The sequence below is a fragment of the Cetobacterium somerae genome, from assembly GCF_022430525.1.
Lineage (GTDB): Bacteria > Fusobacteriota > Fusobacteriia > Fusobacteriales > Fusobacteriaceae > Cetobacterium_A.
On record NZ_CP092519.1, the window covers coordinates 173,015 to 634,387 of the forward strand.

Here is a 461,373-nt window from a genome sequence, read left to right on the forward strand (position 1 = left end):
ATGGCGATACATATATCCAAGTTCAATCAGATTATTTATAAGTCTTAGTAACTTATCTTTGCTAATGTTCATTTCATATGACAGTTGATTGATGTTTATAACCCAATTAGATGGTTTATTAAGAAGACGACATCCTAGCCCTAGTAACTCTAAATTCAGATTTTTATCTTGTATAAATTTATTATAAATTATAGTGTAGTTGCTTTTATGGTTATTTTTTATTATAAAATCCATAAGCTCCTCCTAAATATTTTAGATAATATGTTTTACAAATAATTTCAGAGATTTCAGGAATATAATACATTTTTGTTTTTCCAATATGTCTCAAAAAAATTTTATTATTTTCAATTTTTTCTTCAAAAGTACGTTCTTTAATCAAAAGTGTTTCTAGAATAATATGCTTAGTTTGAAGTTCACCGAAGTTTTCAAGAAGAAGTTTATCAAAAATAGATTTAAATTGATCTTTAGTTAAATTTTTAATAAAAAGGTACTTATGTTGTTTTAGAAAATCACAAAAGAAAATAGGATTAAATATGTTTTTTTCATTTTTATTCATAGTGCCTCCTGCTCTAAAAAAAATTTGATTTGGTCTTTTTTAAAGTAGTAGATATCACTTGTAAGATAAAAGTTAAAAGTGTTTTTCTTAATTAATCGTCTTACACTAGAATCAGATATTTTTAAGATACTCATTAATTGTGATATGCCGAAATGATCCTCAAATTTTTCAATTCTTTCAAAAGCTGTCATAATTTTGTCCCCCTTAAATTTTTTATAAAATGACCACAATAAAATAATAGCATTTATTCGGATGTTTTATAATACTTTTAAAACATTTTGTATATAAAGTAGTCAAAAAATAAACGGAACATAAAGTAGTCAAAACACATTTTTTTTATTTTTTTTATGTTATCATTAAAACATCTCGAGATAGCAGGAAAAATAAAAATTGAAGGAGGTAAGCATGAGTATGACAGTTGGAGGAGCAAAAGCAGTAATACAAGGAGTTATAATTAAAACTCAAAAGAGTATTGAAAGAGAGGTTAGTTATTTAAAGGAGTTAGCAGATGACAAGGCAACACTTTCTAAAATTGAGCAGATGCAAACTGATGGGGAACCATTACCAGCTAATAATCCATATGGATCTTTTTCAGAGTGGAGAGATGCTATTGAAAAAGAGATAAGAACAGGACAAAATTCATTGGATAGAATAGATGTTCAAAAAGCTGAATTAATGGCTTTTAATTACTTTGTGGAAACTGCTCCAGAGGCATAGGCCTATGATAAAAACTATAAAAATAATCTATACTGTATTAACGCTTATTGGAGTTTTAGTAACAGGAAATAATACCCTTGTTTTAAGAAGTATAGGTAGCAAAGTAGAGAGAATGACTATCCCCCAAGTCACATCTCACTCACAAATAAATATAAATTAAATTTAAAGGTCTAGAAATTTTCTAGACCTTGTTTTATTGGCGAAAGAAAATATAAATATATACACAACTTTAACTTTTTTTCACATTAAAAAAGTGATATAATAGCATGAATAAAAAATATGTAGGGGGATAGCATGAGCAAGGAGTTAAAAGTGATGGAACAAAAGCAATATGATGATGAGATTGATCTTTATGAATTGATTGAAATACTAGTGAGGCATAAGTGGAGTATAGTTATAACAACAGTACTTTGTACACTTTTATCTCTAGGAACTGCACTTTATGTACGTAGTAAAACACCAAATTATTTAATAAAGAGTATTCTTATACAACAAGATACCTATGGGTTAAAGGGTGTAAATAAAATAAATGTAGATACTGTATTACTTCAAGATAAAAATATTGAAAAACTCTTAGAAATAGAATCTATAAAAAAAGAGTATCTAGAAAATACACCAGAAAAGATGCAAAATATGGCGTCAGAAAGAAAATTTTTACAAGAGTTAATAACTATATCTAAAAATGAAAAAAACAATGAAGAGATATCTATAAAGACTGAGATAATAGTGAATGAAAGTAGTAGCAGAGATATTATAAATAAATATATAGATATTTTAAGGGAACAAGACAATTTAGCAGATGTTATAGCAAAAGAGAAGGAGTTAAAAGGCGATTCTTTAGAAAAAACTAAAATAGAAATTGAAAATATTCAAAATGAAATTTTAGATATTTTTAAAAAAGATAACGATTTAATAGCCTTAAAGCCAGAAGAAAAGATGAATTATATAGCTTCTAAATATCCAGAATTAAATCTAAGAAAAAATGAGCAAGAGAAGTATTACAATACATATGTTAACGAGTTGATTAGACTTGATTCTTTAAATGATAAAGCAGATATTATTAAGGAAACTACAGATATATATTTTTTAAAGGGACAAAGTAAAGCTAAACTTATTTTAGTAGTTGGAATTATAATGGGAGTATTTTTAGGAGTAATGATAGTGTTTTTAAAAGAGTTTATAAATGGATATAAAAAAAGATATAAAAAGTAGGAGTTGAATTGCAAATGAAACACAATCAGAATGCAAGGGGAAGGATACCCTACACATTAGCACTTTTTTTACTATATGAATGGATTGTAAGAGTTATGAAGCTAAGTATAAATACATCAATATATGGATTATTTTTTATGCTTATACTTTCTTATTATGTATTTGGAATATTTACGTTAAGAGAAAGATATTCTGTTAAAGAGTTTTTAATTTCAATGTCTTTGAACAGTTCAATATTTTTTATACTATTAATATTCCATAAAGATTTTGAAATAATTTTTTATTTTTTAATATATACAGGATTACAGAATTTAATTAGATATGTTTTGGGTAAATTGTATAAAAATAATATAAGAGTATTAATACTAGGAGATGAAACAGAGGAACGAAGAGTAAAAAAAGGTATTATAGATAATTTGGAATATAGTTATATAGGATTTGTGAGTGATAAAAATAGTAATGCTCTTGGAAAAATAAAGGATATAGAAGATATTATAAAAGTTTATGGCATTACAGAGATAATCTATATAAAAGAGTTGGAAGAGCAATTAATTGATGAAATCTTTAAATTAAAACTATCTGGAATGAAAGTTTTAGACTCTGATATTTTTTTACAAAATGTAGAGGGGAAAATAGATGTAGAGAAAATATCGAAAAAATGGTTTTTAGAATCAAAAGGATTTGATGTTTTAACATCTACTTTGGATAAAAGGCTAAAAAGATTTATGGATATAGCTATGGCTTTAGTTGTTTTTATGTTAGGATTACCATTTATGATATTGACATATTTTTTAGTAAAGTTAGATAATCCTAAAAATTTTTTTTCTAATCCAGCTTTTTTTAAACAAAATAGAATTGGGTTAGGTGGAGAAGTATTTCAAATAGTTAAATTTAGATCTATGAGAATACATAATCCAAATGAACATTCTAAATACGCTTCAGAAAAGGATGAGAGAATAACAACAATAGGAAAATTTATAAGAAAAACTAGATTAGATGAATTACCTCAAATTTGGAACGTTTTAAATGGAGATATGAGTTTTGTAGGACCTAGACCTGAGTGGGATGAACTTGGAAGAGATTATGAAAAGAAAATTAATATGTATAAACTTCGTTATGCAGTAAAACCTGGACTTACTGGTTGGGCACAAGTTATGTATCCCTATGGAGCAAGTATTGACGATGCAAAGAAAAAGTTAGAGTATGATATCTATTATATAAAATATCAAAATATAGCAATGGATATAATAATATTATTTAAAACAGTAAAAGTAGTGCTGTTTGGAAAGGGGATGTAAATTGTACGATATTACCTCAAGTATTGTGACATACAATACAAAGTTAGATGAATTAAAAAAAGCAATTGAAAGTTTTTTAAATACAAAATTAAATGTTCATTTATATATATCAGATAATTCACCAAATAATGAATTAGAAAAATATATAAAAAATATTGATGATTCAAGAGTCTCTTATATTTTTAATAATAAAAATGGTGGATACGGTTGGGGACACAATCAAATATTAAAAAATATAATAGGAAAATCTAAGTATCACCTTATTTTAAATCCTGATATTTATTTTAATAAAGGTATTTTAGAAGAGCTATTTTCTTATATGGAAAAAAATAAAGATATAGGAAATATAATGCCTATGGTCAAATATCCAAATGGTGATATACAGTATTTGTGTAAGAGAATACCAACGCCAAAGGATCTATTTTTAAGAAAATTTTGTCCATTTAAATCGGTAATAGAAAAAAATAACTATAAGTATGAAATGAGAGAAACAGGTTATAATAAAATAATTGATGTTCCAATATTATCAGGATGTTTTATGTTTATAAGGAATGAAGTTTTTAATACTGTCGGTATATTTGACGAACAGTATTTTATGTATATGGAGGATTTTGATTTGAGTAGAAGAATTCATGAAAAATATAGGACAGTATTTTATCCGAAAGTAGAAATTGTTCATGCTCATGCAAAAGAATCATTTAAAAATAAAAAAATGGCAAAAATACATTTAAAAGCGGCAATAAAATATTTTAATAAATGGGGATGGATATAATTGAAAATTGTATTAGATGGTAGATTAATTTCAGATTTTGAAACAGGTATTTCTAAGTATTCGAGAGAACTAATAAAGATTTATCAAGAGTATTATGGATATGATAATGTATTAGTTATTATAAATAATAAGTTAAAGAATAAAAAAGAATTTAAAAATATAGAAACTAATTTAAATCCATTTCGTATAAAAGATTTTGTTAGATTTCATAAATTTTTAGAAAAAATAGATGCTAGTATATACCATAGTTTTTTTTATTCTAATAGTTTAAAGAAAGATAGAACAAAGAAGTACATAACAACAGTTCATGATTTAATGTATTTAGAAGTAGAGAGTTTTTTTGGAAAAAATTTATTAAAAAATTTTATTGGAAAAAAATATTTCAATTTTATAGTGTCAAATTCTCTAAATAATTCAGATATAATTATATCTGTTTCAAAAACAACTCAAAAAGATTTGAAAAAATACTTTAAAAAAGAATCAGAAGTTATTATTGAAGGAACAAATAAAATATCTTTAAAAGAAAAAAGTGTAACGAATCTAATAAATAAATCGTATTTTTTATATGTGGGAAATTCTAGACCACATAAAAATCTAGAGTTTTTATTATCATGTTTTTTAAAGGCAAAAACAGAAGAAAAATTAGTACTTGTTGGAACCAATAATAAAATAAAGATTAATAATCCAGATATTTTAACATTAGGTTATATGGAAGATAATGAGTTGAATTGGTTGTATAAAAATTGCGAAGCATTTATTTTCCCATCATTATATGAAGGATTTGGATTACCGATTTTGGAGGCTTTAAGTAAAGGAGCAAAAGTTTTTTCTTCAAATAAAGGTTCTTTAGGAGAATTTTCAGAAAAAGCTGTATATTTTTTTAATCCGCTGGAGGAAGCTGAATTAATAAAACTATTAGAAACTTCAAAAAATTTAGAAAATAATATTTTAGAAGTGAAAAAAGAGCTAGAAAAATATACATGGGAAATTACTAAAAGAGATATGGTTAAAATTTTTAATAAAATTAAAGAATAGGAGTAGGAATGGATAAAATTATAATAATTACAGGATCATATCCTCCAGATCCTTGTGGAGTAGGAGATTATACTCAGAAAATAGTAGAAGAATTAAAAAAAGATAAAAAAATAAATATTGAAGTTTTGAAAATAGGTAAATTTAATTTAAAAGAAAGTTATAATACTTTTAAATATTTAAATAAGCACAAAAATACAATAAAATTATTACAATATCCGACGTTAGGATATGGATGGAGTATACTACCTCAAATTTTAAGCCTTTTTTTTTCAAAGAATATGTATATAAATTTACATGAATTTTCTCAAAGAAAATTTAAAGCTAGATTGGCAAGTTCTATATTTTTTTTATCAAAGGCTCATATAATATTTACAACACAGGACGAAAGAATTTATGCATTGAAAAAATTTAAATTTTTAGAAAAGAGGAGCTCAATAATAAATATTGCAAGTAATATAGAATTTATATGTGAAAAGGCTGAGAATAAGAAAATTTATGATCTTTTAAATTTTGGGATAATTATGCCTAATAAAGGATTAGAAGATTTTTTCTATTTAGTTAAAAAATTAAGAGAAGAGAAATTTGATGGAAAAATTTTATTAGTCGGAAGGAAACAAAAAGAAAATTTAAATTATTTTAATGAGATAGTAAAAATATGCAAAAGATATGATGTAGAATTAAAAGTAGATATGGATGATGTTTCTGTGGCAAAAGAAATTTCAAAATCAAAGGTAGCCTATTTACCTTTTCCAGATGGAGTAACGTTTAGAAGAGGGAGTTTTTTAGCATGTTTAGGAAATGAGGTAAAAGTTTTAACATATCCAAATGTAAAGAGTTATGATTTTAATGAAATTAAAGTTCTTTGTGAAATAATAGAAAAAAAAGAAGATTCAGTGCAGGCTTATAAAACGTTATTGTACAAAAAAAATACTATCTTTGATTCACAAGAATATAATGCTTTTTTAGAAAAATTTAATTGGAAAAGTGTAATTAAAAAATTTAAAAAATTAATGTTAACAGAAGAAAGTAAAAGTAAGGAATAATAATGATAATTTGGATATTGATATTAGTGACAACAACCTTAATGTTTTTCTTAGAATGGAGTTTTAAGTTAAAAAAAGATGTAAAAAGAATGTTTAGTTTTTTATATCTATTAACAATAGATTTTTTAATTGGATTCAGATATAAAATAGGCTGGGATTATGATAATTATATATTGATGATGGATGGGAAAAGTTGGGATAAAAAAACTGTTGAAATACTAAGTTTGTTAATATTTGAAGGAATTAACTATTTTAAATTAAATAAGCAAATGTTTTTTTTAATAACAACTATAATTTTTATTTTTTGCTTAAGTAAATTTATACAGGAATTTTCGAAATATTATTATTTAAGTTTTTTAGTTTATTTTTTAGATGCGAGAGGTTTTATAACTCAAACATCGACAGTAAGACAATCTCTGGCAATAGGATGTTTTTTATATTCTTTGATATATATAGTAAAAAAAAATCAACTATTAAAAGGGTATTGTATTTTATTAATAGGTATTTTTTTTCATATCAGCATTATATTTACAATACCTTTTGTAATGCTCAGAAAAATAAGAGTAAAAAATTATTATTTTTTATTTACACCTATTTTTTTAATAATAATAAATTTAGGATTTAAACATATTATAAAAATTTTGGGTGGGAGATATAATTATTATTTGTATGCAGATTTTGGAGCAATATCACAATTGAAATTAGTAATATTAAATTTATTAATATATCTAATAGTAATTTATAAAAAAGAAAAAATGAAAAATGAAAAAGACGAACTATATAATTTGTTCAAAATAGGAGTATTATTATATCCATTTTGCATGCTTTATTCGGCAGTATTAGGAAGATTAACAGAATATTTTACTATATTAATTATAATTTTTTTACCAAATGTTATTATGTCATCAAAAATAAACTTTAAGAAAATAGTTTCATTTTTAATTTTGATAATAATGCTAGGTTTTTATGTATTAAAAGGTGTACTTACAAAACAACAAAATAGCGAAATTTCAGCAGATAATTATAATTATAAATTAAACATAAAATTATTCAATGAGGAGAAATAAAAGATGTTAGTAGGACTTATAATGGCGGGAGGAAGTGGAGAGAGATTTTGGCCACTATCAACTCCGGAAAAACCAAAGCAATTGCTATCTCTTTTTTCAAATAAATCAATGATAAGAGAGACCGTAGATAGAATTTTACCAATAATAGAATCAGATAAAATTTTTATAGCAACTAATATATTGCAAGTAGAAGAGATAAAAAAAGAATTGCCCGATATACCAGAAGAAAATATTGTAATAGAACCAGCATTTAAAGATACAGCAGCAGCAATAGGTTATACAACGTTAATAATAGAAGAAAAATTTAAAAATTTAAATGAAAAGATAGAAGTTGTAGTTTTAGCTTCGGATCATCTTATAAAAAATGATAGTAAATTTAGAGATGTTATTTTAAAGGGAGCAAAAGAGGCAAGAGAAAATTCAACGATAGTAACTCTGGGAATAAAACCAGATAAACCAGAAACAGGGTATGGATATATTGAAGTAAATAATAATGAAGTATTGTGTTTAAATGAAATATACAAAGTTAGAAGATTTCGTGAAAAACCAAATAGAGAAACAGCAGAAGAATATGTAGCTTCAGGAAAATATTTGTGGAACTCAGGAATGTTTATTTTTACAACTTCAACAATTTTTAAAAATTTTGAAGTTCTTATGCCAGAACATATGGATATTTTTAAGAAGATTAGAATAGAAATATCTAAAGATAAAAGCGGAATAGAGTTGAGCAATTCAGTAAAAAAATATTTTGATGAGTTTGAAAAAATTTCAATAGATTTTGGTATAATGGAGTATTCAAAGAATATAAAAGTTATACCTGTATCAATAGGATGGAATGATATCGGTAGCTTTGCAGCTCTTCCAGAAATTTTTGAACCAGATGATTCAGAAAATATAATTAGAGATACAAAGACTATAATTCATGAAGCAAGTAATAATATTGTTGTATGTAATGATTCTATAGTATCTTTATTAGGTGTAAAAAATTTGATAATTGTAAAAAATGGAGATAATATCTTAATATGTCATAAAGATAGTGCACAAGATATTAAAAAAATTGTTCATAAGTACAACCAATTAAAAAAGGAGAGATAAGTGGATAAACTAAATTTATTAAAACAAGAAATATTAGAAAAAACTAAAGAATTATATGAATTAAAATTTGGAGGAAAAAAAGAATTTACTCCAGGAGAGACATATGTAAATTATGGAGGAAGATTTTTTGATGAAAAAGAGATGGTAAATTTAATAGATTCATCACTTGATTTCTGGTTAACGACTGGACCTTGGGCTAAAAAATTTGAAAAGGGATTAGCAGAGTATTTAGGAACAAAATATTGTTCATTAGTAAATTCAGGATCATCAGCCAATCTTTTAGCATTTATGGCATTAACATCTCCATCTTTAGGTGATAGAAGAATAAATAGAGGAGATGAAGTAATAACTGTAGCAGCAGGATTCCCAACTACAGTAACTCCTATTATTCAATATGGAGCAATCCCTGTATTTGTAGATGTAGAGATTCCTTCATATAATATAGATGTAACTCAATTAGAAGCAGCTTTATCAGAAAAAACTAAAGCAGTTATGGTAGCACACACTTTAGGAAATCCTTTTAATTTAAAAGCTGTAAGAGAGTTTTGTGATAGAAATAATCTATGGTTAATAGAAGATAACTGTGATGCTTTAGGTTCAGAGTACTTTATAGATGGAGAATGGAAAAAAACAGGAACTATTGGAGATTTAGGAACATCAAGTTTCTACCCACCTCATCATATGACTATGGGAGAAGGAGGAGCTGTATATACTAATAATTCTAAATTAGCTAGACTAGTTAATTCTTTCAGAGATTGGGGAAGAGATTGCTGGTGTGATAGTGGAAAAGATGATACTTGTAAATATAGATTTACAAAGCAATTTGGAGAATTACCTCTAGGTTATGACCACAAATATGTATACTCACACTTTGGATATAATTTAAAAGTTACAGATATGCAAGCAGCAATAGGATGTGCTCAACTTGAAAAACTTCCTGCAATTGTTGAAGCTAGAAGAAATAACTGGGAAAGATTATATAACGGATTAAAAGATTTAAGTGATAAGATCGTACTTCCAGAAAAAGAAAAAGAAAGCAATCCAAGTTGGTTTGGATTCTTAATTTCTGTTAAAGAAAATTCAGGAAAATCTAGAGTTGAATTAGCAAAGTATTTAGAAGCTAATAAAATTCAAACAAGAAATCTATTTGCAGGAAATCTGATAAAGCACCCAGCTTTTGATGAAATGAGAGCTTCAAGAGAAGGATTTAGAACTGTAGGAGATTTAAAAAATACAGATTTTATAATGAATAATACAATTTGGATTGGTGTATATCCAGGAATGAGTAATGAAATGTTAGACTTTATGATAGAAAAAGTAAGAGAGTATGTTTTAGGATAGGGGGAAGAGATGAAAGCAGTTATTTTAGCAGGTGGATTTGGAACAAGACTTAGCGAAGCTACAAATTTAATACCAAAGCCAATGGTAGAAATTGGAGGAAAACCAATTTTATGGCATATAATGAAAACTTATTCACTACATGGAATAAATGAATTTGTTATTTGCTGTGGATATAAAGCTTATGTTATAAAAGAGTGGTTTGCAAATTACTTTATGCACAATTCTGATGTGACAGTGGATTTAGCAAATAATACTATAGAAGTTCATGAGTGTAAGGCTGAACCGTGGAAAGTAACTTTAGTAGATACAGGTCTTCATACTATGACTGGTGGAAGAATAAAGAGAATACAAAAATATATAGGTGATGAACCATTTTTATTAACTTATGGTGATGGAGTATCAGATATAGATATAACAGCGTCAATAGAAGAGCATAAAAAAAATGGTAAAGCATTAACAGTTACCGCATATAAGCCAAATGGAAAATTTGGAGCTCTAGAAATAGATGATGCTGGATCAGTAAATGCTTTTACTGAAAAACCTGCAGGTGATGGAATGTGGATAAATGCAGGATACTTTATATGTGAACCAGAAGTATTTTCATATATAACAGAGGGAGATAGTACAATATTTGAAAAAGCTCCTCTTGAAAATTTAGCAAAAGATGGAAAAATGCATTCATATAAGCATACTGGATTTTGGAAGCCAATGGATACATTAAGAGATAATACAGAATTAAATGCAATGTGGGATTCAGGGAAAGCACCTTGGAAAAAATGGTAGAAGGGTAGCGAAAGCTACCCTATATTTTTAAAGGAGAGAAAAGATGATAAAAAATTTTAATAATATTTATAAAGGAAAAAAAGTATTAGTAACAGGACATACTGGTTTTAAAGGGTCTTGGTTAGCAATATGGTTAAAAGAGTTAGGAGCAGAAGTTATAGGTTACTCTTTAGATCCTTATACAGATAAAGATAATTTTGTACTTTCTAATTTATCAGATAAAATTATTGATATAAGAGGGGACTTAAGAGATAAAGAAAAATTAGCAGAAGTTTTTTCAAAATATAAGCCAGAGATAGTGTTTCATTTAGCAGCTCAACCTCTTGTTAGGCTATCTTATGATATTCCTGTTGAAACATATGAAGTGAATGTAATGGGAACTATTAATGTAATGGAAGAGATTAGAAAAACTATGGAAACAAAAGTAGGAATATTTATAACAACAGATAAATGTTATGAAAACAAAGAGCAAATCTGGGGGTATAGAGAAAACGAACCTATGGGTGGATATGATCCATACTCTTCATCTAAAGGAGCAGCAGAGATAGCTATAAACTCTTGGAGAAGATCATTTTTCAATCCAAAAGATTATGAAAAACATGGAAAAAGTATTGCTTCTGTAAGAGCTGGAAATGTAATTGGAGGAGGAGATTGGGCTAAGGACAGAATTATTCCAGACTGTATAAGAGCTCTTGAAGAAAATAGGGTTATTGATATAAGAATGCCAAAAGCAGTTAGACCTTGGGAACATGTATTAGAACCTTTAAGCGGATATCTGCTTCTTGGGCAAAAAATGTTAGAAAATCCAGGTGAGTATTGTGAGGGATATAATTTTGGACCTACTTTAGATGCAATAGTTCCTGTATGGGATGTTGCAGCAATGGTAACTAAATTTTATGGAAGTGGAGAATTAAAAGATTGCTCTAATCCTAACGCTCTTCATGAAGCTAATCTTTTATTATTAGATATAACAAAAGCGAGATTTGAATTAGATTGGAAACCAACTTTAACAATAGAAAATAGTATTGAACTTACAACAGAATGGTACAAAAGATATAAAAATGAAAATGTATATGATTTGTGTTTAGAGCAAATAGAAAAATTTTGTAATTACGGAGAAAAATAATGGAAAAAATAGTTTTATTTGGTGGATTTGGATTTATAGGTAAAAATTTATGTGAATATTTAAAAGATAATTACAATATAGTTATTGTAGATAGAATCAAAGATGAATCTTTTTTGATAAATAATAAGATAAAAAGTTATATTTATGATTTTTCAAATCAAGAAGAATTAAATTCTATAATGAAAATAGAAAAACCAGATTACATAATAAACTTAATATCAATAGTAACAGCTGATCGAGATTTAGCTCTATTTAATAATATGATAAAAAGTAACTTAGATATTTTATTAAAAATATATGAAAGTACTAAAAAATTATCAAATTTAAAGTTAAATATACAGTTTGGTTCAGGAGAAGAATATGGAAATATAGAATCTCCATTTGATGAAAAAGATAAAGAGATTCCAAGTTCTCCCTATGCCATAGTAAAATTAATGACTACTAATACAGCTATAATGTTAAATAAAAATTATAATTATCCTATCTGTATAGTAAGGCCGTCAAATTTATTTGGAAAATATCAAGGACAGGAAAAATTTGTTCCATATATAATTAATCAATTAAAAAATAATTTACCAGTAAAAACGAGTCCGGGAGAACAAAAAAGAGACTTTATAGAAGCAAGAAATTTTTCAAAAGAAATTGAAATACTTTTGAAAAATTATAAAAATTCTGTAGGAGAAATATTTAATCTAGGATCTGGAGAAAGTTTAAGTTTAAAAGAGATAATAAATTTTTTAAAAGAGAAGCTAAGTTCAAACTCGGATATTGAGTTTGGAGCATTTCCATATAGAGAAAATGAAATGATGGATTTTAGATTAAATATAGATAAGATAAAAAAATTAGATAACTCTTTTGAATTAAAAGGATTAAAAGAGCAATTATTAGATTATATAAAGGGAGAAAATAAATGAAATATTTAATAAATGGTGGATGTGGTTTTTTAGGAAGTAATATGGCAGAATACTATTTAAATAAAGGAGACGAAGTAATAGTATTTGATAATCTTTATAGATTTGGTTCAGAAAAAAACTTAGAATGGTTAAATGAATTAAATAAAAACTTTAAATTTATAAAAGGTGATATTAGAAATATATATGAAATAGAAAAAGTTATTCAAGAAGAAAAACCAGATGTAATTTTCCATTTTGCTGGACAGGTAGCAATGACAACATCAATAGAAAATCCTTATTTTGATTTTGAAGTAAATACAAAAGGGGTAATAAATGTGTTGGAGAGTGTAAGAAAGTATTCTCCAGAAACAATTGTTTGCTTCTCTTCTACAAATAAGGTATATGGAGATTTTGAGTATATTAATTTTAAAGAGGAAGGGTTAAGATATATACCCGAAGGATTTGAAAATGGTTTTGATGAGATGACTCATTTAGATTTCCATTCTCCATATGGTTGTTCAAAAGGAGCAGCAGATCAATATATGTTAGATTACGCAAGAATATTTGGTTTAAAAACAATAGTTTTTAGACATTCATCTATTTTTGGGGGAAGACAATTTGCAACAAAAGATCAAGGATGGGTTGGATGGTTTTGTCAAAAAGCTTATGAGATAAAAAATAATTTAAATAAAGAAAAGTTTACTATTTCTGGAACTGGAAAACAAGTTAGAGATATACTTTTTTCATCTGATTTAATGGAGTGCTATAGACTTGCTATAAAGAATATAGATAAAACAAAAGGTCAAGTTTATAATATTGGTGGTGGAATGTCTAATAGTTATTCATTATTAGAGCTATTCAAAGAGTTAGAAAATGAATTAGATATAAAAATGGATTATGAAGAACTCCCTTGGAGAGAGTCAGATCAAAAAGTATTTGTTGCAGATATATCTAAGGCCAAAAGAGATTTTGGATGGGAGCCTAAAGTAGATAAAAAAAATGGTTTATTATCAATGTATAAATGGGTAGAAAGAATAAATGAGTAATTTAAAAAAAAATTTTATATATACATCAATTTACAATTTAATAAATATAATAGTACCATTTATTTTGTTACCTTATATTGCTAGAGTATTAGGAAAAGAGAATTTAGGAATAAATTCTTATACAAACTCAATAACTCAATATTTTTTATTGATGTCAATGTTAGGAATAAATTTGTATGGAACCAGAGAAATATCTTATATAAAAGATGATAAAAAAAAATTAAATATAACTATAATAGATTTATATTTAGTAAAAATATTCTCGACCTTATTTGCGTTTATATTCTTTTTAATTTTTATAAGATATCAACCTGTAAATCTAAAAAATTATTTATATATATATTCTTTAAGTTTTTTGACAAACCTATTGGATATAACATGGTTTTTTCAAGGTATCGAAGATTTTAAAAAAATAAGTATCAGAAATATAATTTTTAAGTTATTAACATTAATATTAATACTAATTTTTGTAAGACATAAAAATGATTTAAATAAATATATATATATAACTATATTGGGAAATATATTTGGACAAGTTACAATGTACACTTATATTTTAGAAAAAGTAGATTTTTCTATTTATGAAATTAACTTAAAAAGATTAGTTTATCATTTAAAAAGAAATTTAAAATTATTTATATTACAAATAGCGGTACAAATTTATTTATATCTAGATAAAGTTATGTTAGGGTATTATGGACAATATATCCAAGCAGGTTATTATGATATAGCTCAGCAAATAGTTAGACTAGGATTAGTCATAAGTGGTACGCTAAGCACTGTAATGTTACCTAAAATTTCAAGCTTAGTTTCTAATAAGAGGTATGATGAAATAAAATTAAATATAGGAAATGCTTTAGAATTTGTTATAACAATATCTTTTCCATTAATTTTTGGTTTGTTATCAATAAATCAAGAGTTTATAAAATGGTTTTTTGGAAGTGAATATTTAGGAGTTTCAAGTATAATCTCAATATTATCAGTAATATTATTAATTATACCAATAGGGAATGTACTAGGAATACAATTAATGATTCCTTTAGGAAAAGAAATGTTAGTATCTATATCTCCAATAGCAGGAGCAATAACAAACTTAATATTAAATATGTATTTAATACCTAAATATTCGGGTATTGGAGCTGCAATAGCCACATTATTTTCAGAATTAATAGGAACTGGATTAACTTGTTTTTTTATGAGAAAGTGGTTTAATATGTTTTCAATAATGGGAAAGACAAAAAAAAGTTTATTGGCAAGTATAACTATGTATATAGCTTTAAAATATTTAAATATAAAGATAGAACTAATTCCTTTGTTATTATTTATAAAAATATTTATAGGGATAGCTATATATGTATCATTAATGTTTATTTTAAAAGATAAAAATATAATAAGAATAGTAGAAATGAGGAGAAAAAAGTGAAAAAATTAGGGATTTGCATACCTACTTACAATAGAGAAAATCTTTTAAAAGAGTTATTAGAAAGTATTTTTTCTATTGTTTCATCTGAAGATAGAGATAGAATTCAAATATGTATTTCTGACAATGCCTCAAATGATCAAACAGAAATAATGGTTGAAAGTTTTCAAAATAAAGGTATCGAAATAATTTATTATAAAAATTTTGAAAATATTGGTCCAGATTTGAATTATTTAAAATGTGTTGAGATTGCAACTTCAGAATATTGTTGGTTAATGGGAAGTGATGATAAAGTTGAAAAAGATAGTATCTCGTATATATTAAAAGAACTAAATGCTGATAAAGAAATTGATATTTTTATAGGAAATAGAAATGAGTATGATTTTAATTTTAATTTTATAAAAAAAAGATATTGGTTAAATGAAAATATAGATGATTATAAGTTTAAATTTTCTAATAAGGAAGATACGATATTTTATTTGAAAAATTCTTATTCAATAGGAGCTATGTATAGTTATTTATCATCAATAATTGTAAAGAAAGAAAAGTGGAAGGATGTTGTATATGATGAAAATTATACAGGAACAGCGTATTCACATGCATATTTATTGTTAAAAATTTTATTAAATAATGGAAGTCAAAAATATTTGAAAAAATCAATAGTAGGCTCAAGAGGAGGTAATGATACATTTTTAGTAAATATAAAACAAAGATTTTATTTAGATTATTTAGGATATTTGAAATTAAGTTCAGAAATTTTAGATGAAAAAATAAAAGATGAATTTCTTAAAATCTTAACAAAAGAGCATCCAAAAAGTCACTTATTATCAATGAGTTTGAATAGTGAACTTAATTTAGAAGAGGTGGAGATTTTAAAAAAGGTTAGATATGGTAAAAGAGATATAGTATTTATAAAAAGTTGTATATTTTTTAAAAAACCTTTAAAAATAGCCTATAAAATATATAAAAAAATAAAAAAGTAATTAATAATGGAAAAAATATAATTCTAATTAAAAATATTTTATTAAAGTTAATAAGTTAAAGAAAACTAATAGGAGAAAATATGTTAACAGCACTTATAATGGCAGGAGGAAGTGGGGAGAGATTTTAGCCACTATCAACTCCAACAAAACCAAAACAATTATTGTCTCTTTTTTCTGATGAATCTATGATAAGAGAGACTGTTAATCGAGTTTTACCAATAATATCAGCAGATAAAGTTTTTATAGCAACAAATATTTTACAGGCAGAAGAAATAAAAAAAGAATTACCAGATATACCTGAAGAAAATATAATAATTGAGCCTTCTTTTAAAGATACAGAAGCAGCAATAGGTTATACTTCTTTGATAATAGAAGAAAAATTTAAAAATTTAAATGAAAAGATAGAGGTAGTTGTACTAGCTTCAGATCATCTTATAAAAAATGATGAAAATTTTAGACAAATTATTTTAAAAGGAGCAGAGGAAGCTAGAGAGAATTCAACTATTGTAACTTTAGGAATAAAACCAGATAAACCAGAAACTGGTTATGGTTATATTGAAGTTAATAATAATGAAGTGTTACTTTTAGATGAAATATATAGAGTTAGAAGATTTCGTGAAAAACCGAATAAAGAAACAGCAGAGCAATATGTAATGTCTGGAAAATATTTATGGAATTCAGGAATGTTTATTTTTACAACAGATACAATTTTTAAGAATTTTGAGGTTCTTATGCCAGAACATATGGAAATTTTTAATAAAATAAGAGAAGAGATTTCAAAAAAAAGATAGGGTTAGAGTTAAGCAGTTCTGTAAAAGATTATTTTAATGAATTTGAAAAAATTTCAATAGATTTTGGAATAATGGAGTATTCTAAAAATATAAAAGTTATACCAGTTTCTATTGGATGGAATGATATAGGAAGCTATACAGCTTTAACAGAAATTTTTTCACCAGATGAAGCAGGAAATAGAATTAGAGATACTAAAACTATAATTCATGATGCAAATAATAATATTGTTATTTGTAAAGATTGTACAGTGTCATTATTAGGAGTAAAAAATGGAGAAAATATTTTGATATCTCATAAAGATAGTGCTCAGGATATTAAAAAAATTGCTAATAAATATAATGAGTTAAAAAATAGAGGAGTTTAATATGTGAAGTATGGTATGTATCTTGTCATGGGATTTAGTCATGTCACAGGGTACATTGCTCAAATAGAAAAAAAGTTAGAATCAAATAAAACTTATAAGTGTATAATTATTTGTGGAGAAAGTCAGATAAATTTTACAAAACTTTATTTAAAAGAGTTTTTAGATAGAATTGTTTTGAGAGAAATTCTAACAGATATTGGTTTAATAAATAAAATTAATAGTTTAGAAGTGGATAAGGAAAAGTTAGAGTACAAGTTAAAAAAACTTATAAAATCTTGGAATATTTTAATAAAAGAAGAAATAAATTTTTTGAAAAACTATAAAATAAGCAATATTTTTGTGATATATCTCCAATTGGAGTTTTAGTTATTAAAAAAGCGAATAAAAAAGTAAATTTAATAAGTAATTTTACTTGGTATCAACAATATAAATATTTAAAGTTAGATAGATTAGTAGATAATTTATATATTTATCCATTAAATTTTTCATACATGAATCCTAGAATAATAAAAATGGATTTTATTTGTAGAAAAATAGATAATAAAAAAATTCAAGAGATAAAAGAAAAATATGGACATTCTATTTTCATATCTTGTGGTAAATCAGCTCAACTTGAAAAAATAACCATAAGAAATTTTAAAGGAACAGTTTTTACAACAAGTGGAATAGATGTAGAAAATAGAGATGGAGTAGTTGTAAAATTACAGTTAGATATATTAGATACTCAAAGTTATATAGGAGCATCAGAGTTTGTTATAACAAAAGCTGGATGGGTAACTATTGCAGAGTGTATTTGTAATAAAACAAAAATGATTTTATTAGAAAGAGATGGAGTATTAGAGGATACTCATATAATAAATGAACTAAAAAAAAAATCGAATGCAAAATCTATAAAATTTGAAGAGTTGATAGAGTTAGATTATTTAAAAATAAAGTTTTAAGGAGTTGAAAATGAAAGGAATAATACTAGCAGGAGGATCTGGAACAAGACTGTATCCCGTAACAAAAGCAATTAGTAAGCAAATAACACCGATTTATGACAAGCCACTAATTTATTATCCTCTATCTGTTTTAATGTTAGCAGGAATTAAAGATATTTTAGTTATATCTACTCCTAGGGATATTGGAACTTTTGAGGAGTTACTAGGTAATGGAAGTGATTTAGGACTTAAAATAGAATATGCTATTCAGGAACATCCAAATGGTCTTGCAGAAGCATTTATAATAGGAGAAAATTTTATAGGAAATGATTCGTGTGCATTAGTTCTTGGAGATAATATGTTCTACGGTCATGGACTTACAGGAATAGTTAAAGAAGCTGCTAAAAGAGAAATAGGAGCTACAATATTTGGTTACTATGTAAATAATCCTAAATCTTTTGGTGTAGTAGAGTTTGATGAAACTGGTAAAGCTATATCTTTAGAGGAGAAACCAGAGAAACCAAAATCTAACTTTGCAATTCCAGGATTATATTTTTATGACAATACTGTTGTAGAAAAAGCTAAAGCTGTTAAGCCATCTCATAGAGGAGAGCTAGAGATAACAACATTAAATGAAATGTATTTAAATGAAGGGACTTTAAATGTGTTAAGCTTAGGAAGAGGAATGGCTTGGCTTGATACAGGAACTCATGATGGTCTTTTAGAAGCATCTAATTTTGTAAAAACAATTCAAAGTAGACAAGGAGTAATGGTAGCTTGTTTAGAAGAGATTGCTTATAAAAATGGATGGGTATCTAAAGAGAAGATAGAGGAGTTAGCAAAACCATTGTTAAAATCACATTATGGTGAATATCTAATGAATCTAATAAAGGAGTAGTCATGAGTAAATTTAAAAGAGTTGAAACAGGAATAAAAGATTTAATAGTAATAGAGCCAACTGTATTTGGAGATAACAGAGGATTTTTTATGGAGAGTTACTCTAAAAAAGATTTCTCTGAAATAGGAATGGATGTTGAGTTTGTTCAAGATAATCACTCAAAATCTAAAAAAGGTGTATTGAGAGGATTACATTTTCAAACGCAACATGTTCAAGGAAAATTAGTTAGAGTTACAGCTGGATCTGTTTTAGATGTAGCGGTAGATCTTAGAAAAGATAGCCCTACTTTTGGAAAGCACTATTTAGTAGAGTTAACAGCAGACAATAAAAAGATGTTTTATATTCCACCAGGGTTTGCTCATGGATTTTTAACATTAGAGGATAACACTGAGTTTCAATATAAGTGTACAGACTATTATGCTCCAGAGTTTGATTCAGGAGTGTTATGGAATGATTCTGATATAGGAATAGAGTGGAACTTTGAAAAATATGGATTATCAGTAGAGGAAATTTTACTTTCTGATAAAGATAAGAAGCAGCAAACACTTAAAGAGTTTATAGAAAGTGGTGTGGTAATAGGATGATACTGATTACTGGAGCCAATGGACAATTAGGGTATGATTTTCAAAGAATTTTTAAAGAAAGAAATTTAGATTTTATAGCAACTGACTATAAAGAACTGGATATTACAAATATAGAGGCAGTGAGAGAGTTTGTAAAAGATAAAAATATAAATCTTATTATAAACTGTGCTGCTTATAACAATGTTGATAAAGCAGAGCAAGAAATAGAGATGTGTTATAAACTAAACGCTGCAGCACCAAGAGATTTAGCATTAGTAGCTAAAGAGATAGGAGCAGATTATATAACATACTCGACAGACTTTGTTTTTGATGGAAGTAAGAATATTCCATACACAGAAGAGGATATTCCAAAGCCACTTTCTGTGTATTCAGAAGCTAAAGCAGAAGGTGAAAAGTTAGTATTAGAGGTTTATGATAAAAGTTTTGTAGTAAGAACATCTTGGGTATTTGGAATAGCTAATAACAACTTTAACAAACAAGTTATAAACTGGAGTAAGTCTAGAGATATTTTAGGAATAGTTGATGATCAAGTATCAGTTCCTACATACTCATATGATTTAGCATTATACTCATTAAAACTTCTTGAAACTAAAAAGTATGGGTTATATCACCTAAGTAATAGCGGAGTAGCTTCAAAATATGATCAAGCAAAGTATGTTTTAGATTCTATTGGATGGAAAGGAACTCTAAACAGAGCTAAAAGTAGTGACTTTATATTACCAGCTAAAAGAGCTGAATATTCAAAGCTTGATAGTAGTAAAATAGAGACAGTTATAGGAGAGAAAATTCCAACTTGGGAAAGTGGAATAGATAGATTCCTAAATGAGATGAGAGAGAAGGGGGAACTTTAATGAAAACTTACTTAGTAACAGGTGGAGCAGGTTTTATTGGTGCAAACTTTGTTAAATATATGTTAGAAAAGCATGAAGATATAAAGTTAGTTGTATTAGATAAACTGACTTATGCTGGAAATCTTGGAACAATAAGAGAAGAATTAAAAGACTCTAGAGTTTCTTTTGTTAAAGGTGATATTTGTAATAGAGAACTAGTTGAAAACATATTTATGCAACATGATGTTGATTTTGTTGTAAACTTTGCAGCAGAGAGCCATGTGGATAGAAGTATAGAAAATCCTCAGATATTCTTAGAGACAAATATACTTGGAACGCAAAACCTAATGGAAGTTGCTAAAAATTTTTGGACAGTTGGAAAAGATAGCAATGGATATCCAATCTATAAAGAAGGAAAAAAATTCCATCATGTTTCAACAGATGAGGTATATGGAAGTTTAAGTAAAGACTTTGATATTCCAAGAGAGTTAATTTTAGATGAAGCAGTAGCTGCAATTGCAACTGGAAGAACTAACCTTCAAACTTATGGAGAGAAGATGTTTACAGAAAGTACTCCACTAGATCCAAGAAGTCCATATTCAGCATCTAAAACAGCATCAGATATGATAGTTATGGCTTATGGAGAAACATATAAATTTCCATTTAACATAACAAGATGCTCAAATAACTATGGACCATATCACTTCCCAGAGAAGTTAATTCCACTAATTATTAAAAACATCTTAGCTGGAAAGAAACTTCCTGTATATGGAAAAGGAGATAATGTTAGAGACTGGTTATATGTAATGGATCACTGTAAAGGTATTGATATGGTTATCTCTAATGCTAAGGCACATGAGATATATAATATTGGTGGATTCAATGAGGAGCAAAACATTAATATAGTAAAACTTACTATAGATACAATAGCTAGAATCATGAAAGAGGAGCCAAAATATCAGGCAGTTTTAACTACTGATTTAGCTAATATCAATTATGATTTAATAACTTACGTACAAGATAGATTAGGGCATGATGCAAGATATGCCATTGATCCAACTAAGATAGTAACTGAACTTGGATGGTATCCAGAAACACCATTTACAGAAGGAATAGAGAAGACTATTAGATGGTACTTAGATAATCAAGGGTGGGTAGAAGAAGTAGCATCTGGAGATTATCAAAAGTATTATGAAGAGATGTATAATAATAGATAAAAAAACTTCCCAAAAGAAAATCTTTTGGGAAATTTTATTTAAAATTATATTAAAGGAGAAAAGGATGAAAAAAGTAACTAAAGCTGTTATACCTGCAGCAGGATTGGGGACTAGAGTTTTACCTGCAACAAAAGCACAACCTAAGGAGATGCTAGTTATCGTTGATAAACCATCTCTACAATATATAGTTGAAGAGCTAGTAGAATCAGGAATAGAAGATATACTAATTGTAACTGGAAGAAATAAAAACTCTATAGAGGATCACTTCGATCACTCTTTTGAATTAGAAAATACACTAGCTAAACATGGAAAGGATGAACTTTTAGAAAAAGTAAAAACTATTCATGGAATGGCAAATATTTATTATGTTAGACAAAATCATCCACTAGGACTTGGACACGCAATACTAAAAGCAAAGAGTTTTATAGGAGATGATCCTTTTGTGATAGCTCTTGGAGATGACATTATGTATAATCCAGAGAAAGAGGTAACTGCACAAATAATAGAGAAATACGAAGAGTATGGTCATTCTATAATTGGAGTTCAAGAAGTTGAACCTAAAGATGTATCAAAATATGGAGTTATAAAACCAGTGGAAGATTTAGATTCTAAAACTGTAGTTATGTGTGACTTTGTAGAGAAACCAAAATTAGAAGAAGCTCCATCATTAAAAGCTTGTTTAGGAAGATATCTATTAACTCCAGATGTATTCCAATATTTAGAAAATACAGCTCCAGGAAAAGGTGGAGAGATTCAACTTACAGATGGAATTTTAGCTATGATAAATGATAATAAAAAAGTGTTAGCTTATAATTTTGATGGAATAAGATATGACATTGGAAATAAAATTGGATTGTTAAAAGCTAATATTGAATTTGGATTACGTAATAGTGAAACAAGTGAAGATTTAAAAGAATATTTAAAGGGACTTCAGTAATTTTATAAAAAAAATTTGCTTTAAATTTTTTTGTGTGATATTATGTGTCTAATAAAAAATACAAAGGTAGAGGTTGCAGAGGACAAGAGTAAGTTGGTGGAGCTAGACAAAGCTATGAAGTCAGTTGAAAGGGGAATTTGCCGAAATAAAAATTCGTCAAAATTTTTATTGGGGATATAGAGAATATCTATATAACTGTCATTAGATATCTAATGTTGTGCTATCCAAAGTTGTAAAGCAATTTTCTTATATATCATATAGTGAAATTTTACAAAACTACCATTAAATTTTTTTTGGTAGTTTTTTTTATTGGAAAAATATAAAATATATGAAAAATTGTAAAAAATTAAAAAAGGTGGGAATTAAATATGAGTTATTTAAGTAGGGTAAATGATGTTTTTAGTTTTTTAAATCCAATAACGGATGTTCTGTGGGAGTTTCCAAGAAACTTTGAGTTTTATAAGAGTATCCCAATAATAGGGGAGTTTTCACTAGCTATTTTACTACTAATAGGGTGTGGGCTATATTTCACTCTAAAATTAAATTTTGTACAGATTAGATATTTTAAAAGAAGTATAGATATTTTAAAAGTAAAAAATGAAACTAAAATTGGAATATCTCCAATGGCTTCTTTTTTACTAAGTAGTGCTACAAGAATTGGACCAGGAAATATAATGGGAGTAACAGGTGCTGTTTTAGCAGGAGGGCCTGGAGCACTATTTTGGATGTGGGTTAGTGCTTTCTTTGGAATGGCAACGTGTTTTGTAGAGGCTACTCTTTCTCAAATTTTTAAAGAGAAAAATGGAGATGATTATGTTGGAGGAATAGCTTATTATGGTAGAAGATTATTAAACAATAGTAAGTTAGCTGGATTTGTAATAGCAGTGGCATATATTTTCTATGCACTATTTACATTACCATCTCAGGTATTTCATATGTTTACAGCATTTGGATCAGTTGCTAGCCAAATTACTGGAAGTGTTTATGCTAGAACAGATACTTTATACATTGTAATAGGTTTAACTATTATCTTAATTACAACAATAATTATCTTTGGTGGAATTAGAAGAGTTGCACTAGCTACAGACTTTATAGTTCCAATAATGGCAGTGACATATTTTATAATAGCACTATTTTTAATAGGAATAAATTTAGATAAAGTTCCATACTTTTTTACAGCGGTATTTGCAGGAGCTTTCAGTCCTGAAGCTATCTTTGGAGGAGCTATGGGAATAGCACTACAACAAGGTATAAAAAGAGGTCTGATGTCTAATGAAGCTGGACAAGGAACAGTTACCATGGCAGCGGCAGCAGCAGAAGCAAAGCATCCAGTGGAGCAAGGATTCATTCAATCTTTTGGAGTTTTCGTAGATACTTTTGTAATTTGTACAATCTCTGGATTCTTAGTTATAATTGCTAATGTTTGGAATTTAGATGGATTTGATTTTATGGCTTTAAGAAGTGATAAGCTAGGTTATTTTATAACATCACTAAAAGTATTGTCTCCTGGAATGTTAGAAAAACCTATTCAGTTTTTAGTTGCTCTATGTTATGGAATGTTTGCTTTCTCAACAATTTTAGGGATGATAGCCTTTATAGAGGTTTCAGCAACTGAGATATCAAGAAATAAGGCATTTTTAAATATTATGAAACTAATCTCTTCACTAGTTTTCATACCTTTTGGAGTAGCATGTGTATGGTCAGGAGCAGAGTTAGATAATATTTGGATAATAAGTGATTTAACAAATATAATGATGGTATATATTAACGTACCTTTAATTATAATGGGATTTAAGTATACACAGATAGCTTTAAAAGATTATGAAGAAAAAGGAGACTAATATGAAATACTTAGGAACTATGAAAGATGTTGATGGAGTTTTAGAAATTGGAGGAGTTTTAGTAACAAAGTTACAAAAAGACTATGGAACACCTCTTTACATATATGATTTAGAGCTTATGGAGAAAAAAACAACAGCTTTAAAAGAGGGATTTCATAGTGAGAAATTTAAAACAACTATTGTTTATGCATCAAAAGCTTATCTGTCAAAAGGGATGGTTCAAGTAGTTGATAAAATGGGATTAGATATAGACGCTGTTTCAGCAGGAGAACTACATACAATACTATCTACAAAAATAAATCCTAAAAAGATTCATATGCATGGAAATAACAAATCATTAGAAGAGTTAGAGATGTGTGTAGGTAGTGAGATTGGAAGCATAATTTTAGATAATAGATTTGAGGCTAAAAGAGTTGCTGAAGTTTGTAAAAGATTAGGTAAAAAAATAGATGTGATGTTAAGACTAAACATAGGAATAGATGCTCACACTCATGAGTATATAAAAACAGCAAAGCACACTTCGAAATTTGGAGAGTCTATTTTTGATAAGGATATAGTGGAGATTGTAAAAGAGATAGTAGGAAAGCAGGAGCTAAACTTCTTAGGATTTCATTGTCATATAGGGTCACAGATATTTGATGAGTTAGCATTTGGTGAAGGTATAGAAACTATGGTTAAGTTCACAAAGGAGATTTCGGAAAAGTTAAATATAAAAATACCTGAGATAAACCTTGGTGGAGGATTTGGAGTTAGATATACAGAAGAGGATACAGATGTAGATCTGAAAAAGTTAATGAAAAAAATTGTGAAATCTTTGGAAGAAACTTTAGAAACTGAAAACTTCACTATTGAAAAGGTATCAATAGAACCAGGGCGTTCTATAGTGGCTCAAGCTGGAAGTACTCTTTATACAGTTGGAGGAAAGAAGAAAACTTTTGGTGGAGAGAAGTATGTTTTTATAGATGGAGGAATGACAGATAATATAAGACCAGCTCTTTATAGTGCTAAGTACGAAAGTGTTGTAGCTAATAGATTAAAGGAAGAGAGGAGAGAGACTATCTCTTTAGCTGGAAAGTGCTGTGAGTCTGGAGATGTAATTATAAAGGATACAAAGTTAGGAAAGTGTGACGAAGGGGATCTAGTTCTTGTTAGTTGTACAGGTGCCTATGGACACTCGATGAGTAGCAACTACAATAAGGCTCTAAAACCAGCTGTAGTTTTTGTAAAAGGTGGACGTAGTTATTTAGTTTCTAAAAGAGAAACCTATGAGGATCTGGTAAGAAACGATTTGATGTTAGAGGATAACTTTTAATAAAGATATTCAATTATAAAGTATTGCCATTTGCTAGAGTAAAAATTGTACTCTAGCTTTTTTTATTAAAAAAATTACAAAATAGGATATAAATACGAAAAAAAAAGGTTATGATGTCCACACTAGGATTTAGAAGGTTACTAAAGATTTAAAATATGTCATGTGGAGGGATGCTAATTGAGAAAAAGTTTAATTCTATCTTTTGCCAGTTTGTTAGCAATATGTTCTTTGGGAAAAGAGGTACCAACATCAGTGCCAGAGGTAAAAAAAGAGGTGGTAAATGAAGAGAAAGTTATTTTAGATGATTTTTTAATTGAAGAGGAGGAGGCAACGATAACTTCTGATGTAATAGAGGTTAAAGATGAAGAGAGTTCAACTAATCTATATTTAAGATTTGGAGGAGATGCATATTCAAAGTACTCTAAGGGTAAAACTAAAGATTTAGGTTATCTTTTTGCAGTTGAAATGACTAGAAATGTAACTGATTCTTTTGAAGCAGGTGTTGGAACAGGGTATCAAATAAATCCTAAAAATAAAGATACTTCCATTGGAAAGTATGATTCTGTTCCAGTTTATATGACTTTTAAGTATGATTTTAATTTAGATAGTCAATGGACTCCATATTTAAAGGGAAATCTAGGATATGCTTTTAATTTTAAAGAAACAGCAAAAAATAAAGTTAATAATGGTGCGTACGTCGGAGCAGGAGGGGGAGTTGAATACGAGAATTTCTTTACAGATGTTATGTATCAAGTAACTTTTGCAAAGATAGAACCTGAGAATGGAAAAAAAGAAAATTTAGATTACTCGAGAGTTATTTTATCTTTAGGATATAAATTTAACATGTAGTTTTAGGAGTTAAAAACTATGAGTAAAAAAGAGAAAAAAGAAGATATATTGAAAGGACGAGAAATAGAGTTAAGTTATATTAGAAAAGTAGGGAATTATGAAAATAATGAAGTTGAAAATGAACTAGTTTTTTTCCTGCCTGTAGGTTGTTTTTGGGCTAGAACTTTAGGTGGTTGTTACCATTGTGGTTTTCAAGATATTATAAATAAAATTACTAGAAAATATTATTGTAATTTAGTTGAAATAGTTAAAGTTGAATATAAAAAATATTTAGATGTCAATATTAAAAGAGTATTTTTTTATGTAGGTGGATCATTTTTTGAAATTAAAGATGAAGTTCAAAATGAAATTTTAAGTTTTATTGGTGCACAAGGAACAGTAAGAGATATTTATATAGAAAGCAGATATGAATTTATAACAAGGGAGAATATCCAAAGATTAAAATTTCTGTTACAGGCTAAAAATTTAGTAGTAGCAATAGGATTAGAAACTTACAGTGAAAAAATAAGAAATGAAGTACTGACTAAAGGCATTAGTAATAATAACTTTGAACTTGCTATGTATATTTTAAAAAGTGAAAATGTAAAAGCTTTGGTGTATATTTTTATAAAGCCCCCTATAAAAAATATTTCTGATAAAAAAGCTTATGAAGATGTTTTAAAAAGTTTAGAATTTGTTGTAGAGAGAGGAGTTTCATTTGTTGAACTGAAATCAGGATGTATTATGTACAACACAAAAGCATACAAGCTTTACAAAACAGGTCAATATACACCACTAAATCTTTGGACTGTGAATAAACTTTTAATAGAAGCTAATGAAAGGTATAAAAATATACCTATAAGATTAGGGGTTTTTAACGAAATATTTAGCTCTATTGATGTTCCAAAAGGCTGTATTTTATGTGATGAATTTTTAAAAGAGAAATTACAGCTTTACAGAGAAACTATGGATTATAAAGTGCTAACAAAATATACAACTTGTTATTGTAGCATCATTTAAAGAAAGGATAGGTATGAAAAGTAAAATTTTAAAAATAGGATTTGGATTTTTTTTAATGTGTCTATTTGTAGCATGTAATGAATCAGGAACTGGAAGTGATGATTTAAATGTAAGTCCAGAGGATCAGCCTATTTTAAAATCTCAGGCTGAAGAATCAATAAAAACCCCCATCACTACTGAAGAGGCAGTTCCAGTTAGTGAGCCTGAAATTCCAATAAATTAGAGCATTTAAATATTGAAAATATCCCCCATTTCTTAAAAAAGAAGTGGGGGATATTTTATTCATTTTTATCAAGATAAAAGTAAAAGGCTATTCCATTTTCAGTTAAATCCACTCCATACGTATTTTCATGCAATTTAATAATTTCTGAAGTTATATATAGTCCTAACCCTCTTCCATGATTACTCTTAGTTGAATAATATTTTTTCCAGATATTATTTAAATTTTTATTACTTAATTTTTCTCCATCATTTTCAATTGTAAATTTAATTTTTCCTTCGATATCTTCTTCAATATCTATTTTTATTAAAGAGTTGGCATGTTCTATAGCATTTGACAATAAATTTATGATAACTTGTTTTATTTTTTCTTTATCTGCATTTACAAAGATACTTGGTGAGAGAAATACAACATTTAAGTTTTGTAGTTCATTTTCATAGATTTTTAAAATAAGGTCAGTTAATTCTGTAATATCAAAACCCTCTTTGTTTAAAACAATTTGATTTGTAACATTTTTTTTATGAATAAGTTCATTTGCTAACCGTAAAAGACGTTTACCCTCTTCGTTAACTATTTTTATATTTTCAGATTCATTTTTTTCTAAAAAAAGATCAGTAAAGCCAATTATAGCAGATAAAGGAGTTTTTATTTCATGCATAAAGAGCTTTAATTCATTTTCAAACTCTAATTTAGATTTTATATTATCTTGATTTTCTTTTTTATAAAAGTAAATTATATTTTCTAATTTCTCAGTCATTCTTTTGATATTTTTATAAAGATACCCAATTTCATCATTAGATGAATAGTTTAAAGAGAAATTGTGATTTAAACTTCCTATTTTATTAGTGTTATTTGCAAGGGAGATAATAGGTTTAATAATAAGTTTTTCAATTAAAAATCCTAGAAAAACAGTTACTAAAATAAGAAGTCCTATTTTCATTGAAAAATAGAGTTTTAACATAGGAAATATCTCATTAACTGGTTTAAATTTATAAAATATTAAAACTTTAAATCTATCAATATCTGTTGTTATTAACTGAAATTTTCTTTTATCTTTTAACTCTATAGATCTATTTTGAACAGCTGTTAAATCTAAATAAGGGTATAGTTCCAAAAATTCATTGGCTGTTTCTAATCCTTTATTTGGCGTTGTGTAAACTTCACCAGAAAGAGTAACTATTTTACTTTTATTGAGATTAATATCAAAATCTTTTATTGTTTCATCTTTTTTTTCAATTTCATAAGCCATTAAATAGTTATTAAAAATTTTAATGGCTTTCACTATTACTTTTTCGTTTTTATTTAAAGAAAATTTATTTTGTAAAAATATTTTGTTAATATAAGGACTTAAAAAAACAATATTTTTTTGCTGTTTATTTTTTAAAATAAAATATGTAAAATCACTTTGTTTGATAAATTTATTTGTGTATTTATTAAGTAAAATAACATCAGCACTTTTAGAAAATTTATATTCTGTTAATTTATCAGGCTCTAATTTGCCATTGGAAATAAAATCTATTTTTTCTAAAGATTTAATTTTGGCAAATCTAAAATATTTTTCGAAATATAAATTTCCTAAATAGAAATCTAAAAGTAATGTTAGAAAGAATATACTCGATAAAATTATTATTAGTTTAGGTTTAAGTTTCATCTTTTCTCCTTAAATTTCAAATTTATATCCGATTTTTTTTATTGTTTTTATATAAGCTCCACCTTCTTCTAAAAAAAATCGTAATCTCGAAATATGTTTATCTACAGATCTATCATCCCCAAAATAGTCATACCCCCACACAGCACTTAAAATTTGGTCTCTTGTTTTAACAACTCCCATATGTTCAGCTAAGTAAAAGAGTATATCTCTTTCTTTGGTAGGAAGAGTAATCTCTTTTTTATTTAAAAGAACCTTTTTACTTTTGAAAAAAATTTTTAAGTTACCGATAGTTTTAATATCCTCTTTTTTTTCAAAAAATCTTCCAACAATGGAAAGAAGAATATGAGGAGAAAAAGGTTTGGTTATATATGCATCAGCTCCTGAATTATATGCTTGAACTTGATTTTTTTCATCAGAAAGAGCAGTTAAAAATATAATAGGAACATTTGAAAACTCTCTGATTATTTTAGTTAATTCTAATCCGTTTATTTTAGGCATCATTATATCAACAATAACTAAATCAAAAGTGTTTTTTTTCATAAGTTTTAAAGCTTGGTCGCCATTAATTGCTTCCATTGAAGGTATATTTTTTTCTGCTAATACCTCTACAATTAATTTTCTAATAACTAAAGAATCTTCAACAATTAATATCATAAATATCTCCTCCTCTAATGTTGTATTTTATAGTTTAACATTTTTGTGTCGCATTTATATCTTAAAAAATTTATTAAAAATTTAAAAAATAGGATACAAATACGAAATAAAAAAGTTATGATTTAGTTATCATATATTTTGGAGAAAGGAGATATTATGAAAATTAGAAATCTTTTTGGAAAAAAAGAGTTAACAGAAAAAGAGTTAGAGGAACTTTCTAAAATAGAAAGTATTTCAAAGAATGAGTTAAGTAAAGAGATATTAGAAAGTTGGTATAAGATTCATTCTGAAGGATACTGGGTGGGAGAACAAAATGGAGAGATTGTAGCTTATGCATATTTTATAAGACTAAATGCAAGAGATATAATTACTAAAAAAAGATGGGAATTAATAACAGAAAATGGTATTTGTAAAACTCATAAGAAAGATGGGAACGCTCTATTTCTAGCAACTCTTGGAAGCAAAACATTTAGTGGTGAAAGTTTTTTAATGAGAGGGATTTTTAAAGAGATTGATAAAGGTTTTTACGAGAAAATATATGGTATCTACGCTTGTTCAAGAGTTCCTAGTTTAAATAAAAAAAATAATTTACCTTATTCAGAGGATTCTATGATTAAATTATTTAAAAAGAACAAATTTATGATTGTTAATATTGAAGAGGAAAAATTAAATAAAGATTCAATTAAAAATTTTAATATTCTTGTTAAAAGAGGAGTTTATGGAGATGATAGATTAAAGCTTATTTGGAGGAGAACATGGTGTTAAAATTACAAAATAGAGTACACCAAATGAATTTACATAAAAAGTGAGAGAATATGCCCCTGACTAAAAATGATTCTCAAACTAAAAAGGCCAGACAATTTTGTTGTCTGGTTTTTTTATAATTTTTGAAAGAAAGATTTTATGATATAATATAATGGGTTAACGATTTAAGACAGCTTCCCTCTTACCTTAAGCAAAATTTTGAGGTATAATATATCATAAAATAAACTAGGAGGATGAGGTTGTGGCTAGAAAATCATATTCACCAGAATTTAAATTTGCAGTTGTTTTGGAAGCACTTAAAGAAAGAAAAACTCTTCAAGAAATCGCTTCAGAACATCATATTGCACCTTCTCAAATATCTCGTTGGGTAGATGAGTTTAAATCGGCGGGTATCTCTGTTTTTTCTAAAGATATGTCTAGCTCTAAAAAGATTGAACTTCTTGAAGAGCAACAACATGAGCTTTATGCTAAAATTGGTAAACTTAGCTCTGAGAACGATTGGTTAAAAAAAAAGCTCGAGAGATAGCTGATTTATTAGGTAATCCAGTTTCTTTAATCGAAGAAAACCTTTATTTTAGCATCTCAGAACAATGTAGAATATTTGGCGCTAGTCGAAGCTCATACTATTACGCTCCTAGGCCTAAAGTTGATATTCAGGTTCAATTAAAAGAAAAAATAAAGGAACAATACAGTCTAGATCCTTCAGCGGGTTCTAGACGTATTACTGCAGCTTTGAATAGAGCTGGAATACCTGTAAAAAGATCAGTCATTAGAAGACTCATGAGGCAGCTAAACCTTAAAGGAATTGCACCTAAAAGAAATTTAAGTAAACCTAAAGCTGGAGCGCAGAAATTCCCTTACCTTTTGAGAAATCTAAAGATTGAAAAGCCTAATGCAGTATGGTCAACTGATATTACGTATTTAAAAACACCAACAGGTTTTATGTATTTAACTGCAATAATTGATGTTTATAGTCGTAAAATACTAACTTGGGAATTGTCAAACAGTATGTCTAAAGATTTCTGCATTAATTGTTACAAAGAAGCAGTAAAAACTTATGGTTCACCAGAAATATTAAATACGGATCAAGGTAGTCAATATACAAGTAATGAGTTTATCGAAACAGTGCTTTCATCAGGCGCTTTATTAAGTATGGATGGAAAAGGCCGTTGTTTAGACAATGTCTGGATAGAAAGATTTTGGAGAACAATTAAATATGATTATTTATATCTTTACGAGCATAAAACAACACTGGAATTATACAAAGGAATCCAATCATATTTAAATTTTTACAACTCAGAAAGAGGACATAGTTCTTTAGGATATTCTACTCCAAATGAAGCTTTTGAATTATCAACTTTTGAGTACAAAAAAATTGCTTAGGTTTTAAGAGAAACTGTTTGACAAAAGAGCCCACCATATAATATAAAATAAAAGAAAAAAGTTGGAGGGTACAATTGGATTTTTTGAAAAGACTAGAAAATGAAGTTGGATATACAATTTATAGTCGTGGGAAAGACTATTACAATAGAGGCAAAGCTGGGAACTTCAAACTTTATGGTGTAGAAAAGGAGTATTACGGAGAGGGAGTTCGTAATCTTGAGGGAATAGTTAAGGGAAGCAACTATTTAAACTATAAAACTGAAGTTATTTTTAGCAGTGATGAAGTTTTAGATTTTAATTGTAGCTGTATGTATTTTAGAGAGAATACAAAACCTTGTAAACACATTGTGGCTGTTGCTATGGCAGCTTATAACCTTGTGTTGAAAAAAGAAAAAGCGGAAAAAGTAGCCATAGATATCCATCTAGATTTTTTAAAAAATCCAATGGGTGAGAAAAAAAATCTAATATTTTTAAAAATCACCCCTAAAATTGAAAACATAAGGGGATATATAGATTTTAAATTGGATATAGAGATTGTAACAAAAGACAAAAACTATAAACTGACAAATAAACTATCTAAGTTTTTAAAAGCTTATGGTCTTACATCTTTTGACTTTGGAAAGTCTTATGAGTATAATCCTGCAACAGATTATTTTCAAGGGTGGGAGAAAAAGTTTTTAGATTTTCTAAAAGAGTATGAGGGGATATTAGAAAAAAATTACTATGGAGAGTTTAATCTTTCAACTATATTAAGCAATAAGTTTAGCTTTGATAGACTTATAGATATTCTAGTTGAGGGAGATCAGATAACTTTAAAAAGTGGTAGTTTAAAAGAGATTTTAGAGATAGATGTAAAAAATTCAGGTAGTGATATTGAACTAGCTTTTAAAAATATATCTAATTTTATTCAAAGAGGAGAGAGAACACTGCTTCACTTAGATAATGGAACTCCAGTATTTTATAGAGTTTCAAGTGATGATATAGAGATTTATAAAAAAATTCGTCAAAAAACTAGTAGAAGTGAAACTATGGTAATTAGTGAAAGTAATCTTCCTGTAGTTATGAACTCTATTCAGAAAATGGCAAAATTAGAGTTATCTGAGGATATAAAAAAGAGGGTTTATACACCTAAAAAGACAGAGGATAAAATCTATATAGACTCATATAACACCTATGGATTAAAGGTTTATACGAAAAGATTCTATGATGGGGTGTATGAGGGAGATTTAGATGGAGTTATAATTTTAAGTGACCAACTTGAAGGATATTCACTTTATAAAGATGTTTTAAAAGATTATAAAAATAACTTTGAAAATGGAGCTTATCACATTACAAATGTTGAAAGTATATATAAGTTTGTAGTAGAGGGAATACCAGAGTTAGAGAGATACTATGAGATGTATTACTCTGAGGAGTTTAAAAATAAAAATTATACCACTGCTAGTTATCGTGTAGAAACAAAGGTTACTGATATTTTAGATATCAGTTTTAATATAGATGGAATAGATAAGGATGAAGTAGTTAGATTTTTAACTGCAGTTCGTGAAAAGAAAAAATACTATCTTTTAAAAAATGGTGGAATTATTGATATAGGAGATAGTTCTGAATTAGCTGAATTAAATGACCTTTTAGATATTTCAGAAGCTAGTAAAAAAGAGATTGAGGCTGGAGTTATATCAAGAGCTAAAAACTATAGTTACTTTTTAAGTTCAACTTTAAAAAAGATAAAAAATCTGGTTTTAGATGAAAATTTTAAAGAGATGGAAAATAATCTAAAATCTATTACTAGTAAAGAGGAAGAAGCCTCTATTAAAAAGAGTTTTCCTATTCTAAGAGATTATCAACTCTATGGAGTTCAGTGGTTAAATACTCTTAAAAAACTAGGTCTTGGAGGAATCTTAGCTGATGATATGGGACTTGGAAAAACACTGCAAACTATAGTGTATTTAGCAATGGAAAAAAGAGAGTTACCAAGTATAGTTATAGCTCCTAAATCACTAGTTTATAACTGGAAAAGTGAGTTTGAAAGATTTGCTCCGGGTATAGTAGTTAAAATGTGTGTAGGAGTAAAGTGGGAAAGAGAAGAGGCTATTAAAAATCTAAAAAGTGGTGAGGTTTTAATAACTACTTATGGAGTATTAAAAAATGATTTAGATCTATATGAAAAGATGCCATTTAAAGAGGGGTTTGCTAATATAATTATAGATGAAGCACAGAACATAAAAAATATTTTAGGGAAAACTTCTAGTGCTATAAAAGAGATAAAGGGTGAAACTAAAATAGCTCTTACAGGTACTCCTATTGAAAACAACATACTTGAGCTTTGGAGTATATTTGATTTTGCTTTTCCAGGGTATCTTGGAAAGCATACAACATTTAAAAAGAGATATTTAGATAATCTAAAAAGTTTAAAAAGTGTTGTGGGACCATTTATATTAAGACGTACAAAGAGTGAGGTTCTACAAGAACTTCCAGATAAAATTGAACAAGATGTTGTAGTTGAGTTAGGTGAAAAGCAAAGAAAGTTATATCTAGGGTATTTGGAAAAATATAAAAGAGAGGTTGAAGCTGTTGGTAGTGACGCTATAAAGATACTCTCTTGTTTAACAAGGCTTCGTCAGCTATGTAACCATCCAAAGCTATTTATTGAGGACTATAAAGGAGAGAGTGCAAAATTAGATGCTCTTTTAGAAATTCTTCAAGAGGCTAAAAGTGGAGGACATAGAGTGTTACTTTTCTCTCAATTTACAGAGATGTTAGGTATAATAAAAAATCATTTAAAAGATGATTACAATATTTTATATTTAGATGGAAAAACTAAGGTTGAAGAACGTTTAAACTTAGTTGAGAGGTTTAATAGTGGAGAGGGGGATATATTTGTAATCTCTCTTAAAGCTGGAGGAAGTGGACTAAATTTAACAGGTGCAGATACAGTTATACACTTTGATCCTTGGTGGAATCCATCTGTAGAGAATCAAGCTACAGATAGAGCTCATAGAATGGGACAAAAAAATGTGGTAAATGTATTTAGACTTATAACTAAGGGCACTATTGAGGAAAAGATAAATCTTATAAAAGATGAGAAATCTAAAGTTATTAGTGAAGTTTTAGATGGAGAGAAACGTGAACTTCTAAAGATGAATAGGGATGAGCTATTAAAGCTATTCTAATGGGATAAAAAAGCTAGGTATAAAATACCTAGCTTAAATCATTTAAAGAGGATGGATCAAGGCTGTCTCTATATTTTTTAGCAAGGAAAAGACCCAATAGTAAACTTGCTAAAACATCACTTAACCAGTGATACGACAGATAAACTCTTGAAAGAGCAACAAGGATTGGAATAATTGACCAAAATATCTTTATATGAATATTTTTATTCATCATAGCTAAGTAGAAGAAAGCACAAGAAGCTACCATAGTATGTCCTGATGGGAATGACATATAGTCTCCGTTATAAGGAACTCTTTTTTGTAGGACATCTGTGATAAAGTAAAAACCAAAATTATTCCACTCTTGGTAAGGTCGACTTCTCATAAAAACAGCCTTTAAAATAGTAGAAATTAAAGAACCAAACATCATGATTACAACAGCACTTAATATTAAAGTTTGAAGCTTTGTATTTTTCTTATATCTAAAATATAAGAAAGCAGGAAGTGCTATAAAAGCTAAGTAATTAGGTTCACCTAGACGTGTTATCACTTTAAAAATATCTGTTAGAGTTTCATTTAATGCAGGGTAGTTAGCAAGTAACCCTTGAGGATAACTACTAGAAATCATAAAAGCTACTTTTTTGTCTAAGAAGTTTATTATAAAAAGTAAAAATATAACGAAAACTATAAAAAGTATATACTGCATACGCTCTATTCTTAGGTTTAATTTAATAAGATCTCTTCTTTTTACTAAAATATAAATAATTAAACAGATTAAAAATATCGTACCTATATCTATCATTGAACCCTCCTAAAAAATTTGATTTTATACACCTCTGATACTCTCTAGAATACAAAAAAAAGAGTATGTTTCCTTTGTTATTTTATATAGAATACAATTGAGTAATTTTTTTAATTAGTATGACTAGTATACATTTATCTGAAATGCTGATATAATATATAAAAAGAGAGATAGGAGAGAAAAGGATGAGATTAGAAGGGGTAAATAAAAATTCTAAAGAAAATACAAGACAATACATCTATAGAGTTCTAAGAGAGAATATTATGAGTCTAAATTTAAAGCCAGGGGAATCAATTGGGGAGATTGAACTGAGCAAAATATTAAACGTTAGTAGAACACCACTTAGAGAGGCTATAGTTCAGTTAGTAGAGGAGAAGTTACTTCAAGTTTTTCCTCAAAGAGGGTCTTTTGTTTCTAAGATAGATTATAACTTAGTAGAAGAAGCTATATTTGTTAGAGAAACGTGTGAAGAGAGAATATTGAAAATGGCGATACAGGATAAAAATGTAGATGAATTAGTGATGAAACTAGAAAAAAATATAGAGTATCAAAAGATAATTCTAAATTTTGATGGGGATTTACATGAATTTTTTACATTGGATAATGAGTTTCACTATATTTTATTTGAGCACTATAATAAAAAAAATAGCTGGAAGGCTATAAAAAGATTATCAACTCATTACGATAGACTTAGACTTTTAGACGCTCTAGAGAAAACAAATATAGAAGCTACATTAAATCAACATATAAAAATTGTAGAGCTAATAAAAAATAAAGATGAAAAAAATATTGATACTCTAATAGAGAAGCATCTTTTAAACTATAAAGATGTAATTAAAAAATATGAAGCAAAATATCCTGAGTATTTTTGTAGTAAATAAATTGCTAAATAGATATACTTATGATATAATAAGTAAAACATACTTAAAAAGTATGTTTTCTTTTTACAAATTAAAAACGTAGGATGATAGGAGGACTAGATGAATATTATAAAAAACTCTTTACCAAAGCAGGTTTCTCAAGCTATAGAGGAGTTAATATTAAATGATACATATAAAATTGGAGATAAAATACCCACGGAACCAGAACTTATGGAGATGTTCAAAGTTAGTAGGAATAGTGTGAGAGAAGCTATTCAATCGCTTATTCAAGCAGGATTACTAGAAGCTAAACAAGGAAAGGGAACTTTTGTTATTGCTAAAAAAAGATTAGAAGTTGAGTTAATTAACTCTCTAATTAAAGTTGATAGTAAAGATATTTCAGAAGTGAGAAACTTTTTAGAAGAGAATATAGTAGTTTTAGCGATAAAGCACGCAACTGAAGAGGATTTAGATAGAATAGAGTTCAGTTTAAAAAATAGAAATAATAATTTAGATGAAGTGAAAGAGAATACAGAGGCAGATATAAACTTCCATATGTCAATAGCACAAGCTACTCACAATGTGTTACTAATAGATCTTTATCAATATATATCTAAATATTTTGTAACTTATATAGCTTCTAAAATTGAGAAAAAAGAGAGTGTTGAAGAGATAGATAAGCTGCATAAAGAGCTATTTTTATCTATAAAAAATAGAGATGAAATCTCCGCTAAAGAGATTGTAAAAAAGATAATATCTTTATAATTTTATATTACATGGCTAATGTACTGGAGAAAGGAAAATAAAAAATGAAAAAATCTGAAAAAATACTGTTAATCTTAGGAATAATGTTTCTATCTTTTAACTTAAGAGCACCAATTACAGCGGTGGGATCAATAGTAGATTTAATAAAAAATGAGTATTTATTATCAAGTAGTGGAGCTGGAATAATAACAGGACTTCCACTATTGGCTTTTGCTTTTATATCACCAATTATTCCAAAGATATCTAAAAAATATCCATATTCTAAGTTAATAATAATATCTTTAGTAGTTATTTTTATCGGAATTTATATTCGATCTTATACGAATATTCAAGGGTTATTTTTAGGAACACTTCTAATAGGAGTGGGAATATCAACGGGAAATGTACTTATTCCAAGTATAATTAAGCAGCATTTTGCAAATAGAGTTGGATTAGTTACAAGTTTATATATAGCTAGTATGTGTATATTTGCTGCTATAGGAGCTGGTGGAAGTTCTTTTCTAGCTAAAAATTTAGGTTGGAAAAATGCTTTAGGAGTTTGGGGAGCTTTAACTTTTTTTACAGTGATAATTTGGATGTCTCAAAAAAAAGTTCAGTTTAAAGAGGCACCTTCAACTTTAAAAAACGATTTAGATAAGGTGTTAGAGAAAGAGGAAGAAAGTATATGGAAACATAGATTGGCGTGGTGGGTTACATTTTTCATGGGACTTCAATCGTTGATATTCTATGCTTTAGTAGCTTGGTTACCATCAGTTGTTAGTTCAAAGGGCTTAGGAGATTCGTACCCAAGTACAATGGCTTTAGTTTTTCAATTGACAGCGATACCTGTAACATTAATAATTCCATCACTAGGAACTAAATTTAAAAAGCAGCAAGGTTTAGTTATCTTTATATGTATTTCATATGTTTTAGGAATGGGGCTATTGATACTTGCTAAAACTAAATTATTAGTTTTAATCTCAGTTATTCTAATGTCTTTAGGTATGGGAGGGTTAATTAGTTTATCAATAATCTTTATAACTCTTAGAACTTCAAACTCTTCTAAATCGAGTCAATTATCAGGTATGTCTCAATCAGCAGGGTATTTATTAGCAGCAACAGGACCATTAATTATAGGTTATCTTTATGATTTCTCACACAACTGGACACTTCCACTTATAGTTTTAATGATGATTACACTTATTACATGTATTTGTGGTTGGTTCGCAGGAGACAATAAAATAATATAAAAGGATAAGCACTTGAAGTATAGTTCAAAACACTATATTTTAAGTGCTTTTTGAAATCTAAAAGTTGTAAATAAAACAAAAATTGACAAATAAAAAAAAATAAAGTATATAAATATTACAAAAATTTTTTATTTTTCAAAAAAAATGTTCTCGCGAACAAAAATATGGGGGTATTGTTTTTATGAAAAAAATTTCAACAGCAGCAATTTTTTGCTCACTACTATTATCAACAACAACTTTATCAGATGGATACAATTCAGCTTTAGTACTTTTTAAAAACAAAACAGTAACAAGCAGCAATGGTTTTAGAATACCTGCTATTACAACAACAGCACAAGGTACAGTTATTGCAGTAACTGATATAAGATATGCAGGAACTTCAGGAAATACAGATATGCCTAGAAAAGTTGAATTAATGGTAAAAGTATCTAATGATGGAGGAGCGACATGGGGAGAGGGTGAAATACTAACAAGTCCTACAACGATTAATGGAAAAAATTATATAACAGATGCTTGTATAGTTAGTAATAAAGATACAGGAACTACATTTTTATTTGGATATCAAAACGATAAAGCAATAAATACAGCAGGTGGGGAGTTTGATTGGATTGTTTATAGTTCTAATGATGGTGGGAAGTCATGGGATAGTGGAAGTAGTATAAAAGAAATTTTACCAAAAGGGTTTGAGTATGCTTTACAAGGACCTGGAAATGGAATGTATTACAATGGAACTTTATATGTGCCTTATCAAGCTTGGAATAATAAGGGTGGTGAAGCACCAAAAGCTACTTCAGGATTTATATATAGTAAAGATAATGGAAAAACTTGGGAATCATCAGAGTTATTATCCAATGTCACATCTTTATTAACAAGTGAAAGTAGTGTTTTTCATCACAAAGGTAAAATATATTTAGCAGCCAAAAATGAAAGTAAGGATACAACAACTACAGAGGGAGAAAAGGCAAGAATAGTTTATTCTACATCTGATAATGGAAAAACTTGGGAAAAAGTAGAAGAGAATTTTCTTCCGGATAATATAGCTAAGGCTGAAACAAGTACTTTGTCTTTAAGTGAAGATGTATATTTAGTTGGATATGCCCTTCAAGGAAATAAACCGTGGGATAGAAATGATATATATTTAACTACAAATACAGGAAAGAGTATTAAGCTTTGGGAAGGAGATTCTTACGGGTATACTTCAACAGCTATGGATGATGATAATTTGTATGCTCTTTATGAAGGATCAAGCACAACTGGGGATGTAATGATGAGAAGGTTTGATATAGCAGCCAAAGAATATGCCAATGTAAATGCTCAAATAGTTAGAAGAGGTCATGATTTATTAAAAGATCAAGAGAAGTTATTTGCAACACATTCATATTTAAATGGAGCTTATGGAACAGATGATGAAAATAAAGTAGAGGGAATTTTACAACATAATAACTATAAATTAGGAGTGTTCCATAAAAAGGAAAAGAAAAATAATGAAGACGTATATAGAACTATAGAGTATACTTCTGAAGATACTATTTTAGTGTTATCTCAAAATGATGTTATAAAAAATAATGATAATATTTTTATAGGATATGAATATTCTAAAATAAAGTATATAAATGGAAGTAAAAATGATGTCAACTCATTTGTAGCTGGATATTCTCAAAAATATAAATTTCAAGACAAATTAACATATGATCTTGGAATTAATGGGATTTACAGTAATAATAAATTAAAAAGAAATGATAAAGAGGGACTTGGAAAAACTGCAGATTTTGATTCATACAGTTTTGGCCTAAGAAATAAATTATCAAAAGATGTAAGTATGGATAAAGTGGATTTGAAATTTTTAGGAGGATTGGATACTCAATATTTTGGACATGAAAAAATTAAAGAGAAAAATGGTAATGATTTTAATGATGCAACAGTATCTAAGAGCAATAATTTTTCAAATGAAGTATTTATAAATGCGATAGCATTAAAGGATATAACTATAAAAAATGGAGTTAAGACAAGTTTTGGATTAAACTTAGAATATAGAAACGAACTTATGGACGTGGATAAATGGAGTGATAAGTTTACAGTATTGGATGTTGAAAAGGAATATGCAACACCTGTTGAAGATAATAGAGGAGGAGTTGCATCAGCTGAAATATTTACAAATTTAGAGTTAAGTAATAAAGTTGAAATAGGAATTTCATATAAAAGAGATTCATTAGGAAAAGATAAAACTATGGGAAGATTAACTTATAAATTTTAAGAGTAGTTTAATATATAAATAAGAATTAAAAAGCACTTGAAGTATAGTTCAAAACACTATATTTTAAGTGCTTTTTGTTTAAAATAGAACAGTAGACTCTAAAAATAGAACAAAAAAATTTGTTGACAAATTGTAAAAGATTGGTTATCATACTTGCATACAACTAATACAAAAAGATTTGAAGGAGTTTCTATGAGAAAATTTATGGATTCAGATTTTTTATTAAAAAATGATGTAAGTAAAAAACTATATGAATACGCAGAGAAAATGCCAATATTCGATTATCACTGTCACCTTAATCCAAAGGAGATAGCTGAGAATAAAAGCTATGAAAATATAACACAGATTTGGCTTTATGGAGACCACTATAAGTGGAGAGCTATGAGATCAAATGGTGTAGATGAAAAGTATATTACAGGAGATGCAACTGACTATGAGAAGTTCTTAGCTTTTGCAGAAACTATGGAATACGCTTATGGAAACCCACTTTTCCACTGGTCTCACTTAGAGCTTAAGAGATTCTTTGGAATAGAAGAGGTATTAAATAGAAAGACTGCTGAGAGCATCTGGAACAGAGCTAATGAGCTTTTAAAAACAAGTGAGTTTACAGCTAAAAGACTTATTGAAAGATCAAATGTAAAAGCACTTTGTACAACAGATGATCCTGCTGATACATTAGAGTTCCACCAAGAGATTTTAAAAGATGAGAACTTTAAAGTAAAAGTTTTACCAACTTTCAGACCTGATAAAGCTATCTACTTAGAAAAAGATGATTACTTAATCTGGTTAGAGAAATTAGAAACTGTTTCAAATGAAAAGATAGACACTTTCAAAAAACTAGTAGATGTTTTAGAAGGTAGAGTACAGTTCTTCGTAGAAAATGGTTGTGTTGTAACTGACCACAGTTTAGAGGCACCTTTTTATAGAAGAGATACTGAGAACAAAATAGAGGCAATCTTCGCTAAGAGATTAGCAGGGGAGACTTTAACAAAAGAGGAAGCGGATACTTATAAAACTGAGATCTTCTTAGCTCTTGGAAAAATCTACTACAAAAATGATTTAGGAATGCAACTACATATGGGTGCTCTTAGAAATAATAACGAAAGAATGTTTAAAAAACTAGGTGCAGATGTTGGTTTTGATTCAATAGCAGATAATAACTACGGAGAGGTTTTATCAAAGTTATTAAACAGTTTAGATAAAGATGGAGAGCTTCCAAAAACAATTCTTTACTGTTTAAATCCAAAGGACAATGAAGTTCTTGGAACAATGATTGGTAACTTCCAAAATAGTGATACTCCAGGAAAGATTCAGTTTGGATCTGGATGGTGGTTTAACGACCAAAAGGATGGAATGATTCGTCAAATGACAGCTCTATCTCAACTGGGACTTTTAAGAAGATTTGTAGGAATGCTTACAGACTCTAGAAGTTTCCTATCTTACACAAGACACGAGTACTTCAGAAGAATACTTTGTAATCTAGTTGGAACTTGGGTAGAAGATGGAGAGGTTCCATATGATGAGGAGATTTTAAAAGCGATGATTGAAGAGATTTGCTTCATCAATGCAAAGAACTACTTTAAGTTAGAAATTTAATTAATATAGATATTTAAGGAGGAGAAAGTGAAATTATCATTTAGATGGTATGGAGAATCTGATCCAGTAAAACTGGAATATATAAAGCAGATTCCAACAATGGATAGTATTGTAACAGCTATATATGATGTTCCAGTTGGAGAAGTTTGGCCAATGGATAAAATATTAGCTTTAAAGGAGACAGTTGAAAAAGCTGGACTAAAATTTGATGTTATAGAGAGTGTACCAGTACACGAAGATATAAAATTAGGTATTGGAAAAAGAGATGAGTATATAGCAAACTACAAGCAGAACATAAAAAACTTAGGAGCTGCAGGAGTTAAAGTTATATGCTATAATTTCATGCCTGTATTTGACTGGACTAGATCACAGTTAGATAAAGAGTTAGAGGATGGTTCAACAGCACTTGTTTACTACAAGGACCAAGTTGATGCATTAGATCCATTAAACAGTAACCTATCACTACCAGGATGGGATTCAAGTTACACAAAAGAGCAATTAGCAGAGCTATTTGCAGGATATAAAAGTATAGGACAAGAGGGACTTTGGGCTAATTTAGAGTATTTCTTAAAAGAGATTATTCCAGTAGCTGAAGAGGCTGATGTAAAAATGGCTATTCACCCGGACGATCCACCTTGGCCAATCTTTGGACTTCCAAGAATCATAACATGTGAAGAAAATGTTGATAGATTCTTAAGTCTAGTTGATAGCAAGTACAATGGATTAACTCTTTGTACAGGATCATTAGGATGTGCTAACTTCAACAATATGGAGAAATTAGTAGATAAGTACAGTGCAATGGGAAGAATCCACTTTATGCACGTAAGAAACGTAAAACTTCTTGAGGATGGAGTAAGCTTTGAAGAGTCAGCTCACTACTCAGGGTGTGGATCATTAGATATAGTTAAGATTATGGCAGCACTTCATAAGAATAACTTTGATGGATATTTAAGACCAGATCACGGAAGAATGATTTGGGGAGAAACAGGAAAACCAGGATACGGATTATATGATAGAGCTTTAGGAGCAAGTTATATAACAGGAATTTGGGAGACTCTTTCTAAGTTAAAGTAACAGTTATTAACAAAAGGAGATTTGAGATGAAATTAAACTTAAAGGATATAAAAAACATAGATGGTTCATTAGGGGTAATAGTACCAAAATATGATATTGAAACGGTAAAAGAGGAAACTTTAAAAACTCCAAAGTGGTTACACTTTGGTGCTGGAAATATCTTTAGAGCATACATGGGGAAAGTACAACAAGTTTTAATTGAAAAAAATCTAGAGAATACAGGGATTATTGTAGCAGAGAGCTTTGATACTGAGATCATTGATAAAGCTTACACACCATTTGATAACTTAACTATCTTAACGACGTTAAATAAAAATGGAGATTTCCAAAATGAGATTATTGGTAGTATCGTTGAGTCGATAAAAGCTACTGATGAGAACTTCAATACTTTAGAGGAGATTGTAAAAAAAGATTCACTTCAGATGATCAGTTTTACAATAACTGAAAAAGGATATAACTTAAAGGATCCTTCTGGAAACTACTTTGGAGTTATATTAGAGGATTTCAAAAACGGATTTACTTCTCCAAAGCATGTAATGGCTTTAATTACAAAACTACTTTACTCAAGATTTAAAACTAATGGAACACCAATAAGTTTAGTAAGTATGGATAACTGTTCTGGAAACGGGGATAAAATAAAGGCAGCTGTTTTAGAGATAGCTACTGCTTGGAACACTAATGGATATGTTGAAGATGAGTTCTTAACATATTTAAAAGATGAGTCTAAAGTATCTTACCCTGTGACTATGATTGATAAAATCACTCCTAGACCAGCTGAAGAGGTAAAAATCTCTTTAGAGAAGTTAGGATTTGAGGATATGGCACCAGTTATCACAAATAGAAACAGCTTTGTGGCTCCTTTTGTTAACGCTGAAATACCAGAGTACTTTATAGTTGAGGATAAATTCCCTAATGGAAGACCAAACTTAGAGGCAGCTGGGGTATTTTTAACAGATAGAGAAACTGTTGAAAAAACAGAAAAAATGAAAGTAACTACATGTTTAAATCCACTACATACAACACTTGCAATATTTGGATGTATCTTAAATAAGAAATCAATTTATGATGCTGCAAGCGATGAGGATTTAAATAGATTAATAAAAGAGGTTGGTTATAACGAGGCTTTAAAAGTTGTTGAAAGTCCAAAGATAATCGATCCAAAGGCCTTTATAGATGAGGTTATAGATGAGAGATTCTTAAATCCATATATCCCAGATCAACCAGAAAGAATAGCTACAGATACATCTCAAAAGATAGCTATCAGATTTGGAGAGACTATTAAGTCGTATATGGCTGATGAGAATTTAGACGTTAAATCATTAAAATACATTCCACTAGTTTTAGCAGGGTGGTTTAGATACCTTTTAGGAGTGGATGATAAGGGATTAGAGAGATCAATTAGTAATGACCCAATGTTAGAGATGCTTAAGGGAGAGTTAGCAGGTATAGAGTTTGGAAAACCTGAGAGCTACAAAGGGCAACTTAAAACTGTGCTTACAAATGATAGAATCTTTGGAGTTAACTTAGAAGAAGTTGGTCTTTCAGAATTAATAGAAAATTATTTTGTAGAAATGTTATCTGGGGAGGATGCAGTTAGAAATACTTTACATAAATATTTAGAAGCAAAATAAAAAATTAAAATTTATGGGGAGCAAAAAGATATGAAAAAAATAATTTTTTTAATTGTCACACTTTTTACAATGATAGGTTGTAATAAAAAGGATAATAGTGGGGATTTAAATTTAAAGTTAGCTCATGGATTAAGTGAAACACATCCAGTTCACAAAGGAATGCTAAAGTTTATTGAATTAGTGGAAACAAAAACAAATGGAGAAGTAAAAATTCAAATATTTCCTAATGGTCAATTAGGGCAAGAAAGAGAATTAATTGAATTAATGCAAGCTGGAGCAATTGATATGACAAAAGCTAGTGCTTCTCCAATAGAAGGATTCGTAAAAGAGTATGCAATATTTTCAATGCCGTACTTATTTAATAGTTATGAGCACTTTTTAAAAGCATTAAAAAGTCCTGTTGGGGATGAGTTTTTAGAGATGACTGAAAAAAGTGGATTCGTAGGATTAGGGTATTTTACGGCAGGAACTAGAAACTTTTATGGGTCAAAACCAATCGAATCACCAGATGATTTAAAAGGATTAAAAATAAGAGTTCAGCCAAGTAATACAGCTATAAAAATGGTTGAGTATTTAGGTGGAACAGCAACACCATTATCTTATGGAGAGTTATATACGGCATTACAGCAAAGAGTCGTAGATGGTGCTGAAAATAATATTTCAGCTATAACAACAGATAGACATGGAGAGGTATCAAAATTTTATTCATATGATGAGCATACAATTGTACCGGATGTTTTCTTTATTAGTAATTCCACTTGGAGAAAGTTAAATGATGATCAAAAGAAAGTTTTTAAAGATTCGGCAGAAGAAGCTTTTGAGTATCAAGTAGCTTTATGGGATGAAATGGAAAAAATACAAATAGAGCAGGCTAAAGAGATGAATGTAAAATTTGTATATCCAGATAAAAAACCATTTCAAGAGAAAGTTAAACCTATGTATGATGAGTTGATGAAAAATGAAACGATGGCTAGATTAATCAATTCAATCAAAGATACAAAATAAAGGGGGCTAATAATGGAAAGCATAAGAAATAAAATAAATAAAATAATCATTTTATTTTCCTCGCTAGTTTTAACACTGTTAGTTTTAGCAGTTACTTGGCAGGTTATATCAAGATATGTATTAAATAATCCAAGTACATTTACAGATGAGTTTTCAAGATTTAGTTTAATATGGATAGGATTATTAGGAGCAACATATTCTTTTGGAGTAAAAGCACATTTATCAATAGATTTATTATTTAATAAGTTAACAAAAGAGAAGACAATAAGATTGCAAATGCTTATTTCAGCAATTGTTTTAATTTTTATATTACTAGTTCAAGTAATTGGTGGAGGACAACTATCACTAAATACAATGGGGCAACTATCACCATCTTTACAAATTCCAATGGGAATTGTATACTCTATACTTCCTATTTCAGGAATAATAAATCTTCTATATATGTTGATAGATATAGTTGAATTAAAAGGTATTTTAAAGGAGGGGAATAAATAATGGCTTTAACGATAAGCGTTTTATTTATAAGTTTTTTCATTCTATTAGCCATAGGAACACCAATATCTATAGGAATTGGATTAGCTTCTTTTTTAACAATACTTATTAATTTACCTTTTGATGTAGCAGTTATAGCATCTGCTCAAAAGATGATAACTGGAATGGATAGTTTTACGCTGTTGGCGATACCATTCTTTATTCTGTCAGGAAGTATAATGAATACAGGTGGAATTGCAATAAAATTAGTTAACTTTGCTAAGCTATTAGGTGGAAGATTACCTGGATCCCTTGCTCAAGTTAATGTTTTAGGAAATATGCTATTTGGATCAATTTCTGGATCAGCAGTAGCGGCGGCAGCAGCTATTGGAGGAACATTGGATCCTTTACAGAAGAAAGAGGGATATGATCCTAAATTCTCAGCAGCAGTAAATATAGCATCATCTCCAACAGGATTACTTATTCCACCAAGTGGATCTCTAATCGTTTTCTCACTAGTAAGTGGAGGAACGTCAATAGGAGCTCTATTCGTAGCAGGATATATACCTGGAATACTTATGGGTCTTAGTGTAATGATAATAGCATATTTTATAGCTAAAAAGAATAACTATCCAGTTGAAGGGAAAGTTTCATTTGGGGAAGCTACAAAAATTATTTTAGATGCAATTCCGAGTTTATTACTAATAGTTATAGTAATTGGTGGAATAATTGCTGGAATATTTACAGCAACAGAAGCATCTGCAATATCTGTAGTTTATACACTATTTTTATCTGTCGTAGTTTATAAAAGTCTAACATTTGAGCATATGCAAACGATATTTAAAGATACTATAAAAATGACTGGAATAATAATGTTTTTAATAGGTGCGTCAAGTATCATGTCTTGGGCGATGGCATTTTCAACGATACCTCAATTCATAACAAATGCAATTTTAGGATTATCAGATAATAAAATCATAATATTGCTGTTAATGAATGTTATTTTATTAATAACTGGAACATTTATGGATTTAACACCAGCAATATTGATATTTACACCGATATTTTTACCAATTGCAACAAAATTAGGATTACACCCAGTACATTTTGGTATAATGTTAGTATCAAATTTATGTATTGGAATATGTACTCCACCAGTGGGAAGTGTATTATTTATAGGGTGTGGAATAGCCAAGGTTAAAATTGAAGAGGTTATAAAAGAATTAATACCATTCTTTATAGGTTTAATAATAACTCTTTTAATGATAACGTATATTCCATGGATAAGTTTAGGATTACCAAAACTATTTAAATTATTATAAAAAGATTGTATAAATAAGGAGGGTGAGGGTAAATTAAATTTACCCTCATAAGTATATTATGGGAATAAAATTGAACTATCTATTTGAAAAAATAGACAATAGAGAAAATATAGTAACATTTGCTTCAAAAGAGCTAAACTTAGAAGTAAAGCTTTCGATTTTAGAAAAAGATATCTTTAAAGTAACATTTTTAAAAGAGGGTAAATTAAAACTTGGAAAAACTTGGACTGTAACACCTGGAATGGAAGATTTTCCAATAGAAGGAAGAGACAGATTTGATCATTCAGCATTCCAATTACCAAAATTTGAAATTGAAGAAACTCAAGGAATAGTAACAATTTCAACTGAACTTTTAAAAGTTATTGTAGATCTTAATGGTATGAAGATGACTTGGTTTGGAAAATCAGAAAATGAGTGGATAAAGATAGCTCAAGATAGAAAAACTCAAGCTTATAATTTTGGATACTGGGATGAAAATATATACCATTATTTAGAGAGAGATTTAAAAGAACAATACTTTGGATTTGGAGAAAAAAGTGGAAAAGTAAATAAGCATTTTAGAAGAATGAGAATGAAAAACTTAGATCCAATGGGATACGATGCAGAATATAGTGATCCACTATATAAGCATATACCATTTTATATAACTAGAAATCCAGAAACTAAATATTCTTTTGGATTATTCTATGATAATTTCTCAACAGTAACTTTTGAAATGGGAACAGAGTTGGATAACTACCACGGATTATATAGATATTTTGAAGCCAAAGATGGAGATTTAGATTATTATGTTATAGCTGGACCACAAGTAAAAGATGTAACAGAAAGATTTTCATGGTTAACTGGAAAAACTATATTTTCACCAAAATGGAGTATAGGGTATTCAGGATCAACTATGACTTATACAGATTTACCAGAATCACAAAAGCTTTTAAATAATTTTCTAGATGATTGTAAAGAAAATGTAATTCCATGTGATTCATTTCAATTATCTTCAGGATATACTTCTATTGGAGATAAGAGATATGTATTTAACTGGAATAATGAGAAGTTTCCAAATGTAAAAGAGTTTACAAATAATTATCACGCAAATGGAGTTAGACTATGTGCTAATATAAAACCAGCATTTTTACATGATCATCCAAAATTTAATGAGATGAAAGAGATGGGATTGTTTGTAAAAGAAAGAAATAGTAATGAACCTGAGTTAGTTCAATTCTGGGATGATAATGGAGCTTACATAGATTTTACAAATAAAGAAGCTGTTAAATGGTGGAAAGATAATGTAAAAGAAAAGCTTTTAGAATTAGGAATTGATTCAACTTGGAATGATAATAACGAGTATGAAATTTGGGATTCAAAAGCAAGATGTAATGGGTTTGGAGAAGAGTTAGATATAGAGTTGATAAGACCTATTCAAACTTTACTTATGATGAAATCATCTTTTGAAGCTCAAAAAGAGTTTGATGGAAATATAAGACCGTACTTAATCTCAAGAGCAGGATGTCCAGGTATGCAAAAGTATGTGCAGACATGGTCTGGGGACAATAGAACAGAGTGGAAAACATTGAGATATAATAACTATATGGCGATAAGTTTAGCTCTTTCTGGAGTGTATAACTTAGGTCATGATGTTGGAGGATTTTCAGGCCCTGCACCAACACCAGAATTATTTGTAAGATGGGTACAAAACGGAATTTTCTATCCAAGATTTACAATTCACTCATGGAACGATGATAAATCGGTAAATGTACCATGGATGTATCCAGAAGTTTTACCTGAAATAAAAAAGGCTATGGATTTTAGAAGAAGGATAACACCTTATATCTATAATTTACTATATAGAGCCCATACAGATGGAACTCCAATAATGAAACCAACTTTCTATAACTATGAAAATGATAGAAATACATTTAATGAAAATGATGAGTTCTTATTAGGTGACGATATGTTAGTAGCAACAGTAGTTACAGAGGGAGAAAAAGTAAGGAGGGTGTATTTACCAGAAGGAAACTCATGGTATGACTATAATACTAATCAGCTTTATAAAGGTGGACAAACTATCGAGGTAGAAGCTAATTTAGGTACTTTCCCACTATTTATAAAAGAGGGAGCAATTATACCAATAAACTCTACTGATAGTTATACTTTTGAAACAAAAGATGAAGATAAGAGAGCTTTTGTTATATATGCAAGTGAAGTAACAGGCAAATCAGAATTTACATCTTTTGAGGATGATGGATTAACTCAAAGTTATAAAAAAGGAAATTGTGCAAAAATAACAGTAAAAGTAGAAACAAAAGATGATTCTATTGAAGTAGTTATTGAAAAAAATGGAGATAAAGCATTTATTCAGGATGATTATGAAATTATTGTAATAGATTCTAAAAATAGAAAAGTGATAAAAAAATAATTAAAAAGGACAATATCATCAATGGGTGATATTGTCCTTTTAGTATTGTGAAAAAAATGGTGAAAATCATGTTCAAATTGAAAAAAGTAATCATAAAAAGATTTTTTTGTTTATAATATTGACATTTTTTAATCGAAATGCTACTATAATCAAGTGTTTCAAGAATTAGAGACTTATTTAAGACATTTTAGGAGGGATTTATGAACGGGCATATGATTTATGCATCACACCCAATTATATGGGGAACAGCTATTTTTGGTATTATTATTGTTTTACTTCAATCGGGGTTAATCATTAAAAAATCAATATCAACAGCTAAAGAGTTAGGGATATCTAACGATAAAATAACTAAGGGAATTAAAGTTAGTGCAATGGCCAGTGTTGGACCAGCATTAGGAGTAGTTGGAAGTTTATTAGCACTTTTAGTTACAATGGGATCACCAGTTTCAACATTGAGACTAAGTTTAATAGGAAGTTCAAACTTTGAGGCAATGGCAGCAAACTTTGGAGCTCAAGCTATGGGATCTGAGCTTTCAACAAATATGTTACCAGTTGTATTTACAAATGCACTTTGGACTATGGCGTTAGGATCAATGGGATGGATTGTTTTCGTTTTCCTATTTGCACATAAAATGGATAAAGTTAATGGATTATTAACAAATGGAAGAAAAGCTCTTTTACCAGCAGTTGGACTTGGAGCTATGTTAGGATCTTTCGCATTCTTTAACATTGGAAACTTAATGAAGTTTAATACAAATCCTGATGTAACTGTTGCCGCTATATCTGGAATGATAATTATGGTAGTTTGCCTAAAGATAGGAGAGAAGATGGCTTGGCTAAAAGAGTGGGCACTTACTTTTGCTATGTTTGGTGGAGCAGCTATAGGACTTTTAGCAGCATAAATTGGGAGGATAAAATATGGGAATTTATAATAGATATATAGATGATGTTACAAAAATAGGAAGAAGCACGATGGTTTTAGGATTTTTCGCTTCTCTTTTACCAGCATTAATTATGACTTTTTACTTTGGATTTAATCCAGGATTGGCAGCTATAGTTGCTGGAGCTATATCACAAGCTTCTGTTTCTGGAGCTTTCTACTTTAGTGAGCCAATTAGTTACTATCCAATAGTTGGTAGAGCTGGATTATATATGGGATTCTTATCAGGAAATCTTGTAAATATGAGAATACCTGCTGCTATCTCTGCTCAAGAAGCTTCTGAGTGTCCTGCAGGAACTGAAGAGGGTTCTATAATGGGAACTATTGGAATAGGAGTTTCTATATGGATTGGTATTGTATTCTTAATACTATCAGTTTTAGCTGGGCAAGCATTATTAAGTCAATTACCACCAAGTTTTATGGCACTATTAACTCTAGTTATACCTGGTCTTTTTGGAGGAGTTTTTGCACAGTTTGCAATAAAGTCACCAAAAGTTGCAGTTTTTGCTTTAGCAGTGTCATTTGCTATGACAAAGTTAGTTAACTTTATTCCAGGAAAACCAGCGTTTTTAATTACATTAGTATCGGTTTTCTCAAGTATATTATTTGCTAAAAAACTTATGGAAAAGAAGGTTGGATAATGAAAAAAGAGAGAGTTATAAATAGTTTTATAGATATGGTAAAAATATACTCTCCATCGTTAAATGAGAAGGAGTATAGTGAGTACCTAGTAAAGCAATTAGAAAGATTAGGACTTGAAGTATATTTAGATTTAGGTTTTAAAAAGTATGGTGGAAATGCCCCTACAATTTTTGCTAAATTAAAGGGAAATATTTCTGGAGAGGGAGTTACATTAGTAGCTCATATGGATGTAGTAGAGCCATGTGCAAATATAAATCCAATAGTAGATGGAGATTTTATAAAAACTGATGAAACTACAACTTTAGGTGGAGATGATAAAGCTGGTATCGCAGCTATATTAGAGGTTTTAGAAAACCTAATAGAGAGTGAAGCAAAACACGAAGATATATTTGTTCTTTTAACTCCATGTGAAGAGAATGGAATGCTAGGAGCAAAGAATATAGATTGGAATTTAGTTCCAGCTCATATGGTTCCAGCAAAGAATATGATTGTTATAGATAACTCTGGTAGAGCTGGACTAATAGCTCACACAGCTCCAAGTAAGTATGATTTTAAAATCACTTTTAAAGGTAGAAAAGCTCATGCTGGAATTGAACCTGAAAAGGGAATAAATGCTATAACTCTTGCTGGAGTAGCTATTTCTAATATGAACATAGGAAGAATAGACACTCTTACAACTTCTAACTTAGGGACAATTCATTCAGAGTTTCCAAGTAATGTTGTAGCTGACCTTTGTGTTGTTACAGGAGAGGTTAGAGGTCACTCTTTAGAGTCTATATTTGAAACGTTAAACTCTTATGAAAAGGCTTGTGAAAACAGTGTTGAAAAGTTAGGTGGAGAGTTTGTATTTGAAAAGGTATGTGTTTTCCCAACTTTAAAACCAACAGATGATCTTGTATTTGCAAAGGAGTTTGCAAAAGTGTATGAGAATATGGGAATAGCTACTGAGCTTCAAGTTATAGGTGGAGGATCAGATAGTAACATATTTGCAGAAAAGGGATATAACTCAATAATCATTGGAGTGGGAATGGAAGGCGTTCACACTGTAAATGAAAAGTTAGATACAAGAGAGTTATTTAAAACTATTGAGGCACTAAAGAGTTATATTGTAAAATAAAAGTAAAAAGATGAAAGGGACAGTTTTCTTAAAAACTGTCTTTTTTATTTTTAATCAAAATAAAGGGATGGCAATAGTTATATTGAATAATGCTCATACAATAGAATGATATGAGGAGAGTGAAAAGATGAAAAGATTATGGTTAACATTGCTACTTTTGGGGATATCAGTAACAGTTTATTGCAACAATTTTGTGGGAGGAGATGGAGCAACTGCTAGTGGGAGTTATTCCACAGCAGTTGGAGAGGGATCCAGTGCAAGTGGAGAGTACTCTACAGCCATTGGTTCAGAAACTACAGCAAGTGGATCAAACACGGTTGGAGTAGGATCTTTTGTTAATGCAAGTGGAGATAATTCATCAGCATTTGGAACAGGAAGTCAGTCAACTGGAGTATCGTCTGTAGCAGTAGGTGCTTTTAGTGAATCGAGTGGTTCAAATTCAACAGCTTTAGGAACAAGTAGTGTGGCAACAGGAGAAAGCTCTACATCGATAGGAATGCAAAGTGAATCAAGTGGTTCAAACTCTTCAGCTATGGGAACAGATAGTAAAGCAACAGGAGAAAATTCAACAGCTTTAGGAGCTTCAAGTAGTGCAACAGGGAATAATTCTGTTGCATTAGGAAAAGGATCTGTTGCTTCAGAAGATAATACAGTGTCTGTGGGAAGTGATGATACAAAAAGAAGAGTAACTAACATGGGAGAGGGAGTTGCAGAAAGTGATGGGGTTACAGTTTCTCAATTGAAAAAGAAAGCTGATGCAACAACAGTGGAGAAAAATACGCAAAAGATAGGTGAAAACACACAAAAGATAGGTGAAAATACACAAGCGATAAAAGAAAATAAAAAAGCAATTGAAGAAAATACTCAAGGAATAGCTCAAAATGGAAAAAGAATAAATGATTTAAGTGGTAGATTGGATAAAGTTGAAAAGAAAGTAAATAAAGGATTATCCCTAATGGCAGCAATGGCAGCAATAGATTTTGGGCATGCTGAAACAGGAGATTTATTATTAGGAGCAGGAGTAGGTCATTTTCAAAATTCTCAAGGTGTAGCATTAGGAGTTATGTATGCACCAACTGATTCTACAAGAGCAGCTTTAAAATATTCAGTTAGTTCAGATGATATAAAAACATCAGCAGTGGGAGTAGGAATAACACATAAAATAGCAAATTTTAAATAAAGTGTATTAAATGAAAAGCTAAGAGAAAAATATCTCTTAGCTTTTTTAATCTTTATCTATTCCAATCAGCTAAAAACTTAGCTATTCCAGCATCTGTAAGTGGATGCTCTAGCATTTTACAAAGCACAGGGTATGGAATTGTACCAATGTGGGCTCCAGCTTTAGCAGCCTCTTTAGAGTGGTAAGTATTTCTGATACTAGCAGCTATAATTTCACTACTGATATTGTGAATTTTAAAAATCTCAGCAATCTCTTTTATTAGTTCAATACCATTTACTCCAGTATCATCAAGTCTTCCAAGGAAAGGACTAACGTAAGTAGCTCCAGCTCTTGCAGCTAAAAGAGCTTGATTAGCTGTAAAAATCAGAGTTACATTTGTTTTAATTCCTCTATTTACAAGGTGTCTACAAGCCTCTAATCCATCCTTTGTAATAGGAAGTTTTATAACTATATTACTATGAATTTTTGCAAGTTCTAAAGCCTCAGCAATCATCTCATCAGCTTTTAAAGAGATAACCTCAGCACTGATAGGTCCATCTACAATTTCACAAATCTCAGTTACAACCTCTTTAAAATCTCTTCCCTCTTTAGCAATTAGAGATGGATTTGTAGTAACTCCAGAGATACACCCCATCTTTGCAGCCTCTCTAATCTCATTTACATTAGCAGTATCAATAAAAATTTTCATAGCTTTCCTCCCAAAGCAAGTTCACTTGCTTTTTCTATAATTTTTTCAGCTGTTAAACCATACTCTTTCTGTAGGAAGTCTTGAGTTCCAACTTGTCCAAATCTATCTTCAACACCAACTTTTCTCATAGGTACTGGGTAGTTTTCCACAAGGACATCAGCAACAGCACTTCCAAGACCACCAGTGACATTATGATTTTCAGCTGTTATAATCTTTCCTGTTTTTTTAGCATATTCAATAATTAGGTCTTTATCTATAGGTTTTACAGTAAACATATCAATAACAGCGGCACTGATTCCTTGTTTTTCAAGCTCTTCAGCAGCTTTTAAAGCTTCTGCAACCATTATTCCATTAGATATTATCGTAAAGTCTTTACCATCTTTTAGAACTTTTCCTTTTCCAATTTCAAACTTTTCATTTTCATCATATATTTTATAAGCATTTTTTCTAATTGTTGTTATATAGTGGATTCCATAGATATCTTTTATCTCACGAATTAGGTATTTTAACATAGTAGAATCAGTTGCTGTAATAACTGTAGCTCCAGGAATCTCTCTCATAAGAGCTATATCTTCAAAAGATGTATGAGTTCCACCATTGTGTTGTGATGTAATCCCTGTGTCTGAACCTAATATTTTTATATTTGTTTTAGCGTAAGCTCCAGATAAAAATATTTGATCATAACATCTTCTAGTGGCAAATGGGCTAAATGTATGAATAAAAGGGATCTTTCCAAGAAGAGATAATCCACTTGCAACTCCAACCATATTAGCTTCCATAATTCCACAATTAACAAAGTTATTAGGATAATCCACACCAATAGATGTTGTAGTGATAGCTTCAGAAAGGTCAGCTTCTAAAACATAGACATTTTTATCCTCTTTAATAAGTTCTTTTAATGTTTCACTATATGCTTTTCTCATCTCTGTAGTTTCTAATATAAGATTACTCATTTTCAGCCTCCTCATCACCATTTTCAAAGTTTTGAATCTCCCAAAGAAGAACTCCCTTCATCTCATCGTTGAATCTAACGTGGTGATTCGCTTTTAAATCTTCAAAGTATTTAACACCTTGACCTTTAATAGTATCTAAAATAATGGCTTTAGGTTTTCCAAAGTTATCACCTTTTAAAGCTGTTTCAATCTCTCCAACAGAGTCACCTTTAACTTGCATAGAGTGAAATCCAAAGCTTCTAAGTTTTTCTAAGATACTAAAAGTTTCACAGATTTCCTCAGTTGTTCCATCTAGTTGCTTTTTATTGTTATCCACAAAAAGAGTGAAGTTAGTTAGTTTAAAGTGAGCAGCAAACTGGATAGCCTCCCAACACTGCCCCTCGTTTAGTTCACCATCTCCAACAATACAGTAAACATGTCTTTCGCTACCATCTCTTAAAAGGCCTAAAGCTATTCCAACAGCAGCAGAGATACCCTGTCCTAAAGAACCAGTTGTCATATCAATTCCTGGAGTTAAATTTCTATCAGGGTGACTAGGTAAAGTTGTTCCATTGTCATTTAGTGTCATTAGAGTTTCTAATGGGAAAAAACCTTTTAATGCAAGAGTAGAGTAAAGACTAGGACCTGCATGGCCTTTAGATAAAACTAGAAAATCTCTATCTAAATTTTTAGGATCTTGGGGATTAATCTTCATATTTGAATATAGTACCGCAAGAGTTTCTACAATGGACATAGCTCCACCAATATGTCCAAAACCTCTATTTAAAAGCATTTTTAATGTCTCTTTTCGAATATCTTTAGCAAACTTTTCCATTTGAATAATATCGCTCATAAAAACCTCCCAATGAAATATCTTGTAAAAATTTATGGATACCTATAAGGTATCCATAATATAGTTCTATAAATTTTAGAAATAACCTACAATATATCCTAAAATAATTCCTACAACTCCAAAGTCTGCATCAGAGAAAGTCGTATTAGCAAATCCTAAACTTCCTAAAATTGGAAGTAGTGCTACAGGTAGGAATGTTATTAAAAGACCATGAATAAAAGCTCCAATAGTTGCTCCTTTTCTACCACCAGTTGCGTTTCCGAAAACTCCAGCAGTAGCTCCACAGAAGAAGTGAGGTACAACACCAGGTAAAATTAGAATCATTTTAAGTTGTCCTAGAATTAAAAGTCCAACAATACCTCCAACAAAACTGCTTAAGAATCCGATTAAAACAGCATTTGGTGCATATGGGAAAACAATTGGACAATCTAGAGCTGGTTTAGCATTAGGTACTAACTTTTGAGAGATACCAGTGAATGCAGGAACAATCTCTGCAAGAAGTAATCTAACACCTTGAAGGATAATGTATACTCCAGCAGCAAAAGTGATAGCTTGAACAACGGCAAATACAATGTAGTTTTGTCCACCACTTAAGTTTTGTTCAACATACTCAGGCCCAGCAGCAACAGCAACTATAATGTATAGAATACTCATAGTTAAAGAGATTGAAATTGAACTGTCTCTTAAGAAACTTAAGTTCTTAGGAAGAGCCATCTCTTCAGTTGATTTAGAGTTTTTTCCAACAAGAGATCCAACCCAAGCTGATAAAACATATCCAACTGTACCAAAGTGTCCAAAGGCAACATCGTCAGAACCTATGATTTTTCTCATAGTAGGTTGTGCAATAGCTGGGAAGAACGCCATGATAAATCCAAGAACTAAAGCTCCAACTCCAATTAGAGTAGTTCCAGTTAATCCACCAACTGCAAGAATAACAGCAATCATACAAGCCATATAGAAAGTATGGTGCCCAGTTAAGAAGATATATTTTAAAGGTGTAAACTTAGCAATTAAGATATTTGCTAACATACCAAAAGCCATAATAAGTGCTGTTGCAGTACCATACTCTTTTAAAGCCATCCCTACTATAGCCTCGTTGTTAGGTACAATTCCTTGAACGTTGAAACCAACTTCAAACAGCTCACCAAATGGAACTAAAGCTCCAACTAAAATACCAGCTCCACCACCAATAATAATAAATCCTAATATAGTTTTAATAGTTCCCTTAATCGTGTCTGAAGCACTTTTTTTCTGTAATAGTAAACCGATTAATGAGATTAAACCAACTAAGATAGCTGGAACTTTTAAAATGTCTAAAATAACATTTAACATCTCTACCCACTCCCTTTTTCTTTTATAAAACCCCTTTAGCTTTTAAAACTTCCTCAAGTTTTTCTTTAAGTTCTGCAAGGTTGATAATACTATTAAGTGAAACTACATTTTTAAGTGATGTACTATTAGCTAAATCTGATGACATAATAAAGATATCAGCTGATCCCTCTGTTGCTGAAGCTAAATCTGTATGATCTACTTCTGCATCAACACCAAGTTGAGTTAAAACCTTTTTGATATTCATCTCTAACATAAAACTACTTCCTAAACCTGATCCACAAACTGCTAATATTTTCATAAAAAAACCTCCTATATTATCTCTAAAATCTCTTGATTTGTTTTTGCCAATTTAATTTTTTCAATTTTTTCATCATCATTCAAAAGCTCAACTAAATTTGTTAAAGCATCTATATGGGACTCATTATCCTTTGCTGCTAAAGTTATAACAATTTGAATATTGTTATTCCCAAACTTTGCAGGAGTATCTAATTTAAGTAAAGACATTCCCATTTTTAAAACACCATCCTCTGGGCGAGAGTGGGGCATTGCCACATCTTCAGAAAGGACAATGTAAAATCCAAGTTCATTAACTTTAGATATCATAGTGTCAATATATCTAGGTTCAATATATCCTTTTTCTAGAAGAGGGCGAGAAGCAATCTTTATAGCTTCCTCCCAACTGTCAACTTGAGGTAGGATTTGAATGTTACTTTCTAACAGCTCTTTTATCATCTCAATATCCTCCAGTTATCTTTATGCTTTAATTATATTTCAAGAGAAAATAAAAATAAACTCTCTATTTTATTCAAAATTTTTTTACAAAATTATTTATGTTAAATCTTTTTTCATTGGCAATTTCCACAAGCTGAACAAATGGATCTAGGTGTTCTTTGTTATCTTTTGATGCAAAAGCCACTACAGTTTGCACTAATTTGTCATTTGGAAAAAGTACAGGTTCCTTTAAAGTTACTAAAGAGAAGGCTGTTCTAAAAACATCATTTTCATTTCTTGCATGAGGGAAGGCCATATTGGGAGCTAATATAATATATCCTCCATATTTCTCAATAATTTCAATCATATTTTCAGTATATTTTTTAGTTACACATCCATTTTTTTCTAAAATTTCACCTGCTAGTTGAACAGCTTCCTGCCAAGTATTAGCTAAAACCCCTTCTTTTATATAGGTTCTATCTAGCAAGTCAAAAATTGTAAGTTTTTTTGGAGAAATATCGTCCACCAAAGTTGAATCAAGTAACTCTTTTAGTTGTGATAGAAGATTATCTTTGTCAGTAATTGTGGTATTTTTTTCAATCACTTCTAAAACTTGAGAAAAAAGTACCTTCTTACTACGTCTAGGAACGTTAAAACTCTCTAAAATCTCCATATCTTCATTAGAAAGTAGAGGATTAACTTTAATTATAGGTTGAGTTATATCACTATTTTCTAAATCTAAAGTTGTAATTATATAATCTATGGAGTTTTTTTCTAAAGATTTTGTCAAAAGATGACTTGGAATAATATCTACAATATCTAATGAGTAAAACTCTTTTATCTGCTGAGCAAGAAGTTTAGAAGTTCCATAACCTAAACCACATACAAGAAGAACTTTCTTTTTATTTTTACTTTTAACTCTATTTCTATCAATAGCAGCTTTAAAATGTATTGTTATAAAAGCTATCTCATCTTTTGTAAATTTTTTCTCTATAAATTTTTCAAGTCCTTCTAAAACTTCAGAAGTAATATCAAAAAGTTGTGGATAACTTTCTAATACCTCTTGGTAGATTGAGTTTTCAAGCTCAATGCCATTTTGAATTCTATATATAGTAGGCTTTATGTGATTTAGTAATCCATCTATTAGAGTTTCATCTTGAGAGATATCTACATCTACTCTTTTATTGAATTCAGTTATTAGTTTTTTCACAAGAATCTCCATCTCTACCCAGTTCTCGTAATATGAATAATTTAGGTTATATGTATGACTTCCTAAAAAGTAGTCTGTGATTTTAAGATACTCTACTTTAGAAAGTTCTATATCATAATGAGCTTCTAAAAGTGTGCTACCTTTTTTAACTGCTTCATACTCTTTTGTATTTTCTAAGAAGTTTTCATTTTTAATTTTATCTATATGATGCCCAGCTCTAACCATAAGAATAGTTATTTTAAGATAGTTTTTAATAATCTGGTAAGCTTCATCAGAGATTATTCTATCCATAATTTTTTGACAGTAATTTAAAAATAGCTTAATTCCCTCTTCATTAACAGACAAATACTCTTTTAAGATATTTTTGAAAAATATATTTTTTCTATTTTTAATAGTTGTTAGAAACTTTAAAAGACATTGTCTAATATCCTCCTCTTTTCCAACTAGTTCAAGACCTTTTTTATGACAAATTTCTAAAGATAGATGGTATTTATCAAGAGTCTCTTTAAGCTCTTTTAGATGTAGTTTAATAGTACTTCTACTAATATCTAGTTCTTCAGAAAGTTGCACTTGGTTAATAACTCTTTTAAAAAGAATTAGCATAAGAATATATAGTTCTCTCTCTTCAGAGGAGAAAGTAGTTTTATCATAGTTATCTTTTAAAAACTCCTCTAAAGATTTGAAGTTAGATATTTTAACAATACCCTTTGAAATCTCAATGTTATCAAGAGAGTTTTCACTTAAAAGTTCAGAAATTTTTTCTAGCTCATAACGAACAGTTCTTTCACTTACTCCAAGTTCTTCAGAAAGCTCTTTTAAACTCTTCTCTTTTTTATGTAATATTAGGTTTTGTAAAATTAAAGTTGAACGACTATTTAACATTTGTGACTCCTTTTGTTACTTTTTAAGTTGATTATAACATAAAAAATGAAAATTAAAAGAAAGTGTATTATAAATAGGTATAATAGTGCAATATATGTATGATTAACGTATGTAAACTATATATGTACAAAAAAAGTTGAACCTTGGTTCAAAAGTGTGTTATAATGTGATATAAAAATATATATTAAAACCAGAGGCGAGGAAAAATGAAGAATTTGAAAAACTATTTTAAGTATTTGCCAGTGGCTCTTACAGGGTTAGCTCTAGGTGTTTCTGGAGTGAGCGGTGCAGTAGCAGTTATACTTAATCCAAAAGCGTTATATATAGGAAACTTTATATCTTTGATGTTACTCCTACCTATAATTATAAAAAATGTATTACATTTTGATGTATTTAAAGAGGAACTGAAGCATCCAACATTAGGAAGTTTTATACCTACTTTAGATATGGCTTTAATGAATTTCTCAGTTGTACTATATGAGTTTTCACCATCTTTAGGAAAAGGTTTATGGCTACTATGTATACTTTTACATCTAATATTTGGAGTCTCATTTATATATCATAGATTTCGTTCTTGGAATATTGAGCACATGGTTCCAAGTTGGTTTGTACCACCAATTGGGATAGTTGTAGCATCAGTGGATTCAGCAGTTATGGGGATGCCACAGTTAGCACAAGTGATATTTTACATAGGTTTTGCTTTTTATATAGTGATGTTACCTATGATGTTATATAGAGTTATATTTGTTGAAAAGATTGATGATGCGAGACTTCCAACTTTTGCAATTATGGCAGCTCCACCTAATCTTTGTTTAGCAGGATATTTAGTAGCTTTTAAAACTCCAAATCCAGCAATGGTAGGATTTTTATTTCCACTAGGAATATTTATGACAGCACTGCTTTACATATCAATGGTTAAAATAATAAGACTTAAATTTACACCAGTATACGCATCGTTTACATTCCCTTTAGCAATAGGATCTACAGCAATTTTAAAATATTCAAAATATATTGCAACAGTTGATGAAAATAGAGGAATTTTCTGGTATAACTTTGGAGTAGCAGCAACAACATTGGCGGTATTCTTTATATCAATTATCTTTGTGAGAATAGTAAGAATAGTTATAAACCAAATAAAAGAGATAAGAGGAAGTTTATAAAACTTCCTCTTTTTTATTTAATAAAATAAAAAAGAGATATAGAAGAGATTTTGAGGATATAAAATATTTATAGATAACAACTAAAAATTTTATAAAAGAAAGAGGAGTTAATGAACAAAAGGTATACTGATAAAGAAAGAAGACAAGAATTAATTAAGTGGTTTAAAGAGAACTATTTTTTAGAAGAGAGAGTGAGGTATTACATCTTAATTTTTGATAAAATTTCAAAATTAAAAGACATTGTCATTAAAAGAGAAAAATATTTAGAATTTCAAACGGAGATACTAGATGAGTTTGATAATAGAATTTAATATATTTCGTATTGACTTTTTTTTAAGAATTTGATAGAATCAATTAATTATACTTTAAGGGTATAATTTATTTTTACAAATTTTAAACGTAGGATGATAGGATGATGCGTTTATACAAGGGAGGAATAATGAGCAACATTAAAGGAACAAAAACAGAAAAGAACTTATTAGAAGCTTTTGCAGGGGAATCTATGGCGAGAAACAAATATTCTTACTATGCAAGTAAAGCTAAAAAAGAGGGGTATGTTCAAGTAGCTAAATTATTTGAAGAGACAGCTCATAATGAGCAGGAACATGCTAAAATTTGGTTTAAACTTCTTCATGGAGGAACAGTAGCTTCTACTATTGAGAATTTAAAAGATGCAGCTGAAGGTGAAAATTATGAGTGGACAGATATGTATGCAATTTTTGCTAAAGAAGCTAGAGAAGAGGGATTAGAAGATATTGCTATTCTTTTTGAAGAGGTTGGAAAAATAGAAAAACAACATGAAGCTAGATACAAACAGCTTTTAGAAAATATAGAGTCAGGAAATGTATTTAAAAGAGAGTCAGTAAAAGAGTGGGAATGTATGAACTGTGGGCACATACATATAGGAGAGTCAGCTCCAGAGTTATGTCCAGTTTGTAAGCATCCAAAAGCTTACTTTATGTTACAACCTAAAAATTTCTAAGATTATATAATAAAAAAAATAGCAGTATAAACTGCTATTTTTTATTATATGGCTTTGTCTAAAGTTTCAATAATATTGATACTTCCTTCTATTAAATATTCTGTTGTAGGTAAAAAGTGAATATCTCTATCATGACATTTTTCCCATTTAATATCCCCAGTCCAATAATCTTTTAATATATTTGATATAGACTTAAAATCAGAGTTTCTAATTTCAGATATTATATCAGCGTTATGCTTAGAAAGAGTGTACTCTTTACTTGTATCAATAGATACTTTATAAATAGTTCCTTTCCAGCCATACATCTTAGCTGCAGTTAAAAGATCAGTTAATTTTTCAAAGGCAAATTGTGCTCCGCATCTAGATGGAAGTTCAGGAAAGAATTTTAAACGATATTTTTCTAATTCTTGCTCAGCTTCAATATTAACTAAATCCTCCCTTAAAAAAGTTGGGAATTTATTTAGATTGAAATTTAATATATAGTTAATTTTCTCCTCTTTATTTAGAAGATTATAGTGAAAGTCATCAATAAAGTTAATTAAATAAAGTTGATTATTTATAACCTCGCCAGTATTAGCAATAGTTATTAAAGACATATTTGTACCTCCGATTGTTTCTTACAAAAAAAAGCCCTTAAATAAGAGCTTTTTCTTGATTTGATTTTTGGAAAAAGTTTAAAAATTTCTTACACTTGAATTATAATTCAAATTCCACAAAAAGTCAAAGCTTTTTTGAATCATGAGTCAAAAAATAAAGTGAAGTTGGAATAAAGGGATTGATATAGTTATTTTGTATAATGCATATAAATTTGTAAAAGGAGTGATAAATATGAAAAAGTATAGATTCTTGCTACTTTTTTTAGCTCTACATGGAACGAGAATTTTTTCTCAAGATAAGGGACTAATTTTTTGGTCAGATTTTATGTATTTTAAAAATCAAGAGGAAGACTATTATTTAAAAAATGGATCTTTATATTCGAGAAAAGAGATTGAAACCCCACCCCCAGTTCTACCACCTGTTGACCCACCAGTAAAGCCCCCAGTAGATCCACCGATAGATCCTCCGGTAAACCCACCAGTGGATCCACCAGTAACTCCTCCAGTAGACCCACCGGTAACACCACCAATAGACCCACCAGTAGATCCACCGATAATTACACCACCAAAACCACCAATTGTAAAACCTACAGATCCGCCAGTAAAACCCCCTACACCAATACAGCCAATACCTGATCCAGTAGTACCAGATACACCAAAACCACCAGTAGAAAAATATATATTTTATAATAATGTATTCTATGAAGGAGTTGACTTGAAAACAGGAGTATCTCCATTGGGAGGAGATTTAACTGTGGATATGAGCAATAAAATAGGAATGGGAAGTGTAAAGGAAGGACATACAATAGAAAATGAAAATACTATATCACTAAATAAACTTCCAGAGATTCAAACGTTAGTAGGAATGCAAGGTTCTAATGGAGGTACAATAATAAATCAAGGTAGTGGAATCATAAATATAGCTTCTTATGGTGGAATAGGAATGAATATATTAAATTCTGGATATGCTGAGAATAATGGAACAATAAATGCAACTATGCCTTTTTCAAATAATACAGTAGCCATGCAATTATTAGGTACTGGAAGTGGTTTAAATAATGGAACAATAAATTTATATAATACTTATACAGTAGGTGCAACGGTAGAAAACGGAAGTTTTATAAATAAAGGTAGTATTTTAGGTGCTGCAAGATATGCTATGGTTGTAACAGGGACTGGTAGTATAGAGAATGCAAGTTCTGGAAAAGTATCTCTTTTGGGAGTTTTTGCAGGGATGTATGTAAGCGGTGGTGGAAGTGCTGTAAATAATGGAGATTTAACAGTTTTAGATAGTAATTCTGCTATGATGACTACAAATGGGAGTATTTTAAACAATGGAACAATAACTATGACTACTCCAAGTTATAACGTGGGAAGTAATCCTTTAGAATATCCGAGTGGAGCTATGTTTATAAATGGATTTGGAACAGCAGTGAATTCAGAAACAGGAGTTATAAATATAGGAACACCAGAGAGTTTAATGAGAGGAACAAATGCTATGACAGGTGAGGGTGCTGTTGTACTAGAAAATAGAGGAACAATAACTATGTATACTAATGCTCCAGTACCAGGAGAGGTATTAACAACAGATTACGCATATTTTTTAAAAGATGGTGCCATAGGTAAAAATATGGCGACAGGAGTTATAAACTTAGGTAAATATGGAATGGTAAACTACGGTGGTACAGTTTATAACTGGGGAGTTATTTCTAAGGATCCGACTAATACTCAAACTCTTTCTTATGGTGGAAAAGTGATTATGGAAAAAGGAGGAGTTTTAAATACTACTGCTCCAAAATCATTTAGAACAGTTTTAATAGGAAGAAGTTATATAGGATCTAATTATTCTAATTCAGGAAGTTTAAACTTACATTCTTCAATTCCAAGTAGCTCAAAAGAAGTGAAGAGTAATAGTGCTTTGTATGAGGTAGTTGAAAATAATGGAGTTTATGAGTTTAAAAGAAATAGTTTTGAAATATTAACTAATGATGTTTTAGCTAAGTATTTAGAAGATGTTTACTATGACTCTAATAATTCTACAAAAAATGAGCTTTTTGATATACTAGCCTCTTCAGAAAGTGGAGCTCAATTTGAATGGTATTTAGATGAAGTTTTTGGTAGAGGATATTTTCCATCTTTAATCTATCAAACAAATGATGCAATAGTATTTACAAATGAAACTATTTTAAATCAAATATCTGAAAAAACTCAAGCAACAAATAAAGAAAGCTATATTTTTGGATATTCTTTTGAAAAAATGAAAAAAAGTGGATATGAAAATATTTTAGGATATACAGATGAATTAAATAGTTTTTTTATAGGTAAAAACTATCCAATAAAAGAGAGTTTAAGCTCTGGATGGATTTTAAGTTATACTAGATTAAACTCTAAATTTGAAGATGGAAAAGGAAAAAGAGAGGACAATATGTTCCAAGGAACAGGATATTTAAATTACAATAAAGATAGTATAAATGCCTTTGGTAGCTTCTTTGTAGGATATTCTAAAGGTGATTTAGATAGAAATGTTCAACTGGGATATTTAGATTATAATGATGATTTTTCAGATATAACTTTTGAAAATTTAAATGAAAAATTAAGTTCAGATATTAAAAACTATTATGTTGGAGCTCTAGGAAAAATATCTAAAAGATATGAATTTGATCCGATTTATTTAGAGCCAATTGCAAGAGTTGAAGGTATTGGAATATTTCAAAGAGGAATAAGTGAGAGTGGAGGAACTTATAATTTAGATTTAGATAATTTAAATGGATTTTTGAGTAGTGGATATGTGGGAACTGGTTTAGGAAAGATATTTAATGTTGGAAAAGGTTCCTTGAATTTAGCCTTAAATTTAGGAGTAAAACAAGAACTTAATAGTCTGGATGAAACAGTTAAATTTAAAGTTAATAGTTTAGGAGATGAAACTGGAGAGATTGATTTAAAAAATAAAAATAGATTTTCGAAAGAGGTTGGAGTAAGAGCTGAAGTTGGAAATCTATGGGATGGATTATCTCTTTATGGTGAGTATAAATATATATTTTCAGAGGATAACTCTTGGAGAGTTGCAGGAGGAATTAGAGTTAAGTTTTAATGGTTACTAAAGCTAGGTGTTAATTTACCTAGCTTTTTTATTGTGCTATAATGATTTTAATAAAGACTAGGAGGAAATAAAATGTTGAAAAAAATAGTGATACTATCATGTTTAATAGCTTTTAGTAAAATAGATGTAGATGCTTGTACGGGAATATCTTTAAAAACAGAAAATGAAAATAATATACAAGCAAGAACAATTGAATGGTCTAAAAATAAGTTAAATAGTCAAATAATAATAGAACCAAGAGGTAAAGAGTATCAATCGCATATGCCAAATGGGAAACTTGGGAAAAAATGGAAAGGAAAATATGGATTTGTGGGAGCTTCTGTTGAACATGAATCGTTAATAGGTGAAGGAGTTAATGAAAAAGGGTTAAATGCAGGAGTATTTTTCTTTTTAAACTATGGAGAGTTAGCACCTTTTAATGAGAAAAAAGTGAAAAATTCTTTAAATGATATGGATTTAGTTAAATGGATGCTAACAAGTTTTACCACTGTTGAAGAGGTAAAGGAAGCTATTAAAAAAATAGATGTAGTACCAATAATAATTCAAGATGGACAACCATCTCCAACAGGACACTGGAGAGTATCAGATGCTAATGGAGGGAACATTGTAATTGAGATTATAAAAGGTGGAGAACTAAAAATATACGATAATCCAGTTGGAGTATTAACAAACTCTCCAGGATTTGATTGGCAGCTTACAAATTTGAATAACTATGTAAACTTAAGTTTAAATGGAAACAAACCAGAGATGTTAGGTAGACAAAAAGTATTTGCACTTGGAGCGGGGTCAGGAATGTGGGGATTACCAGGAGATGTAACACCACCTTCAAGATTTGTAAGGGCAGCTTTTTATGCTAATAATACTCCTAAAATGTCTGGAAATGAGGAGGGAATAGCTCAAGCTTTCCATATTTTAAATAATTTTGATATTCCAATTGGAATGACTTATGCAGATAAAAATCAAATACCAGAGGATGTAACAAGTGCAACTCAGTGGACAACAGCTATAAATTTAAATGAAAAGTTATTTTATTATAAAACTATGTATAATCAAAATATAAGAGTCATTGATTTAAAGAAGATAGACTTTGGAAAAGTTAAGGAACAAATACTTCCAATGGATAAAAATAAGGTTCAACCAGTAGAAGAAATTCTAATAAAATAATAAAAAAAGTTCCAAAGGAACATTCTTTAAGTAGACGTAAATATCTTTAGGGACTATGAAAAGGGGATGGGAAAATGAAATTGTTGAAAGTTATAGCGATGTCTGTTGTTACAACTATTTGCATATTCTCTCAAGAAAAGGCAATAAAGCTAGAGGATTCAGTTATTCTTTCAACTAGTGGATTTGAAACGCCTCTTCTTACAGAGAATAAAAACGTTACACTTTTACTTAAAGAGCAGATAGATAATGGGAATTATAAAAACTTAGAGGATACTTTAAGAGGAGCGCCTAATATAATTGTTCAAGATACATATTTTGGGCCAAGAGTTGATATTCGAGGAAATGGAGAAAAATCTATTTCTAAAGTTAAAGTTTTACAAGATGGAGTAAGTTTAAATCCAATTGATGATTCTATGGGAACACTTCCAATAAATACGATACCTTTAAACTCTATAGAGAAAATAGAGATAATACCTGGTGGTGGAACTGTATTAAATGGATCTGGAAGTTCTGGAGGAATTATAAATATTATAACAAAATCATCTTTGAGAAAAGACTACTTAGTTTTAGAGGGATCAATAAAATCATATAATTTTAGAAATACAGGATTATCTTTAGGTCAAAATTTAACTGATAATCTATATGGAAATTTTAACTATAACTACTTAAAAGGAGATGGTTATAGAGATGGAGATTCTCAAGAATCTAATGGTTTTAGTGGTGGAGTAGACTATATAATTAATGATAAAAATAGAGTGAAGTTTCAAATGTCATATTTTGATGAAAATAGAGATTACTCAACAGGAGTAGAGAAAGAGCTGTTAGAAAAAGATAGAAAAGCTAAGGGCTTTCCAGTAATAAGTAGCTCAAAAAGAGAGGCTTATTCTTTGGATTATGAGTTTAAATTTAGTGATTCGCTTACATTTTTAAGTACTTTTTATTATCAAAGTTATAAAAGAGATTTTACAGAAAAATCTTTAATAGACTACGAGATCCCAAAACTAGGGCATATGCCTTTTGATATTTTAGGTGAGGATTTACTAGCAACTATGAGTGGTCAGTTTAAAGAGGATACTAGAGGAGCTAAAATAAGAGGAAAACACACTTATGAAAAGGGTGAGTTTATTTTAGGGTATGATTATAGCTATACAAAACTTTTACGTAGTAGTGAAATTAGAGCTAACGGAGAATTTTTTCCAAAAAAGAAACCAAATTATAAAATAAAAGGTGATGTTAGGGTAGATCTTAAAAATGATATTTTTAAAGAGACAAATGCTATCTATGGATTTAATAGATATGATTTAGGAAGAGAGTGGGAACTTGTTCTAGGGGCTAGATATGAACATTCAAAATTTGGTGGAAAAAGAGATAGTGAAACAGAAGTAATCTCTATGAGCAAAATCCATGAGTATAAGAGTATTGAAGATGAAGAGAAAAGTGATAACTATGCCTTTGAGATTGGAACAAACTACAGATATAGTGAATCAGGAACTTTTTATACAAGATATGAGAGAGGTTTTACATCACCACTTCCAGGACAGATAACTGATAAGGTGGATATGAAGTACATAAAGAATAATTTAAAATCTGAAACATCAGATAATTTTGAAGTAGGAGTTAGAGATTTAGTAGAAAACACTTACATAAATTTATCTCTATTTGCAACATTTACTCATGATGAAATAATGTTGATTCAAAAAAATTCGTATAATCCAGCTATTAAAGAGTGGCAGTATAAAAATCTAAATAAAGTTAGAAAGTTTGGAGGAGAACTATATTTAGAGCAGTATTTTGGAAAGTTAACAATGTATGAATCTTTTTCTTATGTAAATACAGAGATAACTAAAGGACTATATAGTGGAGAAGAGTTACCTATGGTTCCGAAAGGAAAAGTTATTTTAGGAGCTGGTTATGGAGTTACTGATAAAGTTAAATTAAATGTAAATTTTAATTTTGTTGGAAGTTATTTAGTCAAAGAGTATGGGAAAGACAATAATGCAATAGATACTAAGATTAGTAGTCATAACTATACAGACCTAATGGTTACGTATGAGGTAACAGAGATGTTTAATGTAAGTTTTGGAGTGAATAATATATTTAATCAGAAATATAATTATGAAGAGACAATTCAAACAGCAGTACCAGCCTCAGGAATAAACTATTTTCTTTCAGGGAAGTTATATATGTAAATAAAAAAGCTAAGCATATTTAGGTATGCTTAGCTTTTTTATTATTAAGATAACGATTAAAAAGAAGCTTATTTACTAAATAGCTAGCTTCAAAGTAATCTAAATAATCAAGAATAATAAGTTTATCCTTTAGTAAAACTAGACTAGGTGGGATAGTAGAAGTATCAGAATATAAAGAGTAAATAATAAAATCATAAGATTCTAAAACCTTAGTACTAAAAAAATCTAGCATATATATTGATAAAATATCTATATTTTTAAATTTAAAATTTTTACTTAATTTAGATTTTATATTAGTTCCAATCCAATTATTATTACTATAATCTAAAATAAGAATTTTTTTATTAACTAGAATTTTTAAATAAGTATTAAAAATTAAGTTATATAGAAAATGAGCTAAAATATAAAAATCTTGAGGAAGAATTTTATAATTATGTTTAATTGAAAACTCTTTAAGCACATCAACTAACAATTCAGGAAATTTAAATTTTTCTTTAGGAATTTTATGATAGTTATATATATCGTACTCATAATTGAATTTTGAAATATCTAAAAGAGTTAAAAACTCCACTTTATCTAGAATATTAAACTTTAAATTAAAGAGATTTTCAATATCAGCAATAATAGGAGGGGTATTTTTTTTAACCTTTAAAAATAAAATTTTTTTTTGAAGAAGAATTAAAGAGATAACTATAAACTCTATATTGTTAAGCATAACTTTATTATTGTCTAAAAGTCTTGATGTTAGAAGTTTATTAAGTGTTTTAGTATAAGTCTCTTCTATTTCTTTAAATTTTTCAAGAAAGATAAGGCTATTTTTAAATACAGCATTATGATTTTCATTTAATGTTAAAAAAATAAAAATAGCTTTTAATGTATTTACTCCATAAAGATCAATTTCAATATGAAAGTATTTTAAAATCTCAATAGAAAGTTTTTTAAATTCATAGTCAAGATTAGGTGGAAGGTGATTGTCATAGTAATTTTTTATTGTAGGATTAATAAGATTTTCATAAATATTATAAACTAATTGGTTAGATTCTCTTTTTACTAAAAACTTTAAAATAGTTTTAATAGAGAAAATATATATGTCTCGAGCGTCTCCTTTTAAATAAAGTCCTTTCCATGGAATAGAATCAAGGGTCAAATTATAGTTAGAAAGCTTGTTTTTTAAAGTTTTAATATCAGAAGATAGAGTATTTCTAGTTACATCAAAACATTTTGCAACTGAGCATATCTTTATTTTTTTTTCAAAAGCTAGAATTATTAAAAAGTAATTAATTCGTTCTTCAGATGAAAGCGCAGGAAAACTATTTAAAGATTTATCAAATTTTTTATTAGGAGTTAAATGTAAACTATAGGTAGTATTTTTTTTAGATACATAACCGTAATTAAAGTTAACTAGAAAATAATCAAGTCTATTTAAACTGGCTTTTATATTACTTTCACTTTCACTGTAAATTTTAATAATCTCGTTTAGTGCGATTTTTTTATTAGCTATTAATATTTTAAAAATATGAATATCTATATTTTTAAGTTTCACTTAGCAAATTCCCTCCTTAATTATACAAAAAATAGAATACTAATCTAAATATAATACTAGTAAATAAGAATGATGTCTACTAAAAAAATAATATATATGCACAATTAAATTTTCTTTTTTTAAAAAAAAATTGGCATTACTCAATAGAAGTAATAGTGTTAAAATAGAAATATTCTAAATTTAGAGTTTAATCGGAGGGATAATTGGGGAGTACTATTCATAAGAAATATCAAGAGTTGGTATCGTATATTTTAGAGTTTTTTATAAGATTGTATGATAAAGATACTTGGTTACATGTCAAAAGAATAAAATTATATTCAAAAGAGATTGCTCTTGAATTAGAGTGTCCAAGTAGTTTAGTTTCAGAAATATCATTGGTTTCATCACTGCATGATTTGGGGAAAGTATTTATATCTAAAAAAATATTAAATAAAAATGGGAAGTTAACTAAAGAAGAGTTTAATCAAATGAAGAAGCATTCCTTATACGGAAGAAAAATATTGCTGTATTTAGGTTTTGGAAAAGTAGCTAAAAATATAGCTTTATATCACCATGAACATTTTGATGGCAATGGATATCCTAAAGGTTTAAAAAGTGATTCTATTCCTATTGAAGCAAGGATAGTTGCTTTAGTAGATGTTTATGATGCCTTAAGGCAAAAGCGTTGTTATAAAAAATCTTTTTCTCATGAAGAGGCTAGTGAAATTATTAAAAGTCAAGAGGGAAAGCAATTTGAAAGAATAGTTGTTAAAGCTTTTTTAAAAAATAATAGAAAATTTAATGAAATTTTTGAAAAAATGTCAATAGAAGAGGAGAAGAAATTTAATAGATTAAAAATTATAGAGAAAATAAAGGTGGCTGTTAAATGAAGTTATCAAAAGGTAATATGAAGCTGTTAAAATTTATAAATGAGAATCCAGGAGTAACTCAATTGGAAATTGCTCAAGAGATAGGTATATCTAAGGGAAGTATTTCAATTTTTGTAAAAAAAGCAAAAGAAAATAATTATATTTTAGAAATAAAAAAAGAGCAAAAAGTCAAAATTCATCCTACTAAACTAGGAAAAGATATAGTTATGGAAAATACATTAAAAAATTTAGCGGGTATATGTTAAATATACCCGCTACTTTTTTATAATTTAAAAAATCTCTTAACTTTTTCTATAAAGCTAGTTTTTATTTTTCTATTTTTATCTTTTAATTTTTCATCAAACTCTTTAAGTAAAGTCTTTTGTTCCTCATCTAAATCAACAGGAACCTCAATCACTATTTCAGCATAATGGTTTCCTTTTTTCTTAGTTTTAGGATTGAAAATACCATATTCTCTTAAAGCAAAACGTTTTCCACTTTGAGTTCCAGCAGGTATCTTAATTTTTTTATTTCCACTCAAAGTTGGAACTTCCACTTCGCCACCAAGGGCGGCAGTATAATAGCTAATAGGAACTTTACATATAACATCATATCCATCTCTTACAAAAAGATCATCAGGTTTAATTTTTATATGTATGTAAAGATCACCATGTGATCCTCCACTTGTACTAGCGTTACCAAATTTAGCTAATTTTAATTTTTGACCATCAGCTATACCAGCAGGTATTTTGAATTTTTTCTCTACCTCTTCAGGTGCACCATTTTTTCCAGTACGAGCATAACGAATAGTTTTTTCACCACCTTTAGCAGACTCTTCTAAAGATATTTCAATCTCCATAGATAAATCTCCACCAGGTTGAGGGCCTCTTTTCTTAGCTCCTCTACCACCGAAGAAAGATCCAAAGATATCTCCTAAATCTTCGTCACCTCCTCCACCTCCAAATTCATTGAAGTTAAAATTGAAATTACCAAAGTTAAAATCTTGATAGTTTTGTCCACCACCATATTGACCATAACTTTGAGAACTACTAGGACCACCTTGTTCAAAAGCAGCATGACCAAAATTATCATATTGAGTTCTTTTTTCTGGATCAGATAGTATTTGGTAAGCTTCGTTTACCTCTTTAAACTTTTTTTCAGCTGTAGCTTTTTCAGCTTCGCTTGAAGAACTAAATTTGTCAGGGTGATATTTTCGAGCTTGTTTTCTATAAGCCTTTTTTATCTCAGCCTCACTGGCATTTTTGTTAACTTCTAAAATCTTATAAAAATCCTCTTTTAGAGCCATTGTAGCCTCCTTCTATAGTTAAACTATAATTAAATTATTTATATGATTGTATGTTTTACTTTACTAACTTAAGAAAGAAATTCCTTTAGAATTGTGAAATAAAAAAATATATAAAAAAATAAAAGAAAAATCTATTTTTTGTAGAAGAAGAGTTACAGAGAGTAAAAAATAAAACTAATATATATTTAAGGGAAAGGTGAATTACTATGTCTAAAAAAATAACAGTAGAAAAGTTTGAAGCATTTATTTTAGATTGTGTTAACAACATGAAAACAGGAGAAAAAGTTGAGTTTAGTAAAGAGGAGAGAGAAGAGTTTACTAAAAAAGGAAAACCGTTCTCAAAAGCTCACAAAATAACTTTAACAAAGGTTGACGATGATAGATTCACTATTATAGATAGAGGAATTGAAGACTTAGAGTACTCAAATATTGACTTTAACGAGGTTATAAAAGAGTTAATGAAGTTAAAAGAGAAAGAGTTTGGAGATTGTGAACATTTCTTCGCATATAGAGATTAATCAAAAGATAAAAGACTAGTTGATCTAGTCTTTTTTTTTATAAAAAGTGTTAAAATTTTTTTTAAAATGACATTTTTTTCTGTTAAAATAGAGTACTATAAGAACAAGACTATTTTACTAAAATCAAGAAGTTTCAGAAAGTCTATATCCTCTCGCATTTACTTTAAATAATTTTCGAATATAAAGATGTCCCCCGATGTCCTTTATTAAAGAAAAATATGATTTGGTAATCAGTAAAATTAAAGATTTTTTATAAAAAAGTAGGTAGCGAGAGGATATCCAATTTATTGACTTTAAATAGGAGGATAGAAAATTAGTGTCTAGTGAAGTAGAGGTTATAAAGAATAGTTTTTATGAACTGTTTAGAGTTAATTATAGGGATATAAAAGGAAAAAGAAGATATTTTAAAGATTTAGAAAATTTAAATGGTACAGTTATTAGGATTTGTGCAAAAGGAAAAGGGTTATATTACTATAGTTCAGAGGAGTATATTTTTTTTGAAGAGGGAGATTTGATAATCTGTAATGAATTTTATTTTAATAGTATTTTAGTTCTAACAAAAGAGTGTAAACTAGATATTTTCAGAATAAAAGATTGTTCTTTATTAGAAACACTAAATAACAAGATAAAAAAGAAAGAACATCGAAGAATAAAAATCTATAATTTAAAAAAAGTGTTATTTGAAATTGAAAAAGCTTTAAAAATAGAGGACAAAGAGTTAACGTTTTTTAAATTATTATTAGATATAATTTTTTATTTAGGTGAAAGAAAAAATAATATAGGTTTCAATTATTTAAATGATAAAAATTTTATGGATATTCTTCTATATATAGACTCTAATATTGATAGGAGAGTTACTGTTAGTGATGTAGAAAAAGAGTTTAAAATATATAATAAAATATTAAAGGAGCAGTTTAAAAAATATTTAGGAGTTTTTCCATCAGAGTATATATTAAATCAAAAGTTAACTAAAGCAGCTATACTATTGAAAACTACAGATTACAAAATCGGATACATATCTGATATTTTATCCTTTTCATCTCCAAGCGCATTTACTTTAATTTTTAAAAGAAAGTTTAAAGAATCCCCATTGAATTATAGAAAAAAATAAAGTGTATGTCTTGAAGTTAGAAGACGTACACTTTTTTATTCTATAGAAGTTATATTTCTTATAGAAAAAAGATGATATTTAAAGAAAATGGTATATTTACTAAAAATACTGTAGCAAGTATATTAAAGACAAAAGAGTTTAATAAATATAGAAAAAAGATTACAAGAGGGAGTGTAAAATGGGGGACATATTAAAAAAACGTATAGAATATTTAACAGGGAAAATTGCACCAGTAGAAACTTTAAAAAAATTAGAGCAAGAGTGTGAAGATATTTTAAAACAATATAAAGAGAATAAAACTTTAATTGAAGAGAACGAAAAAAGAGTTTTAGTAGAAAGAGTTAGAGATAGTTATAAAAAAATATTAACTTTAGGGGTAGCTTATAATACAGAGAATTCAATTTACTATAAGGATGAGACAATATTTTTAATAGCTAACGAAGTATTGAAAAATCACTATGAAAATTACTATAATTTGGAATCTGTAGAACATACAAACTGGTGGCAGTGGGAGATTGGATATCCGTTACTATTAAATGATATATTGATTCTTTTTTTAGAGAGATTAGAAAAAGAGTTAATAGACAAGATAATAGATGTAACAAGATATTTTTTACCAGATGAGAGATACTTAGGAAATAATCCTGTGGCAATACATCCAAGTGGGTCGCCTTTAAGACCAGCAACTGGAGGAAACTTAATTGATACTTGCAAAATTATATTTTTAAGAGGTGCTCTTTTAAAAGATTTAGAGATATGTCAAAAAGCTGTGGAGTCTATATCTGAAACTTTAGAGATAATATCTGAAAAAAATATAGAAACACTAAGTAATAGAGATGGGTTTTATGCAGATGGATCATTTATACAGCATGGATTTATACCATATGCAGGAACTTATGGAAATGTTTTACTATCTGGAATTGCTGAAATAATATACTTGGTAGATGAAAAACTTAGGAACAAAATAGATACTAAAAAAATATGTGAAAGAGTTTATTCATCATTTGAACCACTATTTTTCAAGGGAGCTATGACAGATATAGTTAATGGTAGAGCTATAACAAGGGATGGAAATGATCACCAGATAGGACATGAGGTTATAAACTCTTTACTGTTATTAGCTCATGGAGTAGATGAAGAAAATAAAGTAAAACTTTTAGAAATAGCAAAAAGAGAGTTGTCTTTAGATGAATATTATTTATATACAGAAAAAGAGAAGAAAGCTATTTTTTATAATCTTTCTAAAGAGGTTTTGGAAAATTCAAATATTAAAGTTGAAAACTACTCTAGTGAAGTAAAGTGTTTTAATGAGATGAATAGAGTTTTTTATAGAAATGGAAAGTTTGCAATAGGACTTGCTATGCACTCAAAAAAAATTGGGAACTTTGAAACATTTAATGGAGAAAATACAAAAGGATGGTTCACAGGTGATGGTGCAGTGTATGTATATTCAAAGGGTGATGAATATATTGATTATTGGAAAGGGGTAGACTTTTACTATATTCCAGGGACAACAGAGATAAAGATGAATATGGAAAATATAAAAGGTGTGGAAAGTTCTGTAGGTAACATGCCAAAAAATAGCGTAGCTGAAGGTTACGGAGATAAAGATTCAGGAGTTGCCTATATGGATTTTATCAACTGGAATGGAAAATTAAGTAGTAAGAAAAACTATATATTTAAAAAGACAGGTATGGTTTATTTGGAGAACTATATAACAGGAGAGGGAGAGGTATACTCAACTGTAGCTAATATGAGAATTTCAAATTTGAAAAATAAAACTATCTGTATTGATGGAGAGCCTATGAAGGATACTTTTATAACTGGGGAGTTTAAAGAGATATCTTTAGGTAATTTAATATATAAATTTTATAAAAGTGAAAAAATAAATTTGGAAATATATGGTAAGGAAGATAACAAGTTTGTAAAAATTTGGATAGATTTAGGAATGAACCCAATTAATTATACTGTTGCATGGGAAGTTATAATTGTAGTATAATAAATAAAAAAGTTTTATAAAAGGGGCAATATGTTAAAAAAAGAACGGGGAAATGTTGTTTTTAATAAAAAATTATGGTTTTTTTTAATTTTTTCTTCAATAATAATATTTTTATTTGGGGTAAATGAATATAGAGGATATAAAAAAGAGGAAGAATTAAGAGTTGAAAGACTTTTGAATAAAATAAATTTAAAAATAGAATTATTTATGTCGTCTATTGGAGATTTAGAAAATACGGAACCTATAAAAGAATACTATAATTCAAAGGAAATCTCGTACTATAATTTAATAAAGGTTCTCCAGGAAATCCAAAAGAAGAATAATATTTACGGAAAAAGTGGTTATACTCTAAGTTTAGGAAAAGAAAACTCAGATATTATAATTACGGGAGATGGTACTAGAAATAAATTTACATATCTGAAAAGTATCGGTGCGAAAGAAAAAAATCAAGAGAGTTCAAATTTGATTTTAATACCCCAAGAAAAAGAGATAAGCTTTATTTTAAAAAATAAAATTTTTAATTTAGAAGAAGGAATTTTTTGGATTGTAAATTTAGATAGAGAACTTTTTTTCTCAGATCTTTTTGGAAACGAGATGGGAAAATGGGAAATATTAAAAGATAATAAAATATACTATTTGGATAAGAATATTGTAGCAAAGAGAAAAGGAAATAATGGATATGTTTTAAGAAGTAGCGGACTAAACTTTAAGTTTTTATATACACCAAATAATGCTACTTTCTATCAAATGTTATTTTTAAAATCATTTGTAATATTTGTTGGATTAGCTTTATTAGCTATGCTAATAGATTACTCTATTAGGTTGTATAGAGAAAGAAAAGATTTGATAGGAGAAATAAATAGTTTAGCTGTTGTAGATAGAAGAAAAAATTTAAGAGATTTTGTTTTGGGCATAAGGAAAATTGGTGAGATTGGAGAGTTAACGAGAAAAGTAAAGGCTCTTCAAGGAAGGAAATTAAAAATTGTTTTAGTTGAAATATTTGATAGTGATGATGAGGGGTTAGATTTTAAAAATTTTACTTTGGCAAGAGAGTATCTAAAAGATAGTTTATCAACAGAGAGTGTTTATGAACATATAGATATAGATTATAAAAGTATAGCTTTCATAATTCCAGAGGAAAGTGACTCTGTTATAGAGGATGCTTTTCACTTTATACTTGAAAATATTGGGCAAAAATATAATGTTGAGTTAATAGCGGCAGTATCTCATGAGTTTGTATCGTTAGAAAGTTTTCCTCAAGAATATATAACTTGTAAGAAGATTTTAGACGCTAAGTTTATGGCTAAAGGAAGAAAAGTTTTATTCTCTGAAAATATAAAAAGTGGAAAATTGATACTGACATATCCTATTGAAACAGAAGCTAAATTAGTTTCAAAATTATTAAATGGAAATCTACAAGGTGCCAAAAAAATAGTGGATGAGATATTTGTAGATAGAATAAATCCAGAAGCAATGGATAAAAAAGATATAAAAGAGTTTACGGGACTACTGTACAATACTTTAAACAGAGTTGTTGTTCAGTTAAAAGAGTTTGAAAGTTCTTTAGAATGTGAAAATATAAATATAGAAAGCATAACGAAAACTGGGAATTTAGATAAGATAAGAGTTATTTTTAATGAACTTATATCTGAAATTTGTAAGCAGAAAAAAAGTAGTGAACAAGATGAAAGTGAAGTAATAAGAGAAAAAATAAAAAGCTATATTGATAATAATTATCACTTAGATTTTTCACTAGATAATTTAGCAGATTATTTGGGATTATCTTTTAAGTATACGAGTATCTTGTTTAAAAAAGTTATGGGGGACAATTTTAAAAACTACATAAATGTTTATAGAATAGAAAAAGCAAAAGAGATATTAAAAGATAAAAAAGATATAAAAATAAAAGATTTAGCAGAAGAGTTAGGCTATAATAGTTCTAATACATTTATAAGAATTTTTAAAAAATACGAGGGTATCTCACCAACACAATTTAATCCAGAAGAGATTTTGGAAAAATAGAGCTAAAATGGGATATAAAAGAGAGATAGAAAAAGGGAGATGCAAAAAAGAAGATTTACAATGAAAAAAAATACTCGTATAATCCATTTAAATTATAACTGAAAGTTTAAAACTTAAACTTGATAAGAGGGGAGATAAAAATGGAGATATTAAAAAAGACAAGAGAGAAATATTCAAAAGAGTTTAGATTGTCGAAAGAGGATATGTTTTTTGCAATGCACGAAGCAATGAAAAAAGTAGATGAAAATTCAAAGGTATTTATAGACACATACCCAAGAGCAGCTAGTGTAAATAATATATATCCTGGGACAAAAAATGCAGAGGATTTTGATGACTGGACAGTTGGATTTTGGACAGGGATGTTATGGTTATCTTATGAGATGACTGAAAATGAAAAATATAGAAAAATAGCTGAATATCAATTAAAGGGGTATAAAACAAGAATAGAGAATAAAGTTCATGTAAATCATCATGATATAGGATTTTTATACTCTCTTTCGGCAGTTGCTCAAGAAAGAGTTACAGGAAGTGAGTTAGCTAAAGAGGTTGGAATAAAAGCTGCGGAGCACTTAATAACTAGATTCCAAGAGAAGGGGCAATTTATCCAAGCTTGGGGAGACTTAGGAAAGCCAGAGGATTATAGACTGATTATAGATTGTAATATGAATGTACCATTACTATTTTGGGCAACAGAGATGACTGGAGATAAAAAGTTTGCTGAAATAGGTGCAAAACATTTAGCAACAGCTTCAAGTGTTGTTGTTAGAGAGGATTCATCAACACACCATACGTATTACTTTGATCATGAGACAGGAGAGCCTACAAGAGGAGTTACAGCGCAAGGGTATTCAGATACCTCAGCATGGGCAAGAGGACAAGCTTGGGGAGTTTATGGATTCCCATTAGCTTATGGTTATACAAAGGATAAGAGATACATGGACCTTTATAAAAGAGTTACAAATTACTTTATAAACAATCTACCAGAAGATGACGTATGTTACTGGGATTTAGTATTTACAGATGGATCTGGACAACCAAGGGATACATCTGCTGCAGCTATAGCAGTATGTGGAATTTTAGAGATGGATCAATATTTAGATGCAAATGATCCAGATAGAGAGATCTATTTAAATGCAGCTCATAAAATGATGAAATCACTTATGAAAAATTACAGTACAAAAGATTTAGATTATTCTAATGGACTTTTAACAGATGCAGTTTACTCAATTCCTCACGGATCAGGAGTTAAAGAGTGTAATATTTGGGGAGATTACTATTATTTAGAGGCTTTAACAAGACTATTTAAACCAGAGTGGAAAAAATATTGGTAAAATAAAAAAGGCAGAGTCTAATCTCTGCTTTTTTATTTTATATATTTTCTGAAACTACAATAACTGTATATTTATTAGGAAATTTTCGTCCGTGATGAATTACACTAAAGTTGTTAATAGATTTTTTGTCCATTTCAGAAAGATTTTTAATAATTTTATATGCACTAACAATAACGAATATTTTATTAGGTCCAAAAATAGCTGCACAACTTGCAAAATCATTTGAAAAAATTAACTCACCATTTTCTGTGATAAAATCACATTGGGTAATAAAGTTATCAGCTAAAATAGCTTCTCGATCCTTTTTATAATCAAATATAGTACACCCTTTTTCCTTTAGTGGAGAAGATAACTCTAGAAGATTTAAAAAAGGTGTTTCATCAAGAACTAAAGATTCAGATGGTGATATTTTAGATGTTAAAAAATCTTTAATATTATCCAAATGATCTATAAAAATAGCATCATATTCCTTAGAAAGTAGTACTTTTGTGATGTTTTCAGCTTTTTTATTATAAAACCATTTTATATTTTGATCCATTAGTAACCCACCTCTTCATTTATGATTATAATAGTTATTGGATTTCCAACTCTTTTTCCAGATTTAATTACAGATGTAAAGTTACAGATTCTTTGCTTTGTTTGACAATCTTCACAAACTCCAGAGATATTGCATGGTGTTTTGTGGTTAATTCTCTTAGAGTTTAAAGGTCCAACAAACTCTTTAATTCTATTCATTCCCTCTTGCCAAGTATCAACAAGCTTATTTATTCCACAAACAACAATAACATTTTTAGGCCCCAAAAGTAAACTAGCAACTCTGTTACCACCAGAATCCGTTTGGATAAGTTCTCCATTTTTGCTAATAGCATTTGTACTAGTTAGAAAAAAGTCTGCTAAGAGTCCTTCTCTCATACATTGAAGGGTACTAGGCCAATCGGGCTGATTATATCTATCAAAGAGATGATATTCGTCACCTCTAAAAGTATCTATAATGTCAAGTTGGTTAATTGTAACTGAGCCTCCTAAAGCTATAGAAGAGTGAAGAGGAATTAAATTAAGAATAATCTCTTTTGCTTCTTCAAGATTTTCAGCATAGATAGGATTATAATTTTTTTTAGAAAGGGTATCCATCAAAGAAAGAATATCGCTCTTTCTAAGTTCTTTTTTTATGGTGTTCATAGGGTTCCTCCTTAGGGATTTAAATAAAAAACATAATTTTTTACGAATATATATTATTATATAACGGATTAAAATGTAAATATTCTATTTTATATGTGCTAAATTCTTTCAAGTCAGAAGAAAAATATTGATAGAGGAAATAAAAGTGAAAAGTAGAAATAAAAATCTTCTACATAGAAAAAAGAATATAAAAAATAGCTGATTTACATGAAAAAAATGGTGGGGTATCATGAGAGTACTAAAATAAAAATAAAACGGGGGTAGTATGAAAGCGAAAGAGAAAATGGTATTGTTAGGAATCTTTCTATTATTTTCTAGCAAAAGTTTGGTGAGTTATTCAATTCCAGTTACAAGTGAGAATAATAATGATTTAACTATTACAAGTGGAACAGCAATAGAGGCTAATAAAAATCATAATAGAGTAAATAATGCAACTATAACAGTTAGTGGAGACAAGACTGTTGGGATGAAAGCAAACAACTACTCATCTGGAGATCCATCAATAGTTGAAAATAGAGGAACTATAAATGTAACTGCAGGAGCGGGAACAATAGGAATGCAGGCAGCAGGGAGCGGGACCCAAGCTATAAATGCAGGTACAATAACTCATAATGGTAATAATTCAACATCAAATGCAATGTTAGCTCAAAATGGTGGATACTTAGAAAATAATGGAACTATTGAAATTTCAGGAACTAATGCATCTGGAATGGCAGCAGATAAAGATGGATCATCATTAAAAAATACAGGAACAATAGTAGTAGATAAAAATGCAAAAGGAATAAAGTTAACAAATGGAGCAAGAGGGCTAAACTCTGGGAAAATAGATGTAAAAAATGGAACAGGAATGTCAATTGAGACAGGATCGATCGGAGAAAATAAAGGTAAAATAAATATATCAGGAAACGGAACAGGTATATTAGTAACAGGAGGAAGCGAAGGTTTAAATAGCGGAATAATAACCTTAAATAATGCTAATTCGACAGGAATGATAATAGGAAATACAAATTCTCAAGGAAAAGGAGAAAATACGGGAGATATTTATGTTTCAGGAGATAAATCAACAGGGATGTCAATTTTAAATGGAAGTTCTGGAATAAATAGTGGAACTATAAATGTTACCGCAGGAGAATTTACTTCAGGAATGAAAGTTGATGGAGTAAATAGTACAGGGACGAATAATGGAGCTATAATTCATACAGGAAATGGAAAGACATCAAATGCCATGTTAGCTCAGAATGGTGGATACTTAGAAAATAATGGAACTATTGAAATTTCAGGAACTAATGCATCAGGAATGACAGCAGATAAAAATGAGTCATCATTAAAAAATACAGGAACAATATTAGTAGATGGAAATGCAAAAGGAATAAAAATAGTTGGAGCAACAGGGTTAAATACAGGAAAAATAGATGTAAAAAATGGAACAGGAATGTCAATTGAAACAGGGGCGAAGGGAGAAAATACAGGAGAAATAAATGTATTAGGAAAAGGAACGGGGATATCGATAGCTGGTGGAAGCGAAGGTTTAAATAGTGGAATAATAAAGTTAAGCAGTGCTAATTCAACAGGAGTATCTGTTAGTAATAGTAAAGGTAAAAATACAGGAGATATCCATGTAACAGGAAATAGTTCAACAGGAATGTCGGTAACAGGAGGCGGAACAGGAGTAAATAATGGAAATATTTATGTAACTGCTAATCAATATACATCGGGAATGAAAGTTGATGGGGCAGGTAGTGTTGGAATAAACAACGGAACTATAATTCACACAGGAGATGGTCAAACATCGAATGCAATGCTAGCTCAAAATGGTGGATATTTAGAAAATAATGGAACTGTTGAAGTCTCAGGAGTAAACGCATCTGGAATGGCAGCAGATGGAAATAGTTCATCATTAAAAAATACAGGAACAATAGTGGTAGATAAGAATGCAAAAGGAATAAAATTAACAAATGGAGCAATAGGAATAAGTTCTGGGAAAATAGATGTAAAAAATGGAACAGGAGTATCGATCGAATCTTCATCTAAAGGAGAAAATAATGGAGATATTTATGTAACAGGAGATAAATCAGTAGGAATATCAATTACGGCTGGAAGTGAAGGGGTAAATACAGGAAACATTTATGTAACTGGACAAGAGTTTACTTCAGGAATGCAAGTAGTAGGAAGTGGTTCTAAAGGAATAAATAATGGAGCTATAATTCATACAGGAAATGGAAAAACATCGAATGCGATGTTAGCCCAAACGGGTGGATATTTAGAAAATAATGGAGCCATTGAAGTTTCAGAAGTAAATGCATCTGGAATGGCAGCAGATGGGAACAATTCATCATTAAAAAATACAGGAACAATAATAGTAGATAAAAAAGCAAGGGGAATAAAATTAAGTGGTGGAGCTAATGGAATAAGTAGTGGAAAGATAGATGTAAAAGAAGGAACAGGTATCTCAATTGAAACAGGTGCAAAAGGTGAGAATCAAGGAGATATTTATGTAACAGGAAATTCTTCTTATGGAATTGCAATTAGTGGAAAAGGTGAAGGAGTAAACAATGGAAATATCTATATTTCAGGAAAACAGTATACATCAGGAATGAAGGTAGATGGAGTAGGAAGTATAGGAATAAATAATGGAGTAATAATTCATGAAGGAGATGGTCAAACATCAAATGCAATGTTGGCTCAAACGGGAGGATACATTGAAAATAACAGATTCATTCAAGTATCCGCAGTAAATGCATCTGGAATGGCAGCAGATAAAGAAGGGTCATCACTAAAAAATCAAGGAGATATTTTAGTTTTAAATAAAGCAAAAGGAATAAAATTAAGCAATGGAGCTAGTGGAATAAGCAGCGGAAAGATAGTTGTAGAAGAGGGAACAGGAGTTTCAGTTGAAACAGGTGCAAAAGGTGAAAATCAAGGAGATATTTCAATAACAGGAAACTCTTCGTCAGGAATTTCGATTTCAGGAGCTGGAGAAGGAATAAATACAGGAAATATTTATGTTTCAGGAAAACAATATACAGCTGGAATAAAGGCGGATGGATTAGGAAGCATAGGAATAAATAATGGAACAATAATCCATGAGGGAGATGGCCAAACATCAAATGCAGTTTTAGCTCAAGGAGGAGCAACTGTTGAAAATAATGGTTTAATACAAACATCAGGAATAAATACATCAGCTATGAGTGCAACTGGAGTGGATAGTAAAGTTCTAAATAATGCAACTGGAAAAATAACAGTATTTGATAAAGCTCTAGGGATGAAGATAGAGAAGAACGGGTATGGAGAGAACTCAGGAATCATATCTAATAATAGTACTGGAATCGGAATGGATATAAGATCAGAATCTTCTGGAAAAAATAGTGGTCTAATAGAAAATTATTCTGTAAGTTCAGGGGTTAAAGTAGCAGGTCAACTTATAAATACAGGAGAAATAAAGAACTATAACTTTGGAAATGCAGTTTTAGTAAGCAATGGAACATTTATAAATGAAGGTGGAGTAATAGATGGTGGATATGGAGTTGCAATAAAATCAGAAGTTCTTAGATTGAAAGATCCAGTAACAGGAAAATATTATGATGCTCCAACAAATAATAATGTAGTATTAAAAGGTGGGGAAATAAAAGGTACTATTGAAGGTGGAGTAGGAATAGATGCTTTATTTTTTCAGGGAGATAATAATATATCAGATATGAGGATAGAAAATTATGAAATTTTATCAGCAGCTGGTGGAAATAGTAAAATAGATAATTCTTTTATTGATTTGGAATATAGCCAAGGAAATAAAGGATATTTTGATGAAAATAAAAATAAACTTGAAAGTGAAGGCGTTATAACATCAGATAAAGGGAAATTAGAAATTTCTAATAGTACATTAGTTATCGATTTTAAAAATTCTTTAACAGATAAAACTTTAGAAAATTCAATAATTTCGGCAGATAAATTGATATTAAATGGAGATGTAAAGTTTTCATTTATTTCGGGTGATGGAAGAACTGAATTTAATTTATCAGAAGCTTTTGGTGGAGTAGATATTGAAATGGGTGAAAATGCAGATATAAAATCATCTGTAATTTGGAACTATGAAGTAAAGGATGGGAATGTAATAGCTAAGAAAAATAGCTATGGAGATATATTAACAACATCTAAATTATCTAAGTTTGCTACTTTATTAGAGGGAGATAGAATAGAGAAGAGTGCTTTAGAAACTAAAGCTATAGATAAATCTTTAATCTATGCTGTTTCTGATGCAGAGCAACTTCAAACAGCTGGAGAATTTACAAATGCTATGAAACAACTTTCAGGAGGAGTTTACGGTTATATGGCTGATATAGCTTCTATAAACTCAAGAACTTTATCAAAAAGAATGATGGATAGAGTAAATCAAAGTGATTTTACTAGAGAAAGAGCAACAAATTCATCAACACAAGATGTGATATATATGGATAATAATCATAGAATCAACGGATTAATGGACGTTTCATACATAGAGCATGGAATTTTAGGGGTTACAGAAAAACAAATTGAAAACAATGCTAAATTAGGGTTGATGTATGGAGGATCTAATGGAAAAGTTAAGTTCGAAGGTGGAGAATATGGAAGTGCAGATTTAAATAACATCTATGTTGGAGGATATTATAATTATAAATTTACAGATAGATTCTCTTTAACATCAAATGCTAGAATAACAAATTCATTTAATTCGTTAAAGAGAACAGTAAACTATGGAAATACTTACGGAAATTTTGATTCTACTTTCCCGACTTATGGTTTTGGACTTGGAACAGTAGCAGCGTACAATGTTTTGAAAGACGATTATAAAGTTGGAGTTTATGGAGGAATAGATTGGACTAAAATAGTTCAAGGGAATATAACAGAAGATCCTATACCAAATGGAAAAACACAAAATGAGTTAGCTGTAAATAGTAATGGAACTGTAGATGAAGAATTTTATGATTCTGTTGTTCCAAAAGCTGGAATTCTTTTAGAAAAAACAGGTTATTTATTTGGAAAAAAATATATTGTTGGTGGAAACTTTGAGTACGAAACAGAGTTAGGAAATATTAAAGATGGAAAAGTATTAAAACTTCAAGGGTTGTCTCAAAAGCATAGAATAGAAACAACAAAAATGGAAAATATGTTATCATATAATATTTTTGCATCATTAAATTTAACAGAGGATTTCTCACTTTTGGGAAGTTATACTTCTACAAAATCAAAAGAATATGATTCAGACAGTTTAACTGTAGGCGGAAAATATAAATTTAACTCAGTGGGAGATGTTGTAAATACATATTTTGACAATTTATCTGGAAATAAAAGTGATAGATGGAGAGGAACAGTTAATATCTTATTAGAAGCAGAGGATGATTCAGATAGAACATATTTTGATATGGATGGGAATCCATATCCAGGTGATTATGCAGCTTCTACATTATATGCTCCAAAATTAACAATGAGTTTAAATGATTTAAAATCAAAATGGTCATACTACTTTGAAGGGTATTATAAAGATAATGAAATGTTCCAAGGGCTAAAGACAAATGAAGCAGAGCAACACGCAACAAGAGTTCATTTAGAGGCAAGATGGAATGATACATTCTCTAGAGGAAGATACGGAATTAATATTGCATATAGAAATGAAACAAGTGAAAAACCACAAAACTATGGAAAAAAAGGATTTAGAGAAGTAAAAAGAGGAGTTCATCAAATTAGACTTACTCCAAACTTTATATATAATTTAGGTAACGGATTTGCTTTAAATGGAAGTTTTACAAATATATATGAGTATAACTATATTGGAGATAAGGAGGGACAAGGGGATTTCATAATGGAAAATCAAGGTGGAATAGACTATTCTGGACTTATGCCAAGAGCGTTTATGAGATTAAACCTATTTAGAGAAGATACATGGCATGATCATAACAATGCAACAGAAAGAAAAAGATTAACTCAGATTAGACCAACTTTTAGATATTTCTTTGGAAATGGAGCCTATACTCAGTTAGAAGCAAGATTCCCTATATACAATGGTGGTTACTCTAATGACACAAGAACTCAAATAATAAAATCTGAAAATTATGAAACAAGATATGGAATAAAATATATTCAACCTTTAGCACCAGGACTTACAGGAACAATAGGAGTTACACTATTAACAATAAAAGCTAAAAATAAAGCAACAGGTAATGAAAATAGATATCACTCATTTAGACCGATGGTTGGAGTAAGTTATAGCTTTTAATTAAAGGGGGAGAAAGTTGAAAAAAAAGATAATATTAATGATGCTTTTATCAATATGTATAGTTCAAGCAAATGAAAAGAATACAACTAAAGATAATCCAAATAAACAGATAGTTACAAATATATCAAAAGTGTCTCAAAGTGAAAAAGAAGATTTTAAAAATATGAGATTAAAATGGGCAGAATTTTTAACAGGAAAAGAGAGTTTAGAACTAGAAAGTCCAAAAGTAAAAAAAGATACAATTAGTACTTTAAACAATATGGGCAGAAAAAATTTAGAAAATTATAACTATGATGAAGCAAGAATGTCAATATACTCAGATTTAGAGGATATGAAAAGTGGAGTTCAAATTCAAACAACTTATGAAAGATTAAAAAATTTAAGTAAAGCCTATGTAGTTCCAGGAACAAATTTTTACAAAGATGAAAAAATAAAAAAAGAAATTTTAAATTCTTTAGAGTGGCTTCATAAAAATGCCTATTATGAAGGAGCTCCAGAATATGGGAACTGGTGGCAGTGGGAGTTAGGAATACCTAAAAATATAAATGAAATAGTAGCAATTATGTACGATGAGATTCCACCAGAAAATAGAATGAAGTATTTAAAAACATCACAATATTTTCAGCCGTATGCAAAATATTCAGGGTATAGCCCATCTGCTAAATACTCTTCATCACCAGAATTGAGAGTCTCAACAGGTGGAAATAGAATGGATACATCTATAATATCTTTCACACGTGGATTTTTAATGGAAGATAGAGAGCAAGTTTTAGATGGAGTTTCAGCAGTTGCAGATGTGGGAGAGTATGTTGCTTCAGGGGATGGATTCTACAAAGATTCATCTTTTGTACAACATGGAAATATTGCTTATAACGGAACATATGCCTCAGTATTGTTTAATGGATTAGGTTCAATTTTATATCTTACATCAGGAACTCAATATGAAATGAAAGATGAAAGATTAAATAATATATATGATTCAATAACAGATGGATACTCATATCTTTTAATAAATGGTGGAGTAACAGATGCAGTTAGTGGTAGATCTATTTCAAGGGACGGAAGTAATGAACTTGAAAGAGGTAGAGGTCTTGTAACTTCGATAGCTATGATATCAGAGGGAGCCCCTGAACCATATAAAAGTAAGATAAGAAAGCTTGTAAAAAAAGCTTTAGATGAGAATACCTCTTATAAGACAACTGAAAAAATATATAATTTAAAATTAAAAGAGATAATGAAAGATATAGAAATAAATGAGAAATATGAAAAAATAAATGAGCCTAAAAGTAAGGTTTTCTGGGGGATGGATAGAGTTGTTCATTTAGGTCCTGAAAACATAAAGTTTGTTATAGGTATGCATTCATCTAGAATTGGAAATTATGAAACAATGAATGGAGAGAATAAAAAAGGTTGGTATACAGGAGATGGAGTTACGTACATTTATGGTGAAAACTCAGATAAATCTAAAGATTTTTGGGCAACTGTTGATATGTACCATCTTCCGGGAGTAACAGCTAGTATAAAGGAAAGAAAAGATGGGTCAGGAGAGAGAAGACATAAAGTTAAGATGAGTCCAAAATCTTTTGTGGGAGGAGTAACTACAGGAAAAGTAACTTTAGCTGCAATGGATTTTCTTTCATGGAATAATCAAACTTCTGGTAAAAAATCATGGTTTTTAATAGATAACACGATGTTTGCAATGGGTTCTAATATTAGTAGTTCAGATGGAGAAATACATACAACTATTGACAATAGAATTATAGATGGAGAAAACTTTAAATATACGCTGTTATCAGATGAGGAGATAGTAACAAAAAAAGAGATTAGAATAGGAAGTTGGGAAAATATAGGTGGAAAAAGTGAAGCTCCAATAGAGGTTGAATATATAACAACTTATATAAATCATGGGAAAAATCCAAAAAATGTAGGTTATTTTTATAGTGTAGGTTTAGATGAAATATCTAAAAATGATATTGTTATATTATCTCAAAACGATAAAGCTCATGGTATAAAAGTTAAAGATTATACAGGGATAAACTTTTGGCAAGATAATCAGTATAAAGTTGATAAATATAAGAGTTTTAGTACATTGTCTTTATTAGCTTTAGAAAAAGATAATACATTAGAGCTTTGGGTAAGTGATCCAACTCAACTTTCAAATGTAATGTCTATTTTAGAAATAGATGGTGCTTATAAATTAGTTGAAACTACTGATAAAAATTTAAAGATAAGAACAGAGAAAAATAAAACTATTTTAAAAGTAGATAATATTAGAAGTGGGGAAACAAAATATATAAAATTAAAAAAATAAAATAATTAATAAAAAACCTTCTAAAGAAATGATTTTATATCATGAAAATTTAGAAGGTTTTTAAAAATTAAGAGGAGGTGTTTTAGTGAAGAAAAATTTAGTTTTTATAACAACAGATCATCAAAGAGCAGATACTATTGGGATGATACAAAATGGTAAAGAGGTAACTCCAAATTTAAATAGATTAACAGCAGAGGGATTTGATTTTAAAAGAGCTTATACAACGTGTCCATTATGTGTTCCAGCTAGAACTGCCTTAGCAACAGGACGATTTCCTACTAGAAATAATGTAGTGATAAATGATTTGAAGAATATACCAGAAATAACGAAAAATAGTAAAACAATTCATGAATATCTATTTGAAAATGGATATAACGTAAGTCATTTTGGAATGCAACATATAACTTTAAAACCATCTTTAGAAGATAGAGTTAAATTTAAAAGAATTTTAACAGATGATGATTATGAAAAAATATGTAAGAGAGAGAACATCCCACTATTTGGAGTTGTTGAAGATAGAGTTAAAGTTAGTGAAAGACATGGAGATATATATGAAGATAGACAGTACACAGGATCAAGAGTTTCACTTTTTGAAAAATCAGAAAATCTATTTAGAGATAGAGTTTATATTGATAATGCACTCAATTATTTAGATAGTGAAGCTTTTGAAAAACCTATAGGGATGTTTATAAATATCTGGGCTCCTCATCCACCTTTTAGAGTTTTAAAGGAACTTATGGATAGATTTCCAGATCCAGAATTACCTGAAAATATAAATAAAATATGTGAAGATGAACCACCTAAAAGAAGAGAGGGAATAGCAGCACAGCTAGCTGAGGAGAAAGACTTAGAGCATTGGAAAGATGTATGGCGAGCATATTTAGGCTTAACTAATTATGCAGATGAGCTAATTGGGGAGATAATTGAGAAGTTAAAGGAAAAAGGCCAGTATGAAAATACAATGTTTGTATTTACTGCTGACCATGGGGATCATTTAGGGCAACATAAGATGTTTCAGAAAATGGAGATGTACGAGCAAAGTATAAATGTACCTTTAATAATGAAAGTACCAGAGAAAAGTGAAGTAAAAGTGGAAACGGTAGTTAGTCACTTAGATGTACTTCCAACTATATTAGAAAGTTTAAATATAGAAAGTGATGAGGTATTTGTTGGAGAAAATATTTTAAATAATGAAACTCTAAAAAAATCTAGATATGCTTATAGTCAATATTCAGGAAATCAAGTAGCTATTGGTGATATAAGAAGGTCGATAGTGAGTAAAGAGTTTAAATACATATATGATCCTAGAGATTTAGAAGAGTTATTTAATTTGAAAAAAGATCCTTTAGAGATGAAAAATGAAGCTGGCAACATAGAGTATAAAGAGGTAAAGAAAAATTTAAAAAATCAATTGTCTCTATTTTTAAAAGAGCAAAATGATTGGATAAATATTATATAAAATGGAGGGTGTTATGAATAAAAAAATTGGGTTATTACTATTAGTTGGGGGACTTTTACAAAGAGGAGTTTTAGCAAATGAGCATAAGATTTCTGAAAAGCCATTGGAATTAAGTATTCTAGCTATTCAAAACGGAAAGACATATGATGAGAATTGGACAGTTTTCCAAGAGGCATTTAAGGATACAAATGTGAAATTAAAAAGTTATAGTTCTAAAAATTTAACAGATGAAATACAAGCTTTTAATCTAGCTGTTTCATCTGGAAATCTTCCAGATATTATATCTTTAGCTTATCCTGAAAAATTAGAAAGTTTAGGAATGGACGGAGGAATAGTATCATTAAATGATTTGATAGATAAACATGCTCCAAACATAAAAGCATTTTTTGAAAAATATCCAAGATATAAGATGGATGCTGTAGCAGCAGATGGAAATATCTATTTTATTCCAGATTATTATGATTGGTATAATATGAGAGCTGCTCAAGGGGTATTTATAAGAAAGGATTGGTTAGATAAGTTAGGATTAAAAACTCCAAAGACAATGGATGAACTATATGAAGTTATGGTAGCTTTTAAAACGAAGGATCCAAATGGAAATGGAAAAGCAGATGAAATTCCATACTTTGAAAGATCAGTGGAGTTTGCTGATAAAGAGTTAGTGGGAATGTTTGGAGCAGAGATAGGATTTTATGTAGATGAAAATGGAAAAGTAAAATTTGGTCCAACAACAGAGAGATTTAAAGAAGCTATGCCTCAAGTTATAAAATGGTATAAAGAGGGATTGATAGATCCTGAGATATTTACAAGAGGATTCCAAGCGAGAGACTATATGTTAAGAAATGATTTAGGAGGAGTTACTTTTGATTGGTTTGCTAGTACAGCTTCGTATAATGAGGATAAAGAGTTAAAGGATAAAGTGAAAGATTTTGAATTTATTGCAATAGCACCGCCAGAATATAAAGGGAAAAGTTATGCCCCAGATGCTAGAACAACTTATTTAGGTGGTTGGGGAATAAGTGCTACATGTAAAGATCCTGTTGCAGCTATAAAATATTTTGATTATTGGTTCTCTCAAAAAGGGTATGAGTTATCTAACTGGGGTGTAGAAAATGATACTTTTGTTAAAGAGGAAAATGGTAAAAAGAAATTTACAGATACGGTTATGAAAGCTGATGGAAAGACACCTTTACAAGTTTTAAGAGATAAAGGGATACAGTTTAGAATAGGTGCTTTACAAGATTATGAGTATGAAAAGGCTTGGGGGAATCCAAAAGCATCAGAATGGGCGGAGATGTATATGCAAAATGGATATATTGTAGATCCAATGCCAACTTTAAAATATACAAAAGAGGAAAATAGAAAAATACAGAAAATAAATTCGCAACTTAATATGGCTGTAAAAGAGATGAATCAGAAATGGATTTTAGGAGCTGTAGATTTTAATAAAACATATGACGAATTTCTAAAGAGATTAAATGAAATAGGGCTACAAGAGGCAATAGAGATAAATCAAAAGGCATATGATAGATTTGTTGGTTCTAGCAACTAATAAAGAATAAAGTGTGCTTTTATTGATTTAAAAGTAGAAAAATGATATATAGAAAAAGGTATATCCTAAAATGATGATTTACACTTTAAAAATTTTAAACTATAATCACCTTACAAAACGCAGATAAGTAAGGAGGGTTAGTATGAAAGAAAATATTTTAGAAATGGATGAAAGAGTAGAATCAGAAAAAATAGGTCTCATTAAGAAAATAATGACTGGATTGAAAAGAGGAAACGTAAAAGATCAAATGTCATTATATCTGATTTTTCTTCCATTTATACTTTGGTATATGATATTTGCATATAAACCAATGTATGGTCTTATAATCGCTTTTAAAGATTACAATCTATTTAGGGGAATATCAGGAAGTGAATGGGTAGGACTAGCAAACTTTACAGAGTTTTTAACAAGCCCATACTTTTATACAACTCTAAAAAATACAATATTTTTAAATATATATAGTTTAGTGTTTGAGTTTCCATTTGCCATAATTTTAGCTCTTATGCTAAATGAGGTAAAAAATAGATTTTTTAAATCTTTCGTTCAAACAGTTTCGTTTTTACCATACTTTATAGCAATAGTTGTAACAGCTGGAATAACTATAAATATTCTTTCTCCAAGTAGTGGTGTAATAAACCATATTTTAGAAAGATTTGGATTTGAAAAGATATACTTCCTATCAAAACCAGAGTACTTTAGAGGAATATTTACAGGAATGAACATGTGGAAAAGTACAGGATTTAATGCAGTAATCTATTTAGCAGCTTTAACAGCAGTGGATGAATCTCTATATGAAGCAGCAAAGATAGATGGAGCTACAAAGTTCCAACAGCTTAGATTTATAACTTTCCCATCAATTATCCCAACAATAGTTATAATGTTAGTACTGAAAGTTGGAAGTATGCTAAACGTTGCATTTGAGACAGTTTTATTACTTTATCAACCAGCAACATATTCAACATCAGATGTTATAAGTACTTATGTTTATAGAACAGGTATGTTAATGCAAGATTTTGGTTTAGCAACAGCAGTTGGATTATTCAATGCAGTTATTGGATTTATCCTAGTTTACCTAGCAAATAGATGGAGTAAAAAGATAACATCATCAGGACTTTGGTAAAAAGTATTAACTGTTAAAAAAATTTGAAAGGAGAGATTTATGAGTAAAATTAAAAGATCAAAAGATGAAAAAATATTTGATTTTATCAATTATTCCCTACTTGCAATATTTGGAATAATGTTTATATATCCAATTATATATGTATTCTCAGCATCAGTGACAAAACCATACCTTTTAGAGATAGGAGAGATGTATCTTCTACCTAAAGGGATTAGTATGGCATCATTTAAGGCAGCTATGAATCTAGATGGAATCTGGTTAGCTTATGCAAACAGTATCTTTATAACAGTTGTAGGAACTGCTGTAAGTATGTTCTTTACAATAACTGGAGCTTATGTTTTATCAAAACCAGAGTTAAAATTTAGAAAAATTTTAACATTAATGGTTGTTGTGACAATGTGGTTTGATCCAGGAATGATCCCTAGATATCTGAACTTTAGAGACTTAGGTCTTATTAATAGTTATACATCTGTAATTGTAGGATTCGCAGTAAATACATTTAATGTAATAATTTTAAAGAGTTTCTTTGAAGCTGTGCCAAAATCACTAGAGGAATCAGCTAGAATAGATGGAGCTACTCAGTGGCAAATTATGACAAAAATATATCTACCTCTATCAACTTCAGCGTTAACAACAGTATCATTGTTTTATGCTATCTCAAGATGGAATGGATATTTCTGGACAATGGTTTTATTAACTGATGATTCTAAAGTACCATTACAAGTTTTCTTAAAGAAGTTAATAGTAGAGAAGAATATGGCTGGAGAAGCAGCACAAATTATTACACCAGAAAGTTTAACATCACCACAATCAATAATATATGCTGTAATAGTTTTATCAATAGTTCCAATAATGATTATATATCCGTTTATCCAGAAGTTCTTTAGAAAAGGAGTAACTTTAGGAGCAGTAAAAGAGTAGATAAAAAAGAAAATTAAAAATAAAAGTTCATAATATTTAGGAGGAGTTTTACTATGAGATTAGATACAAGATATGCAAATCACCCAGAGGATTCAAAACACTACACAACAGAGGAATTAAGAAAGCACTATTTAATGGAAACAGTTTTCGTTGCTGATGAAGTTAACTTAATGTATTCTCATGTGGATAGAGTTATAGCTGGAGGGGTTATGCCAGTTGAAACTGAAGTAAAATTAGAGGGATGTAAAGAGTTAGGATCTGAGTTTTTCTTAGAGAGAAGAGAGCTTGGACTTATAAATATAGGTGGATCAGGTAAAGTAGTTCTTGATGGAGTTGAATATAAAATGGCTTCAAAAGATGGACTATATGTTGGAATGGGAGTAAAAGAGATTACATTCATATCTGATTCTGCAGAAAATCCAGCAAAGTACTATGTTAACAGTGCTCCTGCCCATGTAGCTTACCCTACAGTAAAAATAGATATAGCTAATGCTAATGCAGTTCATTTAGGAGATTTAGAGAATTCAAACAAAAGAACTATATTTCAATATGTTCACCCTGCAGTTTGTAAATCATGTCAACTTTTAATGGGAATGACTGTATTAGACCCAAATAATATGTGGAACACTATGCCAACGCACACACATGAGAGAAGAATGGAAGTTTACTTCTATTTCAACATGGATGAAAATACAAGAGTATTTCATTTAATGGGACAACCTCATGAGACTCGTCACATTGTAATGGCTAATGAGCAAGCGGTAATATCGCCATCTTGGTCAATTCATTCAGGTGTAGGAACTAAAAATTACACATTTATTTGGGGAATGGCTGGAGAAAATCAAACATTTACTGATATGGACCATATAGCTATGGATCAGTTAAGATAATTGGGGAGGAAATATGTTAAACATGTTTAATTTAGAAGGTAAAGTTGCAATGGTAACTGGAGGAAACGTAGGAATAGGAAATGCACTAGCAATGGGACTTGCAAAAGCTGGAGCAGATCTATTTATCTTCACATATAATGATGATAATATGGAAAATGTTGTAAAAGAGGTTGAAGGATTAGGAAGAAAAATTGCTTATGCAACTGGAGATCTATCAAAAGAAGATGTAGCTATGGAAGCAGTTAGTAAATGTATAGAGGCTTTTGGAAGAATTGATATCCTAGTAAATAATGCTGGAACAATAAAAAGATCGCCAATTTTAGAGGGATCAAACAGTGATTGGCAACAAGTTATTGACTTAAATCTATCTTCAATATACTATTTAAGTAAGACTGCAGCATTTGAGATGAAAAAGCAAGGTGGAGGAAAGATAATAAACATAGCTTCAATGTTATCATTCCAAGGTGGAAAGTTTGTTCCATCATACACAGCAAGTAAGCATGGAGTAGCTGGTCTTACAAAAGCTTTTGCAAATGAATTAGCAATAGATAATATCCAAGTAAATGCAATAGCACCAGGATATATAGAAACAGCTAACACAGCACCGATTAGAGCTGACGAAAAAAGAAATGCAGAGATATTAGGAAGAATACCAGCAGGAAGATGGGGGCAAACTTCAGACCTTGTAGGAGGAGCGATATTCTTAGCATCAAAGGCAGCAGATTATGTAAATGGACATATTCTAGCTATAGATGGTGGATGGTTAGTTAGATAATAAATAAGGGGAGAAAGTTATAATGAAGAGAAAAATAGCAATGGGAGCGTTACTTTTATCAGCGCTTATGTTTAATGGATGCTCAAATGATAAAGACTCTAAAGATGCAGGAACAGCAAAAGGAAAAGATAAGAATCTTTCTGTGTTTCTAGTTTTCAATGGAATGCCTTTAAGTGATGAGTGGGAAGTTTATAAAAAAGCTGAAGAAGCAACAGGAGTAAAAATAAAATCATACGCATCTAAAAATAATACAGATTCTACACAAGCTTATAATCTTATGCTAGCTTCTAATGATTTCTCAGATATTATAGCTTACAGAGTTCCAGATTTAGAGAAGTTAGGTAGCGATGGTGGAATGATTCCTTTAAATGATTTAATAGATAAGCATGCACCAAATATAAAGAAGTTTATAGAGGAAAATCCAAGATATAAAAAAGATATGTATTCACTAGATGGAAAAATTTATGCAATTCCAACATATTATGATTTAGATAAACTTAGTGTATCATCTGGACTTTTTATAAGAACTGATTGGTTAAAAAAGTTTGGATTATCAGTTCCAAAAACACTGGAAGAAGCTGAAAATGCGTTGACAATATTTAAGGAGCAAGATGCTAATGGAAATGGAAGAAAAGATGAAGTTGGAATCTTTGTGCGTGGAAATATTCAAGCGGCATTAAATAACTTAACTGGAATTTTTGGTGCAAGACCATATAAAACATTTTATGTAGAAAATGATCAAGTAGCTTTTGCAACATTAGATCCTAATTTTAAAGAGGCAGTAAAATTATCAGCAGATTGGTATAAAAAAGGACTTGTAGATAAAGAGGTTTTCACTAGAGGTTGGGGAGCAAGAGATGCGGTATTACCAACGAATATAGGTGGAATGACTTTAGATTGGTTTGGAAGTACAGCTAGTTATAATAGCTTAGCAACGACACAAATACCAGGATTTGAATTTTATCCAATAGAACCACTTCAAATAAAAGATGGAATGAAAAGTGTTACAGTGGGAAGAAATACGACTCCAGAAATCGGTTGGGGAATATCAGCAGCTTCAAAGAACCCAGAGCAAGCTATTAAATTTATGGATTGGTGGTTCTCTGAAGAGGGAAGAAGAACTTGGAACTTTGGTATTGAAGGAAAGCATTATACAATGGTAGATGGGAAACCAGTATTTACAGATTATGTATTAAACAATCCTGATGGAAAAGGACCTTTAAAAGTTTTACAAGAGGTTGGAGCTCAAGTTTCAGGACCAGGAGTACAGCAAGATGCAGAATATGAATTCCAATATTCAAATGACATTGCAAAGCAAGGATTTGAAATGTATATGAGAAATGACAACACAACAATGCCACTGCCAATATTAAAATATAGTCCAAAAGATGTAAAAAAATTAGAAAAGATTATGGCACTAGTAAATCAAACAACAGAGGAATATATGCAAAAATGGATTTTAGGTGTTTCAGATGTAGATACTGATTGGGATACTTACATTAATAGAATTCAGCAAAATGGTATAAACGAAGCAGTAGAACTTGTGCAAAAAGGTTATGACCACTATAACAGTATTAAATAAAAACATAAAGAAACTAGGTAGATATACCTAGTTTTTTTATAGATATATCAAGGGGCGCAAAATGAAAAAAGTAATATTAGGAGTTATGATGTTAACGGGGATTTTATATGGTAGAGAGATTAAAGTATATCAATTTGAAAATGATATACCTAAAAATATAGTATCTAGTAAAAAAGAGTCAGTATCTATATCTAAAGAAAAATATAAAGATGGAGAGAATTCTTTAAAATGGAAGTTTAAAAAAAATGATTCTTTAAGTATTTTAGGAGATACAGGATATACAGTTTTTAAAAAAGGACAGCAAGAAAAAGCTAGAAGTAGCTATAGTATGTGGATATATAATAAGGAACCAATTGATGGAGAGATGTTAGTACAGTTTAAGAAAGATGGTGTAGTAAAATGTTGGTTTCCAATAAAAATGAATTTTAAAGGTTGGAGAACTATGTGGGTTCAGTATGATAGAGATATGAAAGGTGAACCTGTTGAAGGAATGGATGAAATAACTTTTGTAGCACCTAATGAAAGCGGAGAGATATTAATAGATCAAATTATACCATCAGTATTAATAGATCCAAGACACAATGCAAGAGATGAGCAGGTAGATTTTATTAATTTAGAGGCAGATACAGCTGCAAATGCTCACTGGATGGCACTATATAAAAATTATAATCAGATAGATAAAAAAAAATTACAAAAAGAATTAAATAAAGATGAAAAAATAGGAATTAAAAAAATTGAAAAAAGATATAGAGAAAAACTTCTAAAAAAAGTTAAAGTGACACCAGAAAAAATACAAAATAAAGAGGAAGAGTTTTCTAAATATAAAAAAATAAATTTAGAATTTATTCAAAGACTAGTAATTTATGAAGATTTGAAACCAGAAGAAAAAGATAAAATAAAGTATATTGCAACAAAGGAGTTTGGAGTATATTTAACAGAATTAGCATATATGTATAATTCAACAAATAATATTCAAGAAAAAGAGAGAATTGCTAAACTTTTCAATGAGAGTCTAGAATATATGTATGATCAAGGTTGGACAAAAGGAAGTTCTCAAGGAACTGTTCATCATCTAGGATACCAAATGAGAGAGATATATGAAGCCATATTTTTAATGAAAGAGCCACTGATTAAACTAGGAACGGTAAATAAAGCTAAAGATATGATAACTTGGTATAGTGGAATGGGGATGATATATACATCTAAAGATAAATTAAAAATAAACATAGATGTATTAAATACAATGCTCCCAGGGATGTTAGCAGCGATACTTTTAAATGAGGATGAATCAAAGGAAGCTAAAGAACTGTATCAATTTCAGAATTATTTAATAGGTTCTATAAAATATTCTCCAGGAGTTTTAGGAGGATTTAAATCCGATGGTACAGTTTTTCATCATATGCAAAATTATCCAGCTTATGCAAGAGGGGCATTCCAAGGGCTTGTACCAATAGTTTACTATCTACATAAAACACCCTATGGAATAAAAGGAAAAGAGTATGATATTGTAAAGAAAGCAGTTTTAACAACTAGATTGTATTCAAATAAATATAATTATTTATTATCTTTAACAGGAAGACATCCTCATGATAAATTAAAAATAGATGTAGAAAGTTTTAGACTAATGGCATTAAGTGGTGAGAATGGTGTAGATAAAGACTTAGCAGAAGCTTATATAAGATTAAGTAGCGATAAGAGAAAAATTGAAAAGTTAAAAGACATGGGATTTGAAAAAGAAACGGCTCCTCAAGGTTCGTGGACAATGAATATGGGGTCTTTACAACTTCATAGAAGAAAAGAGTGGCTAGCAGGAGTGAAAGGCTATAGTAGGTATTTAGTAGGAAATGAAACGTATATAAAAAATAACTTATATGGCAGATATATGAGTTATGGAGCATTTCAAATTTTAGAAGGTTCATTAAAAGAGAGTGGATATGTGCAAGAGGGATGGGACTGGAAGCATTTCCCAGGAACAACAGCTATAGATGTGCCTTTTGAAAAGCTAAAATCGAATATCTCACAAGTGGATACTAAAAGTGGAGTTGAGGAGATGTTACTTTCAGATGAAACATATTCTGGTGGAAACTCTTTAAACGATAATAGTATGTTTGCAATGAAACTTCATGAACATCCAAAATATAATGGAACTCATAGAGCTAGAAAATCAGTATTTGTTTTTAATAATAAAGCTATCTTGCTAGGAAGTGGAATTGAAAACAATGACAGTGAAAATGAAACTCATACAACTATTTTCCAAAATTACTTAGGAAAAAATATGAAAAAAGCCTATGTAAAAGATAAAGAAATGTTTATGGATTCTCAGAATAATTTATATAAGGTTGAATTAGGAAATACGGTATCAAAAAAAGGGAAACAAGAGTCTAGAGATCATTCAACTGGTAATAAAACAGAGAATAACTATGAATTAGCTTATATAAATCATGGGAAAGCACCTAAAAATGGGAAGTATCACTATAGCATTTTGATAAAAGGGACAAAAGAGGAACAAGAGGCCTTTAAAAAAAGTTCAAAATACCAGGTCTTAAATCAAGATAACAGTAGTCATATTGTAAAAGATTTAAAGAGTGATATGATAGGGTACGCACTATTTGAAAGTGGAAAAGTGCAAAATAATAGATTTATTGAATCTGTAGATACTCCATCAATGATTCTTCTTCAAGAAAAGGGCAAAGAGATACAAATGAGTTTTGTTGATCCAGACTTAAGATTATATGAGGGAAGAGATGAGGAGCAATATGATAAGAATGGGGTCATGATTGAAAGAAGTATCTACTCTAGACCTTGGATTGGAAATGAAGGAAAAGAGCATATAGCTTTAGTTATTCTAAAAGGAAAATACAATGTTGATAATAATCCAAAAGTAAAATCTGAAATAGATGGAGATTTTACAAAATTGAGTATTACTTCTAAAAATGGAGAACCAGTAAAGATTATATTAAAAGATATATCATAGAATATAAAAAGAAGTATGACATATTTAAATGCCATACTTCTTTTCTATTTAAACATTTATTTTAATAAAAGGGTCATTGTGTTTTTCTCCCCATGTCATTAGATGTTCTTTTAAATATTTAGTTTTATCAGTTAAAGGAATAGGGTTTAATTGATACTCATCCTTAGTATTGTCATATAAAAACTCTTTAGGAATATCATTACCAGAATAATCATTAAAATACACATAGGTATATTTTTCATCAATTGCAGCCCTCCATCCATAAGCTAAGGTGTCTAATCCTCTTTCTTTTAAATTATTTAAAACCTTAGGGTTTCCAGTATAACATGCAGAAATAGCGATATTATTTACTTCTTCACCTTTTAAAGTAGGAGAGAGATCAACTCCTTCCATCTCTTTAGGAATGTTTAAATCTAAAAGAGAAAGTATTGTAGGAGTAATATCAGCTCCTGAAAGAGGGGTAGTTATCTTTCTATTTTTATATTTGTTTCCATGAGAAAGCATAAATGGCACAGAAACAGCCTCCTCAAACCAAACGTGTTTACTCCAAAGCCCATGAGAGCATAACATCTCACCATGATCTGAAGTTACTATAATTATAGTATTTTCAAATAAATTATTCATCTTAAGGTAGTCAACAATCTTTCCAAAGTGCTCATCAATACCTGTTATAGCTGCATAATATTTTTTTACAGATTCTAAATACCCCTCCTCATCTAAAGAGAATGGAGTTATAGTTCTAGGATGATCAACAATATCTTCTAAGATTACATTTTCTCTTTTTTCAACTTTTACATCCTTATACATATCCACATATTTTTGTGGGATTAAATCAAGAGGTGTATGTGGTGGATTCCAAGATAAAAAAAGAGCGAAGTTATCGTCTTTATTTTTATCAATAAAATCTAAAGCAATATCTGTTTCATGTTCAACAGACCATTTATTAATATTTATCATCTCTGGAGAATCCATCCAGTAGTGAGGAGAAAGATGGTTATCATCAGCACCATAAGAGTACCAAAAATCAAAACCATGTCTTTTAGGTCCAGGTGGTGTAAAGGCATCCCAATCTTTAGCTCCCGAAAGAGGAAGGTTATCATCTTTTTTTTCAGGTTCATCTAGATGCCATTTTCCAATATATCCTGTTTTATATTTATTACTTTTTAAAATATCTCCAATTGTAACTTCACTTTCTTTTAAAAATATATTTTCAAGACCAGGTTTACAATTCGTAATAACTCCATGAGATATAGGGTTTTTACCTGTTAAAATAGTTGCTCTATTTGGTGAACAAAGAGGACAGCTACTATAAGCTTTTTCGAATATTGCTGCTTCGTTAGAAAAAGCATCAAAGTTAGGAGTTATAACAGGTTCTTTTTTCATAAACCCCACTGCTTCTCTTCTCCACTGATCTGCAAAAATAAATAAAAGATTTGGTTTTTTCATAAAATCTCCCCCAAGTAAGTAGTTGTTTCTTTTTATGATACATTTTGTGAAAGAACAAGTAAATATTCTATTTTCAATCCTTTTAAATAAAGTCTTAAAAAAAGAAAATGGGATATTTTATGTTATTAAAATCTATAATTTAATCCAGTACCTATTTTCCAAGAATCATCTTTTTCAAAAATATATTTATAATCAATATAAAAACTTAAAGAATCATTACTAATAGCAGCAATATCAACTTTCGCTCCTAATTCTTGCGAAAAATTATTTTTTCTATCAATATTTAGTTTTGAGTTTTCATTTGAAATATTTTTAAAACTTACATCTAAATCATTATTAGAGCTATTTATTTCTTGACCTAATCCAGCTAAAAGTTTAAATGTAACTGTATAGTTATTACTTGGATAGAAAACTTTACCAATAGAGATATTTGTATTAATTTTGCTAAAAAAATTATTTAACTTATCAATCTCAAGTTCATATTCTCCACTAGATTCCTTTATTTTATGTTGAAATACTCCCATTGCATAAGCACTAATTTCAGGTTCTATAAAAAAGTTAGTAAAGTTATATTGTTTAGATAATTTTCCAGAAGTTCCTAAATAGAAATTTTTTAAATCTCCTTTGTAGTTTTCATTAATAGTACTATAAGTTGGAGTATTGTCTTTAAAGTCTAAAAAGCTTAAATTTAAATCTCTTTTAACATTACCTTTTGAGTAACCTAAATAGAAAGTTCCAATACCTTTTTTATTATTGTTATTATAGTTTATAAAAGCTGTTCCTTGTAAAAAGTTATCCTCTCTTTTTCCAGCATTAGAGTAATAATCACTATCAAGACGAGTATAACTAAAAATAACACCAAAATCAGAAACCTCATTTAAATAGAACTGTTTTCCTAAGTAAAAACCATTTAAATTTTCATCATATCCCTCAACATGATCGAATCCCTTTTGTCTAAATTTTTCAAAGGTATAACCTACAATATAGCTATCATCTTTACCTTTTACTAATTTTTTATCTAAATTTTCAACTATGTTTTCAGTGGTATAAGCAATAACATTTTTAGTTTGAAACATAATATTAGGATATATACTTCTTCCTAAAAATTTATCTAAATAAAAATTATATTCATAACTATTTCGAGCACTTCTAAGAACATTAAAAAATTGATCTTTAGAAGAGTTTTCAGAATCAAAATAAATTGTTTCTAAGAAATTACCAGTTTTATTATCTGTTATCTCTGAGAAATTTTTTCTTCTAATTAAGGTAGTCTCAGAATCAGTATTAATTTCATAAAGATATGAGTAAGAATCTATTTTTTCAGCAGTAAAAGTTAATTGAGTAGGTGTAAATGTAGAATCATTTTTAGTGTAGAGAGTTGAAGCATAACTTAAACCAATGGTAGCTTCTTTTAATGGTGTACTTGTAGTTCCACCTTGCTCCATAACAAGAGAACCATTAGGTCCATTTTTAACTCCATTTGGAGCTATAATATTACCATAGTTAAAAACATTACCATTTGTAGTTAAAAGTCCAGAATCACCGAGATTGATAGTTCCGTTATTAACAGCAGAACCTCCATTTAAATAAAAAGCATAACTATTAGTTGAGCCATTATTAATTGTAATAGTACCATCAGATGCATTTGAAATACTAACACTTCCATTAGATCCCATAGCATTAGCATTAGGACCATCTACAATAATAGTTCCACTATTACTAGCACTTCCATTTGAGTTAACAAACATTCCACCAGATGGGTTTAAATTAACTCCATCAATACTTGTGACTTTAATAGTTCCAAGGTTTGTTAGTGTTCCACCATTATAAACATACATACCATAATCAGTATCTGTAATATCTATAACACCTTTTTCATAGTTAATAACATTAGTTCCACCAGAAACGGTTATAGCAGAGTTACCAAAAGCTAAGGAAATAGTTCCCATATTTTCTACATTTCCAGGACCAAAAGCTAAAATTCCATATGTCCCACCTTGATAATCTTGAGCAGTTCCTTTGATAGTTCCATAATTTCGAAAATATGTATCAGAAGTACTGTTATAAAGGCTAACTGCCGTACTTCCCAGAGAAAAATTGATAGTACCATTATTAGTTCCAGTAGTAGCTCCTTGTAAAAGAATACCATTTTGATAGTTTCCAACATTAATAGTACCATTATTAGTAAGAGAACCAGATTTTTCAATTCCCATAGCATAGTTACTATCTCCACCGTTAATGTTAATAATTCCATCAAGTTTATTAATGATAGTTCCACCTCCAGTTCCATACATTAAAATATGAGTGGAAAAGTTGTCAGTAATATTAGAAGTTATAGTACCATTATTAATAAGGCTTCCGGTTCCAGATAGATACATTGTATAATCAGCATTACTAGAACTTAAAGTTCCAGTATTTATACCAGAACCACTTCCAATAACACCAATTTTAGCAATCTCATTACTATCAGAATTAATAATTCCATCTATGTCATTAGTTACATTACCTCCATCATGAGAAAGCAGAGCAAACTTTGTATTTTTTATATTAATATTACCATTGTTATATGCAGACCCGCTTCCATCTACAAGAATAGCTGAAACTCCATTAGATATTTCGATAGCTCCAAAGTTTTCCATGTAGCCTTGTCCATTTATAATAACGCTGTAACTAGCATCACCAGAGATTTTAGCAGAGCCATCATTAAAAAAGTATGATCCAGATGAGCTATTGTTTAGTAAAATTCCAACTCCACCACCAGATATATTAATAGTATCATTATTAAAAATAGCTCCGTCACCTTCTAAATACATACCGAAAGAGTTAGACAGAGATTTATTTAAAGTAGAACCTACAACATTTATAGTTCCATTATTATAGATTTCACCATAATTTGAAGTATACATTCCAATAGAATTATCATGAACATTTATAATAGATTTATTATTTCCAATATTATTTACGCCATTATTAGAAATACTATTCCCTTCAATAACGATTCCAATACTATTTGAAGAAACATTTATAGTTCCAGAGTTTTGAACTTCACCACCATTAACAGAAAAAATTCCAGTACTATTGTTTGAAGTATCTATAGTTCCATTATTAGTGAAAGAACCATCACCATCAATATAAGCACCTATCTGAGAATTAGTTACACTAATCTTCCCTAGATTACTACCTGTTCCATCGCCTACAATAGCCATTCCAAAATTATTACCAGTTCCTTGAACAAGAATTTCTCCTGAAAGTCCATTGATAATTTCACCACCATTCTTAGATAACATTCCTAAAAGATCTTGAGAAGTATCTCCATTTTCAACTTTAATTATATTGGCATTTTCAATAGAGAAACCATTTTCTACAGATCCCATACCAGTGAATAGATTATTAGTAGGAGTAACAACTAAATTTTCATTTGTTGTATACGAATGAGTATTAAGAATCCAGTTGTTATTAAAAAATATTTTTGAATAGTCAGGTGGACCACTAGGTGCTGTAGGAGTAATAGGTTTTGTAGCTGGAATATTAGGAATACTAGGTGCAGGAGTAATAGACGGAGTAGTAATATTAGGTTTTGATGGAGTAGTAACTGGTGGAAGTAAAGTAGGGTTTTTCTCAGAAGATTCAATTGGTAGATTAATATTAGAGTTTTTTATTTTAAACTCTTTTTCATTAGATTTAAAATATTTAAAATTTGTAAAAAAGATAAGTCCTGATTCAGAATTAGATAAAGATGAACGGTTAGTTACTATAAACAAAGAAAATAATAAAAAAAGTTTTTTTTTCATAGAATCCCCTCACTTTATAAAAATTGTTTTGATTTGCAGTAAGTTTACAAAATGAAAAAATAGATTCCTTCAAAATTAATAAAAAAAAGAACACTTTAAAGTGTTCTTTTAAAAAGCATTTTTAATATCCATAATATGGTTGAGGAACAGGTCTATAGTAGTCATTATTGTGATTGTTATGGTAATTATTATTATTTTGATTTGCAATAATTCCACCTACTACCACAGCACCTACCACAGCAGCACCAATAGCTTGTCTTCTTCTTTCTCTTTTAACTGCTCTTCTAATATCTTTTCTAACTTCTTTTCTAATTTCATGACGAACATGAGCTTTTACAATTTCATGCTTAATAACAGGTGGAATTGGTCTATGATATCTTGCAAAAGAAGTAGTTGTTAAAATAATAAGCATAAATAATGCTAAAAATTTCTTCATAATTACTTTCCTCCTTTTTCTAATATTTTTCCAAAGTTTTGAACTTCATCTTTATTGAAAACAATATAGTCTTCAGTTCCGGCAAAATCTAGAATAAGGACACCCTGTTTTTTATCATATTGTAGATGATAAAATTGTAAAGCGCTTTCTTCAGGATTGTTAGCATTAGCTATAATTCCTGGGATTTGATATCTAGGATTTCCATCTTTAAATGTATTTATTAAAACAGATTTTGGCAATCCAAAAGTAACAATAGCTCCAGTTTTTGTTTGCAAAGCAAAATAAGCATTACTATTTTGGATAAACATACCTATTTTATCAGTTTCTGTAGAGATATCATTTTTAACAATATCAGCAGCAAAAAGGTTTAAAGAACCTAAAATTCCTAAAATAAGAAAGAATTTTTTCATGATTATTTTACCTCCTTAACTGCATTAAAAATCTTATTTGTTTCATCTTTTGTAAAATATATTGTGAAATCTTCGTAAGTAGGTTTTACATTTAATTTATTATCTGAAAAAGACACATTATATAACTCAGTCTCCAATTTATTTTCATCTAAACTATCATAAAAACCTATAACTTCTTGTTGTTTAATTCCCTTTTGTACATCTAAAAGAACATCATTTGCTAATCCAAAAACATAAGCCTCACCAGAGTTGCTAGCTAAAGCCACATATGTTGCACTTTCAACTTTTTCAATTTTTAACTCTGGAAAATTCATACTTCCTTGCTCATTTCTTATTTCAGCACTAAATGTAATAGCTGATAATAAAAGAGAGATAGGAATTAAAAGTTTTTTCATTTTAAGCTCCTTTGAAATATTTTAGTAATAAAACTATATATATACTAACATATATTTTAAAGGTTGAGGATTTGAAAAAGCATTGACAAAATTTGGTATGAAAATTCAATTACTTTATTTTAAAATTAAACTTAATTGCGAAAGCTCAAAATTATCATCTAAGAATAGTTCACGATTTACTTTTACAACTGGGATATTTAATTTAAAATTTTGCAAATCATCAATAGTTATAATATAGTTAACTTCAAAGACATCTTCTAATAAAGAGTTAATTTCATAACTTTCAATAATCTCTACAACTTCAACATATGAAAAGTTTTTTAAATATTTAGAGAGAATTTTTCCATACATATGATCAAAAGTATCATCAACAATAACAACTCTTTTGTATTTTTCATTTTCTAATTTAGATTGCATAGAATGTTTTTTTAAAATTATTCCAAGATGAATAATATCTTCTGAATAAAATCTTGGAAAAATACTTTTAACAATCTCTTTAATTTTTGTATATTTTTCTTTCTGTTCTCGATTTAATTGATAAATTTCTTTGTTTTCGTAGAAATTATATTCTTGTTTTAAGTTACCAACTCTTAAAACATTTGATATTCTCATAATTGTTTGAGGACTTGTAGAAAGATCTATATTAAAATATTCTTTAATTTTGTTAATAAAAATTTTGGTATTTTCGCTTGGAGTTTCATATAACTTTATATCTAAATAAAATAGAGTTTTAATGATAGAGTCTAATTCATAAGGTTTTAGATAATCTAAACCTCTAATTTTTAAAAATTTAAGAGTTTTCTCATAATACTTATGTTGAATAAGATTTTCATTAGAGTAAGTTTCATCAAGAATAGACTCTTTTTTATCTCTTATAGAATGAATAAGAAGAATAGCCACTATTTTATAAAAATCTTCAGGAACAAGAGTAACCGAAATACTATTTAGAAGTCTTAAAACAAAAATTTTATTAAACTCTAAAACATCCTCTTGGAAATATTTTCCGATTAAATCTGCAAATAATTTGTGATTGATATTTTTATTAATTAAAAATTTTGTTAAATGCATAGCAAAAAGTTCTCTAATCATAGGTTCATTTCCTTCTAAAAATATACCTCGACCAGAGATGCTCTCGATTTTTAAACCTTTATTTTCCAAGTAATCTTTTATTTCTTTAAGGTCATAATTTAAAGTTCTTCTAGTAGTTTGTATTTTATCTGTATTATCATTTAAATTTATTGTATTTTCAAAAAAAAGTTGTAATAAAAGATACTCTTTTCTTTCTGTAACAGAAAGTGGTGCGAATTGTAAAATATCTTTAATTTTATTTATAGTACAAGGTTTTAAAAAGAAAAGATCTTTAACTTTTTGAATTCCATGTATTTTATAAGTTGCTAAAAAATCATTAATTATATTGATATTATTATCAATAGAACGTTTTTTTATATGTAATATTTTCTCCAAATCAGAATAACTAAATCTATTTAAGGAAAAGAATAAACTAAGAATATAAAGGGATTTTTTATTTAAAAACATTAATTCTCCTTTCTTGAAAATCATAATAATGTAATATAGTATATTTTACAATAAAAACTATATATATACAAACAAAAAAGGCTGAGTTTTTAAAACTCAGCCTTTTATTAATAAATTATCTTCTTATTTTGTCTAACTCTCTTTCAGTTACGAACATTGAGTTGTTTTTAGATTTAATCCATAGTCCGTCACCTTTTCTATCTAAAGTAACTACAACTTTTCTATCTACATCTAAAATGATTCCATTTTTTTCAAAATCAGCAACTGACATAACTTTTCCAATTCTTGTCATAGCTTTAAAAATATCTACTTTTTTAACTTTGAAAGTTACGTTAGGTATTTTAGATTCAAAGCTAATTTGGTTTCCTTCCTCATATGATCTTATTTTTGTCATAGTTCCGTTAACAATACCTGCAAAGGCACTCATGCTTAATGTAGCAGCTAATATAATCATTTTTATTTTTCTCACGTTAATTAATCCTCCTAAAATATATCTATGTAGAGACGATTATATATGAAAGTGAAAAAAATATCTATTTGAAATTTACTACTAAAAAAATGTATGAAATTTCAAATATGTGAAATTTTATACTAACTTAACAAGAAGAGGTACTTTCTCTTTTTATTAAGATTGGATCTAAAGATTTCTGAATGATTAATTTATTTCCATTTAAAAGATAATCAATAGCATTTGCCATCATTAAATCCACAGGATGTCTAATACTTGTAATATTTAAAGCTGTGGAGATAATAGTATCGTCAAAGCTTAAAATAGATATATCATTGGGAATAGATAAACCTTTTTTTCCCAGTTCTTTAATTAAATTTAAAGCTATAACATCGTTAGATGTAATAAAAGCTGTGGGAAAATCTTTTAAAGAATCTAACTTTGAAGAGAGATTATCAAGGTTACTATTAGTGACGTCAGTTTCAATAAACCATTCATTTGAAAACTTTAAATTCTTCTCAGAGAAAAATTCTTTTACTCCTAAAAGCTTTATATTTTTTTTATCAGCACCGATAAATCCAATTTTTCTATGGTTTAAATTATAAAGGTGTTCTGTGGCAATTTTTCCACCTTGAAGAAGAGATGTATAAACACATGGATAGTTAGGTAAACTACAATCTACAATTACAAAATTTTCATTTTGTTTTCTTAGGAATTCAAGATTTTCCTTTGCAACTGGGGCTATAATTATTCCATCTACATTTCTAGCTTGTAAGTTTAAAATATGGTCTTTTTCTAAAGATTTATCTCCTCCAGAATTAAGAATAATAACTGTATATCCATTTTCGCCAGCAGCCTTTTCAACATATCTAATCATCTCTAAATAATAATAATTAGATAAATCGAAGAGAATAACTCCAATAATTTTAGAAGAACTACTTCTTAAAGTTTTGGCGCTAGAGTTTGGTTTAAATCCTTGATCTAAAATTATTTTTTCAACACGAGCCCGAACTTCGGGATCCACAGTTGTATTTCCATTGACCACTCTTGAGACAGTGGGTTGAGAAACACCTGCTAATTTTGCTATATCTTTCATAGTTAAAGTTTTTTTCATAGAACCACCTTTCAAAAGTATTAAGAACTCAATTAAAGTATTTTTTTTTAAATTTGTCAAACAAAATTTTTTATTAAATATTAATCTTGACAAAAAGAGATTCATAGAATAAACTCATATCAAGAATACGTATTCTTATAAAAAAGTGAATTTTTATAGAGTGTATTCAGTTAAAAAAGGTTTAAAATAAAACACAACTAAAAAAAATAGAGTGGTAAAAATAGGGAGGAGAAATGAAATTTGTAGAGGAGCATATAGAGATAGACGGAGAGAAAACTCTTCTTATATCAGGAGCGATGCATTACTTTAGAACTTTACCTGAGCAGTGGAAGGATAGACTTGAGAAAATAGCATCAGCAGGTTTTAACTGTGTAGAGACTTACGTACCTTGGAATCTTCATGAACCTAAAGAGGGAGAGTATAACTTTTCAGGTATGCTAGACCTTGAAAAATTTATAACTTTAGCTGATGAAGTGGGACTTTATGTTATTTTAAGACCATCTCCATATATATGTGCTGAATGGGAGTTTGGAGGACTACCATCATGGTTATTAAAATATCCAGGTATAAGACTTCGTACAATGGATTTAACTTACATGGAGAAAGTTGATAGATATTATGATACTTTAGTTCCTAAGTTTACAAAATATCTTTCTACAAATGGAGGCCCTATAATAGCTGTTCAAATTGAAAATGAGTATGGAAGTTATGGAAATGACCATAAGTATTTAAGTTATTTAGAAGAGGCTTTAATAAAAAGAGGAGTTAATGTGCCACTATTTACTTCAGATGGGCCAACACATTGGATGTTATCAGGAGGAACACTACCACATATTTGGAAAACAATAAATTTTGGTTCAAAAACAGAGGAATCATTTGAACTATTTAAAAAATATCAAAGTAATATGCCTAAGATGGTTATGGAGTTTTGGATTGGATGGTTTGATCATTGGGGTCAAGAGCATATAACTAGAAAAGGTGAAGAGGTAGCAGAAGAGTTTAAGTATATGCTAGAAAATAATATCTCTGTAAACTTCTACATGTTCCACGGAGGAACTAACTTTGGCTTTATGAACGGAGCAAACTATCATGATGAACAACGTTGTACAGTAACAAGCTACGATTATGATGCTCTTTTAACTGAAGCTGGAGATTTAACTAAAAAATATCATTTAGTGAAGAATACTATTGATGAATTAAAGGGAAAAATAAATATTAAAAAACATAAAAACTACAAAGAGTACGAAGTGAAGGATTCTAGAAAAATAGCTTGTGGAAAAGTGGATTTTAAAAAGAGTACCTCTCTTTGGAATAATTTAGATATACTATCTAAACACTATACTTCGCCATATGTAAAAACCATGGAGGAGTTAGATCAAGATTATGGTTTTATACTATATAAAACAAAGGTTAAGGGAATTATTGAAAATATGCCGTTAACTTTACAAGAGGTTAGAGATAGAGCTTTAATCTATTTAAATGGGGAGTTTAAAGGAGTTATTGATAGAAATTCTAAACAGGAAATAATACTGAATTGTGAAAAAGAGGAGTCTACACTAGAAATTTTAGTTGAGAATATGGGAAGAATTAACTATGGACCTCTATTAAAAGATAGCAAGGGAATAACAGAGGGAGTTAGACTTGATAGACAGTTTCTGTTTAATTGGGAGATTTATACAATTCCGTTGGATAATCTATCTAGTTTAGAGTTTGAAGAGAATATTAAAGATGTTGAAAATCACCCAAGATTCTTTAAAGGAACTTTTAATGTGTCTGAGATTGGAGATACTTTCTTAGATTTTACAGGATGGGAAAAGGGTGTTGTATATATAAATGGATTTAATTTAGGAAGATATTGGAGTGAAGGACCTCAAAAGAGACTTTATGTTCCATCACCTCTTTTAAAAGAGGGAGAGAACGAAATTGTTATTTTTGAACTTCATAATAATGGTGAAGTTATGGAACTTTTTGCAGAAGCTAAACTTTTTTAAGGAGGGTAAAAGATGAAAAGATATTTAAAGGTTTTAGGAGTGGGAACAATGTTATTTATGGCTGCTTGTGGTGATGGAGAAAAGAAAGAGGTAGCTAAAGCAGAGGATAAAAAAGTTGAACTAACTTTTGTAACATACTCTGGAACTGGGGAAGAGTATATGATGGATACAAATAGTCTGGCAGAAGCTTATCAAAAGGTAGCTCCAAATGTAACAATAAAAATGGAGAAAATACCTGCAACTGAGTATGATAACACAATGAAAATAAGAAACTCAGCACAGAAGCTACCTGATATTTTCCCTGTGAGAGTTGTAACTATGGAAAGCTTTAAAAGCGTACTACTTCCTTTAAATGAAACAGAAGCTGCAAAAGTGAATAAGTATGCTAAAGATTTTGAAATTGATGGAAATATATATGGATTACCAATGTATGGATTTAATGAATTTGTTTATTATAGAAAGAGTGTATTTAATGAGTTAGGGCTTGAGATACCAACAACTTGGGGAGAGTTTGTAGCACTTTCAACAAAGATAAAAGATAATGGGACTTATATTCCTATGGCTCTAGGAGCAAAAGATTCTTGGACAACATATCCGTTTAATGAGTTTATGCCATTTTTAGTACCTGGAGGTAATGATATTTTAAGTAAAATGGCTGTGGAAAAAGATCCGTTTTCACCAGGAAAACCATTTTATACAGCTTATGATATGTTAGATAAATACTATAATACAAAACCTTTTGGAGAGGATCCATTAGGATATGGTTGGGATCAGGAAAAAAGTATGTTTGCTTCTAAAAAGGCAGCGATGCTAGCATCAGGACAATGGTTTTATATGGATTTAGAAAAAGAGATGCCTAAAGAAACATTAGAAGATGTTGGAGTGTTTGTACTGCCAGTTCGTGAAACTAAAGAGGATCCATTTAGATATTTAGTTTCAGCTGAGGTATTCTTATCAATTCCAAAATATAGTAAAAATGCAGAAGAAGCTAAAAAGTTCCTAGATTGGTTCTTTACAAGTGATTATTATAAAGAGTATGTAACATATATGAATGTATTACCAACTGTAGAGGGAGTAAAGGGTAGAGAGAGTATATTTAACGTAGCAATAGCAAATATTCCAAATCCAGAGGCTGTACTTCAAAAAGGTGGAGATGAGAAGTTTAGAAAAATAGCTAACTATATCTCTTTTGATGTTAAAAGAATGGGACAAGAGATGATTCAAGGAGTTAATTTTACAGAGTATATGAATGAGTTTAATAAAAGATGGACAGAAGCTCAAGAAAACACAAAGTAGTTGTTAGGAGTAAAATATGAAAGATAAAACACAAAGAAGTATATTGTTAGCATGTTTTTTAGCAATACCAACTATATTGCTATTTGTATTTGTTCTTTATCCAGGGTTTAAGTTAGCTCTAATAAGTTTTACTGATTGGGATGGAATAAATCCTAGTTATAACTACGTTGGGTTAAAAAATTATACCCAAGTGTTTCAAAGAAAAGATATTTGGCAAAGTTTAAAAAACAATAATTTATATTTTATGTTGCATCTATTTTTTATTCCAATAGAGATGTACTTAGCAATGCTTTTAGATAGATATATTAAAAAAAGTGAGTTTTTTAAAACTATAGTTTTTATGCCGTATATAATAAATGGAGTTGCAATAGCTTATATGTTTTCATTTTTATATAGTTCTGAGGATGGAGTATTAAACGGACTTTTAGCTCTTGGAAGTATTGGAAAAATTAGATGGTTAAGTGATCCTAAAATTGTAAACTATTCATTAGTTGTAGTTTCTCTTTGGAGATTTACAGGGGTTCATATAATACTTTTCTTAGCTGGACTTCAATCAATAAATAAGGATATGTTAGAGGCTGCATTAATTGATGGAGCCTCAGTATTACAACAATTTGTAAAAATAATAATGCCTAATATGAAGTCTATTCTTAGTATAGTACTATTTTTAAATGTAAGAGGAGCACTTATGGTTTTTGATATTCCATTTGTTATGACAAGTGGAGGGCCAGGAACAAGTAGTACAACATTTGCTCTTCATACAGTAAAAACAGCCTTTGAGTTTAGCAACTTTGGTTTAGCTTGTGCAATGGCTATAGTTTTAATAGTAGCAATAATAGTTATATCAATAGTTCAAGGTTTAGTTTTAGAGCCTGAAAAGTTTAAAGGTAAGTTAAATAAGATAAGAGGATCTTTTAAAAAAGAGGAATTAAAAGTGGAGATGACAATAGAAAAGGAGGGGGAGAAATTTGAAAAAGAAAAAAACGAGCGAGTTACTGTTTAATGCTCTTAACCACACAGTGTTTGTAGTTATAACTTTGATAGTTTTAGTTCCTTTGCTTTTAGTGGTGTTATCATCTTTTAAAACTCCAGAACAGATATCACAAGGGTATCATCTATCTTTACCAGCACCCTTTTCACTAGATAACTATAAAGAGGTTTTTAAAAATGGAAATGTATTAACGGGGTTTAAAAACTCAATGCTTTTAGTTTTAGGAACAATAACAGTGAATGTTATTTTAAGTAGTATGGTTGCTTACTCTTTAAGTAGGTTTGAGTTTAAACTTAAAAAGGTATATTTCTTTCTATTTAGCTTTTCAATGTTAATACCTAGCTTTATTGCTGAGATAACAAGATTTGGAATAATAGGAAGACTTGGAATATATGACACTCTTTTAGCACCAATGGTAATCTATATATCAACGGATATACTTCAAATATATGTGTATAAACAGTTTATAGATCAGATTCCATACTCTTTAGATGAGAGTGCAAGAATAGATGGATGTTCGTATTTTAAAATCTATTGGAAAGTTATATTTCCACTAATTTTACCAGCAACAGCAACGCTAATAATATTAAAGTCTGTGGATGTGTTAAATGATATGTTTACACCTTATCTATATATGCCAAGTGCTGCTAATGCAACACTTACGACAATGCTGATGAACTATGTAGGACGTAGTGGTTCATGGGCTAAGTTATCAGCTGCAATAGTAATAGTTATGTTACCAACAGTTATAATGTATCTGATATTTAAGAAAAAGATTTTATCAGGAATAGTAGCGGGAGCTGTCAAAGAGTAAATAGAGATAGAATTAAAAAGAGGTTAAAGCTAAATTCAGCTAAAACCTCTTTTTTATATTTATATTATTCTAAAATTGGGTTTTCAATAAGTTCTAAATACTCTCCAAATTTATGAAGTTCAAAAACAATAATCTCATTTGTTCCATTTTTTAAAAGGTCTTTAGGTAAATAAAGAGTCTTTTGAGGTCCAATTTCCCAGTATCTTCCTAAGTTAAAACCGTTTATATAGATGTGTCCTTTAGACCAATTTTCAAAGGTAATAAAAGTATCACAAATTTCATTAACCTCAAAGGTACCTAAGTAAAAACTTGGATTATTGTCATCAATATTAGTATCTAAAGGTTGGAAATTTAAACTACTGATATCATTCATAGGTAGAGTATAAATATTCCAATTAAAAAGGAACTGTCTTTCTAATCTAACCCCCTCTGTAATCCCTTTAAAATCTTTAAGTTGAGCTCCATAGTTAATTCTTCCCATATTTTCAACTAAAATTTTAAGTTTATTATTTTTAGATTCACTATTTAAAATAATTTCTTGGTTACTATTTCTATCAATAACACCTTTAAATTCATCATTGAAGAAGATTAAAGCTCTATCTCTAACATTTTGTAGAGTAAGTCTCATATTTTTTATAATATATGGGATTTCAGTCTCATATATGATATAACCATAACTTTGATTGAAATATTCCATAGGTTTAATAGTAGGTGAACTATATTTTTCAGAGATGCGCTCTAAGTTTGTAAATAAATTAGCTTGCTTTGTAAATTTAACCTTTCCATAATTTTTTTTCTTAGAGTTTTGAACACTATAAAACTTATGATTTTTATGTTTTTTTACACTAATTTTTCCATTGAAACTTTCTAAAACAGATTTTGTTAAATTATATTTTTCTGTTAAATCTCCAGCTTCAGTTAAAAGAGAGTCGTAGTCATAGCTAGTAACAGTTGGTCTGTAATCAACATCGAAATTAGCTCCAGACATAAATCCAAAATTAGTTCCTCCATGGAACATATAGAAATTTACAGAAATATTATTATCTAATATCTTTTTAAATTCATCAATCATATTTTTAGGCTCTCTAGTAATATGACCGTGTCCCCAATGATCAAACCATCCAATCCAAAACTCCATAACCATTTTAGGCATATCAATTTGATAGTTATTTAACATCTCAAAAGCTTCCTCTGTTTTAGAACCATAGTTAATAGTTTTCCAGATATGAGGTAAAGTACCACCACCTAACATATAATGAGTTGGACCATCAGAAGTAAACAAAGGAACATCAACTCCTCTTTTAACTAGGGCCTCTTCTAAATAGCTTAAGTACTTATGATCATTTCCGTAACTTCCATATTCATTTTCTATTTGAACAGCTATAATCGGGCCACCGTTAGATGCTAAAAGTGGTTTTATTTTTGGAATAAGCATATCATAGTATCTATTTACTTTTTCAATATAAATTTTATCCATAGTTCTAAAGGCAATATCATTATACTTAAGTAGCCAAGATGGAAGGCCACCAAACTCCCATTCAGCACATATATATGGAGATGGTCTAAAAATTACATAAAGCCCTACTTCTTCGGCAATTTTAATAAATTTTTCAACGTCTAACATCCCAGAAAAATCAAAAGTATTTTCAATAGGTTCGTGAAGATTCCATGGGGCATATGTTTCAACACAGTTAAAACCAGCAGCAGCAATTTTTTCAAGTCGATCTCTCCATTGTTCAGGTAAAGTTCTAAAGTAATGCATTGCTCCAGATATAAGTAGTGTTTCCTCTTCATCTAAAAATAATTTATCTTTATGTATTCTTAACATAATTAATCTCCTCTTATATGATGTTACAAACTTTATTTTCATATTTAAAAATTTGTTTTATAATCTCTTTATTTAATATTTTTAAAATATTTGTATATTCAGAATCGTTAATTAAATTTGTAGTTTCTAATGGATCTTTCTCTAAATCGTATAAATAAAGAGGAGTATAGTTATCGCTGTATGAATCTTTCCAAGGGTTTTTACTAGGATCAAATACACAATATTTAAATTTATCAGTTCTAATAGCTCTACCAACAATACTTTCACTGATTTGAATAAAAGCTATATTTTTATCTTGATTTACTAATTTATCTTGAATAGGTGTTCCTTGCATTTCTGATGAAGGATTAATACCAGCTATTTTTAAAATAGTTGGAGGAAGATCTATAAGAGAAACAAAATTTTTAACTCTACCATATTTAAAATTATCACCGTAAATTATTAAAGGTGTTTTGATTACTCCATCATGACAAGAACGTTTATAATCATCTGCTCCTGGTTTAATTAAATCTCTATTTCTAGTTTTAAAATGACAACCATGATCACTTGTATAGATAATTATAGTATTTTCAAATTCACCATTGGCTTTTAAAGTTTCAATAAGTCGACCAACATTATGATCTAAAGAGTTACAGCAACCTAAATAGTCAGCATATTCTTTTTCAGCATCTCCACCACCTAAAGCTTCAATATCTTTAGGAAGATTGAAGTTTTTAAATTTTTCTTTAGAACCTTCGGGCCCCTCATATTGTTTCCTATCATTTTGATGATGCGGTTCAATATATGAGATAAAAAGAAAAAATGGATCTGTAGTGTTTCGATTATTTAAATAGGAGATAGCGTAATCAGTCATAGCATCTACTCTATAGCCTTTAAAATCAACTTTTTCCATATCTTTATTAAATACAAAGCCATCATATCCATGAGAAGTAAACTCTAAAATATCAGATGCCATCCAATAATCTTTATATCCACCTCTTTTACTTGGTGGAATAGCAGTAGTATGATACTCTTCAATACCATCATCAGATGCCAAATGCCATTTACCAACATAGGCAGTTTCATAGCCTATATCATTTAAGTATTTTGCCATAGTTTTCTCTTTTATAGGAAGAGATATTCCATTTTTAAAAGCTCCAATTTTTGTTGGATATTTTCCAGTTTGTAAGCAAGCTCTAGCTGGACCACAAACAGGTTGAGCAGTGAAAGAGTTTTCAAATAGAGTACCCTCTTCAGCTAATTTATCTAAATTTGGGGTAACATTTAGATTTTGTCCGTAACACCCCATTGTATCTTGTCTTTGTTGATCAGAAAAAATAAAAAGTATATTCTTCAAGATGTCCTCCTACTCCTTTACTGCACCAGCAGTCATTCCAGCAAGTATTTTTTTTCTAAATAAAAGGTATAAAATTATTCCAGGTAACATAACAACGATAACAGCAGCACTAAGCTTTGACCAAGAACCACTACGACCAACATAAGACATTAACATAGTTGTCATAGTTGCATTTCTAGGGCTAGGCATATACAGATATGGAGTGAACATATCATTTAGTACAGCTACAGATTTTAGTATAGCTAAAGTTGCAGTAGCGGGAATTATAACAGGAAATATAACTTTCCAGTAAATTTTAAAATATGAGCAACCATCAATCATAGCACTCTCATCTAAAGATGGAGGAATTTGATCTATAAATTGTTTATAGATATAAATTTGCATTAAGTCAGTTCCAACATAAATTAATAGAGGAGCTAAAAGAGTATCGTAAACTCCAAGATTTATAATTATACCAAATCTAGTAATTTCAGCTATGAAACCAGGAAGAAGCATTCCAACACTAAGTAAGAAAAAGAAAAGTCTTTTTAACTTAAACTCAAACCTACTTAAAGAGTAAGCTACCATACTAGCTAAAAGAGAGTTGATTACAACAGTAAAAAACACAAGTAAAGCTGAATTTTTAAATGCAACAAGCATATTTCCATCTTTATAAACATCAATATAGTTTTGAAGAGTAAATGGTTTTGGGAAAGCTAAAACACTCTCTCTAGCTATTTGAGTAGCTGTTTTAAATGATGAAAACAGCGTAATTAAAAGAGGTAAAATAACAATTAATGCAAAAATAACAAATAATGTGTGGTTAAAAATACTAAATAGATTATTCTTCTTTTTCATAAATCTATCCTTTCATATTAAGTAGTCTATCTTGTAATTTAGATAGTAATAAAATCATAACTATTAAAACAATAGCCATTGAAGCAGCTAATCCAAAATTTTCAAATTCAAAAGCTATTTTAACTAGGTTTAATGCAAAGGTAGCACTACTCTCTTTTGGACCACCACTTGTCATAACAAATGGAATATCAAATACCATTAAGGCACCACGAGCATTTAAAAATAAGACAATACTAGTAACAGTTTTCATATTAGGCATTATAATTTTTGAAAATTGTTGAAATACTGAAGCACCGTCGATAACTGCTGCTTCAAGCATATCTTTAGGTATAGATTGAAGTCCAGCTAAGAATAGAATAATTGGCATCCCAGTAAATCTCCATAAAGAAACTCCAGCTAATGAGTAGTTAACAATTTCTGGATCACTTAACCATCCTATCTTAGACATCTTCATAAGTTCTAATGCCGCATTTAAAACTCCATCCTCTGAGCTATAAAGAAATGAAAACATATAAGCTACAGCAACACCATTTATAATATAAGGCATAAAAAATATACTTTTAAAAAACTCACTACCTTTGATAAATCTATCCAACAAAAAGGCTATATATAACTCAACAGGTATCAATAAAAAATGTAAAGTAAAGTATATACTATTTGCTTTTAATGTTGTCCACAGACTTTTAGAAGTAAATAGTGTTTTAAAGTTTTCAAAACCAATAAAATTATAGCTTTCAGATATTCCATTCCAATCAGTTAAACTAATATATACAAGTTTTAGTGCTGGATAAATAATAAAACTAAGAAGCATAACTGTTGGTATAAATAAAAATGTAATTAAAAGTAATTTCTTTTGAACCTCTTTATTTCTTAAAAATTGTTTTAAAGTTTTTTTCTCAATATTCTTTTCTCTTTCTAAGACTAAACTTTCAGCCATTTATCTACCAACTACCTTTCCTTTTGCATCATTCCATTTTTTATTCCACTCTTCCATCAATTGTTTAAAGTCACTTCCACTTAAAAGTTCCTGAGATAATTGATTTTGATCATATCTAGTTTCATTTTTAATTTTTGTATAGTTTTCTCCACCTGGAATTTGATAAACTGCTTCTAAATTTTCTACTTTATCAGTAACAGCTTTAAAAGGACTATCTGTTAACTCGACACCTTCTACAGTTGGAATAACTTGCATATAGTTGATGTAGTCTTTATAGTAGTTACTAGCGAAGAACCACTCTATAAACTCTTTTGCTTCTTTTTCATGCTTTGTACTTTTTGGTACACCTAGGAAAACCTCTCCAGTAACAAAGTATCTAAATTTATCGTTTTTAGTATCTCTAACAGGCATTAAAAACATTCCTAAATCATTTTTATCCTCTTCAGATGCATCTTTCATAAAATCCTTATAAAACCACTGTCCAACAGCAATCATAGCGGACTTACCAGATAAAAACATATTCTTTTCTTGACTCCATCCGTAACCTAAAGGATTTTCACCAGCAGGTTTTAATTGAAATAGTTGATTAACCTTTTCATAACCTTTATAAATACTTGTTCCTTCAGTAAAAGGTGAGTTCATATCTCCCATTTGATTTAATAGGTTATCACCATTTTCAACTAAGTAAGGAACGAATTGTCCATAAGGATATGTAGTCCATAAATCTTTACCTCCAATTGCAAGAGGAATTAAATCACTTGAGTTATTAATTGTTTCAACAACTCCTAAGAATTCATTCCAAGTTTGAGGTACTTCTAGTCCAAGTTTATTAAATACACTTTTTCTATAGTAAACGTATTCATTAAAACCATACATAGGTAAACCTACAACCTTTCCGTCTATTTTGTATGGTTCAGCAAATGTATTGATTTTAGAAGCGTTTAAATCACTTAAATCATGTACAGCATCTCTATATGAATACATGTGTTTATTTCTAATAGCGAAAATATCAGGAAGTTGTTTTGCTGTATTTCTAATTTTCATTGTAGTATCGTATTCTGTATTTGGAATTTTTTCAATTTTTATAGTAACATTTGGATTTATTTTTTTATATTCAGTGTTGATATCGTTGATATCTGTAAAAAATTGTTCACCAGTACCTTCCCAAGTACTAAAAGTTAAGACCTTTGTTTCATCCTTTTGACCGCATCCTATTAATGTCCCCATAATTAATAGTCCACCTAAGATTTTTTTCATAATACCTCCCAAAATTGTATACGTATTCATAATTTATGATAATTTTATACTCTATATTTTTATATTTGTCAAATTTATTTTAAACTGCTTTTTCGAATTTCAATTTCAGGAGAAAGCAGAATTTCTTTTTTTTCATTTTCTCCACTTAAAAGAATTTCAATTCCTTTTCGAACCATATCTTCTGTAGGTTGAATAATACTAGTAATATCAAGGAGTTTAGAAACAATAGTATTATCAAATCCAACGAGTGCTATATCTTCAGGTATTTTATATCCAAATTCATTTGCCTTTTTTAAAAATAAACATGCAACTTCATCATTGGAAGTAATATATGCTTTGCAGATATTTTTTTTATTTTTAAAAAGGTTATCAATTTCATTCCCAATTAGATTAATAGTATCCATTTTTATAAACCAATTTGTTTTAAAATTAATACTATTTTCTTTAAGGATTTTTTTAATCCCCTCTAATTTAGGATGGTATTTTTTATTATCACCACCAATATATCCGATATTTTTATATCCATTTGCTATAAGATGTTTAGCGGCAATCTCTCCACCTTCAGTTAAAGAGGTTGTAACATAGTTATGACCAGGAAACTCCTCATTTAAAGCTACAAAAGGAACAGCGGTAGTTTCTAAAAAATCAAGATTTTTTTCATCAACAGGAGTTATGAGGATCCCTTCTACATTTCGAGCTAGCATCATTTTTATATGTTCTAATTCAAGGGTAGCATTTTTTTCAGAATTCATAACAAGAAGACTATAACCTTTTTCTCTAGCTAATTTTTCTGCATATTTAATCATATCTAAATAGTAATGATTAGAAAAACTAAAAACAATAAGACCTAAAATTTTACTGCCCACTCCTCTCATTGTTTTTGCATTTTCATTGGGAACAAATTTATATTTATCAATAAAATATTGGATTTTTTCCCTTAGTTCAGGTTTAACTTTTTCAGGTTGATTTATAGCTCTTGAAACGGTTGCTTGTGAAACGCCCACTAAATTAGCTATTTCAGTCATGGTGATTCTTTTATTTTTCATTTTTCCTCCTTTTAAATTACTATATATAAAAAATAATACCTTATAAAATTAATAGAAGCAAATTTTTATGAAAAAAATTTGACAATTTAAAAATCATGTACTATACTCACATTGAAAATAAATGTATACGTATTCAAAAAATAGGAGGATATTTTATGTTAAGAATTGGTGTAATAGGAGCAGGAAATAGGGGAAAGGATGTATATGCTAATTTTATTTTAAAAAATAGTGATGAAGCAGAGATTGTTGCTGTGGCAGAACCAAATCCTATAAAGAGAGATCAAATGATAAAAGCTCACGGAATTCTACCTGAGTATGTATTTAATTCTTGGGAGGATTTTTTAGAAAAAGATAAATTTTGTGATGCTATAATATTAGCAACAGGTGATGACATGCATTTTGAACCTATAGAGCTGGCTATGAAAAAAGGTTATGATATTCTGCTTGAGAAGCCTATGTCAAATAGAGTTGAAGAATGTATTGATATAGTTAAAATGGCTGAAAAATATGGAGTTAAAGTTATGGTTTGTCATGTACTTAGATATACACCATTTTTTAGTAAGTTAAAAGAACTAATAGAGAGTGGAATAATAGGAGAGGTTGTTGATATACAACATAATGAAAATATAGGAAACTTCCATTTTGCACATAGTTTTGTTAGAGGGAACTGGAGAAATTCAGATGAAACAAGTCCTCTTATTTTACAAAAAAGTTGTCATGATTTAGATATTTTATCTTGGCTTTTAAATGGTAGCCCTTGTAAAAAAATAGCTTCTTTTGGTAACTTAAAATATTTTAGAAAAGAAAATGCTCCAGAGGGATCAGCAGATAGATGTTTAGAGTGTAAGTATATAGATAGTTGTATATATTCACCAAAAAAAATATATTATAATAACATTGGAGCTTGGCCAACTCTAATAGCTAGTGAGATTCAAACAGAAGAGGCTTTAACAAAATCGTTAGAACATAATCAATATGGAAGATGTGTTTATAAATGTGATAATAATGTTGTAGATAATATGGTTTCTATAATTGAGTTTGAAAATGGAGTAAATGTAACTTTTAATCTATGTGCTTTTACAGATGAAGTTTGTAGAACAATAAAAATTATGGGAACTAAAGGTGAAATAAGAGGAAATGATGCAAAAAACCATATAGAAGTTTATGAATTTGGAAAAGGTGAAGGACGTTTTGCAAATGGAAAGAAGACAGAAATTATTCCAGATGTTCTAGAGGGAGGACACGGAGGAGGAGATACAGGACTTATGAATGATTTTGTAAACCTTTGTTTGGGAAGACAAGAGGATTCAAGAACTAATCCAAGAACATCGTTAGAAAGTCACATAATGGCTTTTGCAGCAGAGGATTCTAGAGTTAATGGAAATATCGTTTATATGAATGAATATTTAAATAGATTTAATTAAAAATAGGGGATTAACCAATTTGGTTAATCCCTTTTATTTTATTCCTCTTCAAAATTTTCAAATATCTCAATAATTGTAGGCAAATCTTTTCTATATAAGATTTTAAATGTAAACTCTTTATAAGTGTAAATTAAAGTTTCATCATTTTTTATATTGTATATTTTAACTAAAAGTTTTGAGTTAAAATGATAATTAGAAATATATGATGTATCACCTTTAAGTTTTTTATAAATCTCCATAAGTTCACTATGAAGTTCAAAAAGATTTTTAAAAGTTTTAGTTAAAGTAAAAATAGGTTTAACTTCATTAGTTTCACTATTTTTATAATCTTTTATAATTTTAATTCCTAAAATTTTAGCACTTTTATACTCGCCACTCTTATCCTTTTCATATTCAATATCTAACTCTCCAATAGTTGTAAGATCTTTAAAGATAGGTTTTAAAAGGTTCTTCTCAATATCATAGAATCTATCATAAGTTTCTTGAATCTCTAATATATCCCTTAAATTATTCATTGAGATATTTAAAATACTTTTCTCACTATTTAAAATCTCTTGATAAAATCTATATGAGTATCTTTCTTTAAATTTAAGCATTTTTTTTATTTTTTCATCTAAGATATGAGATGAAAATTCAAAAATTACATAATCTCTTTCAAAAAAATAACTATTTAGAATATTAAACCTTTTTTTAAAATTTGAATTTGAATCAATGATAGTTACGTTTTTAGAAAAAAATTTAAATAAAAGTTTTTCTAATTCGATAGCTTTTGGCTCCTCTTTAACTTCAAATATTTTATAAAGTGTTTCTAAATGAACAGTAACTGAGTTACTGCTAATATCAACTGATCTTAAAAAATCTCTCTCTTTTTTACTCAGTTTTTTAGAAAATTCAATAAAAATATTTTTATTTCCCACTTTGAACTCCTTTTTTCTAATTTTTTAAAAATATTTTTTATATTAAAAATATTTTTTTAAAACGATATATCATAATGACTTATATCGTCATGTATAATCATATCTTATAAAAAGGTTAAAATCAAGATTTTATATATAAAAAAGGAATGTTATTAACGAAATACGCACTAAAAAAATGTGATTTGACCAATAAAAAGAATTGGTATAAAGTTAAACTATGAAATGATACGGGAGGTTTTTTATGGATATTGAAGCGGTAGCAATGGCCATAGTTGGAAATGCAGGAGAGAGTAGAGCTCTATCTTATGAAGCTTTAAGAGCAGCTAAAAAAGGTGAGTTTGAAAATGCTAAAAAGTTATTAGATGAAGCTAAAGAAAGAATGTATGCAGCTCATAGTGTACAAACTGAACTTATATGTAATGAAGCAGATGGAAAAGGTGTAGAGATAAATCTACTTATGATTCATGCACAAGATCATCTTATGAATGCAATATTAGCTAGAGAGCTAGTAGAAGAGCTAATTGAAGTACATAAAGAGTTGAAAGAGTTAAAAGGAGAATAAGGGTATGAGAAAAAAATGGGGTATGATAGCAACTTGGAGAATGGCTTCTGAAGGAGTAACTTTAGGTTCAGAGATGTTAAAAAACGGTGGAAAATGTCAAGATGCATTGGAAGAAGCAGTTAAATTTGTAGAGGATTATCCATTTTATAAATCTGTAGGTTATGGAGGACTTCCAAATGAAGAGTGTGAAGTTGAGTTAGATGCAGCATTTATGGATGGAAAAACTCTTTCGATAGGAGCGGTAGCTTCAATAAAGGATTTTAAAAATCCAATATCTATAGCAAGAAAACTTAGTGCAGATAGATACAACATATTTTTAGTTGGAGCTGGAGCAGAATCGTATGCTCATAAAAATGGCTTTGTAAGACAAAATATGTTAACAGAGAGAGCTAAAAAGACTTGGGAATTAAGAGTTAAAGAGATACAAGAAAAAAATCTTTCTCCATATGATGGTCATGATACTGTTTGTATGATAGCTTTAGATAAGGATGAGGATATGGCTGTAGCAACTTCAACAAGTGGACTTTTTATGAAGAAAAAAGGAAGAGTTGGTGATTCACCAGTTTCAGGTTCAGGTTTTTATGTTGATAATGAAGTTGGAGGAGCAGCAGCAACAGGTCTTGGGGAAGATATAATGAAAGGTTGTCTTTCTTATGAAGTAGTTCAGAGAATGAAAAAGGGAGAGCATCCAATGGAAGCTGCTCAAAAAGCTGTAGATGAATTTTCTGAAACTTTAAGAAAAAGAAGGGGAAAAGCTGGAGAGATATCTATTGTAGCTATGAATAATAAAGGTGAATGGGGAATAGGAACAAATGTTGAGTTCACATTCTGTGTTGGAACAGAAACAGAAAAACCTCAAGTTTATATATCAACTCCTCAAGAAAATGGAGAGATAAAGATAGAAGTAGCATCTGAAGAGTATATGAGAGCATATAAAGAGAGAATTCAAAGGGGGATTTAAATGTCAAAAGTAATTGAGATTTTAGAAGAAAAGCTGGTTCCTGTAGCAGCTTGGATTGGAAGAAATAAACATATTAATGGTATAAGAAGAGCGTTTGTTTTAATGATGCCTCTTTTAATGATTGGATCTATATTTTTAATGATATCAGCATTTCCATTACCAGCTTATCAAAAGTTTATGTTAGAAACATTTGGGGCAAATTGGAAAAATGTAATAGATATTCCTGTAAGTGCAACGTTTTCATTAGTTGGAGTTTACGTAGCATTTTTAGTTGCTCAACAACTTGCTAATCAATTTCAACTTGATAGTGTAGCTGTTGGACTTTTATCACTAGCATCATTTTTAATTTTAACACCATTATCTGAAGTTGAAGGTATGGGTTCTGTTTTAAGCTTTAACTGGCTTGGAAGTAAAGGAATGTTTATCGCTATGGTGATAGGTATAGTTACAGCTAATATATTTAGATTCTTTGTAAATAAAAAGATTCTTATTAAGATGCCAGATGGTGTACCACCTGAAGTTATAAAATCATTTGAAGCGTTAATTCCAGGAACAGTTATATTATCTTTAGCATTATTATTAAGAATAGGTATGATGAATACTGAGTATGGAACAATTCATGATTTTGTATATAAAGTTTTAGCAATGCCATTAAGAGCTTTAGGAACGTCATTCTTTGGATCATTATTAACAGTATTCTCAATTTCAATACTATGGTCAGTTGGTATAAATAGTGGATCTATGGTAAATGGATTTGTAAGACCTTTCTGGTTAGAGAATCAAGTTGAAAATATCAATGCTTTAAAAGAGGGATTACCATTACCACACGTTATTACAGAGCAATTCTTTGATATGATCTGGATGGGTGGAGCTGGAGCAACACTATCACTACTTTTAGCAATAGGTCTTTTTGCAAAGAGTAAGCATATAAAGAGTGTTGGAGCAATTAGTGCTGTACCTGGAATATTTAATATAAATGAGCCAATTCTGTTTGGAATGCCAATAATATTAAACCCAATTATGTTAATACCTTTTAATATAATTCCGTTAGTATTTGTTACAACTCAATATTTAGCAATGACAATTGGACTTGTAAGTAGACCTTTAGGAGTAGCTTTCCCATGGCCAACACCAGCAATAATTAGTGGATTTTTAACAGTTGGAGATATGTCAGGAGCTATTATTCAAATAGTTAACTTAATATTAGGAGCTCTAATATATCTACCATTCTTAAGAATATTAGATAAAGCAAGTAAATATGAAGAGGATGCAGTAGAGGCATTTGAAAAGGAGGCAAAATAATGAAAAAAATATTACTACTTTGTTCAGCAGGGATGTCAACAAGCATAGTTGTTAAAAAGATGTTAGAATCAGCAGAAAAAAGAGGAATCCCTGTAGAGATAAAAGCTGTTGGATTAGAGATGTTTCAAGAGAATTTAGATAAATATGATACATTTTTATTAGGACCTCAAGTTAAGTTTAGAAAAGATGAACTTAATAAAATAGCTCAAGAGGTTGGAAAGAAAGTTGAAGTTATAAATATGATGGATTATGGAATGATGAAAGGGGATAAAATTTTAGATTTCGCTCTTTCATTAATCGAGGAGTAGTTTGAATACTAGAAAAACTCTAGAACACTATATTGATGAACACTTTCAAGAGACTTTAAAAGATATACAAAAAATTGTTAAAATTAAAACTGTAAAAGAGGAGAGCACCAATGGTGCTCCCTTTGGTTTAGGACTAAAAAAAGGATTGGAAGAAACATTAAAAATAGCAAAAGATCTAGGGTTTAAAACTGTAAATTTAGATAATTATATTGGTTATGCTGAGTTTGGAGAGGGAGAAGAGTATATAGGAGTTTTAGGTCATATAGATGTCGTACCAGAGGGAGAACATTCAAAGTGGAGTGTTCCACCATTTAGCGGAGAAATAGTAGGGAAGAATATGATTTCAAGAGGTGCCTTAGATAATAAAGGACCAATTATTTCAGCACTACATTCAATGAAAGCTTTAAAAGAGTGTGTTCCAACTTTTAATCATAGAGTTAGAATAATATTTGGAACAAACGAAGAGAGTGGAGATGAGGATATAAAATATTATCTCTCTAAAGAGAAAGCTCCAAAATATGCTTTTACTCCAGATGGACAGTTTCCAGTTGTATTTTCAGAAAAAGGAATCTATACATTTTCTTTCAAAGATAGTTTTTTAAAAGAAAAAACTTCAATATTAGATATAGTTGGAGGAACAAGATCAAATGTAGTTCCTGAAGAAGCAAAAGTATTTTTAAAAAAAGATTTATCTGAAAAGATTATAAAAGAGTTAGAAAAATTTAAGGATACTCCATGTAAATTTGAAGTTTTAGAAAAAGAGAGTTATTTAGAAGTTATATGTAAAGGAATACCAGCTCATGCAAGTTCTCCACAAAGAGGTGTGAATCCAATAACATGGTTATTTAGATTTCTAAATAGAGTAATACCTGAGGAAGATTCATTAAAGAGATTTGTTAATTTTATGGATAAAGTTGTTGGTATAGAAACTGATGGAAGTGGATTAAATATAGAAACTAAAAATGAAGAAACAGGAGATTTAACTTTAAGTTGTGGGATTGTAAAGATAATCGAGGAAAAAAAATCTTCAATATATGTTAAGTTTAACATTAGATATCCTGTAACTACCAATGAAAAAAAGTTAGATACTATACTTGATAAAATAGGAAGAGAAAATAATGTAGAATTTGTAAAAGAAAATCATAATGCACCACTATATTTTCCTAAAGAACATCCATTAGTTGAAAAGCTTCAAAAAGTTTTTAAAGATGTAACAGATAGAGATGATAAACCCGTGGCTTTAGGAGGAGGAACTTATGCAAAGCTTATGCCAAATACAGTTGCATTTGGGCCAAACTTTAAAGAGTTTAGAGGTAATCCTCATGGCTTTGATGAAAAAATGGATATAGATATGTTAAAACAAGGAATGCTTATGTATGCCTTAGGAGTTTTAGAATTAGCATAAAAAAACTACCTCGAAAGAGGTAGTTTTTATTTAGAAAAATTAAAATGATAATTTATAAAAAGTAGGATTATTAATAGGTGATTGAACAAATCCATTAACTTCCTCTCTAATACCAGCACTTGCAGGCATAAAGTAGATTGGTAAAACAGGAACTTCTTCATTCATAATATTTTGAGCTTGAGCATAAAGTTCAGATCTTTTAATAGGATCCAACTCAACCTTACCTTTATCTAAAAGAGCGTCAAAAGTGGGATTATCAAAGAAACTTCTATTTCCAGAAGAACCTTTCATACTACTATGAAGAACAGAACCAATACCGTAGTCAGCGTCTCCAGATGAGTTAGACCATCCAAGCATAAAAAGATCGCTTTTTCCTGTTCCAGTTGCACTTAGAAATGCGGCCCATTCTAAAATCTCAATTTTAACATTGATTCCAATATCTTTTAATTGAGCTTGTATAATTTCAGCCATTTGTTTTCTAAGTTCATTATTACTTGTAACTAAAGTTAAACTTAAATCTTTATAGCCAGAATCTTCTAAAAGTTTTTTAGCCTCTTCAGGATTATATTCAAATGGAGCAGTTTCTTTAGAATATCCAACGACTCCAGGCCCTAAGATACTATTAGCTTTTTCTACAGCACCACTTAAAACAGACTCGATGATAATATCTCTGTTAATTCCCATTGCAATTGCTTTTCTAACATTTTTATTTTGAAGAGCACCTTTCTCTGTATTAATTCCTAAGTATCCAACTCCAAGAGAACTAATCTCTTCAACTCTGATATCTTTCCTATCTCCAAGAATTTTTCTACCAATAGAATCAATATCTCCAGTAATATGATGTTCGCCAGTTTCAATAGCAATAACTCTACTATTTTCCTCTGGAATTCCTCTGACTTCAACAATTTCAATAGAAGGTTTACCTCTAAAGTATTCATCGTTTCTTTTTAATGTCATGTATGATCCAGGCTTCCACTCTACTAAAGAGTAGGCTCCGGTTCCCATAGGAGCATGATTTACATCTTTTGTACTTTCGTAATAATTTTTATTTAAAATAGAAGCTGTTATATGTGTTAGATGGTGTATTAATGAACCTGATGGAGCTGATGTTTTAATAATAGCTGTATATTTATCAGGAGTTTCAATACTATCAATAGCTGAGTAAAGAGTTCCAACTTTAGATGATTTTTTAGCATTTTCTAAAGTGTATTTTACATCTTCAGAAGTTAATTCATCACCATTTTGAAATTTAACTCCTTTTCTTAAGTTAAATTTAAGTTCGGTAGGTGATAGTTGTTCCCAACTTTCAGCTAGTCCAGGAACTATTTTTAAATTTTCATCAGTTTCAATAAGTCTATCAAAAATATTTGAAATTATTCTTCTAGAATATACATCTGTAGCTTCATGAGGATGAAGGGTTACAGATTCACTACTTTGAGTATAAATTAATTTATTCTCTTTAGGTATTGTTGTTTGTTTTTCAGATTCTTTTTCTTTTCCACAACTAATAAAAAGTGTAACTAGCAGTAATAATTTAAATATTTTTTTCATAGAACTCCCCCTTAGTATTTAATTATTTTAATAAGAGTATCAAAAAAAAATAACTGTGTCAAATTTAATTTTCAAAGTACTTAAAAAATGAAAATAAATTACCAAAAGTATTATATTAGAATATTATTATATGTTTCAAAGAATATGAAGAAAAAAGAAAAAATGGAACGTTTAAATAAAAAAAAAAATATGGTATTATTTTTTCATAGAGCGAGACGTTTAAAAATTTTTACAGCTTAGGGGTGAGCTTAATTTTACTTTTTTTACCGTTAAATAGTTAAGGGGGCAGACTAATGGATGAAAGAGATGTAATGTTAGCAAAAAATGGTGATGATGAAGCGATGGAAAAAGTTTTCTTAAAGTACAAAAGTGATATTTTAAGAAATAGTAAAAACTTTTTCATAAAAGGTGGAGATATCGATGACCTGCTTCAAGAGGGGTATATAGGTCTTATGAAGGCAGTAAAGTCATATGACGAAACAAGAGAGGTGTGTTTTAGTACTTTTGCAAATCTATGTATAAAAAGACAGATTATTACAGCAGTAAAATCTTCAAACTCAAATAGAAATCAAAAGTTGAATACATCGATTATTGGAGACAAAGATGTTAATTTAGATGATTTAGTACAATATGCAAAACCATCTGTAAATTTCTACTCTCCTGAAGATATTCTTATAGGAAAAGAATTGGTAGAAATGTTGGGAGATTTTTTAAATAATAACTTAACTCCTTTGGAGAAAAAGGTATTTTTCTATACTTGTAAGCAGTATAAGTATAATGAAATTGCAGAGTTGTTAGAGGAACCATCTAAAAAAATAGATAATGCAATTCAAAGAGTAAGAAAAAAAATTCTTGGATATTTATCTGAATATACTAGAGACTAATAAGATATTAGAGGGTGAGAGAGAAAATCTTTCATCCTTTTTATTTACCAATTTTTTACTAAAGTTATGATATAATATAAAAAAAATAGGAGTAAATATGAGTGAGTTAGAGAAGAAGATAGTATTAACAATTTATAAAATAGGTCCAACATTTATATCTAAATTAGCTAATAGAATACTTGAAAACCAAAATGAAGTTAGAGAGTGTGTTAAAGAGTTAATTAAAAATAAGTTACTAGAACGAGTTGAAAATATAATGGTTGAATACAAAACTAAGGAAGCGAATGTGGTTGTTAAACACAGAAACCATACCTATTATAAATTGACTAAGAATGGTGAAAAAAAAGCAAAAGAGTTAGAAGAGGATGAGTTTGAAGTAAGAGAAGCCTTTAAAACATATAATAAAGCTTTACAAAATAAATTAGATAATGTAATAGAAAATACTGAGAAAAGAATATATTGTGTAATAGATTTTCCTTATTCACAGGAATTAAATGTAAAAAATATTTTAAATGAAAAATTTGAAAATCTTCAAAAAGAGTATGGTCATACAATAACTTTAAGAGGAGATATAACAGAGGTAGAAAAAGAAAAGTTATTAGAACTACCTAATATTATTATAATTTAAATAGAAGGAGAAAATGTGGAAGAATTAATAAAGCAAGCTAGTGAATTTTTTATGAGTTTAGGTTATTTTGGTATTTTTATAATGATGTTTTTAGAGTCTTCATTCATTCCTTTTCCATCAGAGGTAGCCTTACTTCCAGCAGGGTACTTAATAGGTACTAAAGAAATGAGTTTTATACCAGTTCTTTTAGCAGGGACTTTAGGTAGCTTAGGTGGAGCATATTTAAATTATTTTTTAGGAAGAACTTTAGGTAGAAGCCTTCTTTTAAAATATGGTAAATATCTCTTTTTAGATGAAGATAAATTAACTCAAATGGAAACTCTTTTTAATAAAAGAGGAGAGTTAATAGTATTTTTAGGTAGATTTATACCTGTAGTTAGACAATATATATCTTTCCCACCAGGAATTTTAGAGATGAATATATACAAATTTAGCATATTTACAGGACTTGGAGCGGGAATATATGTAGCTTTTATGGTTAATGTAGGAACTTTATATAAAGACTACGAGCATATAATAAATACTTATATAATAAGATATAAATATCTAGTGGCGTTACTAGCATTAGTTTATGTAAGCTATAAAATTTTAAAAATGAGAAAAAATAAAAAAGACTAACTTTTATGTTAGTCTTTTTTTTATTAGAAGAAATACTTTGCACCTATACTTGCAATGAATAAAGGATCATCATTAACAATAGGAGAATCAGTAATTTCGCTAGAGAATTTCTCTATTCCTAAAATTCCTATGAACGATACTTTTTCATTATATCTGTATTCAGCTGATAAGTTAGCTCCAAAAGAATAAGCAGTATCTGCTTTATATTCTCTAGTTAATTTATCAGTAGATGATCTATTTACTTCATCTGATGTTACTCCGAAATAGTAGTTTGCATAATCTCCAGAGAATCCTTTAACGTGAATTCCAGGAACTAAAGTAAATTTGTCATTGATATTATAAGGTCTAAATGCGCTTAATTTAGCTTCAGAACCATGCTCACCAAATTGAACAGAAGCACCTGTTCTAATTCCAGCTATTCTTGTATTTAAGTCAGCTCTTAATCCAACCATAGCTTGGAAATCTCTATCATCAATATTAGTGTATCCATCTCCCATATCCTTAGCTTTAATAGGGAAACCAGCCATAGGATCAACGAATACAGATAAAGATAGATCTTCGCCTTTAAAGAAGAAATATCCAGGAGTGATTCCTTTAATATAGAAGTTACCATAATTAACATCTAAAAGCGGTACAGGATAAGCTTTGTCTTCAGCTCCTTTGTAGATACTGTTTGAAACTCCTACTCCAGCTCCAATTCCATATCTATTTTCTGCTAAAGCCATAGTAGATAAAGCTAAGGCTAAAGCTCCCAAAATAATTTTTTTCATAATTGTTCCTCCAAAGGTATAAGTTTATAGCGGAACAATTATATCATAGAATACATAGTTTTATAACTAAGTACAATATAGAAATTTGTTGCTAAAAACAGTGTACTTTTTTTCAAATGCTAGAGATTAAACTATATAGTGACTTTATAATCCTCCTCTTTAATTAAGACCAATTTATTTATAAAAATAAAGTTACAAATGTATCCAAAAATAATTGGTAAAATAATAAATAGAGTAAAAACAAGAACTATATTTTTTAAATTCCAAGATAGATGATTTAGAGCATTAATTGGGCCAATTAAACCACTAATTCCAAAGCCAGCACTAAAAGCAGTTCCTTTAATATTAAATAAAGCTCCTAAAACACCAAGGGTAAAAGCGTTAATAACAATGGGAACTATAATAAGGGGATTTTTAACAAAGTTAGCCATTTGAATTTTAGCAGAACCTAAAACAGGTACTAAAGTTATTCCAATCGGATTAACTTTAAGTCCAGCAAGAGCAAGACCAAAGGCTGCAGCACAAACACCAAGATTTGCAGCACCAGCAGCTATACCACTAAGATTTACAGCAAGAGCTATCCCAACAGTAGAAAATGGTGAAATAATAAGAATAGAAAATATTATTGCAATAATACCACCTGTTAAAAGAGGTTGCATTTTAACGACTTCTTCTATTGTAAGACCAATGACTCCATTAACCTTACTAACATAAGGTAAGAGATTTAAACCAATCCATCCAACAGCAGTTGAAATTATGATAGGAAGAGCAACCATGCTTAACCCCTTCACTTTATCTCTAAAAAGATAGATAGCTAAAGATGCAATAAAGGCAGTAACTCCTGCATTAACTACATCACCTGTTCCAGTTAGAACAATATTTCCATTAACAAAAGATACAACCCCTGATCCAATGAAAGTGGCAACAGAAACACATATGCTTTCTAAAGGAGTGAAACTTAATTGGTATGAAACTCCAGTTCCAATTGCAAATGGAAGTAGGCTTGTGGATATTCTTGTTAAATTTAATATACTTGCTAAATTTAAACTTTTTGCAATCTCACCAAGAATTGCTGATGGAATAAGAGTTGCAACAATCCCTAAACTCATACCATTTAATATTTTAAACATTAGCTCTTTTATTTTCATTATTTTCACCTTCCCGTATTATTTATTGAGTTTGCCTCAATTCTATCAAAAGCTTCTTTTAAAATATCTAAACTATTAGAACAAGCTATTCTAACAGCTTTATCATTACCAAAAGGTTTTCCTGGAATAACTTTGACTTTTAGTTTTTCAAAAAGATAATCCGAATATTGTATGGAATTTAAATTAGTTTCACTAATATCTATAAAAATATATATTCCACCTTGTGGAGCAAATGCTCTTAAACCAGTTATATTATTGATTCTATTTAAACTATATTCAACTCTTTCTTTGTATAGAGGAACAATACTATTTTTTATGTGTTCTCTATTTTTTAGGGCTGCAAGAGCAGCTCTTTGAGAGATAGCTGAAGCACTATAAACAATAACTTCGTTTATTTTTCTAATCGTGTCTATAATAGACGCAGGTGCAATATTATAGCCAACTCTCCAACCAGTCATAGCAAAATTTTTAGAAAAACTACAAACAGAAATAGTTCGCTCCTTCATTCCATCTAAAGTATAAATGGGAATAAAACTATTAGAATAATCATAAAAATCGTAGATATCATCAGCATATATAAGTAAATCATATTTTTTAGCTAATTCACTAATAGTCTCTAAACTTTTTAAAGAGTAACAAACTCCTGTAGGATTAGAAGGTGTATTTATAATAATACCTTTAGTTTTTTTTGTTATAGCTTTTTCTAAGTCTTCTTTAATAATTTGATAGTTATTTTCAATAGTTGTATGAACGATAACTGGAGTTCCATTAGCCTCTTTAATTTGATCTACATAAACTGGAAAAAATGGGGCAATAAGAATAACTTCATCCCCCTCATTCAATGTAGCTTGTAATGCTAAATACATTCCATGACAAGCTCCTGATAAAACAATAACTTCGTTGAGATCAACATTATAATTATTAAACTCAGTTTTATGATATTCAATAATTTCTTTACGAAGGTCTAAATCTCCTAAAGGATCGGTATAGTGTGTATGACCATTTAAAGCATCTTGAAAAGCGGAGTTTATAATAATTTTATCAGTGTGTATATCCAAATCTCCAATTCCTAAGTTTATAATTTGATTTTTTTCTGATTCATCAATAGACTTGAAAGTTGTTTCCTCTTTATTTTGAAATCTTTTAGCTAAAAATTTTGATCCATTCATTTTAATATCCCCCCTATAAATTTCCTTCTAAAATAGTTATAAATTCATCTTTAGTAAAGTTAAGTGGTATTTCGCTACCAGTAATAGAGTTTAAAATTTTATCAATAATCTCCTCTTTTTTCTCAAGGTATTCATTTTTAACAACAATCTCTTTAAGAGTAGTTGGAAGATTAATCTCTTTATAGAAGTTTAAAAGATTATTAAGTTCTTCATGATTACCTTCAAGTTGTAATTGAATTAATATACCAAAAGCTACCACTTCTCCATGTAGATGCTCCTCTTCAACTCTTTTAATTTTAGTTAAAGCATCGAAAATAGCATGGGCAAGTGCTCCATTGTATTTAAAGTCAATAAGATTTGAAACAATACCAGTTGTTACAAGAATAACTCCAGCAACTTCTTTAAAATCAACATCTACTATTGATGTAGAAAGAGCATGTTTTCCATAATTTAACATTGTTTCTTTACAAAGATGACTTAGCTTTTCTCCCATAGTAGTATTAAAATTTAATCTTTTTCCACGAGCTTTTAAATTCATTTCGTAATATTTAGCTAAAGTATCTCCTATTCCAGCCCATAAGTATTTTTTAGGGGCAGCAATTAAAGTATCTAAATTTATGAACGTTTTGTGAGGTGGTCTTTTTAAAAAGTATAACTCTTGAAACACATGATTTTCCTCATACATTACTGAAATATATGAAACTGCAGCACATGTAGAAGCAATGGTAGGAATAGTAAAAAGTGGTATATTTAATTTATCCATCATAACTTTTGAAGCATCGATAGATTTTCCGCCACCAATACCAAGAATCAAATCATAAGTATTATCATTTAAATTATCCAAAGTTGAGTTAACAATAGAGTGACAACACTCATTACCATAATGAACTAGATGAAAATTTTTATCTTTTAAAGTTTTAAAAAATTCATTTTTTATTGATAAAAGAGATTTATCACCATGAATAACTAAGATATTATTATAATTTTGAATCTCTTTACCTAAAATATTCCAAATGTTACTGTCCATATAAACTTCTGTTAAAATAGATTTTTCCATAAAAATTCCTCCCAGTTCATAAATTTAGATAAAATAAAAAAGCTTCTGGTTTCCCAAAAGCTTTAAACAATAAATCTTTAAAAAGTTAGTTGGGATATAAGCCTATATTTTTTTAATACAAATAGGCTCATATCTATAATTTCTAGATATAAACCTTAGTTTTAAAATAATACATAAACCAAAACATAGCCCTAACTTTTCTTAAAGACATTTTAAATTCCTCCTAAAATTTTTTTATTTGCATAAATATAACATAAAAAAATAGGGTTGTAAACATTTTTTTGAAAATATTTTTTTAAAAAAAATAAAATAAAAAAAGATTGACAAAATTATAAAAAATTATTATCATTTTTAAAACATTTATAGCTGGGGGGATTTTATGAAAAGAACATTATTGCTATTAATTATTGTTTCAAATTTTGTCTTTGGAAAAGATGTGTTTAAAATTGGGGCTACTCCAATACCTGCTGGGGAAATTTTAAATGAGATAAAAGAGGAGTTAGCAAAAGAGGGATTAAATATTGAAATTGTTGAATTTACAGATTATATTATGCCAAATTTAGCTTTGGCAGATGGTTCTTTAGATGCAAATTTTTTCCAACATAAACCATATTTAGCTAATTTTATGAAAGAGAAAAATTTAGATTTAGTTCCCTTAGAGGATATATATGTCCCACCATTAGGAGCTTATTCTAAAAAATATAAAAGTGTGAATGAATTAAAAGCTGGAGATAAAATAGCTATTCCTAATGATCCTACAAATGCTGGAAGAGCGTTGATTTTATTACATAATAATGGAGTTATAAAGTTATCTAATCCTGAGGATTTAATGGCTACAGAGTTTGATATAGTTGAAAATCCTAAAAAATTAAAGATTGTTTCTCTACAAGCTGCTCAGTTACCAAGATCTTTAGAAGATGTGGACTTAGCAGTTATAAATTGTAACTATGCTTTAGATACAGGATTATCACCACAAGAAGACTCTTTAATTGTTGAAGGGAAAGAGAGTGCTTATGGAAATGTGGTAGCAGTAAGAAAAGGTGATGAAAATAGTAAAGAAGTAGCAACTTTAATGAAAGTTCTAAGGAGTGACAAAGTTAGAAATTTTATATTAGAGAAGTATAAAGGAGGAATAATTCCTCTATTCTAAACTATTTTGGAGGTCTTTATGAAAAATATATTAAAGGGAATTTTTATAGTATTAATTGCACTGATTGTTTTTAGTTGTGGAGAAAAAGAAGCCAAGGTTCAAGAAACAAAAGACAGAGTTTTTGTAATTGGAACTAATGCAGAATATCCACCATTTGAATACTTAGAAAACGGGAAAATAGTAGGGTTAGATCCAGATATTATAGAAGCAATATTTCAAAAACTTGGATATCAGTATAAATGGGCTAATATGGAGTTTGGAGGATTAATATCAGCCTTACAAACTGGCAAAATAGATATGGTTATAGCTGGAATGAGTATTACTCCTGAAAGAGCTAAGATGGTTCAATTTACATCTCCTTATCTAACTTCAAAGGTAGCATTTGTAACAAATCAAAAAAAACCTATAAAAGGAATGGATGATTTAGAGGATAAAAAATATGGAGCAGAATTAGGAACAACAAAAGAAAATACTGCTAAAAATATTTCTGGAGCAACGGTAGTTCCTTTTCAAAATAATACATCAGCTTTATTAGCCTTAAAAAATGGTCAAATAGATGGGATTGTTTTAGATGAGAGTGTTGCAGAAGAGTATGTTAAAAATAACTCAGATTTATTATTAGTTGGTATTTTAGAAGGGGAACCAAAAGCGATAGCTCTTGGAAAAAATGATAAAGATTTTGATAAAATAAACGAAGCATTAGTTCAGTTAGTAAATGATGGAACTATTGAAAAGTTAAAAGAAAAATATAAGGTTAAGTAAGTAGAAAGAGAGGAAACTCTCTTTTTATTTTTGTGATTGACTTTTAAAAGTCAATAAGATATACTCCTTCTGAAATAGTAATAAATATAACAAAATAATAGTCGGGGAGAGAGAATGCTAAAAATAGCTATATGTGAGGATGTTGATATCCAATATAAAATATTGGAGAAATATCTTAAGGTTTGGGCATTAAAAAATAATATAACTATACATTTAGTTCATTACAAAAGTTCAGAGGAGTTTCTATTTAATTTAGATGAAAATATGGATATGGATATTTTAATATTAGATATTCAAATGAAAGAGATGAATGGAATTGAGTTAGCTAAAAAGTTAAGAGAAAAAGATGAAGAAATAGCAATTATTTTTGTGACAGGGGTATCAGAATATATTTCTAAAGGATATAGTGTGGGAGCTATAAACTATTTGTTAAAACCTCTAAAAGAGGAGGAGTTATTTGACTCTTTAGAAAGAGCTTATAAAAAAATAAAACAATTAAAAGAAAAAAAAGAATCATTAAAAGTAATTACAGATAAACAAGTAGTAAAAATAAGATATAGTGATATAAAATATTTTGTAGTATATTCTCACTATGTTCATATAGAACTGTTAAATAAGAAAATAACTTATAAAAAAAGAATCAGTGATTTAGAAGAGGAGTTACCAAAGACTCATTTTTTAAGGTGCCATAGATCATATATTGTAAACTTACATTTTATAAAATCTATAGAAAAAGAATCTTTAACCTTAGATGATAATACGATTATTCCTATAAGTAGAGGAAAAAGAGAAAAAGTATTAGAACTATTTATGAATTATTTTGATATATAAGGAGTAAAGATATGGATAAAATATTTGATATAGAAAATAATATTGTGAATACAAAAGCTTGGCAACATGATTGGAGTAATCATTTGTCTGTACTTCTTTTTTTAGTGAAAAGTGGAGAGTATCAAGAACTAGAACATTATATAGAAAATTTAACAAAAGAGATAAAAGTTTTAGAGAAGCAATTACTAAATGTTGATAATATAATTTTAAAAGCAATAATTAGTCAAAAAATAGAAATTGCTAAAAATTTTGGAATAGAGTTTATTTTAAAATTAGATATTCCAGAAGAAATAAAAATTAAAAACATTGATTTATCGACTTTAATAAATAATTTGTTGGATAATTCTATTGAAGCAAATATTATTACTGGAACTTATAGATGGATAAAATTAGAGATATTCAAGATGAAAGAGAATTTATATATAACTGTAAAAAATACTATAAATTGTGAAATAAAACAAGAGGATGGGAAATATAAAACAACAAAACAAGGTGGAAAAGGAATCGGATTAAGACAAATAGATAAGATTGTAAAATCTTATAAAGGTAGTATAATAAGAAAAATTGAAGATAATATATTTATAACAAAAATATTGATTCCACTTTAAAAAAGGCCATAGTTTATAACTATGGTCTTTTTTCTAAAACAATTCAGGATCGAAAATATACAATTTGGGTATAGAAAAAGAAAAAAAATAAATTTTTATAGTAATGTTAAGATAGAATAAAATTCATAATATGGTGGTGTTAAAATGAAAAGAATTTTAAATAATAAAACTATATTTAATATAATTATTTTATTTATTTTAATAGAGAAGAATGCTTATATGATGCAGGATATTATAAAAGAAAAAAATTATTTTAATGATAGTGATAAAACTCAAGGTATTTTGTTAGATAAAGAAGAATCAACTATATACAACAATGGAAAAATTCAAAATTTGAATAAAGTTAATCAAAATAGTGAGTTAATATCTAACGGAATAGAGAGTCATAAAAATATTGAAAGTCTAGATAATAATGGAGTAATTCTAGGAAGAGCTGAAGTAATAGAGTCTGTGAATAATGTAACAAATAGTGGAAATGGAATAGCATTGGAGAATTTAGAAATAAAATTTTTAAAAAATAATGGATATATAAATGGAAGTTTTATAGCAAATGATTTAATAGATAGTAGTGGAAACAGCGGGAATGGGGTAAACCTTATAGGTAATGATACTGGTCAAACACAAATGGGAGCTAAAATTATAGGTAGTAAACTAGATAAAATAGTAAATGAAGGAGTAATATCAGGAAAGGTAGATTCAAGAAATGCAAATAGAGGATTATATAACTCTGGAAATGCAATAAATATAGCTCCAAAAGATTTAATAGGTGGAAGTTATTACTTTAAAAGTGAAGTGGGAAGTTTTAAAAATTTTGGAAGAGTTATAGGAGAAGCATATATAGAAAATCAAAATTCAAGAAATATAGGAAACGGATTAACAGCTTTTGGAAGTTACGAAAGTAAAGCTGATGAAATAGTAAATCAAGGAGTAATAAAAGGGAATGTATTTTCAAATTTAAACATAGAGAATAGTGGAAATGGAATACATTTAAGTTCTTTCGGACATTTTTTCGGTGGAGACTTTATAACTTCAAAAATAGAAAATAAAGGTATTGTTGAAGGAGAAGCTAATACAAGTGCATTAAATTTTGGAAGTGGAAATGGAATAATTATTGATGGAAGAGGTATACAGACAAAAATAGAAAATCTTGAAAATAGTGGAGTTATAAGCGGTTATAGTTCAAAACTTAATAATGAGAAATCTGGAAATGGAGTATATTCAGGTTATAATATTACAACTCTTTTTAATGAAGGAGTAATAAAAGGTAATAATACTGCAATTAGTTTTGGTGGAGTTAAAGATGCTAACTTCAATGGGAAGTTAACAAGTTTAGTCAATAATGGAATACTAATCGGAAATAATATTTTTAGAGTAGGAAAGATTCCAGAAAATGAAGTCAATAATGGGCTATACATAAATCTGAAGGAAAATGGAGAAGTAGATAGTATTAGGCAAGATTTAAATAATGTTAATGATAATAATGGAAGAGAGATAATTAATATTGTAAATGGATTAGATGGTTATATACTTGCGGGCTCAGAATATAAAAATAAAGTTTTAAATGGAGCAGGAGTATCAACTGGAACATTAACACTCTCAAAGAATCAAATTACAACAGTGGAGAATACGATAATAAATGCATATAAAACTGCAGTTACTTTAAATGATAATACAAATTTAAAAATACAAGATTCCTTAATAAATGGTGGCGGAATAAAAAATGAAAATCCAATAATACAAGTCTTAGGAAATGAAGCTAATTTAGATATTACAAAGAATACCGTTCTAAATGGAAAAATAAGTGTAGACGGGAATAATAATACATTATATATTGATAATAGCGTTAAAATAAATGGAGACATAGTATCAAAAGGTCAACTTAATACTTTGAAATTAGGAACTAGTAATTCAAATGAAGAGTTAAAAATATATGATAAAATAGAAAATTTTGATGAGATAAAAACAAATGGAAAGGTTACATTGTATTCTACGTCAAAAGTAAATGCCGTTGCAGATATAGATATAGAGCATGGAACATTATTAGTGAGATTAGATGGAAGTAAAAGAGATGAGAAAGGAAGAGTAACAGGTCATGCATTGTATGATCATACAGGAGCTATAATATTAGGAGAGAAAGGAAATATAGGAGATCATTTACCAGATGGTGATAATCATCCAGATATTCAAGCAGGAGCACAACTATTTTTTAAGGCTAGCGGATTAACAAATGGAACAGTTATAGCAATGAAAGAAACAGATATCACAGGCTTAAAAGATTCTCAGATAGGAACCTATTCTATAGCTCATACAGCAAGAAAATTTATACCTGGAAAAGATGATATATGGTTATTGAATTCAGGAACAAATACTTATGCAATAAGAGCGACAGAAACGATAGATATTATAATAGATACACTAAATTTAGATGATATTATAAACAGGCCAGACGATAAAGAAAAACCAGATAACAAAGGTGAAGAGAAACCAGATAATCCTCCGGATAATGAGGTAGAAGATAGAGAAGATTTAGGTGATATATGGGACAGTATAGTAAATGGTGGGGAAGAGGATTATCTGGCTCCAACATTAGACTATGAAGATGGAAAGAATATAGTAGAAGCTAAAAAAGAGTTGATATCTATATTGGATCAAATATATGCAAATAATCCCTACTCTTATATAGGAGAAGCCTCTAAAGAAAGTTTGAGATTATATCAAGATAATATTTTTACAACAAAAATGCCTAAAAAGGATGAGTGGATTACAGAAGCACACGGAATATACGGGTATGATAAATTTGAAAAAGCTGAGCAAAATAATAGATTTGGAAAAGAGATTCAAAAGAATAGCTATTCAAGTAATGTAAGTACGTATGGAATGCTAGGAACAGCAGAGTACGGAATATTAGAGGATACATCTCTAGGAATTGCTATTGGTGGTAGTAAACAAAAAGTAGATATGTCAAAGGGAACAAAAATAGATGGAAACTCTGGATATATTGGAGTTTATGGTAAAAAAAATGTAAATAGATTTAGAATTACTAGTGGAATAGGTTATCAACATAACGAATATGATGTGGATAGAATTTTAATAAATAAATACCAAGAATTTAAAAATAATGGTAGTTTATCTACAGATAGCATAGGGGTTTATTTAGAGGGAAAATATTTTATAAAAAGTGAGACTGGAGTTTCAATAGAACCTAAGTTGAGACTAAGTTATATGAATATATCTCAAGAAGAAGTTAAAGAGAAATCTAATGAATTAGCAATAGATGTGGATGGAAAAAATTATCAAAATACAGATATTTTAATAGGAGTAGATTTTTCTAAGAAAAAATATTTAAAAGGTGGTTTATTAGAGTTTAAAGGTGAACTAAGTTATATGAAAACTTTGGATACTGAAAGAGATTATTTAACAGGTAGAATAAAAAATAGTACATCTTTTAAAATTAAAGGGCCAGAAATAACAGAGGATAGAATAAGAATTATCGTTGGTATAGATTATGAAAAAGTAAATGGAGTTTTCTATAATTTATATACTGGTGTAGAGTTAGCAGATAAAGATAGAATAGATACAAATGTTAAAATAGGAGTAGGATATAGATTTTAATAAAAAAGGTGGTTTTTCATATAAAACCACCTTTTTTATTCATTGTAGAAATTATTAACACCTAAACAAAAAGCTTTTTCTTCTAAAATATTTTGAACTTTAGAATTACAATAAAAATCAATGACGAAAACATTTGGATTTATTTTTTCATCACTAATAACTAAATCATAGTCACTAAAATCTCTAAGAATATTTTTTTTGTGAAAGAATGAAGCTTCCAAATCAAATTTTATATCAGGAGCTAATTTAATTAGACTTCTTTTAAATAAAGTATAATGATTTGCATTTATTTCATTAAAAAGAAATAAAACATTTTTTATCTTAGAAAAATTATCTTCTATCAGAGCTCTTTTTAAAGCGAAAACTATTGAAAATTTATCTCCTAAGAAAAAATCATAAGAATGTTTGTCTGAAATATAATCTAGTTTATTTAAAAGAATTTTTTCATTATCATTAAAATATGTATTTTTAAAATCTATTATATTATTTTTATATTTAAATAAAGCAAGATAGATGTTGTGAAAAAGCATATCTTCTAGCTCTGAAGTTATATTTGATATTTTAAATTCTTCTTTTAAAATATTCAAAAATTTTAGAGTTCTAACTTTATTATCTTTATCTAAAAAATAGTAATCTAAAATTAAGGTAGTTAAAAAGAAAGCTAATTCATCCTTATATTTCGGATGAAAATCTCTACCATATTTATTAATTAGTGATTTTATATGATTAAATTCTTTAGTTTCAAGATAACTTTCATTTCTGAATAAAGATTCTTCAAATATTTCTGAACAAATTTCTAAAGAATATAGAAAAGAAAGTAAAAAATAATTAACAGATATATTAGAAAATTTAAGAATAGGATAAATTTGAGATAACCTAGTTTTAGTATCAAATTTTTTTATATCTATTAAAAGAGATTTTAGTGGAGGAACTAAAATATCCTCTTCTATAAAAAGTTTCATAAGCTTTCTATGGAAATTTTTTTTATCACTGAAGCTAAGTTCAGTTATTAAAAGTCCCTTTCCATGAAGATATTCATAACGAGTACCATTTTTTAAAAACTCATCTTTAACACTTTGAAAACATCTGAGAATAGTACTTCTAGAAAGATCTAAAATTTCTTTTTCTTTTTCTAAATTTAAAAAACCATGGGCAATAAACTTAATATAAAGATAATCAATTCTTTCTTCTACAGTTAAAACATTAAAATTATTAAAAAGTATTTCCCATTGTTTTTTAGTAAGTATTAAATGAAAAGCATCCTCTTTTTTTTCGATTTTAGGTAAATCAATAGATTCTAAAAAATCATTAATTTGTGAAATAGTTTTTAAAATAGCATTTTTTTCAACTTTTAAATACAGATGCATGTCTTCTACAGACATTTCAGTTTGCGATAAAATTTTTAAAACATTAGCAGCTGTTGTATTCATTCAATCACCTCCGATATTGATAGTTTAACATATATTTTAAAGGAACAGAACATAAAAAAGAACACTTTTAAAGTGTTCTTAGATATTTTAAATAGTGTTTAATTTTTTTAATCCACTCAATAAAGCATGATTTTCTAAAATATTGTGAACATTCACAGTATTATAGTATTCAACAACTTTCACGTTAGGTACAATATTACTGTCACTAATAATAATATCATAATTTTTATGATTATGTATAATATTTTTTTTATGAAAAAAAGTAGCTTCAATATCAAATGCAATATTTGGATGGAATTTTTTTAGAGATTTTTTAAATACAATTTGATCAACTGCAACTACTTCATTGAATAACAGAAGAACATTTTTTATATTAAAAAAGTTTTCTTCTATAAGAATTCTTCTTATAACATAGACAATCATAAATTTATCAACTAAATAAAAGTTATATGAAAGTTCATTTAAAATATCATCTAAAGTATTTAAAATAATTTTATGTGGTTTATTAAAAGAGACATTTATGATTTTTACAATTTTATTATTATATTTAAAAAAGGATATATATAATTTGTTAAATAACATTTTTTCTAAATCTTTATTTGGAATATTAATTTGAAATCTTATCTTTATGTGTTTTATTAAATTAAGACACATATTTTTAAGATTTTCTTCTAAAATACCATTTTCAAAATAAAGAGATGTTAGAAAATGACTAAGTTGATTTTTAAAATCCTGATCAAAATTATTTCCAAATTTATCTATATTTTTTTCAATCTCTTTAAATTTATCTAGTGATAAATTTGATTCTTTTATAAAATTAAATCCACCAAAAATATGAATACAAACTTCTAATGAACAAATAAAAGAGAGTAAAAAATAATTAATAGATATACCAGAATCTTTAAGTATAGGATAAAGTTGAGTTAATCTTTGTTTTGTATCAAAAAATTTAATAGATTTTAGGAGTTCTTTTCTAACAGGAACTAAAATATCTTCCTCGATAAAGAACTTCATAAGTTTTTTATAAAAAATATTTTTATCTTGTTCTGAAATTTTTTTTAAAATTAAACCTTTTCCATGAGAGTATTCATAAGTAGTGCCATTCTTTAAAAACTCATCTTTTACAACTTGAAAAGATCTTAAAATGGTACTTCGAGAAATATCTAGAATCTCTTTTTCTTTTTCAAGATTTAAAAAACCAGTAGAAATAAACTTGATAAACAGATAATCTACTTTTTCATCAGCAGTTAAAATTTTAAAATTTTTGAATAAAAATTTCAATTCTTGTGAACTTAGTTTTAAGAAATAAAAATCATCATTCTTTGAAATAATAGGTAAATTAATTGAAATTAAGAAATCATTAATTTGTGAAATTGTTTTAATAATAGAACTTTTTTCTACATCTAAATACAGTTGCATATCTTCTATGGACATCTCAGTTTGAGATAAAATCTTTAAAATATTAGCAGCTGTTGTATTCATTTGACCACCCCCGACTTAAATAGTTTATCATATATAGATATAGATTAAAATAGTTAATAAAGAAAAAAGAAAGAAAAATTCATTTTTATTACGTATCACTTTTGCTTCTATAAAAAGAAAAAATGAAATATTTAATTTATAAATTATATGTGATATCATAGGAACATATTAGAAATGAATTAGATTTCTAAAAGGTTTTAAAAATACGGAGGGGAATGAAAAAATGACAAAAGGTACAGTAAAATGGTTTAACAAAGAAAAAGGATTTGGATTTGTAACTTGTGAAGAAGGAAAGGATTACTTTGTACACTTTTCTGGAATTATAGGAGATGGATTTAGATTTTTAGAAGAAGGACAAAACGTTTCTTTCAAAATTGAAAGTGGAGATAAAGGACCTTTAGCTAAAGAGGTTCAAGCAAACTAATATAAATATTCGGACGGAGATGATCCGTCTTTTTTATTTAGAAATGTTTTTGTATAGAGCATTGTGTAAAAAAAACATTGCATAAAATGGTAAAAATAAGATATAATACTACTAAAATTATACGGCAAACTATGAGAAATCATAGGACGCAAAGCTATAGGGCCTGTAAAATGGCAGCCAGTTGCACTTATTTCTTAAATTTAAGGGATAAGTGTTTTTTTTTTGAAAAAATGAGTTAAAAAAAGGAAAAAAAGATTGTGTCTATAATAAACATATTAAAGATGAAATCTATTAGGGGTGTTGTATTATGTGTAAAACAGAAATAAAAAAAGAATTAGGAAAGTATCATATTAATTACACACATGAAAAGATTTTAAGAAGAATAAATGAAAATCCAGGGATAACTATGTGTGAATTAACAAAAGGATTGGATTTGTCAAAGGGGTCTATTTCTCTTTGTATAAAAAGATTAGAAGAGGAAAATTTAATTCAAAAGTATGGAGCATTTGACGACAAAAGAGTCTTTAGGCTTCATCCAACAAAGAGTGGAAAAGATTTGTGTAGCAAAATTAAATTAATGCAAATATTAAAAATATAAATCTCCGTATAATTTATACGGAGATTTATTATAATGGTAAAGAGTAATATTTTATAAATGGATAATTAGAAGTTAATGGTAAATTTTCAAAAGTTATAATTAAAGAAACATCTTCTTGGAGAAGGTAGGTTTCTAACTCATGATATCTAATAAAATGAGAGATATTTATATTTTCTTTTAAAAGAAATAAATTTTTAATAATTGGTTGTAAAAATCTTGGTAAGTCTTTAAAAACAACAATTGTATTTGTGATTTCTAAAAAATTAATTTTATTTAAGTTCCAAAGATAAAGAAAAATAATATTTGAAAATTGAATGTTAAAGTAATTTTTTCTTAGTTCTAAAAAAAGTTGGTAACATTCATCTTTTATTTTATAAGTTAAGTTTAAATCTAGAAAAGAAAGATCATTCATATATAGAAAAGAACTCTCTTTATTAGCAATATAAACTCTATTAGTAAATTTTTCGAAATAACTATTTTTAGAATAATCTAAAGATGTAAATTTAGAAAAAGTTTTTCTAAGATTTTCATACTCTTTATTTAAACATATATTTTTTTCTTTTAAAATTCCAGTACAAAATTTTAAAGTTAAAATAAAAACATTAATATATTTTAGTGGAAACTTTCCTAAAGTAGAAGTTTTAAAAAAAGTATATACTTTTTCAATATTCTTTAAAGGAAAAACATCTAGAAAAATTTTTTTAAACTCTTCAAAAGATAGTGTAGAAATATTATCTTTACAATTTTCTTCAAAATATATTCGATAAATACTTTTTAAAAGTTTTTTATTGTTAGCAAAAATATCTAAATCAAAGGCATAAACAAAATAATCAATTTCTTTGATAATATTTTGAGACATTTTTTGTTGAAAAAAACTAAAACAATCTTTAGACATTAAGAGTGGTAACTCTTTAAATTCTATTAAAAACTTAAAAAGATATGAAAGAAAACAGTTTTTAATATCACTAGTATTACCTGAAATATTAATTCCTTTACTTGGAATACTATATATTTTTAATTTGTAAAATTCCAAAGCTTTTTTTACAGAAAGTAAATCATCATTTAAGGTTCTTCTAGAGATGTTTAAAGTAGAAGAAACAGTATTCAAGTTAAGATTTAAGTTTGAATCATGACATTTAAATAAAATTAATATAATATAGAATATTCGATCTGTTTTAGTAAAAATTTGATTTTGTTTTAAAGCTTTAAAAAGAGATTTATCGCTTTGAATCTTTTTGATCATATCAGTAAGTAAAATATTTTGCTGGTTATTCTCTATAAGTTGATAAATTTGTTTTATATATAAAATAACATTTTGTTTATTCATTTTTAAGAAGTGGCAAATAAAATCTAAATTTTTATCAGGAATAAAATTTAGTAACTTGTATATTCTGATGTGATTTGCATTAATATTTATTTTCATTTTATTATTCCCTTCTTTGTAAAGTAAAACTACATATAGTATACCATCTATATACATAAAATAAAATTAAAACAGTTAAATTTTTTTATTCATATACTAGATGTTTTGTAGCTTGATTAAAAACGTGATTATAAATCGCTAAAAATATTTGTATAGGATTAAAGCTATTAACCATAATTGCCTTGGAATTTAAACTAGGTTCATCGCTTAAAATCAAATCATATTTACCTTCATAATTTTTAGGATTTAATTTATAAAAAAAAGTAGGTTCAACACAAATGTTAAACTTTTGATTATGTCCATATATTGATTCTTTGAGATATTTATCATCTAAAAGAATAACTTCATTAAAAAGCAGTAGAATGTTTTTTAATGAACCTTTATTGTGTTCAATAACAATTTTTATAATTATTTGAGCAATTGAAATTTTATCACAAAAAAATAAATTTAAATCATATTTTTTAAAAATATTTTCTAAAATGTTAATTATAATTTTTTCTTTTTCTCCAGTTACTATATTTCTAACTTTAAAAATATGATTTTCATATTTAAAAATTGAAAAACAAATTTTCTTTAATAACATTTTTTCTAAAAAAGAATCTAAATCTTTTAAGTTTAAATCAATTTTAATCTCTTCAATAATTTTAAAAGCTTTTTCTAAGATAGTAGGCTCAAAATTTATTTCATCTTTGTTTAAAGAAACTATAAAATAAAATATTTGTGTTTGGTATTCTGTACTACAATCTTTTAGTTCCAATCGAATTAAATTTTCAATATCAGAGAATTGGGTATAATCATAGTCGCTTTTGAAATTAAATCCTCCAAAAACTTCTGTACATATATGGAGAGAGCATAAAAATGATATTATGAAATGTGTAGTTGGAATATTTAGAGTTTTAAAAATAACATATAAATTATTGAGTAATTTATTAATATTATAATCTTTAATTAAATCGATTATAAAAATAGAATGATTTAAAGAGAAATCACATTTTATAAAAAATTTGATTAATTTTTTAGAAAAAATATTCTTGTTAACTTGAGATAAATAAGTTAACCTTAATCCCTTTCCTACGACATATTCATATTGAGAGCCATTGAGCTCTAATGTTTTTTTTACATCATTAAAATATCTAATAATAGAACTTCTAGATATGCTTAGTAATTCTTTTTCAACCTCTAAATTTATAAAACCATTATGTATAAACTTAAGATATAGGTAATCTATAATTTCATCTGTAGTTATAAAGTCTTTTCGAGTAAAAAGGTTTGCCCATTGAGATTTTGAAAGGTCTATAGAATAAATAGCGTTTTTTATCTCGATTAAGGGAAGATTTTCATCTTCTAAAAATGAATTAATAGAATTGATATTCTTATAGATAGATTTTTTCTCTAAATTTAAATAAAGAGAAAGCTCCTCTAAAGAAAACTTCTCTTGTGAGAGAAGTGTTAAGATATTTATATTTGTTGTATTAATTTGAACCACCCCCATCTTAATTTATACCATAAAAAAAAGATAAAGAAAATATGAAAATTTTTAATAAAATAGATGAAAGTAGTATAAAATTTTTCTACAAATAAAAAAAGATAGCTATTTTTCAATAACTATCTTTATAAAAATTACTTTTAAAATGAAGGGGGATTTGAGACCCAAAGAATCTTAGCACTACCTTTTCCACAATTAGATAGGTAATGATTTTTTCCAGAGCTGTAGTAAAAAGCTTCACCTTTTTTTGCTTTATGAATCTTATCACCTAAATGAATTAGAATTTCCCCTTTTAAAACATAACCAAATTCTTGACCATCATGAGCAATCTCTTCTTTATATCGTCCACCTTCTTCTAGAGTCAGAAGGATAGGTTCCATTTGATTTTTTTGAGCGTTAGGTATAATCCATTCAACTTTATATTTTAGTTTAGAATCTGTAAGTTCGAAAGCATCATTTTCATCAAAAACAATTTTTTCATCACCATCATCACTAAAGAAATCTTTTAAATTTGTTCCAAGACCTTCAAGTATATCAGCTAAATTTGCAATAGATGGAGAAGTTAGATTTCTTTCTACTTGAGATATAAATCCTTTAGACAGTTCACAACGACTAGCTAACTCATCTTGAGTAAGATATTTTTCTTGTCTTAGTCTTTTGATTTTTTTTCCGATTTCCATATAGATCTCTCCTTAAATTATCGATAATATAGTATATTCTGTTTTTTATAAAAAAGCAATTGACAAAAAATAAAGAGATGATATTATATATGTGATATTTAAAATATTAAATTTTAAATATATTTTTTTAAACAAAAGTTTAATATTTTAATATTTAAATTTAATTTTTTGTTAAAAAACTGTTTTGGGGAGGAAGAAATTGAAATTAGAAACACTAGGAAGACACATTTTAATTGAATTTTATAACTGTGATGAGGAGATATTAAAAAATCCAATTCTAATAAAAGAACATATGAATGAAGCAGCAAGAATAGCAAATGCTACAATTGTTGAATCAGTATTTCATCACTTTAATCCATATGGAGTATCAGGAGCTGTAATCATATCAGAATCTCATCTTGCTATTCATACTTGGCCTGAATATGGATATGCAGCAGTTGATGTGTTTACTTGTGGTGATAAGATAGATCCGTGGACAGCTTTTAAATTTTTAGAGGATGTATTTAAATCTGATAGAAGTGAATCAATAGAGGTTCCAAGAGGAATGGTAGATAAAATTAGAAATTACTCAAAAAAAGAGCTAGGAAAAATAACTTTTAAACCAGAGGAGGAATAGCATGTTAGATTTATGGTTTACAGAAAAATGGTCAGAGGACACAAGATTCTCTATTAAAGTTAAAGAACATTTATATTCAGAAGAAACACCTTTTCAAAAAATAGATTTCTTTACTTCGAATGAATATGGAAGATTTTTTACACTAGATGGAATGATAATGATAACTGAAAAAGATGAATTTATATATCATGAGATGATAACTCATGTTCCAATGTGTACAAATATGAATATAAAAAAAGTCTTAGTAATTGGTGGTGGAGACGGTGGTACAGTGAGAGAACTTACAAGATACTCAACTATAGAAAAAATAGATATGGTTGAAATAGATGAAAGAGTTGTAAGATTATCTCAAAAGTTTTTACCGTTTACAGCAGATAAATTAGAAGATAAAAGAGTAACTTTATATTTTCAAGATGGATTAAAATTCGTAGAGGAGTGTTCGAGTGAAACTTATGATTTAATATTAGTTGATTCAACAGATCCAATCTCTGTTGGAGAAGGACTTTTTACAACTGAGTTTTATAAAAATTGTTATAGAGTTTTAAAAGAGGACGGAATTTTAGTAAATCAACACGAATCACCATATTATGAAAGATATTCTCAAGAAATGAAGAAAGCTCATAATAAAATAAAAAAAATATTTCCTATTGCAAAAGTTTATCAGTTTCATCAACCAACATATGCATCAGGACATTGGTTATTTGGATTTGCATCAAAAAAATATAATCCAACTTTAGATTGTAAAATTGAAGAATGGAATAAGTTAGATATTCGAACTAGATATTATAATACTGATATTCAAATTGCCGCATTTGCTTTACCAAACTATGTAAAAGCTCAATTAGAAGAAAAATAAAATTGGAGATATAAAAGAGATTTTGCTAAGATATATTATAGAAAACTATAGTAGGGAGGCAAAATTGAAAAAATTACTAGGAATAATGGTTTTTCTTTTAGGAACATTAGTTTTTGGAGCTAATGAGGATCAAAAAGTTATTTTAAAATTAGTAAATAGGGAGAGAGTTAGTAGAGGATTAAGTCCAATGAAATTAAATTCAAAGTTAAATAAACTAGCTAAAATAAAGTCTGATGATATGCATAAAAACAGATATTTTAGTCACAACTCACCTATTTATGGAACACCTTTTGATTTAATGAAAAAACATAGAGTAGATTATATGACTGCTGGAGAGAATATAGCAAAAGGTCAAAATACACCAGAATATGTTATGAAATCATGGATGGATTCTCCAGGACATAGAAAAAATATTCTAAATCCAAGATTTAAAGAGATGGGAGTTTCAAGAGATGAGTATGGAAATAATATTTGGACACAAATGTTTATAGGGAGTTAATAAAATAAAGGTTATAGTGAATTAAGTTAAAATCACTATAACCTATTTTTTTATTGTATCAACATTGATAATATGAAAAATAACACCGACAAGAATTAACAAAAGTAAAATTTTTCCAATAATAAATGGCATAAAAAACATTCCTAAAGTCATTCCGAAAATTGTTGATGCTATAGCAATAATTTTATTTTTTTTAGTGATTCCTTTATTAATTCTATAATCTTTTAGATGTTCACCAAAATATTTATTATTAAGTAACCAATTATAAAATTTTTCTGAACTTTTTTCAAAAAAATATGCGGCAATTAATATAAATGGTACTGTTGGAATAATAGGTAAAAAGGCTCCGATGATTCCAAAACCTAAAAATAGAAAACCTAAAAATGTAAAAATTTTTTTCTTCATGCAAAAAGCCTCCAGATAAAAAGTTTTCATAAGGATTTAAAAATAAATATAGTATAATACATAAAAGAAAAAAATAATAGGGAGGAAGTTATGATTTTAGGAATAGTGTTTATAGTATTGGTAGTTATTTTAATTGGATTCATTATAGGAGTATACAATAAGTTAGTTAAAGAAAGAAATTTTGTAGAAGAAGCTTTTTCAACAATTGATGCATACTTGAAGAAAAGATATGATTTAATACCAAATTTAGTAGAAACTGTAAAAGGGTATAAAAATTATGAAGGTAGTACATTAGAAGCTGTAATAGCAGCAAGAAGCAGATATATGACTGCTACAACGCCAGAAGAAAAAATAGAAAACGAAAATATGATAACAGGTGCTTTAGGAAAACTTTTTGCTTTAACAGAAAATTATCCAGAATTAAAAGCAAATGAAAATTTCATGAAGTTACAAGGAGAGTTAGTAGCAATAGAAGAGGATATTTTACAGGCAAGAAAATATTACAATGGTAGTGTTAGAGTTTACAATACAATGTGTGAAACATTTCCAAGTGTTATAGTGGCTAATAACTTTGGATTTAAGAAGTATCCATTCTTTAAAGTTGAAAACGAAGAGGAAAGACAAAATGTTAAAGTTCAGTTTTAGTCTATTTTTTCTTTTAGTTACAACTATTTTTGCAGATGCAGGATATATAATTGATAACTATAAAGTAAATATAAAAATAGATGAAAAAAATATTTATAATGTTGACGAAAATATAAGAGTGGATTTTTTACAGCCAAGAAGAGGTATATATAGAGTAATTCCAGAAGAATTCAATGGAAAAGAAATAAAAGTTACTAATATACAAACAAATGTCCAAACAGCAGCAAAAGACGAAGGGAACTATATCTACTTAAGATTAGGAGATCCTAATAGATATTTAACAGGAATAAAAGATTATATAATAAAATATAGATATAGTATAGGATGGGATAGAAACTCTAGTTATGATGAAGTGTATTATAATCTAATTGGAAATGATTGGGATACAACTATAAAAAAAGTTGAGTTTTCTATAGAGCTGCCTAAAAGTTTTGATGCTAAAAAAATAAATTTTACTTTAGGAAATTATGGTAGTACAAATACTAATGGAGTTAAATGGAGTGTAGATGGCAACACAATTAAGGGTTACACAACAGTTACATTAAATCCAAAGGAGAGTGTAACAATAGCTTTACCATTACCAGAGGGATATTTTGATTTTGGAGACCAAAAAATAACTTATTATATATTTAAGAGTGTTTTATATTTAATATATCTTATTATTCCTGGAATGGCTTTAAATCTTTTAAGAAAATATAAAGATAGAAATAGCGTTATTCAAACAGTTGAGTTTTATCCTCCGGATAATCTTACACCAACAGAGATTGGATATTATATAGATGGAATTATACATTCTAAGGATTTAACAAGCTTGATTTTTTATTGGGCTAATAAAGGATATTTAAAAATTAATGAAGTAAAAAAAGGTGGAATTTTTACAAAGGATGAATTTGAAATAGAATTTTTAAAAGATAGAATAGAAACAGAGAAAGAGTTTGAAAAATATATGTATAATGCACTATCAGCATATAAAAATTCTGAAAATAGATTAAATATCAAGGATTTAAGGAATAGATTTTATAAGCATATTGATAAAGCAGCTGAAATTTTGGAAATAGATTTAATTATGAGTAAAAAAACTCTGTATAGTTCTAAAAGTTTAAGAGCAGGAAATACAGTTAGAACATCAATCTTATTTATTGTAGCGGCTAGTTTTGGATATTTTTATTACTTTGGAGCTGGACAGGGATTAGATACGATGTTAACTATCATATTTGGTGGAGTATCAGTATTAGTAACATTAGCTATAAGTGGAAAAATAAAAAGTAAAACACAATATGGAAATGAAATTTTAGGAAAAATACTAGGTTTCAAAAGATTTTTAGAAACAGCAGAAAAAAGAAAATTAGAGATGTTATTAGAAGAAAACCCTAGTTATTTTTACAACATACTTCCTTATACTATAGTTTTAGGAGTTAGTAGTATATGGGCTGATAAATTTAAAGATCTTGTAGTTGAACCACCTCAATGGTATGGTGGATCTAATATAGGAAATGCTTTTGTTTTAGGAGCCTTTATGGGTAGCTTTAATAACTCGTTATCAGCATTTAATGACACTATGTTGTCAGCACCAAAAGCTCCAAGTAATTTTGGAGGTGGAAGTTCATCTATGGGTGGAGGTTCATCAGGAGGTGGAGCTGGTGGAGGTGGAGGCGGAAGCTGGTAAATAAACCTCAATAAAAACCACAGTATTAAATTGACCCTTTTAGTAGGATTTGATATAATAAAAGTCTATCTATAAAAAATAGGAGGATGAATGCTAAAGGTTTTTATATTATGTTTTCTTTTGACTCAAATTTTATTAGCTGCTAGTTATATACCTAAAAATATTAAAGAGGAAAAAATCTTAGAAAGTTATAGAGATACTCAATTAGTTTTAGGTTTAAAAGCAACAGACTTTGATAATACTATTATAGATAATCAATCATTAAATACTATAGTAGAAGATTTATTTAAAAATTATTTACGTTTAAACATACGAGTAGTAAAGGGTAGTTGGGATGAACTACTATCAATGTACAGTAAAAAAGAGATTGATATTTTAGGATCTATAACTCAAAGTGAGGAAAGAAAAGAAAATAGTGTATTTAGCTTACCTCTATATGATGATTCAATCTATTTGGCTACTTCAAATATAGAAAAATACAATTTGAAAGATTTAAAAAGCTTAAAAGAACAAGATATATTTGTTACAAAAGACTCTATTTATACAGGATACTTAAAAAAGTTTTTAAGAGGAAATGATATAAAAGTTAATATAATTGAAGTTGAAGATAGCTTTTTAGAAAAAGATGGAATATTCCTGACTTCTAAATACAATGTTGTAGGTTGGGAAAATACAATTAAAATAGGTTATCTTCCAGATATATCTATAGGGTTACAAAAAAAATTAAATGATTTAACTGCAATAGTAAATAATGCTCTTTTAGAGAAATATCAAGGTGATATTGCAAAATATTTAGAGAAACAATCCAATGTGATATATAAAAATAAATTTTTGAAATCTTTAACTCAAGAGGAGAGAAAATATTTAGAAAACTTATCACAAATAACAATAGCCTTAGAACCTAATAATACTCTAAGTTATTATTCAAAAGATATGAAAAAATTTATTGGAGTTATTCCATTTTTTATAGAAAGATTTTCTAAGAGAACGGGTATAAATTTTAAAATTGTAAATGATAGAAATAATAATTGGAATAATATATACAATGATTTTTTAGAGAAAAAAATTAGAGTAGTACCTCTTCCAGAAAATAAGGAATGGAGTGAGGATATTATTTTCACTGAACCGATATATAATCCTACGTTGTATAAAGTATCAAGTTTTTTTTCTCACAATACTAAAATAGGTGTTGTAAAAGGATCGATAGAGGAAAGTTTTGTCCAAGAGTATTATTTAAAAGATGATATATTATTTTATAAAGATTATGATGAATTAGAAAATTCTTTAAATAATTATACTATAAATGCAGCTTTTTTATTTGATATTAATAAAATGGATACTAGTAAATTTAAGGTTGATGAATTTATGAAAATTCCAATATCTCTAGGGTTATATAAAAGTGATGAAATATTAAAAGAGATAATAAATAAAGGGATAAAAAATGGTTTAAGTATAAGAAGAATAGAGGAAGAAGCAGATATAGTAAAAAAACAGGAAGCTTTTAATGAGTATCAAAGATTCCAATTAACTAATAAAATTTTATACTTATTACTAGCGATATCTCTTATGTTTGGAATGATTTCTATATATAAAATGCTTTTGAATCATAAAATAACAAAAGAATTAAAAAAAGATTTAATTACATCTCTTCCAAATAGAGTAGAATTTCTAAATTTTATTGATGAGAAAAAAGAGTTAAAGGGCTATGCAATAGTGGTAGATATTAATAATTTTAAAGAGATAAACGATAAATATGGACAAAGTTCAGGAGACGATATTCTTAGAATAGTTGCAGATAAATTAAAAAGGATATTTATAAATCAAAATATTTATAGAGTTTCAGGAGATGAGTTTTATATTTTTAGTGAAGAAGAATTTTTAATTGAAAGATTAGAAGAATTAAAAAAAGAGATGCACTCTTTGAAGTTAAGTTATCAAGTAGATTTAAGTATAGGATTTTATAAAAATTATAACAAAAATTTAGAAACATCTTTCAAATACGCATATATGGCAATGGAAGAGGTAAAGAAAAAAAATAATTTTTATTATGTTGAAGCAACAGATGAGTTAATAGAAAAAAAAGAAAGAGAGTATTCGATAAAATCTCTTTTAAGAAATAAGAATTTAAGTGGATTATATGGAGTATATCAACCAAAATTTAATATAAAAAATAAAAATATTGTTGGTGCTGAAGTATTAGCGAGATGGAAAGATGAAAAGTTAGGTTTTATATCCCCAGGAGAGTTTATTCCCATAGCTGAAGAGATTAATTTAATACATTTAATAGACTACAAAATAGCGAATGAAGGAATAAAATTTATAAGTATTTTGAAAAAAAATAATTTAATTGATGAAAACTTTAGAATGTCTTTTAATCTATCAATGAAATCATTAGAAAGAGATGATGTTGTTTCAGTAGTCAAAGCTTTATTAAAAGAAAATAAAGTTTCAGGAGATTATATGGAGATTGAAATAACTGAATCCATCTTTTCAACAAATTTAAAAACAACATTAGAAAAAATAAACGAATTAAAAAAAATGAATATTTCTTTATCAATGGATGACTTCACAGCAGGTCACTCTACAGTTAGCTTACTACCTATATTGCCTTTAGATGTAGTAAAGTTTGATAAAGGAATATTAGATGCTATTGGAACAAAAGGAGATTTAGTAGCATCAAATATATATATGGCTTTGATTGGGCTTATAAAGGATTTAAATCTTAAAATTGTATCAGAAGGAATAGAAACAAAGTTACAACTAGAATTTTTAGAAAAAGCAAATGTTGATATTGGACAAGGATATATTTTTAGTAAACCTATAGAAGACCTGAATTTTATAAAAAAATTAACAGAAAAAAATACAGGCTCTTAATAGAGACCTGTATTTTTTTATAACTGGAATATGTTGTTAAAAGAATTAAGTTCTTATTGAGCAGTTTTAGTTGTTGAATCAGGTGTTACAGCTTGAACTTGTTCCTCAACAGTTTCTTCTACTGCTTGAACGGGAGTTTTACCAGCAGCTTCTTCAGCAGCTTTAATCTCTGCAGGAGTAGCAGGAGTAACTTCCTCTACAACAGTTTCTTCAATAGCTTCAACTGGTTGGTTAGCGTTATCTGTAGTTTGAGAATCAACAGTTTGAGCTGGTTGAGCAAGATCAGTAGTCTGTACAGGTGGATTTGGATCATTAGGAGTTGTATCTTGTTTCTCTCCACAAGCCACCATTGCTAAAGATAAAGCTAACATAGCTAATAATTTTTTCATAATTAATCTCTCCTTTTAAAATAAGTTATTTTTTCAACATATTATACTAAATAATAGAAGGGGTTCCTTCAAAAAAATAAAAAAAAAGTTGACTCATGATTCAAAAGGTATTTACTTTTTGAAAAAATGTGCTATACTAAAAATGAACAAAAGATAAATAAGTGTAAAAAAACGGAGGTGTTCCAATGAAGCTGTCTAGCTATCTATCGGAAAAAGTAATTATTCCAAACATAAAAGGAAATAATATTAACGAATTGGTAGAAAATCTTTTAGATCAACTTGTTGAAAACAACAAATCATTGAAAAATGAAAAAATGGTTATGAAAAAGGCTGTTCTAAAAAGAGAGGAAGAAGCATCAACATATTTAGGATATGGAGTTGCAGTACCACACGCAAGATTAGAGCATTATGATGATATCTTAGTGGCAATAGGATTTCCAGAAAAACCAGTTATGGTAAAAACTATTGATAACAAAGAGGAAGAGTTAAAAATAGTTATACTTGTAATAGCTGATGTTTTAAAAGGAAAAAAGATTCTGAAAATAATGTCAGGTATATCTAAATTAGCTATGAAAAACAAAGTTATTTTAGATAGAATAATTGAGGAAAAAGATCCTGTTGAAACTATAAAAATATTAGAAGCTGCAAATATTGAAGTAGACCATAATATTACAGCAGAAGATTTAATGACTAATGTACCAAAACCAGTAAAAGAAACTAATACATTAGAGGACATTGCAAAAATAATAATAATGGAAAAGGTTAGTGGAATTCCTGTGGTAGATAAGAATAATAACTTTTTGGGAGAGATAACAGAAAGAGAGCTAATTGCATTTGGAATGCCTAAATACACAACTATTTTAAATGACTTAAACTTCATGACTGTGGGAGAGCCATTTGAAAACTATCTAATAAATGAAAAAACAACAACAATAGAAGAGTTATATAGAAGAGAAGGAGTTGTAACAGTAGATAGAGAGGCTTCGTTAATGGAGGTATCATATTTATTTATGAACCGTGGTGTTACTAGAATATATGTTGTTGAAAGTGGAAAGTATCTTGGAATTATTTTAAGATCAGATATTATAAGAAAAATATTACATATATAAGAAGGAAGTGAAGGTTTATGTTAAGCTTAATATTAGGGCTTGGTATTTTTATAGCAGTGTTCTATTGTATCATAACAGAGAAGGTACCTGGAGCATGGGCAACAATGCTAGGTGGATTAGCTATGTCAATGGTAGGTATTTTTAATGAGGAACAAGCACTACACGCTATAGCAAGTAGATTAGAGATTTTATTTTTATTAATTGGTATGATGATAATAGTTCATCTTATATCTGAAACAGGAGTGTTCCAGTGGTTTGCTATTACATTAGCAAAATTTGTTAGAGGAGAACCGTTTTTACTTATAGTTTTCCTTGCAATAGTAACTGCAGTTTGTTCAGCGTTTTTAGATAACGTAACAACAATTTTACTAATGGCACCAATATCAATACTGTTAGCAGGGGAGTTAAAGTTAAATCCATTCCCATTTGTAATAACAGAGATAATGGCAGCAAATATAGGTGGTACAGCAACACTAATTGGAGACCCAACACAACTGATCATAGGTCATGAAAGTGGATTAGGATTTAATGAATTTTTATTTAATACATCACCAGTTGCAATAATATCAATGGTAATATTACTAGCAAATGTTTATTTCATCTATGGAAAAGATTTCCATGTTTCTACAGAGTTAAAAGCTAGAATTATGGAGATGAACCCAAGTAGAAGTTTAAAAGATAAAAAACTTTTAAGAGAAGCAGGAACAATTTTTGCATTAGTAATTCTTGGATTTGTATTAAATAACTTTATAAATAAAGGTCTTGCAATAATCTCTTTAAGTGGAGCATTTTTACTTGTAACAATAGCAAAAAGAAAACCAGCAGATATATTTAAGCACGTAGAGTGGGATACTCTGTTCTTCTTTATTGGATTATTTATGATGGTATTAGGAATCGAAAAAATAAATGTTATTGATATGGTTAGTGACAAGATGATTGCAGTAACTAAAGGAAACTTTGAGTTTGCAACAATGTCTATTATGACGTTATCAGCATTATTCACATCAGTAATTGGAAACGTTGCTAACGCTGCAACAGTTTCAAAAATCATAGATGTTATGGCTCCTACATTTAAAGGAGTTCATACAGATGCACTTTGGTGGGCATTATCTTTTGGTTCGTGTTTAGGTGGAAACATCTCTATTCTTGGTTCTGCAACAAACGTAGTAGCAGTTGGTGTAGCAGGAAAATCAGGATGTAAAATAGATTTCGTAAAATTCTTAAAGTTTGGTGCATTAATAGCAATACAAACTTTAGTAGTAGCAGGAATATATCTAAAATTAAGATATATGTAATATAAAAAATAATTGAAATACCCTCTAGTAAAAGAAGTAACAAAGGTATATAATAACTGAGCAAGTTATTTTGTTACAATTTACGGAGGGATTTTTTTATGAAAAATAATATGAGTTCAAAGAGTGGTGGTGCTGTTTTAGGTGCCGCTTTTTTAATGGCGATGTCAGCAGTAGGACCAGGCTTTTTGACTCAAGCATCAATTTTTACAGAACAATTTAAAGCTAACTTTGCATTTTCTATTTTGGTTTCAATAATTATAACTTTAATAGTTCAATTGAATATTTCTAGAATTATTGGAGTTTCAGGATTAAGAGGGCAAGATTTAGCAAATAAAATTGTTCCAGGGTTAGGATATTTAATAGCGATATTGATTGTTTTAGGAGGCTTTGCTTTTAATATAGGAAATGTAGGTGGAGCAGCTCTAGGTTTAAATGTATTATTTGGAATTGATCTTACATATTCTGCGCTATTAGCAGGAGGAGTGGGAGCATTAATTTTTATTTCAAAAGATGCTGGAAAAATAATAGATAAATTTACTAAAATATTGGGTGTTTTAATGATTTTAGTAATATCTTACGTGGCTTTAGAGAGTAAGCCACCAATTTCAGAAGCAGCTTATAGTGCAGTATTTCCAGAGTCTTATGGAGATTTGAGTTTCTCATTATTGACTTTACTTGGTGGAACTATAGGAGGGTATATAATTTTTGCAGGAGGTCATAAGTTATTAGATGCAAATATTAAAGGAAAAGAAAATTTAAACAATATAGATAAAAGTTTGTTAATAGGTGTAAGTATAGCTTCAATTATAAGAATAGTTCTGTTTTTAGCTGTCTTAGGAGTGGTTTCAGCGGGAGCTACCTTAAATCCAGAGAATCCACCAGCTTCGGCTTTCATGCAAGGGGCAGGAGTTGTAGGATATAAAATATTTGGAGTCGTTATATTAGCATCATCATTAGGAACTATAGTAGGTGCAGCGTATACATCAATTTCATTTTTAAAGACACTTTTTCCAGTTGTTTTTCAACATGAAAAGGGATTTATAATAGGATTTATTCTATTATCAACATTGGTTATGGCAAGTATTGGAAAACCAGTTTCGTTATTGTTATTAGCAGGAGCTTTAAATGGTTTAATTTTACCAATAACTTTAGGAATAACACTGCTTGCTTCAAGAAAAAAAGAGATAGTAGGAGATTACAAACACTCAGTTATACTTACAATATTTGGAATAGCTATAGTTGTTATTATGGGATATGAAGGAATAATATCTCTTGGAAGTATAGCAGCGATACTTTAAAAAAGAAGCTAGTTTACCTAGCTTCTTTTATTATATCTAAAAAATATTAATTTTGAGTTTGGAAAATTTTGAAACTTCCACGATTTTCAATATATGTTCCAAAGACAATATAATTTTCATCTCTATAAAAGAAAGTATCCCCCTCTTTAAATTCCTTAATATCTTTTAAAAATTTAAAATTTAAAGAGTAATAGAAGTTATAACCAATCATTATATTATAGATTGTCTTAGTAAAAGTTGTTACATCTTTGTATAAAGATACCTTCTCTTTAATAAGTGTATGGTTATTCAGTTGTAAAATCTCTTCAATGTTTTCACCTTTTCTTTTCAAATAGTTTATTAATTCATTATCTGAAAGAGTAAGATTATTTTCTTTTAAGAAAAGAATAGCTCTTTTACACTGAATAAATCCAATATCATTAATAGATGAGTTGATACTTTCCCAAATCTTTTTATAATCTTCAATATTACTTTTGATAAGCTGAATTAAATAGTTAGTTTCAGCACTTTTTTCAATAAGAGAGTTATTTTTTAAAATAAATTCAATAGCAGTAACTTTGTTATTTTTAGATTCTCCTTTTTTTATCTTATTATAAATAAGGGTGTAGTTTGAATAGGAGTTTATATTTTCTACTAAGGGTTTTAATAGTGCTTTTTCAAAATCAAAAAAACGATCATAAGCTTCTTCTTTTACATTAAAGATATTTTTTAGCTCTTCAATACTTAAAACTAGATTTATATTTTCTGAGCTATTTTTTAAAACTAGATTAAAAAAATTATGTGAAGATTTTTGTCTAAAGTAAAAAAAGGTCTTTAAAGATAAAAAACTTTCAATACTATTTTTTTTAAAAGCATTAACTATCATAGGAGGGATGGTTATATAAAAAACATCATCAATTTTGCTAAAGTAACTAATATGAGGAAATTGTGAAAAAGTATTTTTATCATACTCATCAATGAACGAATAAGAGATATATTTAGTCATAAGTCCATTGAGAGCTTCTATAACATCTTGAGAGTCTAATTTTTTAAATTCTTTAGACTCTAAGATAATAGTTTCTTTTAAATCACTGTTTACTTTATTTAATATGTTTAAAAAAATGGTATTTTCAATTTTAGAAGTTCTCGTATTAAAGATAATATTTTGGTTAGAAATTTTAAAACTCAATATATAACCTCCGTTAAAAAAAATTTTTAATTTTTTTTACATATTTTATCATGAAAATAGACGAAACAAAATATAAAAAATAGATAATAAAAAAATAAAAATTATATTATAGACGAAACAAAAATTTAAAAATAGCAAATTTGACAGAAAAAAGTAAAATAATGTATAGTGAGACCATAAGACAAAGAAAATAAGGGAGTGAAAAAATGTTAGAAAAAAAGTATATAAAACTAAAACTAACAGGTAAAACAAAAGATGAGATACTACAAGAGCTTGTAGATGTTTTAGATAATGGTGGGGCATTAGAAAATAAGGATGAGTTTTTAAAAGTTGTAAAGGCTAGAGAGGCTACATCATCAACAGGATTAGAAGAGGGAATTGCAATTCCTCATGGAAAAACAAAGGCAGTGAAAAAACCAGCGGTAGCTTTTGGAAGATCAGAAGGAGTGGACTTTAATTCTTTAGATGGAGAGCCATCAAAACTATTCTTTATGATAGCAGCTCCAGAAGATGCAACAGATTCTCATATAGAAACATTATCGAAGTTAACAAATAAACTTTTAGATGATGAAGTAAGAGAAAAGTTAGAAAATGCTAAAACAGAGGATGAAATTTTAAATATATTAAATGAAGAGAAAAAAGAGACTGTAAAATCTGTAGAATCAAGAGATGGTTATGTGGTTGCTGTAACAGCTTGTCCAGTAGGAATTGCTCATACATACATGGCAGCTGATTCTTTAGTAAATAAAGGTAAAGAGTTAGGAGTAGAGATAAAAGTTGAAACAAATGGAAGCGTTGGAGTTAAAAATGAATTGACAGCTGAAGATATAAAAAGAGCTACAGGAGTTATAGTTGCAGCAGATAAGACAATAGATATGGATAGATTTGCAGGTAAAAAAGTTATTCAAGTTCCAGTAAAACAAGCTATAAGAGCTCCAAAAGAGTTAATTGAAAAGACACTAAATGGAGAGGGAGAAATCTATAAATCTTCTTCTAATGGGAAAAAAGAAGTTCCAAAAAATGAAAAAACTGGAATTTATAAACATCTAATGAATGGTGTTTCTCATATGTTACCATTAGTAGTATGTGGAGGAGTTTTAATAGCTCTTTCAATAGCATTATCAGGAATAAAAGCAGGATCAGGAGCAGATGTAACAAATCCATTCTTTAAATCGATGTTAGATTTAGGAGTTGCAGCATTTGGACTTATGATACCAATTCTTTCAGGGTATATAGCGATGAGTATAGCGGATAGACCAGGACTTGCTCCAGGACTTGTTGGTGGTGCTTTAGCAAATACAGTTGGAGCAGGATTTTTAGGTGGTATGGTTGCCGGTTTCGCTGCAGGATATATAGCTAAATGGGTAAAATCATGGAATGTTCCAGAGGGATTAAAGCCAATTATGCCAATATTTGTAATACCTTTAGTTTCAACATCTTTAGTTGGAGTTATAATGTATTTCATAGGTGCACCTATTAGTGGATTTATGAATATGTTAACAGATGTATTAAAAGGAATGGAAGCAGGATCAGTGTTTTTAGCACTTATTTTAGGATGTATGATTTCTTTTGATATGGGTGGACCAATAAATAAAGTTGCATTCCTATTTGGTTCAGCAATGATAACTCAAGGAGTTCCAACAGTGATGGGACCAATTGCAGTTGCAATTTGTATTCCACCAATTGGTATGGGAATAGCAACAATGATGGCACCTAAGAACTATGAAGTTGGAGAAAGAGAAGCTGGAAAAGCAGCTTTTGCAATGGGATTAATTGGAATCACAGAAGGAGCGATACCATTTGCTGCAGCAGATCCATTTAGAGTTATTCCATCTATAATGGTTGGAAGTGGAGTTGGAGCAGTTATAGCGGCAATAGGAAAAGTTGCGGATCATGCACCTCATGGAGGACCAATAGTATTACCAGTAGTAGACAATAAGTTAATGTTTATTATTGCGATTGTAGTAGGATCTCTGATAAGTGCAATAATGGTAAATATTTTAAAGAAATTTAAGAAACAGTAGTTTAAACTTATTAATATATTGATGAAATAAAACTCCCATGATACTATTTAATAAAAAAGTACGTGGGAGTTTTTTTATGAGAAAAAGGATATTAAAAAGTATAATTCAAGTTATACCAGTATTTATAATTGGTGGAATTTTATCAGTAATATCGTTATATACAGATAATCAATTTTTAAAAGATTTAAGTGGATATAGTTTTTTAATGGCACCACCTCTTTTAGCAGCATACATAGCAAAAGAGATAGCTGGAAGTGTAGGATTTATTCCTGGAATTATTTTAGGATATTTGTCTGGTGCAATTGGTCTTGGAATGTTTGGAGGAATATTAGTTGGGGTAGTTTTAGGGTATTTTATAAATACTTTAAAAAAAATAGAGATATCTATAGAAGTTTCTTCAATAATGTATTTAGTAATAATTCCAATACTTTCAACTCTAGTTGTAGGAATGGGCTTTTATTATATTTTCCAAGGACCAATGAAATTTATATTAGATGAACTTGGGATCTATTTAAATAGTTTAGATGATAAGAATAATGTATTTTTAAATTTTGTTTTAGGTGGACTTATAGGAGTAGATTTAGGAGGACCAATAAATAAAGTGGCATATGTTTATGCTGTAAATACTATTGAGTATGGCAGAGGAGATATAATGGGACCAATAGCAGTGGCTATTTCAACTCCTCCTTTAGCTTTGGGATTATCACAGTTTATATTAAAAAATAGATTTTCTAAAACTGAGAGAGAAGCGGGAGTAATATCTATACTTTTAGGGTTTTTAGGGATTACAGAGGGAGCACTATTATTTTTAACAAGAGATATTTCTGTATTACCAACAACTGTTATTGGAGCAGCAATAGGTGCTGGAGCAGCATCGATATTAGGGGTAAAATCAATAGTACCTCATGGAGGTATTATAATATTACCATTAATAGAAAATAAAATAGGCTTTTTAATAGCATTATCAATAGGTGTAGCATCAACAATATTTATGTTGTATTTTTTAAAAAAAGGGGAGAGCAATGGATAGAAGCGTAGAAAATATACATCTGATTATGACTAAAGAGAATTTAGATTTTAATGAAAAACAACTTCCAGAGGGATATGAGTTTGTAATGTATGAATCAGGAATGATGAATAAATGGATTGAAATTCAACTTTCATCTAAGCATATACTTGAAAGACTTGAAGGAGAAAACTATTTTAAAGATGTATTCTTAAAAAATGAAAATTTTTTAAAAGAAAGTATGATTTTTATTAAGGATAGTAAAGGAGACTTAGTAGGAACAGGGGCTATTTGGGAGGGAAAGTATTTTCCACAAGATAAAAATAAAAGTTATAGATTACATTGGATTGCAGTAGATCCAAAACATGGTGGAAAAGGGTTAGCAAAAGCTATAGTATCAAAACTACTTTCAATATTTAAAGATAAAAAAATGGGAGAGGGATTATATCTCTCCACACAAACATGTAGCTATGTAGCTATAAAAATATATTTAGACTTTGGCTTTAAACCCTATGATTTAGAAAAAAATCAAAAAGGTTGGGATATAGTTTTCAATAAAATTAATGTTCAATAAAAATTTTATTAAATTCTTCATTGTAAGCTAAAAAAATATCAACAAGAGTGGGGTCAAAGTGTTGTCCACGCTCTTTTTTTATTATTTCAACAGCTTCTTCATGAGAAAAACCGTCTTTGTAAACTCTTTTTTGACGCAAAGCATCATAAACATCTGCTATAGCTACAATTCTAGCCTCTAAAGGTATTTCATTTTCTTTTAAACCATAACAGTATCCTTTTCCATTCCATTTTTCATGATGATAGAGAGCTATATTTTCAGCAACAGCTCCAAGTTGCATTTTATCAATAAGTTTTTTTCCTAAAAGAACATGTTTTTTCATTTCTTCAAATTCGTAAGGAGATAGCTTTCCTGGTTTTTTTAAAATTGAATCAGGAATTCCAATTTTACCAATATCGTGAAGTGAAGCATATTCACTAATCTCTTTAATAAATTTTTTATGACATTTTAGCTTTTCAGCTAAAAATTTCGAATAAAAGTTAACTCTTAGGATATGATTTCCAGTATCTTCATCATTTAATTCATTGGCAGCTTCAAAGCTTTCAACTAATGCTCTAGTTATTAAACGCTCTTTCTTAGTAGCAATAGTAGCTTTTCTTAAAAAATAAAAAAGAGTTAGAATAATTATAGAAGACATGGAAAACATAATTATAAAATATTTATAATTAGGAGATAATTTTTTAGGTATAACTAATTCACTATAAAGAATCCTGCTTTCAGATAGATGACTAGGAAAAAGTTTATCTATAAAATCAGCTAAATCAGAATCATTTTTTACTCCAAATCCAACGGGAGTAATTTTATTAAAAAATCCAGCAACTTTTATCTCATTTTCTAAATATTCATTAGAGATAGACATAGATATGATTTTAAAGTCTCCATAAAGATAATCAATCTCTTTATTTAAAAGTGCATTTAAAGCTGATTTTGTACTTTTAAAAAATTTAAAATCGTTCGATGTAATTATTTTTTTTATAGAATTTTTATTTAATTCTTCTGAAGAGATAAATCCAATTTTTTTATTTTTAATATCTGAATAAGAATCGATAAAATTATTATTTGTAAGAGTAAAAGCAGCTAATTGAGATTCATAATATGGAATAAAAAATTTATTTTTTAGATTAAATAAATCTGTGTCAATAGCTTTAATATCATAGTTATCGTTAGGACTTTGGATATAATTGATAGGAATATCAGTTAAATAAGATAATTCTTTAAGGCGATCAATAACATATCCATGATAACTTCCTTTAGATAGATAAAGAAGCGGAACTATTTCATTATTTGTGGGCAGTAAAACTTTAAGTTGCTTGTATCTATGTTTTAATTTATCAATAAGTGGGTCATTTTTTAAAAGTTGTTTATAAAAAATAAGACGTTCTTTTTTTAAGGAATCTACAACATATTTCTCAGAAAAATTAATTTGAAAGTTTTCAATAATATCTTTTAACATGGGATATTTTTTATTTACAACTAACCAAAGTTGTGACGATGGAATATTTTTTAAAGGAATAAAATTATAATTTTTAAAAACATCATTACTACTTTTGCCGATAATAGCATCTATTTTGTTATTTTCTAATGATGAAAAACCAAAATTACCATTATCTTCAATAGATATTAAATTTTTTAAATCTGGATAAAACTCTTTAGTTAATATAGAATCAGAAGTTCCATCAATATGACCAATTTTAAATTTATTTAGATTATTTAAATCTAAAGATTTATTTTTCTTTGTAAATAAACCGACATTATACGTATTATAAGTTGGAATAAAAAAATAATTTTTTTCTCTTTCGGGAGTTTTCGCAACATTAAAAAGAATATCTCCATCTCCATTTTTTAATAAATTTTTCATTTTCATTTTATTAGTTGATTGTATTTTAAATCTTAATCCAGTTTCTTGTTCTAGTTTTTCAAAAAACTCCATATAAACGCCAGCTAATTCACCAGAATTTTTTTGATATAAATAGACATGGTTTGGATGGTATATATCAATTAAAAATATTCTATTTTTATTATTTTTAATCCATAATTTTTCATCTTTTGAAAATTCAAATGGGAATATATTTAAAAAAATGAGAAAAAAAAGAAAAAAAGATTTAATCAATTTAACACCTCCCCTAATTTGAAAAATTATATCATAATAATAAAAAAACTTAAATAATATAGAAAAATATTTTATATTAACAATAAAAAAAGGAACTATAAATATTTTATTGAATTAGAACATATCTAGAAAAATTTTTTTATTTTTTTTAAAAAATTTCTAATTGAAATATAATAAATAAGATGATATATTAGTATTTCAAATACGGCAAACTGTAGGAAACTGCAGGACGCAAAGCTATAGGGCCTCTAAAATGGCAGCCAGTTGCACTTATCTTTTGTAAATTAGATTACAAAGGCTAAGTGTTTTTTTATTACTTTAAATTTTTTAAAAGAAAAGTGTAAAACAAAAAGTATAAAGATTCGAAATTATAAAAAATATAGGGGGGAACAAGATGAGGAAAACTTATCAAATTTTATTAACATTTTTATTAACATTTTCTGTAACATTTTCATTTCATATTGCACCAACGTTTTTCGAAAAACGTATCGATGCCAGTGGAGGGTATCAAGAGTTCATAATGTATAATAACAGCACAAAAACACAAAGATTTAAAGTAAGTACACTTCCAGGAACAGGAACATACGGAGGTCATATGGATAAATGGGTTGAATATAACCCTAAAATAATAACAATTAAACCTAAAAGTCAAAGTGTTTTAAAAGTTTTTGTAAAAGCTCCAAAGGGAACTCCAGAAGGAGAATACTCAACATTTTTAAATTTTAAATCAGTTCCTGTACCAGATATCACAAGAGATGATGGTAAAAGTGTTGCAGCAGCAGCAAGCATAGGACTTAATGTAAATATAGAAGTTATAGGTTATGTTGGTGATTTAAAAGCAAAGTTAGAAATAACTAATTTAAAAGTTACTGAAAATAACGAGGGACAAGCAGTGGTATCTTTTAAAGTTAAAAACAATACTCTTAAAAGAGGAATTTGGTATAACATAGATGTTATGAATGGAAATGAAAGTCATGAGTCAGTGGAAAAAGGTAGAATTGGAATTGGAAAAACAGATGAAATAACTTTAACTATGAAAAATATGAAAAAAAGAGATGTAGTTGGAGTTAGGCTTAGAGATTCTTCAACATATGAGGATATTACTAAGAAAGAACTTTGATATCAAATAAACTTGATATATATGGGAACAAAATAAAAAATAAAAAGAAAATTTAGGAGGTATTAAAATGAAAAAAGTTTTATTCGGAATCATGGCATTATCAATTGCAGCATTTGCAGCAAATCCAGGGACAGATAGCGAAGCATCAGTACCAGTAAAGGTAATAGCTGAGATAATCACTGCACCTACAGGACTTACTATAACTGATGAGGCAGGAACAGTTATTGATGAATTATTATTAGACCACGGAAGAATAGTTAAAGGTGCGGCAACAAGTGATTCAGTAGCATACAAACTATTTAAAGTTCAAAGATTTGATGGAACTAAACCTACAAAAATTGGTGCAGGAACTTTAAATGTAAAATTAGATGAGGCAACAACAACATTAGCAAAAAATGGAACTTCAACTGCAAGCACACTAACATCAGCATTAACTTTAACTGGTGGAGCAACTCAAGTGTCTTCAAAAGAATATACTCATACTACTGGAGCTGATGATACAGAGCACGTAGGAAGAGTAACATCAACTATAGCTAAAACTGAATTATTAAAAACTGGGATAGAAACAGGTATTCACCACAACTCAAGAGAAAGAACTTTAACTGTTGTTTATACACCAGCAAAACCAACAGAAGGAGGAAAATAATTCCTTTAAACTTAGAGAGAAGTCTCTTCTCTCTTTTTTTAAGAGAATTATATATTAAATAAAATACGGGGGCGGTTTTATGAAAAACATTTTTATTCTTTTTTTCCTTTTAACTTTTAATATCTTTGGATATGTAAATATAAATCCTGTTACCTTTGATAGAAAGATTGATGGTAAGGGAGAAGTACAGGAATACACTTTGTATAACCCAACTCAAAATACATTAAAGTATCAACTTTATTTAACAGATGAAAATATAGAAAAATCTATGAAAAATTGGATTGAGATATTCCCTACAACAATTACTTTAAAACCAGGGCGTAGTGGAAAATTTAAAGTCTTTGTAAAAGCTCCAAAAGGCGCTCCAAGGGGTGAGTATTTAGTAACTGTTGGAGTTAAAGAGATAGCATTACCAAAACTTAATTCAACAGATACATCTTCAGTTCAAATTTTAACACACTTAAAAATGGATTTAGCAGGATATATAGGAGATTTAATTCCCAAAATATTTTTAAAAGATTTTTCAGTTACTTTAAATGATAATAACCTTAATTTCCATGGATTAATAGCCAATGTTGGTGAAAGAAGAGGTACATTAGATTTTTACTTAGCTGAAAACAAAGGGAAAAACCCTATTTATGTTGGGAATTTAAGACTTCTAAAAAATGAGAAAATTAAAGCTTCAAAACTAAATCAAAAATTAACAAAACATGATAAAGATTTAATAAAAAATTTTTCTAAATACAATATTTTAATTATTAAAGATTCATTAAGTAAAAAAGTCTTGTATGAGAGAGAGATTAAATAGTTAAAGGAGGTGTTATTCTTGAAGTTAAAATCAGTAATATATCTACTAGCATTTCTATGCTTCTCACTATTAACTCATTCAGCAGAGTTCACTTTAGAGGAGCTAAATGAATTAAAAGGTTTAAATATGATAACAGAAGAGGAGTATCAAATCCTTTTAAATGAGTTAAAGGGTGTTCAAGAAAGAGAAAACTTTTTTAATTTAAAAGTTAATGGAGCAAAAGTTAGTGATGTATACCCAGTTATAGTTCAAGATAATAAAATATACCTTCCTGTTATAAATCTATTTAATACAATAGGCTTTAAAGACTATACAATCCAAAGTGAAATTTTAAAAGCAACTTTAGGAACAGAGGTTAGAGAGATTACACTAAAGCCAAGTGATTCCTATGTTATAGTAGAGCAAAGTGATTTCTTTGTAGAGAGTGAAAAGTTTAAAGAACTATTTTTAAGAGAGTTATACTTAGATCAAGAAAACTCAAGTGTTTCAATGAGACTTAGCTTTGAAACTACAGCAGAGATAGAAGCATATTTAGCTAATGTTAAAGATGGATTAATTGATGCAGAAAACGCTGGAGAACTTATGTTTACAAGTGAGCGTACTCTATTTGATGTGGGATATATGCGTTTTGATTTCCAAGGAGTTTTAAATAAAGCTGGAAAGGATTCTGAAGATAGAAAATTAGAAACTGATTGGACAGGAAATTTAGAATACCAAGGACCACTTTTTTATGGAGAGTTTACAGCAGCTTATGATGTGAGAAATAGTGAACTTGGAAATACAAGTTTATACTATCCTGATATCTATAAAAATCACTCTTTAAAATTAGAAAATAATGGTAGCGGAGGAGCTAGGGAGTGGGCAGCAAGCTTTAAAAAAGAGCGTGGGTATTACATTAAAGGTAAAAACTATGTAATTCGTGAAACTGTTCCTATTGGAAGTAGAGTAGAGCTGTTATACTTGGGATTTCCCATTGAAGTTAAAGACGCTGTAGATGGAACTATAGAGTTTGACAATTCAGAGATTCAAGAGAATAGACGTTACACTTTAAGAGTTTATCAACCAGATGGAAGAATATATACAATAGATATAGATACTGCTGCAAACTATTTTCAACAAAACAAAGGAGAGACAGAGTATGATATCTCTTTCCGTGAAGTGGATCAATATGATAGATACTCAATAAATGCTAATCTATATCACGGTATCACTCAAAATCTAACTTTAGGATTAGGATATGTACATGAACCTGAGGATGTTGGTGATGGACGAATTGAGTATTTAGAGCATATTAGAGGAGAGGTTGTATACAGTAACTATATTTATAGATTCCCATACACTTTAGTTCTTGGAACAGAGCGAGCACTAAATACAAGTGTAGTTAATGAAGAGGGAGTTAGTAACAAAGATAGATATTCGTATGATGGAACATTCCAAATTGATATAAAAGATTTTAGATTTATAATTGATAGAGCACAATATGGAAAATATTTTGATGAAAAATCAGATGAAAGTTACTCTATAACATATAATCCAACAGGAATTTTTCAAATTAACTATGAGTGGAGTAAAACAAAATATAATATAGACCAAGATGATAACAATGATGAAAGTGTTGGTTTAAATATTAGTAAAGGTTGGAAAGATTTTCTACTTTCTCTAGATTACAATAAGTCCTTAAATCAAGAGGATAGTTATGAAGTTAATATGTATTACAATGGATTTAAAAAGTATAACGTACAACTTACAAACTACTGGTTAGAGGATGGAAAGGATTTAGAAACAACTTTAAGATTAACAAATAAAAATATCTTTAGTATATTTGATTACTCCCTAGAGTTTGGCTATTCAGATTCATACAAAGAAAAATTTACATTTAGATTCACTTTAGATTATGATAACTGGTTTAGAAGTGAAGTTAACTTTGATGAAAGTGGTGCTCAAAGATACTCTGCTGGTATAAATAGAGTTGTGGATTTGAAAAATATTAGAAAGCCACTGGAAAGCATTGATAGCACTAGAGTTAAAGTTATAACTTTCCTAGATAAAAATGATAACGGAATTATGGACGCTGATGAGGAAAGAGTAGACTATGTAGCTGTAAAAATTGGAGACCAAGAGATAGATACTGATGAAAATGGAGAAGCTATGTTCTTTGGAGTTCCTAATAAAATAGTTTATGATATGAAACCAACAATTAGAAAACCATCATATACAATTGGAGATACAAAGATAAAAATACTAGGACAACAAGTTGGAACAGTTACGGCACATATTCCTATAAAACCAATGGTTACTATAGTTGGAGAGATTCAAGTAGATAAAAATTTAAATTTGAAAGATAAAGAAAAAGAGGCTTTATTTGAAAATATACTTATTAAAGTTTTAGATGAAAAAGGCAAGTTAATAGAGTATTTAAATCCAGAAAGTGATGGAACATTTGAAGTTAGTGGGTTATATGCTAGAAAATATATGTTACAAATTGAATATATAGGTGTGGATAATAAAGCCAGAAAGATCGCTGAGAATGTAGTGTTGGGGTACTATGATGATAGAGAGAACAGGTTTATTATCCACTTAGATAAAGAAAGATTAACACTTAAGCAGATATTCTTAAGTGAAGGAGGAAAGTATGAAAAAGTTATTAGTTCTAATACTAGTCCTTCTAAGTTGTAATATATTGGCAAGTGAGTTGGTTCATATACCAACTACCTTGCCTCTTTTACCAGAGGATTATGAAAACCAGCCAAATCTTTTGCCAGCGATTCCTCTTATTCCAGCTTTACCTAGTGAAGAGTCTACAATAGATGGAACTGGAGAAGAGGTAAAATGGAAGTTAGAAGATTCATATACAATACATTTAGATACAAAAGTTAAAGCAGTTGTACCTTTAGAAATTATAACAGATGTTGATATAAAGGCACTTATTATAGATGATGAGCAAGTTACAATACCATTTGAACTAGAGATGAATAAAGAACCTGATAAGCAAAATTTCTATGTTTTAAATTATAGTGAAACTGAGATAGACATAGATGGAGATGGTACTTTAGACACGTTTATATATGCACCAAAATATATTAACAAAAAGCTAGTTACTGATAACTATCTATTTATAGATGGTAAAAATATATCTCGTGAGGGTGTACATAAGAAAAAAGTTTATATAACTGTTGAATTAAATGAGAGGAGATAGTCATGAGAAAAAATATAGTTTTGATAGTCTTTATGACTATCTTTTCAATGAGTTTTAGTGAGATAAAAGTAAAAATAGTTGAGCCACTTAGATTTCGAGATATAAATCACACAGAGGTTGGACCTAACCAAGTTGTAGCAGTATCTCATGTGGAAATCTATACAACTGATAAAGAAAAAGATTTAGGAAAGAGAATAACTTTTAAATTTCCGAATTTTGTTAATATGACGAATAGAAAAAAGTGGGTAAAAGTTGAAAGAGTTGGAATGGATCGAAAACAAAATGAGATAATACTTGAAAATGAGAGGGAGTTAGTTAAGTTTTATGCTATTTTAGATAGACGTGAACTTGATAAAGGTGAAAGTATTGAGGTTATAGAGGGAGAGTATGTTGGGCAATTACCAATAGTTATGGGAGTGTACTCATTGGTAAATGCAAATACAAAACCAGTAGAACCAATACCAAATCCTGAAGGGGAAAATAGACCACAGATATTACCTATATTTCCAGATGAAATACCAAATGAAAACAAAGGGGGAGAGCTATGAGTAAAAAGTTAAAGAGTTTTCACAAGCTCTTTTTTATAATATTTTTTTCTTTTTTATTCTCTTCAATTGTTGAAAGTGGAAACACACCTGATCTTCCAGATAGAATAGCACCAGAGCTAGAAAAAATAGAGGCACTTCCTAGAAGGACAAAGCCAGCTGAGTTAAATATAGAAGTTACAAAGATAAAAAGTGAACCTTTAGAAGATGTATATATAGATAGGAAAAATAAAAATATATACGTAGACTTTTCTAAAAAAAGAGAGCAAGCTCTTAAAGGAGTTAAAGATACTGAAGATTTAGAAAAAAAATATAATTTAATAGTGAGCGAAAGTGTTCAAGGTGATAGTGAAGTAAATGGAAGAAGTAAAATCAAAAATAAAAGTAATTCACAAGTTATGAGTTATGAAGTAGTTGAATATCAAGGAAAAAAAGTTTTGAAAATACCATATGAAAATGAACCAGAGAAATTTTATATATCAGTTCAGGAAAACGGAAGTGGAAAGCTTATAAAAGTATACGGGGTGGATATTGAAAAAGCTCGCAATGTAGAAAAGCAAGTTATTGAAAGAAAAGAAGCAACAGTTACATATTTGAATGGATATCATAGAGAATGGATAACACTTAATAGCAATGGAAGTATAAATGGTAATGGAGTAGAATTAACTAAAGAGAACTTTACATCTGGAAATATAACAGGATTTAATTATGGATGTACATCAATTAAACATAATCATAATATTTTAGTAGGTATAGAGAATAATACACCTGTTCAAATACCTGAAAGTTTGGGAGCAAATTATAGCGATAGATATATATCAATTGGAGAAATGCAAATATTTATGAGAATTTCATGTAATGGGGATTATATACAATTTTATATAAGTAAATTACCAACGAATAAAAAAACTTACAAACTTAAAATCCTTTATACAAATACAACTGGTCAAATAAAAGAGCACACCCTAAATCTAACTGAAGGTTATCTTGAACAATTGATGACAATTACAAATTCGTTGAGTGATATTATAATACAAGATGTTGAAAATATTACACAAGATATTTATACTTTTGGCAATGTGAGTTTAGAACAAACTAGTCAAACAGTTCTATACGATCAAGCATTTCCTGTAATAGGATTAGGTCCTGAATTAGAAATAAATAGAGATGGATGGAGAGCTGAAACTTATAATCCTAACGAAAAAAGAACCATTTCTATTATAGATAGTTTTAAAGATGGAAATAACAATATTTTAAATGCAAATTTATATTTTACAGATATAAATCCAAATGGTGGCACTTTATTAGAGAGGTCGACACAAGTAGGAAAAAAAGAGATAACAGCAATGGGTAGTCATAAGCTTAATACTAAAGAGAAAATAGGTGGAAATCTTGTTGCAGAAATAAATTTGGATGAACTAAAAACTATTCTTAGTAATTTTAGAAGTGTCAATTCAACGGAACTTACACTTTCATCTTCAAAACCAGTGGGAGAACAACTAACTTTTGCAGGCGGACAATATACCTATAGTTATACTTGGGGTAAATATTTATACTATTATTTAGCTAATCAACCTAAAGTATTTAAAAAAAGTGTAAAATATCCAAATATAAAAATAGTAAAGCCACAAATAACTGAAAACTCGCAATTAGAAATCAATAAGACTCTTAATACAAATAATTATATAGTCTTTAATGCTAATGGTATAAATCCAGAAGTAGGAGTAGTTTGTCCGATACCTGGAACTAGAAGTTTGAAGTCTTTACATTTTAATGGGACATATACTTTAAATAATGGTAATAAAATAGATATTGACGCTACAGGAAACTCAGTGATAAATACAATAAATATTTTTAATGGATTGAACACTTTAAATTTAGAAATTAAATATGAAGGCAGATATCCTAAGATAAAAATATTAAATAAACCTATGGCAGGAATTTATAAATTAAACATAAAACATTATGAACCAAGTGGATTAGAAAGATTAAACTACAATTTAGATATAGTTATTAAAGAAAATTTTACTAAAGAAAGATTAGCAACAATAACTTATTTAAAGGGATATGATAGATTAATGTTAGATAAACAAGGATTTGAAAAAATTAATTTTGATACATGGGGAAACCCAAATGTAAATACAAGTACCAATGAATATATAAAAGTTGATATAGATGGAGAATTTATATCAGGATTAACTGGGGGTAGTACTGTAAAAATAAAAAATAAAAATGGAGAATTAATAAAAGAAGTTAGTGGTATTGAAAAAGAGATAGACTTAGGAGAGGTGAAACTATTTTTTAGTAATCAGGGGTTCTTTAGTTTACAAATGAAAACAGTAGAAAATCAAAAAATATTTGAATACATAATTGAACATTATAATAATAACGAATTGGAGTTAAAAGATAAATTAAATATAAAATCTATTCAAGAAAACGTTATTGATAGAGAAGCTACGTTAAATTATAAAGAGGGATATGACCACTATTTTGTAAAAAAAGTAGACATAGACTCTCAAGGACAAATTACACCAGGGATACCAGTAGAATTAATAAGAGATAACTTTCCTAGTGGGTTTATAACAGGTTTAAATACGTCTCCTGCAAATGATTATGAGATAAAAGTGAAAATAATAAGATTGAATTTAGATGGGACTGATTATATCCCAAGAGAAGAGAAAGTAGGAGGAATAGAAGAATCTCTAATAATGAATGATTTTGATTTAACAGTGGGAAAAAATGGTATGTCTGTTATAGTTAAGAACTTAAATAATTCTAATAGTTATAAATATAGAATAGAACAGTATATAGAAGTTGGTGGAATAAGAGTATTAAAAAATAAAGATATTTTGAATATAAGAAGTAAAAATATAAATAAGGAGTTTGAAGTAACATGGAATATGAAAGATATAATTATTATTCCAGATCCAAATGGAGATCCAAATAAAACAAAAATTGAATATCCAGATAATTGGGTAAAAATAACTCAATTAGTAGATGATAAGAAAAAATTTCCAATAATTGGAATTAATCAAGTTTTAGGAGAAATGCAAAATATTTGGAGTCTAGAAACACAAACTCCTTTAAATCCAATTAACCATAAACCTTTTGCAAGTTTAGCTATTACTTCATCAAATGGAAGTAATATAAAAGTTCCTATAAATATAAGAGAAACACCATTTCAAAAAGCAGAAAAATTTTTAGTTTATGATCGTGGAGATATGACAAATAGAAATACAGCTGTTGGAGCGTACACACCTTTAAATTCTTTAAATATTTCACCTTTAAATAATGAAGTCCAAGTAGATTTTGAAATGATTTTTGAAAATATTCCAACAAGTCAAATGGAAGCTATATTAAAGTATGCAAAAGAAAAATTTGAACAAGGACAAACTAAAGTAGAAATACCATACTTAGATTCTAAAAATTTTCATAAAATATTAGCTATAAGAGGTCTACAAGAAAGTACTGAGTCAAATCAAATTAAGTATAGAGTAAATAATAGTAATATTTTAACTTATGGAATTATAGATTTTCCAAAAATCTATGTAATTAAAGATGAAAATATGATAGAGAGTAATACAGCTACATTGAATTTTAAAAATCCAGTACCTAAATCAAATAGAGATATATCAGGAACATTTGATATAAAAAATGGAACTATAGAACCAAATAATTTGCCAGAATATAATCATCCTAGTTCTTTAATTGTTGAAGGATTGACATCTTCTTGGCATGGAGTTGCAAATATTCCAGAATATCATAAAATAAAAATATATTCAGGAACAGATATAGGAGAGGGGATAACTCCAGAAGCGGAGTTTATGACGACAGAAAATGGAGAAATAAAAGGAGTTCATACAATAAAAACAAAAAATAATAAATATGTTTTTATGAAAGGTAAAAATACATCATTAGCTGTTGGAGTTTTAGAATGGAATTTTATGGAAGTATTGGAAGAAGTTATAACTTTAGTACATTATAATAATGTGGGAAGAATAATTGCAAAAGATACCTATAAAATGAATATAGAAGAGTTTTTACCTAAAAAATATTTAGATGTTACAAACTCTACTCTTATAAATAAAATAGATGTAAATAAAACTTTAAAGGTAACAGTTGATGCAAGACAAGATTTTATAGAGTTAGGAAGTCTTAAATTGGAAAATTATCAAAAGGACATAACAAAAACAGTAGAAGATACAAAAGGAATAAAAATAGAGGCTTTATCAAAGGAAATAACTTTATCAACAACTTCAGATAATGTATTTTTAAAAGGTAATTTAAAGTATGATAATGGAAATAAAGATATATCAAATCCCAATGAGAGCGCTAACTTAAGATTTGTATTATCTCAAGAATCTATAGATAATATAGAAAATTTGATAGGAAAAACATTTTCGTTAATGACTCCCCTAGAATTAATAAAAATTAGTGGTGGGAAAAAAAATGAGGTCCTTTTAAATAATCTAATCATAACTTTAAGTAATGCTCAAAGTGGAAATTTATCAAGTATGACTTATATATCAACAGTTACAAATTTAAAAGTTAAAGATATAGATAGTGTAATTGCTACTAATAAAACTAAATTTGATTTAGATGGACAAATGACTTTAAGGCAAATTAATAGTGGACAAGGAAATTCAGTTCCAGCAATAGCTATTGGTAATTATACTGTATGGAAATTTGGAGTTGATGGAATAGCAAAAAGAGATAGAAGTAATTCTAGAACGAATAGAACAGAGTTAAAAGTTCAATATGAAATAGTTGGAAGTAATCCAGTGAAAAAGATAGAAGTTTTTCCAGAATTAACTAAATCAAAAACAAAAGCAACTCAAGATAATTTAAACTATAATAGGCCAATAAAATTATATATAGAGAAAAATTCTGATGATAAAATTTTAACAGCAGTATCATATGCTGAGTACAGAGATACTATGAGTGAAAGAATAACAACAGGTTTAACTTTAAATATTCCGATAGAACAATTAAAAGTCATAAAAAATGAATTAAAAAATATAAAAGGAGATATTATAGAAATAAAGCCGATAGGAGAAAATGCTAAAATAGCATATATTCATGGAAGAGATATTGGAGGAAGTGGAGTTTCAACCAATGGAAATACATTATCATTACCTACAGATACAAATATTACGAGTAGATATATAGAGGAGTTACTTCCAAGTATATTCGTAGATAAAGAAAAATTAAATAAAAATTTAGAGATTAATCTTTTACCAACATATCCTTTAAAAGATGAACAAGAAAAAATTATTTTTAAAAGTACAGAACCTCCATTTTATTCAGCTGGGAAAGTAATAATAAATCCTACTAATGATAATAGAGTAATAGAAGGATTAAATTATCAACATAAAATCAAATTAACTTTACCAGGAGGTGAAATAAAGGAATATACTACTTCACTTGATGGATCGATAACTATAAAAGAGATTATAGAAAAAAATGCTAAAAGTATAACTTTAAATATAGATTATAAATCAGGAAATGAAGTGCATGTTTGGGTGACAAATAGAAATGGAATACAATATTATGATTTAGTTTTACAGCATATAGATCCTTCTGGAGATATTAGAAGAACAACAAATCTTAGAATTAATTCTGGATTAGAAGGTTCGACTTCAATAAAGCAAGGTGAGGTGGACTTAACTATTAGTTCAAGATATAATCCAATAGATGGTCAATTAAATAGTGAACCTATTTTAATAACTAAAGATGGAATAAAGTATCAAACAGAGGTTCTAGATTTAAAGCTTTTAAATGGTGATTATCCTGTTGAACTAAAAGTTGGACAAAAGGCGTATATACGAAGTACAGAGATCTTGGAAAATAATTATACAACAATTACTTTAGGTAAAGGAACTAAAATTAAAGCAAAAAGGGAAGCTAATGGAGATTTGAAAATTAAACCTATCTATTGGAATTATAATGTAGAAGACGAGTTTGTATTAGAATATAAAACAGAAGATACATTGACTAATCAATATAAGTTTAATGTAAAATGTCCTGAGTTCTTTATAGCATCATCTGGAGTTTTAGATTTTGGAAAGTTATATAAATTTGGAAGCCCCCAAGATAAAACAGTTACAACAAATATAGATCTACATTATAATACGAATGTAATTGCTGAATATTCTTTGGATATTTCTCAAGGAAAGTTAAATATAGGAGCTGAAATTTTTGAAAATTATCTATACTTAGATGATAATAAAACTTTATTAGTTAAAGATTTATTTTTAGGAGAAGAATTAGGAAAAGAAACTACAAAAAGAATACTTCCTTTAACGGGGACAATCCATGGTCCAAGTATTCTAAAAGCATCAGAGGGAAAATATGAAAAAACTATACAAATTTTAATTCATTTAAAATAGAATAATAATAAAAAAATAGTACTATAGAATAAGTGGAAATGTTCTATTAGTACTTTTTTTATTTTTTTATAAAACTTTTTTTAATAAAAAGGAACGAAAAGAAAACGGTTGAAGAAACATTTAAATAAAAAAATTAAAGAGGGGTGAAGTTAATGAGAGATAAAAGATACTTAAAAAAGATATTATTTTTATCAGCTTTTCTTATTGTAGTACGGAGTGTTTACACAGAAGAAAAGGTGGATAACCAAATTATTTTAAAAGAAATTTCCACAAATACTGATGTTCAAGTTGATTTAGATAAACCATACGAAGAACAAAATTTAATCACACCAGGTAAAATAATTTTAAAAAATAACGGGGGATATATTTATTCCATAGTCGATCCAATTCCAAGAGAACCCAAGCTTTCAATAAAAGCAAATAAAAAACAAAATATAGACTCTGAGAGAGTCGAGTTTTTTATGTATACAAATTATCAAGAGATTATAAAAAAATGGGAGATATTGGTTTATGATGAAGAAGATATTCATAAACTTGATCCAATAACAAAATTAGAAGGAACAGAAATTATTTTAAATAAACCCATAGTTTTTGAATATTCTAAAGAGAAAATAAAAGAGGGAGATAAGTATTTTTATACTTTAAAAGTTTATGATAAAGATGGTCGTTTTGATCAAACAGATATTTATCCATTAGAGTTTGTATCTCCTATTAATTCAAATAAAAGTGTAGATATAGCAAATAGTATTTATGGAGACGATGGAGTAGTTACAAGAAATATTCAACTTAAAGGCTCTAAAGTAAGAGTTTATGGAAAAGACTTGCAAGGAGTTCAGAAGTTATCTATAAATAGTCAGCCGGTAAATTTAGATTATAAGGGAGATTTTGCATATGAATATTATACTGACATGATAGGAGATTTAAATTTGCCTGTCTTAATGACAGATATAGAGGGAAATGAATATAACTATGGAATGGATATATATCTTCCATCAAGTTATAGTTTTGCAGTAGGAATAGCTGATTTATTTGTAGGTAAAAATTATGTCTCTGGTAGTGATGCAATTCTTCAAGATAACTATAAATATGATGAAAACGTATTTTCTTCTGGTAGATTAGCTTTTTATTATAAGAAAGTATGGGAAGATTATAGATTAACAGCTCAAGCGGACACTTGGGAACAAGAGACTAAATATTTATTTAAAGGATTCTCTAAAAGAAGACCAAGAGATTTATTCGAAAAATTAGAAAGAGATGATATTGAATTTAATTTAGGAGACGAGTCAACGTATTATAAAGATACTGATACTGCAGGTAAGTTTTATGTGAAATTAGAAAAACAAAAGTCTAGTATTTTATGGGGAAGCTTTAATACTGGATTTACAGGTAATTATTATGCAGACTATGATAGAAGTTTGTATGGTCTTCAAGGTTTATATAACAGTAATCAATCCACCAAATTTGGAGATACAAGGACTCAAGCAAATATTTTTGTAAGTGAACCAGAGACACTTTTTACAAGAGATGAATTTAGAGGAACAGGAGGAAGTGTTTATTTTTTAAGTTTTCAAGATATAGTTACGGGTAGTGCTAAAGTGAAGGTTCAAGTAACTGATGGAAGGACAGGTAGAATTTTAAGAGAGATAGTTTTACAAGATGGAAGAGATTATGATGTAAATGAACTTCAAGGTAGAGTTATTTTAAAGAATCCTTTACCATCGATAATTGCTACAACAGAAGGAGGAGTAATAAAGGATGAACCTTATTACGGAGATAATGTAAATTTAGTTGTAGATTATGAATTTTATTCTGGAGATACAGACTTTGCAAAAACAACTTACGGAGTTAGAGGGAAATCGTGGATAACAGATAATGTTGCAATTGGAGGAACATTAGTATCAGAATCTAGGGGAGATGAGTTACAAGACTATGAATTACAAGGTGTAGATGTAACTTTAAGAAAAACAGATAATACATTTATGAGATTTGAATATGCTCATTCGAAAGGAACTCAAGCTTTAGTGAATAATTTTTCTTTTAATGGTGGTTATGATTCGTTTTTAGATAGAGATAAATATGAAGAGATTATAAGTAATCCTATGAAATATTTTAACAATATATCAGGAGATGCATACTCTGTATCAGGAGAAATAGCTTTTAAAGATTTTAGTAGAAAATTTGATGATAGAGATAGTGGAACTTTTTGGTATAACAGAAAAGATAAAGGATTTTCAACAGCGGGCTTCTCAAATAGTAGCGAACACGATGATTATGGATTTACAAGTAAGTTTCAATTGACAGATAAATGGGATATTGGATTTGGAGCAAATAAGTTTAAAGAAAACGATTCAGATTTGTATACAGGATACCCAATATCACTAGAAGAAGATAGAATAAATACAACTATAGGATATCAATACACAGAAAAATTAAAGTTATCCGCTGAAATTGAATATTTAAAAAATAAAGAAAATGGGGTAGAAGACTTAGATAATCTTAAGGAAGAAGCAGTATTAGCAGGAGTTAGAGCGGATTATGAGTTTCAGCCTAACAGAACAATATATGGAATAGTTCAAACTGCAATCTGGGATGAAAATTATGGAGCAAATAATATTTATACTTTAGGGACAGATTTAAGAGTAACAGATAAATTTAAATTAAATGCAGAAGGTAGTACAGGAAACAAAGGTAATGGTGTTGAAATATTAGGAACATATGACTTTACTCCAGAGCATAGTCTTTATATGGGATATGCATTAGATGATAATGATGACTTTGGATCAAATTATGGCCAAGAACATACATTCACAATTGGACAGAAATTCTTGTATGATGAAAAGACATCTATGTATCATGAAAATCAATTTTTAAAAGACAATGTTGGGAAAGGTGTTCTACAATCTTATGGAGTAGATTATACATATTCTGAAGATATGACAATTGGAGCATTAATTCAAGATGGTGATTTAGAAACTTATGATGGAAATTTATCAAGAACGTCTGTAAGTCTTTATAGTAGATATTATAAGAGAGATTTTATGATAAAAAATAAACTTGAATTTGGAAAAGATAGAGGTGCAGGAATGTCAGCTGATAGATGGGCTACGATAAATAGAGGAAAGTTAATATTAAGTGATGAATATACTTTATTTGGAGAATTTAACTATTTATATAGAGATGCAAAAATAGAAAAAGATGACAGATCAATTGAAACAGGATTGGGATTAGGATATAGACCTATTTGGAATGATAGATTAAATCTTATAGGAAAGTATGAATATGTACAAAATATTGGGGTTAATAATCAATTCAATGCAACAAATGATACTAAAGCTCATATCTTATCTTTAGAAGGAATATATGAATTAACTCAAAGGCTTGATATTGGTGGGAAATATGCATTCCGTACAGAAGAACTTCGTGCAGGTAGAGGAGAGGGTGATTGGTTTAATTCGAAACTGGATTTATATGCAGTTAGATTAAATTATGAGGTTATTAAAAGTTGGTATGCTTTTGGAGAATATCATCTATTAAGAGATATAGAGGATAATTCATATGAACATGGTGCAATTTTAGGAGTTTATAAAGAAGTTCAACAGAATTTGAAAGTTGGAGTAGGATATAACTTTACTAAATTCGATGATGATTTAAGTGACTTAGACTATAATGCTAAAGGTTGGTTTATTAACATTATAGGTAAATTCTAAAGAGGGAGGTTATTATGAAGTTAAAATATAAAAATTGTATAAAAAGCTTCATATTGTTTACTATATTTAATATATTATCGTTATTTACCTTTGCAATACCTGAAGGAATGAAGCCAAATGGCTCTGAAGAACCAATTCCACCTGTAATGAAAAAAACTAGAGCTATAACAAGTAGTTTTGATGTTAATGAAGGAGATGGATTTATAATTCAGGATATAGGATCAGGAAATATAATAGTAAACAAAAAGAACTTAGTAAACGGTAATAATAGTATAACACCAAAGACTTTAAATGTTGGTGGAAATACAAATAATGCATTTGGTTACAATTCTAAAGATAATTATATATATGGAATTCAAATGGTAACAAATTCAGGACACAACTTAATAAAAATAGGTAAAGATAGTGGAACAGTAGGATTTTCTTTAGGGAAAATAACTGGAATATCATTAAATGAATCTATATTTATAGGAGATTTTGATAAAGATGGAAATATGTATGTAGCTGGAAATAATAATGTTTATAAGATAACAATAGCATCAAATGGAACAGCAAATGCGGCGAATATAGGGAGTAGAGAAAGTAGTACTTTTGCAGATTGGGGTTATACTGAAATCAATGGAAAAGAAAGGTTTTATTATATTTTAAATAATGGTACTTTAAAATATTATGAAAAAAGTGGAGGAGGATTGACAGGACCTACTCAAGTAACAACAGGATTAAGTACAGATAGAGGAACAGTAGTTGCAGTATTTATGGCAGGAACAAATATGTTTTATAATCCATCAGGAACAAATACTATTTATAAAGTGGATTTAACAGCGATTACACCAACTTCTTTATCATTTACATCTTTGGAAAATACAACAACTAGTGGAGATGGAGCTAGAAATTATTCTAAATTAATTCCAAACTTGGCAGTAGGTAAAGAAATTACAAATGGAGTGATAGACACAAATGGAGATAAAATTTTTTCTCAAGGTGATGAGATTAAATATAAATTAGTTATAAAAAACTCAGGAAATTATCCTTTAGGTGCAGATGATATATCTAAATATATTATTTCAGACAAAGTAGATTTAAATAAGGTAGAATCAGTGGCAACAAATGTTGTAGCGAAAAAATTTCCTACATTAATTGGAGGTATAGGAACAGTAGTTAATGTAGTACCAACAACATTGACATATGATTCTACAGGAAAATTTGAATTAGCTTCAGAATTAGGTAAACTTCCAAGATTAGAAATAGGTGAGAGATTAGAAATAGAATATACTTTAAAAATAAAAATATATGACTTTAGTGGAGATACAGATAGGATAAATAATACTGTTACGGGAGCAATTCCAAATAAACAAGTAACAAGTGATAGTCAAGCAAGTGTAGTAATATTAAAACCATTAGTAATAGCAACAAAGATATCAGATAAAACAGGTCAAGTGGTTCAACCTGGAGATGAGATAGAATATACATTAACATTGACAAATACAGGAAAAGTACCATCGAATAATTATCCTGTAAAAGATAGTTTATTAACTAATGAGGGATTATCAAAACCAACATTAACAATAACGGGAGGAACCTTAACAGGGGATATATTCGAAAATAGTGGAGGAACAATAACAGTACCTGCGCAAGTAGGAACATCGCCAGGTGTAGTAACTATAACATACAAAGTAATAGTTCCTACAGATTATGCAAAACCAACAATAGTTAACTCATTAAATAGTGGTCAAGAGATAGTAATCAATGTTGAAAAACCAGTAGTTTTATCAACAAAGACATCAGATAAAACAGGTCAAGTAGTTCAAGCAGGAGAAGTAATAGGTTATACATTAAAACTAACAAATACAACGAAAGTAGATGCAAAGAACTATGTAGTAAAAGATACGCTGTTAAGTAATCCATTGTTAACAAAACCAACAGATGTATTAGTAGAAGGAGGAACGTTAACAGGAGATATATTTGATGGTGCAGGAGGAAGTGTAACAGTACCAGCAGGAAAAACAGTGACGATAACATACACAGTAACAGTACCAAGCGCGTATCCAAATGAGACAATAGTAAACTCAGTAAATAATGGAGAAGAAGTAGTAATAGAGTATGATGATCCAAATGTATCAGTAGTGAAGACATCAGATAAAACAGGTCAAGTAGTTCAAGCAGGAGAAGTAATAGGTTATACATTAAAACTAACAAATACAACGAAAGTAGATGCAAAGAACTATGTAGTAAAAGATACGCTGTTAAGTAATCCATTGTTAACAAAACCAACAGATGTATTAGTAGAAGGAGGAACGTTAACAGGAGATATATTTGATGGTGCAGGAGGAAGTGTAACAGTACCAGCAGGAAAAACAGTGACGATAACATACACAGTAACAGTACCAAGCGCGTATCCAAATGAGACAATAGTAAACTCAGTAAATAATGGAGAAGAAGTAGTGATAGAGTATGATGATCCAAATGTATCAGTAGTGAAGACATCAGATAAAACAGGTCAAGTAGTTCAAGCAGGAGAAGTAATAGGTTATACATTAAAACTAACAAATACAACGAAAGTAGATGCAAAGAACTATGTAGTAAAAGATACGCTGTTAAGTAATCCATTGTTAACAAAACCAACAGATGTATTAGTAGAAGGAGGAACGTTAACAGGAGATATATTTGATGGTGCAGGAGGAAGTGTAACAGTACCAGCAGGAAAAACAGTGACGATAACATACACAGTAACAGTACCAAGCGCGTATCCAAATGAGACAATAGTAAACTCAGTAAATAATGGAGAAGAAGTAGTAATAGAGTATGATGATCCAAATGTATCAGTAGTGAAGACATCAGACAAAACAGGTCAAGTAGTTCAAGCAGGAGAAGTAATAGGTTATACATTAAAACTAACAAATACAACGAAAGTAGATGCAAAGAACTATGTAGTAAAAGATACGCTGTTAAGTAATCCATTGTTAACAAAACCAACAGATGTATTAGTAGAAGGAGGAACGTTAACAGGAGATATATTTGATGGTGCAGGAGGAAGTGTAACAGTACCAGCAGGAAAAACAGTGACGATAACATACACAGTAACAGTACCAAGCGCGTATCCAAATGAGACAATAGTAAACTCAGTAAATAATGGAGAAGAAGTAGTAATAGAGTATGATGATCCAAATGTATCAGTAGTGAAGACATCAGACAAAACAGGTCAAGTAGTTCAAGCAGGAGAAGTAATAGGTTATACATTAAAACTAACAAATACAACGAAAGTAGATGCAAAGAACTATGTAGTAAAAGATACGCTGTTAAGTAATCCATTGTTAACAAAACCAACAGATGTATTAGTAGAAGGAGGAACGTTAACAGGAGATATATTTGATGGTGCAGGAGGAAGTGTAACAGTACCAGCAGGAAAAACAGTGACGATAACATACACAGTAACAGTACCAAGCGCGTATCCAAATGAGACAATAGTAAACTCAGTAAATAATGGAGAAGAAGTAGTGATAGAGTATGATGATCCAAATGTATCAGTAGTGAAGACATCAGACAAAACAGGTCAAGTAGTTCAAGCAGGAGAAGTAATAGGTTATACATTAAAACTAACAAATACAACGAAAGTAGATGCAAAGAACTATGTAGTAAAAGATACGCTGTTAAGTAATCCATTGTTAACAAAACCAACAGATGTATTAGTAGAAGGAGGAACGTTAACAGGAGATATATTTGATGGTGCAGGAGGAAGTGTAACAGTACCAGCAGGAAAAACAGTGACGATAACATACACAGTAACAGTACCAAGCGCGTATCCAAATGAGACAATAGTAAACTCAGTAAATAATGGAGAAGAAGTAGTAATAGAGTATGATGATCCAAATGTATCAGTAGTGAAGACATCAGATAAAACAGGTCAAGTAGTTCAAGCAGGAGAAGTAATAGGTTATACATTAAAACTAACAAATACAACGAAAGTAGATGCAAAGAACTATGTAGTAAAAGATACGCTGTTAAGTAATCCATTGTTAACAAAACCAACAGATGTATTAGTAGAAGGAGGAACGTTAACAGGAGATATATTTGATGGTGCAGGAGGAAGTGTAACAGTACCAGCAGGAAAAACAGTGACGATAACATACACAGTAACAGTACCAAGCGCGTATCCAAATGAGACAATAGTAAACTCAGTAAATAATGGAGAAGAAGTAGTAATAGAGTATGATGATCCAAATGTATCAGTAGTGAAGACATCAGATAAAACAGGTCAAGTAGTTCAAGCAGGAGAAGTAATAGGTTATACATTAAAACTAACAAATACAACGAAAGTAGATGCAAAGAACTATGTAGTAAAAGATACGCTGTTAAGTAATCCATTGTTAACAAAACCAACAGATGTATTAGTAGAAGGAGGAACGTTAACAGGAGATATATTTGATGGTGCAGGAGGAAGTGTAACAGTACCAGCAGGAAAAACAGTGACGATAACATACACAGTAACAGTACCAAGCGCGTATCCAAATGAGACAATAGTAAACTCAGTAAATAATGGAGAAGAAGTAGTGATAGAGTATGATGATCCAAATGTATCAGTAGTGAAGACATCAGACAAAACAGGTCAAGTAGTTCAAGCAGGAGAAGTAATAGGTTATACATTAAAACTAACAAATACAACGAAAGTAGATGCAAAGAACTATGTAGTAAAAGATACGCTGTTAAGTAATCCATTGTTAACAAAACCAACAGATGTATTAGTAGAAGGAGGAACGTTAACAGGAGATATATTTGATGGTGCAGGAGGAAGTGTAACAGTACCAGCAGGAAAAACAGTGACGATAACATACACAGTAACAGTACCAAGCGCGTATCCAAATGAGACAATAGTAAACTCAGTAAATAATGGAGAAGAAGTAGTGATAGAGTATGATGATCCAAATGTATCAGTAGTGAAGACATCAGACAAAACAGGTCAAGTAGTTCAAGCAGGAGAAGTAATAGGTTATACATTAAAACTAACAAATACAACGAAAGTAGATGCAAAGAACTATGTAGTAAAAGATACGCTGTTAAGTAATCCATTGTTAACAAAACCAACAGATGTATTAGTAGAAGGAGGAACGTTAACAGGAGATATATTTGATGGTGCAGGAGGAAGTGTAACAGTACCAGCAGGAAAAACAGTGACGATAACATACACAGTAACAGTACCAAGCGCGTATCCAAATGAGACAATAGTAAACTCAGTAAATAATGGAGAAGAAGTAGTAATAGAGTATGATGATCCAAATGTATCAGTAGTGAAGACATCAGATAAAACAGGTCAAGTAGTTCAAGCAGGAGAAGTAATAGGTTATACATTAAAACTAACAAATACAACGAAAGTAGATGCAAAGAACTATGTAGTAAAAGATACGCTGTTAAGTAATCCATTGTTAACAAAACCAACAGATGTATTAGTAGAAGGAGGAACGTTAACAGGAGATATATTTGATGGTGCAGGAGGAAGTGTAACAGTACCAGCAGGAAAAACAGTGACGATAACATACACAGTAACAGTACCAAGCGCGTATCCAAATGAGACAATAGTAAACTCAGTAAATAATGGAGAAGAAGTAGTAATAGAGTATGATGATCCAAATGTATCAGTAGTGAAGACATCAGACAAAACAGGTCAAGTAGTTCAAGCAGGAGAAGTAATAGGTTATACATTAAAACTAACAAATACAACGAAAGTAGATGCAAAGAACTATGTAGTAAAAGATACGCTGTTAAGTAATCCATTGTTAACAAAACCAACAGATGTATTAGTAGAAGGAGGAACGTTAACAGGAGATATATTTGATGGTGCAGGAGGAAGTGTAACAGTACCAGCAGGAAAAACAGTGACGATAACATACACAGTAACAGTACCAAGCGCGTATCCAAATGAGACAATAGTAAACTCAGTAAATAATGGAGAAGAAGTAGTAATAGAGTATGATGATCCAAATGTATCAGTAGTGAAGACATCAGATAAAACAGGTCAAGTAGTTCAAGCAGGAGAAGTAATAGGTTATACATTAAAACTAACAAATACAACGAAAGTAGATGCAAAGAACTATGTAGTAAAAGATACGCTGTTAAGTAATCCATTGTTAACAAAACCAACAGATGTATTAGTAGAAGGAGGAACGTTAACAGGAGATATATTTGATGGTGCAGGAGGAAGTGTAACAGTACCAGCAGGAAAAACAGTGACGATAACATACACAGTAACAGTACCAAGCGCGTATCCAAATGAGACAATAGTAAACTCAGTAAATAATGGAGAAGAAGTAGTAATAGAGTATGATGATCCAAATGTATCAGTAGTGAAGACATCAGATAAAACAGGTCAAGTAGTTCAAGCAGGAGAAGTAATAGGTTATACATTAAAACTAACAAATACAACGAAAGTAGATGCAAAGAACTATGTAGTAAAAGATACGCTGTTAAGTAATCCATTGTTAACAAAACCAACAGATGTATTAGTAGAAGGAGGAACGTTAACAGGAGATATATTTGATGGTGCAGGAGGAAGTGTAACAGTACCAGCAGGAAAAACAGTGACGATAACATACACAGTAACAGTACCAAGCGCGTATCCAAATGAGACAATAGTAAACTCAGTAAATAATGGAGAAGAAGTAGTAATAGAGTATGATGATCCAAATGTATCAGTAGTGAAGACATCAGATAAAACAGGTCAAGTAGTTCAAGCAGGAGAAGTAATAGGTTATACATTAAAACTAACAAATACAACGAAAGTAGATGCAAAGAACTATGTAGTAAAAGATACGCTGTTAAGTAATCCATTGTTAACAAAACCAACAGATGTATTAGTAGAAGGAGGAACGTTAACAGGAGATATATTTGATGGTGCAGGAGGAAGTGTAACAGTACCAGCAGGAAAAACAGTGACGATAACATACACAGTAACAGTACCAAGCGCGTATCCAAATGAGACAATAGTAAACTCAGTAAATAATGGAGAAGAAGTAGTAATAGAGTATGATGATCCAAATGTATCAGTAGTGAAGACATCAGACAAAACAGGTCAAGTAGTTCAAGCAGGAGAAGTAATAGGTTATACATTAAAACTAACAAATACAACGAAAGTAGATGCAAAGAACTATGTAGTAAAAGATACGCTGTTAAGTAATCCATTGTTAACAAAACCAACAGATGTATTAGTAGAAGGAGGAACGTTAACAGGAGATATATTTGATGGTGCAGGAGGAAGTGTAACAGTACCAGCAGGAAAAACAGTGACGATAACATACACAGTAACAGTACCAAGCGCGTATCCAAATGAGACAATAGTAAACTCAGTAAATAATGGAGAAGAAGTAGTAATAGAGTATGATGATCCAAATGTATCAGTAGTGAAGACATCAGATAAAACAGGTCAAGTAGTTCAAGCAGGAGAAGTAATAGGTTATACATTAAAACTAACAAATACAACGAAAGTAGATGCAAAGAACTATGTAGTAAAAGATACGCTGTTAAGTAATCCATTGTTAACAAAACCAACAGATGTATTAGTAGAAGGAGGAACGTTAACAGGAGATATATTTGATGGTGCAGGAGGAAGTGTAACAGTACCAGCAGGAAAAACAGTGACGATAACATACACAGTAACAGTACCAAGCGCGTATCCAAATGAGACAATAGTAAACTCAGTAAATAATGGAGAAGAAGTAGTAATAGAGTATGATGATCCAAATGTATCAGTAGTGAAGACATCAGATAAAACAGGTCAAGTAGTTCAAGCAGGAGAAGTAATAGGTTATACATTAAAACTAACAAATACAACGAAAGTAGATGCAAAGAACTATGTAGTAAAAGATACGCTGTTAAGTAATCCATTGTTAACAAAACCAACAGATGTATTAGTAGAAGGAGGAACGTTAACAGGAGATATATTTGATGGTACAGGAGGAAGTGTAACAGTACCAGCAGGAAAAACAGTGACGATAACATACACAGTAACAGTACCAAGCGCGTATCCAAATGAGACAATAGTAAACTCAGTAAATAATGGAGAAGAAGTAGTAATAGAGTATGATGATCCAAATGTATCAGTAGTGAAGACATCAGACAAAACAGGTCAAGTAGTTCAAGCAGGAGAAGTAATAGGTTATACATTAAAACTAACAAATACAACGAAAGTAGATGCAAAGAACTATGTAGTAAAAGATACGCTGTTAAGTAATCCATTGTTAACAAAACCAACAGATGTATTAGTAGAAGGAGGAACGTTAACAGGAGATATATTTGATGGTGCAGGAGGAAGTGTAACAGTACCAGCAGGAAAAACAGTGACGATAACATACACAGTAACAGTACCAAGCGCGTATCCAAATGAGACAATAGTAAACTCAGTAAATAATGGAGAAGAAGTAGTAATAGAGTATGATGATCCAAATGTATCAGTAGTGAAGACATCAGATAAAACAGGTCAAGTAGTTCAAGCAGGAGAAGTAATAGGTTATACATTAAAACTAACAAATACAACGAAAGTAGATGCAAAGAACTATGTAGTAAAAGATACGCTGTTAAGTAATCCATTGTTAACAAAACCAACAGATGTATTAGTAGAAGGAGGAACGTTAACAGGAGATATATTTGATGGTGCAGGAGGAAGTGTAACAGTACCAGCAGGAAAAACAGTGACGATAACATACACAGTAACAGTACCAAGCGCGTATCCAAATGAGACAATAGTAAACTCAGTAAATAATGGAGAAGAAGTAGTAATAGAGTATGATGATCCAAATGTATCAGTAGTGAAGACATCAGATAAAACAGGTCAAGTAGTTCAAGCAGGAGAAGTAATAGGTTATACATTAAAACTAACAAATACAACGAAAGTAGATGCAAAGAACTATGTAGTAAAAGATACGCTGTTAAGTAATCCATTGTTAACAAAACCAACAGATGTATTAGTAGAAGGAGGAACGTTAACAGGAGATATATTTGATGGTGCAGGAGGAAGTGTAACAGTACCAGCAGGAAAAACAGTGACGATAACATACACAGTAACAGTACCAAGCGCGTATCCAAATGAGACAATAGTAAACTCAGTAAATAATGGAGAAGAAGTAGTGATAGAGTATGATGATCCAAATGTATCAGTAGTGAAGACATCAGATAAAACAGGTCAAGTAGTTCAAGCAGGAGAAGTAATAGGTTATACATTAAAACTAACAAATACAACGAAAGTAGATGCAAAGAACTATGTAGTAAAAGATACGCTGTTAAGTAATCCATTGTTAACAAAACCAACAGATGTATTAGTAGAAGGAGGAACGTTAACAGGAGATATATTTGATGGTGCAGGAGGAAGTGTAACAGTACCAGCAGGAAAAACAGTGACGATAACATACACAGTAACAGTACCAAGCGCGTATCCAAATGAGACAATAGTAAACTCAGTAAATAATGGAGAAGAAGTAGTGATAGAGTATGATGATCCAAATGTATCAGTAGTGAAGACATCAGATAAAACAGGTCAAGTAGTTCAAGCAGGAGAAGTAATAGGTTATACATTAAAACTAACAAATACAACGAAAGTAGATGCAAAGAACTATGTAGTAAAAGATACGCTGTTAAGTAATCCATTGTTAACAAAACCAACAGATGTATTAGTAGAAGGAGGAACGTTAACAGGAGATATATTTGATGGTACAGGAGGAAGTGTAACAGTACCAGCAGGAAAAACAGTGACGATAACATACACAGTAACAGTACCAAGTGCGTATCCAAATGAGACAATAGTAAACTCAGTAAATAATGGAGAAGAAGTAGTAATAGAGTATGATGATCCAAGTGTATCAGTAGTGAAGACATCAGATAAAACAGGTCAAGTAGTTCAAGCAGGAGAAGTAATAGGTTATACATTAAAACTAACAAATGCAACGAAAGTAGATGCAACGAACTATGTAGTAAAAGATACGCTGTTAAGTAATCCGTTGTTAACAAAACCAACAGATGTATTAGTAGAAGGAGGAACGTTAACAGGAGATATATTTGATGGTACAGGAGGAAGTGTAACAGTACCAGCAGAAAAAACAGTGACGATAACATACACAGTAACAGTACCAAGCGCGTATCCAAATGAGACAATAGTAAACTCAGCAAACGAGGGAGAGAATATAATAATAGAAGTAGATAAACCAAATGTTAGATTAAGACATGATGTATTTGCATATGAGGAGAAATTTGATGATTCAGACGAACTTATAAATCAAGACGAAGGGATAGTGACAGATTTTGAAAATATCGAAAATAAGAATAGCAACCCACCAGTTATACTTCCAGGTAATAAAGCAATCCATTTTATTAGTTTAATTAATCCTTCTAAGGTAGATTTGAAAGGTAAGTCAGATATAAATCATCAATTAGATGGAAAACAATTAAAAGATGATGAAGGAAATCCCATTTTTAATGAACACAAGTTCCAAGGAATTGTATTGACAAATCTAGATACAAATGAAAAGATTTTTTACAGTGAAAAAGAATTAAGTGGAGGACAGACAAAAGCTAAGAATGCAAGAATGTTACCAGAAGCTAATGAACTAAAAATAACACCAAAAACTAGTAGTTTTACATTTGAAGAAAAAATTCCTTTGAGAACAGCAATTTCTTTTGTGTTCTCTTCAACTGTTAATCCAGAAGGAACATTCAATAAAAATACGAGAATAAGTTCATATGCATTTTTACCATTTGATTCAGAACAAAATACTAGTGAGGGAGAACTAAGAAAAGCTGTAATTGTAATAGGTCGAAGAGAAGCTGATTTAGTATTAAGTAAAAGTGTAGAAATAGAAGAAGCTTCAATAGGTAAATTTGTTCCCTATACAATAGAAATCAAAAATATGGGTAAAGATTCTGTAGATAATATTATTATATCAGATAAACTTCCACCAGGATTTACATATGTAGAAGGTTCTGCTGTACAAGAACTAAAAGATGGATACGCACAGAAAAAACTTCAAGTAATAGGAACAAAAGAGATAGAGATTGGACCTATTTCTCAGATAAAATCTGGAGAAACGATAGTAATAAAATATTTACTAAAGGTTGGAGTTGGTGTAAAACCAGGAACATATAAAAATATAGCTGTTGTAAAAAATGAAAACAAAGAAAATATTTCGAATACAGATTCTGTTGATATTGATATAGTAGCAGATCCAATATTTGAGCATACAACAGTTATAGGAAAAGTTTTCCATGACAGAGACGAAGATGGAATTCAAGATTATGCTAATGCAAGAAAAGCTCATATAACAGTTAATATTCCAAAAGAGTATTATGTAAAAAATACAACAACAGTTTCTAAAGAGGGAAAAATATACTCTTTTGCTGATAATTATGAAACAATAATAATAAGAAATATTAAGGGAAGAGTGTCGGAATTAGAACCAGCAACAAATAATATGGTTGTTATAAGAAAAGAGTTAATAAAACCTGTAATGGCAAATGTGAGAGTTCAAACATTTGGAGGAACTGATATAACTCAACAAGGAAATGGTGAAGTTATAACAAATCATACTGGAGATAAAATAAAAGGAATGACCAATCAAGATATAGTAATAACTCAAAGAGTAATAAAGAATAAAGATAATAAAATAATACTTGAAGTCTTTGTATTAAATAACGGAATACAAGAGGAGGGATTACCAGGAGTAAGATTAGCAACTCCAGAAGGAATAGTTGTAGAAACAGATAGATTTGGTAGATATCATGTTCCTCCTGTACCAGAGACTTTAGGAAAGAACTATATCATAAAGGTAGATCCAACTACTTTACCAAAAGGAGCGGAATTTACAACTGAAAACCCAAGAGTTCGTCATTTAGGAAAAGTTATGATGAAGTTTAACTTTGGAGTGAAGTTACCATCTTTAAAAAATCCAGAGAAAAAGGATAAAAAATAGAAAGTATTATATTTATACAAACACATTGAAAAAGTAAGAGATCAATGATAGAATGTAGTGATTAGTAAAAATAGGAGGAGTTTTAAATTGGAAGAAAAAATCACAATTACTATGCTAATTTTACTTACAATGATGTTTATGAGAAATGTAATTTAAAATAAAAAGCCCCTTTTAAATAAGGGGCTTTTTATTTACATAAGCCAAAATATCCATATGAATATTAAATTTTAAATTATTGTATTTAGTAAGATTGATAGGAAGTGTTTCAATAGAAAGGACTCCACTATAAATATTTTTAATCTCTGTATTAGAAGAGGGTTTTAGAAAAATTTTAACCTCTTTTTTTTCATCAGGATTTAATATAAAAACTTTTGGAAAAATTTTATAATTAATTTTTTCTTCATCTATATTAATAGAAACTTTGTATAATTTTTTTTCATTAGAATCATTAATTATTAAAAAAGTTTCTGAAGAGCCTTTGGTAATATCTTTTTTGAATTCTTTTGGATAAACAGCTATACTTAAAGCAGAGTTAAAAATAGCTAAAAAAAATAAAATAAAATAAACTTTTTTCAAAAAATCCTCCTATAACTTAATATCAATTTCAATAAATTTTCTTTTATCTCCATCTAAGTTATAAGAAAAGCTATTATTTTTTTTATAAATATTTTTCTTATTAATGAAAACCTCTTTAATATCCTTATCTTTTATAGATATAATATTTTCATTAGTTTTAATATTTTCAGAAACTTTAGTTGCTTTTACAATTTCAGCTTTTACAACAACGGGAATAGAAACACTTTCACTTTTTTTTAAGTCTTTTCCAAAACAATTAAAAGTAAAGAACAAACCAAAAATAAACATAAATAAATTAAATTTTTTCAATTATAAACTCCTTTAAATAAAATATATTAAAAATAGAGTATAAAAACTAGTAAATATATAAAAAATACCAAAAAAGTATACCATAATTGATGGAATCTGTCAATTTGTATTTTTGTACCTTGAACTAAAAAATAAAAAACTGCTTAATTAAAGCAGCTTCTTAATAGAAATTTTATTTGATGTTTAAAGAAAGTAGTATGCCAGTTCCATTACCTTCTATATTAAAATTATTTCCACAAGTAATAAGAGTATCTTCTTTTCCTAAAGTATACTCGTTATTATTTACACGGATATGCCGATTTTCTTCTAAATTATAAAAAATATTAATTGCTTTAGAGGATAAGTTGTTTCCAGAAAATTCAGTTTCAAGAACCTTAAAATCTAAAAGATTAATATTCTCTTTGAAAATAAGATTAAAGTCGATACTTTTTTCTTCTGCCAAACTACTTGTATGACTATCTCCAGAAAAAAATATATGAGATAGAGGTTTTAAATAGTAATCTTTTCCATCTACATCTAATTTAACATTTCCTGATAAAAGAATAAGAAGTCGTTTATAACCTTTGAAAGATGTAAAATTATATTCTCCAGGATTTATACTTGCTGTTGATACTCTAAAATTAAAAGGACTGTTAATAGTTGAACCATCGGGATAAATATATAATTCTTTAGAAACTCCACCTGTCCAAAGGCGTTCTTTTTGATTTTCTTTCCTAACAATTTTATAATCCATAGTACCCTCCATATATTGAAGTTAATCTCAATACTTATATAGCTCATAAATTTCAAATAATCAAGGTTAAATTTTACAAAAAATAAAAAAAACTCCTTGAAAAAGTATCAAGAGAGTTATTAAGCAATCTCCATAAGAGGTTTATCTTCATTAAAAGTGTTGATAAAAGATTCTTTTTCATCAGTAGCTTCTAATCCTAAAATTATTAAATCTAGTAATTCATCCATAGTTTTACCTTTTAGTAGTTCTTTTATGTTAGCTTCAAGCATTTTTCCACCTCACCCCAAAAGTTATAATATTACACATATAATAATACAAAAATTTTACGAAATAGTCAAACAAAAAAGAGATTTTTTTCAAAAAAAATGTTATAATTTTTAGTGAAAGTGATTTTTAATAGAACAAGAGGTCGAAATGAAGAAGACAATATTACCAATACTAGTAGTTATATCTATTTTTATAATGGCAATTTACTCACCTAAATTAAGTGTGGATTTAAAAGGAAAAACAAAATTTCCACAAGAATTTGTTCAAGGTGAAGTAACTAAAGTTATAGACGAAGAGTTAATGAAAGACCCTGTTATAAAGGGAAAATTTAGAGGTGGACAAAATTTAGAAGTAAAGATTTTAGAGGGAAAACATAAGGGAGAAGTTTTTAAGGTTTATAATTCCTTAAGTGCTCTTCACAATGTGTACGCAGATGTAGGATTGAAAGCTATATTTACAGTGAGAGAAGAAAAAGAAAAAACTACAGTTTGGCTATACAATCTAAAAAGAGATCGTGCTATATATCTTTTAGGTGCAATATTTATAGGGGCTGTTTTGATTTTAGGTAAAATGAAGGGAGTCAAATCTCTTTTGGCTTTAGTTTTTACAGGATCGATGATAATCTATGTCTTATTACCATTATTATTTAAGGGTGTAGATCCAGTATCAACTTCAATATTTCTATCTTCTATAATAATAGTAGTTAGCTTCTTATTGATAGGTGGATATGATAGAAAAACATATTCAGCAATAATAGGAACTATAAGTGGAATAACTATTGCAGGATTAATTTCTTATGGATTTGGAAAAATAATGAATTTAAGTGGATTAAATTTATCAGAAGGGCAACAGTTATTATATATAACAAGAGATTTTAAGCTTCAAATAGAAGGGTTATTGTTTGTATCAATATTAATAGCTTCTTTAGGAGCTGTTATGGATGTGGCTATGTCAATATCGTCATCTGTTAATGAAATACACCAACATAAAAAAGATCTAACTTCAAAAGAATTATTCCAGTCAGCGATGGTAATAGGAAAAGATATTGTGGGAACAATGATAAATACATTGATACTCGCTTTTGCAGGAGGATCATTACCTTTGATGATGATGATATGGGGTTATGGAATGGTTTATCAGCAGTTTATAAATATACCAGCTATAGCAATAGAAATTGTGAATGCTTTAGCAGGAAGCATAGGTATAATAGCAACTGTACCAATAACAGCAGTTGTTTCAATATTATTAATAAAAAGAAAAGGGGAGGAATAAATAGTGAAAAGCACTAAATTCTTAGTTTTAGGAGCTCTTTTATCTATGGCTTTAATTGGTTGTGGGAAAAAAGAGGAAACACCTAAAACAGCAACAAACACAGAGGTTAAGGAATATAAAGAAAATAAACTTAATCTAGAAAAAAAGGTTATTACAAAGGGAGAGGCAGGACCAGAGGAAGTTACGTTATCATTTGCAGCTACATCTGATGTACATGGAAGAATATATCCATATGAATATGGAATTGATTCAGAAGATAAGAGTGCAGGATTTGCAAAAACTTATACAATTGTAAAGAACTTAAGGGAAAAGAATCCAAATTTAATTTTAATGGATATTGGAGATACTGTTCAAGATAACAGCGCTGAGTTATTTAATAACTTAGAAACACATCCTATGGTTGAAGCTATGAATACAATGGATTATGATGCATGGATTTTAGGAAATCATGAGTTTAATTTTGAAAAAGATTTTCTATTAAGAAATGTAAAAAACTTTAAAGGGTCAGTAATCTCTGTAAATATAGAGAATGAAGATGATGGATCAAAATTTGTATTACCATATCAGATTTATGATATTCAAGGAGTTAAAGTAGCTTTAGTAGGAGGAATTCCACCTCATGTTCCTATGTGGGAAGCTTCAGCTCCAGAGCATTTCAAAGGACTTACTTTTGAAGATCCAATGACAGCAGTAAAAGAAACTTTAGATGAGTTAGAAGGAAAATATGATGTGCTTGTAGGAGCATTCCACTTAGGAAGAAAAGATGAGTATGGAAAGACTGGTGTATTCGATTTAGCACAAGCTTACCCTCAGTTCGATCTTATATTTGCAGGTCATGAGCATGCGAGATATGTAACTGATGTAAATGGAACAACAGTTCTTGAGCCTGGTGCTTATGGATGGGGAGTTTCTAATGGAGAAATCAAAGTTGTTAAAAAAGATGGTAAGTGGGAAGTAAAAGATATCGTAGCTAAAAATGTAGAAACTAAAGATGTTGAAGCTGATAAAGCTATGTTAGATCAATTTAAAAATATTCATGATGAATCAAGAGCGGATGCAAATAAAGTAGTAGGAAAAGTAAATGCTAAGTTTATAGAAAGAGCAGACTATATAACTGGAGAAGATAAGGTTACAACAATGCCAACTTCTCAATTAGAAGATAATGCAATAATTGAATTAATAAATGAAGTGCAAAATTATTTTGCAAAATCAGATGTTTCAGCAGCAGCAGTATTTAATTTTGATTCAAATTTAAATGCAGGAGACTTTAAAAAGAAAGATGTTGCATTTATCTATAAGTATACAAATACTCTAATGGGTGTAAATATGACTGGTGAAAATTTATTAAAATATATGGAATGGTCAATGGATTATTATAATCAAACAGAGCCTGGGGATGTAACAATATCGTTTAATCCAAAAGTTAGAGGATATAATTATGATATGTTTGATGGAGTAAATTACAAGGTTGATATATCAAAGCCAGCTGGACAAAGAATAGTTGACGCAACAATAAATGGCCAACCAATAGATCCAAATAAAACATATAAGGTAGCTGTAAATAACTATAGATTCGGAACGCTTATGAACTTAGGACTTGTAACAGATAAGGATAAATACTATGATTCTTATGAAGAGTTACAAGACGGTGGAAGAATTAGAGATTTAATTGTAAAATATGTACAAGAAAACTTAAAAGGTGAGCTAAATCCGAAAGTTGATAATAACTGGTCAATAATTGGATTTGAAGAAAATGTTCCTGGAAAGGATGTTGTTATTGAAAAAATCAGAACAGGTGAGATAAAAGTACCTATGTCTGAGGATGGAAGAACGTTGAATGTTCAATCAATAAACATAAATAACTTATAATAGTAGTAAAAGCAAAAAAAGAGGGAAGTTTTTTCCTCTTTTTTGTTTACTTTTTTAATAAATCAAGTTACAATAAAGGGAATTTATGAAAATAAAATACTTAATATATATCATATGTGTTAGTTCTAGGAGGAAAAGATGTATCTATTAAAATTTAAAAAGAATTTAGTTGAAAAAATATGGGGCGGAAGAGGCTTTGAAACAACTTTAGGATTTCAATTGCCTACCGATGAATTATATGGTGAATCTTGGGAAGTAAGTTGTCATCCAGCAGGAATGTCTTATGTTGAGAACGGAGAGTTAGAAGGAAAAAGTTTAGAAGATATATTTAAAAAATATGGAAAAGAACTTGTTGGAGAAGAGATTATTGAAAAATATGGTGAAAAATTTCCACTTTTAATAAAGTATCTAGATATTAATGATAAGCTTTCTGTACAAGTTCATCCAAGCGATGAATATGCCTTAAGAGTAGAAAAAGAGTTTGGTAAGAGTGAAGTATGGTACGTAATGGAAGCTAGTTCAGATGCTAAGTTAATATTAGGATTGAACAAAGAGATTACACCAGAGATATATAAAGAAAAAGTGGATAAAAAGGATTTTAGTAGATTATTTAATGAAGTAAGAGTAAAAAAAGGGGATTTTATAGATGTAAAACCTGGAGTTGTACACGGAACTTTAGAGGGATCTATTTTAATATGTGAGATTCAACAGAACTCAGATACAACTTATAGAATATATGATTTTGACAGAGAAGTAAATGGAGTGAAAAGAGAACTACATTTAGATAAAGCGATGGATGTAATTGAATTTGGAAAAGATGTAGAGATAAGTTCAGAGGCTTCAAGAGAAAAGATAAAAGTTCAAGATGCAACTATTGAGGAGTTAATAAGAGGAGAATATTTTTCTATTGATAGATTATTAGTTGATGGAGTATTTCAAGATGAAAGTTATAAAAACTTTAAAATATACTCAATACTTGATGGAGAGGGAAAATTAAAGTCTAATGAAATAGAATATGAAGTAAAAAAGGGAGATACATATTTTATACCAGCAAATACATCTGTGACAATAAGTGGTAAGTTAGAGATTATGAAAAGCTATATATAAATAAAATTTTAGGGGGATGGTATATGTCAAATAAAGCAATAGCTCTACTAAAAGTTTTGTTACATGGAGATATCCATTTAGATGAAATAACAAAATATGTAGATTTAGATATTAATTCTATAGAAAGAAATATAAATGTACTAAATGAATACCTACATGAAAAAGGAATAAAACCAATAAAAAAGGTTAATAATATGTATAGTCTTGAAAATAGAGATGAAAAATTTTCTGAATTTTTCTCAAAGTTGGATATTCTTTCATCTAGAGAAAGACAAGATATATATTGCATAAGGTTACTTTTAGATGGATATATTAATTTAGAAAAAGAAAGACAAGCCATGGGCGTTTCAAGAACCACCGCAATTAAAGATTTAAAAAAAGTAAGAGAGTTTTTAGAAAAAAATGAAATAAATGTAGAATCTAGAAATTCAAAAGGAATTTTTCTTAAAGAAATTAATGAAGGGAACTTATATAATATACTTTGTGAAAAAATAATGAAATTATTTATAGACAGAGAGTTTCTTTCGAAACAAAGAAAAGAATTGCTAGAAGAGATTGATATATTAGAAGAAGAAAGATATTTAGAAATTTATTCTCAAATAACTGAAAAGTTTAAATTAAAAAAATCTTCATTTTCATATTATGCTATTTATACAATGGCAATAATTGAAAAGATAAAAGGATCTATTGATTATGATTTAAATGGAATTGAAAAACATGAAGAATTTAATGAAACATTATTAGAAATGGAAAATCTAAAGACAACGATTATACTTTCATCAGAATTTAAGAAGTTTTTAGCAAGCGTGGCATTAAAAATTAGATATAGTTGTGATTTAAATATAGATTTAAAGGAAAGCTATGAGCGTTTTATCAATAAAATTCAAGAGTTATTTGAGCTTAATGAAAAAGAGAGAAAAGAACTATATGAGCAACTTGTAAACTGTTATGCTATGGGATATTTTGATAAGAAATATGGAGTTTTATGGGTTAGAAAAAGTCCAAATTCAGAAAGATGTAAAAGACTAGGGCAAGTAGTAGAAGAGACTTTAAAAGACTTAGGAATAGTATGGTGGGCTCTTTTGTCAAACAGTTTCTCTTAAAACCTAAGCAATTTTTTTGTACTCAAAAGTTGATAATTCAAAAGCTTCATTTGGAGTAGAATATCCTAAAGAACTATGTCCTCTTTCTGAGTTGTAAAAATTTAAATATGATTGGATTCCTTTGTATAATTCCAGTGTTGTTTTATGCTCGTAAAGATATAAATAATCATATTTAATTGTTCTCCAAAATCTTTCTATCCAGACATTGTCTAAACAACGGCCTTTTCCATCCATACTTAATAAAGCGCCTGATGAAAGCACTGTTTCGATAAACTCATTACTTGTATATTGACTACCTTGATCCGTATTTAATATTTCTGGTGAACCATAAGTTTTTACTGCTTCTTTGTAACAATTAATGCAGAAATCTTTAGACATACTGTTTGACAATTCCCAAGTTAGTATTTTACGACTATAAACATCAATTATTGCAGTTAAATACATAAAACCTGTTGGTGTTTTTAAATACGTAATATCAGTTGACCATACTGCATTAGGCTTTTCAATCTTTAGATTTCTCAAAAGGTAAGGGAATTTCTGCGCTCCAGCTTTAGGTTTACTTAAATTTCTTTTAGGTGCAATTCCTTTAAGGTTTAGCTGCCTCATGAGTCTTCTAATGACTGATCTTTTTACAGGTATTCCAGCTCTATTCAAAGCTGCAGTAATACGTCTAGAACCCGCTGAAGGATCTAGACTGTATTGTTCCTTTATTTTTTCTTTTAATTGAACCTGAATATCAACTTTAGGCCTAGGAGCGTAATAGTATGAGCTTCGACTAGCGCCAAATATTCTACATTGTTCTGAGATGCTAAAATAAAGGTTTTCTTCGATTAAAGAAACTGGATTACCTAATAAATCAGCTATCTCTCGAGCTTTTTTTTTAACCAATCGTTCTCAGAGCTAAGTTTACCAATTTTAGCATAAAGCTCATGTTGTTGCTCTTCAAGAAGTTCAATCTTTTTAGAGCTAGACATATCTTTAGAAAAAACAGAGATACCCGCCGATTTAAACTCATCTACCCAACGAGATATTTGAGAAGGTGCAATATGATGTTCTGAAGCGATTTCTTGAAGAGTTTTTCTTTCTTTAAGTGCTTCCAAAACAACTGCAAATTTAAATTCTGGTGAATATGATTTTCTAGCCACAACCTCATCCTCCTAGTTTATTTTATGATATATTATACCTCAAAATTTTGCTTAAGGTAAGAGGGAAGCTGTCTTAAATCGTTAACCCATTATATAGAGATGATATATTCTGATATATTAAGATTAGCAGGATGTATAACAAACTTTTTTATGTTAGAAGAATATGGTGAGGGGTTTAAAGTATTGAGTGTATCTAGAAATATAGATAATGAATATAGCCAAAGAGTTATAAATTCTATGAAAGTTTTTTATCCTAAAATATCATTCACAATACAATCTTTTTTAGAGTTTAGATTTAAAGATAGAAAAGAAATCGAAAGTTATGATTTAATAATATCAGATACAGAAAGTTATAGTATTAAGAATCTAAGGAAAGTGAATACTTTAAGTTTAAGAGAGATTCAAAGATGTTTTATAGAATATGTTTTAGATAAAAGATTTTTAAAGTTAAAAAAATAAGAAACGTGTTTTTTATGATATAAAAAGTGTTAAAAAAAGTATATATACACACTACCTCAAAAATGATACTCTATATGTACAAATCCTTTTCTCTAATATATTCCCCCTAATATATATTTGAGAAAAATTCCAGAAGAACTCCACCCCCCGGAGTTCTTTTTTTATTATAAATTTTATTTGAATAGGTTTAAAAATAAAAAGGACGTTTTATAACGTCCTTTTTTGTTTTAAAAATTAATGTGGTAGTCTTAATTTTTAAATATTTATATTATTTGTTAGAAATCGATTCTACACCTGGTAATTTTTTACCTTCTAAATATTCTAGAGAAGCTCCTCCACCAGTAGAGATATGAGAGAATTTATCAGCAAATCCTAAAGAGATAGCAGCAGCAGCAGAGTCTCCTCCACCGATGATAGTTGTAGCATTCTCTAAGTTAGCGATAGCTTCACAAACTCCGATAGTTCCTTTAGCGTAGTTAGACATTTCAAATACACCCATAGGTCCGTTCCATACAACTGTTTTTGCTCCAACTAATTGATCAGCAAATAATTTAACTGTAGCAGGTCCTACATCTAATCCCATCTCGTCATCAGGAATTGCATCTACAGATACAACTGAGTGAGGTGCATCGTTAGAGAATTCTTTACAGATTACTGTGTCGATAGGTAAAACTATTTTTCCATTAGCTTTTTCTAATAAAGATTTAGCTAACTCAACTTTATCCTCTTCAACAAGAGATTTTCCTGTATTTTTTCCTAAAGCTTTGAAGAATGTGAACATCATAGCTCCACCGATTAATATTTTATCAGCTTTAACTAATAAGTTTTCAATAACTCCAATCTTATCAGAAACTTTAGCTCCTCCTAAGATAGCAACTAAAGGTCTCTCTGGTGCATCAACAGCTCCACCAATAAATTTGATTTCTTTTTCCATTAAGAATCCAGCAGCAGTGTTTCCTTCTCCAATGTTAGCAGCGATTCCAACGTTAGAAGCATGAGCTCTGTGAGCAGTTCCAAATGCATCGTTAACGAATAAATCTCCTAAAGAAGCCCAATATTTTCCTAACTCTGGATCATTTTTAGATTCTTTTTTACCATCTAAATCTTCAAATCTAGTATTTTGGAACATTAAGATTTCTCCATCTTTTAAGTTAGCAACAGCCTTTTCTAACTCCTCTCCTCTTGTAGCATTGATGAAAGTTACAGGTTGTCCTAAAAGCTCAGCTAATCTCTTAGCAACAGGCTCGATATTTCTTTTTTCTAAATCAGCAGCTTCTTTAACTTTTCCTAAGTGAGAGAAAGCGATTACTTTTCCTCCATTTTCTAAAACATACTTTATAGTTGGTAAAGCAGCTACGATTCTGTTTTCGTCAGTGATTTTTCCATCTTTCATAGGAACGTTAAAATCAACTCTCATTAAAACTTTCTTACCAGCTACATTTAAATCAGTTACAATTTTCTTTGCCATTTTGTATGAACCTCCCAAAATTTTTATAAATAACTTATATTTTCTTAAAAAAAAGCGGAACTAAATAGTCCCGCTATTCTGTTTATTCTGTTTTTCCTAGATGCTCTAATTACTTAGAAATTTCTACGAAGTACTTTAAAGTTCTTATTAATTGAGCAGTATAAGACATTTCGTTATCGTACCAAGCAACAGTTTTAACTAATTGCTTATCTCCAACTGTCATAACTCTTGTTTGAGTTGCATCAAATAATGATCCGAATTCGATTCCGATGATATCAGAAGATACTAATTCTTCTTCAGTGTATCCGAATGACTCGTTTGCAGCAGCTTTCATAGCAGCGTTGATTTCAGCAACAGTTACTGGCTTCTCTAAAACAGTTACTAACTCAGTTAATGATCCAGTGATTACTGGTACTCTTTGAGCAGCTCCATCTAATTTTCCAGCTAATGCAGGGATTACTAATCCGATAGCTTTTGCAGCTCCAGTTGTGTTAGGAACGATGTTTGCAGCAGCAGCTCTACCTCTTCTTAAATCTCCTTTACCGTGTGGACCATCTAATGTATTTTGGTCATTTGTGTAAGCGTGGATAGTAGTCATTAATCCTTCTACAACTCCAAACTCGTTATTTAATACGTTAGCCATTGGTGCTAAACAGTTAGTTGTACAAGAAGCTCCAGAAATTACTGTTTCTGTACCATCTAAAATTTGGTGGTTTACGTTATAAACTACAGTTTTGATATCTCCTGTTGCAGGTGCAGATATAACAACTTTTTTAGCTCCAGCTTCTAAGTGAAGTCCAGCTTTCTCTTGAGAAGTGAAGAATCCAGTACACTCAAGAACAACGTCTACTTTTAATTCTCCCCATGGTAAGTTTTTAGGATCTCTATCAGCTAAAACTTTAATTTCTTTTCCGTTAACTGAGAATCCTCCTTCGATAACCTCGATAGTTCCGTTGAATCTACCTTGTGCTGAATCATACTTGAAAAGGTGAGCAAGAGTTTTTGCGTCTGTTAAGTCGTTTATTGCTACTACCTCAAACTCAGGGTTGTTCATCATTAATCTTAATGCTAATCTTCCAATTCTTCCGAATCCATTAATCGCTACTTTAACTGCCATTTGGAAACCTCCTAAAAATTTATATTTTTTTTAAATTAAGTTCGATAAATATTTGTACATCTTTTAGAAATTACAAGATAAACTTGTATTTCCTTTTTTCTTTTTTTTCTAAAATGCTTTTGTTTATGTTTTAATGATATATTATCTTGGTTAATTTGTCAATTTATTCATGGGAACTAAAATTAATCTTTTTATGATTACTTTTTCATTAAAATTATAGTATAATTGAAAAAAACAAATTAGGGGGAGATCGAATACATGTTAAAATTTCTACTCTTTTCTCTTTTATTGTGCACAAATTTGATAGGAAAAGAGCATGTAGTTTTATTAGAAAATGAAAATAGTTTTTTCTTCTATAAAGAGAGAGATGAATATAAGGGATTATATCCAAAAATATTTGAAGATATTAATAAAAAAAAGAAAATAAATTTAACTTTAAAAGAATTAGATACAAATTTAATATTAGATATGGAAAAAGGTAAAGATATTTTAATAATGGATTTAATAGAAAATGATGAAAGAAGAGAAAAATATTATTTTATACCTACCTTTTTTTATTTAAAAGCTAATATGTATTTTTTAAATAATAATTATATAGATATTACAAATTTTTATAAAAAAAGAGTTGGAATCATAAAAGGAACATATTTAGATAAAGAGTTTTTAGAAAAATATGATTTTTTATATAGTGATGTAATAGACATTGAAACTAGAGAAAAAGGATTACAAATGCTAAAAGATGGAGAAATTGATGGTTTTGTAGCAGATAATCAATATGGATTTAAAGATAATTTGAAAAAAATAGAGTTAAATAGAATTCCAATTATGGTGACAACTTTAGCAGTACCCAAAATTCAGAGAAAACTTTATAAGGATTTAAAAAAATATTTTGAAGAAATGTCTCCTGAAGTACTTAAGAATATGATAAGTGATTCTAGAAAAGAATATTATAAAGATAAATTTAAGGATAAATATATAAATTTAAAAAATAAATCAATAGATGTAGTTTTTCCAACAGAGAAAAGCAATTATCCTCTCTATTATATAGAAAATAGTGAAGAGAAAGGATTAGCTATTGAATATTTAAAAGATGTAGGAGATATATTAGGTGTTAAAATAAGAAAAATCTTTTATTCAAAAGATGAGGATTGGAAAAATAGTGATATAACAATAGCTTCAACAGTAGAAAGTAGTATTAGAGATAATGAGAATTATACAAATCCATATTATACTTTAACTCCTATTATTTTTAATAGGAAAGAAGAAGGATTTATAAATAATTTAGTAGAAGCAAGAAAAAAAAGATTTGCTGTTGTGGAAAATTCATATTATATGGATTATTTGAGAAAATTTTTAAAAGAAGAAAATTTTATATATGCTAAAGATATTGATGAAACAATTGAAAAAGTAAGAAAAAAAGAAGCTGATTATAGTATTAGTGATTATAAAACATTAATCAATAAATTGTATAATAATGGTTATGATAAAGAAATTAAAATTGCTGGAATTTTAGATAAAAAGTATGATGTATCAATGGTTGTAAACGAGAAAGAACATGAGTTATACGAAGCATTAAAAGATATTTCAGCTAGTTTTTTAAATGAAAATATGAGTAAAAATATTTATTTAGAAAAAAATAGTTATGAAACAGATAATTCTAAAAAATTTTTAATATTTTCAATTGGAATTTTATTTATTAGCTTAATTTTACTGTATAAAGGGAAAAAAAGTTTAACAGAAAAAAGAAAATATGAAGATTTGATGTTATCTTTAGTTTCATCGTTAGAGGCTGTTAATCAATTTAATGATCTTGAAACAGGAAATCATATAAAGAGATTAAACTTATATTCAGAACTTTTAGCAAATAAATTAGGATGTAATAAAAAATTTTGTGAAGAAATAGGAAGAGTAGCATCTCTTCATGATGTAGGGAAAATTGGTATAGATAGAAGCATATTAAAAAAACCAGGAAAACTAAATGAGGAAGAGTTTAAAATAATAAAAGAACATCCTGAAATAGGTTATGAAATTATAAAAAAATCAGGTGTAAGCTTAATGGCTGAAAATATAGCGAGATATCATCATGAAAAATGGAATGGAAAGGGATATCCTAGAGGTTTAAAAGGTTTGGAAATACCTTTAGAGGCACGAATTGTATCAATCGTAGATGTTTATGATGCATTGAGACAAAAAAGAGTTTATAAAGATGGGTTTACACATGAAAAAGCTATAGAAATAATAAGAAGTGAAAGTGGAAAAAGCTTTGATCCTAATGTAGTAAAGGTTTTTTTAGAAAATGAATTTAAATTTGAAAGATTATTTAATTCACATATATAAAAATAAAAGAGAGCTAAATACTATATTTTGCTCTCTTTTACTTTAAGTTATTATACTGTAAAAAGAGATTAAACCTAAGAGTAAAATTATAAAAGATATAAATTTATCTTTAGTATTTTGAAAAAAGTATCCTGTTTTTCTCTTAGTATCAAATAAAAAATAGATAGTTCCAAGTGCATAAATTGTTAAGGATTGGAAAACATAATTAAGTCCAGATGAATAAATCATCCAAATTCCATAAATTACTCCACCTATTCCCCAATAAAAACATTTTTTATGAGCATGTTGAATTGCTATTTTCATTAAAAACATAGCTGAAAAAATATAAGGAATAAGAATCATACAAGATGCCGAATTTGTAATAACAAGATATGCATTTTGTGCTGACAATGAAAGAAAAAATATAATTTGTTTTAAAATACCATTTGTGAAAAGAGCTCCAGAACAAGCATCATTTTTATTCACTTTTTTTAAAAACTTAGGAAATAAATCATCTAAAGCTACATTATAAGGTATTTCTGCTGTTAGAAAAGTCCAACTAAGCCAAGCTCCAGCAACAGATATCAAAACAGCTAAATTAACTAAAGTAGCTCCCACTGGTCCAATAACAGCTTCAATGATATATGATAAAGCTGGATCTTTAAGTGCAGCTAATTCAGCATCACTTAGAACACCATAGCTCAAAAGTACAATAAAAACATATAAAAATAAAGATATGAAATAGCCAATCATAGTTGCTTTTCCAACTAATTTAATATTAGATGCTTTATCAGATATAACAACAGCACCCTCTATTCCTATAAAAGCCCACAGAGTTTGTAGCATACAGCCTTTAACTTGAGTAAAAATGCTAGCATGATTAAATGAACCACCCCAAAAATCTTTTATAAATATTTGGCGAGTAAAACCAATATATAAAATAATAATACCTAAAAAAATAGCTACAACTTTACCTATTGTAGCTAAAACATTTATAAATGTAAGTCCTATATCTCCAGCAAGAGCAATTCCAATTACTATCCAAATTAAAATACTTCCTAAAAGGATGCCGTTGAAACTACTAATCGGTCCAATACTGGGAAAAAAGTAATTCAAAGTTTGAACTAATAAAACTGGGTAGCTAGCATTGCTTATTACATTTGAAATCCAGTATCCCCATGCGGAATGAAAACCTGAAAAAGTTCCAAAACCTTCTTTGGCATACTTATAAATTCCATCTGTTACATCTGGAGTTTCAGTAGCTAAAATTTGAAAGGTTTTGGCTAAAAAAAGAACTCCAATACCAGAGATTAACCATCCGATTATGGCAGCTCCAGCAGAGGATGATTGAGCAATGTTTTTAGGCATATTAAATATTCCTCCGCCAATCATAGAACCGACAACAATTGTTGATAATGCGAAAATTCCTAAAGAGTTCTTTTTTTCCATAGTAGCCAAAACCTCCCTAAATATCTAGAACTATTTTTTTACGATAGGTTCTAATCCTTGAACATCTAACCACTGAGAAAGAGTTAAGTTATTTAATTCTCCAAATCCTTTTTCAGGAACAGCTTTTCTAGCTAAAGTAACATAAGGTCCACATGTTAGAGATGTTCCAATTTCTCCAGGTTTCATAATAGTATAAGCAAATCCTACATAAGTTCTATCGTATGCAACATGAGAGTCTTTTCCACATTCAACAACAGACCAAACGATAGCTTTTCTATGATCTTCTAAGAATTTTTTTAGATCGTCTGGATTGTCATTTTCAGTCCAAATTCCAGCATCTTCAATAAATAAGCTCGCATCTTTATCTCTATCTTTAGCTATAGATATAGCGATAAAACACCAAACACCATACCCTTCATTCTCTTTAAATTCTCTATTTTCAGTAGGTCTATATGCAGTAACCCCTTTGTTAGCACAAATCATATGTGATCCAGGAAGAGGAGTGAATCTTCTTTTAGATTCAGTTCCAAAAAGTTCAACACCAGCCTCTAAAAGAGGTTTAGCATCATAAACTTTTAAAATTGAACCATCAAATTGAGGAACTTCTAAAACAGTTGGGTTTGAATCTTCAGCAATTGAATCATGCTTAGCTAAGTCATATCCCCAAACTTGTCCAGCAAGTCCACAGAAAGATGAAGCAGTTAACATGTTAATTTGTCCAACATAAGCATCGTTAACCTCAGCTCTATCATAAGCTACAATACCATCTATTAAAATATCGTCAGTTTTAGGAACTGTACCTACAGAAACTTTTAAAACTGAAACATATCCGTTTCCAGTTGAACCAGGAGCTCCATATCCATCACAATAATCCTCATAAAAGCTAATCGCAGTTTTGTCAATTTTCATTTTTGTTCCTCCTTTATTTTAAAAAAGTTCAGCAATCATGCATCGTACGGATCCACCACCATAAGTTTCAATGGTAGAAATATCTGAATAAATAATTTCAGAACTTTTTTTAATTACATCGATTTGTTCTTTTGTAAAGCCTTCAAAGGCTGATTTAGACATAAGTGTATAACATTTTCCCTGAGAGTTTTTTAATTCTAAAACATTTCCACAAAATTTTAAAACTTGATTAAGGGATATATCAATAATCTCCTTTTTTGAATTTAAAATAGAGTTTTTTAAATTTTCTCTTTCTTTTAAATTAGGAATAGATTCTAGACAAACTACAACAAAATTTTCAGTGACCCCCATCATGACATTGGTATGGTAAATAGGAGTTTCTTTATTGTTGAAATTTTGTGTTGAGTGAAACTTTAACGATCTATAGTTAGTTAATTTACAAAACTCTTCTAAAACATCTTCGTTTGCTCTAGGAGAAAGGGAACAATAGGCGATTTTATTGACTCTATCTAAAACTAACGCTCCTGTTCCTTCTAAAAATTTTTTTTCGTTTTCAAAAGATGTCAAATCTATAATATTAATAGACTCGTTTTCATAAATTTTTTTTAAACTAGGTAGAAATTTAACTCTTTCTAATCGTCTATTTTCTGCAAACATAGGGTAGACAATAAGAGTATTGTTTTGGTGAGAACTAAACCAATTATTTGGAAAAATACTATCAGGAGTATATGGAGTGGACGTATCTTGAATAACGTCCACTTCAATTCCAACATTTTTTATTTTATTAACAAGAGTATCAAACTCATTCAATGCTTTTTTTTCTACAAGTTCTGGATTTTCTTCAAGATTTTTTTGATAAGCGTTATTAACTGCAGTTTGAGCATTATAATAAAACTTAACAGGTTTAATCATTAGAACCTTACTTGTTATTTGACTGTTCATTATACTCATCTCTTTTCATTAACCTAATAGAGCTTTATAGTTCATGATTAAATAGATTAATCCTAAAATTCCTAATATGAATAAAACTATAGAGAAAACTTTTTCTTCTTTATTGAATTCAGGATTACTAGGATCAAACTCTTTTCTTGCTTTCATAAAGAATGGAATACCAATAGCATATATAACTGCAGCTAAAAGCATATAATTTAAACCAGCTGCATAAACTAACCATAAACCATAAATTGTTCCTAAAAGTCCTGTAATTTCTGCATTTTTTCTACTTGCAAAGATATTAGTAGGATAGTTGTCATTTTTAGCAGCAATTTTCCATAAATATGCAGTACAAACGATATAACAAGGTAAAACCATTACTCCTGTAATACTTAGCATTAAATTCCATGCATTATTAGAGAAATATACAACAATCATAGTTATTTGCATAATTATACTAGAAATAAGTAAAGAGAATGATGGAGAATCATTTTTGTTTACTTTAGCAAAAGCTTTTGGGAATGTTTTTCCTTTAGCTGCGGCAAATGGTAATTCTGCAAGCATAATAGTCCAAACAAGCCAAGAACTTAATATAGCTATCATAACTCCAATATTCATTAACCAATCTCCCCATTGACCAACAATTCCACCTAAAACAGCTGCAGTTGATGGAGCAGCCATATTTGAAAGTTGACCTTGAGAATAATGTCCAAGAGGAAGTAAAGATAATAAAACATAAAGAATTAAACATCCTAAGAATCCTAAAAGAGTTGCTTTACCAACTTCAGCCTGATCTTTTGCTCTATCCGACACAACAACAGCACCTTCGATTCCAATAAATACCCAAAGAGTTACAAGCATTGTACCCTTAACTTGACTCAAAAGACTACCAAGAGGTTTATCAGAAAGAGTTGTAATAGTATCTGTACCCCAGAAGTTAGTGAAGAAGAAACCAACTTTAAAGAAGAAAGCTGTAATAAGTAGGAACAGTACAATTGGAACTAATTTACCAATAGTACCTATTGTATTTAACGAAGTTGCTCCTTTAACACCAGCTAAAACAATAAAGTAAATAATCCAAATAACTAAAGAACCACCTATAACAGAGTTAAAATTATTTCCTCCAGTAAAGTAACCTGGAAAAAAATAATCCAAAGAATCCATTAATAAAACTGCATAACCAATATTAGCAAAACAGTTACAGATCCAATAACCCCAAGCCATAAGGAAACCAGTGAAATTTCCAAATCCAAGTTCACCATATGCATAGATTCCTGTTGTTGCATCAGGTCTAGCTTCTGCTAGAATTCTAAATGTATTAGCAACAAACCACATACCTACTCCCGTTATAACCCATGCAATAGTAATTGCTCCAGCACCAGCAGATTGAGCCATATTTTGAGGTAGATTGAATACTCCACCACCAATCATAGCACTAATAACAACGGCAGTAAGAGCTACTAAACCAAGTTTTTTGTTATCATCAGCCATTTTAAACCCTCCTTAAAATTAATTTTTTATAACCATTGTGTGGAATCTTCTGATTCCATCGTTATCAACAAAAGCTTCAATTCCATGTATATCACTAAAATATCCAGGGAATATTCTTTCAAATTCTTCTCTAGCTAAAAGAAAATCTAAAATAGGTTTAGAAATTTCATCTATTTTTTCTCCACCCATTAATACAGGGATTCCTGGAGGATATGGAACAACAATAACTCCAGCGACCCTATTCATACAATCTTTTATAGGTAAATGCTCAATATTTCCTCTAAAAACTTCTCTAGAAGCTTCAGCAGGCGTTAGTTCTTGTTTAGGAATAATTTGGAATGCTTTATCCATAAGCTCTAAAAGTTTTGATTCGATAATGTATTTGTGCATATCTAAACAATGATCTTTTAATCCTTTAGTGCTATATTTTTCAGGATAAGAATTAACTAATTCTGGAAAAATTTCAATAAGAGGAGTATTTTTGTCAAAATCTTTTTTAAAGTCCATTAAAACTTTGATAAGAGCTTCTTGTTTTGTAATAGTTGTACCTATAGAGTGAAGAAATAACAGAGAGTAAGTATCTGTTTTTTCATTAACTACTCCTTTATCAATAATATAATTACTTAAAATAGAAGCAGGAATACCAATCTCTTCATAATTACCATCAATATTTAAACCAGGACATTTTAATGTTAACTTGATTGGATCTAACATAACGTAGTCTTTTTCGATATCGTTAAATCCATGCCAATTATTAGAAGAGTCTAATGTCCAACAGTTTTGATTTTCTAATAAATATTTATCAGGAACATCCTCAAAATTAGTTAATACACCATTGTATGAAACTTTTTCTGGTTGCCATAAAGAGAAAAACCATTGATTAAAACTAGCATATTCTTTATTTAATTGAGCAATTCTTTTTCTAAAATGAATTGCATTTAAAATAGTTTCATCCATAAGCTCTTTACCAGAAAAATCCATCATAGCAGTTGATACATCTAAAGATGCAATCATACTATATTGTGGCGATGTAGATCCATACATTAAGTATGCTTCGTCAAATACGACAAAATCAACCTTATCTTTAGTACCATCTTTAACATGAAGCATAGAAGCTTGAGAAAATGCTCCTAATAATTTATGTGTAGAATGTGATGCAAATATTGGAGGATGTTCAATAAAATTATCAGATTCAGTCATGGCGTAGTGATTTTTGTATATAGGGTGGAATTTAGCGTAAGCATACCAGGCTTCATCAAAATGAAGATTTTCAACGTTATTATTTAAAGTTTCTTTGATTTTATTGACATTATAACAAAGACCATCGTAAGTTGAATTTGTTAATGCAGACATTTTAATTTTTTGTTTTTTCTGTTCAGCAGTTAGCTTTGAGTTCTCAGCAATCATTGTATCGATGTATTCTTTTGTAAATTCGTTTAATTTAACAGGACCAATGATACCAAGACTATTTCTTCTAGGAATCATATACATAGGAATAGCTTCTGTTATAACCATACCGTAATTAAGAGATTTATGACAGTTTCTATCAACAAAAGCTAAGTTGTCTTTAGTAACTCTACCTTTCCAAATTACCTGATTAACTGAACTTGTTCCATTTAAAATATAATATGTTTTATCAGCTGAAAAGACTCTAGCTGAATTGTTTTCGGCATCTTTAACAGGTCCTTCATCATCTAAAAGAGATCCCAATTCAGGAACAGATATAGACAAATCTGCTCGAAGAGTATTTTCTCCATAAAAATCTAACATCATTTTACCAATAGGATTAGTCATAAACATAAGACCACCAGCATGTCCAGGTGTATGCCAAGGATATTTAAATTTTTGTGTATAATCCATTAATTCACCGAAAAAAATAGGTTTTATAGATTTAATATATTTTTCAAATTCTATTTCTAATTGACCTGTTAAAAAAGGGATACTATCTTCAAAAATATTCATTACAAGATTTATTGAATTTAAAACTTGTAAAGGTATCGTTGAAGAATCTTTTTCTGTTAATACAATAATAGGAATTTTTGGATTTGTTTTTCTAACAAATTTAACTAATTCCTCTAGATTTTCATCTGAATTTAAAACAACTCCAATAAGAGCTTTGTTAGATGAATAAACTCTTTTAAAATCAGTTTTATTGTCAACAAAAGAAGTAGCGAAAGATTCTAAAAGGGTGTCTAATTGCTTAGAAGACTCGTAAGTTGAATCTAATTCATGAAAAACTAACAAGGACCAATTTAAATAATCAATAGACTTCATAATAAAAACCTCCTTAATTGGTAGAACAAAAATTAACTCACGATATTGTTAAAAAAAAAAGGGGTGTTTCCTTTAAAAAATATTTTTTATTCTTATATTGATAAGTTCTTTTATATTTTCTATAAGTAAGAAATAAGTTGCTTTGTTTTCAATGTTTAAATTATTTTCATCAATTTCTTTTTTAAACTTATCTTCAGAGCGTTTTATTTTATTTAAAAGAATATTGTAAGTGTAATTATTTGAACTTAGTGTGGCTAAATCTTTTAAAATTATAGCTAACTCAGATGTTATTGAGATGTTTGTGGAGATTTTGTTAAAGCACTCTCTAATTTTTAAAAGAGTTAGATATTCTGAAAATTTTAAAGAGTAATTTTTAGAAATATCAACTTTTTTAAAAAATAATTTATTATCTTTTTCCATTTCGACTAGTTGTTTACAGTCATCTAGATTAATTTTAAGTTCTTCAAAAAGTTCGTCTTGTTTCAATGAAACGGCTTTGTATTTTAAAGCTTTAGCAAAATCAAAAATAATATCTTTCATTATAGAATCAATTTTTTCTAGTTGAGAAATAATTTCATTGTTTTGACTAGGCATATATAGATTGGAAACTATAGCACAGAGAACTCCAACCAATAAAAGAATATATTGATCTAAAACAAATATTAAAGATACATTTTCATCGAGTAAAAAATGTGTAGCTAAAACAATATTCGTAAAAAATCCTTGCATTAAATTAAAACGAATACAAAGAGGCATAAAAATAGCTGTAAAAATAACTAAAGAAATAGGGTTAAATTTAAAAATTTTAATAATTGTGGCAGATAAAATCAATCCAAAAGATGCAGCTAAAACTCTTTCAAAAGAACTTCTTAGAGATGCTTTTCGTGTGCTTTCTAAACTTAGAATACAAATTGTAGCTGCAGAGTATTTATATTCTAAAGAGAAGTATTGAGCAATGAGAACAGCTACATATGGACCAATCATATTTTTTAAAACTTTATGTTTGTCATAAGTGCTTAGTTTATCAAAAATCATAAAATATCCTCCAAAAATAAGATTAATTTATTATAAGAATTATTCAATAGAAAAATAAAAAATCCTCTATAAAACTAAAACTAAAAATATATTTTCAAAAAAATATATTTAGAAAAAATAATTTATTTTTTTCTTGATTTTTTTGATTTTTAAATATATAATTTATTTTGTAAAAATAAGATGTTTATAAGGAGTGAATTGAAATGAAAAAGTTGAGTTTGACAAATAAGATTTTTATATCATTGATTTTAGGAGTGATAAGTGGATTATTATTATATCCATTTAGAAACGATTTGATAGTGAAAAAATATATAATAGACTTTTTCTTTAACTTCTTAGGAACAGGATTTATAAGAGCTATAAGAATGATTGTAGTTCCATTAGTATTTTGTTCTTTAACTGTGGGAGCAGCAGGTGTTGAAGATATAAAAAAATTAGGGAGAGTAGGGATAAAAACTTTAGCTTTTTATCTAGGAACTACAGCAGTAGCAATAACTTTAGCTTTAGGAGTTGGGTCTCTTATAAATCCAGGAAAAGGAGTTGTTTTATCTCAAATTGCAACAAGTAATGTTTCAGTAAATGAAACAAAACCATTTATAGATATATTATTAGGAATGATACCGATAAATCCAATAGAAGCTTTAGCTAAAGGAGATATGTTGCAGATAATCGTATTTGCGATTTTATGTGGTGTTGGTATGGCTATATTAGGAGATAAGGTTTCTACAGTTAGAAAGGGAATGGAAGAGTTAAATAATTTAGTGTTAAAATTAGTTGATATTATAATGCAATTGGCTCCATTTGGGGTATATGGATTGATTGGAAAAACATTTGCAACACTAGGATATACAGCAATGTTACCTTTACTAAAATATTTTATAGGTGTAATTATTGTTCTGTTATTACATTATCTAATAACATATCAGAGTTTATTGATTTTTGTAGCTAAATATAATCCGATTAAATTTTTAAAGAAATTTTCAGGACCAATGATGGTAGCATTTTCAACTTCTTCAAGTAGTGCAACTTTGCCATCTTCTATGGAAACAATGCAAGATGAGTTTGGAGTATCTAAAACAATATCTTCATTTACACTTCCTTTAGGAAGTACAATAAATATGGATGGAACAGCAATAATGCAAGGTGTTGCAACAATATTTATAGCTCAAATCTATGGAGTTAACTTAACAATGGGAGATTTTGTAACAGTAATTATAACAGCTACATTAGCATCAATAGGAACTGCAGGAGTTCCTGGAGTTGGAGTAATAATGTTGGGGATGGTATTACAGCAAGTGGGATTACCATTAGAAGGAATGGCTCTTGTAATGGGAATAGATAGATTTGTAGATATGTTTAGAACGACTGTTAATATAACAGGTGACGCAGTTTGTACACTGATTGTAGCAAGAACAGAGGGGGAATTAAAAGGAGAAGAGGTAGCTACATCAGTTAAAAAGAATAAACTAGCTTAATATTAGAATAAAAAAGATACCCATTAATAGGTATCTTTTTTATTTATTGTAATCTAAAATTAGTTTGCTATATGGAGAATCTCTTTGAAATCTTCAGGTAAGGGTGCTTCAACTTGAATTTTTTCACCATTTTCAACATCAGTGAAAATTAGTTTAAATGCATGAAGAAGTTGTCTTTTAGCTCTAATATCATCACCACCATAAAGTTCATCTCCTAAAATAGGATATCCTACTAAAGACATGTGAGCACGAATTTGGTGAGTTCTACCAGTGAAAAGTTTTAATTCAATTAAAGTTAAATCCTCATTTGGAAAACGCTCTAAAACTTTCATATAAGTTTTAGCAGTTTGGCCACCATTTTCAGGAGTCATCTCTTTACGTCTAAGTTCATCTCCCTCTTTACCAATAGGAATTTCAATCATCATTTCATCTTCTTTAACAATACCTTTAACAATAGCTTGATAAAATTTAGAAACTTTTTCTTTATCGCTTTGTAAAAAAGCTTGCGTATAAGCATTTTTAGCTACGACAATTAATCCAGAGGTATTCATATCTAAACGATTAAAAAATCTAGGAGGTTGAATTTTTCCAGTTTGTTCTTGGAGATAGTGAACAACACCATTAGCTAGAGTTAAATCTGTTTTTTTAGTAGTTGGATGAACAACTAAATAAGGATCTTTGTCAATAATAAGTAAATTTTTATCTTCATATATTACTTTTAAGTCCATTTGAATAGATCTAATTCCAACTTCCTTTTCTTTTTCTTTAACTAAAAGTCTCGCATTTTTTTTAACTTGCTTTGTAGTTTTAGTTCTTTTTCCGTTTAAATATACTTCAACATTTCTAATTCCTCTTCCAGAGTACCCTTTTTCTCTAAGGTATTGAGAAATTTTCATATTGTGAAATTCGGGTTCGACAACAAATTTTTTCATATTTCCACCTTTAAAATTTATATTATTTTATAATATTTTATAATGAAATTCAGAAAAAAACAATCTTTTGATTTTAAAGTGACAAAAAAATGATCGTTACAACACTAGTGTATAAGTATACTAGTGTTGTATAAAATTAGAATTTGAAAGGGGATTCAAAAGTAGAAACTTTAGTAAAAAAATAAAGAAATTAAAGTATGACCAAATACTTTTCGACTAAAAATTCAAATTTAACCAATTAATAAAAAACGGTAATTAATGGTTTACAAAAAAACATAAAGGTTGTAATATAAACACATAATGAATTGAATAAAAATTCAAATAACAGGGAGGCAAAGTAAGAATGGGATACAAAATAACAGCAGAAAATTTTGATAGCTTGTTAAAAAATCTTAGTAAAGAGTATAAAATTTATGCTCCAAAAAGATTTCCTAAACAGGGAAGATATTCAGACACAGACATTGTGAGATATGATAGAGTTTATTCGGCAGATGAGATTGTACATGATGAGAAATCTGATTATGCAGCGAAGGAAGCATTAAGCCCTATAACAGAAACAGTTTTATATTTTACAGATGCAGACTATAGAGAGTCAAAAGTTGTTGACGATAGACCAATGCTTGTATTTGCAAGAGCTTGTGATATTCACTCGATAAAAAGATATGATGATATCTTCTTAAAAAATGGTGGATTCGAAGATTCATATTATAAAAGAATGAGAGAAAAAACAAAGTTTATATTAATGGAGTGTCCAGCAAAAGGTTGGGATACTTGCTTCTGTGCTTCAATGGGTACTGGATCAGCGGACGAGTATGCATTTGGAGTAAAATTTAATGGTGAAGAAGTTTTAGTAGAAACTAAAGATACTGCATTTAATTCTTACTTTGCAGGAAATGATGAAGTAGACTTCCTAGTAACTCCAGTTGTAGAAAATGAAAGAGTTGTTAGAATTCCAGAGATAAATGATAAAGAAACTCAAATAGCTGTAAAATCATTAGAGATGTGGAAAGAGTTTGATAAGAGATGTTTGATGTGTGGAAGTTGTACTGTATCATGCTCGACTTGTACTTGTTTTACAACTTATGATATGAACTATAGTTCTGATACAAATGCAGGAGAGAGAAGAAGAATAAATGCTTCTTGCCATGTTGATGGATATACTGATATGGCTGGAAATCACTCGTTTAGAAAAACTGGTGGAGATAGAATGAGATTTAAAGTTATGCATAAAATCCACGATCATAAAAAGAGATTCAAAGAGCACCATATGTGTGTTGGATGTGGAAGATGTGATGATAAGTGTCCAGTGTTTATATCTTTCTCAACAACTGTAAACAAATTAGCTGCAGAAGTTGATAAACTAAATGGAGGTAATAAGTAATGGAAAATTTAATAATGCCAACGCCATATAGACTTTTAGATGTAAAAAAAGTTACAGATATAGAATACTTATTTAGAGTTGAATATCCAGAGGCAGGAAATGTAAAGTTTGGACAATTTATGCAATTATCTCTACCAAAAGTAGGGGAGTGTCCAATCTCTGTTACAGATTTCTCAGCAGCAGATGGATGGGTAGAGTTTTTAATTAGAAAAGTTGGAATAGTAACTGATGAGATTTTTAATCTTCACGCAGGGGATTTATTACCAATGAGAGGACCTTATGGAAAAGGTTTTGATGCAATTGATATAAAAAATAAAAAAGTAGTTATTGTAACAGGAGGATCAGGGTTAGCTCCAGTTAGATCTTTAATTAATCATATTCATAGAAATCCAGAAGAAGTTCAATCAATGGAATTATTATTTGGATTTAAGGATGATGCATCAATATTATTTAGAGACGAGATTATCAATTGGAGAAAAAAACATCCAATGGTATTAACAGTAGATAAAGGATGCGGATTAGATGGTGAGTGTGTAGGACTTGTAACAGAGTATGTACCTCATTTAAAAATGGTATCAGATAATTTTGATGATTTAGAAGTTGTAATTGTTGGACCACCTAATATGATGAAATATACAGCTATTGAATTTGAAAAGCTAGGAGTTCCAGCTGATAAGATTTGGGTTTCTTTTGAAAGAAAGATGTCATGTGCAATTGGAAAATGTGGTCACTGTAGAATTGACGAAGTTTATGTATGTCTAGAAGGACCAGTATTCAACTATTCTCAAGCTAAATATCTAATCGACTAAGGGGGTAAAATAAGTGAATCACGATATTAATATAACTAAACTAAAATTAAACTGCTTCCGTCAATCAAAAGTACCTGGAGAGTTCATGATCCAACTTCGTGTTCCAGGTGGATTAATTGAAGCTAAATATTTAAAAGTAATACAAGAGATTGCAGAGAGATGGGGAGATGGAACATTCCACATGGGTATGAGACAAACTCTTAACGCTCCTGGAATAAAATTTGAAAATGTAGAGGCAGTAAATGCTTACTTAGAGGAATATATTAAAGAAGTAGATGTAGAGATGTGTGGAGCTGAGATGGAAGTTAACAAAGCTGGATATCCTACTATCGGAGCTAGAAACATCATGGCATGTATCGGAAACTCTCACTGCGTAAAAGCTAATATCAATACTTGGGAATTAGCTAGAAAACTTGAGAAGAAAATTTTCCCAAGTCACTATCATATAAAAATGGCTATAGCTGGATGTCCAAATGACTGTGCTAAAGCACACTTTAACGATTTTGGAATTATGGGTGTAACTAAGCCAATCTACTTAAAAGATAGATGTATTGGATGTGGAAGATGTGTTAAAGTTTGTGATCACGCTGCTACAAGAGTTTTAAAATTAGAAAATCACAGAATTGTAAAGGATTCTTGCTGTTGTGTAGGATGTGGAGAGTGTGTTGAGGCATGTCCATCATCTGCATGGGTAAGACCAGAGCAAAAATTATATAGAATGACAATAGGTGGAAGAACAGGAAAGCAATATCCAAGAATGGGTAAAATGTTCTTAAACTGGGTAACTGAGGATGTTATTCTTCAAGTTATTGGAAACTGGCAGAAGTTCTCTGCTAATGTATTACATCATAAGCCTATGTATATCCATGGAGGTCACTTAATTGATAGAGCTGGATATCAGAAGTTTAAAGAGATGATACTTGATGGAGTAGAGTTAAATCCAGAAGCACAAGTAGCACAAAGAATCCTTTGGGCAGAAACAGAGTATAGAGCTAATATCAACGTTAAGCCAATATCTCAACACCCAAGTCCAGGAGAGACATATACATTAGAAAAACCTTTTAACTACGGTGGAGGTCACTAAAATTTAGTTTTTAAAATCCAAAAAATATAGTCAGATTAATGGGGACCCCAAAAGGGTTCCCATTAGTCATGTTTGGGACTTTGAATATCAGTTCAACAAAGAGCACATTAAAAAAAACCTAGGGGGTAAAAATGGAAGCTGTAAAAGAGAACAAAAAAAGTTTAAAGGAAACAATACTAGATTTATTTAAATTTGAAGATTACTGGGCAATATTACTAGCAACAATTATACTTATATTTTGTACAATTATTTACATGGGGTCAGATTCACAAAGTGTTTTAGGTAAAACAGAGGTTTATAATAGTATAATGAAAGCAGAGGGAGAAAGAGCTCCTTTTAAAACAGTTCAGTGGCATGAAGCACAATTTGATAAAAATAGTTTGGCTATAAAAACATCAACAACAGAAAAGGTAAAAAGTATTTTAGGAAAACCTAAAAAATGGGTTACCAATCCAATTGAGTCAATATATTTAAGTGAAAGTGCAGCTAAAGTAAAAGGTGCACCGTTTATTCAACAATATGAAGATTTAAAAAAGGAAACAATGTTATTAAAAAATCAAGCTTTAGCAGCAACTGCTTTAGCTGAAGAAAAGGCTTTTGCAGATACTAATTTAAATACAGCTGCAAATGAATTAACAGATAAGTGGTTAGTTAGTAGAGATAAAGAAAATAAAATGAAATCAAAAGCTATTGTAAAGCCATATAACTTAATTCCTAATTTAGCAATATTATTAGCAGCTATAGGAATTTACTTTAGTTTAGGTATGAAAAAAATGGGAAGAGATAGAGAAGGGTTTTTACAAGGATTTCCAGCAGTATTTGCTTTAGCTACAGGAGCTTATTTATTAGGAGAGCAAGAGACTTTAAAAGCTTGGGGTCTAGGTTATGTTTTCTGGGGTCTAGTTTTAGGATTAATAGTTAGTAATACAGTTGGGACACCAAAAAAGCTTTTAGCAGCAGCTCAGACAGAATATTTTATAAAAACAGGATTGATTTTATTGGGGTCAACAGTTTTAGTAAATAAAGTTTTATTAATAGGAATACCAGGAATTTTTGTAACTTGGTTTGTAACTCCAGTAGTTTTAGTTTTAACTTTTGGATTTGGGGATAAAATTTTAAAAATGGAATCAAAGAGCTTAAATATGGTTATGTCAGCGGATATGTCTGTAAGTGGTGTATCAGCAGCTATTGCAGCAGCGGCAGCTTGTAAAGCTAAAAAAGAGGAGCTTACGCTATCTGTAAGTATATCTATTATGTTTACTGCGTTTATGATGATAGCAATGCCAATGTTTATAAAAGCTTTAAATATGGATCCAGTATTAGGTGGAGCATGGATTGGCGGAACTGTTGATTCAACAGGAGCAGTAGTTGCTGCTGGAGAATATTTAGGTCCAGTTGCTAGAGACGTTGCAGCAACTATAAAAATGATTCAAAATATAATAATTGGGGTAATGGCATTAGGTGTAGCAGCATACTGGTCATTAAAAGTTGATAAATCTATGGCTGAAGAAAGAGATTTCTCTTTAAAAGGTTCGTTGAAAGAGATTTGGAATAGATTTCCAAAATTCATATTAGGATTTATTGGAGCCTCTCTTGTTTTCTCTGGAATTTATGGAATGTTAGGCGTAGATGGGTCTAAAATAATTATAGATAAAGGTATGGTAAATGGATTAATTTCACCTTTACAAGGTTGGTTATTCTGTTTAGCTTTTACAAGTATCGGATTATCTACAAACTTCAGTGAATTAAGTAAGTTATTTAAAGGTGGAAAGCCAATTACTCTTTATATAGTAGGAAAAATTATAAACCTAGGTGTAACTTTTGGAGCTGCATACTTAATGTTCCATGTAGTTTTCCCTGATATAACAAAATCTTTAATGAGTTTATAGAGAGTTTTAGGAGGAGATATGATAAAAAAGTGGATAGCTTTTATAGGTAGTTTTGTATGTATATATTTTTTCTGTTTCTCTGTATTGCCTTTTTTAGATGAAACTTTAGGATTTAAAGAAGCACATGAGAAGTTAGCAGAAGAGGATATAGAATCAGGAGCATGGTATTATATTTTTGTAAAAAAGGTTGAACCAAGTTCAGAAAATGTTAGACATACGTTAACTTACTCAAATTTGGGAGAGAGTAAAGATGCAAAACATTGATATATTTATAGAGGAAGAAAAAAAAAGAGCTATAGAAATATCAAACGAAATAATAGAAAAGCCTAGAATATCTATGATGGTTGTTGTATTTCCTTTTCTTTTGATTAACTATATTCAAGAACTAAGAATTTATCGATATAAAAAAGAATTTTTTTTAAAAGAATATCTATTTTTAAAAAGAATAACAGTTGATTTATTAAAAAAGGGATATTTATCTTCTGAAAAAATAAAAACTCAGATAGAAAAAGTTTTAATAAAGGATGAAAAATATTTAGAATTTTATAGATATCAAATCCAAGAAGCTTTAAGTATAAAAAAATATCTTTTTCAAGAAGAAAGTGAAAAAATAATGAGATTAAAAGAGATTGAGACTTTAAAAAAATGGATAGATGTATTTGAAGTTGATAAAGAAAGTTTAGAAGTTAGTTTAAAATTACTTAAAACTTTAAAAAATAAAATATAAGGTCTTGAAAAAACTGCGTTTATATGCAGTTTTTTCTTTTACAATTTTGTCTAAATATGATAAAATATGTTCGAATTTAATTTGAAAACTAGGATTAATTAGGGAGGAAAAATGAATAAAAATTTAAAAGTTTTTGGTTTAATGGGGTTAGTCTTAGCTCTTTCTGCTTGTAAAGTATTACCACCAAAAGATGGGGAATATGAACTTACTTTAGTTCATGTTAATGATGTTCATGGGAGAGCAAAAGAGGGGAAGTATGATGGTGTAGGATTAGCTAGAGTAGCTACTATAGCTAAAGCTTTAGAGCAGGATAAAAATAATGGAAAAGTATTACTGATAGATGCTGGAGATACAATGCACGGAACAACTTTTGCCACTTTAACTAAAGGTGAGTCAATGGTAGAAACTTTAAATGCAGCAGGTCTTGATTATGCAACTTTAGGAAACCATGATTTTAATTATGGACAAGAAAAGTTAGAAGAGTTGTTATCAATGCAAAAATATAAAACATTAGCGGCAAATGTTGTAGATAAAACAACAGGTAAGCCTATTGCAGGAACTTATGATATTAGAAAAATAGATGGAAAAAAAGTAGGTTTCTTTGGATTAGCAACTCCTGAAACATACTTTAAAACAAATCCAAATAATGTAAAAAATATAACAATAGCTGACCCAATAGCAACTGCTAAATCGGTTGTTGCCCAAATGAAAAAAGAAGGAGTTAAGTTTATTGTTGTAATATCTCACTTAGGTGATGATGAAAGTACAGCAAAAAATTTACAAAGTATAGGATTAGCTGAAGCAGTACCTGAAATAGATTTAATTATTGATGGACATAGTCATACTGAATTAAAAGAGAAAAAGGTAGTTAATGGAGTTACAATAGTACAAACAGGAGAATATGCTAAAAATGTTGGAGTAGTAAAAGTTGACTTTGATAAATTAAAAAATAAAATTGAAGCAATAGATTATACTCTTTATACGAAAAATATAATAATGAATGGAGATAATCCAGTTCCAGAAGATACTAAAGTAAAAGCTACAATAGATGAAATTTCTAGAAAACAAGAAATGATAACTAGTGTTAAAGTTGGAGAATCACCAATATTATTACAAGGAGATAGAGCTTTTGTTAGAACAGGAGAAACGAATCTGTCACAATTAATAACAGATGCAATGCTATGGAAAACAGGAGCAGATGTAGCTCTTACAAATGGTGGAGGAATTAGAGCATCTATTAATCCAGGAGAGGTTACAGTAGGAGATGTAATTAGTGTATTACCATTTGGAAATTATGTAATTACAAAGGAAGTAAAAGGATCAGATTTACAAAAGGCTGTTGAAAATGGAATTAGATCATATCCAGAATCACTAGGTGCAATGGCACAAGTGGCAGGAATGACAGTTAAATTTAATGTTAAAAATCCAGCTTATAGAAGAGTTTTAGAGATAAAAATAGGTAATGAAAAATTAAATCCAAATAAAACATATGTTGTAGCAACAAATGACTTTATGGCAGCAGGTGGAGATGGATATTCATCTTTAGCTAATGGAAAAGAATTAGGACACTATCCAGCTTTAGACGAGGTTTTAATTGAGTATATTCAAAAAGTTGGATTAGAAGGTAGAGATAAGGTAGTTCCTAGATTAATACCGAAAAAATAAAAGGGGTTATAGATGAATAAAGAATCTTTAAGGAAAAAAATAGTAATAGCTTTTATAGGGCTAGGATTATTATTAGGAGTATATGAAGCAAATAAACCAGGACCATTAGTTATAGAAGAGGTTGGAACTGGATATAATGGTGATTTAAGTGTAAAATTACAAGTAAAACCAAAAGGAAATGGATTTAAAATTGTTGGAGTTGATGTTGTTCATCAAGATACACCGCCAATAGCAGATCCAGCTGTAGATACATTAAAAACATATATCCTAAAAAATCAAAATGCTGAATTTGATATTGTATCAGGAGCCACATATACATCAGAAGGGATAAAAGAGGCTACTAAAAAAGCATTAGAAAAAATAAAAAACTAAAGAAGAGGGCCTAATTGGCCCTCTTTAATTTTATATTAATATGCTGGGAAAATTTGAATTTCAACTCTTCTATTTTGTGCTCTACCAGAAGCAGTTGAGTTACTAGCAATAGGTCTATCAGGACCATAACCATTAATTGTTACTCTATTAGGATTTACTCCTCTACGTACAAGGTAATCGGCAACACTTCTAGCTCTTTTAACAGATAAATTCATATTATAAGAGTAAGCTCCTGTGTTATCAGTATTACCAGAAATAACTATTCTTGTTTCAGGATATTGATTTAAAACAGCAGCAATATCATTTAAAGGTCCATAGAATCCATTTCCTATAACATATCCATTTGTAGGGAATGTAACTCCTCCAGGAAGATTAAGATTTATATAATTTCCTTCATCTGTAACTTTAACTTGAGTATTTTGTAATCTAGCTTGTAACTCCTTTGTTTGTTGGTCTTTATATGCTCCCCAACCTAAACCAGCAAGAGCACCAATTCCTGCTCCAATAAGTGTTCCCTTTGTATCTTGACCAATAGCTTGTCCAATTAAAGCTCCCACTGCGGCTCCACCGGCAGTTCCAGTAGTTTTACTGTTATACCCAGTAGCTGTACACGCTCCAAAAAGAGATCCAGCTAAAAGAACAGAGCAAATAAGTTTTGTATTTTTCATTATAAAAAACCTCCTTAACTAAAAATGATTATAGATATTATAGAAAAACTTTTTATATTTGTATATAAATTATTATTCTTTTTTAATAAAATCAATCCTTTTTTTTGAAGCATAAATAAAAAAATAAAAAAAATAAAAAAAGTTTGTTGACATAATTGAGAATTTATGATACTATAATTTTGTAGCGAACGAAAGCGAGTTACAAAAACTAAATAGTCGGAATATAGCGCAGTCCGGTAGCGCACCTGCCTTGGGAGCAGGGGGCCGCAAGTTCGAATCTTGCTATTCCGACCATCTGCGGGAGTAGCTCAGTTGGTAGAGCGTCAGCCTTCCAAGCTGAATGTCGCGAGTTCGACCCTCGTCTCCCGCTCCAATTTAATATTTCATCAAATGTGTCTGTAGCTCAGCTGGATAGAGCAACGCCCTTCTAAGGCGTGGGTCAGGAGTTCGAATCTCTTCAGACACGCCATTTGGTGGCCGTAGTTCAGTTGGTAGAGCGCCAGTTTGTGGATCTGGTTGTCGCGGGTTCGAATCCCGTCGGTCACCCCAAATAATTTTATAAGATGCGTCATTAGCTCAGATGGTAGAGCACACGACTTTTAATCGTGTTGTCACTGGTTCGAGCCCAGTATGACGCACCATCTTTTTGCGAGGGTGGCGGAATTGGCAGACGCACCAGACTTAGGATCTGGCGTTTCGACGTGAGGGTTCAAGTCCCTCCTCTCGCACCATATAAGATACTACAAAGTCTTGAATATTCAAGACTTTTTTTTATATATAGAAAAAAGGAAAAGGAGAATAGTATGGAAAGAAATATAAAGTTGACATATAGTTATGATGGAAGTGAATTTTTTGGCTTTCAAAGACAACCTGGTTTTAGAACTGTGCAAGGAGAGTTAGAGAAAGTTTTAGGAACGATTTTTAAAAATAAAATAGATTTAGTTTCTGCAGGAAGAACTGATAGAGGAGTTCATGCTAAAAAACAAGTTTCAAATTTTTATACTAGTTCAAGTATTCCTTTAGAAAAAATAAAAAGAATTATAAATGGTTTAATTCCTAATGATATATTTATATTAGATGTAGAAGAAGTAGATTTAGACTTTAGTTCAAGATTTTCAGCAACATATAGATCATATGAATACTATATAGGAGAGGATAGAAATCCTTTTCAAGCTCGATATGTTACTTTTGTTGATGAACAATTAGACTTAGAAAAATTAAATAAAATAGTTTCTCCTTTGGTAGGACAGCATGACTTTTCAAATTTTAGACTTTCAGATTGTGGAAGTAATACTACAATTAGAGAGATTTATGAAGCTAAATTTGAAAGGGTAAATGGGAAGACAATTAAATTATATGTTAAGGGCAACGCATTTTTAAAATCTCAAATTAGAATAATAGTAGGCACAGTTTTATCTATTTATTTTGGAAAAAAACCTGAAAACTACTTAACTGAAATGTTAAAAAATCCAAATGTTAAGTACGCGAAAATAGTAGCCGAACCTTTTGGCCTTCATCTGTTTGACATAGGATATTAGGAGGAGCAATGAAAATAATAGAGGTTGATGCAAAAAATAGAATATTAATAAAAAAAATATTTGATAATGAAATAGAAAGTTTTGGCATAATGGGTGGAGCAGATATGTGGATGATTATGAGTTTCATAAGATATGGAAAACTTTATGTACTATTAAATGAAGATAATGAACTTTTATCAGTTGCTCAGTATCAAGGTGTGTTAGGAAAAAAAGAAGTTTTTTTATATGGATTTTCAACTTCTTTAAAGGAAAGAGGGAAGGGATATGGAAAGATACTTTTAGAAGAAACTCATAATAGGTTGAGAAAGTTACAAATAGAAAAGGTTTATTTAACCGTAGATCCTGATAATATGAAGGCTATTAATATGTATAAAAAAGCAGGATATACAATAGAAGAATTACAAAAAGATGAATATGGAAAAGGAATAGATCGCTATTTGATGATTAAAAATTTATTATGATCTCTTGACAAAAATACTAAAAAGGTGTATATTAAATTAAAAAGAATAATTACAAAATTGTAATTATTTCAAAAGGAGGAAGCATGTATATTGAAAATATAGGTGAACATTTAAAAATACATGATATAAAACCCTCATATCAAAGAATGAAAGTATTTGAATATTTGTTAGAGAATAAAACTCATCCAACAGTTGATGAGATTTATAAGGCTTTATGTCCTGAAATTCCCACTCTTTCTAAAACTACAGTTTATAATACATTAAATCTTTTTATAGAAAAAGGAATTGCTAAAGTAATAACAATAGAAGAAAATGAAACTAGATATGATGTGGACACACATGTACACGGTCATTTTAAGTGTGTAGATTGTAAAAAAGTTTTTGATATTCCAGTGACAATAGATCAACTTATAGTTGGAGATATGAAAGATTTCAAAATTGATGAATATCATGTTTATTTTAAAGGAACTTGTCCTAAATGTCAGAATAAATAATTGTCAAATTATAAAAATATGTTTAATAATTAGAGGAGGTTGTCATGAAAGTTTATGAAATTTTTAAAGTGAAAGAAAACCCAGTATTATTAGAGGTAATTGTAGCAGATAAGGATGGTATTTCTGTAGATGGGTTAGAAATAGTAAAAGAAAAAACTCAAGATGCTTCAACTGAAAAACATGTACCATTTGTAGAAGAAAAAGAAGATGGTTACTTAGTAAAAGTTGGTAAAGAAATGGCTCATCCGATGACAGAGGAACATTATATTCAAATGATAGAAATTTGTGTGGATAACTTTTTATATAGAAAATATTTAAAGCCAGGAGATGCACCAGAAGCATATTTTAAAGTACCGAAGGGTGAATCAGTATGCGCAAGAGAATATTGTAACATTCACGGGTTATGGAGTAATTAATTATTAAGGGGGTATAAAATGGGAAAGCATATGAGATGTGTAATTTGCGATTATGTTTACGATGAATCGATAGGTGATCAAGAGAATGGAGTAGCTCCAGGAACAAAATGGGAAGATGTACCAGAAGATTGGGTTTGTCCACTATGTTATGTGGGTAAAGACCATTTTGAAGAGATGTAATTAATAATAATATCAAACCTCTTAGCAATATTTGCTAAGAGGTTTTTTTATGATATAATATATAACTAAGATATATATTTAGAAAGGAAATGTTATGAAATTAGCAGTACTAGGAAGTGGAAGTAAAGGAAATGCTCTTTTTGTAGAAACTGATAATATAAACTTATTAATAGATGCTGGATTTAGTGGAAAAAAAATAGAGGAACAATTAAAAAAAATAAAAGTAGATATTTGTAATATAGATGGGATTTTAATAACTCATGAACATGGAGATCATATTCAAGGAGCAGGAATACTATCAAGGAAATATGATATTCCAATCTATATCACAAAAGAAAGCTATGAAGCTGGAATGCTGAAAATTGGAAAAATAAAAGATGAAAATTTGAGATTTATAGAAGAAGCATTTTGGGTTGGAGATAGTATGGTATATCCTTTTGATGTGATGCACGATGCAGAAAGAACAGTAGGTTTTAGAATAGAAGAAAGTACGGGAAGCAAGGTGGCAATAGCTACAGATTTAGGGTATATTGATAATACGGTTAGAGAAGCTTTTAGAGAGGTAGATATCATGGTTATAGAGTGTAATTATGATTATCATAAGTTAATGGATTGTTCATATCCTTGGGATTTAAAGGCTCGAGTAAAAAGTAGGAATGGGCATCTATCAAATAATGATTGTGCCAGATTTATAAGGGAGTTACACCATGATAAGCTAAAAAAAGTTTATTTAGCTCATATGAGTAAAGATAGTAATGACCCAAAATTAGCTATTGATGCTGTCTTAGATGAATTAGTAAGACACAATATTGATATTTCAGTAGAAATTGCTCATCAAGATATATGTAGTGAGTTAATTAAATTTTAGGAGGAGTTATGGAGGAAATTGAAAAACTATTAGAAGAACTGAAGTTTGAAATAGGAACGACAGATGCATTAAAAGACAGCAATGAAAAAATTGTTTTAGGAACAGGGAACTTTAATGGAGCAGTACTTTTTGTAGGAGATGATTCTAATTTATATATAGATGAAAATTTAAAGGTAAGACCAGGTTCAAGTGGAGAATTTCTAATAAAGCTTTGTGATATAGTAGGTTTGCTGCCAGAGAGTTATTATATAACAACATTAACTAAATCTGAGAAAAATTATAGAGAGCTAGAAGAGAGAGATAAGAGAGATTTGAAAGAATATCTAATGATGCAGGTATCATTAATGAATCCTAAAATTATTGTAGCGCTAGGTCAAGATGTAGCAGAGTTATTATTAGAAAGGGAGTTTAAGTTTCTTCAAGAAAAAGGTAAAGTGTTAGATTGGAAAGGAGACATAAAATTATTAGTAACATATGATGCTAACTTTGCTAAAAAATCAAGAGATGATGGTGGAAAGAGATCTAAGGTAGCAGTAGAATTTTGGGGAGATTTAAAGACTATAAAAAATACCATAGAGGAGATTTAATATGAAAATTTTAGTGGTAAGGTTTAAACAAATTGGTGATGCAATACTATCTTCTGTGATATGTAAAAGTCTAAAGGAAACAATTTAAGTAATAGTAATTACACACAGTATACCTGAATAATTCCTTTAGCTATAAATTCAAGAAGAGAAAGTAAAGTTTACCCTGTAGATTTAATGAGAGAGTTAGCAAAAAAAATATTAGACGAATTTGATTGTCAAATTATTTTATACTATTCACCAAATGAAAAAGAATTTGCTAAAAAATTTCATGAAGATTTAAATTGGGATAAAAGAATAATATCAGATGTAAATACAAAAAGTATTAGGGAGTTAGGTGCGTTATTATCTAATTGTGATATATTTGTAGGAAATGAAGGTGGGCCGAGACACTTAGCCCAAGCTATAGATATTCCGAGTTTTTCTATATTTAGCCCAGGTTCTAGCAAAAGAGATTGGCTTTCAAGAGATAATAAAAGACATGAAGGGATAGAACCGAAAGATGTACTTTCAGATAAAACATATGATGATTTATCGTATGAAGAAAAATATAGATTAATTACTCCAGATATTATTTTAGAAAAAGTAAAGGAAAAAATGGAGCTTGTACCCAAATATATTGAAAAAAAATAGTGGTTATGATAAAATTTAAAAAGATATTTAAAAATGAGGAGGAGTTTTTGTGGCAGGACATAGTAAATGGTCTAATATAAAGCATAGAAAAGGTGCTCAAGACGCTAAAAGAGGAAAGCTATTCACAAAATTAGGAAAAGAGTTAACAATCGCAGCGAAGGAAGCTGGAGGAGATCCAAACTTTAATCCAAGATTAAGACTTGCAATAGATAAAGCAAAAGCTGCTAATATGCCAAAAGATAACCTAGAGAGAGCTATTAAAAAAGGTACTGGTGAACTTGATGGTGTAGATTATATGGAAATTAGATATGAAGGGTATGGTCCAGAAGGAACAGCTTTCATAGTTGAGGTTGTAACAGATAATAAAAATAGATCAGCTTCAGAAGTTAGAGCAACGTTTTCTAGAAGAAATGGAAATTTAGGAACAGATGGTGCTGTATCTTGGATGTTTCAAAGAAAAGGAGAAATCATAGTTGGTGCTGAAGGTGTGGACGCAGATGAGCTAATGATGGCAGCTTTAGAAGCTGGAGCAGAAGATGTTAAAGAGGAAGATGGAGAGTTTACTGTTTTAACAGATTCAGCAGATTGTAATAGAGTAGCAGAAGAATTAAAAAAAGCTGGTTATAATGTAACTGAAGCTGAAGTTGCAATGATTCCAGATAATAAAGTACAAATTACTGATTTAGAGACTGCTAAAAAGGTAATGGCATTATATGAAGGGTTAGATGATTTAGATGATGTAAATGATGTTTATTCAAACTTTGATATATCAGATGAGTTATTAGAGCAACTGTAAAAATAAAAAACAATAAAAAACATACTCATATATTTTTGGAAATATGGTCCAATAGTTTCTACGTCTTTACCGTAAATGAAGACACTATGGGTAGAACTGACTGCATTTAAGCATAGATTCTATCCATGAGTCTATGCTTTTTTATTTAAAATAGGAGGAAATTTTAAATATGCAGAGAAATAAATCACCTTATGACTTAAATGGAGTGCCGGACTTAAATACAGCGATTCCTTTAGGTTTACAACACATTATGGCAATGTTTATGGGAAATATAACACCTATAATAATAGTTGCTGGAATACTTGGTTTTACTCAAGATATAAAAATAAACTTAATACAAGCAACAATACTTGTAGCTGGGTTAAATACTTTAGTCCAAGTTTATACATTAGGACCTATGGGAGCTAAATTGCCTGTAGTTGTAGGAACAAACTTTTCTTTTGCACCAGTGGCTATATCAGTAGCTAGCAAGTTTGGGTATGAAGGAGTTTTAGGAGCAGCATTAATAGGAGGAATTTTTGAAGCTTTTTTAGGATTTCATATGAAGAGAATAAGAAAGTTTTTTCCACCAATAGTTACAGGAACTGTAATATTAGCTATAGGATTATACCTTTTACCAGTTGGAATAAATAGTTTTGCAGGTGGATATGGAGCGTCTGACTTTGCATCTAAAGAGAATCTAATTTTAGGAACAATAGTTTTAGCAGTGGTAATATTTTTTAAGGAATTTACAAAAGGTGTAACAAGTTCAGGAGCGATTTTTATAGGAACAGTAGTGGGGACAGTAATAGCTTTTTTAATGGGAAAGATAGATATAACTCCACTTTTACAGGCAGATATAGTGAGTATACCAAGGCCATTTTCATTTGGGTATTCATTTCATATAGAAGCAATTATTCCTATGGTAATGATGTTTGTAGTATCTGCTATAGAAACGATGGGAGATATGTCAGGAATTACAATGGGTGGTGCTAAAAGAGAATTGAAAGACAGGGAGCTTAAAGGTGGAATAATATGTGATGGAATAGGAAGCGCATTTGCAACTATATTTTCAGTATTACCAACGACGTCGTTTAGTCAAAATACAGGTATAATTGCTATGACAGGAGTAATGAGCCGATTTGTTGTGGGAATAGGTGCGCTATTTTTAGTAATAAGTGCATTTATACCAAAGGTTGCAGCAGCTTTTACATTAGTTCCTCAAAGTGTTATAGGTGGAAGTTTAGTAATGATTTTTTCTATGATTTCAATTAGTGGAATAAATCTTATAAACCAAGAACCATTAGAAGGAAGAAATGCAGTTATATTAGCAGTTTCGTTGGGACTAGGATATGGAATAGGATTAGTTCCAGGAGTGATTGAAGCATTCCCTGAAAGTATAAGATATATATTTACAGATTCAGGATTTGTTGTAGCTGGAACTTTAGCAGTTGTGATGAACCTGATATTACCTAAGAAAAATGAAAAAGTAGAGGTTTCTGTAGCATAAAAAAACTGAGGAGTAATTTCCTCAGTTTTTATTTTTTAGTTATATCTTGCTTGGATTGTAACATTTCCGCTGTATACTCCAGTTTGCTGATTATTTGGGATGTCTAAAGTGAATTTAATTGGTTTGGCAGAAATAAACTCATCTTGACGAAGAACTATAGTTTCTTCTGTGTGATCAATGTTTGCCCAAACAGTAGCTCCACTTATATTTTTTAGAGCTAATTTACCATCATTTGTTAATCCAGAAATCGTAATTTTAGCTTGATTACGCCCTTGTCCTTTTATAGAAAATTTTCCAATAGCAATATTTCCAGAAGTTCCTTTAGCAATTTTTCCAAATTCAGCATGTTGATCAATTTTAACAGTTAAAGTTTCCATGATAGTAGCACTAACGTTCATATTAGCAGAATCAGGATTGCTACTTCCAAAAGCTGCTACAGCAGTAGTTAAAGATAAAAGTGTTAATAATTTTTTCATAATTTATTTCCTCCGATAATTTTTAAGATTATAAATGGGCTATTTAAACTTAACTTTCATAGTTAAAGTTCCAGAATAGTTTCCAATTGGTGCATTCTTAGGAACTGTAAGTTCAGTATCAAAAGAATATTTATATTCTCCTTTTTCATTTAGTTTTGTATTTTTACCATCATCATTTGTATTTTTTAAAGAAACATTTAAAATATTTGAATCACTTTTTTCATGAAAAAGAGAGATGTTTTTCTTGAAACCATTCAAGTTTTTATCGTTAAGAGAGATATCAACGTTTTGTCCAGGTTCACCGTATATTATAAAAATATGACCATTAGTTGAATGAGTAGAGCCTTGTATAACTTTTCCATAATTAATATCACCATTATGGATGACTTTTAGAGGCTTTATAACAGTAGCATTGATATTCATACTTTCTTCTGAAATATTAGAAGAAAATATATTACTAAAAGTTAATAAAAATAAACTTAAAATTAATGACATAACTCCTCCTTATATGAAAACAACTGGGAATATCCCAGTTGTTAATAATTATTGATATTGAACTCTAGCAGTTATAGAACCTGTATATATACCAGTTACAGTTTCAGTAGTAGGATTTATTGTTCCAACCATGTCAAAACTTGCTTTTCCAGCATTATCTAGATTGTGAGGAATAACAAAATTATTAAAAGAAATATCTAAAGTATCTTCACTTCCATTTCTTTTTAAAGATGATAAGTTAGATAAAGTGACTTCAAATTTTTCTCCTGGTTCTCCATCAATAGTGTATTGTCCAGTAGCTGTTGCCTTAGTTCCTTGAATTACAGTTCCAAATTCCATATTTTTAGCTATAATAGTTAGTGGTTTAATCACAGTAGCTTTAATGTTCATAGTAGCCTGATCATTTGAAGTTACACCAAAAGCTGTCATAGTAGTAGTTAAAGATAAAAGTATTAATAATTTTTTCATAATTTGTTCCCTCCCGTAATTTTATAAAGTTTATAAAATACAAAAGCCAGTTGCACTTATATTTTGGCTAAACCAAAATGTAACTGCAACTGGCTGTCATTTTAAAGACCCTATAGTTTTGCGTCATAGGATTTCTCCTACTTTGCCTATTTATATTATATAATAATGATATATTAAAATTTAAAAAATGTCAAACAAAAATTACATAAAATATAAAGAAATATTTTTCACAAAACCTTATTTAAAGAGGGTTTATTGCAAAAATACAAAACGTATTATAAATTGTACAAAAGGATATATAAGTGTGTTATAATTAAAAAAAGGTGGTGATTAAGATATATATAGATATTTATAAAGAGATAGAACTTTTTAATATAAAGGGAGTTTCAAGTGCAACATATTCGAAGTTAAAAAAATTAAACATAGAAACACTTCATGATTTGATATATTACTTTCCAAGAGCTTATGATGATAGAACAAATATAAAAAAAATAGGTGAATTACGAGGAGATGAATATGTTGTATTAAAAGGAAATATAATGAATATATCTGCTCCTCCTACAAGAACAGGAATGAAAATGATAAAAGCAACAGTAAATGATGGAACTGGAGTTTTAGAAGTTGTATGGTTTCAAAGACCTTATTTAAGAAATAGTTTAAAAATAGGAGAAGAGTATATTTTTATAGGAAATGTAAAAAGAGGATATACATTTCAAATGGTAAATCCAGAATTTAAACTGTATAAAGGACAAGAAAATACTGGTGAAATTTTACCTATTTATAGTGCTATAAAAGAGTTGAATCAAAACAGTTTAAGAAGAATTTTAAAAGAGGCGCTAAAAAATTATTTAGATATATTTCAAGAAAATATACCAGAGGAAATAATAAAAAAGTATAAACTTATGAATAGAAAAAATGCTTTAAAAGAAATTCATTATCCAACAAATCCAAGAAATTTAGAGGAGGCAAAAAGGCGTTTTGCAATAGAAGAACTATTAATATTGGAGATGGGAATACTTCAAAAGCGTTTTGAGATAGATTTGACTAATGCGGGTTTATATGAAATTAAAGGAAATAAAAAGTTAGTTTCGAAGTTTTTAGAAAGTTTATGTTTTTCATTAACAACTGCTCAAAAAAAAGTTATAACAGAGATATATAAAGGTATAAATGCTGGAAAAATAATAAATTATTTAATTCAAGGAGATGTAGGAAGTGGAAAAACGATAGTTGCGGTATTGTTACTTTTATACATGGTAGAAAACGGTTATCAGGGAGTTTTTATGGCTCCGACAGAGATTTTAGCAACGCAACACTATTTGTCTATTTATGAAACTTTAGAATTATTAGGAGTAAAAGTTGAACTTTTAACTGGAAGTGTAAAAGGAAAAAAGAAAGTTGAACTATTAGATAGGATAAAAACAGGAGTAACAAATATTGTAGTAGGAACTCATGCTATAATAGAAGACAGTGTTGAATTTCAAAAATTGGGATTAATAGTTATAGATGAGCAGCATAGATTTGGAGTTTTACAAAGAAAAAGGCTTAGAGATAAAGGTGTTTTAGCAAATCTTATTGTTATGAGTGCGACTCCTATTCCGAGGTCCTTAGCTTTGAGTATATATGGAGATTTGGATGTAGCAGTAATAGATGAGTTACCTCCTGGAAGAAAGCCCATAAAAACTAAATGGATTAGTGAAGAAGAGGATGAAGAAAAAATGTATCATTTCATAGATAAAAAATTAAAAGAGGGACGTCAAGCATATTTTGTGGCTTCTTTAATAGATGAAAGTGAAAAGCTTTCGGCTAAATCCACAGAGGAGTTATATAATGAAGTTCTAAAAAACTTACCAGGATATAGAGTTGGAATTTTGCATGGAAGAATGAAAAACAAAGAAAAAGATGAAGTTATGCATCTTTTTAAAAATCAAAAACTAGATATCTTAGTTTCTACTTTAGTTATTGAGGTTGGAGTAAACGTTCCTAATTCAAGTATAATGGTAATAACAAACTCTGAACGTTTTGGGCTAGCAACATTACATCAACTTAGAGGAAGGGTTGGAAGAGGAGAGCACCAATCCTATTGTTTCTTACTTTCAAATACAGAAAATGATAATTCAGCAGCAAGACTTAGAGTTTTAGAAAGTACTGAAGATGGATTTAAAATAGCAGAGGAAGATTTGAGATTAAGAAAAGCTGGAGAGATTTTTGGTGTAAAACAGAGTGGATTAAGTGATCTTAAATTTATAGATATAGTTCATGATGTTAAAACAATAAAGTTAGTTAAAGATATTTGTATGGAATACTTAAAAGAAAATAAAGGCAAAATAAATAACCAAGTTCTCCAATGGGATATTGATGAAAAGTTTAACAAAAGTTTGACCTCTTAAAAGAGGTTATGATAGAATATGAGGTAAAATTAATTAAAAAAAGTGGAGGATAAGATGAGATTAAGTAAATATTATGTAAAAACTCTTAAGGAAACTCCTAAAGAGGCAGAAGTAATAAGTCATAAACTATTACTTAGATCAGGAATGATCAAAAGATTAGCAAGTGGAGTTTATACATACCTTCCTTTAGGTTTAAAAGCTTTAAAAAAAGTTGAAAACATTGTAAGAGAAGAGATGGATAGAGCAGGAGCTCAAGAGATATTCATGCCAGTGTTACAACCAGCAGAACTTTGGAAAGAAAGTGGAAGATGGGACGTAATGGGTGCTGAAATGATGAGAATTCAAGACAGACATTCAAGAGAGTTTGCATTAGGACCAACTCATGAAGAGGTAATAACAGATATTATTAGAAATGATATATCATCTTATAAGTCTTTACCATTAAACTTATATCAAATTCAAACTAAATTTAGAGATGAAAGAAGACCTAGATTTGGACTTATGAGAGGAAGAGAGTTTATGATGAAAGATGCATACTCATTCCATGCTAATAAAGAGTCTTTAGATGAAGAGTTTGAAAATATGAAGGCTGCTTATACAAGAGTATTTGAAAGATGTGGACTTAAATTTAGAGCAGTTGAGGCAGATTCAGGAGCGATTGGTGGAAGCGGATCGCAAGAGTTTCATGTTTTAGCAGAATCAGGAGAGGATGAAATCATTTATTGTACATCATGTGATTACGCTGCAAACGTTGAAACAGCAACAAGTACAATAGTTGAGTTGCCAAAAGCTGAAACTTTAGAGGTTAAATTAGTAGATACACCAAATGTATCAAAAATTGTTGATGTTGTGGAATACTTAAATGTTCCTGTAGAGCAAACTGTAAAAGCCATGATGTATAAAGATGTTGTAACAGATGATGTTTATATGGTTCTTATAAGAGGAGACTTTGAGGTTAATGAAGTTAAGTTAAAAAATATAATTGATACTATAGATGTTGTATTGTTAACTGATTCAGAACTTGAGAATTTAGGATTAGTAAAAGGATTTATAGGACCAGTTGGTGCTGATTTAACAAAAATAAAAGTTATAGCTGATAAGAGTATTGTAGGAATATCTAATCACACAGCAGGTGGAAATAAATTAGATACACATTATATAAACGTTAATTATGGAAGAGATTATGAGGCAGAAGTAGTTGCTGATGTAAGAACAGTAGTAGTTGGAGAAAAGTGTCCTAAGTGTGGAGGAGAGCTTGCAAGTGCAAGAGGAATCGAAAGTGGACATATATTTAAACTAGGAGATAAATACTCGAAAGCATTAAATGCATCATTCTTAGATGAAAATGGAAAGAGTCAAATTATGGAGATGGGATGTTATGGAATAGGAGTTTCTAGAACTATGGCATCAGCAATAGAGCAAAACAATGATGAAAATGGAATTATTTGGCCATCAGCAATAGCTCCATTTGTAGTTGAAGTAATACCAGCAAATATGAAATCTGAAGAACAAGTGGCATTAGCAGAAGAGATTTATAAAAATTTCCAAGATAATTGCATAGATGTAGCTTTAGATGATAGAGATGAAAGAATTGGATTTAAATTTAAAGATGGAGATTTAATTGGATATCCATTTAAAGTTGTAGCTGGTAAAAAAGCTGCTGAAGGAATTGTAGAGTTAAAAATTAGAAGAACTAATGAAACTTTAGAAGTTTCTAAAGATGAAGTTGTTTTAAAAGTAAAAGAATTAATGAAGCAGTATTAATTAATAAAAATAAGGAGAGCTATTAGCTCTCCTTATTTTTATTTTACTTTGAGTAAGTTCCAAGATAAGTTAAAATTTTCTTTTTGATTCTTTGAATAGTGTTATCTATTTTTTTAGGAGGTTCATTTAAAAAACCAGCAATCTCAACATAAGTATACTCTTTACATAAGTATGCAAAAACATTTTTTTCTAGGGTACTTAGATTTTCTTCAAGGAAACTAGTTAGTAGATAAACTAACTCTTTACCTAAAAAGATATCTTCAGGTGAATAAAATCCCAAGGAAGGACGTGAATAATGAATACTTTCTTCTTGAGTAGAATAACCTTCTCCTTGCATAGCAAGATTTAAATTTTTGTATTTATCAGAATTATGATTTTTAACAGCTGTAATCATTTGTCTTCGAATACAAAGATTTGCAAAAGTACTAAAACACGCGTTCCTAGTCTCATCATAAGATTTAATAGCTTTGATGAGCCCTATAAAACCTTCTTGCATTAAATCGTCACTATCTCCACCTTTGAGAAAAAATGAACGATTATTTTTGTAGATTGCTCCTTGATACTCTTTGATAATTTTTTCAATTGATTCTTCATCTCCGTTTTGTGCTAAAATTATATCTTCTTTTTCAATCATAGTCTTGTCCCCCGACCTTTCTAAAAATTAAATAAAAAATAAAAAAAGCTAAACATTTAAAAGAACCTATTTTTAATAAGATTACACTATACTAGTATGATATCAAAAAAAACTGAGATTAGCTATATTTCAAATTTTCCAAAATAGAGTTATTATTTGGATTGTAAATTGAAAAAAAGAAATAAAAAATTAAAGAAGGAAAAATAAAAAAAAGACATAATAGAAGTATAAGAGTATTTTATTATGTGGAGGTGTAAAAAAATATGTTGGATGGAATTAGTAAAAAAGCTACAGACTTAGACTATGCAATACAAAGTTTAAAGGAGGAATTACAAGCAGTTGATGATTATAATCAAAGAGCTGAAATGGCAGTAGATCCTGAACTTAAAGAGATTATGATTCATAATAGAAATGAAGAGATGGAGCATGCTGTTATGATAGTTGAATGGCTAAGAAGAAATCAATTTGAATTTGGAAAAGAGATGGAAGATTATATATTTAGACAAGGAAAAATTGTAGGAATAGAAGCTCAATTAATGGGAAGAAATGGTGGAAATGAACAAACTTCAGAAAGCGGTGAAGTAGTAGTAGATGTAAAATCATTAAATATAGGTTCATTAAAAGGATAAGGAGGAGAGAATATGGATTTTCTAAAAAAAGAGTTAGCACCAATTAGTAGTAAAGTTTGGAAAGATATAGAGGAGAGAGCAAAAGAGGTTTTAACAACTCAACTATCAGGAAGAAGATTTGTAAAAGTAACTGGACCTATTGGGAAAGAAAAAGGGGGAGTAAATACAGGTAGGTTAACAATATATAAAAAAGATGATTTAAGTTATGGTGTTTATCAAACACAACCTTTTGTAGAGAATAGAATAACTTTTAGATTAAGTAGATGGGAATTAGATAACTTTGAAAGAGGAGCTAGAGATATTGATTATACAAATTTAGACGAGGCTTTAAAAAAAGCAGCTAAATTTGAAGAAGAAGCTTTATATTTTGGATTAGCTGAAGCTTGTATAGTAGGATTATTAAAGGATGAGAAACAAGCCTTAGATTTTGGAAAAACTGAGCAAGAAACAATAAAAAATTTAATGTATGGAGTTTCTAAATTAAGAAATACAGGATTTAGTAAAGGGCCTTATGCGTTAGTTGTAGGTCTTGAAAAATTTATATATTTAAATATGGTAAATTTAAACGATTCATTAGCAAAAAGATTGGAAAAAATATTAGGTACACCAATAATAGTTTCAAACAATATAACTGGAGCATTATTAGTTCCTTACGATAATGAAAATATTGAGCTTGTATTAGGAGAAGATTTTTCTCTAGGATATCAAGGGCATACAAATCAAGAAGTAGAATTATTTATAACAGAAACATTCACATTTAGAATACTAGATGATACAAGAGTTGTAAGTTATAAATAGCAAAAGAAAAAGGAGATAACTAACAGTTATCTCCTTTTATATATTTAAAATGCTTTTTACCAGATATTGAATCTATAACCTACAGAAAGAGTAACTCTCTCATAATCGTTATCGAATTTATCATTAAATCCGTCTCCATTAACTTTAGTTTTGGCATAGTTAGTACCATAAAGAATATCTACATTAAAGTCTTCGTATTGAACTCCTACACCTGCTGCCCAATATAAACCATCATCAACTTTAGTTCCAACATCTCCAAGTGGAGTGTTAATACTCTTAGAATCAAAGTTAAATGAGTAACCTAAGTTAGCTTTGATATATGGAGTAGCTGCCCAATCCCAATAATTTATATCATATCTACCAGTTACGTATAAAGGAACTGATTTAAACTCTGCTCCAGAAATATCACCAGAAGTTTTTCTTTTCATATGATGCTGGTAAGCAACACCAAGACCTAAATCTAAGTGATCCCAAGATTTATAAGCCTCAATTGCTAACTCTCCACCAAAATCCTTAGTTTTATGTCCTAATCCGTAAGGTTCTGCAGTATTTCTAGTATCAGTATAATCTCCATACTCACTCCAGAAATCCCATCCAGCTCTTAAGTTAATGAATCCCCAAGGGTTCTCAACCACAGGAGCTACAACAACTTCTTCAATGATAACAGGCTCAGCTACAACTTCTTTTGAACTTGTAACAGGAGCAGCCACTTCTTTTGCTTGAGCAACAGCAGCAAAAGCGAATAAAGAACATGCTAAAAGTGTTAATTTTTTCATAAAAATAAACCTCCTCGTCTTAATTAATCTCCTAAAATTAAAAATGGAATTAATAATTTTACCATTCTGTAACATATATACTCCAAAAAAATAGATTTCTTTTTTTTTGAGTAATAATTTTGTAATAGAAAATAACTTGTGATATAATTTTGTTTAGAAAGTATAGAGTTTAGGTAGGAAGTGAAAGATGGAAAAATATAAAGAAGTTATAGAAATAAGGGTTGAAGAAAAAGATAAGGGTAAAAGATTAGATGCTTTTTTAAATGAATTTTTTGAAGATGCTACGAGAAGTTATATTCAAAAATTAATTGATAATGAGAATGTGTCAATAGATAATAAATCAAAAACAAAAAGCGGGAATAAGCTTAAAGGGAAAGAAATAATAATAGTGAAAATTCCTGAAGACGAAGTACTTGAAGTGTTACCTGAAAATATTCAAATAGATATAGTATATGAAGATAAAGATATGGTCATAATTAATAAGGATCCAGGAGTAATTGTTCATCCAGCTCAAGGATACTATACAGGAACTTTGGTGAATGCAGTTCTTTATCATATAAAGGATTTATCAACAATAAATGGAGTTATCCGACCTGGAATTGTTCATAGATTAGATAAAGATACAAGTGGATTAATAGTTATAGCAAAGAATGATATAGCTCATGTAAAATTAACAGATATGTTTAAAGATAAAACTATTGAAAAAAGATATGTTTGTATCTGTAAAGGAAATTTTAAAAATATAATTGGTAGAATAGAAACTTTAATTGGTAGAGATTCTAAAGATAGAAAAAAAATGGCTGTTGTAACAGAAAATGGAAAAATAGCGATAACTAATTATGAAGTTATCGATAGTGTACAGGGATTCTCTTTAGTAGATGTAGGAATAGAAACAGGTAGAACTCATCAAATAAGGGTGCATATGAAAAGTTTAAATCACCCTATTTTAGGGGATGCAGTTTATGGAAGTAGTTCAGACTTGATAAAGAGACAAATGCTTCACTCTTACTATTTAAAATTTAATCACCCCATAACAGGAAAAGAGATGGTGATTTTAGGAGAATTGAAAGAGGATTTTAAAGATGTAGCGAAGAGATTAAAATTAGATATAAATAAGATAGTAAGATTACAGAAATAATAAAAGGAAAAATATAGAGATATAGGTACAACCTATAAATAGTGGAGATGAAATGGATATAAAAAATATAATGTATCTCTTTGATTTAGAAAATGGAGATATTATAGGGGTAGATGAAGCTGGAAGAGGTCCATTAGCAGGACCAGTAGTTGCAGCAGTAGCTAAATTAAAAAAGTATGACGAGAAGTTAGAAAAGATAAATGATTCTAAAAAATTAACTGAAAAAGTTAGGGAAGAACTTTTTGATATTATTATGGAAAACTTTGATATAGGTATAGGGATTGCTAGTGTGGATGAAATAGATGAGATAAATATATTGAATGCTACTTTTTTAGCAATGAGAAGAGCAATAGAAGAGATAGAAAAAAAGGTAAAGTTTGAAAAAATTTTGGTAGATGGTAATCATAGAATTAGAGAATATATTGGAGAGCAATTACCTGTGATAAAAGGCGATTCAAAAAGTTTGTCTATCGCAGCAGCTTCAATTATAGCGAAAGTTACTAGAGATAGAATGATGTTAGAAATAGCAAAGCTTTATCCAGAGTATACTTTTGAAAAACATAAAGGTTATGGAACAAAAGCTCATCGTGAAATGATATTAGAAAAAGGACCTATTGATAAAATTCATAGAAAAAGTTTTTTAAAGAAAATTTTAGGAGAGTAAAATATGAATAAAAGAAACAAGGGTAAAATTTATGAAGAAAAAGGTAAAGAATATTTAGAGAATACTGGAGTAAAAGTGTTATCTATGAATTATCAAGGTTCCTTTGGAGAAATAGATATAATCGGATATGATGAAACAACCCTTGTTTTTTTTGAAGTTAAATATAGAAAAAATTTATCTTTTGGAATGCCACAAGAAGCAATAGATAAAAAAAAGATGAAAAAGATATATATAACTGCAAAAGAATTTATAAGAAAAAATAGATTAGAAAATGAAAAAATAAGATTTGATGCAGTAGTTTTTCTAGGTGAAAAAATAGAGTGGATTAAGAATATTTTTTGGGGTGATGAACTTGGATTATAAATGTTTAAAATGTGGAAGTGATAGATATATAGTCAAAACTGCAGTGATACCAGAAAAAAGCCCTGGATTAAAAATAGAGATTGGAACGTATTATATAAAAACTTGTGTAGAATGCGGCTATACTGAGTTTTACTCAGCAAAAATAGTAGATAAAGAGTTTGCAAAAAATAAAAAAGGTAAGAAATATGCTAAAGCAACTCCTTAGAAAATTATTATTTGATAATACCTGTTCTTTATGTGGTTGCCATCTTGAAAATAAGGGGTATTTGTGTTCTAAATGTATTGTAAAACTAGAGAAAATGAGTGACTTGAAACAAAGAAGGAACTTATACTACTTATATTATTATACAGATGTAAAAAAAATTATTTTTGATTTAAAATTTAAAAACAGAAAAGACATTACAAGCAGTCTAAGTAAGTATGTTAAAGATTCGATAGAAACTATTAGAATAAAAGAAAAGATTGATGTAGTAATATCTGTTCCTGTAAATAAAAAGCGATTTTTAGAAAGAGGATATAATCAAGTTGATGAGATATTGAAATCAGCAAATATAAATTTTGAAAATATTGAGAGAATAAAAAATACAAAATACATGTATGAAATAAAGGAACATAAAAAAAGAAGAGAGAATGTAAGAAAAGCTTTTAAAATAGAAAAAAAATATTTTCAAAAAAGTATATTGATAGTTGATGATATTGTAACAACGGGAGCAACCTTAAAAGAAATCGAAAGAGAATTTTTAGAAAATCAAAATGCCAAAAATGTAATTTTTTTTACAATAGCTGTAGTAAAAGATTATTTTAAATGACTAAACTGAGGATGGGTGGAAATGGAGATTTTTATAAATGGAGAGAAAATAAATATAGGAATAAAAAATACAAAATTATTAAATGTATTAGAGAAAATAGAAGCTAATGTAATAAAAGATGGAGAAGTTATTGTTGAATTAAAACTTGATGGAGAAATGGTTGATGGAAAATCGTTGCCTTTAAATAAAAAAGTAAAGGTTTTAGAGTTAACAACGCGTTCTCATAGAGAGATTTTGATAGAGTCATTATATCTTTTAGAACCTTACTCAGATAGATTTTTTGAAAATTTATCTGAAATAGAAGAAGAGATGAGCGATATTGGAAAATTAATAGAAATGGTAAGTTTTGTTGAATGGGTGTTTGGAATAGTATTGTCTCTAAAAGAAGCAACAGCAATAGATTTAATATATTCTGATTATAATGAGTATGTGGAAGAATTTAAAAAGTATGCTGAAGAGATATTTGAAGCCTTTAAAAAAGAAGATTTTGTAGGGATTATAGAAGTTTTAGAAGGTGCTATAGTACCTTTACTTGAAGACTTATTAGCAAACTCTAAAGACTACCTAAAAGAGGTTTTGAAAGAAGAAAGTAGAAAAAAATTACTTAATTAGAGAAAAAAATACTCAAAATAGGATGAAAATATAGACAATGTAGTGCGTGTTAAAAAACTAGAAATTATGTTATCATAAAATTAAAATTAATAAAAAAGTTTTGGAGGGAGAAATCAATGAGAAAGACAATAATCGCAGGAAACTGGAAAATGAATAAAACAGTAGCAGAAACAAAAGCTACATTATCAGAGTTAAAAGAGTTAACAAATGGTGTAGAAGGAGTAGAAATTGTAATTGGAGCTCCATTCACAGCTTTAGAATCAGCTGTAAAAACAGTTGAAGGATCAAATGTTGCAATAGCTGCACAAAACATGCATCCAAAAGATTCAGGAGCATATACAGGAGAAATATCACCAGTTATGTTAAAAGAAATTGGAGTAAAATACGTTATATTAGGACATTCAGAGAGAAGAGAGTATTTCCATGAGTCTAATGCTTTCATTAATGAAAAAGTAAAGGCAGCTTTAGCTCACGATTTAATTCCAATATTATGTATTGGAGAAAAATTAGAGGAAAGAGAATCAGGAAAAACATCTGAAGTAAACGAAAAGCAAATTAGAGAAGGATTAGCAGGGTTAACACCTGAAGAAGCAGTTAAAGTTGTTGTAGCATACGAACCAGTATGGGCTATAGGAACTGGAAAGACAGCTACACCAGAAATGGCAGAAGAGACTCATAAAGAGATTAGAGATGTATTGATAGCTATGTTTGGAGCAGAAGCAGCATCAGAAATGACAATCCAATATGGAGGATCAATGAATGCTAAAAACGCAGCAGAGTTATTAGCTATGGAAAATATAGATGGTGGACTTGTAGGAGGAGCTTCGTTAGATGCACCAACATTTATTCAAGTTATAAAAGCAGGAGCAAGATAATAAAAATTAGGAGGCTAAAAAATGGCTAAAAAACCTTTAATGTTAATGGTTCTTGATGGTTGGGGATATAACCCAAATGCAACAGAAAAAAATGCTATTGCAGAAGCAAAACCAGAAAATTTTGAAAGATTATTTAATACTTATCCACATACATTAATAAAAGCATCTGGAGAAGCTGTAGGATTACCAGAAGGACAAATGGGTAACTCTGAAGTAGGACACTTAAATTTAGGTGCTGGAAGAGTTATTTATCAACCTCTAGTAGAAATTACAAAAGAGATTAGAGACGGAGAGTTTTTTGAAAAAGCTAAAGTTGTAGAAGCATTTAATTATGCTAAACATAATGATAAGGCAATCCACTTCATGGGACTTTTATCAGATGGAGGAGTTCACTCTCATATTAATCATCTATTCGGGTTATTAGAGATGGCAAAAAGAACAGGATTAACAAAAGTATACATCCATGCATTTATGGATGGAAGAGATACTGCTCCTACTTCAGGATTAGAGTTTATAAAAAAATTAGAAGAAAAAATAAAAGAGATAGGAGTAGGAGAAATTGCTACTATTTCTGGAAGATATTTTTCAATGGATAGAGATACTAACTGGGATAGAACAGAAAAGGCTTATGATGCTATAGTTGGAAAAGTAGAAGTAACTGAAAAAACTCCTGAGCAAATTATAGAAGATTCATATGCTGAGAAAATAACAGATGAATTTATAAAACCAGTTTTATTAACAAAATCTGGAGAAATTAAAAAAGGTGATGTTGTAATTAATTTTAATTACAGACCGGATAGAGCTAGACAAATAACAAGAGCTTTAACAGATAAAGACTTTAAAGGATTCCAAAGAGAATATTTAGAGCCTAAATACTACTGCATGAGACAGTACGATTCAACTATAGATGCAGAAATTATTTATACAGATAAAGATATAACTAACACATTAGGAGAAGTTATATCAAATCATAATTTAACTCAGTTAAGAACGGCTGAAACTGAAAAGTATGCACACGTTACTTTCTTCTTTAATGGAGGAAAGGAAACTGAATTTAAGGGTGAAGAGAGAATATTAGTTGCATCTCCAAAAGTTGCAACATATGACTTACAGCCAGAAATGTCAGCTCCAGAATTAACAAAAAAAGTTTTAGAAGCATTAGATTCTGATAAGTTTGATGTTATTGTAATGAACTTTGCTAATCCTGATATGGTAGGACATACTGGTGTATTTGATGCAGCTGTAAAAGCAATAAAGGCTGTTGATAAAGGTGTAGGAGAGATTGTTAATAAAGTTCTAGAGTTAGATGGAACAGTACTAATAACAGCTGACCATGGAAATGCAGAAAAAATGGTAGATCCAGTAACAAATGAAGCATTTACTGCACATACTACTAATGAAGTGCCGTTTATATATGTTTCTAATAATTTTAAAGGAGAGCTAAATAATGGTAAATTAGCTGATATAGCTCCAACAATGTTAGAAATATTAAATATTGAGAAACCAGCTGAAATGAATGGAGTTTCTTTAATAAAAAAATAATTGACAGAGAAAACAAATAATGATACTATAATTTAAAGTTTCGAAAATTTAATATTTTAGGTAGAGGTTGCGAATGACAAGAGTAACTCAATAGAGCTGGACAGAGCGCTGAAGTTGAGTGAAAGGGGAATTCGCCGAAATAAAGGTTAAGTCAAAAATCTTTGTTGGGCATGTGAAAAAAATTCACATGACTGTCATCAGATAGAATCTGGTGTTGTGCTATCCAAAATTTGTGATATATTTTGCAGATTAGCTACCGTATTTTCCATACGGTAGTTTTTTTTACCTAAAATTTCAGTGAAACTAAAATATAAAATTAAACTTGGAGGTTTTAGGATGAACAGAATAACAGAACTATTAAAATTAAGTCCAGTTGCTATATTAGCAATGTTAATGTTTATGGGATATGATGCTTTAATAGCAGCGCCTATAGCAACAGTATATGCAGCGTTAGTTGCAGTAGTAATTGAGAAGAAAAAGGTGAATGACATAATTGATGCAGTTATAAATAATGCGAAGGAGATGCAAGTTGCATTTTTTATTTTAATGGTAGCATATGCTATGGCAGAGGTATTTATGTCAACAGGAGTTGGAGCTTCTATTATAAATTTAGCTTTAAATGTAGGATTGACAGGAAGAACAGTAGCAGTTGTAGGAATAATTGTAACATCAGTTTTATCAATAGCAACAGGAACAAGCTGGGGAACATTTGCTGCTTGTGCACCTATATTTTTATGGCTTAACCATATCGTTGGAGGAAATATTGCTTTAACTGTGGGAGCTATAGCTGGTGGAGCATGTTTTGGAGACAACATAGGGCTTATATCAGATACAACAATTGTTAGTTCTGGAATTCAAAAAGTTGAAGTAATAAAAAGAATAAGACATCAAGGGTACTGGTCAGGAATGGTTTTAATTTTAGGAATTATATCTTTTTATGTGGCGGGAGTTGTGATGGGATTACCGACAACGACAGGAGATGCAGCAACAGCTATTGGGCAAATACCAGAAGAAGTTTGGACAGTACTAGCTGAGAAAAGAGAGTCTGCAGTTACACTGTTAAATCAAGTGAAAACAGGTGTACCGACTTATATGATAATACCTTTAATTCTTGTTTTAATAGCAGCATTTAGAGGTTTAACAACACTACTATGTCTGTTTATAGGAATATTTGCAGCGTATATATTAGGTATGTTTGCAGGAACAGTTGAAAGTACAGGAGCATTTTTAAATCTATTATACTCTGGATTTGAGGGTGCAGGATCTTGGGTAATTGTAATGATGATGTGGGTTGCAGCATTTGGTGGAATAATGAAGTTGATGGATGCATTTAGACCTTTATCAAATATAGTTGTTGCAGTTTCGAAAAATGTAAGACAATTGATGTTTTGTAATGGAGTACTATCTATATTAGGAAATGCTGGTTTAGCAGATGAAATGGCTCAGATAGTTACTATGGGACCTATTATAAGAGAAATCGTTGAAAAAAATGTTGAAGGATCTCCAGAGGATATTGAAACATTAAGACTTAGAAATGCAACGTTTAGTGATGCATTGGGAGTATTTGGATCACAATTAATTCCATGGCATGTATATATAGGATTCTATTTAGGAATAGCTCAAGCTGTATATCCATTATATAAATTTACTGCAATGGATATAATTAAATTTAATTTCTTAGCATTAATCGCAGTATCAACAATTTTAATAGCTACATTAACAGGGTTAGATAGATTTATTCCAAGATTTGGTTTACCAAGTGAACCAAAAGTAAGACTAAAAAAAGCAACTGTTGAAAATTGTGTAGCAGAAAAGGCTTAATATTGAAACCCCTTACTTAATAAAGTGAGGGGTTTTTTATTTACAAAAGATTTTATATATGGTAAAATCTAAAGTAAAATAAAATTTCAGGAGGAATCTCTAAAATGATAGGTATAGGAATAGTAGGACTTCCAAATGTTGGAAAGTCAACTCTTTTTAACGCAATAACAAAAGCTGGAGCGGCAGAAGCGGCAAACTATCCGTTCTGTACAATAGAACCAAATGTTGGAATGGTAACAGTTCCAGATCAAAGATTAGATGAATTATCAAAAATAATAAATCCTCAAAGAGTTCAACATGCAACAGTTGAATTCGTAGATATTGCAGGTTTAGTTGAAGGAGCAGCAAAAGGTGAAGGACTAGGAAATAAATTCCTATCAAACATTAGAACTACTGCTGCAATTTGTCAAGTTGTTAGATGTTTTGAAGATGAGAACATTATTCACGTAAGTGGAAGTGTAGATCCAATAAGAGACATTGAAATTATAAATGGAGAGCTTATTTTAGCTGATATGGAAACTATTGAAAAAGCCATAGAAAAACAATCAAAATTATTTAAAGCAAAAAATAAAGAGGCTTTAGCATTAATGCCAGTTTTAGAAAAGTGTAAGGTACATTTAGATGAATATAAAATGTTAAGAACATTAGTACTAACACCTGAAGAGCAAGAATTAATGAGAACATATCAACTTTTAACACAAAAGCCAATGATGTTTGCAGCTAATGTATCAGAAGATGAGTTAGCTACAGGAAATGAGTATGTAGAGAAAGTAAAAGAATATGCAGCAGGTTTAGGAGCAGAAGTTGTTGTTGTATCTGCAAAAGTTGAATCAGAACTTCAAGAAATGGAAGATGAGGATAAAAAAGAGTTCTTAGAGGCTTTAGGAGTAGAAGAACCAGGATTAAATAGATTAATCAGAGCAGGATTTAAATTGTTAGGGTTACAAACTTATTTTACAGCAGGAGTAAAAGAAGTAAGAGCTTGGACTATAAGAATAGGAGATACAGCTCCAAAGGCAGCTGGAGAAATTCATACAGATTTCGAAAGAGGGTTCATTAGAGCAAAAGTAGTTGGATATGAGGACTTTATAAAGTATTCTGGTTGGAAAGGAGCTCAAGAAGCAGGAGTTCTAAGACTAGAAGGAAAAGAATACATTGTAAAAGATGGAGACTTAATGGAGTTTTTATTTAATGTATAAAATATAAAGGGTTGTTAAGAAAAATTACTTGACAACCTTTAAAAAAACTAGTAAAATATTAAGGTATTGTAATTATAAGGAGGATAACATTGATAATCAAGCTTAGTGAAATTATTAATGAATCAGAGGTAACCTTTGATTATGTTGAAAAGACTATGGATTCTATGGACACTCCAGAAGGTGTAACTATAAAAGGAAAAGCCTATAAAGAGGGAAATGGTTATGTAATTGAAGGGTCTTATAGAACAGTACTAAGATTAGAGTGTGTTAGATGTCTAGCGGAGATAGAGCCTTTAATTCAAGGAGAATTCAAAGGAGAATATTTAGATCCAAAGGAATATTCTAAGTATATTTCTAGTCTGAAGCCAGAAGAGGAGTTTGGAGACAAACATTTTGAAGAAGCTATAAATAGCGAAATAGATATCTCTGATCTGGTTAGAGAATATATAATACTTGATTTGTCACAATATGAGGCATGTCTTCCAGAGTGTTCAGATACTACTGAAGTAGAAAAATACTCTAAAGAGGATGTTGACCCAAGATGGCAGCAATTATTAGACATAAAATTTTAAATTTTTAAATATGAATGTATTAGGAGGGAAACTAAGATGGCAGTACCTAAGAAGAAAACTTCGAAAGCTAAGAAAAACATGAGAAGATCTCACCACGCATTAACAGGTTCTACTTTAGCAACTTGTGACAAATGTGGAGCACCAAGAAGACCGCACAGAGTTTGTCTTGCATGTGGAGATTACAACGGAAAGCAAGTATTAGCTACAGAAGTAGAGTAATATCTTATAAAAAAAAGCGGGATAGTTAAATCTTGCTTTTTTTTATTTCCAAAAATATGGTATAATAGTTAATAATTATATATTGATTGAGGAGAAAATATGAGAATTGCTTTAGATGCCATGGGTGGAGATTTTGCACCTTTAGAAACAGTAAAGGGTGCTGTACAAGCTTTGGATGAACTAAAAGATTTAACTGTGGTTTTAGTTGGAAAAAAAGAAAAAATACAAGAAGAATTAGAAAAGTATACTTATGATAAAAATAGAATAGAAATTTATGATGCTAGAGAAATTATTGAGATGACAGACGATCCAATGTCAGCTGTAAGAACTAAAAAAGATTCATCTATGAATAGAATGTTAGAATTAGTGAAATCTGGAGAGGTTGAAGCATCAGTTTCAGCAGGAAATACAGGAGCATTAATAAGTGCTAGTCAACTTAAACTTAGAAGAATAAAAGGAGTTTTGAGACCAGCAATAACAACAATATTTCCAAGCAAAAAAAGAGATATTGTTTTAATGGATGTGGGCGCAAATGCTGATTGTAGACCTGAGTTTATAAATCAATTTGCAACAATGGGAACTCTATATTATGAAGAGATGTTTGGTGTTTCAAATGCTAAAGTTGGATTGCTTAACATAGGAACTGAAGAAGGAAAAGGTAATGAAATTACAAGAGAGGCCTTCCATCTTTTGAAAAGTAATGATAAAATAAATTTTATAGGAAACATTGAAAGCAGAGAGATGATGGATGGAGAAGTTGACGTTATTGTAGCTGATGGTTTTACTGGAAATATGGTTTTAAAAACAGCAGAAGGAACTGCTAAATTTATATTTTCAATTTTAAAAGAAGAGATAAATAAGAGTACTTTAGGAAAAGTTGGGGCCCTATTGTTGAAACCTATTTTAAAAAAATTAAAAGTAAAGTTGGATTCTTCTGAGTACGGAGGAGCTCTTTTCTTAGGAATAAATGGAATTTCTATAAAAGCTCATGGAAATTCAACAGCTAGAGGAATAAAAAATGCTTTAAAAGTTGCCAATAAGTTTGCAGAAGACAAATTTATAGATAGATTGACAGAGGTAATGAAACAGAATCAAGGAGGAAGCGATGAAGCTTAAAAATGTAGGTATAATAGGGTTAGGAACTTATGTTCCAGAAAATGTAATGACAAATTTTGATTTTGAAAAAATTATAGATACATCAGACGAGTGGATTAGGACAAGAACAGGAATAGAGGAAAGAAGATTTGCAAGCGCAGATCAAGCTACATCGGATTTAGGAGCAGAAGCATCAAAAAAAGCTTTAGAAAAAGCAGGGCTTTCTGCAGAAGATATCGATATGATAATTTTAGCAACAACAACACCTGATTATCCAATTCAAAGTACAGCATGTGTTGTACAAGAGTTAATAGGAGCTGTAAATGCGGCAGCAGTAGATATAAATGCAGCATGTAGTGGATTTGTTTATGCTTTAACAATGGCAAAGGGCTTGATTGCTTCTGGAATGAATAAAAAAATATTAGTAATAGGAGCAGAAGTTCTATCTAAGTGTGTAGATATGCAAGATAGAAATACTTGTGTTTTATTTGGAGATGGGGCAGCAGCAGCTGTAGTAGCCGAAGTAGAAGAAGGGTACGGAATGTTATCACAATTTTTAGGAGCAGAAGCTGATGTGAAAGGAGCTCTTAGAACACCGGCAGGAGGAACAAGAAAACCATTAAGTCAAGAAGTTTTAGATGAGAGATCAAATTTCTTACAAATGAAAGGACAAGATGTATTTAAGTTTGCTGTAAAAGCTCTTCCAAAAGCAACTTTAGAAGCATTAGAAGGAGCTAATTTAAAAGCAGAAAATATAGATATGGTATTTCCACATCAAGCAAATGTTAGAATAATAGAGGCAGCTTCAAAAAGATTAGAAATTCCAATGGATAAGTTTTATTTAAACTTAAATAAATTAGGGAATACATCATCAGCTTCAATTGGATTAGCTTTAGGTGAAGCTTTAGATAAAGGTCTTGTAAAAAAAGGAGATACAATAGCATTAACAGGATTTGGAGCAGGATTAACATATGCTTCAATGATAATTAAGTGGTCTTACTAAAATTAAAATTGACAGAGTAAGAATAATATGATATATTAAAAAACACATGTTATTTATAAAAAGGAGTTAATATGAGCAAAATAGCTTTTGTTTTTCCAGGTCAAGGAACACAGTATGTTGGCATGGGAAAAGAACTTTATGAAAATAATGAACTAGCTAAAAAAGAGTTTGATAAAATCTTCTCTAATTTAGATTTTGATTTAAAATCAGTTATGTTTGAAGGTAGTGAGGAAGAGTTAAAAGATACTAAAAACACTCAACCAGCTATAGTAGCTATGAGTTTAGTTTTAGAAAAATTATTAAGAGAAAAAGGTATTGAACCAAATTATGTAGCAGGGCACTCTGTAGGAGAGTATGCAGCAATTGGATCAGCAGGATTTTTATCTATGGAAGATGCTGTAAAGCTAACTTCGTTAAGAGGAAAAGCAATGAGCAAGGTGTCAGGAGAAGTTGCAGGAACAATGGCAGCAATAATTGGACTTGATGCTGATAAAATAGTTGAAACTTTAAAATCAGTAGATGGAGTAGCAGAGGCAGTGAATTTCAATGAGCCTAAGCAAACTGTAATAGCAGGAGAAAAAGAAGCAATAGGAAAAGCTTGTATAGCTTTAAAGGAAGCGGGAGCAAGAAGAGCTATGGAATTATCAGTTTCTGGACCATTCCACTCAAGCTTAATGCAACCAGCTGGTGAAATACTAAAAGAAGCTTTAGAAGAGTTTAATTTTAAGGATTCTTCAATAATTTTAGTGGCAAATACAACAGCAAAAGAGGTTACAAAAGTAGAAGATTTAAAAGATGAATTATATAGACAAAGTTTTGGACCAGTTAAATGGGTTGACACAATATTAGCTTTAAAAGAAGCAGGAGTGACAACTGTATACGAAATTGGACCTGGAAAAGTATTGAATGGTTTAATAAAAAAGATTGATAAAGAAATTGAAGTTATCAATATTGAAAAACTTTCAGATTTAGTATAAAATACTAAAGATTATAAAACTTGAAAAAATATATTAAATTTGCTAATATATTAATATAAATAATTTAAAAATTAGGAGGAAAACACATGTTAGATAAAATAAGAGAAATAGTTGTAGAGCAATTAGGAGTAGACGCTGATCAAGTAACTTTAGAGGCAAACTTCGTAGAGGATTTAGGAGCAGATTCATTAGATACAGTTGAGTTAATAATGGCTTTCGAAGAGGAGTTTGACGTAGAGATTCCTGATACAGAAGCAGAAAAAATTAAAACTGTTCAAGATGTTGTAAACTACATTGAGTCAAATAAGTAAGATAAATTTAAAGGGGTATGAAAGTACCCCTTTAGTTATATTTTTTGGAAAAATAACGAAGAGGTGGATAAATAATGAGAAGAGTAGTTGTAACAGGAGTTGGTTTAATAACTTCACTAGGGACTGGGACGGAAAAATCTTGGGAAGCTATTAAGGCTGGAAAATGTGGAATAAAAGAGATTAAATCTTTTGATACAACAGAAAGTGCTGTTAAAATAGCTGGAGAAGTTACTGACTTTGATCCAACTGAGTTTGGAATAGAAAAAAAAGAAGTAAAAAAATTAGCTAGAAATACACAATTTGCAATTGCCGCTGCAAAAATGGCATTAGAAGACTCAGGACTTGTTATAGACGATAAAAATGCAACTAAAGTCGGAACAATAGTATCGTCAGGAATTGGTGGAATAGAAATTTTTGAAGATCAATATGGGACAATGTTAGAAAAAGGAGTAAGAAGAATATCTCCTTTTACAATACCAGCAATGATTAATAATATGGCATCAGGAAATGTTGGGATTTATTTTGGTGCAAAAGGACCAAATAAAGCTGTTGTAACAGCGTGTGCTGCAGGTACTCACTCAATAGGAGATTCTTATGAGATGATAAAATCAGGAAGAACAGATGCGATGATTACAGGTGGAACAGAAGCTTGTATCACAAAATTTGCAATAAATGCATTTGCAAATATGAAAGCATTATCAACAAGAAATGATGATCCAGAAAAAGCTTCAAGACCATTTACAGCAGATAGAGACGGATTTGTAATGGGAGAAGGTGCAGGAATTTTAATTTTAGAGGAATTAGAATCAGCAAAAGCTAGAGGTGCAAAAATATATGCAGAAGTAGTAGGATATGGAGAAACTTGTGATGCATATCATATCACATCACCAGCAGAAGGTGGAGAAGGAGCTACAAGAGCATTTATTATGGCTATGGAAGAGGGAAATATAAAACCAGAAGAAGTAGGATATATTAATGCTCATGGAACATCAACACCTGCTAATGATAGAAATGAAACAGCAGCTATAAAAGATGCTTTTGGAGCCTCAGCATATACTATGAATGTTTCTTCAACAAAAGGAGCAACAGGACATGGTTTAGGAGCAGCTGGAGGAATTGAAGGAGTAATTTTAGCACTATCAATAGCAGAAGGTGTAGTACCTCCAACAATAAATTTAGATAATCCAGATCCAACATTAGATTTAAACTATACTCCAAATGAAATGATAAAAAGAGAGATAGAAGTTGGAATGTCAAGTTCGTTAGGATTTGGCGGACATAACGCTGTAATTGCAATGAGAAAATATAAGTAAAAAGGAGAGAGATAAGTGAAAAGATCATACTTAGAATTAGAGGATAAAATAGGTTATACCTTTAAAAATAAGGATTTATTAAAAAATGCACTTATCCATAGATCTTTTGGAAATGAACACGCTAAGTATAGAAAATTAAATAATGAAAGACTAGAACTGCTAGGAGATGCAGTTCTAGATCTTATTGTGACAGAGTATCTATATAAAAGTTACCCAAATGCTTTAGAAGGGGACTTAGCAAAACTAAAAGCTATGGTAGTAAGTGAGCCAGTATTGGCAAGAATATCAAAAAGTTTAGATTTTGGACAGTATTTAATGTTAAGTAAGGGTGAAGAATTAACTGGTGGAAGAGAAAGAAACTCTATATTAGGAGATGTTTTTGAAGCAATATTAGGTGCAATATATTTAGATTCAGATTTTATAGTAGCAAAAAATATAGCTATGAAATTTTTAAAATATCCAATTGAGCATATAAATGAGAATGAAGATATTTTAGACTTTAAAACGATATTACAAGAATATAGTCAAAAAGAGTATAAAATAATTCCTACTTATCAAGTGGTTAGCGAAGATGGCCCAGACCATTTAAAAGTTTTTGAAGTTGTAGCAGTTATAAAAGATGATTTAAAAGGGTATGGAAAAGGTAAAAATAAAAAAAGTGCAGAACAATCAGCAGCAAAAGATATTTGTAAAAAGTTAGGAGTAAAGCTTTATGAAACATTATAATATTCCTATTTTTATAAGTCATTTTGGATGTCCTAATGATTGTGTATTTTGTAATCAAAAAAAGATAAATGGTAGAGAGACAGATGTAACCACAGAGGATATAAAAAATATAATTGAAACGTACTTAAAAACTCTTCCAAAAAAATCCAAGAAAGAAGTGGCTTTTTTTGGTGGAACTTTTACAGGAATTTCTATAAAGTTGCAAGAGGAATATCTATCTGTAGTTTATGAATATATAAAAAATGGTTTGATTGATGGAATAAGATTATCAACAAGACCTGATTATATTGATAAAAAAATAGTAGATATGCTGAAAAAATACGGAGTTACAACTGTAGAGTTAGGAGTTCAATCTTTAGATGAAAAGGTGTTAATGAAAACACATAGATTTTATCCGATGGAAAAAGTATATGAAGCTTCGAAATTAATAAAAGAAGCAGGAATTGAGTTAGGAATCCAACTTATGTTAGGATTACCTGGTTCGACTGATGAAAGTGATTTTATGAGTGCTGTAAAAACAGTTGAACTAAAGCCTGCTGTTGCGAGAATTTATCCAACACTAGTGATAAAAGAGACTGAAATGGCAGATATGTTTAAGAAGGGAAGTTATATACCTCTAACTTTGGCAGAAGCTGTAAAAAGATGTAAAAAGATATATTCTCTTTTAGATTATAACGATATAAATATTATTAGAGTTGGGTTACAACCGACAGAAGAATTAAATGACAATGAAAATGTTTTAGGGGGACCTTTCCATCCAGCTTTCAGAGAGTTGGTGGTTGGAGAGATATATTATGATTTTCTTAAAGAAATATATGAAGAAGATAAAAGATTAGAAGTAGAAATAAATGAAAAGAATGTTTCCAAAATTGTAGGTATAAATAAAATTAACAGAGAAAAATTAGGAAAAAATTTAATAATAAAAATTAATAATATATTAGAGATAGATAGAATCAAAATAAATGAAAAAATTTACTCATGGAAACAGGTTCTTAGGGGAGAGATAAATGAACCAAGTAATAATAAATACCAATAAATTTAAAACAAGAGCAGCAGTTTTAGAAAATGGAAAAGTTATGGAAGTTCATATTGAAAGAGAGGGTGAAGGAACACTAAACGGGAACATTTATAAAGGGAAAGTTGCGAATGTTCTTCCAGGGATGGAATCAGCTTTTGTCAATATTGGACTTGAAAAAAATGGATTTTTATATGTTAAGGATTTGAGAGATTTTGAAGAAAAGTATTTAACTGGAATTGTAAATAGTGGAAAACCAATAGAAGAACTATTAAATGTAGGAGATGATGTAGTAGTTCAAGTTTTAAGTGATCCTAGAGGTAGTAAAGGTGCAAGAGTAACGACTCACTATACTATACCTGGGAAATTTTTAGTTTTAATGCCAAATAATAATCATATTGCTATATCAAAAAAAATAAAAAATGAAATAGAGAGAGAGCGATTAGAAAAGCTTTTTTCAGAAATAGTTCCTGAGGGGATGGGAGTTATAATAAGAACTGCTGCTGAAGGGAAAAGTATCTACCATTTTGAAAAAGAATTACAATACTTAATAAAAAAATGGGAAGAGATTGAGATTAAAATAAAGAAAGCAAAAACAGGGGAACTTTTATATAAAGATAATGGAATTGTAAGTAAAGTGCTAAGAGATATTATAGGTAATGATATTGATGAAATAGTTGTAGATAATGAAGAAGTTTACTGGGAAATAATAGATTATATTAGAGCTTTTAGTGAAGGAATACCAAAAATGAAAATAAAACTTTATACAGAAAAAGAGGAGATTTTTTATAAATATGGTATTCAAAAAGAGATAGAGAAATCGTTAGAAGTAACAACTATGTTAGAATGTGGTGGTTCTATTGTAATTGAAAAAACAGAAGCTTTAGTCAGCATAGATGTCAATACTGGAAAAAATATAGGAAGTATGAATTTAGAAGAAACTGTAGTTAAAACTAATATGGAAGCTGCAGCAGAAATAGCGAGACAATTAAGAATAAGAAATCTAAGTGGAATTATTATTATAGATTTTATTGATATGAAGGTTGAAGAGGATAAACAAAAAGTTTTAAAGGTTTTAGAAGAGAATTTAGCTAAAGATAGAGTAAAAACAAATATAATTCATTTTACTGATTTAGGATTAGTAGAGATGACTAGAAAAAGATTAGGAAAGCCATTAAGCTATTATTTTCAAGATGAATGTCCTTTGTGTAAAGGAACAGGAAAAATAAAAGGAAGTAGAGCAATAGTAGAAAGTATAATAAAAGAGCTGAAAGATATAGTTAGTGAAAAAGATATAAAAAATGTAAAAATAATAACAAAAACTTCTGTTAAAGAAAAAATAGAAGAAATATATTTTGATTTTATTAAATCTCTTTTACAAGCTTCTGGAAAAACAATAGAGATAACAACAAAAAATAGAGATTTACTAAAAGATTACGAAATATTATTAGAAAGTTAGGTGTAAGATGAAGTTAGCTTTATATTCAGGAACATTTGATCCAATAACAAAAGGTCATAGAGAGATAATAAAAAGAGCAAGTAAAATGTGTGATAAATTGATTGTTGCAGTTTTGAATAATAGTGCTAAAAAAACTTTATTTTCTTTGGATGAACGTAAAGAGATGGTAAAAGAAGTTTTAAAAGATATACAAAATATAGAGGTAATCGAGCATAGCGGGTTATTAGCTAATTATATGAACGAGATAGGATGTAAATATATAATTAGAGGATTAAGAGCAGTTATCGACTATGAGTACGAATTATCATTGGCATATGGAAATTACGATATCTCGAATGGGGAGATTGAAACGGTTTTTATTCCAGCATCAAAAGAATATTTATACGTTAGTTCTTCCGTTGTAAGAGAGTTAGCACTGTATAAAGGCAAATTAGATAATTATTTAGATGACTTTGTAATAGAAAAGATAAAAAAAAGATTTGAGGAGTAAAGATGGCAAAGGCGAAGAGTTTTTATGTATGTAGTGAGTGTGGTTTTAAAACTATAAAATGGATGGGGAAATGTGATGGCTGTGGTGAATGGGGAACTTTTGAAGAAGAGATAGAAATTTCTCCAATTGCAGCTAGAAGCATAAAATCATCTACAAATTCACTTGTGAATATACAAGAAAAAGTAGTATCTTTTGCCAATGTACAAATAGAAAAAAACTTTAGATATAAAACTAAAATTTCTGAGTTTGATAGAATTTTAGGTGGAGGTTTAGTAAAGGGAGAAGTTGTATTAATAACAGGAAATCCTGGAATTGGAAAATCAACACTTCTTTTGCAAACGGCTAAAGAGTATACAGAGTATGGAGATGTTTTGTATGTATCTGGAGAAGAGTCACCCGCTCAAATAAAGTCTAGAGGAGAAAGACTTGGAATATATTCTGAGAACTTATATTTAATGTCAGAAACAGATATTCAAAGTATATACGAATATGTTATTACAAAAAAACCTAAAATAGTTATTGTTGATTCTATCCAAACACTGTATAATTCAGAGGTAGACTCTATTCCAGGGACACCAACTCAAATAAGAGAGTGTACTTTAAAAATAATAGAACTTGCTAAAAAGAATGATGTTTCATTTTTTATAGTTGGTCATATAACAAAAGATGGAAAAGTAGCAGGACCAAAACTTTTAGAGCACATGGTTGATGCTGTATTTCATTTTGAAGGAGAAGAAGGACTTTTTTATAGAATATTGAGAAGTTTGAAAAATAGATTTGGATCTACAAATGAACTAGCTGTATTTAGTATGGAAGATACTGGAATCCACGAAGTTAAGAATTCATCGGAATTTTTCTTAAGTGAAAGGGATGAAAAAAATATAGGTAGCATGGTAGTACCGGTATTAGAAGGAACAAAAGTTTTTCTTTTAGAAATTCAAACATTACTTACTGATTGCACTATCGGAATTCCTAAAAGAATTGTTCAAGGATTTGATAGAAATAGAATGCAAATCTTAATAGCAATTGCTGAAAAAAGAATGGGATTACATTTAGGAATGAAAGATTTGTTTATAAATATACCAGGTGGACTTTCTATAAATGACCCTGCAGCAGATTTAGGAGCTCTTATTTCTATAGTTTCGCTATATAGGAATGTAGCTATAAGTCAAAAAATAGCAGCAATTGGAGAGTTGGGATTAAGAGGAGAAATTCGAAAAGCTTTTTTTATTGATAAAAGATTGAGAGAGTTAGAAAAACTTGGCTTTAAAGGTGTATATGTTCCTGAAGCTAATAGAAAAGAGATTGAAAAAAATAGTTATAAATTAAAAATAATATATTTAAAAAATTTAGAAGAATTTTTAGAGAGGATGAGTAAAGATGAATAACCCAGAATTCTTAGAGATTCTTTCTCTTTTGGCTCCAGGGACAAAGTTAAGAGAGGGGATATATAACGTTTTAGATGGTGAAATGGGAGCTTTAATAGTTGTTGGTTTAGACTCTGAAGTTCAAAAAATAATGGATGGTGGATTTGAAATAAATTGTGAATATACGCCAGAAAAGTTATTTGAACTTTGTAAAATGGATGGAGCAATAATATTAGATTCCGATATCACAAGAATACACTCGGCGAATGTACATTTACAACCGAGTATGAGATTCTCTACAAATGAGAGTGGAACAAGGCATAGAACAGCTCAAAGAGTAGCAAAACAAACAGATAAATTAGTTATAGCAGTATCGGAAAGAAAAAAAGTTGTAACAATATATAAAGGAGAAATGAAGCACAGACTTAGAAGTACTTCGGATTTAATGGGAGAAGCTTCTCAAGGATTAAATACATTAGAGCGTTATCGTTTTGTTTTAGATAAGGCTTTAGGAAACTTAACAATTCTTGAATTAGATGATTTAGTAACGTTGTATGAAGTAACTGTTGTACTTCAAAGATTTGAAAAAGTAACAAGAATATTCCAGGAGATGAACACTTATATGACAGAACTGGGAGTAGATGGAAGACTTGTTAGACTACATCTAAACGATTTAATTCAGGATATTGAAAGTGAAAAAGAGGATTTCTTAAGAGATTATTGGAACTATTCTAACGCACCTTTTGATTTAGCTGAAATAACAGATAGACTTTCAAAATTAACAGATGATGAATTAAAAGAGTTAGAAAAATTATCGGCAGTATTAGATTATGGAAAAACATATTCAGCTTTAGGAAATAGAGTAACACCAAAGGGATATAGAATATTAGATAAAATAACAAAGCTAACAAAAAGAGATATAGATAAAATAGTTAATAATCATGGAAATTTATCTAAAATTCAAGAAGCTTCTACGGAGGAGCTTTTAGAAATTAAAGGTATTAGTAAATTTAAAATAAAAGCTATTCAAACAGGATTGAAGAGATTAAAAGTAACTGTTGAATTAGAAAAGTAAAAATCCACTTAAAAAAAGTGGATTTTTTTTTATTAGTATGCTATTATCATACTATAGGGGTGTACCCTATAAAACAGGAGGTGTTTAAAGTGGAAAAAAGATATAGAGTTGGAAATGTAACTTGTCAAAGTTGTGTAGCTTTAATTGAAAAAATATTAAAATCAACAAATGGTATTGAAGAAGCTAGAGTAAATTTAGCTACTGAGGAGTTAGTTGTAAAGTTTGATGAAAAAGTTATAAAAGAAGGTGAAGTAAAAAATAAAATAGTACCTTTAGGTTACAGCTTAGATGAGATTAAAGATTTAAAAACAGTTACATTTATTATAAAAGGTTTACATTGTCAAAGTTGTGTAGGAACAGTTGAAAAAATTGTTTCAGGGATGAAAGGTGTAGAATCAGTAGCTGTTAATTTAGCCACAGAAAAAGCAACAGTTTCATATGATTCAACTATAGTAAAATTATCAGAAATTTTTCATATGATAGGTAAGTTTGGATATACTGGAGAAAGAATAACAGAAGAAGTCGTTGATAGAAGGGCTGAAGAGAAAAAAATAGAATTAAAAAAAGAGTTTAATGAATTTTTAGTAGCAATAATATTCGGAGCAATAATTTTTTATATATCTATGGGAAGCATGATTGGATTACCAGTTCCAAATGTAATTCATTATGATGTAAATCCATTACTTTTTGCAATGGTTCAATTAATACTCTCTATACCTGTTGTTTATGTTGGAAGAGATTTTTATATATCAGGATTTAAAAAGCTAAAATCGAAAGCTCCTAGTATGGATTCTTTAATAGCTTTGGGAACAGGAGCAGCTTTTGCATATAGCCTTTATGGAACGTTTAAAATATATGAAGGTGATATTCAGTTTGTTCATAACCTTTATTATGAATCTGGTGTAGTAATAATAGCTTTGATTTCTTTAGGTAAATATTTGGAAAATGTAAGCAAAGGAAAGACATCAGAAGCTATAAAAAAATTAATGGGTTTACAAAGCAAAAGAGCAAACCTTTTTAGAGACGGTAAAGTAGTAACTGTAGATATTGAAGAGGTTGAGGTTGGAGACGTTCTTTTAATTAAACCAGGAGAATCTATACCTACAGATGGAGTTGTTGTAGATGGAATTTCTAGTGTTGATGAAGCTATGCTAACTGGTGAAAGTATTCCTGTAAAAAAAATAGATGGAAGTAAAGTTTATGGTGCAACAATAAATGGAACAGGAAGCTTAAAAGTAAAAGTGACTGAAACAGGTGAGAATACAACTCTTTCAAGAATAATAAGACTTGTTGAAAATGCTCAAGGGTCAAAAGCTCCAATAGCAAGAATGGCTGATATAATATCAAGCTATTTCGTACCAATAGTTATAGGGATAGCAATAGTATCAAGTTTAATTTGGTATGTTGTAGGAAGTTTAGGATTAGTAGCTTTAAATGCTACACCAAGTGTGTTTGCATTAACTATATTAATATCTGTTTTAGTAATAGCTTGTCCTTGTTCATTAGGTTTGGCAACTCCAACAGCTATAATGGTTGGAACGGGTAGAGGTGCTGAATTAGGAATTTTAATAAAATCAGGAGAGGCTTTAGAAAAAACATGTAAAGTTGATACTGTTGTATTTGATAAAACAGGAACAATAACAGTGGGTAAACCTACTGTAACTAATATAGTATCTAATAGATTAGAAGAAAATGTACTTTTAAAAGTTGTAGGAAGTTTAGAACAAAACTCAGAACATCCATTAGCAGATGCTGTTATAAGAGAAGTTAATTTAAGAAAATTAGATATGTTTAGTGTAAGAAGTTTTAATTCTATAACAGGAGAGGGAGTAACAGGAACTTTAGAAGATACCCCTGTTGGAGACGTAGAAGTAATTGTAGGAAATAAAAAAATAATGGATAGATATTCTATAAATATAGATGAGCATATAAAAGAGGGTGAAGAACTTTTCGACCAAGGAAAAACTGTGATATATATAGCTGCTAAAGATACATATTTAGGGATGATTGCCATAGCGGATAAAGTAAGGGAAAGTTCAAAAGCTGTAATTGAAGAGTTAAAAAATATTGGAATTGATGTTATAATGTTAACTGGTGATAACGAAAGAACAGCTAAAGCTATAGCTAAAGAAGTAGGTGTTACAAGAGTAATAGCCGAGGTTTCACCTGAACAAAAATACTCGCAGATAAAAAAACTTCAAATTGCAGGTAAAAAAGTTGCAATGGTAGGAGATGGAATAAACGACTCTCCAGCATTAACTCAAGCAGATATTGGAATAGCTGTAGGAGGTGGAGCTGATATAGCTTTAGAGAGTGCGGATATAGTTTTAATGAGTAAGAATATAAAGGATGTACCAAAAGCTATAGAGTTAAGTAGAGCAACAATGAAAAATATAAAACAAAATCTATTTTGGGCATTTATTTATAATGGATTAGGAATACCTGTGGCAGCTGGAATATTATATCCGTTTACAGGGCATCTATTAAATCCTATGATAGCAGGAGCGGCGATGGCTATGAGTTCAGTTTCTGTTGTATCAAATGCTTTAAGATTGAAATGGTTTAAATAGTAACAGGAGGATTTATGGAAGATAATTGTTCAAATAAAATCTGTGGTGATAAAAAGAAATTAATCGCTAGAGCTAATAGAGTAGAGGGACAGATTAGAGGAATAAAAAGAATGATTGAAGAGGATGCTTATTGTGATGATGTTTTAAATCAAATATCTTCAGCAAAAGCAGCATTAGATGGAATAGCAAAAGTAATCTTAGAAAATCATTTGAGAAAGTGTGTTGTATCAGGGATAAAAAATAATGAAGAGAACAAAGTAATCGACGAATTAATATACACATTAGGAAAAATGATGAAATAATAGTAAATTTTTCTTTGATTTAGGTAAATAATATGTTAAAATTCTACTAGTATAAAGTTATTTAGGAGGGTATTAATGAGAAAAATAGTTACTTTTGTAATGTCAATGATGTTAGCAATTGGATTATTTGCAGCGAAACCAACTAAAGTAGGAATAGTTCTTTCTACTGGAGGATTAGGGGATAAGTCATTTAATGATGCTGCTTACAGAGGTTTAGAGCAAGCGCAAAAAGATTTAGGAATTGAATTTAAATATGTAGAACCAGCATCGCCAGCTGAAGATGAGGAATTCTTAAGAGAGTATGCTGAAGCAGGATATGATTTAATAATTGCTACAGGATTCCAAATGACAGAGTCAGCAAGAACAGTAGCAGCTGATTATCCAGATGCTAAATTTTTAATGATTGATGATGTAATAGATTTACCAAACGTAAAATCTATGGTATTTAAAGAGGAAGAGGGATCTTTCTTAGTTGGAGTTATAGCTGGATTAATGACTAAAAATAATGCAGTAGGATTTGTTGGAGGAATGGAAAATCCTTTAATTAAGAAATTTGAAGTAGGATTTAAACAAGGTGCAGAGTATGTTAACCCAAAAGTTAAATTCTTCTCTGTGTATACAACAGGACCAAATCCATTTAATGACCCAGTAAGAGGTAAAGAGAATGCAATTTCTGAAATTAACCAAGGTGCAGATGTAATATATCATGCAGCTGGTGGAACAGGAATGGGAGTTATTGCAGCAGCAAAAGAGAAGGGTGTATTTGCTATAGGTGTTGACTCAAACCAAGATGCAGTTGAACCAGGAACAGTTTTAACATCTATGTTAAAAAATGTTGATGTTGGAGTTTTTGATACAGTTAAAGCTTTAACTAAAGGTGAATTCGTACCAGGGTTAGCTGTTTACGGAGCAAAAGAAAATGGAGTTGGGGTAACTAACTTTGAATTTACAAAAGAGATTATAGGTGCAGATAAACTAGCTAAATTTGAAGAAATCAAAGCTAAATTAATGGCTGGAGAAATCAAAGTAAGCGATAAATAATAAATGAGGGGCTGGTCATTTTTGATCAGCCTTTTGTTACCTTATAGAAAAGGAGATGTGTAGTTATGGAAAAAATAGAAAGAGTTACTTTAATAGTACTAGATAGTGCAGGAATAGGAGCTTTGCCAGATGCAAAAGAGTTTGGAGATGAAGGAACAAATACATTGGGAAATATAGCTCTTGCAACAGGTGGATTAAACCTAAAAAATATGGAGCAGCTAGGATTAGGTAATATTACAGAAATTTTAGGTGTAGATGAAGTTGAGAATGCAACAGGTGCATATGGAAAAGCAGCTGAACTTTCAAAGGGAAAAGACACGACGACAGGACACTGGGAAATTGCTGGAATTGTTCAAGAAAAAGCATTTCCAACTTATGCCAATGGTTTTCCAAAAGAAACAATAGAGGCGTTTGAAAAAGCAACAGGAAGAAAAGTACTTTGTAACTTACCATATTCTGGAACAGATGTTTTAGATGTATATGGAGAAGAACAGTTAGTGACAGGTGCTTGGATTGTCTACACATCAGCTGATCCAGTGTTTCAAATAGCTGCTAATGAAGAGATAATATCTTTAGATGAACTTTATTCAGCTTGTAAAAAAGCTTTGGAAATTTGTAGTGACTTATCTCCTGTAGCAAGAGTTATTGCAAGACCTTATACTGGTAAGAGAGCTGGAGAATTTGTAAGAACATCTAATAGACATGATTATTCAGTTGAGCCACCAATTGAGAGTATGTTAGATAGAGTTAAAAATTCTGGTTTAGATGTTATTGGAATTGGAAAAACTAGCGATATATTTGCTGGAGTAGGAATAACTGAAAGTAGAGGAACTAATAAAGATAATTTAGATGGAATTTTAAAAACTATTGAAGAATTAAAAAAAGATACAAAAGGAATTATATTTACAAATTTAGTTGATTTTGATATGAAATATGGACATAGAAGAGATCCAAAAGGTTATAAGTTAGCTTTAGAAGAGTTTGACAATTATCTTCCAGAAATTATGGAAAATTTAAAAGAGGATGAACTTCTTATATTGACAGCAGATCATGGATGTGATCCAACTTATAAAGGGAGTGACCATACAAGAGAATATATTCCACTATTAGTATATGGAAAGAATTTAAAAGGAAATGTTGATTTAGGAATTCAAAATGGATTCTCAACAATAGCAGCAACTATAGAAGATCTTTTATTAGGAAAAACTAATTTAAAAGGAAGTTTTGCTGATAAAATTATAAAATAAAAAGAAAACTAGGAGGGTAAAATGAGCGTACATATAGGAGCAAAAAAAGGAGAAATAGCAGAAACAGTATTATTACCAGGAGATCCATTAAGAGCTAAATGGATAGCAGAAACTTTTTTAGAAGATGTAGTTTGTTATAATGAAGTTAGAGGAATGTATGGATATACAGGAACTTATAAAGGGAAAAGAGTTTCTGTACAGGGAACAGGAATGGGAGTTCCATCAATTTCGATATATGTTAATGAATTAATTAGAGAGTATGGAGTAAAAAATTTAATTAGAGTTGGAACGGCAGGATCTTATAGAGAAGATGTTAAAATAAGAGATGTAATATTAGCTATGTCATCATCAACAACATCAGGAATGAATAGATTGAGATTTGGTGGAGCAGATTATGCACCAACAGCAGATTTTGGATTGTTTATGAAAGCAGCTGAAGCAGCAAAGGCAAAAGGAATAGATGTTAAGGGTGGAAATGTTTTAACTGCAGATGAATTCTATGGAGATAATTTTGAATCGTATAAAAAATGGGCAGAGTTTGGTGTGCTTTGTGTTGAGATGGAAACAGCAGCGCTATACACAATAGCAGCAAAATATAATGCAAAAGCTTTAACGATATTAACAATTTCAGATTCTTTAGTTACTGGTGAAGAAACAACATCTCAAGAAAGACAAACAACTTTAACTGATATGATTGAAATAGCATTAGAAAGTGTAGCGGAGTAATAATATGAAAAAAGAATTGGATGAAAAGTTAATTTTAGAATATGTAGATAAGGCTATTATAGCTAGAGAGAATGCTTATGCTCCTTATTCAAAATTTAAAGTTGGAGCAGTATTAGTAGCTGAAAATGGAAATGAAACTTCAGGTGCTAATATTGAAAATGGATCATATGGACTTTCTAACTGTGCTGAAAGAAGTGCAATTTTTGCAGCGGCAAGTAAAGGTATGAGAAAAATAAAATTAATAGCTGTGGTTGCGGATACGACAGGACCAGTAAGTCCTTGTGGAGCGTGTAGACAAGTTATAAAAGAATTTGCAGATGATGACACAATAATCATCTTAGGAAACCTAAAAAGAGATTATAAACTAATGACAATGGAAGAATTATTACCATATGGATTTGAACTTTAGTTGAAAATAGAGGTGTATATCACCTCTATTTTTTTTGTTGAAATATTGAGTTTGACAAACTAACTAGTATATTTTATTATAAAGATATATTATTTGAAAATTAAATGTGAAAAAATAAACGAGGAGGAAAAATGTCAAGAGAAAATAGCAACTCAGCTTACGCATATAAAATATTAAAAAGAAATATATTTGAATTAAATTTAAAACCTGGAAGTGAATTAAGTGAAAAAGTAATAGGTGAAAAATTAGGGATGAGCAGGACTCCTATTAGAGAAGCTTTGATATTATTAAAGCACGATCAACTGATTGAAAGTATTCCACAAAAAGGAACGTTTGTAACGAAAATTAGTGCTCAAAAGGTTTTAGAAGCAAAAGTGTTGAGAGTTGCTTTAGAAACAGCAGCTTTTGAAAGAGTTATTGAAGCTTTAGATGAAGAGTTTATAGAGGATTTAAGAACGAACATAAAAATGCAAAGGGTTTATTGTGAGGGTAATCGTAATTATTTAGAGTTTCATAAAATGGATAATGACTTTCATAAGATGATTTTTGAAAAAGCTGGAATTCCTGGATTGTGGGAATTAGCTTTAAATGGAACGGGTCATTATCAAAGAGTAAGAGTCCTAAATGCTAAAAATAAAACAAGTGATATATCAGTTGTTAAAGAGCATGAGGAAATTTTAGAAGCATTGGAAAAAAAAGATATAGATAAATTAAGAGGAATGTTAGAACATCATCTGGGAAGAACTCTTTTAAAATTAAAAAAATTAGAGGCCGAAAATCCAGAGTATTTTGAAGTAAAAGAAGAAGCGACTAAAGATGATACTTTTATCTTATTAAAATAAAAATTCCATAAAAAACACTTGACTTTTATAAAAAAAACAGTATACTTTAAAACATAAAAGCACAAATGAACGGATAAAGAACGAAATGTTTATTTTCAAAAAAGAGTAAAATGAAAATAAAGTTTTATAGTTTCGGTGTTTTAATGTTCTGGGGAAAATAAAGGGATGGTGAAAGATTTGGAAAAGTTTAGATTAGAAAGTGATTCTATTGGAACAATACAAGTGCCAGCAGAGGCTTATTATGGAGTTCAATCATTAAGAGGGAAAAATAATTTTTATATTACGGGGTATAAATTAGGAAATGATTTTATTAAAGCTTTAGCATATGTAAAGAAAGCCTCAGCAATAGCTAATTTTGAAGCAGGAATGTTAGATGAGGATGTTGTAAATGCCATAGTTAAAGCTTCAGAAGAGATAATAGATGGAAAATTTATGGACCAGTTCATAACTGATGTTATTCAAGGTGGAGCCGGAACATCAATGAATATGAATATGAATGAAGTAATTGCTAATAGAGCAGGAGAATTACTTGGAGGAGAACTTGGAAAATATGATAAAGTTCATCCAAATGATCATGTGAATTATGGACAATCTACAAATGATGTAATACCAACAGCAGGAAAATTAGCTTTACAAATGATGTCAGAAGAGTTATTAAAAACTTTAGAGAGATTAAATTTAACTTTATTAGATAAAAGTATAGAGTTTGATAATGTTATAAAAATGGGAAGAACACACCTTCAAGATGCTGTACCAATTAGATTAGGACAAGAATTTAAAGCGTATGCTCAACCGATAGCTAGAGATATAAAGAGAATTAAGATAGCTTTGGAAGATTTAAAAACAGTTAATATGGGTGCAACTGCAGTAGGAACAGGAATTAATGCTGATACAAAATATGTTGAGGATGTTGTTAGAATTTTGTCTGAGGTAACTAATGTTGATTTTGTTCAAGCAGATGACTTAGTTGATGGAACAAGAAATTTAGATAGCTTTGTATGGTTATCTTCAGCATTAAAAGTAGCAGCTGTAAATTTATCAAAAATGGCAAATGATTTAAGATTAATGGCATCAGGACCAAAAACAGGATTAGCAGAGATTAACTTACCTCAACAACAGCCTGGATCTTCAATAATGCCTGGAAAAGTAAATCCAGTGATTCCTGAAGTAATGAACCAAGTATGTTTCCAAATATTCGGGAATGATCAAACAGTAACAAAAGCAGCAGAAGCAGGTCAATTAGAGCTGAATGTATTTGAACCAGTATTGTTCTTTAATTTATTCCAATCGATAGAAATTTTAAAGAATGGAGTTAATACTCTAATAGATAATTGTTTAGTTGGAATTACTGCAAATAAAGAGAGATGTCAGCAACTTGTTGATATGAGTGTTGGAACAATAACGGCTTTAAATCCACATATTGGATATAAAAATGCAGCAGATATAGCAAAGACATCTATAAAAACAGGTGTTTCAGTAGTAGATTTAATTTTGGAAAGAAAATTATTAACAAAAGAGGAATTAGATATAATTTTAAATCCTTTTGAAATGACAAAACCAGGAATTCCAGGAAAAAGTTTATTAAAAAATAGATAATATAAAAAAGAGGTCAAATTTTTGACCTCTTTTATTTTTCTAAAAATGAAATGAGATTTTGTTCAGGAATTATAGTATCGCCATTATGGATAATAAGATAGTTTCTAATTTGACTAGTTTCCAAAACAACTTTAATATTGTCATCTTCATAAAATTCTTTTGTATAATTATTAAAAATAATACCTTGAATAGGTATTTGTTTTTCTTTTAAAAAGCTAAGAGTTAACATTGTGTGGTTTATAGCTCCAACTTTTGTAGAACAAACGAGTATTATTGATAGATTTAAATCTTTTATAAAATCAAACATGAAATATTTATTCCGTATTATTGGAACGTATATACCACCAGCAGCTTCTATAAAAGTTGTTGAATACTTAGATTTTAAAATATCCCATTGATTAAATATAGAGTTCATAGAAATAGGAATATTTTCTAATTCAGAAGCTAAATGAGGAGAAACAGGAGTTTTGAAAAGGTAAGTAGTCATTTCAGGTTTTAAAGTTGTTCCAGCAAAATCGCATAAAAATTTTGGGTCTAATGGAACTAATTTTTCATTTTCAAAATAGCATCCTGTTTGAAGAGGTTTATAATAACCGATATTATAGTTTTTTAAAGATTTAAAAATAAGGGAAGACACATACGTCTTCCCTATATCAGTGTCTGTCCCTATAATAAAGTATCCTGTTTTTAGTTTATTTATCAAGGGTAAATCCCTCCTTAATAACCATCTCTTTATCAGAGGTTATAGTGCTTCCTGTTGTTGTAAGAAAATTTCCAGTTAAAGCTGAATTGATTCCACCTTTAATTCCTTGAATTTCTAAATCGCCAAGTTGAAGTCTTCCACCAGCATATCTTAAAGAAGAATCTGGATTTATGAAACGATAAACTGCGATTGTTTTAATAATTTCCATAGGATCTAAAGGAGCGTAATCGGCCATGGGTGTTCCAGCAATAGGTGTTAAAAAATTTAAAGGTATAGATTTAATATTTAAATTTTTTAGTTCAAAAGCCATATTTAATCTATCAATTCTACTTTCCCCTAAACCAAAAATTCCACCACTACAAACTTCCAATCCTACTTCTTGTGCTATTAAAATTGTATCAACTCTATCTTGATATGTGTGAGTTGTACAGATTTTATCATAAAAGTCTCTAGAAGTTTCTAAGTTATGATGATATGTTTTTACTCCTGATTCTTTTAAAGATTTTGCAGATTCTTTAGTAAGTAACCCATGTGAAGCACATAGGTGAATATTGCTATTTTTTTTCATGTGTTTATAAAGAGTTGAAACTTCTAAGGTATCTTTTTCTGTAAGTAATCCTCGACCACTAGTAACTAATGCAAAACGATTAGCTCCCTCTTTTTCAACATTTAAAGCTAATTTTAAAGCTTCCTCTTTATTAGTTAGAGGATAAATAGGAGAGGCTGTTTTGAAGTGAGCAGATTGAGCACAATATTTGCAATCCTCTGGGCACTTTCCTGATTTTGCATTCATTATAGTACATAGATTAAATTTGTTTCCGCAAAAGAACTTTCTAATTTCATTTGCACAATCTGATAGAAAAAGAATATCGTCTTTATTACTATCTATATCTAAATTTATAAGCTTTGTAGCCTCGTCAAAAGTAATACTATTTCCGTTAAGTATACTTTCTTTTAAAGTTAAAATAAAATCTTTCAAAAATATTCACCTCATTTAATTATTTTTGATAAACATCAAGTTTATTATATGGAATTTCAATTCCTTCTTGGTCAAATCTCTTTTTAACAAGTTCTTGTAAATCAAAGAAAATAGTCCAATAATCTTCTTTTTTAGCCCAAACTCTCATAGTAAAATCTAAAGAACTTGAGTTATGCTTGCTAAGTCTAACAAAAATATCTTTATCTTGAAGAATTAAAGGATGATTTTTAGCTATATCAGTTAAAAGTTCTTTAACTTGGTCAATAGATGTGTCATATGAAACAGAGAAAACACAGTCTACTCTTCTTTCAGCATTAGCTCCAGCATTTACAATAACTTCTCCAGAAAGTTTACCATTAGGAACAACAACAAATTTGTTGTCTACAGTGTGTAAAACAGTATAAAGGAAAGTGATTCTTTGAACAGTTCCCTCAACACTACAAGAAATTATATAATCACCTTTAGTAAAATATCTAGAAGCAAGAATTTGCATACCACCAGCAAGGTCAGATAAACTTCCTTTTAGGGCAAGTCCAATACCGATACCGATAGATCCAAGAAGTGCTAATATAGATGTCATTTCAATACCAAGTATTTGAATAACATTTAAAGCATAAAAGATAATTATTAAAATATTTAAAAATGACTGTAAAAAGTGTATTAAAAGCTCATCAAGTTTTTTAAGTGATAAAAACTTATTAAAAGCTTTCATGATAAACCCTTGAACAGGTCTGTAAGTTACCCAAAGGATAGCTAAAAAGATTAGTTTTTTAATGAAAATAGGTGCTGATTTTGCAAGAGCAGCAGTAAATTCGTTAATAAAAGTTGATAATGTTTGTTCCATTTGTAAAAAACCTCCCATAGATAAAAATTATAGATTAAGATAAACTGTTACCACCATTTTTTCTTTTTGAAGAAATATGCAGTTCCTAAAAGAATTGAGATCATTAAAGTTAAAATAAAAAAGTATCCATATTTCCAAGTAAGCTCAGGCATATATTGGAAGTTCATACCGTAAAGTCCAGCTAAAAAACTCAAAGGAATAAAAATACTAGAAATCATGGTTAAAACTTTCATAATTTCATTCATACCTGTACTGATGGTAGAGTGATAAAGTTGTAAAAGTTCATTTCCTCTATTAAAAAGAGCGTCATTAGATTCGTTAGCGATTATTATATGATCTTGTAAATCACGTAAATAAATATCGATATCTTCACCTAGATACTCTTGAATATCTGAATCTTTAAATTTTGAAGAGACCTCTTTTAAAGGTGCGAGTGCTCTTCTGAATTTTAAGAGTTCTTTTTTTAGTTCTAAAATTTCATTAAAATCATCTTTGTTTGGTTCAGTAGTAACTTTATCTTCTAGATCATCAATTCTTTCTTCTAAATCTTCGATAATAACGAAGTAATTATCTACGATTCTATCAATTAAAGAGTAAGTAAGATATCCTTCTTTTTTAGTTCTAAGACGTCCGTTTCTTTTCTCGATTCGGCATCTAATACTATCAAAAACATCAAAAGGATTTTCTTGAAATGTTATTAAAAGATTAGAGAATAAAATAAAAGATATTTGTTCGTATTCATATTTATGTTTTTTATTAGAGTGAGAAATCATTTTTAGTGTGATAAAAATATAATCTTCTCTAATTTCTAATTTAGGTCTTTGAGAATTGTTTAATAAATCCTCCAAAATTAATGAATCGATGTTAAAAGCTTCTCCAACTTTTTTGATAAGCTCGGTATTATGTATTCCTCCAATATTTAACCAATTAACATGCGAAGGGTGTAACTCAATAAAAAGATTATCTCTAAAAATAAAACTATTTTTTTTAAAAGATTCATGGTTATAAGTGTAATGAGTGATAGGAATCTCAACTGATGATTGACGATCTCCAGTATAAAGAAGAGTTCCAGGTTGTAATCCAACTTTTTTATTCAAAATAGTACCTCCCATTTGATAGTATAGTAATATATTATAATTAGTATATTACTATAAGTAAAAAATAAAAACAATATATAAATATTGTAAAGCGATTAATTATGTATAAATTAAAAAATTGTAAAAAAAATAGCTTATATGTTAAAATAAAACTAGTTATTAAAATGTTAAGGAGCTAAAAATGAATTATTTTTTATTTTTGAATCACCCCAAAGGTAAAGAGGTATATAAAGTTACCGAAGAGAGAGAAGAGATGCTAAAAGAACATTTTTCTAGAGTCGATATTCTAGAAACTGAAGTTGTAATAAGAGGAGTAAAGTATAAAGCGCTTGTTGATTATTCAGCATTTTCTAATTTAGCAAATTTTGATTGTTTTAAATGTCAAGATCCTTGTTGTGCAGATAATCCAACAGTATATGAAAAAATAACAAGAGATTTTGTTTTAGATAATATTGAAAGTTATAATAAAAAAACTAAGAATATAGATATTCTTTTGGAAAGTGGTTATGATGTTGAAGAAATAATAAAAAGTATAAAAGAGGATGAATGTATGGTACCAAATGAGACTGTAGAAGCTGAGATTTCATTATGTACATGCTCTTTTAAACCTAATAATGAATCGACACTGTGTTCTCTTCATTCTATATGTTTAGAAAAAAGTATGGGAGCAAAAGAAATTGTTGAAAAAAAACCTTTGGTTTGTAGCTTGTGGCCGATTGATATAATTTCAGAAGAAGAAGAGAGTTTATTGTATATAACGGTACCTGATGATTTTACTACAGGATTTACGATAGAAGATTATTACGATACTCCATGTATAAATAAAGAATTAACACAAAGTTCAACTTTTAGAAGAAAAAATCCTATAGGTTTTTTAGAAGAGGAATATGTGCCTTTAATATTAGCTTATGGAGAAACTTTAAAATATAGTTTAGGTGAAAAGTTTTATAATGATGTAAAAGAGAAGTTGGTGGAAGAAAATCTAATTTTTGTTGAAGAATTAATTATAAAAGAGAAACAAATTTTAAAAAAATAAAAAAACTTGTTGACGAAGTTTTGAAATTATGATACTATAATTTTTGTCAGCGGGAAACGCCGCCGGCAAGAATTATAGAAAAGGACATTAACAACCGAATAGAGAAAATAGTCAGAAGTTATGAAAATAACAAAATGCCAGAAATGGCAAACCAATAAATGGTGTAAACGTAAGTCTTAGGACTTTAAATATATTTGAATGAAGAGTTTGATCCTGGCTCAGGATGAACGCTGACAGAATGCTTAACACATGCAAGTCGATTCAATTTACCTTCGGGTAATGAGGATGGCGGACGGGTGAGTAACGCGTAAGGAACTTGCCTCTTGGTCTGGGACAACTGTTGGAAACGACAGCTAATACCGGATATTATGAGATTCTCGCATGGGAAACTTATGAAAGCTATATGCGCCAAGAGAGAGCCTTGCGTTCCATTAGCTAGTTGGTGGGGTAACGGCCCACCAAGGCGACGATGGATAGCCGGCCTGAGAGGGTGAACGGCCACAAGGGGACTGAGACACGGCCCTTACTCCTACGGGAGGCAGCAGTGGGGAATATTGGACAATGGGCCACAAGCCTGATCCAGCAATTCTGTGTGCACGATGAAGGTCTTCGGATTGTAAAGTGCTTTCAGTTGGGAAGAAGAAAGTGACGGTACCAACAGAAGAAGCGACGGCTAAATACGTGCCAGCAGCCGCGGTAATACGTATGTCGCAAGCGTTATCCGGATTTATTGGGCGTAAAGCGCGTCTAGGCGGAAAAATAAGTCTGATGTTAAAATGCGGGGCTCAACTCCGTATTGCGTTGGAAACTGTTTTTCTAGAGTACTGGAGAGGTGGGCGGAACTACAAGTGTAGAGGTGAAATTCGTAGATATTTGTAGGAATGCCGATGGAGAAGTCAGCTCACTGGACAGATACTGACGCTAAAGCGCGAAAGCGTGGGGAGCAAACAGGATTAGATACCCTGGTAGTCCACGCCGTAAACGATGATCACTAGGTGTTGGGGGTCGAACCTCAGCGCCCAAGCTAACGCGATAAGTGATCCGCCTGGGGAGTACGCACGCAAGTGTGAAACTCAAAGGAATTGACGGGGACCCGCACAAGCGGTGGAGCATGTGGTTTAATTCGACGCAACGCGAGAAACCTTACCAGCGTTTGACATCCTAAGAAGTTTCCAGAGATGGATTCGTGCCGGCTTGCCGGAACTTAGTGACAGGTGGTGCATGGCTGTCGTCAGCTCGTGTCGTGAGATGTTGGGTTAAGTCCCGCAACGAGCGCAACCCCTATTGTATGTTGCTACCATTAAGTTGAGCACTCATGCGATACTGCCTGCGATGAGCAGGAGGAAGGTGGGGATGACGTCAAGTCATCATGCCCCTTATACGCTGGGCTACACACGTGCTACAATGGGCAGTACAGAGAGTTGCCAACCCGCGAGGGTGAGCTAATCTCTTAAAGCTGTTCTTAGTTCGGATTGTACTCTGCAACTCGAGTACATGAAGTTGGAATCGCTAGTAATCGCAAATCAGCATGTTGCGGTGAATACGTTCTCGGGTCTTGTACACACCGCCCGTCACACCACGAGAGTTGGTTGCACCTGAAGTAGCAGGCCTAACCGTAAGGAGGGATGTTCCTAAGGTGTGATTAGCGATTGGGGTGAAGTCGTAACAAGGTATCCGTACGGGAACGTGCGGATGGATCACCTCCTTTCTAAGGAGACTAACTTTTTCTCTATTCGATTGATAGTGTTCTTTACTATCAAACTTGGACATTGGAAACTATATAGTAGATATTGAGAAAATATTCTAAATTAACTAACAATTCATTTTTAAGTCAATCTTAAATTGAGTAGTTAGTCTGTCTAAATAATATGAATTATATTACAAGGTTAAAATATTAAGGGCACACGAAGGATGCCTAGGAAGTAAGAGCCGATGAAGGACGTGGTAAGCTGCGATAAGCTTGGTGGAGTTGCAATCGAACTGTGATGCCAAGATTTCCGAATGGAGAAATCTGCTAAGATGGAGTCTTAGCACGAAAGAGGGAACCGCGTGAACTGAAACATCTAAGTAACGCGAGGAAAAGAAAGTAAAAACGATCCCCTAAGTAGCGGCGAGCGAACGGGGGTGAGCCCAAACCGTAGATGTGCCAAGGATGCAGCCGTTGCATCTACGGGGTAGCGGGAAGATCGTCTGAAGAACTGCAAGGTATTCGACATTATGATACGCCGAACTGGAAAGGTCTGGAAAGGCCTGCCGTAGAGAGTGAAAGCCTCGTACAGGTAAACCGTATCAAATGTATGATCTCTCCCAAGTAGCACGGAACACGAGGAATTCTGTGTGAATCTGCGAGGACCATATCTCGTAAGGCTAAATACTCTTACTTACCGATAGCGCATAGTACCGTGAGGGAAAGGTGAAAAGAACCCCGGGAGGGGAGTGAAATAGAACCTGAAATCGTGTGCTTACAAGCGGTCAGAGCCCTTTGGGGTGATGGCGTGCCTTTTGGAGAATGATCCTGCGAGTTACGTTCAGTGGCAAGGTTAAGTTTAACGGAGCCGAAGGGAAACCGAGTCTGAATAGGGCGACATAGTCGCTGGGCGTAGACGCGAAACCTGGTGATCTAAGCCTGTCCAGGGTGAAGCTGTGGTAAGACACAGTGGAGGCCCGAACTCACCGCCGTTGAAAAGTTGGGAGATGAGGTAGGTTTAGGGGTGAAAAGCCAATCGAACCAGGAGATAGCTCGTTCTCTCCGAAATGCATTTAGGTGCAGCCTTGAGTGTTCAATTATGGGGGTAGAGCACTGAATGACCTAGGGGGCATACTGCTTACCGAAGTCAATCAAACTCCGAATACCATAATTCTAGAGCTCAGGAGTGAGACTATGGGAATTAACTTCCATGGTCAAAAGGGAAACAACCCAGACCACCAGCTAAGGTCCCTAATTATAACTAAGTGGGAAAGGAGGTGGAGATTCACAAACAACCAGGAGGTTGGCTTAGAAGCAGCCATACCTTTAAAGAGTGCGTAATAGCTCACTGGTCGAGAGTCTCTGCGCCGACAATGTAACGGGGCTAAGTTATAAACCGAAGCTGTGGAGTTGCGTAAGCGACTGGTAGGAGAGCGTTCTGTAGGCCGTTGAAGGAGAATCGACAAGAAACTCTGGAGGTATCAGAAGTGAGAATGCAGGAATAAGTAGCGAGAATGGGGGCGAGAATCCCCCACGCCGGAAGACCAAGGGTTCCAGGGTAAAGTTTGTCTCCCCTGGGTAAGCCGGGTCCTAAGCCGAGGCTAGATTGCGTAGGCGAATGGAAAACAGATTAATATTTCTGTGCCACTGATATCAAGTGATGGAGGGACGCAGGAGGTTATGCACGCTGGCGAACGGAAGTGCCAGTTCAAGCATGTAGCGTGGTCTAGTAGGAAAATCCGCTAGACTAAACGTGAGGTGTGATGAGGAGTCGTAAGATGGAAGGTGCAAATACCACACTGCCGAGAAAAGCTTCTAAGCGTTTTAAAGATATTAGTGCCCGTACCCCAAACCGACACAGGTGGTCAGGATGAGAAATCTAAGGCGGACAGGCTAACTCTCGTTAAGGAACTCTGCAAAATAGCCCCGTAACTTCGGGAGAAGGGGTGCCTTTTATGGTGAGCGTACACGCGACGCAAAGCTATGAGAGGCCGCAGTGAAGAGTCTCAGGCGACTGTTTAACAAAAACACAGGTCTATGCTAAGCTGTAAGGCGACGTATATGGGCTGACACCTGCCCAGTGCCGGAAGGTTAAGAGGAGGAGTGAGAGCTCCGAATTGAAGCCCCGGTGAACGGCGGCCGTAACTATAACGGTCCTAAGGTAGCGAAATTCCTTGTCGGGTAAGTTCCGACCTGCACGAATGGTGTAACGATCTGAGAGCTGTCTTGACGGGAGGCCTGGTGAAATTGTATTACCGGTGAAGATACCGGTTACCTGCAGTAGGACGGAAAGACCCCATGGAGCTTTACTGTAGCTTGGTATTGGGTTTTGGCATCGTATGTATAGGATAGTTGGGAGACTATGATGCGTGGTCGCTAGATTACGCGGAGTCACTGGTGGAATACCAACCATACTATGTCGGAATTCTAATTTGAGGTTTGTACCCTCGAAGACAGTGCTAGGTGGGCAGTTTGACTGGGGCGGTCGCCTCCGAAAGAGTAACGGAGGCGTTCAAAGGTTCTCTCAGGTTGGATGGAAATCAACCGCAGAGTGCAATGGCATAAGAGAGCTTAACTGCGAGACTGACGGGTCGAGCAGGTGCGAAAGCAGGACATAGTGATCCGGCGATTCCGAATGGAAGGGTCGTCGCTCAACGGATAAAAGCTACCCTGGGGATAACAGGCTGATTCTACCCGAGAGTCCATATCGACGGTAGAGTTTGGCACCTCGATGTCGGCTCATCGCATCCTGGGGCTGGAGAAGGTCCCAAGGGTTGGGCTGTTCGCCCATTAAAGCGGTACGTGAGCTGGGTTCAGAACGTCGTGAGACAGTTCGGTCCCTATCCACTGTAGGCGTTAGAGTATTGAGAAGATCTGTCCTTAGTACGAGAGGACCGGGATGGACAAACCTCTGATGTACCAGTTGTCACGCCAGTGGCACAGCTGGGTAGTCACGTTTGGAACAGATAACCGCTGAAAGCATCTAAGCGGGAAACTGACTTCAAGATAAGTACTCTTTAAGATACCTTCGAGACTAGGAGGTTGATAGGTTGGGGGTGTAAGAGTTGTGAGACTTTTAGCTGACCAATACTAATATATCGAAGTTTTAACCTTAATATACTACTATATAGTTTCAAGTGTTCAAGAACACAAATAAATATTGATTGGCAACGATAGCTATGGAGGTACACCCAGTAACATTTCGAACCTGGAAGTTAAGCCCATAAACGCTGAAAGTACTTGGGGGGCAGCCCCCTGGGAGGATAGGAAGTTGCCAATCTTTTTTTTATATTTAAAAACTGGAGGATGATTATATGATAAAACAAAAAAAAGTAAAACTAATATATAATCCTGTTTCAGGTGGTGGTAAAATTTTAAAAGAGCTAGATAAAATTTTTGAAATTTATCAAGAACATGGGTTTATAATTGATATATTTAGAGTTTCTAAAAATTGTAAAAAAGAAGAAATATTAGAAAATATTGAAAGTTATCACCATTTTCTAATATCAGGTGGAGATGGAACAATAAATAGTTTTGTTAATATTTTGAAAAAAAATAATAAAGATATTCCAATAGCAATACTACCAACAGGAACTGCAAATGATTTTGCTAATGTAATAAAAATGCCTAGAAATATTGAAAAAGCTTGTAAAAAAATTTTATCTACAGATATTAAAGAGATAGACTTAGGAAGAATAAATGATCAATATTTTATAAATATAGCTAGTCTTGGAGTTTTTTCTACAATTTCACAGACAACGGATAGAAATATGATAAAAACTATGGGGAAATTAGCCTATGTATTAAATGGAATAAAAGAAATGACGAAAATAAAAAAAATGAAAATTATATTAGAAAGTGATGAGTATAGTGCTATAACTGATATTGTTTCTCTTTTAGTTTTTAATGGGAAAAGTGCTGGAAATTTTGAATTGGCTTATAATGCAAAATTAGATGATGGATTTTTTGATGTTTTATTATTGAAGCCAGATTTTATAACAGATGTTCCAGAAATTAGTGCAGCTTTGGCAACAAAAACTCATCTAGAAAAGAAAATTCATTCTATAAAATATTTTAAAACTAAATTTATGAAAATTGTAGGAGTTGAAAATTACTCAACAGATATAGATGGTGAAACAGGACCTGTATTGCCTATTGAGATTGAATGTATTCATAAAGGATTAAAAGTTTTGGGTATTAGTTAAAAAAAAATTGAAAAGAATACTAAAAAAATGGTAAAATATAGAGCGAATATAAAAAAAGGGGATGTAAAATTGAAAACATTTACTGAAGTTCTATTGAATTATTTTCAAAAGTTAAAAATAAATTTACCTAAAAATATAGATATTAAAAACATTCAAATGGATAGCAAAAAAGTAGAGAATGGATCATTATTTATTGCTATAAATAATGGATATAACTATATAGATGAAGCTCTTAAGAGAGGAGCTGAATTAATTATTTGTGATAAAAAATCTATGGTTGAAAGTGAAAAAATTATTGAAGTTTTAGATAGTATAAAGTTTTTACAGGAGATATCAACATTATACAGGGAAAAACTAAATGTTAAAATTATTGCGGTTACAGGCAGTGAGGGAAAAACAACAACTAAAGATTTGATACATGGAGTTTTATCATCGAAATATAGAACCCAAAAGACTCTAGGAAATTATAATAATCAAATTGGACTTCCATTTACATTATTACAATTGAAAGATGAAGATGAAATTGCTGTTTTAGAGATGGGAATGAGTAATTTGGGAGAGATTGATTTATTGTCTAAGATTGCAAAACCAAATTATGCAGTAATAACTAATATTGGTGATTCCCATTTAGAATTTTTAAAGAATAGAGATAATGTATTTAAAGCAAAAACAGAGGTTTTAAAATATGTTGATAAAAAAAATGTTTTGGTTTATGGAGATGATTTCTATTTACAAAAGTTGGAAGTTATAAAGATTGGGTTTGAAAAGAATAATAATTATATTATAAAAAACTCTAGTGAAATTTATGAAGGTATTAATTTTCTTTTGAATGAGGAAAATTATTTTGTACCATTAAATGGATTATATAATGTAGTGAATGCTTCATTTGCTATCGCATTAGGAAAAATTTTTAAAATGTCTTACAATGAAATACTAAATGCACTAAAAAATATAAAAATAACATCTATGAGATTTGAAAAAATAATAAAAAATGATATTCTTTTTATAAATGATGCATACAATGCAAGTCCAGTATCTATGAAGATGGCTTTAAAAGCATTTTCTTCTATACCATTGGAGAAAAGAAAGATAGTTGTTTTAGGTGATGCTCTTGAACTTGGTGATAAGGAGATAGAATATCATGTAGATGTCTTAAATGAAGCTTTGAAATATAAGTTTGATAAAGTATTTGTTTATGGGGAAAGAATGAAAAAAGCTTTAGAAAAATTGAATAATCCTAAAATTATCCATTTTACAAAAAAAGAAGATATAAGGGATGAACTTAATAAAATTTCAAATATAGCTGTTTTATTAAAAGGTTCAAGAGGAATGAAGTTAGAAGAAATAATTATGTAGTAAAAAGGAGTAAGAGGGATGCTATACTTATTGGCAGGGTATTTTCCAGTTTTAGAGGGGCTTAAATCAATATATTTAAGAAGTTTTTTAGCATTTATATTGGCATTTTTGGTTGTTTTAGTTACTGGTAAACCGTTTATAAAATATTTAAAAGTAAAAAAATTTGGAGAATCTATAAGAGAAGAAGGACCGGTTAGTCATTTCTCAAAAAAGGGAACACCTACAATGGGTGGAATACTAATAATTTTTGGTACTTTACTGACAGCATTATTAGTGGGAGATCTTTTTAATAAATTCTTAATTTTAATGTTTGTAATAACTTTGCTCTTTAGTGGTATTGGATTTATAGATGATTATAAAAAATTTACTGTTAATAAAAAAGGTTTATCAGGTAAGAAGAAGTTAATGGGACAATGCTTTATAGCAATAATTACTTGGTTTTTTATAAAAGAGTTTGGTTTAACAGGAAATAAAATATTAGATTTATCAATTGTAAATCCAATAATATCAAATAGTAATTTTTATTTAGGAAGTTTTTTGATGTTGATATTCATAGCTTTAGTGCTAATGGGAACGTCTAACGCTGTTAATATAACGGATGGACTAGATGGATTAGCAATAATGCCTGTAATAATAGGTGCAACAATTTTAGGGATAATAGCATATTTCACAGGTCATATTGAGTTAAGTAATCACCTTAATTTACATTATATAGCAGGTATAGGTGAATTGTCAGTATTTCTATCAGCTTTAGTGGGAGCAGGCTTAGGATTCTTATGGTATAACTTTTATCCAGCACAAATCTTTATGGGAGATACAGGCTCATTAACATTAGGTGGAATTCTAGGAGTTGTAGCAATTTTACTTAAACAAGAGTTACTGTTACCTATAATAGGAGGAATATTTGTTTTAGAAGCTGTATCAGTTATACTTCAAGTGGGCTCTTTTAAAATGAGAGGAAAAAGAGTGTTTAGAATGGCACCAATACATCATCATTTTGAATTAGCAGGATTACCAGAAACAAAAGTAACAATGAGATTTTGGATTGTTGCACTGTTTTTAGGGATGATAGCTTTGGGTATAGTTAGATTAAGAGGAATACTATAAATAAGACCACAGTGAAAGTCACTGTGGTTTTTGTCGTTTAAAAATAAGGAGGGAAATCCATGAAAAAAGCAATTGTTTTTGGGGCTGGAGTAAGTGGTAAAGGTTCTGAGAAAACTTTAAAGAGAATGGGATATGAAGTTTTTTTGGTAGATGATAAAATAGGTATATCATCAAAAGAAGGTATAGAACTATTAGAAAATAATGATATAAAAATATTTGTAAAAAGTCCAGGAGTTCCATATACAGATTTAGTAAAAAAAGCTTTAGAATTAGAAATAGAAATAATAGATGATATTGAACTAGGATATAGATATAAAAAAAATAATAAAATTTCTGGAAAAATAATAGCAATAACAGGAACAAATGGAAAAACAACAATTACAACAAAAGTTCAAGAGTTGTTAGAAAAAGCTAGTTATAAAGCGAAAGTTTGTGGAAATATTGGATACTCTTTTAGTGAAACGGTTCTAGAAAATCCAGAGCTTGATTACTATGTATTAGAAACAAGTTCATATCAACTTGAAAATATAAAAGAGTTTAAAGCTGATATTTCTTTGATTGTTAATTTAGCCCCAGATCACCTATCAAGATATAAAAATTTAGATCATTATTATAACACAAAGTTTAATATAGGAAAAAATCAAAAGGAAAGTGAATATTTTATAGTAAATACTTCATGTGCCGAAAGTTTAAAAAGAGTAGATAAAATCTCTGGAAAAAAAATATATGTAGGTATGGATAAAACATATAAAAAAGAGAGTGTATGGGTTGAAAATGGATCTATTTTTTACAATGGAGAATTTATTTTAGAGGAAAAGCTAGCATCTTTAAAAGGAAAACATAATTTAGAAAACATGTTGTTTATTGTTTGTGTAGGGAAATTACTTGAAATTCCAACAGAATTAATAAGAGAGTTTTTATATTCAACTAAAACATTAGAACATAGAATGGAGAATTTTTTCTCGTATGGTGCAGTTGAATTTATAAATGACTCTAAAGGTACTAACATAGACTCTACTAAATTTGCTATTGAAGCTTTTGAACTACCAATTTTAATTTGTGGAGGGTACGATAAAGAATTAGATTTAACTCCATTAGAAGAGATAATTAAAGATAAAGTTAAAGAAGTTTATTTGATAGGTGATATTTCAGATAAATTAGAAATAGGATTAGAAAAAATTGGTTTTCTAAAAGAGAGAATGTTTAATTTAAAAACTTTAGATAAAGTGTTAGAAAAATTAAAATCTAAGGTTGATAAAAATCATAAAGAAGTTGTCTTATTTTCTCCAGCGACATCGAGTTTTGACCAGTTTAAAAATTTTGAAGAAAGAGGAAGAGTTTTCAAAGACTTAGTAAAAAGTTACTTTAATTAGGAGAGAATTTATGATGAAAAAAATAATTATAACAACAGGAGGCACAGGAGGACATATCTATCCTGCATTAGCAGTTGGAAAAAAACTATTAAATAGAGGTATGGAAGTTTTATTTGTAGGAAGTTCAACTAGAATGGAAAAAGATTTGGTACCAGAGGAAGGTTTTAAATTTCTAGGAATAGATATATATCCATTTCAAAATTTAAAAAAGATTCCTTCAAATATAAAGGCATTTTTACAAGCTTTTAAAATTGTAAAAAAAGAACAGCCTGATATAATAATAGGATTTGGAAATTACATATCAATACCTGTTTTATTAGCAGGTGCAATTTTGGGAAAGAAAATATATTTACAAGAACAAAATGCAGATTTAGGAATGGCAAATAAGCTATTTTATAAAATTGCTAAGAAGTGTTTTTTAGCTTTTGACACAACTTATGAAGAGATATCAGTAAAAGATCAACATAAATTTTTAGTTACAGGAAATCCTTTGAGAGAGGATATTTATGCAATGGATAAAGAGGCTGAAAGAGAAAGACTAAAGATTGGAAAAGATGAAAAAGTACTTTTAATAACTGGTGGAAGTCTTGGAGCAAAATCTTTAAATGAAGCAGTGATAAAAAGTTTAAAAGATATATATAAAGATAAAAGTATTAGAATTTACTGGGCTACTGGAGATAAAAATTTTGGTGAAATAAATGAAAAGTTAGAAGACCAGCAAATAAAAGTTAGTGACATAATAAAGCCATACTTTAATAATATGATAAATGTAATGGCAGCCGCAGATTTGGTTGTTTGTAGAGCAGGGGCACTGACAGTTTCAGAAATAATGCAACTTGAGAAACCCTCAATTTTAATACCGTATAACTCAATAAAAGTTGGTCAGTATCAAAATGCAAAAATATTAGCAGAGAATGAAGCTGCACTTATATATAGTGATAGCAAGGCTGATGAAGCCATAGAAAAAGCTTTAGAGCTCATAAAAAATGATGATGAATTAAATAAAATGAGTAGAAAAGCTAAAAATTTAAAGAAAAGTAATGCAGCTGAAAAAATAGTTGAGTGCTTGGATATATGGAGGAGTTAGATGGATAAAATATATTTTATTGGAATAAATGGAATTGGAATGAGTGGATTAGCGAAAATTATGAAGTTAAAAGGATATGACGTATGTGGAGCTGATCTTTCAAGAAATTATGTAACAGAGGAGTTAGAAAGCTTAGGAGTTAAAGTTTTTGGAGAGCATAATGCAGAAAATATTTTAGGAGCAGATTTAATTGTAGCTTCAAGTGCTATAAAACAAGATAATCCAGAGATAAGTAAAGCAAAAGAATTAGGAATAAAAATAATAAAAAGGGGAGAATTATTAGCTCTTTTAATGAATAAAGAAAAAGGGATTGCCGTAGCAGGAACTCATGGGAAAACAACGACAAGTTCGATGTTAGGATCATTACTTTTAGATATTGATCCAACAATAGTTGTTGGTGGAATTTTACCAGAGATAGGTTCTAATGCTAGATGTGGAAAAACAGAGGTTTTTATTGCAGAAGCTGATGAAAGTGACAACTCATTTTTACATCTAACACCAGAAATTTCAATAATAACAAATATTGAAGCAGATCACCTTGAGAATCATGGTTCTCTTGAGAATATAAAGAAATCTTTTAAACAGTTTATGGATCAGACAAAAGAAGAAATATTAGTTTGTGATGATTGTCTAGAGACATTAGAGTTAATAAAAGGAAGAAAAAATATAAAAACTTATAGTATTAAGAAAAATAATTCTGATATAATTGCAACGGATATAAAGATAATAAATTCTAAAACTGTATTTACAGTAATTATTGATGGTGAAAAATTTGGAGAGTTTGAATTATCTATTCCAGGAAATCATAATATTCAAAATGCATTACCAGTTATATACTTAGCAAAGAAATACGGTATTGGAAAAAAAGTAATAGCAGAAAAGCTGTTAAGTTTTAAAGGTGCAAAAAGAAGATATGATATTTTACATAGCGATAAAATAAGAATAATAGATGATTATGCGCATCATCCAACAGAGATAAAAGCAACTATTCAAGGTGCAAAAACAATTGAAAAAAATAAAACGATAGCAATTTTTCAACCTCATAGATATAGTCGTGTGAATTTTCTTTTAAATGACTTTAAAGGTAGTTTTGAAGGAGTCGACGAAGTTATACTAATGCCTGTATATAGTGCAGGAGAAAAAAATGAATTTGGTGTAACATTGGAAAAATTAAAAGAAAAAATAGGTCATAAGCACTGTAGAATAATTGAAAAAAATGAAGAAATTGAAAAAATTGTAGCAGGAGAAAAAGAGTCAGCAACATTCTTATTTATGGGAGCGGGAAACATATCTAATTTAGCTCACACTATTGCAGACAGTATAGGGAGAACAGGAAATGAAATTATATAAAAATCACTCGATGAAAGAACATTCAAATATGAAGATTGGTGGAATAGCTAAAGAGTTTATTGAAATTGAAAATAAAAACGAATTGTTGGACGTTTTGAAAGAGAAAAAAAATAGATTTATAATAGGTAATGGAACAAATACATTAATATTTGATGGAGAACTTGATACAACATTTATTTCTCTTAAGGCTATTGATTATATTGATGATAAAGGTGAAGGAATAGTTGAAGTTGGAGCTGGACTAGATTTTTCTGATTTAATAGATTATATGGCAAAAAAGAACTATACAGGTTTAGAAAATTTAGCAGGAATACCAGGAAGTGTTGGTGGGCTTGTTTTTATGAATGGAGGAGCTCATGGAACTGAGATTTTTGATAAAATAATATCGGTTGAAATTGTAGATGAAAATAATGAGCTTAGAAAAATAGAGAAAGAAAATTTAAAATTTTCATATAGAGTGACAGAGATAAAAGAGAAAAAATGGGTTGTAGTAAGTGCAACTTTTAAATTTGAAAATGGTTATTTAAGTGAAGTTGTAGAAAAGTATAAATTGAAAAGAAGTGAGAATCATCCATTAAATCAGCCAAATTTAGGAAGTACCTTTAAAAATCCAGAAGGGCATTTTTCGGCAAGACTAATAATAGAAGCAGGACTTCAAGGGAAAGAAGTTGGAGGAGCTCAAATATCTATGGTACATCCAAACTTTGTTGTAAATAAAGGAGATGCAAAATTTGAAGACATTATAGATATAATTGAAGAGGTAAAAGTAGGAGTAAAAAATAAAACTGGAATACAACTAGAAGAAGAGATTATAATAGTAAGAAACTAACTAGGAGGGATCAAGTGAAAATAGCAGTTGTTATGGGTGGAATTACATCAGAAAGAGAAGTTTCTTTAAGAAGTGGTCAAGCAATTTTAAATAGTCTGTTAAGACAGGGATACGATGCCTATAAAATAGACTTAACAAAAGAAAATTTAGTATCAGCATTTATTGAAAATGATTATGATTTAGTTTATCTAGCTCTTCATGGTGAATATGGTGAGGATGGTAGAGTTCAGTCTGTTTTAGATATGTTAGGTAAAAAATATACAGGATCAGGAGTAACAGGCAGTGCTGTTGCAATGGACAAAATTTTAACAAAGATAATAGCTAAAGATTTAGGAATAAGAATAGCTAAAACATATAGTTCTGTTGAAGAAATTGATAGTTATCCTGTTGTTATAAAACCAGCAAAAGAGGGATCAAGTGTAGGACTATATATTTGTAATACGAAAGAAGAAGCCTTAAAAGCTTATGAAGTATTACAAAATAAAGAACCTTTAATAGAAGAGTTTATAAAAGGTGATGAATTAACAGCAGGAGTATTAAATGGAGAAAAATTAGGTGTAGTTAGAATAAAACCAAAGTCTGGATTATATGACTACGAATCAAAATATACTGTAGGGAAAACAGAATATGAATGTCCTGCTCAAATAGATGAAAAAGCATACGAAGAGGCTTCTGAAGCTGCTAGAAAAATTCATGAAAAGTTAGGATTAAAAGGAGTAACAAGAAGTGATTTTATCTTAAAAGATGGAAAAACTTATTTCTTAGAAGTTAATACTTGTCCTGGAATGACAGAAACTAGTTTAGCTCCAAAACTAGCAACATTAAAAGGTTATTCTTTTGATGATTTAACTAAGATTATGGTAGAAAGTTGTTAAGTAGAAAATATCTGAAATAACAGGGAGAGATTCTTGAAAAATATATTTAAAATTGCTATAATATTGGCACTAACTTTTATTATAATTCAAGTTGAGAAAGACTTTAAAAATAGAGAATTTTTCAACATTTCAAAAGTTCAAATTAGTGAAGTTTCACCAAATCTTAAGTCAGATTTAGAAAAAATAAAAAAACAGATTTTAGGAAAGAATATTAATGATTTAAATTTAGAAGGACTAGAAAATAAATTATTAAAAGATGTGAGAATAAAAAAAGCAGTTGTTTCTAAACAAAATTTAAATGAGATAACTATTGATATAATAGAAAAAGAAAGTAGTTATTATGCACAACATAATTCAAGAATATATACAATGGATGAACAAGGGACAATTTTTGGAAAACTAGATGAATATCCTAAAAAAAGTATGCCGATTCTTGTATTAAAAGAGGCTAAAGAAAAAGAACATCTTTTAGAAATAATGGAAAAACTAAAAGAACTAGATTTAAAAGATGAAGTTTCACAGCTATATGCTGAAAATAAAAATTTGATATATATTATTTTGAGAGACGGAACTAAAATAAAAACTGAACCAGAAGTTTCGAAAAAAAAATATGAAATAACAATGAATCTATATAAGGAGTTGATAAAAGCTAAAGAAATAGATTATATAGATATAAGATTTACAGATATAGTAGTAAGGGAAAAGGAGGGGAAAAGTGCGAGATAATATTACAAAATTAGCTTTAGATGTTGGAAATGGTAAAATAAAATTTATTTTAGGAGAACTTAGTACAGAGGGATTAAAGTTAAGAGTGCTGGATTACTTAGAGGTATCGAGTGAAGGCATAAAAAGATCTGTAGTAGAGGATCCTGAACTTTTAAGTGCAAGTATAGCTAAAGGATTAAAAGAATTAGAACAAAGAAACGGAAGAGAGTTTGAGGCTGTATCATTAGGTGTGAGTAGTGATAGAATTATTTCAAAAACAGATCATGGATGTATTGAATTCAATGAAAAAGAGATAACAGCTCAAGATATGTACAATTTAATTGAATTAGTAAAAAGCAATATATTAAAAGAAGATGAAATAGTTATTGAGCAAGAAGCATATAATGTTAGAGTTAATAGTTCTGGAATATTAAAAAATCCAATAGGGCAAATTGGAAAAAGTATTCAAGGCGATGTGCATTTAATAACGATAAAAAAAGATCAGTTAGATCCATTAGTAGAAGTTATAAATAATGCAGGATTGGAAGTAGAGGATGTATTTTTAAATGCCTCAGCTTCTGCAAAATCAACTTTAGAATACGAGGATAGACAGATGGGAGTAGCTCTAATCGATATAGGAGAGGGAGTTACAGATATAGCTATTTATAAAAATGACAAAATAATTTATACAAAATCTTTATCAATAGGTGGAATGCATTTTGTGAATGATATAAGTTATCTTTTAAAAATACCTAAAAAAGAAGCTAAAGAGATTCTAGAAAAATTAAGAGGTAAACAGTATTCTAATGGAGTAATAAAAACAGAAAATGGAGAATACAATATAGATGAAATTAAAGAAATAATAGATGCTAGAACAGGCGATTTAATTAATTTTATTTCAAAAACAATAGAAGAATCTGGATTTAATGGTTATTTAGGAAAAGGATTAGCTTTTACAGGTGGAGCAGTATCAATAGATGAGATTTTTAGTAAAGTTGGAAGTAAAATGGAATGTGCTGTTAGAAAAGTTACTCCATTTCCACTTAGAGGATTAGAAAACGTAAATCCATCTATGTCTACAGTAATTGGTATTTTGTTAACAAAATTAGAGGCAGAATTTAAAAAGAGAAACGAAATAAGAGATGAAAGTTTAAAGGATGAAGTTATAGCCATTGAAAAAGAAGAGGAAGTATTTACAGAGCTTCCTATAAATGAAACAGCTTTTAGACAAGAGGACTACGAAGAAGAGTATGAAGAAGAAGTGGCTACAGATGGTACTTTAAACAAAATAAAAAAATGGATTTCTAACTTTATATAATAAGGAGCTGTATGAAAATGTTTAATAACGAATGTGAAGTAAAGATAAAAGTAATCGGAGCTGGAGGAGCTGGAGGAAATGCGATAAATGACATGATTTCAGCTGGAGTAACGGGTGTAGAATATATTGCGGCAAATACAGATGCCCAAGATTTAAATAACTCTTTAGCAGATATAAGAGTTCAATTAGGTGAAAAACTAACAAGAGGTCTAGGAGCTGGAGCTGATCCAGAAGTTGGTAAACAAGCGGCTGAAGAAGATGTTGAAAAACTAAGAAATTTATTAGAAGAGACAGATATGCTATTTATAACAGCTGGAATGGGTGGAGGAACAGGAACAGGTTCTGCACCAGTTATAGCAAAAATAGCTAAAGAAATGGGAGTTTTAACTATAGGTATTGTAACTAGACCATTTTCTTTTGAGGGAAGAAAAAGAAAAACTAATGCAGACTTAGGATTATCAAACTTAGAAAAGCATGTAGATTCATTAGTAATAATACCAAATGATAAATTATTCGAATTACCAGAGAAAACAATAACACTTCAAAATGCCTTTAAAGAAGCTAATAATATTTTAAAAATAGGTATTAAAGGTATTGCAGATTTAATGATAGGTAGAGGACTTATTAACTTAGACTTTGCTGATATAAAAGCAACTATGCAAAATTCAGGAGTTGCAGTTTTAGGATTTGGAGAGGGAGAAGGAGAAAATAGAGTTGCAAAAGCAACTGAAAAGGCACTATCATCACCTCTATTAGAAAAATCTATTATGGGAGCAAGTAAGGTTTTAATAAACATAGCTGGATCATCAAATTTAGGACTTATGGAAGCTCAAGCTATAGCTAATATAGTAAAAGAGGCAGCTGGAAAAACAGCGGAAGATATAATGTTTGGTATAACAGCAGATGAATCGTATGGAGATAAAATTCAAGTTACAATAATTGCTAATAGTTTTGGTGATGAGCAAGAAAAAACTGAATCTTTCATAAATGTAGAGAAAAAAGCAGAAGTTCCAAAGGTAGAAGAGACATCAGAAGTAAGAGATGAATTAGATCTTCCACCATGGATTAGAGCTAATAGAAGAGATTAATAAAAAAATGCTTGTAAAAATATTGATTCTATGTTAGAATTAATAATGCCCTGCTCAAGATCATTGTGTATTTTGGGCTAAAACCATAGGGAGGAGGTAATAACATGAAAAAGTATGAATTAATGTTCATCATCAACCCAACTATATTAGAAGAGGGAAGAGAAACTGTAATAGCTAAAGTTAACAACATATTAACTACAGCTGGAGCAACTATCCTTAAATCTGAGAAGTGGGGAGAGAGAAAGCTTGCTTATCCAATCGATAAGAAGAAAACAGGATTCTACGTACTAACTACTTTAGAGATGGACGGTACTAAGTTAACTGAGGTTGAGTCAAAGCTTAACATAACTGAAGAAGTTATGAGATACATCGTAATTAAGAACGACTAATTAAAACTAAAGAAGACGTTTATTCTCAAATAAGGAGGTTATTAGAATGGCAGAATTCAGAAGAAGAAGAGCAAAATTAAGAGTTAAAGCTGAAGAAATCGATTACAAAAATGTTGATTTACTAAAGAGATTCGTTTCTGATAAAGGAAGAATCAATCCTTCTAGAGTAACTGGAGCTAACGCTAAGTTACAAAGAAAGATAGCTAAAGCTGTTAAGAGAGCTAGAAACATCGCTCTTATTCCATATACAAGAGTGGAGAAGTAAAATTAATGAGGTTGAAGATTTAATCTTCAACCTCTTTTTCTATATTATATATATTAAGAAAATAAATATAGTTACAAAAATAAAAAAAAGACAGGCTTTTTTATTTAAAGCTGTCTTTTTTTATAAGCATTATTTGCTTAATATTTTTCTAAGTCTAGCACTTAGAGTATTAGCATTTGCTTTAAGGATTTGCATAACTTCAACCTCGTTAGCACTCTTTAAAGTCTTTAAAGTTTTAGTACAAACTTTAACTTTAACAGTAACACCGTTGATAACAACTTTAGTTGTTTGTAAGTTAGGCTTCCAAACTCTTCCTGTTACTCTGTGAGAGTGAGAAATTTGATTTCCGAAAGTCATTCCTTTTCCAGTAATTTCACATCTTTGCATTCTATTTACACCTCGCTTTCGTTATAAACATGCAAATTATTATACCATTACTGAAAGAAAATATCAAGGTATTTTTTAAATTATTTGGAATAGTTTATAAAAAACATTAAATATGCTATAATAACAAGGTAAAATATATATAGAAAAGGTGATATGTAATATGAATATTCATAGCTATAAAGTATTAGAGTTTAATAAATTAAGAGAAGAGTTATCACATTATATGACTATTGAAGAAAATCAAGAAAAAATACTTGATTTAGAGCCATTTAAAGATATAAACTCTTTAAGAAAAGAATTAGAGATAATTAGAGATTTTATGGATTTTTTAAAGTTTGATGGTGGATTTGAGCCAGCAGGAATGAAAGATATAACAAATATCACAAGAAAAGCTCAACTTGTTGGGATGTATTTAGAGCCAGAGGACTTGTGGTCTATAAATATAAACTTAAGAATTTTTAGAATTTTTAAAGGCAGATTAGAAACTTTAGAAAAATATAAAGATTTAAGAGGTAAATTTATAAATATACCAACATTTAAAAATTTAGAAGATTTAATAAATAAAGCTATAGATCCAGATAAAAATATAAAAGATGATGCTTCTATAGAGTTAAGAGAGTTAAGATTTCAAAAGAAAAATATGGTAGCAAATATTAAGAGGAAATTTGAAGAGTTATTCACTAATCCAAATTACTCTAAAGCTATACAAGAAAAGATAATAACAACAAGAGATGGAAGAAGTGTAATACCAGTTAAAACAGATTTTAAGGGACTTATTAAAGGGATAGAGCACGATAGATCATCAAGTGGGTCAACAGTGTTTATAGAACCTATATCGATTGTTTCGTTAAATAATAAAATGAGAGAACTAGAAGTTAGAGAAAGAGAAGAGATTAGAAAAATACTTTTAAGACTAACTGATCAAGTAAGATTAAATACACCTATAATAAATGAGATTGGTAATACGATAATGTATTTAGACATATTAAATGGAAAATCTCAATTTGGTATAGAGAAAAAATGTGCAATTCCAGAAATAAATAATAAAGAGATGTTATCGCTTGTAAATGCTAGACATCCTTTTATAAATGAGAATATGGTTGTACCTTTAACATTTGAAATAGGAAGAGATTATAATACATTATTAATAACAGGTCCAAATACTGGAGGAAAAACAGTAGCATTAAAAACAGCAGGATTATTAACATTAATGACATTAGCTGGAATTCCAATTCCTGCAGATGAAAAAACAAGTATAGGATTTTTTAATGGTGTATTTGCAGATATTGGAGATGAGCAGAGTATAGAACAATCATTATCATCATTCTCAGCACATTTAAAAAACATTCAAGAGATTTTAAATTCAGTTACAAAAGCTTCATTGGTGTTACTAGATGAATTAGGATCAGGAACTGACCCAATGGAAGGTTCAGCTTTTGCCATGGCTGTAATAGACTATTTGAAAGATAAAAAATGTAAATCACTAATAACAACTCACTATAGTGAGGTTAAAGCCTATGGGTATAATGAAGTAGATATAGAAACTGCATCAATGGAGTTTAATGTAGAAACTTTATCTCCAACATATAGACTATTAATAGGGGTTCCAGGAGAAAGTAATGCTCTAACAATAGCAAAAAGACTTGGAGTTTCTGAGGTAATTATAGAAAGAGCAAAAAGTTATATAAGTGATGAAGATAAAAAAGTAGAAAAAATGATTTCTAATATAAAAGACAAATCTTTAGAACTTGAAAGTATGCAATCAGAAGTAGAAGCTTTAAAAGCTCAAGCTCAAAAAGATAAAGATGAATATGAGGAAAAATTAAGAGTATTAGAAAAAGAAAAGAATCAAATTTTAAAAGAAGCATATGAAAAAGCTGAGTTAATGATGAGAGATATGCAAAATAAAGCAGCAGCACTAGTTAATAAGATTCAAAAAGAGGATAAAACAAAAGAAGAGATGAAAGAAGTTCAAAAGAAGCTTAATATGCTTAGAACATCTTTACAAGAGGAAAAATCTGAAAATGTAGAGGTTAAACCTAAAGTAGCAAGAAAAATAGATTATAAAGTTGGAGATAGGGTATTTGTAAATAGTTTAAATCAATATGCTATTGTAAATAAAATAAACTTAAATAAAGAAACTCTAAATATACAAGCTGGGATATTAAAATTAGAAGTTTCAATGGATGATGTAAAAACAGTTGTAGAGCCAAAGAAAAAAGAGTATAGACCTATAAACACTCATGCTAAAACAAGAGTTAAAAATGAAGTGGATTTAAGAGGAAAATTAGTTGATGAAGCAATATATGAATTAGAAACTTATATGGATAGAGCTTTAATGAACGGGTATACAGAAATATATGTAATTCATGGAAAAGGAACAGGAGCCTTGAGAACAGGAATAATGGAATTCTTAAAAACTTCGAGATACGTTAAAGACTATAGAGCTGGTGGTCATAACGAAGGAGGAATTGGATGTACTGTGGTAACTCTAAAATAACTTTAATTATAGCAGCAGCAGGAATTGGAAAGAGAATGAATTTAGGATATCCCAAACAATTTTTAGAGATTGATGGAAAACCTTTATTCATGAAATCATTAGAAGTTGCAGAAAAAAGTGACAATATTGATGAAATCATTATTACTACTGGAGAGGAATCAATAGAGTTAGTAAAAGAGTTATGTAAGACATATGGAATATCCAAAGTCAAAAATATTGTTTCAGGTGGAAAAGAAAGACAATATTCTATAGAAAATGCGTTGGAATATTGTAAGGATAATAGTATAATAGCAGTACAAGATGGTGTAAGACCATTTTTAAAAGATAAGTATTTTTCTCAAGCATTAAAAATGTTAGGAGAAGATTTAAAAATTGATGGTATTGTAGTGGGAGTTTTACTAAAAGATACAATTAAAAAAGTTAATATCGATGGAGAAGTTATAGAAACACCAAAAAGAGAGGAGTATATAGCAGTTCATACACCTCAACTATTTAGAGGTAAGATATTAAAAGATGCTTATAAAAAAGCAAGAGAAGATAATTTCTTAGGAACAGACGATTCATCTTTAGTAGAAAGAATAGGTGGAAAAATTAAAGTTTTAATAGGAGATTATGATAATATAAAAGTTACAACTGTTGAGGATTTAAAATTTCTTTAATTTAATAAAGGAGAGGGAAATGAAAGTTTTTTTAGCTCAGATGAAGCCAATATTGGGAGATACAGAAAAAAATTTAAAAAAAATAGTTGATATAGTAGAAAAGGAAATTGAAAAAGGAACAGAAGTTGTTGTTTTTCCTGAATTATCTCTAACTGGATACTTATTAGAAGAGATGGTTTATGATGTTGCTTTAGATAAAGTACCAGATATATTATTAGAGCTATCTAAAAAAATATCAATAATAGTAGGTGCAGTAGAGTTAAGTGAAGATTTATATCACTATAACACTGCGTTTTACTTAGAAGATGGAGAGATAAAACACAAACATAGAAAAGTTTATCTTCCAACTTATGGACTTTTTGATGAGGGAAGATATTTTAAAGAGGGAGAAAATATAAGAGCCTTTAATACAAAATTTGGTAGAGTTGGAATACTAATATGTGAGGATATTTTTCATCAAAGTAGTTCATATATTTTAGGACAAGATGGAGCACAAACAATTTTTGTTATAGCAAATAGTCCTACAAGACTTTCGAATAAAGGATTAGAAATAAGTAATCTTTGGGAGTCTATATGTAAGACAACAGCTGTTAGTAATGGATGTTTTGTTGTTATAGTAAATAGAGTGGGAGTAGAGGATGGTGTAAACTTCTGGGGTGGAAGTTTTGCAATTAATCCATCAGGAGATACGATTGAAAAAATGGAATACTTCGAAGAGGATGGAAAAAACATTCTAGTTGAGAAAAAAGAGATAATGAAAGTTAGATTTGCATCGGGATCATGTAAAAATGAAAAAATAGATTTAGTACTAAATGAGCTAGCAAGAATAAAAAAAAGTAGATAAATTTATTAAAAGGAGTACCGATGAAAAAAAATTTAAAAATAACTTTAGGATTTCTATGTGGAATTAGTATTTTAGTTAGCATATTTTATGCAAGTAAGGAAAATCCTAGAGTTTATTTGAGTGACCGAATAAATGTGGCATACGTAAACGAAGATATTGACCATAAAAATTTTGAAAATGTTATTAATCTTTTAAATAAAGCAGATTTTAATATTGACGATAAAGTAAAAAAAGGATTAAGTTATGTTAAAGGATTATATGTAGTTTCAGATAGTAGTTTTATATCTGATAAGAAATCATGTGTAGGAATTATAGACTTTGGGTATATATATCCCCTTATAACATTAAAAGTAGAAACTTACTTTAATAAAACAAATGATTTTTACGTACTTAAAGATGAGTATAGTAAAAAATATTTAAATGGTGAAAGAATATATTTGAAAATAGAAAAAGGTAATTTTTTAATAGGGAAAAAAGAAAAAGATATAGAGAGAATATTAAAAAATGAAAAATATTTTAATCAGAACCTTTTAAAAATATTAGATAGAGAAGAGGGAAAAAACCTAGGAATGTTAATATTAAATCTAGGAAAAAATCCTTTAGGTGGTTTTGATGAACTTGTATTAACAGGAGAAGTAAATAAAAAAGAACAAGTGACATTAACTGCAAATATTGGTGGAAAAAATGATATTATAAAAAGCTTTAACGGTATAGCTGAAGATGGATTATCAGGAAAAAGAACTATAGAAAAAAATAAACTTTATTTAAGAAGTACAAGAGATGCTGAATTAAGATCGTTTTTATTCTTTTTAAATTATTTTTTTAGAAATAGTTTTATAGAAGGAATATCTTCAAATGTTTATATAAATAGTCCAAAAGACGATAATAAAATATCAGCTTTGAATAGTAATAAAATAATGGACGTAGAGATTGATAAAAAACAATTTATATCAGGTTACATAGATATAAAAATTAAAAATAAAATAATAGGAAATGCAGAGTTGAAAGGAATAGCAGAAGAAAATAGATTGAGAATAAGCACAATTTTAAATGAAGAAACAGCTCTTAATCTATTAAAAACAGCTAAATAGGAGGGCATAAAATGATAAAGATATATAATACACTTAAAGGCGAATTAGAAATATTTAAACCTCTAAAAGAGGGTGAGGTATCAATGTATGTTTGTGGTCCAACAGTTTATAACTATATTCATATTGGAAATGCAAGACCAGCTATATTTTTTGACACTGTAAGAAGATATTTCGAATTTAGAGGCTATAAAGTAAAATATGTTCAAAATTTTACAGATGTTGATGATAAAATGATAAGAAAAGCTAATGAAGAGGGAGTAACTCTTCAGGATATAGCCAAAAAATATATAGATGCATATTTTGAAGATACAGCAAAAGTTAATTTAAAAGAAGAAGGAATGATAAGACCTAAAGCAACAGAGCATATAGGTGAAATGATAAAAATTATAAAAACATTAATTGAAAAAGGATATGCTTACGAATCTCAAGGTGATGTATACTTTGATGTAAATAGTTACAAACAAGAGTATGGAGAATTATCAGGACAAAGTATAGATGATTTAAAAAGTGGTGCAAGAATAGATGTATCAGAGATAAAGAAAGATCCATTAGACTTTGCTTTATGGAAAAAAGCTAAAGAGGGAGAACCTTTCTGGAATTCACCTTGGGGAAAAGGAAGACCTGGATGGCATATAGAGTGTTCTGCAATGTCAAATAAATATTTAGGACCTACATTTGATATTCATGGTGGAGGACAAGATTTAATATTCCCACATCATGAAAATGAAATTGCACAATCAAAATGTGGAACAGGTGGAGAGTTTGCTAGATACTGGATTCATAATGGTTATATTAATGTTAAGGGAGAGAAGATGTCTAAATCTTTAGGAAACTTCTTCCTTTTAAGAGAGGTATTAGAACAATTTGAGGGAAGAGTAGTTAGATTCTTTATTTTAAGTTCTCACTATAGAAAACCAATTGATTTTTCTGATAATGAACTAGTTCAAAGTAAAGCTGGATTAGAAAGAATAGAGAATGCTGTATCTAGAGGAAAAGAGATTTTAACATCAAAACCTATTGAAAATGGATCAGATCTTACAGAATTAAAAGAAACTTTAGAGATATCGAAAGATAAATTTATAAGATGTATGGATGAAGATTTTAATACAGCTGGTGGAATAGGAGCTATATTTGAACTTGTGAAAGAGTTAAATAAAGCTGGAGAGATTGATAAAATTTCTAAAGTTGGATTTGAAGTGTTAGAAGATACAATTGAATATATAAGAGTGGTTATGGAAGAGGTATTTGGAGTTCTGTTAAAGGTAGAGGTTCAAGTAGGAGATATGACAACAGAATTAATTGAATTTTTACTTGAACTGAGAAGAGAAGCAAGAGATAATAAAGACTGGGCATTTTCAGATAAAGTAAGAGATAGACTTTTAGAGATGGGAATTAAAATAAAGGATGGAAAGGAAAAAACAACATGGTCAATTTAGATGTGCGTGAAGCAAATGGATTAGTTTTGGCATATTTAGGTGATTCTGTGTGGGAACTTTCTATAAGAACATATTTTATAAATAAAGGGTACAATATAAAGAATTTAAATAGACTTGTAAAAGAACATGTAAATGCTCAAGCTCAAAGTAAGTATTTAAAAAATATAATTGATGAATTAGATGAAGATAAATTAACATTGGTAAATAGATCTAAAAATAGTAACATAAAAACTTTTCCTAAATCGTGTAGTGTTATGGAGTATAAAGAGGCAACAGCTTTTGAAGCTTTAATTGGTGCGCTTTATGTTGAAGGAAAAATAGAAGAAATAAATAAAATAGTGGAAAAAAACTTAGGTTAAGGAGTGATAGTAAGTGGGATTCAAATTGAAACTACCTGGATTTAGTAGAAGTATTGGAATTGATTTAGGGACAGCGAATACATTAGTATATAGTAAAAAACATGGGAAAATAATATTAAATGAACCATCTGTTGTAGCAGTGGAAAGAGAAAGTAGAAAAGTTTTAGCTGTTGGAAATGAAGCTAAGGATATGCTAGGAAAAACACCAGATTCTATAGTTGCAGTAAAACCTTTAAGTGAAGGAGTAATAGCTGATTATGATATAACAGAAGCTATGATAAAGTATTTCATAAAAAAGGTATTTGGAAAATATTCACTATTTATGCCTGAAGTTATGATCTGTGTTCCGATTGATGTAACAGGAGTAGAGAAAAGAGCTGTATTAGAAGCGACTCTTTCAGCTGGAGCCAAAAAGGCTTACTTAATAGAGGAAGCAAGAGCAGCAGCACTGGGATCTGGAATTGATATATCAGCACCAGAAGGAAATATGATAGTTGATATTGGTGGAGGTTCAACAGACGTTGCAGTAATTTCATTAGGTGGAACAGTTGTAAGTAAAACTATAAGAACTGCTGGAAATAATTTTGATATGGATATAATAAAGTATATTAAAAAAACACATACTCTATTAATTGGAGATAAAACGGCTGAAAGTATAAAAATGCAAATAGGAACAGCTATTCCTTTAATAGAAGAGGAAACAATGACAATAAAAGGAAGAGATTTAATAACAGGGCTACCTAAGTCTGTTACTGTTGGATCAGAAGAGATTAGAGAAGCTATTATGGATTCACTAATGGAGATTGTGACTTGTGTAAAAGATGTTCTAGAAAAAACTCCACCAGAATTAGCAGCAGATATAATAGATAGAGGAATAGTTATGGCAGGAGGAGGTTCTTTAATTAGAAACTTCCCAGAATTAATTTCAAAACATACTTCACTAAATGTAAGATTAGCTGACTCGCCTCTTGAGAGTGTAGTTAAAGGAGCTGGAATGGCTCTTGATCAAATATCTATTTTAAGAAAGATTGAAAAGGCTGAAAGATAATGTTTAAAGATTTAAATTCCAATGAAAAAGCTATTGATTTCTTAAAAAAAGAACTTAATTTAAAAAGAGAAGCAGGAACATATCTTTTTTATGGAGTTGATAGAGATCTTTTGAAAAAGTTTGCAAAGGCTTTTGCTAAAAGTTTAAACTGTATTAATTATACAGATGATTTTTGTGGAGTTTGTGAAAGTTGTATAAGAATAGAGAGTGAAACTCATGGAGATTTAGAAATTTTAGACGATATAACGGGTATTAAAATTGAAAAAATTAGGGAGTTAGTCTACAGAGATTCAACAACATCTTATGAAGGAAAGAAAAAAGTTTATATAATAAGAGATGTTGAAAGATTAAGAAAAGAATCGGCAAATGCGTTATTAAAGTTAATAGAAGAACCTAATAGCGGAAGTTTTTTTATATTAACTTCTACGGGATTAAATGTTCTCCCAACAATAAAATCTAGGTCGATACTATTAAATATTCTTCAAGAGAGTGCAGAGGAGATTGGTGTAACTCAAGAGGAGTATAGATTTTTTCTAGGAAAATCAAAAGAGATAGAAGATTATAAAAACAGTGAAATAGATTTAAATGAGGGGAGTTCTTTTGAAAGAATTGGACATAATCTAAAAAATTGGATAGATACAAAAGAGTTTCAATATAAAGTAGAAATATATAAATCTATAAGAGATTTTCTAAATACAAAAGATTATTTAACTTTGAATGATAAAATATACTTTGTAGACGAGATTCTTTTAAATACTTCTGATAGAGAGGTAATAAAAGAGATTGTAAACTATACAATTTCTCTTATAGGAAACAGAAGTAAAAATTTAGAAAAATTATTAGAAATAAAAAATATAGGGAGAAGCTCTATAAACTTAAAAAATTTACTAGTAACTTTTTATACAAATGTTTAAGAGAGTGATTGCAAATCACTCTCTTTCATTTATATTATTTATATGTAGTTATAATATTTTTTGATGATTTATAGCTTTTTCATTCAAAAATAATATAATTTTTTCGAAAATAGGCTTAAAAATATTAAAAAAAAGTATTATAATATATATATGTAATCAATAAATCGTGGAGAGAAGGAATCTAGATGTATTTTAAACATTTTATTGTTTTTGGAATAAGTCATAAAAATTTGGATTTATGTCAAAGAGAAAACTTTATACAAAATGACCCCACTTCTGTAGTTGAAAGATTATTTAAAGAAAAAAAGATTGTGGGGTATGTAAATTTATCAACTTGCTTGAGAGTAGAGTACTACTTAGATTTAGATAAAAACTATTCAGTAGCAGATTTTCAAAAAGAGATTGGATTAAGGGATATTTTTATAAAACAGGGACATGATGCTGTAAACTATCTTTTTAGGGTTACCTGCGGATTTGAGTCCGTTATAAAAGGAGAGGATCAAATTTTAGCTCAAATAAAAAAAGCTCAACTAACTAGTATGGAGAATAAAATATCAAGTTCTAATATTAATGTTATTTTTAACAAGGCTATAGAGTTAGGGAAAAAATTTAGAAATAAAAGTAAAATATGTCATAATGCTTTATCTTTAGAAGCAATATCTTTAAAATTTATCAAGAATAGAGTTTCAGAGTTAAAAGATAAGAAAATTCTTATTTTAGGAGTAGGAGATTTAGCTAGAGATATAATGGAGCTTATAACAAAGGAAGAATATAAAAGTTTAACTATAACAAATAGAAGTTATCATAAGGCTTTAGAGGTTAGTAATATTTACAATGCAGATGTAATTAGTTTTGAAAATAAATTAGAAGAAGTTGCAAAAAGTGATGTAATAATATCAGCAACTTCAGCTCCTCATGCAATTATAAAAAAAGAAGAGATACTGCCTTTATTAAATAAAAATAAAGAGTATGTATTTTTAGATTTAGCAGTACCTAGAGATATTGAAGAGGGACTAAATGAATTAAAAAACATAAATTTATATAACATAGATGATGTTTGGGGAGTATATTATGAAAATTTAGAAAATAGGGAAAATCTATTAACTAAATATGAATATATGCTAGGAGAACAGATGATAAACTTAAAAAAATGGTTTGAATACAAAGAAGGGATAGCATAATGAAAGAAAAAATCGTAATTGGAAGTAGAGGAAGTATACTAGCTTTAGCTCAAAGTGAAATGATAAAAGGAAGATTGGAAAAAAACTTTCCAGAATTAAAGTTTGAAATAAAGGTCATAGTAACAAGTGGAGATAAAGATTTAGTTAGTAACTGGAATAATAGTGATAAATCTTTAAAAAGTTTTTTTACAAAAGAGATTGAGCACGAATTGTTAGATGGAACTGTAGATTTAGCAGTTCATTCAATGAAAGATATGCCTATAGTTTCACCACCTGGTTTGATTTGTGGAGCAACTCCAGACAGAGAAGATAATAGAGATGTAATAGTTTCAAGAAGTGGAAAAAAGCTATTAGAGCTTCCAGAAGGAGCTATTGTAGGGACTAGTTCATTAAGAAGAACTATGGGATTAAAAACATTAAGACCAGATTTAGAGATAAAACAATTGAGAGGAAATATTCATACAAGACTTAGAAAATTAGATGAAGGTCAATATGATGCTATTCTTTTAGCAGCAGCAGGATTAAAAAGAGTTGGATTAAGAGATAGAATAACTGAAGAGTTAGATTATAATTTAATGATGCCAGCTCCAGCTCAAGGAGCACTTCATATTCAATGTAGAGAAAACGATGAGTTTGTAAAAAATATCTTAAAATCTATTCATAATCCAGAAATAGAAAAAATTGTAGAGATAGAAAGAGAGTTTTCTAAGATATTTGATGGAGGATGTCATACACCTATGGGATGTACAGGGGAAAAATTTGATGGTAAGATTTTTTTAAGAGGTGTGTACTGCCAAGGTGATATTATGTATAAAGCAGAAGTGTTAGAAGATGAAGTGTTAGGAAAAGAGATAGCACACAAATTAGCTGCAAAAATAAGGGAGAAAATAAATGGTTAATAATAAAATGGGGAAAGTTTACATAATAGGAGCAGGTTGTGGAAATATAGATCTTTTAACTTTGAAAGGAAAGAGATGCATAGAGGAAGCTGACTGCGTGGTATATGATAGATTGATAGACCCGAAAGTATTGAAGTTAGCTAAAGAAAATGCAGAAATGATATATTTAGGCAAAGGAAATACTGAGGGTGGAGTTATTCAGGATGAAATAAATAAAACGCTGGCTAAAAAGGCTTTAGAGGGAAAAGTTGTAGCAAGAGTAAAAGGTGGAGACCCGTTTGTTTTTGGAAGAGGTGGAGAAGAGATAGAGGAGATAGTTAAATACTCTATTCCTTTTGAAATTATACCTGGAATAAGTTCTTCAATAGCTGTACCAGAGTATGCAGGAATTCCAGTTACACATAGAGGACTAGCAAGATCATTCCATGTATTTACAGGACATACAATGGAGAATGGAGAATGGCATGATTTTTCGACTATAGCTAAATTAGATGGAACTTTAGTATTTTTAATGGGAATTAAAAACTTAGATTTAATAACAGGTGATTTAATAAAAAATGGTAAAAATCCTAAAACTCCAGTAGCAGTAATAGAAAAGGGAACAAGTGAAAACCAAAGAGTAACTGTTGGAACTTTAGAAGATATTGTAGAAAGAGCTAAATCTGAAAAGATTGTTCCACCTGCTATAACAATAATTGGTGATGTTGTAAATATGAGAGAAACTTTTAAATGGTTTGAAAATCAACCTCTTTCTGGAAAAAAAGTATTAGTGACAAGAGATACTAATCAATCACAAGAGTTTAGTGAAAAATTAAGAATAAAAGGAGCTACTGTAAGAGAGTTACCTTTTATAAAAATAGAAAATGCTTATGATTTTAATGAAAAAGATTTAAAAAATTATAGTGCTCTTTTATTTAACTCTCCAAATGGTGTGAAGTACTTTATGGAAAATATAAAGGATATAAGATCTTTAGGTCATCTAAAAATTGGTGTTGTTGGAGCTAAAACAGATGAACTATTAAGAGAATATAAAATAATACCAGACTTTATTCCAGAGAAATATATGGGAATAGAGTTAGCAAAAGAAGTACAAAATTATACAAAGGAAAATGATAAGGTATTATTTGTAACTTCAGATATATCTCCTGCTAATTGTGAAAAATGGAGTGAGGAATATAATAGAAAATTTGAAAAATTAGTAGTATATAAAACTGGAAAACATATCTATTCTAAAGATGAAGTAGAGACAGTATTAAATGAAATAGAGTATATAACTTTTTTAAGCTCATCAACAGTTGAAGCATTTAATGAGAGTATCCAAGGAGATTTAAAATTATTAGAGGATAAAAAGATTGTGTCAATAGGACCAGTTACTACAAAAACTTTAAATGAATTAGGATATAACGTGGCTTTAGAAGCAAAAGTTTTTGATGTTGATGGAGTAATTGCAGTAATAGGAGAGAAATAATATGTTTAATAGAACTAGAAGACTAAGAAGTTCTCAAGTTATGAGAAATTTAGTGAAAAATATAGATTTTACTTTAGATAATCTAATCTATCCACTATTTATAGAAGAGGGAGAAAATATAAAAGTTGAAATTCCATCGATGAAGGGGCAGTATAGAATATCAATAGATAGACTAGAAGAGGAACTAGTGGAATTAAAAAATTTAGGAATAAAATCATTGCTTTTATTTGGAATTCCTAAAAAGAAAGATCCAGTAGGAAGTGAAGGATACAATGATAAAGGGATAGTTCAAGAGGCGATAAGATTTATCAAATCTAAATTTCCAGAATTTTTAGTTGTTACAGATGTATGTCTATGTGAATATACATCTCACGGACATTGTGGAATCTTAAGAGGAGAGGAGTTACTAAATGATGAAACTTTAAAACTTTTACAAAAAGTAGCTCTTTCTCATGCTAAAGCAGGGGCAGATATGGTAGCACCATCAGATATGATGGATGGTAGAATAAAAGCTATAAGAGAGATATTAGATGAAAATGGATTTATAAACTTACCAATTATGGCATATAGTGTAAAATATGCATCAGCTTATTATGGACCATTTAGAGATGCAGCTGATTCAGCTCCAGCATTTGGAGATAGAAAGACATATCAAATGGATTTTAGAAATTCTAAAGATTATTTAATAGAAGTTGAAAATGATATTTTAGAGGGTGCTGATATAATAATGGTAAAACCTGGAATGCCCTATTTAGATGTAGTTAAGGGAGTAGCGGATGCTATATCAAATCCAGTTGCTATTTATAATGTAAGTGGCGAATATTCTATGGTAAAAGCAGCAGCAGAAAATGGCTGGATAGATGAAGAAAAAATAGTTATGGAAAACATGTATGCTATGAGAAGAGCTGGAGCAGATATTATAATAACATACCATGCTAAAGATATAGCAAAATGGTTAAAAAGAGGTGTAAATTAAGTGAGATATAGTAATTCAGAGAAGATATATGAAAAAGCTGTGAAGATTATACCAGGAGGAGTAAATAGTCCTGTTAGAGCTTTTAAATCAGTTGATAAAACATATCCAATTTTTGTAAACAGAGGAAAAGGATCAAAGATATACGATGAAGATGGGAATGAATATATTGATTATATTTGTTCATGGGGTCCACTTATTTTAGGGCATAATAATGAAAGAGTTTTAAAAGGTGTTAGAGAAGCTATAGAGTTAGGAAGTTCGTTTGGACTACCAACTAAAATGGAAGTTGAATTGGCTGAATTAGTATGTAAGTGTTATCCATCAATGGATATGATAAGATTTACAACTTCTGGAACTGAAGCAACTATGGCAGCAGTTAGAGTTGCGAGAGCCTTTACAAATAGAAATAAAATATTAAAATTTGAAGGATGTTATCATGGACATTCAGATTCACTATTAGTTAGTTCTGGATCAGGATTATTAACAGATGGATATCAAGATAGTAACGGAATAACAGAGGGAGTATTAAAAGATACATTAGTTGCTCCTTTTGGTAATATTCAAAAAGTTAAAGAGATTTTGGAAACTAAAGAAGTTGCGTGTTTAATAATGGAGCCAGTACCGGCTAATATGGGACTTATAAATAGCTCGAAAGAGTTTTTACAAGCTATGAGAGAGATATGTGATGAGACAGGAACTCTTTTGATATTTGATGAGGTAATATCTGGATTTAGAGTTGCTTTAGGAGGAGCTCAAGAGTATTATGGAATAACTCCAGATATAACAACTTTAGGTAAAATAATAGGTGGAGGTTATCCTGTAGGAGCTTTTGGTGGAAAAAAAGAGATTATGGATATGATTGCACCTGTTGGAAGAGTTTATCATGCAGGAACTCTATCTGGAAATCCTGTTGCTGTTAGAGCAGGATTTGAAATGGTAAGTCATCTATTGGAAAATAGAGAAACTCTATATAAAGAGTTAGAGGAAAAAGTTATATATATGACTGATTCAATAGAGAAAATTGCAAAAAAATATGATGTACCTATTAAAATAAATAAATTAGGTTCTTTATTTACAATATTCTTTAGTGATTTAGATGAGATAACAGATTTAGAGCATGTTATAAACTCTAATACAACACATTATTCAATATATTTTAATACGTTACTAGATAATGGTGTAGTTGCACCACCTTCAAAATACGAGGCACATTTCGTATCAGTAGCTCATACTAAAGAGGATTTAGATAGAACTTTAGAGGTTATAGATATGGCGTTTAAAAAAATTGGTGAAACTAATGGAAAGTAAAAAATCTTTTTTTCCACTATTTATAGATTTAACTAATAAAAATTGTTTAGTTGTAGGAGGGGGAAATATAGCTGCAAGAAAGATAAAAAGTCTTGTAGATTATGGCGCTAGAGTTATTGTGATAGCTCCGTTTATACTTCCTGAAATCTTAGATTTAGATGTGGAGATTGAAAAAAGAGATTTTAAAGTTGGAGATATAAAAGGGAAGTTCTTAGTTGTTGCAGCAACAAATGATGAAAAATTAAATGAAATAATAGTAGATTTATGTGAGGATAATAATATACTTGTAAATAACATTACATCAAAAGTATATATGTCAGCTAGATTTACTGCTCATATAGATACTGATGATTATCAGATTGCAATTTCAGCAAAAGGAAATCCAAGAGAATCTGTTAAATTAAAAAAAGAGTTAATAGAGTATCTAAAAAATAGAAAAGACTAGAAACATTTATGTTTCTAGTCTTTTTCTGTTTTTAAATCTTGGAAAAGATCTAAAACTTCTTTCGAGTATTTACCATCTATATCGTGAGATATAAAAGGTGGAAGAATAGTTAAAGAATCTTTTCCATTTCGAATTCCTTCGATTAAAAGGATTTTAGCTGGTTTATCAAGCTTTGAATGACAAAATTGAACTCTTTTAGGAGAGATACCATATTTTCTCATAGCATCAACAATCTCTAAAAATCTGTCAGGTCTATGAACCATTGCAAAATATCCTTTATCTTTTAAAAGTTTAGAAGCTACCCCGACAAGCTGCTCTAAATCAATAGTTATTTCGTGACGAGCTAAAGTAAGTTGATCTAAATTGTTTAATTGACTCTCATTTCCATGAAATTTGAAAAATGGTGGATTTGTTATAACAACATCTTGAGAACCATTTTCAAAATATTTTCTCCAATTTTTCATATCATCATGAACAATGCTTATTTGTTCTTGTAAGTTATTTAGCTCAACATTTCTTTTAGCTAAGTTAGCAGAAATTTCTTGAATTTCAATACCGATAATTTTAGCTTTAGTTCTTTGAGATAGGAAAAGAGGTATTGCTCCATTTCCAGTTCCTAAATCTAGTATTTTATTTGTACCTCTTGTTAGAGATATAAAGTTAGATATTAAAAGTGAATCTAAAGAAAAATTAAAATAATCAGGTCTTTGAATTATTTTTAAATTTTTATTTAATAAATTATTTATAACTTCGTTTTCATTAAGTGTCATTTTGTACCTCCAAAGTTATTATAACAAAAAAGATACAAAATTCAAGTCTAGATATCTCTAGTTAAAACTATATTAGCATCAGTTCCTAAAATATTGTTTAAAACAACTGTTCCAATTTTTTGTGGTGATTGGATTTTAATATCTTTTAAAAGTTCCATACATTGGAAAACTAACTCTTTCGGAATAGGTTTATCTGTTTTAACAGGAACCATATGATGAATTCCTCCACTTACTCTAACGATAGAAGTAACAACTCTTTTAGGAGCAATGAGCTCCTCTTTACCATAAACAGCTCCTTTAGGACATGAGTTTCCAGTAACTTTATAATCATTTTCAATATCTATATTTAAATGGCATCCCATAGGACATAAAATACATATCATCTCTTTCATTATTATACCTCCTGTAGCTCAATAACAATATCTTTAGAAATTCTTTTTAATAGTACCTCAGGAAGAAGAACTTTTTCCATCTCCCCTGGAGCTAAGTGAGCTCTTTTGAAGCTTGCAATAATATTATCTCCTTCTCTAACTACAATTTTTTTATTTTTATATATATTATTTACTCTCATAAAAATTTCTAATTTATTTTGTAGATTATCTAAATTAATAACTTGAGGAACAGTATAAACAATACCGTTACCATTTTTTATATTAGAAACATTTTCTAATTTACAATTTTCTTCGGCTATATAGCATGCTGCGAATTTTCCTGCTCTTTCGCCCTCTTCACTAACGAAATCTACAAGATCATGAACATGAACTACATTTCCACAAGCAAAAACACCAGGAATACTTGTTTCCATTGAGTTATTAACAATAGGACCATTAGTTCTATTATCTAAAATAACACCAGCTTCCTTAGATAAATCATTTTCAGGAATAAGTCCAACTGATAAAAGAAGTGTGTCACACTCATATTCAACTTCAGTACCAGGGATAGGTTTTCTGTTTTCGTCGACTTTTGCAATAATCACTTTTTCGAGTCTGTCCTTTCCTTTAATATCAACAACAGTATGAGATAGAAGTAATGGAATATTAAAATCATCAAGACATTGAACGATATTTCTATTTAACCCACCAGAAAATGGCATTAATTCTACGACAGCTTCTACTTTAGCACCTTCTAAAGTCATTCTTCTAGCCATAATAAGTCCAATATCCCCACTTCCAAGAATTAGAGCTTTTTTTCCTACCATATATCCTTCCATGTTTATATATCTTTGAGCAGCACCAGCTGTAAATATTCCTGAAGGTCTTTCGCCAGGAATAGCAATAGCTCCTCTAGTTCTCTCTCTACATCCCATAGCTAAAATTACAGATCCAGCCTCAATCTCTTGATATCCATCTACAGGATTAATCATAGATACAACTCTATCTTTAGAGATGTTTAAAACCATAGTTTCTAGTTTAATATCAATAGGATATTGTTTAACAAATTCAATATATTTCTGAGCATATTCAGGACCAGTTAACTCCTCTTTGAATCTATGAAGCCCAAAACCGTTGTGGATACATTGCTGTAAAATACCACCAAGCTCTTTATCTCTTTCTAAAATAACGATATTTTTAGCACCATTTTCATAAGCTGATTTAGCAGCAGCAAGACCAGCAGGACCTCCACCTATAACAACAACATCATATCTCATTATTTTTTCAACTCCTCTATTAGAATATAAGAATTAGCTTTATCTAAGATAACGTCTTTGATATCTTTATTTAACTCTCTAGCAATAATTTCTTGAACTCTAGGTCCACAGAAACCACCTTGACATCTACCAGATCCAGGTCTACATCTTCTTTTAACTGCATCCATTGTTGTAGCCTTAACAGGTCTATGAATAGCTTCAACAATCTCACCTTCAGTAATCATTTCACATCTACAAATTATTCTCCCAAATCTATTATCTTCTTTAATTTTTTGAGCTTTTTCTTCTGGTGAAAGATGCATGAAAAGAGTATGCTTTCTAGGTGTAACAAAATTCTCTTTTTTTATAAGATGAGCACCGCTATCTTTCAATAAATCAATAGCTGCTAAAGCAATGGCAGGTGCAGCAGATAATCCAGGTGATTTTATTCCTGCAATATCAAAGAAACCTTTAATAGATGATTCTTCAACAATAAAATCGCCCCTATCTGATTCTGCTCTAATTCCAGCAAATGTTCTAATATTTTCTCTAAAGTTGATATCTTTTATAGAGTGACTTCCTTTAAATTTAATATAATCAAGTCTATCAGTAGCTGTAGAAACATCGTATCTATTATCAATATCTTGAGCATCAGGACCAACAAGTAAATTACCATGAACTGTTGGAGTTACAAGTATTCCTTTTCCAAGTTTAGAAGGACATTGAAAAACAGTTTGATTTACTCTTTTTCCTTGGTTTTTATCTAAGACAAAATATTCACCTTTTCTTGGAAGTATTTTAAAAGATTCAGGTGCAATCATTTTATGAATAAGATCAGCGTGAACTCCAGTACAGTTAATTACATATTTTCCATGAAAAACTCCTGTGTTTGTATAAATATGGAAAATATCATCTGTTTTTTCAATATTTTCAACTTCTGTATTTAAAAATAATTCAACACCATTTTCAACAGCATTATCTATAAGGGCTTCAGCAAACTCCCAAGGTGAAACAATTCCAGCAGAAGCACAATGTAGTGCAGCAATAGCTTTTTCATCAACGTTTGGTTCAAGTTCTCTTAGTTTCTCTTGGGTGATAATAGCTAAGCCAGGAACTTTATTTATGATACCTCTGTTGTAAAGTACATTAAGATGTTCAACCTCTTCATCATTAAATGCTAATACAAGGGAACCATTACGTTTAAAAGGAACAGAAAGTTCATTGCATAAATCTTCATATAAAGAGTTACCTAAAACATTTAATTTAGCCATAAGAGACCCTTCTTTAGCGTCGTACCCTCCATGAACAATTGCACTGTTAGCTTTAGTAGTTTCATTAGCCACATCAGTATCTTTTTCTAAAACTGCAACTTTTAATTTGTATTTAGAAAGCTCTCTAGCGATACCAGTTCCAACAATACCAGCACCAATGATTAAAATATCATACATAAAATACCCTCCTAGTTTTTAATAGCAAAAAAGAGAGCAGAAAAAGGTGGTGATATAATCACCAATACCTTTTTTAGCTCTCTTCATCTCTATTGCTAATATTTAATTTTTATCTAATTTAAATATACTACTTTTTTTTAAATTAGTCAAGCTCCCAATTTAAAGATCTTTCAACAGCTCTTTTCCATTTACTATGTTTTAAATCTCTATCTTCTTCAGTCATAGTAGGAGCAAATGTTTTTTCAAGACACCAATTTTGTTTAATCTCATTTTTATCATTCCAGAAACCAACTGCAAGACCTGCAAGATATGCAGCTCCTAAAGCTGTTGTTTCAACAGTAGAAGGTCTGTGAACCTCTTTACCCACAATATCAGATTGGAATTGCATTAAGAAGTTGTTAGCAGATGCTCCACCATCAACTTTTAAAGCTTTTAATTCAATTCCAGAGTCCTCTTGCATAGCTTCAAGAACATCTCTAGTTTGATAAGCAATAGATTCTAAAGTAGCTCTAATAATATGATTTTTATTAGCACCTCTAGTTAGTCCAACAATAGCACCTCTAGCGTACATATCCCAGTGAGGAGTCCCTAAGCCAACAAATGCTGGAACAAAATAAACGCCACCATTATCTTTAACTTTACTAGCAAAATATTCTGTATCTCTAGAATCTGTAATTAACTTTAGTTCATCTCTTAGCCATTGAACTGCAGCACCAGCAACAAAGATACTTCCTTCAAGAGCATACTCAACTTTCCCATCTAATCCAATAGCTATAGTAGTTAAAAGACCATTTTTACTTTGGTACATTCTACTTCCTGTATTCATAAGCATAAAGCAACCAGTTCCATAAGTATTTTTAGCTTCTCCTTTTTCAAAGCAAGCTTGTCCAAATAGAGCAGCTTGTTGATCTCCAGCAACACCACAGATAGGAACTCTATGTCCACCTTTTCCACCAAGATTAGCATATCCAAATGTTCCACTTGAATCTTTAACTTCAGGAAGCATAGATTTAGGAATATCTAGCTCTTTTAAAAGTTTTTCATCCCAACAAAGATCTTTAATATTATAAATCATAGTTCTAGAAGCGTTTGTGTAATCTGTAGCATGTGATTTTCCATTAGTTAATTTCCAAATTAACCATGTATCAACAGTACCAAAAAGTAGCTCTCCTCTTTCAGCCTGCTCTCTAGCACCTTCAACGTTATCTAAAATCCATTTGATTTTAGTTCCTGAGAAATAGGCATCTACAACAAGACCAGTATTATCTCTTATATATTCAGATAATCCTTTAGCTTTTAAATCATCGCAGATGTGAGCAGTTCTTCTACACTGCCATACAATTGCATTATAAACAGGTTTTCCAGTTAGCTTATTCCAAACAATAGTAGTTTCTCTTTGATTAGTAATTCCAATACCTATAACATCATGCTGAGAAACACCAGATTGTGCTATAGCTTCAGCAAGAACTCCACTTTGACTAGCCCAAATTTCCATAGGATCATGTTCAACCCATCCCTCTTTTGGATAGATTTGTCTAAACTCTTTTTGTGCACTTGCCACAATATTTTGTTGTTCGTCAAAAATTATAGCTCTTGAGCTAGTTGTTCCTTGATCTAATGCGATTATATACTTCATAGAAAATCCTCCCTAATTTATTATATTTTAGTTAAAAAGAGCAGCAAAAGTAATAGCACCTATAATACCACCTACGATAGGGCCAGCTACAGGTACCCAAGCGTAAGACCAATCAGAGTCACCTTTGTTTATAATAGGTAAAATAGCATGCATAATTCTAGGTCCTAAATCTCTTGCAGGATTAATTGCATAACCTGTGGGTCCACCCAAACTTAAACCTAAACTCCATACATAAAATCCAGCTAATAATGGTCCTAAAATACCAGTAAATCCTCTAACTACATCACCATTTGGTAAAGTAGCAGTGAAAGCTTGGTTGTTAACATGACCAATAGCTAATAATCCAAAAACAAGCATAAAAGTTCCAATGGCTTCTGTTACAAAGTTCCATTTTAAATCTCTGATAGCAGGTCCTGTAGAAAAAGAAGCTAAGATTGCTCCATTATCAGTTGTCTCGTCATAATGTCTTTTGTAAGTAAGATATACAAAAATTTGTCCAAACATAGCTCCTAAAATTTGTGCAACAACGTAACCTAAAACAAGATTGGCTGGAAAAAGACCTGCAACAGCAAATCCAATAGTTAAAGCGGGGTTAAGATGAGCGCCACTAATCCATCCTACGCAGTAAGCTCCAGTCATAACCGCTAGTCCCCAAGCAGTAGTAATAACAATCCATCCAGAGTTGTTTCCTTTACTTTTGTTTAAAACCACATTTGCAACAACACCATTACCAAGTAAAACAAGAATTGCAGTACCTATAAACTCAGCTACAAAAACATTCATGATATCCTCCCATATTTATTTTTTATATATTAAAAAAAAGCTATTCAAAAAAAGAGAATTTTTAGAAATTCTGTTTAATTGAATAGCTTCTCTAATATCTCTAGCTAAACTAATTTATAATATTTAGTTTTGTTGTAGATATAGCAACAGCACCACTTTTTAAAGCTAGATCGACATCTTCGTGATCGGAGATAAGTCCACCAGCGATAATTGGGATAGAGCTTTGCTTTGAAATTTGTTCAATAATTTTAGGCATAACTCCAGGTAGAATTTCAATTGCATCAATATATATTTCGTTAAAAAGTTTTTCAGTAGTAGTTAAAGATAATGAATCTATTAAAAAACACCTTAGAATAACTAAAAAACCAATTTTATGTGCATATTTAGCAACTTGAGATTTGGTAGTTATAATTCCATCTGCAAAAGTATTGTCTCTTAAATAGTCTATTGCTGAGTTATCTTTAGTATTTAAACCTTGAATCATATCAAGGTGAATAAAGCATAGTTTACCACTTGCTTTGATAAGACGAGTAGTTTCTTCAATAGAACAAATATCACTACTTAGAAGAAATATTATCTTAGAGGAGCTTGAAAGAGCTTTTTCTAAAGATTGAAGGTCCTTTACTGCAAGTATTTTGTTGTTTTTGATTAAAATCTTTTCGAAATTTGAGTTCATTTTGATCTCCTTTTGTCTCTTATCAATATTAAGTATACTATATTAATTTTAAATGTCAAGTTAAATAACAGTTAATTTTTTAAATTTGACAAAAAAATAAAAAAGGGGTTATAATAACCCCTTTAAACTCAATAAGTTATATATTTTTAGCAGGTTTAGTTATACCAATTAAAATACAAGTTACAAAAGCACCAATAGCAACAGATAATAAATACATCATTGGATTTGTAATAATAGGTAAAACAAATAATCCACCATGAGGTGCAGGTAATTGACATTTAAATGCCATAGATAAACCACCAGCTAGAGCAGATCCTATAACGCAACTAGGAATAACTCTAATTGGATCAGCAGCAGCAAAAGGAATAGCTCCTTCAGTAATAAAAGACGCTCCCATTATATAGTTAGTTAAACCAGCTTCTCTTTCCTCTTTAGAGAATTTATTTTTAAAGAAAGTAGTTGCTAAAGCAATTCCTAAAGGTGGAGTCATACCACCGGCCATAACAGCAGCATGTGGATAATAGTTTCCAGCAGCAATAGCAGCAATACCAAATGTAAATGCAGCTTTATTGATAGGACCTCCCATATCAATAGCCATCATACCACCAACAATAGCTCCTAATAAGATAAGGTTACCAGTACCAAGAGAATTTAAGAAATTAGTAATTCCACCATTTACAGCAGCAACTGGAGATATAACAACAGTATACATAAGAACACCAGTTATTAAAATTCCAAATAAAGGATATAAAAGAACAGGCTTAATTCCTTCTAGCTTTTCAGGAAGTTTAGCGAATACCTTTTTTAAGAATAGAATAACATAACCACCAAGGAAACCTCCAACTAAACCACCAAGGAAACCTCCACCATTATTAGCAGAAATTAAACCTCCAACCATAGCGGGAGCAAATCCAGGTCTATCTGCAATACTCATTCCTATAAACCCTGCAAGAACTGGAACCATTAAGAAGAAAGCATTTCCACCACCAATATCCATTAAAAGTTTAGCGATTGGACTAAAACTTGGATCAGTAGGATCAGATGCCTTTATACCAAATATGAAAGATATTGCAATTAAAATACCTCCACCAACAACGAATGGCAGCATATTAGAAACCCCACTCATTAAATGCTTATAGAATCCCTTTCTTTCACTAGTTCCAGAAGATGTTTTTGTTTCTTTATTTGAATACACTGGCGCAGTTTGATCTAAAGCTTTTTGAATTAATTCTTGAGGTCTTTTAATTCCCTCTTTAACTCCAACAATTTCAACATGCTTTCCATTAAATCTAGCCATTTCAACATTTTTATCAGCAGCAATTATAATTCCTTTTGCATTTTTAATCTCTTCATCTGTAAGGTGATTTTTAACACCTGTAGATCCATTAGTTTCTACTTTGATTTTAATTCCCATCTCTTTAGCTTTTTTGTTTAAAGCTTCAGCGGCCATATATGTATGAGCAATTCCAGTAGGACAAGCAGTTACTGCAAGTACCTGGTAGTTATTATTCTCATCTTTAGGCGGGACAAGTTCTTCTCCTACATTATCCTCTTTTAAAAGAATATCTAGAACTTCTTGCTCTGTTTTTACTTTTAAAAGCTGTTCTCTAATATCATCATCTAATAAAAGAGATGTCAGTTGAGATAATGTTTCAATATGTGAATCAGTAGCATCAGCAGGAGCAGCAATCATGAAAAATAATTTAGATGGCTCACCATCTAAAGAATCGTAATCAATTCCTTCTTTAGAAAGTCCAAATGCAACAGTAGGAATTTTAACAGATGATGATTTTCCGTGAGGAATAGCAATTCCTTCTTCTAAACCAGTAGAACTTTGCTCCTCTCTATTTAAAATAGTTTTTCTAAATTCATCTTTATCATTAAGTCTACCAGCATTGTAAAGAACATCAACAAGTTCATCAATAACTTCAATTTTACTTTTAGCATTTAAATTTAATTTTATACAATCTTTCACTAACATTTTATCTAACATAATATTCCTCCCATTTATAAATTAATAACTTTAATATCTTTTAATAAATTTGTCATAGTATTAAAAGTTGCTAATCCTTTAGAAAAAGCAGTAGCACTTCCAGAAGCAATTCCAATCTCATAGCATTCTTTTAAAGATAAAGATTTGCTAAGACCATATATAAATCCACCAATCATTGAATCTCCAGAACCATTTGAACTAATAAGAGTACCTTTAGGAACACCACTTATAAAAATTTCATTTTGTGTTATAAAAATAGATCCTTTAGAACCTAAGGATATTAAAACATTTTCAGCTCCCAACTTTTGTAATTTTTTACCAGCTTCAACTAACTCTTCAGTAGTTGAAAAATTAGAGTTGAAAAATTCATTGATTTCATCCTTGTTTGGCTTTATTAAAAACACGCCTTTTTTTAAAGCAATTTCAAAAGGAAGACCTCTAGTATCTAAAATAACTTTTACATCCTTTGGAATGCTTTCAATAATATCAGCATATATACTAGAAGGTAAAGAAGATGGAACGCTTCCAGATAGAGCTAAAATATCATTAGATTTAAGATTAGTTTTTAAAAAATTTAGTAACTCTTGAAGATTTTCCTTTGAAATTGTAGGAGAAGTTCCTGCAATTTCACTTTCAAGTCCATTATTATTTATTTTAATATTTATACGAGTATCTTCGTTAACATTAAAAAACTTAGTATTTAAACCATCGTGATTTAAAGTATTCTTTATAAATTCTCCAGTAAATCCACCAATAAATCCTAAACAAATTGATTCTGTATTAAAATTTTTTAAAATTTTAGATACATTGATTCCTTTTCCTCCAGGAAGTTTATACGTTTCTTTAGGAGTGTTTAAATTTCCTTCGATAAAAGAATCAAAGGATAAAAAATAATCTAAAGCAGGATTTAAAGTTAACGTGTATATCATTTTACTACCTCCACTTTTACTATATTTTTATATTCTTTAGAAAGTGGCTTATCTGTAATTAAAGTCCCTTTATCTAAAGTAGAAAAAATAGTAAAACTACTTTTCCCAATTTTTGAATGGTCACAAAGAAAAAAAGTATCCGTACTTTTATTAATAGCTTCACTTTTAATAAGAGCTTCTTCAAAGTCAGGTGTGCTATATCCATCTAAAGTAATAGCATTAACACCAATAAAAGCATATTGAAAATTAAAAGTTTTTATATATTGAGCTGCTGAAAATCCAACAGTACAGCTAGTTTTACTTTTAATTTTACCGCCTATTAAGTAACTTTCAATTTCATATTTTTCCAATTCATCTATTAAATTTAATCCGTTTGTTACAACTTTAATATTAAGATTTTTCAAATACTTAATCATACAAAGAGTTGTTGTTCCAGCATCTAAGAAAATATAGGAATCTCTCTTAATTAAACTTGCGGCATATTTAGCAATTTTTTCTTTTTCCACTCTATTAAGATTTCTTCTGTATTGGATGTTAAAATCCTTTGTAGTATCTAAAGAGTTATTTAAGATAGCTCCACCGTGAACTCTTTTAACAAGTTCTTTTTTTTCTAAAGAAGCTAAATCTCTTCGAGCAGTAGCTTCTGAAATATTTAAAAATTCAACGATTTCTTGGATTTTTATAACCTCTTTTTGTTTTAAAAGTTCTAAAATAGAATTTTCTCTTTCTATATTCAACATAAAATCACATCCTTTATAGAAAGTATATTATCATAGTGTAAAATAAAAATCAATCATTTTCTTTCAAATTCTTTCAAAAACAATCAAAAATAAAAAAATGAAGGATTTTTATGAAATAAAGATTATAATAAATTTAGAGGAGGGAGTTATAATGAATATAGATTTTACAGAAAAAATAATTGGGAAGGAAAAATATTTTAATTCAGCTGTGATAGCATTAGTTATTGAAAAAAATGACAAGAAATATTTTTTGTTTGAAAAAAGAGCTAGAGGAGTAAGGCAAGGAGGAGATGTATCTTTTCCAGGTGGAAAAATAGAAGTAGGCGAAACTAGTTTAGAAGCGGCATTAAGAGAGTGTAATGAGGAAATTGGTATAGTTGGAGTAGATGTTAAAGGAAAAATAGGTACATTAATTATACCATCAGGGATAATGGTAGAAGCTTTTTTAGGTATTATAGAAGAGAAAAAATTAAGGGAATTAAAAATAAATGAGGATGAGGTCGAAGAGTGTTTTTTAGTCCCTATTGATTTCTTTAAAAAAAATCCTCCAAGAATTGAAAAATTAGAAGTAGAAACTAAGCCTTATTATTATGAAAATGGGGAGAAATTTGTATTTCCAGCAGTGGAATTAAATTTACCTAAAATGTATCACACACCTTGGAAGAGTTCTCCAAGAGAGGTTTATATTTATATTTATGAAGATAAGGTTATATGGGGATTAACAGCAGAGATTATAAAAGAAGCTATAAAATATTTATAACTATATAAAAAGAGACTATTTTATAAAAATAGTCTCTTTAAAAAACTTAAAAATATGGTTTTATAAAGTATAAAAACATTGTAATCGCAAGAAGGTCAGCAGCTCCACCTGGACTGATTCTTTTTTCTATAAATTCTTTTTCAATTTCAGTTAATAAATTTATATCTAAAGAGTTATTATTAAATTTTAAATGCAAATCTTTAGCTTTAAGTTTTACAAAATTTAGAATTTCAATATCGTGTCTGTGTAAAATGGTTGTATCTTCTAAATTACTCATTAAAAATATAAGTGTTCTAATCATTGCATGATTAATATGCTCACCAGAAATTAAAGATTTTTCAAAAATTTTAACGGAGTTATTAAAAATAATATCTAAACCATTTTTTACAATTCCTCTTACACCAACCACTCCATGTTTAATATATAGCTTTTCTCCATGAGTAAGAGAAGATTTTTTATGAATATTATTAAAGTCTTTTAAAATATCTCGACACATCTCTTTTATTAAAGAAGAAATATCATTAAATGATAAATTTTCATACTTTGCTTTAGCACCTAAAGCGGCAGTAATACCCATTAAGAAAATCATTCCCTTGTGTGTATTAACGTTATGAGTAGCTAAAAACATATCATCTTCAGCAATTTTTCCCATAAATCTTATTTTCTTAAAAATTAAATCAACTGATAAGGGCGAATATCCTGCATTTACAACTTTTTTAAAGTAATTATTTAAAGAAAATCCACTGTCGATAAAGGTGAAAAAATCCATATCTTCATGGGAGCCATTAGTATGAGGAGAAACTAATCCAAAAGATGGTGAAGCAGAAACTTCTAAGATAATTGATTTTAATGCTAGATTTGAGAAAGTGTTTATTATCTCAATTTTATTTTTCTCAGAATTTAAGTATTCTTCTAGTCTCTTTTCAATAGCTATTTGAATCTCTTTTTGGGTATGTTTTTTAGTTCTAGCACAAACAAAGGCCATATCATTGCAAAGAAGACATTGTCTTTTTTCTCCACCAAAGTCTTTTCTAGAAAATGGATAGCCGTTATTATCGAAAACATCAATATCAACACATCGACCTAAAATATGAGATTCTTCAATTTCCATGGCAATTTTTTTTATATTTTTACCAGAATAATTAATTGAATATATATATGTAGGCCCTTCGATGGATTCAATTTTTTTTGAATATATAATTTGTGAGTTGAAAATTTCTAAAATTTCATCTTTTATAATTTCAATAATATATTTAGCAACAAAACTATTCTTTTCCTCTCCAGGATAGTTAGCTCTCAAGACTAAAATAGGATTTTTAAAATTTTCAATAACCTCATTTTGAATCTCTACTCTTTTTTCTCTCATTAATAAAAATTCTTCTAAATTAAACATTTATAATTAGTGAACAGAGTTAGAATTTTTGATTCTCTCTGTAATCTCCTTCCCTTTTTCTGAAATTAAGTATTCATAAGTAGAATATGGAACTAAATTCTTAACTTCATTTAATTTATCTTCTTTTAAAAGAGCACGAACTTGTGAGGCACTTATAGCACAATGCTCCATCTCTTTTCTTGGAATAATACAAACTTTTAAATTAAATTCTTTAAAAGTTTCAATCATAGTATCATTGTATTTTTTAGTTACTTCACAAAACGGTTCTTCACCAACAAATCTAGTTGAAATATTTAGTTTTTTGCAAAAGTGTTCAGCAGTTACTTTAGTATCTAATTTCATAAATTCAACTAAAGAATCGTCTTCTTTTCTTAAAAAGTAATTAGGAAATGTAGCTGAAGATATAACATATTCTGTACTAGGTAGAACAGTTACATTTGTTAAATGCTCTGTTCCTTTTTTTACTAGAGTAATTCTATCTAAAAATGGAAAAGAAGATTTATCCTCTTCAACAACTAAAACTAAAATATTATCCATTTTTTTAGCAGCAGTTTCAATAAGAAACTGATGACCTAAAGTGAAAGGATTGCAATTCATTATAAGAAGACCATTATTGCTATTTTCTTCCCAAGCTAATTGTGATTTCATTTTATCAATAGTTTTATCAATAGAGTTCATTCCAATTTCAAGAAGTGCTACTTTATCAGTTTTTGAAATTGGTTTAAATCCAACACCTTTAAAAATATCTTCATTTGAAGGTTTTGTAAAAACAAAAGTATGAAAAATTCCTTGATCAAAAGATTTGTTAAGAAGCGTTGTAACAAGAGTGTTTGTAACCCCTTCACCTCTTAAAGAATCATCTATAGCAAAGCATTTTATTATATTTTTACTTTTAGAGGCTGTTGCGACAATTTCCTCATTTTTTCTAATAACTAAAGAGTAATCGATAGTTTCATCAAAATTTAATTGAAACTTTTTTAAAAACTCCTTAAGTTCATTTTTCTGATAGCTACTATTTAAATTTAGTGTTTCTATATTCATTGTGTTTGTGTTACCCCCTCTTTAATAAGTTGGAATTTACTTGTTATATCATCAATATATTGAATAAATATATTTTGAGATTCAGATAAAATTTCATTTTTTGAAATACTATATACTACATAAACTTTATTATTTTCCATCCAAGTATCTTTTTCAATTGATTTTTGTACAAGTTGAGTAGCAGTATAATCCATTAAATCAGATAAAGCAGGAGATAGTATTTTTTTAGTATAAGGATCAGCAGGAACTAAAAAAGATTTAAAAACTATCTCTTCTTCAGATAAAATTTTAGATTTTAATTTTTCTTTAGCTTCACGAACAGCTTTTCCAGTTGCAACTAATGTACCACTACTTGCAATTTTAGCAGAACCAATACCGATTACTTCGTTTTCAGAATCAACAGAAGTAGTCATTCGCTCAGTGTTTTCTGTATTTTCCATAGGATTTGGTATCGAAAGATTATTACATCCAGTTAAGAAAAAAATAAAAGATATAGCTGTAAATTTTTTTAACATTGTAACTCCCCCCTTTAAAAATAAATTATATGCTAGGTATAGTACCTAAGATTTTAACATTTAAATTTTCAAAATCTTTTAAGTTTTTAAATGGAATTAAATTTATAAAAAGATCTGAATCAACTTTTATATACTCTTTAGAAATTATACTATTATGTAAAATATAAGTTATATCATTATCTTTAAAAAGAGAATTATTATAAGAGGAAAATAAATATAAAATCTCTTTATTTAAATTAACTTTATTAATAAGGAACCAGTTATTGTTTTCGATAAAATCTATAATTTCTTTAGAAAATGGAGCTAAAATATATTTAACAGAATCTAAATTCAGTTCTTCAAACTGATTAATAACAACAGGATTGACATATTCTCCAAAAATTTTTTTTAATCCAACTAAAGATAAAGCGTTGTATTTTATACCTACATTTAGTACGCCTTCAAGTTTTCGACAAAAAGATATAATTTCAGTATAAAAACTTTGGATTTCATCAGTTTTAATTCCTGAAAAGGTACTTAATTTTTTATAAATAGCAACCTCTCTTTCTGGAACATATATACGGCTGTTGTCTTTTGATTTTGTTACACCAACTTGGTGAACAATATTCATTCTGTTCAGAATTAACTCTACAATTTTTTTATCTATTTTATCAATTTCTTCTCTTAATTTATTAATATCACGTGTAATTTTAATCACCCATTTCATGAACATTATCAATACATATTCTATAATATAAAGGTGTCAAAATCAAATAATTATTGAAATATAATGAAAAATCTTATAGAATGAGATATTGAAATGTTTAAAAATAAATAGAAGTTTCAGGAGGAAAATATGAAGTTTTTTTCTTTGAATAAAAAAAAGTATGCGACTTTAACTGTTAAAGAAAATAAATCAGAAAATAAAAAAGTTGAAGAAAAAGAGGAAAAAATAATAAAGAAAACAAAAATAACAGGACTTTGGGAAAAATGTCCAGAGTGTCATGAGATTGTTTATAAAAATGATATTGAACAAAATTTACAAAAATGTCCACATTGTGACTACTATTTCTCAATGAGTGCTAAGGAGAGAATTGCTCTTCTAATAGATGAGGGAACTTTCCAAGAGATGGATAAAAATTTAACTTCAGAAAATCCACTAGATTTTCCAGGATACACAGAAAAATATGAAGCAGCAGTAGAAAAAACAGGAATGTTAGAGGGTGTTGTAGCAGGAATTGGAGATATTTTTGGAATAAAAGTAAGTATAGCTGTTATGGATTTCGATTTCTTAGGTGGAAGTATGGGATCTGTAGTAGGAGAAAAAATCACAAGAGCAATAGAAAGAGGAATAAAGTTTAAAGTTCCAGTAGTTGTAGTATCTTCATCTGGAGGAGCTAGAATGCATGAAGGAATACTTTCACTTATGCAAATGGCAAAAACTTCAGCAGCATTAGAAAAATTAAGAGAAGTAGGAGTTCCTTTTATTTCTATTCCAGTAAATCCAACAACAGGAGGAGTAACAGCTTCATTTGCAATGTTAGGAGATATAATTATGACAGAGCCAGATGCTTTAATAGGATTTGCAGGACAAAGAGTAATTGAGCAAACAATAAAGCAAAAATTACCAAATGGATTCCAAAGAAGTGAATTTTTACAAGAGTGTGGAATGGTTGATGTTATAACAAAAAGAGAGGATATGAAGAGAACTCTTCATAAAGTTTTAGATAATATAATCTAGAAATCGTTTATTTACAGGAGAGTGACATGAAATTTAATAGTGAAATTTTAGATTTAGAAACTAAAATAGTAGAACTTAAAAATTTTTCAAAAGAAAAAAATATAGATTTAAGCTTAGAGATAGAAAAACTTTCAAAACAAAGAGATGAATATTTAAAAGCTGCGTATGAAGACTTAACAGATTGGGATAGAGTAGCCATAGCTCGTCATCCAGAAAGACCATATACATTAGATTATATAGAAAATATGACAACAGATTTTATAGAGCTTCATGGAGATAGATTATGTAAAGATGATGCTGCAATAGTTGGAGGTCTTTGCAAAATAGATGGAAAAAAAGTTATGATTGTAGGACATCAAAAAGGAAGAACTATTGAAGAGAATATCTTTAGAAATTTTGGAATGGCAAGTCCTGAAGGATATAGAAAGGCCCTAAGATTATTTAAAATGGCTGAAAGATTCTCAATTCCTATAGTAAACTTAATAGATACAGCAGGGGCATACCCTGGGATAGAAGCAGAAAAACATGGACAAGGAGAGGCTATTGCTAGAAACTTATTGGAAATGGCAGGCTTAAAAGTACCAATAATTTCTGTTGTAATAGGTGAAGGAGGGTCAGGAGGTGCTTTAGCATTAGGAGTAGCAGATAAAGTTTATATGTTAGAAAATTCAGTTTATTCTGTAATATCTCCAGAAGGATGTGCGGCAATTCTTTATAAAGATTCTTCTAAAGCCTCAGAAGCAGCAAATAACTTAAAAATATCAGGTCATAGTTTACAAAGTTTAGGTATAATTGACGGTATAGTTAAGGAACCTCTAGGAGGAGCTCACAGAGATTATAAGTGTGCAGCAAATGATCTAAAAAGTGTTATTTTATCATCACTTTTAGAGTTATCTAAATTAGATGTAGATACTTTACTAAAAAATAGATATAATAAGTTTAGAAAAATGGGAAGTTTTACAGAGAAAACAATCTAAATTTTAATAGAAAGTGTCGGAGGTGTTAAGCTTATGAAAAAAATAGCTGTTTTAACAAGTGGAGGAGACGCTCCTGGAATGAACGCTGCAGTAAGAGCGGTAGCTAAAGTAGCCTTAGCAAAAGGGATGGAAGTATACGGAGTAAGAAGAGGATATTTAGGAATGGTTCACGATGAGATATTCCAAATGAATGGAAGCCATGTATCTGGAATTATTGATAGAGGTGGAACAGTTCTTTTAACAGCTAGATGTTTAGAGTTTAAAGATCCAAAATTCAGAGCAATAGCTGCAGAGAATTTAAAGAAAAGAGGAATTGAAGGTATTGTAGTTGTAGGAGGAGATGGATCTTATAGAGGTGCTGATTTATTATCTAAAGAGCACGGATTTAAGGTTGTAGGATTACCTGGAACAATAGACAATGATATAATAGGAACAGACTATACAATAGGTTTTGACACATGTTTAAATACAATACTAGATGCTATGTCAAAATTAAGAGATACAGCAACTTCACATGAAAGAACAATATTAATGGAAGTAATGGGAAGACATGCAGGAGATTTAGCTCTTCATGCTACATTAGCAGGTGGAGGAGACGGAGTTTTAATTCCTGAAATAGAGGAACCAATTGAGATGTTGGCTTATCAAATTAAAGAGAGAAGAAGACAAGGGAAGTTACACGATATAGTTTTAGTAGCTGAAGGTGTTGGAAGTGTTTTTGAAATTGAAAAGCAATTAAAAGAGAAAGTAACAACAGAGGTAAGAAGTGTAGTTTTAGCTCACGTTCAAAGAGGTGGAACTCCATCAGGATTTGATAGAGTTTTAGCAACTAAAATGGGAGCAAAAGCAGTTGAGCTTCTTGAAGCAGGAGAAGGTGGAGTTATGGTAGGAATTGAAAGTAATGAATTAGTAACTCATCCAATTTCATTTGCTTGGGAAGGTAAAAGAAAATATGATATTAGAAAAGATTATGAATTAGCATTAACACTTTGTAAATAGGAGCTGATGAGAATATGATTACAGTTTTAGACGTTGTTAGAAAAGAAAGAAGAAAAAATAAGATTAAAAGAGAAATTGAAGATAATGATAGAAAAGTAAGAGATAACAGAAAAAGAGTTGATCTTTTAACAAACTTAAAGGAGTACCTAAAACCTGGAATGTCTTATGCTGAGATTATTGATATAATCGAAAATATGAAGGGTGATTACGAGGATAGAGTTGATGATTATATAATCAAAAATGCTGAGTTAGGAAAAGAAAGAAGAGAAATTTCTAAAAGCATAAAAGAGATTACAAGAACATTAGCTCAAAAAGCTCCAATAGAAAAAAAGTAGTAAGGAGTTTAAATGGCAACTAAGTCATTAGAGATATTAATAGATGAATTTAATAGGTTACCTGGAATTGGAAGAAAAAGTGCGGTTAGGTTAGCATTTCATGTTTTAGAAATGTCAGATCAAGAAGTTGAGAGATTTTCAAAAGCTTTGAAAGATGTAAAAGAAACTGTAAAAAAATGTTCAATTTGTGGTAATTTTAGTGAAAATGATACTTGTGATATATGTAGAGATGAATTTAGAGATAAGAATATTATTTGCGTTGTAGAGGATAGTAGAGATATAATTCCTTTAGAAAAAACAAAAAGATATAAAGGAAGTTATCATGTTTTAAATGGTAAAATAGATCCATTAAACGGAATGACTCCGGATAAACTAAATTTAAAATCATTGTTAGAAAGAGTGGCAAAAGAAGATATAAAAGAGGTTATTCTTGCGTTAAATCCAGATTTAGAGGGAGAAACAACAGCTTTATACTTAACAAAACTCTTAAAGACATTTGATATAAAAGTAACAAAAATAGCTAGTGGGATTCCAATGGGTGGAAATATAGAATTTGCTGATGTAGCAACTATATCAAGAGCTTTAGACGGAAGACAAGAGATATAAAAAAGTCGGATTAATCCGACTTTTTTTATTTTAAATCTATGATAGCTTTTTCTAAACAATCAAGAGTAAATCTAACTCTGTCTTCACGAGCATTTTCACCCATATGTCCAATTCTAATAACCTTTCCAGCTAGAGGACCATAAGATCCAGAAAGTAGAATATTATATTTGGTTCTTAGATGAACTAATAAATCCTCTGCTCTTATTCCTTCAGGAGGATAAAAAGCTGTAACTGTAGGTGAGAAATTAGATTCTAAATATAGAGAGCACCCAAGGTCTTTAAGTCTTTCAATACAAAGATCTCTCATTTCCTCGTGTCTATCAAACACTCTAAATAAAGTTTCAGATAGTAGATTATCAATAGCAGTTCCTAAACTGATAATATCACTAGCTGGCATAGTATAAGGAAAAGATTTTTTTTCCTCTATATTTTTCCAGTGTAATAAATTACAATAAAAAGATGGAATAGGAGTTGTTCTATTTTCCATTGCATACCAAGCGTCATTACTAACAGCAACTATCGTAAGACCTGGAGCAGCTGAGAAAACTTTTTGAGATGCAGACAGCATAATGTCAATATTCCATTCATCCATTCTAAAGTCAACTCCACCAAGAGCTGCAACTGTATCAACTACAGTTAAAATACCTTTAGACTTTAGAAGTTGACACACAGGACCAATATCATTAAGAAGTCCACTAGGAGTATCACAATGTATTACTGTAGCATATTTAAAATCAGAGTCTTTTTCTAGAAAATCTTTAAGAGTTTCTAAATCAATTGATTTCTTCCAACTTGATTCAAAGACAGTAACTTCCCCACCATAAGGCTCAATAAGTTCTTTAAAACCTTCTCCAAAGAACCCATTAGAGATAACAAGAACTCTATCTCCCTTTTCAGTAAGAGAAGCACAAGCTGAATCCAAACCAAGCATTCCTTCTCCACTCATTATAAGAATTTTAGAATGATCTGATCCAATAAAATTTCTAAGTCTATGACAAACAAATTTATAATAACTTAAAAAGTCAGGATCAAGATCGGGGTTTCCGAATACCTTACTTCTTGCATGTAAAGTATTTCCTGAAACAGTAGTAGGCCCAGCGGTCATCATTAGGTAGTTAGGTCTGTAAAATAGCATTTTAAATCCTCCTTGATTTTAATTTTTACAAGAAAAATAACTTACTTTATATGTTAATACTGTAGATTTAAAACTTTTTGTTAAAGAATAGTTAGAGCTTGAAAAGCCAGTTACTCCAGTCTCTTTTAAATGTTTTAAAGCTTTTAGAGGAGTAGAAAACTCTAGAGTAAACTCATCCTCTTGAAATTCAACAAAAGTATAGTATTTTTTTAAAATTTGATAAATCTCTTTGGTACTTTTATAATCTAAAGATACTCCAAAATGATTAAAAATTTCAACTAAATTTCCCTTTGAATATATAGAGAAAACTAAATGTGAAGTATTTTTAGAAGTTTTATAAATGAGATTTTCTAAGTTTTCAACCCATTGAAAAGCTGAACTAGAAACAATTAAAGAATAATTTTTTATTGTTAGTGTTTCCATATTTTCAACAAAAAAATCTCTGTATGATATATTTGAAAAAAAATCTTGAGTATTAAAAATATCATTTAAATCCAAATGAGTGAAATTTAAATTTTCACAGAGAGTTTTAGTAAAAATTCCTGTACCACATCCTAACTCTAAAATAGTATCATATTTTTTGGATTTATCAATAAATGTTAAAAGTTTTTTAGCTACTTTTTTTTGAGTAACTGCATTTTGGTCATAATTTTTAAATTGCTTATCAAAATTCATTTTCTTTACCAATGATATCCCTCCAACTTTTTATAACATTAAAAGGATAGTGGCTACATTGAAGGGTAATGATAGTACTAGCCTCTTTTTCATAAAACTTTAATTGTTTTGAGTAAGGAATGATTCGATCATATTCTCCAAGAAAAACTTTATCAAAAGTATAATGAGTATTAGGAGAACTATAAAGAATGTTTTCTAACTCTGTTTTTAATTTGTTTAAATTTGGAGTTTTATAAAAATACTCTAAAGGAAGTTCCATATTAGTATAGAATTTTTTTAAATTATCTAATGAAAGAGTTTCTAGAGTAAATCTAAACATTTTTGAAGATATCCCATATTTACCAATAATATATGGAACACCGTTTATGGCTATAGATGAACAGTTTAACTCATTATTTTCTAATAAAAATTTAGAAGCATAGTAAACACCAAAGGACCAACCAATAACATAAATTTTTTTATATTTGGAGAAATCGAGATTATTAACAATATAGGGATAATTAAGACAATGAACTTCAAAGAAGTCATCACAAATAAGATTTTCTACAATGTTACTATCCATTCCCCATCCGTTAAAAAAAAGTATTAAGTGCATAATTTAACTCCTGAAAAAAATCAATTATATTATCTTTTGATAAACTAGGAGATAAGCCGATTCTAATTCTAGATGTTCCCTTAGGAACTGTAGGTTCTTTTACTCCATAAACAAAATATTTCTTTTCTTTTAAATAGTTAGTAATCTTATCCAATCTTTCGTTATCTCCAATAATTATAGATATAATGTGTGTTGTAGATAAAGTGTTCATATTATATTTTTTTACTAGAGAGTGAGCTAATTCTTGTAATTCAATAAGATATTGACGTTTATCTTTAAATAATTCCATTTTTTCTAAAATAAATAGATTCCAAGCTATATTAATAGGAGGAAGAGCTGTAGTATAAATAAATTTTCTTCCTTTATTGATGATATAATCTTTGTAGAGTTGATTACAGATTAGATATGACCCAGTTGACCCTCCACCTTTTCCAAGAGGAATTGTAAGAAAATCAATATATTCAATTAAATTTTTATTATGAGCCATTCCGTAAGAGTAAACACCAAAAGAGTGAGCTTCATCAATAACTAATAAAAAATTGAACTCTTTTTTTAAGTTAATAAGCTCTTCTAAGTGGACACAATCTCCATCCATGCTATAGATAGTTTCTGAAATAACAAAAATATTTTCAAATTTATCTTTATTTTTTTTTAAAAGTATTTTTAGATGGCTAAGATCAAGATGTCTATATCTTAATAAAGTTGCTTTACTGTGTAAGATGCCATCGTGAATACTTGCGTGATTTAACTTATCACTTATGACCAAAGTTTTTTCATCACAAAATGTTTCTATAACACAACAGTTACAATCGAAGCCGCTATTAAAAAATAGGACAGGCTTTTTATATATACTTTCAGCTAGCTCTTCTAATTTCATAACTAAAGGATATGATCCGCTAATTAATCTAGAAGAACAAGAAGAAAGTCCTAGATTTGGATATTTTTTATAAAACTCTTCAATTAAAAGTGTATTATTGCCAAATCCCATGTAATCATTAGATGAAAGATTTAAAAAATCTTGATTCAATGTAGTTAATTTTCTAAAACGATTTTCATCTTTAAAATTTTCTAACTCTTTTTTTATTTTTTCTTTTAACATAGTTAATCACCAAAAATATTATACCTAAAAAGATAAAAAAAAGCCATTAGAAAGAAGGAATAAATATTGGTTGTAAATGTATACTTTAAAAATAAATGTGCACTTTTTAATAAATGTTGCAATTTTTATATATAGGTGGTACTATTGTTCTAATAAAACAAAGTAATTTTTTAAAATAAAGTGCGCACTTAAAAAAAGGAGTTAATATGCAGTTAACGGAAAGACAAAGAGAGATTGTAGAGATAATTAAAAAAAATGGGCCTATAACAGGAGATGAAATAGCTAAGATGATATATATTACTAGATCAGCTCTGAGAACAGATTTTTCAATTTTAAAGAAAATGTCAATAATAAAATCAAAGCAAAAAGTAGGATATACCTACAATGAAGCTTTTGTAGAATCAAATAATAAAACACTAGTAAAACATATAATGGGAATGCCAATAACTATAGATGAAAGCTATTCAGTTTACAAAACAGTACTTCTTATGTTTGAAAAAGATATAGGAACAATATTTATAACAAAGGATGGGAATCTTTCGGGTATTGTTTCAAGAAAAGATTTGCTTAGAATCGCTATTGGGAAAAGAGATATCGAGCAAATACCAATAAATCTTATAATGACAAGAATGCCTAACATAGTATTTTCTACAGAGGATGAGACAATAGAGGACTGTGTGAAAAAAATAATTGAACATCAGATAGACTCAGTACCTGTTGTTAGAATAACAGAGAAGAATGGAAAGGAGATATATAAAGTAGTTGGGAGATTTACTAAAACAAATGTGAGTAAATTACTACTTGATATATTAGAAAATAAGAATAAGGAAAAAAGTGAATAGTTTTAATTAAAATAAATTAGAAAGTTCAGGAGAGAGAAAATGAAAAATATTTACTTATTTAATGAAGGGTATGGTTTAGAAAAAATGATATTAGGTGGAAAGGGAGCCAACCTAGTAGAAATGAAAAAGATAGGACTGCCTATTCCAAATGGGTTAATAGCAACAACAGTAGCTTGTAAAAATTATTTTAAGAATGAGAATTGTTTATCACTAGATATGATAAAAGATATAAAAGAGGGAATAAAAAAGTTAGAAATAGAAACAGGTAAGGAATTTGAGGGAGAAAATCCTTTACTAGTTTCAGTGAGATCAGGTGCACCGGTATCTATGCCAGGAATGATGGATACTATTCTTAATTTAGGATTAAATGATAATACAGTTCAAAAATTAATTGAGAAAACTAAAAATGAAAAGTTTGTATATGAAATATATTTGAGATTTATAGAGATGTTCGCAGAAATTGTAAAAGGAGTTTCAAGAGAAAAGTTTGTAAAAATTAAAGAATATTCTAAAGAGAAAACTTATGAGGAAATAATTGAAGCTTTTAAAGGATTATACTGGATTGAAACAGGTGAGTTTTTCCCAGAGAATCCAGAGGAACAAATTTTAATGGCAATTGAATCTATCTTTAAATCTTGGAATAATGAAAGAGCAAAAATATATAGACAACTAAACAATATAGATGAAAGTATGGGGACAGCTGTTGTAGTTCAAGAAATGGTATTTGGTAATTTTAATGCGTTATCAGGAACAGGAGTAGCTTTTACAAGAAATCCATCAACAGGAGAAAATGAACTGTTTGGAGAGTATTTATTAGAAGCTCAAGGGGAAGATATTGTAGCAGGAATAAGAACACCATACTCTATTGAAACAATGAAAAATCAACTTCCAAATATTTATGAAGAATTTTTAAGTATTGCAAAATCATTAGAGAAACACTACGGAGATATGCAAGATATTGAATTTACTATAGAAGATGGAAAATTATTTATACTTCAAACAAGAAATGGAAAAAGAAGTCCAAATGCATCTATAAAAATAGCTGTAGATATGGTAAATGAAAATATAATAACTAAAGAAAAAGCTATATTAATGGTCGATACAGAATTATTACCTCAAGTTTTCAACGGGACGTTTGAGGAGGCTGATATAGTTGGAAAAAAGTTTCTAGGGAAAGGATTACCAGGTTCAGCGGGAGTAGCTGTGGGAAAAGTAGTTCTTTCCACAGACAAAATAAAAGAAGGAGAATCTGTAATTTTAGTGAGGGTGGAAACTTCCCCAGAAGATATCAAAGGCATGAGTTTAGCTAAAGGAATTGTAACTGTTAAAGGTGGAGCAACATCTCACGGAGCTGTAGTAGCTAGAGGGATGGGAAAATGTTGTGTAACAGGATGTGAGGAGATAAAAATAGATTCTAGTGAAGAGTTCTTTACTATAAATGGAGAGAGAGTTCAAGAGGGAGAGGTTATCTCTATAAATGGATATAATGGAGATATTTATAAAGGTGCCATAAAACTAAAAATGGGAGAGCTTAGTGAAGAGTTAAAAGAGTTTTTAGAATGGTGTAAAGAGATTAAGACTTTAGAAGTTAGAATGAATGCAGATACTCCAACAGATGTAATAGTTGGAAAAGGTTTTGGGGCTGAAGGGATAGGACTTTGTAGAACAGAACATATGTTTTTTGAAGATGAAAAAATCTGGAGTGTTAGAGAGATGATAATTGCTAATACAAAAGAGGATAGAGACAAAGCTTTAGAAAAACTTTTAGAACTTCAAAAAATAGATTTTAAAAAGATGTTACATAAATTAGGTGGCCTACCTATGAATGTAAGACTTTTAGATCCACCATTTCACGAGTTTTTACCTAAAACAGAGAAAGATATACAGAAACTAGCGGTGTTATTAGAAAAATGTCCAAAAGAGATTGAAAGTAGAATAAAAGAGTTAAAAGAAGAAAATCCAATGTTAGGACATAGAGGATGTAGATTGGCAATTACTTTCCCTGAGATATATGAGATGCAAGCAAGAGCTATAATAGAGTCAGCTATTGAGTGTAAAGGAGAGGGCGGGAGTTGTGAAATAGAGATAATGATACCTTTTATTGGAGGTATTAGTGAGTTTAAATATATAAAAGAGGGAATTTTAAAAGAGATTGAAAAAGTTTTTAATGAAAAAAATGAGAAGATAGATTATAAATTAGGTACTATGATGGAACTACCAAGAGCTTGTTTAATAGCTAATGAAATTGCTGAAGAGAGCGCATTTTTCTCATTTGGAACGAATGATTTAACTCAAACAACATATGGAATATCAAGAGATGACTCTATAAAGTTTATAGATCATTACAAAGCTAAAAATATAATGAAAAGAGATCCGTTCCAATCAATAGATACACGTGGAGTTGGTAAATTAATAGTTTTAGCTAAAGAGTTAGGTCAAAGCGTAAAACCAAATATAAAAATAGGAGTTTGTGGAGAACATGGGGGAGATCCTAAGAGTATTGAGTATTTCAATGACTTAGGATTTAATTATGTTAGTTGTTCACCATTTAGAGTTCCAATTGCAATAGTTGCAGCAGCACAAAGTGCCATACTAAAAAGGATGAGTTGATATGAATATAAAAGAGGAAGAATTAAAATACTTGAAACTTTTAGCTAAAAATTTTCCAACAATTGGTGAAACAGCCACAGAAATAATAAATTTAGAAGCAATTTTATCTTTACCAAAGGGAACTGAACATTTTATAAGTGATATACATGGGGAATATGAAGCTTTTAATCATGTTTTAAAAAACTGTTCAGGTGTAATTAAAGAAAAAATAGAAAATATATTTATAAATTTACTAGAAAAGGAAAAAAATCAATTGGCAACAGTAATATACTATCCTAAAGAAAAAATAGAGCTTATTCAATCTTTAGGTATAGATATGGAAGAGTGGTATAAAAGAACTATACCAAGAATATTAGAAGTTTTAAAAGTAGTTTCCTCTAAGTATACAAGATCAAAAGTAGGAAAGGCTATGACAAAAGAATTTTCCTATATCATTCAAGAGCTCTTATATGAACGAGCTGAAGAGCAAAATAAAAAGGACTACATAGAAGGTATTATAAATACGATAATAGATATTGGAAGAGGCAAAGAGTTTATAATAAATGTAAGTATGCTTATTCAAAGACTAGTTGTAGATACATTACACATAGTGGGGGATATTTATGATAGAGGACCATATCCACATAAAATAATGGATAAACTTATGAAATACCATAACGTGGATATTCAATGGGGAAATCATGATATACTGTGGGTAGGTGCAGCTTGTGGGCATGGAGCTTGTATAGCAAATGCTATTCGAATATGCTTAAGATACTCTAATAAAGAGATATTAGAAGATGGATATGGAATAAATTTATTACCTTTGGCAACATTAGCTATGGAATTTTATGGTGATGATTTATGTAGTGAGTTTAAACCAAAAACAAAAGATAAAAGTAGTGATGAAGAGTTACTTTCTAAAATGCATAAAGCTATATCAATTATTCAATTTAAGTTAGAGGGAGAAGTAATAAAAAGAAATCCAACATTTAATATGGAGGATAGACTTCTACTTCATAATTTGGATAACTCATATTTAACATTAGATAGAGATAATCTTTATAATTTAAATGAAAGAGAAAAAGAAGTAGTAGAAGGATTGATGAGAAGTTTTAAAAATAGTGAAAAACTTCAAGAGCACATAAAGTTTTTATTGGAAAAAGGAAGTGTATATTTAAAAAAGAACTCAAATTTATTATTTCATGGGTGTATGCCATTAGATGAAAAAGGTGGGTTTAGAGAGGTGGATATTTTTGGAAAAAAATATTCAGGAAAAAGATTGTTTGAAAGATGTGATCAGCTTTGTAGAGAGGGATATTATGATGAAAATAATATTCAAGGTAAAGATTTTATATGGTATCTTTGGTGTGGGAAAGATTCACCACTTTTTGGAAAAGATAAAATGAGAACTTTTGAAAGATATTTTTTTTCAGATAAAGAGAGTCATAAGGAGAATTATGATTATTATTATGAATTTTCTGAAAATAAAGAGGTTGCTAATAGAATATTAAAAGAGTTTGGAATATTAGATGAATATTCTCATATAATAAATGGTCATGTTCCAGTAAAGGTAAGAAAAGGTGAAACACCAATAAGAGCTCAAGGGAAATTAATACTAATAGATGGCGGATTTTCAAAAGCTTATCAATCTACAACAGGAATAGCAGGATATACTTTAATATTTAATTCTCATGGAAAGAGATTAGTTTGTCATAAACAATTTGAAAATATTGGAGATTCTGTAGAAAAATGTTTAGACTTTCAATCTACAACAGAGATTGTAGATAGTAAAAAAGAAAGATTAAAAGTAAGAGATACAGATATAGGAAAAGATTTGGAGAGTCAAGTTAAAGAACTAAAAAAGTTATTATTTTGTTATAAAATGGGAATAATAAAAAGTATATAAAATAAGGAAGGGATTAACCCTTCCTTATTTACTTACTTAGGATATTATTTAATTTTGTAACAAAATCTAGCGGATTTTCAAGAGTAAATCCTTCTATCAATAATCCTTGATTGTAAAGAATATCTGATAAATCTTTTAGTTCAGCTTCTGAAGCATTTTGTAGTTTGTTGAATAGTGGATGATTTGGATTTATTTCTAGAACCTTTTCAGCTTTAACACCTTCATTACCTGGAATTTGAGATAAAAGTTTTTCCATTTCTAAAGAAACTTCACCTTTAGATGATAAAGAAACAGAACTATCTCCAAGTTCAGGGTTTAATTTGATTTCAACAACTTTTTCTTTTAATGTTTCTTTTATTTTATCAAGAAGAGATTTATTTATTTCAGAAAGTTTTTTAATCTCTTCTTTTTCTTCTTCGGTTTCAAAAGTTACCTCAGTAACTGATTTAAATGTTTTTTCTTTAAAAGTATTCATAGTTTTTAAAGCAAACTCATCAGCACCCTCTGTAAGATATAAAACTTCAAAACCTTTATTGATAACATTTAAAACTTTAGGCATTTTTTGAAGAATATCTAGGTTTTCTCCAACTGCATAATAAATATCCTTTTGGTCCTCTTTCATTCTTTCTACATACTCTTTAAGAGATGTGTACTCTAAATCTTTAGAACTTTTGAAAAGAAGAAGATTTTCTAATTTATCTTTATTTAATCCAAAGTTTTCATGAACACCAAATTTAATATGTCTTCCAAAAACTTCCCAGAATTTTATATATTTATCTCTATCATTAGTCATTAATTTTTCAAATTCGCTTATAATTTTTTTCTCTAAATTTTTAGATATAGCCTTTAATTGCTGAGTTTTTTGTAAGATTTCTCTTGATATGTTAAGAGATAAATCATCTGTATCAACTAATCCTTTTATAAAATTAAAATATTGAGGAATTAGTTCTTCACATTTGTCCATTATAAAAACATTTTTAGTGTATAGCTGAAGTCCTCTCTTGTATTCTCTTGTATAAAGATCATATGGAGGAACTTGTGGTATAAACAAAATAGCATTATACTCTAAATTTCCTTGAACATTAAAGTTAAAATGGAAAAGAGGATCTTGCCAATCGTGATAAGTAGATTTATAAAATTCATTATAATCTTCATCTTTTAATTCATCTTTAGGTGTTTTCCAAATAGGTTTAGTTGAATTAATTCTTTCATCTTTTAGCATTATTGGATATTTAACATAATCAGAATATTTTTTTATAAGGCCTTTGATTTTATATTCATTTAAAAATTCTTTATCTTCATCATTGTCTTTTAAATATAAAGTAATTGAAGTTCCTCTTTCTGTTTTATCAATCTCTTCAATTTCATAACTTCCTTCACCTGTAGATGTCCATCTAACTCCCTTATCAGAATATGGTGATTTAGTTTCTAAAATGATCTTATCAGCAACCATAAATGCAGAGTAAAAACCAACTCCAAATTGCCCGATTATATTTAAATCATTATTTTTCTTAGCTTCTTCTAGTGAAGATAAAAATGCTTTTGATCCAGATTTAGCAATAGTACCGATATTTTCTACAACTTCTTCAAAAGTCATACCTATTCCATGATCAGTAATAGTTAGAGTTCTTAATTCTTCGTTAGGAGTAATAGTTATACAAAGTTCTTCAGAAGAATCTAAGATATGAGTATCTGTAAGAGCCTTGAATTTTAATTTATCAGTGGCATCACTAGCATTTGAGATAAGTTCCCTTAAAAAAATTTCCTTATGAGTGTAAATAGAGTGTACCATAAGGTTTAAAAGTTCTTTAGTTTCAGCTTGAAATACTTTTGTTTCTTTTTTCATTGTATCCTCCTTAAAAATAGCACTCCACATATAAAGTGGCTAATAAAATATATATCATAAATTTAGAAAAAATGTCAAGAGTTTATAAAGAAAAACTTGTATTTTATAGTTGTTTAGTATATAATCTTTATGTAATTAGTAAAGAATATAAAAAGGTTGGTAAATGAATGATTTTTCAAAGAACAGAGTTGTTGATAGGTACAGAAAACTTAGATAAGCTAAACAGTTCCCATGTACTTGTATTTGGAGTGGGAGGAGTAGGTGGATTTGTAGTAGAAGCTTTAGTTAGAGCTGGTGTTGGTGAGTTAACAGTTGTTGATTTTGACACAGTTGATATAACAAATCTTAATAGACAAATAATTGCTACTCAAGATACTGTTGGTAGAGATAAGGTTGAGATTATAAAAGAAAGAGCTTTATCAATAAATCCAAATATAAAGATAAATGCCTATAAAGAAAAATTTTTTAAAGATAAAAGAGAAATATTCTTTTCAGAAAATAAAAAATATACTTATATTGTTGATGCGATAGATATAGTTACAGCAAAATTAGATTTAATAACTATAGCAAAGGAATTAAAAATTCCAATTATATCCTCAATGGGAACAGGAAATAAAATAAATCCAACAATGCTAGAGGTTGCAGATATATCAAAAACATCTGTTTGCCCATTAGCAAAAGTTATGAGAGTAGAGTTAAAAAAGAGAAGAATTCAAAAGGTAAAGGTATTATTTTCAAAAGAACTACCAATGAAACCGAAGAATCTAGAGAATAATAGAGAGAAGCAAAATAACGTAGGAAGTATATCTTTTGTACCATCTGTAGCAGGTCTTATAATTGCAAGTGAGGTTATAAAAGATATAACTGGTCTGAAAAATTTAGGAGGAAATTAATTATGAAAAAAATAGGGATTTTTTATGGAACAACATCAGGAATAACAGCTGGAATAGTTGATGAAATAGAGTTTTACTTAAGAGGAGAGGAATACGAAGTTTTTGATGTAGCAAATGGAATTAATGAGATGGAGAATATTGAAAATCTAATTTTAGTTTCACCAACGTATGGAGTTGGAGAGTTACAAAAAGATTGGGAAAATGTATATGACAAATTAAAGGATTTAGATTTTACTAATAAAGTAGTAGGAATAGTAGGTGTAGGAAATCAATTTGCATTTGGTGAGTCGTACGTTGGAGCAATGAGAAAATTATATGATGCAGTTATAGCTAAAGGTGCTAAGGTAATAGGATTTACTTCAACAGAAGGATATAGCTATGAAGAAACTGAATCAGTTGTAGACGATAAATTTATTGGTCTTGCTTTAGATGAAAGTAATCAAGATAATGAAACACCGGATAGAATTAAAGCTTGGATAGAAGAGATTAAACCTCTATTTAATTAAGGAAAAGTTATGAAGAAATATCAAACATTAAATCAAATTGAAGTAAAAGAATTACTAGTACAGAAGAATACGGTACTTTTAGATGTACGAACAGAAGATGAATACTGGGAAGTATCGGTAAAAGATAGTTTAAATATTCCACTTCATGAATTAGAAGAAAGAGTTGTTGAACTGGATAAGAATAAGACATATATAACTTTTTGTAGAAGTGGAGTTCGTTCTAAAACAGCAGCTTTAATTTTATTAGAAGAGGGATTCACAAAAGTTTTTAATTCTCAAGAGGGAATATTAACTTGGAAATAAAATTTGACAAAATTATTTTCATATGTTACTATAATGAAAATAAAAAATTAAAGGAGAGTTCTAATGAGAAAAGATCAAGTTATTTCAAATAATGTAAATAGACAACCCATCCCCCCTAGATAGGGATTTGTGTTTTAAGCATTAGTTTATGTTTAGATACAGATCCATTTTGTGTTACGATTTTGGATCTGTATCTAAGGGGAAATAACTTTTAATAAAAGATTATTTTTTAATAGGATTCTTTTGTTGAGGGTCACTTAGGTACAAAACTGTACTTGAGTGACCCTCTTTTATTTTTATTAAAAATTTGGGAGGAGTATAAAATGATAGGAGTAGAAACGTTTATTACATTTGGAGCATATTTATTATTTTTAATAGGAGTAGGAGTTTATTTTTATGGAAAAACCTCCAGTTCTGAGGACTATTTAATAGGTGGAAGAGGAGTAGGGAGTTGGGTAACTGCGCTATCAGCACAAGCTAGTGATATGAGTGGATGGTTATTAATGGGATTACCAGGAGCAGTATATCTTTCAGGATTTGGACAAATTTGGGTTGTAATAGGTTTAACAGCGGGAACATATTTAAATTGGAAATTTATAGCACCAAAACTTAGAGTTGAAACTGAAATAGAAGACACCTTAACTTTACCAACATTTTTAGAAAAGAAATTAAAAGATGATAAAGGAACAATAAGAAAGGTTCTAGCTTTAGGAACACTATTTTTCTTTACAATTTATTCATCATCTGGTTTGGTTGCAGCAGGAAAATTATTTGAATCAATACTTGGAATAGATTATAAAGTTGCCGTAGTAATAGGTGCAGTAACAATAGTTGTGTATACGTTTATGGGAGGGTATTTAGCTTCTTGTTGGACAGATTTTTTTCAAGGTGGGTTGATGTTTTTAGCTATAATAGCTGTTCCATTAGCAGCATATTATAAAATTGGAGATATTGAGACAGTTAGACAAGGAATTGAATTAAAAGGTATTTCATTAGATATATTTAAACAAAATGGAGAAAGTATAGGAATATTAGGAATATTATCTTCTTTAGCTTGGGGTCTAGGATATTTTGGACAACCTCATATTTTAGTTAGATTTATGAGTATAAGTGATGTAAAAGAATTAAAAAAATCTAGAAGAATAGCTATGATATGGGTAATTATCTCTTTAATTGGAGCAATAGCAATTGGACTTTTAGGAATACCACTTTTTAAAAATGTTGCAGAGTTAGGAGGAGATGCAGAAAAAATATTTATCTATATGATAAAAGAGTTGTTTAATCCTTGGGTAGCAGGAATTTTATTAGCTGCAATATTATCAGCAATAATGTCAACGATAGATTCGCAATTATTAGTTTCATCAACTACTTTAACAGAAGATTTTTATAAATATATGAAAAAAGATGTTTCTGATAAAGAGATTATGTGGGTTGGAAGATTGTGTGTTGTTGTAATAGCTTTACTAGCCTTAGTATTTGCATTAAATCAAAATGCTAAAGTACTATCATTGGTAGCTTATGCCTGGGGAGGTTTTGGGACAATATTTGGACCAGCAATAATATCAGTACTTTATTTTAAAAATGTAAATAGTAAAAGTGTTTTATCAGGAATTTTAGTTGGAATGTTTGTATTTTTAATGTGGAAAGTTTTAGGATTAGATAGTTATATGTATGAGTTATTACCAGGATTTTTCAGTAATTTAATAACAGTTTACATAGTGGAGAAAGTAGTTTTTAAAAATGTAGTTGAAGCTTAAAAAAAGGTGCAAAGTTATTTTGCACCTTTTTCTAAATTAAGTAAATGGGATTTTATAGATAATCCATAGGCATATCCAGTAAGTTTACCATTAGAACCAATTACTCTATGGCAAGGAATAACTATAGGAATGGGATTTTTATTGTTTGCTAATCCAACAGCTCTACATGCCTTGGGATTGCCAATAGCAATTGCAATATCCTTATAAGTTTTAACTTCTCCATAAGGAATATTAAGTAATGCTTTCCAAACAGATTTTTGAAACTCTGTTCCAATAGGATTTATTTTAAATGTAAATTTTTTTCTCTTGCCTTTTAGAAATTCATCAATCTCTTTAAAGGACTCTTCTAAAAGTTTTGTAAGTTTAAAAGTTCTGTTTGAAGTAGGTTTGTTAAGGTCAATTTTAACAATTTCATTATTTAATTCTTCAATTTTAAGTAAGCCAAATGGAGTGTCAAAAATATAAAAATAACCTGGGATAATATTTTTCATAAACTCTCCTTAAAAAATTTTATCTAAATTGTACTTAAAAAATATAAATAAATCAAGGTTAATTTAAAATATATTTTGTTCGCTTATTGTTTAAAACTTTTAAAAATGAAGTGATTATAGTATAATAAGATGTTATGGTTTTTATAAATTAAAAGGGAATTAAGTGAAAAGCTTAAACGGTCACGCCACTGTAAAATGGACAAAAATAGATAAGCCACTGGGAAACTGGGAAGGACTATTGGAGGAGGAAGTTGAGTCAGGATACCTGCCATAAAAATAAACTGCGAGTGACAGAATGGGAGGATTAAATTAAATGAAAAAAAGATTTTATATTGCAGGATTAATTCTTGTATCTAGTTTAGCAACGGGACAAGACAAAGTTGTGAAGTTAGAAGAAAGTGTTATAACAAGTGAAAATACAGAGACAACAATAGCAGATATACCAAAAAATATAACTGTATTGACAGGAGAAGAGATAACACAAAGGGGAGCAAAAACAGTAGCAGAAGCTTTAAAATTAGTATCAAGTGTTATTGTAAAAGAGATGGGTGGAGCTGATGCAGCTTTTGATATAAGAGGTCAAGGGCCTACAGCAAAATCAAATGTTATAGTATTAGTTGATGGAGCACCAATTAACTCAATTGATTTATCAGGGTATCAGACAAGTAACATTCCAGTAGATAATATTGAAAGAATTGAAGTAATACCTTCTGGAGGCTCAGTTTTATACGGAGATGGAGCAGTTGGAGGGACAATAAATATAGTAACAAAAGCACCTGAAAATAAAAAAAATTATGGAAGTTTAAATAGTGAGATAGGATCTTATGGATTAAAAAAACAACAAATTACATATGGAACTAAAATAGGAGAAAAGCTTTTAGTTGAAGTAGATTATTTAAAAAGAGAAAAAGATGGTTATAGAGATTATTCTAAAGATAATTTAGAAAGTTTTGGATTTAGAAGTAGATATAAACTTAATGATGGAGAGTTAAAATTTAAATATAATTATTCTAAAAATGAATTTAAAGCTCCTGGATGGTTATTTGGAAGTGAAGTTAGTGATGATAGAACGCAGTCGAATTCAAAAAGATGGAGGGTTGATGGGAAAACCGAGAAGAATAATTTTATGGGAGACTATTTGTATAATATAAACTCCGATTTAGAATTTAAATTGTTAGGAAGATATGCTCATGAGAATTACTCTTCAAACGGAAGTAATTATAAAACAGAGATAAAATATTTAAAACCCCAATTAAGATACTCATATTTAAATGAGAATTATATTGTATTTGGTGGAGATGTTTATGCTGGTGAAACAAAGAGTTACTCTTCGTATGGAGATTCTAAAGCAGAAAAAAATTCTTTAGGTGGATTTATAGTAAATAGTTATACAATTGACAATTTTAGATTTACTCAAGGATATAGAAGACAAAATATTGAATATAAAGGAAAAAATAAAAATTTTTCAGAGAAAAAGTTTAAAGAGGACGCTATAGAATTAACAGGAAGTTATTTATATTCAGATTCAGGGTCTACGTATATAAGTTATACAAAAGGATTTAGAGCACCTAATACAGATGAAATAAATGTTTGGGATGGAGAGTTTAATACTCAAAAAACAGAAACTTATGAAATTGGAGCAAAGGATTTTGTAGGTAACACGTATATTTCAACATCAGTATTTTATATAGAAACAGAAAATGAAATTTTCTATGGAGTAAATAAAAACGATGAGGTTAATAAAAATAGAAATTTAGATGGAACAAGTAAGAGAAAAGGTATAGAGTTTTCTATGGAGCATTATTTTGATAAATTGACAATATCAGAATCAATAACTTATATGAAAACAGAGTTTAAAGAGAGAAAAGATATTCCAGGTGTTCCAAATATAAAGGGAGTTCTAAATTTTAATTATAAATTTAATGAAAAACTAAGCTTCAATAATTCTTGGGAGTATTATGGAAAAGCTTATGATAACGATGATGAAGCTAATGAAAGAGAAAAAACAGATAGTTATATATTGAGTGGATTAACTTTTATATATGATTTCAAAGATGGATTAGTTATAAATGCAGGAATTAATAATCTATTTAATGAAAAATATTATGATTATGTAGGATATAAAAAACCAAGTGAGCAAGACCCTACATTTGGAAAGACATATTACCCTGCACCAGAAAGAAATTATTATATTGGATTTAAATATAGTTTTTAATAAAAAATGCTCTTTTCAAGATATGAGAAGAGCATTTTTTACATATGTGTTATAATTGAAATATATTTTTATAGAAGAGGTGGGCGAGTGTTAAAAAAGATATTTATGTTAAATATAGTTGTATTTTCAATAGGATATTCAAGAATATTAGTAGATGGAATTGGTCGTAAAGTTGAAATTCCTGAAAAAGTAGAAAGAATAATTTCAACAGTTCCATCAAATACAGAGATAATAGTAGATATGGGATTAGTTAATATTTTAGCTGGAGTAGATATATATTCTGAAAAAATATCTAAAGAATTAGAAGGCAAAGGAATTTTAAATACAGATAGATTAAATGAAGAAAAAATAATGGAATTGATGCCGGATTTAGTTATAACATCCCAACATAATCTCTCTAAAGGAAAAGAGAGTTTAAATATTTTTGATGAGGTTGGAATTCCAGTTTATGTAATGAAAACCCCAAATTCATTAGAAGAAGTTAAAAATTCTATAGATGAAATTGGAAATCTTTTAAATGAGAAAAAAAAGAGTGATAATTTAAAAGATAGTTATGTTCAAGAGTTAGAAAAATTAAGATTACAAAATAAAAAGCAAAAGCGAGTATATTTTGAAATTTTAAATAATCCTATATATACAACAGGAGGAAAAACATTTTTGAATGATGTTATAAAAAATGCCGGTGGAAAAAATATATTTGAAAATCAAGAGGGATGGATTTCACCAACTTTAGAATCTATTATTGAAGAAAATCCTGAATTTATATTTGTAGGTGAGGATAGAAAAGAGGTTGTAGAGGACATAAAGACTAGACCAGAATGGCAAGAGATTGATGCTGTAAAAACTGGAAAAGTATATTTTATAGACGAAGGGATTAATAGACCATCAACAAGAGTTTTAAAATCTTTAAAACAGATGAAGGAAGTGCTTTCAAATGATAAGTTTTAGTTTTATTCCTAAAAATGGAGAGGAAGAAAAATTTTTAAAAGTATATAAAAAATTAAAAAACGAAGGTATAACAGGTATAGAAACAATAATCGGGGATCATTTACCTTTGGAAAGTTATGGAAAGTATCCTGTAAAAGGAGTACATCTATTATATTATCCTACTTGGTTAGAATTTTGGAGAGAGGATATGGAAAAGGTAAAAGAAGATTTTTATGATGATGAAGGGATATTAAATTATTATCGTTCTTTTAATAAAGAGATTTTGTTAGAAACTTTTAAAAAACAATTTGAAGATGCTAAAAAAATTAAAGCAAAGTATTTAGTTTTTCATGTTTCACACGTAAGACCTAAAGATATATTTACATGTAACTTTGATTATACATCTATAGAGGTATTAGATGAAACTTTGAAAATTGTGAATGAAGTTTTTAAAGGAGATGGACCTTTACTACTTTTTGAAAATTTACCATGGCCAGGATTAACTTTAAAAGACTACGAATTAACAAAATATTTTTTTGAAAGAGTAAAGTATGAAAAAAAAGGGTTTTTATTAGATTTCTCTCATATAATATGCACAGAAAAAAATATAAAGAGTTTTAAAGAAGCAGATCGATATATTTTGAATAAAATAAAAGAATTAAAAGAACTAAATAAATTTATATATGGTGTTCATATAAATGGAATAGAATTTAAAAATTATTTTGAAAGAGATTTTTCTAACGAAATAAAAGAATGGTCAAGTGAAGATAGAAATGGAAAATTTAAAATTGAGTGGGAACACATGAAAAATCTTGATCCACATAAGATTTATAGAGGGAATTTAAAATCACTATTAAATGAATTACCCAATTTAAAATATATAAATTTAGAGTTAAATTTTCAGTCCTTAGATTATTTAGAAGAGGTCGTTAGAGAACAATTAAATTATATAAAATAAATTCTTAAAAGATAAAAAATATGATATACTTTATATTATAGAATGTTAAGATTTTCGCGGGAGGACAGATGACACAAGGAAATTTAGATATAGATAAAAATATAGATGAAAAAGCAATAAAAGAGAATGAGAATATAAAAGAAGAGACTCAAGAAGAAGTAGTATCAGATCCTAATAAGTTATATAATATATTAGGAGTAATGTTTGAAACAACAAAAAAAAGATACAGCTTTGAAATTGTAGATGAAGTAGAGTATAAAAAAGGAGATAAAGTAATAGTAGATACTATTAGAGGTAAGGAAATAGGGGTTGTTTATGGTGGACCAATGCAACTTCCTGAAAGAGTGCTGGTATTACCACTTAAACCTGTAATAAAAAAAGCTAGTGAAGAAGAGATTCAAAAGTATGAAGTTCTTCGTCAAGAAGCTAGAGAAGCGTTTAAAGTTTGTAAAGAAAGAATTACTCATCATAAATTACCTATGAAATTAATAGAAACAGAATATACATTTGATAAAACAAAGTTAATATTTTATTTCACAGCAGAGGGAAGAATTGACTTTAGAGATTTAGTAAAAGATCTTGCAAATATATTTAAACTAAGAATAGAGTTAAGACAGATTGGTGTTAGAGATGAAGCAAGAATACTTGGAAATATTGGTGTGTGTGGAAAAGAATTATGTTGTAGAACATTTATAAATAAATTTGATTCAGTATCAATAAAAATGGCTAGAGACCAAGGGTTAGTAATAAATCCTACTAAAATATCAGGTGTATGTGGAAGGTTACTTTGCTGTATAAATTATGAATATAAGCAATATGAAGAGGCTTTAAGAGTTTATCCTGCTGTAAATCAGCTTGTTAAAACTCAAAAAGGAGAGGGAAAAGTAACGAGTATAAGTCCGTTAAATGGATTTTTATATGTAGATGTTGAAGGAAAAGGAATTATGAAGGTTCTTATTGATGAGATAAAATTTAATAAAAAAGAAGCAAAGAAATTACAGAATGTTTTATCAACAGAAGAGCTACAGCATAAGGTTTTAGAAAAGGAGTAATAAAAGAAAATGATTTTTGAAAATGAAGATATAGCTAATATTTGTGAAGGATACACTTTAATTCAAAAAAAAGAAGGATTTAGATTTGGAACTGATGCGGTTTTATTAGCTAATTTTTTCAATGGAAAGAAAAATTCTAAAATATTAGAAATTGGAACAGGAAATGGTATAATTCCAGTATTGTTATGTGCTAAAGATAAAATATCTAAAATAAAAGCGGTAGAGATTCAAAAAGAAATTGCAGATTTAGCAATTAGAAATGTTAAAAGAAATGGATTAGAGGATAGAATAGAAGTTGTTAATATGGATATAAAAAATATCCAAGAAGGAAATACATATGATTATATAATTTCAAATCCACCATATATGGTTTTAGATGGAAAAGAAATTAATGATAAAGATATAAAAAGTATAGCAAGACATGAAATAAAGCTTAACTTGAAAGAGTTTATAGCAAATGCTAAAAGATTATTAAAACCAAGAGGTGAGCTTTTCATGGTACATAAAAGCTATAGATTTTTAGAAATTTCAGAAGAGCTTATAAAAAATGGATTTTCAGTTAAAAGAGTTAAATTTGTTCATTATTCAAAAGATAAAGATTCAAGTATTGTTTTAATTGAAGCTAGCAAAGGGAGAAAAAACATATTAAAAATTGAAACTCCAATTTTTTTAAACGATAATTAGAGATACTTTAAGGGAGAGGAGTTACCTCTCCCTATTTTAATGGAGGTGTCACAAAGATGTTTAAATTAAATTCAAAATATAGTCCAACAGGAGATCAACCAGAAGCAATTAAAAAATTAATTAAAGGATTAGATGAAGGTGTAAAAGATCAAACCTTACTAGGGGTAACTGGCTCAGGAAAGACGTTTACAATAGCTAATATAATAAAAGAAAGTAACAGACCAGCATTGATATTAGCTCCAAATAAAACATTGGCAGCACAGTTATTCGCAGAGTATAGAAGTTTTTTTCCAGAAAATGCAGTAGAATATTTTGTTTCGTATTATGACTATTATCAACCAGAAGCCTATATAGCAACAACAGATACTTATATAGAGAAAGATTCATCTATAAATGATGAAATAGATAAATTTAGAAATGCGGCAACGGCTGCTTTAATAAATAGAAAAGATGTTATAATTGTAGCTTCAGTATCTGCAATTTATGGACTTGGATCACCAGAGACTTATAAAAATTTAACTATAGCAATTGATAAAAAAACAGGTTATAGTAGAAAAAAGTTAATATCAAAATTGATAGAATTACGATATGAAAGAAATGATATTGCTTTTGAAAGAGGTAAGTTTAGGGTAAAAGGAGATGTAATAGATATATATCCATCTTATATGGAAAATGGTTATAGAATAGAGTTTTGGGGGGATGAAATTGAAGAGATTTCTGAAGTAAATACATTGACAGGTCAAAAGATAAAAAGAAATTTAGAAAGAGTTGCAATCTCTCCTGCTACTCATTATGTAACAGAAGAGGGAGAACAAGAAAGAATTATAGAGGAGATAAGAAAAGATTTAAAAAAAGAAGTAAAAGAATTTGAAGAAAAAGGAAAACTCTTAGAAGCTCAAAGATTAAAGCAAAGAACAGACTATGATTTAGAGATGATAAGAGAAGTTGGATATTGTAAAGGGATAGAAAATTATTCAAGATATTTGACACATAAAAACCCTGGAGACAAACCAGATACATTAATGGATTATTTTCCTAAAGATTTTATTGTATATATAGATGAATCCCATATTGGTGTTCCTCAAATAAGAGGGATGTATAATGGTGATAGAGCAAGAAAGACAGCTTTAGTTGAAAATGGATTTAGATTAAAATCAGCTCTAGATAATAGACCTTTGACATTTGAAGAGTTCAGAGAGAATTGTGGTCAAACAATTTTTGTTTCAGCTACTCCAGGAGATTTTGAAATAGAAAAATCTAATGGACATATAGCTGAACAGCTAATTAGACCGACAGGAATTTTAGATCCAATTATAGAAATTAGAGAAACTAAAAATCAAGTAGACGATCTTTTAGATGAAATTAGAAAGAACACCTTAAAAAAAGAAAGAGTTCTAATAACTACTTTAACTAAAAAGATGGCTGAAGAATTAACAGAGTATTATATAACTTTAGGTGTTAAAGTAAAGTATATGCATTCAGATATAGATACTTTAGAAAGAATTGAAATTATTAGAGGATTAAGAAAAGGTGAATTTGACGTTTTAATTGGAATAAATTTATTGAGAGAAGGGCTTGATATACCGGAAGTATCATTAGTTGCTATTTTAGAAGCTGACAAAGAAGGGTTTTTAAGAAGTAAAAGATCATTAGTTCAAACAATAGGAAGAGCAGCTAGAAATGTTGATGGAAGAGTAATACTATATGGTGATATTATGACTGATTCTATGAAGTATGCTATCGAAGAAACTAAGAGAAGAAGAAAGAAACAAGGAGAGTACAATTTATTAAATAATATAGAGCCTAAAACAATTTTTAGAGAAGTTTCAGAATCGTTATTTAATTGGGAAGCTGAAGAAGAGAAGATAGTTGAAACTAAGCATTTTACAAGTAAAGAGGATATTGAAAAAGAGATAAAAAAATTAATTAAGGAGATTAAAGTATTATCTGAAGAATTGAACTTTGAAAAAGCTATAGAGAAAAGAGATGAGATGAACAAACTAAAATTGATGTTATTAGAAATGTAGGAGCGAACTATGGAAGAGAAAATTTATAGTGTAACAGAGTTTAATAAGATGGTAAAAGGATATATAGATGAAAACCCAAACTTTCAAGAATTTTTTTTAAAAGGAGAGCTTTCAGGAGTAACATATTATAAAAGTGGTCATTTATATTTTACTTTAAAAGATAAACAGAGTCAGATAAAATGTGCAGCATTTAATTATAAATTTAAAAGAATAGCTGAAGATTTAAAAGAGGGAGATTCTGTAAAGATATTTGGAGATGTTGGCTTCTATGAAGCTAGAGGAGATTTTCAGGTATTGGTTAGACATGTACAAAAAGAAGATAAGCTTGGTGAGATGTTTGCAAAGTTAGAAAAGTTAAAGAAGGATTTAGAGAGGGAAGGGTTATTTTCACCATTATTTAAAAAAGTTTTACCTAAATATCCAAAGGCAATAGGAGTTGTAACAGCATATACAGGAGCAGCATTTCATGATATAGTAAATACAACAAGAAAAAGATTTAAAAATATAGATATTTATATTTATTCAGCTAAAGTTCAAGGTGTAGGAGCTAAAGAGGAAATTGTAAAAGGTATTGAAACATTAAATAAAATACCGGAAATAGATTTAATTATTGCTGGTAGAGGTGGAGGAAGTGTTGAAGACTTGTGGGCTTTTAATGAAGAAGAAGTAGCAAGAGCATTTTTTCAAAGTGAAAAACCAATAATATCAGCTGTAGGTCATGAGATAGATAATTTATTATCTGATTTAGTAGCAGACGTTAGAGCAGCGACTCCAACTCAAGCAATAGAAATATCTATTCCTGTAAAAAAAGAGATAGAAAAGCAATTGTTAGAAAAAGAAAAAAGAGTAAAAGATAGTATCAATAGAGTAATAAAAAAGAAAAAAGATGAGATAAAACAGCTACAAAGTAGTTATGTACTAAAGAATTTTATAAAAGCTATAGAGGAAAAAAATCAAATGTTAGTATCAAAAGAAGAGAAAATCGAAGATATTATGAAAAAGATATTTAGAAATAAAAGTCACGAGTTAGAAGTGTGTACAGAAAAAATAATTGCTTTAAATCCTTTAAATGTTTTAAAAAGAGGTTACAGTATAACTAAAATAGGTGATAAGGTAATAAAAGAAAGTTCTCAAGTAAAACTTGGAGATTCAATTGAAACAACTATAAAAAATGGAAAAATAATTAGTAGAATAGAGGAGATTATTTAAAATGAAAAAATTAATAGGAATATTATTTCTTTTTTTTAGCTTAATAGCTTTAGGTGATCAAAGACCACCATATATTCAAAGTCTAGAAAGTCAAATAGCGAGAGAGGATGATAGAGATAAAGCGGCAGTTCTTTTAAAAGAATATGAAAAATATTTTAAAAGTTATATAAACTCTATAAGTGGAAATGAAAATCAAGTTTTTTATTTAGGAGACCAATATTTTAGAAATAGAAAGTATGAAAGAGCAGCTCAAATTTTTAGTAGTAACATTGATAGTTCTAGAAATTTATTTGGAGCAGCAACAAGTTATAGATTCATAGGTGATTATAATAAAGCCATTGATTTTTATAGCGTTGCAATTAGTATTGAGCCTAGTATGAAAGAAGCTTATTTAGGAAGAGGATTAGCGTATAGAAATTTAGGGAGATATAATAAAGCGATAGATGATATTCAAATATATATGAACTATGCACCTAGTGTAGAAGGGTTTTTAGCTTTAGGAGATATTTACTTGGCTGAAAAGAAAATTGATAGAGCAAGAGAGGTTTTACAAGAAGGAAGAAGATTATATCCACAGTCAAAAGAGATAAGTAATATGTTAACGTCTACATATTCTAGATAAAAGAGGTGACAGATGGAGTGGTATCGATTAAAATTAATAGGTTTAAAGAGTAGTAAGATTAGAGCTTTAATGGCATACAATAAAAGATATAAAGATATTTTTGCTGATTTAGATAAACTTACAAATATACTAAATTTAACCGCAGGTGATACCCAATTAATAGAAAATTCAAAATACTGTGAAAAATATTTGGAGGTTATGGATTATTTAGAACGAAATAGGATAGGTCTAATAAGTATTAATGATTATAGATATCCTGAAAGTTTGAAAAATATAACAAAACCTCCACTTTTTCTTTTTTATAAAGGAAATGTAGAACTTTTGAGTAAAAATAAGATGATTTCCATTGTAGGAACAAGAAGGTCGACAAAATACGGAGAGCTTTGTTGCGAGAAAGTTGTTAAAGATTTAGTTGATGGAGATGTAGTTGTTGTAAGTGGATTGGCTTTAGGAATAGATTCAATAGTTCATAAAGAAGTTCTAAAATACAAAGGGAATACGATTGCCGTTCTAGGATGTGGAATAGATATTTATTATCCAAGAACTAATGTTAAATTGAGAAATGAAATAGAAAAAAAAGGATTAATAATATCTGAGTTTCCTATTGGAATGATGCCGGCACCTAAAAATTTCCCAATTAGAAATAGAATAATAGCTGGCTTATCTAAAGGGACTATAATAGTTGAAAGCTCTTTAAAAGGTGGAAGCTTAATAACAGCTAATATATCTTTAGAAGAAGGAAGAGATGTTTTTGCAATTCCAGGAGATATAACTTATCCATTATCACAAGGATGTAATGAGTTAATAAAATTATCTCAAGCTAAGCTAATAATCTCAGGAGAAGATATATTATCTGAGTATGGTTGGCCAAAAACAAATGAAGAAGGAAAAAAATTAAATAAGTTGCTTGGAATAAAATTAAAAATTTACAGTGTATTAAAAACGAAAATGCATTTAGAAGAAATAAAACGAGAAATTCCTTGTGAAACAAGTGAATTATTGAGCAATTTAATGGAATTAGAAATAGAGGGTTATATTCAAAGCTTGCCAGCAGGACACTATAGAAGGCGTTTATAAACGGGAAACTTAGTACCCTTGGTTGATTTTTTTATTAATTTCTAATATAATTAAGAGCGAATAATGTATATAGAGAAAAAATTAGGGGTGAAAATAGTGGCGAAAAAAAATTTAGTAATAGTGGAATCACCTGCAAAAGCGAAGACTATTGAAAAAATATTGGGGAATAATTTTCATGTTACAGCTTCCTTTGGACATGTAAGAGATTTGCCTAAAAGCAAAATTGGAGTAGATGTGCAAGATGATTTCAAACCGAGCTATTCGACAATAAGAGGAAAGGGAGATGTAATAAAAACTTTAAAAGATCTTGCTAAAAAATCAGATAAAGTATATTTAGCATCTGACCCTGATAGAGAAGGAGAGGCTATTGCGTGGCATATAGCTCAAACATTAAAATTAGACGAAAATGAAGCTAATAGAATAGAATTTAACGAAATAACGAATGGAGCAATAAGAGAAGCTATAAAAAATCCTAGAAAGGTAGATATAGATAGAGTTAATGCACAGCAAGCAAGAAGAATACTTGATAGACTAGTAGGATATGAGATAAGTCCTCTTCTATGGAAATCTATATCTTCTAATACAAGTGCTGGAAGAGTTCAATCAGTTGCTTTAAAATTAATATGTGACTTAGAAGATAAAATAAAGAAATTTGTCCCAGAAAAATTTTGGGATATAAAAGGTGAATTTGAAAATAAGATGAATCTTTCTCTGTATAAAATAGAAGGAAAAAGATTTGAAAGAGTTACAGATGAGGATATTGTAAAAAATGTTCAATTAACACTGAATTCAGAATATTCGGTTATTAATTCTAAAGTAACTAAAAAATCTAAAAATCCACCGCTACCATTAAAAACGAGTACATTACAGCAATTATCATCATCATATTTAGGTTTTTCAGCTTCAAAAACTATGTCTGTAGCTCAGGGATTATATGAGGGTATAAGTATAGATGGAAACCAAAAAGGTTTAATAACTTATATGAGAACTGATTCAACTAGAATATCAGATGAAGCTAAAGATATGGCAAAAAGTTATATAGTAGAGAACTTTGGAAAAGAATATTTAGGTAAAGAGGCAGCGAAGAAGAAAAAAGATGAAAAAATTCAAGATGCCCATGAAGCTGTTAGACCAACAGATATATATTTAGAACCAGATAAAATAAAAAAGGATTTAGCTCCAGATCAATATAAGCTATATAAGCTTATATGGGAAAGATTTATGATATCTCAGTTAGCACCAATGCAATATGAACAATTTGAGATAATTTTAGAAAATGGAGATTATCAATTTAGAGGTACTTTGAATAAGATAATATTTGATGGTTATTATAAAGTTTTCAAAGATGAAGAGGAATTACCATTAGGAGAATTTCCAACAATAAATGAAGGAGATTTCTTAAAACTAAAAAAATTGAATATAAAAGAGGATTGGACAAAACCTCCTTCAAGGTTAACAGAATCATCTTTAGTTAAGAAACTAGAAGCTGACGGAATAGGAAGACCGTCAACATATGCTTCAATAATAGAAACTTTAAAAAAGAGAGAATACGTTGTAATTGAAGGAAAAAGTTTTATTCCGACAGAGTTAGGTTATGAGATAAAAACAATTCTAGAAAAAAACTTTAAAGATATAATGGATGTTAAATTTACAGCATCATTGGAAGATGGGTTAGATTTAGTTGAAGAAGGAGAGAGAGATTGGATTGAGATATTAAAAGATTTCTACTCGAAACTTTCAAAAGATTTAGAACTTTATAAAATTAAGGTTGAAGAAGAATCTAATAGAATAATAACTTCAGATGTTCCTTGTCCTTGTGGATCTGGAAATATGATTATGAAAAATGGAAGATTTGGAAGATACCTATGCTGTACTGATGAAAATTGCAAAGAAAAATACTCTTTAAAAGGGATTGAAATTCCATTAGAAGATATTAAGAATGGAGATATAAAAGTAAAAGAGTTATTAGAAGAGCAATTGAGAGTTAAACAAGGAAAATTAACAGATGTATTTTTAAATAATGGAAGTAGATTGCTTTTAAAGCTAGGACGTTTTGGTAGTTATTTAGAGAGCGAAAATTTTAAAGAGGATAATGAAAGAGTTTCTTTACCAGGAGAAGTTAAAAAACTTCTTATGAATGGAACAATTGAAGAAAAAGATGGAATAGTCCAATTAAAATGGATTATGGATAAAATTCAAAAAGAAGAAGAAGAGATTCTAAAAAATGCTGGGAATTGTGAAAAGTGTGGAAAACCATTTAAAATAGGTAGAGGAAGATGGGGGAAATTCTTAGCTTGTACGGGATATCCTGATTGTAAAAATATAAAAAAATTGGAAAAAGATAAAAAAGAGTAGATAAAAGGACTCGCCTTTGTGGGCGAGACTTTTGTATGTATAAAAAAAGGAGAACAGATGATAAATAAAGAAGTAGTAGTAATAGGAGCAGGATTAGCAGGATCAGAAGCAGCATATCAATTAGCAAAAAATGGAGTTAAGGTAAAACTATATGAAATGAGACCAAAAGTTTCAACAGAAGCTCATAAAAGTGAGAAATTTGCTGAGTTAGTATGCAGTAACTCTTTAGGAGGAGATCATTTAGGAAATGCCTCAGGATTAATGAAAGAGGAGCTAAGAAGAATGGGATCACTACTTATTGAGATTGCAGATGAAGTTAAAGTTCCTGCAGGGCAAGCTCTAGCTGTAGATAGAGAAGGATTTTCAGAGAAAGTGACAGAGAAGTTACATTCTATGGAGAATATAGAAATAATAAATGAGGAATTAAAAGAGATTCCAAAAGATAAAATAGTTATTGTTGCTAGTGGACCATTAACATCAGATGAACTGTCTAGAAATATTGGAAAAACACTAGAGCAAGAATATTTATATTTTTATGATGCAGCAGCTCCAATCGTAACCTTAGAGTCTATTGATAAAGATAAGGTATTTTTCCAATCAAGATACGATAAGGGAGAGGGAGAATATATTAACTGTCCGATGAATAAAGAAGAGTATGAAGCTTTTTATGAAGCCCTAATATCGGCAGAAAGAGCACCTTTAAAAAAGTTTGAAGAAGAAAAATTATTTGAGGCATGTATGCCTGTTGAAAGAATAGCTCAAAGAGGATTTAAAACATTATTATTTGGACCATTAAAACCAAAAGGATTAATAAATCCAAAAACTGGAAAAGAAGAGTTTGCAGTAGTTCAGTTAAGACAAGACGATAAAGATGGAAAATTATATAATTTAGTAGGATTTCAGACAAATTTAAAATGGGGAGAACAAAAAAGAGTGTTCTCAATGATACCAGGACTTGAAAATGCAGAATTTGTAAGATATGGAGTTATGCATAGAAATACATTTATAAACTCAACAAAATTGTTAACTCCAGCATTAAATTTAAAAAATAACGAAGATATATATTTTGCAGGACAGATAACAGGTGGAGAAGGGTATGTTTGTGCTATTGCTACTGGATTAATGGCGGCAACTAACATTCTTAGAAAGATGGATGGAAAAGTACCATTAATACTGGATGATAGAAGTTCAATCGGAGCAATCATTAAATATATTACAGAGGAAAAGAAAAATTTCCAACCAATGGGACCTAATTTTGGTGTAATAAAATCTTTAGATGAAAGAATAAGAGATAAAAAAGAGAAGTATAATAAGATATCAAAAATAGCTTTAGAATATTTAGATGAAAAGTTAAATCAAGAGAAGTAAAAGGAGTTTGAGATGGACACTCTTAATTTATTAGGGGATATAAAAGAGTTTTTATATCATTGTGAGTTCGCAAAAGGAAAGAGTTTAAATACAATAAAATCATTAAGAATAGATTTGTATAGATTTAATGAATATATTATGAAATGTGATGATTTAAAAAAAATTTCTGATATAGATGGATTCAATTTTAGAGAATTTTTAGTGGAACTTCAAAGTTGTGATATAGGAAAAAGGTCTTTGAATAGAAAAATTTCATCTATAAAATCATTTTTTAAGTATTTAAAAGATACTGGAAAAATAAAAAGCAATCCAGCTCAATTAATAGTGGCACCAAGTTATGATAGAGGAATTCCTGAAGTTCTTGAGTTAGGAGAAATAAGTAGCTTTAGAAAAGCTATAGAGTTAAAAAATTATCATAGTTTAAGAGATAGACTAATTGTAGAGCTTCTTTATTCGAGTGGAATAACATCTCAAGAACTTTTAGGACTAGGGGAAGATGTTTTTAATTTAGAAGAGAGAGAAGTTATTGTAACAAGTTTTAAAAAATATAGAACTGTATTTTTTAGTGAAAGAACAAAAAATTTTTTTAAAAGATATATAGCTGCTAAGAAAGAAAAGTTAGGAGCTAAATATAATAAAGAAATACTTTTTGTTAATGGATCTGGTGGAAGATTAACTGATCGATCTTTAAGAAGACTTATAGATAGATATGGTATTAAAGCTGGAATAATAAAAGAGATAAGTCCTCATAGTTTTCGACATACATTTGCTGTTCATATGTTAGAAAATGGAATGAGTTTATTACAATTACAAAAATTACTAGGACATTCAAATTTAGATTCAACAAAAATATATTTAGAAGCTTTAGAGAAAAAAAGAAGAAAAGAACTGTCTAAAGAGATAGTAATAAAATAATAGAAAAAATATTAATTATAGATTGAAGGAGAGTTTATGACAAAAAAATGTATAGGATGTGGAATTGAACTTCAAGGAGAAAATCCAAATTCTAATGGATATTTGCCAAAGTCAGTTTTAGAAGGAGATAGCAAAGAGTTACTTTGTCAAAGATGTTTTAAAATAAAAAATTATGGACAGTATATTCCTATAAAAATGACAAAAGAGGATTATAGACAAGAAGTTAAAAAAAGTTTAGCAGAGGCAGATGTAGCAATACCTGTATTTGATATTATTGATTTTGAAGGATCATTTGATGATGAGATTCTTGATATTTTAAGAGAAATGGAATCAATTGTTGTAATAAATAAATTAGATTTAATACCTGATGATAAACATCCATCAGAAGTTGCAGATTGGGTTAAGGGAAGATTGGGAGAAGAAGGAATTGCTCCGTTAGATGTAGCTATAGTAAGTTCTAAAAATGGATATGGAATAAATGGAATATTTAAGAAAATTAAACATTTTTATCCAAATGGAGCAAAAGCTTTAGTTTTAGGAGTAACGAATGTTGGGAAATCAAGTATTATAAACAAACTTATAGGTGCTAAGAGAGTAACTGTATCAAAATTTCCAGGAACAACTCTAAAAAGTGTTAAAACAGAAATTCCATTTTCAAAAATAACATTAATTGATACACCGGGTTTAATTCCTAGTGGAAGATTTTCTGACTTTGTTTGTCAAGAGTGCAATCAAAATATAATTCCAGCTAATGAGATATCAAGAAAAACATATAAGGTTCAAGAGGATAGAGTTATATTAATTGGTGGAATGATACAAATGAGAGTATTAAATGACGACGAGTTAAAACCAATATTCTCACTATATGCATCTAAAGATGTAACGTTTCATGAGACAAATATAGAGAAAGCGAAAGAGTTAATGCAAAAAGCAGACTTTTTAACACCGCCATGTGAAAATTGTAGAGACGAATTTAACTCTTTAGAAAAAGATGTAGAAGTATACACAGTAGAAACAGGAGAAGAATTAGTTTTTAAAGGTTTGGGATGGTTATCTGTAAAAAGAGGGCCTTTAAAAGTAGAAATAATATCACCAAAAGGTGGAGAAATATTAATAAGAGAAGCTTTTATAAAACCAAAAAGATAGAAGATGAGGTTCTAGGGGATGGAAAAAGACGGAAGAATAACTACTCTAAATTGGATTATAAATATAGCGGTAACAATTTTATTTATCTATCTTGCTATGAGAGGAATTGATGATCTAACAGGAACATATAAAATTGATGAAACGGTAAGAAGTACAAAAGAACTTAGAATAGCTTTAGAAAAATACTATCAATTAACAGGGAATTATCCTGAATTAACAAAACCAGGGGTAAATATGAACTTACATCTTTTGGATTATGTGAATGAAAAAGGACAAAAGATATCTTTTGCAGATATTTATGGAAGAAAAACTTTAGCTAAAACATACGGTAGTAATTCAATAATTGCATCAAATGAAGTTTATGATGTACAGAATTTTGAAAATACAAGTAAAAATGGCGGTTGGAATTATAATTATTCTCAAAGAACAGGAGAGATTCATCCTAATTTACCTGAGGATATTTATATAGAAAAAGTAAACTGGATTAGACAGTAGAACATGAATGGAGGAAAATAAATGTACGATATTATATTTTTAGGTGGAGGACAAGCTGGGGTTTTTGGAGCTTACGAAGCTATTAAAAAGAATAAGGATTTAAAGATTTTAGTTTTAGACAAAGGTAGAATGTTAACACAAAGAGTTTGTCCAAAAGAAAAGCTAGGAACATGTGTAAAGTGTCCAACTTGTGCAATAATTTATGGAGTTTCAGGAGCTGGAGCTTTCTCTGACTCTAAATTTAATATGGATTATAGAGTTGGTGGAGATGTTCATGTTTTAACTGGAAAAGTAATTGTAAATGAAACTATTCAATATGTAGCAGATATATATAAAGATTTTGGATTTGATGAAAAACCATCTGGTTTAGAGTATAATCAAGTTATGTTAGATTTAAAGAAAAGATGTATTGAAAATAATGTACAGTTAGTAGATACGCCAACAATGCACTTGGGAACAGATGGATCAAGAGAACTATATACAAAATTAGTAAATTCTTTATTAGAAAAAGGTGTAGAGTTTATAACTGAAAGGTCTGCTGAAGGATTAATAATAGAGAATGGTGAAATAAAAGGAGTAACTGTAAAAAATAAAAAAGATGAAGTTGAAAATTACTTTGCAAAAAATGTTGTAATTGGACTTGGAAGAAGTGGTGCAAAAAAACTGATGGAGATGTGTGAAGAGTCAGGAGTATCATATGAGACAGGTGCAGTTGATCTAGGTGTAAGAGTAGAGATACCTGATTTAGTAATGAAGGATATTAACGAAAATTTCTATGAAGCAAAGATGATTTATCATACAACAAAATATAGAGATAAAATGAGAACTTTCTGTTCAAATCCAAGTGGATTTATAGCTGCAGAAAAACATAGTGACGATGTAGTACTAGCAAATGGTCATGCATATAAAGATAAGAAATCTCAAAATACAAACTTAGCTTTATTATGTACAAAGACATTTACACAACCATTTAAGCAACCATTTGAATATGCAACTGCTATAGCGAAGATGTCGTCAATGCTAACTGGTGGTAAGATATTAATGCAATCTTACGGAGATTTAAAAGTAGGAAGAAGATCAACAGATGAGTCTATAGCTAGATTAAATATAATTCCAACAACAGAAGATTATGTAGCTGGGGATATAGCGCTAGCATGTCCAAAAAGAATCTTGGATAATATTATAGAGTTTATAGAAGTTCATGACAAAATAACTCCAGGGTTTGCATCAAGTGACTTATTGCTATATTTCCCTGAGATAAAATTTAGAAGTACAAGAATAAAAATAGATGCTAATATGGAAACGAATATAAAAGGATTATACGCAGCAGGAGACAGCTCGGGATACGGAAGTGGACTAAATATAGCTGCAGTAATGGGGATACTGGCGGTAAGACATATAATTTCTAAATAATTTGGAGGACTATAATGGGATTTTTTAATAAACTTTTCGGTAGAAAAAAAGAGGATAAAGTTGAAGAAAAAGAAGAAAAGTTAGAACACGAAGTGATAGAGGAAGAAATTGAATCACTTGAAGAGTTAAAAGAAGAAAAAATAGATGAAGAAGAAAGAATAGATGAAGCAGTAGAAAAAGCAATTGATGATGAAAAAAACGAAGAGTCAACAATAGAAAACGAAGAAATAAAAGATGAGATAGTGTACATAGAAAAACCAAAAGTTGAAAAGAGAAGCTTCTTCACATCTTTAAAAGAAAAGTTATTTAAATCAAGAGAAGGTTTATTTGGCACTTTGAAAAATATTTTTACGGGAAAATCAATAGTAGATGGAGAAATGTATGAAGAATTAGAAGATACATTAGTACAATCAGATATTGGTATTGAAATGACTTTAAAAATAGTAAAGGATTTAAAAGCAGAAGTAAAAGCTAGAGGAGTTAAAAAGCCAGAGGATGTATATCCAGTCTTAAAAGATGTATTAGAGGGATATTTAATTACAGAAAATACTAAATTAGATATTCAACCTGGAAGAATGAATGTGATTCTAATAGTGGGAGTAAATGGTGTTGGAAAAACAACAACTATTGGAAAAATTGCGGCTAAGCTGGTAAAAGATGGTAAAAAAGTTGTAATAGGTGCAGCTGATACATTTAGAGCAGCTGCAGTTGAGCAATTAGAAGAGTGGGTAAAAAGAGCAGGAGCAGAAATTGTAAAGCATCCAGAAGGAGCAGATCCAGGAGCAGTTGTCTTTGATACCTTAAAGGCTGGAGAAGACAAAAATGCTGATGTTGTAATTATTGATACAGCAGGAAGATTACATAATAAAAATAATCTGATGAAGGAATTAGAAAAAATAAATAATATTATAAAGAAAAAAATAGGAGACCAACCTTACGAGTCAATTTTAGTTTTAGATGGAACTACAGGACAAAATGGACTGATTCAAGCAAGAGTATTTAACGAAGTGACAAAATTAACAGGATTTATTGTTACTAAATTAGATGGAACGGCCAAGGGTGGAATACTATTTAGTATCTCTGAAGAGCTTAAAAAACCTATAAAATATATAGGAGTAGGAGAGGGAATAGAAGATTTAAGAGAGTTTAATAGTAAAGAGTATATACAAGCAATTTTTGATTAATATATTAAAAAAAATAGAATTTCTGTTGTAAATATATATAAAATTTGTTAATATATAGTTGAAAATTATGAGCACTATTACAGTATAGTTAAAAATGTGCAATTTATTTAATAAAAATCAAGGAGGACTTAAAGTGAGCATTATAGTTCAAATTAAAGAAAAAGCAAAAACTTTAGGAAACAAAATAGTTCTTCCTGAGGCTACTGATGAGAGAGTAATCAGAGCAGCTGCAGGAGTAGTTGAGGAGAAGTTAGGAACTCCAGTATTAATAGGAAATGTAGAAACAATAAAAACATTTGCTACAAATTTAGGAGTATCTTTAGATGGTGTTGAAATTATTGATCCCAAAACTACTGATAAATTAGCTTCATATGTTGAGAAACTTTGTGAGTTAAGAGCAAAAAAAGGAATGACTCCAGAAGAAGCAGAAAGATTATTAACAACTGATGTTAACTTCTTTGGTGCTATGATGGTTAAAATGGGAGATGTAGCAGGGATGGTTTCAGGATCAGACTCACCTACAGCAAATGTTTTAAGAGCTGGATTACAAGTTGTTGGAACAAAGCCAGGAGTAAAAACAGTATCATCAGTATTTTTAATGGAGTTAAAGCATAATGTAGAGACTTATGGAGAAATCTTAGTATTTGGAGACTGTGCTGTAATTCCAGAACCTACATCAGAGCAATTAGCTGATATTGCATCAGAAGCAGCAGTAACAGCATCTACAGTAGCTGGATTAGATCCAAAAGTTGCACTTATGTCATTCTCTACAAAAGGATCAGCAAAGCATGATTCAGTAGACGTTGTAAAAAGAGCTGGAGAAATTTTAAGAGAAAGAAATGCTGATTTCGCGTTTGAAGAGGAATTACAAGCAGATGCTGCTTTAGTAGCATCAGTAGGAGTTAAAAAAGCTCCAAATTCAAAAGTAGCTGGGCATGCTAATGTATTAATATTCCCTAATTTAGCAGCAGGAAATATCGGATATAAATTAGTTCAAAGACTAGCTAATGCAGAGGCATATGGTCCATTAATTCAAGGGTTAGCAGCTCCGATAAACGATTTATCAAGAGGATGTTCAGTTAAAGATATCATAGATTTAACTGCAATAACATCAGTACAAGCTGGAAAGTAATAGATGACGATTTAAATTAAGGTAAAAATCCGTAAGGAGTTTTAACTCCTTACGAATTAAATATATTAAAATAAAAAAATAAAATTAAGGTGGTAAATTTAATGAAAGTTTTAGTTATTAACTGTGGTAGTTCATCTCTAAAGTACCAATTATTAAATCCTGAATCGGGAGAGCTTTTTGCAATTGGACTTTGTGAAAGAATAGGAATCGAAGGATCAAAAATGGAGTATGAAACTCCAGCTAACGATTTTGAAATCGAAATAAAGCAAGATATGCCAACTCATAAGGAAGCTTTAGAGTTAGTAATAAATGCTATTACAAATCCAGAGTATGGAGTAATAAAATCAGTAGAAGAGATTGATGCAATAGGTCACAGAGTAGTACACGGTGGAGAGAAATTCGCTTCATCAGTATTAGTAACTCCAGAAGTTATGGCAGCTATGGAAGAGTGTTCAGAGTTAGCACCATTACATAACCCTGCAAACTTATTAGGAATTAGAACAATGCAAGAATTAATGCCAGGAAAGCCAAATGTTGGAGTATTTGATACATCATTCCACCAAACAATGCCAAAAGAAGCATACATGTATGCATTACCATATGAGGATTATACAGAATTAAAAGTTAGAAAATATGGATTCCACGGAACATCTCATAAATTTGTTTCAGGAGTAGCTCAAGAATTATTAGGAAATCCAGCTGAATCAAAAATAATCGTTTGTCACTTAGGAAACGGTGGATCAATATCTGCAGTTAAAAATGGTAAATGTATTGATACAACTATGGGATTAACTCCATTACAAGGAATTATGATGGGAACTAGATGTGGAGATATCGATCCAGCAGCAGTTTTATTCATAAAAAATAAAAGAGGATTATCAGATAAAGAAATGGACGACAGAATGAATAAGCAATCTGGAATCTTAGGAGTATTTGGAGAGTCTTCAGACTGTAGAGATATGGAAATCGCAGCAGCAGCAGGAAATGAAAGAGCATTATTAGCTGAGAATATGTTTGCTTACAAGATAAGAGGATATGTTGGAAACTATGCAGCTCAAATGGGTGGAGTAGACGCAATTTGCTTCACAGGAGGAATTGGAGAGAATTCTGGAAAAGTTAGAGAAGACGTTTTAAGAGGATTAGAGTTTATCGGAGTTGAATTAGATAAAGAAGTTAACTCTAAGAGACAAAAAGGAAATGTTCTTTTAACTAAAGAAACATCTAAGGTAAAAGCATTCAAAATACCTACAAATGAAGAGTTAGTAATAGCTAGAGATACTTACGAAATTGTAAATGCTACAAAGTAATAAGTGTTGAAAGTTGTTTAATAAATAAACATATTAGTCAGTAAAAAATTATATTTGGTTGAATTAGTTTAAAAATTTCTTAAAAAAATCGAGAACTTTAATTGACAATTAATAAGAATACTCGTAAAATAGAGTTAACTTTAGAGTCAATTAAAAAAGGGAGGACAATTCAAATGGCTAAAAAAATGCAAACTATGGATGGTAACCAAGCTGCAGCATATGCATCATATGCTTTTACAGAAGTAGCAGGTATTTATCCAATAACTCCATCATCGCCAATGGCTGAGTACACTGACGAGTGGGCATCAAGAGGAATGAAAAATATGTTTGGAGTTCCAGTAAAAGTTGTTGAAATGCAATCAGAGGCAGGAGCAGCTGGAACAGTTCACGGATCTTTACAGGCAGGAGCTTTAACTACAACATATACAGCATCACAAGGATTACTATTAAAAGTGCCTAATATGTATAAAATAGCTGGAGAACTTTTACCAGGAGTTATCCACGTATCAGCAAGAGCGTTAGCAGCACAAGCGTTATCAATATTTGGTGATCACCAAGACGTTTATGCAGCTAGACAAACTGGATTTGCTATGTTATTTGAGAGCTCAGTACAAGAAGTAATGGATTTATCAGGAGTTGCACACTTAGCAGCTATTAAATCAAGAGTTCCTTTCATGAATATATTTGATGGATTTAGAACTTCACACGAAATTCAAAAAGTTGAAGTAATGGATTTTGATGTATTCAAGAGATTAGTAGATATGGATGCTATTAAAGCTTTCAGAGAAAGAGCTTTAAACCCAGAGCACCCAGTAACAAAAGGAACAGCTCAAAACGACGATATCTACTTCCAAACTAGAGAAGTACAAAATAAATTCTACGATGCAGTACCTGCAATTGTAGCTAACTATATGGAAGAAATTTCAAAAGTAACTGGAAGAGATTATAAGCCATTTAACTATTATGGAGCACCAGATGCAGAGCATATTGTTATTGCTATGGGATCTGTTTGTGAAACATTAATAGAAACAGTTGATTATTTAGTAGGAAAAGGAGAAAAGGTAGGACTTATCAATGTTCACTTATATAGACCATTCTCTGCTGAATACTTCTTCAATGTATTCCCTAAGACAGTTAAGAAAATTGCTGTACTAGACAGAACAAAAGAGCCTGGAGCATTAGGAGAGCCTTTATACATGGATGTTAGAGGATTATTCTATGGAATGGAAAACGCTCCAGTAATCGTAGGTGGAAGATATGGATTATCTTCAAAAGACACAACACCAGCTCAAATGAAAGCTGTATTTGATAACTTAAAGCAAGCTGAGCCGAAAGATGGATTTGTAGTTGGAATCAACGATGACGTAACTTACAAATCTCTTGAAGTTGGACCAAGCATTGAAACAGGAGCAGAAGGAGTAAGAGAATGCTTATTCTTCGGACTTGGATCAGATGGTACAGTTGGAGCAAACAAAAACTCAATTAAAATTATTGGAGATAAAACAGACTTATATGCACAAGGATATTTTGCATATGACTCAAAGAAATCTGGAGGATCAACAAGATCTCACTTAAGATTTGGTAAACATCCAATTAAATCAACTTACTTAGTATCTTCACCAAACTTCGTTGCTTGTTCAGTACCAGCTTACTTAACACAATACGATATGATAGGTGGATTAAAGCAAGGTGGAACATTCTTATTAAACTGTGTATGGGATAAAGATGAAGTTGTAGCTCATTTACCAAACTCAGTTAAGAAACAATTAGCAGAGAAAAACGCTAAGTTCTACATTATAAATGCTAATAAATTAGCAGCAGAAATTGGATTAGCAGGAAGAACTAATACAATAATGCAATCAGCATTCTTTAAATTAGCAGATGTTATTCCATTCGAAGATGCACAAACTTATATGAAGCAATATGCTGAAAAGTCATATGCTAAAAAAGGTGACGCAATTGTTAAAATGAACTATGAAGCTATTGATAAAGGAGCAGGAGAATTAGTTCAAATTACAGTTGATCCTTCATGGGCTAACTTAACAACTGAAGTTGTTGAAGAAAAAGGAGTTTGCTCTTGTACAGGATGTGGATGTGGATCAACATCTAAATTAGAGTCATTTGTAGAGAAAATTGCAAAACCTATAAATGCTTTAAAAGGAGAAGAGTTACCAGTTTCTACATTCTTAGGATATGAAGATGGAACATTTGAGAACGGAACAACAGCTTTCGAAAAAAGAGGAGTTGCAGTAAACGTTCCTGAGTGGAAATCTGAAAATTGTATCCAATGTAACCAATGTTCATATGTTTGTCCACATGCAGTTATAAGACCATTCTTAATGACAGCAGAGGAAAAAGCAGGAGCACCAAATGAGTTAAAAACAAAAACTCCAATTGGAAAAGGTTTAGAAGGATTAGAGTATAAGATTCAAGTATCTCCATTAGATTGTACAGGATGTGGACTATGTGCTAACGTATGTCCAGCTAAAGAGAAAGCTTTAGTTATGGTACCTATCGGGCAAGAAGTTGAAAAAGGTGAGCAAGAAAATGCTGATTACTTATTCAATGAAGTAACATATAAAGATGAGTTTATGCCAAAAACATCAGTAAAAGGATCACAATTTGCACAACCATTATTCGAGTTCCACGGAGCTTGTGGAGGATGTGGAGAAACTCCTTATATTAAAGCAATAACTCAATTATTTGGAGACAGAATGATGATAGCTAACGCTACAGGATGTTCTTCAATTTATGGAGGATCAGCACCATCAACTCCATATACAACAAATAGCTGTGGAGAAGGACCATCATGGGGTAACTCATTATTTGAGGATAACGCAGAGTTTGGATACGGAATGGCAACAGCTGTTGAAACAATGAGAGATAGAATTCAAACAATAATGGAAGAAAACATGGCAAATGTTTCTCCAGAAGTTGCAGCAATGTTTGCTGAATGGATTGAAAATAGAGCAGATGGAAATAAAACTAAAGAAATCAGAAATAGATTAGTTCCAGCTTTAGAAGCATGTAACTGTGGAGTATCAACAGAAATTTTAGAGTTAAAGCAATATCTTGTTAAGAAATCACAATGGATATTTGGAGGAGATGGATGGGCTTATGACATCGGTTACGGAGGATTAGACCACGTTTTAGCTTCTTCAGATGACGTTAATGTTTTAGTAATGGATACTGAGATTTACTCTAATACAGGAGGACAAGCATCTAAATCAACTCAAACAGGAGCAGTAGCAAAATTCGCAGCTGCAGGAAAACCTAATAAAAAGAAAGATTTAGCTGCTATTGCAATGTCTTATGGACATATCTATGTTGCACAAGTATCTATGGGAGCTAACCAAGCTCAATACTTAAAAGCAATTGCTGAAGCTGAGGCATATCCAGGACCATCATTAATCATAGCTTATGCTCCTTGTATAAGTCATGGATTAAAGAATGGAATGGGTAACAGTCAACTTGAGATGAAAAAAGCTACAGAGTGTGGATACTGGCCAATATTCAGATATAATCCATTATTAGAAAAAGAAGGAAAGAACCCTCTTCAAATCGATTGTAAAGAACCTAACTGGGATAATTACAATGATTATCTAATGGGAGAAGTTAGATATGCTACATTAGCAAAATCTAAACCAGAGCATGCAAAAGATTTATTTGCTAAAAATAAATCAGAGTCTCAAAGAAGATGGAGACAATATCAAAGACTTGCATCATTAGACTTCACAGCTGAAGCTAAGTAATTCTTTGAAATTTAGAGATAAGGTAGAAGTACCTTATCTCTTTTTTTATTACAAAACTTTTTTGTAAATTAGCATATTATTTGGTATAATTAAGAGTAAGTAGAAAAAAAGAAAGGGTGAAAAAATGAAGATATCTGTTGCAATGATAACCTTTAATGAAGAAAAAATATTGAGAAAAACTTTAGAGTCAGTTAAAGGATTGGCGGATGAAATAGTTATTGTAGATAGTGGATCAACAGATACTACAAAAGACATAGCCGAAGAATTTGATGCAAAATTTTATATAGAATCTTGGAAAGGTTATGGACCCCAAAGAAATTTAGCTATAGAGAAATGTGAAAATGAATGGATTTTAAATATAGATGCCGATGAAGAGATATCAGAAGAGTTGAAAAAAAAGATAATAGAAATAACATCAGATATTAATAATAAAAAAGAGATTTTTAAGATAAATAGATTATCAGTTTGTTTTGGAAAAGAAATAAAGCATGGAGGATGGGGAACATCTTATGCAATAAGATTATTTAAAAAAGGTTCTGGTAAATTTAATGATAATATAGTTCATGAAGAGTTTAAAGCAAATAAAGAGATTTTTAAAATAAAAGAAAATATATATCATCATTCATATTTAACTATGGAAGATTATTTCAATAGATTTAATAGATATACAACAGAAGGTGCAAAGGATTATTATAAAAAAAATAAAAAAGTAAGTATATTAGATATAGTAGTAAATCCAATATACAAATTTTTGAAAATGTATATCTTTAGATTAGGTTTTTTAGATGGCATTGAAGGATTTGTCATAGCATCAACAAGTTCGATGTATTCTATGATAAAATATTTTAAACTAAGGGAGATGTATAAGAATGGCTCATACTTACAAAAGAATAATAATAGCAAGAACGGATAAAATAGGTGACTTAATTCTATCAATTCCTAGTTTTTTTATGATTAGAAAAATGTATCCTGAAGCTGAAATAACTTTATTAGTAAGAAATTATAACTATAATATAGTAAAAAATCTACCCTATATAAATAGGGTTGTTCAAATAGATAGATATAGACAAAAAGAGCTTTTAGAAAAAATAAAATATTTTAATGCAGATGTTTTCATAGCATTATATGTTGATAATTTTGTAATGGAATTAGCAAAAGCAAGTAAGGCTAAAATAAAAATAGGACCATTGTCAAAAATAAAATCTTTTTTTATATTTAATAAAGGAGTTTTACAAAAAAGATCTAAATCAATAAAACATGAAGCAGAATATAATTTAGATTTAATAAAAAAACTTGATAAGAAACTTTTTGAAGATAGATTTGAAATAAATACTCAGATTTTTCTAGATAAAAGTAATTTAGAGGCTGCTGAAAAATTTTTCAAAGATAATAGTATTGGAGATAAAGTGTTAGTTGTAAATCCGTTTATGGGTGGGTCTGCAAAAAATATAACTGATGACCAGTATGCAGATATTTTAAGAGAAATTATAGACAGAGAAAAAGATATTGATGTAATTGTAACAGCACATATCTCTGATGAAGATAGAGGGTTAGATCTCTTAGAAAAAATAGGAAGAGATAGAGTGTACCTTTTTGCAAATGGAGGAGAACTTTTAAATATAGGAGCAGTTATAAATAGAGCTAAAGTTTATTTTGGAGGTTCAACAGGACCAACTCATATAGCAGGTTCATTACAAAAGAGCATTGTAGCGTTATATCCTAAAAAAGCAACACAAAGTTCTATAAGATGGGGCGTTTTTGGTAATGAAGATGTTACATATATAATACCAGATGAAAATACGAAAGAAAATTATAAACACAAAGATTTTGATTCGTATAATGAAAAAATTAAAGAAAAAATAGTTCAGGCAATAATAGATAGATTGGAGAGATAAGCGTGAAAATATTAGTAATACATACAGCTTTTATAGGAGATATTGTTTTATCAACACCGTTATTAAAAAGAATAAAAGAGGTATATCCAGAAGCAAAAATTACTTATGTAACTACTCCTATTGGGGCAACTATTTTGAGAAATAATCCAAATGTAACTGAGATAATAGAATATGATAAAAGAGGTAATCATTCAGGAATTAAGGGATTATTAGCATTGGGTAGAAGATTGAGATATGAAAATTTCAATATGGTATTAACACCTCATAGATATTTAAGAAGTTCTATTTTAGCTTGGTTAACAAGATCTCCAAAGAGAGTCGGTTATGATATAGCAAGTGGATCTTGTTTATTCACTGATAGAATAAACTATGATAAAAGCAAACATGAAGTAGATAAATTATTATCATTTATGGGAAAGGTTCCGGAAAATTCAAGAGAAAAATATCCAATAGAGTTGTATCCAAATAAAAAAGATATTGATGTAGTTGATAAGATTTGGAATGAAAATAATTTTAATGATCAAGAGATTATAGCAGTAGCTCCCGGAAGTAAGTGGTTTACAAAAAAGTGGCCTTTAGAATATTTTAACGAAGTAATTGATTTACTAGTAGAAAATGGTAAGAAAGTTATTGTTATTGGTGGTAAAGATGAGTTGTATTTAAATGTAAATATTCAACAAGATGTTTTAGATTTAAGAGGAAAAACAACATTGTTAGAATTAGCAGAGGTTTTAAAAAGAGTTAAAGTAGTTTTAACAAATGATTCATCACCAATACATATAGCGTCTGCTTTTAAGAAAACCTCAATTCTTGCAATTTTTGGTCCGACTGTGAAAGAGTTTGGATTTTTTCCATGGAGTGAAAATAGTGAAGTTTTAGAAATTGAAAATCTTTCTTGTAGACCATGCGCAATACATGGAGGAGATAAGTGCCCAAAGGGTCATTTTAAATGCATGTTAGATATAAAGCCAAAACAAGTCTATGAAAAAATTCTACAAATTTTGAAGAGGGTGTAATGGAAAAAATATTATGTAATAGCGAAGCAGATTTTAATTTAGTTAATAAAATTAAAAGAGAAGAATTTAAAGTTATTAAAGATTTAAAAAGTGATGACAGAAGTAAGGTGACATTAATTGATATTGATGGAAATAAATATGTTTATAAAATTCCTAAAGAAAAGAATAATCGTATATGGCAAAGAATAACTTCCCTAATCAGGGGAAGTGAAAGTAAACGAGAATATGAAAATTATTTAAGAATAAAAGAGAATGGTTTTAAAGGACCTGTTCCTATAATGTATTGGGAGAGAAAAAATTTTGGAATATGTGTTGATTCATTTTTAGTGAGTTCGTATTTATCTGGAAAACCAGCAACTCAAAAAAATTTAAAATTAGTGGAAAAAGAATTGAGAAAAATACATGCTAGAGGTTATTTACATGGGGATTCCCAATTGAGTAATTTTATAGTGGAAAATAATGAAATTTATTTAATAGATGCAAAATTAATGAAAAATAAATATGGAAAAGCAGGGGAGGCATATGAATTTATATATTTAGAAGAAAGTTGTCATAAAGAGATTGATATTTATGATAAAAATACTCTAAGTTATAAATTCGCAAAAAGTTTAAATAGTTACCTGCATTGGATTGGAAGAGTGAAAAAAGCAATTCGAGGAAAGGAAAGATAAATTGAGAGTTTTAATAATAAGACTTAGTTCTATAGGAGATGTAATATTGACTACTCCTGTTTTAAAAGAATTGAAAAAAAAGTATCCAGATATAATTATAGATTTTTTAGTTATGGAAAATTTTAGAGATGCAATATCAGGATGTCCTTATATAGATAATTTAATTTTATTTAACAAAAAAAAGCACGATGGTTTAAAAAATATGATAACATTTGGAAAAAAATTAAAATTAAATAATTATGATTATGTATTTGATTTGCATGCTAAAGTGAGATCAAAAGTTATAAGTAATACAATTGGAAGTAAAACATATACATATAAAAAAAGAAGTTTATTAAAAAGTATTTTAGTTAAAACTAAGGCAATAAAATATAAAGTGGATGATACAATTATTAAAAATTATTTTGGTGCTTTTAAAGTTTTGGGATTAGAGTATAATGGTGAAGATTTAACTTTTAGTTTTGAAAAAAAAGATTTAGAAAAATTAGAAACACTTTGTATAGAATATGACAATGTTCCGATGATAGCCCCAGGAGCTTCAAAGGAAACTAAAAAATGGACTAAAGAAGGATTTGCACAATTGTCAAAACTACTTTATAATAAATATGGGAAGAAACCAATTATAATAGGGTCAAGTAATGAATATGAAATGTGTGAGGAGATTAAAAATCTTGCAGATGGGTTTGCTATAAATTTAGCTGGAAAATTAACTTTAAAAGAGAGTGGAGCACTACTTTCTAAAGCTAGGTTTTTAGTTACAAATGATTCTGGACCATTTCATATAGCAAGAGGGGTAAAATGCCCAACTTTTGTTATATTTGGTCCAACTAGCCCAGGTATGTTTGAATATGATGAAAAAAATGTATTAATTTATTTAAATGAACCTTGTTCGCCTTGTAGTTTACATGGAGATAAAGTATGCCCACAGAAACATTTTAATTGTATGAAAAAATTAAATGCAGGAATGGTAATGGAAGTAATAGAAAAAAATGGGAGGTAATAGAAATGGCAAAAAAATCAGTAGATACAACAACAGATAAGTCAAAGGCTTTAGAAACAGCGTTAAAACAGATAAGAAAAGATTTTGGAGAAGGATCAATAATGAAACTTGGAGAAAACCAAGGTATGAATATTGAAGTTATTCCAACAGGAAGTATAAATTTAGATTTAGCTCTTGGTTTAGGAGGAGTTCCTAGAGGAAGAATTATAGAAGTGTATGGTGCAGAGAGTTCAGGTAAAACTACAATAGCATTACATATAGTAGCTCAAGCACAAAAAATGGGAGGAGTAGCTGCATTTATAGATGCTGAACATGCTTTAGATCCAGTATATGCAAAAGCTTTAGGTGTAGATGTAGAAGAATTATTAATTTCACAACCAGACTTTGGAGAGCAAGCATTAGAAATTGCTGATATGCTAGTTAGATCAGGAGCAATTGATGTTATAGTTGTTGACTCTGTGGCAGCATTAGTTCCAAAGGCAGAGATTGATGGAGAAATGTCAGATCAGCAAATGGGACTTCAAGCTAGATTAATGTCGAAAGCTTTAAGAAAATTAACTGGTTCTATAAATAAATCAAAAACAACAATGATTTTTATAAACCAAGTTAGAGATAAAATTGGTGGATTTAGTTTTGGACCTCAAACAACTACAACAGGTGGAAAAGCTCTTAAATTCTATTCTTCGGTAAGAATGGAAGTTAAAAGGGTAGGTAGTGTAAAACAAGGTGAAGAAGCTATAGGTAACGAAACAGTAGTGAAAGTTACAAAAAATAAAGTAGCTCCTCCGTTTAAAGAAGCTAAGTTCCAAATTATGTATGGAAAAGGAATATCTAGAGTAGGAGAGATTTTAGATATGGCTTTAGATAATGATATAGTTGCAAAATCAGGAGCATGGTTCAGCTTTGGTGATATTAGATTAGGTCAAGGTAAAGAAAATGTAAAAGCTAGATTAGAAACTGAGCCAGAGTTATTAGCAGCAATTGAAGAAAAAATAAACCAACTTCTAGAAAAAAATACAATAGTACTTCATGCATCAGAAGGAGAAGAAGTTGAAGCTGAAGAGATTACAGAAGAATAAGTTTATCTTCGAAAATGGATTGAGCATAGGTCTAAATAATGAAATAGTAAATAAATATGATTTGAAAAGGAGAGAGGAGCTATCTCGCGAGGAATACTTACAAGTGTTAGAGTTGGCTGCTCTCTCTACTTCATATTACTATTTAGCTAAAAGGGACTATACAAAAAAAGAGATATATAACAAATTATTGCAAAAGTATTGGGAAAAACCTCCAATAGTAAAAGTGGTAAAAAGATTAGAAGAAGCTGGTTATATTAATGATAAAGAGTTTGCAATAACGTATGCAAAAAGCAAAAAATATGGTAAGAAAAAAATAGCATATGATTTAAAATTAAAAGGAATAACTTCTGAAGTTATACAGGAGGCGTTAAGTTTTTATGAAGAGGATGATGAGTTAGAGGAATTATCTAAGGCATGGGATAAACTAGGAATGAAAGAGGAACATAAAAAAATAGCCTCTCTTATGCGAAAAGGGTTTTCATACAGTGACATAAAAAGAGTTATAACTAAAAAAAGGGAGGAAGAATGTTAACATTATTTAAAGTTACATTAGTAGCGCTACTTAATTTTATATATTTAACACTATTTAAAGCTAATAAAATAAAAAAAATGTCTAGTGATAAAGCTCCGTTTGAAGCAAGGAAAGAACTAAAAAAACTTTCGGAAAGAATAGTAAAGGCAGCTAAAATAGATTTAGAGGTTGTTTATTTAGATGAAATAGCTTATAAAAAAATGAAGTTAGAAGATGGAATTGTAGTAGTAGCAAATCATTCAAGTAATTTAGATATACCAGTAATAGTTACAGCTTTAAGTATACCTGTAGGATTTGTAGCAAAAAAAGAGATGGAGAATTGGCCATTTTATTCTATGTGGATGAAAATGAGTAAATGTATATTTTTGGATAGATCTAATCCGAGAGAAGGTATAAAAAGTATAAGAAAAGCAGTTGATATAGTTAAACAAGGGTATCCAACTGTAATTTTTCCAGAAGGTGAAAGAACTTTAACAGGAGAAATTGGAAACTTTAAAAAAGGAAGTTTTAAATTAGCTACAGAAACTAATGGAATTATTTTACCGTTAACAATAGATGGAACTTTTTTTGTTCAAAATAGAAAAAGTATTTTAATGAAGCCAAATAAAAAAGTTAGATTAACTGTAGGAAAACCGATAGATTTGAGAAAAATGAACCAGGAAAATAGCAAAAACATTAGTGAGATTGTTCGAGAAATGGTAGTTAAAGAGATGAAATACAAAAATAATTAAAAAATAACCACTAAATAAGTATAAAATTAATCGTTAAAAACTTTGGAAAAGTTTGACACTAATTATTATTTGTGCTATAATCTCCTTGAAAATTAAGTTGAGCTTAACAGGGCTTGAACAAAAAATATAATTGGAATATATATTATTTATAATCCACTCAGGAGGAAAAAGATGGAAAACTTACAATCTTACTGGTCAGATTTCAAAGGAAACTTATGGAAGAAGGAAATCAATGTTAGAGATTTCATTCAGAACAACTACACACCATACACTGGGGATGAATCATTCTTAGTAGGAGCTACTGAAAATACAAAAGCTGTTTGGTCAAAGTTAACAGAAATGTTCAAAGAAGAGATTGCAAGAGGTGTTTATGATGCAGAAACTAGAACTCCTCAATCAATAACTACTTATGGACCTGGATACATTTCAAAAGAAAACGAGTCAATCGTAGGACTACAAACAGATGCACCATTAAAGAGAGGAATCTATCCAAAAGGTGGATTAAGAATGGTTGAAAACTCTTTAAATGCATATGGATATGAAATTGATCCAATAACAAAAGAGATTTTTACAAAATATAGAAAAACTCACAACGAAGGAGTTTTCTCAGCATATACAGATGATATGAAAGCTGTAAGAAAATCAGGAATCGTAACTGGATTACCAGATGCTTATGGAAGAGGAAGAATAATTGGAGACTACAGAAGAGTAGCTTTATACGGAGTAGACAGATTAATCGAAGAGAGAAAATTTGAATTAAAGAAAGCTGAAGCTCCAGAATTAACTGAAGAAATTATCAGAAAAAGAGAAGAAATAACAGAGCAAATTAACGCATTAAAAGCATTTGTTAAAATGTGTGCATCTTACGGATTTGACGTTACTAAGCCAGCTTCAAATGCAAAAGAAGCTGTACAGTGGGTATACTTTGCATACTTAGCAGCTACAAAAGATCAAGATGGAGCAGCAATGTCAGTTGGAAGAACTGCAACATTCTTAGATATCTTTATTGAAAAAGATTTAGCAAAAGGATTAATTACTGAGAGTGAAGCTCAAGATTTAATCGACCAATTTATCATAAAATTAAGAATTATCAGATTCTTAAGAACTCCAGAGTACAATGATTTATTCTCAGGAGATCCAACTTGGGTAACTGAAGCTTTAGGAGGAGAAGGAGTAGATGGAAGAACATTAGTTTCTAAAACAGCGTTCAGATATTTAAATACTCTTTACAACTTAGGACCAGCTCCAGAGCCAAACTTAACAGTATTATGGTCACAAAAATCTCCAGCAAACTGGAAGAGTTTCTGTGCTAAAGTTTCAATAGATACATCAGCAATCCAATATGAAAATGATGATTTAATGAGACCTGAATTAGGAGACGACTATGGAATCGCATGTTGTGTTTCTCCAATGAAAATAGGAAAGCAAATGCAATTCTTCGGAGCTAGAGTAAACTTACCAAAAGCTTTATTATATGCTATTAACGGTGGAAGAGATGAGAAGTCAGGAGCACAAGTAGCACCTAAATTCGAAGGAATCACTTCTGAGTACTTAGATTTTGATGAAGTAATGGAAAAATATGACTTAGTGTTAAAATGGTTAGCAGGAGTATATATCAACGCTCTAAAAGTTATCCACTACATGCACGATAAATATTCTTATGAAGCATTTGAAATGGCTCTTCATGATGTAGAAGTTTTAAGAACTCAAGCATCAGGAATTGCTGGATTATCAATCGTTGCTGACTCATTAGCAGCTATTAGAGATGCAAAAGTAAGAGTAATCAGAGACGAGAGAGGAATCGCTGTTGACTTCGTAAGAGAAGGAGAATATGTAGCATTCGGAAACAACGATGATAATACAGATAAATTAGCAGTTGAAATAATGGAGAAATTCATGAACTACATCAGAACTCATGAGACTTACAGAAATTCAAAAGCTACACAATCAATCTTAACTATAACTTCAAACGTAGTTTATGGAAAGAAAACAGGAACTACTCCTTGTGGAAGAGCAGCAGGAACTCCATTCTCTCCAGGAGCTAACCCAATGAACGGAAGAGATACAAGAGGAGCAGTAGCAGCGCTTGCTTCAGTAGCTAAGTTACCATTCCACCATGCAGAAGATGGAATTTCTTATACATTCGCTATAACTCCAGGAGCTTTAGGAAAATCTAGAGAAGAAAGAGTAGAAAACTTAGTAGGATTAATGGATGGATACTTCACAGCTGATGGAGGACAACACTTAAATGTTAACGTATTTGATAGAGCGTTATTAGAGGATGCAATGGCAAACCCTGAGAAGTACCCTCAATTAACAATCAGAGTATCTGGATATGCAGTTAACTTTGTAAGATTAACAAAAGAGCAACAATTAGACGTTATTTCAAGAACAATTAACGGAAATATGTAATAATTAAAAAAGGATGTGCTAAGAAAATGAAAAAGGGATTTATTCACTCACACGAGAGTTTTGGAACTGTAGATGGACCAGGTATTAGATACGTAGTGTTTACTCAAGGTTGTCCTTTAAGATGTAAATACTGTCATAATTGTGATACTTGGAAAAGAGAGGATGCAAAATTCTTGGAGACTCCTGAACAAACTTTCTTAGAGATCTGTAGATATAAAAACTTTATTAAAACAGGAGGAGTAACGGTGACAGGTGGTGATCCGTTAACTCAACCTGAATATGTAAAGGAGCTATTGAGACTTTGTAAACAAGAAGGAATACATACAGCAATTGATACTTCAGGATATTTATTTAATGATAAAGTTAAAGAAGCTTTGGAGTACGCAGATCTTGTTTTACTAGACATAAAGTCAATTGATCCAGTACAATATAAAGAGTTAACTGGTGTTGAATTAGAACCAACGCTTCAGTTTGCAAATTATTTAAAGGAAATTGGGAAACCAATGTGGGTAAGACATGTTGTAGTACCTGGAATCACTGATAATGATGAATTGTTAGAAAAATTAGCTGACTACTTAAAAGGTTTTGATAATCTTGAAAAAGTAGAAGTTTTACCATATCACTCTTTGGGTGAATATAAATGGCAAAAGATTGGAATTGATTATCCTTTAAAAGGAGTTGAACAGCTTTCAGCTGAGAGATTCGAAAATGCAAAAAATATATTTAAAAGTAGAGGTTTATCAGTTAAATAGTAAAGTTTTGGCTACCTTAGAACACAAAAGTTCTAAGGTAGTTTTTTATATATTTTAATAAAAAATATGATATAATTAAAGAAAAGTATAAAAGGAGAAATCAATGATTATATTAGGAATAGAAACATCTTGCGATGAAACATCGATAGCTGTTTTAAAAGATGGGAAAGAAGTTTTATCTAATAATATTTCTTCTCAAATAGATATACATAAAGAATATGGAGGAGTTGTTCCTGAAATAGCTTCAAGACATCATATTAAAAATATAGCTACAATTTTAGAAGAAAGTTTAGAAGAAGCTAAAATAACTATGGATGATATAGATTATATAGCTGTAACATATGCTCCTGGATTAATAGGTGCATTGTTAGTAGGAATTTCATTTGCTAAAGGATTAGCCTATGGACATGATATACCTTTAATTCCTGTTCATCATATAAAGGCACATATTTATGGAAATTTTATTGAACATGATATTGAACTACCGTGTATAGCTTTAGTGGTTTCTGGTGGACATACAAATATAGTATATATAGATGAAAAACATAATTTTATCAATTTAGGAGCAACTTTAGATGATGCAGTTGGTGAAAGTTATGATAAAGTAGCAAGAGTTATGGGAATAGGATATCCGGGAGGGCCTATAGTAGATAAGCTTTATTATAAAGGAAACAAGGATGCTTTAAAAATACCAGAACCTAAAGTTGATGGATATAATTTTAGTTTTTCAGGAATTAAAACATCAGTTATAAATGCTGTGAATAAAGCTAAAATGAAGGGAGAAGAATTTAAACCTGAAGATTTATCAGCTTCATTTCAAGAGAAAGTGGTAGATATACTTTGTAAGAAAACCTTAAAAGCTGCTCAAGATAAAGGGGTTAAACAAATTGTAATAGCGGGTGGAGTTGCAGCTAATTCGTTATTAAGAAGTGAGTTAGTTCAAAGAGCAAATAAAATAGGAATAAAAGTTAATTATCCATCTATGACTTATTGTACTGATAATGCAGCAATGATAGCTGAAGCAGCATATTATAAATTAAAATATGGAAAAGAACCAATTTTTGCAGATTTAACATTAAATGGAAAAGCAACATTAGATATAATGAAAGATTAAAAATACCCCAATTTTTGGGGTATTTTAAATTTTATGGTATAATTTTAATACAGTAAAATTATGGAATAATGAGTTATTTGATAAGGCATTTGACATTGAAAAACTCTTGAAAATATGGTAAAATTTTTAGATAGCAAAGTGTAATTTTGGAGGTAAAATGAAGATATATATTGCTCCTTTAGCAGGAGTTACAGACTATACATTTAGAGGAATTTTAGACGATTATAAACCAGATTTGATGTTTACAGAGATGGTTAGTATAAATGCGTTAGAGATGGAAAATGAAAAAACTTTAAATCAGATTTTAAGAATAAGAGATGGTGAAGCTGTTCAAATCTTTGGTAAAGATGTAGAGAAGATGGTTTATAGTGCAAAGTATATAACAGAAAAATTAGGTGTAAAGCATATAGATGTAAATGCAGGATGTCCAGTGAATAAGATTATAAAAAATGGATATGGAGCAGCCTTATTAGAGGATCCTGATCAAATAAAAAGAATTTTATGTGAAATAAGAGAAGCTATACCTGAAGATGTAGATTTGTCTTTAAAAACTAGAGTAGGTTATAAAGGGTTAAAGCAACATAAATTAGTAGGTAAAATAGCTGAAGAAGCTGGATGTAAACATATTACAATTCATGGGAGAACAAGAGAGCAGATGTACAGTGGAACTGCAAACTGGGACCTTATAAAAGAAGTGAAAGAAAGTGTTAACATAGAGGTAATTGGAAATGGAGATATATTTACAGCTGAAGATGCTTATGAAAGAGTTAAGCATTCTGGGGTTGATGGAATAATGTTAGCTAGAGGAATATGTGGAAATCCATGGTTAATACAGCAGATTAGAGAAAAGTTTGAAACAGGAGAAGTTATAACAGAAGTTACTCCAGAGATGAGATTAGATATGGCAATCAGACATGCGCTTCAAGGGAAATTAGATAATCCAAATAAAAAGTTTTTATTTGAGCTTAGAAAACACCTTTGTTGGTATTTAAAAGGAATAAGAAATGGAGCGGCATTAAAGGGAGCGATAAATCAGATAGAAAGCTATGACGAATTAATAGCACTATTAGAAAAAGCTAAGGAAAATTTAAAATAAAGGGACGTGATTTTTTGTCAGTAGATACACCATTAATGAGTCAATATAAAGAGATAAAAAAAGAAAATCAAGATAATATCCTATTTTTTAGGTTAGGGGATTTTTATGAGATGTTTTTTGAAGATGCAGTTATAGCTTCTAGAGAACTTGGATTAACATTAACAAGTAGAAATAAAGAAAAGGGAATAGAAGTTCCATTGGCGGGAATACCCTATCACTCTTCGGCTGGATATATAGGTAAGCTTGTAGCTAAAGGATACAAAGTAGCAATATGTGAACAAGTAGAGGATCCAAAAGCAACTAAAGGAATTGTAAAAAGAGAGGTTGTAAGAGTAATAACTCCTGGAACAATAATAGATACTGAATATTTAGATGAAAAAAGTAACAATTATTTGATGGGAATTGTTGTAAAAAAAGAAACGATAGGACTAACATATATAGATATAACAACTGGAGAATTTGTAGCTAGTGAGAAAAAGAAAACAGAAGATTATGTGTATAAAATACTAGGAGAGATAAATAAAATATCTCCTAGAGAAGTTTTAATAGATGAAAATTCATATACAGATTTAGAAAAGGAATTAAAACAATTTGCTCAATTAAATAAAATAAATATTAGTTCATATTTAAAAGTAAAAAAAAGTGAAGAGTTTTTAAAAAAATATTTTAAAGTTATCTCTTTAGATAGTTTTGGTTTGAATAATAAGGATGGAGCTGTTGAGGCTGCTGCAATGGTTTTAGAATATGTATTAGAGCTGCAAAAAGGAAATGAAATTCCTGTAGATAAGATAATTTATACAGGAAGCGAAAATATAATGGAATTGAATCTTACTACACAAAGAAATTTAGATGTTGTAGCATCAAATAGAGAAAATGGTGTTCTAGGGACTTTACAATGGATTTTAGACAGCTGTAGAAGTTCTATGGGTAGTAGATTATTAAAGCATTTTTTAAAAAATCCTTCAACTTCAAAAGAGATAATTCTTGAAAGACAGAAAGACATTGAGTTTTTTTATAAAGGAGTTCTTTTAAGAGAAGAAGTAAGAGAAAAGCTAAAAGATATATATGATATAGAAAGAATAATTGGAAAACTAGTTTTAGGAAATGAAAACGCTAGAGATTTAGTAGCTTTAAAAAAATCAATATTAAATAGCTTAGAGATATATAAGATTTTAAAGGGTAATCCTATTTTTGAGATAGCTTTAGATGAATTAGTCGAAATTTATAATTTAATAGAAAGCAGTATAAAAGATGAGGTTCCATTTTCTATTAGAGAAGGTGGAATGATAAAAGATGGGTATAACGCTGAGTTAGATGAACTACATAATATATCAAATAATGGAAAAGATACAATTTTAGAGATTGAGAATAGAGAAAGAGAAAGAACAGGAATAAAAGGTTTAAAAATAAAATATAATAAAGTATTTGGATATTTTATAGAAGTAACTAAAGCTAATATCCATCTAGTTCCTAGTGATTATATAAGAAAACAAACTTTAGCTAATGCAGAAAGATATATTGTTGAAGATTTAAAAATTTATGAAGAAAAAGTTCTAAATGCTAAAGATAAAATAGAGAATTTAGAATATCATCTTTTTAAAGAGATTTCTGAGAAAATAAAAAACTTTAGAAGTATACTTCATGAATTAGCATATAAATTGTCGTATTTGGATGTTGTAACAAATTTTGCACATATAGCTACAAAAAATAGTTATATAAAACCTGAGATAACAACAGAGGGAGATATAGAAATAATCGGTGGAAGACATCCTATTGTAGAACAATTAGTAGGAAGAGAAAATTTTGTTAAAAATAGTATCGTTTTAAATAATGATAAAAACTTAATAATTTTAACAGGGCCAAATATGTCAGGAAAATCTACATATATGAAGCAAGTGGCATTAATTTTAATTATGGCACATATGGGTTGTTATGTTCCCGCAGAATATGCTAAAATAGGAATTGTAGATAAAATTTTTACAAGAATTGGAGCTAGTGATGATTTAGTTACTGGACAATCAACATTTATGCTAGAGATGAGTGAGGTTGCGAATATAGTTAATAGCTCTACTAAAAATTCATTTATTATATTAGATGAGATAGGAAGAGGAACATCAACATTTGACGGAATCTCAATTGCAACAGCAATAACAGAATATATTCATGATAATATTCAAGCTAAAACAATTTTTGCAACACATTACCACGAATTAACTCAACTAGAATCAAAACTAAATAAATCTACAAATTTCAGAATTGAAGTTAAAGAGGATGAAAAGGAGATTCTATTTTTAAGAGAAATTGTAAAAGGTGGGGCTGATAAATCTTATGGAATAGAAGTTGCAAGATTAGCGGGATTACCAAGAGAAATTCTGGATAGAGCAAAAGAGATGCTAAGAGTTTTAGAAAATAGAAAAATGATAATAGAAAGAAAAGTAAAAAAAGAACAATTAATATTGTTTGGAGAATTTGAGCCTGAAACAAAAGAGGAACCTATAAAAAAAGAAGAAGAAAATATTATACAGTTAGAAAATGAAGAAAAAATAGTATTACGTCTTTTAAGAGAGGCTGAACTGGACAAAATGACACCACTTGATGCCTTTTTAAAGTTAAATGAATTGAAACGTATTTTAAACTAGGAGGGCGGTATGAACAAAAAGAAGATAGCCTATAGAGTTATTATAGTAGCAGTATTGGTTTTAGGATATTTCAATTATTTCGGTAATGAGAAGAAAATAGAAAAAAAAGAAGAAGTAGTGGAAACTACTGGAGCTATATATGATACAGAGGGATATCATATTGAGGCTGATAAGCAGAAAGATTTTTTAAAAACAAATGAAACAACTTTTGAAAAAGCAAAAGCAGTAATTGATGGAATGATTTTGACAGGAGATAATGCCTTTTTAGATGCTGGAAAAAATTTATTATTAAAATCTAATATTTTAGGAAAAAGTTTAAATGGATGGGAATTTGAAACTCAAGAGGCTAAATATAATAAAGAAAATGGGGAAGTGGAGTCTACAATAGGTGTTACTGCAATTAATAAAGCAGAGGGAATTGAAGTATCTGGAAAAAACTTTAAAAGTGATACAAAAATGGAAAATGTAGTTCTATCAGGAGATGTAAAATTTAAAACTAAAAATATGACTTTATCAGCTGAAAAAGCAAACTATAATGACAAAAATAAAATAGTAAATATAGAAGGAAATTCATTTTTATCAGGGTCAAATTTCGGAAGTGGATCAGGAATACTTAGTGGAAATTTTAAAGGATTGAAATATGATACTGAAACAAATATTTTGACTACTTCAAATTCATTTATGCTAGATTATAATGGTATAAAATTATATGGTGATGATTTAGTATTAAATGACAAAACAGAATCTTTTAAAATAAGTAAAAATGTTTACGTTTTAGCTGATGGGTATAAAATAGATATGGAAAGTATTACTTCAGATGGTGGAGATAATATTAATTTTAATGGAAAAATATCAGGAACTAATGGGATATATTCTTTTAAAGGTGATGATGGAGTTTATAATAAAGTAACTAGAAAGTTTGTTTTAAAAGGGAATGTCCAAGGCAGTGATAAAAATGGTGGTAAGCTTTTAACAGATATGGCTATCTATGGAACAGATACAAAAGAGCTAGAATTAATTAGTGATAAAAATGTGGAATATACAAGCCCAGAAAATAAGATTTTAACAAAAAATTTAATCTACTTGACAGAAACAGGTGAATTATATTTAAAAGATGGATATTCATACTTTAGTGATAAGTATAATAGTAAAGGAGAAAGTTTCTTTTACAATAAAATTACAGGTAAAGGTTATGTTATAAAAGGAAATATAAAAAATAATATAGATAATCAGTATGCTTCAGGAAATAGAGTTGACTTTGATAGACAAGAAGATAGCTATTTAGTCGATGGAGATGCTTATTTTGAAGATAACAACTATATATTTGAAAGCCAAAAGATAGATTATTTAGGAAAAAAAGGATTTGTATATTTACCAGATAAGTATGTTTTAAAAAGAAAAAAAGAAAAAGATACTTTTGAAGGATTAAAAGGAGAATATAATCTGACAGCAGAAGTATTTAAATCTTTTGGCCAATTTAAGTATATAAGTACAGACAATGTTGTTGAAGGAGTAAATTTAGATTTTAATCAGAAAACAGGAGTAGGTTTAGTTGAAAAAGATTTAGTGGCTTTTGATAAAAAAGGTGAAACTAAAGTAATATCAACAAGTGGTGAATTTAAAGAAAATGAGTTTGTAAAAATAAAAGATAAGCTAGTTTTAAAAAGTGGAGATATAATAGCTAATGCTAATTCAGCAGATTATCAGATAAAAGATCAAAAAATATACATTCCAGGTGAAATTATATTTGAAGACACTGTTAAAAAAAGTTCTGGAAAAATGTATAACGGAGTGTACGAAACTGATAAAAAAGTATTCACTGGTGAAAAATTTAATGGAAAAGATGTGAAGAATACATTAAAAAGTGATATAATAAAGTACTTTACTTCTCAAGGGAATTTTGTTTTAGAAAAGAATGCAGAAATTAAAGACGAAAAAACGACTTTAAAAGGAGATCAATTAGAGTACAATAAAAATACAGAAATAGCAAAATCTCCAAAAGCTTTTGAAATAAAATATGATGCTTATGATATATTTGGTAGTAGTGGAACTTTAGATAAAAAAACAAGCCACTTAACAGGTAATAATGTATTAATAAAATCAAAATTAAATGAAGAGTTTAAAGGAGATCGTGTAGATGGAACTTTAGATAATATGAATTTAGATTTTATAGGAAATGTTTCTGGAAGAATTTATCAAGATGGGGTGCCTGTAAACTTTAAAGGAGATTTTGTAAGAGCATACTTTAAAAAAGATGCTCAAGGTAAAAATCAAATTCAGAGGGTTGAGATTAGAAAAAATGCAGTGATTGAAAAAGAGGGAACAACGCTTTATTCAGATTATTTAGAGATACAACCAGAAAAGAAATTAGTTTTTGGAAAAGATAATACCAAAGCAGTATTAAAAGATAAAGATGGGACAATAACAACAGTTACATCAAATATGATGACAGGAGATCTAAATACAGAGATTGTTGATTTAGTGGGAAAAGTAGTTATTATTAGAAAAGATAAAGATAAAACTTTAAATGCAACATCAACAAAAGCTAAAATAAAAAATAAAGATAATATAATTGAGTTAAGAGGAAATGTTGTTGTTGATGATGGTGAATCTATAATAACATCTGATGAAGCAGATTATAATACAAAAACTAATAAAGTAAAAGCTAGAGGAAATGTATTTGTAGATTATAAAGTAAATGAGAAGAAAAGTGTAACAAATGCAAATCAAATAAATTCAGGATATAATAAAATCTTAAAAAAATAAGGAGAATCTATGAGAAGTATAGTTGCTCAAGGATTATGTAAAAGTTATAAAAAAAGACAAGTAGTTAAAGATGTGAGTTTAGAAGTAAAAAAAGGTGAAATTGTTGGTCTTTTAGGACCTAACGGAGCAGGAAAAACTACAACATTTTACATGATAACTGGAATAGTTAAGCCTGAAAAGGGTCAAGTTTTTATTAATGAAGTAGATATAACAGATTATCCAATGTATAAAAGAGCAGATATGGGTATTGGATATCTTGCACAAGAACCATCAATTTTTAGAAATCTTTCCGTTGAAGACAATATATTAGCTATATTAGAGATGAAAGGATTACCTAAAAATGAACAAATAAAAAAAATGGAAGAATTATTAGAAGAATTTAAGTTAACACATGTTGCGAAATCAATGGGATACTCTCTTTCTGGTGGAGAGAGAAGAAGAGTTGAAATAGCAAGAACAATAGCTAATGATCCGGATTTTATATTGTTAGATGAACCATTTGCTGGTGTTGATCCAATTGCTGTAGAGGATATACAACAAATTATAAAATACTTAAAACAAAGAGGATTAGGAATACTAATAACAGACCATTCAGTAAGAGAAACATTATCCATAACTGAGAAAGCATATATAATGGCTAACGGAAAAGTATTGATAAGTGGAACTCCTGAAGAAATAGCTTCTAACCCAATGGCGAAGAAAGTCTATTTAGGAGAAAACTTTAAATTAGATTAAATAAATTTTAAAAATATAGTGGAGGAAACAAGAAGATGTTAACAGGTAACGAAATTAGAAGCAAATTTATAGAATTTTTCGAAAAGAAAAATCATAAGCACTTTGAAAGTGCATCACTTATTCCAGATGATCCAACTCTTTTATTAACAGTTGCTGGAATGGTTCCGTTTAAGCCATACTTTTTAGGACAAAAAGAGGCTCCAACACCAAGAGTAACAACTTACCAAAAATGTATCAGAACTAATGACTTAGAAAATGTTGGAAGAACAGCTAGACACCACACTTTTTTTGAAATGTTAGGAAACTTCTCTTTTGGAGATTATTTTAGAGAAGAAGCAATAATTTGGTCATGGGAATTTATAACAGAAGTTTTAAAATTAGATAAAGATAAATTATGGGTTTCAGTATTTACTACAGATGATGAAGCAGAAAAAATTTGGGTTGAAAAATGTAATTTCCCAAAAGAAAGAATCGTAAGAATGGGAGAGTCTGAAAACTGGTGGGCAGCAGGACCAACAGGTTCTTGTGGACCATGTTCAGAAATACACGTGGATTTAGGACCAGCTTATGGAGGAGATGAAAATTCTAAATTAGGAGATGAAGGAACAGATAATAGATTTATTGAAATTTGGAATCTAGTTTTCACTGAGTGGAATAGAATGGAAGATGGATCATTACAACCACTTCCAAAGAAAAATATTGATACAGGAGCTGGACTTGAAAGAGTAGCAGCAATGGTACAAGGAAAATCGAATAACTTTGAAACAGACTTATTATTTCCAATTGTTGAAGAAGCTGGAAGACTTACAAATACAAAATATGGAACAGAACCTGAAAAAGATTTCTCATTAAAAGTAATAACAGATCATGCAAGAGCAGTTACTTTCTTAGTTAATGATGGAGTTATACCATCTAATGAAGGAAGAGGATATATTCTAAGAAGAATTTTAAGAAGAGCAGTAAGACATGGAAGACTTCTTGGAAGAAAAGAGTTATTTATGTATGAGATGGTAGATAAAGTTGTAGAAATCATGGAAGAAGCATATCCTGAATTAAGAAAAAATATAGAGCATATTAAGAAGGTTGTAAAAATTGAAGAGGAAAAATTCTCAAATACTTTAGACCAAGGTATGCAATTAGTTATGAACGAAATAGAGATAGCAAAATCAAAAGGTGAAACAAAATTATCAGGAGATGTAACATTTAAACTTTATGATACATACGGATTCCCTTATGAATTAACAGAAGAGATTTGTGAAGAAAATGGAATTGAAGTTTCAAAAGATGAGTTCTTAGAGAAAATGGAAGAGCAAAGAGAGAAAGCTAGAGCAGCAAGAGCAGTCGTTATGGAAAAAGGACAAGATAGCTTTATAGAGGAGTTCTATGATAAACATGGAAAAACAGAGTTTACAGGATATTGTGATTTAATGACTCCTGCGACTCTTTTAAGTGCGAGAGAATTAGAAAATGGAAAGTATGCTCTTATTTTTGATCAGACACCATTCTATGCAGAATCTGGAGGACAAGAGGCTGATCAAGGTATTATAGAGGGAGAAAATTTAGTAGCAAAAGTACTAGATGTTCAAAAACAAAAAGAAATTTACACTCATATAGTTGAAATTGAAAGTGGGCTAGAGGAATTAGTAGAAGGTACATTATTAAATTTAACTGTAGATCCAGTTAGAAGAGAAGAAATTGCAAAGAATCATACAGCAACTCACTTATTACATCAAGCTTTAAAAGATGTATTAGGAACACATGTACAACAAGCAGGATCATCATGTGGAGCAGAAAGATTAAGATTTGATTTTAATCACTATGAAGCTTTAACAGCAGAAGAAATTGAAAAAGTAGAAAAAGCAGTAAACGAAAGAATATTTATGGCTACTTCTGTAAATGCTGAAGTAATGTCTATGGATGATGCAAAAGCAAAAGGAGCAACAGCTTTATTTGGAGACAAATATGGAGACGAAGTAAGAGTTGTTTCAATAGGAGATTACTCAATGGAGCTTTGTGGAGGAACTCATATAAGTAATATTGGAAAAATAGGAATCTTTAAAATTGTTTCAGAAGCTGGAGTTGCAGCTGGAGTTAGAAGAATAGAAGCACAAACTAGTTATAAAGCATACTTAGCAGTTTTAGAGATGGAAAAAACTATGAAAAGAGTTGCTAAAAACTTAAAAACTGATTTACATAAAATTGAAGAAAGATCAGAAAAAGTAGTTGAAGAAACAAGAGAGTTATCAAAAGAAGTTGAAACTTTAAAAGCTAAAGTAGCATCATTTGAAGCAAACTCATTATTTGATGAGATTGAAGAAATAAATGGAGTTAAAGTTTTAGTAAAAGACTTTAAAGATAAAGAGGCAGATTCGTTAAGAGAGATTGTAGATAAAGCAAAAGATAAATTAGGAAGTTGTGTTATTGCATTAGGATCAGATAACGAGAAAGCCATATTTGCTATTGGAGTTACAAAAGATTTAATTGGAAAAGTTAAAGCTGGAGACTTAGTAAGAGAGGCTGCTAAGATAGCTGAAGGAAATGGTGGAGGAAGACCTGACTTTGCACAAGCTGGAGGAAAGAATGGAGCAAAAGTTAAGGAAGCACTTTCAGCTGTAAAGGAGATTTTAGCAAAATCATTATAATTGGAGGAAGATAATTATGTATAAAAGATATCTTTCTTTAGATGTAGGAGATGTAAGAATAGGAGTGGCAAAATCGGATTTAATGGGAATGGTTGCCACTCCCTTAGAGGTAATTGATAGAAGAAAGACTAAGGCTGTAAAAAGAATTGCTGAGCTGTGTAGACAAGAAAATACTAAATCGATAGTTATAGGAATACCTAAAAGTTTAGATGGAACAGAAAAACGTCAAGCAGAAAAAGTAAGAGAATTTATGGAGAAACTAAATAAGTCTATTGAAGGATTAGAGTTTTTTGAGATAGACGAAAGACTTTCCACTGTTTCAGCAGATAGAATGTTAAACGAAACAAATCTAAGGGGAGCCAAAGAAAAAAGAAAAGTAGTTGATAAGGTAGCAGCAGCTATTATACTACAAACTTTCTTAGACATGAAAAAATAACTAAGTGGAGGCTAGCATGAATTTTAAGGGGATGACAAAATTATTTTTTGTATTAGTTATACTAGTGTGTTCTTGGTGGTTAGCAGTTATGAAGCCAACAAAACTAGGACTAGACTTAAAAGGTGGGGTTTATGTAGTTTTACAAGCTCAACCAGAAAATGGTACAGAGCTAGATGATGATGCTATGAACAGGCTGATAGAAGTTTTAGACAGAAGAATAAATGGTCTTGGAGTAGCGGAATCAGTTGTACAAAGAGCAGGAATGGATAGAGTTATTATAGAATTACCAGGAATTACAAACTCAGATGATGCAGTAAAGATGATTGGAAAAACAGCATTGTTAGAGTTTAAAATAATGAATGATGATGGTTCTTTAGGTGAGACACTATTAACAGGTGGAGCACTAAAAAAAGCAGAAGTTTCATACGATAATCTAGGAAGACCTCAAATTCAATTTGAAATGAATATAGAGGGAGCAAAAGAGTTTGCTAGAATAACTAGAGAAAATATTGGAAAAAGATTAGCTATAACACTTGATGGAGAAGTTCAAACAGCACCATCGATTAACAGTGAAATTCCAAGTGGAAATGGAGTTATAACAGGAAGTTACACTCCAGATGAAGCTAAAAAAACAGCAACATTATTAAATGCGGGAGCATTACCAGTTAAAGCTGAAATAATTGAAACGAGAATTGTTGGAGCATCTTTAGGAGATGAATCAATAGCTCAGAGTAAAACTGCAGCTATGGTAGCAGTTGGATTAATTGCAACATTTATGTTAATTATGTATAGACTACCTGGATTTGTAGCAGATTTAGCATTATTAAGTTTTGGACTTGTAATGTTTGCAATGCTGAACTTTATTGATGCAACATTAACATTGCCAGGAATAGCGGGTATGATATTATCTGCAGGTATGGCAGTTGATGCCAATGTAATCATCTTTGAAAGAATAAAAGATGAATTGAAATTAGGAAGCACAATTAATGGTGCAATAAAGCTAGGATTTAGTAAAGGAATAGCGTCGATTATAGATTCTAACGTTACGACATTATTAACAGCTTTAGTGTTATTTATGTTTGGAACAGGAACTGTAAAAGGATTTGCAGTAACTTTAACAATTGGAACTGTGGCGTCAATGCTTACAGCAATTTTCATAACAAAGGTTCTGTTAACAACAACAGTGGATTTATTTAAAATAAAAAGAACAGAGTTCTTCGGTGTGAAAAGGGGGTAAGTAAATGTATATTGAGGTAATAAAGCACAGTAAAAAATGGATAACATTATCAACAATATCTTTTATAATATTCCTAGGAATGTTTTTAGTAAAGGGATTGAACTATGGAATAGATTTTACAGGTGGAAGTTTAATTCAACTAAATTATGCTAATAATATAACATTAACAGATATAAATAAAGAGTTAGATGAGTTAGCGGTTGAGATTCCACAATTGTCATCAACAGCAAGAAAAGTACAAGTTTCTCAAGCTGATAATAATGTTATTATTAGAACTGCTGAAATGAGCGATAAAGAAACAGAAAGATTATTAACAAATCTTCAAACATTAGGAGATTATAAATTAGAAAGAGCTGAAAAAGTAGGAGCAACAATAGGTGAAGAACTAAAAACATCGGCAATTTATGCTCTTACAATAGGTGGATTATTAATAGTTTTATACATAACAATGAGATATGAATTTAAATTTGCAATAGCTGGAATTTTAACACTATTACATGACGTTACTGCAGCTTTAGGAGTTATAGCATTGTTAGGATATGAGGTTGATACACCGTTCATAGCAGCAATATTAACAATATTAGGATACTCTATTAACGATACAATCATAATATATGATAGAATTAGAGAGAGTTTAAGAAAAAAATCAGATTTAACTTTTGGAGAAGTATTAAATAAAAGTTTAAATCAAGTTTTAGTAAGATCAATTAATACTTCAGTTACGACATTATTAGCATTAGTTGCAATATTAGTTTTTGGTGGAGATAGTTTAAGAACGTTTACAACAACGCTTTTAGTGGGAATTGGAGTAGGAACATATTCATCAATATATATTTCAACACCGTTAGTATATCTTTTTGAAAAGAAAAGAGACGATAAGTATGAACCTAAAAAAGATGACGATGATGATAATTCACATCCTGAAGAAAAAATTGTAGTATAACAAAAAAGCCACCTTAAAAAGGTGGCTTAATCTACTTAATAAGAGTTGGAGGAAAAAATGAGAACGTGGGCAGAGATAGATCTAGATAACTTAGAATATAATATAAAAAAAATAAAAGAACTATCTCATGACAGAGACATAATGGCCATTATAAAAGCAGATGCCTATGGAATGGGAGCAGTCACAATAGCAAAAGAACTTTCAAAAATGGGGGTAAATATATTTGGAGTTTCATCTCTAGAAGAGGGGATAGAACTAAGGAATAATGACATTGATGATGAGATTTTAATCTTAGCAGGAATTTTTAACGAAGAGTTAGAAGAAGCAGAGAAAAAAAATCTACAAGTTACTTTGACTGATCTTTCTCAAATAAAATATATTAATGAAAAAGGACTTTCGTTAAAAGTGCATATAAAAGTAGATACAGGAATGGGTAGAGTTGGGTTTACAGTAGAGGAAGGAAAAGCAGCTATAAATATATGTAAAGAAAAAAATATAGAAGTAGTTGGAGTTTATTCACACTTATCAGTATCAGATGAATCAGATGAAGAATCAATAAGCTATACAAAAAAGCAGTTAGAAAAATTTAGAGATTTTGAAAAGTTAGAAGAGATAAAATATATCCATATTCTTAATAGTGGAGGGATATTAAAGTTTTCTGAAATTCCTCAAAGTAATTTAGTTAGAGCTGGAATAATTATGTATGGTGTTTATGGAGAGGGAGTTGTAGAAGATTTAAAAAGAGTTTTTACTTTAAAAAGTAGAATACTTTTTTTAAAAGAACTAAAAGAGGATATAGATATATCTTATGGAAGAGTAGGTAAAGGATATAAAAATGATTTAATTGCAACGATAACGGTTGGATATGCAGATGGTTTTAGAAGAGAACTTTCAAATAAAGGAACAATTGAAATTCATGGTGTTCCATGTAAAATAGTAGGTAAAGTTTGCATGGATATGCTTATGGTAAGAATACCAGAAGAACTAAAAGGTAAAGTAAAAGCAGGAGATGAAGTAACAGTAATGGGAGAGGATATTTTTGATAAATCAATAATGGTTGGATCTTCTATTTACGAATTGTTTACTGGACTAAGTAGAAGGGTTAGTAGAGTTTATTTAAAACATGGAAAGCCTTACTTAGTGAATAGCTTAATAGGAAAATTATAAAGGAGAGTTTAATGGCAAAAGTAATATTAGAATCAGGAAAAGAGAAGAAAATTAGGAATTTTTATCCTAATGTATTTAAAGATGAGATACAGGATATTTTAGGAAATGTTTCTAACGGAGATATAGTTGAAGTTTGTACAACAGACGGAGAACTTGTAGCAAAAGGATATGTAGCAGAAGCAACAAATGCGTTTGTTAGAGTCTTAACAACAAAGGATATACCAGTTGATAAAACATTAATTTTAGAAAAAATTAAAAGAGCTTATGAAAAAAGAAAACCTCTTTTAGCAGAAACTAATTGTGTTAGAGCTTTTTATTCTGAAGCAGATGGAATACCAGGATTAATAATTGATAAATTTGATAAATATGTATCTGTACAATTTAGAAATTCAGGATTAGAAATAGCTTTTAGACAAGAGATAATAAATGCTATAAAAAAAGTTATGAAACCAAAAGGAATATATGAAAGAAGTGATGTTGAAAATAGAACTCACGAGGGAGTAGAACAACAAACTGGAATAATATATGGGGAGATTCCAGAAAGAATTGTGATGGAAGATAATGGATTAAAATATTATGTAGATATCGTAGATGGTCAAAAAACAGGATTTTTCCTAGATCAAAGAGACTCTAGAAAGTTTATAAGACCATTTTTAAATGAAAACACAAGATTTTTAGATGTATTCTCTAGTAGTGGTGGTTTTTCAGTTGCAGCATTAAAAGAGGGATGTAAAAAAGTTATAGCAATTGATAAAGAACCTCACGCATTAGAGCTATGTAAAGAAAACTACGAATTAAATGAGTTTACAAATGATTTTGAAACAGCTGAGGGAGATGCATTTTTAATGTTAAAAATCTTAGCTAATAGAGGAGAGAAATTTGATGTAATAACACTAGATCCTCCATCATTAATAAAGAAGAAAATAGATATTCACAGAGGAAGAGATATGTTTTTTAGCTTATGTGATGAAAGTTTTAAATTAATTGAAGATGGTGGAATAGTAGGAGTAATAACTTGTGCTTATCATATGAGTCTTCAAGATTTAATAGAAGTAACAAGAATGGCAGCTTCAAAAAATGGTAAATTATTACAAGTTATAGGAGTAAACTATCAGCCAGAAGATCATCCATGGATTTTACATGTTCCAGAAACATTATATTTAAAAGCTTTATGGGTTAGAGTAGTAAATAATTAATTTAAGGGGGAATAATTATGTACTTAGATATTTTAATAGCAGTAATACTTATATTTGCAGTAATTGAAGGATTAAAAGATGGATTTTTACTACAATTCTTCTCAATCTTTGGAATTTTTATTGACTTTATTATAGCTCAAAAATTTACTCCAATTGTAATAGAAAAATTAGCTATGAGTAACAATGAAAGTAACTATTTATTAACATATATAGGTGTATTTATAGCTTCATATTTTGCTATTGCTATTTTAATGTTTTTTATAGGAATTATTTTGAAAAATCAAAACAAAGGATTCTTATCTAGAGGATTAGGTGGAGCTTTTGGTTTGGTAAAAGGGCTTATAATTTCATTAATAATTTTATTTATTTTTAATTATGCAGCTCAAAAATATACAGTTTTAAAAAAATATGGAATTGATAGCAAAACTAATGAGGTATTTTTAGAAAAATCTCATTATATTGAAGAATATTTACCAAAAGAACTAAAATCAGAGTTAAATTACATAAAAGGAAAAGAACTAGTTGAAAAATACTTTAATAAAATGTTTTAGGAGAGAGAAATGAAAATAATTGAGAAATATATATTGGAAGATGTAAAGATGCCAATAATATTTGGAGTGTCACTATTTACATTTATTTTTCTGATAGAGATTATTGTATCTCTTATGGAGAACATAATTGTAAAAGGAATCTCATTAATTGATGTATTAAGAATATTGTCATTTTATCTACCTCCAATTTTATCGCAAACAATACCAATGGGAGTATTTTTAGGAGTTATGATTACTTTTTCTAAATTTACAAGAACAAGTGAAGCTACAGCAATGAGTTCTATAGGAATGTCTTTAAAAGATATATTGAAGCCAATAGTGATATTGGCTTCAATAATCACTGTATTTATATTTTTTTTACAAGAAAGTATTATTCCTAGATCTTTTAGTAAGCTAGAAGAGATAACTATGAAGATAGCATATGAAAATCCAGTATTTCAGTTAAAAGAGAGAATATTGATTGATGAAGTTGATGAGTATAGTTTATATATTGAAAAAATTGATAGAAAAACTAATGAGGCTGAAAATGTTTTGATTTTTCAAAAGGAAGATAAAAATACATTTCCTACTATTTTGTTAGGTGATAAAGCTTATTGGAAAAATGTAAATATGGTATTAGAAGACTCTAAATTTTATACTTTTAATCCAGATGGAACAATAAAATTAGAGGGTGAGTTTAAACAGAAAAAAATTCCATTAAGTTCTTATTTTCAAGAAGTTAGTATAGAGGTTAAAGATATTGAAGCTATGGGAATAAGTACTCTTTTTAAAAATTTAAAAGATAAAACATATCAAGAAAAAATTCCATATTTAGTGGAGATAAATAGAAAAATAGCAATTCCATTATCAACAATTGTATTAGCTATTCTGGGAGTGTTATTATCAATAGGACATCATAGAAGTGGAAAAGGAGCTAGCTTTGGAGTAAGTTTAGCAGTTATATTTACCTATATTGTATTTTTGAATGTAGGAATGGTAATGGCAAATAAAGGTGTGGTATCACCATATATGGGAGTCTGGCTACCTAATTTATTATTAGTTGGCGGAACAGCTTTACTATATAAAAGGAAAGCAGGTGGTGCTAAATGAAAAAATTAGATATTTATATAAGTAAAAATTTTATAAAATCATTTTTATTGAGCTTAATAGCATTTATAAATATTTTTATATTAAGTCAGCTATTCAAAATAATAAGATATATAACAGCTGGTAGAATGAGTGTTTCAGAATCAGCAACGTATATACTATATTTATTACCTAAAATATTTATAGAGGTCACTCCTCTTGCTGTACTTTTAGGTTCGTTAATGTGTATCAATAGAATGGCTTCAAATTTGGAAATTATATCTTTAAAAACTTCAGGAATAAGTTTTAGAAGAATAGTAAGATATCCTATAATAATATCATTTTTGATATCTTTAATAGTTTTTCAAGTGATGAATCGTATTCATCCAATAGCTTTAGCAAAAAGTAGAGCCTTAAGAGCTGGAAGAAAAATATCAGAAAGAGTATTACCAACAACTAAAAATAATGCATTTTTAAGAACAGAAGATAATCTTGTTTATTATATAAAGCAAGTGGATAGAATTGGAAATACAGGAAATCTTTTAGAGATAATAAAATTGAATAAAGAGTTTGACAAAATAGATGAAATAATAACAGCTAAAAGTGGTGAATTTGATTTAAATAAAAATCAATGGGTGCTGAAAGATGCTGTTATAAATAACTTTATTAATAAGACTCAAAAAAGTTATAAGGTATACTCTAATGAAACTTTGGATAAGGGACCATCAGATTTTATAACAATTCAAGGAGATCCGGATGAATTAACAAATGCTGAGATAACAAAATCAATTAGAGATATTAGAATAACTGGTGGAGATATAAAAGAACCACTATCTATTTTAGGAAAAAGATATTCTTTTCCTTTTGCGAGCTTTATAGTATCATTTTTAGGATTGGCTTTAGGAAGTAGATATGTAAGAGGAGCTTCAGCTATAAGTATTGCTTTAAGTGTGGGATTAGGATATTCATACTATATAGTACAAGCGTCGTTTGAAGCTTTAAGTGTTAATGGATTATTAAATCCATTTATAAGCGGTTGGATCCCGAATGTGATATTTTTATGTTTAGGAATTTACTTTATGAAGGAAGCAGAATATTAAGGAGGAAAATGAGCATAACTACTAAGAGGTTAGATAATGGTATAACATTATTAATGGAAGATATAAAAAGTATAAATACAGCAAGCTTAGGTTTTTTTGTTAGAGCTGGTGTAAAAAATGAGTTGCCTGGCGAAGAGGGAATCTCTCATTTCATAGAGCATTTATTATTTAAAGGAACAACTAATCGTTCTGCAAAAGAGATATCAGAAGAGATTGATGATCAAGGTGGAATGATAAATGCGTATACAAGTGTTGAAAAAACAGCATACTATATTCAAATGACTTCAAATACATTAGAAATTGGAATCGATATTTTAAATGATATGTTTTTAAATTCTACATTTACAGATGAAAATATTGAAAAAGAAAGAAATGTAATAATAGAAGAGATAAGAATGTATGAAGATATCCCAGAAGAGGTTGTACATGAGGAGAATCTTGGATTTGCTATAACTGGTGCACAAAGTCAAAAAGTAGCTGGAACAATAGAAAGTTTAAAAGGGATAGATAGAGAAAAAATATTAAGATATTTCTATGATATGTATAAACCTGAAAATATAGTTATTGCAGTAGCTGGAAATATTGAACAAGATAAAATATTTAAACAATTAAATGAAGGTATTGGACAGCTAAAAGATAAAAGTACAAAAAGAGTTTATAATGGAGAAATGGTTATAAATTCAGGAGAAAAAATAATAGTTCAAGAAACAACTCAAGTTCATTTATGTATCAATACTTTAGGTACATCAAGTACCGATAAAGATAGAGTTGAAGCATCTGTAATATCAAATGTTTTAGGTGGAAATATGAGTTCTAGACTTTTTCAAAAGATTAGGGAAGAAAGAGGATTAGCTTATTCAGTTTATTCTTATACATCTAATTTTGATGAAGGAGGATTATTTACTGTATACGCAGGAACTACGCATGAAGATTATAAAGAAGTAATATCTTTAATAGAGGAAGAATTAAAAGAGTTAAAAGAAAATGGAATTACTGAGAAGGAGCTTCAAAGAGCAAAAAATCAATTTTTAAGTATGGTAACTTTTGGCTTAGAGAGTAGTAAAGGTAAAATGACAAGAATGGCAGGATCGTATTTAGTTTATGGTTATGTAAGAGATATTGAAACAGTGATAAAAGAAATCGAAGATGTAAATTTAAATGATATTAAAAGAGTTGCTAAAAAGATATTTGATGAAAAGTATATATCTAAAACAATTTTAGGAAATATATAAAGGGGAAAAAATGGAAAACGTTATTGTTAAATTAGTGCTAGAAAATGGAGTAGAATTACCGAAGTATATGACAGAAGGTGCAGCTGGAATGGATGTAAAAGCAAACATAACAGAATCAGTTACATTAAAAACTTTAGAAAGAAAATTAATTCCAACTGGAATTAAGATGGAAATACCTTATGGATATGAAGTGCAAGTGAGACCAAGAAGTGGACTTGCTTTAAAGCATGGTATAACTTTAGTTAATACTCCTGGGACGATTGATTCAGACTACAGAGGAGAAGTTGGAGTTATATTGATAAATTTAAGTAATGAAGAATTTATAGTAAATCCAGGAGAAAGAATTGGACAATTAGTTTTACAAAAAGTTTATAAGATGGAGTTTGAAAAAGTGGATGAGTTATCAACAACTGTAAGAGCTGAAGGTGGATTTGGTCATACAGGAAAATAGGAGAAATTAATGGGAAAAAATCATGATTTAGTAGTTACTATAAAAAGAATAAAAAAAATGAAAAATATGATTTTATATATTGCTCTATGTATAGTTTTAATAAGTTTATTAACTGTATATAGTGCAACTATCCATAAAGGAACATCATTTTTTTATAAAGAAATTGTTTGGATAGGATTAGGAGTATTGACATATTTTATTTTTTCTTTTATAGATTATAAAGTATACGGAAAATATTACAAAATTATATATCTTGTGAACGTTATTTTATTGCTGCTAGTATTTATTGTAGGTGATAAAAGATTAGGAGCTCAGAGATGGATTGATTTAGGATTTATAACTATACAACCTTCTGAATTTTCAAAATTATTTATTGTTTTAACTTTTTCAGAAGTTTTAGCTACAAAATATAATAACAAATTTTCTGGATTTAAAAGTATTATAGCAACTAGTATCCATGTTTTACCTATATTTTTATTGATAGCAGCTCAACCAGATTTAGGAACATCATTAGTTATAATATTTTTATACTTAATCTTAATTTTTATAAATGGTATAGATTGGAAAACTATAATAATCTTAGCATTTATAGGAATTTCAATGGCTCCAATTGGGTATTTTTTCTTATTAAAAGATTATCAAAGAGAGAGAGTATTAACATTTTTAAATCCAGAAGCTGATTTGTTAGGTAGTGGTTGGAATGTAACGCAATCAATGATAGCTGTAGGATCTGGTGGCATATTTGGAAAAGGATTTTTGCAAGGAACTCAAAGTAAATTGAGATTTTTACCTGAATCGCATACAGATTTCATAGCAGCCGTATTTTTAGAGGAGAGAGGTTTAATAGGTGGATGTGTGTTATTAATCCTTTATATTTTACTTTTATGGGGAATAATGAGAATTGGTGATAAATCTGAAGGTTATGGAAAACTGATTTGTTATGGTATATCAGCTATCTTCTTTTTCCATATAGTTATAAATATTGGAATGGTAACAGGGATAATGCCAGTTACAGGTTTACCTCTTCTTCTTATGAGTTATGGTGGAACGTCATTTTTGTTTGCATTTGCAATGCTAGGAATAGTTCAAAGCATAAATATATATAGGGAGTAAGAAATGGAATATATTATAGATTCTAGTTTTCATGAAGTTAGATTAGATAGATTTTTAAGAAAAAAATATGAAAATACTCCATTAACAGAAATTTTTAAAGGAATAAGAACTGGAAAAATAAAAGTTAATGGGAAAAAATCTAAAGAAAACTATAGATTAAAAGAAGGCGATATTGTAAAAGTTTTAATAGCTGGTGGAGAAACAGTTGCAAAAGATTTTATAAAAATATTACCTCAAGATATGAACACTATAAAAAGTGGAATTGTTTATGAAGATGAGAAAGTTGTTATTTTCAATAAAGAAGCTAATCTAGTTATGCATAAAGGAAGTGGTCATGAGTACGGCCTTTCTGAACTTTTTAAAAGTTACTATAAAACAGATGAATTTAATTTTGTAAATAGAATAGATAAATCTACATCTGGTTTAGTTATAGGAGCTAAAAGTTTAGCAGTAACAAGAGAATTAGCAGAAGAGGTTAGAGAGGGAAAAACAGATAAAAAATATTATATATTAGTTGATGGTATTATTACTAAAAAAGAGTTTACTTTAAAAACTTATCTAAAAAAAGAAGAAACAAAAGTAATAGAGTTAGATTCTTATGAAGATGGAGCAAAAGAAAGTATATCTTATTTTAAAGTTTTAAAAATTGGTAAGAGAAAAACTATTTTAGAGGGAAAACTTGAAACAGGAAGAACACATCAATTAAGAGTGCAATTATCAAATTTAGGACATCCTATCGTTGGAGATGGGAAATATGGAAAAGGTGGAAAAAATATGTTTTTATTTTCATACTATTGTGAAATACCAAAATATAAAATAAAAATAGAATTACCTTTGCCAGAAGAATTCTTAAAAAATTTAGATTAAAAAAACGGTTTTTATTTTAAACCGTTTTTTTTATTACTATTATTTATTTAAAAAAGAGTTTGCAATTAAAATAACTTTAATTGTATCATCAGAGTTTTCATCTATAGAAACTCCAAATAAAACATCATCAATTTCAGCACGACACTCTTTTTTTATTGTTTCAACAATAATACTAGATTCCATCAAATTTAAATCTTTCGGTCCAATAATATTTACTAAGAATTTAGTTGCACCTAAAATAGTTCTTTCAAAAAGAGATGAGTCAACAGCAGCAAGAGCAGCTTTTTCAGCTCTCTTTTCACCTTCGCCTTCACCGAATCCTAAAATAGCTTCTCCTGAGTCTAATAAAAGTGATTTTATATCAGCAAAATCTAAATTAATTAGACCTTTAGCTAACATAAGATCTGTCATACCTTTGACAGCAGTAAATAAAACAAAATTACTTTTTTTAAATGCTTCCTGTACTGTTATATTAGGAGTTGAGTTATCTAAAAGTTTATCATTAGGAATAACAATAAGAGAATCAACAAAAGGTTTAAGATTTTTAATACCTGTTTCAGCAATTTTCATTCTTCTTTTGCCTTCAAAAGAGAATGGTTTAGTAACAATTGCAACAGTTAAAATATTCATATCTTTAGCCAATTTTGCAATCAAAGCTGTGGCAGCACTACCTGTTCCACCTCCCATAGTAGAAGTCAAAAATAAAAAATCAGTACCTCTTAAGATATTTTTTATAAAAGTTAAACTTTCTTTTGTAGCTTTTTCTCCTAGTTCAATATTACCACCACATCCAAGTCCTTTTGTAGTTGATGGTCCTAATTGAATTTTATGAGGAGTTTTAGAGTTGTTTAAATCTTGTAAATCAGTATTAAGTGCAAAGAAAGTAACGTCTTCGATATGAGAAGAAACGATTTCATCAAGGGCGTTTATACCACCGCCACCAATACCCATAACTTTTATATTAACATTAAACTTATCTCCCAAAAAAACTCACCCCCTAAATAAAATAGATAGCAATATATAACATTAGTACTTTAATACTATACGATTTCCTTTGTGTCAACAGCAAAAAAATTATTTTAAATGTTCAGTGTCAGAAAATTTAATAATTTTAAAGCCATTTGAATCATATTCAACAATAGTTGTACTTGTATTTTCAGGAACAGGTTGCTTAGAGAACTCGTCAATACCTTTTTCATTAATAATATTAAAAATAGCTTTTAGCGTAACACCGTGACTAATAACTAAGATATTTCCATCATTATTTTCTTTAATAAGTTTTTCTAATCCAAGTTTAACTCTATGTAATATCTCTTCATAACTTTCACCATTATAAGCACTCGGATTATAATCCATAGCGTTATTCCAGAAATTATGGTATTCAATAGGATAATTTTTTTCAAACTCTTCTCTTGGAATTCCTTCAACTTTTCCCATATTTATTTCTTGGAATTCATCAATGGTAGTTATTTCCATATTTTTATCCCCAAGTAAAAGTTTGGTTGTTTGTAAAGCTCTATCTTGTGGTGATGAGTAAACTTTTTTAAAATCAATATCTTTTAAGTGGTGAGAAAGTTTTTTAGCTTGTTCAACTCCTAGTTCTGTTAATGGAGAGTTAGATCTTCCTTGAAAAATTTTTAGTGTATTCCAAACAGTTTCACCATGTCTTACAAAATAAATACGTAGCATAATTTTCTCCTTTTTAAGTATAAAAACTCTTTTTTTTAATATGATATTCTTGTATAATCTTATTATACATTGAATTTTGGAGGTTGTAAAATGAAGTTTTTAGGAGTAATTCCAGCAAGATATGAATCAACAAGATTACCGAGAAAGCCATTAAAAGATATTTGTGGGCATTCAATGATTGAATGGGTTTATAAAAGAGCTATGAAATCTAATTTAGATGAAGTAATTGTAGCTACAGATTCTCAAGAAGTTTTTGATGCAGTTAAATCATTTGGAGGAGAAGTTATATTAACAGATGTAAATCATTTAAATGGAACTAGTAGAATAGCTGAAGTTTGTGAAAAAATAACTGATTATGATGTAATTATAAATATTCAAGGAGATGAACCTTTGATAGAGCCAGATATGATAAACTCATTGATTAATGTATTTAAAGATGAAGAGGATTTAAAAATGGCAACATTAAAACATAAACTCTTAAAAAAAGAGGATATTGAAAATCCTAATTATGTAAAAGTTGTAACTGATAAAAAAGATTATGCAATATATTTTTCAAGAAGTGTAATACCATATCCAAGAAATGAGAATTTAGATATATATTTTAAACATGTGGGTATCTATGGATACAAAAGAGAATTTGTTTTAGAATATGCAAAGTTAAAAAGTACTCCTTTAGAAAATTCAGAATCATTGGAGCAGCTTAGAGTTTTAGAAAATGGATATAAAATAAAAGTTTTAGAAACACCATTTGAAATAATAGGGGTAGATACTCAAGATGAGCTCGAAAAAGTAAGAAAATATATAAGTGAAAAAGGAATAGAGTTATAATGAAAAAGCAAAATATAAAAAATATGATAGTTATTGGTATTTGTTTATTAAGTTTTGCAGGATGTAGTAGTAGTTCAAAAAAAGATTATTATAAAAGACCAGGGAGTTCTTCATCTAATTTAAAAGGAGATAGAGTTGATTTATATGGGAGCTATTCTAAAGATAAAATACCAGTGGCAAGACCGATACCATATTTAAAATATGTAAATGATATGGAGTTCCCAAAAGTTCCAATTAAGTCTTATAAAGAAAAAGAATTTTTAGATTTTTATAAAAATACTAAAGTTAAGGGACATGGAGATAATTCAAACTATTGGAGATGGAAAGTTACTTTAACTAAAAAAGAGATAAGCAATGTATTAAATAAAAATTTAGTAACTTTAAGTTCAAGAAGACCAAAAGAGGTATTAACTTATGAAAAAGGAGAATGGATAGCTAAAAAAATTCCATTAAATCCAGTTGGTGAAGTTATAACTTTAAGAGTTCTTGAAAGAGGGAAATCAGGGTTAGTAACAAAATTATTAATAAAAGGAACTAGAGGAGAATACATTGTTGCAAAAGAGGGGAATATTAGAAATTTACTAAGTTTAAGTAAAAATAATGTAGACAGTGTAGTAAATATTTATGGTGCCAAAGGAGGAAGTGCTAGCTATAATGATAAGCCAATATCAAAAAATCCAAGTATGTTACCATCAGCATTTATAGCAATAGAAAAGCTAGGAAATGGTGGTTTTAATATTTATGGTGGAGGATTTGGACATGGTTCTGGTATACCTCAATGGTCTGCCATGGATTTAACTAAAAATAAGGGATATTCATACAAGCAAGTTTTACAAAGATATTATACAGATACAAAGTTAAAAAATATGAGATCAGTAGATGGGATAGGAGATAAAATAAGAGTTGGTATAATGAACAGTGGATTTTCAACTCTTAATCATTCAAAAATTTCAATGTTTTCTTTAGGAAACATAAAGATAAAAAGTAAAGATGGAAATGTAAATATAAATCCAAGAACTTCGGTTGATTTTGTAGTAAAAGATGGATATACACAAGTAATTGTTCAAAATAAATTAAGATTGAAGACAAGAAATTTTATAAATATCACATCTAATAAAATGATTTCTGTAACAAACATAAGGAGAAATGTGAGAAATTATAAATATCCAACATATAGAGGTGAATTTGAAATAAGATTAGCTCAAGGTGGAAAAAATTTAAATTTAATTAATGAAATAAATATAGAAGATTACTTATTACAAGTTGTACCAAGTGAAATGCCACAAAGTTTTGGGCTAGAAGCTCTTAAAGTTCAAGCAATTGCTGCAAGAACTTATGCAGCTAAAGATATTTTAAGAAATAGATATATAAAGCAAGGATTCCATATAGTTGATAGTACTCAGAGTCAAGTTTATAATAATTTGGATGAGAACGAATTGTCAGCACAAGCAGTGAAATCAACGAAAGGATTAATATTAATACACGAAGATAAACCGATTGATGCGAAATACTACTCTACTTCGTCCGGATTTAATTCAAATGCTCATAATGTATGGTAAAATATAAAAAAAGCATTGACTAAATAGTCATTATAGATTAAAATGGTCTGTGACTATTTAGTCATTTTAAATTTAAAATGAAATAAGGGGGCTTTATGCTAAAGGAGGGAAAGAAGGAACAGATATTAGAAGCAGGAAAAGATGTTTTGTTAAAAAAAGGAATATTTAAAACTAGAGTTGAAGATATAACTAATTATTTAGGAATTGCAAAAGGAAGTTTTTATACATATTTTAAATCAAAAGATCAACTTTTAGAGGAAATTATTGATCGAGTGTATGAAATCAGAGAAAATGAATTAGAGGAGCTTTTAGAAAGTAACTATAATTACAGAGAACAAATAAAAATATTTATAATAAAAAGATTTGTTATATCGTCAGATAATTTAAACTCTCATTTAATATTAATAAATTTAACAAGAAATTTAGAGCATTTAACACCTGTTCTTAGAGAAAAACTTCTAAAAATAGAAATTTTAAACAGAAAGTTTCTAAAAGCTATAATAAAAAATATTCCATGTATAAACTATACAGAAGACGAAATGAATACCATTATAATTTTTATTATGGGTGGAATAAAATCATATAGATTAGAAAGATTATTCTATAAAAATACAGATGACTATTTTATAAGTGATATAGAAGAGTTTAGAGAACGATTAAGAAATATAAACTTAGAAAAAGAAGTCGAATTAGTGGTAAATGGAATTTTAAAATTACTAACAGGAGGAAATTAATGAAAAAGTTATTAGGATTACTGGTATTGCTTTCAACAGCAGCCTTTTCAAGAGAACTGACATTAGAAAGTGCAATTGATCTAGCTTTAGAAAATGGAAAAACGATAAAAACATCAGAACTATCAAAAGAAAATGCAAAGTTAAATGTTAGAAGAGCATTTAAAACAGCTTTACCAACAGTAACATATAATGGACAATATCAAAAAGCAGAGCATACAAATAGAAATATGCTAGATATAGTTGAGTCGGATGGAACAACAGGAATAGGAGCTAAAAGTGGATATTCACAAACAATAGGTCTTTATCAACCTTTATTTAGAGGAGGAGCTATAACAGGTGGAATTTTAGGAGCTGAAGCTTCAAAAAATATGGCAGATATTTATCTTTTATCTGAAAAAAGAGATGTTAGGTTAGATATTATATCTTTATACTCAAGTATAATAAATTTTGAAAAAGATTTAACAGTTTTAGAGGCATCTAGGAAAGAGTTACAAGCTAGATATGATAAGCAAAGTGAACAGTTAAATTTAAGATTAGTTACAAAAGCTGATCTTTTAAAAACTGAATATTCTATTTTAGATTTAGAGGCACAAATAACAGGGACTAAAACAAATTTAGAGATAGCTAAAAAAGATTTAAAATTAAAGTTAATGATTCCAAATAATGAAGAGATTACTTTAAAAGATTTCCAAGTACCAGAAAACTTAACATCAGGAATTGATTTTGGAAAAGATTTAGATCAAGCACTAACAAATAGTTTGTCTGCTAAATTAGCAGTAAATAAAGTTAACTATGCTCAAGCTGAAAAAGTTGTAGCAAGATCAAGTTTATTACCACAAGTTGATGCTTTTGCAACATATGGAACAGCAAAAGAGAGTCATCACTTTGACAATAGCTTTGACAACGCTGAATGGAGAGGTGGGGTTTCCGTGAAATGGGATGTATTTTCATTCGGAAGCGGAATTGATGAATATAATGTGGCAAAAAACAATGAGAATATAGAATCTATTAATCAAGAACTAACATCAGATAATATAAAACTATCTGTTACAAAAAATTATAGAGAGTTAATACGTTTACAACAACTAAGAGACTCTAGAAATAAGGCTTTAGAAGCAGCAACGGAGAATTTCAATATAGATACAGAAAGATATAATGCAGGATTAATTTCAACTGTAGATTATTTATTATCTGAAAGTCAATATAGACAGGCAGCTGTAGATTATAACTCAGCAGTATTAAATTATTATGTAGCATTTGAAAAATATAGATCATCACTTATTTAATATTTAGGAGGAAAGATGAAAAAGGGATTATTCATATTAACAGCGGCAGCTATCTTGATGACTGCTTGTGGGAAAAAAGAAGAAGCAGTAGTAGAAAAACCAAAAAAGCCAGTAGTAGCATCACAAGTTAAAAAGGAACAAGTTTCAGATATATATACAACTGATGGAACAATTGTGCCTCAAGAAAAGGTAAATCATACATTAGATACACAAGGAACTGTATCAACAGTGTTAAAGAAAAATGGAGATTTTGTAAAAAAAGGTGAAGTTATAGTAAAATTTACAGATGCAAAAGCCGAGTCAAATTATGATGCAGCAAAAGCTAATTTACAGTCAACAAAAAACAATTTTGAAAAATTTAATAAACTTTATGAAAAGCAAATGATATCTCAATTGGAGTTTTTAAATTATAGAGATGCATATACAAATGCATTAGCAGATTATACAGCTAAAAAATCAAACTACGATAAATTAACTAGAAAATCTGAGTTAACAGGATTAGTAGGAAACTTAAATTTAAAATCTGGAAATATAGTAGAAGCTAATTCAACTGTATTCACAGTAGTAGATGAGAATGTAATGGAAATAACTGTTGATTTCCCAGGTTATTGGTTAAGTACATTAAACGAGGGATCACCAGTGACTTTAATGGTTTCTGATTTAGGTGGAAAAGAGTTTGATGGAAAAATTAAATCTATAAATCCAATAGCAGATCCTGAAACTAAAAAGTTTCCAGTAAAGATATCTATTGAGAATAAGACAAAAGAGTTGAAAGATGGAATGTATACAAAGGTTGTAATTCCAACTGAGAAAAGAGAAGGACTTATTGTACCTCAACAAGCAGTTTTCATAAGAGATTTATTAAGTTATGTTTATAAAATAGAAGATGGAAAAGCAAAAAGAATAGAGGTTGTAACAGGAGCTACAATAAAACCAAATATTGAGGTTATATCGGAAGAATTAAAACCAGGAGATTTAGTAGTATCTGATGGTATATTCGGATTAGCTGATGGAGATGAAATTACAATAAATAACGAAACAAAATAGAAATTAAAGAGGTGAAAGATATATGTCATTAGCAGGTATTGCTATACGTAGACCCGTTGCAACAGTAATGGTAATGGTCTCGATGGTATTCTTAGGAATTGTTTCGATGCTATCAATGAAGTCTGAACTGCTTCCTAATATGAATATTCCAATGGTTGTAATTACTACAACTTGGAATGGAGCTGTTCCAGAAGATGTAAACAGTCAGATTACTAAAAAAATAGAAGATTCACTATCAGGTGTTGATGGAATTAAAAAGATAACGTCTACATCATCATTTGAAAGATCAGTTGTAAGTATAGAGTTTGATTATGGTGTAAACATAGATTTAAAAAGAGGAGATGTTCAAAGGGAGATTGATGCTATATCAGGAGAGTTACCAGATGATGCATCAAAACCTACGACACAGAAAAAGTTAGCAGGTTCAGGAAATACTGCAATGATGCTAAACGTATCAGGTCCAAATTTCTTAGAATTAACAACATTTGTAAATGAGTTCATGACTCCAAGATTTGAAAGAATTGGAGGGGTTGGAAGTGTTGATACATTAGGATCTCCAGATAAGCAGATTCAAATTCAATTTGATACAGATAAATTGGCATCATATAATTTAACACCGAATGAATTGTATGACTTAATAAAAACATCATCAATAAATGTTCCTTTAGGAGTTATTAAAACTGGAGGAAAAGATGTTGTTGCAAGATTTATGGGAGAATTTAACTACTTAGATGAATTTGAAAATATGATTTTAAGAAGTAACGGTAAAACACTTAGATTAAAAGATATTGCTAATGTAGTATTAACTACTGAAGATCAAAGTGAGATAACTAAACTTAATGGAAAACCATCAGTAATGTTAGTTATTGAAAAATCTACGGATGGAAATATCTTATCAATTACAGATAATGCAAAAATAGCTTTAGAAGAGATGAAACCATATTTTCCTAAAGGTGTAGAAGTAACAACTGTAATGGATTACTCTGAAAATATTAATTCATCAATTTCAGGAGTAAAAGGAAATGCTGTTACAGGACTTGTTCTAGCGACAATAGTACTTTTAGTATTCTTAAAAAATATTAGAGCTACAATGCTTATATCATTAGCATTACCAATAGCTATTATATTTACATTTGCTTTCTTATCTCTTTTAGGAGTAACAATAAACGTTATCTCTTTAATGGGATTATCTATCGGAGTAGGAATGCTAACGGACAACTCAGTTGTTGTTATAGATAATATTTATAGACACATAACGGAATTAAAAAAACCAGTAATGGAAGCGTCAGAAGATGGAGCATCGGAAGTTGCTGTAGCAATATTAGCATCAGCATTAACAACAATGGTTGTATTTATTCCAGTACTATTTATTCCTGGTATTGCAAGAGAGATATTTAGAGATATGTCATTATCAATAATATTCTCTAACGTTGCCGCTTTAATAGTATCATTGACTCTAATGCCAATGGTAGCAAGTAGATTTTTAAAAGCTAATGCTGATATTACTAAAGAGGGTAAGATATTTGGAAAAGTAAAAAGTGGATATGAAAAAATAATAGAGTGGGCAATTACAAATAGAAAGAAAACAGTTGCATTAGCATTTTTAACATTTATGGTTATGATGGTAATAGGGCCAATGTTAACAAGAACAGAGTTTATACCGAAACAAGATTATGGTAGATATTCTGTTGTTTTAGAACTAGAAAAAGGGCTTTCTGTTGAAAGAGCAGAAGAGATTACAGAGCAAGCAGTTGAAGTAGTAAAAAATAATCCTTTAACGAAAACATATATCTCTCTTGTAAAAACAGGAGTAGGTATTGTAAACGTTGACATAGGACCAAAGACTGATAGAGATGTATCAATATTCCAAGTAATGGATAATTTAAGACCTGAATTAGAAAAGATACCAGGAATTAAGTTTAACTTAAAAGATGACTATCAATCAGCAGGTGGAAACAGAGACGTTGAATTTAGAATATCTTCTGATTCATTAGATGTTGCTGAAAATATAGCAAAACAAGTGCAAGATAAAATTAGTCAAAATCCTGGTATTATAGATATTACATCAAGTATAGAACCAGGAAATGTAGAAGCTAGAGTTGTCTTAAACAGAGATAAATTAAGAGCACATGGAATTAGTCCATTTGATATAGGTAGAACAATAAGTTACTCTTTCCTTGGAGGAAATAGAGCAACTGGACAAACACTATCTGTAAAAACAGGAACAGAAGAGATTGATGTTTTAATAAGATTACCAAAAGATTCAAGAACTAAGGTTTCAACTTTAGAAGAATTAAATGTTAGAGGAGCAGATGGTAAATTTGTAAAAGTTTCGGATGTGGCAGACGTTGTTATGGCAGAGGGAGCATCAGAAGTAACAAAAACAGATAAAATATTCTATGCATCAGTTTCTGCAAATGATGGTGGAATTGGATTAAGTAAAGTTCAAAATGAAATTGTAAATGCATTTGAAGCAACTAACCCGCCAAAAGGTGTATCTTATTCGTGGGGTGGAATGTCACAGTTATTTAACGAAGCAATTGTTCAAATGGGAATGGCACTTGGAATTTCAATATTCTTAATATATGCTATTCTAGCATCACAATTTGAGAACTTCTTACTTCCAGGAATTATATTAGCATCAGTACCGTTAGCAATGATTGGTGTTTATGGAGGATTATTAATTACAAACTCTCCATTTGATATGATGGTAATGATTGGAATAATAATGCTAGCAGGAACCGTTGTTAATAATGCCATAGTTCTTATTGACTTTATTAAAATTTTAAGAGAAAGAGGATATGAACTTAATGATGCTGTAAGAGAGTCATGTAAAACAAGATTAAGACCAATTCTAATGACTACAATGACAACAGTATGTGGAATGATACCTCTTGCTTTAGGATTTGGAGAGGGAGCAGAGTTATATTCGGGAATGTCTATAGCTGTTATATTTGGATTATCGTTCTCGACACTGCTAACACTAGTAGTAATTCCAGTTCTATACATTATGGTTGAAGACTTTATTGATAGAATGAAGAAAAAGTTAAAGAAGCAAAAAGTATAAGAAAAATAAGGATTCTCTGAGTTAAAGCTCGGAGAATTTTTTTTTATAAAAAAATAATAGTTGAAAAAAATAGAACAGTGTGTTAGTATTGAAATAGGAAAAGTATTAAAAAACAAAATAAATAAAACTTGTATAATAGTTGAAATAAGGTCAACGAGTCTCTACCTGCCACCGTAAATTGGCAGACTACAAGGATAGATTTTAAATGTATGTTTTTTTGATATATTTTAAATTTGATCTTGTAGGAAATTACAGTAGTAATTTCCTTTTTTTATAGACTTTTTTTGTTGACCCAAAAAATAAAAGGGAGTCAATCAAGTGTTAATAATAACGAAAAAACAGAAAAAAGAAAAGATAAAAAATAAAAATACTGATAAATGGAATAAGTGTGTAAAAACGCAGATTATTAAAAAGGGATAGTTGTAACCTTTTTAGTAATGTGCGTTTTTTATTTTTAACTTTAGGGAGGATAAAGAGTGAAAATAGGTGTAATAATGGGAAGTAAATCTGATTTACCAACTATGAATGAATGTGTAAATGTTTTAAAAGATTTTGGAGTTGAGCATGAGATAAAAATAGTTTCAGCACATAGGACTCCTAATTTAATGTTTGACTATGCGAAAGAAGCTAAAAAAAGAGGGCTAGAAGTTATAGTAGCAGGAGCGGGAGGAGCAGCACATTTACCTGGTATGGTTGCTAGTTTAACTGACTTGCCAGTTATTGGAGTACCTATTGAAAGCAAAACTTTAAAAGGAATAGATTCACTTTTATCAATTGTTCAGATGCCAGGAGGAGTTCCTGTAGCAACGGTAGCAATAGGGGGAGCTAAAAATGCGGCATTATTAGCTATAAAGATATTAGCTTTAAAGGATGAAAGATTAGCAGAAAAAATTGTTGAGTACAGAAAAAATATGGAAAGGATGATTTTAGATGAAAAAATCTAGAAGAATCGGAATTTTAGGTGGAGGACAACTAGCTAAAATGCTGTGTGATTCAGGAAAAAAGTTGAATTGTGAAACAATAATTTTAGATCCTAATCCAGATTCGTGTGGAAAATTTAGTGCTGATGACCACATTGAAGCTGAATATAATAATAAAGTGAGTTTAAAAAAACTGTGTGAAATTACTGATGTGATAACATACGAGTTTGAAAATGTACCAAGTGAAATAATAGATTATTTAAAAGAAAATAATGGAAATATTCCTCAAGGAAAGAGACCACTGTATTTAAGTCAACATAGAGTTAGAGAGAAAGAGGCAGTAAAACAAATTGGAGTTAAAACTGCAAAATTTAAAGGTGTTAAAAATTCAGAAGAATTAAAGAATGCTATTAATGAAATTGGATATCCATCTATTTTAAAAACTTGTTCAGGAGGATATGATGGAAAAGGACAATGGAAGTTATTAGAAGAGAAAGACTTAAAAAGTATTAATTGGAATGAAAATATAGAATATATTTTAGAAGAGATGATTAAATTTGATAAAGAAGTTTCATGTTTAGTTGTTAGGGGAATAAACGGAGATGTAGTAAATTTTCCAATTGGAGAAAATATCCATAAAAATGGAATTTTAAATAAAACTATAGTTCCAGCAAGAGTAACAAAAGAGATTTTAAAAGAAGTGGAGAAGATATCTCATGAGATTATAAAGAGATTAAATATATACGGTCCATTAGGAATAGAATTTTTTATTAAAGAAAATGAAATTTATTTTAATGAGATGGCACCAAGACCTCATAATAGTGCACATTATACGATGGATGCATGTAATTATTCTCAATTTGATATTCATTTAATGGGGATTTTAGGAGAAAAACTACCTGAAATAAAACTTTTAACAAAAGTAGTGATGCTAAATATAATGGGTGAAGATCAGGAGAAAGTAAAAAAAATTAAAAAAGAATACAATACAAATGTTCACATATATGGAAAATCAGAGTGGAAAAAAGATAGAAAAATGGGACATATAAACTATTGTGGTGAAAATCTAGAAGAGCTAATTTTAAAAGCTGATTCATTTTAGGGAGGAATAATGAATAAAAGAGTATTTGTTAAGAAAAAGGATGGATTTCAAGTAGAGAGTTTAGGACTAAAGAGTGAGCTTTTAGAAAATTTAAAAGAGGATAAGATAAATAAAATAGATTTATATAACGTATATGATATTTTTAACTGCACAGAAGAGGATTTAAATCTTTTAAAAAATAAAGTTTTATCTGAACCAGTAACAGATGACGTTTATGAAGAAGTTGAATTGGTTGGAAAAAAATATTTAGCAATGGAATTTTTACCAGGACAATACGATCAAAGAGCTGATTCTGCAGAGCAGTGCTTAATGTTATTAAATAATAAAGACGGTGTTCAAATAAAAAGTGGTAAACTTTTAATTTTTCATGGAGAGATAAAAAGTTTTGATAAAATAAAAGATTACTTAATAAATCCTATTGAAACTAGAGAAAAAAAATTAAATGTTTTGACACTAGAGGAAAATATTGATATAGAACCAGTACCAACTTATGTAGGATTTATAAATAAAAATTCAGAAGAACTAGAAAGTTTTTTATTAGAGCATGGACTAGCTATGACTCTTGAAGACCTAAAACATATTCAAAATTATTTTAGAGATGAAGAGAAAAGAGATCCAAAAGAGACAGAGATAAAAGTTTTAGATACTTATTGGTCAGATCATTGTAGACATACAACTTTTGAAACATATTTAAAAAATATAAAAATTGAATGTGGAGATTTAACAAAAAATATTCAGGATGCTTTTGAAAAATATATAGATATGAGAGCGAAATTAGGTAGAGAAGAAAAACCTTTAACTTTAATGGATATGGCAACAATTGGTGGAAGATATATAAAATCGATAGGTAAATTAGATGATTTAGAGGAATCAGAAGAGATAAATGCATGTAGCATCGAGATAGAGGTAGATGTTGATGGCAAATTAGAGAAATGGTTACTGATGTTTAAAAATGAAACTCACAATCATCCAACAGAAATTGAACCATTTGGAGGAGCAAGTACTTGTGTAGGTGGAGCTATAAGAGATCCATTATCAGGAAGAGCATATGTTTATCAAGCTATGAGAGTTACAGGAGCAGGAGATATAACTGAAAGTATAGAAGAAACGTTAGCAAATAAGTTACCACAAGAGAAAATATCAAAAGGAGCAGCACATGGATATTCTTCATATGGAAATCAGATAGGATTAACAACTACTTTTGTAAAAGAGATTTATCATAATGGGTATAAAGCTAAAAGAATGGAAGTTGGAGCTGTTGTTGGAGCAGTAAAAAAAGAGTATGTAAGAAGAGAAAGCCCTGTTCCAGGTGATGTGGTAATTTTACTTGGGGGAAAAACTGGTAGAGATGGTATAGGAGGAGCCACTGGATCATCTAAGGAGCATAATGAAACATCATTAACTAAATGTTCATCAGAGGTTCAAAAGGGTAATGCACCTGTAGAGAGAAGAATCCAAAGGTTATTTAGAAATCCAGAAGTGACAAAACTTATAAAAAAATCAAATGATTTTGGAGCAGGTGGAGTTAGTGTTGCTATTGGAGAGATTGCAAGGGGAGTAGAGATAAATTTAGATACAGTACCAGTGAAATATTTAGGACTTAATGGAACTGAATTAGCTATATCAGAATCTCAAGAAAGAATGGCTGTAGTAGTAGAGGCAAAAGATGTGGAAAAGTTTCAAAGATTAGTTAAAGAAGAAAACTTAGAATCAGCATTAGTTGCTGTAGTAACAGAGGAAGAAAGATTAGTAATAAAATATAAAAATGAAACACTTGTAGATATTTCAAGAGATTTTTTAGATACAAATGGTGTTAGACAAATTCAAGATGTAAAAGTTGTATCTTCAGAAATAGAAAATCCATTTTTAGAAAATCAAGTAATGGATATAAAAGAAAAAGTAGAAAAAATTTTACAGGATATGAATATAGCTTCTCAAAGAGGAATGGTAGAGATGTTTGATGCTTCAATAGGAAGAAGCACAGTACTTATGCCATATGGAGGGAAGTATCAATTAACTGAATCAGAGGGAAGTGTTCAAAAGCTTCCAACAGATAAATTTACAAATACTTGTTCAATAATGACTTATGGTTATAACCCACTAATATCGGAGTATTCTCCATATTTGGGAGCTCAATATGCAGTGATAGAATCTTTAGCAAAAATTGTTGCATTAGGTGGAAGTTATAAAAAAGTAAGATTATCTTTTCAAGAATATTTTGAAAAATTAGGAAAAGATTCAACAAGATGGGGGAAACCTTTTGCTGCATTATTAGGAGGAATTGAAGCACAACTTGAATTTGAAGCTCCGGCGATAGGTGGAAAAGATAGTATGAGTGGAACTTTTAAAGACTTAGATGTACCTCCAACTTTGATATCTTTTGCAGTAACAACAGAGAGTGTAAAAAATATAATATCATCTGAATTTAAAGAAGCAGGAAATAATATATATCTAGTAAAAAGTGAAAGACTTTTTGGTGATTTACCAAATTATAAAAGATTAAAAGAAAATTTTGAACTATTAGAAAATTCAATAAAATCAAAAGAAGTAATATCAGCATCAACAATAAAATTTGGTGGAATAGCAGAAGCTGTTATAAAGATGTCTTTTGGAAATAAAATTGGAGCTAAAATTGAAACAAAAGAAAATCTATTTAATTTAATGCCAGGGGATATAGTAGTAGAATCAGCAAAAGAATTAGATTATGGAATTCTTTTAGGAACAACAATTGATGAGAAAGTTATTGAATTAAATAAGGAAAAGTTTGAAATAGACTCTTTAATAAATATATGGGAAAAGAGATACAGTAAAATATATCCGTATACAGCAGAAACAGTTGGAGAAGTAATCGAAAAAGAATATATTACTAAAAAAGAGTTTAAAGCTAAAAAGCTTTATGATAAACCAAAAGTTTTAATAACAGTATTTCCAGGTACTAATTGTGAATATGATACTAAAAAGGCTTTTGAAAGAGCTGGAGCAGAGGTTGAAATATATGTATTCAATAACTTAGGTGTTGAAGAGATAAAAGAAAGTATAGATACCTTATCTGAAAAAATAAAATCAGCTCAAATATTTATGATTCCTGGAGGTTTTAGTGCAGGGGATGAGCCAGATGGTTCTGGAAAGTTTATAGCAAATATTTTACAAAATAAAAAGATAAAAGAGAGTATGGAAAAATTCTTAGAAAATGATGGATTGGTATTAGGAATATGTAATGGATTCCAAGCTCTTATAAAATCTGGGTTATTACCTTATGGAAATGTAGATAGTGTAACTAAAGACTCACCAACATTATTTAGAAATGATATAAACAGACATGTATCAAGAGTAGTTAGCACAAAAATTGTTTCAAATAATTCTCCATGGATGAGTTCATTTACTGTAGGAGAAACTCATAGTATACCAATGTCTCATGGAGAGGGAAAATTTGTAGTAAGTGAAGATTTTGCAAAAGAGTTATTTGAAAATGGACAGGTAATAACACAATATTGCGATGAAAATAATCAAGTGACAATGGATAAAAATCATAATTTAAATGGGTCAACATACGCAATAGAAGGGATTGTTTCTAAATGTGGAAAAATACTAGGGAAGATGGGACATTCAGAAAGATATGAGGATGGACTATTAAAAAATATAGATGGAAATAAGATGCAAGATATTTTTACTAATGGAGTTAATTATTTTAAAAAATAAATATTAAAATGGGAGAGTGACCAAATGTTATTAGTAGAAGCAAATAAATTATATGAGGGAAAAGCAAAGAAAGTTTATAAAACAGAGAATCCTAACGAAGTTATTATTTATTATAAAGATGATGCAACAGCTTTTAATAATTTAAAAAAAGGTCAAATACACAATAAAGGAATATTAAATAGTCAAATTACAACATTAATATATGATTATTTAAAGAAAAATGGTGTAGAAACTCATTTGGTAGAAAATTTATCAGAAAGAGCTCAACTTTGTAAAAAAGTAGAGATTATTCCACTAGAAGTAATTGTTAGAAATACTCTAGCAGGGTCTACTGCAAAACTTTTTAAGATGGAAGAAGGGCAAATTTTAGAAAATCCAATATTTGAAATATGTTACAAAAAAGATGAGCTAGGCGATCCTATGATAAATGATTATCATGCAATTGCGTTAGGGCTTGCTACAAAAGATGAGTTAGAAAATATTTATTCTCAAACTAAAAAGATTAATGAATTATTGAAAGATTTATTTGATAAAGTAGGGATTGAGTTAGTGGATTTTAAAATAGAGTTTGGAAAAGATAACGAAGGGAATATTATCTTAGCAGATGAGATATCACCAGATTGTTGTAGATTATGGGATAAAGAAACTAGAAAAAAATTGGATAAAGATAGATTTAGAAGAGATTTAGGAGATATCGAAGAAGCTTATCAAGAAGTTTTAGCAAGACTAAATAAAATAGTGGGGTAAAAATGATAAAAGAGATAGAGTATTTTTTAAGTGGAAAAATAAATGAAGAGTGTGGAGTATTTGGAGTATTTAATGTAGAGGATGCAGCGCAACTAACGTATTATGGACTGCATTCATTACAACATAGGGGTCAAGAGGGAGCTGGAATAGCTTCTTCTGATGGAGAAAGTATCATTAGAGAAAAAGGAGAAGGGTTGGTAACTGAAGTTTTTAATACAGAAAGAATAGCTAAACTTCCTGGAAATATGTCTATTGGTCATGTTAGATACTCAACAACAGGTGGAGGAGGAATTGAAAATGTTCAACCTATATTAGTTCGTTCTCACACTGGAGACTTTGTAATTGCTCATAATGGGAATATAGTAAATGCAAAAGAATTAAAAATGCAATTAGAAGCAATGGGAAGTATTTTTCACACAACATCAGATAGCGAAATAATAGGACACTTAATTCAGAGAGAAGTTGGGGATTTTCATGAAAAAATACTTAAAGCATTACCTAAATTAGAAGGTGCTTTTTCATTTTTAATAATGAATAACGAAAATCTTTTTGTGATTAGAGATAAAAATGGATTTAGACCTTTATCAATGGGGAAATTAGAGGATGGATATGTGTTTAGTTCTGAAAGTTCAGCTTTTGAAATAGTAGGAGCTGATTATATAAGAGGGTTAAAACCAGGAGAAGTTTTAAAAGTTTCTAAAGATGAAATAGAGTCGTTTCAATATACAGACTGTACTCAAGATAAAATGTGTTCTATGGAATACATATATTTTTCAAGACCAGATAGTAGTATAAATGGTTTAAATGTTCATACAAGCAGAAGAAACTGTGGAGCAATACTTGCGAAAGAAAGTCCGATTGAAGCAGATATAGTTATAGGAGTACCAGACTCATCTTTGTCTTCAGCAATGGGATACTCAGATTTCTCGGGAATTCCTTATGAAATGGGACTTGTAAAGAATAGATATGTAGGTAGAACATTTATAAAGCCAAATCAGCACCAAAGAGAACGTGGAGTAAAGATGAAACTTTCAGCTATGGAAGCTGTTGTTAAAGATAAGAGAGTTGTACTTGTAGACGATTCGATAGTGAGGGGAACAACATCTAAACATATAATAAAATTATTAAAGGATGCAGGAGCAAAAGAGGTTCATATGAGAATAGCATCATCTCCGATAATAAGTCCATGTTTTTATGGAGTGGATACCTCTACATATAACGAATTGATAAGTACAAGATTATCACCAAAAGAATTAGGAGAATATATTGGAGCAGATTCTCTATCATTTTTATCAAATGATGGAATGATAGAAGGATTAGGAAAAAATATATGTTTAGCATGTTTTACTGGAAAATATCCAACTAGTATGTTTAGTTTATTAGAAAATTTAAAGAAATAGGGGTCGATAAAAGTGAGTAATAAATATATGGAAGCTGGAGTTAGCTTAGAAGCTGGATATGAATCAGTTAGAAGAATTAAAAGTCATGTTGAAAGAACTAAAGTAAAAGGGGCAATGAATAGTTTAGGAGCATTTGGTGGAATGTTTGATTTATCAGAACTTGGAATGAAAGAACCAGTTTTAGTTAGCGGAACAGATGGTGTCGGAACAAAATTAATGCTAGCATTTGAAATGGATAAACACGATACAATAGGTCAAGATGTTGTGGCTATGTGTGTAAATGATGTTTTAGTTCAAGGTGCAATGCCGTTATATTTTTTAGATTATATAGCTGTTGGAAAAAACTATCCAGAACAAATTGAAGCTATAGTAAAAGGTGTAGCTGATGGATGTGTTAAGGCAGAATGTGCATTAATAGGGGGAGAGACAGCAGAGATGCCTGGAATGTATAGTGAAGGGCATTATGATATAGCTGGATTTACAGTTGGAGCTGTAGAGAAAAAAGATTTAATAACTGGAAAGGACATAAAAGAAGGGGATATTCTTGTAGGAATATCATCTAGTGGAGTTCATTCAAATGGCTTTTCTTTAGTTAGAAAAATAATAAAAGATGCAAATTTAGATTTGAAAAAAATGTATGAGGGATTTGAAAACTCTTTGGGGGAAGAGCTACTAACACCAACAAAGATATATGTAAAAACAGTAAAAGAAGTTTTAAAAAATATAGATGTAAAAGGAATGTGCCATGTTACAGGTGGTGGTTTCTATGAAAATATACCTAGAATTATACCTGAAGAGATGGGAGTAGAAATCGATTCTAAAAATATAAATGAACTTCAAGTATTTAAATTTTTAGAAGAAAAAGGAAATATTCCTAAAGAAGAGATGTTTAATGTATTTAATATGGGAGTTGGATTTATATTTGTTGTATCTAAAGAAAATTTAGATAAATTAGTTGAAAAATTAGAAGAGTTACAAGAAAAGCCAATGATATTAGGGGAAGTTAATAGAAAAGTAGGAGTAGAAATAAAATGGTAAAAATTGCTGTTTTTGCTTCTGGAAATGGTGGGAATTTTCAGAGGATAGTTGAAGCTCAAAAGTCAGGAGAAGGAAAAGGGTATGAAGTTAAAGTTCTAATTGTTGATAAAGAAAGTGCATACGCTATAGAAAGAGCAAAGTTGTTAGAGATACCATATTATTTTATTAATCCAAAAGAGTATAACACAAAAATGGAATTTGAAGAGAAGATTATAGACATATTAAAAAAATATGAGATAGAATACATAGTTTTGGCAGGATATATGAGGATAATATCACCAATATTATTGGAGGAATATTTTAATAAAATAATAAATATCCATCCAGCTTATTTACCTGAATTTCCAGGAAAAGATGGCATTGGGGATGCGTACAAAGCTAGAGCAAGTAAAACAGGAGTGACTATTCATTATGTGGATAGTGGAGTTGATACAGGGGAGATAATATATCAAGAAAGATTAAAAATAGACTCTCAATGGGGATTAGAGGATCTTAAAAATAAAATACATGAAATAGAACATAGAATTTATCCAATGATTTTAACAAAGTTATTTAAAAAGGGAGAATAATATAGATGAAACGTGCGTTAATAAGTGTATCTGATAAAACAGGAATAGTAGAATTAACTAAAGAGTTAGTAGGGTTAGGATATGAAATAATTTCTACAGGTGGGACAAAGAAAACATTAGATGAAGCGGGGATAAAGACATTAAGTATATCGGATATTACAAGTTTTCCAGAAATTATGGATGGAAGAGTAAAAACATTACATCCAAATGTTCATGGAGCATTATTGTGTGTTAGAGATAATAAAAATCATCTAAAAGCTCTAGAAGATAATAAAATAGATTTAATAGATATGGTAGTTGTAAATTTATATCCATTTAAAGAAACATTAGCTAAAAAAAATGTGACTCATGAAGAGTTAATTGAAAATATAGATATAGGTGGGCCAAGTATGTTAAGATCAGCAGCTAAAAACTACAAATCAGTTACAGTAATAGTTGATCCAAAGGATTATGAAGCAGTGGTTTGTGAATTAAAAGAGGCTGGAGATACTTTATTAGAAACGAGAGAGAGATTAGCAGCGAAAGTATTTAGACATACGTCATCATATGACACTTTAATTGCAGAGTATTTAACAAATAAAGTGGAAGAAAAATTCCCAGAAACAATAACTGTAACTTATGAAAAAGTACAAGATTTAAGATATGGAGAGAATCCACATCAAAAAGCTGGGTTTTACAAGAAAAGCTTTGCAGGATACTCTATGGGAAATGCCAAACAATTACACGGGAAAGAGTTGTCATATAATAATATCCAAGATGCGAACGCAGCATTAGAAATATTGAAAGAGTTTAAAGAACCAACTGTAGTTGCAGTTAAGCATATGAATCCATGTGGTGTAGGAAGTGGGAAAAATATAAATGAAGCTTGGAAAAAAGCTTATGAAGCTGATAAAACATCGATTTTCGGAGGAATTGTTGTAAGCAATTCATGTATAACAAAAATGGTTGCAGAAGATTTATCGAAATTATTTTTAGAAATTATAATAGCTCCAAGTTTTGAAAAAGAAGCTTTAGATATTATTACTCAAAAGAAAAATATAAGAGTACTACAAATTGATATGGAAAGTGAAATTTTAAATAAAATGAAAGTAACATCTGTTATGGATGGAGCACTAATTCAAGAGTTTGATGAGATGAAAGTATCTAAAGATGAACTTATATGTGTAACCGAAAAAAAACCAACAGATGAAGAGATAGAAGCATTGATATTTACTTGGAATGTTGTAAAACATGTAAAGTCTAATGCGATTGTTGTGGGAAAAGATAACCAAACTATAGGAATAGGAGCAGGACAAATGAATAGAGTGGGTGCTGCTAAAATAGCTTTAGAGCAGGGACAAAAAAAGTGTGAAGGAGCGGTTTTAGCTTCTGATGCGTTTTTCCCAATGGAAGATACAGTAGAGTTAGCTGCTAAATTTGGAATTACAGCTATAATTCAACCAGGAGGATCAATAAAAGATACACTTTCAATAGAGGCGTGTAATAAACATGGAATAGCTATGGTATTTACAGGAGTTAGGCACTTTAAACATTAATTTTGGAGGAGTTTATGAAAGTTCTTATAGTTGGAAAAGGTGGAAGAGAACATGCAATTGCATGGAAAGTAAAAGAAAGTGATTTAGTTAAAGAAATATTTATAGCTCCTGGGAATATTGGTATGGAAAACTTAGGTACATTGATTAATATCCCAGAAGAAAAAATAGAAGAGTTAGCAGATTTTGCTCAAAAAAATAGAGTAGATTTGACAATTGTGGGACCGGAAAATGTTCTTGCTTTAGGAATTGTAAATGAATTTGAAAGAAGAGGAATGAAAATTTTTGGTCCGACAAAAGAAGCTGCAAAAATTGAATCAAGCAAAGAGTTTGCTAAAAAACTTATGAAAAAATATGGTGTGCCTACAGGAGAGTATGAAACATTTGCTGACTTAGAATTAGCAGTAAAGTATGTAGAAAAAAAAGGTGCTCCAATAGTTATAAAAGAGGATGGATTAAAAGCAGGAAAAGGTGTAACTGTTGCGTTTTCAATACCAGAAGCAATTGAAGCTTTAGAAATAGCTTTTAGTATCCCTGATAATAAGGTTGTAATAGAAGAGTATTTAGATGGATTTGAATTTTCTATAATTGCTTTAACAAATGGCGAGACAGTAATTCCATTAGAAATAGCTCAAGATCATAAAAGAGCTTATGACAATGATGAAGGGCCAAATACTGGTGGAATGGGAGTTTACTCACCAGTAGATAAGATTGATTCGAATATAATAGATCAAACTTTAGAAAAAATATTAAAACCAATGGCTAGAGGAATGGCAAAAGATGGAATTTCATTTAAAGGATTTCTTTTTGGTGGAATAATGTTAACAAAAGATGGTGTAAAGACGATAGAGTTTAACGCTAGATTTGGAGATCCCGAAGCTGAGGGGATTCTTCCAAGATTAAAGTCGGATTTTGTTAAAGCAATATTGGATTTAATGGAAAATAAAGATGTGAACTTAGAGTGGGATAATAGATATACGGTGGCAGTGGTGATGGCTTCAGAAAATTATCCGAAATCATCAACAATAGGAAGTGAAATAGAAATACCAAAGGATTTAGAATCTGTAGTATTTCATATGGGAACTAGAAAAGTTCATGGCAAAATTGAAACAAATGGTGGAAGAGTATTATCTGTGGTAGCTTATGGAAATACTTTGGAAGAAGCAAAAAAGAATGCTTACTTAGATGTAAAAAAAATAAATTGTAAAAAATTATTTTTTAGAAATGACATAGGCTCAAAAATGTGCTATAATAACGAAAATAAATAAAAAAAGACCTGCACAGTACTAAAAAAAAGTGCAGGTCTTTATTTAAAAATTGGAAAATTATAATTGGAGGCAGTAGGAAAATGATGAATGGAAAAATAATAAAAGAAGCAATAACTTTTGATGACGTGCTATTAGTTCCAGCGAGATCAGAGGTATTACCGCATGAAGTGAGTTTAAAAACAAGACTTACAAAGGATATCGAATTGAATATTCCAGTTTTAAGTGCAGCGATGGATACAGTAACAGAAGGGGATTTAGCAATAGCTTTAGCAAGACAAGGTGGAATTGGATTTATACATAAAAATATGAGTATAGAAGATCAGGCTGCTGAAGTAGACAGAGTAAAAAGAAATGAAAGTGGAATGATAAAAAATCCAGTAACATTAACTAAAGATTCTACAGTATGGCATGCTGAAGAAATAATGAGAAGATATAAAATATCAGGATTACCAGTAATTGAAGAAGATGGATCATTGATTGGTATTATAACAAATAGAGATTTGAAGTATAGAAAAGACATGGATCAATTAGTAAGTGATATAATGACAAAAGAAAATTTAGTAACAGCACCTGTTGGAACAACATTGGAAGAAGCAAAAGATATTTTATTAGAAAATAGAATAGAGAAGTTGCCAATAGTTGATGAAAATGGAAAATTAAAAGGGCTAATAACAATAAAAGATATTGATAATTTAGTAGAGTACCCATTTGCTTGTAAAGATTCTCAAGGAAGATTAAGAGTTGGTGGAGCAGTTGGTGTTGGAGCAGATACTTTAGAAAGAGTAAAAGCTTTAGTAGAAGCTGGTGTAGATATAATAACTGTAGATTCAGCACATGGACATTCAAAAGGTGTTATGGAAAAAATAAAAGAGATTAGAGAAAACTTTCCTAAGTTAAATATAATTGGTGGAAATATAGTTACTGCAGAAGCTGCTTTAGATTTAATAGAAGCTGGAGTAAATGCTGTTAAAGTAGGAGTAGGACCAGGATCTATCTGTACAACGAGAGTTGTAGCTGGAGTAGGTGTTCCTCAATTATCAGCAGTTAATGATGTATATGAAGTTTGTAAAACAAGAGGAATTGGTGTTATAGCAGATGGTGGAATAAAATTATCTGGAGACATGGTAAAAGCTTTAGCTGCAGGAGCAGATTGTGTAATGTTAGGAGGATTATTAGCAGGAACAACTGAAGCCCCTGGAGAAGAGATGATATATGAGGGAAGAAGGTATAAAGTGTATGTAGGAATGGGTTCAATGGCAGCAATGAAAAGAGGATCGAAAGATAGATATTTCCAAAATGATGCTAAAAAATTAGTTCCTGAAGGAATAGAGGGAAGAGTTTCGTATAAGGGAAGCTTGAAAGATGTTGTTTTCCAACTTTGTGGAGGAGTGAGAGCTGGAATGGGATATTGTGGAACATCAACAATTGAAGATTTAAAAGTTCATGGAAAATTTGTAAAAATTACAGGAGCAGGATTAAAAGAGAGTCATCCACACGATATTATTATAACTAAAGAGGCTCCAAACTATTCTAAATAGATATAAAAAGTTGACTTTAATGTTTTGATTGATTATAATTAAAGAGAAATCTTTATTTATAAGGCAAAGTAGGGGAAACCCTATGACGCAAAGCTATAGGGTCTTTAAAATGGCAGCCAGCTGCAATAGTCTTTGTGATTATTGCAGTTTTTTTTTGCAAAAAAATATTTATGGAGGAAAAAATGAAAAAAATAATATTATTATATTTGATGTTAGTAAGTTGTAATATTTTTTCAAAAGATAACATTAATATAACAATACCATCGAATACAACAGATATGTATTTGTATAAAGATTTAGAGAAAGGGGAATATCAAGGAGTTTATATAGATATTTTTGCAGATGTATTAAAAAATAAAAATATAAGTATAAATTTAGATGGTGAAGATAGTGATGTTGTACTAAGAACGATTGAAACTCTTGATGGAAAAAGAGTATATGATTACTTTGATACTCCAATGATATATAGAGTAGGAGTTGTTGTTAATAAAAACTCTACACTTTCTAACTTAGGAAATATAAAAAATTTAAAAGTAGCATATATTCCAAATCAACATGGATTAAAAGAGTTTAAAGAAAGATATAATAACTTAAAGTTAGAAAAAATCGAAGTGAAAAACTTAGATGAAGGATTAGAAAAACTCTCAGAGGGAGAAGTTGATGCTTTTATAGCACAAGATTGGTATGATAAAAATTCAGGAGAAACAAATTATAAACTGTTAGAGAATATTAGGTACAATGAACAAATAGCAATTAGGAAAAATTTGAAAAATCTTCATAAAGAGATAGAGGAAACTATGGACAATGTAGAAGGAGATAGTTTTCAAAAATTATTATCAAAAAACAGAATAGAATTTTATAAGTATTTACTAAAAGATACACCAAGTTACGAAAAAGTAAAGGAAAGCTATAAAACTATAAAAGTAAAATTAGGAAAAGATAAATTTATGTTACCTTTTTACTATGAGCAAAAGGGTATTTATCAAGGATTAACAGTTAATATAACTAAAGAGTTAGAGCAAATAATAGGGGTGCCATTTGTTTTTATAAAAAATGGAGAATATGATATGGAAGGAATAGCCATTGAAAATAGTGAAGGTAAAAGTAAAATTAATTATACAAAGCCATACTATGAAATGAAATTATCAGTGGCAAATAGAAAAGCTGATGGGTTTATACAAAATATTTCAGATTTAGATAAAGCTAAAATATTAGTATTAAAAGGAGATTATAGCTATACTTATTTAAAAAATATACTAAAAAATAGTCAGATAATAGAAGTTGAAAGTTATGAAGAGGGATTAGAAAAGTTATTAAATCAAGATGGTGAATATTTGGTAGGTTATTTTAATATATTGACAGGAGTAATAAGTAATAATTTTTTAGATGATAAAATTAAAGTAGCTGGAATATTAAATGATTCTTTTGGAGTAGGTTTTGGAATTTCGAAAGAACAAAAAGAGTTATCAAATTTAATAGAAACAATATTAGAAAGTTTTACTGTTGATAAAACAGTTATAGATAATAATTTGTTAAAAAATTCTATAGTTGCTCAAAATTATAAATTGATTTTAAAAATATCAATACCAGTAGTAATATTTATATTTATTTTAATAATATTAATAGTTAAATCTGAAAAAAATAGAAAAAAAGCGGAAGAATTAAGTTTTTCATTAATTGAAGTTTTAGAGATGGCAAATCAACTAAATGATGAAGATACAGGAGATCATGTGAAAAGACTAGGAATGTATTCAACCCTTTTATCTGAAAAGGCAAATGTTCCTACAGAATCAAGAGAGAATATTAAAAGATTTTCTTCTTTGCACGATATAGGAAAAGTTGCAATTCCATCAGAAATTTTGAAAAAACCATCTAAATTAACTGAAGATGAATTTAATAAAGTGAAAGAACATGTAAATATAGGCTATGATTTAGTAAAAAAATTAAAACTAGGAAAAGTAGCTGAAAATATAGTTAGATATCACCATGAAAAGTGGGATGGAAGTGGTTATCCTTTAGGATTAAAAGGAGAGAATATTCCGCTAGAAGCAAGAATTGTAGCTGTTGTTGATGTGTATGATGCATTGAGACAAAAGAAATTCCATAGAGGTGCACTGTCTCATTTAGAAGCCTTAACAATGATTGAAAATGAGAAAGGAAAGAGTTTTGACCCAGAACTAGTTGATATTTTTGTAGCAAATAATAAAGAATTTGAAAAAATTTATGAAGAGAATAAAGAGGCATTAGATTTAGCAACAGAATTCTATTCTGCAATAAAAAATAATAAATAATATTAAGAGGTGAAAATTTGAAAAGATATTTATGCTTAATTTTATTTACTCTGACAATAACCTTAACTTTTGGAGAAGTAGAAACTTATTTAGAAGAGATACCATTTAATGAGTATAGTGATTTAAATAAAGATAATACAGTTAATAGTAATAATGATGAAATAAAAATAGTGCAAGCAGTTAAAATAGCAACTGTAGATCCTATTTTAATGAAGGATCAGTATTCGATGAGAGTTGTAAATTATCTTTATGATACATTATTTAATTATAATGAAAAAGGTGAAGTTGTTCCAAATTTAGTTGAAAAATGGGAATGGAAAGATGACAGAGTTTTAGAACTTAAGTTAAGAGAAGATGTTTATTTTCAAAATGGGGATAAAATGTCAGCAAAAGATGTAAAAGAATCTTTTGAGAGGATGTTAAAAAGTGGTGTTTTTAAAGACTTTTTTAATGATATTCAAAACATAAAAATTATAGATGTAAATACAATAGAGATAAAGTTAAAAGGAAAAAATAATCTTTTTTTATCAATGTTGACTTATTACATGTGTTCGATAACTAAGTATAAAGATGGAATTATTTATGGAACTGGGCCATATAAATTAGATAAAATAACAAGTAAAGAGGTTATTTTATCTAAGAATGATAAATATTTTAAGAAAAATCTAGGTCCTTTTAAAATAGAGATTTTAGCAGAGATTAGTGATAGAAAAAGAGCACTTTTATATTTTAATGAAGATGTTGATGTTGTTTTAGATTTGAGTCCAAAACAAATAGAAGAACTTCAAAAAGAAGGACTTATTGATAAGAGTGCAATATTAAAAAAGACAAAAGAGTTGGATACAGTTGCAATAATATTTGGAAATAAAAATAAAATTTTTACAGATAAAAAAAATAGAGGGATTATAGAAAGTGCTATAGATAAGGATGAGATTTTGAAAAATATTTTTAAAGAAAAATCTGTAAGTACATTCTTTCCAGAAAGTTTGTTTGAGTCAAAGTTATCTGTTGTAAGAAAAAGTAGTTTTTCAATTGATGATTTAAATAAAAGTAGTATAAAAAACAAAAAAATAGAGATAACTGTTTTAAATGACGATATTTCTATAAGAATTGCTAATAGTTTAAAAAAACAGTTAGAATTAAAAGGGATTTTAGTAGAAGTAGTGCCGTACCAACAAGAGGCTTACTTAATGAAGTTAGAAAATCAAGATTATGAAATAGCTATATATAGTGTTCTTTTTGATGAAAAGCATTTGGTTTATAATTTAGGAAAAGTAATGGTGCATGATATAGGTGATCAAGATATGTATAATGCATCTTTACCATTTTTAGAGATTTTAAAAGATGAAGAAGAAAAGGGAAATAGAGATAAAATATATGATAAAATTGTTTTTTTGATATCTAAAAATATACCGTATATTCCATTGATACATAGAGAAAAAATTGCTGTAGAAAATGGGAAATCAAATATATTGCTGAAATAATGGGAGATGATATATTTTGAAAAAAGTTTTGTTGTTTTTTTTATTATTCTTTCGTTTAGTAACTTTTGGAGATATAAAATCAGATACATCACGATTAATTGAAAAAAGAGAAGTTGTAGGAGAGGGATATCAAAATGTAGATTATTTAACGAATAATTTTAAGATAACAGGATTAGGTGGTTATGACAAATTAATTTATGAATTTGAAAGTTTTGGAAATGATTTTTTCAAGAAAAATCATATGTTAGAACCGCGAATAAAGATAAAGCAAATGTGGATAGAGCCATTGGATGCAACTATAGATACGAATAATAAAGTTATTTTAGGGTTTAATGGTAATTGTAATTTAAGAATAAGAACTGTTGTAGGAGTGAGAAATAGCTCGAGATTAAGTGGAAAATATACATCGTACCCGATTATATTAATCTTAAAAGGAAAAAGGAAAAATAGCTCTAGCTATGATAGAATTATGATAGAGGTAAGAATGGAGTTAGATATAGTAAAGACGTTAAAAATTTCAACAACTCCAATGGACTTAGGAGTAGGAGTACAAGGGCAGATGCTATCTTCATCACATGGAAATCATGGATATTTAAACATAGAGGGAGAGCCGAATAGGAATGTAGTAATTAACTACCCAAGAGAAGTTGAAATGTTTAATAAAATGGGAAAAGGTAGTATAAAGGTTGAGATATCAAGTCCGGACTTATATTTTACAGGAAATGAAGAGTATTCTACAAGGTTATCTGAAAGAGGTGAAAAAAAAGTAACTTTCTTTGGGCAGGTTAGAGATACTAAAAAAGCAGTACCAGGTAAGTATAGCGGAGATTTAAAAATAAAGGTAAGGTATAACTAATGAAAATAATAAAAATAGCTTATGTAGTATTAGTAGCTATTTTTTTTCAGTTTTCTTCAGCTAATTTATTTGCACAAGAAGATGTAGGTCTAGATGAAGCATACATTGAAATAAAAAGTAAGTCATTAAAAGATGATTTTTTTATGGCTAGATATGACTTTGAAAATGATCAAATATATATACCTATAAAAGGACTATTTTATTTTTTAGAGATTTACTCAGTTGATGTTAATTTAAAAAGAAAAACTGTACAGTTCCAAGTAGATAATGAAAAATATAAAGTTGAGATAAAATCAGGAAAAAACTTTGTAATTGATGATGATATTTATGTAGAGTTAAAAGTATTAGAAAATGATTTTAAATTTAAAGAATCTAATTGGTCAAGTCAGGACTTGAAGTTAACTTTAAATCCAGAGTTTATATTGCCTTTTGAAATAAGAGAGAAAGGTAAGGTTGAGAGACTTAGGCTAAATGAAAAAAAAGAGGACGAAGAGTTTAATATAATAAGACCAGAGAAAAGGATATTAGCTCCAGGGTTGATAAAAGTAAATTATTCAAAATTAGATTTGGAAAGTAAAGAAAATCAACTTAACTTAGAGTATGGAACTCAATTTTTATATGGAGATTTATACTTGAACTATAATTTAGAGCCAGAAAGTTCTATGAAAAATTATAATTTAACTTATAATGATGTTTATAAAAAAAATGATGTGATTTTAGGAGATTTTTATATAAAAACACCAGATTTTTTAAATATAAATGGAATGGTTGAAGGATTTAGTTTTGGTGAGAAAAATACTTACAGCTCTACTATTGGAAATATAACAACGATAAAAGGTGAAGCTCAAGGAGCAGATGTAATTGAATTATATCAAAGTGGAGTATTGTTAGATTATCAAAGACCTATAGAAAAGAACTTTATATTTGAAGTGAGAGATCGAAATTATGGGGGAGACTATTCATTAAAAATTTATTATAAAAATGGCCAAATAGAAACGAGAAAAGTATACACAGTTGGAGATTCAAATTTACTTGGTGAAAATGAGTGGGATTATAATATACAATTAGGACAAGAAAAAAATAATGGAAGAAGTCAAAGTGTAAATGAAATAAATTATGGAGTTACTAAGAATTTGACTTTAGGTATAGGAGTACTAGAGTTAGAATCTGAAAAAAATAGAAAATACAGTATATTAAAAAATGAGGTTATATATAAAATTGGGTTATCCAATAGTTATCCAATGGTAATTAATCTTCAAAATTTTTATGAAACAGAAAATCAAGAAAATAGTTACGAAATTAGAATAAATCAAAAAATAAAAGACTATAGTTTAAACATAAAGCATTTTAAATATTCTCCTTATGTAAGTGAAGAGAACAATACAATAGAATATAACTCTTTTGGAATTTCTAGAGACTTTATTACAACAAGAATAGGATTAGGATATCAAGAAGAACTAAAAACTAATGAAAAAACTAGAGAAAAAGGATATTATATAAGTTTAGAAAACAGAAGTATTAGAAACTTTTCATTATTTTTAGATGCTGAAATGACCCAAAAAGAAATGAGCAAAAAAAGTTATTCTATAAATCCTGGAGTGAGCTATGGTGGAGTGTCTGGATTCACAATGATTTTACAGGCTAATATAGAAAAAAATGAAGATTTGAAAACAGACTATTCTTTAAAGATATTAGGAAGAAGAAGAGAGTTTTTTTCTACAGGAATGGAATATGTTTTAGGAACAGAACTTTTGTATAATGAAGAAGAAAAAAGCAGGTTTTCAATAGATTTTACTATGTATTTAGATAAAAATATTTATGTGGAACTTCCTGTATCTAGAAAAGAAAATGGAGAATTAAATACAGGGGTAACCATAGAAAAAACATTTGATATATCTAATTTAAAAAGAGACGTAGGAGATAGACAAGTTGATAACTCATGGATTTATGGGAAAGTTTATATAGATTCTAATGATAATGGGAAGTATGATGTTGAAGAAACTGTATTGTCAGATGTAACAGTAGTTGTTGATGGTAAAAAAGTAGTTTCTGATTTGAATGGAGAGTATATTGTACCTGGATTACTTCCTCTTGAGAATTATAAAGTAGAGGTAGATAGAAAAAGTATTGATCCAATGTTAACTCAAGTTATAGATAAGAAAAAAGTTCAAACAAGAGCATCGATAGGAACAAGATATAATATAGGGGTTCAAGCAGTATCAATGGTAACAGGAAATATCATTCCAGGAGAAGGCATTTCATCACAAGAATTAATAAGAATACTAAGTATGACTAATATAGCCTTAGAAAAAAATGGTGAACTGTATAAAGAGATAGATCCAGAGTTTGATGGAATGTTTTTCTTTGAAAATGTACTACCTGGAAAATATAAAATGAAGTTTAATTATTTAGGTAGTGATGATATAAAATTTGTAAAAGATTACCTAGATGTAGATATTAAACTTATTCATGAAGATGAAGGGGAATATTTCGAAGGTTATGATGTTATTGTAAATAAAACTGTTAGTGAAGAAAATGAAGCTGTATCTAATGAAGATCAAAATGATGAAAGTGATACTGAATATGATTTAGATGATATTTTAAATAATTTTTAAAAGGAGAGAGAGAGGTTGAAGAAAAGATGGGTTATAAATTTTTTAATCACTTATATTGTACTGTATAATCTGACCTTTTCCAATTTAAGGAAAGAGAATATAAATAAAAAGTCATTAAGAAACCAGATAGTTTATTTGGTAAATGAAACCTCTCCTTTTACAGGAGAGTTAATTGGTGAAGGGATAAAAGAACAATATGAAAATGGAATAAAAAATGGATTTTTTCAAGGATTTGTTCAAGATAAAAATGAAAGATTTATATATGAAGGAAAATATATAAATGGTATTAAACATGGAGTTTGGACATTAAAGTACTTGAATGGAGATACTAAGGGAATTCTGAAATATAATTATGATAAACCGAACGGTCAATGGACATATTTTTATGAAAATAAAAATATGGAAGGTTATGAAAATTTAGAGGATGGGATTTTACATGGTAAAGTTGTAAAATATTCACCAATTGGTGAATTAATGACAAAAGTAGAATACTATAATGGACTTTTAGAAGGTGAAGCTGTATTTTTCTATAAAGGTGAAATATTAGAAACATTAACAAATTTTAACTATGGAAAAATAGATGGTGGAATAAAAATATTTGGAGCAGATGGTGCACAGATGTTAGAGGGCGCTTATAAAAATAATAAGAGAGAGGGGCTTTGGAAGTTTTTTTATAAAACAGGAGATATAAAAACTGTTGTAAATTATAAAAATGGTTTAAAAGATGGTGAAATTATAATTTATGATAAAGCAGGGTTAGTAGCTCAAAAGACTAGATTTATACAAGGAGATGAAGTTGATAGTAATGGAAACGTATTGAAAAAAAAGAAAGAGTTAAAAGATTCTATTGTAGATAGATTTAAGAAATTTAATAGAAATTTAAAATATGAAAAATATGATAAAATATTAAGTGAAATGGAGTGAGTAAAAAATGAAAAAAATTATATTAGGAATTATGTTTTTTTTAGTAATGTTGACAAGCTATTCTTTTAATTTTAGTGTAGCTCCAACAAGGTTTGAAATAGGATTAGATAAGATAAATACTAATGAAATAACTTTAATAAATAACACAACAAGTCCAATGAGATTAGAAAGTTTTTTAGAAAGTGCTCCTGGATATGAAAAATATAGTTTAAATAATCATATAAAGTTATATCCTAAAATGATTGCTATCAAACCAGGTAGCAAACAAGTGGTAAGATTTAGAGTAAAACCTGAAGCAGGAATGGAAGCTGGAGAATATAAAAGTTATGTTGTATTTAAAGAAATTCCTTTGAAAGAGTCGTTGAATAAAAATGAAGGTAAAGTAGACGCTCAAATAAAAATGATAACAGAAGTTGGAATTAGTATATATGGATATTACGGGGAGATAAAAAGAGAGACAAATATTTCTAATTTACAAATTTCTTATAATTCAAAAAATTCAAATTTAAAAATAACAGCAGATTCAAACTCTAAGGGAAATAGTTCGGAATTATTAAAACAAAAAATAGAAATTCTTGGAGCAGGAGGAATTGTGAGTGACACTATTGATTCACAATTTGGAAGAACAGAAAGAACTGGAAAATCAAAAATAGAAAGCTCAATGAAAATTGAAAAATTGAAAGGGAAAAAAGTTAGAGTAACTATATATGATTCACAAGATAAAATTATTGATAAAAAAGTAACAGATACTTTATAATTAAATAAAAAAATACACATTTGAAAAAAATGTGTATTTTTTTTTAAAAAAGTTATTGACGAACTTTTTATTTTATGATACTATATTTTTTGTCAGCGGGAAACACCGCAGACGAAGGAAAACTAAAGGACATTAACAACCGAATAGAGAAAATAGTCAGAAGTTATGAAAATAACAAAATGCCAGAAATGGCAAACCAATAAATGGTGTAAACGTAAGTCTTAGGACTTTAAATATATTTGAATGAAGAGTTTGATCCTGGCTCAGGATGAACGCTGACAGAATGCTTAACACATGCAAGTCGATTCAATTTACCTTCGGGTAATGAGGATGGCGGACGGGTGAGTAACGCGTAAGGAACTTGCCTCTTGGTCTGGGACAACTGTTGGAAACGACAGCTAATACCGGATATTATGAGATTCTCGCATGGGAAACTTATGAAAGCTATATGCGCCAAGAGAGAGCCTTGCGTTCCATTAGCTAGTTGGTGGGGTAACGGCCCACCAAGGCGACGATGGATAGCCGGCCTGAGAGGGTGAACGGCCACAAGGGGACTGAGACACGGCCCTTACTCCTACGGGAGGCAGCAGTGGGGAATATTGGACAATGGGCCACAAGCCTGATCCAGCAATTCTGTGTGCACGATGAAGGTCTTCGGATTGTAAAGTGCTTTCAGTTGGGAAGAAGAAAGTGACGGTACCAACAGAAGAAGCGACGGCTAAATACGTGCCAGCAGCCGCGGTAATACGTATGTCGCAAGCGTTATCCGGATTTATTGGGCGTAAAGCGCGTCTAGGCGGAAAAATAAGTCTGATGTTAAAATGCGGGGCTCAACTCCGTATTGCGTTGGAAACTGTTTTTCTAGAGTACTGGAGAGGTGGGCGGAACTACAAGTGTAGAGGTGAAATTCGTAGATATTTGTAGGAATGCCGATGGAGAAGTCAGCTCACTGGACAGATACTGACGCTAAAGCGCGAAAGCGTGGGGAGCAAACAGGATTAGATACCCTGGTAGTCCACGCCGTAAACGATGATCACTAGGTGTTGGGGGTCGAACCTCAGCGCCCAAGCTAACGCGATAAGTGATCCGCCTGGGGAGTACGCACGCAAGTGTGAAACTCAAAGGAATTGACGGGGACCCGCACAAGCGGTGGAGCATGTGGTTTAATTCGACGCAACGCGAGAAACCTTACCAGCGTTTGACATCCTAAGAAGTTTCCAGAGATGGATTCGTGCCGGCTTGCCGGAACTTAGTGACAGGTGGTGCATGGCTGTCGTCAGCTCGTGTCGTGAGATGTTGGGTTAAGTCCCGCAACGAGCGCAACCCCTATTGTATGTTGCTACCATTAAGTTGAGCACTCATGCGATACTGCCTGCGATGAGCAGGAGGAAGGTGGGGATGACGTCAAGTCATCATGCCCCTTATACGCTGGGCTACACACGTGCTACAATGGGCAGTACAGAGAGTTGCCAACCCGCGAGGGTGAGCTAATCTCTTAAAGCTGTTCTTAGTTCGGATTGTACTCTGCAACTCGAGTACATGAAGTTGGAATCGCTAGTAATCGCAAATCAGCATGTTGCGGTGAATACGTTCTCGGGTCTTGTACACACCGCCCGTCACACCACGAGAGTTGGTTGCACCTGAAGTAGCAGGCCTAACCGTAAGGAGGGATGTTCCTAAGGTGTGATTAGCGATTGGGGTGAAGTCGTAACAAGGTATCCGTACGGGAACGTGCGGATGGATCACCTCCTTTCTAAGGAGACTAACTTTTTCTCTATTCGATTGATAGTGTTCTTTACTATCAAACTTGGACATTGGAAACTATATAGTAGATATTGAGAAAATATTCTAAATTAACTAACAATTCATTTTTAAGTCAATCTTAAATTGAGTAGTTAGTCTGTCTAAATAATATGAATTATATTACAAGGTTAAAATATTAAGGGCACACGAAGGATGCCTAGGAAGTAAGAGCCGATGAAGGACGTGGTAAGCTGCGATAAGCTTGGTGGAGTTGCAATCGAACTGTGATGCCAAGATTTCCGAATGGAGAAATCTGCTAAGATGGAGTCTTAGCACGAAAGAGGGAACCGCGTGAACTGAAACATCTAAGTAACGCGAGGAAAAGAAAGTAAAAACGATCCCCTAAGTAGCGGCGAGCGAACGGGGGTGAGCCCAAACCGTAGATGTGCCAAGGATGCAGCCGTTGCATCTACGGGGTAGCGGGAAGATCGTCTGAAGAACTGCAAGGTATTCGACATTATGATACGCCGAACTGGAAAGGTCTGGAAAGGCCTGCCGTAGAGAGTGAAAGCCTCGTACAGGTAAACCGTATCAAATGTATGATCTCTCCCAAGTAGCACGGAACACGAGGAATTCTGTGTGAATCTGCGAGGACCATATCTCGTAAGGCTAAATACTCTTACTTACCGATAGCGCATAGTACCGTGAGGGAAAGGTGAAAAGAACCCCGGGAGGGGAGTGAAATAGAACCTGAAATCGTGTGCTTACAAGCGGTCAGAGCCCTTTGGGGTGATGGCGTGCCTTTTGGAGAATGATCCTGCGAGTTACGTTCAGTGGCAAGGTTAAGTTTAACGGAGCCGAAGGGAAACCGAGTCTGAATAGGGCGACATAGTCGCTGGGCGTAGACGCGAAACCTGGTGATCTAAGCCTGTCCAGGGTGAAGCTGTGGTAAGACACAGTGGAGGCCCGAACTCACCGCCGTTGAAAAGTTGGGAGATGAGGTAGGTTTAGGGGTGAAAAGCCAATCGAACCAGGAGATAGCTCGTTCTCTCCGAAATGCATTTAGGTGCAGCCTTGAGTGTTCAATTATGGGGGTAGAGCACTGAATGACCTAGGGGGCATACTGCTTACCGAAGTCAATCAAACTCCGAATACCATAATTCTAGAGCTCAGGAGTGAGACTATGGGAATTAACTTCCATGGTCAAAAGGGAAACAACCCAGACCACCAGCTAAGGTCCCTAATTATAACTAAGTGGGAAAGGAGGTGGAGATTCACAAACAACCAGGAGGTTGGCTTAGAAGCAGCCATACCTTTAAAGAGTGCGTAATAGCTCACTGGTCGAGAGTCTCTGCGCCGACAATGTAACGGGGCTAAGTTATAAACCGAAGCTGTGGAGTTGCGTAAGCGACTGGTAGGAGAGCGTTCTGTAGGCCGTTGAAGGAGAATCGACAAGAAACTCTGGAGGTATCAGAAGTGAGAATGCAGGAATAAGTAGCGAGAATGGGGGCGAGAATCCCCCACGCCGGAAGACCAAGGGTTCCAGGGTAAAGTTTGTCTCCCCTGGGTAAGCCGGGTCCTAAGCCGAGGCTAGATTGCGTAGGCGAATGGAAAACAGATTAATATTTCTGTGCCACTGATATCAAGTGATGGAGGGACGCAGGAGGTTATGCACGCTGGCGAACGGAAGTGCCAGTTCAAGCATGTAGCGTGGTCTAGTAGGAAAATCCGCTAGACTAAACGTGAGGTGTGATGAGGAGTCGTAAGATGGAAGGTGCAAATACCACACTGCCGAGAAAAGCTTCTAAGCGTTTTAAAGATATTAGTGCCCGTACCCCAAACCGACACAGGTGGTCAGGATGAGAAATCTAAGGCGGACAGGCTAACTCTCGTTAAGGAACTCTGCAAAATAGCCCCGTAACTTCGGGAGAAGGGGTGCCTTTTATGGTGAGCGTACACGCGACGCAAAGCTATGAGAGGCCGCAGTGAAGAGTCTCAGGCGACTGTTTAACAAAAACACAGGTCTATGCTAAGCTGTAAGGCGACGTATATGGGCTGACACCTGCCCAGTGCCGGAAGGTTAAGAGGAGGAGTGAGAGCTCCGAATTGAAGCCCCGGTGAACGGCGGCCGTAACTATAACGGTCCTAAGGTAGCGAAATTCCTTGTCGGGTAAGTTCCGACCTGCACGAATGGTGTAACGATCTGAGAGCTGTCTTGACGGGAGGCCTGGTGAAATTGTATTACCGGTGAAGATACCGGTTACCTGCAGTAGGACGGAAAGACCCCATGGAGCTTTACTGTAGCTTGGTATTGGGTTTTGGCATCGTATGTATAGGATAGTTGGGAGACTATGATGCGTGGTCGCTAGATTACGCGGAGTCACTGGTGGAATACCAACCATACTATGTCGGAATTCTAATTTGAGGTTTGTACCCTCGAAGACAGTGCTAGGTGGGCAGTTTGACTGGGGCGGTCGCCTCCGAAAGAGTAACGGAGGCGTTCAAAGGTTCTCTCAGGTTGGATGGAAATCAACCGCAGAGTGCAATGGCATAAGAGAGCTTAACTGCGAGACTGACGGGTCGAGCAGGTGCGAAAGCAGGACATAGTGATCCGGCGATTCCGAATGGAAGGGTCGTCGCTCAACGGATAAAAGCTACCCTGGGGATAACAGGCTGATTCTACCCGAGAGTCCATATCGACGGTAGAGTTTGGCACCTCGATGTCGGCTCATCGCATCCTGGGGCTGGAGAAGGTCCCAAGGGTTGGGCTGTTCGCCCATTAAAGCGGTACGTGAGCTGGGTTCAGAACGTCGTGAGACAGTTCGGTCCCTATCCACTGTAGGCGTTAGAGTATTGAGAAGATCTGTCCTTAGTACGAGAGGACCGGGATGGACAAACCTCTGATGTACCAGTTGTCACGCCAGTGGCACAGCTGGGTAGTCACGTTTGGAACAGATAACCGCTGAAAGCATCTAAGCGGGAAACTGACTTCAAGATAAGTACTCTTTAAGATACCTTCGAGACTAGGAGGTTGATAGGTTGGGGGTGTAAGAGTTGTGAGACTTTTAGCTGACCAATACTAATATATCGAAGTTTTAACCTTAATATACTACTATATAGTTTCAAGTGTTCAAGAACACAAATAAATATTGATTGGCAACGATAGCTATGGAGGTACACCCAGTAACATTTCGAACCTGGAAGTTAAGCCCATAAACGCTGAAAGTACTTGGGGGGCAGCCCCCTGGGAGGATAGGAAGTTGCCAATCTTAAAAAAGTGCTTCTTTAGCTCAGTTGGTAGAGCGCACGACTGTTAATCGTGTTGTCGCTGGTTCGAGCCCAGCAAGAAGCGCCATTTTTTTATTTTTTGTAAAAAAAGAATTAAAAATTTTAAAGGGGATTTTAATGAAGAAGAAATTAGTAACAGGATTATTAGGATTATCATTAGCTTCTTTTGGAGCAGAGAGTTTAGAATTAGGGTTATTATCACCAACACAACTAAATGGACCATCAACAAGTGTAAAAGGTGTAAGATTAGGTCTTATATATACTGAAAATCAAAATGTAGAGGGATTAGATGTAAATATAATAGCTAATAAAAAACAAAATTTTAAAGGGTTATCAATAGGATCTTTTTATGATAGAACTGAGGGGAATTTCGAAGGAGCAAAATTAGGTTGGTTCTTTTTACCGTTAACATTTAATAGTGTTGGTGGAAATATGACTGGAGTTCAATTTGGATTAATTAACATGGTTGAGCATAACACAAAAGGTGTTCAAGTAGGAGGAGCTAACTTTACAAGAACTGGAACAGGAGTGCAGTTTGGTTTCTTTAATAAAGCTAATCAAATAAAAGGTTTACAATTAGGATTTGTAAATATGGCAGAAAACTTACAAGGTTTACAAATAGGATTAGTAAACATGGCAGATAATAGTGAAGTTTTTGAAGTATTACCAATATTAAACTTTAATTTCAAATTTTAATCTTCTAAATTGACAAAGTTAATATTTTATGATACACTTATATAGTTATTAAAACGAATATTCCGCTTTAATGGAATATTAAATGAATATTCAGGGAGGCTAAAATGAAAGAAAAATTAATTCAATTAGTAGAGCAAAACTACTTAAGAAACGACATTCCAGAATTCAAAGCTGGAGATACTATCGGAGTTTACTACAAAGTTGTAGAGGGTAACAAAGAGAGAATACAGTTATTCGAAGGTGTTGTAATTAGAGTAAATGGTGGAGGAATCGCTAAGACTTTCACAATAAGAAAAGTAACTGGTGGAATTGGAGTAGAGAGAATTATCCCTATGAACTCACCAATGATCGATAAGATCGAAGTTTTAAAGATCGGAAAAGTAAGAAGATCAAAACTTTACTACTTAAGAGGACTTTCTGGAAAGAAAGCAAGAATCAAAGAGATCAGAAAGTAAGATTTCTAAAGCTAAGGAAGAACAATTCCTTAGCTTTTTTCTTTTTTTTGTGTTAAAATATAAACAAATTGACTAGAGGAGTGGATTTATGAGCAGAGAGAATATAATTTTAAATACAATATTTTATGTAATTTTAACAGCATTTTTTATATACATATTTGTAAAAGAAAAAAAGATTGTTGCTAAAATAGACAAAAAAAGAACCATATTTGAAGATTACCTTGTTAATAAATTTAATTTAAATGGGAAAACATCTGAAAAGATTTTAAGAAAAATTATTAAATTAGTTGAAAGTTTAGGAAGTGCATTAATTCTAGTTTTAATTATTCAAAAATTCTACATAGGAAATTTTTTAGTACCAACTGGATCAATGATACCAACTATTGTTCCCAAAGATAGACTTTTTGGAAATATGGTAGTATATAATTTTAAAGCTCCAGAAAGAGAAGATATAATTGTTTTTAAAGAACCTATTGAGGATAAAGTTTTATATACTAAAAGATTAATGGGATTACCTGGAGAAAAAGTACAAATAAAATATGATAGATTATTTATAGATGGAAAGAAGATATCAGATAGAGAGTATACTCCTTTAGGAGAGCTAAGTTACAATGAATGGATAGTTCCTAAAAAGGGAGATATAATAACAATTGAACCTGGACAAAATTATAATGATACATTTGAAAAAGAAAATATTGATGTAGCGAAAGTTCAGAGTCTTTTAAAAGAAAATGGAGCGTATGTGTCTCAACTATTACCAGATGTAAAATTTTTAGTAAATGGAGTACCAACAGGAATGATACTTGATTTTATACATGATCAAGAGGTTTTAAATAAATTATTAAAAGGTGAAACAGTGACAAAAACCTTAGATGAAGATTATTATTTAGCTTTAGGTGATAATACAAATGGTAGTTATGATTCGAGAATGTGGGGGTTTGTAAAAGATAGCAGAATTAAAGGAAAAGCTCTTGTAAGATTTTGGCCATTAAATAGAATAGGATTATTAAAATAAATGATTATAGAAATTAATAAGCATGATGAAGAGATATTAAAAAAAATTAATTTATTAGAACAAGAAATATTTATAGAAAGTTACTATACTTTTGAAACTTTAAAAGATATGGTAAATAAAAAAGAATATAAGATTTTAGTTTTTGATGAAGATGTAAAAGGATATTTAATTTTACATGATTCATACGATCTTTATGAAGTAATGAAGATAGCTGTAGAAAAAGAGTTTAGAAATAAGAAAATAGGTGAACAGTTAATAAATTTTTATTTAAATAATTGTGAGCAAAATTTATTTTTAGAAGTTAGAGAAAGTAATAAAATAGCAAGAAATTTTTATGAAAAAATAGGATTTGTAAGTGTAGGAAAAAGAAAAAATTATTATCCTAATGGAGAAACCGCAATTTTGATGTCGTTAGAAAGAAATTAATATATATTTAGGAGGAAAACTTATAATGAACAAAGAAATTTATTCGAATCCTTTAGCCGAAAGATATAGCTCAAAGGAGATGCTAGAAATATTTTCACCAAAATTTAAATTTTCAACTTGGAGAAAATTATGGTATGTTTTAGCTGAAACTGAAAAGGAGCTAGGGCTTGATATTACAGATGAGCAACTAGCACAAATGAAAGCTAATATAGATAATATTGATTATGAACTAGCAGATGAAATGGAGAAAAAATTTAGACATGACGTAATGGCCCATGTACATACATTTGGAACAGCCGCACCTAAAGCTATGCCAATAATTCACTTAGGTGCAACAAGTGCTTATGTTGGAGATAACACAGACTTAATTCAAATAAAAGAAGGATTAAGTATTTTAAAGAAAAAATTAATTAATGTTATGGATGGATTAGCAAAGTTTTCTAATGAATATAAAGATTTGCCAACATTAGGCTTTACACATTTCCAAGCTGCACAATTAACAACAGTTGGTAAAAGAGCAACACTTTGGTTACAAAGTTTAATTTTAGATTTAGAAGAGCTAGAATTTAGACAAGATACTTTAAGATTTAGAGGTGTAAAGGGAACTACTGGAACACAAGCATCATTCCAAGAGTTATTTAACGGAGATTATAAAAAAGTAAAAGAGTTAGATGAAAGAGTTGCAGAAAAAATGGGCTTTAATAAAAGATTTTTAGTTACAGGACAAACATATGATAGAAAAATCGATTCTGAAATATCAAATCTATTAAGTAACATAGCTCAGTCTGCTCATAAGTTTACAAATGATTTAAGATTGTTACAGCATTTAAAAGAAATAGAAGAGCCATTTGAAAAAAGCCAAATTGGATCATCTGCAATGGCTTATAAAAGAAACCCAATGAGAAGTGAAAGAATATCTTCTTTAGCAAAGTTTGTAATAGCGTTACAACAAAGTACTGCTATGACAGCATCAACTCAGTGGTTTGAAAGAACTCTTGATGATTCAGCAAATAAAAGATTAGCATTACCACAAGGATTTTTAGCTGTAGATGCAATATTAATCATTTGGAAAAATATATTAGAAGGATTAGTAGTTTATCCTAAGATGATAGAAAAGCATATAATGGCAGAACTTCCATTTATGGCAACAGAGTATATAATAATGGAAGGTGTAAAAAAAGGTGGAGATAGACAAGAGCTTCATGAATTAATAAGAGTTCATTCGATGGAAGCAGGAAAACAAGTTAAAGTTGAAGGATTAGAAAATGATTTAATTGAAAGAATTATTAATGATTTATCTTTTGATATAGATAGAGAAAAATTAATGGAAATTTTAGACCCTAAAAACTTTATTGGATTTGCTCCAGCACAAGTAGTAGATTTCTTAGAAACAGAAGTAAATCCTATTCTTGAAAAGAATAAAGAATTATTAGGAATGAATACTGACTTAAAGGTGTAGTATGACAGATAAAAGAAGGAGATATCTAACAGCATTTGTGCTATTAGCTCTTTATTTATCACTGATAGAAACTTTAATTCCAAAACCATTTCCTTGGATGAAGCTTGGATTAGCTAATATTGCAACGATAATAGCTTTAGAAAAATTTGATGAGAAGATGGCAATAGAGATATTGTTACTTCGAATTTTTATTCAAGGAATGATGTTAGGAACACTTTTTTCACCAAGCTTTATAATAAGTTTAATTTCAGGAGGGGCTAGTACCCTCTTGACCATTTTATTATTTAGATATAGAGAAAATCTATCGCTGATTGCTATTTGTATAGCAGGAGCTTTTGTACATAATTTAACACAACTTATAGTTGTTTACTTTTTGCTTTTTAGAAGTATTAGTATTATGAGTAAATCAATTTTCATATTTATTTGGGGATTTCTGTTTATGGGATGCGTTTCAGGGTTAATAACAGGGTACATATGTGAAAAATTACAACTTAGAAGGGAGAGAGTATTAAAATGAGAAAATATTTTGGAACAGATGGAATAAGAGGAGAAGCTAATAAGGAGTTAACTGTAGAGTTAGCGTTAAAATTAGGATATGCGCTAGGGTATACTTTAAAAAAGGAATATCCAGATAAAAAAAGAATTAGAGTAATAATGGGATCTGATACAAGAAGATCAGGATATATGTTAAGATCAGCATTAACAGCTGGATTAAATTCTATGGGAATAAATATAGACTTTGTTGGGGTTATTCCAACTCCTGGAGTTGCTTATTTAACAGAAAAGAGTACAGCAAAAGCTGGAATAATGATATCAGCTTCTCATAACCCAGCAAAAGATAATGGAATAAAAATATTTTGGGAAGATGGATATAAATTACCAGATGAAGTTGAATTAGAAATAGAAAAGCTAATGGATAACGTGGAAGAAATAACTAAAGATCCTATTGCTGGAGATGAAGTTGGAAGATTTACTTATGCAGAAGATGAATACTATCTTTACAGAGATCACGTTATTTCAACAGTAAAAGGTGATTTCTCAGGTATGAAAATTATTCTAGATGCAGCTAATGGATCAGCTTATAGAGTAGCAAAAGAGGTATTTTTAGCTTTAGGAGCAGAGATAGTCATAATAAATGATGCTCCAAACGGTAAAAATATAAATGTTAGATGTGGATCAACACATCCAGAGATATTATCTAAAGTTGTTATGGGATATGAAGCAGATTTAGGATTAGCTTATGATGGAGATGCTGACAGATTAATTGCTGTAGATAAAAATGGAAACATAATTGATGGAGATAAAATTATTGCTGTCTTAGCTCTAGGAATGAAAGATAGAGGAGAATTAAAAAATAATCAAGTTGTAACAACTGTTATGAGTAATATGGGATTTGAAAACTATTTATCAAATAAAGGTATTCATTTAATAAGAGCTAATGTTGGAGATAGATATGTGCTTGAAAAAATGAAAGAACTTAATGTAAATATAGGTGGAGAGCAGTCAGGACATATAATATTATCAGACTTTGGAACAACAGGAGATGGAGTACTAACATCTGTTAAACTGGTAGAAGCTATAAGAGATTCAGGAAAATCACTAGATGAACTAGTAGGAGAAATAGTAGATTGGCCACAACTATTAATAAATGTTAGAGTAGATAATAGTAAAAAAAATCTATGGAATAAAAATGAAATGATAGTTAAGTTTATACAAGAAAAAGAGCTAGAGATGGCAGGTTTAGGAAGAGTATTAGTAAGAACATCTGGAACAGAACCAATAGTAAGAGTAATGGTTGAAGGAAAAGAGATGGCAACAGTGGACAGAGTAGCAAAAGAGATTGCTGAAGTTGTTGAAAAAGAGTTAATTTAGGAGAGAAAATGTATTATAAAAATTTTTCAAAAGTTTATGATAAGTTTATGCAACATTGCGATTATGATCAGTGGGCTAATTTAATAAAGGATAAAATTAAAGAATCTGGTGTTGAAGGTAAAAAGTTATTAGATTTAGGATGTGGAACAGGAGAAACCCTTCTTAGATTAAAAGATGATTTTGATTGTTCAGGATTAGATTTATCAGCAGATATGCTAACAATAGCTAATAAAAAATTAAAAAATAAAAATGTTAAATTATTTTTAGGAGATATGAGAGAGTTTAGTACAGGTGAAACTTATGATATAATAGTGTCACTTTTTGATACAGTGAATCATTTAACATCACTTGAAGATCTAGATGACTTAATGAACTCTATTTATTCTAATTTGAATCCAGGTGGGATTTATATTTTTGATGTTATAAATAGAGAGTTTATGGATAAAATGTTTCCAGGTGGAGTGTATTATGACGATAGAAAAGATATGACGATTATTTGGGAGCATTTTAGAGATGAAGACTTAGATATTGTTGAAGCAGTATACTTTGTAAAAAATAGAGCAGGACACTATGAAAAACTAAAAGAACTATATGAAAAGAGAATATTTGAAGAGTTCGAAATTAGAAAAATTATTGAAAAAAATAATTTAAACTTGTTAAGTATTGGTAAAAATGATAGAATAGCAGGGGAAAGATTTTTTTACATGGTAAAAAAATAATTGTGCTTTAAGGAAGTGGAATTTTATGGTGTTTTTTAATAAAGATTTTATGCATTATTTTTCACTACTTGGATTTTTAGGATTTGTAATAGTTGGGAATATAGGCGTTTTTATTCTTATATACAAGTTAATAGAAAAATATTTTTTTAAAAGCACACCATTATTTATTTTTTTCGTTATAGTAGGTGTATTTAGTGCATTTTATAACGCTTATAAATTGATAATGAAAAAATAAGGTTGAGTGATATATGGATGAGTTAAAAAAAATAATAAAACGTGGAATTATAACTGCACTGATAGTTTTAATATACGGAGTTTTATCAGGAAATAAATACGTTTATATAGGTATGTTTTCGGGAGCAATTTTATCAGTAGTTGGGTTTTATATGATATGTCTTGATGCAAAAGCAAGTTTAGCTTCAAACTCTCCATTTAAAGTTGGAGTAATAGGATATTTGAAAAGATATTTTTTATACGGGATATTTCTAGCACTGGCTACAAAATTTTATGGTTTTCCAATGTTAGTTAGTGGAGTTATAGGATTGTTAAATATTAAAATTAATATTTTAGCTATAACTTTATTTAACAATATAAAAAAGTTTAAATCTAAGTATTTAAAATAAACTATTGAAAGGAGGCGAAACTTATGAGAATAGGACCAATAGAGTTTATTACCCCACCATTAGTAGAAGGACCTGCAGTAATGTTTTACGTACCATTACCACACTTTTTACACCAGATTCCATTTTCTATGGAGTATGCTGATGGAAAGTTTGGATTACCAGTTACAATAACTGTAATAAGTACATGGTTTGTAATATTAGTGTTAACACTTTTATTTAAAATGGGAACAAAAAAATTAGAGATGATTCCAGGAAGGGCACAAGTTGCTGCTGAATCAGTTTACGATTTTCTACATGGTATTATTCATCAAATGTTAGGAGGATGGACAGCAAAGTATTTCTCATACCTAGCTACATTATTTTTATTTATACTAGGATGTAACTTACTTATGTTTGCACCAATTCCTTGGGGAAGCTTCGAAGATGGAGTGTTTGCTATAGCACCTGCATTTAGAGCACCGACAGCAGATCTTAATACAACAGTTGGATTAGCAATGTTAACTACTGCTACATTCTTAGGAACTAGCATAAAATTAAATGGTATACTAGGATATTTCAAAGGATTACTAGAACCAATGCCGTTTATGTTACCTATTAATCTAGTAGGAGAACTAGCAAAACCAACAAATATTTCTATACGTTTGTTTGGAAATATGTTTGCGGGAATGGTAATAATGGGGCTTATTTATAAAGCAGCACCAATGGTTATTCCAGCACCGTTACATCTTTATTTTGATATATTTAGTGGAGTAGTACAAAGTTTTGTATTCTTAATGCTAAGTATGGTATATATTCAAGGTTCATTAGGGGATGCAGAGTGTCCCGATGATAAATAAAAACTAACAAGATTAAATTTTAAAATAACTAGGAGGTAAATGATTATGGATTTAATGTTAGCAAAAACTATAGTATTAGCAGCATCAGCAGTAGGAGCAGGATGTGGAATGATCGCAGGTATAGGACCAGGAGTTGGACAAGGATACGCAGCTGGTAAAGCAGTTGAGGCAGTAGCTAGACAACCAGAAGCTAAAGGAGATATCATTTCTACAATGGTACTTGGACAAGCGGTATCAGAGTCAACAGGTATCTATTCATTAGTAATTGCACTAATCTTATTATACGCTAACCCATTCGTAGGAATGTTAGGATAATTTTTTATAAAATACATCAAATACTTTTAGGAAGGAGGTAGAAGACTTGGCACCAACAAATATGCCTGCAGTATCGATAGATATTAACATGTTTTGGCAAATAATAAACTTCTTCATTTTAGTGTTTATATTTAATAAATACTTTAAAGCTCCATTAATGAAGTTAATGGACACAAGAAAAGAGAAGATTGCAGCTGAATTCTCAGAAGCTCAAAAGAACAACGAGGATGCTGCATTAAAAAATAAAGAAGCTCAAAAAATATTAAAAGATGCTAAAGATGAAGCTACAAAAATAGTTCAATTAGCAGAGAAAAAAGCTGATGAAAGAAAAGAGATTATCATTTCTGAAGCGACTGTTCAAAGAGACAAAATGCTTAAATCAGCAGAGCTAGAAATTCAAAAGATGAAACATGCAGCTAAGAAAGAGCTAGAGGTTGAAATGAACCAATTAGCAGTAACATTAGCTGAGAAGATAATAAAAGAGAATTTAAACTCTGATTTAGAAGCTGCCCTAGCTGACAAATTTATAGATGAGGTAGGGGGAGTAAAATGATAGGAAACCAAATTGGTAAAAGATATGCAGAAGCAATATATGAAGTTGCTGTGCAAAAAAATGAAGTTAAATCAATATATGATGTATTAAATGCGACTATGGAGCTTTATAAAACAGATGTTGATTTTAGAAACTTTATAACTCATCCTCTAATTAAAGAGAGTGAGAAAAAAGAAACTTTAAAGAAAATTTTCTCAGACTCTAATGAAGGAGTAGAAATTCTTTTCTATATTTTAGAAAAAGGAAGAATTGCACAAATTAGAGAGATTGTAGCAGAGTATGTTAAGTTAGATTATGCAAAAAATCAAATTTTAGATGTGGAAGCTACATTTGCAGTTGCTTTAAGCGATGAGCAAAAAGAGAAACTTTCTAAAAATCTTGAAAATAAAACAGGTAAAAAGATAAAGCTAGTAGTTAATGTGGATAAATCTCTAATAGGTGGAGGAATTATCAAAATAGGTGATGAGGTAACAGACGGAAGTATCCGTAGACAATTAGAAACTCTAACACAAAAATAAAAAACTACTTGTAAAATTAGGAGGTGTAATCAGTTGAAAATCAGACCAGAAGAAGTAAGTAATATAATCAAAACTGAGATCGAGAATTACAAAAAGAGTCTTGATGTCAAAACTTCAGGTTCTGTATTAGAAGTAGGAGACGGTATCGCTAGAATCTACGGATTAAGCAGTGCAAAAGCGGGAGAGCTTTTAGAGTTTCCTAACGGAATAACAGGAATGGTTCTAAACCTAGAAGAGGATAACGTTGGAGCAGTTATACTAGGGGACTATACAAAGATTAAAGAGGGAGACGAGGTTAAGGCTACAGGAAGAATTGCCTCAGTTCCAGCTGGAGAATCTTTGTTAGGAAGAGTAGTTAACGCTTTAGGAGAGCCAATTGATGGAAAAGGTGAAATAAAGTTTGAGAAATACATGGAGATAGAAAGAAAAGCTTCTGGTATTATCTCAAGAAAACCAGTATCTGAGCCTTTACAAACAGGTATCAAATCAATAGATGGAATGGTACCTATTGGTAGAGGACAAAGAGAGCTTATTATCGGAGATAGACAAACTGGTAAAACAGCAGTTGCTATTGACGCAATCTTAAATCAAAAAAATACAGGAGTAAAATGTATCTACGTTGCAATAGGTCAAAAAAGATCAACAGTTGCTCAGATCGTTAAGAGATTAGAAGATGCAGGAGCTATGGAATATACTATAGTTGTTGCAGCAACAGCTTCTGAGTCAGCTCCTTTACAATATTTAGCACCATATTCAGGAGTAGCTATGGGAGAATACTTCATGGATAAAGGTGAAGCAGTTTTAATAGTTTACGATGACCTTTCAAAACATGCAGTAGCATATAGAGAAATGTCTCTATTATTAAAAAGACCACCTGGAAGAGAAGCTTATCCAGGAGACGTATTCTATCTTCACTCAAGACTACTTGAGAGAGCTGCAAAGTTATCAGATGAATTAGGTGGAGGATCAATAACTGCTCTACCAATAATCGAAACTCAAGCAGGAGACGTATCAGCGTATATCCCTACAAACGTTATTTCGATAACAGATGGACAGATATTCCTTGATGCACAACTATTTAACTCTGGATTTAGACCAGCAATCAATGCCGGAATATCTGTATCAAGAGTTGGAGGATCAGCACAAATTAAAGCTATGAAACAAGTTGCTGCTAAAGTTAAGCTAGAATTAGCTCAATATACAGAGTTATTAACATTTGCACAGTTTGGATCAGATTTAGATAAAGCTACAAAAGCTCAATTAGAAAGAGGACACAGAATTATGGAAGTTTTAAAACAACCACAATACAGTCCTTATCCAGTTGAAGAGCAAGTTGTATCATTCTATACTGTAATCAATGGATTCTTAGATGATATCGCTATTGCAGATGTAAGAAGATTTGAAAAAGAATTAATTACAGAAATGAGAAATACAACAACTATTTTAGATGAGATCGTTGAGAAGAAAAGCTTAGATAAAGATCTTGAGGCTAAAATTGTGGAAGCTATAGTAGCATTTAAAAAGAATTTTAATTAAAGAGAGGTGGGCAAATGGCTGGAACTAGAGAGATAAAAAATAGAATAAAAAGTGTTCAGTCTACTCACCAAATTACAAAGGCCATGGAAATTGTTTCGACTACAAAATTTAAAAAGTTTTCAACAATAGTAGCTCAATCAAAGCCATATTCAGAAAGTATAGCTAAAATATTACAAAATATTGCAGCTGGTGTAAAAAGTGAAAAACATCCACTTTTTGATGGTAAAGATGATGTAAAAAAAGTTGGAGTTATTGTTATGTGCTCAGATAGAGGACTAGCAGGAAGTTTCAACAGTAATACATTAAAAGCACTAGAAAGATTGATTGCTGAAAATAGTGGGAAACAGGTCTCTGTAATTGCAGTTGGAAAGAAAGCTAAAGAATACTGTGCAAAGAGAAATTACGATGTAAAGGCTGAGTATATACAACTAATTCCTGAAACTATGTTTGATAAAGCAAAAGAGATTAGTGAGAACATTGTTGAATATTACTATAATAATATTTTTGATGAAGTATATGTAATATATAACAAGTTTATATCGGCTTTAGTAAGTGATCTAACAGTAAGTAAATTAATTCCTATAGAAAGAGCTGAGGGAAGTGAGAATAAAGCTTATATATTTGAGCCGTCTCCAGAAGAGATTTTATCATCTCTATTACCAAAGTATTTAAATATAGAATTATATAAAGCTTTACTAGATAATACTGCAAGTGAGCATTCTGCAAGAAAAAATGCAATGAAAAGTGCAACGGATAACGCTGAAGATATGATAAAGGGATTAACTTTAGAATATAATAGAAGAAGACAAGCATCGATAACTCAAGAGATATCTGAAATTGTTGGAGGAGCAGCAGCGTTAAATTAAGAATAATGAGGAGGCAATAGTGGAAAACAAAGGTACCCTTACCCAAATAATAGGTCCTGTTGTAGACGTTATGTTCAATGATAGATTGCCTGGAATTTACAACGCTTTAAAAGTAAAAGGTGAAGACGGAAAAGAGTTAGTTCTTGAGGTTCAGCAACACCTAGGAAATAACGTTGTAAGAACAGTAGCAATGGACGCTACTGAGGGTCTACAAAGAGGAATGGAAGTAATAGATACAGGATCAGCTATAACAGTTCCAGTAGGAAAAGCTGTTTTAGGAAGAATTCTAAATGTTTTAGGAGAGCCAGTTGACGAAGCTGGACCAGTAACAACAGAGGAGTATTTACCTATACATAGAGAAGCTCCAAACTTTGATGAGCAAGGAACAGAAGTAGAAATATTCGAAACTGGAATTAAGGTAATTGACCTTCTTGCACCATACATTAAAGGTGGAAAAATAGGTCTATTTGGAGGAGCTGGAGTAGGAAAAACAGTTCTTATAATGGAGCTTATCAACAACATTGCAAAAGGACACGGAGGATTATCTGTATTCGCGGGTGTTGGAGAAAGAACAAGAGAAGGAAGAGACTTATATGATGAGATGAGAGAATCAGGAGTTATTGATAAAACATCTCTAGTATATGGACAGATGAATGAGCCGCCTGGAGCAAGATTAAGAGTTGCTCTTACTGGACTAACAGTAGCGGAAAACTTTAGAGACAAGGAAGGACAAGACGTTCTTCTATTCATAGATAACATATTCAGATTTACTCAAGCTGGAGCGGAAGTTTCTGCCCTATTAGGAAGAATACCTTCAGCAGTTGGATACCAACCAACACTAGCTTCAGAAATGGGTAAATTACAAGAGAGAATTACATCAACTAAGTCAGGATCAATAACGTCAGTTCAAGCTGTATATGTACCAGCGGATGACCTTACTGACCCAGCACCAGCGACTACATTCGCTCACTTAGATGCTACAACAGTTCTTTCAAGAAGAATTGCATCTCTAGGAATATATCCAGCAGTTGACCCTCTAGATTCAACTTCAAAAGCGCTAGATCCAGCAATAGTTGGAAACGAGCACTATACAGTTGCTAGACAGGTTCAAGAGATATTACAAAGATATAAAGAACTTCAAGATATCATTGCAATCCTAGGAATGGATGAGTTATCTGATGAAGATAAGCAAACAGTTTCTAGAGCAAGAAAAATCGAGAGATTCTTCTCACAACCATTCTCAGTTGCTGAGCAATTTACAGGAATGGAAGGGAAATATGTTCCAGTAAAAGAGACAATAAGAGCTTTCAAAGAGATTATCGAAGGTAAGCACGATGCTCTTCCTGAACAAGCATTCCTTTATGTTGGAACAATTGAGGAGGCAATAGCTAAGGGAAGAGACCTTATGAAGGGAGCTGAGTAATTATGGCAAACTCTTTTAAGCTAGAGCTAGTAACTCCATTATCAAAGATATTATCTGAAGAGGTAAACTTTGTTATGCTAAGAACAACAGAGGGAGATATGGGTATATTACCTAATCACTCACCTTTTGTTGCTGGATTAGCTACTGGAGAGATGAAAGTTAGAAATAATGGGCAAGAAAAGTTTTACTATGTTTCAGGTGGATTTGTAGAAATCTCTGATAATGTTGTAACAATTTTAGCAGATGAAGCTATGGATGTTAAAGATATAGATTTAGAAGCTGCAAGAAAAGAAGCTCAAATTGCTAAAGAAAAATTAGAAAAAATAGCTGAGGATATTGATATCGCTAATGTTCAAAAGACATTAACTCAAGCATTAACTAAAGTTAAATTAGCAGAAAAAATGTTATAAAAAATGAACCCCGATTAGAATTTCTAATCGGGGTTTTTTATTAAGATTTTAAATATAAAATAATTATTTTCAATTTTCAAATCAAAGTTAAATCGATGTAGCTCTAGAATTTTTTTAACTAAAGACAATCCAAGGCCACTTCCCTCGGTATTTTTATCTAAAGCATTTTCTCCTCTTTGGAAAGGTTCAAATAAATCAGTAGTTTTTTTATTGACTTCAGTAGTGATAATATTCTTAAAAATAAGAATATTACTTTCTAAAAATATTTCTACATCAGATTCATCGGGAGCATATTTTAACATATTTTGAACTAAATTATTTATAGCAATTTTTAATAAATTATAATCACCGTTTATTTTTATATTTGAAAAGTTAGTAATAACATTAATATTTTTTTCAAATTCAATATAATCAAATTGCTCTAATGAAGTTTTAATCATATTTTCTAAATCTATTTGTTGCGTTGTTAATTTATAATCTGGAGAGTTTATTTTAGAAAGAGTTAATAAACTTTCTGTTAAAGCTCTCATCTCTAAAGATTTTTCAAGCATAGTTTTATAATACTCTTTTTTTCGTTCACTAGGAACGTTATCCCTAGCTAATGCTTGAGAGTATAAACAAAGGACAGAAATAGGTGTCTTTAGCTCATGAGATGCATTAGAAACAAAAAGTTTTAAATTTTCAATAGCAAAAGATAGTTCTTTAGACATTTCATTTAAACTTTGAGCAAGTTCTTCAAGTTCATCACCACTAGACAATTTTATGTTATCAGGATATTCTAATTTCGCAATTTTTTTAGCACTATTTTTTAAATACATGATATTTCTGTTTATTTTTTTAGAAAATATAGATACAAGAATACCACTTACAAATAAAGAGAAAAAAGCAGTAAAAAGATTAAATATAAAAATATCATGAATATGTTTTGCAATAACAGCCATAGAACTTCTAATACTTAACATGTAGCCACTATTTAATTTTTCATAGTAACGAATGAACATAACTCCAGATGTACCATCAACCTCACCTATTTTAAATATAGATTCATTTAATTTTAAAGAGTTATAAATCTTTTTATTATTATTCATATGTGAACGATTATTCTGCATAAAGTTTAAATCAATCTTAACTCCAAAATTATCCTCTGCAAAATATATATAATTATCAAGTTTATCTCTATCATCAATTAGTTTGATAATATTATTTCTAATTTCAATAATACTTTGTTTTTTCCTATAAATATAAAATTTATCCAAGAAAAAAGAGTTGAAAATAAAACTGGTAATTATAGTTAAAAAAACTATCCCTATTGTTAATAGGAATAGTTTTTTAAAGAAGTTAAGTTTTATTGGGAAATTAATCTGTTTTAAAGAC

Annotated in this window: 397 protein-coding genes, 7 tRNA genes, 6 rRNA genes and 9 riboswitches (3 of these 419 cut by a window edge); of the genes, 314 read left to right on the forward strand and 96 right to left on the reverse strand. The window is 29.7% G+C overall.

All coding sequences use genetic code 11. The features are described 5' to 3' along the window. A protein-coding gene (locus MKD34_RS00755; protein ID WP_240219248.1) for a hypothetical protein crosses the window boundary here: on the reverse strand, positions 1-234 show its 5' portion. Its footprint begins 699 nt before the window's first position; only the first 234 of its 933 coding nucleotides appear in the window; the start codon lies at positions 232-234; its stop codon lies off the left edge, out of view. Further along, positions 212-556 carry a hypothetical protein gene (locus MKD34_RS00760; protein WP_240219249.1) on the reverse strand — a complete coding sequence of 115 codons (345 nt, stop codon included), beginning with the start codon at positions 554-556 and terminating at the stop codon, positions 212-214. Before MKD34_RS00760 ends, MKD34_RS00755 begins: the two co-directional genes overlap by 23 nt. A 405-nt stretch (positions 557-961) precedes the next feature. Between MKD34_RS00760 and MKD34_RS00765 the strand changes: the two genes are divergently transcribed. The 30 genes from MKD34_RS00765 to MKD34_RS00910 all read left to right on the forward strand — a co-directional run bounded on the left by MKD34_RS00765 (position 962) and on the right by MKD34_RS00910 (position 28,153). Continuing rightward, complete coding sequence (locus tag MKD34_RS00765; RefSeq protein ID WP_240219250.1) at positions 962-1,273, forward strand: hypothetical protein; 312 nt, start codon at positions 962-964, stop codon at positions 1,271-1,273. Positions 1,274-1,277: 4 nt separating this feature from the next. Then, on the forward strand, positions 1,278-1,433 hold the full coding sequence (locus MKD34_RS00770) for a hypothetical protein (RefSeq protein ID WP_240219251.1): 156 nt from the start codon (positions 1,278-1,280) through the stop codon (positions 1,431-1,433). Positions 1,434-1,567: 134 nt separating this feature from the next. Next, on the forward strand, positions 1,568-2,485 hold the full coding sequence (locus MKD34_RS00775; RefSeq protein WP_240219252.1) for a Wzz/FepE/Etk N-terminal domain-containing protein: 918 nt from the start codon (positions 1,568-1,570) through the stop codon (positions 2,483-2,485). Between the two features lie 14 nt (positions 2,486-2,499). After that, positions 2,500-3,783 carry an exopolysaccharide biosynthesis polyprenyl glycosylphosphotransferase gene (locus MKD34_RS00780; RefSeq protein ID WP_240219253.1) on the forward strand — a complete coding sequence of 428 codons (1,284 nt, stop codon included), beginning with the start codon at positions 2,500-2,502 and terminating at the stop codon, positions 3,781-3,783. Position 3,784: 1 nt separating this feature from the next. Next, a complete protein-coding gene (locus MKD34_RS00785; protein ID WP_240219254.1) occupies positions 3,785-4,555 on the forward strand; it encodes a glycosyltransferase family 2 protein in 771 nt (256 codons plus the stop codon). Beyond that, the gene (locus MKD34_RS00790) at positions 4,556-5,590 is read left to right on the forward strand and encodes a glycosyltransferase family 4 protein (protein WP_240219255.1); all 1,035 of its coding nucleotides are present in this window, start codon (positions 4,556-4,558) and stop codon (positions 5,588-5,590) included. It begins immediately after the preceding gene. An 8-nt stretch (positions 5,591-5,598) separates the two neighbouring features. Beyond that, positions 5,599-6,633: a glycosyltransferase family protein gene (locus tag MKD34_RS00795; protein ID WP_240219256.1), complete on the forward strand. Its 1,035-nt coding sequence runs from the start codon at positions 5,599-5,601 to the stop codon at positions 6,631-6,633. A 2-nt stretch (positions 6,634-6,635) separates the two neighbouring features. Further along, positions 6,636-7,700, forward strand: a complete 1,065-nt coding sequence (locus MKD34_RS00800) for an EpsG family protein (protein WP_240219257.1) — start codon at positions 6,636-6,638, stop codon at positions 7,698-7,700. A gap of 3 nt (positions 7,701-7,703) precedes the next feature. Continuing rightward, positions 7,704-8,795 carry a mannose-1-phosphate guanylyltransferase gene (locus MKD34_RS00805; RefSeq protein WP_240219258.1) on the forward strand — a complete coding sequence of 364 codons (1,092 nt, stop codon included), beginning with the start codon at positions 7,704-7,706 and terminating at the stop codon, positions 8,793-8,795. Beyond that, positions 8,796-10,136 (forward strand): lipopolysaccharide biosynthesis protein RfbH, encoded by a 1,341-nt coding sequence (gene rfbH, locus MKD34_RS00810; protein ID WP_240219259.1) that lies wholly within the window; start codon positions 8,796-8,798, stop codon positions 10,134-10,136. 9 nt (positions 10,137-10,145) lie between these two features. After that, positions 10,146-10,919 (forward strand): glucose-1-phosphate cytidylyltransferase, encoded by a 774-nt coding sequence (gene rfbF / locus MKD34_RS00815; protein WP_240219260.1) that lies wholly within the window; start codon positions 10,146-10,148, stop codon positions 10,917-10,919. A 43-nt stretch (positions 10,920-10,962) separates the two neighbouring features. Next, entirely contained in the window at positions 10,963-12,045 is a 1,083-nt protein-coding gene (rfbG, locus tag MKD34_RS00820) for a CDP-glucose 4,6-dehydratase (protein WP_240219261.1), read from the forward strand. Then, the gene (locus MKD34_RS00825) at positions 12,045-12,959 is read left to right on the forward strand and encodes an NAD-dependent epimerase/dehydratase family protein (protein WP_240219262.1); all 915 of its coding nucleotides are present in this window, start codon (positions 12,045-12,047) and stop codon (positions 12,957-12,959) included. Before rfbG ends, MKD34_RS00825 begins: the two co-directional genes overlap by 1 nt. After that, the gene (locus MKD34_RS00830) at positions 12,956-13,984 is read left to right on the forward strand and encodes a GDP-mannose 4,6-dehydratase (RefSeq protein ID WP_240219263.1); all 1,029 of its coding nucleotides are present in this window, start codon (positions 12,956-12,958) and stop codon (positions 13,982-13,984) included. Before MKD34_RS00825 ends, MKD34_RS00830 begins: the two co-directional genes overlap by 4 nt. Then, on the forward strand, positions 13,977-15,407 hold the full coding sequence (locus MKD34_RS00835; protein WP_240219264.1) for a flippase: 1,431 nt from the start codon (positions 13,977-13,979) through the stop codon (positions 15,405-15,407). The genes MKD34_RS00830 and MKD34_RS00835 overlap by 8 nt, the downstream gene beginning before the upstream one ends. Further along, entirely contained in the window at positions 15,404-16,387 is a 984-nt protein-coding gene (locus MKD34_RS00840; RefSeq protein ID WP_240219265.1) for a glycosyltransferase family 2 protein, read from the forward strand. The genes MKD34_RS00835 and MKD34_RS00840 overlap by 4 nt, the downstream gene beginning before the upstream one ends. Positions 16,388-16,572: 185 nt before the next feature. Next, the gene (locus MKD34_RS00845; protein ID WP_240219266.1) at positions 16,573-17,178 is read left to right on the forward strand and encodes a sugar phosphate nucleotidyltransferase; all 606 of its coding nucleotides are present in this window, start codon (positions 16,573-16,575) and stop codon (positions 17,176-17,178) included. A gap of 71 nt (positions 17,179-17,249) precedes the next feature. Beyond that, complete coding sequence (locus MKD34_RS00850) at positions 17,250-17,543, forward strand: hypothetical protein (RefSeq protein WP_240219267.1); 294 nt, start codon at positions 17,250-17,252, stop codon at positions 17,541-17,543. A gap of 3 nt (positions 17,544-17,546) precedes the next feature. After that, positions 17,547-17,909, forward strand: a complete 363-nt coding sequence (locus MKD34_RS00855; RefSeq protein WP_240219268.1) for a hypothetical protein — start codon at positions 17,547-17,549, stop codon at positions 17,907-17,909. A gap of 146 nt (positions 17,910-18,055) precedes the next feature. After that, the gene (locus tag MKD34_RS00860; protein ID WP_240219269.1) at positions 18,056-18,484 is read left to right on the forward strand and encodes a hypothetical protein; all 429 of its coding nucleotides are present in this window, start codon (positions 18,056-18,058) and stop codon (positions 18,482-18,484) included. A 10-nt stretch (positions 18,485-18,494) separates the two neighbouring features. Further along, the gene (gene rfbA, locus MKD34_RS00865; protein ID WP_240219270.1) at positions 18,495-19,361 is read left to right on the forward strand and encodes a glucose-1-phosphate thymidylyltransferase RfbA; all 867 of its coding nucleotides are present in this window, start codon (positions 18,495-18,497) and stop codon (positions 19,359-19,361) included. A gap of 2 nt (positions 19,362-19,363) precedes the next feature. Further along, positions 19,364-19,945 (forward strand): dTDP-4-dehydrorhamnose 3,5-epimerase, encoded by a 582-nt coding sequence (gene rfbC / locus MKD34_RS00870; protein ID WP_240219271.1) that lies wholly within the window; start codon positions 19,364-19,366, stop codon positions 19,943-19,945. Continuing rightward, positions 19,942-20,796, forward strand: a complete 855-nt coding sequence (gene rfbD, locus MKD34_RS00875; RefSeq protein WP_240219272.1) for a dTDP-4-dehydrorhamnose reductase — start codon at positions 19,942-19,944, stop codon at positions 20,794-20,796. The genes rfbC and rfbD overlap by 4 nt, the downstream gene beginning before the upstream one ends. Next, positions 20,796-21,992, forward strand: coding sequence for a dTDP-glucose 4,6-dehydratase (locus MKD34_RS00880; protein ID WP_240219273.1), 1,197 nt, complete (start codon positions 20,796-20,798; stop codon positions 21,990-21,992). Before rfbD ends, MKD34_RS00880 begins: the two co-directional genes overlap by 1 nt. A gap of 64 nt (positions 21,993-22,056) precedes the next feature. Beyond that, positions 22,057-22,929 carry a UTP--glucose-1-phosphate uridylyltransferase GalU gene (gene galU, locus MKD34_RS00885; RefSeq protein WP_240219274.1) on the forward strand — a complete coding sequence of 291 codons (873 nt, stop codon included), beginning with the start codon at positions 22,057-22,059 and terminating at the stop codon, positions 22,927-22,929. Positions 22,930-22,988: 59 nt separating this feature from the next. Continuing rightward, positions 22,989-23,160, forward strand: a riboswitch (Lysine riboswitch). Between the two features lie 137 nt (positions 23,161-23,297). Then, entirely contained in the window at positions 23,298-24,770 is a 1,473-nt protein-coding gene (locus MKD34_RS00890; RefSeq protein WP_240219275.1) for an alanine/glycine:cation symporter family protein, read from the forward strand. 1 nt (position 24,771) lies between these two features. Next, the gene (lysA, locus tag MKD34_RS00895; protein WP_240219276.1) at positions 24,772-26,082 is read left to right on the forward strand and encodes a diaminopimelate decarboxylase; all 1,311 of its coding nucleotides are present in this window, start codon (positions 24,772-24,774) and stop codon (positions 26,080-26,082) included. 177 nt (positions 26,083-26,259) lie between these two features. Further along, positions 26,260-26,931: an outer membrane beta-barrel protein gene (locus MKD34_RS00900; RefSeq protein WP_240219277.1), complete on the forward strand. Its 672-nt coding sequence runs from the start codon at positions 26,260-26,262 to the stop codon at positions 26,929-26,931. A gap of 18 nt (positions 26,932-26,949) precedes the next feature. Further along, a complete protein-coding gene (locus tag MKD34_RS00905; protein WP_240219278.1) occupies positions 26,950-27,930 on the forward strand; it encodes a hypothetical protein in 981 nt (326 codons plus the stop codon). 13 nt (positions 27,931-27,943) lie between these two features. Next, on the forward strand, positions 27,944-28,153 hold the full coding sequence (locus MKD34_RS00910; RefSeq protein ID WP_240219279.1) for a hypothetical protein: 210 nt from the start codon (positions 27,944-27,946) through the stop codon (positions 28,151-28,153). A 55-nt stretch (positions 28,154-28,208) separates the two neighbouring features. Here the strand turns inward: MKD34_RS00910 and MKD34_RS00915 are convergent, their stop codons facing one another. Both MKD34_RS00915 and MKD34_RS00920 read right to left on the reverse strand, forming a co-directional pair. Next, positions 28,209-29,801 carry a HAMP domain-containing sensor histidine kinase gene (locus MKD34_RS00915; RefSeq protein ID WP_240219280.1) on the reverse strand — a complete coding sequence of 531 codons (1,593 nt, stop codon included), beginning with the start codon at positions 29,799-29,801 and terminating at the stop codon, positions 28,209-28,211. A gap of 9 nt (positions 29,802-29,810) precedes the next feature. Beyond that, positions 29,811-30,455 (reverse strand): response regulator transcription factor, encoded by a 645-nt coding sequence (locus tag MKD34_RS00920; RefSeq protein ID WP_240219281.1) that lies wholly within the window; start codon positions 30,453-30,455, stop codon positions 29,811-29,813. A gap of 156 nt (positions 30,456-30,611) precedes the next feature. Here MKD34_RS00920 and MKD34_RS00925 point away from each other — a divergent pair, with 156 nt between their 5' ends. The 4 genes from MKD34_RS00925 to MKD34_RS00940 all read left to right on the forward strand — a co-directional run bounded on the left by MKD34_RS00925 (position 30,612) and on the right by MKD34_RS00940 (position 35,773). Beyond that, positions 30,612-31,220 carry a hypothetical protein gene (locus MKD34_RS00925; protein ID WP_240219282.1) on the forward strand — a complete coding sequence of 203 codons (609 nt, stop codon included), beginning with the start codon at positions 30,612-30,614 and terminating at the stop codon, positions 31,218-31,220. Positions 31,221-31,461: 241 nt separating this feature from the next. Next, positions 31,462-31,746 carry a transposase gene (locus MKD34_RS00930; protein WP_240219283.1) on the forward strand — a complete coding sequence of 95 codons (285 nt, stop codon included), beginning with the start codon at positions 31,462-31,464 and terminating at the stop codon, positions 31,744-31,746. After that, positions 31,719-32,603 carry an IS3 family transposase gene (locus tag MKD34_RS00935; protein ID WP_240219284.1) on the forward strand — a complete coding sequence of 295 codons (885 nt, stop codon included), beginning with the start codon at positions 31,719-31,721 and terminating at the stop codon, positions 32,601-32,603. The genes MKD34_RS00930 and MKD34_RS00935 overlap by 28 nt, the downstream gene beginning before the upstream one ends. A 74-nt stretch (positions 32,604-32,677) precedes the next feature. After that, positions 32,678-35,773: a DEAD/DEAH box helicase gene (locus tag MKD34_RS00940; RefSeq protein WP_240219285.1), complete on the forward strand. Its 3,096-nt coding sequence runs from the start codon at positions 32,678-32,680 to the stop codon at positions 35,771-35,773. A gap of 28 nt (positions 35,774-35,801) precedes the next feature. Here MKD34_RS00940 and MKD34_RS00945 read toward each other — a convergent pair whose 3' ends face one another. Beyond that, positions 35,802-36,554, reverse strand: coding sequence for a phosphatase PAP2 family protein (locus tag MKD34_RS00945; protein WP_240219286.1), 753 nt, complete (start codon positions 36,552-36,554; stop codon positions 35,802-35,804). Positions 36,555-36,739: 185 nt separating this feature from the next. Here MKD34_RS00945 and MKD34_RS00950 point away from each other — a divergent pair, with 185 nt between their 5' ends. From MKD34_RS00950 to MKD34_RS01020, 15 genes are all read left to right on the forward strand, one after another. Then, the gene (locus MKD34_RS00950) at positions 36,740-37,435 is read left to right on the forward strand and encodes a GntR family transcriptional regulator (protein WP_240219287.1); all 696 of its coding nucleotides are present in this window, start codon (positions 36,740-36,742) and stop codon (positions 37,433-37,435) included. A gap of 99 nt (positions 37,436-37,534) precedes the next feature. Further along, the gene (locus tag MKD34_RS00955; protein ID WP_240219288.1) at positions 37,535-38,179 is read left to right on the forward strand and encodes a FadR/GntR family transcriptional regulator; all 645 of its coding nucleotides are present in this window, start codon (positions 37,535-37,537) and stop codon (positions 38,177-38,179) included. Between the two features lie 44 nt (positions 38,180-38,223). After that, the gene (locus tag MKD34_RS00960) at positions 38,224-39,408 is read left to right on the forward strand and encodes a CynX/NimT family MFS transporter (RefSeq protein ID WP_240219289.1); all 1,185 of its coding nucleotides are present in this window, start codon (positions 38,224-38,226) and stop codon (positions 39,406-39,408) included. Between the two features lie 181 nt (positions 39,409-39,589). Beyond that, positions 39,590-41,662 (forward strand): exo-alpha-sialidase, encoded by a 2,073-nt coding sequence (locus tag MKD34_RS00965; RefSeq protein WP_240219290.1) that lies wholly within the window; start codon positions 39,590-39,592, stop codon positions 41,660-41,662. Positions 41,663-41,854: 192 nt separating this feature from the next. Continuing rightward, positions 41,855-43,258, forward strand: coding sequence for a glucuronate isomerase (uxaC, locus tag MKD34_RS00970; RefSeq protein WP_240219291.1), 1,404 nt, complete (start codon positions 41,855-41,857; stop codon positions 43,256-43,258). 27 nt (positions 43,259-43,285) lie between these two features. Beyond that, positions 43,286-44,332: a mannonate dehydratase gene (uxuA, locus tag MKD34_RS00975; RefSeq protein WP_240219292.1), complete on the forward strand. Its 1,047-nt coding sequence runs from the start codon at positions 43,286-43,288 to the stop codon at positions 44,330-44,332. Between the two features lie 26 nt (positions 44,333-44,358). Continuing rightward, entirely contained in the window at positions 44,359-45,963 is a 1,605-nt protein-coding gene (locus MKD34_RS00980) for a mannitol dehydrogenase family protein (RefSeq protein WP_240219293.1), read from the forward strand. 30 nt (positions 45,964-45,993) lie between these two features. Beyond that, positions 45,994-46,968, forward strand: a complete 975-nt coding sequence (locus MKD34_RS00985) for a TRAP transporter substrate-binding protein (RefSeq protein ID WP_240219294.1) — start codon at positions 45,994-45,996, stop codon at positions 46,966-46,968. 12 nt (positions 46,969-46,980) lie between these two features. Next, on the forward strand, positions 46,981-47,463 hold the full coding sequence (locus MKD34_RS00990; RefSeq protein WP_240219295.1) for a TRAP transporter small permease: 483 nt from the start codon (positions 46,981-46,983) through the stop codon (positions 47,461-47,463). Further along, entirely contained in the window at positions 47,463-48,761 is a 1,299-nt protein-coding gene (locus MKD34_RS00995; protein ID WP_240219296.1) for a TRAP transporter large permease, read from the forward strand. The genes MKD34_RS00990 and MKD34_RS00995 overlap by 1 nt, the downstream gene beginning before the upstream one ends. 58 nt (positions 48,762-48,819) lie before the next feature. Then, positions 48,820-51,174, forward strand: a complete 2,355-nt coding sequence (locus MKD34_RS01000) for a glycoside hydrolase family 31 protein (RefSeq protein ID WP_240219297.1) — start codon at positions 48,820-48,822, stop codon at positions 51,172-51,174. Positions 51,175-51,374: 200 nt separating this feature from the next. Beyond that, positions 51,375-52,076 carry a DUF5058 family protein gene (locus MKD34_RS01005; RefSeq protein ID WP_240219298.1) on the forward strand — a complete coding sequence of 234 codons (702 nt, stop codon included), beginning with the start codon at positions 51,375-51,377 and terminating at the stop codon, positions 52,074-52,076. 16 nt (positions 52,077-52,092) lie between these two features. Continuing rightward, positions 52,093-52,755, forward strand: a complete 663-nt coding sequence (locus MKD34_RS01010; RefSeq protein ID WP_240219299.1) for a hypothetical protein — start codon at positions 52,093-52,095, stop codon at positions 52,753-52,755. After that, positions 52,755-53,873, forward strand: coding sequence for a M20/M25/M40 family metallo-hydrolase (locus MKD34_RS01015; RefSeq protein ID WP_240219300.1), 1,119 nt, complete (start codon positions 52,755-52,757; stop codon positions 53,871-53,873). The genes MKD34_RS01010 and MKD34_RS01015 overlap by 1 nt, the downstream gene beginning before the upstream one ends. A 127-nt stretch (positions 53,874-54,000) precedes the next feature. After that, positions 54,001-55,053 (forward strand): YadA-like family protein, encoded by a 1,053-nt coding sequence (locus MKD34_RS01020; RefSeq protein ID WP_240219301.1) that lies wholly within the window; start codon positions 54,001-54,003, stop codon positions 55,051-55,053. A 52-nt stretch (positions 55,054-55,105) separates the two neighbouring features. Here the strand turns inward: MKD34_RS01020 and fsa are convergent, their stop codons facing one another. From fsa to MKD34_RS01055, 7 genes are all read right to left on the reverse strand, one after another. After that, complete coding sequence (gene fsa, locus MKD34_RS01025; protein ID WP_240219302.1) at positions 55,106-55,741, reverse strand: fructose-6-phosphate aldolase; 636 nt, start codon at positions 55,739-55,741, stop codon at positions 55,106-55,108. Further along, positions 55,738-56,694, reverse strand: a complete 957-nt coding sequence (locus tag MKD34_RS01030) for a transketolase family protein (protein WP_240219303.1) — start codon at positions 56,692-56,694, stop codon at positions 55,738-55,740. Before MKD34_RS01030 ends, fsa begins: the two co-directional genes overlap by 4 nt. Continuing rightward, positions 56,687-57,526, reverse strand: coding sequence for a transketolase (locus MKD34_RS01035; protein WP_240219304.1), 840 nt, complete (start codon positions 57,524-57,526; stop codon positions 56,687-56,689). The genes MKD34_RS01030 and MKD34_RS01035 overlap by 8 nt, the downstream gene beginning before the upstream one ends. A gap of 75 nt (positions 57,527-57,601) precedes the next feature. Further along, entirely contained in the window at positions 57,602-58,858 is a 1,257-nt protein-coding gene (locus MKD34_RS01040; RefSeq protein WP_240219305.1) for a PTS ascorbate transporter subunit IIC, read from the reverse strand. A gap of 22 nt (positions 58,859-58,880) precedes the next feature. Then, entirely contained in the window at positions 58,881-59,156 is a 276-nt protein-coding gene (locus MKD34_RS01045; protein WP_240219306.1) for a PTS sugar transporter subunit IIB, read from the reverse strand. 11 nt (positions 59,157-59,167) lie between these two features. Then, positions 59,168-59,590, reverse strand: coding sequence for a PTS sugar transporter subunit IIA (locus MKD34_RS01050; protein WP_240219307.1), 423 nt, complete (start codon positions 59,588-59,590; stop codon positions 59,168-59,170). 73 nt (positions 59,591-59,663) lie between these two features. Beyond that, positions 59,664-61,661, reverse strand: coding sequence for a BglG family transcription antiterminator (locus tag MKD34_RS01055; RefSeq protein WP_240219308.1), 1,998 nt, complete (start codon positions 61,659-61,661; stop codon positions 59,664-59,666). Positions 61,662-61,867: 206 nt separating this feature from the next. Here MKD34_RS01055 and MKD34_RS01060 point away from each other — a divergent pair, with 206 nt between their 5' ends. The 3 genes from MKD34_RS01060 (at position 61,868) to rbr (ending at position 63,803) form a co-directional block, all read left to right on the forward strand. Then, entirely contained in the window at positions 61,868-62,821 is a 954-nt protein-coding gene (locus tag MKD34_RS01060; protein WP_240219309.1) for a TDT family transporter, read from the forward strand. Positions 62,822-62,931: 110 nt separating this feature from the next. Further along, on the forward strand, positions 62,932-63,132 hold the full coding sequence (locus MKD34_RS01065; protein ID WP_240219310.1) for a hypothetical protein: 201 nt from the start codon (positions 62,932-62,934) through the stop codon (positions 63,130-63,132). 128 nt (positions 63,133-63,260) lie between these two features. Further along, entirely contained in the window at positions 63,261-63,803 is a 543-nt protein-coding gene (rbr, locus tag MKD34_RS01070) for a rubrerythrin (protein WP_240219311.1), read from the forward strand. 44 nt (positions 63,804-63,847) lie between these two features. On the opposite strand, the gene MKD34_RS01075 is transcribed toward rbr, so the two are convergent. Further along, positions 63,848-64,399, reverse strand: coding sequence for a hypothetical protein (locus MKD34_RS01075; protein WP_240219312.1), 552 nt, complete (start codon positions 64,397-64,399; stop codon positions 63,848-63,850). A gap of 232 nt (positions 64,400-64,631) precedes the next feature. On the opposite strand from MKD34_RS01075, the gene MKD34_RS01080 reads away from it, so the two are divergent. The 3 genes from MKD34_RS01080 to MKD34_RS01090 all read left to right on the forward strand — a co-directional run bounded on the left by MKD34_RS01080 (position 64,632) and on the right by MKD34_RS01090 (position 70,852). After that, a complete protein-coding gene (locus MKD34_RS01080) occupies positions 64,632-67,490 on the forward strand; it encodes an autotransporter outer membrane beta-barrel domain-containing protein (RefSeq protein WP_240219313.1) in 2,859 nt (952 codons plus the stop codon). Positions 67,491-67,571: 81 nt separating this feature from the next. After that, positions 67,572-68,663 carry a linear amide C-N hydrolase gene (locus MKD34_RS01085; protein ID WP_240219314.1) on the forward strand — a complete coding sequence of 364 codons (1,092 nt, stop codon included), beginning with the start codon at positions 67,572-67,574 and terminating at the stop codon, positions 68,661-68,663. Positions 68,664-68,737: 74 nt separating this feature from the next. Continuing rightward, a complete protein-coding gene (locus tag MKD34_RS01090; RefSeq protein WP_240219315.1) occupies positions 68,738-70,852 on the forward strand; it encodes a TonB-dependent receptor in 2,115 nt (704 codons plus the stop codon). Positions 70,853-70,871: 19 nt separating this feature from the next. Here MKD34_RS01090 and MKD34_RS01095 read toward each other — a convergent pair whose 3' ends face one another. Beyond that, complete coding sequence (locus tag MKD34_RS01095; protein WP_240219316.1) at positions 70,872-72,395, reverse strand: helix-turn-helix domain-containing protein; 1,524 nt, start codon at positions 72,393-72,395, stop codon at positions 70,872-70,874. Between the two features lie 203 nt (positions 72,396-72,598). Here MKD34_RS01095 and MKD34_RS01100 point away from each other — a divergent pair, with 203 nt between their 5' ends. Next, on the forward strand, positions 72,599-73,264 hold the full coding sequence (locus MKD34_RS01100; protein WP_240219317.1) for an HD-GYP domain-containing protein: 666 nt from the start codon (positions 72,599-72,601) through the stop codon (positions 73,262-73,264). Next, complete coding sequence (locus MKD34_RS01105) at positions 73,261-73,509, forward strand: winged helix-turn-helix transcriptional regulator (protein ID WP_240219318.1); 249 nt, start codon at positions 73,261-73,263, stop codon at positions 73,507-73,509. The genes MKD34_RS01100 and MKD34_RS01105 overlap by 4 nt, the downstream gene beginning before the upstream one ends. A 17-nt stretch (positions 73,510-73,526) precedes the next feature. On the opposite strand, the gene MKD34_RS01110 is transcribed toward MKD34_RS01105, so the two are convergent. Further along, positions 73,527-74,549, reverse strand: a complete 1,023-nt coding sequence (locus tag MKD34_RS01110; RefSeq protein ID WP_240219319.1) for a DnaJ C-terminal domain-containing protein — start codon at positions 74,547-74,549, stop codon at positions 73,527-73,529. Between the two features lie 206 nt (positions 74,550-74,755). Between MKD34_RS01110 and MKD34_RS01115 the strand changes: the two genes are divergently transcribed. From MKD34_RS01115 to MKD34_RS01135, 5 genes are all read left to right on the forward strand, one after another. After that, positions 74,756-75,067 carry a hypothetical protein gene (locus MKD34_RS01115; RefSeq protein WP_240219320.1) on the forward strand — a complete coding sequence of 104 codons (312 nt, stop codon included), beginning with the start codon at positions 74,756-74,758 and terminating at the stop codon, positions 75,065-75,067. Positions 75,068-75,383: 316 nt separating this feature from the next. Next, entirely contained in the window at positions 75,384-76,178 is a 795-nt protein-coding gene (locus MKD34_RS01120) for a helix-turn-helix domain-containing protein (protein ID WP_240219321.1), read from the forward strand. Between the two features lie 178 nt (positions 76,179-76,356). After that, a complete protein-coding gene (locus MKD34_RS01125; RefSeq protein WP_240219322.1) occupies positions 76,357-78,177 on the forward strand; it encodes a polysaccharide lyase family 8 super-sandwich domain-containing protein in 1,821 nt (606 codons plus the stop codon). A gap of 30 nt (positions 78,178-78,207) precedes the next feature. Next, positions 78,208-80,199, forward strand: coding sequence for a helix-turn-helix transcriptional regulator (locus MKD34_RS01130; protein WP_240219323.1), 1,992 nt, complete (start codon positions 78,208-78,210; stop codon positions 80,197-80,199). Between the two features lie 140 nt (positions 80,200-80,339). Further along, on the forward strand, positions 80,340-81,530 hold the full coding sequence (locus MKD34_RS01135) for a glycoside hydrolase family 88 protein (protein ID WP_240219324.1): 1,191 nt from the start codon (positions 80,340-80,342) through the stop codon (positions 81,528-81,530). 37 nt (positions 81,531-81,567) lie between these two features. Here MKD34_RS01135 and MKD34_RS01140 read toward each other — a convergent pair whose 3' ends face one another. Both MKD34_RS01140 and MKD34_RS01145 read right to left on the reverse strand, forming a co-directional pair. Next, positions 81,568-82,068, reverse strand: a complete 501-nt coding sequence (locus MKD34_RS01140; protein WP_240219325.1) for an LUD domain-containing protein — start codon at positions 82,066-82,068, stop codon at positions 81,568-81,570. Further along, positions 82,068-82,709 carry a lactate utilization protein gene (locus MKD34_RS01145; protein ID WP_240219326.1) on the reverse strand — a complete coding sequence of 214 codons (642 nt, stop codon included), beginning with the start codon at positions 82,707-82,709 and terminating at the stop codon, positions 82,068-82,070. Before MKD34_RS01145 ends, MKD34_RS01140 begins: the two co-directional genes overlap by 1 nt. Positions 82,710-82,974: 265 nt before the next feature. On the opposite strand from MKD34_RS01145, the gene MKD34_RS01150 reads away from it, so the two are divergent. From MKD34_RS01150 to MKD34_RS01195, 10 genes are all read left to right on the forward strand, one after another. Further along, the gene (locus tag MKD34_RS01150) at positions 82,975-88,956 is read left to right on the forward strand and encodes a hypothetical protein (RefSeq protein WP_240219327.1); all 5,982 of its coding nucleotides are present in this window, start codon (positions 82,975-82,977) and stop codon (positions 88,954-88,956) included. Positions 88,957-88,972: 16 nt separating this feature from the next. Then, entirely contained in the window at positions 88,973-91,267 is a 2,295-nt protein-coding gene (locus MKD34_RS01155; protein ID WP_240219328.1) for a polysaccharide lyase 8 family protein, read from the forward strand. A gap of 85 nt (positions 91,268-91,352) precedes the next feature. Further along, entirely contained in the window at positions 91,353-92,726 is a 1,374-nt protein-coding gene (locus MKD34_RS01160; protein ID WP_240219329.1) for a sulfatase-like hydrolase/transferase, read from the forward strand. A 13-nt stretch (positions 92,727-92,739) separates the two neighbouring features. Then, positions 92,740-94,278, forward strand: coding sequence for a type 2 periplasmic-binding domain-containing protein (locus MKD34_RS01165; protein ID WP_240219330.1), 1,539 nt, complete (start codon positions 92,740-92,742; stop codon positions 94,276-94,278). 142 nt (positions 94,279-94,420) lie between these two features. Continuing rightward, complete coding sequence (locus tag MKD34_RS01170) at positions 94,421-95,398, forward strand: ABC transporter permease (protein ID WP_240219331.1); 978 nt, start codon at positions 94,421-94,423, stop codon at positions 95,396-95,398. A gap of 39 nt (positions 95,399-95,437) precedes the next feature. Next, positions 95,438-96,319 carry a carbohydrate ABC transporter permease gene (locus MKD34_RS01175; RefSeq protein ID WP_240219332.1) on the forward strand — a complete coding sequence of 294 codons (882 nt, stop codon included), beginning with the start codon at positions 95,438-95,440 and terminating at the stop codon, positions 96,317-96,319. Positions 96,320-96,372: 53 nt separating this feature from the next. Beyond that, a complete protein-coding gene (gene kduI / locus MKD34_RS01180) occupies positions 96,373-97,209 on the forward strand; it encodes a 5-dehydro-4-deoxy-D-glucuronate isomerase (protein ID WP_240219333.1) in 837 nt (278 codons plus the stop codon). A gap of 13 nt (positions 97,210-97,222) precedes the next feature. Next, on the forward strand, positions 97,223-97,984 hold the full coding sequence (gene kduD / locus MKD34_RS01185) for a 2-dehydro-3-deoxy-D-gluconate 5-dehydrogenase KduD (RefSeq protein ID WP_240219334.1): 762 nt from the start codon (positions 97,223-97,225) through the stop codon (positions 97,982-97,984). 22 nt (positions 97,985-98,006) lie between these two features. Next, positions 98,007-99,566: an extracellular solute-binding protein gene (locus MKD34_RS01190; RefSeq protein WP_240219335.1), complete on the forward strand. Its 1,560-nt coding sequence runs from the start codon at positions 98,007-98,009 to the stop codon at positions 99,564-99,566. A gap of 61 nt (positions 99,567-99,627) precedes the next feature. Beyond that, the gene (locus MKD34_RS01195; RefSeq protein ID WP_240219336.1) at positions 99,628-102,540 is read left to right on the forward strand and encodes a chondroitinase family polysaccharide lyase; all 2,913 of its coding nucleotides are present in this window, start codon (positions 99,628-99,630) and stop codon (positions 102,538-102,540) included. 48 nt (positions 102,541-102,588) lie between these two features. Here the strand turns inward: MKD34_RS01195 and MKD34_RS01200 are convergent, their stop codons facing one another. The 8 genes from MKD34_RS01200 to MKD34_RS01235 form a co-directional block, all read right to left on the reverse strand. After that, positions 102,589-103,986 carry a sulfatase family protein gene (locus MKD34_RS01200; RefSeq protein ID WP_240219337.1) on the reverse strand — a complete coding sequence of 466 codons (1,398 nt, stop codon included), beginning with the start codon at positions 103,984-103,986 and terminating at the stop codon, positions 102,589-102,591. A 125-nt stretch (positions 103,987-104,111) separates the two neighbouring features. Then, a complete protein-coding gene (locus MKD34_RS01205) occupies positions 104,112-107,777 on the reverse strand; it encodes an autotransporter domain-containing protein (RefSeq protein WP_240219338.1) in 3,666 nt (1,221 codons plus the stop codon). A 121-nt stretch (positions 107,778-107,898) separates the two neighbouring features. Beyond that, a complete protein-coding gene (locus MKD34_RS01210) occupies positions 107,899-108,213 on the reverse strand; it encodes a hypothetical protein (RefSeq protein WP_240219340.1) in 315 nt (104 codons plus the stop codon). Between the two features lie 2 nt (positions 108,214-108,215). After that, positions 108,216-108,623 (reverse strand): hypothetical protein, encoded by a 408-nt coding sequence (locus MKD34_RS01215; RefSeq protein ID WP_240219342.1) that lies wholly within the window; start codon positions 108,621-108,623, stop codon positions 108,216-108,218. 2 nt (positions 108,624-108,625) lie between these two features. Then, positions 108,626-109,018 carry a hypothetical protein gene (locus MKD34_RS01220; protein WP_240219344.1) on the reverse strand — a complete coding sequence of 131 codons (393 nt, stop codon included), beginning with the start codon at positions 109,016-109,018 and terminating at the stop codon, positions 108,626-108,628. Between the two features lie 114 nt (positions 109,019-109,132). Further along, positions 109,133-110,554 (reverse strand): helix-turn-helix domain-containing protein, encoded by a 1,422-nt coding sequence (locus MKD34_RS01225; RefSeq protein WP_240219345.1) that lies wholly within the window; start codon positions 110,552-110,554, stop codon positions 109,133-109,135. 115 nt (positions 110,555-110,669) lie between these two features. Further along, positions 110,670-111,023, reverse strand: a complete 354-nt coding sequence (locus MKD34_RS01230; protein ID WP_240219347.1) for a hypothetical protein — start codon at positions 111,021-111,023, stop codon at positions 110,670-110,672. A gap of 127 nt (positions 111,024-111,150) precedes the next feature. After that, positions 111,151-112,116, reverse strand: coding sequence for a LacI family DNA-binding transcriptional regulator (locus tag MKD34_RS01235; RefSeq protein ID WP_240219348.1), 966 nt, complete (start codon positions 112,114-112,116; stop codon positions 111,151-111,153). A 233-nt stretch (positions 112,117-112,349) separates the two neighbouring features. Between MKD34_RS01235 and MKD34_RS01240 the strand changes: the two genes are divergently transcribed. From MKD34_RS01240 to MKD34_RS01255, 4 genes are read left to right on the forward strand one after another with little or no spacing between them, the layout of a single operon-like run. Continuing rightward, on the forward strand, positions 112,350-114,107 hold the full coding sequence (locus tag MKD34_RS01240; protein WP_240219350.1) for a glycoside hydrolase family 35 protein: 1,758 nt from the start codon (positions 112,350-112,352) through the stop codon (positions 114,105-114,107). 12 nt (positions 114,108-114,119) lie between these two features. After that, entirely contained in the window at positions 114,120-115,403 is a 1,284-nt protein-coding gene (locus tag MKD34_RS01245; RefSeq protein WP_240219351.1) for an ABC transporter substrate-binding protein, read from the forward strand. Between the two features lie 16 nt (positions 115,404-115,419). After that, positions 115,420-116,406: a carbohydrate ABC transporter permease gene (locus MKD34_RS01250; protein WP_240219352.1), complete on the forward strand. Its 987-nt coding sequence runs from the start codon at positions 115,420-115,422 to the stop codon at positions 116,404-116,406. Continuing rightward, positions 116,372-117,208: a carbohydrate ABC transporter permease gene (locus tag MKD34_RS01255; RefSeq protein WP_240219354.1), complete on the forward strand. Its 837-nt coding sequence runs from the start codon at positions 116,372-116,374 to the stop codon at positions 117,206-117,208. The genes MKD34_RS01250 and MKD34_RS01255 overlap by 35 nt, the downstream gene beginning before the upstream one ends. 64 nt (positions 117,209-117,272) lie before the next feature. Here MKD34_RS01255 and MKD34_RS01260 read toward each other — a convergent pair whose 3' ends face one another. From MKD34_RS01260 to MKD34_RS01285, 6 genes are all read right to left on the reverse strand, one after another. Beyond that, positions 117,273-119,036, reverse strand: coding sequence for a glycoside hydrolase family 35 protein (locus tag MKD34_RS01260; protein WP_240219356.1), 1,764 nt, complete (start codon positions 119,034-119,036; stop codon positions 117,273-117,275). A gap of 13 nt (positions 119,037-119,049) precedes the next feature. Continuing rightward, positions 119,050-120,372, reverse strand: a complete 1,323-nt coding sequence (locus tag MKD34_RS01265) for a sulfatase-like hydrolase/transferase (protein WP_240219358.1) — start codon at positions 120,370-120,372, stop codon at positions 119,050-119,052. 9 nt (positions 120,373-120,381) lie between these two features. After that, on the reverse strand, positions 120,382-121,209 hold the full coding sequence (locus tag MKD34_RS01270; protein ID WP_240219359.1) for a carbohydrate ABC transporter permease: 828 nt from the start codon (positions 121,207-121,209) through the stop codon (positions 120,382-120,384). A gap of 4 nt (positions 121,210-121,213) precedes the next feature. Continuing rightward, positions 121,214-122,146, reverse strand: a complete 933-nt coding sequence (locus tag MKD34_RS01275) for a carbohydrate ABC transporter permease (protein WP_240219360.1) — start codon at positions 122,144-122,146, stop codon at positions 121,214-121,216. After that, positions 122,147-123,403, reverse strand: coding sequence for an ABC transporter substrate-binding protein (locus MKD34_RS01280; RefSeq protein ID WP_240219362.1), 1,257 nt, complete (start codon positions 123,401-123,403; stop codon positions 122,147-122,149). It lies immediately after the preceding gene. A gap of 74 nt (positions 123,404-123,477) precedes the next feature. Next, positions 123,478-124,449 (reverse strand): LacI family DNA-binding transcriptional regulator, encoded by a 972-nt coding sequence (locus tag MKD34_RS01285; protein WP_240219363.1) that lies wholly within the window; start codon positions 124,447-124,449, stop codon positions 123,478-123,480. Between the two features lie 155 nt (positions 124,450-124,604). Between MKD34_RS01285 and MKD34_RS01290 the strand changes: the two genes are divergently transcribed. Continuing rightward, positions 124,605-125,873, forward strand: a complete 1,269-nt coding sequence (locus tag MKD34_RS01290; RefSeq protein WP_240219364.1) for a Gfo/Idh/MocA family protein — start codon at positions 124,605-124,607, stop codon at positions 125,871-125,873. A 38-nt stretch (positions 125,874-125,911) separates the two neighbouring features. Here the strand turns inward: MKD34_RS01290 and MKD34_RS01295 are convergent, their stop codons facing one another. Then, positions 125,912-126,790 carry a replication initiation protein gene (locus MKD34_RS01295; RefSeq protein ID WP_240219366.1) on the reverse strand — a complete coding sequence of 293 codons (879 nt, stop codon included), beginning with the start codon at positions 126,788-126,790 and terminating at the stop codon, positions 125,912-125,914. Between the two features lie 241 nt (positions 126,791-127,031). Between MKD34_RS01295 and MKD34_RS01300 the strand changes: the two genes are divergently transcribed. Genes MKD34_RS01300 through pepV form a run of 5 tightly spaced genes read left to right on the forward strand, consistent with a single transcriptional unit; the run spans position 127,032 to position 131,328 of the window. Then, the gene (locus MKD34_RS01300) at positions 127,032-127,352 is read left to right on the forward strand and encodes a PTS lactose/cellobiose transporter subunit IIA (protein WP_240219368.1); all 321 of its coding nucleotides are present in this window, start codon (positions 127,032-127,034) and stop codon (positions 127,350-127,352) included. Between the two features lie 4 nt (positions 127,353-127,356). Further along, positions 127,357-128,313 (forward strand): N(4)-(beta-N-acetylglucosaminyl)-L-asparaginase, encoded by a 957-nt coding sequence (locus tag MKD34_RS01305; RefSeq protein ID WP_240219370.1) that lies wholly within the window; start codon positions 127,357-127,359, stop codon positions 128,311-128,313. Next, the gene (locus MKD34_RS01310) at positions 128,314-129,615 is read left to right on the forward strand and encodes a PTS sugar transporter subunit IIC (RefSeq protein ID WP_185892016.1); all 1,302 of its coding nucleotides are present in this window, start codon (positions 128,314-128,316) and stop codon (positions 129,613-129,615) included. It begins immediately after the preceding gene. After that, positions 129,615-129,923 carry a PTS sugar transporter subunit IIB gene (locus MKD34_RS01315; protein WP_185892015.1) on the forward strand — a complete coding sequence of 103 codons (309 nt, stop codon included), beginning with the start codon at positions 129,615-129,617 and terminating at the stop codon, positions 129,921-129,923. The genes MKD34_RS01310 and MKD34_RS01315 overlap by 1 nt, the downstream gene beginning before the upstream one ends. A gap of 1 nt (position 129,924) precedes the next feature. Then, positions 129,925-131,328, forward strand: coding sequence for a dipeptidase PepV (pepV, locus tag MKD34_RS01320; protein ID WP_240219372.1), 1,404 nt, complete (start codon positions 129,925-129,927; stop codon positions 131,326-131,328). 39 nt (positions 131,329-131,367) lie between these two features. On the opposite strand, the gene MKD34_RS01325 is transcribed toward pepV, so the two are convergent. Next, positions 131,368-132,879, reverse strand: coding sequence for an ABC transporter substrate-binding protein (locus MKD34_RS01325; RefSeq protein WP_240219374.1), 1,512 nt, complete (start codon positions 132,877-132,879; stop codon positions 131,368-131,370). 293 nt (positions 132,880-133,172) lie between these two features. Between MKD34_RS01325 and MKD34_RS01330 the strand changes: the two genes are divergently transcribed. The 3 genes from MKD34_RS01330 to MKD34_RS01340 all read left to right on the forward strand — a co-directional run bounded on the left by MKD34_RS01330 (position 133,173) and on the right by MKD34_RS01340 (position 135,009). Then, on the forward strand, positions 133,173-133,763 hold the full coding sequence (locus MKD34_RS01330; RefSeq protein WP_240219376.1) for a sigma-70 family RNA polymerase sigma factor: 591 nt from the start codon (positions 133,173-133,175) through the stop codon (positions 133,761-133,763). A 97-nt stretch (positions 133,764-133,860) separates the two neighbouring features. Further along, a complete protein-coding gene (locus MKD34_RS01335) occupies positions 133,861-134,391 on the forward strand; it encodes a DUF2250 domain-containing protein (RefSeq protein ID WP_240219377.1) in 531 nt (176 codons plus the stop codon). 15 nt (positions 134,392-134,406) lie between these two features. Then, positions 134,407-135,009 carry a DedA family protein gene (locus tag MKD34_RS01340; RefSeq protein ID WP_240219382.1) on the forward strand — a complete coding sequence of 201 codons (603 nt, stop codon included), beginning with the start codon at positions 134,407-134,409 and terminating at the stop codon, positions 135,007-135,009. A gap of 23 nt (positions 135,010-135,032) precedes the next feature. On the opposite strand, the gene MKD34_RS01345 is transcribed toward MKD34_RS01340, so the two are convergent. From MKD34_RS01345 to MKD34_RS01360, 4 genes are all read right to left on the reverse strand, one after another. After that, on the reverse strand, positions 135,033-135,779 hold the full coding sequence (locus MKD34_RS01345; RefSeq protein WP_240219383.1) for a MipA/OmpV family protein: 747 nt from the start codon (positions 135,777-135,779) through the stop codon (positions 135,033-135,035). Positions 135,780-135,910: 131 nt separating this feature from the next. Further along, positions 135,911-136,927 carry a PTS transporter subunit IIC gene (locus MKD34_RS01350; protein WP_240219384.1) on the reverse strand — a complete coding sequence of 339 codons (1,017 nt, stop codon included), beginning with the start codon at positions 136,925-136,927 and terminating at the stop codon, positions 135,911-135,913. A 5-nt stretch (positions 136,928-136,932) separates the two neighbouring features. Further along, the gene (locus MKD34_RS01355; RefSeq protein WP_240219385.1) at positions 136,933-138,096 is read right to left on the reverse strand and encodes an aminotransferase class I/II-fold pyridoxal phosphate-dependent enzyme; all 1,164 of its coding nucleotides are present in this window, start codon (positions 138,094-138,096) and stop codon (positions 136,933-136,935) included. Positions 138,097-138,109: 13 nt separating this feature from the next. Beyond that, entirely contained in the window at positions 138,110-139,153 is a 1,044-nt protein-coding gene (locus MKD34_RS01360; RefSeq protein WP_240219386.1) for an iron-containing alcohol dehydrogenase family protein, read from the reverse strand. A 379-nt stretch (positions 139,154-139,532) separates the two neighbouring features. Between MKD34_RS01360 and MKD34_RS01365 the strand changes: the two genes are divergently transcribed. The 5 genes from MKD34_RS01365 to MKD34_RS01385 all read left to right on the forward strand — a co-directional run bounded on the left by MKD34_RS01365 (position 139,533) and on the right by MKD34_RS01385 (position 146,116). Continuing rightward, positions 139,533-140,303, forward strand: a complete 771-nt coding sequence (locus MKD34_RS01365; RefSeq protein ID WP_240219387.1) for a MetQ/NlpA family ABC transporter substrate-binding protein — start codon at positions 139,533-139,535, stop codon at positions 140,301-140,303. Positions 140,304-140,321: 18 nt separating this feature from the next. Next, a complete protein-coding gene (locus MKD34_RS01370; protein ID WP_240219388.1) occupies positions 140,322-141,065 on the forward strand; it encodes a transporter substrate-binding domain-containing protein in 744 nt (247 codons plus the stop codon). Positions 141,066-141,179: 114 nt separating this feature from the next. Continuing rightward, positions 141,180-141,896: a LytR/AlgR family response regulator transcription factor gene (locus MKD34_RS01375; RefSeq protein WP_240219389.1), complete on the forward strand. Its 717-nt coding sequence runs from the start codon at positions 141,180-141,182 to the stop codon at positions 141,894-141,896. 11 nt (positions 141,897-141,907) lie between these two features. Next, positions 141,908-142,504, forward strand: coding sequence for a sensor histidine kinase (locus MKD34_RS01380; RefSeq protein WP_240219390.1), 597 nt, complete (start codon positions 141,908-141,910; stop codon positions 142,502-142,504). A gap of 144 nt (positions 142,505-142,648) precedes the next feature. Continuing rightward, positions 142,649-146,116, forward strand: coding sequence for an autotransporter family protein (locus MKD34_RS01385; RefSeq protein ID WP_240219391.1), 3,468 nt, complete (start codon positions 142,649-142,651; stop codon positions 146,114-146,116). Between the two features lie 35 nt (positions 146,117-146,151). On the opposite strand, the gene MKD34_RS01390 is transcribed toward MKD34_RS01385, so the two are convergent. Together MKD34_RS01390 and MKD34_RS01395 are read right to left on the reverse strand one after the other, a co-directional pair. Continuing rightward, the gene (locus tag MKD34_RS01390; protein ID WP_240219392.1) at positions 146,152-147,546 is read right to left on the reverse strand and encodes a BglG family transcription antiterminator; all 1,395 of its coding nucleotides are present in this window, start codon (positions 147,544-147,546) and stop codon (positions 146,152-146,154) included. A gap of 87 nt (positions 147,547-147,633) precedes the next feature. Next, a complete protein-coding gene (locus MKD34_RS01395; RefSeq protein WP_240219393.1) occupies positions 147,634-149,028 on the reverse strand; it encodes a BglG family transcription antiterminator in 1,395 nt (464 codons plus the stop codon). Positions 149,029-149,251: 223 nt separating this feature from the next. On the opposite strand from MKD34_RS01395, the gene MKD34_RS01400 reads away from it, so the two are divergent. Beyond that, positions 149,252-149,452 (forward strand): cold-shock protein, encoded by a 201-nt coding sequence (locus tag MKD34_RS01400; RefSeq protein WP_240219394.1) that lies wholly within the window; start codon positions 149,252-149,254, stop codon positions 149,450-149,452. A gap of 113 nt (positions 149,453-149,565) precedes the next feature. After that, positions 149,566-149,641: riboswitch (cyclic di-GMP riboswitch) on the forward strand. 118 nt (positions 149,642-149,759) lie between these two features. Further along, positions 149,760-150,050: a winged helix-turn-helix transcriptional regulator gene (locus MKD34_RS01405; RefSeq protein ID WP_240219395.1), complete on the forward strand. Its 291-nt coding sequence runs from the start codon at positions 149,760-149,762 to the stop codon at positions 150,048-150,050. Positions 150,051-150,078: 28 nt separating this feature from the next. On the opposite strand, the gene MKD34_RS01410 is transcribed toward MKD34_RS01405, so the two are convergent. From MKD34_RS01410 to MKD34_RS01420, 3 genes are all read right to left on the reverse strand, one after another. After that, positions 150,079-151,473 carry a hypothetical protein gene (locus MKD34_RS01410; protein ID WP_240219396.1) on the reverse strand — a complete coding sequence of 465 codons (1,395 nt, stop codon included), beginning with the start codon at positions 151,471-151,473 and terminating at the stop codon, positions 150,079-150,081. 85 nt (positions 151,474-151,558) lie between these two features. Further along, positions 151,559-152,965: a BglG family transcription antiterminator gene (locus MKD34_RS01415; RefSeq protein WP_240219397.1), complete on the reverse strand. Its 1,407-nt coding sequence runs from the start codon at positions 152,963-152,965 to the stop codon at positions 151,559-151,561. A 134-nt stretch (positions 152,966-153,099) separates the two neighbouring features. Beyond that, positions 153,100-153,639 carry a helix-turn-helix domain-containing protein gene (locus tag MKD34_RS01420; protein WP_240219398.1) on the reverse strand — a complete coding sequence of 180 codons (540 nt, stop codon included), beginning with the start codon at positions 153,637-153,639 and terminating at the stop codon, positions 153,100-153,102. A 199-nt stretch (positions 153,640-153,838) separates the two neighbouring features. On the opposite strand from MKD34_RS01420, the gene speD reads away from it, so the two are divergent. The 3 genes from speD (at position 153,839) to MKD34_RS01435 (ending at position 155,610) form a co-directional block, all read left to right on the forward strand. After that, a complete protein-coding gene (gene speD / locus MKD34_RS01425; RefSeq protein ID WP_240219399.1) occupies positions 153,839-154,255 on the forward strand; it encodes an adenosylmethionine decarboxylase in 417 nt (138 codons plus the stop codon). A gap of 1 nt (position 154,256) precedes the next feature. Further along, complete coding sequence (gene speE, locus MKD34_RS01430; protein ID WP_240219400.1) at positions 154,257-155,111, forward strand: polyamine aminopropyltransferase; 855 nt, start codon at positions 154,257-154,259, stop codon at positions 155,109-155,111. 64 nt (positions 155,112-155,175) lie between these two features. Beyond that, entirely contained in the window at positions 155,176-155,610 is a 435-nt protein-coding gene (locus tag MKD34_RS01435) for a CAP domain-containing protein (protein ID WP_240219401.1), read from the forward strand. Between the two features lie 42 nt (positions 155,611-155,652). On the opposite strand, the gene MKD34_RS01440 is transcribed toward MKD34_RS01435, so the two are convergent. Next, the gene (locus tag MKD34_RS01440) at positions 155,653-156,015 is read right to left on the reverse strand and encodes a YbaN family protein (RefSeq protein ID WP_240219403.1); all 363 of its coding nucleotides are present in this window, start codon (positions 156,013-156,015) and stop codon (positions 155,653-155,655) included. 90 nt (positions 156,016-156,105) lie between these two features. Here MKD34_RS01440 and MKD34_RS01445 point away from each other — a divergent pair, with 90 nt between their 5' ends. The 3 genes from MKD34_RS01445 (at position 156,106) to MKD34_RS01455 (ending at position 161,200) form a co-directional block, all read left to right on the forward strand. Beyond that, positions 156,106-156,660: a LemA family protein gene (locus MKD34_RS01445; protein WP_240219405.1), complete on the forward strand. Its 555-nt coding sequence runs from the start codon at positions 156,106-156,108 to the stop codon at positions 156,658-156,660. Then, a complete protein-coding gene (locus MKD34_RS01450) occupies positions 156,641-158,326 on the forward strand; it encodes a DUF2207 domain-containing protein (protein ID WP_240219406.1) in 1,686 nt (561 codons plus the stop codon). The genes MKD34_RS01445 and MKD34_RS01450 overlap by 20 nt, the downstream gene beginning before the upstream one ends. 90 nt (positions 158,327-158,416) lie before the next feature. Continuing rightward, the gene (locus MKD34_RS01455; protein WP_240219408.1) at positions 158,417-161,200 is read left to right on the forward strand and encodes an EAL domain-containing protein; all 2,784 of its coding nucleotides are present in this window, start codon (positions 158,417-158,419) and stop codon (positions 161,198-161,200) included. Between the two features lie 53 nt (positions 161,201-161,253). Here the strand turns inward: MKD34_RS01455 and MKD34_RS01460 are convergent, their stop codons facing one another. Further along, entirely contained in the window at positions 161,254-161,589 is a 336-nt protein-coding gene (locus MKD34_RS01460; protein ID WP_240219410.1) for a hypothetical protein, read from the reverse strand. Between the two features lie 185 nt (positions 161,590-161,774). On the opposite strand from MKD34_RS01460, the gene MKD34_RS01465 reads away from it, so the two are divergent. From MKD34_RS01465 to MKD34_RS01475, 3 genes are all read left to right on the forward strand, one after another. Continuing rightward, complete coding sequence (locus MKD34_RS01465; RefSeq protein ID WP_240219413.1) at positions 161,775-162,698, forward strand: CBS domain-containing protein; 924 nt, start codon at positions 161,775-161,777, stop codon at positions 162,696-162,698. A gap of 17 nt (positions 162,699-162,715) precedes the next feature. Beyond that, positions 162,716-163,993, forward strand: coding sequence for an ArsB/NhaD family transporter (locus MKD34_RS01470; protein ID WP_240219414.1), 1,278 nt, complete (start codon positions 162,716-162,718; stop codon positions 163,991-163,993). 98 nt (positions 163,994-164,091) lie between these two features. Beyond that, positions 164,092-165,291: an NRAMP family divalent metal transporter gene (locus tag MKD34_RS01475; protein WP_240219415.1), complete on the forward strand. Its 1,200-nt coding sequence runs from the start codon at positions 164,092-164,094 to the stop codon at positions 165,289-165,291. Positions 165,292-165,337: 46 nt separating this feature from the next. Here MKD34_RS01475 and MKD34_RS01480 read toward each other — a convergent pair whose 3' ends face one another. Then, a complete protein-coding gene (locus tag MKD34_RS01480) occupies positions 165,338-166,459 on the reverse strand; it encodes a replication initiation protein (protein ID WP_240219416.1) in 1,122 nt (373 codons plus the stop codon). A gap of 206 nt (positions 166,460-166,665) precedes the next feature. Between MKD34_RS01480 and MKD34_RS01485 the strand changes: the two genes are divergently transcribed. The 3 genes from MKD34_RS01485 to MKD34_RS01495 all read left to right on the forward strand — a co-directional run bounded on the left by MKD34_RS01485 (position 166,666) and on the right by MKD34_RS01495 (position 170,063). Beyond that, on the forward strand, positions 166,666-168,483 hold the full coding sequence (locus MKD34_RS01485) for a PTS fructose transporter subunit IIABC (protein WP_240219417.1): 1,818 nt from the start codon (positions 166,666-166,668) through the stop codon (positions 168,481-168,483). Positions 168,484-168,559: 76 nt separating this feature from the next. Next, the gene (locus tag MKD34_RS01490; RefSeq protein WP_240219418.1) at positions 168,560-169,513 is read left to right on the forward strand and encodes a PTS fructose transporter subunit IIC; all 954 of its coding nucleotides are present in this window, start codon (positions 168,560-168,562) and stop codon (positions 169,511-169,513) included. Next, on the forward strand, positions 169,506-170,063 hold the full coding sequence (locus MKD34_RS01495) for a GNAT family N-acetyltransferase (RefSeq protein WP_240219419.1): 558 nt from the start codon (positions 169,506-169,508) through the stop codon (positions 170,061-170,063). The genes MKD34_RS01490 and MKD34_RS01495 overlap by 8 nt, the downstream gene beginning before the upstream one ends. Here MKD34_RS01495 and MKD34_RS01500 read toward each other — a convergent pair. After that, positions 170,050-172,173 carry an HD domain-containing phosphohydrolase gene (locus MKD34_RS01500; protein WP_240219420.1) on the reverse strand — a complete coding sequence of 708 codons (2,124 nt, stop codon included), beginning with the start codon at positions 172,171-172,173 and terminating at the stop codon, positions 170,050-170,052. The genes MKD34_RS01495 and MKD34_RS01500 overlap by 14 nt on opposite strands. 196 nt (positions 172,174-172,369) lie before the next feature. Further along, a riboswitch (cyclic di-GMP riboswitch) is annotated at positions 172,370-172,445 on the forward strand. Between the two features lie 122 nt (positions 172,446-172,567). Between MKD34_RS01500 and MKD34_RS01505 the strand changes: the two genes are divergently transcribed. The 9 genes from MKD34_RS01505 to MKD34_RS01545 all read left to right on the forward strand — a co-directional run bounded on the left by MKD34_RS01505 (position 172,568) and on the right by MKD34_RS01545 (position 200,526). Beyond that, positions 172,568-173,293: a fimbrial biogenesis chaperone gene (locus tag MKD34_RS01505; RefSeq protein ID WP_240219421.1), complete on the forward strand. Its 726-nt coding sequence runs from the start codon at positions 172,568-172,570 to the stop codon at positions 173,291-173,293. Between the two features lie 67 nt (positions 173,294-173,360). After that, positions 173,361-173,939 (forward strand): hypothetical protein, encoded by a 579-nt coding sequence (locus tag MKD34_RS01510; protein ID WP_240219422.1) that lies wholly within the window; start codon positions 173,361-173,363, stop codon positions 173,937-173,939. A 79-nt stretch (positions 173,940-174,018) separates the two neighbouring features. Next, positions 174,019-174,747: a COG1470 family protein gene (locus MKD34_RS01515; RefSeq protein WP_240219423.1), complete on the forward strand. Its 729-nt coding sequence runs from the start codon at positions 174,019-174,021 to the stop codon at positions 174,745-174,747. 18 nt (positions 174,748-174,765) lie between these two features. After that, entirely contained in the window at positions 174,766-177,423 is a 2,658-nt protein-coding gene (locus MKD34_RS01520) for a TonB-dependent receptor (protein WP_240219424.1), read from the forward strand. Further along, positions 177,380-177,943 (forward strand): hypothetical protein, encoded by a 564-nt coding sequence (locus MKD34_RS01525; protein WP_240219425.1) that lies wholly within the window; start codon positions 177,380-177,382, stop codon positions 177,941-177,943. The genes MKD34_RS01520 and MKD34_RS01525 overlap by 44 nt, the downstream gene beginning before the upstream one ends. A gap of 2 nt (positions 177,944-177,945) precedes the next feature. Beyond that, the gene (locus MKD34_RS01530) at positions 177,946-178,491 is read left to right on the forward strand and encodes a hypothetical protein (RefSeq protein WP_240219426.1); all 546 of its coding nucleotides are present in this window, start codon (positions 177,946-177,948) and stop codon (positions 178,489-178,491) included. Then, a complete protein-coding gene (locus MKD34_RS01535; RefSeq protein WP_240219427.1) occupies positions 178,488-184,877 on the forward strand; it encodes a hypothetical protein in 6,390 nt (2,129 codons plus the stop codon). Before MKD34_RS01530 ends, MKD34_RS01535 begins: the two co-directional genes overlap by 4 nt. Before the next feature lie 152 nt (positions 184,878-185,029). Then, positions 185,030-188,584 (forward strand): hypothetical protein, encoded by a 3,555-nt coding sequence (locus tag MKD34_RS01540; RefSeq protein ID WP_240219428.1) that lies wholly within the window; start codon positions 185,030-185,032, stop codon positions 188,582-188,584. Positions 188,585-188,598: 14 nt separating this feature from the next. Further along, the gene (locus MKD34_RS01545; protein ID WP_240219429.1) at positions 188,599-200,526 is read left to right on the forward strand and encodes a DUF11 domain-containing protein; all 11,928 of its coding nucleotides are present in this window, start codon (positions 188,599-188,601) and stop codon (positions 200,524-200,526) included. Between the two features lie 171 nt (positions 200,527-200,697). Here the strand turns inward: MKD34_RS01545 and MKD34_RS01550 are convergent, their stop codons facing one another. The 4 genes from MKD34_RS01550 to MKD34_RS01565 form a co-directional block, all read right to left on the reverse strand. After that, positions 200,698-201,102, reverse strand: coding sequence for a hypothetical protein (locus MKD34_RS01550; RefSeq protein WP_240219430.1), 405 nt, complete (start codon positions 201,100-201,102; stop codon positions 200,698-200,700). Positions 201,103-201,111: 9 nt separating this feature from the next. After that, complete coding sequence (locus MKD34_RS01555; protein ID WP_240219431.1) at positions 201,112-201,411, reverse strand: hypothetical protein; 300 nt, start codon at positions 201,409-201,411, stop codon at positions 201,112-201,114. A 172-nt stretch (positions 201,412-201,583) separates the two neighbouring features. Then, positions 201,584-202,144, reverse strand: a complete 561-nt coding sequence (locus tag MKD34_RS01560) for a HutD family protein (protein WP_240219432.1) — start codon at positions 202,142-202,144, stop codon at positions 201,584-201,586. 119 nt (positions 202,145-202,263) lie between these two features. Next, on the reverse strand, positions 202,264-202,413 hold the full coding sequence (locus MKD34_RS01565; RefSeq protein ID WP_240219433.1) for a hypothetical protein: 150 nt from the start codon (positions 202,411-202,413) through the stop codon (positions 202,264-202,266). A 145-nt stretch (positions 202,414-202,558) separates the two neighbouring features. Here MKD34_RS01565 and MKD34_RS01570 point away from each other — a divergent pair, with 145 nt between their 5' ends. The 4 genes from MKD34_RS01570 (at position 202,559) to MKD34_RS01585 (ending at position 207,762) form a co-directional block, all read left to right on the forward strand. Further along, positions 202,559-203,683: a YibE/F family protein gene (locus tag MKD34_RS01570; RefSeq protein WP_240219434.1), complete on the forward strand. Its 1,125-nt coding sequence runs from the start codon at positions 202,559-202,561 to the stop codon at positions 203,681-203,683. A gap of 3 nt (positions 203,684-203,686) precedes the next feature. Next, complete coding sequence (locus MKD34_RS01575; protein ID WP_240219435.1) at positions 203,687-205,552, forward strand: bifunctional metallophosphatase/5'-nucleotidase; 1,866 nt, start codon at positions 203,687-203,689, stop codon at positions 205,550-205,552. Positions 205,553-205,690: 138 nt separating this feature from the next. Next, complete coding sequence (locus tag MKD34_RS01580) at positions 205,691-206,659, forward strand: type I phosphomannose isomerase catalytic subunit (protein WP_240219436.1); 969 nt, start codon at positions 205,691-205,693, stop codon at positions 206,657-206,659. Positions 206,660-206,682: 23 nt separating this feature from the next. After that, the gene (locus tag MKD34_RS01585) at positions 206,683-207,762 is read left to right on the forward strand and encodes a BglG family transcription antiterminator (protein ID WP_240219437.1); all 1,080 of its coding nucleotides are present in this window, start codon (positions 206,683-206,685) and stop codon (positions 207,760-207,762) included. 3 nt (positions 207,763-207,765) lie between these two features. Here the strand turns inward: MKD34_RS01585 and MKD34_RS01590 are convergent, their stop codons facing one another. Both MKD34_RS01590 and MKD34_RS01595 read right to left on the reverse strand, forming a co-directional pair. Further along, positions 207,766-208,650, reverse strand: coding sequence for an IS3 family transposase (locus MKD34_RS01590; protein ID WP_240219284.1), 885 nt, complete (start codon positions 208,648-208,650; stop codon positions 207,766-207,768). Then, a complete protein-coding gene (locus MKD34_RS01595; protein ID WP_240219283.1) occupies positions 208,623-208,907 on the reverse strand; it encodes a transposase in 285 nt (94 codons plus the stop codon). The genes MKD34_RS01590 and MKD34_RS01595 overlap by 28 nt, the downstream gene beginning before the upstream one ends. A gap of 99 nt (positions 208,908-209,006) precedes the next feature. Here MKD34_RS01595 and MKD34_RS01600 point away from each other — a divergent pair, with 99 nt between their 5' ends. Further along, a complete protein-coding gene (locus MKD34_RS01600) occupies positions 209,007-209,366 on the forward strand; it encodes a hypothetical protein (protein WP_240219438.1) in 360 nt (119 codons plus the stop codon). A gap of 268 nt (positions 209,367-209,634) precedes the next feature. Here MKD34_RS01600 and MKD34_RS01605 read toward each other — a convergent pair whose 3' ends face one another. Beyond that, entirely contained in the window at positions 209,635-210,834 is a 1,200-nt protein-coding gene (locus MKD34_RS01605; protein WP_240219439.1) for a phosphoglycerate kinase, read from the reverse strand. A 109-nt stretch (positions 210,835-210,943) separates the two neighbouring features. Next, on the reverse strand, positions 210,944-211,951 hold the full coding sequence (gap, locus tag MKD34_RS01610; RefSeq protein WP_040406130.1) for a type I glyceraldehyde-3-phosphate dehydrogenase: 1,008 nt from the start codon (positions 211,949-211,951) through the stop codon (positions 210,944-210,946). A gap of 258 nt (positions 211,952-212,209) precedes the next feature. On the opposite strand from gap, the gene MKD34_RS01615 reads away from it, so the two are divergent. Further along, positions 212,210-214,288, forward strand: coding sequence for an HD domain-containing phosphohydrolase (locus tag MKD34_RS01615; protein WP_240219440.1), 2,079 nt, complete (start codon positions 212,210-212,212; stop codon positions 214,286-214,288). A gap of 42 nt (positions 214,289-214,330) precedes the next feature. Here the strand turns inward: MKD34_RS01615 and MKD34_RS01620 are convergent, their stop codons facing one another. From MKD34_RS01620 to MKD34_RS01645, 6 genes are all read right to left on the reverse strand, one after another. After that, positions 214,331-215,716 (reverse strand): basic amino acid/polyamine antiporter, encoded by a 1,386-nt coding sequence (locus MKD34_RS01620; RefSeq protein WP_240219441.1) that lies wholly within the window; start codon positions 215,714-215,716, stop codon positions 214,331-214,333. 30 nt (positions 215,717-215,746) lie between these two features. Next, the gene (hdcA, locus tag MKD34_RS01625) at positions 215,747-216,625 is read right to left on the reverse strand and encodes a histidine decarboxylase, pyruvoyl type (protein ID WP_240219442.1); all 879 of its coding nucleotides are present in this window, start codon (positions 216,623-216,625) and stop codon (positions 215,747-215,749) included. Positions 216,626-216,643: 18 nt separating this feature from the next. Beyond that, positions 216,644-217,567: a citrulline utilization hydrolase CtlX gene (gene ctlX, locus MKD34_RS01630; protein ID WP_240219443.1), complete on the reverse strand. Its 924-nt coding sequence runs from the start codon at positions 217,565-217,567 to the stop codon at positions 216,644-216,646. 18 nt (positions 217,568-217,585) lie between these two features. Continuing rightward, a complete protein-coding gene (locus MKD34_RS01635) occupies positions 217,586-219,049 on the reverse strand; it encodes a basic amino acid/polyamine antiporter (protein ID WP_240219444.1) in 1,464 nt (487 codons plus the stop codon). An 18-nt stretch (positions 219,050-219,067) separates the two neighbouring features. Next, positions 219,068-221,323: an Orn/Lys/Arg family decarboxylase gene (locus tag MKD34_RS01640; RefSeq protein ID WP_240219445.1), complete on the reverse strand. Its 2,256-nt coding sequence runs from the start codon at positions 221,321-221,323 to the stop codon at positions 219,068-219,070. 72 nt (positions 221,324-221,395) lie between these two features. Next, positions 221,396-222,358: an aromatic acid exporter family protein gene (locus tag MKD34_RS01645; RefSeq protein WP_240219446.1), complete on the reverse strand. Its 963-nt coding sequence runs from the start codon at positions 222,356-222,358 to the stop codon at positions 221,396-221,398. A gap of 203 nt (positions 222,359-222,561) precedes the next feature. On the opposite strand from MKD34_RS01645, the gene MKD34_RS01650 reads away from it, so the two are divergent. Continuing rightward, the gene (locus MKD34_RS01650; protein WP_240219447.1) at positions 222,562-223,833 is read left to right on the forward strand and encodes a dicarboxylate/amino acid:cation symporter; all 1,272 of its coding nucleotides are present in this window, start codon (positions 222,562-222,564) and stop codon (positions 223,831-223,833) included. 59 nt (positions 223,834-223,892) lie between these two features. On the opposite strand, the gene MKD34_RS01655 is transcribed toward MKD34_RS01650, so the two are convergent. After that, entirely contained in the window at positions 223,893-224,765 is an 873-nt protein-coding gene (locus MKD34_RS01655) for an RluA family pseudouridine synthase (protein WP_240219448.1), read from the reverse strand. Positions 224,766-225,108: 343 nt separating this feature from the next. Between MKD34_RS01655 and asrA the strand changes: the two genes are divergently transcribed. The 8 genes from asrA (at position 225,109) to MKD34_RS01695 (ending at position 232,692) form a co-directional block, all read left to right on the forward strand. Beyond that, positions 225,109-226,146, forward strand: coding sequence for an anaerobic sulfite reductase subunit AsrA (gene asrA, locus MKD34_RS01660; RefSeq protein ID WP_240219449.1), 1,038 nt, complete (start codon positions 225,109-225,111; stop codon positions 226,144-226,146). Further along, positions 226,146-226,955, forward strand: a complete 810-nt coding sequence (gene asrB, locus MKD34_RS01665; protein ID WP_023051767.1) for an anaerobic sulfite reductase subunit AsrB — start codon at positions 226,146-226,148, stop codon at positions 226,953-226,955. The genes asrA and asrB overlap by 1 nt, the downstream gene beginning before the upstream one ends. Before the next feature lie 13 nt (positions 226,956-226,968). Beyond that, on the forward strand, positions 226,969-228,039 hold the full coding sequence (gene asrC, locus MKD34_RS01670) for a sulfite reductase subunit C (RefSeq protein WP_240219450.1): 1,071 nt from the start codon (positions 226,969-226,971) through the stop codon (positions 228,037-228,039). A 131-nt stretch (positions 228,040-228,170) separates the two neighbouring features. Beyond that, entirely contained in the window at positions 228,171-229,928 is a 1,758-nt protein-coding gene (locus MKD34_RS01675; RefSeq protein WP_240219451.1) for a YeiH family protein, read from the forward strand. A gap of 18 nt (positions 229,929-229,946) precedes the next feature. Beyond that, positions 229,947-230,192: a hypothetical protein gene (locus tag MKD34_RS01680; protein WP_240219452.1), complete on the forward strand. Its 246-nt coding sequence runs from the start codon at positions 229,947-229,949 to the stop codon at positions 230,190-230,192. Continuing rightward, a complete protein-coding gene (locus MKD34_RS01685) occupies positions 230,179-230,655 on the forward strand; it encodes a hypothetical protein (RefSeq protein ID WP_240219453.1) in 477 nt (158 codons plus the stop codon). Before MKD34_RS01680 ends, MKD34_RS01685 begins: the two co-directional genes overlap by 14 nt. Before the next feature lie 111 nt (positions 230,656-230,766). Continuing rightward, positions 230,767-232,320 carry a bifunctional metallophosphatase/5'-nucleotidase gene (locus MKD34_RS01690; protein ID WP_240219454.1) on the forward strand — a complete coding sequence of 518 codons (1,554 nt, stop codon included), beginning with the start codon at positions 230,767-230,769 and terminating at the stop codon, positions 232,318-232,320. Between the two features lie 12 nt (positions 232,321-232,332). Beyond that, a complete protein-coding gene (locus tag MKD34_RS01695; RefSeq protein WP_240219455.1) occupies positions 232,333-232,692 on the forward strand; it encodes an FMN-binding protein in 360 nt (119 codons plus the stop codon). Between the two features lie 35 nt (positions 232,693-232,727). Here the strand turns inward: MKD34_RS01695 and MKD34_RS01700 are convergent, their stop codons facing one another. Then, positions 232,728-233,360, reverse strand: a complete 633-nt coding sequence (locus MKD34_RS01700; protein WP_240219456.1) for an OmpA family protein — start codon at positions 233,358-233,360, stop codon at positions 232,728-232,730. Positions 233,361-233,577: 217 nt separating this feature from the next. Between MKD34_RS01700 and MKD34_RS01705 the strand changes: the two genes are divergently transcribed. The 16 genes from MKD34_RS01705 (at position 233,578) to MKD34_RS01780 (ending at position 240,819) form a co-directional block, all read left to right on the forward strand. Next, positions 233,578-233,654 (forward strand) — tRNA-Pro (locus MKD34_RS01705). Positions 233,655-233,657: 3 nt separating this feature from the next. Beyond that, positions 233,658-233,733, forward strand: a tRNA-Gly gene (locus MKD34_RS01710). 19 nt (positions 233,734-233,752) lie between these two features. Continuing rightward, positions 233,753-233,829: transfer RNA gene (locus tag MKD34_RS01715), tRNA-Arg, on the forward strand. A 4-nt stretch (positions 233,830-233,833) separates the two neighbouring features. Then, a tRNA-His gene (locus MKD34_RS01720) sits at positions 233,834-233,909 on the forward strand. A 16-nt stretch (positions 233,910-233,925) separates the two neighbouring features. Next, positions 233,926-234,001: transfer RNA gene (locus MKD34_RS01725), tRNA-Lys, on the forward strand. A gap of 7 nt (positions 234,002-234,008) precedes the next feature. Beyond that, positions 234,009-234,091, forward strand: a tRNA-Leu gene (locus MKD34_RS01730). A 72-nt stretch (positions 234,092-234,163) separates the two neighbouring features. After that, positions 234,164-234,898, forward strand: coding sequence for a tRNA pseudouridine(38-40) synthase TruA (truA, locus tag MKD34_RS01735; protein WP_240219457.1), 735 nt, complete (start codon positions 234,164-234,166; stop codon positions 234,896-234,898). A gap of 8 nt (positions 234,899-234,906) precedes the next feature. Further along, positions 234,907-235,359, forward strand: coding sequence for a GNAT family N-acetyltransferase (locus MKD34_RS01740; RefSeq protein ID WP_240219458.1), 453 nt, complete (start codon positions 234,907-234,909; stop codon positions 235,357-235,359). Between the two features lie 83 nt (positions 235,360-235,442). After that, the gene (locus MKD34_RS01745; RefSeq protein ID WP_240219459.1) at positions 235,443-235,853 is read left to right on the forward strand and encodes a Fur family transcriptional regulator; all 411 of its coding nucleotides are present in this window, start codon (positions 235,443-235,445) and stop codon (positions 235,851-235,853) included. A 44-nt stretch (positions 235,854-235,897) separates the two neighbouring features. Continuing rightward, positions 235,898-236,269, forward strand: coding sequence for a desulfoferrodoxin family protein (locus MKD34_RS01750; protein WP_240219460.1), 372 nt, complete (start codon positions 235,898-235,900; stop codon positions 236,267-236,269). 18 nt (positions 236,270-236,287) lie between these two features. Continuing rightward, positions 236,288-236,449: a rubredoxin gene (locus tag MKD34_RS01755; protein WP_240219461.1), complete on the forward strand. Its 162-nt coding sequence runs from the start codon at positions 236,288-236,290 to the stop codon at positions 236,447-236,449. 94 nt (positions 236,450-236,543) lie between these two features. Beyond that, positions 236,544-237,317, forward strand: a complete 774-nt coding sequence (locus tag MKD34_RS01760) for an MBL fold metallo-hydrolase (RefSeq protein ID WP_240219462.1) — start codon at positions 236,544-236,546, stop codon at positions 237,315-237,317. 8 nt (positions 237,318-237,325) lie between these two features. Then, positions 237,326-237,904 carry a uracil-DNA glycosylase family protein gene (locus MKD34_RS01765; protein WP_240219463.1) on the forward strand — a complete coding sequence of 193 codons (579 nt, stop codon included), beginning with the start codon at positions 237,326-237,328 and terminating at the stop codon, positions 237,902-237,904. Between the two features lie 132 nt (positions 237,905-238,036). Then, positions 238,037-238,534 (forward strand): glycosyltransferase family 9 protein, encoded by a 498-nt coding sequence (locus tag MKD34_RS01770; RefSeq protein WP_282441579.1) that lies wholly within the window; start codon positions 238,037-238,039, stop codon positions 238,532-238,534. Between the two features lie 49 nt (positions 238,535-238,583). After that, complete coding sequence (locus MKD34_RS01775; RefSeq protein WP_240219465.1) at positions 238,584-239,330, forward strand: YebC/PmpR family DNA-binding transcriptional regulator; 747 nt, start codon at positions 238,584-238,586, stop codon at positions 239,328-239,330. Positions 239,331-239,335: 5 nt separating this feature from the next. Beyond that, a riboswitch (purine riboswitch) is annotated at positions 239,336-239,437 on the forward strand. A gap of 62 nt (positions 239,438-239,499) precedes the next feature. Further along, entirely contained in the window at positions 239,500-240,819 is a 1,320-nt protein-coding gene (locus MKD34_RS01780) for a uracil-xanthine permease family protein (RefSeq protein WP_240219466.1), read from the forward strand. A 35-nt stretch (positions 240,820-240,854) separates the two neighbouring features. Here MKD34_RS01780 and MKD34_RS01785 read toward each other — a convergent pair whose 3' ends face one another. Genes MKD34_RS01785 through MKD34_RS01795 form a run of 3 tightly spaced genes read right to left on the reverse strand, consistent with a single transcriptional unit; the run spans position 240,855 to position 242,258 of the window. Continuing rightward, positions 240,855-241,295: a hypothetical protein gene (locus MKD34_RS01785; RefSeq protein ID WP_240219467.1), complete on the reverse strand. Its 441-nt coding sequence runs from the start codon at positions 241,293-241,295 to the stop codon at positions 240,855-240,857. Positions 241,296-241,334: 39 nt separating this feature from the next. Then, a complete protein-coding gene (locus tag MKD34_RS01790; RefSeq protein ID WP_240219468.1) occupies positions 241,335-241,790 on the reverse strand; it encodes a DUF4402 domain-containing protein in 456 nt (151 codons plus the stop codon). Positions 241,791-241,838: 48 nt separating this feature from the next. After that, on the reverse strand, positions 241,839-242,258 hold the full coding sequence (locus tag MKD34_RS01795) for a DUF4402 domain-containing protein (protein WP_240219469.1): 420 nt from the start codon (positions 242,256-242,258) through the stop codon (positions 241,839-241,841). Between the two features lie 81 nt (positions 242,259-242,339). Next, positions 242,340-242,415, reverse strand: a riboswitch (cyclic di-GMP riboswitch). 169 nt (positions 242,416-242,584) lie between these two features. On the opposite strand from MKD34_RS01795, the gene recG reads away from it, so the two are divergent. Then, entirely contained in the window at positions 242,585-244,645 is a 2,061-nt protein-coding gene (gene recG / locus MKD34_RS01800) for an ATP-dependent DNA helicase RecG (protein ID WP_240219470.1), read from the forward strand. A 54-nt stretch (positions 244,646-244,699) separates the two neighbouring features. Next, a complete protein-coding gene (locus MKD34_RS01805) occupies positions 244,700-246,409 on the forward strand; it encodes a proline--tRNA ligase (RefSeq protein WP_240219471.1) in 1,710 nt (569 codons plus the stop codon). A gap of 43 nt (positions 246,410-246,452) precedes the next feature. Here MKD34_RS01805 and MKD34_RS01810 read toward each other — a convergent pair whose 3' ends face one another. Then, positions 246,453-247,043, reverse strand: coding sequence for a sigma-70 family RNA polymerase sigma factor (locus tag MKD34_RS01810; protein ID WP_240219472.1), 591 nt, complete (start codon positions 247,041-247,043; stop codon positions 246,453-246,455). Positions 247,044-247,306: 263 nt separating this feature from the next. On the opposite strand from MKD34_RS01810, the gene MKD34_RS01815 reads away from it, so the two are divergent. Beyond that, positions 247,307-247,672, forward strand: coding sequence for a ferritin family protein (locus MKD34_RS01815; protein ID WP_240219473.1), 366 nt, complete (start codon positions 247,307-247,309; stop codon positions 247,670-247,672). A gap of 12 nt (positions 247,673-247,684) precedes the next feature. Continuing rightward, positions 247,685-248,470, forward strand: a complete 786-nt coding sequence (locus MKD34_RS01820) for a family 1 encapsulin nanocompartment shell protein (RefSeq protein ID WP_240219474.1) — start codon at positions 247,685-247,687, stop codon at positions 248,468-248,470. A 56-nt stretch (positions 248,471-248,526) separates the two neighbouring features. On the opposite strand, the gene MKD34_RS01825 is transcribed toward MKD34_RS01820, so the two are convergent. Next, a complete protein-coding gene (locus MKD34_RS01825; protein WP_240219475.1) occupies positions 248,527-249,246 on the reverse strand; it encodes a porin family protein in 720 nt (239 codons plus the stop codon). 187 nt (positions 249,247-249,433) lie between these two features. Here MKD34_RS01825 and MKD34_RS01830 point away from each other — a divergent pair, with 187 nt between their 5' ends. The 31 genes from MKD34_RS01830 to MKD34_RS01980 all read left to right on the forward strand — a co-directional run bounded on the left by MKD34_RS01830 (position 249,434) and on the right by MKD34_RS01980 (position 278,624). Next, the gene (locus tag MKD34_RS01830) at positions 249,434-250,384 is read left to right on the forward strand and encodes an RluA family pseudouridine synthase (protein ID WP_240219476.1); all 951 of its coding nucleotides are present in this window, start codon (positions 249,434-249,436) and stop codon (positions 250,382-250,384) included. Between the two features lie 52 nt (positions 250,385-250,436). After that, a complete protein-coding gene (locus MKD34_RS01835; RefSeq protein WP_240219477.1) occupies positions 250,437-251,048 on the forward strand; it encodes a ribonuclease HII in 612 nt (203 codons plus the stop codon). 3 nt (positions 251,049-251,051) lie between these two features. Continuing rightward, positions 251,052-251,411: a YraN family protein gene (locus tag MKD34_RS01840; protein ID WP_240219478.1), complete on the forward strand. Its 360-nt coding sequence runs from the start codon at positions 251,052-251,054 to the stop codon at positions 251,409-251,411. Continuing rightward, positions 251,395-251,616 (forward strand): zinc ribbon domain-containing protein, encoded by a 222-nt coding sequence (locus tag MKD34_RS01845; protein ID WP_240219479.1) that lies wholly within the window; start codon positions 251,395-251,397, stop codon positions 251,614-251,616. Before MKD34_RS01840 ends, MKD34_RS01845 begins: the two co-directional genes overlap by 17 nt. Positions 251,617-251,719: 103 nt before the next feature. Continuing rightward, positions 251,720-252,220, forward strand: coding sequence for a ComF family protein (locus tag MKD34_RS01850; protein WP_240219480.1), 501 nt, complete (start codon positions 251,720-251,722; stop codon positions 252,218-252,220). A 21-nt stretch (positions 252,221-252,241) separates the two neighbouring features. Further along, positions 252,242-252,832, forward strand: coding sequence for a hypothetical protein (locus tag MKD34_RS01855; protein ID WP_240219481.1), 591 nt, complete (start codon positions 252,242-252,244; stop codon positions 252,830-252,832). Between the two features lie 116 nt (positions 252,833-252,948). Then, positions 252,949-253,707: a triose-phosphate isomerase gene (tpiA, locus tag MKD34_RS01860; protein ID WP_023051695.1), complete on the forward strand. Its 759-nt coding sequence runs from the start codon at positions 252,949-252,951 to the stop codon at positions 253,705-253,707. A 21-nt stretch (positions 253,708-253,728) separates the two neighbouring features. Beyond that, positions 253,729-255,249 carry a 2,3-bisphosphoglycerate-independent phosphoglycerate mutase gene (gpmI, locus tag MKD34_RS01865; RefSeq protein WP_240219482.1) on the forward strand — a complete coding sequence of 507 codons (1,521 nt, stop codon included), beginning with the start codon at positions 253,729-253,731 and terminating at the stop codon, positions 255,247-255,249. 53 nt (positions 255,250-255,302) lie between these two features. Continuing rightward, positions 255,303-255,479, forward strand: a riboswitch (Lysine riboswitch). Positions 255,480-255,594: 115 nt separating this feature from the next. Continuing rightward, positions 255,595-257,070, forward strand: coding sequence for a Na+/H+ antiporter NhaC family protein (locus MKD34_RS01870; protein ID WP_240220016.1), 1,476 nt, complete (start codon positions 255,595-255,597; stop codon positions 257,068-257,070). A gap of 104 nt (positions 257,071-257,174) precedes the next feature. Further along, on the forward strand, positions 257,175-258,269 hold the full coding sequence (gene ychF / locus MKD34_RS01875; protein ID WP_240219483.1) for a redox-regulated ATPase YchF: 1,095 nt from the start codon (positions 257,175-257,177) through the stop codon (positions 258,267-258,269). A gap of 89 nt (positions 258,270-258,358) precedes the next feature. After that, on the forward strand, positions 258,359-258,841 hold the full coding sequence (locus tag MKD34_RS01880; RefSeq protein ID WP_240219484.1) for a YceD family protein: 483 nt from the start codon (positions 258,359-258,361) through the stop codon (positions 258,839-258,841). 36 nt (positions 258,842-258,877) lie between these two features. Continuing rightward, the gene (rpmF, locus tag MKD34_RS01885) at positions 258,878-259,060 is read left to right on the forward strand and encodes a 50S ribosomal protein L32 (RefSeq protein WP_023051690.1); all 183 of its coding nucleotides are present in this window, start codon (positions 258,878-258,880) and stop codon (positions 259,058-259,060) included. A gap of 99 nt (positions 259,061-259,159) precedes the next feature. Then, entirely contained in the window at positions 259,160-260,176 is a 1,017-nt protein-coding gene (gene plsX / locus MKD34_RS01890) for a phosphate acyltransferase PlsX (RefSeq protein WP_240219485.1), read from the forward strand. Then, positions 260,166-261,158 (forward strand): beta-ketoacyl-ACP synthase III, encoded by a 993-nt coding sequence (locus tag MKD34_RS01895; protein WP_240219486.1) that lies wholly within the window; start codon positions 260,166-260,168, stop codon positions 261,156-261,158. Before plsX ends, MKD34_RS01895 begins: the two co-directional genes overlap by 11 nt. A 71-nt stretch (positions 261,159-261,229) precedes the next feature. Further along, a complete protein-coding gene (fabD, locus tag MKD34_RS01900) occupies positions 261,230-262,135 on the forward strand; it encodes an ACP S-malonyltransferase (RefSeq protein WP_240219487.1) in 906 nt (301 codons plus the stop codon). A gap of 86 nt (positions 262,136-262,221) precedes the next feature. Continuing rightward, positions 262,222-262,446, forward strand: a complete 225-nt coding sequence (gene acpP / locus MKD34_RS01905; protein ID WP_023051686.1) for an acyl carrier protein — start codon at positions 262,222-262,224, stop codon at positions 262,444-262,446. A gap of 74 nt (positions 262,447-262,520) precedes the next feature. After that, complete coding sequence (gene fabF / locus MKD34_RS01910) at positions 262,521-263,759, forward strand: beta-ketoacyl-ACP synthase II (protein ID WP_240219488.1); 1,239 nt, start codon at positions 262,521-262,523, stop codon at positions 263,757-263,759. Between the two features lie 15 nt (positions 263,760-263,774). Beyond that, entirely contained in the window at positions 263,775-264,485 is a 711-nt protein-coding gene (gene rnc / locus MKD34_RS01915; protein WP_240219489.1) for a ribonuclease III, read from the forward strand. Beyond that, the gene (locus MKD34_RS01920; RefSeq protein ID WP_240219490.1) at positions 264,472-265,521 is read left to right on the forward strand and encodes an elongator complex protein 3; all 1,050 of its coding nucleotides are present in this window, start codon (positions 264,472-264,474) and stop codon (positions 265,519-265,521) included. The genes rnc and MKD34_RS01920 overlap by 14 nt, the downstream gene beginning before the upstream one ends. After that, on the forward strand, positions 265,493-266,959 hold the full coding sequence (locus MKD34_RS01925; protein WP_240219491.1) for an Rne/Rng family ribonuclease: 1,467 nt from the start codon (positions 265,493-265,495) through the stop codon (positions 266,957-266,959). Before MKD34_RS01920 ends, MKD34_RS01925 begins: the two co-directional genes overlap by 29 nt. Before the next feature lie 7 nt (positions 266,960-266,966). Then, positions 266,967-267,449 (forward strand): pantetheine-phosphate adenylyltransferase, encoded by a 483-nt coding sequence (gene coaD / locus MKD34_RS01930; protein ID WP_240219492.1) that lies wholly within the window; start codon positions 266,967-266,969, stop codon positions 267,447-267,449. A gap of 2 nt (positions 267,450-267,451) precedes the next feature. Continuing rightward, positions 267,452-268,837, forward strand: a complete 1,386-nt coding sequence (radA, locus tag MKD34_RS01935) for a DNA repair protein RadA (RefSeq protein WP_240219493.1) — start codon at positions 267,452-267,454, stop codon at positions 268,835-268,837. Next, positions 268,830-269,891, forward strand: coding sequence for a DNA integrity scanning diadenylate cyclase DisA (disA, locus tag MKD34_RS01940; protein WP_240219494.1), 1,062 nt, complete (start codon positions 268,830-268,832; stop codon positions 269,889-269,891). Before radA ends, disA begins: the two co-directional genes overlap by 8 nt. Positions 269,892-269,980: 89 nt before the next feature. After that, the gene (locus MKD34_RS01945) at positions 269,981-272,461 is read left to right on the forward strand and encodes a heavy metal translocating P-type ATPase (RefSeq protein WP_240219495.1); all 2,481 of its coding nucleotides are present in this window, start codon (positions 269,981-269,983) and stop codon (positions 272,459-272,461) included. Positions 272,462-272,475: 14 nt separating this feature from the next. Further along, positions 272,476-272,763, forward strand: coding sequence for a metal-sensitive transcriptional regulator (locus MKD34_RS01950; RefSeq protein WP_023051677.1), 288 nt, complete (start codon positions 272,476-272,478; stop codon positions 272,761-272,763). 75 nt (positions 272,764-272,838) lie between these two features. Further along, positions 272,839-273,804 carry a BMP family lipoprotein gene (locus MKD34_RS01955; protein ID WP_023051676.1) on the forward strand — a complete coding sequence of 322 codons (966 nt, stop codon included), beginning with the start codon at positions 272,839-272,841 and terminating at the stop codon, positions 273,802-273,804. A gap of 65 nt (positions 273,805-273,869) precedes the next feature. Next, the gene (locus MKD34_RS01960) at positions 273,870-275,051 is read left to right on the forward strand and encodes a phosphopentomutase (protein ID WP_240219496.1); all 1,182 of its coding nucleotides are present in this window, start codon (positions 273,870-273,872) and stop codon (positions 275,049-275,051) included. A gap of 21 nt (positions 275,052-275,072) precedes the next feature. Then, the gene (gene deoD, locus MKD34_RS01965; protein WP_240219497.1) at positions 275,073-275,777 is read left to right on the forward strand and encodes a purine-nucleoside phosphorylase; all 705 of its coding nucleotides are present in this window, start codon (positions 275,073-275,075) and stop codon (positions 275,775-275,777) included. Positions 275,778-275,781: 4 nt separating this feature from the next. Beyond that, positions 275,782-276,186: a cytidine deaminase gene (cdd, locus tag MKD34_RS01970; protein ID WP_240219498.1), complete on the forward strand. Its 405-nt coding sequence runs from the start codon at positions 275,782-275,784 to the stop codon at positions 276,184-276,186. 131 nt (positions 276,187-276,317) lie between these two features. Beyond that, positions 276,318-277,028, forward strand: a complete 711-nt coding sequence (locus MKD34_RS01975; protein WP_240219499.1) for a GntR family transcriptional regulator — start codon at positions 276,318-276,320, stop codon at positions 277,026-277,028. Between the two features lie 165 nt (positions 277,029-277,193). Next, positions 277,194-278,624, forward strand: a complete 1,431-nt coding sequence (locus MKD34_RS01980) for an aspartate ammonia-lyase (RefSeq protein ID WP_240219500.1) — start codon at positions 277,194-277,196, stop codon at positions 278,622-278,624. A 31-nt stretch (positions 278,625-278,655) separates the two neighbouring features. On the opposite strand, the gene bioD is transcribed toward MKD34_RS01980, so the two are convergent. The 4 genes from bioD to corA are packed head-to-tail and all read right to left on the reverse strand — an operon-like array spanning position 278,656 to position 282,247. Then, positions 278,656-279,327: a dethiobiotin synthase gene (gene bioD, locus MKD34_RS01985; protein ID WP_240219501.1), complete on the reverse strand. Its 672-nt coding sequence runs from the start codon at positions 279,325-279,327 to the stop codon at positions 278,656-278,658. After that, positions 279,317-280,306: a biotin synthase BioB gene (gene bioB, locus MKD34_RS01990; RefSeq protein WP_240219502.1), complete on the reverse strand. Its 990-nt coding sequence runs from the start codon at positions 280,304-280,306 to the stop codon at positions 279,317-279,319. The genes bioD and bioB overlap by 11 nt, the downstream gene beginning before the upstream one ends. Before the next feature lie 19 nt (positions 280,307-280,325). Continuing rightward, positions 280,326-281,150 carry a mechanosensitive ion channel family protein gene (locus MKD34_RS01995; RefSeq protein WP_240219503.1) on the reverse strand — a complete coding sequence of 275 codons (825 nt, stop codon included), beginning with the start codon at positions 281,148-281,150 and terminating at the stop codon, positions 280,326-280,328. 47 nt (positions 281,151-281,197) lie between these two features. Beyond that, the gene (gene corA / locus MKD34_RS02000) at positions 281,198-282,247 is read right to left on the reverse strand and encodes a magnesium/cobalt transporter CorA (protein ID WP_240219504.1); all 1,050 of its coding nucleotides are present in this window, start codon (positions 282,245-282,247) and stop codon (positions 281,198-281,200) included. 181 nt (positions 282,248-282,428) lie between these two features. Between corA and MKD34_RS02005 the strand changes: the two genes are divergently transcribed. The 17 genes from MKD34_RS02005 (at position 282,429) to rpsR (ending at position 300,917) form a co-directional block, all read left to right on the forward strand. Further along, positions 282,429-283,283, forward strand: coding sequence for a hypothetical protein (locus MKD34_RS02005; protein WP_240219505.1), 855 nt, complete (start codon positions 282,429-282,431; stop codon positions 283,281-283,283). Between the two features lie 195 nt (positions 283,284-283,478). Continuing rightward, a 16S ribosomal RNA gene (locus tag MKD34_RS02010) occupies positions 283,479-284,991 on the forward strand. A gap of 176 nt (positions 284,992-285,167) precedes the next feature. Next, positions 285,168-288,084: ribosomal RNA gene (locus MKD34_RS02015) — 23S ribosomal RNA — on the forward strand. A 49-nt stretch (positions 288,085-288,133) separates the two neighbouring features. Next, positions 288,134-288,250: ribosomal RNA gene (rrf, locus tag MKD34_RS02020) — 5S ribosomal RNA — on the forward strand. The 16S, 23S and 5S rRNA genes sit together here, the layout of an rRNA operon. Before the next feature lie 34 nt (positions 288,251-288,284). Next, positions 288,285-289,175, forward strand: coding sequence for a YegS/Rv2252/BmrU family lipid kinase (locus MKD34_RS02025; protein WP_240219506.1), 891 nt, complete (start codon positions 288,285-288,287; stop codon positions 289,173-289,175). 69 nt (positions 289,176-289,244) lie between these two features. Next, on the forward strand, positions 289,245-290,531 hold the full coding sequence (locus MKD34_RS02030) for a UDP-N-acetylmuramoyl-tripeptide--D-alanyl-D-alanine ligase (protein ID WP_240219507.1): 1,287 nt from the start codon (positions 289,245-289,247) through the stop codon (positions 290,529-290,531). An 18-nt stretch (positions 290,532-290,549) separates the two neighbouring features. Next, complete coding sequence (gene mraY, locus MKD34_RS02035; protein ID WP_240219508.1) at positions 290,550-291,638, forward strand: phospho-N-acetylmuramoyl-pentapeptide-transferase; 1,089 nt, start codon at positions 290,550-290,552, stop codon at positions 291,636-291,638. Between the two features lie 59 nt (positions 291,639-291,697). Then, positions 291,698-293,011, forward strand: coding sequence for a UDP-N-acetylmuramoyl-L-alanine--D-glutamate ligase (gene murD, locus MKD34_RS02040; protein WP_240219509.1), 1,314 nt, complete (start codon positions 291,698-291,700; stop codon positions 293,009-293,011). A 13-nt stretch (positions 293,012-293,024) separates the two neighbouring features. Continuing rightward, entirely contained in the window at positions 293,025-294,098 is a 1,074-nt protein-coding gene (murG, locus tag MKD34_RS02045) for an undecaprenyldiphospho-muramoylpentapeptide beta-N-acetylglucosaminyltransferase (protein ID WP_240220018.1), read from the forward strand. Continuing rightward, on the forward strand, positions 294,099-295,448 hold the full coding sequence (gene murC, locus MKD34_RS02050; RefSeq protein ID WP_240219510.1) for a UDP-N-acetylmuramate--L-alanine ligase: 1,350 nt from the start codon (positions 294,099-294,101) through the stop codon (positions 295,446-295,448). After that, positions 295,435-296,277 (forward strand): UDP-N-acetylmuramate dehydrogenase, encoded by an 843-nt coding sequence (gene murB / locus MKD34_RS02055; RefSeq protein ID WP_240219511.1) that lies wholly within the window; start codon positions 295,435-295,437, stop codon positions 296,275-296,277. Before murC ends, murB begins: the two co-directional genes overlap by 14 nt. Positions 296,278-296,291: 14 nt before the next feature. After that, positions 296,292-297,152 (forward strand): D-alanine--D-alanine ligase, encoded by an 861-nt coding sequence (locus MKD34_RS02060; protein WP_240219512.1) that lies wholly within the window; start codon positions 296,292-296,294, stop codon positions 297,150-297,152. Positions 297,153-297,185: 33 nt separating this feature from the next. Further along, positions 297,186-297,878 carry a cell division protein FtsQ/DivIB gene (locus tag MKD34_RS02065; RefSeq protein WP_240219513.1) on the forward strand — a complete coding sequence of 231 codons (693 nt, stop codon included), beginning with the start codon at positions 297,186-297,188 and terminating at the stop codon, positions 297,876-297,878. Further along, on the forward strand, positions 297,868-299,175 hold the full coding sequence (ftsA, locus tag MKD34_RS02070; protein WP_240219514.1) for a cell division protein FtsA: 1,308 nt from the start codon (positions 297,868-297,870) through the stop codon (positions 299,173-299,175). Before MKD34_RS02065 ends, ftsA begins: the two co-directional genes overlap by 11 nt. 11 nt (positions 299,176-299,186) lie before the next feature. Beyond that, on the forward strand, positions 299,187-300,263 hold the full coding sequence (gene ftsZ, locus MKD34_RS02075; RefSeq protein WP_023051047.1) for a cell division protein FtsZ: 1,077 nt from the start codon (positions 299,187-299,189) through the stop codon (positions 300,261-300,263). Between the two features lie 104 nt (positions 300,264-300,367). Beyond that, a complete protein-coding gene (rpsF, locus tag MKD34_RS02080) occupies positions 300,368-300,652 on the forward strand; it encodes a 30S ribosomal protein S6 (protein WP_240219515.1) in 285 nt (94 codons plus the stop codon). A gap of 46 nt (positions 300,653-300,698) precedes the next feature. Next, positions 300,699-300,917 (forward strand): 30S ribosomal protein S18, encoded by a 219-nt coding sequence (gene rpsR / locus MKD34_RS02085; RefSeq protein ID WP_023051045.1) that lies wholly within the window; start codon positions 300,699-300,701, stop codon positions 300,915-300,917. A gap of 129 nt (positions 300,918-301,046) precedes the next feature. Here rpsR and rpmB read toward each other — a convergent pair whose 3' ends face one another. After that, a complete protein-coding gene (gene rpmB, locus MKD34_RS02090) occupies positions 301,047-301,304 on the reverse strand; it encodes a 50S ribosomal protein L28 (protein ID WP_023051044.1) in 258 nt (85 codons plus the stop codon). Between the two features lie 160 nt (positions 301,305-301,464). On the opposite strand from rpmB, the gene MKD34_RS02095 reads away from it, so the two are divergent. The 14 genes from MKD34_RS02095 to MKD34_RS02160 all read left to right on the forward strand — a co-directional run bounded on the left by MKD34_RS02095 (position 301,465) and on the right by MKD34_RS02160 (position 316,432). Next, complete coding sequence (locus MKD34_RS02095) at positions 301,465-303,804, forward strand: endonuclease MutS2 (RefSeq protein ID WP_023051043.1); 2,340 nt, start codon at positions 301,465-301,467, stop codon at positions 303,802-303,804. Next, on the forward strand, positions 303,780-304,463 hold the full coding sequence (gene ispD, locus MKD34_RS02100) for a 2-C-methyl-D-erythritol 4-phosphate cytidylyltransferase (protein WP_240219516.1): 684 nt from the start codon (positions 303,780-303,782) through the stop codon (positions 304,461-304,463). Before MKD34_RS02095 ends, ispD begins: the two co-directional genes overlap by 25 nt. 19 nt (positions 304,464-304,482) lie before the next feature. Further along, entirely contained in the window at positions 304,483-305,307 is an 825-nt protein-coding gene (locus MKD34_RS02105; protein ID WP_240219517.1) for a nitrilase-related carbon-nitrogen hydrolase, read from the forward strand. Positions 305,308-305,327: 20 nt separating this feature from the next. Then, entirely contained in the window at positions 305,328-306,398 is a 1,071-nt protein-coding gene (locus MKD34_RS02110) for a hypothetical protein (RefSeq protein ID WP_240219518.1), read from the forward strand. 11 nt (positions 306,399-306,409) lie between these two features. Further along, a complete protein-coding gene (gene cysS / locus MKD34_RS02115; RefSeq protein WP_240219519.1) occupies positions 306,410-307,834 on the forward strand; it encodes a cysteine--tRNA ligase in 1,425 nt (474 codons plus the stop codon). Beyond that, complete coding sequence (locus MKD34_RS02120; RefSeq protein WP_023051038.1) at positions 307,822-308,193, forward strand: Mini-ribonuclease 3; 372 nt, start codon at positions 307,822-307,824, stop codon at positions 308,191-308,193. The genes cysS and MKD34_RS02120 overlap by 13 nt, the downstream gene beginning before the upstream one ends. 13 nt (positions 308,194-308,206) lie before the next feature. Further along, positions 308,207-309,241, forward strand: coding sequence for a rod shape-determining protein (gene mreB / locus MKD34_RS02125; RefSeq protein WP_407933854.1), 1,035 nt, complete (start codon positions 308,207-308,209; stop codon positions 309,239-309,241). Then, entirely contained in the window at positions 309,241-310,155 is a 915-nt protein-coding gene (locus tag MKD34_RS02130) for an ATPase (protein WP_240219520.1), read from the forward strand. The genes mreB and MKD34_RS02130 overlap by 1 nt, the downstream gene beginning before the upstream one ends. A gap of 185 nt (positions 310,156-310,340) precedes the next feature. Further along, positions 310,341-311,336, forward strand: coding sequence for a glutamyl-tRNA reductase (gene hemA, locus MKD34_RS02135; RefSeq protein ID WP_240219521.1), 996 nt, complete (start codon positions 310,341-310,343; stop codon positions 311,334-311,336). Next, positions 311,336-312,235, forward strand: a complete 900-nt coding sequence (hemC, locus tag MKD34_RS02140; protein WP_240219522.1) for a hydroxymethylbilane synthase — start codon at positions 311,336-311,338, stop codon at positions 312,233-312,235. The genes hemA and hemC overlap by 1 nt, the downstream gene beginning before the upstream one ends. Next, positions 312,228-313,703 (forward strand): uroporphyrinogen-III C-methyltransferase, encoded by a 1,476-nt coding sequence (gene cobA, locus MKD34_RS02145; protein WP_240219523.1) that lies wholly within the window; start codon positions 312,228-312,230, stop codon positions 313,701-313,703. The genes hemC and cobA overlap by 8 nt, the downstream gene beginning before the upstream one ends. A gap of 1 nt (position 313,704) precedes the next feature. After that, positions 313,705-314,679, forward strand: a complete 975-nt coding sequence (hemB, locus tag MKD34_RS02150; protein WP_240219524.1) for a porphobilinogen synthase — start codon at positions 313,705-313,707, stop codon at positions 314,677-314,679. Then, a complete protein-coding gene (gene hemL, locus MKD34_RS02155) occupies positions 314,680-315,987 on the forward strand; it encodes a glutamate-1-semialdehyde 2,1-aminomutase (protein WP_240219525.1) in 1,308 nt (435 codons plus the stop codon). Further along, a complete protein-coding gene (locus MKD34_RS02160; protein ID WP_240219526.1) occupies positions 315,977-316,432 on the forward strand; it encodes a precorrin-2 dehydrogenase/sirohydrochlorin ferrochelatase family protein in 456 nt (151 codons plus the stop codon). Before hemL ends, MKD34_RS02160 begins: the two co-directional genes overlap by 11 nt. A 14-nt stretch (positions 316,433-316,446) precedes the next feature. On the opposite strand, the gene MKD34_RS02165 is transcribed toward MKD34_RS02160, so the two are convergent. From MKD34_RS02165 to MKD34_RS02210, 10 genes are all read right to left on the reverse strand, one after another. Next, positions 316,447-317,202: a tRNA1(Val) (adenine(37)-N6)-methyltransferase gene (locus tag MKD34_RS02165; RefSeq protein ID WP_240219527.1), complete on the reverse strand. Its 756-nt coding sequence runs from the start codon at positions 317,200-317,202 to the stop codon at positions 316,447-316,449. Between the two features lie 47 nt (positions 317,203-317,249). Beyond that, positions 317,250-317,597: a DUF1667 domain-containing protein gene (locus MKD34_RS02170; protein ID WP_240220027.1), complete on the reverse strand. Its 348-nt coding sequence runs from the start codon at positions 317,595-317,597 to the stop codon at positions 317,250-317,252. Beyond that, the gene (locus tag MKD34_RS02175; RefSeq protein WP_240219528.1) at positions 317,597-318,850 is read right to left on the reverse strand and encodes an NAD(P)/FAD-dependent oxidoreductase; all 1,254 of its coding nucleotides are present in this window, start codon (positions 318,848-318,850) and stop codon (positions 317,597-317,599) included. The genes MKD34_RS02170 and MKD34_RS02175 overlap by 1 nt, the downstream gene beginning before the upstream one ends. After that, on the reverse strand, positions 318,850-320,277 hold the full coding sequence (locus tag MKD34_RS02180) for an NAD(P)/FAD-dependent oxidoreductase (protein WP_240219529.1): 1,428 nt from the start codon (positions 320,275-320,277) through the stop codon (positions 318,850-318,852). Before MKD34_RS02180 ends, MKD34_RS02175 begins: the two co-directional genes overlap by 1 nt. Before the next feature lie 142 nt (positions 320,278-320,419). Further along, positions 320,420-321,913: a glycerol kinase GlpK gene (gene glpK, locus MKD34_RS02185; RefSeq protein WP_240219530.1), complete on the reverse strand. Its 1,494-nt coding sequence runs from the start codon at positions 321,911-321,913 to the stop codon at positions 320,420-320,422. A gap of 27 nt (positions 321,914-321,940) precedes the next feature. Further along, positions 321,941-322,696: an MIP/aquaporin family protein gene (locus MKD34_RS02190; RefSeq protein WP_240219531.1), complete on the reverse strand. Its 756-nt coding sequence runs from the start codon at positions 322,694-322,696 to the stop codon at positions 321,941-321,943. Between the two features lie 109 nt (positions 322,697-322,805). Then, positions 322,806-323,372, reverse strand: coding sequence for a glycerol-3-phosphate responsive antiterminator (locus MKD34_RS02195; protein ID WP_240219532.1), 567 nt, complete (start codon positions 323,370-323,372; stop codon positions 322,806-322,808). A gap of 136 nt (positions 323,373-323,508) precedes the next feature. Then, positions 323,509-325,365, reverse strand: coding sequence for a PTS fructose transporter subunit IIABC (locus MKD34_RS02200; protein WP_240219533.1), 1,857 nt, complete (start codon positions 325,363-325,365; stop codon positions 323,509-323,511). A gap of 14 nt (positions 325,366-325,379) precedes the next feature. Next, complete coding sequence (gene pfkB / locus MKD34_RS02205; RefSeq protein ID WP_240219534.1) at positions 325,380-326,294, reverse strand: 1-phosphofructokinase; 915 nt, start codon at positions 326,292-326,294, stop codon at positions 325,380-325,382. Beyond that, positions 326,291-327,034 carry a DeoR/GlpR family DNA-binding transcription regulator gene (locus MKD34_RS02210; RefSeq protein WP_240219535.1) on the reverse strand — a complete coding sequence of 248 codons (744 nt, stop codon included), beginning with the start codon at positions 327,032-327,034 and terminating at the stop codon, positions 326,291-326,293. The genes pfkB and MKD34_RS02210 overlap by 4 nt, the downstream gene beginning before the upstream one ends. A gap of 151 nt (positions 327,035-327,185) precedes the next feature. On the opposite strand from MKD34_RS02210, the gene MKD34_RS02215 reads away from it, so the two are divergent. Further along, entirely contained in the window at positions 327,186-327,794 is a 609-nt protein-coding gene (locus tag MKD34_RS02215) for an NUDIX hydrolase (protein ID WP_240219536.1), read from the forward strand. 46 nt (positions 327,795-327,840) lie between these two features. On the opposite strand, the gene citX is transcribed toward MKD34_RS02215, so the two are convergent. The 4 genes from citX to MKD34_RS02235 are packed head-to-tail and all read right to left on the reverse strand — an operon-like array spanning position 327,841 to position 331,440. Beyond that, a complete protein-coding gene (gene citX, locus MKD34_RS02220) occupies positions 327,841-329,187 on the reverse strand; it encodes a citrate lyase holo-[acyl-carrier protein] synthase (RefSeq protein WP_282441577.1) in 1,347 nt (448 codons plus the stop codon). Positions 329,188-329,193: 6 nt separating this feature from the next. Further along, on the reverse strand, positions 329,194-330,228 hold the full coding sequence (gene citC / locus MKD34_RS02225) for a [citrate (pro-3S)-lyase] ligase (protein ID WP_240219538.1): 1,035 nt from the start codon (positions 330,226-330,228) through the stop codon (positions 329,194-329,196). Further along, complete coding sequence (locus MKD34_RS02230) at positions 330,225-330,743, reverse strand: hypothetical protein (protein ID WP_023051016.1); 519 nt, start codon at positions 330,741-330,743, stop codon at positions 330,225-330,227. Before MKD34_RS02230 ends, citC begins: the two co-directional genes overlap by 4 nt. 25 nt (positions 330,744-330,768) lie before the next feature. After that, positions 330,769-331,440: a chorismate mutase gene (locus MKD34_RS02235; protein WP_240219539.1), complete on the reverse strand. Its 672-nt coding sequence runs from the start codon at positions 331,438-331,440 to the stop codon at positions 330,769-330,771. A gap of 138 nt (positions 331,441-331,578) precedes the next feature. Here MKD34_RS02235 and accD point away from each other — a divergent pair, with 138 nt between their 5' ends. The 5 genes from accD to recR are packed head-to-tail and all read left to right on the forward strand — an operon-like array spanning position 331,579 to position 335,380. Then, complete coding sequence (gene accD / locus MKD34_RS02240; RefSeq protein WP_023051014.1) at positions 331,579-332,463, forward strand: acetyl-CoA carboxylase, carboxyltransferase subunit beta; 885 nt, start codon at positions 331,579-331,581, stop codon at positions 332,461-332,463. Between the two features lie 26 nt (positions 332,464-332,489). After that, positions 332,490-333,440, forward strand: a complete 951-nt coding sequence (locus MKD34_RS02245) for an acetyl-CoA carboxylase carboxyltransferase subunit alpha (protein ID WP_240219540.1) — start codon at positions 332,490-332,492, stop codon at positions 333,438-333,440. A 33-nt stretch (positions 333,441-333,473) separates the two neighbouring features. Next, positions 333,474-334,439, forward strand: a complete 966-nt coding sequence (gene pfkA / locus MKD34_RS02250; RefSeq protein WP_023051012.1) for a 6-phosphofructokinase — start codon at positions 333,474-333,476, stop codon at positions 334,437-334,439. Positions 334,440-334,453: 14 nt separating this feature from the next. After that, the gene (locus MKD34_RS02255) at positions 334,454-334,774 is read left to right on the forward strand and encodes a DUF496 family protein (protein WP_240219541.1); all 321 of its coding nucleotides are present in this window, start codon (positions 334,454-334,456) and stop codon (positions 334,772-334,774) included. 12 nt (positions 334,775-334,786) lie between these two features. Continuing rightward, positions 334,787-335,380, forward strand: a complete 594-nt coding sequence (gene recR, locus MKD34_RS02260; protein ID WP_240219542.1) for a recombination mediator RecR — start codon at positions 334,787-334,789, stop codon at positions 335,378-335,380. Between the two features lie 25 nt (positions 335,381-335,405). Here the strand turns inward: recR and MKD34_RS02265 are convergent, their stop codons facing one another. From MKD34_RS02265 to MKD34_RS02280, 4 genes are read right to left on the reverse strand one after another with little or no spacing between them, the layout of a single operon-like run. Beyond that, complete coding sequence (locus MKD34_RS02265; protein ID WP_240219543.1) at positions 335,406-336,515, reverse strand: pyridoxal-phosphate-dependent aminotransferase family protein; 1,110 nt, start codon at positions 336,513-336,515, stop codon at positions 335,406-335,408. Positions 336,516-336,533: 18 nt separating this feature from the next. Beyond that, on the reverse strand, positions 336,534-337,202 hold the full coding sequence (locus MKD34_RS02270) for a methyltransferase domain-containing protein (RefSeq protein ID WP_240219544.1): 669 nt from the start codon (positions 337,200-337,202) through the stop codon (positions 336,534-336,536). Next, complete coding sequence (locus MKD34_RS02275) at positions 337,180-337,785, reverse strand: pimeloyl-ACP methyl esterase BioG family protein (RefSeq protein ID WP_240219545.1); 606 nt, start codon at positions 337,783-337,785, stop codon at positions 337,180-337,182. The genes MKD34_RS02270 and MKD34_RS02275 overlap by 23 nt, the downstream gene beginning before the upstream one ends. Continuing rightward, complete coding sequence (locus MKD34_RS02280; protein WP_240219546.1) at positions 337,763-338,884, reverse strand: aminotransferase class I/II-fold pyridoxal phosphate-dependent enzyme; 1,122 nt, start codon at positions 338,882-338,884, stop codon at positions 337,763-337,765. Before MKD34_RS02280 ends, MKD34_RS02275 begins: the two co-directional genes overlap by 23 nt. Before the next feature lie 206 nt (positions 338,885-339,090). Here MKD34_RS02280 and MKD34_RS02285 point away from each other — a divergent pair, with 206 nt between their 5' ends. From MKD34_RS02285 to MKD34_RS02295, 3 genes are read left to right on the forward strand one after another with little or no spacing between them, the layout of a single operon-like run. Further along, positions 339,091-339,726: a helix-turn-helix transcriptional regulator gene (locus MKD34_RS02285; RefSeq protein ID WP_240219547.1), complete on the forward strand. Its 636-nt coding sequence runs from the start codon at positions 339,091-339,093 to the stop codon at positions 339,724-339,726. Between the two features lie 39 nt (positions 339,727-339,765). Further along, positions 339,766-342,336 (forward strand): pyruvate, phosphate dikinase, encoded by a 2,571-nt coding sequence (ppdK, locus tag MKD34_RS02290; RefSeq protein ID WP_240219548.1) that lies wholly within the window; start codon positions 339,766-339,768, stop codon positions 342,334-342,336. Position 342,337: 1 nt separating this feature from the next. Continuing rightward, positions 342,338-344,224, forward strand: a complete 1,887-nt coding sequence (locus tag MKD34_RS02295) for a fructose-1,6-bisphosphatase (protein WP_240219549.1) — start codon at positions 342,338-342,340, stop codon at positions 344,222-344,224. 28 nt (positions 344,225-344,252) lie between these two features. Here MKD34_RS02295 and htpG read toward each other — a convergent pair whose 3' ends face one another. Further along, entirely contained in the window at positions 344,253-346,070 is a 1,818-nt protein-coding gene (gene htpG, locus MKD34_RS02300) for a molecular chaperone HtpG (protein WP_240219550.1), read from the reverse strand. 167 nt (positions 346,071-346,237) lie between these two features. Here htpG and MKD34_RS02305 point away from each other — a divergent pair, with 167 nt between their 5' ends. The 4 genes from MKD34_RS02305 to putP all read left to right on the forward strand — a co-directional run bounded on the left by MKD34_RS02305 (position 346,238) and on the right by putP (position 349,529). Next, positions 346,238-346,963 carry a tRNA threonylcarbamoyladenosine dehydratase gene (locus tag MKD34_RS02305; RefSeq protein WP_240219551.1) on the forward strand — a complete coding sequence of 242 codons (726 nt, stop codon included), beginning with the start codon at positions 346,238-346,240 and terminating at the stop codon, positions 346,961-346,963. A 2-nt stretch (positions 346,964-346,965) separates the two neighbouring features. Further along, entirely contained in the window at positions 346,966-347,469 is a 504-nt protein-coding gene (locus MKD34_RS02310; protein WP_240219552.1) for a flavodoxin, read from the forward strand. Positions 347,470-347,478: 9 nt separating this feature from the next. Then, the gene (locus tag MKD34_RS02315; protein WP_240219553.1) at positions 347,479-347,772 is read left to right on the forward strand and encodes a rhodanese-like domain-containing protein; all 294 of its coding nucleotides are present in this window, start codon (positions 347,479-347,481) and stop codon (positions 347,770-347,772) included. 323 nt (positions 347,773-348,095) lie between these two features. Further along, positions 348,096-349,529: a sodium/proline symporter PutP gene (gene putP / locus MKD34_RS02320; protein WP_240219554.1), complete on the forward strand. Its 1,434-nt coding sequence runs from the start codon at positions 348,096-348,098 to the stop codon at positions 349,527-349,529. A 14-nt stretch (positions 349,530-349,543) separates the two neighbouring features. On the opposite strand, the gene MKD34_RS02325 is transcribed toward putP, so the two are convergent. Continuing rightward, positions 349,544-350,020, reverse strand: coding sequence for a methylated-DNA--[protein]-cysteine S-methyltransferase (locus MKD34_RS02325; protein WP_240219555.1), 477 nt, complete (start codon positions 350,018-350,020; stop codon positions 349,544-349,546). Between the two features lie 118 nt (positions 350,021-350,138). Then, a riboswitch (cobalamin riboswitch) is annotated at positions 350,139-350,307 on the forward strand. 26 nt (positions 350,308-350,333) lie between these two features. On the opposite strand from MKD34_RS02325, the gene MKD34_RS02330 reads away from it, so the two are divergent. From MKD34_RS02330 to MKD34_RS02560, 47 genes are all read left to right on the forward strand, one after another. Further along, positions 350,334-352,235, forward strand: coding sequence for a TonB-dependent receptor (locus MKD34_RS02330; protein WP_240219556.1), 1,902 nt, complete (start codon positions 350,334-350,336; stop codon positions 352,233-352,235). Between the two features lie 87 nt (positions 352,236-352,322). Then, positions 352,323-353,183, forward strand: coding sequence for an ABC transporter substrate-binding protein (locus MKD34_RS02335; protein ID WP_240219557.1), 861 nt, complete (start codon positions 352,323-352,325; stop codon positions 353,181-353,183). Then, a complete protein-coding gene (locus tag MKD34_RS02340) occupies positions 353,170-354,120 on the forward strand; it encodes an apurinic/apyrimidinic endonuclease family protein (protein ID WP_240219558.1) in 951 nt (316 codons plus the stop codon). The genes MKD34_RS02335 and MKD34_RS02340 overlap by 14 nt, the downstream gene beginning before the upstream one ends. Before the next feature lie 68 nt (positions 354,121-354,188). Further along, positions 354,189-355,172 (forward strand): PSP1 domain-containing protein, encoded by a 984-nt coding sequence (locus tag MKD34_RS02345; protein ID WP_407933855.1) that lies wholly within the window; start codon positions 354,189-354,191, stop codon positions 355,170-355,172. A 9-nt stretch (positions 355,173-355,181) separates the two neighbouring features. Further along, complete coding sequence (locus MKD34_RS02350) at positions 355,182-355,856, forward strand: tRNA1(Val) (adenine(37)-N6)-methyltransferase (protein ID WP_240219559.1); 675 nt, start codon at positions 355,182-355,184, stop codon at positions 355,854-355,856. A gap of 56 nt (positions 355,857-355,912) precedes the next feature. Next, entirely contained in the window at positions 355,913-357,883 is a 1,971-nt protein-coding gene (gene uvrB, locus MKD34_RS02355) for an excinuclease ABC subunit UvrB (RefSeq protein WP_240219560.1), read from the forward strand. A gap of 9 nt (positions 357,884-357,892) precedes the next feature. Beyond that, positions 357,893-359,092, forward strand: a complete 1,200-nt coding sequence (gene xseA / locus MKD34_RS02360) for an exodeoxyribonuclease VII large subunit (protein ID WP_240219561.1) — start codon at positions 357,893-357,895, stop codon at positions 359,090-359,092. A 1-nt stretch (position 359,093) separates the two neighbouring features. Then, on the forward strand, positions 359,094-359,714 hold the full coding sequence (locus tag MKD34_RS02365) for a tetratricopeptide repeat protein (protein ID WP_240219562.1): 621 nt from the start codon (positions 359,094-359,096) through the stop codon (positions 359,712-359,714). Positions 359,715-359,726: 12 nt separating this feature from the next. Further along, positions 359,727-360,791: a DNA-processing protein DprA gene (gene dprA, locus MKD34_RS02370; protein WP_240219563.1), complete on the forward strand. Its 1,065-nt coding sequence runs from the start codon at positions 359,727-359,729 to the stop codon at positions 360,789-360,791. 63 nt (positions 360,792-360,854) lie between these two features. After that, complete coding sequence (gene topA, locus MKD34_RS02375; protein ID WP_266188007.1) at positions 360,855-363,146, forward strand: type I DNA topoisomerase; 2,292 nt, start codon at positions 360,855-360,857, stop codon at positions 363,144-363,146. Positions 363,147-363,206: 60 nt separating this feature from the next. After that, complete coding sequence (gene trmFO / locus MKD34_RS02380; protein ID WP_240220037.1) at positions 363,207-364,514, forward strand: methylenetetrahydrofolate--tRNA-(uracil(54)-C(5))-methyltransferase (FADH(2)-oxidizing) TrmFO; 1,308 nt, start codon at positions 363,207-363,209, stop codon at positions 364,512-364,514. A gap of 12 nt (positions 364,515-364,526) precedes the next feature. Continuing rightward, positions 364,527-365,429: a tyrosine-type recombinase/integrase gene (locus MKD34_RS02385; protein ID WP_240219565.1), complete on the forward strand. Its 903-nt coding sequence runs from the start codon at positions 364,527-364,529 to the stop codon at positions 365,427-365,429. A 36-nt stretch (positions 365,430-365,465) separates the two neighbouring features. Beyond that, the gene (gene yqeH / locus MKD34_RS02390; RefSeq protein WP_240219566.1) at positions 365,466-366,575 is read left to right on the forward strand and encodes a ribosome biogenesis GTPase YqeH; all 1,110 of its coding nucleotides are present in this window, start codon (positions 365,466-365,468) and stop codon (positions 366,573-366,575) included. Positions 366,576-366,593: 18 nt separating this feature from the next. Then, the gene (locus MKD34_RS02395; protein ID WP_240219567.1) at positions 366,594-367,070 is read left to right on the forward strand and encodes a hypothetical protein; all 477 of its coding nucleotides are present in this window, start codon (positions 366,594-366,596) and stop codon (positions 367,068-367,070) included. A gap of 21 nt (positions 367,071-367,091) precedes the next feature. Then, the gene (locus tag MKD34_RS02400) at positions 367,092-368,483 is read left to right on the forward strand and encodes an NAD(P)/FAD-dependent oxidoreductase (RefSeq protein WP_040407391.1); all 1,392 of its coding nucleotides are present in this window, start codon (positions 367,092-367,094) and stop codon (positions 368,481-368,483) included. A gap of 14 nt (positions 368,484-368,497) precedes the next feature. Beyond that, on the forward strand, positions 368,498-369,667 hold the full coding sequence (ftsY, locus tag MKD34_RS02405; RefSeq protein ID WP_240219568.1) for a signal recognition particle-docking protein FtsY: 1,170 nt from the start codon (positions 368,498-368,500) through the stop codon (positions 369,665-369,667). A gap of 133 nt (positions 369,668-369,800) precedes the next feature. Next, positions 369,801-370,799, forward strand: coding sequence for a phosphate acetyltransferase (pta, locus tag MKD34_RS02410; protein ID WP_240219569.1), 999 nt, complete (start codon positions 369,801-369,803; stop codon positions 370,797-370,799). Between the two features lie 101 nt (positions 370,800-370,900). After that, entirely contained in the window at positions 370,901-372,106 is a 1,206-nt protein-coding gene (locus MKD34_RS02415; protein WP_023050978.1) for an acetate/propionate family kinase, read from the forward strand. Between the two features lie 173 nt (positions 372,107-372,279). Beyond that, a complete protein-coding gene (nifJ, locus tag MKD34_RS02420; protein ID WP_240219570.1) occupies positions 372,280-375,858 on the forward strand; it encodes a pyruvate:ferredoxin (flavodoxin) oxidoreductase in 3,579 nt (1,192 codons plus the stop codon). 124 nt (positions 375,859-375,982) lie between these two features. Beyond that, positions 375,983-376,771 carry a glycosyltransferase family 2 protein gene (locus MKD34_RS02425; protein ID WP_240219571.1) on the forward strand — a complete coding sequence of 263 codons (789 nt, stop codon included), beginning with the start codon at positions 375,983-375,985 and terminating at the stop codon, positions 376,769-376,771. Next, on the forward strand, positions 376,728-377,753 hold the full coding sequence (locus tag MKD34_RS02430) for a glycosyltransferase family 9 protein (protein ID WP_240219572.1): 1,026 nt from the start codon (positions 376,728-376,730) through the stop codon (positions 377,751-377,753). Before MKD34_RS02425 ends, MKD34_RS02430 begins: the two co-directional genes overlap by 44 nt. A gap of 2 nt (positions 377,754-377,755) precedes the next feature. Then, on the forward strand, positions 377,756-378,769 hold the full coding sequence (gene waaF, locus MKD34_RS02435; RefSeq protein WP_240219573.1) for a lipopolysaccharide heptosyltransferase II: 1,014 nt from the start codon (positions 377,756-377,758) through the stop codon (positions 378,767-378,769). Continuing rightward, positions 378,769-379,440, forward strand: coding sequence for a lipopolysaccharide core heptose(II) kinase RfaY (locus tag MKD34_RS02440; protein ID WP_240219574.1), 672 nt, complete (start codon positions 378,769-378,771; stop codon positions 379,438-379,440). The genes waaF and MKD34_RS02440 overlap by 1 nt, the downstream gene beginning before the upstream one ends. Position 379,441: 1 nt before the next feature. Next, positions 379,442-380,440 (forward strand): glycosyltransferase family 9 protein, encoded by a 999-nt coding sequence (locus tag MKD34_RS02445; protein WP_240219575.1) that lies wholly within the window; start codon positions 379,442-379,444, stop codon positions 380,438-380,440. Between the two features lie 5 nt (positions 380,441-380,445). Continuing rightward, positions 380,446-381,519, forward strand: coding sequence for a recombinase RecA (gene recA, locus MKD34_RS02450; protein WP_240219576.1), 1,074 nt, complete (start codon positions 380,446-380,448; stop codon positions 381,517-381,519). Beyond that, positions 381,491-382,051, forward strand: a complete 561-nt coding sequence (locus MKD34_RS02455; protein ID WP_240219577.1) for a regulatory protein RecX — start codon at positions 381,491-381,493, stop codon at positions 382,049-382,051. The genes recA and MKD34_RS02455 overlap by 29 nt, the downstream gene beginning before the upstream one ends. After that, positions 382,045-382,782, forward strand: a complete 738-nt coding sequence (locus MKD34_RS02460; protein ID WP_240219578.1) for a lysophospholipid acyltransferase family protein — start codon at positions 382,045-382,047, stop codon at positions 382,780-382,782. Before MKD34_RS02455 ends, MKD34_RS02460 begins: the two co-directional genes overlap by 7 nt. Positions 382,783-382,953: 171 nt before the next feature. Next, the gene (gene pflB, locus MKD34_RS02465; protein WP_240219579.1) at positions 382,954-385,194 is read left to right on the forward strand and encodes a formate C-acetyltransferase; all 2,241 of its coding nucleotides are present in this window, start codon (positions 382,954-382,956) and stop codon (positions 385,192-385,194) included. 26 nt (positions 385,195-385,220) lie between these two features. Next, positions 385,221-385,946, forward strand: coding sequence for a pyruvate formate-lyase-activating protein (pflA, locus tag MKD34_RS02470; protein ID WP_240219580.1), 726 nt, complete (start codon positions 385,221-385,223; stop codon positions 385,944-385,946). Between the two features lie 103 nt (positions 385,947-386,049). Beyond that, positions 386,050-387,060: a tRNA (adenosine(37)-N6)-threonylcarbamoyltransferase complex transferase subunit TsaD gene (gene tsaD, locus MKD34_RS02475; RefSeq protein WP_240219581.1), complete on the forward strand. Its 1,011-nt coding sequence runs from the start codon at positions 386,050-386,052 to the stop codon at positions 387,058-387,060. Between the two features lie 157 nt (positions 387,061-387,217). Beyond that, entirely contained in the window at positions 387,218-388,156 is a 939-nt protein-coding gene (dusB, locus tag MKD34_RS02480) for a tRNA dihydrouridine synthase DusB (protein WP_240219582.1), read from the forward strand. A gap of 14 nt (positions 388,157-388,170) precedes the next feature. Continuing rightward, complete coding sequence (gene mutS, locus MKD34_RS02485) at positions 388,171-390,795, forward strand: DNA mismatch repair protein MutS (RefSeq protein WP_240219583.1); 2,625 nt, start codon at positions 388,171-388,173, stop codon at positions 390,793-390,795. 9 nt (positions 390,796-390,804) lie between these two features. Next, complete coding sequence (gene lptC / locus MKD34_RS02490; protein WP_240219584.1) at positions 390,805-393,561, forward strand: LPS export ABC transporter periplasmic protein LptC; 2,757 nt, start codon at positions 390,805-390,807, stop codon at positions 393,559-393,561. Positions 393,562-393,570: 9 nt separating this feature from the next. Further along, a complete protein-coding gene (lptB, locus tag MKD34_RS02495) occupies positions 393,571-394,296 on the forward strand; it encodes an LPS export ABC transporter ATP-binding protein (protein ID WP_240219585.1) in 726 nt (241 codons plus the stop codon). Positions 394,297-394,331: 35 nt separating this feature from the next. After that, a complete protein-coding gene (alaS, locus tag MKD34_RS02500) occupies positions 394,332-396,938 on the forward strand; it encodes an alanine--tRNA ligase (RefSeq protein WP_240219586.1) in 2,607 nt (868 codons plus the stop codon). Positions 396,939-396,954: 16 nt separating this feature from the next. Next, positions 396,955-397,374 carry a Holliday junction resolvase RuvX gene (gene ruvX / locus MKD34_RS02505; protein WP_023050960.1) on the forward strand — a complete coding sequence of 140 codons (420 nt, stop codon included), beginning with the start codon at positions 396,955-396,957 and terminating at the stop codon, positions 397,372-397,374. A 16-nt stretch (positions 397,375-397,390) separates the two neighbouring features. Further along, the gene (gene secD, locus MKD34_RS02510) at positions 397,391-398,611 is read left to right on the forward strand and encodes a protein translocase subunit SecD (RefSeq protein WP_040407381.1); all 1,221 of its coding nucleotides are present in this window, start codon (positions 397,391-397,393) and stop codon (positions 398,609-398,611) included. Positions 398,612-398,615: 4 nt separating this feature from the next. Then, positions 398,616-399,554, forward strand: a complete 939-nt coding sequence (secF, locus tag MKD34_RS02515; protein ID WP_240219587.1) for a protein translocase subunit SecF — start codon at positions 398,616-398,618, stop codon at positions 399,552-399,554. 57 nt (positions 399,555-399,611) lie between these two features. Beyond that, the gene (gene alr, locus MKD34_RS02520) at positions 399,612-400,721 is read left to right on the forward strand and encodes an alanine racemase (RefSeq protein ID WP_240219588.1); all 1,110 of its coding nucleotides are present in this window, start codon (positions 399,612-399,614) and stop codon (positions 400,719-400,721) included. An 11-nt stretch (positions 400,722-400,732) separates the two neighbouring features. Then, positions 400,733-401,917: a class I SAM-dependent rRNA methyltransferase gene (locus MKD34_RS02525; RefSeq protein ID WP_240219589.1), complete on the forward strand. Its 1,185-nt coding sequence runs from the start codon at positions 400,733-400,735 to the stop codon at positions 401,915-401,917. Between the two features lie 17 nt (positions 401,918-401,934). Beyond that, positions 401,935-402,468: a CvpA family protein gene (locus MKD34_RS02530; RefSeq protein WP_240219590.1), complete on the forward strand. Its 534-nt coding sequence runs from the start codon at positions 401,935-401,937 to the stop codon at positions 402,466-402,468. A 9-nt stretch (positions 402,469-402,477) separates the two neighbouring features. Next, a complete protein-coding gene (locus MKD34_RS02535) occupies positions 402,478-403,557 on the forward strand; it encodes an LptF/LptG family permease (RefSeq protein ID WP_240219591.1) in 1,080 nt (359 codons plus the stop codon). Beyond that, complete coding sequence (locus MKD34_RS02540; protein ID WP_240219592.1) at positions 403,554-404,633, forward strand: LptF/LptG family permease; 1,080 nt, start codon at positions 403,554-403,556, stop codon at positions 404,631-404,633. The genes MKD34_RS02535 and MKD34_RS02540 overlap by 4 nt, the downstream gene beginning before the upstream one ends. An 8-nt stretch (positions 404,634-404,641) precedes the next feature. Further along, positions 404,642-405,865 carry a M16 family metallopeptidase gene (locus MKD34_RS02545; RefSeq protein ID WP_240219593.1) on the forward strand — a complete coding sequence of 408 codons (1,224 nt, stop codon included), beginning with the start codon at positions 404,642-404,644 and terminating at the stop codon, positions 405,863-405,865. Positions 405,866-405,875: 10 nt separating this feature from the next. Then, a complete protein-coding gene (gene dut / locus MKD34_RS02550) occupies positions 405,876-406,316 on the forward strand; it encodes a dUTP diphosphatase (RefSeq protein ID WP_240219594.1) in 441 nt (146 codons plus the stop codon). A 9-nt stretch (positions 406,317-406,325) separates the two neighbouring features. After that, positions 406,326-407,429 carry a rod shape-determining protein RodA gene (gene rodA / locus MKD34_RS02555; RefSeq protein ID WP_240219595.1) on the forward strand — a complete coding sequence of 368 codons (1,104 nt, stop codon included), beginning with the start codon at positions 406,326-406,328 and terminating at the stop codon, positions 407,427-407,429. 3 nt (positions 407,430-407,432) lie between these two features. Then, a complete protein-coding gene (locus MKD34_RS02560) occupies positions 407,433-408,296 on the forward strand; it encodes an RluA family pseudouridine synthase (protein ID WP_240219596.1) in 864 nt (287 codons plus the stop codon). Positions 408,297-408,335: 39 nt separating this feature from the next. On the opposite strand, the gene ftsZ (MKD34_RS02565) is transcribed toward MKD34_RS02560, so the two are convergent. Then, positions 408,336-409,280: a cell division protein FtsZ gene (gene ftsZ, locus MKD34_RS02565; protein WP_240219597.1), complete on the reverse strand. Its 945-nt coding sequence runs from the start codon at positions 409,278-409,280 to the stop codon at positions 408,336-408,338. Positions 409,281-409,370: 90 nt separating this feature from the next. Next, positions 409,371-409,985 carry a histidine phosphatase family protein gene (locus MKD34_RS02570; RefSeq protein ID WP_240219598.1) on the reverse strand — a complete coding sequence of 205 codons (615 nt, stop codon included), beginning with the start codon at positions 409,983-409,985 and terminating at the stop codon, positions 409,371-409,373. A 90-nt stretch (positions 409,986-410,075) separates the two neighbouring features. Between MKD34_RS02570 and kdsB the strand changes: the two genes are divergently transcribed. The 44 genes from kdsB (at position 410,076) to MKD34_RS02790 (ending at position 459,999) form a co-directional block, all read left to right on the forward strand. Continuing rightward, positions 410,076-410,813 (forward strand): 3-deoxy-manno-octulosonate cytidylyltransferase, encoded by a 738-nt coding sequence (gene kdsB, locus MKD34_RS02575; RefSeq protein ID WP_023050946.1) that lies wholly within the window; start codon positions 410,076-410,078, stop codon positions 410,811-410,813. Beyond that, complete coding sequence (locus MKD34_RS02580; protein WP_240219599.1) at positions 410,813-412,372, forward strand: SpoIID/LytB domain-containing protein; 1,560 nt, start codon at positions 410,813-410,815, stop codon at positions 412,370-412,372. The genes kdsB and MKD34_RS02580 overlap by 1 nt, the downstream gene beginning before the upstream one ends. 95 nt (positions 412,373-412,467) lie before the next feature. After that, positions 412,468-413,106 (forward strand): TetR/AcrR family transcriptional regulator, encoded by a 639-nt coding sequence (locus MKD34_RS02585; protein ID WP_240219600.1) that lies wholly within the window; start codon positions 412,468-412,470, stop codon positions 413,104-413,106. Next, positions 413,106-414,392 (forward strand): TolC family protein, encoded by a 1,287-nt coding sequence (locus tag MKD34_RS02590; RefSeq protein ID WP_240219601.1) that lies wholly within the window; start codon positions 413,106-413,108, stop codon positions 414,390-414,392. The genes MKD34_RS02585 and MKD34_RS02590 overlap by 1 nt, the downstream gene beginning before the upstream one ends. A 15-nt stretch (positions 414,393-414,407) precedes the next feature. Beyond that, entirely contained in the window at positions 414,408-415,439 is a 1,032-nt protein-coding gene (locus MKD34_RS02595; protein ID WP_240219602.1) for an efflux RND transporter periplasmic adaptor subunit, read from the forward strand. 22 nt (positions 415,440-415,461) lie between these two features. Next, positions 415,462-418,506: an efflux RND transporter permease subunit gene (locus MKD34_RS02600; RefSeq protein ID WP_240219603.1), complete on the forward strand. Its 3,045-nt coding sequence runs from the start codon at positions 415,462-415,464 to the stop codon at positions 418,504-418,506. A gap of 108 nt (positions 418,507-418,614) precedes the next feature. After that, positions 418,615-418,715: riboswitch (purine riboswitch) on the forward strand. Positions 418,716-418,982: 267 nt separating this feature from the next. After that, the gene (gene purE, locus MKD34_RS02605) at positions 418,983-419,450 is read left to right on the forward strand and encodes a 5-(carboxyamino)imidazole ribonucleotide mutase (protein ID WP_266187992.1); all 468 of its coding nucleotides are present in this window, start codon (positions 418,983-418,985) and stop codon (positions 419,448-419,450) included. Further along, on the forward strand, positions 419,437-420,528 hold the full coding sequence (gene purK / locus MKD34_RS02610) for a 5-(carboxyamino)imidazole ribonucleotide synthase (protein WP_240219604.1): 1,092 nt from the start codon (positions 419,437-419,439) through the stop codon (positions 420,526-420,528). Before purE ends, purK begins: the two co-directional genes overlap by 14 nt. Before the next feature lie 9 nt (positions 420,529-420,537). After that, positions 420,538-424,227 carry a phosphoribosylformylglycinamidine synthase gene (locus MKD34_RS02615; RefSeq protein ID WP_240219605.1) on the forward strand — a complete coding sequence of 1,230 codons (3,690 nt, stop codon included), beginning with the start codon at positions 420,538-420,540 and terminating at the stop codon, positions 424,225-424,227. A 24-nt stretch (positions 424,228-424,251) separates the two neighbouring features. Further along, a complete protein-coding gene (gene purC, locus MKD34_RS02620; protein ID WP_240219606.1) occupies positions 424,252-424,974 on the forward strand; it encodes a phosphoribosylaminoimidazolesuccinocarboxamide synthase in 723 nt (240 codons plus the stop codon). A 2-nt stretch (positions 424,975-424,976) separates the two neighbouring features. Continuing rightward, positions 424,977-426,374: an amidophosphoribosyltransferase gene (gene purF, locus MKD34_RS02625; RefSeq protein ID WP_240219607.1), complete on the forward strand. Its 1,398-nt coding sequence runs from the start codon at positions 424,977-424,979 to the stop codon at positions 426,372-426,374. A gap of 12 nt (positions 426,375-426,386) precedes the next feature. Continuing rightward, positions 426,387-427,412, forward strand: a complete 1,026-nt coding sequence (gene purM, locus MKD34_RS02630) for a phosphoribosylformylglycinamidine cyclo-ligase (protein ID WP_240219608.1) — start codon at positions 426,387-426,389, stop codon at positions 427,410-427,412. Continuing rightward, positions 427,406-427,981: a phosphoribosylglycinamide formyltransferase gene (gene purN, locus MKD34_RS02635; protein ID WP_240219609.1), complete on the forward strand. Its 576-nt coding sequence runs from the start codon at positions 427,406-427,408 to the stop codon at positions 427,979-427,981. The genes purM and purN overlap by 7 nt, the downstream gene beginning before the upstream one ends. A 5-nt stretch (positions 427,982-427,986) precedes the next feature. After that, positions 427,987-429,516: a bifunctional phosphoribosylaminoimidazolecarboxamide formyltransferase/IMP cyclohydrolase gene (gene purH, locus MKD34_RS02640; RefSeq protein WP_240219610.1), complete on the forward strand. Its 1,530-nt coding sequence runs from the start codon at positions 427,987-427,989 to the stop codon at positions 429,514-429,516. 14 nt (positions 429,517-429,530) lie between these two features. Continuing rightward, positions 429,531-430,781 carry a phosphoribosylamine--glycine ligase gene (purD, locus tag MKD34_RS02645; RefSeq protein ID WP_240219611.1) on the forward strand — a complete coding sequence of 417 codons (1,251 nt, stop codon included), beginning with the start codon at positions 429,531-429,533 and terminating at the stop codon, positions 430,779-430,781. An 80-nt stretch (positions 430,782-430,861) separates the two neighbouring features. Beyond that, complete coding sequence (guaB, locus tag MKD34_RS02650; protein ID WP_023050931.1) at positions 430,862-432,319, forward strand: IMP dehydrogenase; 1,458 nt, start codon at positions 430,862-430,864, stop codon at positions 432,317-432,319. A gap of 52 nt (positions 432,320-432,371) precedes the next feature. Next, a riboswitch (cyclic di-GMP riboswitch) is annotated at positions 432,372-432,447 on the forward strand. A 54-nt stretch (positions 432,448-432,501) separates the two neighbouring features. After that, positions 432,502-434,610: an HD domain-containing phosphohydrolase gene (locus tag MKD34_RS02655; RefSeq protein ID WP_240219612.1), complete on the forward strand. Its 2,109-nt coding sequence runs from the start codon at positions 432,502-432,504 to the stop codon at positions 434,608-434,610. Between the two features lie 17 nt (positions 434,611-434,627). Next, on the forward strand, positions 434,628-436,094 hold the full coding sequence (locus MKD34_RS02660; protein ID WP_240219613.1) for an ABC transporter substrate-binding protein: 1,467 nt from the start codon (positions 434,628-434,630) through the stop codon (positions 436,092-436,094). Between the two features lie 16 nt (positions 436,095-436,110). Continuing rightward, on the forward strand, positions 436,111-436,950 hold the full coding sequence (locus MKD34_RS02665; RefSeq protein ID WP_240219614.1) for a DUF4402 domain-containing protein: 840 nt from the start codon (positions 436,111-436,113) through the stop codon (positions 436,948-436,950). After that, on the forward strand, positions 436,950-439,565 hold the full coding sequence (locus tag MKD34_RS02670) for a hypothetical protein (RefSeq protein ID WP_240219615.1): 2,616 nt from the start codon (positions 436,950-436,952) through the stop codon (positions 439,563-439,565). Before MKD34_RS02665 ends, MKD34_RS02670 begins: the two co-directional genes overlap by 1 nt. Before the next feature lie 15 nt (positions 439,566-439,580). Continuing rightward, positions 439,581-440,489, forward strand: coding sequence for a toxin-antitoxin system YwqK family antitoxin (locus tag MKD34_RS02675; RefSeq protein WP_240219616.1), 909 nt, complete (start codon positions 439,581-439,583; stop codon positions 440,487-440,489). Between the two features lie 7 nt (positions 440,490-440,496). Then, positions 440,497-441,246 (forward strand): fimbria/pilus periplasmic chaperone, encoded by a 750-nt coding sequence (locus MKD34_RS02680; protein ID WP_240219617.1) that lies wholly within the window; start codon positions 440,497-440,499, stop codon positions 441,244-441,246. A gap of 240 nt (positions 441,247-441,486) precedes the next feature. Continuing rightward, positions 441,487-442,999, forward strand: a 16S ribosomal RNA gene (locus MKD34_RS02685). 176 nt (positions 443,000-443,175) lie between these two features. Next, a 23S ribosomal RNA gene (locus MKD34_RS02690) occupies positions 443,176-446,092 on the forward strand. A gap of 49 nt (positions 446,093-446,141) precedes the next feature. Further along, positions 446,142-446,258 (forward strand): 5S ribosomal RNA (rrf, locus tag MKD34_RS02695). 10 nt (positions 446,259-446,268) lie between these two features. Then, positions 446,269-446,344 (forward strand) — tRNA-Asn (locus MKD34_RS02700). Between the two features lie 50 nt (positions 446,345-446,394). Continuing rightward, positions 446,395-446,973, forward strand: coding sequence for an LA_2272 family surface repeat-containing protein (locus tag MKD34_RS02705; protein ID WP_240219618.1), 579 nt, complete (start codon positions 446,395-446,397; stop codon positions 446,971-446,973). 104 nt (positions 446,974-447,077) lie between these two features. After that, positions 447,078-447,428, forward strand: coding sequence for a 50S ribosomal protein L19 (gene rplS / locus MKD34_RS02710; RefSeq protein WP_023051188.1), 351 nt, complete (start codon positions 447,078-447,080; stop codon positions 447,426-447,428). Between the two features lie 88 nt (positions 447,429-447,516). Continuing rightward, positions 447,517-448,443: a signal peptidase I gene (lepB, locus tag MKD34_RS02715; protein WP_240219619.1), complete on the forward strand. Its 927-nt coding sequence runs from the start codon at positions 447,517-447,519 to the stop codon at positions 448,441-448,443. Next, on the forward strand, positions 448,444-448,869 hold the full coding sequence (locus tag MKD34_RS02720; protein WP_240219620.1) for a GNAT family N-acetyltransferase: 426 nt from the start codon (positions 448,444-448,446) through the stop codon (positions 448,867-448,869). Between the two features lie 25 nt (positions 448,870-448,894). After that, positions 448,895-450,328 (forward strand): adenylosuccinate lyase, encoded by a 1,434-nt coding sequence (gene purB, locus MKD34_RS02725; RefSeq protein ID WP_240219621.1) that lies wholly within the window; start codon positions 448,895-448,897, stop codon positions 450,326-450,328. Between the two features lies 1 nt (position 450,329). Then, a complete protein-coding gene (locus MKD34_RS02730; RefSeq protein WP_023051184.1) occupies positions 450,330-450,845 on the forward strand; it encodes a Gx transporter family protein in 516 nt (171 codons plus the stop codon). Beyond that, a complete protein-coding gene (gene glmM, locus MKD34_RS02735) occupies positions 450,842-452,200 on the forward strand; it encodes a phosphoglucosamine mutase (RefSeq protein ID WP_240219622.1) in 1,359 nt (452 codons plus the stop codon). Before MKD34_RS02730 ends, glmM begins: the two co-directional genes overlap by 4 nt. A gap of 8 nt (positions 452,201-452,208) precedes the next feature. Next, a complete protein-coding gene (locus MKD34_RS02740; RefSeq protein ID WP_023051181.1) occupies positions 452,209-452,919 on the forward strand; it encodes a class I SAM-dependent DNA methyltransferase in 711 nt (236 codons plus the stop codon). 49 nt (positions 452,920-452,968) lie between these two features. Next, positions 452,969-453,154, forward strand: coding sequence for an AtpZ/AtpI family protein (locus MKD34_RS02745; protein ID WP_240220047.1), 186 nt, complete (start codon positions 452,969-452,971; stop codon positions 453,152-453,154). A gap of 13 nt (positions 453,155-453,167) precedes the next feature. Next, positions 453,168-453,542 carry an ATP synthase subunit I gene (locus tag MKD34_RS02750; RefSeq protein ID WP_240219623.1) on the forward strand — a complete coding sequence of 125 codons (375 nt, stop codon included), beginning with the start codon at positions 453,168-453,170 and terminating at the stop codon, positions 453,540-453,542. Positions 453,543-453,565: 23 nt separating this feature from the next. Beyond that, positions 453,566-454,378 carry a F0F1 ATP synthase subunit A gene (gene atpB, locus MKD34_RS02755; protein WP_023051178.1) on the forward strand — a complete coding sequence of 271 codons (813 nt, stop codon included), beginning with the start codon at positions 453,566-453,568 and terminating at the stop codon, positions 454,376-454,378. A gap of 45 nt (positions 454,379-454,423) precedes the next feature. Then, positions 454,424-454,693 carry an ATP synthase F0 subunit C gene (gene atpE, locus MKD34_RS02760; protein ID WP_040407557.1) on the forward strand — a complete coding sequence of 90 codons (270 nt, stop codon included), beginning with the start codon at positions 454,424-454,426 and terminating at the stop codon, positions 454,691-454,693. A 46-nt stretch (positions 454,694-454,739) separates the two neighbouring features. Continuing rightward, positions 454,740-455,246, forward strand: a complete 507-nt coding sequence (gene atpF, locus MKD34_RS02765; protein ID WP_051364176.1) for a F0F1 ATP synthase subunit B — start codon at positions 454,740-454,742, stop codon at positions 455,244-455,246. Beyond that, positions 455,243-455,764, forward strand: a complete 522-nt coding sequence (gene atpH / locus MKD34_RS02770; RefSeq protein WP_023051175.1) for an ATP synthase F1 subunit delta — start codon at positions 455,243-455,245, stop codon at positions 455,762-455,764. The genes atpF and atpH overlap by 4 nt, the downstream gene beginning before the upstream one ends. Positions 455,765-455,797: 33 nt before the next feature. Beyond that, complete coding sequence (gene atpA / locus MKD34_RS02775; protein WP_023051174.1) at positions 455,798-457,300, forward strand: F0F1 ATP synthase subunit alpha; 1,503 nt, start codon at positions 455,798-455,800, stop codon at positions 457,298-457,300. A gap of 14 nt (positions 457,301-457,314) precedes the next feature. Next, positions 457,315-458,166, forward strand: coding sequence for an ATP synthase F1 subunit gamma (atpG, locus tag MKD34_RS02780; protein WP_240219624.1), 852 nt, complete (start codon positions 457,315-457,317; stop codon positions 458,164-458,166). A gap of 19 nt (positions 458,167-458,185) precedes the next feature. Beyond that, the gene (gene atpD, locus MKD34_RS02785; RefSeq protein ID WP_266188265.1) at positions 458,186-459,589 is read left to right on the forward strand and encodes a F0F1 ATP synthase subunit beta; all 1,404 of its coding nucleotides are present in this window, start codon (positions 458,186-458,188) and stop codon (positions 459,587-459,589) included. Positions 459,590-459,591: 2 nt separating this feature from the next. After that, a complete protein-coding gene (locus MKD34_RS02790; RefSeq protein WP_023051171.1) occupies positions 459,592-459,999 on the forward strand; it encodes a F0F1 ATP synthase subunit epsilon in 408 nt (135 codons plus the stop codon). Positions 460,000-460,022: 23 nt separating this feature from the next. Here the strand turns inward: MKD34_RS02790 and MKD34_RS02795 are convergent, their stop codons facing one another. Next, positions 460,023-461,373: the 3' portion of a HAMP domain-containing sensor histidine kinase gene (locus MKD34_RS02795; RefSeq protein ID WP_240219625.1), read on the reverse strand. 2 nt of this gene lie beyond the right edge of the window; 1,351 of the gene's 1,353 nt are visible here — the last part of the coding sequence; only part of the start codon is in view: it crosses the right edge, with 1 base visible at position 461,373; the stop codon is at positions 460,023-460,025. Continuing rightward, positions 461,356-461,373: the final stretch of a response regulator transcription factor gene (locus tag MKD34_RS02800; protein ID WP_023051169.1), read on the reverse strand. The gene runs 639 nt beyond the window's last position; 18 of the gene's 657 nt are visible here — the last part of the coding sequence; its start codon lies beyond the right edge, outside the window; it ends in the stop codon at positions 461,356-461,358. Before MKD34_RS02800 ends, MKD34_RS02795 begins: the two co-directional genes overlap by 20 nt.

What these genes read in the sequence shown, in the direction of transcription:
- MKD34_RS01135 (WP_240219324.1), top strand. Translation starts at nt 80,340, where the DNA reads ATGGAGATATTAAAAAAGACAAGAGAGAAATATTCAAAAGAGTTTAGA.
- murD (WP_240219509.1), top strand. Translation starts at nt 291,698, where the DNA reads ATGAAAAAAGCAATTGTTTTTGGGGCTGGAGTAAGTGGTAAAGGTTCT.
- MKD34_RS02265 (WP_240219543.1), bottom strand. Translation starts at nt 336,515, where the DNA reads ATGCTATTTTACAGACCTAACTACCTAATGATGACCGCTGGGCCTACT.
- rplS (WP_023051188.1), top strand. Translation starts at nt 447,078, where the DNA reads ATGAAAGAAAAATTAATTCAATTAGTAGAGCAAAACTACTTAAGAAAC.
- MKD34_RS01815 (WP_240219473.1), top strand. Translation starts at nt 247,307, where the DNA reads ATGTTGGATGGAATTAGTAAAAAAGCTACAGACTTAGACTATGCAATA.
- accD (WP_023051014.1), top strand. Translation starts at nt 331,579, where the DNA reads ATGAAGTTTTTTTCTTTGAATAAAAAAAAGTATGCGACTTTAACTGTT.
- cysS (WP_240219519.1), top strand. Translation starts at nt 306,410, where the DNA reads ATGATAAAGATATATAATACACTTAAAGGCGAATTAGAAATATTTAAA.
- MKD34_RS02580 (WP_240219599.1), top strand. Translation starts at nt 410,813, where the DNA reads ATGAAAAAGCAAAATATAAAAAATATGATAGTTATTGGTATTTGTTTA.
- MKD34_RS02790 (WP_023051171.1), top strand. Translation starts at nt 459,592, where the DNA reads ATGGCAAACTCTTTTAAGCTAGAGCTAGTAACTCCATTATCAAAGATA.
- MKD34_RS01635 (WP_240219444.1), bottom strand. Translation starts at nt 219,049, where the DNA reads ATGGCTGATGATAACAAAAAACTTGGTTTAGTAGCTCTTACTGCCGTT.
- MKD34_RS01485 (WP_240219417.1), top strand. Translation starts at nt 166,666, where the DNA reads ATGTTAGAAAAAAAGTATATAAAACTAAAACTAACAGGTAAAACAAAA.
- MKD34_RS00835 (WP_240219264.1), top strand. Translation starts at nt 13,977, where the DNA reads ATGAGTAATTTAAAAAAAAATTTTATATATACATCAATTTACAATTTA.
- MKD34_RS01645 (WP_240219446.1), bottom strand. Translation starts at nt 222,358, where the DNA reads ATGATTTTTGATAAACTAAGCACTTATGACAAACATAAAGTTTTAAAA.
- MKD34_RS01260 (WP_240219356.1), bottom strand. Translation starts at nt 119,036, where the DNA reads ATGTTAAGAATACATAAAGATAAATTATTTTTAGATGAAGAGGAAACA.
- MKD34_RS01455 (WP_240219408.1), top strand. Translation starts at nt 158,417, where the DNA reads ATGCTAAAGGTTTTTATATTATGTTTTCTTTTGACTCAAATTTTATTA.
- MKD34_RS00850 (WP_240219267.1), top strand. Translation starts at nt 17,250, where the DNA reads ATGGAGTATTCTAAAAATATAAAAGTTATACCAGTTTCTATTGGATGG.
- MKD34_RS02295 (WP_240219549.1), top strand. Translation starts at nt 342,338, where the DNA reads ATGAATATAAAAGAGGAAGAATTAAAATACTTGAAACTTTTAGCTAAA.
- MKD34_RS01130 (WP_240219323.1), top strand. Translation starts at nt 78,208, where the DNA reads ATGTTAAAAAAAGAACGGGGAAATGTTGTTTTTAATAAAAAATTATGG.
- MKD34_RS02415 (WP_023050978.1), top strand. Translation starts at nt 370,901, where the DNA reads ATGAAAGTTTTAGTTATTAACTGTGGTAGTTCATCTCTAAAGTACCAA.
- lptC (WP_240219584.1), top strand. Translation starts at nt 390,805, where the DNA reads ATGAACAAAAAGAAGATAGCCTATAGAGTTATTATAGTAGCAGTATTG.
- MKD34_RS02230 (WP_023051016.1), bottom strand. Translation starts at nt 330,743, where the DNA reads ATGTTAAAAAAATTTACAGCTATATCTTTTATTTTTTTCTTAACTGGA.
- lptB (WP_240219585.1), top strand. Translation starts at nt 393,571, where the DNA reads ATGAGAAGTATAGTTGCTCAAGGATTATGTAAAAGTTATAAAAAAAGA.
- MKD34_RS01050 (WP_240219307.1), bottom strand. Translation starts at nt 59,590, where the DNA reads ATGATAAAAGAGCTGTTAGAAAGTAACATTCAAATCCTACCTCAAGTT.
- MKD34_RS02215 (WP_240219536.1), top strand. Translation starts at nt 327,186, where the DNA reads ATGAATATAGATTTTACAGAAAAAATAATTGGGAAGGAAAAATATTTT.
- MKD34_RS02615 (WP_240219605.1), top strand. Translation starts at nt 420,538, where the DNA reads ATGAATAAAAGAGTATTTGTTAAGAAAAAGGATGGATTTCAAGTAGAG.
- MKD34_RS02720 (WP_240219620.1), top strand. Translation starts at nt 448,444, where the DNA reads ATGATTATAGAAATTAATAAGCATGATGAAGAGATATTAAAAAAAATT.
- uvrB (WP_240219560.1), top strand. Translation starts at nt 355,913, where the DNA reads ATGTTTAAATTAAATTCAAAATATAGTCCAACAGGAGATCAACCAGAA.
- MKD34_RS00770 (WP_240219251.1), top strand. Translation starts at nt 1,278, where the DNA reads ATGATAAAAACTATAAAAATAATCTATACTGTATTAACGCTTATTGGA.
- MKD34_RS01570 (WP_240219434.1), top strand. Translation starts at nt 202,559, where the DNA reads ATGAAGAAGACAATATTACCAATACTAGTAGTTATATCTATTTTTATA.
- MKD34_RS02025 (WP_240219506.1), top strand. Translation starts at nt 288,285, where the DNA reads ATGATAAAACAAAAAAAAGTAAAACTAATATATAATCCTGTTTCAGGT.
- MKD34_RS01700 (WP_240219456.1), bottom strand. Translation starts at nt 233,360, where the DNA reads ATGAAAAATACAAAACTTATTTGCTCTGTTCTTTTAGCTGGATCTCTT.
- MKD34_RS01510 (WP_240219422.1), top strand. Translation starts at nt 173,361, where the DNA reads ATGAAAAAAGTTTTATTCGGAATCATGGCATTATCAATTGCAGCATTT.
- MKD34_RS01565 (WP_240219433.1), bottom strand. Translation starts at nt 202,413, where the DNA reads ATGCTTGAAGCTAACATAAAAGAACTACTAAAAGGTAAAACTATGGAT.
- nifJ (WP_240219570.1), top strand. Translation starts at nt 372,280, where the DNA reads ATGGCTAAAAAAATGCAAACTATGGATGGTAACCAAGCTGCAGCATAT.
- glpK (WP_240219530.1), bottom strand. Translation starts at nt 321,913, where the DNA reads ATGAAGTATATAATCGCATTAGATCAAGGAACAACTAGCTCAAGAGCT.
- rpsR (WP_023051045.1), top strand. Translation starts at nt 300,699, where the DNA reads ATGGCAGAATTCAGAAGAAGAAGAGCAAAATTAAGAGTTAAAGCTGAA.
- MKD34_RS02750 (WP_240219623.1), top strand. Translation starts at nt 453,168, where the DNA reads ATGGATGAGTTAAAAAAAATAATAAAACGTGGAATTATAACTGCACTG.
- rfbF (WP_240219260.1), top strand. Translation starts at nt 10,146, where the DNA reads ATGAAAGCAGTTATTTTAGCAGGTGGATTTGGAACAAGACTTAGCGAA.
- MKD34_RS01960 (WP_240219496.1), top strand. Translation starts at nt 273,870, where the DNA reads ATGGAAAAAATAGAAAGAGTTACTTTAATAGTACTAGATAGTGCAGGA.
- MKD34_RS02385 (WP_240219565.1), top strand. Translation starts at nt 364,527, where the DNA reads ATGGACACTCTTAATTTATTAGGGGATATAAAAGAGTTTTTATATCAT.
- MKD34_RS01825 (WP_240219475.1), bottom strand. Translation starts at nt 249,246, where the DNA reads ATGAAAAAATTAACACTTTTAGCATGTTCTTTATTCGCTTTTGCTGCT.
- MKD34_RS00765 (WP_240219250.1), top strand. Translation starts at nt 962, where the DNA reads ATGAGTATGACAGTTGGAGGAGCAAAAGCAGTAATACAAGGAGTTATA.
- MKD34_RS02285 (WP_240219547.1), top strand. Translation starts at nt 339,091, where the DNA reads ATGCAGTTAACGGAAAGACAAAGAGAGATTGTAGAGATAATTAAAAAA.
- MKD34_RS01695 (WP_240219455.1), top strand. Translation starts at nt 232,333, where the DNA reads ATGAATAAAGAATCTTTAAGGAAAAAAATAGTAATAGCTTTTATAGGG.
- MKD34_RS02440 (WP_240219574.1), top strand. Translation starts at nt 378,769, where the DNA reads ATGGAAAAAATATTATGTAATAGCGAAGCAGATTTTAATTTAGTTAAT.
- dprA (WP_240219563.1), top strand. Translation starts at nt 359,727, where the DNA reads ATGGAGTGGTATCGATTAAAATTAATAGGTTTAAAGAGTAGTAAGATT.
- MKD34_RS02180 (WP_240219529.1), bottom strand. Translation starts at nt 320,277, where the DNA reads ATGTATGATATTTTAATCATTGGTGCTGGTATTGTTGGAACTGGTATC.
- hemC (WP_240219522.1), top strand. Translation starts at nt 311,336, where the DNA reads ATGAAAGAAAAAATCGTAATTGGAAGTAGAGGAAGTATACTAGCTTTA.
- MKD34_RS01310 (WP_185892016.1), top strand. Translation starts at nt 128,314, where the DNA reads ATGTCAAAAGTAATTGAGATTTTAGAAGAAAAGCTGGTTCCTGTAGCA.
- MKD34_RS02670 (WP_240219615.1), top strand. Translation starts at nt 436,950, where the DNA reads ATGAAAATAATAAAAATAGCTTATGTAGTATTAGTAGCTATTTTTTTT.
- MKD34_RS01450 (WP_240219406.1), top strand. Translation starts at nt 156,641, where the DNA reads ATGTTAAAGTTCAGTTTTAGTCTATTTTTTCTTTTAGTTACAACTATT.
- MKD34_RS01465 (WP_240219413.1), top strand. Translation starts at nt 161,775, where the DNA reads ATGAAGCTGTCTAGCTATCTATCGGAAAAAGTAATTATTCCAAACATA.
- MKD34_RS00830 (WP_240219263.1), top strand. Translation starts at nt 12,956, where the DNA reads ATGAAATATTTAATAAATGGTGGATGTGGTTTTTTAGGAAGTAATATG.
- radA (WP_240219493.1), top strand. Translation starts at nt 267,452, where the DNA reads ATGGCAAAGGCGAAGAGTTTTTATGTATGTAGTGAGTGTGGTTTTAAA.
- rfbA (WP_240219270.1), top strand. Translation starts at nt 18,495, where the DNA reads ATGAAAGGAATAATACTAGCAGGAGGATCTGGAACAAGACTGTATCCC.
- MKD34_RS02395 (WP_240219567.1), top strand. Translation starts at nt 366,594, where the DNA reads ATGGAAAAAGACGGAAGAATAACTACTCTAAATTGGATTATAAATATA.
- MKD34_RS01350 (WP_240219384.1), bottom strand. Translation starts at nt 136,927, where the DNA reads ATGAAAATAAAAGAGCTAATGTTTAAAATATTAAATGGTATGAGTTTA.
- acpP (WP_023051686.1), top strand. Translation starts at nt 262,222, where the DNA reads ATGTTAGATAAAATAAGAGAAATAGTTGTAGAGCAATTAGGAGTAGAC.
- ychF (WP_240219483.1), top strand. Translation starts at nt 257,175, where the DNA reads ATGATAGGTATAGGAATAGTAGGACTTCCAAATGTTGGAAAGTCAACT.
- MKD34_RS02560 (WP_240219596.1), top strand. Translation starts at nt 407,433, where the DNA reads ATGGAATATATTATAGATTCTAGTTTTCATGAAGTTAGATTAGATAGA.
- MKD34_RS01410 (WP_240219396.1), bottom strand. Translation starts at nt 151,473, where the DNA reads ATGAAAATAAATATTAATGCAAATCACATCAGAATATACAAGTTACTA.
- MKD34_RS01250 (WP_240219352.1), top strand. Translation starts at nt 115,420, where the DNA reads ATGAAAGATAAAACACAAAGAAGTATATTGTTAGCATGTTTTTTAGCA.
- MKD34_RS01190 (WP_240219335.1), top strand. Translation starts at nt 98,007, where the DNA reads ATGAAGAGAAAAATAGCAATGGGAGCGTTACTTTTATCAGCGCTTATG.
- MKD34_RS01290 (WP_240219364.1), top strand. Translation starts at nt 124,605, where the DNA reads ATGTTAAGAATTGGTGTAATAGGAGCAGGAAATAGGGGAAAGGATGTA.
- MKD34_RS02315 (WP_240219553.1), top strand. Translation starts at nt 347,479, where the DNA reads ATGAAGAAATATCAAACATTAAATCAAATTGAAGTAAAAGAATTACTA.
- speE (WP_240219400.1), top strand. Translation starts at nt 154,257, where the DNA reads ATGTTAGATTTATGGTTTACAGAAAAATGGTCAGAGGACACAAGATTC.
- MKD34_RS01765 (WP_240219463.1), top strand. Translation starts at nt 237,326, where the DNA reads ATGGAGGAAATTGAAAAACTATTAGAAGAACTGAAGTTTGAAATAGGA.
- ctlX (WP_240219443.1), bottom strand. Translation starts at nt 217,567, where the DNA reads ATGAACAGTCAAATAACAAGTAAGGTTCTAATGATTAAACCTGTTAAG.
- gpmI (WP_240219482.1), top strand. Translation starts at nt 253,729, where the DNA reads ATGGCTAAAAAACCTTTAATGTTAATGGTTCTTGATGGTTGGGGATAT.
- MKD34_RS01495 (WP_240219419.1), top strand. Translation starts at nt 169,506, where the DNA reads ATGGATAGAAGCGTAGAAAATATACATCTGATTATGACTAAAGAGAAT.
- MKD34_RS01360 (WP_240219386.1), bottom strand. Translation starts at nt 139,153, where the DNA reads ATGGAAAAATCTATTTTAACAGAAGTTTATATGGACAGTAACATTTGG.
- MKD34_RS00880 (WP_240219273.1), top strand. Translation starts at nt 20,796, where the DNA reads ATGAAAACTTACTTAGTAACAGGTGGAGCAGGTTTTATTGGTGCAAAC.
- MKD34_RS01675 (WP_240219451.1), top strand. Translation starts at nt 228,171, where the DNA reads ATGGAAGCTGTAAAAGAGAACAAAAAAAGTTTAAAGGAAACAATACTA.
- MKD34_RS02200 (WP_240219533.1), bottom strand. Translation starts at nt 325,365, where the DNA reads ATGTTAGATAAAATGTTAGTGAAAGATTGTATAAAATTAAATTTAAAT.
- asrA (WP_240219449.1), top strand. Translation starts at nt 225,109, where the DNA reads ATGGGATACAAAATAACAGCAGAAAATTTTGATAGCTTGTTAAAAAAT.
- topA (WP_266188007.1), top strand. Translation starts at nt 360,855, where the DNA reads ATGTATATAGAGAAAAAATTAGGGGTGAAAATAGTGGCGAAAAAAAAT.
- secD (WP_040407381.1), top strand. Translation starts at nt 397,391, where the DNA reads ATGAATTTTAAGGGGATGACAAAATTATTTTTTGTATTAGTTATACTA.
- MKD34_RS02540 (WP_240219592.1), top strand. Translation starts at nt 403,554, where the DNA reads ATGAAAAAATTAGATATTTATATAAGTAAAAATTTTATAAAATCATTT.
- MKD34_RS02425 (WP_240219571.1), top strand. Translation starts at nt 375,983, where the DNA reads ATGAAGATATCTGTTGCAATGATAACCTTTAATGAAGAAAAAATATTG.
- hdcA (WP_240219442.1), bottom strand. Translation starts at nt 216,625, where the DNA reads ATGAAAATTGACAAAACTGCGATTAGCTTTTATGAGGATTATTGTGAT.
- MKD34_RS00795 (WP_240219256.1), top strand. Translation starts at nt 5,599, where the DNA reads ATGGATAAAATTATAATAATTACAGGATCATATCCTCCAGATCCTTGT.
- MKD34_RS00845 (WP_240219266.1), top strand. Translation starts at nt 16,573, where the DNA reads ATGATAAGAGAGACTGTTAATCGAGTTTTACCAATAATATCAGCAGAT.
- MKD34_RS00825 (WP_240219262.1), top strand. Translation starts at nt 12,045, where the DNA reads ATGGAAAAAATAGTTTTATTTGGTGGATTTGGATTTATAGGTAAAAAT.
- MKD34_RS01845 (WP_240219479.1), top strand. Translation starts at nt 251,395, where the DNA reads ATGAACTTGGATTATAAATGTTTAAAATGTGGAAGTGATAGATATATA.
- kduI (WP_240219333.1), top strand. Translation starts at nt 96,373, where the DNA reads ATGAGATTAGATACAAGATATGCAAATCACCCAGAGGATTCAAAACAC.
- tsaD (WP_240219581.1), top strand. Translation starts at nt 386,050, where the DNA reads ATGATTATATTAGGAATAGAAACATCTTGCGATGAAACATCGATAGCT.
- MKD34_RS02190 (WP_240219531.1), bottom strand. Translation starts at nt 322,696, where the DNA reads ATGAATGTTTTTGTAGCTGAGTTTATAGGTACTGCAATTCTTGTTTTA.
- MKD34_RS01795 (WP_240219469.1), bottom strand. Translation starts at nt 242,258, where the DNA reads ATGAAAAAATTATTAATACTTTTATCTTTAACTACTACTATGACAGCT.
- MKD34_RS02330 (WP_240219556.1), top strand. Translation starts at nt 350,334, where the DNA reads ATGAAAAAAAGATTTTATATTGCAGGATTAATTCTTGTATCTAGTTTA.
- MKD34_RS00915 (WP_240219280.1), bottom strand. Translation starts at nt 29,801, where the DNA reads ATGAAACTTAAACCTAAACTAATAATAATTTTATCGAGTATATTCTTT.
- MKD34_RS01445 (WP_240219405.1), top strand. Translation starts at nt 156,106, where the DNA reads ATGATTTTAGGAATAGTGTTTATAGTATTGGTAGTTATTTTAATTGGA.
- purH (WP_240219610.1), top strand. Translation starts at nt 427,987, where the DNA reads ATGAAACGTGCGTTAATAAGTGTATCTGATAAAACAGGAATAGTAGAA.
- ruvX (WP_023050960.1), top strand. Translation starts at nt 396,955, where the DNA reads ATGTATAAAAGATATCTTTCTTTAGATGTAGGAGATGTAAGAATAGGA.
- MKD34_RS01980 (WP_240219500.1), top strand. Translation starts at nt 277,194, where the DNA reads ATGGTGAAAGATTTGGAAAAGTTTAGATTAGAAAGTGATTCTATTGGA.
- MKD34_RS02740 (WP_023051181.1), top strand. Translation starts at nt 452,209, where the DNA reads ATGTATTATAAAAATTTTTCAAAAGTTTATGATAAGTTTATGCAACAT.
- MKD34_RS02365 (WP_240219562.1), top strand. Translation starts at nt 359,094, where the DNA reads ATGAAAAAATTAATAGGAATATTATTTCTTTTTTTTAGCTTAATAGCT.
- truA (WP_240219457.1), top strand. Translation starts at nt 234,164, where the DNA reads ATGGAAAGAAATATAAAGTTGACATATAGTTATGATGGAAGTGAATTT.
- alr (WP_240219588.1), top strand. Translation starts at nt 399,612, where the DNA reads ATGAGAACGTGGGCAGAGATAGATCTAGATAACTTAGAATATAATATA.
- MKD34_RS01690 (WP_240219454.1), top strand. Translation starts at nt 230,767, where the DNA reads ATGAATAAAAATTTAAAAGTTTTTGGTTTAATGGGGTTAGTCTTAGCT.
- MKD34_RS01300 (WP_240219368.1), top strand. Translation starts at nt 127,032, where the DNA reads ATGGATATTGAAGCGGTAGCAATGGCCATAGTTGGAAATGCAGGAGAG.
- asrB (WP_023051767.1), top strand. Translation starts at nt 226,146, where the DNA reads ATGGAAAATTTAATAATGCCAACGCCATATAGACTTTTAGATGTAAAA.
- MKD34_RS01305 (WP_240219370.1), top strand. Translation starts at nt 127,357, where the DNA reads ATGAGAAAAAAATGGGGTATGATAGCAACTTGGAGAATGGCTTCTGAA.
- purD (WP_240219611.1), top strand. Translation starts at nt 429,531, where the DNA reads ATGAAAGTTCTTATAGTTGGAAAAGGTGGAAGAGAACATGCAATTGCA.
- MKD34_RS01200 (WP_240219337.1), bottom strand. Translation starts at nt 103,986, where the DNA reads ATGAAAAAACCAAATCTTTTATTTATTTTTGCAGATCAGTGGAGAAGA.
- MKD34_RS01040 (WP_240219305.1), bottom strand. Translation starts at nt 58,858, where the DNA reads ATGTTAAATGTTATTTTAGACATTTTAAAAGTTCCAGCTATCTTAGTT.
- alaS (WP_240219586.1), top strand. Translation starts at nt 394,332, where the DNA reads ATGTTAACAGGTAACGAAATTAGAAGCAAATTTATAGAATTTTTCGAA.
- MKD34_RS01370 (WP_240219388.1), top strand. Translation starts at nt 140,322, where the DNA reads ATGAAAAATATATTAAAGGGAATTTTTATAGTATTAATTGCACTGATT.
- MKD34_RS00780 (WP_240219253.1), top strand. Translation starts at nt 2,500, where the DNA reads ATGAAACACAATCAGAATGCAAGGGGAAGGATACCCTACACATTAGCA.
- MKD34_RS01580 (WP_240219436.1), top strand. Translation starts at nt 205,691, where the DNA reads ATGTATCTATTAAAATTTAAAAAGAATTTAGTTGAAAAAATATGGGGC.
- fsa (WP_240219302.1), bottom strand. Translation starts at nt 55,741, where the DNA reads ATGAAAATTTTTATTGATACTGCTAATGTAAATGAGATTAGAGAGGCT.
- MKD34_RS01285 (WP_240219363.1), bottom strand. Translation starts at nt 124,449, where the DNA reads ATGAAAAATAAAAGAATCACCATGACTGAAATAGCTAATTTAGTGGGC.
- MKD34_RS00920 (WP_240219281.1), bottom strand. Translation starts at nt 30,455, where the DNA reads ATGATATTAATTGTTGAAGATTCTTTAGTTATTAGAAAATTAATTGTA.
- MKD34_RS01380 (WP_240219390.1), top strand. Translation starts at nt 141,908, where the DNA reads ATGGATAAAATATTTGATATAGAAAATAATATTGTGAATACAAAAGCT.
- mraY (WP_240219508.1), top strand. Translation starts at nt 290,550, where the DNA reads ATGCTATACTTATTGGCAGGGTATTTTCCAGTTTTAGAGGGGCTTAAA.
- MKD34_RS02305 (WP_240219551.1), top strand. Translation starts at nt 346,238, where the DNA reads ATGATTTTTCAAAGAACAGAGTTGTTGATAGGTACAGAAAACTTAGAT.
- uxaC (WP_240219291.1), top strand. Translation starts at nt 41,855, where the DNA reads ATGAGAAAATTTATGGATTCAGATTTTTTATTAAAAAATGATGTAAGT.
- MKD34_RS01545 (WP_240219429.1), top strand. Translation starts at nt 188,599, where the DNA reads ATGAAGTTAAAATATAAAAATTGTATAAAAAGCTTCATATTGTTTACT.
- MKD34_RS02245 (WP_240219540.1), top strand. Translation starts at nt 332,490, where the DNA reads ATGAAATTTAATAGTGAAATTTTAGATTTAGAAACTAAAATAGTAGAA.
- recA (WP_240219576.1), top strand. Translation starts at nt 380,446, where the DNA reads ATGGCAAAAAAATCAGTAGATACAACAACAGATAAGTCAAAGGCTTTA.
- pflA (WP_240219580.1), top strand. Translation starts at nt 385,221, where the DNA reads ATGAAAAAGGGATTTATTCACTCACACGAGAGTTTTGGAACTGTAGAT.
- fabF (WP_240219488.1), top strand. Translation starts at nt 262,521, where the DNA reads ATGAGAAGAGTAGTTGTAACAGGAGTTGGTTTAATAACTTCACTAGGG.
- MKD34_RS01995 (WP_240219503.1), bottom strand. Translation starts at nt 281,150, where the DNA reads ATGGAACAAACATTATCAACTTTTATTAACGAATTTACTGCTGCTCTT.
- deoD (WP_240219497.1), top strand. Translation starts at nt 275,073, where the DNA reads ATGAGCGTACATATAGGAGCAAAAAAAGGAGAAATAGCAGAAACAGTA.
- MKD34_RS01020 (WP_240219301.1), top strand. Translation starts at nt 54,001, where the DNA reads ATGAAAAGATTATGGTTAACATTGCTACTTTTGGGGATATCAGTAACA.
- MKD34_RS01650 (WP_240219447.1), top strand. Translation starts at nt 222,562, where the DNA reads ATGAAAAAGTTGAGTTTGACAAATAAGATTTTTATATCATTGATTTTA.
- MKD34_RS02325 (WP_240219555.1), bottom strand. Translation starts at nt 350,020, where the DNA reads ATGAAAAATATTATCCCAGGTTATTTTTATATTTTTGACACTCCATTT.
- MKD34_RS02705 (WP_240219618.1), top strand. Translation starts at nt 446,395, where the DNA reads ATGAAGAAGAAATTAGTAACAGGATTATTAGGATTATCATTAGCTTCT.
- MKD34_RS01175 (WP_240219332.1), top strand. Translation starts at nt 95,438, where the DNA reads ATGAGTAAAATTAAAAGATCAAAAGATGAAAAAATATTTGATTTTATC.
- hemB (WP_240219524.1), top strand. Translation starts at nt 313,705, where the DNA reads ATGTTTAATAGAACTAGAAGACTAAGAAGTTCTCAAGTTATGAGAAAT.
- MKD34_RS02530 (WP_240219590.1), top strand. Translation starts at nt 401,935, where the DNA reads ATGTACTTAGATATTTTAATAGCAGTAATACTTATATTTGCAGTAATT.
- MKD34_RS01355 (WP_240219385.1), bottom strand. Translation starts at nt 138,096, where the DNA reads ATGAATGGATCAAAATTTTTAGCTAAAAGATTTCAAAATAAAGAGGAA.
- dut (WP_240219594.1), top strand. Translation starts at nt 405,876, where the DNA reads ATGGAAAACGTTATTGTTAAATTAGTGCTAGAAAATGGAGTAGAATTA.
- MKD34_RS01840 (WP_240219478.1), top strand. Translation starts at nt 251,052, where the DNA reads ATGAATAAAAGAAACAAGGGTAAAATTTATGAAGAAAAAGGTAAAGAA.
- purN (WP_240219609.1), top strand. Translation starts at nt 427,406, where the DNA reads ATGGTAAAAATTGCTGTTTTTGCTTCTGGAAATGGTGGGAATTTTCAG.
- MKD34_RS01015 (WP_240219300.1), top strand. Translation starts at nt 52,755, where the DNA reads ATGAAAAAAGAGAGAGTTATAAATAGTTTTATAGATATGGTAAAAATA.
- MKD34_RS01280 (WP_240219362.1), bottom strand. Translation starts at nt 123,403, where the DNA reads ATGAAAAAAATCTTAGGTGGACTATTAATTATGGGGACATTAATAGGA.
- rpmB (WP_023051044.1), bottom strand. Translation starts at nt 301,304, where the DNA reads ATGCAAAGATGTGAAATTACTGGAAAAGGAATGACTTTCGGAAATCAA.
- MKD34_RS01855 (WP_240219481.1), top strand. Translation starts at nt 252,242, where the DNA reads ATGGAGATTTTTATAAATGGAGAGAAAATAAATATAGGAATAAAAAAT.
- MKD34_RS02210 (WP_240219535.1), bottom strand. Translation starts at nt 327,034, where the DNA reads ATGTTGAATATAGAAAGAGAAAATTCTATTTTAGAACTTTTAAAACAA.
- MKD34_RS00955 (WP_240219288.1), top strand. Translation starts at nt 37,535, where the DNA reads ATGAATATTATAAAAAACTCTTTACCAAAGCAGGTTTCTCAAGCTATA.
- hemA (WP_240219521.1), top strand. Translation starts at nt 310,341, where the DNA reads ATGTATTTTAAACATTTTATTGTTTTTGGAATAAGTCATAAAAATTTG.
- MKD34_RS02595 (WP_240219602.1), top strand. Translation starts at nt 414,408, where the DNA reads ATGAAAAAGGGATTATTCATATTAACAGCGGCAGCTATCTTGATGACT.
- lepB (WP_240219619.1), top strand. Translation starts at nt 447,517, where the DNA reads ATGAGCAGAGAGAATATAATTTTAAATACAATATTTTATGTAATTTTA.
- MKD34_RS01150 (WP_240219327.1), top strand. Translation starts at nt 82,975, where the DNA reads ATGAAAGCGAAAGAGAAAATGGTATTGTTAGGAATCTTTCTATTATTT.
- MKD34_RS01615 (WP_240219440.1), top strand. Translation starts at nt 212,210, where the DNA reads ATGTTAAAATTTCTACTCTTTTCTCTTTTATTGTGCACAAATTTGATA.
- MKD34_RS01640 (WP_240219445.1), bottom strand. Translation starts at nt 221,323, where the DNA reads ATGAAGTCTATTGATTATTTAAATTGGTCCTTGTTAGTTTTTCATGAA.
- MKD34_RS02570 (WP_240219598.1), bottom strand. Translation starts at nt 409,985, where the DNA reads ATGCTACGTATTTATTTTGTAAGACATGGTGAAACTGTTTGGAATACA.
- MKD34_RS01975 (WP_240219499.1), top strand. Translation starts at nt 276,318, where the DNA reads ATGTCAAGAGAAAATAGCAACTCAGCTTACGCATATAAAATATTAAAA.
- disA (WP_240219494.1), top strand. Translation starts at nt 268,830, where the DNA reads ATGAATAACCCAGAATTCTTAGAGATTCTTTCTCTTTTGGCTCCAGGG.
- MKD34_RS01835 (WP_240219477.1), top strand. Translation starts at nt 250,437, where the DNA reads ATGGATATAAAAAATATAATGTATCTCTTTGATTTAGAAAATGGAGAT.
- MKD34_RS01600 (WP_240219438.1), top strand. Translation starts at nt 209,007, where the DNA reads ATGATATATTCTGATATATTAAGATTAGCAGGATGTATAACAAACTTT.
- MKD34_RS01195 (WP_240219336.1), top strand. Translation starts at nt 99,628, where the DNA reads ATGAAAAAAGTAATATTAGGAGTTATGATGTTAACGGGGATTTTATAT.
- MKD34_RS01245 (WP_240219351.1), top strand. Translation starts at nt 114,120, where the DNA reads ATGAAAAGATATTTAAAGGTTTTAGGAGTGGGAACAATGTTATTTATG.
- rfbC (WP_240219271.1), top strand. Translation starts at nt 19,364, where the DNA reads ATGAGTAAATTTAAAAGAGTTGAAACAGGAATAAAAGATTTAATAGTA.
- MKD34_RS01760 (WP_240219462.1), top strand. Translation starts at nt 236,544, where the DNA reads ATGAAATTAGCAGTACTAGGAAGTGGAAGTAAAGGAAATGCTCTTTTT.
- MKD34_RS02165 (WP_240219527.1), bottom strand. Translation starts at nt 317,202, where the DNA reads ATGACACTTAATGAAAACGAAGTTATAAATAATTTATTAAATAAAAAT.
- ppdK (WP_240219548.1), top strand. Translation starts at nt 339,766, where the DNA reads ATGAAAAATATTTACTTATTTAATGAAGGGTATGGTTTAGAAAAAATG.
- MKD34_RS01075 (WP_240219312.1), bottom strand. Translation starts at nt 64,399, where the DNA reads ATGTCTTTAATAACTATTGCTAATACTGGCGAGGTTATAAATAATCAA.
- MKD34_RS01950 (WP_023051677.1), top strand. Translation starts at nt 272,476, where the DNA reads ATGGAAGATAATTGTTCAAATAAAATCTGTGGTGATAAAAAGAAATTA.
- MKD34_RS01785 (WP_240219467.1), bottom strand. Translation starts at nt 241,295, where the DNA reads ATGAAAAAATTATTAACACTTTTATCTTTAACTACTGCTGTAGCAGCT.
- MKD34_RS01780 (WP_240219466.1), top strand. Translation starts at nt 239,500, where the DNA reads ATGCAGAGAAATAAATCACCTTATGACTTAAATGGAGTGCCGGACTTA.
- secF (WP_240219587.1), top strand. Translation starts at nt 398,616, where the DNA reads ATGTATATTGAGGTAATAAAGCACAGTAAAAAATGGATAACATTATCA.
- kduD (WP_240219334.1), top strand. Translation starts at nt 97,223, where the DNA reads ATGTTAAACATGTTTAATTTAGAAGGTAAAGTTGCAATGGTAACTGGA.
- MKD34_RS01440 (WP_240219403.1), bottom strand. Translation starts at nt 156,015, where the DNA reads ATGAAGAAAAAAATTTTTACATTTTTAGGTTTTCTATTTTTAGGTTTT.
- atpB (WP_023051178.1), top strand. Translation starts at nt 453,566, where the DNA reads ATGAGAATAGGACCAATAGAGTTTATTACCCCACCATTAGTAGAAGGA.
- tpiA (WP_023051695.1), top strand. Translation starts at nt 252,949, where the DNA reads ATGAGAAAGACAATAATCGCAGGAAACTGGAAAATGAATAAAACAGTA.
- MKD34_RS01090 (WP_240219315.1), top strand. Translation starts at nt 68,738, where the DNA reads ATGAAATTGTTGAAAGTTATAGCGATGTCTGTTGTTACAACTATTTGC.
- MKD34_RS01755 (WP_240219461.1), top strand. Translation starts at nt 236,288, where the DNA reads ATGGGAAAGCATATGAGATGTGTAATTTGCGATTATGTTTACGATGAA.
- citX (WP_282441577.1), bottom strand. Translation starts at nt 329,187, where the DNA reads ATGTTTAATTTAGAAGAATTTTTATTAATGAGAGAAAAAAGAGTAGAG.
- MKD34_RS01395 (WP_240219393.1), bottom strand. Translation starts at nt 149,028, where the DNA reads ATGAATACAACAGCTGCTAATATTTTAAAGATTTTATCTCAAACTGAG.
- MKD34_RS01365 (WP_240219387.1), top strand. Translation starts at nt 139,533, where the DNA reads ATGAAAAGAACATTATTGCTATTAATTATTGTTTCAAATTTTGTCTTT.
- glmM (WP_240219622.1), top strand. Translation starts at nt 450,842, where the DNA reads ATGAGAAAATATTTTGGAACAGATGGAATAAGAGGAGAAGCTAATAAG.
- MKD34_RS01560 (WP_240219432.1), bottom strand. Translation starts at nt 202,144, where the DNA reads ATGGATTATAAAATTGTTAGGAAAGAAAATCAAAAAGAACGCCTTTGG.
- fabD (WP_240219487.1), top strand. Translation starts at nt 261,230, where the DNA reads ATGAGCAAAATAGCTTTTGTTTTTCCAGGTCAAGGAACACAGTATGTT.
- murG (WP_240220018.1), top strand. Translation starts at nt 293,025, where the DNA reads ATGAAAAAAATAATTATAACAACAGGAGGCACAGGAGGACATATCTAT.
- MKD34_RS01080 (WP_240219313.1), top strand. Translation starts at nt 64,632, where the DNA reads ATGAAAAAGTATAGATTCTTGCTACTTTTTTTAGCTCTACATGGAACG.
- MKD34_RS02430 (WP_240219572.1), top strand. Translation starts at nt 376,728, where the DNA reads ATGGCTCATACTTACAAAAGAATAATAATAGCAAGAACGGATAAAATA.
- MKD34_RS01270 (WP_240219359.1), bottom strand. Translation starts at nt 121,209, where the DNA reads ATGAAAAAGAAGAATAATCTATTTAGTATTTTTAACCACACATTATTT.
- MKD34_RS01325 (WP_240219374.1), bottom strand. Translation starts at nt 132,879, where the DNA reads ATGAAAAAAATATTTAAATTATTACTGCTAGTTACACTTTTTATTAGT.
- MKD34_RS00800 (WP_240219257.1), top strand. Translation starts at nt 6,636, where the DNA reads ATGATAATTTGGATATTGATATTAGTGACAACAACCTTAATGTTTTTC.
- atpE (WP_040407557.1), top strand. Translation starts at nt 454,424, where the DNA reads ATGGATTTAATGTTAGCAAAAACTATAGTATTAGCAGCATCAGCAGTA.
- yqeH (WP_240219566.1), top strand. Translation starts at nt 365,466, where the DNA reads ATGACAAAAAAATGTATAGGATGTGGAATTGAACTTCAAGGAGAAAAT.
- ispD (WP_240219516.1), top strand. Translation starts at nt 303,780, where the DNA reads ATGTACTGTGGTAACTCTAAAATAACTTTAATTATAGCAGCAGCAGGA.
- MKD34_RS01165 (WP_240219330.1), top strand. Translation starts at nt 92,740, where the DNA reads ATGAATAAAAAAATTGGGTTATTACTATTAGTTGGGGGACTTTTACAA.
- recR (WP_240219542.1), top strand. Translation starts at nt 334,787, where the DNA reads ATGGCAACTAAGTCATTAGAGATATTAATAGATGAATTTAATAGGTTA.
- MKD34_RS01055 (WP_240219308.1), bottom strand. Translation starts at nt 61,661, where the DNA reads ATGTTAAATAGTCGTTCAACTTTAATTTTACAAAACCTAATATTACAT.
- MKD34_RS01805 (WP_240219471.1), top strand. Translation starts at nt 244,700, where the DNA reads ATGAGATTAAGTAAATATTATGTAAAAACTCTTAAGGAAACTCCTAAA.
- putP (WP_240219554.1), top strand. Translation starts at nt 348,096, where the DNA reads ATGATAGGAGTAGAAACGTTTATTACATTTGGAGCATATTTATTATTT.
- cobA (WP_240219523.1), top strand. Translation starts at nt 312,228, where the DNA reads ATGGTTAATAATAAAATGGGGAAAGTTTACATAATAGGAGCAGGTTGT.
- MKD34_RS01920 (WP_240219490.1), top strand. Translation starts at nt 264,472, where the DNA reads ATGAAACATTATAATATTCCTATTTTTATAAGTCATTTTGGATGTCCT.
- MKD34_RS01655 (WP_240219448.1), bottom strand. Translation starts at nt 224,765, where the DNA reads ATGAAAAAATTTGTTGTCGAACCCGAATTTCACAATATGAAAATTTCT.
- MKD34_RS02280 (WP_240219546.1), bottom strand. Translation starts at nt 338,884, where the DNA reads ATGTTAAAAGAAAAAATAAAAAAAGAGTTAGAAAATTTTAAAGATGAA.
- MKD34_RS01045 (WP_240219306.1), bottom strand. Translation starts at nt 59,156, where the DNA reads ATGAAAATATTAGCAGTTTGTGGATCAGGTTTAGGAAGTAGTTTTATG.
- MKD34_RS01335 (WP_240219377.1), top strand. Translation starts at nt 133,861, where the DNA reads ATGAGTGAGTTAGAGAAGAAGATAGTATTAACAATTTATAAAATAGGT.
- MKD34_RS01810 (WP_240219472.1), bottom strand. Translation starts at nt 247,043, where the DNA reads ATGATTGAAAAAGAAGATATAATTTTAGCACAAAACGGAGATGAAGAA.
- MKD34_RS02160 (WP_240219526.1), top strand. Translation starts at nt 315,977, where the DNA reads ATGGAAAGTAAAAAATCTTTTTTTCCACTATTTATAGATTTAACTAAT.
- htpG (WP_240219550.1), bottom strand. Translation starts at nt 346,070, where the DNA reads ATGAAAAAAGAAACAAAAGTATTTCAAGCTGAAACTAAAGAACTTTTA.
- rbr (WP_240219311.1), top strand. Translation starts at nt 63,261, where the DNA reads ATGAGCAACATTAAAGGAACAAAAACAGAAAAGAACTTATTAGAAGCT.
- MKD34_RS01820 (WP_240219474.1), top strand. Translation starts at nt 247,685, where the DNA reads ATGGATTTTCTAAAAAAAGAGTTAGCACCAATTAGTAGTAAAGTTTGG.
- MKD34_RS02585 (WP_240219600.1), top strand. Translation starts at nt 412,468, where the DNA reads ATGCTAAAGGAGGGAAAGAAGGAACAGATATTAGAAGCAGGAAAAGAT.
- MKD34_RS01035 (WP_240219304.1), bottom strand. Translation starts at nt 57,526, where the DNA reads ATGAGCGATATTATTCAAATGGAAAAGTTTGCTAAAGATATTCGAAAA.
- rfbD (WP_240219272.1), top strand. Translation starts at nt 19,942, where the DNA reads ATGATACTGATTACTGGAGCCAATGGACAATTAGGGTATGATTTTCAA.
- MKD34_RS01750 (WP_240219460.1), top strand. Translation starts at nt 235,898, where the DNA reads ATGAAAGTTTATGAAATTTTTAAAGTGAAAGAAAACCCAGTATTATTA.
- MKD34_RS01925 (WP_240219491.1), top strand. Translation starts at nt 265,493, where the DNA reads ATGAACCAAGTAATAATAAATACCAATAAATTTAAAACAAGAGCAGCA.
- MKD34_RS01505 (WP_240219421.1), top strand. Translation starts at nt 172,568, where the DNA reads ATGAGGAAAACTTATCAAATTTTATTAACATTTTTATTAACATTTTCT.
- MKD34_RS01680 (WP_240219452.1), top strand. Translation starts at nt 229,947, where the DNA reads ATGATAAAAAAGTGGATAGCTTTTATAGGTAGTTTTGTATGTATATAT.
- MKD34_RS02545 (WP_240219593.1), top strand. Translation starts at nt 404,642, where the DNA reads ATGAGCATAACTACTAAGAGGTTAGATAATGGTATAACATTATTAATG.
- MKD34_RS01540 (WP_240219428.1), top strand. Translation starts at nt 185,030, where the DNA reads ATGAGAGATAAAAGATACTTAAAAAAGATATTATTTTTATCAGCTTTT.
- MKD34_RS02120 (WP_023051038.1), top strand. Translation starts at nt 307,822, where the DNA reads ATGGTCAATTTAGATGTGCGTGAAGCAAATGGATTAGTTTTGGCATAT.
- MKD34_RS01605 (WP_240219439.1), bottom strand. Translation starts at nt 210,834, where the DNA reads ATGGCAAAGAAAATTGTAACTGATTTAAATGTAGCTGGTAAGAAAGTT.
- MKD34_RS02655 (WP_240219612.1), top strand. Translation starts at nt 432,502, where the DNA reads ATGAAAAAAATAATATTATTATATTTGATGTTAGTAAGTTGTAATATT.
- MKD34_RS02110 (WP_240219518.1), top strand. Translation starts at nt 305,328, where the DNA reads ATGAAAAAAAATTTAAAAATAACTTTAGGATTTCTATGTGGAATTAGT.
- purB (WP_240219621.1), top strand. Translation starts at nt 448,895, where the DNA reads ATGAACAAAGAAATTTATTCGAATCCTTTAGCCGAAAGATATAGCTCA.
- cdd (WP_240219498.1), top strand. Translation starts at nt 275,782, where the DNA reads ATGAAAAAAGAATTGGATGAAAAGTTAATTTTAGAATATGTAGATAAG.
- MKD34_RS01790 (WP_240219468.1), bottom strand. Translation starts at nt 241,790, where the DNA reads ATGTCATTAATTTTAAGTTTATTTTTATTAACTTTTAGTAATATATTT.
- MKD34_RS01475 (WP_240219415.1), top strand. Translation starts at nt 164,092, where the DNA reads ATGAAAAATAATATGAGTTCAAAGAGTGGTGGTGCTGTTTTAGGTGCC.
- galU (WP_240219274.1), top strand. Translation starts at nt 22,057, where the DNA reads ATGAAAAAAGTAACTAAAGCTGTTATACCTGCAGCAGGATTGGGGACT.
- MKD34_RS01145 (WP_240219326.1), bottom strand. Translation starts at nt 82,709, where the DNA reads ATGAACACCATAAAAAAAGAACTTAGAAAGAGCGATATTCTTTCTTTG.
- MKD34_RS01385 (WP_240219391.1), top strand. Translation starts at nt 142,649, where the DNA reads ATGAAAAGAATTTTAAATAATAAAACTATATTTAATATAATTATTTTA.
- ftsZ (WP_023051047.1), top strand. Translation starts at nt 299,187, where the DNA reads ATGAAAATGTTTAATAACGAATGTGAAGTAAAGATAAAAGTAATCGGA.
- MKD34_RS01955 (WP_023051676.1), top strand. Translation starts at nt 272,839, where the DNA reads ATGAGAAAAATAGTTACTTTTGTAATGTCAATGATGTTAGCAATTGGA.
- MKD34_RS00805 (WP_240219258.1), top strand. Translation starts at nt 7,704, where the DNA reads ATGTTAGTAGGACTTATAATGGCGGGAGGAAGTGGAGAGAGATTTTGG.
- MKD34_RS00775 (WP_240219252.1), top strand. Translation starts at nt 1,568, where the DNA reads ATGAGCAAGGAGTTAAAAGTGATGGAACAAAAGCAATATGATGATGAG.
- rfbG (WP_240219261.1), top strand. Translation starts at nt 10,963, where the DNA reads ATGATAAAAAATTTTAATAATATTTATAAAGGAAAAAAAGTATTAGTA.
- MKD34_RS01110 (WP_240219319.1), bottom strand. Translation starts at nt 74,549, where the DNA reads ATGGCTCTAAAAGAGGATTTTTATAAGATTTTAGAAGTTAACAAAAAT.
- MKD34_RS00860 (WP_240219269.1), top strand. Translation starts at nt 18,056, where the DNA reads ATGGATTTTATTTGTAGAAAAATAGATAATAAAAAAATTCAAGAGATA.
- MKD34_RS01105 (WP_240219318.1), top strand. Translation starts at nt 73,261, where the DNA reads ATGAAGTTATCAAAAGGTAATATGAAGCTGTTAAAATTTATAAATGAG.
- MKD34_RS01215 (WP_240219342.1), bottom strand. Translation starts at nt 108,623, where the DNA reads ATGAAAAAATTCTTTCTTATTTTAGGAATTTTAGGTTCTTTAAACCTT.
- MKD34_RS01170 (WP_240219331.1), top strand. Translation starts at nt 94,421, where the DNA reads ATGAAAGAAAATATTTTAGAAATGGATGAAAGAGTAGAATCAGAAAAA.
- MKD34_RS01005 (WP_240219298.1), top strand. Translation starts at nt 51,375, where the DNA reads ATGAACGGGCATATGATTTATGCATCACACCCAATTATATGGGGAACA.
- MKD34_RS00925 (WP_240219282.1), top strand. Translation starts at nt 30,612, where the DNA reads ATGAAAATTAGAAATCTTTTTGGAAAAAAAGAGTTAACAGAAAAAGAG.
- coaD (WP_240219492.1), top strand. Translation starts at nt 266,967, where the DNA reads ATGAAGTTAGCTTTATATTCAGGAACATTTGATCCAATAACAAAAGGT.
- MKD34_RS01060 (WP_240219309.1), top strand. Translation starts at nt 61,868, where the DNA reads ATGAAGAATTTGAAAAACTATTTTAAGTATTTGCCAGTGGCTCTTACA.
- MKD34_RS01330 (WP_240219376.1), top strand. Translation starts at nt 133,173, where the DNA reads ATGGATGAAAGAGATGTAATGTTAGCAAAAAATGGTGATGATGAAGCG.
- purK (WP_240219604.1), top strand. Translation starts at nt 419,437, where the DNA reads ATGAAAAAATCTAGAAGAATCGGAATTTTAGGTGGAGGACAACTAGCT.
- MKD34_RS02350 (WP_240219559.1), top strand. Translation starts at nt 355,182, where the DNA reads ATGATTTTTGAAAATGAAGATATAGCTAATATTTGTGAAGGATACACT.
- MKD34_RS01405 (WP_240219395.1), top strand. Translation starts at nt 149,760, where the DNA reads ATGTGTAAAACAGAAATAAAAAAAGAATTAGGAAAGTATCATATTAAT.
- MKD34_RS02105 (WP_240219517.1), top strand. Translation starts at nt 304,483, where the DNA reads ATGAAAGTTTTTTTAGCTCAGATGAAGCCAATATTGGGAGATACAGAA.
- atpH (WP_023051175.1), top strand. Translation starts at nt 455,243, where the DNA reads ATGATAGGAAACCAAATTGGTAAAAGATATGCAGAAGCAATATATGAA.
- dusB (WP_240219582.1), top strand. Translation starts at nt 387,218, where the DNA reads ATGAAGATATATATTGCTCCTTTAGCAGGAGTTACAGACTATACATTT.
- lysA (WP_240219276.1), top strand. Translation starts at nt 24,772, where the DNA reads ATGAAATACTTAGGAACTATGAAAGATGTTGATGGAGTTTTAGAAATT.
- MKD34_RS00980 (WP_240219293.1), top strand. Translation starts at nt 44,359, where the DNA reads ATGAAATTAAACTTAAAGGATATAAAAAACATAGATGGTTCATTAGGG.
- MKD34_RS01115 (WP_240219320.1), top strand. Translation starts at nt 74,756, where the DNA reads ATGTCTAAAAAAATAACAGTAGAAAAGTTTGAAGCATTTATTTTAGAT.
- MKD34_RS02680 (WP_240219617.1), top strand. Translation starts at nt 440,497, where the DNA reads ATGAAAAAAATTATATTAGGAATTATGTTTTTTTTAGTAATGTTGACA.
- MKD34_RS01515 (WP_240219423.1), top strand. Translation starts at nt 174,019, where the DNA reads ATGAAAAACATTTTTATTCTTTTTTTCCTTTTAACTTTTAATATCTTT.
- MKD34_RS01740 (WP_240219458.1), top strand. Translation starts at nt 234,907, where the DNA reads ATGAAAATAATAGAGGTTGATGCAAAAAATAGAATATTAATAAAAAAA.
- rodA (WP_240219595.1), top strand. Translation starts at nt 406,326, where the DNA reads ATGGGAAAAAATCATGATTTAGTAGTTACTATAAAAAGAATAAAAAAA.
- MKD34_RS01585 (WP_240219437.1), top strand. Translation starts at nt 206,683, where the DNA reads ATGTCAAATAAAGCAATAGCTCTACTAAAAGTTTTGTTACATGGAGAT.
- MKD34_RS01000 (WP_240219297.1), top strand. Translation starts at nt 48,820, where the DNA reads ATGGGAATAAAATTGAACTATCTATTTGAAAAAATAGACAATAGAGAA.
- MKD34_RS01415 (WP_240219397.1), bottom strand. Translation starts at nt 152,965, where the DNA reads ATGGGGGTGGTTCAAATTAATACAACAAATATAAATATCTTAACACTT.
- MKD34_RS00905 (WP_240219278.1), top strand. Translation starts at nt 26,950, where the DNA reads ATGAGTAAAAAAGAGAAAAAAGAAGATATATTGAAAGGACGAGAAATA.
- MKD34_RS02600 (WP_240219603.1), top strand. Translation starts at nt 415,462, where the DNA reads ATGTCATTAGCAGGTATTGCTATACGTAGACCCGTTGCAACAGTAATG.
- MKD34_RS01205 (WP_240219338.1), bottom strand. Translation starts at nt 107,777, where the DNA reads ATGAAAAAAAAACTTTTTTTATTATTTTCTTTGTTTATAGTAACTAAC.
- MKD34_RS01535 (WP_240219427.1), top strand. Translation starts at nt 178,488, where the DNA reads ATGAGTAAAAAGTTAAAGAGTTTTCACAAGCTCTTTTTTATAATATTT.
- MKD34_RS01525 (WP_240219425.1), top strand. Translation starts at nt 177,380, where the DNA reads ATGAAAAAGTTATTAGTTCTAATACTAGTCCTTCTAAGTTGTAATATA.
- MKD34_RS01235 (WP_240219348.1), bottom strand. Translation starts at nt 112,116, where the DNA reads ATGAAAAAAACTTTAACTATGAAAGATATAGCAAAATTAGCAGGTGTT.
- xseA (WP_240219561.1), top strand. Translation starts at nt 357,893, where the DNA reads ATGGAAGAGAAAATTTATAGTGTAACAGAGTTTAATAAGATGGTAAAA.
- MKD34_RS00960 (WP_240219289.1), top strand. Translation starts at nt 38,224, where the DNA reads ATGAAAAAATCTGAAAAAATACTGTTAATCTTAGGAATAATGTTTCTA.
- MKD34_RS01140 (WP_240219325.1), bottom strand. Translation starts at nt 82,068, where the DNA reads ATGGATCAAAATATAAAATGGTTTTATAATAAAAAAGCTGAAAACATC.
- MKD34_RS01830 (WP_240219476.1), top strand. Translation starts at nt 249,434, where the DNA reads ATGGAAAAATATAAAGAAGTTATAGAAATAAGGGTTGAAGAAAAAGAT.
- guaB (WP_023050931.1), top strand. Translation starts at nt 430,862, where the DNA reads ATGATGAATGGAAAAATAATAAAAGAAGCAATAACTTTTGATGACGTG.
- MKD34_RS02255 (WP_240219541.1), top strand. Translation starts at nt 334,454, where the DNA reads ATGATTACAGTTTTAGACGTTGTTAGAAAAGAAAGAAGAAAAAATAAG.
- MKD34_RS02590 (WP_240219601.1), top strand. Translation starts at nt 413,106, where the DNA reads ATGAAAAAGTTATTAGGATTACTGGTATTGCTTTCAACAGCAGCCTTT.
- MKD34_RS00990 (WP_240219295.1), top strand. Translation starts at nt 46,981, where the DNA reads ATGGAAAGCATAAGAAATAAAATAAATAAAATAATCATTTTATTTTCC.
- gap (WP_040406130.1), bottom strand. Translation starts at nt 211,951, where the DNA reads ATGGCAGTTAAAGTAGCGATTAATGGATTCGGAAGAATTGGAAGATTA.
- MKD34_RS01530 (WP_240219426.1), top strand. Translation starts at nt 177,946, where the DNA reads ATGAGAAAAAATATAGTTTTGATAGTCTTTATGACTATCTTTTCAATG.
- MKD34_RS02745 (WP_240220047.1), top strand. Translation starts at nt 452,969, where the DNA reads ATGCATTATTTTTCACTACTTGGATTTTTAGGATTTGTAATAGTTGGG.
- MKD34_RS01010 (WP_240219299.1), top strand. Translation starts at nt 52,093, where the DNA reads ATGGGAATTTATAATAGATATATAGATGATGTTACAAAAATAGGAAGA.
- MKD34_RS02400 (WP_040407391.1), top strand. Translation starts at nt 367,092, where the DNA reads ATGTACGATATTATATTTTTAGGTGGAGGACAAGCTGGGGTTTTTGGA.
- MKD34_RS02275 (WP_240219545.1), bottom strand. Translation starts at nt 337,785, where the DNA reads ATGCACTTAATACTTTTTTTTAACGGATGGGGAATGGATAGTAACATT.
- pfkA (WP_023051012.1), top strand. Translation starts at nt 333,474, where the DNA reads ATGAAAAAAATAGCTGTTTTAACAAGTGGAGGAGACGCTCCTGGAATG.
- MKD34_RS01240 (WP_240219350.1), top strand. Translation starts at nt 112,350, where the DNA reads ATGAAATTTGTAGAGGAGCATATAGAGATAGACGGAGAGAAAACTCTT.
- purF (WP_240219607.1), top strand. Translation starts at nt 424,977, where the DNA reads ATGATAAAAGAGATAGAGTATTTTTTAAGTGGAAAAATAAATGAAGAG.
- MKD34_RS02095 (WP_023051043.1), top strand. Translation starts at nt 301,465, where the DNA reads ATGAATATTCATAGCTATAAAGTATTAGAGTTTAATAAATTAAGAGAA.
- pfkB (WP_240219534.1), bottom strand. Translation starts at nt 326,294, where the DNA reads ATGATATACACGTTAACTTTAAATCCTGCTTTAGATTATTTTTTATCC.
- pflB (WP_240219579.1), top strand. Translation starts at nt 382,954, where the DNA reads ATGGAAAACTTACAATCTTACTGGTCAGATTTCAAAGGAAACTTATGG.
- MKD34_RS02130 (WP_240219520.1), top strand. Translation starts at nt 309,241, where the DNA reads ATGTTTAAAGATTTAAATTCCAATGAAAAAGCTATTGATTTCTTAAAA.
- MKD34_RS01220 (WP_240219344.1), bottom strand. Translation starts at nt 109,018, where the DNA reads ATGAAAAAACTTTTAATTCCTATCTCTCTTTTATTATCAGCTATTACA.
- MKD34_RS02525 (WP_240219589.1), top strand. Translation starts at nt 400,733, where the DNA reads ATGGCAAAAGTAATATTAGAATCAGGAAAAGAGAAGAAAATTAGGAAT.
- rpmF (WP_023051690.1), top strand. Translation starts at nt 258,878, where the DNA reads ATGGCAGTACCTAAGAAGAAAACTTCGAAAGCTAAGAAAAACATGAGA.
- rpsF (WP_240219515.1), top strand. Translation starts at nt 300,368, where the DNA reads ATGAAAAAGTATGAATTAATGTTCATCATCAACCCAACTATATTAGAA.
- MKD34_RS02175 (WP_240219528.1), bottom strand. Translation starts at nt 318,850, where the DNA reads ATGAGATATGATGTTGTTGTTATAGGTGGAGGTCCTGCTGGTCTTGCT.
- MKD34_RS01375 (WP_240219389.1), top strand. Translation starts at nt 141,180, where the DNA reads ATGCTAAAAATAGCTATATGTGAGGATGTTGATATCCAATATAAAATA.
- MKD34_RS00965 (WP_240219290.1), top strand. Translation starts at nt 39,590, where the DNA reads ATGAAAAAAATTTCAACAGCAGCAATTTTTTGCTCACTACTATTATCA.
- ftsY (WP_240219568.1), top strand. Translation starts at nt 368,498, where the DNA reads ATGGGATTTTTTAATAAACTTTTCGGTAGAAAAAAAGAGGATAAAGTT.
- MKD34_RS00950 (WP_240219287.1), top strand. Translation starts at nt 36,740, where the DNA reads ATGAGATTAGAAGGGGTAAATAAAAATTCTAAAGAAAATACAAGACAA.
- citC (WP_240219538.1), bottom strand. Translation starts at nt 330,228, where the DNA reads ATGAATATAGAAACACTAAATTTAAATAGTAGCTATCAGAAAAATGAA.
- MKD34_RS01085 (WP_240219314.1), top strand. Translation starts at nt 67,572, where the DNA reads ATGTTGAAAAAAATAGTGATACTATCATGTTTAATAGCTTTTAGTAAA.
- MKD34_RS02195 (WP_240219532.1), bottom strand. Translation starts at nt 323,372, where the DNA reads ATGAACTCAAATTTCGAAAAGATTTTAATCAAAAACAACAAAATACTT.
- MKD34_RS00890 (WP_240219275.1), top strand. Translation starts at nt 23,298, where the DNA reads ATGAGTTATTTAAGTAGGGTAAATGATGTTTTTAGTTTTTTAAATCCA.
- MKD34_RS02345 (WP_407933855.1), top strand. Translation starts at nt 354,189, where the DNA reads ATGACACAAGGAAATTTAGATATAGATAAAAATATAGATGAAAAAGCA.
- MKD34_RS01490 (WP_240219418.1), top strand. Translation starts at nt 168,560, where the DNA reads ATGAGAAAAAGGATATTAAAAAGTATAATTCAAGTTATACCAGTATTT.
- MKD34_RS01125 (WP_240219322.1), top strand. Translation starts at nt 76,357, where the DNA reads ATGGGGGACATATTAAAAAAACGTATAGAATATTTAACAGGGAAAATT.
- MKD34_RS01345 (WP_240219383.1), bottom strand. Translation starts at nt 135,779, where the DNA reads ATGAAAAAAATTATTTTGGGAGCTTTAGCCTTAGCTTTATCTACTATG.
- kdsB (WP_023050946.1), top strand. Translation starts at nt 410,076, where the DNA reads ATGAAGTTTTTAGGAGTAATTCCAGCAAGATATGAATCAACAAGATTA.
- MKD34_RS01685 (WP_240219453.1), top strand. Translation starts at nt 230,179, where the DNA reads ATGCAAAACATTGATATATTTATAGAGGAAGAAAAAAAAAGAGCTATA.
- MKD34_RS01390 (WP_240219392.1), bottom strand. Translation starts at nt 147,546, where the DNA reads ATGAATACAACAGCTGCTAATGTTTTAAAAATTTTATCGCAAACTGAA.
- MKD34_RS01420 (WP_240219398.1), bottom strand. Translation starts at nt 153,639, where the DNA reads ATGGAAATCGGAAAAAAAATCAAAAGACTAAGACAAGAAAAATATCTT.
- MKD34_RS01210 (WP_240219340.1), bottom strand. Translation starts at nt 108,213, where the DNA reads ATGAAGAAATTTTTAGCATTATTTATGCTTATTATTTTAACAACTACT.
- murB (WP_240219511.1), top strand. Translation starts at nt 295,435, where the DNA reads ATGAAATTATATAAAAATCACTCGATGAAAGAACATTCAAATATGAAG.
- atpG (WP_240219624.1), top strand. Translation starts at nt 457,315, where the DNA reads ATGGCTGGAACTAGAGAGATAAAAAATAGAATAAAAAGTGTTCAGTCT.
- MKD34_RS01745 (WP_240219459.1), top strand. Translation starts at nt 235,443, where the DNA reads ATGTATATTGAAAATATAGGTGAACATTTAAAAATACATGATATAAAA.
- MKD34_RS01400 (WP_240219394.1), top strand. Translation starts at nt 149,252, where the DNA reads ATGACAAAAGGTACAGTAAAATGGTTTAACAAAGAAAAAGGATTTGGA.
- MKD34_RS01620 (WP_240219441.1), bottom strand. Translation starts at nt 215,716, where the DNA reads ATGGAAAAAAAGAACTCTTTAGGAATTTTCGCATTATCAACAATTGTT.
- MKD34_RS01030 (WP_240219303.1), bottom strand. Translation starts at nt 56,694, where the DNA reads ATGAGTAATCTTATATTAGAAACTACAGAGATGAGAAAAGCATATAGT.
- MKD34_RS01275 (WP_240219360.1), bottom strand. Translation starts at nt 122,146, where the DNA reads ATGGCTGAAAGTTTAGTCTTAGAAAGAGAAAAGAATATTGAGAAAAAA.
- MKD34_RS00910 (WP_240219279.1), top strand. Translation starts at nt 27,944, where the DNA reads ATGAAAAGTAAAATTTTAAAAATAGGATTTGGATTTTTTTTAATGTGT.
- MKD34_RS01460 (WP_240219410.1), bottom strand. Translation starts at nt 161,589, where the DNA reads ATGAAAAAATTATTAGCTATGTTAGCTTTATCTTTAGCAATGGTGGCT.
- MKD34_RS02310 (WP_240219552.1), top strand. Translation starts at nt 346,966, where the DNA reads ATGAAAAAAATAGGGATTTTTTATGGAACAACATCAGGAATAACAGCT.
- MKD34_RS02340 (WP_240219558.1), top strand. Translation starts at nt 353,170, where the DNA reads ATGATAAGTTTTAGTTTTATTCCTAAAAATGGAGAGGAAGAAAAATTT.
- MKD34_RS01315 (WP_185892015.1), top strand. Translation starts at nt 129,615, where the DNA reads ATGAAAAAAATATTACTACTTTGTTCAGCAGGGATGTCAACAAGCATA.
- MKD34_RS01895 (WP_240219486.1), top strand. Translation starts at nt 260,166, where the DNA reads ATGAAGCTTAAAAATGTAGGTATAATAGGGTTAGGAACTTATGTTCCA.
- MKD34_RS00985 (WP_240219294.1), top strand. Translation starts at nt 45,994, where the DNA reads ATGAAAAAAATAATTTTTTTAATTGTCACACTTTTTACAATGATAGGT.
- MKD34_RS01065 (WP_240219310.1), top strand. Translation starts at nt 62,932, where the DNA reads ATGAACAAAAGGTATACTGATAAAGAAAGAAGACAAGAATTAATTAAG.
- MKD34_RS02005 (WP_240219505.1), top strand. Translation starts at nt 282,429, where the DNA reads ATGAATTATTTTTTATTTTTGAATCACCCCAAAGGTAAAGAGGTATAT.
- MKD34_RS00760 (WP_240219249.1), bottom strand. Translation starts at nt 556, where the DNA reads ATGAATAAAAATGAAAAAAACATATTTAATCCTATTTTCTTTTGTGAT.
- MKD34_RS02535 (WP_240219591.1), top strand. Translation starts at nt 402,478, where the DNA reads ATGAAAATAATTGAGAAATATATATTGGAAGATGTAAAGATGCCAATA.
- MKD34_RS01225 (WP_240219345.1), bottom strand. Translation starts at nt 110,554, where the DNA reads ATGTTTTTAAATAAAAAATCCCTTTATATTCTTAGTTTATTCTTTTCC.
- MKD34_RS02460 (WP_240219578.1), top strand. Translation starts at nt 382,045, where the DNA reads ATGTTAACATTATTTAAAGTTACATTAGTAGCGCTACTTAATTTTATA.
- plsX (WP_240219485.1), top strand. Translation starts at nt 259,160, where the DNA reads ATGAGAATTGCTTTAGATGCCATGGGTGGAGATTTTGCACCTTTAGAA.
- MKD34_RS00945 (WP_240219286.1), bottom strand. Translation starts at nt 36,554, where the DNA reads ATGATAGATATAGGTACGATATTTTTAATCTGTTTAATTATTTATATT.
- MKD34_RS00995 (WP_240219296.1), top strand. Translation starts at nt 47,463, where the DNA reads ATGGCTTTAACGATAAGCGTTTTATTTATAAGTTTTTTCATTCTATTA.
- MKD34_RS02730 (WP_023051184.1), top strand. Translation starts at nt 450,330, where the DNA reads ATGACAGATAAAAGAAGGAGATATCTAACAGCATTTGTGCTATTAGCT.
- murC (WP_240219510.1), top strand. Translation starts at nt 294,099, where the DNA reads ATGGATAAAATATATTTTATTGGAATAAATGGAATTGGAATGAGTGGA.
- MKD34_RS01470 (WP_240219414.1), top strand. Translation starts at nt 162,716, where the DNA reads ATGTTAAGCTTAATATTAGGGCTTGGTATTTTTATAGCAGTGTTCTAT.
- purC (WP_240219606.1), top strand. Translation starts at nt 424,252, where the DNA reads ATGTTATTAGTAGAAGCAAATAAATTATATGAGGGAAAAGCAAAGAAA.